The sequence below is a fragment of the Kitasatospora fiedleri genome (assembly GCF_948472415.1).
GTDB lineage: Bacteria > Actinomycetota > Actinomycetes > Streptomycetales > Streptomycetaceae > Kitasatospora > Kitasatospora fiedleri.
On record NZ_OX419519.1, the window covers coordinates 5,713,317 to 6,174,689 of the forward strand.

Genomic DNA, 461,373 nt, shown 5'->3' on the forward strand with positions numbered 1-461,373 from the left:
CCGCCCCAGTCGCCGTTGTTGAGGGCGTCCACGATGTGGTGCCGGGCGCTCTCCTTGACCAGCGGGGCGCAGGCGTCCTCCAGGTCCAGGAAGACCTGGTCGGCCGGCAGGCCCTGGGCCTTCTCCAGGAAGCGCGGGTTGCTGCCGGGCACGGCCAGGCAGGAACGGCGCGGACGGAGGCGGTTCACGGTCGTCATGAGGAGGGGTGTTCCTTCCGGGGTCAGCTGGTCGCGGCGGTGGTCGCGGCCCAGGGCTGGAGCCTGTTGGCCAGCCGGATCTCGTCCACGATCCGGCCGATGATGGTGGTGATGCCGAAGTCCTTGGGTGTGAACACGGCGGCCACGCCGGCGGTCCGCAGGACCTCCGCGTCGGCTGCCGGGATGATGCCACCCACGATCACCGGCACATCCTCCACCCCCGCGCGGCGCAGCCGGTGCAGGACGTCCGGCACCAGCTCGGGGTGCGCGCCGGACAGGATGGACAGGCCCACGCAGTGCACGTCCTCGGCGACGGCCGCCGAGACGATCTGCTCGGGCGTCAGGCGGATGCCCTGGTAGACCACCTCGAACCCGGCGTCGCGGGCCCGGACGGCGATCTGCTCGGCGCCGTTGGAGTGCCCGTCCAGGCCGGGCTTGCCGACCAGCAGGCGCAGCTTGCCGGCGCCCAGCTCGGCGGCGGTGGCGGCCACCGCCTCGCGCACGGCGGCGAGTTCGCCGCCCGGCTCGGCCGCGACCGCGACCGGGGCGCCGCCCACGCCGGTGGGCGCCCGGTACTCGCCGAACACCTCGCGGAGCGCGAACGACCACTCGCCGGTGGTGGCGCCGGCCCGGGCGCAGGCCAGGGTGGCCGCCATCAGGTTCTCCTCGGTGGCGGCCACCTCCTTGAGCCGGGCCAGCGCGTCCCGCACGGCGGCCTCGTCGCGCCCGGCCCGCCAGGATTCCAGGTGGGCCAGCACCGAGCGCTCGGCGGCCGGGTCGACCACCATGATGGCGGTGTCCAGGTCCGCGGTGAGCGGGTTCTCCTCGGTGGTGTCGAAGCAGTTGACGCCGATGATCTTGTCCTGGCCGGCCTCGATCCGGGCCCGCCGCTCGGCGTGCGAGGCGACCAGCTCGGACTTCAGGTAGCCGGACTCGACGGCCGGGATCACCCCGCCCATCCCCAGCACCTTGGCGATCTCCGCCTCGGCGCCGGCCAGCAGTGCGGCGGTCTTCGCCTCCACCACGTGCGAGCCGTCGAACAGGTCGCCGTACTCCAGCAGGTCCGACTCGTACGCCAGCACCTGCTGGATGCGCAGCGACCACTGCTGGTCCCACGGCCGGGGCAGGCCCAGCGCCTCGTTCCAGGCCGGGAGCTGGACGGCCCGGGCCCGGGCGTCCTTGGAGAGCGTGACGGCCAGCATCTCCAGCACGATCCGCTGGACGTTGTTCTCCGGCTGGGCCTCGGTCAGGCCCAGCGAGTTGACCTGCACGCCGTAGCGGAACCGGCGCTGCTTGGCGTCCTCGATGCCGTAGCGCTCCCGGGTGACCTTCTCCCAGAGCCGGTTGAAGGCCCGCATCTTGCACATCTCCTCGACGAAGCGGACGCCCGCGTTCACGAAGAAGGAGATCCGGCCGACCACCTCGCCCATCCGCTCGGCCGGGACCTGCCCGGAGTCGCGGACGGCGTCGAGGACGGCGATCGCGGTGCACATCGAGTAGGCGATCTCCTGGACGGGCGTCGCCCCGGCCTCCTGCAGGTGGTAGCTGCAGATGTTGATCGGGTTCCACTTGGGGATGTGCGCCACCGTGTAGGCGATCATGTCGGTGATCAGCCGCACCGAGGGGCCGGGCGGGAAGACGTGCGTCCCGCGCGACAGGTACTCCTTGACGATGTCGTTCTGGGTGGTGCCGGTGAGCTTCGCGATGTCCGCGCCCTGCTCCTCGGCGACCACCTGGTACAGCGCCAGCAGCCACATCGCGGTGGCGTTGATGGTCATCGAGGTGTTGGTGCGCTCCAGCGGGATGCCGTCGAACAGGGTCCGCATGTCGCCCAGGTGCCCGACCGGCACGCCGACCCGGCCGACCTCGCCGCGGGCGAGGACGTGGTCGGAGTCGTAGCCGGTCTGGGTCGGCAGGTCGAACGCCACCGACAGACCGGTCTGCCCCTTCGCGAGGTTGCGCCGGTACAGCGCGTTGGAGTCGCTCGCGGTGGAGTGCCCGGCGTAGGTCCGCATCAGCCAGGGACGGTCGCGCTCCTGGGCGCCCATCAGACGTTCCGGAAGGCGTTGATCTTGGTCAGGTGCTGCTCGCGCAACTCGGCGTTGCGCACGCCCAGCCCCTCCTGCGGGGCCAGGCAGAGCACGCCGACCTTGCCCTGGTGCTTGTTGTGGTGCACGTCCAGGGCGGCCTGGCCGGTCTCCTCCAGCGCGTAGACCTTGGACAGGGTCGGGTGGATCTTGCCCTTGGCGATCAGCCGGTTGGCCTCGAACGCCTCGCGGTAGTTGGCGAAGTGCGAGCCGACGATGCGCTTGAGCGACATCCACAGGTAGCGGTTGTCGTACTGGTGCATGTAGCCGGAGGTGGAGGCGCAGGTGACGATGGTGCCGCCCTTGCGGGTGACGTAGACCGAGGCGCCGAAGGTCTCCCGGCCCGGGTGCTCGAAGACGATGTCCACGTCCTCGCCGCCGGTGAACTCGCGGATCTTCGCGCCCAGGCGCTTCCACTCGCGCGGGTCCTGGTTGTGCTCGTCCTTCCAGAACCTGTAGCCCTCGGCGCTGCGGTCGATGATCGCCTCGGCGCCCATCGCCCGGCAGATGTCGGCCTTCTGCGGGCTGGAGACCACGCAGATCGGGGTGGCGCCGCCGGCCAGCGCGTACTGGGTGGCGTACGAGCCGAGGCCGCCGCTGGCGCCCCAGATCAGCACGTTGTCGCCCTGCTTCATGCCGGCGCCGTTGCGCGAGACCAGCTGGCGGTACGCGGTGGAGTTGACCAGGCCCGGGGAGGCGGCCTCCTCCCAGGTGAGGTGCTTGGGCTTGGGGAGCAGCTGGTTGGTCTTGACCAGGGCGAGCTGGGCCAGGCCGCCGAAGTTGGTCTCGAAGCCCCAGATCCGCTGCTCCGGGTCCATCATGGTGTCGTTGTGGCCGTCGGGGGACTCCAGCTCGACCGACAGACAGTGCGCGACGACCTCGTCGCCGGGCTTCCAGGCGTTGACGCCGGCGCCGGTGCGCAGCACCACGCCCGCCAGGTCGGAGCCGAGCACGTGGTACGGCAGGTCGTGGCGCGCGGTCAGCGGCGAGAGGCGGCCGTAGCGCTCCAGGAAGCCGAAGGTGGAGACCGGCTCGAAGATCGAGCTCCACACGGTGTTGTAGTTGACCGAGCTGGCCATCACGGCCACCAGGGCTTCGCCCGGGCCGAGTTCGGGCAGCGGGACGTCATCCAGGTGGAGCGACTTGCGCGGGTCCTTGTCCCGGCTGGCCAGCCCGGCGAACATCTGCTCCTCGTCCTTGTGGAGCGTCACCGCCCGGTAGGACTCGGGCAGCGCCAGGGCGGCGTAGTCGGCGGACGTGGCGTCGCCGCTGAGGATCGCGTCGAGAATTTCCTGCATGGCTGCCTCCGAAGGCGTACCTGTGCGAGGGACACAGGGCGTCTGGGGGAGCCGGGAGCGGACACCGGCTTCGCGTTGAGGGGTCTGAGGGTGGTGCTTGGCTGGTGCGACGGGTGGGTGGTGTCGCGTGGGTGGGGCTGGTGCTCGTCCCCTCGGTGGGGGACGCCGGAAGACGGCGCGCCGAGGTGGGGAGCCGCGGCGCCGCAGCCGGTGGGAACACGGTAATGGCACCCTGTGCCACTCGTAAAGACACGCGGTGCCAAGTCGTGGCGTGAGCCAGGACACGCCGTGCCCGGTCGGCCGGGGAACGCCGAAGGCCCGTCCCCGAAACCGGGAACGGGCCTTCGAATGTGCCGGTGATCTGCGAAAACCCCCTGGATTACGCGGGAGTTCTCCCGGTCAGGGCGGCTCTGATCGAATCCACCACCGCCTCCAGCGGTGCGTCCGTCCGGGCGACTGTGATCAGCACCTCACCGCTCGGACTGGCACTCAGTGCGCTCACCGCCCCGGGCTCCTCCGGTGGCACTCCGTCACCAGTGGCACCGGGTGCCAGCGTGGTGCCGCGGCGGCGGGCACCGCTCGGCGGGGTCGGCCAGAACGTCCCCCGGATCACCCCGAAGGAGTGGTCGAGCTGCGCCTCCACGTCCCCGTGGCCGCCGGCCCGCAGCCAGCGCCGCAGCACGTGGTTGTGCGCCGCGACCACCGCCGCCGCCGACACCTCGGCCAGCATCGAGTCGTCGTCCCCGCCGCGCTGCCAGCCCGGCGGGGTCTGCTCGGCCGCGTCGAACCGGCCCAGCAGGTAGCGGGTGAACAGCCGCTCGTAGCGGGAGACCACCGCGATCTCCCGCTCGCGCAGCGCCGGGACCTGCCGGATCAGCTGGTAGCGGGCCACCGACATCTCCGGCGTGGAGGCGTACATCCGCAGCACCTCCTTGATGCCGCGGCACACCACGTCCAGCGGGTGCTCCTCGGCGTCGGCGCTGGCCAGCAGGTCCGCCACCCGCACCAGGGTGTCGTCGTGGTCCGGGAAGATCGCCTCCTCCTTCGACCGGAAGTACCGGAAGAAGGTCCGTCGGGCGACCCCGGCGGCGGCCGCGATCTGATCGACCGTCGTCTCCTCGTACCCCTGGGTGGCGAACAGCTCCATCGCCGCGGCGGTGAGGTCCTGGCGCATCTGCAGCCGCTGGGCGGCGGCCCGGCGGCTGCCCGGCCCGGACTCCACCCCCGCCCGCGGCTGATCGGGCCCGGCGGCCGGCGGCTGCTGCTGGGGGGCGAGGTCTGGCGATCCATGTTCGGAACGCTACACGCACCCGCCCCGGCCCCGGCCGGCCTGCCCCGGCGCACCGGTGCCGCGGGCGGCGCCACGGCGGGCCGCGGCCACCGCGAGGAGACCGCGCCGGGGCCCCAAGGAGGCTTCGCCGCAAGCGGGTTGACGCCCCCGCCGGGCACCGGACGGCCCCCTGGAGCGGGCACCGGACGGCCGGTCATCGCCGTGCGTGGTCGCGGAAACCACGCCCCGTCTTGCGCCCCAGGCAGCCCGCCGCCACCAGGTGCTCCAGCAGCGGCGCCGCCGCCAGCCCCGGCTCGCGGAACTCGTGGTGCAGCACCTGCTCGATGGTCAGCGACACGTCCAGGCCCACCACGTCCAGCAGTTCGAACGGGCCCATCGGGTAGCCGCAGCCCAGCTTCATCGCGGTGTCGATGTCGTCCACCGTCGCGTAGTGCTCCTGGAGCATCCGCACCGCGTCGTTCAGGTACGGGAACAGCAGCGCGTTCACGATGAACCCGGCCCGGTCGCCGCACTCCACCGGGTGCTTGCGCACCTTCGCGCACAGCTCCAGCACGGTCGCCGTGACGTCCTCCGCGGTCAGCACCGTGGAGACCACCTCGACCAGCTTCATGGCCGGCGCCGGGTTGAAGAAGTGCATCCCGACCACGTCCCGCGGCCGCGAGGTGGCCGTCGCGCAGGAGATCACCGGCAGCGAGGAGGTGGTGGTGGCCAGCACCGCGCCCGGCTTGACGATCCCGTCCAGCACGGTGAACAGCTCGCGCTTGACCGCCAGGTCCTCCGCCACCGCCTCCACCACCAGGTCGGCGTCCGCCAGGTCCCGGTACGAGCCGGTCGGGACGACCAGCGCCAGCGCCGCGTCCCGCTGCTCCCCGGTCAGCCGGCCCTTGGCCACCGAACGCTCCAGCGACCGCGCCAACTGCGCCTTCGCCAGCTCCGCCTTCTCCCGGCTGCGGGCCGCCAGCAGCACCGGGAAGCCCGCCTTGGCGAACACCTCCACGATGCCGGTCGCCATCGTCCCGCTGCCGCACACCGCGATGCTGCGCACCGCGCGCCCGGCCGGCCGGGCCTCCGCCGCCGCGGTCTCCTCGGCGACCACCCTGGACGAGCCCGGGGCCTCGTAGGTGTAGAAGCCGCGGCCCGACTTGCGGCCCAGCAGGCCCGCCGCGACCAGCTGCCCCAGGATCGGCGCCGGGGCGTGCAGCCGGTCCTGGGACTGCGCGTACATCGCCTCCAGCACGGTGCGGGCGGTGTCCACGCCGATCAGGTCCAGCAGCGCCAGCGGGCCCATCGGCAGGCCGCAGCCCAGCCGCATCGCCGCGTCGATGTCCTCCCGGGTCGCGTACCGGGACTCGAACATCGCCGCCGCCTGGTTCAGGTACGCGAACAGCAGGCCGTTGGCGATGAACCCGGCCCGGTCGCCCGCCGCCACCGGCTCCTTGTCCAGGTCGCGGGCCAACTCGGCGACCTGCTCGGCCGCCCGGGGGAGGTCAGCACGGTGCGGACCACCTCCACCAGGCGCATGCTGTGCACCGGGTTGAAGAAGTGCACGCCCAGCACCCGCTCCGGGCGGCCGGTGGCCGCCGCGATCCGGGTCACGCTCAGCGCGGTGGTGCCGGTCGCCAGCACCGTCTCCGGCGGGCAGATCCGGTCCAGCTCGGCGAACAGCGCGCGCTTGAGCTCCAGGTCCTCCGGGACCTCCTCGACCACCAGGTCGGCCCCGGCCGCCGCGGCCAGGTCGTCGCCGACCTCGATCAGCTCCAGCAGCGCCGTCCGCTCCGCGGCGGTCAGCCGCTCGCGCTCCACCGCCCGCGCGGTGGACGCCTCGATCCGGTCCAGCGCCCGCAGCGCCTGCGTCGGACCGGCCTCCACGCCGATCACCCGGCGGCCGCTGCGGGCGAGGGCCACGGCCACCCCGGCACCCATGGTGCCCAGGCCGATGACGGCGACAGTGGGGAAGGGACGCTCCATTGTCCATACTCCTTGGTCAGGGCCCCGCGCCGCGGCCCCCGCCACCGCCCGGCCGCGACAGCGCGAACCCGGACGGAGGGTGTGACGGGGGAGGGTGTGCCGACGGCACGGGAGAAACGGGAACGGAAGAAGAACAGCGGCGCCCCGCGGTACGGACCGGTCCGCTCCGGTTCCGTCGAGGGGTGGTGCCGTGGTGCTCAGGCGCTCCGTCAGATCATGGAGCGACGCCGACACGCACACGGTGCGGTGCGAAGGCGCCCTGCCGGTGCGGCTCCCGAAGCCCGGCGCTGACGCGTGCCGACACTGTAGCCCAGCTACCGACGGGTAGGAAGAGGGGAAGCGGCACGCCGGGTCCGCGCACCGACCCATACTGTGGCCGCAGCTGCCGAAGGAGGACACCATGGCTGTCATGACGACTGAGCGTCCGCAGATGGAACTTGAGCAGTTCAGGGAGATCGCCATAGCGGCCGAGCGGGAAGACGTGGTGCTCGAGTTCGTCAACGGCAGGATCGGAGTCAAGCCGGTGCCCGACGGCGACCACGGCGAGATCGTCATGTGGCTGCTGGAGCGCTGCCTGGCCCAGCGCCCGGATCTCCGGCTCTACCCCGAGCAGGGCCTGCAGGTGGCGAACTACCGCAACGGGCTGGCCAAGCCGGACGGTTCGCTCGCGCCGCGGCGTAGCTTCGCGGGCCAGGGGGAGTGGGCCGATCCGGCCGAGGTCCTCATGGTGGTCGAGGTGACCTCGTACGACGCCGACGCCAACCGGCGCGACCGGGTCGAGAAGCCGAGGGCCTACGCGGAGACCGCCATCCCGGTGTTCCTGCTGGTGGACCGCGACGCGGGTGCGGTCTCGGTGCACAGCGAGCCGGAGGACGGGCGCTACCACAGTGTCGTGACGCTGACCTACGGGCACGTCGTGGAGCTGCCGGAGCCGGTGAACGTCAGCCTCGACACCGAGGAGCTGAAGGAGTTCAGCCGCTGAGACGCCGGACGGCCCGCCCGGAGGGTTCCGGGCGGGCCGTCGTGGTGGGTGCTGCGGGGAGGGTCAGTGCGCCATGACCGGGACGGCGTCCTCGGCCGGGGCGCCCTCGGTGTGGTGCTCGGGCTTGCCGGCGTTGATCAGGGCGAAGGCGGTGACGCCGGCCAGGACCAGGATGCCGAAGGCCCACCAGATGGCCACCGAGTACGAGTGCACCTGGGCCTGGAGCTGGAACAGCTGCTGGTCGGTGGCGGTGGCCGCGTGGGCCTTGGCCCAGGAGGTGCCGGCGCTGTGGGCGACGGTGCTCAGCAGGGCGGTGCCGATCGCGCCGCCGACCTGCTGGGAGGTGTTGACCATCGCGGAGGCGACACCGGCGTCCCGCGGCTGCACGCCGTAGGTGGCCAGGCTCATCGCGGGCATGAACGCGGTGCCCATGCCGAGGCCCATCAGGATCAGGCCGGGCAGGATCTGCCAGTACGAGGTGCCGACGTCGATCTGGGTGAGGATCAGCAGGCCGAGCGAGGCGACCAGGAAGCCGGGCGCCATCAGGTAGCGGGCCGGGACCCGGGTCATCAGGCGGGCGCCGATCTGGGTGGAGCCGGTGATCATGCCGGCCACCATCGGGAGGAAGGCGAAGCCGTTGACCAGCGGCTTGTAGCCCAGCACGCCCTGCATGTAGAGGGTGAGGAAGAGGAACAGGCCGAACATGCCGATCACGGCCATGCCGAGCGAGAGGTAGACACCGCCGCGGTTGCGGTCGGTGACCACGCGCAGCGGCAGCAGCGGGGCCTTGACCCGGCTCTCGACCACCGCGAACGCGGCGAGCAGCACGGCGGCGGCGACGAACAGGCCGATGGTGCTGCTGTCGCCCCAGCCCTCCTGCTCGGCCCGGGTGAAGCCGTACACCAGGGAGACCAGGCCGGTGGTGACCAGCAGCACGCCCGGGATGTCGAGGCGGTTGCGGTTGTGGCCGACGGCCGGCTCGCTGATGACCAGCACCGCGCCCGCGATGGCGACCAGGGCGAACGGGATGTTGACGTAGAAGGTCCAGCGCCAGTTCAGGTACTCGGTGAGGGCGCCGCCCAGGATCAGGCCGATCGCGCCGCCACCGCCGGCCACCGCGCCGTAGATGCCGAACGCCTTGGCGCGCTCCTTGCCGTCGGTGAACATCACGGCCAGCAGCGACAGCGCGGCGGGCGCCAGCAGCGCGCCGAACACGCCCTGCAGGGCGCGGGCGCCGAGCAGCATGGTGGTGTTGGCGGCGGCGCCGCCGAGCGCGGAGGCCGCGGCGAAGCCGACCAGGCCGACCATGAAGGTCCGGCGGCGGCCCCACAGGTCGGCGACCCGGCCGCCGAACAGCAGCAGGCTGCCGAAGGCCAGCGCGTAGGCGGTGATCACCCACTGGGTGGTGCTGTCGGCGAAGCCGAGGTCTTCCTTCGCGTGCGGGAGCGCGATGTTCACCACGGTCGCGTCCAGCACGACCATCAGTTGCGCCAGGGCGATGAAGACGAGCGCCTTCCACCGGCGAGGGTCCGGCTGGAGGGTGTCAGACATGGAGGTACCCACTTGTGTGTGCGAGAGCGTACGGAGGGGTGCAGGGGCGTCGCGCCGTCGAGGGGCGGTTCCTGCGGGAGGTTTTCGGGGGCGTGCGAGGCCGGTCGGCCCGCGGGCGGGACCGAGGGGGGTCAGACGCGGGGCGTGAGGTCCTCCAGGGTCGCGGCACGGCCGGGCAGCACGGACGGCGCGGGAGCCCGCAGGCCGTCCAGCAGCAACTGCAGGTGACGCCGGACGTGGGGGTCCAGGTCGAGGCAGCCGAAGCCGGGGAGCGGTCGGGTGAGCTGGGCCATGGCGACGACGATGTCGCCGGCTCCGACGTCGGTGCGGAGCAGGCCGTCGGCCTGGGCCCGCGCGATGAGGTCCTCGGTGACCTGCTTCATCTCGGCGCGGGCTTCGGCGAGTTCGGGGTCGTTCAAGTCGATCGGGTCGGACAGCAGGGGGCAGAGCGCGCCGATCCGCTCCTCGGCCGCGGCGTGCACGAAGCGGCTGAACGCGGCGAAGGAGTCGGGCTCCTGCGCGGTGGCCGCGTGCGCGTGCGCCACGATCCGCTCCATCACGGCGATCGACACCTGGTGGATCAGGGCGCGGCGGTCGGCGAAGTTCCGGTACAGCGTGGCGTTGCCGACGCCCGCCCGGCGGGCGATCTCGTCCAGCGAGGCCATCGCCCCGTACTCGACGAACGCCTCCCGGGCCGCGGCGACGATGCGGGCCCGGTTGCGGGCCGCGTCCGCGCGGCGGACGGGAGCGGCGGCGACGACGGTCATGGTGCGCTCCCTTCGAGCGGCGGCGGGTCCGGGAACCGCCCCTCGGGCGGACTCCGGCGCGGTTTCCGATGCGGGGATCATCTCCCCGTTTCGTTGCGGACAGATGTCTAAACGGGGAATCCGTCCCGGAAATTTCATCATCCGATGTGACCTGCGTCACATCGGTGCGGCCACGGACGGGTGACCTCCCGGCGCGTTCCCCCGATCGGCCGGAAAGCCCTGGTCAGGATAGGCCCATGAGGATCACCGCGCCGCCCGCCGACCACGCCGCCGAGGCCCGGACGGCCGCCACCCGGATCGAGGCCGAGGGCGTCGACGGGGTCGTCGTCGGCTGGGTCGACAACGCGGGCGTCACCCGGGTCAAGGCCGTCCCGGTCCGCGGCCTGGAGTCCGCCGCCCGCTGGGGCGTCGGCGCCGCGCCCTGCTTCGACGCCTTCCTGGTCGACGACTCGCTCGCCCCCTCCGGCGGCCCCGTCGGCGACCTGCGCCTGGTCCCCGACCTCACCGCGCTGCACCGCCTCGCCGCCCAGCCCGGCTGGGCCTGGGCCCCCGGCGACCGGCGCACCCAGCAGGGCGAACCGCACCCCGGCTGCCAGCGGCAGTTCGCCCGCCGCACCGCCGAGGCGCTCGCCGGACACGGCCTGACCGTCCGGGCCGGCATCGAGGTCGAGTGGATCGTCGACGGCGGCGAACCCGGGCCCGCGTACGGCATGCGCCGCCTGATCGGCAACAGCGACTACCTGCGCGACCTGCTGCGCGCCCTGCGCGAACAGCGGATGACCGTCCTCCAACTGCACCCCGAGTACACCGAGGGCCAGTACGAGCTGTCCGTCGCCCCCGAAGGCCCGGTCGAGGCCGCCGACACCACCCTGCTGGTCCGGCACACCGTGCAGGCCGTCTCGCTGCGGCACGGCCTGCGCGCCAGCTTCGCCCCCGTCACCGCCCCCGACGGCGTCGGCAACGGCGGCCACCTGCACCTCAGCCTGTGGCGCGACGGCCGCAACCTCGGCCACGGTGGCACCGGTCCGCACGGGCTCACCCGGGAGGCCGAGGCGTTCCTGGCCGGGGTGCTCGCCGAGTTGCCCGCCCTGCTCGCCCTCGGCGCCCCGTCCGTCGCCAGCTACCTGCGCCTGGTCCCCGGCCGCTGGTCCGGCCCGCACCGCTGCTGGGGCCTGGAGAACCGGGAGGCCGCGCTCCGCCTGATCACCGGCTCCGCCCCCGAGCAGGCCAACGCCGAGATCAAGTGCTTCGACGCCGCCGCCAACCCCTACCTCGCCGTCGGCGGCGTCCTGGCCGCCGGCCTGGCCGGCCTCGACGCCGCCCTCCGCCTGCCCCCGAGACCACCGGCGACCCCGACGGCACGGCCGAACGCCTCCCCGCCACACTCGGCCACGCCGTCGCCGCACTGCGCGCCTCCCCGGTGCTGCGGGCCGCCATGGGCGAGCAACTCTGGCAGGCCGTCATCGACGTCCGGGAGGCCGAGATCGCCCGCTTCGCCGACCGCACCCCCGAGGAGATCGTCGAAGCCGTCCGCTACCGCTACTGACCCCCGCCCCGGCCCGCGCAGTGGGAGCGGGGAGGCGCGGGTGGGGCTGCTGCTGCTCAACCACGCTTTCTGTACGGGAAGTTCAGCGGTCGAGTCGCCGCCCCGCGCCGGGCGAACCGATGGTGGGCGGCGGCCCCGGAACGGGCCGGGAAAGCCGGCGGACGCCGGGATGCCGGGCGTGGTACGAAGATCCGATGACGAGCTACTGGACGGGCCGACGGGTACGGCTGCGCGCGGTCGAACCGGAGGACGGACCGCTGCTGGCCCGGCTCTCCGCGCAGGAGGAGCGGCTCGGGGACGCGCTCGACCCGCCGCGCTCCGCCGAGGGCTGGACGGCGCTGGCCAGGGAGAAGGCCGCCGCCGACCCGACCGCCGGCACCTACCAGCTGATCATCGAGTCGCTCCCCGACGGCGCCGCGGCCGGTACCGCGGCCGGTACCGCGGTCGGCACTGCGGCCGGTACCGCGGTCGGCGCGATCGCCGTGCACCGGGCCGACGGCCGCAGCGGGCTGTTCGAGTACGGCATCACCGTCGGCGCCGAGCACCGCCGCCGGGGCTACGCGGCCGAGGCCGTCCGCCTGGTGCTGCGCCACCAGTTCGAGGAGCGCCGCCACCACAAGGCCACCGCCCGGGTGTTCGCCCACAACGCGCCCTCGCTGGCCCTCCAACGGCGGCTCGGCTTCGTCGAGGAGGGCCGACTGGTCCGGCACTTCTTCGTCGCGGGCGAACACCGGGACGTGGTCCTGTTCGCTCTGTTCGCCGAGCAGTTCTTCGCCCGCCACGGCGGCCCCACCCGACTCTGAGCCGCGCGCCGCACCACGCCGCACGCCTCCTCGCGGTCCTGCCGCCGACGGGCCGGAACCCGTCGATCGCCCCTTCCCGGCGTCCCGGCCGTCCTGACGCGGGGTCGACCCTCCGGGAAGCGTCTCCCGGGAACGGCACGGCCGCCCGGGGGGAGCCGGGCGGCCGCGCGGGACCGGATCGGGGTCAGTTCACGGCGGCCAGGTGGTTCTTGAGGCCCTGGCCGAACGCGGTCGGGGTGCCGTCGAACCCGGAGATCAGCGACGGGCCCTGGCCGCAGTCCCAGGTGTTCCAGGTCCAGCCGAGGTAGGAGACCTTGGCGGCGTCGGCCCAGGACATCACCTGGTCGATGAAGGAGTGGGCGCAGTCGTTCTCGCCGATCTCGCCGATCACCACCGGGACCTGCGCGGCCAGCGGCGCCACGGTCGAGTTCCAGCAGGACTGGTTGGAGCAGGTGTTGAAGTTGTACACGTGCCAGGCCGCGGCCAGGTTGCCCGCCGGGTCGGTCGGCTTGTGGGCCAGCCACTGGCCGAGGTCGTTGGAGTAGGCCAGGCCGCCGAGCAGGATGACGTTGTTCGCGCCCGCGGTGCGGACCGCGTTCACCAGGGTCTGCATGCCGCTGACCGGGTAGCCGATGCCGGGGCAGGCGCTGCCGCCGTCCCGCCAGCAGTTCCACGCCTGGTCGAGGCCGGAGACGGCGCGGTCCGCGTAGGGCTCGTTGAACAGGTCGAAGACCACCGACGGGTCGTTCTTGAAGGCGGCGGCGACGGAGGACCAGAAGGTCGCCGCGCCCGCGCCCGGCATCGGCTTCTGGCAGGTCGAGTTGGTGTCCGAGCAGCCCGAGGAGTTGCCGGTGTAGAGGCCCTGCGTCCAGTGCAGGTCGATGATCGGGGTGAGCCCGGCGTCCCGCAGCGCGGAGACGAAGTTCTTCACCGCGGTGCGGTAGTTCTCACCCGCGTACTCCGGCTTGACGTTGGCGTAGCCGTTCCAGCAGTCCTCGTTGACCGGGACGCGGACGGCGTTGGCCTTCCAGCTCTTGATCGCGGCGATCGAGGCGGCGTCCACCGGGCCGTCGGCGAAGCCGTAGCCCTGGACGCACATGAACTCCATGCCGGAGCGGTTCACGCCGCGCAGCACCACCTGCGCGCCGTTGGCGTCCACCAGCCGGTTGCCGGAGACGCGCAGCGCCGGGGCCCTGCCGCCACCGGTGCCGGTGCTCCCCGACGGCGACGGCGACGGCGAGGCCGAAGCGGACGCGGACGCGGACGGCGAGGGGGAGGGCGAGGGGGACGCCGAAGCGGACGGCGAGGGCGACGGGCTCGCCGCCCCGCCGCAGGTCACGCCGTTGACGGTGAACGAGGTCGGGGCCGCGTTGCCGCCGCTGTAGGAGAAGTTGGCGCCCGCGCTGATCGAGCCGCCGACCGCGAGGGTGGCCGCCCAGGCGGGGGCGGTGACGGTGACGTTCTTGCCGGACTGGCTCCAGGTGCCGTTCCAGCCGGAGCCGGAGAGGGTCTGGTTGCCGGTGTAGGAGTAGCCGACGCTCCAGTTGTCGATCGGGGCGGTGCCGGCGTTGGTAAGTTTCACGTTCGCGGTGAAGCCGCTGCCCCAGTCGTTCGTCGTGTAGTCGACGGAGCACCGGACGCCGGCGGCGGCCGCCGGGCCGGCGCCGGTGAGTGCGAGGGTGGCCGCAGCGGTCGCGGCCAGCGCCGCGACCAGCGCCGTGGTGGTGGTGCGGACGGTCATGTCCGACTCCTCGGAGGAGGGGAAAAGTGGGCGCGCTCCCACAGGCCCGCCCCGAACCATAGCCAGGGGCAAGGGAGTTGCCAACACGTTCCGGCTGCGCTCACTCTCTTGACAGTGCGGATGGCCCTCCCGATATTTGGGAGCGCTCCCACAAGAACGGCCCGGCGGACGTCCCGCGGACGACCGTCTTCGGACTCCCCCACCCACCCCCTCCGAGGAGCCGTCATGTCTCCACCTCGCACCCCCCGCAACCGGGTCCCGGCGCTCACCGCCGCCCTCACGCTGCTCGCCGCCGGCCTGTCGACCGCGGTCGCCGTCCCGGCCTCCGCCGCCGCCGTCCAGTGCTCCATCGACTACACGACGAACGACTGGGGCAGCGGCTTCACCGCCAACGTGGCGATCACCAACCGGGGCACCGCGGCGCTCAACGGCTGGACGCTCACCTACTCCTACACCGGCAACCAGACGCTCTCGGGCAGCGGCTGGAACGGCACCTGGAGCCAGTCCGGCAAGAACGTCACCGTCGCCGCCCCGGCCTGGGCGGCCACCCTCCCGGCCGGCGGCTCGGCCACCGCGGGCGCCAACTTCTCGTACAGCGGCACCAACGCGGCCCCGACCGCCTTCGCGGTCAACGGCACCAGCTGCACCGGCGCCCACGCGGCCCCGACCACCACCCTGACCAGTCCCGCCCCCGGTGCCACCTACCAGGCCGGGGTGGCCGTCCCGCTCGCGGCGACGGCCACGGCGGCGGACGGCGCCAGCATCAGCAAGGTCGAGTTCTACGACAACACCACGCTGATCGGCACCGCCACCAGCGCCCCGTACACCTTCACCTGGACGGGCGCGGCGAGCGGAAACCACTCGATCTACGCGAAGGCGTACGACAGCCTGGGCGCGAGCAGTGAGTCGACCCCGGCGGGCATCACGGTCGCGGCCGGTCCGGCGATCAGCGCCACCCCGCTGACCCTGTCGGTGAACCAGGGCAAGACCGGCAGCTTCGCCGTGAAGCTCAGCAGCCGGCCGAGCGCCAACGTCACCGTCACCACCACCCGGACCTCGGGCAACACCGGACTGTCCGTCAGCTCCGGCGCGACGCTGACCTTCACCCCGGCCGACTGGTCGACGGCGCAGACCGTCACGCTCACCGCCGACGCCTCCTCCACCGGCTCGGCGACCTTCACCTCCACCGCGACCGGGTACACCTCCTCGGCGGTCACGGTGACCGAGCTGGCCGCCGCCTCGGGCGTGTACAACGACCGGTTCCTCCAGCTCTACAACAAGATCAAGGACCCGGCGAACGGCTACTTCTCGCCGGAGGGCATCCCCTACCACTCGGTGGAGACCCTGCTGGTCGAGGCCCCCGACCAGGGCCACGAGACCACCTCGGAGGCGTACTCGTACCTGCTCTGGCTGGAGGCCCAGTACGGGCGGGTCACCCAGGACTGGTCGAAGTTCAACGCGGCGTGGACGCTCATGGAGACGTACATGATCCCGGGCCACGCCGACCAGCCGACCAACGCGTTCTACAACGCGTCCAAGCCGGCCACCTACGCGCCCGAGCGCCCGCTGCCGAGCGACTACCCGGCCGCGCTGGACACCTCGGTCACCGCGGGCGCCGACCCGATCGCCGGCGAGCTGAAGAGCGCCTACGGCACCGACGACATCTACGGCATGCACTGGCTACAGGACGTGGACAACGTCTACGGCTACGGCAACGCGCCCGGCAAGTGCGAAGCCGGCCCGAGCGACACCGGCCCGTCGTTCATCAACACCTACCAGCGCGGCGCGCAGGAGTCGGTGTGGGAGACCATCCCGCAGCCCACCTGCGACAACTTCAGGTACGGCGGCAAGAACGGGTACCTGGACCTGTTCGTCAAGGACAACTCCTACGCCAAGCAGTGGAAGTACACCGACGCGCCGGACGCCGACGCGCGCGCCGTCCAGGCCGCGTACTGGGCCGACACCTGGGCCAAGGCGCAGGGCAACGGCGCGAAGGTGGCCACCACGGTGGCCAAGGCCGGCAAGATGGGTGACTACCTGCGGTACTCGTTCTTCGACAAGTACTTCAAGCAGATCGGCAACTGCGTCGGCCCGAACAGCTGCGCGGCCGGCAGCGGCAAGAGCTCCGAGCACTACCTGCTCTCCTGGTACTACGCCTGGGGCGGCGCCACCGACACCTCGGCGGGCTGGTCCTGGCGGATCGGCGACAGCGCGGCGCACGGCGGCTACCAGAACCCGATGGCCGCGTACGCGCTGGTCAACGACCCGGCGATGGCCCCCAAGTCGGCCACCGGCAAGTCCGACTGGACCACCTCGATGGGCCGTCAGGTCGAGTTCACCCAGTGGCTGCAGTCCAGCGAGGGCGCGATCGCGGGCGGCGCGACCAACAGCTGGGAGGGCGACTACGGGACCCCGCCGGCCGGCACCCCGACCTTCTACGGGATGTTCTACGACGAGGCGCCGGTCTACCACGACCCGGCCTCCAACCAGTGGTTCGGCTTCCAGGCCTGGGGCCTGGAGCGGATGGCCGAGTACTACTACTCCAGCGGCGACCCGAAGGCCAAGGCCATCCTGGACAAGTGGGTGACCTGGGCGCTGTCCAAGACCACCTTCACCGCGGACGGCAGCTACCAGATCCCGTCCACGCTGGCCTGGAGCGGCAAGCCGGACACCTGGAACGCCGCCTCCCCGGGCGCCAACACCGGCCTGCACGTGAGCGTGGTCGACTACACCAACGACGTCGGGGTGGCCGGCTCCTACGCCAAGCTGCTGGCCTACTACGCGGCCAAGTCCGGCAACGCGGCGGCCAAGGGCGCGGCGCAGAAGCTGCTCGACGGCATGTGGGCCCACAACCAGGACGCGCTGGGCGTCTCGGTGCCGGAGACCCGCACCGACTACAGCCGCTTCAACGAGCCGCTCGCGGTGCCGAGCGGCTGGACCGGCACCATGCCCAACGGGGACCCGGTCAACAGCGCCTCCACCTTCCTGTCGATCCGGTCCTTCTACCGGAACGACCCGTCGTTCGCCAAGGTCCAGACGTACCTGAACGGCGGCGCCGCGCCGACCTTCACGTACCACCGGTTCTGGGCGCAGGCCGACGTCGCCACGGCGATGGCGACCTACGGCGAGCTGTTCGGCGGCTGACGGGCCGCCGGCGGAGCGAGCCGACGGCTGACGAGCCGTCACCCGAGCGCGAGTGCCCGGTCCGACCGACAGCGGACCGGGCACTCGCCCGTTCTGAGGAGATTGTTTTACTCCCTCTTGATTTTTGTCATATGTGCTGAATAGTCTCCCGGCCATTCGGACGCCATCGATCACCCACGATCGCGCCGCCGACACTCGGGAGGGTCAACCCCTATGAGCGTTCCCCGGATTCGCCGTTCCGCACGCACCGCGGCCTGTCTCGCACTCGCCACGGCCGGAGCACTGGCCCTGCCCACCGCCGGCGCGGCCGCGGCGACCGCCGACGGACCCCTGCTCAGCTACGTCGTCAACACCAGGGCCAACCACGGCCAGACCCAGAAGGCCGAGCGCGAGATCAGGGCGGCCGGCGGCACCGTGGTCGCCTCCTACGAGCGGATAGGCGTGGTGATCGCCCGCTCCACCGACCCCGGCTTCGCCGCCCGGCTGCGGACGTCGAAGACCGTCGACTCGGTCGGCGCCAGCCGCACCGCGGGCATCGAGGCCGCCGACGTGGAGGGCGCCGTCCAGGAGACCGCCGTCCCCGCCACCGCGCCCGCCGACGGCAGCGAACCGCTCTGGGCCAACCAGTGGGACATGCGGCAGATCGGCGTCGACCGGGCGCACCGGCAGACCCTCGGCAGCCGCTCGGTGGTGGTCGGCGTGCTCGACTCCGGCATCGACGCCACCCACGAGGACCTCGCCGCCAACGTCGACCCGAAGCTCTCCGCGTCCTGCCTCAGCGGCAGCCCCGACACCAGCTGGCAGTCCTGGCAGCCCACCACCAGCAGCCACGGCACCCACGTGGCCGGCACCATCGCCGCCGCCAAGAACGGCAAGGGCGTCGAGGGCATCGCCCCCGGCGTCCGGCTGGCCGCCGTCAAGGTGGTCGACGACGGCGGGTTCATCTACCCCGAGTACGCGATCTGCGGCTTCGTCTGGGCCGCCGAGCACCACTTCCAGGTCACCAACAACAGCTACTACGTGGACCCGTGGATGTTCAACTGCGCCGCCGACCCCGACCAGGCCGCGGTCAGCGAGGCGGTCCGCCGGGCCGTCGACTACTCGCGCCGCAACGGCGTGCTCAACGTCGCCGCCGCGGGCAACGAGAACATCGACCTGGCGCACAAGACGGTCGACGTCTCCAGCCCCGACGACACCGTCCCGGCCACCCGGCCGATCGGCGCCGACTGCCTGGACCTGCCCGCCGAACTGCCCGGCGTGGTCGCGGTCTCCGCGATCGGCGTCAAGGGCGACAAGTCGTACTACTCCAGCTACGGCCTGCACAAGGTCACCGTGGCGGCCCCCGGCGGCGACAGCCGCTACCAGGTGCCGGACACCCCGGACGCCAAGGGCGGGGTGCTCTCCACCCTCCCCGGCGGCACGTACGGCTACATGTCGGGCACCTCGATGGCCTCCCCGCACGTGGCCGGGGTGGCCGCGCTGCTCGCCTCCACCCACCCGTGGGCCGGCCCCGAGCAGCTGCGCGCCCTGCTGGTCGACCAGGCCGACCCGCACGCCTGCCCGACCGGCGGGGTCCTCGACCCGGGCGGCACCGGGCTCTACCGGGCCACCTGCGAGGGCTCCGGACACGACAACGGCTTCTACGGCGCGGGCGTCGTCTCCGCCGCCAAGGCGGCCGACTGGTGGCGCCTCTGACGTGACGCAGGGACGCCGACCGCCCGGCGGCGGGTCACCCGCCGTCGCCGACGTGCCGGGACCAGTCCGGCTCCACCGGGGCCAGACCGGCCCGGTTCGGCACCTGCTTGAGCCAGGCCGGACGGGCCGCCAGCCGCGCGGCGGCGGCCCGCTCCTCGGCGGCCCGGATCTGCTCGGGCGTCGCGAAGCCCTCCGGCAGCCAGGCCGCCGAGTGCGCCACCCGGGCGGCCAGGTGCGCCACGTACGCCTCCCGCACCGCGGCCGGCGAGTCGAAGCCCGGCTCGCCGGCCAGCCAGGCGTCCGGCACCAGCGCGGCGACCTCACGCAGCAGTTCCGGCGTCACCAGCGGGGCGAGCGCGGCGTCGGCGGCGGCCAGGTCCGGGCCGTAGCCGCCCAGCGCGTGGCCGCTCAGGTCGTAGCGCCGGTGCACCGCGGCGGGCGCGGACGCCCAGCGGTGGTGGAAGACCAGGCCCGCGCCGTTGTCGATCAGCCACAGCCGCCCGTGCCACACCATCAGGTTGGGGTTGTGCACGCTGCGGTCGACGTTCCCGGTCAGCGCGTCCAGCCAGACCACCCGGCCCGCCTCGGCGGGGGACACCTCGATCATCCCCGGCCGGAAGTCCCGCGCGCCCGGCAGCAGGTCCATGCCCAGGTTCCGTCCGGCGCTGGCCCGCAGCAGGTCCTGGATCTCCTGGTCCGGCTCGTCGGCGGCGACCGCCGGGTCGAAGTCCACCAGCACCAGCGGCGGCACCCGCAGCCCCAGCCGCCGGGCCAGTTCGCCCACGATCACCTCGGCCACCAGGGCCTTCACGCCCTGCGCCGCCCCGGTGAACTTCACCACGTACGTCCCCAGGTCGTCGGCCTCCACCACCCCGGGCACCGACCCGCCCGCCCGCAGCGGGTCGACATAGCGCAGCGCCTTCACCTCGTCGAGCATCCGCCCACCCTAACGCGGGGGACCGCCCCGGGTTTGGCGGCCGGTCGCGGCGGTGGTTGGCTGGGCGCGACCGTCGAGCAGCCGACCGAGGAGATGTGAAGCGATGGGCAAGGTGCACGCCACCACCGAGCGGACGTACGGGGCCGACCCGGCGCGGGTGTACGAGGCGCTGGCCGACTACGCGGTGACCCGGCCGAAGCTGCTGCCCGCGCAGTACAGCGAGTACGAGGTGCGGGCCGGCGGCCGGGGCGCCGGGACGCAGGTGCACTGGAAGCTCCGGGCGACCGAGAAGCGGGTCCGGGACTGCCTGTTCACGGTGTCGGCGCCCGGCCCGGAGAAGCTGGTGGAGACCGACGCCAACTCCTCGATGGTGATCACCTGGACGGTGGCGGCGGACGGCGGGAGCGGCAGCCGGGTCACCGTGGAGGCGAGCTGGACCGGCGCCACCGGGATCGGCGGCTTCTTCGAGCGCACCTTCGCGCCGAAGGGCCTCAACCGCATCCACGACCAGGTGCTGGCCAACCTGGCGGCCGAACTCGGCTGAGCCGCCCCGAGCCCCGGCAGCACTCGGACACCTGTACGGCGCGTCAGCCGTACGGGTGTTCTGCTTCCCCGGGACGGGTGAAGCGGGCCCGGTCGGCGGTCGCCGTCAACTTAGGCTCCGGGCCGTGCAGATGACGATCCTTCATGTGTCCCAGCCGGTCGACGGCGGGGTGGCCCGGGTGGTGGTGGACCTGGTGCGCGGGCAGCGCGCGGCCGGGTGCCGGGTGCTGGTGGCCTGCCCGCCCGGCGGCCGGCTCGCCCGCGAGGCCGCCGCGGCCGGCGCCCGGGTGCTGGACTGGCCCGCCGAACGCTCGCCCGGCCCGTCCACCGCCGGGGAGGTGTGGCGGCTGCGCCGGCTGGTCCGCCGGGCCCGGCCGGACGTGCTGCACCTGCACAGCGCGAAGGCCGGGCTGGCCGGGCGGCTGGCGGCCCGCGGCACCCCGGCCACCGTGTTCCAGCCGCACGCCTGGTCGTTCGCGGCGGTGGAGGGGGCGATGGCCGGGGCCAGCCTGCGCTGGGAGCGGCACGCCACCCGCTGGGCCCGCACCGTGCTGTGCGTCAGCGAGCGGGAGCGGGCGGACGGCGAGGCGGCCGGGCTGGTCGCCGACTGGCGGGTGGTGCCCAACGGCGTCGACCTGGAGCACTTCGCGCCCGCCGACCCGGCGTCCCGGCGGGCCGCCCGGATGACCCTGGGCCTGGACCGGGCCGACCCGCTGGCGGTGTGCGTGGGGCGGCTGTGCCGGCAGAAGGGCCAGGACGTGCTGCTGGACGCCTGGACCAGGGTGCAGCTGGCCCGCCCGGCGGCCCGGCTGGTGCTGGTCGGCGGCGGCCCGGACGCCGAGGCGCTGGCCGAGCAGGTGCGCGGGCTGCCGGACCCGTCCCGGGTGCGGATGGTGGGCGACGTGGCCGATCCGCGGCTGTGGCTGGCGGCGGCCGACCTGGTGGTGCTGCCCTCGCGCTGGGAGGGGATGGCGCTGGCGCCGCTGGAGGCGATGGCCTGCGGGCGGCCGGTGCTGCTGACCGACGTGCCGGGGGCCCGGGAGTGCCTGCCGCCGGGGGAGCGGGAGCGGGCGGTGGTGCCGCCGGAGAATCCCGGCGCGATGGCCGAACGGCTGGTCGAATTCCTGGGCGATCGGATCGAGTGCGAACGGCGCGGGCTGCTGGCCCGGTCATACGTGGCAGATCATCACGATATCCGGGGAGTGATTCAGCAGGTGGCGGCGGTGTACCGGACGATTGTTCGGACCGGGGTGGTCCCGGCGGGTCGCACCGGCCGTGTCCCGCAGCGGTTCTGATCGTTTGTCAGGCCGTGAACGCCCGCCCGCGCAGGTGCGGCCTTCTTCCCTGAAAGTCTGATTATTGGGCGGGTGGAATGAAATGGCATGTCAGCCTCCTGCGTGCCGGTCGGCGTTCGGTAATGTCTGATTTTGCCTGCTTCGTCCCCATTTTCGGTAGCGGAATGGCCGACCGCCTCTCACGGCAGCAGGTGCTTACCTGGACCGCGTCCACCGGGTCGAGGCGCCGAGCCGGCGCACGTCCGGTCCGACTGCCCGGCCGCGGCGGGTACACAGCAGGGGAGTTCGTGCGCTGATGACCATTGACCACGAGAGCGTGCCGCGACCGGGCAGAACGCTGACGGGTCCCGGCCGCCCCGGCGCTCGGGCGGGCACCGGGCCCGGTGCCGGGCCCGGCACCGCACCCGGCACGGGCGTGCTCGACCGGCCGCGAATCCGGACGAAGGGCCGCCCCAAGTCCCGGGCCGCCGCGCCCCGGACCTCGGCCGGGGTCGGCCGGCACCGCGGCCGGCTGCACTCCCGGGTCGCCCTCCCGCTCGCCCTGGCCGCCGCCGACACCCTGGCGGTCGGCCTGGCCGCGGCCGCGACCACCCCCGCCGGCACCCGCCCGGTGGCCACCGCCGCCCTGCTGCTGCCCGCGCTGCTCCCGCTCAACCTGGCCGGCGGCCTCTACCGCACCCGGCTCAGCCTCTCCGCCCTCGACGAACTCCCGGGCCTGGCCGCCCGCGCCGCCGTCGCCACCGCCTTCGCGATCACCGCCGACACCTGCCTGGCCGGCCGCTGGGCCGACCTCGGGCCGGTCAGCCCGCTGCGGCTGCTCACCCTGCTGCTCCTGCTGCTCCCGCTCGCCGCCCTCGGCCGGGCCTTCGTCCACCACCTCACCCGCCGGGCCCGCCGCCGCCGCCCCAGCCCGGTGCTGATCCTCGGCGCGGGCGAACTCGGCCAGCACATCGCCGCGGTGCTCACCGACCACCCCGAGTACGGCCTGCGCCCGGTCGGCTACCTCGACCCCGACCCGGTGCTGCTGCCGCCCGGCGCCCCGCTGCCGGTGCTCGGCGGGCGCGAGGTGCTCGGCCGGGTGCTGCGCCGCTACCGCATCCACCACGTGCTGGCCACCGCCGGCGCCGCCGACGAGGCCGAGACGCTGGCCGCGCTGCGGCACGCCGCCCGGCTCGGCTGCCAGGTCTGGCTGGTGCCCGGCCTGCGCGAGTTCGACGCGGTCCGCGGCGCGGGCGACCACCTCTGGGGCTTCCCCTGCCTGCGCCTGGAGGCCCCCGCGATGCGGCGCGGCGGCTGGGCCGTCAAGCGCGGCTTCGACATCGCCTCGGCCGGCCTCGGCCTGCTGCTGATCTCCCCGCTGCTGGCCGCCTGCGCCCTCGCGGTGCGCTGGGACACCGGCCCGGGCGTGCTCTTCCGCCAGCAGCGCACCGGCCTGGACGGCCGGGTCTTCACCGTCCTCAAGTTCCGCACCCTGCGCCCCTCCGACGAGCACGAGTCGGCCACCCGCTGGAACATCGCCCAGGACCACCGGATGGGCGCCATCGGCAAGTTCCTGCGCAGGACCTCGCTGGACGAGCTGCCCCAGCTGTGGAACGTGCTGCGCGGCGACATGAGCCTGGTCGGCCCGCGCCCCGAACGCCCCTACTTCGTCATGCGGTTCGCCCAGGCGTACCCCGAGTACGCCGACCGGCACCGGGTCCCGGTCGGGCTGACCGGCCTGGCCCAGGTCAACGGACTGCGCGGGGACACCTCGATCGAGGACCGGGCGCGCTTCGACAACCGCTACATCGAGGGCTGGAGCCTGTGGGGGGACGCCAAGATCCTGCTCCGCACCGCCGCCCTGGCAGTCCGCCCGGACGGGAGCTGAACCCATGGCCATCGCCCTCCGACCGCCCCACCCGGCAGCGTGGTCGGCCCGGATAGTCCCGGCCCGGCCGAGCTGGCTCGCGGCGGCCACCGTGCTGCTGGTGTGCGTGCCGACCGGGGAGAAGGACGTCGCCGCGGCCGTCCACGTCACCCCCGCCGACCTCGCCTCGCTGGCCCTGGTCGGGCTGATCGCCCTCGACCTGCTGCGCGGCCGGCTGCCCCGCCTCGACCCGGCCGTCTGCGCGCTGCTGGGCGCCGTGGTGCTGGCCGCCGCCGTCGCCACCGCGCACTCCATCGACCCGGCCGCCAGCCTCACCGGCTTCGTCCGGCTGGTGCAGATCTTCGTGCTGGTCCCCGCCGCGGTGCTGCTCGCCGTCCGCGACACCCTGGACCGGCGCCTGGTGCTCGGCTCCTTCGTGCTGGCCGCCCTGATCGAGGGCGCGGTCGGCGCGAACCAGTACCTGACCCGCACCGGCGCCTCCTACACCGGCGAGCCGATCCGGGCCGTCGGCACCTTCGGCGCGCTGGACATCATGGCGATGTCCACCGTCGTCTCGTACGGGCTGCTGGCCGCCCTCGGCCTGGCCCTCGCCGAGCGCCGCCCCGGCGGCAACCGCTGGCTGCGCCGCGCGATGTGGGGCAGCGCCGCGTTCCTGGCCTTCCCGCTGGCGGTCTCGTTCAGCCGGGGCAGCTGGATCGCCACCGCCGTCGCCGCGAGCGTGCTGCTGCTGCGCGCCGACGCCCGGCTCGCCGTCCGGGGCGTGCTGGTCGGCGCCGCCGCCGCGGTGGTGCTGGTCGGCGGGCTCGGCCTCGGCGCCTCCGGCGTCACCGAGCGGCTCAGCTCGATCGGCTCGGTCTCCGCCGCCCCCGACCAGTCGGTCTCCGACCGCTACGACCTGTGGGCCACCGCCGGCCGGATCTGGCAGGACCACCCGGTGACCGGCGCCGGCCCCAAGGCGTTCCAGCAGCTGCGCGACAGCCACGCCCCGCTGCGGCTCTCCTCCGGCAGCGACGCCGCCGACGCCACCATCGGCTTCCAGCGCGAACCGCTGCTCTCCCCGCACAACATGTACTTCCTGGTGCTCAGCGAGCAGGGCCTGCTCGGCGCGGTCGCCTACCTGGCGCTCTTCCTCGCCCTGCTGCTCGGCTGCCTGCGCCGCGCCACCGGCCCCGGCCTGGCCGCCCTCGCCCTGCTCTGCTGGGTGCTCTGGGACTTCCTCTACGCCGACATCGGCGGTACCACCACCGTGCTGACCTCCGTGGTCCTCGGCCTGGCCGCCCGCACCGCCTTCCCCGGACCCGACTCCCGTGAGGCGGACGGCGCATGACGACCGAGCAGCCGGTGGCCGCGGCCCCCGCACCCGTCCCCACCGCCGTCCCCGCCCCGCGCCCCGGCCCGGCCGCCGAACCCGCCCGGCGCGGCTTCCTGGCCAAGGCGTTCGGCGTCACCGCGCTGCTCAGCGCGGCCGGTTCCGGCCTCGGCCTGCTCCGCGACCTGCTGCTGGCCCGCTACTTCGGCGCCAACCAGGGCACCGATGCCTTCCTGGTCGCCTGGACGGTGCCGGAGACCGCCGCGCCGCTGCTGATCGAGGACGCGATGGCGTTCCTGATGGTGCCGGCCTTCAGCCTGGCCCTGGTGCTGCGCGAGGAGCGCCCGCACGGGCCGGACCCGGTAAGGCAGTTGACCCGCTCCACGCTGCCCTGGCTGCTGCTCGCGCTCTGCACCCTCTCCGGCGCGGTCGCGCTCGGCGCGCCGCAACTGGTCGACCTGCTCGCCCCCGGCCTGGCCGACCCGCAGCTCGCCGTCACCTGCACCCGGATCACCGCGCTCACCATCCTGCCGTTCGGCGTCGCCGGCTACCTGGCCTCCGCGCTGCGCGCCCTGCACTCCTTCACCGCGCCCGCCGTCATCTACGTGATGTACAACCTGGGCATCCTGGCGCTGCTGCTCAGCGGCCACCGGCTGCTCGGGGTGCGCTCCGCGGCGATCGGCGTCGCGGTCGGCAGCGCGCTGATGGCCGGCGTGCTGGTGCTGCCGTTCGCCCGCCGGCTGCGCTCCGGCGGACGGCGGCGCGGGCTGCGCCGGGGCGCGGCCCGCCGGCTGGTGCTGATCCCGCTGGCGCTGCTGCCGGTGGCCGCGTTCACGCTGACCCGGCAGGCCCAGGTCTTCATCGAGCGCTACCTCGGCTCCGCCCTGCCGCCCGGCACCATCTCGCACCTCAACTACGCGGCGAAGGTCAGCCAGTTGGCGATGACCTCGGCGATCCTGATCGTCACCGTGACCTTCCCGGTGGTGGCCCGGGCGATGGCCGCCGGGGACTTCACGGCGGCCCGCGACCGGGTCGAGAAGGACCTCGGGCAGGCCGCCGCGCTGGTCCTGCTGGGCACCGCCTTCCTGATGGCCTGCGCCCCCGCGCTGGTCGCCCTGCTGTTCCAGCGCGGCGCGTTCGGCCCGGCCGACACCTCCGCCACCGCCGCCGTGATCCGGGTCTACTCCTTCGGGCTGCCCGCGCAGGCGATGATCGGCGTGATGGTCCGGCCGTACTTCTGCGTCCGCCCGGTGGTGCGCCGCGCCGACGTCCCGCGCGCCGAGGGCGACCGGATCACCTGGCTGGACTGGTACCCGGTCGGCGCGATGCTGCTCGGCCTGGCCGTCACCGTCGCGGTCGGCGTCGGCGCCACCCCGCACTTCGGGGCGCTCGGCCTGGCCGCGGGCAACGCCGCGGGCATCACCACCACCGCGGCGCTGCTGATGCGCGGCCTGATGCTGCGCGGCGTCGCGCTCCGGCTGCCCCTGGTGCTCGGCGGCCAGGCCCGGCTGCTGGCCGCCGCCGTCGCCGCCGCCGGGCTCGGCGCGCTGGCCGCCCGCACCGCCGCCGGACCGCTGCCCGCCGCGCTGCTCGGCGGCACCACCGTCCTGCTGTCCTTCGCCGCCCTCGGCGCGCTGTTCGGCGCCGCCGAGGTGCGCGGCCCGGTGCTCGGACTGCTGGCCCGGGCCCGCCGGCCGCAGCCCACCCCGTCCACCGCTGACGAAGGGAAGCCGCATGGCCGCTGATCCCCGCCTGCCGGCCCAGGCACTCGCGCCCAGGCTCGCGCCCTGGATTCTGATGTACCACTCGGTGGCAGAGGAGGACGAGGACCCGTACCTGCTCACCGTCTCCCCCGAGCGGTTCGCCGAACAGATGGACTGGCTGCACCGCACCGGCCGGCGCGGCGTCAGCGTCCGCGAACTGCTGGCCGCGCAGGCCCGCGGCCGGGAGGCCCGGCTGGTCGGCCTGACCTTCGACGACGGCTACGCCGACTTCGCCCGGCACGCCGTCCCGGTGCTGCGCGAGTACGGCTTCACCGCCACCGCGTACGTCGTCCCCGACCTGCTCGGCAGCGAGAACGGCTGGGACGCCGAGGGGCCGCGCAAGCAACTGCTGACGGTCGAGCAGGTCGCCGAACTGGCTCGGGCCGGCTGGGAGATCGGCTCGCACGGGCTCGGCCACCAGGCGCTGCCCGGCCTGTCCCCGGCCGCCCTGGAGCGGCAGACCGCGGACAGCCGGCGCTCCCTGGAGGACCTGGTCGGCGGCCCGGTCACCGGCTTCTGCTACCCGTACGGCGCGGTCGACCTGCCCGCCACCCGGGCGGTCCGGGACGCCGGGTACGACTACGCCTGCGCCATCGACCACTCCTGGCTGACCGGCCGGCACGCCCTGCCGCGCTGCTACGTCGGCGACCGGGACGGGGCCTGGCGGCTGCGCGCCAAGCACAGCCGGCACCGCTGGCGGGACGCCGTCACCGGGCTGCGCTGGGCCCCGCCGAAGTCCGCGCCGAAGGCCGTCGCGGGGGAGCCCCGATGAGAGTCCTGCACGTGGTCACCGGCCTGCACGCGGGCGGCGCCGAACGCCAGCTCGCCCTGCTGCTGCGGCACCTGCCGGCCGACCAGGAGCACGAGGTGGCCGCGCTGACCGACCCCGGCGCGGTCGCCCGGGAGCTGCGCGCCGACGGCTTCACCGTCCACCACCTCGACATGCGCGGCAACCGCGACCTCGCGGTGCTGCCCCGGCTCACCCGGCTGATCCGCTCCGGCCGCTACGACCTGGTGCACACCCACCTGTACCGGGCCATGCTGTACGGCCGCCTCGCCGCCCGGCTGGCCGGCGTCCGCGCGGTGATCGCCACCGAGCACTCGCTGCAGTCCGGCGTGATCGAGGGCCGGCCCACCTCGCGCGGCGTCAAGGCGCTCTACCTGGGCGCCGAACGGCTCGGCAGCACCACCCTGGCGGTCTCCGGCCAGGTCGCCGGGGTGCTCGGCGAGTGGGGCGTGCCGGCCGAGCGGGTCCGGCTGCTGCCCAACGGGGTGGACGCCGCCCGGTACCGCTTCACCCCCACCGCCCGGGCCGCCCACCGCGGCCGGCTGCGGGCCCAACTCGGCCTGCCGATCGGCGCGTTCGTGATCGGCGCGGTGGGCCGGCTGGTGCCCGGCAAGCGCTTCCACGTCCCGTTGGAGGCGCTGGCCCGGCTGCCCGACGCCCGGCTGCTGCTGATCGGCGAGGGCCCCGAGCGCGCCGCGCTGCTCGACCGCGCGGCCCGGCTCGGCGTCCGCGACCGCCTGGTGCTCACCGGCGAGCGCGACGACGTGCCCGAACTGCTCACCGCCGTCGACGTCCTGGTCTCCCCGTCCCGTGAGGAGACCTTCGGACTGGCCGCCCTGGAGGGACTGGCCGCCGGGCTCCCGCTGCTGCACTCGGCCTGTCCGGCGCTGGCCGAACTGCCCGCCGCCGCGGCCCCGCACGCCCGGCTGCTGCCCTCCGAACCCGAGCCGTACGCCCGGGAGCTGGCCCTGCTGGCGACCACCCGGCCGGGCCCGTTCCCGGTCCCGCCCGCCGTCGCGCACTACGACATCGCCCGGATCGCGACCGAACTGGCCGCCCTCTACCGCGAGTCGGTCGGCACCCCGCCGGCCGCCGTCCCCGTGGTGCCCGCCCCGGCCGCCCCCCGCACCGGGCGGGAGCCCGCCGACCCCCTGCCCCGCGGCCGCTCCCGGCGGGCGGCCGCGGCCCCCTCCGGCCGGCGGCGGCAGCCCGGTGGCTGACCCCGTTGCCCGCCCCCGCCCCGCCGCCCGCCCCGGGCGGCGGGGCGCGCCGACCGGCCCCGGGCGCTCCGCCGGGCGCCGTCCGGCCGCGCACTGAACCGTTCACCCCTTCGACCCTCCTGGAGTCACCGATGCCCGAACCACGCCGCGGCGCCCGTGCGCTGGCCCGCCGATGGTGGCCGCTGGCCCTCGCCGTCCCGCTCGGTGCGGCGGCCGGGGCCGGCTACGCCGTCGTCTCGCACCCCAGCTACTCGGCCAGCTCCTACGTGGTGGTCGTGCCGAACAACCCCGGCGAGAACGCCACCGCCGTCAACTTCGCCCAGGCGTACGGCCGGCTGACCGGCCAGCCGCAGGTGCTGATCGGGGCCGCCGCCGAGACCGGCCACACGGTGACCACGCTGGCCGGACTGGTCCGCGGCACCACCTCCCCGGACGCCCCGATGATCGAGATCACCGGGACCGGCGCCCGCGGCGAGGAGGCGGTGAAGAACGCCGACGCGGTCGCCAAGTCGCTGATCGCGTTCGGCAACACCAGCAGCAAGGAGACCGGCGTCCGGCTGGTCCCGCTGGCCCCCGCCGCCGAGCCCGACGCCCCGGCCTCCCCGTCCGCGAGCCTGGACACCGCGGTCGGCGCCGCCGCCGGCGTGCTGGTCGGCGCCCTGGTGATGCTCACCCGCCGCAAGCCGGGCCCCGCCGCAGCGACCGCCGGGGCCGACGCGACCGCCGGGGCCGACGCGGGCGCGCTGCCCGCCCAGGCCGAGGCCACGCCGGCCGCGCAGACCCGCGAACCGGCGGCCGTCCGGTGAAGCTCCACCAGCGGCGCGGCCCCCGGGTGCCCGTCCAGCCGGCCCGCGGCGCCGCCGACCGGGAGCGCTGGACCGCCGAGGTGCTGCGCGCCGACGACGCCCTGGACCGGCTCGCCGACGACTGGGACGACCTGCACCGCCGCTGCGCCACCGCCACCTCCTTCCAGGCCGCGCCCTGGCTGCGCTCCTGGTGGCGCCGGTACGGCCGCCCCGGCGCGCTGGTGCTGGTGCTGGTCCGCCGCGACGGGCGGCTGGTCGGGGCCGCCGCGCTGCGCCGCCGCGGCCCGTTCGGCGGGCTGACCAACCTGGGCGCGGGCCTGGTCGACTTCACCGACGTGCTGCTCGACGACGACTGCGCCGACCGGGCCGCCGCCGAACTGGCCGCCGCCCTGCCGCTGCGCCGCCCCTGGCACAGCCTGGAGCTGCGCGAGGTGCACCCGTCGGCGGCCGTGCAGCGGGTGTACGCGCACTGGCGGGGCCGCCGGCACCGGTTCACCGACTCGCTCTGCCAGTACCTGCCGGCCGTGCCGATGGACGAGCTGCTCAAGCGGCTGCCCGGCAAGACCGCCCAGCGCAGCCGGGTCAAGCTCCGCAAGATCGCCAGCTCGGGGGTGCTGGTGCACTCCGCGACCCCCGAGGAAGTCCCGTACACGGTCAGCGAGTTGCTGCGCCTGCACATGCTCCAGTGGCAGGACCGCGGGGTCACCCCGGAGCACCGCACCGCGCGCTTCGCCGAGCACCTGACCGAGTCGACCGCCGGCCTGGTGGCGACCGGCCGGGCCGCGATACACCGGTTCGAGCTGGACGGCGAGGTGGTGGCGGTGAACCTGGTGATCCTCGGCGCCCCGTTCGGCGGCCTCTACATGTACGGCGCGCACCCCGGGCTCCGGGAGAAGCTGGACATCGCCGGCCTGCTGTTCGGCGCCGCCCTGGACGAGGTCCGCGCGGCCGGCATCCCGCAGCTCAGCCTGCTGCGCGGCCAGGAGCCGTACAAGCAGCGCTGGCGCCCGGACCAGCTGTCCAACCAGCGCCTGGTGCTCGGCCCCGGCCGGCTCGCCCCCGCCGCCGCCGCCCGCGCCCTGCGGGTCCGGGCCCGGATCGCCGCCGTGCACCTGCTGCGCACCCGGATGCCGAAGCTGAAGGAGGCGCTAGCGCGACGGCGCCTGCGGTGAGTTCTTCACCGGCCCGAGCGCCCCGGAGGAGCCCGACATCAGCTGCCGGTACACCGCCGCCGACTTCGGGTTGTCCTTGCACTGCCAGAAGCCGTGCGGGCAGTAGTCGGTGACGGTCTGGTAGGCGGTGTCGTGGGTGCGCATCCACTCCACCATCCGCCGGACGAACTCCGGGTTGTCGCCGTTGCGGAACAGCCCCCACTCCGGGTAGGACACCGGCTTGCCGCGCTTGGCGGCGAACTCCACCTGGTCCTGCAGCCCGTACGGCTCGGAGACGTACTCGTCGAAGGTGCCGCCCGCGGGCTGGTCGTAGCTGTCCATGCCGATGATGTCGACCACGTCGTCGCCCGGGTAGCAGCGCGTCCAGGGGATGGCGTCCAGCCCGCGGGTGGGGGTGAAGTCGAAGGAGAAGTGCTGGCCGGGCACCGAGCGCATCACGCCGACGATCCGCCGCCAGTACGCCTTCCAGGCCGTCGGGTCGGGCTTGCAGCGCGAGGTGTAGGTGACGCCGTTCATCTCCCAGCCCAGGGTGATGACGGTGTCGCCGCCGCCGAAGGCCACCAGCTTCCGGGCCAGCCGCAGGAAGTGCTGGTCGAACTCGCCCTGGTTGCCGCGGGCCAGCAGCCGGGCCACCTCGGCGTCCGGCACGTTGCCCTCGTTGGGGACGAGCATCGGCACGCCGAGCACCAGCCGCCGCCCCGGGTCGGACTGCCGCCACTGCGACCAGAGGCCGAGCACCAGCGGCTCGCCCTCGATGTCCTGCCAGCCGTTGCCCGCCAGGTAGGTGTGGCCGACCTGCAGGTTGGCGTTGTTCAGCCAGGAGGCCATCCGGGCGATGTTCGGGATGTAGCTGTCCCAGGAGCCGACGAAGGCGCCGAACGGCACCTCGTGCACCGCCCGCTGCACCGCCGGACGGGGCGCCGCGCCGCGCGGCTGGATGGCGTCAGAGGAGAGCGCCGCGTGGCGCTCGGTCTGGCTCAGCGGCGTGCCCGAGGGCACGCTCGCGGTGGTCACCAGCAGCAGCGCGGCGGCGGCCAGGGTCAGGCGGCCGAGACGCATGGGATCTCCGTGGGTCCAGGGACGATTCCGGCCTCAGGAGCCTAGCCTGACGGACCGTCATAAATGCCCCAAGTCACCCCAACGGGTCAAGCGGGGGGCCGGTCAGCCGAAGGTGTTGCAACTGGCCGGGTCGCCGCTGCGGTAGCCGGTCGTGAACCACTGCTGGCGCTGCGCCGAGGAGCCGTGCGTCCAGGTCTCCGGATTGGTGCGCCCGGTGGAGCGCTGCTGGATCCGGTCGTCGCCCACCGAACCGGCGGCGTCCAGGGCCAGCGCGATGTCCTGGTCGGTCAGCTGGGTGATCAGCGGCCGCCCGGTGGAGGGCTGCGGGGTGGTGGTGGCGTGGTGCGTCCACACCCCCGCGTAGCAGTCGGCCTGGAGCTCCAGCTTGACCGAGCCGCTGTCCGCGCCCTGCCGGTCGTTGCCGACCTTGGCCGTGGTGCCCAGCAGGTCCTGCACGTGGTGCCCGTACTCGTGCGCCACCACGTACGCCTCGGCGAACGGCCCGCCCTGGGCGCCCAGCTGCCGGGTCATGTCGTCGAAGAAGCCCAGGTCGAAGTAGGCCTTGCCGTCGCCGGGGCAGTAGAACGGCCCGACCGCGGAGGTCGCCGCGCCGCAGGCGGTGTCGACCCGGTCGGTGAACAGCACGGTGGACGCCTGGCGGTAGTCCCGGCCCTCGGTCGTGAACTCGGACTGCCAGTAGGTCTGGACGCTGTTGACCACGGCCAGGATCCGGCAGTCCTGCCGCTTGTTGGCGTCCGCGCCGGTCTTGCAGGCCGAGGCCAGCTGGGCGGAGCTGGTGGCCTGGCCGACCGGCGGCGCGGCCGGCTGGGAGGAGCCGCCGAACATGCCCGGGTCCACCCCGAACAGCAGCGCCACGACGAGTCCGAGCAGGCCGACCACCCCGCCGCCGACCGCCAGTCCGCCGCCGGGGATGCCGCGCCGGTCCTGCACCTGTGAGCTGTCGAGCTGAGCATCGTCGTCAAACTGCATTCCGTCTCACCTCTGTAACAGTCCGTGGGGCCGCCGCACGCGTACCCTAACCGGCCGCGGGCATGCGCCCCTTCCTCTGCCCCGCAGGTCGGGCGGGGTCGTGTCGGACCCGGATAAAGGTATGGACCAGTGACACGCCCGAGCGGGCGGCCGGTAAACCGCGGGCCCCCGTCAGCACCCGCCGGATAAACTCCGCGGGTGTCCTTCAACCCGCTGCGAAGCCTGTCGCCGAGATCGGTCCTGCCCGCCGCCGCCGCTCTGCTGGTCCTCGCGGCCGGTGCGGCGGCCCACGCCAACCGGCCCGAGCCGTTCGGCGACCGGGTGGTCCCCGGCGCGGCGGACGCCAGCCCGGTGAGCGCGCAGTCGACCGGCGCGGCGCAGGCCGACCTCCAGGTCGGCCCCGGCGTGGAGGCCTACTCGCCGACCACCGGCGAGCGGCTGTGGTCCTACCGCCGCGAGGGCGCCACCGCGCTGCACCTGGTCCGGGTCGGCCAGGACGCCGTGGTGGTCTGGGACGACGGCATGGTCACCGCGGTCGACACCACCGACCACTCGGTGCGCTGGCACCGCGGCTTCCCCGGCCTGGCCGACTGGCTGCGCGCCGACGGCGAGCCGGGCGCGGACACCCGCACCGAGGATGAGCGCGCGCAGCTCATGGTCCAGCGCGCCGCCGACGCCCTGCACCCGTCCGACGACAAGGTCAACGACGCGTTCGTGACGGTGGTCACCCCCGGCCTGCTGATGGGCTTCCGCGAGCGCGACGGCGACCTGCGCTTCAACTCTCGCCCCCCGGCGGGCTGCACCTTCGACCCGGTGCGCACCGCGCAGACCGACGACGCGGTGCTGGTGCCCCGGCTGTGCCCGGCCGCCACCGCCGCCGCGGCCCGCCAGCAGCCCGGCGGCGTCATGGTGTTCTCGCTCACCGACCGCGGCAACTTCCTCAGCACCGGCCCCGACGTGGTGCTGCGCCGGCTGGACGGCCACCGGGTCTCGGTCGAGGACGGCCCGGTGATCGGCAGCTGGGTCTACGACACCACCCTGGGCCTGCGCGAGGCCGCCTGCGGCACCGCCGGGGCCCCGTTCGCCGCGGCCCGCCCGTCCTGCGCGAAGTGACCTCCCGGGGCCCGGCCGGCACCGCCCGCCGGCCGGGCCCGGAAAAGGCCTTCCCGCCCTCCCGTAGACTTGGGCCCAATGGCTGAGTGCCATAGCCACGTCGAGGAGAGACCCCAGCCATGATTTCCGCGAACGCCCTGGAGCTTCGTGCCGGTGCCCGCATCCTGATCGAGTCCGCCAGCTTCCGGATCGCCCCGGGCGACCGGATCGGCCTGGTCGGCCGCAACGGCGCGGGCAAGACCACCCTGACGAAGGTGCTGGCCGGCGAGGGCCTCCCGGCCGGCGGCACGGTCACCTCCTCCGGCGAGGTCGGCTACCTCCCGCAGGACCCGCGCACCGGAGACCTCGACGTCCTCGCCCGGGACCGCATCCTGTCCGCCCGCGGACTCGACACCGTGCTCAGGAAGATGCGCGAGAACGAGGAGCGGATGGCCAACGGCAAGGGCGCCACCCGCGACAACGCGATGAAGAAGTACGCCCGGCTGGAGACCGAGTTCCTCACCAAGGGCGGCTACGCCGCCGAGGCCGAGGCCGCCACCATCGCCGCCGCGCTCGGCCTGCCGGACCGCATCCTGGGCCAGGAGCTGCACACCCTCTCCGGCGGCCAGCGCCGCCGGGTCGAGCTGGCCCGAATCCTCTTCTCGGACGCCGACATCCTGCTGCTCGACGAGCCCACCAACCACCTCGACGCGGACTCCATCGCCTGGCTGCGGGACTTCCTGAAGACCTACAAGGGCGGCTTCATCGTCATCTCGCACGACGTCGACCTGGTCGAGACGGTCGTCAACAAGGTCTTCTACCTGGACGCCAACCGCTCCGCGATCGACATCTACAACATGGGCTGGAAGCAGTACCAGCAGCAGCGCGAGGACGACGAGAAGCGCCGCAAGCGCGAGCGGGCCAACGCGGAGAAGAAGGCCGCGACGCTCAACTCGCAGGCCGACAAGATGCGCGCCAAGGCCACCAAGACGGTCGCCGCGCAGAACATGGCCCGCCGCGCCGAGAAGCTGCTCTCCGGCCTGGAGCAGGTCCGGGTCTCCGACAAGGTCGCCAAGCTGCGCTTCCCCGACCCGGCCCCGTGCGGCAAGACCCCGCTGACGGCCGAGGGCCTGTCGAAGTCCTACGGCTCGCTGGAGATCTTCACCGACGTGGGCCTGGCGATCGACCGTGGCTCCCGGGTCGTCATCCTCGGCCTCAACGGCGCGGGCAAGACCACCCTGCTGCGGATGCTGGCCGGCGTGGAGCAGCCGGACACCGGCGAGGTGATCCCGGGCCACGGCCTGAAGATCGGCTACTACGCGCAGGAGCACGAGACGCTCGACCCCGAGCGCAGCGTGCTGGAGAACATGCGCTCCGCCGCGCCGGACACCGACCTGGTGCAGATCCGCAAGATCCTCGGCTCCTTCCTGTTCTCCGGCGACGACGTGGACAAGCCGGCCGGGGTGCTCTCCGGCGGCGAGAAGACCAGGCTCGCGCTGGCCTCGCTGGTGGTCTCCAGCGCCAACGTGCTGCTGCTGGACGAGCCGACCAACAACCTCGACCCGGCCAGCCGCGAGGAGATCCTCGGCGCGCTGCGCACCTTCACCGGCGCGGTGGTCCTGGTCACCCACGACGAGGGCGCGGTGGAGGCGCTCCAGCCGGAGCGGATCATCCTGCTGCCGGACGGCGTCGAGGACCTGTGGAGCCCGGCCTACCACGACCTGGTCTCGCTGGCCTGACCGTCAGCCCGGACGCCGGGCGCCCCGGCGGCCCGCTCCGGGCCCCGCACGGACCTCGCGCGTAGACGCGGGGTCCGTCGCCGGTACGAGGAGAACTCATCCCCCGTCCCGTCCGGGAACACCGGGAGGACCGCCGCCGTTTTCCGTGTCGGAGCGCGCGGTTTGCCCGCTGACGGTCCGGGCTGATCAGCGGATTCGCTCGGCGGGGCGAACGGCGCGGGGGCGCGCACACCCTCCGTGAGCGCCCTGGTGCGGAGCGCGCACCACCGCTCGACCCCGCTTTCCCGTGACGGACCTTGTCGAATGGGTGGCCAGGAACGGGGCAATGGGTGATCATGGGAATCTGACCGATCACCTCTACGAGGAGGCACGGGTGGCCGAGACTCTGAAAAAGGGCAGCCGGGTAACAGGTGCCGCGCGTGAGAAGCTCGCGGCCGATCTCAAGAAGAAATACGACTCCGGGGCGAGCATCCGCGCTCTCGCGGAGGAGACGGGCCGGTCCTACGGCTTCGTCCACCGCATGCTCAGCGAGTCCGGTGTCAACCTCCGGGGCCGGGGCGGCGCCACCCGCGGCAAGGGCAAGGCCGCTGCCGCTGCCGGTTCCTGACGGGCCGTCACCTCGGGCGGGCGACACCCGAGCAGCTCCGGCCGCCCACGGCTCACCAGCACGCTGCTCGCCATGCACGACGCTCCACAACGGATCGGCGGCCGGGTCATCCCGAGCCGCCGACCGCCGTTTCCGGACCCCTTCGCGCCCGTTCCTGTACGGGGATCGGCCGCTTTGTTACCCTCCAGTAGCCCGTCGGGGTCGGCGGGTGCCCCTGCCCTGCCGCTGGAAGGTAACCGCCATGAGCACCGACATCCCCGACGCCGACCGCACCGCGTGGGAGAAGGCGGGCGTCCGCCTCGACCTGGACGGCGAACTCGCCACCGTCACCCTCTGTGACCCCGCCCGCCGCAACGCCCAGACCCCGCGATGTGGCGCGCCCTCGCGGGCGTCGGCCGCGCCCTGCCCGGGAACGTCCGGGCCGTGCTGCTCCGCGGCGAGGGCAGCTCCTTCTCGGCCGGCCTCGACCGCGCCATGTTCACCCCCGAGGGCATCCCCGGCGAGCCCTCCTTCCTCGGCCTCGCCGCTTCCTCCGACACCGAGCTGGACGCCACCATCGCCTTCTACCAGGAGGCCTTCACCTGGTGGCGCCGCACCGACCTGGTCACCGTCGCCGCCGTCCAGGGCCATGCGATCGGCGCGGGCTTCCAGCTCGCCCTCGCCTGCGACCTGCGGGTGGTCGCCGAGGACGTCCAGTTCGCCATGAAGGAGACCTCCCTCGGCCTGGTCCCCGACCTCACCGGCACCAAGCCGCTCACCGAACTCGTCGGCTACGCCCGCGCGTTGGAGATCTGCGCCACCGGCCGCCGGATCAGCGCGGACGAGGCGGTCGCCATCGGCCTGGCCAACCTGGCCGTCCCCCTCGGCGACCTCGAGGACGCCGCCGCCGACCTGATCGCCGCCCTGCTGGCCGCCCCGCGCAGCGCCGTGATCGAGACCAAGGCACTGCTGCGCGGCGCCATCGACCGCACCTACGACCAGCAGCGCGCCGCCGAGCGCGAGGCGCAGGCGCGCCGGCTCCGGGACCTCGCCGGGCTCTGACCCGGAGCGGACGGCCGGAACGGGGCACGGGGGGCGGCGCAGCTCCCCGTGCCCCCATCTGTAGGTACCTGCGGTGCGTGGCGCGCGGCGAAATGCCAGGCTTGAGGTGATGTGCGGTATAGCTGGTGTCGAAACGTCAGGAGACCCGAGATGACGCAGCCCCACACCCCCACCCCTGCGGACCTGCAGAAGGACGCGCCGGAGAACCGCCCGAGCGGTGAGCGCGGCAGCACCTCCCTCGCCGTCGGCGTGGTGGAGAAGATCGCCGGCATGGCCGCCCGGGAGGTCGCCGGCATCCACGCACTGGGGACCGGGTTCTCCCGGACGTTCGGCGCGATGCGGGACCGGGTGCCGGGTTCCGGTTCGAAGTCCGGCGTGAGCCGCGGGATCAAGGCGGAGGTCGGCGAGAAGCAGGCCGCCATCGACATCGCGCTGGTGGTCGAGTACGGGGTGGTGATCCCCAAACTGGCCGCCGAGGTCCGCCGGGACATCATCGAGGCGGTCGAGCGGATGACCGGCCTGGAGGTGGTCGAGGTGAACATCGCCGTGAACGACGTCCACCTGCCCGACGACCCCGACGACGACGAGGAGGACGAGGACGACTCGTCGTCCTCCGGCAAGCGCCCCCGCGTGCAGTGAGTGTTGACCGTTCCGGATACCGAGCAGGATCGCGAAGGAGTAGCGGATGAACCTGGCGTTGATGGGCCTGCTCACAGGCATGGCCCTCGGCTTCGCCGGTTACTTCGGCGGGTTCGGCGCGTTCCTGCTGGTGGCGGTGCTCGGAGCCCTGGGCTTCGTGGTCGGGCGGCTGATCGAGGGGGACGTCGAGCTCGGTGACCTCGGCGACCTCCTGCGCGGCCGGGACCGGCGGCGCTGATGGCCCACCCGGGGGTGGTCGCGCAGCGCGGCGGCGAGCGGGTCGCGGACCGGGTGTACCGGCGGATCGCGGCCCGGGCCGCCGCCGACGCGCTCGCCCCGGCCTGGCGGGACCGGCCCGGTCCGGTCCCGCACCCGAAGGTCTCGGCCCTGCTCTCGCACGGCCGGGTCCGGCTGACGCTCCACCTGGAGCTGCCGTTCCCGTCCGACGTCGGCACGCTGGCCCGGACGGCGCGGGACGCGGCCTGCCGCACCGTCGCCGAGCTGACCGGCACGCCGGTCACCGGGGCGGACGTGATCGTGGACCGGCTGCACCCGGCGGTGGCCGGATGACCGATCCGCAGACCGGACCGGAGACCGGGCCCCAGCACGAACCGCAGCCGCAGCCGCAGCCGGAACCGCGGTCCGCGACGGCGCCGCCGCGCCGTCGCCGCCGGGCCGGACGGTGGCTGCGCTCCGAGCGCGGCGTGCCGACCGCGCTGGTGGTGGCGGTGCTGCTGGTGGCGGCCGGGACGCTGCTGTACGACGTGATCGCGGTACGGGCCGGCGGGCAGGCCAGGCCCTGGCGGCGGGAGCTGTCCAAGCAGCTGGCGACCCGGCACCTGGACGATGCATGGGTGCTGGGCATCGCGGGCGGCGCGGTCGTGCTCGGGCTGCTGCTGCTCTGGCTGGCGTTCGCCCGGGGCCTGCGCGGCTGGCTCGCGCTGGAGCCGCGCGGGGCGGCGATCCACCGCAGCACGGTCGGCGCGCTGATCGCCGGGCGCGCCCGGCAGCGCTCCGACGTGCACTCCTGGCAGGTGAAGGTCGGACGGCGGCGCACCAAGGTCGTCCTGACCGGTGACACCGACCCGGCGGGGGCGGAGCGCGCACTGCGGGCCGAACTGGCCCGGATTCCGCTGGCCGCCCCGCACCGGCTGGACGTCCGCACCCGGCCGGTGCCCGAACGCCACCACCGCCGGGAACTCGCCGAGCTGGAGCCGCCCCGATGAGCCGACGCACCGTCAACCGCACCCTGCTGGCCCTGGTCGGGCTGGTCCTGCTGGCCGGCGGGGCGCTGGTGCTGCTCGGCGGGCTCGACGCCTACCGGCACCTCGGGATCACCCCGCCCGGCTGGTGGCCGCTCACCTCGCCCGACCAGCCCGTGCTCAGCACGGCCAGCCGCACCCGCTGGACCGACCGCGGCTGGTGGTGGCCGGTGGCCATCGCCGTCCCCGCGCTGGTCATCGTCGGCTGCCTGTGGTGGCTCTTCTCCCAGCTGCGCCGCGGCGGCCCGGCCGGGGTCGACCTGCCCTCGCCCACCGCGTCCGGCGAGTCGCACTTCGCCCTGCGGGTGCGCAGCCGGGCCGTCGAGGAGGCGATCGAGAGCGAGACGGTCGCCCTCCCGGACGTCGAACGGGTCACCACCAAGGTCACCGGCGCGGCCCGCCGCCCCCAGGTGCGCACCGCGGTGCGGATCGCCCCCGGCGCGGACACCGCCGCCCTGGTCGCCGCCTACCGCACCGGCCCGGTCGAGCACGCCCGGCACTCGCTGGGCCTGGCGGAGCTGCCCGCCCAGCTGCGGCTGCGCGGGGGGAAGGCGCGCAAGGAGCGGAGCCGGAAGAAGGCCCCGCGAGTGCGCTAGCAGAGGGACGTCGGGGGCGCGGGGAACCGCGCGTGGCGGGAGTCGTACGTCAGCGCGGTCGCGGGACGGTGCAAGCTCTCGTCCCGCGTCGCGATCCGGCGGTGCGTGCTCGGCCGGCCGCGCGGTTCCCCGCGCCCCCGGTTCTGCCGTTCCTCCGCTGCCCCGGTTACAGGCCGCGGGTGGCGCCGCCGTCGACCGGGAGCATCAGGCCGGTGAGGTAGGAGGCGGCGGGGAGAGCAGGAAGGCCGCGGTGCGGCCGAACTCCTCGGGGGTGCCGTAGCGGCGCAGCGGGATGCCGGCGGCGGCCGTCTCGCGGGCGGTGGCCGGGTCGGGGGCGAGGGCGTCGAGTTCGCGGACGCGGTCGGTGTCGATGCGGCCGGGCAGCAGGCCGAGGACCCGGATGCCGCGCGGGCCGAGTTCGTCGGCGAGCGTCTTGGCGGCCATGGCCAGGCCGGGGCGCAGGCCGTTGGAGATGCCGAGGCCGGCGATCGGCTGGCGGACCGAGGTGGACAGCACGAAGGCGATCACGCCCCCGGCGGGTAGGCGTTCGGCGCTGGTGCGGGCCAGCCGGAGGGCGCCGAGGAAGACCGAGTCGAACGCGGTGCGCCAGGCGTCGTCGGTGGCGGTGGCGACCGGCCCGGCGGCGGGCCCGCCGACGCTGATCAGGATGCCGTCGAAGCCGCCGAAGCGGTCCCGGGCGGCGTCGACCAGGCGCTGCGGGGTGTCCGGGTCGGCGTTGTCCGCGCCGATGCCATGGGCGTTCTCGCCGAGGGCGCGCGCGGCGGCGGTGGCGGCCGCTTCGGTGCGGCCGGTGACGACCACCTTGGCGCCTTCGGCGACGAGTTGCCGGGCGGTGGCGTGGCCGAGTCCCCGGGTCGCGCCGGTGACCACGTACACCTTGTCCTTGAGTCCGAGATCCATGCCGACCATTCTGACCGGTCGGCACGGATTCCGGACGGAGGGTCAGCCCACCGGGACGCCGGGGTTGGCGAGGGCGGTGCCTCCGGTGACGGTGTTGTCGGCGGTGACGGTGACCGGGCAGGCGGCGGCGTCATAGTTGGTGACGTCGATCGCGTACTTGGCGGGGTTGGAGCCGCTCGCGCCGCTCAGGTCGGACCTGTTGTTGCGGAAGACGGTGCCGCAGCCCCAGCCCGGCTGCTGGGTGTGGGTCTGGTAGCCGTCGTTCATGGTGCGCACGCCGGTGTTGTTCTCGATGACGTAGCCGTTGCCCTTCACGTCGACCCAGGAGTCGTCGTAGTTGACGTTGGTCAGCCCGTTGCCGTCGAAGCGGTTGCCGGAGACCAGGCCGCCGGTGGTGCCCTCCTTGAGGTCGACGTTCTCGCCGCCGATGCCGGGGCCGATGGTGTTGTTCAGGATCTGCACGTAGTCGCTCCTGTCGGAGAGCGTGTTGGCGGTGCCGACGTACACGCCCTCGCCCTTGCCGTCGTGCGAGGTGCCGGTGTCGTGGACGGTGGAGTTGCGCAGCACGCCGTGGCTGGAGGAGTTGCGGAAGTGCACGCCCTCCATGGTGGTGTGGTGGACCGTCACGCCGTCGAGCACCACGTAGTCCGAGGCGTCGACCATGATGCCCTTCTGGGCGCCGGTGACGGTGACGCCCTGGACGGTCCAGTAGGAGGCGTCGGTCAGCGAGAGGCCGTAGCCGCCGCCGGTGGTGGTGCTCAGGACGGCGTTCGGCGAGCCGGTCAGGGTGATCCGGGCGGCGGCGGTGCCCGCCGTGGTGATCTTGAAGTTGCCGGAGTAGCTGCCGTCGGCGAGCTGGATGGTGCGGCCGGGGACAGCGGCGCTCAGCGCGGCCTGGAGCTCCTTGGCGGTGGAGACCCGGACGGTGTTCGCGCCGGGCGGGGCGGAGGACGAAGGGGAGGCGGACGCCGAGGGGGACGCAGGGGCGGAGGGAGACGGCGAGGGCGTGGGGGAGGGGGACGGGGAGGCCGAGGTGGACGGGACGGCGCCGAGGGTGGTCAGGGAGACGTCGTCGGCCTGGTAGGGGCTGCCGTACCAGCCGCTGAGGGTGACGGTCACCCGGGTGGTGCCCGGGCCGGTGGTGAAGGTGCGGGTGAGCTGGGTCCAGCCGGGGGCGTTCGCCCAGGTGGAGGTGGACACACCGGTGCCGGCGGCGGCGAGGGTGACGTAGGAGCCCTTCACCCAGGCGGTCAGGCTGTAGCCGGTGTTCGGCTGGACGTCGACGCTCTGGCTGCACGGGGCGAGGTCGGCCGCGCCGGGGGTGGCGCTCAGCGCGGTGGTGCCGGAGTGCGGGGCGGCGGTGGTGGGGGCGGCGGTGCCGGCGCAGCTCCAGGGGGAGAGCGTGCCGGACTCGAAGCCGCCGTTGGCGAGGAGTTCGGTGGCCGCGCCGGCCCGGGCGGGCAGCAGGGCCAGGGCGGTGGCGCCCAGGGCGAGGGCGCCGGCCGCGGCGGCGCGGCGGTGCGAGCGGTACGTCATGGCGGTCGCTCCAGTGTGGGGGAGAGAGCGTGCGGGGCGTGTGCACGGCCAATTTGGACTAGACCAATACGGGGCGTCAATGGGTGGGCGCCCGCCGGGCGTCGATGGCGCGCGGCCCGGAACCGTCCGAAGATGGGGGAACCGGACCACCCACCCGAGGTGCAGCGCATGGACAGTCGGCGGTTGCCGAACATCGACGGCGTCGCGGCGGCCCTGGTCGACGGCGACGGACGCGTCGTGGGCTGGACCGCCGCGGCCGAGCACCTGCTCGGCCTGCCCGCCGCCCAGGTCACCGGCCGCCCCGCCGCCGACCTGCTGGCCGACGGCGCGGCCGACGCCGCCGCGCTCGGCCGGCGGACCGGCGAGGTGCGGCTGCGCACCGGCGGCGGCGTGCCGCTGGAGGTCGCCTACCAGGTGCTGCCGCTGGCCGGAGAGCACGGCGAGGTCCGGGCCCTGGTGCTGGCCACCCCCGCCGACACCGTCACCCGGTGGCGCCAGGACGAGGCGTTCACCCGGGAGCTGTTCCTACAGGACCGGATCGGCCTGGCCTTCTTCGACACCGACCTGCGGCTGCTGCGCACCAACACCCACCTGCTGCCCTACACCGGACTGCCCACCGACCTGGCCGGCCACCGGCTGGGCGACTTCCTCCAGCCGCAGGACGCGGAGGCCACCGAGGAGATCCTGCGGAACGTGCTCACCACCGGCGAGCCGCTGGTCCGGGCCACCCTGCCGATCCGCACCCTGGACGACCCCGGGCCCGGGGTGATGATGGAGATCCAGGCCTTCCGGCTCCAGGCCCCCGACGGGTCGCTGATCGGCGTCACCGCGCTGTTCGGCGACGTCACCGAACTGCACCGCTACCGGCGGCGCGCCGACGTGCTGCACCGGGCCACCGCCGCCGTCGGCGGCTCGCTCTCGGTGGCCGGTACCGCCGAGGACCTGGCCGGCGTCCTGGTGCCCGGCCTCGGCACCCGTGCCGAGGTGGACATCGCCGAGGCCGTCTTCACCGGCGACGAACCGGCGGTCGGCGCCGACGGGCTGCTCCGCGTCCGCCGCACCGCCACCGCCGGGCCGCCCGGGCCGGACGACCGCCCGCTCGGCCCGCTCGGCCCGCTCGACCGGGCGGAACTCGGCCGCCCCGCCGCCGCGGCCGACGGACCGCCCGCGATGAGCGCCCCGCTGCACGCCCGCGGCGGCCCGCTCGGCCGGGTCACCGTCCGCCGCGACCCCGACCAGGGGCCGTACGAGGCCGAGGACCTGGAACTGCTGCGGGAGATCGCCGCCCGGGCCGCGCTCGCCCTGGACAACGCCCGCCGCTACACCCGCGAGCACCGGGCCGCCGTCGGCCTCCAGCGCTCGCTGCTGCCGCCCGCCGAGACCGCGGTGCCCGCCGCCACCACCGCCAGCGTCTACCGGCCCACCGACACCGCCACCGGCGTCGGCGGCGACTGGTTCGACGTCATCCCGCTCTCCGGCGCCCGGGTCGCCCTGGTGGCCGGCGACGTGGTCGGCCACGGCCTCCAGGCCAGCGCCACCATGGGGCGGCTGCGCACCGCCGTGCGCACCCTGGCCGACCTCGACCTGGAGCCCGACGAGCTGCTGGTGCACCTGGACGACCTGGTCTCCCAGCTGGTCGTCGAGGGCAGCGAGGAGGAGCGCGAGCGCGGCGTCGCCGACCCGTCCGGGGCGACCTGCGTGTACGCCGTCTACGACCCGGTCTCCGGCATCTGCCAGGCCGCCAGCGCCGGGCACCCGCCGCCCGCGCTGGTGCACCCCGACGGGCGGGTCGAGTACCTGCCGGTCAACCCCGGGCCGCCGCTCGGCGTCGGCGGGCTGCCGTTCGAGACGGTCGAGTGCGCGCTGCGCGCGGGCAGCGTGCTGGCGCTGTACACCGACGGGCTGATCGAGGGCGGGGCCGGCGGCGACCTGGACGAGGGCATGGACCAGCTGGCCGCCCGGCTCGGCGAGGCCGACCTGGGCGGGGACCTGGCGGCGGCCGGGCGGGCGATCGTCGCGGAGATGTCCACCGCCGGGCTGAGCGACGACGTCACGCTGCTGCTGGCCCGGCTGCACCCGGTGCCGCCCTCGGACACCGCCGCGTGGACCATCGGGGCCGACCCGTCCGCGGTCGCCGGGGTGCGCGAGGCCGCCACCCGGACGCTGGAGGAGTGGGGGCTGGACGCGCTGGTGTTCACCACCGAGCTGGTGCTGAGCGAACTGGTCACCAACGCGATCCGCTACGCGGGCGGGCCGGTGATGGTCCGGCTGATCCGCTCCTCGGTGCTGACCTGCGAGGTCTCCGACCCGAGCGCCACCCAGCCGCGGATGCGCCGGGCCCGGCTCACCGACGAGGGCGGTCGCGGCCTGTACCTGGTCGCCCAGCTGACCGAGCGCTGGGGCAGCCGCTACACCCGCAACGGCAAGACCATCTGGGCCGAGCAGCCGCTCGACCCGCCGCCGCTCGGCCGGTAGCGCCGCTCGACCCGCCGCCGCTCGGCCGGTGGCGCCGCTCGGCCGGTGGCGCCGTTCAGCCGGTGGCGCCGACCAGCCCGTCGGCGGGCGCGGCCCGCCCGGTCGCGTCCTGCCCGGCCTCGCGGCGGGCCATCACCACCAGGCCGACCGGGATCAGCGCGGTGAACAGCCACCACTGGACGGCGTACGCCATGTGCGGGCCGATGTCGGAGTGGCCGGGCTCGGCGAGCGGTTCGGGGGAGGGGCCGGCCGCGGGCTGCGAGGAGGACAGCTCCAGGTAACCGCCGAGCACGGTGGTGCCCGCGTACTTCGCCTGCTCGGCGGTGTTGATCACCTTGAACATCCGCTCCGGCAGGCCGCCGCGGTTCTTCACGCCCAGCGAGGCGTACGTCTCGTCGGCGCGCAGCCGCCCGGTGACGGTGACCTCGCCGGCCGGCGGGGCGGGGACGTCCGGGAGGCTGGCGGCGTCCGCGGCGGACTCCACCCAGCCGCGGTTGACCAGCACCGAGCCCTTGCCGTCGGCGAGCACCAGCGGGGTGACCACGAAGTAGCCGATGGTGGAGCCGCCGGGCTCGGTGCGGCCGCGGATGACCACCTCGTGCCCGGTGTCGTAGTGGCCGCTCGCGGTCACGGTGCGCCACACCTGGCCGGTCGGGACGGACCAGCCGGGGGCGGAGAGCGAGTCGAAGGCGACCGGCTCGCTGCCCAGGTTCCGCGCCACCAGGTCGTTGCGGGCCACCCGGGCCTCGTGCCGGTGGTACTGCCAGAAGCCCAGCTTGATCATGGTCGGGACCAGCACCGCGGCCACCAGGACGATGACCGCCCAGCGCAGGGACAGCAGGAATCGGTACACACCCGGCACGCTAACCCCCCTTACCGCCGGGTCAGGCACCGGGGTGCGGCGCGACCTCGCGCAGCAGCTGCAGGAACGCGTCCTCGCCGACCACCGGGGTGCCGTACTCGCGGGCCTTGCGGGCCTTGCCGCTCCACGAGCCCGGCTCGTTGGTGACCAGCAGGCTGGTGAGCCGGCTCACCGAGGAGGCGATGTGCAGGCCGGCCTCGGTGGCCCGGTCCTCCAGCAGCTCGCGGTCGGTGGCGGTGTCGCCGGTGATCGCCACCCGCATGCCCTGCACCAGCGGGGAGCCGTCCACCCAGCGGCCCGGGTTCGGGTGCGGGCAGGGCGGGCGCTTGCGCCCGGGGCGGTAGGACGAGCCCCAGGAGCCGCGGGCCGGGCCGGCGGCCGTCGCGGACGCCGACGCGTCCTCGCCGAGGTCGGTGACCGCGACGCAGGCGGTCAGCGGCAGCGGGACGCCGCCGCTGCGGGCCAGCTCCAGCGAGGGGCGGAACACCTCGGCCAGCACCCGGGCGTCGTCCAGCGCGTGGTGGGCCCGGCGCTGGTGCACCCCGAAGTGGGCGGCCAGCGAGGAGAGCTTGCCGTTGGGCAGCGGCAGCCGCAGGTCGCGGGCCAGCACCATGGTGCACAGCCGCTGTTCGACCGGGGCGCGCAGGCCGGCCCGGGAGAACTCGCGGGAGATCATGTTCCAGTCGAACAGCGCGTTGTGGGCGACCAGCACCCGCTCGCGCAGCCGCTCGGCGAACTCCGCGGCGATCTCCGGGAAGGTCGGCGCACCGGCCAGGGTCTCGCTGGTCAGGCCGTGGATCCAGACCGGTCCCGGGTCCCGCTCGGGGTTGACCAGGGTGTACCAGTGGTCGGTGATCTCGCCGTCCGGGTCGAGCTGGTAGACGCCCGCCGAGATGACCCGGTCGGAGCGGCCGAGGCCGGTGGTCTCCACGTCGACCACCGCGAAACCGCGCCCGGCGTCCCCGCCGGGGCCGGTGCGCGGTGCCGGGAACGGCGAGGTGGGGAATGGCGCGTACATGGGGCACCACTTTACGGGGAACGGCGGGCGGCCCCGGACGGAATAGCCCGGGACGGCCCCGGCTTACAGTGGAAACGCGGGTGCAGACACCCGCGGCACCCGTACACCGAAGGACTTCCCCCATGCGCGCCACCGTGATCCACGGCCCCCAGGACATCCGGATCGAGGAGGTGCCCGACCCCCGGATCGAGCGGCCGGGGGACGCGGTGGTGCGGGTGCTGAACGCCTGCATCTGCGGCAGCGACCTGTGGGCCTACCGGGGCGTGGCCAAGCGGCAGCCCGGGCAGCGGATCGGGCACGAGTTCCTGGGCTTCGTCGAGGAGGTCGGCGCCGAGGTGCGCGGCTTCGCGGTCGGCGACCTGGTGGTGGCCCCGTTCGTCTGGTCGGACGGCGTGTGCGAGTACTGCCGCGAGGGCCTGCAGACCTCCTGCCCGCACGGCGGGTTCTGGGGCACCCCGGGGTCGGACGGCGGGCAGGGCGAGGCCGTCCGGGTGCCGTTCGCGGACGGCACGCTGGTGAAGCTGCCCAAGGAGGCGGCCGGGGACGAGAAGCTGCTGCCCGGGCTGCTGGCGCTGTCGGACGTGATGTCCACCGGGCACCACGCGGCGGTCTCGGCCGGCGTGCGGCCCGGGGCGACGGTCGCGGTGGTCGGCGACGGCGCGGTCGGGCTGTGCGGCGTGCTGGCCGCGCACCGGCTCGGCGCGGGCCGGATCATCGCGCTCGGCCGGCACGAGGGCCGCACCGCGATCGCCCGCTCGTTCGGCGCCACCGACGTGGTGGCCGAGCGCGGCGAGGCGGCGGTCGAGGCGGTGCGCGAGCTGACCGGCGGGCAGGGCGCGCACGCGGTGCTGGAGGCGGTGGGCACCGAGGAGTCGATGCGCACCGCGCTCTCGATCGCCCGGGACGGCGGCGCGGTCGGCTACGTGGGCGTGCCGCACGGCGGCAGCGCGGGCGTGGACATCGGCCAGATGTTCAACCGGAACGTGCGGCTGGTCGGCGGGGTGGCCCCGGCCCGGGCGTACATCCCCGAGCTGCTGCCCGACGTGCTCTCCGGCGCGATCGACCCGGGCGCGGTGTTCGACCGCACGGTGGGCCTGGACGGGGTGCCCGAGGGTACCGGGCGATGGACGAGCGGACGGCGCTGAAGGTCCGGATCGCGTTCTGAACGCGCCCCGAAACAGGGGTAATTGAACGATCATCACACCGGGGTGGCCGCAAAACGGCCGCCCCGGTGGCGTGTTCCGGTCAGTTTTCGGCCACATCGCGTGGGGAAGCTTCTCGGCACCCGCTCCTGGATCTAGCATGCAGCGCACTCAATGTGACGTCACTCACGTCCATCTGATCGTCCGTCGCACCGAAGACGTCAGGAGACCCCGCGTGGCACCCCCGCCCGATTCCCTCCCCGAATCGTTCCAACGTATCGAGGAGTCACCGGAGTTCCGGCAACTGCGGAGCTCCTTCCGGAACTTCGCATTCCCGGTCACGGCCGGATTCGTCCTCTGGTACCTGCTGTACGTCCTGCTCAGCTGCTACGCCCCCGGCTTCATGAGCACCAAGGTCGCCGGCAACATCAACCTCGCGCTGGTGCTCGGCATCCTGCAGTTCGTCAGCACCTTCGCCATCGCCGCCTGGTACGCCCGGTTCGCCGACCGGCAACTGGACCCGCGGGCCGCGGTGATCCGCGGCCGCGCCGACGCCGCGCTGCCCGCCCAGTCCGCCGACCACACCGCCGTGGCCGAGGAGGCCGCCGAATGACGCAGCTGGCCACCTCCGCGAGCGACCACCGCACCCTGATCATGTCCCTGTTCGGGCTGTTCGTCCTCACCACCCTCGGCATCACCCTGTGGGCCGGCCGCAGCACCCGGGACGCCTCCGACTTCTACGCCGGCGGCCGGGGCTTCACCGGCTTCCAGAACGGCCTGGCGATCTCCGGCGACTACATGTCCGCCGCGTCCTTCCTCGGCATCACCGGCTCCATCGCGCTGGCCGGCTACGACGGCTTCCTCTACTCGATCGGCTTCCTGGTCGCCTGGCTGGTCGCGCTGCTGCTGGTCGCCGAACCGCTGCGCAACTCCGGCCGCTACACCATGGCCGACGTGCTGGCCTTCCGGATGCGCCAGCGGCCGGTGCGCACCGCCGCCGGCATCTCCACCATCGTGGTGTCGATCTTCTACCTGCTGGCCCAGATGGTCGGCGCCGGCTCGCTGGTCGCGCTGCTGCTCGGCGCCCAGAGCGACTCCGCCAAGCGCTGGACCATCGTCGCGGTCGGCGCCCTGATGGTGCTGTACGTCGTCATCGGCGGCATGAAGGGCACCACCTGGGTCCAGATCATCAAGGCCGTGCTGCTGATCCTCGGCGCCGGGCTGATGACCGTCCTGGTGCTCGCCAAGTTCCACTTCAACCTGTCCGAACTGCTCGGCTCGGCCGCCAAGGCCAGCGGCAGCGGCGACAAGTTCCTGCAACCGGGCCTGCGCTACGGCGCCAACGGCACCACCAAGCTCAACTTCCTCAGCCTCGGCATCGCCCTGGTGCTCGGCACCGCCGCGCTGCCGCACATCCTGGTCCGCTTCTACACCGTCCCGACCGCACGCACCGCCCGGAAGTCGGTGCTCTGGTCGATCGGCATCATCGGTGTCTTCTACCTGATGACGCTCGCCCTCGGCTTCGGCGCCGCCGCGCTGGTCGGCCGCACGGCGCTGGCCGCCGACAAGTCCGGCAACACCGCCGCCCCGCTGCTCGCCGAGCACCTCGGCGGCGGCGCCGGCACCACCGGCGGCGCGGTGCTGCTCGCGGTGATCTCCGCGGTCGCCTTCGCCACCATCCTGGCCGTGGTCGCCGGACTCACCCTGGCCTCCTCGTCCTCCTTCGCCCACGACCTCTACGCCAACGTGATCCGGCGCGGCAGGGCCACCGAGAAGGAGGAGGTGGCCAGCGCCAAGTTCGCCGCGGTGGCGATCGGCGCGGTCGCCATCCTGCTGTCGATCTTCGCCGACAAGCTGAACGCCGCCGCACTGGTCGCGCTGGCCTTCGCGGTCGCCGCCTCTGCCAACCTGCCCACCCTGCTGTACTCGCTGTTCTGGAAGCGGTTCAACACCACCGGCGCGGTCGCCTCCACCTACGCGGGCCTGATCACCTCGGTCGCCCTGGTGGTCTTCTCCCCGGTGGTCTCCGGCAACCCCAAGACCTCGCTCTTCCCGCACAGCGACTTCTCCTGGTTCCCGCTGGAGAACCCCGGCCTGGTCTCCATCCCGGTCGGCTTCCTGGCCGGCGTGATCGGCACCTACCTGGCCCGGGAGAAGGCCGACCCGGCGAAGTACGCCGAACTGGAGGTCCGTTCGCTCACCGGCCTCGGCGCGCACTGAGCCGACAAGGTCAACCGGACAGGGCCTAAGCTGGCCCGACCGCCGAACGGCGGTCGGGCCAGTGGGCTCTTCGCAGAGAGGCGGGCCGGGATGCTCCTCGACACCTACGGCCGGCGGGCCGTCGACCTGCGGGTCTCGCTCACCGACCGGTGCAACCTGCGCTGCACCTACTGCATGCCGGAGGAGGGGCTCAGCTGGCTCGGCAAGCCCGAGCTGCTGACGGACGAGGAGATCGTCCGGCTGGTCGCCCTCGCGGTCGGCTCGCTGGGCGTCCGGGAGGTCCGCTTCACCGGCGGGGAACCGCTGCTGCGGCCCGGGCTGGTGCCGATCGTCGCGGCCTGCGCCGCGCTCGAACCCCGGCCGGACCTCTCGCTCACCACCAACGGCATCGGCCTGGCCCGGGTGGGCGGCGCGCTGCGGGACGCCGGGATCGACCGGGTCAACGTCTCGCTCGACACCCTCGACCCGGAGACCTTCGCCCGGCTCACCCGCCGCAGGCGCCACCAGGACGTCCTGGACGGCCTCGCCGCCGCGGAGGCCGCCGGGCTGCGGCCGGTCAAGCTCAACACCGTCCTGATGCGCGGCGTCAACGACCACGAGGCCGCCGACCTGCTCGCCTGGGCGGTCGAGCACGGCTACCAGCTGCGCTTCATCGAGCAGATGCCGCTGGACGCCCAGCACGGCTGGGACCGGACCCGGATGGTCACCGCCGAGGAGATCCTCGACCTGCTCCGGGCCCGCTTCGCGCTCACCCCCGAGCCCGCCGCCGCCCGCGGCGCGGCCCCCGCCGAACGCTGGCTGGTCGACGGCGGCCCCGCGACGGTCGGCGTCATCGCCTCCGTGACCCGCCCGTTCTGCCGGGCCTGCGACCGCACCCGGCTCACCGCCGACGGGCAGGTCCGCAACTGCCTCTTCGCGACCGGGGAGACCGACCTGCGCGGCGCGATGCGCGACGGCGCGGACGACGCGGAGCTGGCGGAGCTGTGGCGGGCGGCGATGTGGGGCAAGAAGGCCGGCGCGGGCATCGACCGGCCGGAGTTCCACCAGCCGGAGCGGCCGATGTCGGCGATCGGCGGCTGAGCGGGTTCCCGGCCGCTCAGCCGGAGAAGGGCTCGGTGTCCTTGAGGAAGCCGCGGACGGCCAGGAACTGGCTGAGCGGGTCGCGGTGGGTGTCGCAGGCGAGCCAGGTCTTGCGGCGGTCGGGGGTGTGGAGCTTGGGGTTGTTCCACCGGAGGGACCAGGTGGCGAGGTCGCGGCAGCCCTTGGCGGAGCACTTCGGGGGGCCGGCGGGGGTGTCGGGGCCGCCGGGGGGAGTGCCGAAGAGGGGGTGCGCGGGGGTGTCCATGGGGTCGATCCTATGTCCGGGCACGACGACGCCGGGCAGCCACGGGGGGAGCTGCCCGGCGTCGGTCTGTCGCTCCGACGGGGGATGCGGAGCGCTAAGGAAGTATGGCACGGCGGGAGGGGCGTGGGTGTCCCTGTCCGGTGATTAATTTGAGGATCGTCTGAGCTTTCCGACGGTCATAACGGCACATGAACGGCGATACCGGACAGCAGGATTGAGGGATTCTCAGTCCTGTGGCCGATTCTCGGCGCTCGCGCCGCCGCCGCCCGTCCCGCCGGGGCCGAGCATCAGCGGGGTGTCCGGGGAGAAGGCGAAGGTCGAGGGCAGGCCGGGGGCGCGCTCGCGGCCCGCGTTGGCGATCAGGACGGCGAAGTAGGGCAGCAGGATGCCGCCGGCCAGCGCGACGAAGGCGAGCCAGCGCTGGACGTCCCAGAGGATGACCGCGAGCAGGACGCACGCGGTGCGGATCAGCATCGAGATGACGTAGCGGCGCTGGCGCCCCCGGACGTCCTCGCTCAGGCTGCTGCGGGCCCCGGTGATCCGGAAGACCTGGCCGTCGTCCGCGCTCTTGGGCATGGTCCCATCCATTCTCGGGTCGGTTCGGCCACCCCTACGGTCCTCCACGGTAACCCCGCTGACGCCGACCGGACCCACCCGGGTCCGGCGCGGCGGGCGGCGGGGGCTCAGGGCGTGCGGCGCAGGTACGCGACGGGGACCGCGTCGGTGAGCCAGACGCCGTTCGCGGAGACCCGGAACGCGTGGCCGTCCCGGGCCATCGCCGCCGCGTCGACCTCCAGGACGACGGGGCGGCCGTGCCGGGAGCCGACCTTGACGGCCGTCCCGGCGTCGGCGGAGAGGTGGACGTCCCGCCGGGACATCGGGCGCAGGCCCTCGGCCAGGATGAACCGCAGGGTGCGCTCGGCGGTGCCGTGGAAGAGCACGTCCGGCGGGACGGCGGCGGGCAGGCCGAGGTCGACCTCGACGGTGTGGCCCTGGCTGGCCCGGATCGAGCGGCCGTCCGCGGAGTAGGCGAAGCGGCGCTTGTCGTTGGTGGCGACGACGTGGTCCAGCTCGGCGCGGCTCAGCGGGCGGCCGTGCCGGCCGAGCGCGGCGAGCAGGACGTCGACCTCGACCCAGCCCGCCGCGTCCAGGGTGACCCCGACGGCGCCCGGGTCGTGGCGCAGGATGCGGGAGAGCGTCCTCGACGCCTTCACGGTGCGTTTCTCGTCCATCGGGGTCCCCCCTGGGGTGCGGGTCGGCAGGCTCAGGACGCCTGGCTGACCGAGCTCATGTTGAAGTCGCGCACCCGGACCGGCGGCATCGCGGCCCGGGTGAACCAGTCGCCCCACTCGCGGGGCAGGCAGCGTTCGGTGCGGCCCACTTCGGTGATCCGGCCGAGCAGGTCGACCGGGGACTCGTTGAAGCGGAAGTTGTTCACCGCGCCGACCACCTCGCCGTGCTCGACCAGGTAGACGCCGTCCCGGGTGAGGCCGGTGAGCAGCAGGGTGGCCGGGTCGACCTCGCGGATGTACCAGAGGCAGGTGAGCAGCAGGCCGCGCTCGGTGCGGGCGACCATCTCGTCCAGGGTCGGCGCGCCGGGGGCGGCGGTCTCCAGGACCAGGTTGTCGATCGGCGGGGTGAGCGGCAGGCCGGCCAGGGCGGCGGAGTGCCGGGTGGACAGCAGGTTGGCGAGGCGGCCCTCGCGCAGCCAGTCGGTGGCGGCCAGCGGGAAGCCGTTGTCGAAGACCGAGTCGTTCTCGCCCGAGGAGTGCGCGAGCACGAACGGCGCGGCCTGCAGGCCGGGCTCCGCCGGGTCGGAGCGCAGGGTGAGCGGCAGCGGGCTGAGCCGCTCGCCGATCCTGGTGCCCCCGCCGGGCCGGGAGAAGACCGAGCGGCCCTCGGCCGCGTCCCGCGCGCCGGAGGACCAGGAGAGGTAGACCATCAGGTCGGCGACGGCCGAGGGCGGCAGCAGCGTCTCGTACCGGCCGGCGGGCAGGTCGATCCGCTTGCGGCCCCAGCCGAGGCGGCGGGTCAGGTCGGTGTGCAGGGCGGTGACGTCGACGTCGGTGAAGTCCCGCGTCGCGGCGCCGGCCCAGGCGGAGCCGGACAGGTCGGTGGTCTTGGCGTTCAGCTCGACGGTGCCGGTGGGCTGGTCGTGGCGCAGCCGCAGGCCGGTGGAGCTGCCCAGGTAGGAGGTGGTGCGCTCGTGCCGGGCGAAGCCGTACAGCAGCTCGCCGCCCGCGCGGGCCCGGGCGAACGCCTCGCCGAGGGCCGGGGCGAAGTCGGCGAACACGCCGATGTCGGTGGCCTCCGGGGCCTCGGTGAAGCGCGGGTCGGCCGCGCGGCCCGCGATCAGCGGCTGGGCGTCCTCGGCGGGTCCGGCGGCCCGGGCGGCGGCCTCGGCGGCGCGCACCAGCCGCTCGACCTCGTCGAGCGTGACGGCCTCCTGGGCGACCACGCCGGAGGCGGTGCCGGTGGCGCCGGCCACGGTGGAGACCACGGTGAGGCGGCGGCCGCGGGTGACGCCGTTGGTGGTCAGGCCGTTGCCGGCCCAGCGCAGGTTGGCGGTGGACTCCTCGTCGGCGATCACCACGCAGCCGTCCGCCCGGGAGAGTTCGAGGGCGCGTTCCACCAGCTCGTGGGGGTGCGTGAGGGACATCAGTGACCCGCCTCCTGCTGGGTGTTGAGCACGTTGACCTGGCGGAACAGCGCGGACGGGCAGCCGTGGCTGACCGCGGCGACCTGGCCCGGCTGGGCCTTGCCGCAGTTGAAGGCCCCGCCGAGCACGTACGTCTGCGGGCCGCCGACGGCGCTCATCGAGCCCCAGAAGTCGGTGGTGGTGGCCTGGTAGGCGAAGTCCTTGACCTGGCCCGCGAGTTCGCCGTCGCGGATGGCGTAGGCGCGCTGGCCGGTGAACTGAAAATTGTACCGCTGCATGTCGATCGACCACGAGCGGTCCCCGACGATGTACAGCCCGTTCTCCACCTGGGAGACCAGGCCCGCGGTGTCCGGCCCGCCGGCGGCCGGCTGGAGCGAGACGTTGGCCATCCGCTGCACCGGCACGTGCGCCGGGGAGTCGGCGTAGGCGCAGCCGTTGGAGCGCGCGAAGCCCTTGAGCCCCGCCATCGGGCGGTCGAGCTGGTAGCCGACCAGGACGCCGTCGCGGATCAGGTCCCAGGACTGGGTGGCGACGCCCTCGTCGTCGTAGCCGACGGTGGCCAGGCCGTGCTCGGCCGTCCGGTCGCCCGTGACGTGCATCAGCTCGGAGCCGTACTTCAGGCTGCCGAGCCGGTCGAAGGTGGCGAAGGAGGTGCCCGCGTAGGCGGCCTCGTAGCCCAGCGCGCGGTCCAGCTCGGTGGCGTGGCCGATCGACTCGTGGATGGTCAGCCACAGGTTGGACGGGTCGATCACCAGGTCGTAGCGGCCGGCGGCGACGCTCGGCGCGCGCATCTTCTCGGCCAGCAGCCCGGGCAGCTCGGCCAGTTCGGCGTCCCAGTCCCAGCCGGTGCCGCGCAGGTACTCCCAACCGCGCCCGGCCGGCGGGGCGATGGTGCGCATCGAGTCGAACGCGCCGGTCCGCTCGTCCACGCTGGTGGCCTCCAGCCAGGGGTGCAGGCGCACCCGCTGCTGGGTCGTCACGGTGCCCGCGGTGTCCGCGTAGAACTTGTTCTCCTGCACCGTCAGCACCGCGGCCGACACGTGCGACACGCCGTCGGCGGCCAGCAGCCGGGACGACCACTCGGCCAGCAGGCCGGTCTTCTCCGCGTCCGGCACCTCGAACGGGTTCACCTCGTACGCGGAGACCCACTCGACGTCCGGGTACACCGGCTCCGGGGCCAGCTCCACCCGCTCGCCGGAGCCCGCCGCGCGGCTGATCCCGCCCGCCAGCCGGGCCACCGCCACCGCCTGCTCGGCCACCGCCGCGGCCGCCTCCGGCGTCAGGTCGACGCCCGCCGCGAAGCCCCAGGCGCCGTCCAGCAGGACGCGGACGGCGAAGCCCAGCTGCACCGTGTCCGACGAGCCGGCCGGGCGGGCGTCCCGCAGCCGCCAGGACGCCGAACGCACCCGCTCCAGGCGGAAGTCGGCGTGCGTCACCCCCAGCCGCCGGGCCCGGGACAGGGCCGCGTCGGCCAGCGGGCGCAACGGGTAGGAGAGGAACTGAGGATCGAGCGCGGAGGGCGGCATCGGGCTCCCTGGGTCGAGGGTCGGGCGCGGCGGGCCGCCCCCGGCCGAGGGCGCACCCGCTCGCATCATCCCCGGCCGCAGGGCGTACGGCCAGCAAATATCCGCCGCGCCACCCTGATGCCCCGTCAGGTCCGCGCTATGCCAGGGCCTCCCACCAGCCGTCCAGCTCCGGCGGGTTGGCCACCTCCACCCGCTGCCCCGGGCGCGGCACCGCCAGCGGGACGCCGTGCGCCTTGGCCTCCGCCAGCAGCCGCTCCACCGGCTCCGCCCAGGGGTGCGGCGCCAGGTTGAAGGTGCACCAGTGGATCGGCAGCAGCAGCCCGCCGCGCAGCTCCAGGTGCGCCCGCACCGCCTCCTCCGGGTTCAGGTGGATGTCCGCCCAGGCCGGGTCGTAGGCGCCGACCGCCATCAGCGCCGCGTCGAACGGGCCGTGCTGCTCGCCGATCCGGGCGAAGCCCTCGAAGTAGCCGGAGTCCCCGGTGAAGAACACCTTGTGCCGCGGGCCGGCCGCCACCCAGGAGCCCCACAGCGTGGTGTTCCGGGCCAGGCTGCGGCCGGAGAAGTGGTGCGCGGCCGTCAGCGTCAGCGTCAACTCGCCGAGCGTGCAGGTCTCGTCCCAGTCCAGCTCGATGATCCGGTGCTCCGGCACGCCCCAGCGGCGCAGGTGGCCGCCGATGCCCAGCGGCACCGCGAACGGCGCCGACTGCAGCTCCACCAGGCGGCGCACCGTCGCCATGTCCAGGTGGTCGTAGTGGTCGTGCGAGATCAGCACCGCGTCCACCTGCGGCAGCTCGGCCAGCTCCACCGGCACCGGGTGCAGCCGCTTCGGGCCGGTCAGCTGCGAGGGCGAGCAGCGGTCCGACCAGATCGGGTCCACCAGCACCCGGCAGTCGTCCAGCTCCAGCAGCGCCGAGGCGTGCCCGAACCACGTCACCGCGACGCCCCCGGCCGACCCGTCGGAGACCTCCGGCACCGCCAGCGGCACCGGCGCGGCCGGCACCCGGCCCTCCTTCTCGAACAGCATCCGGCGCAGCGTCGCCGCGTCCGGCCGGCCCGGCGCCCCGGCCGACACCTCGGAGGGCGCGTTGTGGAACACCCCGTCGCGGTACTGCGGGGAGGCCCGCAGCCGCGGGTCCGCCCTGCTCGGCCGGCGCCCGAACTGGGCCGGTACCTCGCGCAACGCCCACGCCGCCGCACCCGCCAGGGCCAGCGCCGCCAGCGCCGCCAGCCTGCGGCGGCCCGTCCGGCCAGGGTGTGCACCACTCATCTCGCGTCCGCTCCGTTCGGCTCGCCCGGAATCGGCGCCCCGGACTCTCCGGAACACCTTCGGGGCAACGCCCGCCGCCCGTGCGGCGTTCCCGGCGACCCCCGCCGCCCCGTTGTGGGGATACGACAGTTCTCACCGGACGCCCCTGTCGGAGGCGGCTTCGCCCGGGATCGCACCCTACCGATAGCGTCGCTGGTGAACTGCGCGCGGTCGCGCGTGCACTGCCGACGCACATCGAGAGAGAGGTGGACCCTTGAGCCGCTCGGTACTGGTCACCGGAGGCAACCGGGGCATCGGTCTGGCGATCGCCCAGAGCTTCGCCGAGGCGGGCGACAAGGTCGCCATCACCAGCCGCAACGGCGAGGTCCCGGCGGAGCTCGCCAAGTACGACGTCCTCGCCGTCCGCGCCGACATCACCGACGCCGAGCAGGTCGACGCCGCCTTCACCGAGATCGAGGCCGCGCACGGCCCGGTCGAGGTCCTGGTCGCCAACGCCGGCATCACCAAGGACACCCTGCTGCTGCGCATGTCCGAGGAGGACTTCACCTCCGTCCTGGACACCAACCTCACCGGCACCTTCCGGGTGGTCAAGCGCGCCGCCGCCAAGATGCTGCGCGCCCGCAAGGGCCGGGTCGTGCTGATCTCCTCGGTGGTCGGCCTCAGCGGCTCCGCCGGGCAGGTCAACTACGCCGCCTCCAAGGCCGGCCTGGTCGGCTTCGCCCGCTCCCTCGCCCGCGAGCTCGGCTCCCGCAGCATCACCGTCAACGTGGTGGCGCCCGGCTTCGTCGACACCGACATGACCGCCGTGCTCAGCGAGGAGCGCCGCAAGGAGATCGTCTCCGACGTCCCCCTGGGCCGCTACGCCGCCCCCGCCGAGATCGCCTCGGCCGTGCGGTTCCTGGCCTCCGACGAGGCCGCGTACATCACCGGAGCCGTCGTTCCCGTCGACGGCGGATTGGGCATGGGCCACTGACCATGACTGGAATTCTCGAAGGCAAGCGCATCCTGATCACCGGTGTGCTGATGGAGTCCTCCATCGCCTTCCACACCGCGCGGCTCGCCCAGGAGCAGGGCGCCGAGATCATCCTCACCGCCTTCCCCCGGCCCAGCCTCACCGAGCGCATCGCCAAGAAGCTGCCCCGGCCGGTCAAGGTCCTGGAGCTCGACGTCTCCAGCGCGGAGCAGCTGGCCGGCATCGCCGACCAGGTCCGCGAGCACCTGCCCACCCTCGACGGCGTCGTCCACTCGATCGGCTTCGCGCCGCAGGACGCCCTCGGCGGCAACTTCCTCGACACCCCGTGGGAGTCGGTCGCCACCGCGATGCAGGTCTCCGCGTACTCGCTCAAGTCGCTCACCACGGCGCTGCTCCCGCTCATGCAGGACGGCGGCTCGGTGGTCGGCCTGACCTTCGACGCGCAGTTCGCCTGGCCGCAGTACGACTGGATGGGCCCGGCGAAGGCCGCCCTGGAGTCCACCAACCGGTACCTCGCCCGCTACCTGGGCGCGCGCGACATCCGCTGCAACCTGATCTCGGCCGGCCCGATCGGGTCGATGGCCGCGAAGTCGATCCCCGGCTTCCCGGACCTCGCCGCGACCTGGGACACCCGCTCCCCGCTCAAGTGGGACCTCTCCGACCCGGAGCCGGCCGGCCGCGGCGTCGTCGCCCTGCTCAGCGACTGGTTCCCGAAGACCACCGGCGAGATCATCCACGTCGACGGCGGGCTGCACGCGATCGGCGCCTGAGCACCCCGTTCCGAGCTGCTCCGCGCGCGGGCGCGGCCGTTCCCCCCGGGGACGCGGCCGCGCCCGTTCGCGCTCCCGAGGGCCGCTGGGCTAGGGGTTCTCCTTGCAGAAGCCGATGGCGCGGCCCGCCTCGTCGGCGGCCCGCTCGGGGTCGCCGGCCCGGATGGCGTCGAGGATCGCGGTGTGCGGGACCCAGCGGTGCGGGAGCAGGTCGGGGCCGACGTCGTGGCGCAGGTGGGCGCGCAGGACCTCGCCGAGGTCGGCGTAGACGGCGGCCAGCACGTCGTTGTGGGCGGCGGCGACCACGGCCTGGTGGAAGGCGGCGTCGGTCTGGATGAAGTCCTCGGGGACGCCGGAGTTCCAGGCGGCGTCGCGGCGGGCCAGCGCGGCGTCGAGGAGTTCGAGGTCGCGCGGGGTGCGGCGGAGGGCCGCGAAGCCGGCGGCGGAGGTCTCCAGGGTGGCGCGCAGCTCGGCGACCTGGTCCTGGTCGGCGTCGGCGAAGCGGCGGTGCAGCACGCCCGCGAGCTCGCTGGTGGCCAGGACGTAGGTGCCGGAGCCCTGGCGGATGTCGAGCAGCCCGTTGTGGGCGAGGGCGCGGACGGCCTCGCGGACGGTGTTGCGGGCGACGCCGAGCTGGTCGACGAGCTCCGCCTCGGTGGGGATGCGGGAGCCGACCGGCCACTCGCCGGAGGTGATCTGGGCCCGGAGCTGGGCGATCACCTGGTCGGAGAGCGGGGTGCGACGGGTGGTCGACAGCGCCAAGGTCGTGCTCCTTCTGTGGGCCAGGTCATCCGGCGGGCCAGGTCATCAGGATACCGGGGTGCGGTAAGTCATCCCATGATTCTATGATTGCGCCATGTCTACCGCAGCAGACCCCTCCGCCACCGAGACCGGGAGCCGTCCGCCCGCCGCTCCGCCCGCTGGCCCGACCGCCGCTCCGCCCGCTGGTCCGACCACCGTTCCGCCCGCCGGGACGGCCGTGCGCGACGGCGCCGCCGTCCTGCTCGCCGTCGCGGTGGCCGCCGCCGCGGTGAACCTGCGCCCCGTGGTGACCAGCCTCGGCGCGCTGCTCGACCCGGTCCGCGACGGCCTGGGGATGAGCGCCACGACGGCCGGGCTGCTGGCCGCCGTGCCGCCGCTGTGCTTCGCGGTGCTGGGCGTCTGCGCGCCCGGCCTGGCCCGCCGGGCGGGCCCGGTCGCGGTGGTGACGGCCGCCATGGCCGCGATCGCGGCGGGCGTGCTGGCCCGCTCGTTCACCGGCTCCGCCGTGGTCTTCCTGCTGCTGACCGCACTGGCGCTGGCCGGGGTGGCGCTGGCCAACGTGCTGATCCCGGTGGTGATCAAGCGCCACTTCCCGGACCGGGTGGCGCCGATGATCGGCCTGTACTCGATGGCGCTGTCGGTGGGCACCTCGCTCGCCGCGGCCACCACCGTCCCGCTGACCGACGCGATGGGCGGCAGCTGGCGGCTCGGCCTGGGCGTGTGGGGCCTGCTCGCGGTGGCCGCGCTGGCGGTCTGGCTGGTGGTGCTGTTCCTGCGCCGGGAGAAGGCCGGCACGGCGTCGGCGGCCCCGGCGGCCGCGCACGTCAAGCTGCCGATCCTGCGCAGCCGCACCGCGTGGGCGCTGGCCGCGTTCTTCGGCCTGCAGTCGACCAGCGCGTACAGCGCGATGGGCTGGCTGCCGAAGATCTACCACGACGCCGGGGTGTCGGAGTCGGCGTCCGGCGTGCTGCTGGCCCTGGTGATGGCGGTCAGCGTGCCGGTCTCCTTCCTGCTGCCGAACCTGGCCGCCCGGCGCGGCGACCAGCGGCTGTACGTGGTGGTGCTCGGGCTGTGCGGTATCGCCGGCTTCCTCGGGCTGATGCTCGCGGCCGGTACGGTGCCGTGGCTGTGGGCGGTCCTGGTCGGCCTGTCGATGTGCGCGTTCCCGCTGGCGCTGACCATGCTCGGCCTGCGCGCCCGCACCCCGGGCGGGGTGACCCAGCTGTCGGCGTTCGCGCAGAGCCTGGGCTACCTGATCTCCATCCCGGGCCCGATCCTGATGGGCGCGCTCTACCAGGGCACCGGCCGCTGGTACCTGCCGCTGGGCCTGCTCGCCCTGCTGCTGGTGCCGCAGATGCTGGTCGGGCTGCGCGCGGCCCGGGCCCGGCACATCGAGGACGAGGCCGTCGGCTAGGCTCGGCGTCATGCCGGTACTCGACCCGAACCCGCAGGGCGGGCAGAAGAAGCTGCTGCAGATGCTCGGCCTGATCGCCGGCATCGTGGTGGTGATCGCGATCGTGGCGACGGTGGCCAACGCGATGGGCTGAACCGCCCGCCCGGCGGCCGCTCCCGGCCGCCGCCACCCGCAGGGGTGGCAGCTTTCCGGACGGCGCGACCGGAGGCCGGTTTTCTGCGAAGCTCTAGGGGTATGAGCGCCGACACCCCTCGTAGGATCATCGTCCTCCGCCATGCCCGGGCCGACTGGCCCAACCAGGTCAACGACCACGACCGCCCGCTCGCCGACCGCGGCCGCGGCCAGGCCACCGTGGCCGGCCGCTGGCTGGCCGACTCCGGGGTCAACCCCGACCACGTGCTGTGCTCCACCGCGCTGCGGACCAGGGAGACCTGGAAGCTGGTCGCCCACGAGCTGCCCAAGCGTGCCCGGAAGACGGCCTACGAGGACCGGGTGTACGAGGCCCAGCCGGGTCGGCTGATCGAGGTCATCCAGGAGACCCCCGACGAGCACGCCGACCTGCTGCTGGTCGGCCACAACCCCGGCGTGCTCGGCCTCACCCAGGTGCTGGCCGGCGACGAGGGCGACACCGAGGCGCTCAACCGGCTGCGCCTGAACGGCTTCCCGCCCGCCGCGGTGGCCGTGCTCAGCTTCGGCGGGCCGTGGAAGCTGGTCGAGCCCGGGGTGGCCCGGCTCGACTCGTACTTCATGCCGCAGGACTGAGCGGCGGCCTTGGCGCCGGGCGACCTTCGTGCCGGGCGGCCTCCGTACCGCAGGACCGAGCGGCGACGGCGCAGGGGCGGCACCCGTACGCGGGTGCCGCCCCTGCGCCGTCGGTGCCAGGTCAGTCCTCGGTGGGCGTGCCGTCCAGCTCGTCGGCCGCCTCGACCTCCTCGCGGGTCACCCCGAGCAGGTACAGCACGGTGTCCAGGAACGGCACGTTCACGGCGGTGTCGGCCTGCTCGCGGACCACCGGCTTGGCGTTGAACGCGACGCCCAGCCCGGCCGCGTTCAGCATGTCCAGGTCGTTGGCGCCGTCGCCGATCGCCACCGTCTGCTCCAGCGGCACCCCGGCCCGCTCGGCGAACCGGGCCAGCCAGCGGGCCTTGCCCGCCCGGTCGACGATCTCGCCGGTCACCCGGCCGGTGAACTTCCCGTCCGCGATCTCCAGGGTGTTGGCGGCGGCGAAGTCCAGGCCCAGCCGCTCCACCAGGTGGTCGGTGACCTGGGTGAACCCGCCGGAGACGATCGCCACCTGGTAGCCGAGCCGCTTGAGGGTGCGGATCAGCGTCCGGGCGCCCGGGGTCAGCCGGACCTCGGCGCGGACCTTCTCGGTGACCGCGGCGTCCAGCCCGGCCAGCAGCGCCACCCGGGCGCGCAGCGACTCGGCGAAGTCCAGCTCGCCGCGCATCGCCTGCGCGGTCACCTCGGCGACCTGCTCCTCGCAGCCCGCGTGGGCCGCGAACAGCTCGATCACCTCGTCCTGGATCAGCGTGGAGTCCACGTCCATCACCACCAGGCGCTTGGCCCGCCGGTACAGGCCCGCCCGGACCACCGCGATGTCCACCCGTTGGGCCGCGGCCTCCGCCGCCAGCACCGCGCGCAGCTCCTCGGTGGCCACCCCCGAGATGGTCAACTCCACTGCGGTCACCGGGTACTTGGCGAGCCGGAAGACCCGGTCGATGTTGCCGCCGGTCTCCGACACCCGGGCCGACAGCGCCGCCACCGCCGCCGCCGTCAGCGGATTGCCGAGCACCGTCACGTGCGAGCGGCCCTCGCCGCGCGAACGGTTGTCGCCGGTGCCGGAGATGACCTCGGCCTGGAGCTTGTGCTCCTCCGCCCAGCGGTGCACGGTCACCCGCAGCGCGCCCTCCGCGCCCGGCGCGGCCGGGGGAGTGACCAGGGCGCACAGCGTTATCCGGCCACGGGTCACCACCTGCTCGATGTCGATCACCTCGACGCCGAAACCGGCGAGCCGGTCGAACAGGCCCGCGGTGAGCCCGGGGCGGTCCTTGCCGAACACCTTGACCAGCAGCGTGCGCTCGGCGTCGGTGCTCACGGGCGGCGCGGCGGAAAGGGCCTGAGCGGCCGGATCAGTTGCGTTCATGGTGCCCCCCACGCTACCCGGACCGCCCGCGCCCCGACCGCAGGCGTCCGGTTCGTGGGACGCCCGCCGGACCCGCCGCCCGGCACCCGTCCCGGCGCTCCATCCGCACCCGACCCGCACCCGACCCGCACCCGGTCCGGGGCGTCCCGGCGTCCCTTCGGTGCCCCTCCCGGTCCCGCCCCGGCGGCCCGCCGGATGCCCCGGGACCGCCCCGACCTGGTTGCCGAGCGGTCACAGAAGCCCGTTCCGACTTCCGAGTACGCCCGCCGGGCTGGAATGATTCCCCCGTCAGATGCAACATCCTGGGGGACCGGAGAGCAGGGCGGGCGGAGAGTTGCCGCAACTCGTACTTGAAATCGACGGCCGGCAGCGGGTACTGGAACCCGGCCGCGCCTACACCATCGGCCGCGATCCGGCCTCGGACTTCCCGTTCGACGACGCCCGGGTCTCCTGGCGGCACGCCGCCCTGAGCTTCGACGGCGCCACCTGGCAGCTCGCCGACCACGGCTCCACCAACGGCACCTTCGTCGCCGGGGCCCGGGTCGCCCGGGCCGCGGTCCACCCCGGCACCGTCGTGCACCTCGGCAACGGCCAGAACGGACCCCGGCTCGCCTTCACCGCGCCGGTCGCCGCCCCCGGCCCGCAGGGCGGCGGCATCCACGAGGCCGCCACCAGCCGCGCCGCCGGCCCGCAGCCGGGCCAGGCCCCCTACCAGCAGCCGCAGTTCGGCCCCGGCCCGGCCGCCGCGCCGGGCCACCGGCCGCCGCCGGTCGAGCAGCCGATCCCGCAGGGCTGGGACGCCCCCACCCCGCGCCCCGGCTTCCCCCAGCAGCAGGCCCCCGCGCCCGTCCCGCCGCAGGTCCGGCCGCCGCAGCCGCCGGCCCGGCAGCCCTTCCCGGTGCAGCAGCAGTTCCCCGAGCCGCCGCCCGCGCAGCCGCACGTCCCGGCCGGGCCGCCCGCCCAGCAGCCGGGCGGACAGCCGCAGCCGGGCGCCCCGGTCGGCGGGCTCGGCCACCCGACGATGATCCGCAGCCTGGCCGGCGGCCGCACCATCCGGATCGGCCGCGCGCTCGACAACGACATCGTGGTCTCCGACCTCCAGGTCTCCCGCCACCACGCCGAGCTGCGCCAGCTCCCGGACGGCCGCTGGGAGATCGTCGACCTCGGCAGCCACAACGGGATCTTCCTCAACGGCCAGCCCACCCGCCGCCAGCTGATGGGCCCGCAGGACCGGCTCACCGTCGGCCACTCCTCCTTCGTGCTGGTCGGCGACCAGCTCCAGGAGTTCGTCGACAACGGCGCCGTCTCCTTCTCCGCCCACCACCTGACCGTCGAGGTCGACTTCAAGGGCGGCAAGAAGGTCCTGCTCGACGACGTCAGCTTCTCCGTCCCGGAGAAGTCCCTGGTCGCGGTGATCGGCCCGTCCGGCTCCGGCAAGTCCACCCTGCTGCGCGCCCTCACCGGCTACCGCCCCGCCGACCGCGGCGACGTGCTCTACGACGGCCGCAACCTGTACCGCCAGTTCGCCGAACTGCGCTCCCGGATCGGCCTCGTCCCGCAGTCCGAGATCCTGCACAAGGAACTCACCGTCCGCACCGCACTCAAGTACGCGGCCCAGCTGCGCTTCCCCGGCGACACCGAGGCCGCCGAGCGCGCGCGCCGGGTCGACGAGGTGCTGTACGAACTGCGCCTGGACAAGCGCGCCGACAACCGGATCACCGCGCTCTCCGGCGGCCAGCAGAAGCGCGTCTCGGTCGCCCTGGAGCTGCTCACCAAGCCCTCGCTGATCTTCCTGGACGAGCCCACCTCCGGCCTCGACCCGGGCATGGACCGCGAGGTCATGCAGACCCTGCGCGGCCTGGCCGACGACGGCCGCACCGTCCTCGTCGTCACCCACTCGGTCGCCGAACTCGCGCTCTGCGACCGGCTGCTGGTGATGGCCCCCGGCGGCTCGGTGGCCTACTTCGGCCCGCCCGGCGAGGCGCTGCACTTCTTCGGCTACGAGACCTGGGCCGACGTCTTCCAGGCGTTCGAGAACTACCCCGACCACGACTGGGCCGGCCGCTACCGCAACTCCGTCCACCACCAGCAGTACTCGGCCAACGTGGACGCCGCGGTCTCCCAGGTGCAGCAGCCCAACGCGGTCAACCAGCTGCGCCCGCCCAAGCCGCAGAGCTGGGGCTCCCAGCTGTGGACGCTGATCCGCCGCTACCTGGCGGTGATCGCCTCCGACAAGGGCTTCATCGCGCTGTCCCTGCTGCTGCCGCTGGTCCTCGGCGCGGTCTCCGCCGTCATCCCCGACAAGTGCGGCCTCGCCCCGTGCGGCAACGGCCGCAACGACGTCGCCCGGCTGATCCTGATGGTCGTCGCGTTCTCCGCCTGCCTGTCCGGCTCGGCGAACTCGGTCCGCGAACTCATCAAGGAACGCGCGATCTACGAGCGGGAGCGCGCCACCGGCCTGTCCCGCTCCGCCTACCTGGCCTCGAAGTTCATCGTGCTCGGCGCGATCAGCTTCCTCCAGGGCGGCATCATCTCCGCGATCGCGTTCAAGGTCCGCACCCTCCCCGCCGAGGGCCTGATCCTCAAGCACCTGCCCGCGGTCGAGATGTCCGTCGGCGTGATCCTGCTCAGCTTCACCTCCATGATGGTCGGCCTGGCGATCTCCTCGCTGGTCAAGACCGCCGAGAAGACCATGCCCCTGCTGGTCATGTTCGCCATCGTCCAGATGGTCTTCACCGGCGCGATCTTCCAGCTCTTCGACAAGCCCGGCCTGGAGCAGCTCGGCTGGCTGATGCCCGCCCGCTGGGGCGTCGCCGCCAGCGGCAACACGCTCGACCTCGCCCACATCTCCCCGGTGGTCGTGGCCAAGCCCCCGGAGACCGCCCCGCTGGACTCCCTCTGGGACCACTCGGCGGGCATCATGTTCCTCAACTGGTTCGTCCTGGCCCTGATCGCGGTGGGCCTGGGCTTCGCCATCCAGCGCTTCCAGAAGCGCCACGAACCCGAGGTCATGCAGAACGGCTGACCCCGCCGGCACCGCTCCGGCACCGCGCGCGAAGGGCCCCTCCGGGGGCCCTTCGCCGTTCCCGGGTCCTTCGTCCCGTGGCCCCGGGACCTTCGCGCCCCACGCGGTCGGCGCCAGGCCGGTACCGTGGGGGGTGCGACAGGAGATCGCCGCCGTACGGCGGTCGATCCTGCCGTACGCCCGGCAGTCCGGGCGGCAAGGGAAAGTGGTACCAGCGTCGGCGCGCCCGCCCAGGCGGCCACCACGACGCGAGGGCAGACCAGTCGAGAAATCCTGGTTCCCCGGTGCCGCGCAACCCCCTGCTTCCGCGACGGTCGTCCCCGGGGAGCCCCCCCTGGAGAGGAAGTACGTCATGTCGCAGCTCGAAGAGAACAAGCGGGTCGTCGTCGACTACTACACGACCGCGTTCGGCGGAGACCCGGAGAAGGCCGTCGCCGACCACTTCGGACCCGTCTACGTCCAGCACAACCCCGACGCCCAGGACGGCCCGGAGGCGTTCGTCGGCTTCGTGCGCTGGCTCCGCGGCGAGTACCCCGACCTGCGCCTGCACATCAAGCGCGTCATCGCCGAGGGCGACCTGGTCGCCACCCACGCCCACCTCGACCTCGAACCCGGGAACCCGGACAACCCCGGCCGCGCGCTCGCCGACTACTTCCGCCTGGAGGGCGGCAAGGTCGTCGAGCACTGGGACGTCATCCAGGACGTCCCCACCGGGTCCGCCAACGGCAACGGCATGTTCTGACGCCGACCCGCCGCGCCGTCCGCGGTCACCGCCCCGCTCCGGGCCCTCCGGCCTAGGCCCGGGGCCCGAGGTGGGGGCGTGATCGCGGCGGTAGCGTGGGCGGCATGGACAGTCCCCGGTGCGACCCGTCGTTGCAGGCGATCGAGGCGGTCAGCACGGCGGTGCTGGCGATGTCCCGGCCGCTGGAGGTCCGGGAGGTGCTGCGGCGGATCACCGCCTCCGCGCGCACCCTGCTCGGGGCCGAGTACGCGGCGCTCGGGCTGCCGGACGACCACGGCGGGTTCGCCCAGTTCGTGGTGGACGGGGTGAGCGACGAGCAGTGGCGGGCGATCGGCCCGCTGCCGCGCCAGCACGGCGTGCTGGCCTCGATGCTGCACGACCGCGAACCCACCCGGCTGCAGGACGTCCGCACCGCGCCCGCGTTCGGCGGCTGGCCGGACGCCCACCCGGACATGACCGACTTCCTCGGGATGCCGATCATGGACGAGGGCGAGATCGCCGGCGCCCTGTTCCTGGCCAACAAGCCCGGCGGCTTCACCGACCACGACGAGGAACTGCTGCGCATCCTGGTCGCGCACGCCGCGCTCGCCCTCGGCAACGCCCGGCTCTACGAGCGCAGCCGCGAACTGACCCTGTCCGGCGAGCGGGCCCGGATCGCCCACGACCTGCACGACGCCGTCTCGCAGAAGCTGTTCTCGCTGCGGCTGACCGCCCGCGCCGCCGCCAAGCTGGTCGACCGGGACCCGGCCCGGGCCCGCGACCACCTGGCCGAGGTGGCCCGGCTCGCCGCCGAGGCCGCCGACGAACTGCGCGCCGTGGTCGTCGAACTGCGCCCCGCCGCGCTGGAGGAGGACGGCCTGGTGGCCACCCTCGCCTCGCAGGTCCAGGTACTGGACCGGGCGCACAGCGCCGCCGTCGCCTTCACCGCCACCGGCGTCCGCGCGCTGCCCGCCGCCCAGGAGGCGGCCGTCCTGCGGGTCGCCCAGGAGGCGCTGCACAACGCGCTGCGGCACGCCCGGGCCGGCACCGTCACGGTCACCCTCACCGGCACCCCGAACCGCGGCGTCAAGCTGACCGTCCGCGACGACGGCCGCGGCTTCGATCCCGAGTCGGTGCGCCGGGCCGGCCGGCACCTCGGGCTGGTGTCGATGCGCGACCGGGCCGCCGCGGTCGGCGGCCGGCTGTCCCTGGAGTCCGCCCCGGGCCGGGGCACCCTGGTCGAACTGGAGGTCCCCGGTGCCTGACACCGCGTCACCGATCCGCGTGCTGCTGGTGGACGACCACCAGGTGGTCCGGCGCGGCCTGCGCACCTTCCTGGAGGTGCAGGACGACATCGAGGTGGTCGGCGAGGCCGCCGACGGCGCCGAGGCCGTCGAGCGGGCCGCCGAACTCGCCCCCGACGTGGTCCTGATGGACCTCAAGATGCCCAAGGTCGACGGCATCGAGGCGCTGCGCCTGCTCCGCGAGCGCGGCAGCGCGGCCCGGGTGCTGATCGTCACCAGCTTCACCGAGCACCGCACCGTGGTCCCGGCGCTGCGCGCGGGCGCCGCGGGCTACGTGTACAAGGACGTCGACCCGGAGGCGCTGGCCGGGGCGATCCGCTCGGTGCACGCCGGACACGTCCTGCTCCAGCCCGAACTGGCCGCCGCGCTGCTCGCCGAGGACGTCCCGGCCGCGCCGCAGGGCCGCGGCGGCACCCTCACCGACCGGGAGCGCGAGGTGCTCTCGCACATCGCCGACGGCCGCTCCAACCGGGAGATCGCCCGCGCCCTGCACCTGTCGGAGAAGACGGTCAAGACGCACGTGTCGAACATCCTGATGAAGCTGGACGTCGCCGACCGCACCCAGGCCGCCCTCTGGGCCGTCCGCCACCAGGGCTGACGCCCGCAGACGGGGTCGGGGAGTTCAGTGCCGCTCGTCCACCGCCGCGTTGTGCGCCGCGACCTGGGCCCGCCGGGCGGTGCGGTCCAGCGGGGCGAGGGTCTCCCGCCGGGCGGCCATCTCGGAGGCGGAGACCGCCGCCCCGTGCCCGCCCGCCGCGATGTGCAGCAGCGCGGACACCTGCCGGGCCGACTGCAGCACCCGCACCGCGCGCGGCGGGTAGCCGGGCGCCAGCAGCTCGCGGTGGCCCTGCCGGCGGAAGGACTCCAGGGCGCGCAGCGTCTCCGGCCCGGCCCCCGCCACGTCCAGCCGGGTCAGCGCGGCGGTCGCCTCCCGCAGCCCGTCGGCCAGTTCGCGCTCGGCCTCGTCCAGCGAGGGCACGTCGGCGGGCGGCGCGTCCTCGACCGGCAGGCACTGCCACAGCACCCGCACGCCCTGGTCGCCGGCCGGCCCGTACACCTCGACCTCCGGCACCAGACCGTACGGGACGCCGACCGCCAGGACGGCCTCGCCGGCGCCCAGCGCCAGCGCGTTGAACGCGGGCGGGCCGGTCAGCCCGAGCGGGTGCCCGGCCACCGGGAGGGCCAGCCGCAGGCCCCGCGCGCCCAGCGAGCGCAGCCGCCCCAGCGCCCAGGTCAGGCCGTGCAGCGAGTCCGGGGCCTCGCCGGGCAGGCCGGTCACCCGGTGGGCATCGTCCGCGCCCTGGACGGCGGCGACCGCGTCGTCGGGGGAGGAGGCGCCGGTCAGCAGCGCGTTGCCCCAGGCGGTGAGCCGCCCCGAACGGGGTTCTTGGTACGGATTGTCGGCAGGAGTCGCGAGCATCCGACCAGCCTACGGACAAGCGCGCCGGGCGGGTGGCGTAGGTTTGGCTTGACACAGGTGGACCGCACCCCGAGGACCTCACGCCCAGGTCCCACGGACGGCCGGATTCTTGCATTTGGGGAAGGCGTAGGCATGAGCGACGTGCTGGAGCTGGTGGACGTTTCCGTGGTCCGGGAGGGGCGCGCGCTCGTCGATCACGTGTCCTGGTCGGTCCGGGAGGGCGAGCGCTGGGTGGTGCTCGGCCCGAACGGCGCGGGCAAGACCACGCTGCTCCAGATCGCCGGCGCCTACCTGTTCCCCAGCTCCGGCGAGGCCGTGGTGCTCGGCGAGAAGCTCGACCAGGTCGACGTGTTCGAGCAGCGGGCCCGGATCGGCCTGGCCAGCGCCGCGATGTACGAGAAGCTGCCGGTCGGCCAGACCGTGCTGGAGACGGTGCTGACCGCCGCCTACGGGCAGACCGTGCACGGCAAGGAGACCTACGAGGACTCCGACGAGCAGCGCGCCCTCCTGCTGCTCGACCGGCTCGGCATGGCCGGCTTCGTCGGCCGCAAGTTCGGCAGCCTCTCCGAGGGCGAGCGCAAGCGCACCCTGATCGCCCGCGCCCTGATGACCGACCCCGAGCTGCTGCTGCTCGACGAGCCCGCCGCCGGCCTCGACCTCGGCGGCCGGGAGGACCTGATCCGCCGCCTCGCCGCGCTCGCCGGGGACGAGTACGCGCCGTCCATGGTGATGGTCACCCACCACGTCGAGGAGATCGTCCCCGGCATGACCCACGTGCTGATGATCCGTCAGGGCAAGGTGATGACGGCCGGCCCGATCGGGACCACCCTCACCGCCCGCAACCTCTCGCACTGCTTCGGCCTGCCGCTGACCCTGGAGCAGCGCGGCGACCGGTGGACCGCGCAGGGCCTGCCGCTCGGCTGAACCGCGCGGGGCCTGCCGCTCGGCTGAACCGCGCCGCCGGGACGCACGGCGGCGACCGGCAAGCGGCGACCGGGGGACGGAGACCGGCGGACGCGAACCGATCGACGGGGACCGGTCGTACACACGGCCGGTTTCCACTGCCCCACCTGCGGGAAGCTACGCGGGGAGAGACCCGACTTCCCTAGGATGGAGCCCGTGGACAGCTGGATCTGGTGGCTGCTGCTCGCCGTCGCCCTGGGCATTCCGCTGGTGGTCACCGCGATGCCCGAGTTGGCGATGTTCGCGGTCGGCGCCAGCGCCGCCGCGCTGACGGCCGGTCTGGGCGGCGGTGTGGTCCCGCAGTTCCTGGTGTTCGTCGCGGTCTCGGCCGCGCTGCTGGTGTTCGTCCGCCCGATCGCGTACCGCCAGCTCAAGAAGGGCCCGGCCTACCGCACGGGCGTGGAGGCGCTGACCGGCGCCACCGCAGTGGTACAGGAAACAGTCGACGGGGGAGAGGGCGGACGGATCAAGCTCAACGGCGAGATCTGGTCGGCCCGCGCGCTCCACCCGGGCTCGGTGTTCGAGCCGGGGCAGCAGGTCGACGTCGTCGAAATCCAGGGCGCCACCGCCCTGGTCGTCTAGGGGAGAAGCGCTTGGAACCCGTCCTCATCGTCCTGATCGTCCTGGTCGTGGTGGCCTTCATCGCCCTGATCAAGACGATCCAGGTGATCCCGCAGGCCAGCGCGGCGATCGTCGAGCGCTTCGGCCGCTACACCCGTACCCTCAGCGCCGGCCTGAACATCGTCGTCCCGTTCATCGACACCATCCGCAACCGGATCGACCTGCGCGAGCAGGTCGTCCCGTTCCCGCCGCAGCCCGTCATCACCTCGGACAACCTGGTCGTCAACATCGACACCGTCATCTACTACCAGGTGACCGACCCGCGGGCCGCGACCTACGAGGTGGCCAGCTACATCCAGGCCATCGAGCAGCTCACCGTCACCACCCTGCGCAACATCATCGGCTCGATGGACCTGGAGTCCACCCTGACCTCCCGCGAGGTCATCAACGCCGGCCTGCGCGGCGTGCTGGACGAGGCCACCGGCCGCTGGGGCATCCGGGTCAACCGGGTCGAGCTGAAGGCGATCGAGCCGCCGACCTCCATCCAGGACTCGATGGAGAAGCAGATGCGCGCCGACCGCGACAAGCGCGCCGCGATCCTCACCGCCGAAGGCGCCCGGCAGGCCCAGATCCTGCGCGCCGAGGGCGAGAAGCAGGCCGCCGTGCTCCAGGCCGAGGGCGAGGCGCAGGCCGCCGTCCTCAAGGCCGACGGCGAGGCCGCCGCGATCCGCACCGTCTTCGAGGCCATCCACGAGGGCGACGCCGACCAGAAGCTGCTCGCCTACCAGTACCTGCAGACCCTGCCCGAGCTCGCCAAGGGCGACGCCAACAAGCTGTGGATCATCCCCAGCGAGGTCGGCGACGCGCTCAAGGGCCTCGGCGGCGCCTTCCAGGGCGTCACCGGTGGCGGCGGCGCCCCCGCGGCGGCGGCCGTCCCGCCGCCCGCCGCCCGCGTCCCGGTCGACCCGGCCACCGGCCCGCGCCCGGTGGACACCGAGAACAAGACCGCCCGCCCCCGGGTCGAGCCCACCCGCGAGTACCCCAAGATCGACGAGTAACCGGCACCGCACCCCGCCCGGGCCCCGTCCGACGTCCGCGTCGGCCGGGGCCCGGGTGCGTCCCGGGTGCGTCCCGGGTGCGTCCCGGGTGCGTTCCGGGTGCGTTCCGGGTGCCTCCCGGGTGCGTTCCGTATGGCGGACCGCCCTGGCCAAGCCGCGCGCCGCTCCGGCATGATCGACCGGCGCGACAGCAGCCAACGAGGGGGAAGCCGATGACGCTGTGGGAGATGACCGCCGTCCTGCTGGCCGGTGTCGCCGCCGGGACCATCAACACCATCGTCGGCTCCGGCACCCTGATCACCTTCCCCGTCCTGCTCGCCGTCGGCCTGCCTCCCGTCACCGCCAACGTCTCCAACTCCCTCGGCCTGGTGCCCGGTTCACTGGCCGGCGCGATCGGCTACCGCGCCGAACTCGCCGGCCAGCGCCACCGCCTGCTCCGCTTCGGCACCGCCTCGCTGCTCGGCGGACTCACCGGCGCCGCCCTGCTGATCACCCTCCCCGGCAGCGCCTTCGAGGCCGTCGTCCCGGTCCTCATCCTCACCGCCCTGGTCCTGGTCGTCCTGCAACCCCGGGTGGCCCGCGCGATGGCCGCCCGCCGCGCCGCCGCCGGCACCGCCGCCACCGCCGACGGCGGCTGGCCGCTGCTCTTCTGCATCGGCCTCACCGGCGTCTACGGCGGCTACTTCGGCGCCGCCCAGGGCGTCCTGCTGCTCGCCCTGATGGGCATGCTGCTCCCCGACGACCTCCAGACCGTCAACGGCATCAAGAACGTCCTCGCCATGCTCGTGAACGGCGTCGCCGCGGTCTTCTTCCTCTTCGCCTCCAGCATCGACTGGACCGCCGCCCTGCTGGTCGCCGTCGGCGCCACCCTCGGCGGCGCGTTCGGCGCCAGGGTCGGCCGCCGCCTGCCGCCGGTCGCGCTGCGCACCCTGATCGTGCTGGTCGGCCTCGCCGCCGTCACCAAACTGCTCTTCTTCTGAACCCCGCAGCCCTCCCGCCGACCCTCCCCGCCGATCTTCCCCGCCCCCGTCGCGGCCCGCCTGGCTGGGCCTTTCCCGGGCGACGTAGGCTCGGCGGTGAGTCACGGCCGCCCCGCGGCCGCAGCCCGGACGGAGACCGCCATGAGCCGCACCCGCCTCAGCGAGGAGCAGATCGCCAACGCCCTCGCCGACCTCCCGCAGTGGACCCGCACCGGCGAGGCCCTCACCCGCACCGCCGAGACCGCGAGCTTCCCCACCGCGATCAGGGTCGTCGGCGCCGTCGCCGAACAGGCCGAGGCACTCGACCACCACCCCGACATCGACATCCGCTGGCGCACCCTCACCTTCCTGCTCACCACCCACAGCGCGGACGGCCTGACCAGCCTCGACATCACACTCGCCCACCTGATCGACCGCGCCCTCGACGCCGCCGCCTGACCCCACCCGCCCCCGCCGCCCCCGTCCGCTACCCGTCCGGCCCGCCCGGACCCCGTCGGCCCCGGCGGCAGCCCGGGCAAGTCCCGTCCCCGCGCCGTGAGATGCTGGCCCCTTGCCAGACCGCAGTCGGGACGGACGGAACGCATGGCTCAGGAACCATCCACGACCCCCGGGTACGACCAGCAACCGTGGTACCCCCAGCAGCAGGGCTACCCGGACCAGCAGGCGTACGGGCAGCAGCCCCACGGCGAGCAGCCGCAGCCCTACGGCCACCCGGAGCAGCAGGCGTCCTACGCCGACCCGCAGCAGCAGGGCTACGGCTACCCGGACCAGCAGTCCGCCTACGGGCAGCAGCCCTACCCGGGCCAGCAGCAGGCGTACGGCTACCAGGAGCAGCCCTACCAGGACCAGCCGCAGCACGGCTACGGCTACCCGGAGCAGCAGACGTCCTACGCCGGGCAGCCGACCGGCTACCAGGACCCGTCCGCCCAGCAGCTCTACGCGCCCGCCGAGCCCGGCCCGAGCCCGTTCGACCCGCCGCAGGCCGCACCGTACGGGCAGCAGCCCGCCGCCGGGGCCGCCCCCGCGTCCGGCCCGGCCCCCGCCTCCGACTACCCGCAGACCAGCGCCGAGGACCCGTTCGCCCCCGGTGGCGACGGCGTCCCCGCCACCACCGGCCGCTCCGGCGCGGCGACCCCCGGCCGGGAGCGGCCCGCCGCCACCGGCCTCGCCGCCCGGGCCCGGGCCGCGGTGCTCTCCGGCGAGGGCGCGCCCACCCGCCGCGGCCTGGCGATCCGGGTCGGCGCGGGCGTCGCCGCCCTGGCCGTGCTGATCACCGCGGGCGTGCTCGCGACCTCCGACGACGACGCCGGGACGCCCGCCGCCAAGACCGCCCAGGGCGCCTCGCAGAACATCGCCGTCGCCCACACCAAGGCCTGGACGGTGGCCGCCGCCCAGGCCGCCGCCGGCACCCAGGGCGCCGACGACACCCTGGCCGGCAGCTGGCTGCTGGCCGACACCGTGGTCCGCGCCGACGGGACGGGCGTGCACGCCTACGCCCTCGCCGACGGCAAGCCCGCCTGGGAGCTCAAGGCCCCCGCCGACGGCGCCGTCCCCTGCGGCCTGTCCCCGGCCGTCAACGGCTCCGGCCTCGGCGCGGTCGTCTACCGCCCCGCCGCCGACCCGAAGAGCCCGTGCAGCACCGTCGCCGCCGTCGACACCAAGTCCGGCCAGGCGGTCTGGACGAAGACGCTCTCCGACGCCAAGGACGGCTACACCACCCACGTCGCCGTCACCGACGACAAGGTGATCGCGGTCGGCGAGGACAAGGCCGCCGCCTGGGCCGCCGCCGACGGCGCCGAAGCCTGGCAGTACACCGGCCAGGGCAAGTTCTGCACGCTCTCCGGCAACGCCGGCGCCTCCGTCGTGGTGCTGCACAGCCGCTGCGCCGACTCCACGCCCGCCGACCAGGCCGTCGCGCTCAACGTCTCCGACGGCAAGGTCAGGTTCTGGCGCGGCCTGAACAACCAGCCCACCACCGTCACCGTGCTCTCCGCCGAACCCGCCGTGGTGCTCACCACCGGCGAGAAGCCCGAGGACGAGCGGGTGTTCGCCTGGGGCGCCGAGGGCGACCCGGCCGCCGAGATCCCGCTCGCCGTCGAGGGCGGCGGCCGGCTGGACGTCGGCCGCGGCGGCTTCGACCCCGTCCCCGGCGTGTACTTCCAGGGCAGCACGATGTTCGCCGCGGTCGTCCCCGAGAGCGGCGGCAACCCCACCGCGATCACCGCCTACGACCTCACCACCGGCAAGCCGCAGTGGCGCACCCCCGTCGCCGAGAAGAGCAAGGCCCGCCCGATCGGGGTCGACGCCGGCGGCCTGGTGGTCGCCGCCGACGAGCACGGCGACCAGCCCGCCCACCTCAGCCGCTTCGCGCTCTCCGGCGGCCAGGAGACCCAGGGCGGCGCCTTCCCCCAGGGCACCGGCTCGCTGCTCACGGCCGGCCGGGTGCGCACCTCCACCGGGCACCTGGTGGCCGTCCCCGAGCACGCCTCCAACTACAGTGCGGTCACCGCCTTCACCAGCAAGGGCTGACCCCGCCCCACCTCGCCCCGCTCAGCCGTGGCCCGCAGCACGACGACGGGCCCGACCTGTCCCCTGATCAGGTCGGGCCCGTCGGCCTCTCACGCGCTCGCCGTCACCGGTGCGGCCACCGCCGGTACGGTCGCCGCTGAGCTCCGGCCCCCCGGCAGCCAGGCGGCCAGCTCCCCCAGCTCACCCGCCCGCAACCCGAGCGCGAGCATCAACGTCGCCTCCGGCGTCGGCTCGAACGGCCGTCGCAGCAACCGCATCCCCGCCTGCTCCGGCGTCCGGTCCGCCTTGCGCTGGTTGCACTCCGCGCAGGCCGCCACGGTGTTCAGCCAACTATCGGCCCCACCGCGCGACTTGGGCGCCAGGTGGTCCACCGTGCTGCCCGCCGCCCGCAGTACGCGCACAGGAACTGGTCCCGCGCCAGCACCCCCCGCCGCGACCACGGAGCCCGTTGTCGGAACGGCACCCGCACGTACCTGGTCAGCCTGATCACCCGCGGCACCGGCAGCTGCACCCCCGAACCGCGCACCACCCGCAGCGGATGCGCCTGCTCGACCACTGCCTTGTCCTGCAGGACCAGCACGACGGCACGGCGCAGCGGCACCGTGCTCAACGGTTCGTAGCTCGCGTTCAGGACAAGGGTGTTGCGCATAACGGGCCACCTCCAGTGCTCGCCCCCGCCGCACGGCGGTGGCACCACTGTGAACGCCCGCCTCCCCCCGAACAACGGAATTTCCGCCCCCGCCCACCGACCTGCGCCGAAACCCCCGGACCCCGAGCGCGTAGGCTCTACCCCGCTGGAACCGTCCAGGCGCGCCGCCCACCGGGCCCACCGCGCCGGGCACCCGACCGAAGGAGACGCGGGACCGTGACCGACATCGTCGACGAGCTGCAGTGGCGCGGGCTGATCGCCCTGTCCACTGACGAGGACGCACTGCGCAAGGCGTTCGCGGACGGCCCGGTCACGTTCTATTGCGGCTTCGACCCGACCGCCCCCAGCCTGCACCTCGGCAACCTGGTCCAGATCCTCACCATGCGCCGCATCCAGCAGGCCGGGAACCTTCCGCTCGGCCTGGTCGGCGGCGCGACCGGCCTGATCGGCGACCCCAAGCCCACCGCCGAGCGCGTCCTCAACGACCCCGAGACGGTGGCCGGCTGGGTCGAGCGCCTGCGCGGCCAGGTGGCCCGCTTCCTCGACTTCGAGGGCGAGTACGCCGCCCGCATGGTCAACAACCTGGACTGGACGTCCGGCATGTCGGCCATCTCGCTGCTGCGCGACGTCGGCAAGTACTTCCGCGTCAACAACATGATCGCCAAGGAGGCGGTGGCCCGCCGCCTCAACTCCGACGCGGGCATCAGCTACACCGAGTTCAGCTACCAGATCCTCCAGGGCATGGACTTCCTGGAGCTGAACCGCCGCTACGACTGCACCCTGCAGACCGGCGGCAGCGACCAGTGGGGCAACCTCACCGCCGGCAGCGACCTGATCCGCAAGGCCGAGGGCCGCTCCGTGCACGCCCTCGCCACCCCGCTGATCACCAAGGCCGACGGCACCAAGTTCGGCAAGACCGAGTCCGGCACCGTCTGGCTCGACCCCGAACTCACCACCCCCTACGCCTTCTACCAGTTCTGGCTGAACGCCGACGACCGCGACATCCCCAAGTTCCTGCGGATCTTCTCCTTCCGCAGCCACGAGGAGATCGAGCAGCTCGAACGCGACACCGCCGAACGCCCCGCCGCCCGCCTCGCCCAGCGCGCCCTCGCCGAGGAACTCACCACCCTCGTCCACGGCGCCGAGCAGTACGAGCGCGCCGTCGCCGCCTCCAAGGCCCTCTTCGGCCAAGGCGACCTCGCCGACCTCGAACCCGCCACCCTTGCCGCGGCCCTCGCCGAGGTCCCGAAGGCGATGGTCGCCGAACTCGGCCAGCTCGTCGACCTGCTGGTCGAATCCGGCCTGGCCCCCAGCCGCTCCGGCGCCCGCCGCACCATCAAGGAGGGCGGCGCCTACCTCAACAACGCCAAGGTCACCGACGAGGAAGCCGTCGCCACCACCGACGACCTCCTGCACGGCCGCTGGCTCGTCCTGCGCCGCGGCAAGCGCAACCTCGCCGCCGTCGAACTCGCCGGCGCGTGAGTCGTCCGCTCGCCGACCGTCGACAGACGGCTTGAATCAGACCGCAGTTGACCTGCGGAGACCGCGCACAGGGGCCGGATACAGCCAGATCCGGCCCCGTCGTGTTTGACTCGCCCGTCCTGGTGACCTAACGTAGTCCGAGTCGCCTGAACCGGCTGGGACCGGTAGGCGGAACCCCCAAACCCTGATGAGCGATTCGTCGCGCGTCCATTCGAATTCCGGATGGAAAAGCGGACCGAATAACTCTGGTAGAGTTCGGGAGTGCCGAAAGGCAAAAGCGAATCGGGTCGAATGAAACTCCGGAAAACGGAGCGGAAAACGTCTGATAAGCTGGGAACACGAAAGAACGAAGCGCCCGGAGATACGGTCGGAAGGCCGGTCGAAGGAAGCGTCCGTTCCTTGAGAACTCAACAGCGTGCCAAAAGTCAACGCCAGATATGTTGACATCCCCGGCCTCGACTCTGTTCGGGGTTGGAGATTCCTTTTGAAGTAAAATATTAGCGAGGACGCAGTGCGCGGGGCCGCCCTATTCCGGTGGTTGCCGTGCCGCTCTTTCGTGGAAGCATTCACGGAGAGTTTGATCCTGGCTCAGGACGAACGCTGGCGGCGTGCTTAACACATGCAAGTCGAACGGTGAAGCCCTTCGGGGTGGATCAGTGGCGAACGGGTGAGTAACACGTGGGGAATCTGCCCTGAACTCTGGGACAAGCCTTGGAAACGAGGTCTAATACCGGATACGACCTTCTCCTGCATGGGGGTTGGTGGAAAGCTCCGGCGGTTCAGGATGATCCCGCGGCCTATCAGCTTGTTGGTGGGGTAATGGCCTACCAAGGCGACGACGGGTAGCCGGCCTGAGAGGGCGACCGGCCACACTGGGACTGAGACACGGCCCAGACTCCTACGGGAGGCAGCAGTGGGGAATATTGCACAATGGGCGGAAGCCTGATGCAGCGACGCCGCGTGAGGGATGACGGCCTTCGGGTTGTAAACCTCTTTCAGCAGGGAAGAAGCGCAAGTGACGGTACCTGCAGAAGAAGCACCGGCTAACTACGTGCCAGCAGCCGCGGTAATACGTAGGGTGCGAGCGTTGTCCGGAATTATTGGGCGTAAAGAGCTCGTAGGCGGCCTGTCGCGTCGGATGTGAAAGCCCGGGGCTTAACCCCGGGTCTGCATACGATACGGGCAGGCTGGAGTGTGGTAGGGGAGATCGGAATTCCTGGTGTAGCGGTGAAATGCGCAGATATCAGGAGGAACACCGGTGGCGAAGGCGGATCTCTGGGCCATTACTGACGCTGAGGAGCGAAAGCGTGGGGAGCGAACAGGATTAGATACCCTGGTAGTCCACGCCGTAAACGTTGGGAACTAGGTGTTGGCGACATTCCACGTCGTCGGTGCCGCAGCTAACGCATTAAGTTCCCCGCCTGGGGAGTACGGCCGCAAGGCTAAAACTCAAAGGAATTGACGGGGGCCCGCACAAGCAGCGGAGCATGTGGCTTAATTCGACGCAACGCGAAGAACCTTACCAAGGCTTGACATACGCCGGAAACTGGTAGAGATATCAGCCCCCTTGTGGTCGGTGTACAGGTGGTGCATGGTTGTCGTCAGCTCGTGTCGTGAGATGTTGGGTTAAGTCCCGCAACGAGCGCAACCCTTGTTCTGTGTTGCCAGCGAGTAATGTCGGGGACTCACAGGAGACTGCCGGGGTCAACTCGGAGGAAGGTGGGGACGACGTCAAATCATCATGCCCCTTATGTCTTGGGCTGCACACGTGCTACAATGGCCGGTACAAAGGGCTGCGATGCCGCGAGGCGGAGCGAATCCCAAAAAGCCGGTCTCAGTTCGGATTGGGGTCTGCAACTCGACCCCATGAAGTTGGAGTTGCTAGTAATCGCAGATCAGCATGCTGCGGTGAATACGTTCCCGGGCCTTGTACACACCGCCCGTCACGTCACGAAAGTCGGTAACACCCGAAGCCGGTGGCCTAACCCGTCAGGGGAGGAGCCGTCGAAGGTGGGACCAGCGATTGGGACGAAGTCGTAACAAGGTAGCCGTACCGGAAGGTGCGGCTGGATCACCTCCTTTCTAAGGAGCACATAGCCGCTTGCGAGCGCATGTCTCGCACGGTTGCTCATGGGTGGAACGTTGACTATTCGGCACACACGGTGATGGACCGCCAGTACTGCCCTCCGGGGTGTGGAACGCGGCTCCTGGAGCGGGTGTGTCGGGCACGTTGTTGGGTCCTGAGGGAACGGCTTGCCGTTGTCTCATGGATGCCGGCCTCAGGCGAGGCCACCTGTGAGGGTGGTCTGGTGTGGGTGTCTGGTCGTTGTTTGAGAACTGCACAGTGGACGCGAGCATCTGTGGCCAAGTTTTTAAGGGCGCACGGTGGATGCCTTGGCACCAGGAACCGATGAAGGACGTGGGAGGCCGCGATAGGCCCCGGGGAGCTGTCAACCGAGCTTTGATCCGGGGGTGTCCGAATGGGGAAACCCGGCAGTCGTCATGGGCTGTCACCCATACCTGAACACATAGGGTATGTGGAGGGAACGCGGGGAAGTGAAACATCTCAGTACCCGCAGGAAGAGAAAACAACCGTGATTCCGGGAGTAGTGGCGAGCGAAACCGGATGAGGCCAAACCGTTGTGGTGTGAGACCCGGCAGGGGTTGCCAGAGCGGGGTTGTGGGAAAGTTCTTCAGTCGTCTGCCGGCGGCTGGGCGAGTCAGAAACCGTATGGGTAGTCGAAGGACATGCGAAAGGTCCGGCGTAGAGGGTAAGACCCCCGTAGACGAAATCTGTACGGCTCGCTTGAGCTTCTCCCAAGTAGCACGGGGCCCGAGAAATCCCGTGTGAATCTGGCGGGACCACCCGCTAAGCCTAAATATTCCCTGGTGACCGATAGCGGATAGTACCGTGAGGGAATGGTGAAAAGTACCGCGGGAGCGGAGTGAAATAGTACCTGAAACCGTGTGCCTACAAGCCGTGGGGGCAGTCCTTTTGGGGCTGTGACTGCGTGCCTTTTGAAGAATGAGCCTGCGAGTTTGCGGTGTGTAGCGAGGTTAACCCGTGTGGGGTAGCCGTAGCGAAAGCGAGTCCGAATAGGGCGCCCATAGTTGCATGCCCAAGACCCGAAGCGGAGTGATCTAGCCATGGGCAGGTTGAAGCGCGGGTAAGACCGTGTGGAGGACCGAACCCACCAGGGTTGAAAACCTGGGGGATGACCTGTGGTTAGGGGTGAAAGGCCAATCAAACTCCGTGATAGCTGGTTCTCCCCGAAATGCATTTAGGTGCAGCGTCGCGTGTTTCTTGCCGGAGGTAGAGCACTGGATAGGCGATGGGCCTTACCGGGTTACTGACCTTAGCCAAACTCCGAATGCCGGTAAGTGAGAGCGCGGCAGTGAGACTGTGGGGGATAAGCTCCATGGTCGAGAGGGAAACAGCCCAGAACACCGACTAAGGTCCCTAAGCGTGTGCTAAGTGGGAAAGGATGTGGAGTCGCAGAGACAACCAGGAGGTTGGCTTAGAAGCAGCCACCCTTGAAAGAGTGCGTAATAGCTCACTGGTCAAGTGATTCCGCGCCGACAATGTAGCGGGGCTCAAGCACATCACCGAAGTCGTGTCATTGCAGCAATACTCCCAACGGAGGCTGTGATGGGTAGGGGAGCGTCGTGTGCCGGGTGAAGCAGCCGAGGAATCGAGTTGTGGACGGTTCACGAGTGAGAATGCAGGCATGAGTAGCGATACAAGAGTGGGAAACTCTTGCGCCGATTGACCAAGGGTTCCTGGGTCAAGCTGATCTGCCCAGGGTAAGTCGGGACCTAAGGCGAGGCCGACAGGCGTAGTCGATGGACAACGGGTTGATATTCCCGTACCCGCTTTGAAGCGCCAACGTCGAACCTCTTGATGCTAAGCCCGTGAAGCCGGCCCGGAGTCTTCGGACAAAGGGACGTGGTGGAGCCGGTGACCCAACGGGGTAGTAGGTGAGCGATGGGGTGACGCAGGAAGGTAGTCCAGCCCGGGCGGTGGTTGTCCCGGGGTAAGGGTGTAGGACGTTGCGTAGGCAAATCCGCGCAACATGCGTCTGAGACCTGATGCCGAGCCGATTGTGGTGAAGTGGATGATCCTATGCTGTCGAGAAAAGCCTCTAGCGAGTTTCATGGCGGCCCGTACCCTAAACCGACTCAGGTGGTCTGGTAGAGAATACCGAGGCGTTCGGGTGAACTGTGGTTAAGGAACTCGGCAAAATGCCCCCGTAACTTCGGGAGAAGGGGGGCCATTGCTGGTGACGGGACGTGCTCCCTGAGCTGGTGGTGGCCGCAGAGACCAGCGAGAAGCGACTGTTTACTAAAAACACAGGTCCGTGCGAAGCCGTAAGGCGATGTATACGGACTGACGCCTGCCCGGTGCTGGAACGTTAAGGGGACCGGTTAGTCCGATTTCGGTCGGGCGAAGCTGAGAACTTAAGCGCCAGTAAACGGCGGTGGTAACTATAACCATCCTAAGGTAGCGAAATTCCTTGTCGGGTAAGTTCCGACCTGCACGAATGGCGTAACGACTTCTCGACTGTCTCAACCACAGGCCCGGTGAAATTGCATTACGAGTAAAGATGCTCGTTTCGCGCAGCAGGACGGAAAGACCCCGGGACCTTTACTATAGCTTGATATTGGTGTTCGGTTCGGCTTGTGTAGGATAGGTGGGAGACTGTGAAACTCGGACGCCAGTTCGGGTGGAGTCGCCGTTGAAATACCACTCTGGTCGTGCTGGATGTCTAACCTGGGTCCGTGATCCGGATCAGGGACAGTGTCTGGTGGGTAGTTTAACTGGGGCGGTTGCCTCCTAAAGGGTAACGGAGGCGCCCAAAGGTTCCCTCAGCCTGGTTGGCAATCAGGTGTTGAGTGTAAGTGCACAAGGGAGCTTGACTGTGAGACTGACGGGTCGAGCAGGTACGAAAGTAGGGACTAGTGATCCGGCGGTGGCTTGTGGAAGCGCCGTCGCTCAACGGATAAAAGGTACCCCGGGGATAACAGGCTGATCTTCCCCAAGAGTCCATATCGACGGGATGGTTTGGCACCTCGATGTCGGCTCGTCGCATCCTGGGGCTGGAGTAGGTCCCAAGGGTTGGGCTGTTCGCCCATTAAAGCGGTACGCGAGCTGGGTTTAGAACGTCGTGAGACAGTTCGGTCCCTATCCGCTGTGCGCGTAGGAGTGTTGAGAAGGGCTGTCCCTAGTACGAGAGGACCGGGACGGACGAACCTCTGGTGTGCCAGTTGTCCTGCCAAGGGCATGGCTGGTTGGCTACGTTCGGGAGGGATAACCGCTGAAAGCATCTAAGCGGGAAGCCTGCTTCGAGATGAGCACTCCCACCTCCTTGAGAGGGTAAGGCTCCCAGTAGACGACTGGGTTGATAGGCCGGATATGGAAGCCCTGTGAGGGGTGGAGTTGACCGGTACTAATAGGCCGAGGGCTTGTCCTCAGACGCTCGCGTTCACTGTGTGGTTCCCGGGTAGCGAACAGCTATCGTCGGCAGGGAGTCGATTCTTTCGGCTCTGCCACAAGAAGCAACACCATTTTTCAACTGAAAAGTGTGTTCGCTGAATACCCGATAGGGTTTCGGTGGTCATAGCGTGAGGGAAACGCCCGGTTACATTTCGAACCCGGAAGCTAAGCCTCACAGCGCCGATGGTACTGCAGGGGGGACCCTGTGGGAGAGTAGGACGCCGCCGAACAATTCTTCAATAGGCCGAGGCCCCAGCGATTCGCTGGGGCCTCGGCCTTTTTTGTTGGGCCTCGGCCGGACACGTGGACGGCCGGTGGACGGTGGTCGGGCACCCGGACGCGGTGTTCCGCCGGATGCCGGACAATGGACAAGGCGGACGTTCCGGACCCTGGTGGGGTGCGGAGGGCGTCCGGATCTCGCGCTGGTGTCGGTGGATCGGCAGTGGCGCCTCTCGAACTCGCAGTGTGCAGACAGGAGTCACCAGCATGTCGAACCCGCCCCAGGACCGGCCCGAGCGCCGTAACGACGGCGGCCGGGGGTACGAGCCCAGGTCGCGAGGCGGTTGGTCGAACGACCGCGGCCCGCGTCGTGACGACCGTGGCGAAAGCGGCGGCTACCGGGGTCGTGACGACCGCGGTGACCGCGGTGGCGCCGGCGGTGGCTTCCGCTCGCGTGACGACCGGCCTTCGTACGGCGGCGGTGGCGGCGCCGGCGGTGGCGGTTACCGCTCCCGTGACGACCGTCCGCAGGGCGGTGGCGCCGGCGGTGGCTACCGGGGTCGTGACGACCGGCCTTCGTACGGCGGCGGTGGCGGCGCCGGCGGTGGCGGTTACCGCTCCCGTGACGACCGCCCGCAGAGCGGTGGCGGCGACCGCGGAGGGTTCCGTGGCCGGGACGACCGTCCCCAGGGCGGTGGCTACCGGGGTCGTGACGACCGTCCGCAGGGCGGTGGCGACCGTGGTGGGTTCCGTCCGCGTGAGGACCGCCCCTCGTACGGGCGTGACCGCGACGACCGTCCGCAGCGCAGTGGCGGCTATGACCGTCCGCAGAGCGGTGGCGGCGACCGCGGCGGCTTCCGCGGCCGGGACGACCGTCCCCAGCGCAGTGGCGGGTACGACCGTCCCCAGGGCGGTGGCTACCGGGGTCGTGACGACCGTCCGCAGGGCGGTGGCGACCGTGGTGGGTTCCGTCCGCGTGAGGACCGCCCCTCGTACGGGCGTGACCGCGACGACCGTCCGCAGCGCAGTGGCGGTTACGACCGCCCGCAGAGCGGTGGCGGCTTCCGAGGCCGGGACGACCGTCCCCAGCGCAGCGGCGGCTACGACCGTCCCCAGGGTGGCGGGTTCCGGCCGCGTGAGGAGCGTTCGTTCGACGACCGCCCGCAGCGCAGTGGTGGCTACGAGCGTCGGGACGACCGTCCGCAGGGCGGTGGTGACCGTGGCGGCTTCCGTGGTCGCGAGGACCGTCCGCAGCGCAGTGGCGGCTACGACCGTCCGCAGAGCGGTGGCGACCGGGGTGGGTTCCGTCCGCGTGAGGACCGCCCCTCGTACGGGCGTGACCGCGACGACCGTCCCCAGCGCAGCGGCGGTTACGACCGCCCGCAGAGCGGTGGCGGTGACCGTGGCGGCTTCCGCGGCCGGGACGACCGCCCCCAGCGCAGCGGTGGCTACGACCGTCCGCAGGGCGGTGGCGACCGTGGCGGCTTCCGTGGTCGTGACGACCGTCCGCAGCGCAGTGGCGGGTACGAGCGTCGGGACGACCGGGGCGGGTACCGGGGCGGGCGTGACGACCGTGGTGGGTACCGCGGTGGGCGGGACGAGCGGGGCGGGTACGACGAGCGGCGTCAGGAGCCGGTGAAGCGGCTGCCGATCCCGGACGACGTGACCGGGTTCGAGATCGACGCGGACGTCAAGCAGGACCTGAAGAGCCTGCCGAAGACGCTGGCCGAGGACGTGGCGCGCAACCTGGTGATGGTGGCGCGGCTGCTCGACAGCGAGCCGGAGGAGGCCTACAACTACTCGCGGGTCGCGCTGCGGCTGGCTTCGCGGGTGGCGAGCGTGCGCGAGGCGGCCGGGTTCGCCTCGTACATGACGCAGCGGTACGCGGAGGCGCTGACCGAGTTCCGGGCGGCGAAGCGGATGACCGGGCGGGTCGACCTGTGGCCGGTGATGGCGGACTGCGAGCGCGGTCTGGGCCGGCCGGAGCGGGCGCTGGCGATGGCCGGTGAGCCCGAGGTGAAGCAGCTGGACAAGGCCGGTCAGGTCGAGATGCGGCTGGTCGCGGCGGGTGCCCGGGCGGACCTGGAGCAGTTCGACGCGGCCGTCGTGACGCTGCAGAGCCCGGAGCTGGCGTCCTCGGCGATCCACCCGTGGACGGCGCGGCTGCGTTACGGGTACGCGGACGCGCTGATCGCGGCGGGTCGGGCGGACGAGGCCCGGGAGTGGTTCGTGAAGGCCGTGGAGGCGGACACGGACGGGTCGACCAACGCGGCCGAGCGGCTGGCGGAGATCGACGGCATCGAGTTCACCGACGCGCTGGACGAGGACGCCGAGGTCGAGGACGAGGGCGCGGAGGCCGTGGAGCCGGCGCGCCGTCAGATCGACAAGGACGACGTCGGCGACGACCGGATGATCTTCGAGGACGAAGAGGACGTCGAGGAGTTCTACGACGAGGACGACGAGGAGATCGACGAGGACTACGACGAGGACTCGTTCGAGGAGCAGCCGAAGCAGGGCTGACCGGCGTGTGGAGAGGCCCCCGTTCCGGGTAGGAGCGGGGGCCTCTCCACGTTCCGCGCGGGCGGGTCGGCGCCGGGTCGGCACCGGGTCGGCGGGGTCGGCGGTGGGTCAGCCGAGTTCGAGGGAGCGCAGGACCAGTCCGGTGGCCGGTTTGGGGCCGAAGGAGGTGGACTTGCGGGGCATGGTGACGCCCTGTTCGGCGAGGCGGCGCACGACGCGTTCCTCGACGGGGTGGAGCAGGACGGCGGTGCCGCCGGTGCGGGCGGCCTCGCGGACGGCGGCCTCGGCGGAGTGCAGGTAGCCGATGTGCTCGGGGCTGTCGGGGACGTGCCAGGTGCGGTCGAGCAGGACGGCGTGCAGGACGGTGGCGTCCAGGCGGCGCCACTCCTCGGGGCGGTCGGTGCGGACGGTGGCGGCGAGGGTGGCTTCGTCGGGGCCGGTGAGGAGGTGGAAGCGGCCGTCGCCGGCGGTGAGGACGAAGGAGTTGCCGGGGGAGCGGTGGGCCTCGGCGAGGGCGGTGAGGGCGTCGGGGAGGGCGCCGGGCAGTTCGGTGGTGCGCCAGGCGGCCGGGTCGAGGGCGGCGAGCGCGGCGTCCGGCGGGAGGCGGTGCAGGACGCGGTGGATGGCGCGGACCCGCAGCGGGTAGCGGTCGGTGTCGACGAGCAGGACCAGGCCGCGGTCCCAGGGGCTGCGCGGCAGGTGGCGGTGTTCGCGCTGGAGCCGCAGGTACATCTCCCAGCGGTGGTGGCCGTCGGCGATCAGGGCGCGGCAGCCGGCCAGGTCGCGGGTGACGGCGGCGAGTTCGGCGGGGTCGGTGACGGCCCACAGGCGGTGGTGGGTGCCGTCGCTGGTGGTGGTGGCGAGCAGCGGTTCGGTGGCGGCGGCGCGTTCGATGACGTCGGCGGCGCGGCCGTGGCCGCGGTAGGTGAGCAGCAGCGGTTCGAGGTTGGCGCGGGTGGTGCGCATCAGGCCGACCCGGTCGGCGACGGGCTTGGGCATGACGTCCTCGTGCGGCAGGACGACGCCGGCTTCGGGGCCGCTGACGGCGAGGGCGCCGATCAGGCCGCGCTGGAGGGCGCCGGAGGGGGTGCGCTGCTCGTAGACGTACAGGGCGGGGCTGGGGTCGGCGGTCAGGACGCCCTGGTGGCGCCAGTCGTTGAGCAGGCGGGCGGCGTGCCGGTAGCGGGTGTCGCGGTCGGGGCGGTCGCCGGCGTCCTCGGGTTCGGGGCGGGGCAGGATCAGGCGGACGATGTTGTGCGGGTCCGCGGTCTCCAGGTCCAGGCGCCGTCCGGGGTCGACCACGTCGTACGGCGGTGAGGTGACCGCGGCCAGGTCGCCGACCCGGTGCGGGTCGTAGCGCAGGCCGCGGAACGGGGACAGGGACAGCCCTGCGGTGGCGACGTGCCCGGGGTCTCCGGGGCCGCCCGAGGGCTCGTTGCCGGTTTCGGCACGAGGGGCGCTCATTCTGGGCATGTTAGTCGGGTAGTCCTTGTTGGGAGATCGCGATGCGGGTGGACGTCCAGGTCATCCGGGACGTGGACGGGCGGACGGGAAGCGGGGTAGGTGCGGATGGGTCACCGGGAGCACGAGGGCGACGGCGGGGCGGCGGTTCCGGGGGCGGGCGGGAACGGGGTGCCCGGCGGCGGGGTGTACGACTGGTTCCGGCGCGGGGTGCGGCTGTTGGAGGAGCGGCACCCGGCGGCGGCGGTGCAGCTGCTGGCGCGGGCGGCGGAGGTGGAGCCGGGGTCGCGGTCGATCCGGGAGGCGCTGGCGCGGGCGCAGTTCGACGCGGGGCAGTACGCGCGGGCGCTGGAGAGTTTCCGGGCGGTGGCGGAGGCCGATCCGTCGGACGACTACGCGCAGTTCGGGTGGGGGGTGTCGGCGGCCCGGCTGGGCGACTTCGAGGTCTCGGCGGAGCACCTGGCGCTGGCGGTGGCGATGCAGCCGGACAACCGGCACTACCAGGCGGCGCTGCGGCAGACCAGGGCGACGCTGGCGGCCCGGGCGGGGGCGTACGGGCCGCTGCTGCCGGGGGCGCCCGGGTACCTGGCGCCGCTGGAGGGCCCGGAGGGCCCGGAGGGTTCGGGCGGCCCGGGGAGGCTGGACGGCCCGGACGGTCCGGGTGAGGGCTGACCGGGGCGCGGTGGCGGGCGCGGCCTAGGCTGGCGGGTGTCCGTTCGGTTCGAGGTGACGAGGGTGGAGCAGCGATGACGGAGAACGCCGCGGCGGTGCGGAGCGTGCCGGGGTCCAGTGCGGAGGCGCTGACGGAGGCGTACGACACGGCGCTGCTGGACCTGGACGGGGTGGTGTACGCCGGGCCGCACGCGGTCGTCCACGCCGTGGAGTCGCTGGAGCGGGCGCGGGCGGCCGGGATGCGGCTGGCGTACGTCACCAACAACGCGTCGCGGCCGCCGCGGGCGGTGGCGGAGCACCTGACGGAGCTGGGCGTGCCGGCCGAGCCCGCGGACGTGATCAACTCGGCGCAGGCGGCGGCCCGGCTGGTGTCGGAGAAGGTGCCGGCGGGGTCGCGGGTGCTGGTGGTCGGCGGGGCGGGACTGCTGGAGGCGCTGGAGGAGCGTGGGCTGGTGCCGGTGCGCTCGCTGGAGGACGACCCGGCGGCGGTGGTGCAGGGCTACGACCCGTCGGTCGGCTGGAAGGACCTGGCGGAGGCCTCGTACGCGGTGGGCCGGGGCCTGCCGTGGGTGGCCTCGAACACCGACCTGTCGATCCCGACGGCCCGGGGCATCGCGCCGGGCAACGGGACGCTGGTGGCGGCGGTGCAGGCGGCGACCGGCGTGGAGCCGGAGGTGGCGGGCAAGCCGCTGCCGCCGATGCACCGGGAGACGGTGCTGCGGACGGGGGCGAAGCGTCCGCTGGTGGTCGGTGACCGGCTGGACACCGACATCGAGGGCGCGTTCAACGGCGGGGTGGACTCGCTGCTGGTGTTCACCGGCATCGCCACGCCCGAGCAGGTGCTGGCCGCGCCGCCGGAGCACCGCCCGACCTACCTGGCCGAGGACCTGCGCGGCCTGCTGGAGGCGCAGCCGGAGGTGTCGGCGCTGGACGGCGGCCGGTTCGGCTGCGGCGGCTGGACGGCGGGCGCGGACGGCGGCGTGCTGGCGCTGGACGGCACGGGCGGCCGGATCGACGCGGTGCGGGCGCTGTGCGCGGCGGCCTGGACGTGGGCGGACGGGCACGACGGCGCGGCGCCGGAGTCGGCGAAGGCCCTGGCGGGGCTGCCCGCGGCGGACTGACGGGTCCGTGGCCGGGCCGGTTCGTGGTGCGGCCATCCGTTCGGGGGACGGGTGGCCGGTGCCGGTCGGTCGGCGGGGCGGGGGTCAGAGCAGGGTGCGCAGGCGCAGCAGGTCGCGGAGGCTCGCGTCCAGCTTGAGGCGGCCGGTGGCCCAGGCGGTGGGGAAGGGGAGCGTGCCGGCGACCAGGGCGACCAGGTCGTCCCCGGTGGTGGTGAGCTTGATGTCGGCCTTGGTGGCGGGCGGGCCGGGGGCCTCGGTGATGCCGGTGAGCCGCCCGTCGGCGAGGCGGCCGGTGAAGGTCAGGTCGAGGTCGGTGAGGTGGCAGCTGAGGGAGCGGTCGAGGGCGGCGGCCTTGCGGATGTCGCCGCCGGCGGCGGCGAGGTTGTGGCTGAGCTGCTCCAGCGCGGTGCGGCACTCCTCGGTGGTGGCCATGTCTGCGGCTTGCTCCCGTCGGTGGTCGTCCGGCGTTCCACGCTAGCGCAGAGCCGTACGGCGGCGGCCCGGAGAGGGTAGCGTCGGTGGCGGTAGTCGGTGGCGGCGGCGAGGAGGCGGACGGATGCTGCAGGACGCGGTGCGGGGTGTGCGGGGCGTGCTGGTGGTGGCGGCGGAGCTGGCCGAGGGGGCGGGCCGCCGGGTGCTGGACACGGCCGGGGAACTGCTCAGGCCCAGGGGTGAACTGCCCCCCGGGGTCGAGCAGTTGCGGGTGCTCGCCGAGGAGGCGGTGACGGCCGGACGGGCCGGGGTCGACCTGGTGGCCGGGGTGGCCCGAGGCGAGGCGGAACGGGTGTTCGAGAAGGTCGGCGACCAGGTGGTGAAGGTCGGCGTGGTGCTGAGCTTCCTGGAGTCGAAGCTCCGGGAGGTCGAGGAGGAGCCGGTCGCGGCGGAGGAGCCGCCGGACGAGGAGCCCGAGCCCGAGGAGCCGGTGGCCCCGGTGGTGCGCCCGGCCGCGCGGGCCCAGGGCCTGTTCGACGCGGGTTGGGACGCGGAGCCGGAGACCCCGGCGGAGGACGCGGCGGCCGGGGACCGGAAGGCGGCGGCGCGCAAGGCGGCGGCCCGCAAGCAGGCGGCGGGGTCGGCGTCGGGTGTCAAGAAGGCCGCGGCGCGCCGGGCCCCCGGGGAGGGTGCCGGGACGGCGGACGGCGCACCGGCGGGACCGCGACGGGCTCCGGCGCGGAAGGCGGCGGCCCGCAAGGGGGCGGCCGCGAAGCAGGCGTCGGCGCAGCGCTCGGTGCCGCGCAAGGCGACCCCGGTGACCCGGACGGCCCCGACGGCTTCGGCGGATTCGGTGGATTCGGTGGTCGGGACACCCGCGGAGCTGGCGGAGAAGGCCGCGGCGGGGAAGGCGGCGGTCAAGCGGACGGTCCCGTCCGTCCCGGCGGCCGGCGGCGCGTCGGCGCAGGGGGCGTCCCCGAGCGCGGCGCTGCCCGCGAAGAAGGCCCCGGCGAAGCGCGGCGCGGCGAAGAAGGCCGCCGCGAGCGGGACCGCGGTCAACGAGGGCGCGGCGAAGAAGGCCGTCGCGAAGAAGGCCGCCGCGAAGAGGACCCCGCGAACGGGACCGCTGCGAACCCGCGTGCGGCGAAGAAGGCCACCGCGAAGCGGACGCCCCCGCCCCCGGGCGGCGGGCCGGGACCGGAGCCGGAGCAGGGGACGAGGGGGCCGGTGGTGAGTGAGGGGGACCGGACGGGGGAGTCCGAGGTGGACGTGGCGCTGGCCCTGCTGGGGGAGCTGGACGGGGCGGGGGCGGAGCGGTGCGTCGAGGTGTACGAAGATGTCCATGCGCGGCTCGCCGCGACCCTCGCGGCGCTGGACCGCGGGTGAGGACCGTCCGATGTGGGAGCTGACGTAGCAGTGGCAGTGGCACGACGCCGTCTGGACGCGGAGCTGGTGCGCCGCAAGCTGGCCCGTTCGCGGGAGCACGCGAGCGAGTTGATCGCGGCGGGCCGGGTGTCGGTGGGCGGCGCGGTGGCGACGAAGCCGGCGACGCAGGTGGAGACCGCGGCGGCGGTGGTGGTCGCGAAGGACGACGCGGACCCGGACTACGTCTCGCGCGGCGGGCACAAGCTGGCGGGCGCGTTCGCGGCGTTCGTGCCGCAGGGCCTGGTGGTGGCGGGCCGGCGGGCGCTGGACGCGGGCGCGTCCACGGGCGGGTTCACGGACGTGCTGCTGCGCGCGGGCGCGGCGCACGTGCTGGCGGTGGACGTCGGCTACGGGCAGCTGGCCTGGTCGTTGCAGAGCGACGGGCGGGTGACGGTGATGGACCGCACCAACGTGCGGGAGCTGACGCCGGAGCTGATCGGCGGGGAACCGGTGGACCTGGTGGTGGGCGACCTGTCGTTCATCTCGCTGGGCCTGGTGCTGCCGGCGCTGGCCCGCTGCGCGGCGCCGGACGCGGACCTGGTGCTGATGGTGAAGCCGCAGTTCGAGATCGGCAAGGAGCGGCTGGGGTCGGGCGGCGTGGTGCGTTCGCCGGAGCTGCGGGCCGAGACGATCCGGCGGGTGGCCGGGCAGGCGTGGGAGTCGGGGCTGGGGGTGCGGGCGGTGGCGGCGTCGCCGCTGCCGGGGCCGTCGGGGAACGTCGAGTACTTCCTGTGGCTGCGCCGGGACGCGGAGCCGCTGGATCCGGCGGCGGCGGACCGGGCCGTGGCCGAGGGGCCCCAGTAGGGTACTTGGCAGGCGTCCGGGCGTTGCGCAGACTGGCAGGTCGTGGTCGGGCCGCAACGGCCCGGCGGGCGTAGGGAGAGGGCAGCGGGGAATGAGCGATCGTCGTACGGTCTTCCTGATCGCGCACACCGGCCGGGAGGCGGCCCTGCGCAGCGTGGAGGGCGTGGTGGACGGCCTGCTGCGGGCGGGGATGCGGATTCGGCTGCTGGAGTCCGAGGCGCCGGACCTGGACCTGCCGGACGGGGTGGAGCTGGTGCCCGGCGGGCACGGCGCGGCGGACGGCTGCGAGCTGATCCTGGTCGCGGGCGGGGACGGCACGCTGCTGCGCGGGGCGGAGCTGGCCCGGGAGTCGGGGCTGCCGATGCTGGGCATCAACCTGGGCCGGGTGGGGTTCCTCGCCGAGGCCGAGCGCGACGACCTGGCGACCGTGGTGGAGCGGGTGGTGGCCGCCGACTACGAGGTCGAGGAGCGGATGACCATCGACGTGCTGGTGCGCACCGACGGGAGCGTGCTGCACGAGGACTGGGCGCTGAACGAGGCGTCGGTGGAGAAGGCGTCCCGGGAGCGGATGCTGGAGGTGGTCACCGAGGTGGACGGCCGCCCGGTGTCGAACTTCGGCTGCGACGGGGTGGTGCTGTCCACGCCGACCGGCTCCACGGCGTACGCGTTCTCCGGCGGCGGGCCGGTGGTGTGGCCGGAGGTGGAGGCGCTGCTGATGGTGCCGATCAGCGCGCACGCGCTGTTCGCCCGGCCGCTGGTGACCTCGCCGGACTCGGTGCTGGCGGTGGAGGTGCAGCCGCGGACCCCGAACGGGGTGCTGTGGTGCGACGGCCGCCGTTCGGTCGAACTCCCGGCCGGGGCGCGGGTGGAGGTCCGCCGGGGCAAGGTCCCGGTGCGGCTGGCCCGGCTGCACCGGGCCCCGTTCACCGACCGGCTGGTCGCCAAGTTCGCTCTCCCGGTGACGGGTTGGCGCGGCCGGTCGGACAACTGACCGGCCGGATCGGCGGGTTGACGGGACGTCGGGGGAGGGCGGGTCAGAGCGCGGCGGGGGCCGGGTCGGCGCCGGAGAGGCGCTCGGTGCGGGCCAGCGCGGCGGCCTCGGCGATCCGCCGCAGCGCGTCGGGGACGTGCGCGGCGGGCAGGGTGAGCGGCAGCCGCAGGTGCTCCTCGAACGCGCCGTCGACGCCGAACCGGGCCCCGGAGGCGATCCGGACGCCGGTCCGCTCGCCGGCCCGGGCCAGCGCGGTGGCCGGCAGCCCGGGGGTGGCGGCCCACAGCGCGAGGCCGCCGGGCGGCAGGGCGAAGCGCCAGGCGGGGAAGTGCCGGGGCAGCTCGCGGGCGAACGCCTCGGCGGTGGCCCGCAGCTGCGCGTGCCGCTCGGCCCGGATCGCCGACAGGTGCTCGGTCAGCAGCCGGGCCGCGACCAGTTGCTCCAGCACGGGCGTGCCCAGGTCGTACAGCGCCCGGTCGGCAGCCAGTTTGCGGACCAGGGAGGGCTGGGCGCGCAGCCAGCCGATCCGCAGGCCGGGCCAGAGGATCTTGCCGGCCGAGCCGACGGTGATCACCTGGGCGTCCCGGTCGAGCGCGGCCAGCGGGCGGGGCAGGTCGGAGTCGGCGACGCCCCAGCCGAGTTCGGCGCAGGTCTCGTCGGCGATCACGGCGGTGCCGGCGGCCCGGGCGTGGGCCAGCAGGGCGCGGCGCCGCTCCTCGTCGACCAGCGCGCCGGTGGGGTTCTGGAAGTCGGGGATGACGGAGGCCAGCCGGGGCGCGGCGCCGCGCAGCACCCGCTGCCACTGCGCGAGGTCCCAGTCGGCGGGCCCGGCCCCGTCGCCGGTCAGCGGGACGGGCACCAGGCGGGCGCCGGCCCGCTCCAGGGCGCGCAGCGTGTTGGCGTAGCTGGGGGCCTCGACGGCGACCCGGTCGCCGCGCGACAGCAGCGCCTGGTGGGCCAGGTGCAGGGCGCTCATCGCGCCGGTGGTGACCAGCACCTGCTCGGAGCCGGTGGGCAGGCCGCGCTCGGTGTAGCGGCGGGCGACGGCCTCGCGCAGCACCGGCAGCCCGGTCGGGTAGTTGCCGTGCCCGGCGGTGTACGCGGGCAGGTGGGCGACGGCGTGCGCGGCGGCCTCGGCGAGCTGCGGCGGGGCGGTGGGCGCGGCCAGGCCCAGGTCGAGGACGCCGCCCTGGTCGGGGGAGACGGGGTGCAGCGCGTCGGCGGGCGGCGCGGTGCCCGCCGGCAGGGCCGTCCAGGAGCCGGCGCCGCGCCGCGAGCGCAGGTAGCCGTCGGCGCGCAGCGCCTCGTACGCGGCGGCCACGGTGGTGCGGGACAGGTGCAGCTCGGCGGCGAGCTCGCGTTCGGCGGGCAGCCGGGTGCCGACCGGGAGGCGGCCGTCGGCGACCAGTCGGGAGACCTGCGCGGCCAGCGCCCGGTAGGCGGGGCGGCGGCCGTCCGGGGCGGGCAGTTGGCGGGCGAGGGCGTGCGGGGTGAGCGTGCTGTGCCACTCGGCCATCGTCGATCAGTCCACTCGGTTCGGATTGGCCCTGTCGGGTCGGGTTTTGGACTGCCATAGTGGCGTGCAGCGCCGGAGAACGGCAAGCACCGCACCGAGAAGAGGTCCACCGATGGCGGTCTCCCTGACCCTGCCCCCGTCCCGCACCGACGCGTCGCCGCCCACCGACCCGCCCGGCACCGCACCGACCCGCGGCCCGTCCCGCCGGCTGCCCCGCCGACTCGCCCAGCTCGCCGTCGGCCTGGTGCTGTACGGCGTCTCGATGGGCCTGGTGCTGCGCTCCGCGCTCGGCGGCAACCCGTGGGACGTCTTCCACCAGGGCCTGGCCCGGCACGTCGGGCTGAGCGTGGGCACCTGGGTGACGGTGGTGGGCGCGCTGGTGCTGCTGCTGTGGATACCGCTGCGGCAGAAGCCCGGCGTCGGCACCCTCGGCAACGTCGCCGTCCTCGGCGTGGCCATGGACGCCACCCTGTCCCTCGTCCCGCACCCGCACGCCCTCGCCGTGCGCGTCCCGCTGCTGGCCGCCGGCATCGTCCTCAACGGCCTCGCCTCCGGCCTGTACATCGGCGCCCGGCTCGGCCCCGGCCCCCGCGACGGCCTGATGACCGGCCTGCACCGGCGCACCGGCCGCTCCGTCCGGCTGATCCGCACCGGCATCGAGCTGACCGTGCTGACCGCCGGCGTCCTCCTCGGCGGCACCTTCGGCCTCGGGACCCTCGCCTACGCCCTGGCGATCGGCCCGCTGGTGCAGTTCTTCCTGCCCCGGCTGACCGTCCCCGAGCAGGGCCGGACGGCGCCCGCCGGTGCCGCCACTCAGGGGTGAACCGGGGGCGGTCGTCGCAAAGCGACGGTGGAACCTCGTAAGGTCGTCTCCGTGTTGGACGAGATGCGGATACGGGATCTGGGTGTCATCGACGACGCCGTGGTCGAACTCGCCCCCGGCTTCACCGCCGTCACGGGCGAGACCGGCGCGGGCAAGACCATGGTGGTGACCAGCCTCGGTCTGCTGCTCGGCGGCCGGGCCGATCCGGCGTTGGTGCGCAACGGCTCCGAACGGGCGGTGGTGGAGGGGCGGTTGACGCTCGACCCGGACTCGCCGGTGGTGGCCCGCGCCCTGGAGGCGGGGGCCGAGCTGGACGACGGCGAGCTGCTGGTCAGCCGCACCGTCTCCGCCGAGGGCCGCTCCCGGGCGCACGTCGGCGGCCGCTCGGTGCCCGTCGGGCTGCTCGCCGAGCTCGGCGAGGACCTGATCGCGGTGCACGGCCAGACCGACCAGCAGCGGCTGCTGCGCCCCTCCCGGCAGCGCGGCGCGCTGGACCGGTACGCGGGCGAGGCCGTCGCCGAGCCGCTGGCCCGCTACCGCGAGGTGTACCGGGAGCTGCGCCAGGTCTCCGCGACCCTGGAGGAGCTGACCACCCGGGCCCGGGAGCGCGCCCAGGAGGCCGACCTGCTGCGCTTCGGACTGGAGGAGATCGCCGCCGCCGAACCGGTCGCCGGAGAGGACGCCGAGCTGGCCGTGGAGGCCGAGCGGCTGGGCCACGCCGACGCGCTCTCCTCCGCCGCCACGCTCGCGCACGCCGCCCTCGCGGGCGACCCGGCCGACCCGGAGGCCGTCGACGCGGGCACCCTGCTGGCCCAGGCCCGCCGCGCCGTCGACGCGGTGCGCCACCACGACGAGCGGCTGGCCGCGCTGGCCGAGCGGCTCGGCGAGTGCGGCTACCTGCTCGCCGACGTGGCCGGCGACCTCGCCGGGTACGCCGACGACCTGGACGCCGACCCGGTCCGGCTGGCCGCCGTCGAGGACCGCCGGGCCGTGCTGACCCACCTGGTGCGCAAGTACGCGGGTACCGAGGGCACCCTGGCCGAGGTGATCGCCTGGGCCGAGACCGGCTCGGTGCGGCTGCTCGAACTCGACGGCGACGACGAGCGGATCGACGAACTCGGCGCGCGGGAGACCGAGTTGCGCACCCGGCTGGCCGACCTGGCGGCCGAGGTCTCGCGGGCCCGGCACGCCGCCGCCGACAAGTTCGCCGCCGCGGTCTCCGACGAGCTCGCCGAACTCGCCATGCCGCACGCCCGGGTGACCTTCGCGATCAGCCAGCTGGACGACCTGGCCGGGATCGAGCTAGAGGGCCGCAGCGTCTCCTACGGCCCGCACGGCGTCGACGAGGTCGAGGTGCTGCTCGCCCCGCACCCCGGCGCCCAGCCCCGCCCGATCGCCAAGGGCGCCTCCGGCGGCGAGCTGTCGCGCGTCATGCTGGCCGTCGAGGTGGTCTTCGCGGGCGCCGACCCCGTCCCCACCTACCTGTTCGACGAGGTCGACGCGGGCGTCGGCGGCAAGGCCGCGGTCGAGATCGGCCGCCGGCTGGCCAAACTCGCCCGCAGCGCGCAGGTCGTGGTGGTCACCCACCTCCCGCAGGTCGCCGCGTTCGCCGACCGGCACCTGGTGGTGGAGAAGACCAACGACGGCGTCGTCACCCGCAGCGGCGTCAAGACGCTCAACGACGAGGAGCGGGTGCGCGAACTCTCCCGGATGCTGGCCGGATTGGAGGACTCCGAACTCGGCCGGGCGCACGCCGAGGAGCTGCTGGAGGCGGCCCGCACGGCCCGCGCCCGCTGACCCGGGGCCGGCCGGCACCGCCGCGGGCGACGCGCCAGCGGCGGTGCCGACTGTCCAAGAGGCGGACCGACCTGGCATGGTGGCGAGCGGACACCAGCTGACAACGAGTCGGAGCGAGACAGACGTGGACCATTCCGCCGCGCGGGCCGCCGCGGCCCCCCAGCTGCACGTGGTGCTCGTCCTCGCCGCCGCGACCGGCGGCATCGGCGCCCACGTGCGCTCCCTCACCCAGGGCCTGGTCGCCCACGGCGTCACCGTCACGGTCTGCGCGCCCGAGGGCACCGACCGGCTGTTCGGGTTCTCGGCGGCCGGCGCCCGGCCGCACACCGTCGACATCACCCCGACCTCCGGGGCCCGCAGCGACGCCACCGCGATCGGCGAACTGCGCCGCGCCTTCACCGGCGCCGACATCGTGCACGCCCACGGCCTGCGGGCCGGCCTGCTGTCCGACCTGGCGCTGCGCACCGCCGGCCGCTTCCCCGGCATCCGCCCGGAGACCCCGCTGGTGGTCACCTCGCACCACGCGCTGCTCACCACCGGACTCGACCGCCGCCTCCAGCGCCTGATGGAGCGCCGGGTGGTGCGGGCCGCCGACCTGGTCCTCGGCGCCTCCTCCGACCTGGTCGCCCGGGCCCGCGAACTCGGCGCCACCGACGCCCGGCTGGGCCCGGTCGCCGCCCCGCCGATGCCGCCCGGCACCCTGGACCGGGACGACGCCCGCAAGGCGCTGCCCGGCGGCGACGACGGCCGCCCCGTGGTGCTGGCGATCGGCCGGCTCGTCCCGCAGAAGTGCTTCGGGCTGCTGCTCGACGCCGCCGGGCACTTCGCCGCGCCCGGCGCCCCCGCCCCGCGCGTCCTGCTGGCCGGGGACGGCCCCGAGCGGCAGGACCTGCGCGAGCGGATCGCCGCCGAGCAGCTGCCCGTCGAACTGCTCGGCTACCGCACCGACATCCCCGACCTGCTGGCCGCCGCCGACCTGGTGGTGCTCTCCTCCCGTTGGGAGGCCCGCTCGCTGGTCGCCCAGGAGGCCATGCGGGCCGGCGTCCCGGTGGTGGCCACCGCCGTCGGCGGCGTCCCCGAACTGGTCGGCGACGCCGCCGTCCTGGTCCCGTTCGCCGACCCCCGGGCGCTGGGCGCCGCCGTCCGCGACCTGCTCGCCGACCCCGGCCGCCGCGCCGCGCTCTCCGCCGCCGGCCGGGCCCAGGCCGCCACCTGGCCGGACGAGGCGGCCACCGTCGCCCAGGTGCTGTCCATCTACGACGAGCTGGCGCAGCGCCGCCCCTGACCCCCCGTCGACGGCCCGGCCGCCCGTCACCGGCCCGCCCGGCGGGCGGTCAGCCGTCGGACAGGTTGAGCCCGCCCGCCGCGGTCAGCCGCAGGGCGGTGTCGATCAGCGGGACGTGGCTGAACGCCTGCGGGAAGTTGCCGACCTGGCGGCGGGCCCGCGGGTCCCACTCCTCGGCGAGCAGGCCCAGGTCGTTGCGCAGGGCCAGCAGCCGTTCGAACAGCTCGCGGGCCTCGCCGACCCGGCCGATCATCGCCAGGTCGTCGGCCAGCCAGAACGAGCAGGCCAGGAACGCGCCCTCGTGCCCGGACAGCCCGTCCACGTTGTTGCCGTCGTCGTCGTGGGTCGGGTAGCGCAGCACGAAGCCGTCCTCGGTGGACAGTTCGCGCTGGATCGCCTCGATGGTGCCGATGACCCGCTTGTCGTCCGGCGGCAGGAAGCCGACCTGCGGGATCAGCAGCAGCGAGGCGTCCAGCTCCCTGCCGCCGTAGTACTGGGTGAAGGTGTTGCGCTGCGGGTCGTAGCCGCGGGCGCACACGTCGGCGTGGATCTCGGCGCGCAGGGCCGTCCAGCGCTCGGTCAGGCCGGGCGGCTGCTCGTCGGCCTGGGCCAGCAGCTTGAGGGTGCGGTCGACGGCGACCCAGGCCATCACCTTGGAGTGCACGAAGTGCCGGCGCGGGCCGCGGACCTCCCAGATGCCCTCGTCCGGGTTGCGCCAGTGGTCCTCCAGGTACTCGATCAGGCGCAGTTGCAGCTGGTGGGCGTGGTCGTGCCGGGACAGGCCGGACATGGTGGCCAGGTGCAGGGCCTCGACCACCTCGCCGTACACGTCGAGCTGGAGCTGCCCGGCGGCGCCGTTGCCGACCCGGACCGGGCGGGAGTCCTCGTAGCCGGGCAGCCAGTCGAGTTCGGACTCGGTGAGTTCGCGCTCCCCGGCGATGCCGTACATGATCTGCAGGTTCTCCGGGTCGCCGGCCACCGCGCGCAGCAGCCACTCGCGCCAGGCCCGGGCCTCCTCGCGGTAGCCGGTGCGCAGCAGCGAGGAGAGGGTGATCGCGGCGTCGCGCAGCCAGGTGTAGCGGTAGTCCCAGTTGCGCTCGCCGCCGAGGTCCTCGGGCAGCGAGGTGGTGGGGGCGGCGACGATGCCGCCGGTGGGGGCGTAGGTGAGCGCCTTGAGGGTGATCAGCGAGCGGACCACGGCCTCCCGGTAGGGGCCCTGGTAGGTGCACTGGTCGACCCAGTCGCGCCAGAACCGCTCGGTGGAGGCCAGCGCGCCCTCGGCGTCCGGCGGGGCGGGGGCCGGCTCGTGCGAGGCCTTCCAGGTCAGGCCGAAGGCGATCCGCTCGCCCGCGGTGACGGTGAAGTCCGCGTACGTGGTCAGGTCGCGCCCGTAGGTCTCGGCGTGGCCGTCCAGCCACACCGAGTCGGGCCCGGCGACGGCGACGGTGCGCTGCCCGACCTCCGGGTGCTCGACCCGGTGCACCCAGGGCACGATCCGGCCGTAGCTGAAGCGCATCCGCACCGCCGAGCGCATCCGGACGGTGCCGGCCAGGCCCTCGACGATCCGGATCATCTGCGGCACGTCGGGCGTGCCGAGCAGGTGGCGGGGCGGCATGAAGTCGATCACCCGGACAGTGCCGCCCTCGGTGTCCCACTCCTGCTCCAGGATCAGCGAGTCGCCCCGGTAGCGGCGCCGGTCGCACGGCACCGCGGGGGCGGCGGCGGTGACCGGCGGGACGCGCAGCTCGCCGGTGTCCAGCAGGGCCGAACGGGGCTCGGGCGCGGCGGGCGGCGGCTCGACCGGGGTGGCCGGGCCGATCCGCCAGAAGCCGTGCTCGTCGGTGCCCAGCAGCCCGGCGAACACCGCGGGGGAGTCGAACCGGGGCAGGCACAGCCAGTCGACCGCGCCGTCCCGGCTGACCAGCGCCGCGGTCTGCATGTCCCCGATCAGCGCGTAGTCCTCGATGCGACCGGCCATGGTTCTCCGTTCCGTGCGGGCCCCGCGGCGGACGGTGCGCACAGGGTCGGGCGAGGATGTCGACGTTTGAGCAGAATACGTGGATTCGGGTGGTTCGGCCGCCCCCACGCGCCCCCACCGCCTGCCCGCGCGCGCCGGGGCCCATGCCGGGCGACCCCGTCCGAGCTGCGCCGATGCGCCGTCCGGCCGATCCGCGCCGGGCCGCCGCACCCGGACGCGGACGACCACTCGCCGGGGCACTGATACGCTGGTATCCCGTGGAACTGGTGGGAACGAGGGCCGGGAGCCCCTCCACCGGCGTCACCCTCCGACACGCGACCCACGGGAGCCCCCTCTTGGCACAGCCCCATTCCGGCAAGTCGGCCAACGGCCGCGCCGTGACGACCAAGCACCTCTTCGTCACCGGGGGTGTCGCCTCTTCGCTCGGCAAGGGCCTCACCGCCTCCAGCCTCGGCGCCCTGCTCAAGGCCCGCGGCCTGCGGGTGACGATGCAGAAGCTCGACCCGTACCTCAACGTGGACCCGGGCACCATGAACCCGTTCCAGCACGGTGAGGTCTTCGTCACCGACGACGGCGCCGAGACCGACCTCGACATCGGCCACTACGAGCGCTTCCTCGACACCAACCTGCACGGCTCGGCGAACGTCACCACCGGCCAGGTCTACTCCACCGTGATCGCCAAGGAGCGGCGCGGCGAGTACCTCGGCGACACCGTCCAGGTCATCCCGCACATCACCAACGAGATCAAGTCCCGGATTCGCCGGATGGCGACCGAGGACGTCGACGTGGTGATCACCGAGGTCGGCGGCACCGTCGGCGACATCGAGTCGCTGCCGTTCCTCGAGGCCGTCCGCCAGGTCCGCCACGAGGTCGGCCGGGACAACGTCTTCTTCGTGCACGTCTCGCTGCTGCCGTACATCGGCCCGTCCGGCGAGCTGAAGACCAAGCCCACCCAGCACTCGGTGGCCGCGCTGCGCAACATCGGCATCCAGCCCGACGCGATCGTGCTGCGCGCCGACCGCGAGGTGCCGCAGGCCATCAAGCGCAAGATCTCGCTGATGTGCGACGTCGACGAGGAGGCCGTGGTCGCCGCGATCGACGCCAAGTCGATCTACGACATCCCCAAGGTGCTGCACGGCGAGGGCCTGGACGCGTACGTGGTGCGCCGCCTGGACCTGGCCTTCCGCGACGTGGACTGGACGGTCTGGGACGACCTGCTGCGCCGCGTCCACGAGCCGCAGCACGAGGTCAAGGTCGCGCTGGTCGGCAAGTACATCGACCTGCCGGACGCCTACCTGTCGGTCACCGAGGCGCTGCGGGCCGGCGGCTTCGCCAACAACGCCCGGGTGCAGATCAAGTGGGTCGCCTCGGACGACTGCGAGACCCCCGAGGGCGCGCAGGAACAGCTCGGCGACGTGGACGCGGTCTGCATCCCCGGCGGCTTCGGCGACCGCGGCGTGGACGGCAAGGTCGCCGCGATCACCTACGCCCGCGAGCACAAGGTGCCGCTGCTGGGCCTGTGCCTGGGCCTCCAGTGCGTGGTCATCGAGGCCGCCCGCAACCTGGCCGGCCTGCCGGAGGCCAACTCCACCGAGTTCGACGCCGCCGCGAAGTACCCGGTGATCTCGACCATGGCCGAGCAGCTGGCCATCGTCGACGGCAAGGGCGACCTGGGCGGCACCATGCGCCTGGGCCTGTACCCGGCGAAGCTCGCCGAGGGCTCGATCGTGCGCGAGGTGTACGGCGGCGAGCAGTACGTCGAGGAGCGCCACCGCCACCGCTACGAGGTCAACAACGCCTACCGCGCCGACCTGGAGAAGACCGGCCTGCAGTTCTCCGGCCTCTCCCCGAAGGGCGACCTGGTCGAGTACGTCGAGTACCCGCGCGAGGTGCACCCCTACCTGGTCGCCACTCAGGCCCACCCCGAGCTGAAGTCCCGCCCGACCCGCCCGCACCCGCTGTTCGCGGGGCTGGTCGCGGCGGCGATCGACCGCAAGATCGGCTGAGCGCCCCCGGGGCGCGGAGCGCCCGCCGGGATCTTCCCGGCGGGCGCTCCGGCGTGTCGCGGGGCGGCGTCCGGTAGATTGCGTCTATCTGACGAGAAGGGGTGGTGCCCGGTGGCCGGGATTCACGACGTGGCCGAGGAGTGGGACGTCCGGGACGGGAGCACGCCCTTCCGGGGCAAGGTGACCGGCGTGCGCAGCGAGCAGGTCCGGATGCCCGACGGGACGTGGGCGCAGCGCGACTACCAGCTGCACCCCGGGTCGGTCGCGGTGCTCGCGCTCGACGGAGACGGGCGGGTGCTGACCCTGCGCCAGTACCGGCACCCCGTCCGGCACCGGCTCTGGGAACTCCCGGCGGGGCTGCTCGACGTCCCCGGCGAGAACCCGCTGCACGCGGCGCAGCGGGAACTCTTCGAGGAGGCCCACACCAAGGCCGGGCACTGGCGCGTCCTGGTCGACTTCTTCACCTCGCCCGGCGGCAGCGACGAGGCGGTCCGGCTCTTCCTCGCGACCGACCTGTCGGACGCGGACGGCGAGCGCTACGAGGCGCACGGCGAGGAACTGGAGCTGGAGGCGGCCTGGGTGCCGCGGGAGGAACTCGTCCGGCTGATCCTGGCGGGCGAACTCCACAACCCGACCCTGGTCACCGGCGTCCTGGCGCTCGGCGCGGCCCTGGCGGGCGAGGGCCTCGACGCGCTGCGGCCCGCCGACGCGGAGTGGCCGGCCCGGCCGTACTGAGCCCCAACAGACGGGGGCGCGGGGAACTGCACGACCGGCCGTGGGAACGTCGGCGAGATCGCGGGACGGTGCAACCCGTCGTCCTGCGTCGCGGCCCGGCTGCGGGTGCGTGGTGGGCCGCGCAGTTCCCCGCGCCCCCGGTTCCGCTCTGTCGCGCAGGTCGCCCCGTGCCCCCGGTTCCGTCTTCGCTTTGCTCCAGCGAGGTGATTCGGCCGTTGGTCATACCGGGGCGTCTCGGCGGGGCGGGGTGATCGAACTACGCTTCGCGGACAGGGCCCGGTGCGCGGGTCGGGTTCGCTGGGCGACGGGTCGGGAGTGGCGCGGGTGGCGAGGAAGACGGCGGCGGTGGCCGAGGCGGCCGGGATCTTCGACGCGTTGCCCGCGGGGGCCCGGCCGTTCGCCGGGCGGGGGGCGGAGCTGGCGGCGCTGACGCTCGCCGCGGGGCGGCCCGCGCAGGGGCGCGGGCGGCTGCTGGTGCTGGCGGGGCGGCCCGGTTCGGGGCGCAGCGCGCTCGCGGTGCGGTGGGCCAGGTCGGTGGCCGGCGACCACCCGGACGGGTTGCTGTACGCGCGGCTGTCCGCGCCGGACGGCAGCCGGGTGGGGGCCGGGCGGGCCGCCCGGATGCTGCTGGACCAGCTGGGCGAGCGGCCCGGCGCGGCGCTGCTGCCCGGCGCGGCCGAGGAGGACCCGGCCTGCGAGGCGCTGCGCGAGGCGCTCGGGCAGCGCCGGGCACTGGTGCTGCTGGACGACGTCCGGGACGCCGGGCAGGTGTGGCCGCTGCTGGCCGAGAAGACCGAGTCGCTGCTGCTGGCCACCACCTCCGGGCCGCTGATGGGCATCGACGGCATCGACCCGGTGATCCTCGGCGGGCTGGACCACCGGGCCGCGGTGGACCTGCTGGGCGAGCTGGTCGGCGGGACCAGGATCTCCTGCGACCCGGTGGGCGCCGCCGACCTGGCCGAGGCGTGCGCCAACCGCCCGGCCGCGCTGCGCCTGGCGGCGGGCTGGCTGCGCACCGAGCCCCGGCTGGCGGTCACCGACGCCGCCGCCCGGCTGCGCACCGTCCCGGGGCCCGCCCCGGTGGCGGTGGAGGGGCCGCAGCGGCCCGCGGACCCGGAGCGGGAGACGGTGCCGGTGGTGGAGGGCGACCCGCTGCGCGGGGCGTTCGAGCTGGCGTACCGGCGGCTGCCCGCGGCCCGGGCCCGGTTGCTGCGGCTGTGCACGCTGGCGCCCGGCCAGCGGGTCGACCTGCGCACGGCGTCCGCGCTGGTGGGCTGCCCGGCGCCGGAGGCGGGGGCGGCGCTGGCCGAGCTGGAGCAGTTGGAACTGCTGGAGCGCGAGCCGGACGCGGCGGACGGCACCGCCCGCTACCGGGTGCCGGGCCGGCTGTACGGGCGGCTGGTGGAGCTGCGCGGGGAGGCCGACCGCCCGTCCGAGGTGGAGCTGGCCCGGGCCCGGCTGCTGGAACGGCTGGTGCGGCTGGTGGACTCGGCGCGGATGCTGCTGGACCCGGCGGCCGGCCCCCACCCGGACCCGCTGCCCGGCCCGCTGCGGCTGCGCACCGCCGCGCACGCCGAGGGCTGGCTGCTGGGGGAGCGCGAACTGCTGCTCACGGCCGTCGCCGACGCGGTCGGCCAGGGCGACCTGGACGGCTCCGCGGGCCGCCTGGTCACCGCCCTGCTGCGGGCCCTGCCGCTGACCGGCGAGGCCGCCCCCGCCGACCTGCACGCCCTGCACGAGTCGGTGCTGAAGGTCGCCGAGCGGCAGGGCAACCCGCGCCGGGCCGCCGCCGCGCTGCTGAACCTGGGCGACCTGCAGGCCGCCGCCGGGCGCTGGGAGCAGGCGGGGGAGCGCTACCGCCGGGCCGTCGAGCTGGCCCGCGGGGCGGGCGACGAGGCGGGTTGCGCCCGCGCGCTGGAGGGCGTGGGCCACGGGCACCGGGCGCTCGGCGACCCGCTGCGCGCCGCCGACGCGTACGGGCGGGCCCTGGTGCTGCGGCAGGCGCTGGGCGACCAGCCGGCCGAGGCCCGGCTGCTGGTGCGCCTGGCGGAGGCGCACACCGGGCTGCGGCGCTTCGAGGAGGCGCTGCGCGAGTACCGCTCGGCGGCCGCGGTGCTGCGCCGCACCGGCGACGGGCGGGGCGAGCGGGAGGTCGCGGCGCTGGCCGCGCGGCTCCAGCGGCACCTCGGCCAGGAGGGCCGCCACCCGCTTCCGGAGTAATGTCGTAGATGCGGAGTTCGCCCCGCAATGTGGCCCGGGAAGGCATGCAAGCCTACGAACCTGCCAATGAGTCCGGCTGATTTAGTCACTTTGGAAGGCTGACACGCCGACTGGGCTTCATTACACTCGAACTCAGTCGCGCATAGGTCCATGCACCGGCCTGTCCGTTGTGCCCTTCATGTGCGTCGCCCGCCGGGCTTCCCCGGCAGGTATCCCCCATGGCAAGAGGACGTGTTAGCCGTGAAGGTCGGCATCCCCCGCGAGGTCAAGAACCACGAGTACCGCGTGGCCATCACGCCTGCCGGTGTGCATGAGCTGGTCCGCAACGGCCACGAGGTCGTCATCGAGGACAACGCCGGCGTCGGCTCCTCGATCCCCAACGAGGAGTACGTGGCCGCCGGTGCCACCATCCTCCCCACCGCCGACGAGGTGTGGGCCGCGGCCGACATGATCCTCAAGGTGAAGGAGCCCATCGCGCAGGAGTACCACCGCCTGCGCAAGGGCCAGACCCTCTTCACCTACCTCCACCTGGCCGCCGACCGGGCCGGCACCGACGCGCTGGTCGCCTCCGGCACCACCGCGATCGCCTACGAGACGGTGCAGCTGCCCAACGGCGCGCTGCCGCTGCTCGCCCCGATGTCCGAGGTCGCGGGCCGGCTGGCCCCGCAGGTCGGCTCCTACCACCTGATGCGCCCGGCCGGCGGCCGCGGCGTGCTGCCCGGCGGCGTGCCCGGCACCCACCCGGCCAAGGCGGTCGTCATCGGCGGCGGCGTCTCCGGCTGGCACGCGGCCACCATCGCCATCGGCATGGGCTACGAGGTGACCCTGCTCGACCGCGACATCAACAAGCTGCGCGAGGCCGACAAGGTCTTCGGCACCAAGGTCAAGGCGATCGTCTCCAACTCCTTCGAGCTGGAGAAGGCCGTCGTCGAGGCCGACCTGGTGATCGGCGCCGTGCTGATCCCGGGCGCCAAGGCCCCCAAGCTGGTCACCAACGAGCTGGTCGCCAAGATGAAGCCGGGCTCCGTGCTCGTCGACATCGCCATCGACCAGGGCGGCTGCTTCGAGGGCTCGCACCCCACCACGCACGCCGAGCCGACCTTCCAGGTCCACGACTCGGTCTTCTACTGCGTGGCCAACATGCCGGGCGCCGTCCCCAACACCTCCACCTACGCGCTCACCAACGCGACCCTGCCGTACGTGGTCGAGCTGGCCAACCGCGGCTGGAAGGAGGCGCTGCGCCGGGACGCCTCGCTCGCCAAGGGCCTGAACGTGCACGAGGGCCAGATCACCTTCCCGGCCGTCGCCGAGGCCTTCGGTCTGGAGTCGGTCCCCCTGGAGAGCGTGCTCGCCTGACGCCCCCTCACCCGCTGTCGCCCCCGGCCGTCCTTCCCCTTCGCGCCGGGGGCTTCGGCATGCCCGGGGGGCGGCCGGACGGCTCGGGGGTGACCGCCGGCGGTCAATTCCAGTGCGGTTTGTCACCCGCTCTGTCGACAAGGACACCTGACGGGCCCTCACGGCCCGGCGCGGGGGCGGAAACGTTAGGCTCGTGTCTTGACACGGGGTGGGTGAACGGCCGACACACACGGCCCACTACCGTGGATTGTGTTGCTGCGAATGCCCGAAACGGCCTAGAGTCGCAAACCGTTGGCATGCTGCCACGCTGACGAATCGACATAGAGTCCTGGACGTCCAAGGAGGTAAGACGACTTGTGAATGAGTCGACATTTGCTCCCGGGGGTGGTCAGCCAGGACTGGCGGAGCTCTCCGCCGGGCAGCCGAACGAGGAAGCCCGGCAGGCCACGGTGGGCACGCAGGAGGTCGGCTCGGTCGCGGTCCGCACCTTCGAGGCCCGCCAGAGCGCGGCGGCAGCCGCCACCGACTACGACGCCGACTTCGCCGCGTACGGCCTGGCCTACAGCGAACTCGGCTACGGGCCCTACGACGACCCGGACGCCGAGTACGAGCCCGACCCCGAGTACGCCGCCACCCTGGCCCCCGACGCGGCCCGCCAGCGCCGCGAGCGGGTCGGCCCGACCGGCCGCCCGCTGCCGTACTTCCCGATCCCCGCGCCGCTCGCCGAGCACGGCCCCGCGCAGATCATCGCGATGTGCAACCAGAAGGGCGGCGTCGGCAAGACCACCTCCACCATCAACCTGGGCGCGGCGCTCGCCGAGTACGGCCGCCGGGTCCTGCTGGTGGACTTCGACCCGCAGGGCGCGCTCTCGGTCGGCCTCGGCGTCAACCCGATGGAACTCGACGTCACCGTCTACAACCTGCTCATGGAGCGGGGCCTGACGGCCGACGAGGTCCTGCTGAAGACCGCCATCCCCGGCATGGACCTGCTGCCGTCCAACATCGACCTGTCGGCCGCCGAGGTGCAGCTGGTCAGCGAGGTGGCCCGGGAGTCGGCGCTGGCCCGCGCGCTCAAGCCGCTGCTGCCCGACTACGACTACGTCATCATCGACTGCCAGCCCTCGCTGGGCCTGCTCACCGTCAACGCCCTGACCGCCGCGCACAGCGTCATCGTCCCGCTGGAGTGCGAGTTCTTCGCGCTGCGCGGTGTCGCGCTGCTCACCGAGACCATCGAGAAGGTCTGCGAGCGGCTCAACCCCGAGCTGCGGCTGGACGGCATCCTGGCCACCATGTACGACTCGCGCACCGTGCACTCGCGCGAGGTGCTGGCCCGGGTCGTCGAGGCGTTCGGCGAGCACGTCTTCCACACCGTCATCGGGCGGACCGTCAGGTTCCCGGAGACCACCGTGGCCGGCGAGCCGATCACCACCTACGCCACCAACTCGGTCGGCGCGGCCGCCTACCGCCAGCTCGCCAGGGAGGTGCTCGACCGGTGCCGCCCCGCCGAGTGAGCCTCCCGGGGGCCGACGAACTGTTCCGGGCAACCGGCGGAATGGCCCTGTCGCCCTCGCTCGCGCGCAACAACGGCAACGGCTCCGGCCCCGCGAACGGCACCGTTGCGGTGAACGGCGCGGCCCCCGCCGGGCAGGAACCCCCCGGGAGCGGCGAGGGCGCCGCTCCCGCACCGCGCACCGCCGAGGTGCCGGCCGCCAGACCGGAGGCCGCCCCGGCGGCCCCTGCGGGGCGCGCGGAGGACCCCGCAGAGGCCCGCCGGACGGCCCCGGCCACGGTGCGCGGACGCGGACGGGCCCGGCGGCCCTCCGGGCGGGAACGGCACGACGAGAAGATCACCGTGTACGTGTCCGCCGAGGAACTGATGGACCTGGAGCACGCCCGCCTGGTGCTGCGCGGCGAGCACGGCCTGGCCGTGGACCGCGGACGGGTCGTCCGCGAGGCCGTCGCGGTGGTCCTGGCGGACCTGGAGCAGCGCGGCGAGGCGTCGATCCTGGTGCGCAGGCTGCGCGGCCGCTGAGGGCCGCCGTGGGGCGCTGCGGGGGCGCTCCGTGAGGGCTCCGCGCGGGCGGGCGGGCCGCCCGGCCGGGCGCGCGGTTCCCCCGCGCCCCGGTGTCGCGTCCGCCGTCGCGCCCCGGGGCGTCTGCCAGAATGTCCGTTATGGCGTTCCAGGTCCGATTGGAGAACTTCGAGGGGCCGTTCGACCTGCTGCTCGGACTGATCGCCAAGCACCGGCTGGACGTCACCGAGGTGGCGCTGTCGAAGGTCACCGACGAGTTCGTCGCGCACATCAGGGCGATGGGCCCGGAGTGGGACCTGGACGCGGCGACCGAGTTCCTGGTGGTCGCGGCGACCCTGCTGGACCTCAAGGCGGCCCGGCTGCTGCCCGCCGCCGAGGTCGAGGACGAGGAGGACCTGGCGCTGCTGGAGGCGCGCGACCTGCTGTTCGCGCGGCTGTTGCAGTACCGGGCGTACAAGAAGGTCGCGGCGCTGTTCGCGGAGCGCTGGGAGGGCGAGGCGCTGCGCCGGCCGCGGACGGTCGCGCTGGAGCCGCGGTACGCGCTGCTGCTGCCCGAGGTGGTGCTGTCGATCGGCCCGGAGCGCTTCGCCCGGCTGGCGGCGAAGGCGTTCGCGCCCAGGCCGCGGCCGGTGGTGTACGTCGACCACATCCACGTGCCGCCGGTGAGCGTGCGCGAGCAGGCCGCGCTGGTGGTGGAGCGGCTGCGCGCGCTCGGCGCGGCCACCTTCGGGCAGCTGGCGGCCGACGCGGACGGCACCCTGGTGGTGGTGGCCCGGTTCCTGGCGCTGCTGGAGCTGTACCGGGAGAAGGCGCTGGTCTTCGAGCAGCCGCGGGCCCTGGAGGAACTGGTGGTGCGCTGGGTCGCCGCGGACGGCCGGGCGGTCGAGGTCACCGACGAGTTCGACCGCCCGGCGGGCGGCGAGGAAGGCGGTACGGCATGACGGAGCGGCCCGCGCGCCGGTCCCTGGGGCTGCCGGGCGCGCACCGGCCCGGCGAGTGGCAGGAGTCGGCGTACCCGGACGGCGCCCGGATCGAACCGGTGGAGCGCGTCCTGGCGCTGCCGGAACCGGAACCGGGGACGGGACCGGAACCGGGATCGGAACCGGCACCCGAAGCGGTGGCGGCGCCGGAGCCGGGGGGCGTCCCGCTGCGGGCGGCGCTGGAGGCGGTGCTGATGGTCGCCGACGAGCCGGTGGCGGAGGGCCGGCTGGCCGCCGTGCTGGACGCGCCGAAGGCCGAAGTGGCCTCCGTGCTGCGGGAGTTGGCCGCCGAGTACACGGCGCAGGGGCGCGGTTTCGAGCTGCGGCAGGTGGCCGGCGGGTGGCGGTTCTACAGCCGCGCGGAGTGCGCGGAGGCGGTCGAGCGGTTCGTGCTGGACGGGCAGCAGGCCCGGCTGACGCAGGCCGCGCTGGAGACGCTGGCGGTGGTCGCGTACCGGCAGCCGGTGTCGCGCGGGAGGGTTTCCGCGGTCCGTGGTGTGAACTGCGACGGCGTGATGCGTACCCTGGTACAGCGAGGACTGGTCGAAGAAGCCGGCACCGAGCCCGAGACCGGAGCGATCCTGTATCGGACGACGAACTACTTCCTGGAACGGATGGGGCTGCGCGGCCTGGACGAGCTGCCGGAGCTCGCGCCCTTCCTGCCCGAGGTCGACGACGTGGAAGCGGAGTCCCTGGAGGGCACGATGATCGCGCAGGCGGTCGCCGCCGCACAGGAAGGGCCGAGGCCGAACCAGGCCGACCAGACGGATATCGACGTACGGACATTTTGATGCGTAGCAGTGGCAACGGTGGCAACGGCAGGAACAGCGGCGGCCAGGGCCGGGGCGGGCAGGGCGGCCGCGGCGGCCAGCAGGGCGGGGGCCGGGGCGGATCGTCGTCCTACGGCGGCGGCAGCGGTGGCGGCCAGGGCCGCGGCGGGCAGTCCGCGCGCGGCGGTTCGGGCTCGGGCTCGGGCTCGTACGGTGGCGGCGGCGCCCGCGGTGGTTCGGGCTCCGGCTCGTACGGCGCGGGTTCGCGCGGCGGCAGTGGCGGCGGGCGGGGCGAGGAGCGGCGTTACCCGGACCGCCCGCTGCGCCCGGAGGAGCGCCGGTACGACCGGCCCGAGTACGGCGGCGGGCCGAACGCGACGCCCGGGCGCGGCGCGTACGACTCCCGCAAGCCCGGGGCGGCGCCCCGGCCGCGCCGGGAGGGGCAGGGCGCGCCCGGCGACCCGCGGCGCCAGCCGCAGCGCTCCCGGGAGCTCCAGGGCCGGATCGAGGACCGGGTGCTGGCCCGGCACGAGGGCCCCGGCAAGGAGGTCGGCGAGGAGGGCGAGCGCCTGCAGAAGGTGCTGGCGCGGGCCGGCATGGGCAGCCGCCGGGCCTGCGAGGAACTGATCTCGCAGGGCCGGGTCGAGGTCAACGGCGAGCCGGTGCTGGAGCAGGGCCGCCGGGTCGACCCGGTGAAGGACGAGATCAAGGTGGACGGCCTGACCGTCGCCACCCAGTCCTACCTGTTCTTCGCGCTCAACAAGCCGGCCGGCGTGGTCTCCACCATGGAGGACCCCGAGGGCCGGCAGTGCCTGGGCGACTACGTGACCAACCGGGAGACCCGGCTGTTCCACGTCGGCCGCCTGGACACCGAGACCGAGGGCATCATCCTGCTCACCAACCACGGCGAGCTGGCCCACCGCCTCACCCACCCCCGGTACGGCGTCACCAAGACCTACCTGGCGGCGATCCAGGGCCCGCTGCCGCGCGACCTGGGCAAGACGCTCGCCAAGGGCGTCGAGCTGGAGGACGGCTGGGCCCGCGCCGACAGCTTCAAGGTGGTCTCCAACCTCGGCAAGAACTACCTGGTCGAGGTGACCCTGCACGAGGGCCGCAAGCACATCGTGCGCCGGCTGATGGCCGAGGTCGGCTTCCCGGTCGAGAAGCTGGTGCGCACCGCGTTCGGCCCGATCTCGCTGGGCGACCAGAAGTCCGGCTGGCTGCGCCGCCTGACCAACCCCGAGGTCGGCACCCTGATGCGCGAGGTCGGCCTGTAGCCGCGACCGCCACCGGAGCCCGTCCGCCGTGCCACGGCGGACGGGCTCCGGCGCGTGCGCGGACCGGCTTTGCCGGGTCTTGACATGTGAGGCGCACCGCACGGCCTTGCCATCGTTCCGCCCGGTGGCAGAAGATTGCCACCGAAGTTCGCCCCGGCGCGTGGCGGAAGTGCGCCACCGCGTCAGGCCACCAGGGCGGCGGGGGAAGGAAGCACCACCATGCTGGACGCATTCACCGTGCTGGGCCTCGGCCTGACCGACGGCCAGGTGTACGCCGCGCTGGTCGTCGCGCCGCAGTCCACCGCCCAGGAGCTGGCGGAGCACTGCGGCCTGACCCTGGAGCAGTGCCGGGCGGCCCTGGACCGGCTCGCCGAGCAGGGCATGGCCACCCGCGCCCCGGTCGACCGGGAGCGCTACCTGTCGGTCGCCCCCGACGTCGCCATCGGCACCCTGATCGGCCACCGCGAGGCCGAGCTGCGCTCCGCCCGGGCCGAGATGCACCGGCTGATGGACGCCTTCCGGGAGGCCTCCCGGTACACCGACCCGGCGCACTCGGTGGAGGTGCTCACCGGCGGCGAGGCGATCGCCCAGCGGCTGGAGCACCTGATCGAGTCCAGCCAGTACCAGATCCGCGGCTTCGACTGCCCGCCGTACGTGCAGGACCCGACGGTCGAGCAGCCCCGGCAGCGGGCCAAGCTCAAGTCCGGGGTGCGGATTCGCACCGTCTTCGACAAGGAGGCGATCGCCTGGCCCGGGCGCCTGGAGCAGGAGATCCTCACCGGCGTCGAGGACGGCGAGGAGGCGAGGGTCCGGCCGGTGCTGCCGATGAAGATGATGATGGCCGACGACAAGATGGCGATCATCCCGATCAGCGTCGGCGACAGCGTGCTGGACGCCGCGTACGTGATCCACCCCTCCGCGCTGCTCCAGGCCCTGGACGCGCTGTTCGAGGCCGAGTGGGAGCGCGCGGTGCCGCTGCAGACCGTGCTCGGCGACGGCGAGGGCCCCGGGCCGGAGGCCGACCACCTCAAGCTGCTGGGCCTGCTCGCGGCCGGCCTCACCGACGAGTCGATCGCCCGCTCGCTGGGCTGGAGCGCCCGCACCACCCAGCGCCGCCTCCAGGGCCTGATGCGGGAGCTGGGCGCCACCACCCGCTTCCAGGCGGGCATGGCGGCCCGGGAGCGCGGCTGGCTCTGAGCGCCCGGCCCGCCCGGGGCCGGTGACGGGCCGTCAACGCCCGCCGACGGCCCCGTGCGGGCCCGGGCCGCGCCCCGGGCCCGCGGGGTCAGCTCCAGGGCCGCAGCGCCGCCCAGCGCCCGTCCGGGCCGCGCTCCAGCTTCTCCAGGCCCAGCACCGCCGTCCGGTTCAGCCGCCCGTACACGTGCGGGAACAGCACCCCCTCGGCGGTGCCCGGCGGCGGCCCGCCGGTGGCCGCCTCCCACTTCACCATCGGCTCGACCAGCGCCTCCTCGATCAGCAGCGCCATCAGCGGCTCCGGGGCGTCCCGGAAGAACGCGTTGGCCACCGCCAGCACCGTGGGTTCGTCCGGCGAGCAGTGCAGGAAGCCCTCGGTCAGCAGCGACGCGGCGGTGTACGGCCGGCCCGGGTCGCGCAGCCAGTCGTCCAGCGGGGCGAGGTGGTAGATCATGCCTCTGTTGTACCCCTCCCGGGCCGGGCCGCCGGGCCAGGGGCGCGGCTCACAGCCCCGCCACCTTCGCCGTCGCCGCGATCTCGTACACCAGCGTCACCGTGCGCCGGCCGCCCGGCGGCAGCGGCACCTCCCAGCGGACGATGCCCTCGGCGTCCAACTCGTCCGGCGGCGGCGAGCAGTGCTCCTTGCGCAGCCGCACCTGCACCGCCGACACCTCCGAGACCGGGATGCGCTCGCGCAGCACCACCACCCGCTCGCCGTGCTCGTCCGGGCCGGAGAAGCGCGACAGGTGCAGCCGCACCGTGCGGGTCACCAGGGTGCGCTGGCCGCCCAGGCCCGCGCCCTCCCGGCGCTCGTCCGCCTCCCGGACCACCCGCAGGCCGTCCGAGGAGCCGAACGCCAGCCGCACCGGCGCGCCCGGCGCGGTGAACTCCAGCGCGCCCCGGCCGGTGTGGCCCGAACCGCGCACCAGGTCCACCGGGCCGGCCAGCAGCGCGTGCCCCGCCGCGTTGCGGAACGACACCACCTCCGTCACCGCGTCCGACAGCTCCGGCGCCGCCGCGTACTCGCTGCGCGCCGCCGCCTCGAACACGCTCACCGGCACCCGGTGCGCCCGCCCGTCCGCGGGCACCGACACCGGGCCGTCCACCCGCAGCACCCGCACCTCGCCGCCGTCGTCCACCCCCGGCAGGCCCGGCTCCAGCGGGCCGGCGTCCGGGACGGCCTGCTCGCGCAGCTCCACCTCGACGGTCTTCTTCTCCTGCGCCGAGCGCTCCCGCAGCACCAGCCGGTCCTCGGCCAGCGCCGGCGGCTCGCCCGCCGACGCCGACCGCGCCGTCGACAGCGTCAGCCGCACGTCCGACCAGTCCTCGCCGGTGCGCTGCCACACCACCGCGTCGCTCTCCAGCCGCAGCCGGCCGTCCACCAGCTCGGCCCGGTACGCCGGACGCCACAGCGCGCACGCCACCAGGTGCCCCACCCGGGCCAGGAACCGGCCCGGCGCCGCGCACTCCACCGACAGCTCCACGAACGCCAGCAGCTCGGCCGGCTCCCGCTCGGCGAGGTCCAGCGCCTCCTCGGCCCGGGCCAGCTCGGTCGCCAGCTCCACCGAGCGCAGCCGCGAGGCCCGCAGCCGCTCGCCGTACGACTCCCGCTCCGCGTCCACCCGGTCCAGCTCGCGCGACCAGCGGGCCTGCTCCAGCTCGCCGCTGCCCGCGCCCTCGCCGATCTCCCGCAGCAGGTCCGCCGCCAGCTGGCCGAGCAGCGCCAGCCTGGCCTGCCACCGCTCCTGGCGGCGCGACTCGGCCAGGTGCTCGCGCTCCAGGTCGTGCACCCGGCGGCGCAGCGCCGAGTCCTCCGGCCCCGGCGGCAGCGGCACCGGCGGCTGCCAGGACCGCACCAGCCGCACGTCCAGCACCTTCGCCCCGCCGCCGGGCGCGCCGTCCGCGTCCAGCAGCGCCGCGTGCAGCGAGCGGTCCACCGCCAGCGCCGTCACCGGGCCCAGCCGCAGCCGGTGCACGCCCGGCGACAGTTCCAGTTCCGCCGTCCGCTCCAGCTGCGCCCGGTCCTCCAGACAGGTCACGGCCGTCACCGGAAGGGCGATCGTCTCCTCGGCCACGTTCCACTCCTCCGGCACGTTCAACTCCTCCGGTTCCCGCCGACCACGGCCTTGCCGGCCGGGATGCGGACCACATAACCGCCCGTCAGCTCCACCGAACCGCCGGGCGGCACCACCACCCGGCGGACCCGCGCCGAGGCGGGCACCTCGGCGGACGGCTCGGCCGGCGGCGACCAGCCCGGCCGCTCCTCGATCCGCACCTCCGGGTCGCCCGAGACCGGGACCCGCTCGCGGACCTCCACCGACGCCTCGTGCGGCAGCCGGTTCACCAGCTCGATCCGCACCCCGTGGTCCAGCACCGTCGTCGAGTTCAGCACCCCCGACGTCGACTCCCGCACCTCGGCGTGCCGGGCCACCCGCAGCTCCTCCGCCCGGCCCAGGCCCACCTCCCGCACCCCGCCCGGTGCCAGCGTCGGCAGCGCCGCCGTCAGCAGGAAGTCGCCGTCCACCGACACCTCCACCGGGCCGGCCAGCAGCGCGTGCGCCGTCGCGTTCGACAGTTCCAGCACCGCGTACACCGCCTCCTCCACCGAGGGCACCGTCACGTAGCTGGTGCGCACTCCCACCGGCAGCTCCGCCACCGCCACCGTGTGCCACACCCCGTCCGAGGGGACGTGCGCCGGGGCCTGCGCGTCGAAACGGTGGTCGAAGGCGCCCGCCGACTCGCGCGGCGGCGCCCCGAAGCGCGGCAGCGGCAGCCGTCCCACCGCCTCCGCCTCGTGCAGCGCGCCCCCGCCCGCCCCGGGCCGCGCGGGCTCCGGGAACAGCCGGCCCCGGCGGTACGACTCCTCCTCCGGGCCCGCCAGCACCATCGCCGGGTAGTCCAGCTGGTCGGCGGACGGGCGCGGGTCGGGTGCGGCGGCCGGCGCGAAGTCCGCGAACGGCTCGGGGGCCGCCCCGCCGTAGCCCTGTGGCGCCCCGCCGAACGCCTGCGCAGCCCCGCCGTACCCCTGGCCGGGCGGCACCGCGCCCGCCGGGGCCGGGGGCGGCGGGGGAGCGGACGCGGCCACCGGCGCCACCGGCACCGGCGGAGGCGTCGGGACGAACCCCGGCGCCCCCGGGGCGCCCGCCGGACCCCAGGCCCGGGCCGACGCCCGCCGGGCCGACGGCCGGGGCGCGGGCTTCGGCGCGGGCACCGGGCCGCCGCCCGCCACCGCCACCGCCACCGCCACCGGCGCCGACGCCGCGTACGGCTCCGGCTTCGCGCGCTGCGCGTCCTGCCAGCCCGCGAACAGGTCGTCCAGGCCGGCCGGCTGGGCCCGCCACCCCGAAGGCGCGGGCGCCGCCTGCCGGCGGCCGATCCGCAGCGAGGCCAGCTCCGGCAGCGCGCCCGAGCGCACCAGGCTCGCCGTCGACAGCGCCAGCCGCACCCCCGACCAGTCCTCGCCGGTGCGCTGCGCCACCGACGCCCGCAGCACCAGCCGCGCGGTGCGCTCGCCCCGGCGGTGCGCCAGCCGGTACGTCGGCACCCACACCGCGCCCGGCACCGCGTACTCCACCTCCAGCTCCACCGGGCCCGCGCCGCGCACCGTCAGCTCGGCGCACGCCCCCGCCTCCACCCCGCCCGGCCGCTCGGCGCTCGAACGGGCGTCCGCGCGCTCCTCGGCCACCAGCAGGGCGTGCTCGGCCAGCCGGACCTCCTGGGCCAGCTCCACCGCCCGCTCCTGCAGCACCTCCAGCCGGGTGTCCACGAACTCCGCCAGCGCCAGCACCGCGTCCGCCGGAGCCCGCCGGTGCCCCTCGTCCCGGCGCCGCTGCGGCGGCACCGCGCGCAGCGCCGCGACCTCGGCGATCCGCTCCTCCAACCGCGCGCGGCGCTCCTCCAGCAGCTCGACCCGGGCCCGCAGCTCCTTCAACTCCTGCTCCCAGGCGGGCCGTTCGCCGTCGGAGCGGACCCGGGCCGGGTACTCCAGCCGGGCCTCGGCGACCCGCCCGTCACCCGACAGCACCCGCACCCGCAGCGACCCCGCCGCGGCCAGCCGGGGCAGCCCCGCCACCCGCACCCGGCCGTCCGTCGGCACCACCCCCGACGCCCGGCGCCGGCACACCGCGCCCACCGCGTGCACCACCACCGACTCCAACCCGGACTCCCACACCGACCGTTTCCCCGCCACCTGGCCCCCTTCGCCCGTCGGCCCGCACCCCGGACCCGGGCGCCCAGTCTGCACCCAACCCCCGCCACCACACCCGGATTTCCCCTGCGCGTCGGCCCACGGGCCCCGCCGGGGCGGTATGCGCGGCCACCGGCGCGTACGAGAGGATGGGCCCGACACACCGTGATCGCACCCGGGAGACGAGAAGCCGCCATGCGCACAGCCGCCGTCATCGGCACCGGACTGATCGGCACCTCCGCCGCGCTCGCCCTCACCCGCCGGGGGATCAGCGTCCACCTGGAGGACGCCGACCAGGACGCCGCCCGCACGGCCGCCTCACTCGGCGCGGGCACCACCGAACTCCCCGACGGGCCCGTCGACCTGGCCGTCATCGCCGTCCCGCCCGCCCTGGTCGGCAAGGTCCTCGCGGACTGCCAGCGGCGCGGCCTGGCCCGCTGCTACACCGACGTCGCCAGCGTCAAGGCCGGGCCGCGCGGCGAGATCGCCGCGCTCGGACTCGACACCGTCCACTACATCGGCTCGCACCCGATGGCCGGCCGCGAACGCTCCGGGCCGCTCGCCGCCACCGCCGACCTGTTCGAGGGCCGCCCCTGGGTGCTCACGCCCACCGCCGACACCGACACCGAGACGCTCAACGCCGCGCTCGAACTCGTCGCCCTCTGCGGAGCCATGCCGATCGTCATGGACGCCGCCGACCACGACCGGGCCGTCGCCCTCGTCTCGCACGCCCCGCAACTGCTCTCCTCGCTGGTCGCCGCCCGGCTCGAACACGCCGACGAGACCGCCGTCCGGCTCTCCGGCCAGGGCGTGCGCGACGTCACCCGGATCGCCGCCTCCAACCCCGCGATGTGGATCGACATCCTCTCCGCCAACGCGGGCGTGGTCGCCGACGTCCTCGACGACCTCGCGGCCGACCTCGCGGACACCGTCACCGCGCTGCGGGCCCTCCAGGCCGCCGACGAGGGCGAGCGGCGCACGGGCGCGGCCGGCATCGAGGCCGTCATGCGCCGAGGCAACACCGGCCAGGCCCGCATCCCGGGCAAGCACGGGGCGCCGCCCACCCGCTACGAGACGGTCACCGTCGTCCTCGGCGACCAGCCCGGCGAACTCGGCCGCCTCTTCGGCGAGGTCGGCGCGCTGGGGGTGAACATCGAGGACGTGACGATCGAGCACTCGACGGGCCAGCAGGTCGGCCACGTGCAGTTGGCCGTCGCGCCGGCGATGGTGCGGGTGCTGGCGGCGGGGTTGCGCGAGCGGGGGTGGGGGGTAGCGGGCGGGGCTGCGGGGTGGGGGAGAGGGAGCCGCTGCGCGGGGCTCTGGGGGGTGGGGAGAGAAGAGGGCCAGCAGGTCGGCCGCGTGCAGTTGGCTGTCGCGCCGGCGATGGTGCGGGTGCTGGCGGCGGGGTTGCGCGAGCGGGGGTGGGGGTGCGGGACTGGGGGGTCCGCTGCGCGGGGCTTTGCGGGGTGGGGCGGTGGGCTGGTCGGCCTGTGGGGGAGGGGGACTGGTGGGGGGTTTCGCTGGGCGGGTCGGGGGTGGGCGGGTGTCCATTAACCTTGAGGGTGAGTTCTGGTGTCGTGAGAGAGAGGTTCGCCCCGTGGACAGTGTCGACCGAGCGTCGAGCGGCCCGGTCGTCGTCGCCATCGACGGACCTTCGGGGTCCGGGAAGTCGACCGTGTCGCGGGCGGTGGCCGCGCGGCTGGGGCTGAGCTTCCTGGACACCGGCGCGATGTACCGGGCGATGACCTGGTGGATGCTCGCCAACGAGGTGGACGTCGAGGACGCGGAGGCGGTGGCGATCGCCTGCGGGAAGCCGGTGATCGTGTCCGGGACGGACGCGGCCGGGCCGACCATAACCGTGGACGGGCAGGACGTGTCCGGGCCGATCCGCGGCCCCGAGGTGACCGCCAAGGTGAGCGCCGTGGCGGCCGTCCCGGCGGTCCGGGCCCGGCTGGTGGAGCTGCAGCGCGGCTGCGCCTCGCACGCCGAGCGCGGGATCGTCGCCGAGGGCCGGGACATGGGCTCGGTGGTGTTCCCGGGCGCCACCGTGAAGGTGTTCCTGACCGCGTCCGAGCGGGCCCGGTCCGAGCGCCGGGCCGCGGAGCTGCGGGCGAAGGGCGTGGACGAGGCGACCATCACCGCGATGGCCGCCGACCTGGCCCGCCGGGACGCCGCGGACTCCTCGCGGGAGACCGCCCCGCTGACCCAGGCCGCCGACGCGGTGCTGGTGGACACCAGCGAACTCACCCTCGACCAGGTGATCGACACGATCGCCGACCTGGTCGAGCAGAAGGCCGGCCTGACCGCTGCCTAGCGGCACCGGGACCGGCACAGCACCATCCCGACCGCGCGAGATCCGCGCGGTCCGCGCTGCCCACGGGGCAGGTACGCACGGCACGCCCCTGGGAAGGGCCGGGCCGGGAAACGGAAAACGGAACATGAGCAACGACACCACCGCCCAGCACGGCGGCCTCGGTGACGCCGAGTACGCCGAGTTCATGGCGCTGGCCGCCGAGGAGGGCTTCGACGGCGAGGAGGTCGAGGCCGACCTGGACGGCAGCGGCCCGCTGCCGGTGCTGGCCATCGTCGGCCGGCCGAACGTCGGCAAGTCCACCCTGGTCAACCGCATCATCGGCCGCCGCGAGGCGGTCGTCGAGGACCGCCCCGGCGTCACCCGCGACCGGGTCAGCTACGAGGCCATGTGGGCCGGGCGCCGGTTCAAGGTCCTGGACACCGGCGGCTGGGAGATCGACGTCCTCGGCCTGGACGCGATGGTCGCCGCGCAGGCCGAGCTGGGCATCGAGCAGGCCGACGCGGTGCTGTTCGTGGTGGACGCCAAGGTCGGCGCCACCGACACCGACGACGCCCTGGTCCGGCTGATCCGCCGCTCCGGCAAGCCCGTGGTGCTGTGCGCCAACAAGGTCGACGGCCCGTCCACCGAGGCCGAGGCCGCCTACCTGTGGTCGCTCGGCCTGGGCGAGCCCTACCCCGTCTCCGCGCTGCACGGCCGCGGCTCCGGCGACCTGCTGGACGCCGTCCTGGCCGTCCTCCCGGAGGCCCCGCCGCAGCTGTTCGGCGACGGGTACGCGCCCGGCGGCCCGCGCCGGGTCGCGCTGATCGGCCGGCCGAACGTCGGCAAGTCCAGCCTGCTCAACAAGGTGGCGGGCGAGGACCGGGTGGTCGTCAACGAACTGGCCGGCACCACCCGCGACCCGGTCGACGAGCTGATCGAACTCGGCGGCAAGACCTGGAAGTTCATCGACACCGCCGGTATCCGCCGCCGGGTCCACCAGACCGCCGGCGCCGACTTCTACGCCTCGCTGCGCACCTCCGCCGCGCTGGACAAGGCCGAGGTCGCGGTCGTCCTGGTCGACGCCAGCGAGACGCTCGCCGAGCAGGACACCCGGATCATCTCGATGGCCGTCGAGGCCGGGCGCGCCGTGGTCATCGCCTACAACAAGTGGGACCAGCTGGACGAGGAGCGCCGCTTCTACCTGGAGCGCGAGATCGAGCGCGACCTGGTGCAGGTGCAGTGGGCGCCCCGGGTGAACGTCTCGGCCAAGACCGGCCGCCACATGGAGAAGCTCGTCCCGGCGATCGAGACCGCGCTGGCCGGCTGGGAGACCCGCATCCCGACCGCCCGGCTGAACGCCTTCCTCGGAGAGCTGGTCGCCGCGCACCCGCACCCGATCCGCGGCGGCAAGCAGCCGCGCATCCTGTTCGGCACCCAGGCGGGCACCCGCCCGCCGCGGTTCGTGCTGTTCGCGTCCGGCTTCCTGGAGGCCGGCTACCGCCGGTTCGTCGAGCGCCGGCTGCGCGAGGAGTTCGGCTTCGAGGGCACCCCGATCTCGATCTCGGTCCGGGTCCGGGAGAAGCGCAAGAAGAAGTAGTCGCAAGAAGACGTAGGGGTGGGAGAAGGGGAGAGGGCCGCGGACGGGTGTCCGCGGCCCTCTCCCCTTCTCGTGGTGCTCTCCGGCGCGGTGCCGGGTCAGGCGTCCCGGCCCGGGGCAGGGACAGCACCGAGCGGTGCCGCCCGCCCGGGGTGCCGCCGCCGGGGGCGGGGGAGCCGCCCGGGGCGCCCAGGTAGCCGGAGGCCACCCAGCCCTGGCCGTTGGCCTGCGCGGTGGAGGTCTGCGCGGGCATGAACTGCGGGGCGCCCGGGGCCTGCCCGGCGTACGTGTCGAACGACTGGTGCTGCTGCGCGTACGCCAGGGCGCCCGGCCGGTCGGGGGCCTCGCGCGGGTGCGCGGCGGACGGGGACGCCGACTGGGGCTGCGGTTCGCGGACCGCGAAGCCGGTGAACCGCATCCCCTCCTCGCCGGAGCGGTCGCCGGGCAGCGCCCGGAACATCCGCCGGTACTCGGAGTACAGCGTGTCGTAGATCGGGGTGGCCGACACCGGGTGCTCGGCGTCGTACGACGGGCGCATGTTCGGGATCGCCCGGCCGGCGCCGCCGGGGCCGGACTGGGCGGAGGGACGGCCGGGGACGCGAGGTCGTAGCTGTACACGTAGGAGCCAACGAGCGAGACCGGCTTGGGATGCGGGGGCGCCGCCCCCAGTCCGCGCCCGGTCGGGGTGCCCGTGCCCTGGTCAACGGCGCTCCGGGCGGCCGGGACCGCCGGGGCGTCGGGGCCGTCCGGGGTGGTGGCCGGGTCGTTCACGGGGTCGGTCATCGGCGCGCCCCCGCTCTCAGGTGCCGGCCAGCGGGAGCATGCCGGCGGCGAGCAGGCCGCGGGCGGCGGCCCGGTCCATGGCGATCCGCAGCAGGTCCTCGCGGGGCTGGCGGCCGATGGTGCCGGCCGGCACCGCGTACATGATCACCTCGGACTTGCGGGCCGCCGCGGCCCGCCACCCCGGGGTGACCTGGAGCGGCTGGTGGGCCTGCCACCAGGCGGCCGAGCCGCCGTTCGCCGAGGGCTGGAGGATCGCGTGCAGCTGCCCCATCGCCATCAGCACCGACCAGCCGGCCCGCGGCCGGGCCGGCGCCTGGTTGACGTCCTGGACGATCTGGAAGCCGTGCTCGGTCAGCAGCGAGAGGAACTCGTCCTCGCCGTGCACGCTGCCCGGGCGGCCCACCGGCCCGGTCGGCTCGACCACCAGCGCGGCGTGCTGGGTGTCGCCGCACAGCACGATGCCGCAGGTCACGCCGAGCACCGCGGGCTGCGGCTGGCCGGGCGGCGCGGTCGGCGGGGCGGTGATCGGCTCCGGGATGTCCACCCGGAGCGCGGGCTGCGGCCCGGCGGGCCCGGCGGGCGGGGCCACCGGGTCGACGGCGGCGGCGCCGCCCTGGCCGATCGACTCGACCGCGCCGCGCAGCTGCTGCTCGTCCACCGGCACCACCTGGGACGGGACGCAGCGGGCGTGCGCGAAGGCCAGCACCGCAGTCTCCTCGCCGACGAACAGGACGGTGCTGGTGGGCTCGTGCAGCGAGTCGCCCGGTTGTCGGCAGGAGGTGCAGTCGTACGCGTCGGGGGCGTGGGCACCCGCGAGCAGGCTCTCGGCCTCGTCGTCGCCGATCTCGGCGCGTACGTCCTCGCTCACCTCAAGCATGCGCGGCACTAGCAGACTCCTCGTTCGCCCTGACGTTCCAGGTGCTCGTTCGGGTGCCCCGGGCGGGACCTCCCGGGCGCGCGGCGCGGGGAGCGCCGATCGCCATTACCAACGGGAGGTTGTGGCTGGGGTCACGGGCGGGCGGCCGGGCGACGGAATTTGCGCGGCTTCTGATCGCTCCGTGTGTGCGGAGGACCACCTTCCGTCGACACTGTGCTCGACCTCACACGGGTTCCGGTGTGACCGGGGTCATATCCCCATACGGCCTGATCTTGGAAAAAGCGGATGAAAAGGACATTTACTTGCGATGGGCATGATCGATACCGCCGGTAACACTGCTTTGACCTGGGGCGACCCGAAACTGTTTGGCGCCTCGGAGTCCGAATCGTAGGTTTTTGCCCGGTGCAACGAGCACCTCCCGGGTTCACCCCCGACGCACGGCCCGCTTCCGGCTCACCCCTGGAACCCGGGCCCTGCGCCCACCGGCGCGACGGCAGCCAGCCGCCGCCGGGGATGCGGACAGGTGGCCGGGGCGGCAACGGCACGTCCGACACGTGACCGGTCGCCCAACGGACTTGGCGAGCGAGCACGGCCCCGCCGGGGCCTGGTTCCGCCTGCCCTATCCCGGGGATGTTGAGAGGAATCTCATGACCTTCCGTAACGAGACCGCCGCTGCCACCACCGCCCCGAAGCGCAACCGCGTCCGCGCGGCGGTCGTCGGCGGCGCCCTGCTCGCCGCCCCGGTGGCCGGCCTCGTCACGGCCAACACGGCCTCCGCCGCGGACGTCTCCACCTGGGACAAGGTCGCGCAGTGCGAGTCGACCGGCAACTGGTCGATCAACACCGGCAACGGCTTCTACGGCGGCCTGCAGTTCACCTCCTCCACCTGGGCCGCCTTCGGCGGCACCGCCTACGCCCCGCAGGCCAACCAGGCCACCAAGGCGCAGCAGATCGCCGTCGCCGAGAAGGTCCTGGCCTCGCAGGGCCCGGGCGCCTGGCCCGTCTGCTCCGTGAAGGCCGGTCTGACCAAGGGCGGCGCGCCGGCCCAGGTCGACACCTCGTCCGGCAGCTCCTCCTCCTCGTCCGCTTCGTCCTCGAAGTCGACCTCCTCGAAGTCGACCTCGTCCTCCGCGAAGTCGAACAGCGCCGCCTCGGACGACTCCGCCAAGGCCTCCCGCTCCGAGTCCCGCGCCCAGGCCCCCAAGGCCGCCGCGCAGGAGACCCCGAAGCAGACCTGGAAGAACAAGTCCGCCGCGGCGACCACCGACACCAACACCGCCAAGTCCGGCAACAGCTACACCGTGCAGTCCGGCGACACCCTGTCCAAGATCGCGGACAGCCTGGGCGTCGACTGGCACACCCTGTACACCAGCAACTCCGGTGTCGTGGGCGGCAACCCGGACCTGATCTACCCGGGCCAGGTCCTGTCCGTCTGACCCACCCCCACGGAAGCACCGCTTCCCCCGGAGCCGCCCGTCGGCCCCACCCCGTCGGCGTGAAGCCGCCACCCCGCACCCCGGGGGTGGCGGCTTCCGCCGTTCCCGGGACGCGCGGCAGGGGCAGGGGGCGCGGCAGGGGTAGGGGGCGGGCCACCCGCTCGGCGGTGTCCGGAGGGTGGTGCGGCGGGCGCGGTGCGTAGCGTCGGGGGATGCGGATACCTCTGCGGATACCCCCCTCGTCCGGCCGGGCCTCGTCCGGCCGGGCCTCGTGCTGGCGGGCGCTGATCGCGCTCGGCCTGCTGCTCCCCGCCGCCGCCGTCACCACGGCCGGTACGCCCGCCGCCGCCCGCCAGGCGGTGTCCGACGCGGTGTGGGACCGGCTCGCCGACTGCGAGAGCGACGGCGACTGGCAGGCCGACACCGGCAACGGCTACTACGGCGGCCTCCAGATCTGGCCGCCCACCTGGCGGGAGGCGGGCGGCCTGCGCTACGCCGACCGCCCGACCGCGCGAGCCGGCGCGAGCAGATCACGGTGGGCGAGGAGATCCTGCGCCGCCAGGGCTGGAACGCCTGGGGCTGGTGCGCGCGGAAGATCGGGGTGCTGGAGGAGTAGGCGGGCGGGGGCGGGTCGCCGGGGCCGGACTACCAGACGCGGCCCTCGGGAAGGCGGACAGCTCCGGGGCGGACAGGTGGGGGAGCCGGAAGAGCGTCGTCGCCGGGTCGGCCGCGGGATCGGCGGACGGGACGTCGGCGGGCTCGTCCGAGCGGAGGACGAAGCGCAGCAGCTCCCAGCCGGACGGGTCGAGGGCCAGCACGGCGGTGTGCACGCCGGGGTCGCGGGCCAGTTCGCGCAGCTGCTCCACCTCCTGCCCGACGTGCGCGGCGAGCGCCAGCGGGTCCGGGCCGGCCGGGACGGTGGTCAGCCGGCGGGTGGCGGTGCCGGGCTCGGGGGCGGCGGTGCGGGCCGGGCCGGCGAAGTGCGCGAGGACGGTCCAGTGGCGGACGGTCGGGCGCCCGAAGTCCCGGACGATGTTCTCGAAGCCCCCGCCGCCGACCAGGAACCGGGCCGCCTCCCCGTCCGAGCGCCACACGTACAGCGGCGCGTACTGGTTGACCGGCGAGCCGTCCGTCCCGCGCTCGCGGATCAGCCACGCCTTGAAGCCGAGCCCCGGCCGGTCGTCCAGCAGCGGGGCGCCGGCCTTGATCCGGCGGCGGATGATGTCGAGGTCGTAGTCGGCGGGCAGGGTGATCTCGTACTGCTTGGCGAGCACGGCGGTGTTCCTGTCGTCGGTCGAGCGGTGGTTCGGTGGCGCGGGGTGGTGCGAAGTGGTGCGGTGGCGCGGTGGTGCGAGCTGTCGGGTGTCCAATATGTCGCGGTTGCGGGGTGGGGCCGAGGGAACGCGCCCGGGGCCGGGGGTGAGCGTGGGCGGCGGTCTGTTGACGGCGCGCTGCGCGGCGGCCCGGTTCAGGCGGCGGCGCTCCGCTCCCGGGCGGTCCGGACGGCCGGGCCGACGGAGGCGGGCAGCGCGGCGGACGGGTAGCGGTGCAGCAGGGCGGCCACGACGGCGTCCGCGGCGACGGGCTTGCCGAGTTCGGTGGCGAACGCGCGCAGGTAGTCGCCGGTCCAGCCGATCGGATCGGCGGGGGGAGCGGCGGGAGCGGCGGGAGCGGCGGGGTCGGGGGCGGGCAGGTGGCGGTGGCCCGGGACGGTGCGCAGCGGTTCCAGCGCCGCCATCTCGTCGAGCAGGTCGATCCACGCCTCGCGCTGCGCGGCGTCCGGGGTGTCGGCCAGCCACGGGTGCACGTTCAGCCAGAGCAGCGGGCCGCCGAGCAGCGTCCGGCTCCGGTGCTCCCACAGGTAGTGGTGCTCGGGCAGCCCCAGGGACGCCCCGCGCAGCTCCAGCCGGTGGTCCTCCAGCTCGACGGCGTCGCCCTCCAGCGGCTCCAACGCGACGAGACGGGACGGGAGTTCGTCCCCAGCCCGGCCCACGCGGCCCGCACCGCGGGGTAGTCGCGCTCGATCCGGGCGCGGACCGGGTCGGAGGCGAGCATCCGCGCCTCGGGGAAGGCGTCGCGCAGCACCTCCGCGGCCAGCCAGCAGTCCGGCGCGTGGTGCGGCACCAGGACGGCGCTCAGCCGCCGCCCCGAGTCCTCGACCTCCCGGGCCAGCCGCCGCCCGTCCGAGAGCCGCAGCCCCGTACCGACCAGCACCGCCCGGTGCTGCCGAGCACCAGCACTGCGGTCTTGTGCAGCGCGGCCTCGGGAAGGTCCACCACGCGGAACTCCAGCGGATGCATCGCGCCACCTCCTCCGGCGGGGGGAAGCCCCCACACCAGGGTCCGACGGGACGGCGGCGGGCGCATGTGGGGAGGGGAACGGAGGGTGCCTGCGGCGGGCCGGGGGAGGGAAGGGACGGGGGCCGATGGGGGACGGTGGCGGGCGCGTGCGGGGAAGGGGCCGGGGTGCCTGCGGCGGGTCGTGGCGGCGGGGCGGGGTGCCTGCGGCGGGCTGGGGGGCGTGCGGCGGCTGGGCGTTCGGGGGCGGGGGTGTCGGGGGTGGGTGGGAGCATGGGGGATGCGTGGTGGTGGGGTGTTCGCCGGGGAGTTGTTCGGGCGCGGGCGGGAGGAGCCGGCGGACGGGGTGGTGCTGGTGCCGGGGTGGTTGGGGGCGGGGGAGCAGCGGGAGCTGGTGGCGGCGTGCCGGGAGTGGGCGCGGCCGCCGGCGGGGATGCGGTCGGTGGTGCTGCCCGGGGGCGGGGCGATGTCGGTGCGGACGGTGTCGCTGGGGTGGCACTGGTACCCGTACGGCTACGCGCGGACGCTGGTGGACGGGGACGGGAGGCCGGTGAAGCCGTTCCCGGAGGTGCTGGGCGGGCTGGCCCGGCGGGCGGTGGCGGAGGCGTACGGGGAGCGGGCCGGGGAAGTGGCGGGGGCGGTGGGCTTCGCGCCGGACATCGCGGTGGTGAACCACTACCCGCACGGGGCGCGGATGGGGCTGCACCAGGACCGGGAGGAGCGGGTGAACGCGCCGGTGGTGTCGCTGTCGCTGGGGGACGAGTGCGTGTTCCGGCTGGGGAACACCGAGACCAGGACCAGGCCGTGGACGGACCTGCGGCTGTGCGGCGGCGACCTGCTGGTGTTCGGCGGGGAGAGCCGTTTCGCGTACCACGGGGTGGTGCGGACGCTGCCGGGCACGGCCGACCCGGAGCTGGGCCTGACCGGGCGGCTGAACATCACGGTGCGGCAGTCCGGCCTGGTGTGACGGGGGAGGTGACCGCGCCGGGAGGCGGGAATTCCCGGTGGGCGCGGAGACTTGTGCTGGACGGACGAGGCGTTCGGCGGCACACCCCTGCCCGCCGGGCGTCCGGAGAGGGAGCGATACATGGGTAACCCCGTCGACCAGCTCGTCGACCTGCTGGACCTGGAGCGGATCGAGCTGAACATCTTCCGCGGCCGCAGCCCGGAGGAGTCGCTGCAACGGACCTTCGGCGGGCAGGTGGCCGGGCAGGCGCTGGTCGCGGCGGGCCGGACGGTGGACGAGGACCGGCCGGTGCACTCGCTGCACGCGTACTTCCTGCGCCCCGGCATCCCCGGCGTGCCGATCGTCTACCAGGTCGACCGGATCAGGGACGGGCGCTCGTTCACCACCCGGCGGGTGCTCGGCATCCAGGGCGGGCGGTCGATCTTCGCGCTCACCGCGGACTTCCACAAGCCCGAGCCCGGCGGCATCGAGCACCAGTTCCCGATGCCGGCCGCCCCCGCGCCGGAGACGCTGCCGAGCGCGCTGGACGAGGTCGGCGCCCGGCTCGGCGAGCTGCCGCCGTTCATCAGCCGCCGCCAGCCCTTCGACATCCGGTACGTGGACCGGCTGAAGTGGACGCGCGAGGAGCTGGACGGGGTGGAGGCCCGCAGCGGCGTGTGGCTGCGCACCAACGGCGCGCTGCCGGACGACCCGCTGATCCACGTCTGCGCGCTCACCTACGCCAGCGACATGACGCTGCTGGACGCCGTCCGCGCCCCGGTCGAACCGCTGTGGGGCGAACGGAACTTCGACATGGCCTCGCTGGACCACGCGATGTGGTTCCACCGCCCGTTCCGGGCCGACGACTGGCTGCTGTACCGGCAGGAGTCGCCGATCGCGCACGGCGCGCGCGGACTGGCCCGCGGCGACATCTACGACCGCGAGGGGCGGCTGGTGGTCTCGGTGATGCAGGAGGGGCTGTTCCGCCCGCTGACCCGGACCTGACCGCGAAGTGGCCTGAGGGCGAAGTGACCTGAGGACGAAGTGACCTGAGGACGAAGTGACCTGAGAGACGAAGTGGCCTGAGAACAGAGCGACTTGGGAGGCAGTCCGATGACCGACACCGCAGCCGAAGCCTGGCAGCGCTGGACGGAGGCCCGGAGCGCCGCGGCGGGCGCGCCGCACGGCCCGCTGGCCCTGACCGGCACCCACTGGTTGGAGCCCGTACCCGCGGAGGTCCCCGGCCTGCCCGGCCGCTGGTGGGCCGAGGGCGGCGCGGTCTGCGCCGAGCTGCGCGCCGGGGACGGCGTCCGGGTCGAGGGCGAGGAGCGCGAGTCGACCGGCCGGGTCGCGCTGCGGCCGGACACCGACCGGCGCCCGCAGATCGCCGTGCTGGACGAGCTGCGGCTGGTCCCGATCGAGCGGGAGGGCGAACTCGCCCTGCGGGTCTTCGACCCGGCCGCCCCGGCCCGGGCCGGGTTCGCCGGCATCGCGGTCTACCCGTACGCCCCCGACTGGGCGGTGCCCGCCGTGTTCACGCCGTTCGAGGACGGCGCGCAGGCCCTGCTGGTGGAGAACGCGGACGGCCGCGCCCGGCCGCTCACCGTCACCGGGCGGGTCGCGTTCACGCTGGCCGGGCGGCCGCACACGCTGACCGTCAGCGGCTCCGAGGGCGCGGGCGGGCGGCTCAGCGGGGTGATCGCGGACCGGACCAGCGGGCGGGAGACGTACCGGTTCCGGTTCGTCTCGCTGCCCGCGCCCGACGCGCAGGGGCGCACCGTGCTGGACTTCAACCGGGCGTTCCTGCCGCCGTGCGCGTTCGCCGACCACTTCATCTGCCCGTTCCCGCCGCCCGGCAACCGGCTGGCCGTCGCCGTCGAGGCGGGCGAGCGGCAGGTGGTCACGGTCTGAGGCGGGACGGACGGCCGCCCGGTCGGTCGGACGGCCGCTCCGGGCCCCGCTCCGGTTTCTGAGAGCGCTCTCGGGCCGGGGTGGCGGGCGCTAGGCTGCTCGCAGCAAGAACGCGATCACGTGCGTGCGGAGGTCCGCGAGGGTGGCGGACGTGGCGGACGCTGGAGAGGAGCCCACGGTGGCGGAAGCCGACACGGGAGCGGGCGGGCGCCCCACCCTGGAATCGGTGGCCGAGCGGGCCGGCGTGTCCCGGGCCACCGCCTCCCGGGTGGTCAACGGCGGCGCGGGGGTGCGCGCCGCGCTGCGCGAGAAGGTCGAACGGGCGGTCGCCGAACTCGGCTACGTCCCCAACCTGGCCGCCCGCACCCTGGTCACCCGGCGCAACCGGGCGATCGGCGTGGTCGTCGCCGAACCCGAGGCCCGGTTCTTCTCCGACCCGTTCTTCGCCCAGCACCTGCGCGGCATCAGCCGCGAACTGGCCGCCGCCGACAACCAGATGGTGCTGCTGCTCGCCGAGGACGAGCGGGACCACGAGCGGATCGGCCGCTACCTGGCCGGCGGCCACGTCGACGGGGTCCTGCTGTTCTCCCTGCACCGCACCGACCCCACCCCGGTGACCGCCCAGCGCCTCGGCCTGCCCTTCGTGATCGGCGGACGCCCCGGCTGGCCCGGCGCCGAGTCCGACCGGGACCTGGTCTACGTCGACAACGACAACCGCGGCGGCGCCCGGCTCGCCGTCCAGCACCTGCGCTCCATCGGGCGGCGGCGGATCGCCACCATCACCGGCCCGCTCGACCAGACCTCCTCCATCGACCGCCTCGACGGCTACCGCGACCTGTTCCCCGACGGCGACGAGGAGCTGATCGCGATCGGCGACTTCACCGCGGACGGCGGCATCCGCGCGATGACCGAACTCCTCGCCCGGCGGCCGGACCTGGACGCGGTCTTCGCGGCCTCCGACGCGATGGCCTCCGGCGCGATCCGGGTCCTGCGGGCCGCCGGGCGGCGCGTCCCGGAGGACGTCGCGGTGGTCGGCTTCGACGACGTCGAGTCGATCGCGGCCTGGACCGAGCCGACGCTCACCACCGTCCGCCAGGAGATCGAGGAGATGGGGCGGCTGATGACCCGGCTGCTGCTGCGGCGGCTCAACGACCCGGCCTCGTCGGCACCTTCGTCGGTGATCATCCCGACCGCGCTGGTGGTGCGGGGGTCGGCCTGAGGCCGCGGGCGTGCGGGGCGGGCATCAGGGGGTGAGGGCGGTGGCGAGCAGGGCGGCCGTCCTGGCGATCAGCGGCTCGTCCGGGGCGGCGTCCGGGCTGCTGGGCTTGGTGGTGAGGACGGTCAGGACGATCGGGGCGCGGTGCGGGGGCCGGGCGAGGCCGGCGTCGTTGGCGGTGCCGTAGGAGCCGGTGCCGGTCTTGTCGGCCAGCGCCCAGGCGGCCGGGAGGCCGGCCCGCAGGCGGTTCGCGCCGGTGGTGTTGGCCCGCAGCCAGGCGGTGAGGCGGGCGCGGTGGGCCGGGGCGAGGGTGTCGCCCAGGGTGAGGCGGGCGTAGCTGCGGGCCAGGGCGCGGGGGCTGGTGGTGTCGGTGACCCGGCCGGGTTCGGCGGAGTTGAGGGCGGGCTCCCAGCGGTCGAGGCGGGTGACGCGGTCGCCGATCGAGCGGCAGAACCGGGTGACGGCGGACGGGCCGCCGAGCCGGCGCAACAGCAGGTTGGCGGCCGTGTTGTCGCTGAACTCGATGGCAGCGGCGCAGAGTTCGGCGACGGTCAGGACGCGGGTGCGGCCGGTGACCGGGGCGTAGCCGGAGTCGGCGACGTCCTGGTCGGTGTAGTGGACGCGGGCGGCGAGGTCGTCACCGGCGTGCATCAGGGCGGCGACGGCGAGCGTCTTGAAGGTCGAGCAGAGCGGGAACAGTTCGTCCGCGCGGTGGCGGACCGTCGCGCCGCTGCCGGTGTCGTGGGCGAACACGCCCAGCCTGGCGCCGTGTTCGCGTTCCAGGGCGGCCAGCGCGTCGCCGAGGTCGGGGCCGGTGGTGGTTGCGGTGGCGGTGGTGCCGGTGGCGGTGGTGGCCGGACCGGTGGCGGTGCCGGGGCCGGTGGTGGCGGCCCGGGCCGTCGTGGGCAGGGCGAGGGCCAGGGCGGCTGCGGCGGAGCCGCCGAGCAGGAGGCGGCGGCCGGGGAGCTGCCGGTCGGGGGAGTGCGGTTCGGGGGAGTGCGGGTCGGACGAGTGCGGGTCGGACGAGTGCGGGTCGGGGAGGCGGCGGCGGTCGGGGCGCGGTTCCATCCGGGCGTCCTCTCGTCGGGCGGTGCTCTTCCGGCCAGCCTCCCCCGGGCCGGGGCGCGGGCCGGGGCGGCGCGCGAGGATGCGTGCGGGGCGTGCCCGAAGTCCACACGCCGGTGCCACATCAGCGGCCGTCCGCCCCGCCCCGTTCCCGTCCGCCCCCGCCCCGTTCCTGTCCGCCCCCGCCCCGCTCCCGTCCGCTCCGTCCTCGCCCTCGTCCGCCCCCTCCGCGTCGTCCGCCCCCTCCGCGTCGTCCGCGCCGTCCAGCGCCCGCAGGCTCCGCTCCCAGCGGCGCCGGCGCTCCGGGAGGGACTGCTCCCACCAGGGGGTGCCCCGTTCGCCCAGGCCGACCTTGGCGAGCTGGACCCGGGCCCGGGCGGCCCGTTCCGCGTCCCGGTCCGCGCCGGTGCGGGCGAGGGCCCGGCGGGCCGCCATCAGGTGGTGCGTCAGCCGGGACTCGGCCTCGGCCGGGAGCTCCGGGTCGGTCGCCCGCCAGCGCCGGCCGCGGATCACCACGAAGTGCCCGTCGGGGGTGTGTTCGACCTGCTCGTCCGCCGCCATCCCGCCATGGTCGCGCACCCGGCGGCCGACCACGCGTCACCTCGCCCTTCCGGGGTATCCGCAGGCCGTTCCCGGGTCGGCCCAACGTGCCGCCCGGAACCCGACACGAGGAGAAGCATGGCCACTTCGGCGGCGCGGCGGCTGCGGCAGAGCGCGCGTGAGGTCTTCGGCTGGGAGCGGTTGCGGCCGGAGCAACTGCTGGCGATGGAAGCGGTGATGGAGCGCCGCGACACCCTGGTGGTGATGCCCACCGGGGCCGGGAAGTCGGCGGTGTACCAGGTGCCCGGCCTGCTGATCCCGGGCCCGACCGTGGTGGTCTCCCCGCTGATCGCCCTCCAGCGCGACCAGGTGCAGGCCCTGCTGCGCCGGGAGGGGACGGACGCCGCGGCGGTCAACTCGACGCAGAGCGGCCGGGAGAACGCGGCGGTGTGGGACCGGATCAGCGAGGGCGACGTCGACTTCCTCTTCCTGGCTCCGGAACAGCTGGCCAAGGACGAGGTGGTCGAGCAGCTCGCCGCCGCGAAGCCCGCGCTGTTCGTCGTCGACGAGGCCCAGTGCGTCTCCTCCTGGGGGCACGACTTCCGGCCCGACTACCTGCGGCTCGGCCAGGTCGTCGACCGGATCGGCCGGCCGCCGGTGCTGGCCCTGACGGCGAGCGCCGCCGCGCCGGTGCGCGCCGACATCGTCGCCCAACTGGGCATGCGGGACGTGCGCGAGGTGGTCACCGGCTTCGACCGGCCCAACATCCACCTGGAGGTGCTGCCGTTCCGGGACGCGGCGGCGAAGCGGCGCGCCGTGGTCGAGCGGGCCGCCGGCGAGCCCAAGCCGGGCCTGGTGTACGCGGCCACCCGGCGGGAGGCCGAGGAGTACGCGGCGGAGCTCGACCGGCTGGGCTTCGACGCGGCGGCCTACCACGCGGGGCTGCCCGCGGCGGCCCGCGGTGACGTCCACGACCGTTTCCTGACCGGCGAGTTGGACGTGGTGGTGGCGACGTCCGCGTTCGGGATGGGCATCGACAAGCCGGACGTGCGCTTCGTGCTGCACGCCTCCGTCCCCGGCTCGCTGGACGCCTACTACCAGGAGATCGGCCGGGCCGGCCGGGACGGGGAGCCCGCCCGGGCGATCCTCGCCTACCGGCCGCAGGACCTCGGCCTGCAGCGGTTCTTCGCGGCGGGCCGCCCCGACCCGGACACCGTGACGCAGGTGGCGGGCGCGCTGGCCGAGCACGACGGGCCGGTCCGCCCCAGCGAGCTGCGGGCCGGGACCGGGCTGACGGCGAGCCGGCTGACCGCCGTCGTCAACCTGCTGGAGCAGGTCGGCGCGGTGGCCACGGACGGGGGCGGCGACCTGCTGCCGACCGGTGCCGCCGATCCGGCGGAGGCCGCCCGGCAGGCGGTGGAACTCGCGGACGCGCACCAGCAGTTGGAGCGCTCCCGGGTGGACATGATGCGCGGCTACGCGGAGACCGGCGGCTGCCGGCGGCGCTTCCTGCTCGGCTACTTCGGCCAGCCCCAGGAGGCGGCCGGGGAGGGCGGTTGCGGCTCCTGCGACCGCTGCGAGGCGGCCGCGCTCGCCGAGCGCGGTCCGGTGGGCGGCCCGGCCGTGCTGGCCGGCACCGGCGGCCTGATCCCCGGCCCCGCGGCCCCGGCCGACCCGGAAGGGGAGCCGCACCCGTTCGGGCCGGGCGCGCTGGTCCGGCACCCGCAGTGGGGGGAGGGCTCGGTGATGAGCGAGGAGGAGCGCCACCTGACGGTGCTCTTCGAGTCCGTCGGCTACCGCACCCTGTCGCTGGACGTGGTGCGGGAGAACGGCCTGCTCACCGTCTGCTGACCGGCCCGCCGCCGGGCCGGGGCCCCGGCCCGGCGGCGGGTGCGGGGCGGCGGGGGTCAGCCGGCGACGCGGTAGCTGAGGGCCGGGTACGGGAAGTCGGCCCAGTGCAGGCTGCCGAGGCCGTAGGCCAGGTCGCCGGGCTCGCCGGGCCGGCCGGTGGCACAGCCGGGGTTGAAGTAGACCGTGAGGGCGGCGGCGGTGAAGTCGACGGCGGAGTGCGCGGCGGCCGGGAGGTCGTGGCAGCCAGTGTCGGTGGGGTCGACGGCGAACCGCGCGCCCGTCAGGCCGCTGCCGGTGGCGAAGTAGGCGACGGCGGCGTGCGGGAGTTCGACGGCGGCCGCGGGCTGGGTGAGGGCGGCGCCGAGCAGCAGGGCCGCTCCGGTGGCGGCGGCCGCGGTGAGGCGCTTCGGGCGGAGGACGGCCATGCTGGTCTCCTTGCGCGGGCGGGCGGGACCGGCGCGGGCGGTGGTGCGTACCGCGGCGCGCGATCATGTCAGTTACATGTTCAACAATCTCCGGTGGTCTGCCAAGACCCCGGTGGGAACCGGGTCGGGGCGGGGGAGTCGGGGCGGGGAGGGGCCTCCCGGGGCCGGGGCGGACCTGTCGGAATCCGCGTCGGCCCCGGGAGGTGCCGGGGTCGGGGCCGGTCAGTCGAAGGGGAGGCGCAGCACGGAGGCGCTGCCCTGGGACTGGGTGGCGCCGGTGCGCAGTTGGGCGGGGGCGTTGCCGAGGGCGGGCCAGACCTCGACCTTGACGGTGCCGTTGCTCAGGTTGGTGAGCGGGGCGCCGGTGGTGGCCTGGACGCCCGCGGCGGCGCCGTAGCGCTCCCAGCCGGTCACCGGGTCGGTGGCGAAGTACCGGTAGGTCTCGGTCCGGTCGACGGTGCCGTTGCCGTCGAAGTCGTAGGAGACGCGGGCCTGCTGGGCGAGCCCGACGGAGGAGCCGGCGTCGACGTACAGGTCGAAGTCGGTGCCGCCGCCGGGACGCAGGGCGCCGGTGAGGTGGGTGAGGGTGTACGTCAGCGGCTGGTAGGGCGTGCCGTCGTGGTTGACGCCGCCGCCGGAGGCGATGGTGCTGCCGGTCGCGCCGGTGCCGTAGGCGGTGGTGAGGGTGCCGTTCGGCTGGAGGTACAGCGTGCCCGGGCGGGTCTGCGGGCTGCTGGGGGACGTCGACGGAGACGGCGAGGGCGACGTCGAGGGCGAGGACGAGGGCGACGGGGACGGACTGGCCGACGGGGAGGGGGAGTTGGTGGCGCCGCCGGTGCCGCCGTCGGGCTTGGTGCCGCGTTCGGAGGCGGTGGAGCGGGCCGGGACGGTCAGGGTGTAGCCGTCGGAGAAGCGGACGGTGCGGGCGGCGGTGGTGTAGTTGTGCGCCACGTGGGTGCGGGTGCTGCCGTTGACGAAGACCGCGGCGGTGGGGGTGTCGGCGGTGGTGGCCGGGTCCAGGGTGCCGAGCGCGGCCAGGTCGTAGATCCAGTGGTAGGTGTGGGCCCTGGACTCGCCCTCCTCCGGGGTGTAGCCGGCCTTCCCGGCGTCCCAGTCGGCCTTCGCGGCGGCCGGGTCGGTGAGCGCCTCGGCCTCCCAGAGCAGGTCGCGCCAGTCGGTGAAGGCGCCGCCGTTGCCGGCCTTCAGCTCGGCCAGGTTGGCGGCCAGGTCGTCCTTGCGGCGCGCCAGGTAGAGCGAACCGGAGGTGACGGGGAGGAAGTTGATGCCGTGGATCATGCCGGGCGCGGCCGTCCACCAGGTGGAGTAGGCGGCGCCGGAGCCCCAGACCATGCCGACGGTGGAGTGCTGGAAGCCGGCCGGGAAGACCTGGTGGTCGGCGTCGAACCAGTACTGCTGCACGGCGTTGGCCTCGGTGGTGTACAGGTAGACGCCGAGGTCGCGCAGCGCGGTGTCGCCGGTGGCGGCGCCGAACAGCAGCAGGCCGGCGCTGAAGTTCAGCGACTCGGAGGAGGACTCCTCGTTGTTGCCGGCCGCGAACCCGGCGTGGCCGGAGGCCCAGCCGTGGCCCTCGTACGGGTCGAAGTTGCGCAGCCAGGGGAAGCGGGCGTCGGTGCGGTCGGTGTTGGCGGCGTCCTTGGCCAGCAGCTTGACCATGCCGCCCCACTGCGCGTCGGCGGCCCAGGCGCTGTCGTAGCGGGCGACGGTCGCGGCGGCCTGTACGAAGTAGCCGTAGTGGAAGTGGTGGTCGTTGAGTTCGGCGTCGGTGCCGTAGGAGGCCGGGTAGCCGATCAGGGTCTTCCAGGTGGAGTCGTAGGCGAAGCCGGGCGAGCCGGTGCCGGCGAACCAGGTCTGGAGCTTGCCCTTGATCAGGCCGAGCAGCTTGTCGCGGGCCGCGGTGTCACCCAACTGGTCGGCGATCGGGACCAGTTGGGAGAGCTGCCCGAGCACCTTGCCGACCCAGTAGGTGTCGGTGGCGCCGTTGAACGGGTCGCTCGCGTCGGAGACCTGGTGCAGGTAGCCGTCCAGCGCGGCGCGGTCGTAGGAGCCGGCGTCGGGCAGCGAGGGCAGCACGCCGGTGACGCTCTGCACGGTGGAGAAGGACGAGCCCTGGCGGACCTTCATGGTGCCGCGCGGGGAGGTGTACGTCAGCGGGGTGAGCGCGTCCGGGGTGGCCTGCCACTGCTGCGGGTAGAGCGCGAGCAGGGTGCCGGTGCCGGAGCCCTCCTGGGCGGCGGTGGTGGCGGTGAAGGTGGTGGTGAGCCGGCCCGCGGCCTGGTCGTAGCTCCAGCCGACCTTGGTGTCGGTGACGAAGTTGTACGCGTAGCTGCGGAACTGCGCGAGGTCGGCGGTGGAGGGCAGCAGCGCGACCGAGTAGTAGTCCTTGCTGCCGAGGTTCGCCGTCAGGGTGGTGCCGTTGACGCTCCAGCTGCTGCCGGTGGGCGCGAACAGGCCGTAGTGGTGGCCGCCGACGGTGATGCCGAGCACGCTGCCCTGGTTGCTGAAGACGGTGGGCGCCGAGGCGGTGGTGACCTGCGCGGCGCCGCCGGTGGCGTGCGCGTACACGTAGGGCAGGCCGTGGCCGACGGTGGCGCTGAAGGTGTGCGCGCCGTCCGCCCAGTACGGGGTGACCGTCCAGTCCGACCAGCCGTCGACCTTGGTGTCGGGGGAGTTCAGCCCGGCCACGCCCAGGGTGAGGTCCCGGGTGTGGGTGTAGTCGTACTGGCGGCCGTCGGAGGTGATGGTCGGCGTGGTCGGGTAGCCGACCTCCAGGCCCGCGGCCTGCGCCTTGAAGGTCATCGGGTGGGCGTACAGGTTCTCCGAGTACGGGTTGCCCGCGTAGCGCTGGTAGATCAGCGAGGACCACCAGTCGTTGGTGGGGGCGGCCTGTCCGGCCATCCGCGCGGTGACCTTGGGGGTGACGGGCGCGCCGTCGGAGTTGCTCGGGCCGACGGTGCCGGCCGGGCGGGCGTCGGAGTAGCCGCCGAGGCCGACCCGGACGGTGGTGGCGGCGGAGGCGCTGCCGGCGCCCAGGGCCGCCGTGAGGGTGGCGGCCGCGGCCAGGGCCAGCGTGGTCAGGGCGGCCGTGGGGCCGCGCAGGGAGCGGAGCTTCATGATGGTGTCCACCTTGAGTGGGGGCGGGCGGTTCAGTATGAGAGCGCTCTCAGCCAGCGGACCGTAAGGGTGGTGCTGAAGGGGTGTCAACCCGCGCGACAGAGACTGTTGCGTTCAGAATCCGAAAGCGCCGGTCGGGGCCGCTCGGAGATTACGTTCAGGTTTCGGGGTCTTGACGAGCGAACTTCCGCCCCGGCAGTCTCTCGGCATCGGTTGAGAGCGCTCTCAGAGGGTTGGGCGCCTTCCGATCGGCACCAGCTTCCCTTTTTGCACTCCACCCACGCTCCCGCCCCGCCTGGAGGCACTCGCATGGCTACCCCGAGAGTCCGCCGCTCCACCGCTGCCCTGGGCAGCACCGTCCTCGCCACCGCCCTGCTGCTCACCGCGTGCAGCTCCGGCGGCTCCGGGTCCAAGGACGCCGCCGACGGCAAGGTGACCATCACGGTGGACCTGTTCGGCACCTTCGGGTTCAAGGAGGCCGGCCTGTACGACGAGTACATGAAGCTCCACCCGAACGTCACCATCAAGCAGACCGACACCCAGGACGAGGGTCAGTACTGGCAGGCGCTGCAGACCAAGCTCGCGGGCGGCGGCGGCCTCGCCGACATCCAGGGCCTGGAGGTCGGCCGGGTGGCCAGCGTGGTGCAGAAGCAGGCCGACAAGTTCACCGACCTCAAGACGCTCGGCATCGGCGACGTCAACGACGGCCTGGTGGAGTGGAAGGGCGCCGCGATCAAGACCGCGGACGGCAAGGTCCTCGGCGCGGGCACCGACGTCGGCCCCGAGGCGATCTGCTACCGCACCGACCTGTTCCAGGCCGCCGGACTGCCCACCGACCGCACCGAGCTGGCCGCCAAGTGGTCCACCTGGCAGGGCTACCTCGACCTCGGCAAGCAGTACGCCGCCAAGGCCGAGGCGGGCAACGCCTGGACCGACAGCGCCGCGGGCATGTTCACCGCCGAGGTCGGCCAGCAGAAGGTCCGCTACTCCGACGAGTCCGGCAAGCCCGTCTACGACAGCAGCCCGGCCGTGAAGACCGCCTGGACCGACGCCACCGCGCTGGTCGCCGACGGCCTGTCCGCCAAGCTCGCCCAGTGGACGCCCGAGTGGAACAAGGCGTTCACCACCGGCAAGTTCGCCACCCTCTCCTGCCCCGCCTGGATGATCGGCTACATCAAGGGCCAGGCCGGCGACGCGGGCTCCGGCAAGTGGGACATCGCCCCCGGCCCCGGCAAGACCGGCAACTGGGGCGGCTCCTACCTGACCGTCCCGCGCACCGCCAAGCACCCCAAGGAGGCGGCCGAGCTGATCAAGTGGCTGACCGCCAAGGAGCAGCAGGCCACCCTCTTCACCAAGCAGGGCTCCTTCCCGTCCTCGACCGGCGCCCAGGACGCCATCAAGGACGTCACCGACCCGTACTTCAACAACGCCCCGATCGGCCAGATCTTCAGCGAGTCGGCCAAGGCGATGCCCGCCCAGGTGCTCGGCACCGACGACGGCGTGATCGGCAAGGCGTTCACCGACGCCCTCGGCGAGGTCGAGCGGACCGGCACCGCGCCGGACACCGCCTGGAAGCACGCCCTGGACAACGTCAAGAAGGCCAACGGCAACTGACGGACCGTCACCCCCGGTAGCCAACCCCGCCGGCCCGTCCCGCCGCTCCCGCCAGCGGCGGGCCGGGTGGCCCCCGTCGAAGGACCCCGCCCATGGCCCTCAGCTCCACCACCCGGCTGCCCGCCGCGCAGCCCACCGCGCCCGCGAGGCGGATCGGCCGCAGGCTCGCCCCGTACGGCTTCCTGGCCCCGTTCTTCGGGCTGTTCGCCGCGTTCGGCCTGTTCCCGCTGCTGTACACCGCCTACGTCTCGCTGCACCGGGTCGAGCTCCAGACCTCGGACCGGATGGACTGGCTCGGCTTCCAGAACTACACCCGGCTGCTGTCCGACCCGTTCTTCTGGAACGCGCTGCGCAACACCTTCACCATCGGCGTGCTCTCCACCGTGCCGCAGCTGCTGATGGCCCTGGGCCTGGCCCACCTGCTCAACTACCGGCTCCGCGGCCGCACCTTCTTCCGGGTCGCGATGCTGATGCCGTACGCCACCTCGGTGGCCGCCGCCACCCTGGTGTTCGCCCAACTCTTCGGCCGCGACTACGGGTTGATCAACTGGGTGCTGAGCAGCGTCGGCATCCACCCGGTCGACTGGCAGGCCGACACCTGGGCCTCCCAGTTCGGCGTCTCGGCCATCGTCACCTGGCGCTGGACCGGCTACAACGCGCTGATCTACCTGGCCGGCATGCAGTCCATCCCCGGCGAGCTGTACGAGTCCGCGGCCGTCGACGGCGCCTCGCGCTGGCAGCAGTTCCGGCACGTCACGATCCCCGGGCTGCGCCCCACCATCGTCTTCACCGTGGTCGTCTCCACCATCGGCGCGACCCAGCTGTTCGGCGAACCCCTGCTGTACGAGGGCAACTCCGGCGGCGGCATCTCGCACCAGTACCAGACCCTCGGCCTGTACCTGTACGAGCAGGGCTGGACGTTCTTCCACCTCGGCCGGGCTGCGGCCGTCGCCTGGGTGATGTTCCTGCTGATCGTGCTGCTCGCCCTGCTCAACGCGGCGATCGCCGCCCGCCGCAACCGCACGGACCGGTGACCCGATGACCCACGTACTCGACCAGCCCGCCGCCCCCGCCCCGGCCCGCCCGCTCGTCCGCAAGGCGCGCTCGCCGCTCAAGGGCGGACCGCTCGCCTACGCGGTGCTGATCGGCGCCACCCTGCTCGCGGTGTTCCCGTTCTACTGGACGCTGGTCGCCGCCAGCCGCTCCAACTCCGAACTCAGTTCCACCACGCCCGCGTTGACGCCCGGGCCGAACCTGTTCCACAACATCGGCGAGGCGCTCCAGCAGGCCGAGATCGGCAAGGCGCTGCTCAACTCGCTGATCGTCTCCGGCGTGGTCACCGCCGGCGTGGTGCTCTCCTCCACGCTCGCCGGGTTCGCCTTCGCCAAGCTGCGCTTCCGCGGCCGGGGCGCGCTGCTCGCGCTGACCGTCGGCACCATGATGATCCCGCCGCAGCTCGGCGTGATCCCGCTGTTCATGGTGATCGTCAAGCTCGACCTGCAGAACAAGCTGCCCTCGGTGATCCTGCCCTCGCTGGTCTCCGCGTTCGGGTGTTCTTCATGCGCCAGTACCTGGTGCAGGCCCTGCCGGACGAACTGGTCGAGGCCGGCCGGATGGACGGCGCCTCGCTGCTGCGGATCTTCCGCTCCATCGTGCTGCCGGTCGCCCGCCCCGGCATGGCCGTGCTCGGCATGCTCACCTTCATGGCCACCTGGAACGACTTCTTCTGGCCGATCGTCGCACTCAGCTCCCAGAACCCCACCGTGCAGGTCGCGTTGAAGTCGCTCGGCCAGGGCTACGTCCCCGACCAGTCCGTGGTGATGGCCGGCACCCTGATCGGCACCCTGCCCGTCCTGGTGGTGTTCGCCCTGCTCGGCCGGCAGATCGTCGGCGGCATCATGCAGGGCGCCGTCAAGGGCTGACGCCGCCCGGCGCCCGACGGGCCGACACACCCTCAACTTGTTTGGATGGAACGCGACATGACCGTCGAGACTCTTCCCATGACCACTGCCTCCCCGCCCCCGCGCCCGCCCGCTTCCCGGCCGGGTTCGTCTGGGGCGCCGCCACCGCCGCGTACCAGATCGAGGGCGCCGCCGACCAGGACGGCCGCACCCCGTCGATCTGGGACACCTTCGCCCGCCGCCCCGGCGCCGTCCGCAACGGCGACACCGGCGACATCGCCGCCGACCACTACCACCGCTACCGCGACGACGTCGCCCTGATGTCCGAACTCGGCCTGGGCGCGTACCGGTTCTCGCTCGCCTGGCCGCGCGTGCAGCCCGGCGGCCGGGGCCCCGCCAACGAGGCCGGACTCGACTTCTACGACCGCCTGGTCGACGAACTCCTCACCGCCGGCATCACCCCCGTCGCCACCCTCTACCACTGGGACCTGCCCCAGGAACTGGAGGACCAGGGCGGCTGGACCCACCGCGAGACCGCGTACCGCTTCGCCGAGTACGCGGGCATCGCCGCGCGCCGCCTGGGCGACCGCATCCCCACCTGGACCACCCTCAACGAGCCCTGGTGCAGCGCCTTCCTCGGCTACGGCAACGGCGTCCACGCCCCCGGCCGCACCGACCACACCGCCGCCCTCACCGCCCACCACCACCTGCTGCTCGCCCACGGCCTCGGCACCGCCGCGCTGCGCGCCGAACTCCCCGCCACCGCGCAGGTCTCGCTCACCCTCAACCTGGCCGCGGTCCGCCCGCTCTCCACCGACCCCGCCGACCTCGACGCCGCCCGCCGGATCGACGGCCTCGCCAACCGGATCTTCCTCGACCCGGTCTTCCGCGGCAGCTACCCCGAGGACGTCCTCGCCGATACCGCGCACGTCACCGACTGGTCCTTCGTCCGCGACGGCGACCTCGCAGAGATCTCCCGCCCGATCGACTCGCTGGGCATCAACTACTACACGCCCACCGTGGTGGCCGCCGAGGAGACCGACCAGGCCGGGGCCGGCGGGCCGCGCGGCGACGGCCACCAGGGCGGCAGCCCCTGGCCCGCCGACCAGGGCATCCGCTTCCTGCCCGCCCCCGGCACCCGCACCGCCATGGACTGGCCGGTCGACGCCGACGGCCTGTACGAACTCCTCACCCGGCTGCGCGACGACCTGCCCGGCGTCCCGCTGCTGGTCACCGAGAACGGCGCCGCCTACGAGGACTACAGCGACCCGAGCGGCGCCGTCCACGACCCCGAGCGGATCGACTACCTGCACGCCCACCTCGCCGCCGTCCACCGCGCGATCGCCGACGGCGCGCCCGTCCGGGGCTACTTCCTCTGGTCGCTGCTCGACAACTACGAATGGGCGTACGGCTACAGCAAGCGCTTCGGCATCGTGCACGTCGACTTCGCCAGCCAGCGCCGCACGCCCAAGGACAGCGCGTACTGGTACGCCCGGGTGATCCGGGACGGCGCCCTGCCGGAGTGAGCGCGGGGGGCGCCGCCGGGTCGGGGCGCCGCCGGGTCGGGGCGGGCCGGGTCGGTCTGGGCCGGGCCGGGCTGGGCTGGGCTGGGCCGGTCTGGGCCGGGCTGGGTCAGGTCGGACTGGGTCAGGTCGGGCCGGGCCGGGTCGCTGGAGGAGGCGGCCCGGCCCGGCGCGCTGAGTGTGCGCCCGGAAACGCGGTGGCGGCCGGGGGAGGGGCGCGCCTAGGCTCTGCTCGCTGGACGACGCCCGGGCCGATCGGCCGACGGGGCGCACCGTGACGTCGAGAGGGAGGGGCAGGCCGTGCGTGGCACCGCTGCTGTCGTTCCCCCGTCGCGGTTCGAGGTGATCCTGGTGTCCTCGGCCGGCCGGTGCCCGCTGCGCGGCCGGCACCGGTAGGAACCGCGAGCCCTCGTCCGATCCCCCTCCCGCCGTTTCGTCCCGCCCGTCGTGGGCGGCGGGCGCCCTGTGGGCGCTCCGCGGGGGCCGGTGGACGTGGACGTTCCTCGTGGTGCCGTGAATCGCGCCGCCGATTCCAGGAGCGAACCCCGAAGGGCCATCGGCCATGCGCACCGACCTCACCACCTCCCCCTCCACCCCCACCTCCGCGGCTGCCGCCATTGCCGCCGTCGCCGCGGTCCGCAACCTCGGCATCCTCGCCCACGTGGACGCCGGGAAGACCACCGTCACCGAGCGAATCCTGTTCCTGACCGGGGCGGTCCACAAGCGCGGCGAGGTGCACGAGGGCACCACCGTCACCGACTTCGACCCGCAGGAGCGCGACCGCGGCATCACCATCTTCGCCGCCGCCGTCAGCTGCCGGTGGGACGGCCACCTGCTCAACCTGATCGACACCCCCGGCCACGTCGACTTCGCGGACGAGGTGGAGCGCTCGCTGCGCGTGCTGGACGGCGCGGTGGCGGTGTTCGACGCGGTCGCGGGCGTCGAGCCGCAGAGCGAGTCGGTGTGGCGGCAGGCGGACCGGCACGGCGTGCCGCGGATCGCGTTCGTCAACAAGATGGACCGGCCCGGCGCCGACCTGGACGCCGCCGTCGCCTCGATCCGGGAGAAGCTCCACCCGGCGCCGCTGGCCGTGCAGTTGCCGATCGGCCGGGAGGGTGCCTTCACCGGCGTGGTCGACCTGGTCGGGATGCGCGCACTGACCTGGCCGGCCGGCGCCGCACCCGGCGAAGGCTGCCAAGTCGGCGACGTGCCGGAGGAGTTGGCGCAGGAGGCGGGACGGCGGCGGCAGGCCCTCGCGGAGGCGGTGGCCGAACTGCACCCGGCGGCGCTGGAGGAGTACTGCGCCACCGGCACCCTCACCCCCGGCGCGCTCACCGACGCGCTGCGCCGGCTCACCGGCAGCGGACAGGCGGTGGTGGTGCTGTGCGGCGCCGCGTACCGCGACCGCGGGGTCGAACCGCTGCTGGACGCGGTGACCGCGTACCTGCCGTCGCCGCTGGACGTCCCGCCGGTGCGCGGGGAGTTCGACGGCGCACCGCAGGAACGCGCCGCCGATCCCGAACAGCCGTTCTCCGCGCTGGTGTTCAAGGTCACCGCGAGCACCACCGGGCGGCTCGTCGGCCTGCGGATCTACTCCGGCACGCTCCGGAAGGGGGACACCGTGCTCGACGCGCGCACCGGGCGCACCGAGCGGATCGGCCGTATCCTGCGGGTGCAGGCCGACCGGCACACCGAGACCGACACCGCGGCGGCCGGCGACATCGTCGCCGTGGTCGGGCCGAAGGGCGCCCGGGCCGGCACCACACTGTGCGACCCGCGGGCCCCGCTGGTGCTCGAACCGGCCGTCGCCGCCGACCCGGTGGTGACCGTCGCGGTCGAGGCCCGCCGCTCGGCGGACACCGACCGGCTGGCCGCCGCGCTGGCCCGGCTCACCGAGGAGGACCCGTCCCTGGTGGCCGGCACCGATCCGGAGGGCGGGCGGCGGACGCTGTCCGGCCTGGGCGAACTGCACCTGGAGGTCGCGGTGGAGAAGCTGCGCCGCGCTGGGCTGGAGGTCGCCGTCGGCCGGCCCCGGGTCGCGTACCGGGAGACCCTCGCCGCGGCGGTCACCGGCCTCGTCCTGCGGCACGTCAAACAGGACGGCGGCTCCGGGCAGTTCGCGCACATCGTGGTCGACGTCGCCCCGCTCGGCGAACCCGGCGCGGACGGCTTCGAGTTCCGCTCCACCGTCACCGGCGGGCGGGTGCCGCCGGAGTTCGTGCAGGCCGTCGAGGCGGGCTGCCGGGACGCCCTCGCGGACGGCCCGCTCGGCCACCCGGTCACCGGGGTCCGGGTCACCCTCACCGACGGGGCGACCCACGTCAAGGACTCCTCCGACCTGGCGTTCCGCACCGCCGGACGGCTCGCCCTGCGCGAGGCGCTGCGGCGCGGCGGCCCGCTGCTGCTGGAGCCCGTCGCGGAGGTCACCGCGACGGTGCCGCCGGAGAGCGTCGGCGGCGTCCTCGGCGACCTGTCCGCCCGCCGCGGCCGGGTGCACGGCTCCGCGCCGCGCGGCGGCGGCGCGGTGCTGACGGCGACCGTCCCGCTGGCCGAACTCTTCGGCTACGCGGGCGCGTTGCGCGGACGCACGCAGGGCCGGGGCACCTTCACCACCCGGCCGGCCGGGTACGCCCCGGCGCCGCGGGCGCAGCAGCGGTAGCGGTCGCGCCCCGTCCTGTCCCGTTCCGTCCCGTCCCGCCGCAACGGCGGGGCGGGGTGGGGCAGGGCCGGGGGCGGTGCCGTTTCGCCGGTCTCAGCGCAGCCAGCCGCGTTCGGCGGCCCGGGCCCCGGCCTGGAAGCGGCTGCGGGCGCCGAGCACCTCCAGCGCCTCGGCGGCCAGCCGCCGGACGGTCCGCTCGGAGACGCCGAGTTTCCGGGCCGCCACCACGTCGGTGTCACCCTGCTGGAGGATTCGCAGCAGCGTGTAGTGCTGCGCGGTCAGGCCGTTGCGGTCGCGGCCCCGGGGGTGGCACAGCGGCGCGGCGCCGTGCCACAGCCCGTCGAACAGCGCGCCCAGCGCGGCGACCGGCCCGGGCCCGTGCAGCACGGTGGCGGTGTCCGCCCGTCCCGGATCGAGCGGCAGCACCGCGGTCTCCCGGTCCAGCACCACCATGCGCAGCGGCAGCGCGGACACCGTCCGCACCTGCCCGCCGAGCCCGACCAGCCGCCGCGCGTACGCCACGGCGGACGGATCGCCGCGCACCGCGTCCACCACCAGCACGCGCAACTCGACGCCGCGGCCCAGCAGTTCCTCGTCCCAGCGCTGCTCCGCCACCCCGGTCGGCCGCCCGCTGCCCGGACGGAACGCCAGCACCTGGGCGACCGCCCCCGCGCCGAGTTCGGCCAGCCGGCCGCGGACGGCGTCCGCCCCGACCAACTGCTCGGCCAGCTCCCCGGCCCGTTCCTCGGCTCGTTCCTCGGCTCGTTCTCCGGCTCGTTCTCCGGCTCGGGTCGGCCGGCCGGCCGCCTCGACCGCGGCGGACATCTCAGGACGCGCCGGGGCTGCGACGGACGCGTCCGGGACGGGCCACCGTGTGCATCGCGCTCCTCCGCTCCTCCGCCCGCCGACCGTTCGGGGTAGGTCTAGACCACCGGGGCGTCCGGTGTCAAAGGTCGCGGGCTGCGGCCGGTGGCTCCGGCCGCAGCCCGCGGCGCAGGGTTCGGACACCGTCCGATCCTGGTCGTGCGGGCCGGTCAGTAGGTGAGCAGGCCGGGGTCGGAGAGGGACGGGGCGCCGGTCTCGACGTGGCCGGCGAGGCGGCGGACGAAGTCGGTGGTGAGGTTGGAGGTGATGGTGACGTCGTACCAGCGGCGGCAGGCGGTGAGGTCGAGGGTGAGGGTGGCGGTGGCGCCGCGGCGGACGGTGACGGTCCGCGGGGGGCCGGCGTAGGCGTTGGTGACGGTGAGGACGGCGTCGGCGCCGACGGGGTTGGTGAAGGTCAGGGCGAGGTTGCCGGTGGCGGCGTCGTGGCGGGCGGTGACCTCGGGCCCGGCGGTCTTACCGGGGTTGCGGAAGCGGCGCAGGAAGCCGTTCGGGCCGAACACGGTCAGGTCGGTGACGCCGCCGGAGTAGGCGGTGTTCCAGGCGTCGGAGATCGACTTGCCGGCCTCGGTGGTGTACGTCCACGGGCCGTCGGTGCGGTTCGCCGAGGTGATCAGGAACTGGGCGCCGGCGGCCGGGCCGCCGCTGAACGCGAGGGCGTACTTGCCGGTCGAGGTGTCGGCCGAACCGTCCACGTACGGCGCGTACTTGAGCGGACGGGTCGGCTTGGACCCGGCCTCCTGCCTGGGCATGGTGCCGGTCGCGGGCGGGGTGGGCACGTAGTCGGGGTGCCGGTTGTGGTCGGCGGGCAGGTAGGCGGCGGTGGACGGCAGCGCGGGCCGGGCGGCGGTGCTCGCGGTGAAGTCGAAGGCGGAGGTCAGGTCGCCGCAGATGGCACGCCGCCAGGGGGAGATGTGCGGTTCGGTGACGCCGAAGCGCTTCTCGATGAAGCGGATGACCGAGGTGTGGTCGAAGGTCTCCGAGCAGGTGTAGCCGCCGGTGCTCCACGGCGAGACCACCAGCATCGGCACCCGCTGCCCGAGGCCGTACGGGCCGGCCGGGTAACTCGCGTTCCCCGCGAACCAGTCGGCGCCGGTGGCGACCGTGGAGAGCCCCTGGTCGGCGGAGGCGGGCGGGAACGGCGGCACCACGTGGTCGAAGAAGCCGTCGTTCTCGTCGTAGGTGATGAACAGCGCGGTCCTCGCCCACACGTCCGGGTTCGAGGTGAGCGCGTCCAGCACCTGCGAGACGTACCAGGCGCCGTAGTTCGCAGGCCAGTTGGGGTGCTCGGTGTACGCCTCGGGCGCGACGATCCAGGAGACCTGCGGCAGCGTCCCGGCCCCGACGTCGTGGCGCAGCCGGTCGAACAGGCCGTCGCCGGCCTTGGCGTTCGTCCCGGTGCGGGCCTTCTCGTACAGCGCGTCGCCTGGCTTGGCGTTGCGGTAACTGTTGAAGTAGAGCAGCGAGTTGTCGCCGTAGGTGCCGCGGTGGGCGTCGTTGATCCAGCCCCAGGAGCCGGCCGCGTTCAGGCCGTCGCCGATGTCCTGGTAGATCCGCCAGGAGACGCCGGCCGCCTCCAGCCGCTCCGGGTAGGTGGTCCAGGAGTAGCCCGCCTCCTGGTTGCCCAGCACCGGACCGCCGCCGGTGCCGTCGTTGCCGGTGTAGCCCGTCCACAGGTAGTAGCGGTTCGGGTCGGTGGAGCCGATGAATGAGCAGTGGTAGGCGTCGCACAGCGTGAACGCGTCGGCGAGCGCGTAGTGGAACGGGATGTCCTGCCGGGTCAGGTACGCCATGGTGGTGGCGGTCTTCGCGGGCACCCACTGGTCGTACTTGCCGCCGTTGAACGCCTTGTGGCCGCCGGCCCAGTCGTGGTTGAGGTCCTGGACGAACTGCATCCCGAGGTCGTTCACCTGCGGCCGGAACGGCAGGATCTCCTTCTTCGCGCTGTTCGTCTGGTACCAGACCGGCTTCCCGCTCGGCAGGGTCACCGGCCGCGGGTCGCCGAAGCCGCGCACGCCCTTCATCGCGCCGAAGTAGTGGTCGAAGGACCGGTTCTCCTGCATCAGCACCACGATGTGCTGCACGTCCTGGATGGTGCCCGTGTTGCCCTGCGGGGCGATCGCGGCGGCCCGCGCGATGCTGGGCGCCAGCGCCGGCAACGCCAGGCTCGCGCCGGCCAGTTGGAGGAAACGACGCCGATTCGGTTCAGTCATGGGGGACACGACCTCTGCGGGTGAGGGGCGGGTGGAGGGCGCCCGTCACGGTAGCGCGCCCGGGGTACCGCCCGCAGTACCGCCTGTGGCCGGTCGGCGTACGTCCGGCGAACGCCTCCAGTTGTTCGGACAAGTGCACGCGGTTCGGTCCCAAGTTGTGCAGACAAGGTCAATCCGCTGATGGGGGAGGTGCGTTGGCGGTGGGAAACCACCGGACCGGTCCGGTGCGGCCCCGGATCGGTCCGGCCTCGTCACCAGTGGCGGGCGGCGGCCAGCAGGTGCTCCCGGACGGCGGCCAGGTGCGGGTTCGCGGCGGCCTCCGGACGGTGCACCAGGTACGCGGTGTTGATCGGCGGGTCGGCCGGCCGGAGCAGCGGGACGAGCGCGCCGGACGCCAGCGCGTCCCGGCACAGGTACTCGGGCAGCACGCTCCACCCCGCCCCGGCCGCCACCGCGGCCCGCACCGCCCGCAGGTCGGGCACCGTGACGGCGGCCAGGGCGTGCAGTCGGCGGCCGAAGACGTGCCGCCAGTAGTGGCGGACGATCGGCAGGTCCTCGGCGTAGCTGACCAGCGGCAGCCGGGGGAGCGCGTCGGCGAGGTCGGTGGGGTCGGCGATGTCGGTGGGGTCAGTGAGGTCGGTGAGGTGGGCGGGGTCCGCGAGGTCCGCCGGGACGGCCGGGTCCTTCGAGTGCGCCCGGTGCGCTCGGTGCGCCGGGTGCGCGAGGGCCCGGTGGGCCGCCCAGCCGGGGGCGGCGACCAGGACGAACTCCTCGTCGGCGAGCGGTACGGCGGTCAGCGCCCGGCCGGTCGGGCGGCGGGTGGAGACCACCACGTCGTGCCGCCCGGAACGGAGTTCGGCCAGCAGCGGGTCGGACAGCCCGGTGGACACCCGCAGCCGCACCCCGTCCGCGACCAGCGGGGCGAGCGCGGGCAGCAGCAGCGTGCCGAGCAATTCCGCCGGGCCGGCCAGGTGCACCGGCTCCGCCGACGGCCGCCGCTCCGTCGCACCGGCCAGCCGGTCCAGCGGCTCGGCGACCCGGGCGGCCAGCTCGTCCGCCGCGGGCAGCGCCGCCGCGCCGCGGGCCCGCCGCTCGAACAGCTCCCGGCCGTGACGCCGCTCCAGCGCGCGGACCTGCGCGGTCACCGTCGACTGCGACAGGCCCAGCCGGCGGGCGGCGGCGGTGAACGAACCCAGGCGGTACACGGCGAGGAAGGTGCGCAACTGGTTGAGGTCCGGCGGTCCGGCGTTGGCCGTGGTGGTGGTGGTGGCGGTGGCAGGGGCGGTGGTGGTGGCCGTGGTGGCGGTGGCCGGGGCGGTGGTGGCGGCCGTGGTGGCGGTGGTGTGCGGCGCGGGTCCGGCGGTGGCACGTGACCGGGGCCCGGCACCGGCGGCGCGCGGCAGGTGGTCGTCCATCGGGTGAGCGTACTGCCGGGCGACGGCCGGCGACGGCCGACGAGGGCCGACCGAGCCATCGGAGAACCGATGGCTGCTATCGGCGCGCTCATTGGATACCGATCGCCCGGCCGGTCTACGGTCGGAGCACAACCGCGAAGCAGCCCGCCCCTCGGAGGAACGCGACATGTCGAAGATCCTGTTCGTGATGACCGGCGCCGACCACTGGACCCTCAACGACGGCACCGAACACCCCACCGGCTACTGGGCGGAGGAGGTCGCCACCCCCTACCGCGCCCTGCGCGAGGCCGGCCACGAGATCACCGTCGCCACCCCCGGCGGCGCCGTCCCGCCCGTCGACCGGGCCAGCCTCGGGCCCGACGCCAACGGCGGCGCCGAGCAGGCCCGCGAACTCGCCGACACCCTGGCCGCGATGACCGAGCTCGACCACCCGCTGGCCATCGCCGACGTCGACCTCGACGACTACGACGCCGTCTTCTACCCCGGCGGCCACGGCCCGATGGAGGACCTCGCCCGGGACGCCGACTCCGGCCGCCTGCTCGTCCGGGCCCTCGCCTCCGGCAAGCCCCTCGCCGTGGTCTGCCACGGCCCCGCCGCGCTGCTCGCCGCCACCGACCCCGCCACCGGCCGCAACGCCTTCGCCGGCCGCCGGGTCGCCGCCTTCACCGACGCCGAGGAGACCCAGGCCGGCCTCGCCGACCGCGCCCCCTGGCTCCTCCAGACCCGCCTCACCGAGGCCGGCCTCACCGTCGACCCCGCCGCCCCGTGGACCCCGCACGTCGTCGTCGACGGCAACCTGATCACCGGCCAGAACCCGTCCTCCTCGGCCCCGCTGGCGGAGGAACTCCTGAAGCGACTGGGCTGAGCGGCCGGGCCCGGGCCCGGTTCTGCGCGGCGGGCCCGGGCCGTCCGGTCGGTTCAGGCGGCGGCCTGTTCGAGCGGTGCTGCTCAGGCGGCCGTGATCGGGCGGACGGTGGTGCCCGCGGCGTTGGTGGCGGCGGTGCGGGTGGTGTGGGTGGTGACGAGGTGGCGGAGGGCGCGGTCGGTGGCGGGGTCGGCCGGGGTGAGGGTGAAGAGGTGGTGGTGGCCGGTGGTGAGGATGTCGTAGTGGAGGCGGAGGTCGCCGACTTCGGCGTGGCGGACGCGTTTGGTGCCGGCGGCGCGGTCGAGGACGGTGTGGTCGTCCCACCAGAGGGCGAACTCGGCGCTATAGGAGCGAAGTTCGGCGAGGAGGGCGGCGAGCCGGGGGTCGTCGGGGTGGCGGGCGGTGGAGGTGCGGAGGTGGCCGACCGTCTCGCGGGCGACCCGGGCCCAGTCGAGCTGGGTGGCGCGGGTGGCCGGGTCGAGGAAGAGCATGCGGGCGGTGTTGTCGGTCGCTCCGGTGCCGAACGCGGGGCCGAACAGGGCCCGGGCGGCCGCGTTGTGGGCCAGTACGTCGAGCCGGTGGTCGGTCACGTAGGCGGGGAACAGCGGTATCCCGTCCAGGAGTTGGCGCAGCGAGTCGCGGACGGGGTCCTGCGGGGCGCGGGGCGCGGGCAGGACGGGGGTCTCCCGGCGGGCGATCAGGTGCAGGTGGCGGTGCTCGTCCGGGGTGAGGCGCAGGGCCTCGGCGAGGGCGTCCAGGACGGCGCCGCCCGGGGTGCCGACCCGGCCCTGCTCCAGGCGGACGTACCACTCGACGCTGACGGCGGCGAGCTGGGCGACCTCCTGGCGGCGCAGCCCCGGGGTGCGACGGCGCGGCCCGCGCGGCAGGCCGACGTCCTCGGGTTGCCGGCGGGCGCGCTTGGCCCGGAGGAAGGCGGCCAGTTCGGCCTGCGGGGACGGGGCGTGCTCGGTCATGTCCCCGATCATCGGCGCGGGCCGGGCGGGCCGTCCAGTGCCGAGGCTGGTACGCCGGATGCCACCATCCGGCGGGCCTCCTCGAGATCCTTCCGGCGGGGGAGGGTGGGGGCATCCGAAGCCAGATCCGACGACCGACGGGGAGCCTCGCGCCATGTCACGTCCGTTCCGTACCCGGGTGGCCGCCACCACTGCCACCGCCACCACTGCCACCGCCGGCGCCACCGCCGTTCGGCGTGCGCGTCCGTACCGCGCCGCCGCCGTCACGCTGTCCGCCGCCGCGGTGCTGACGCTGCTGGGGGTCGCCGACTCGAGCGCCCAGGTGGGGAAGGGGGTGAAGGAGTTCGGCCGGGTGTCGGTCCGTGCCGGGGTCCCGGCCGGGGCGCAGCGGTTCGCCGTCGGCAGCCCCGACCTGGTCAACGGCCGCTTCCCGCAGTCGCACTGGGCGAACGCGTTCGGCTGCGACGGCGGCAACCAGTCGCTGCGGCTGGAGTGGCGCGGCGCCCCGGGCGGCACCCGGAGCTTCGCCGTCACCATGTTCGACCCGGACGCGCCGACCGGCTCCGGTTTCTGGCACTGGCTGGTCTGGGACGTCCCGGCCACCGCCACCGGGCTGGAGACCACTCCGCCGGCCGGCGCGGTGACGGGCGCCGACGACGCGGGCGTGCAGGGCTACCTGGGCCCCTGCCCGCCGGTCGGCGACCGCCCGCACCACTACCAGATCAACGTCTACGCCCTGGACACCCCGAGCCTGGCGCTGCCGGCCGCCACGCCCGCCGCCGTCACCGCGTTCAGCATGAGCGGCCACGTGATCGGCCACGCGCAGACCACGGCGCTGGCCGCGAGGTGAACGTCCTTTCGGTGGGCGGCCGTTGAGGTCTGTGCGGCCAACCACGCGGCCAGGAGAGGAAGCTGAGGCGCACGGGCTGAACTAGCTTGTTTTGTGCGTCAGTTGAGGGGGGCGAGATGGAGACCGCCGTCGCTCTCCAGGACGGTGCCGGTGAGGTTGCGGTTGGTCGCGGCCAGCACGACCGCCTCGGCGACGTCCGCCGGAGAGGCGATCCGGCGGGTCGGCAACTGGGCGGCGGCCTGGGCGAAGTAGGCGTCGCGCGCTTCCTGCGGCAGGCCGTTCCACCACGGGGTGTCGACCAGTCCGGGGGAGACGGCGTTGATCCGGCGCGGGGCCAACTCCCTTGCCAGCGGCCGGATCATCGCCTCCAGTGCCCCGTTCACCGCGGCCAGTCCGGCGGTGCCCGGCATGCCGGTGCGGGCCGAGATCGCGGTGACCAGGGTGATCGAGCCGTCCTCGGACAGGTGCGGCAGCGCGGCCTGCACGGTGGTCAACTGCCCCCAGAACTTGGCCTCGAAGGCGCCGCGCAGGGCGTCCAGGTCGAGTTCGGCGAACGTGCCCGCGCCCTCGGCGCCGCTCAGTGAGACCACCAGCCAGTCCAACCTGCCGATGGTGGACAGGACTTCGGCGATCCGCCCGCGGTCGCCGCCGTCCGCCCGGTGCCCGACCAGCTCCGGGTCGCTGACCGCCAGCGCCTCCAGTCGTTCCTTGCCGCGGCCCACCACGTGCACCGTGGCGCCCCGGTCGCGCAGTTGGCGGGCGGTCTCCAGCCCGATGCCCGAAGTGCCGCCGACCACCAGTGCGGTGCGCTCGCTCATGTGTGCCCTCTCCAGTGCGTGTCCCGGTCCGTAATTTCGAACCGCGACGTCTCGTCTCGAATTAAGGTAGCGTGGCCGCCGTGATCGAGCAAGCGCACCAGGACCCGCACGAACCCGCCGACGGGGCACCGCCCCCCGCCCGCCCGGGCCGCCGCCGCAGCGAGGAGAGCCGCCGCGCGATCCTCGCCGCCGCGTACGAACTGCTCGGCGAGGCCGGGTACGCGCGCCTCACCGTCGAGGGCATCGCCGCCCGGGCCGGCACCGGCAAGCAGACCCTCTACCGCTGGTGGCCCGGCCGGGCGGACGTCCTGCTCGAAGCCGTCACCGCGCACGCCCGGCAGCACATCCCGCTGCCCGACACCGGCGACCACGCCGCCGACCTGCACGCCTTCCTCGCCGCGACGTTCGCCGCCGCCACCCCGCCCACCACCGACGCCCTGCGCGCCCTGATGGCCGAGGCCCAGATCGACCCGGCCTTCGGCCCCCGCTTCCACGACACCCTGCTGCGCCCCCGCCGCGAAGCCCTCGGCACCCTGCTCACCCGCGCCCACGCCGCCGGCGCGCTCGCCCCCCAGCTCACCCCCGACAGCGCCGTCGAACTCGCCTTCGGCATGCTCTGGTACCGGCTGCTCGCCACCCGCGAACCGCTCGACGAACGGCTCGCCGCGCTGCTCACCCGTACCCTGCTGCGCTGACCGGCGGGCAACGGGCGGCGGGCGGCGGGCGGACTGCGGTCGCCGGGAGTCCGTTTGTTTCCCGCGGATGTCCAGCCGCACCCCGCCCGCACGGCCGTCGAACGGCTGAACGAGCATGGCGGGGTGCCCACCGAAACGCCCTCCCGGCCGTCCCCGCCGCCCGGCCCCGCCCGGACCGGACTGCGCCGCCTCACCCGCGGCGCCTTCGCCGACCTCACCCCGCTGCGCCACAGCCCCGACTACCGGCGGCTCTGGTTCGGGCAGACGGTCTCCTCGATCGGCCAGCAGATGACCACCCTCGCGGTCGGCATCCAGATCTACGCCCGCACCGGCTCCACCTTCCTCACCGGTCTGGTCGGCATCTGCTCCCTGGTCCCGCTGGTCGTCTTCGGCCTGTACGGCGGCGCCATCGCCGACCGCGTCGACCGCCGCCGCCTCGGCCTGATCGGCTCCGGCGGCCTCGCCGCGGTCTCCGCGCTGCTCGCCGCCCAGGCCCTGCTGGACCTGCGCTCCATCGTCCCGCTCTACGCCGCCGTCGCGCTCCAGGGTGGATTCTTCGCCGTCAGCTCGCCCGCCCGGTCCTCGATGATCCCGCGCCTCGTCCCGCGCGAACAGCTGCCCGCCGCCAACGCCCTCAACACCATCGGCATGAACCTCGGCCAGACCGTCGGCCCGCTGCTCGGCGGCGTCGCCGTCGCCACGTACGGGGTGCAGAGCGCCTACCTGGCCGACACCCTCGCCTTCACCGCCACCCTCTACGCGATGTGGCGCCTGCCCTCGATGCGCCCGCAGTCCACCACCGGCAAGCGCGCCACCGTCCTGGACGGCCTGCGCTTCCTGCGCACCCAGCCCAACCTGCGGACCTCCTTCGCCGCCGACCTCGCCGCGATGATCTTCGGCCTCCCGCGCGCCCTCTTCCCCGCGATCGTCCTCCCCTTCTACGGCGGTGACGCCGGCACCGTCGGCCTGCTCGCCGCCGCCCCCGCCGTCGGCGCCCTGGCCGGCGGCCTCTTCTCCGGCTGGATCGGCCGCATCCACCGCCACGGCGTCGCCGTCCTCGCCTCCGTCGCCGCCTGGGGCCTGGCCATCGCCGCGTTCGGACTCGTCCGCAACCTCCCGCTCGCCCTGCTCCTGCTCGCCGCGGCCGGCTGCGCCGACACCGTCTCGATGATCTTCCGCAACACGATGATGCAGGTCGCCGCCCCCGACGAGATGCGCGGCCGCCTCCAGGGCGTCTTCATCGTCGTGGTCGCCGGCGGCCCCCGCCTCGGCGACTTCGAATCCGGCACCGTCTCCTCCCTCACCACCCCCACCCTCTCCATCCTCACCGGCGGCCTCGCCTGCGTCGCCATCGTCCTCTACCTCGCCCTCCGCCGCCCCGCCTTCCTCCGCTACGACTCCCGCCACCCCACCCCCTGACCCTCCCCGACCACCCACCCGCCACACCCCGAAACCTGGCAGCGAGCACCCCCCGACGTGCTGTATTGTTTTCCACGTCGCCGGGAGACCGGGGCACGGTCAGAAAGCCGAGAGACCCGCGAGGGCCACTGGGCGGACGACCACGGGACGTGGCGCAGCTTGGTAGCGCACTTGACTGGGGGTCAAGGGGTCGCAGGTTCAAATCCTGTCGTCCCGACAGTGATGTCGGAAGCCCGCTGAATTGGAGAGATCCAGGTCAGCGGGCTTCTTCGTGGTGCAGTGCCTGTTCACTTGACGAGGCGCAGGTGCCGTACTCCGGCTTCCTCGGGGTCAGGTGGGGACCACCGGCCGGTTCGGGCTCGGCGTGGCCCGTGCTCCCTGGGTGCGCAGAACGTCGCGTGCATGACGCTGATGCTTGGCTGCCGCAGGTTTTCCGGGGGCGGGAGACAGGTGGCCGCCTCGGCCGGGGGCTGTTTCCCGGACGCCGAACGCGAATGGCTGCGCACCCGCCAGCGGCGAGAGGCCCAGGCCTTCGCCGAACTGCTCGGTCTGGAGGCCGAGATCCGCGCCGAGGGCATCGCCATGATCGACCCGGAGGACGAGCTGACGGACCTCCAGCTCCCCGGCACCGGGACGGTCGCGCAGGCCGCGCTGCTCCTGGTCGACCGCCTGGTGACACGGCTGCGCCCCGAGGGAGCGGGCCACCCGGCGACCGGCGGCCGCCTGACCGTGGGCGTGCCGATCCCGCCGGGCCTGGTCGGCGAGCTGGTCGACGAGTTGCTCGACCAGTACGGGCAGCGCGCGAACTGGCAGCGCGGATACCTGGAGGACCCGTCCGCCCTGCGCGCCGACGCCCTCGAACTCCTCAGCCGCATGCGGCTGGTGGCCCGGGCGGGCCGACTGCGCTCCGACGGCCACGGAGTGCCGCCGCAGTACCAGGTCTCGGCCGGCGACGGCCGGGCGGTCACCGACGTGTCCGCGGCCCGGCCCGGCGCCACCGGCGAATGGGTGCTGCTCGCCGCCGCAGCCCGGTACGCCACGACCGTCTCGATCCAGCGCGCCGATCGACGGCCCCCGCAGACCGACCGCAACGGAGAGACCCCCTCGTGAGCCGGAACCAGCAGCTCCCGCAGCACACGGCCCCGCACCGCTTCCGGCTCAACCGGGCCGGAATCCTCAACGTCTGGCAGTACGACCGGCAGGAGTTCCTGTTCGGCGGCGGCCGCCTGCTGCTGCGCGGGAAGAACGGCGCGGGCAAGTCCAAGGCCCTGGAGATGCTGCTGCCCTACCTGCTCGACGCGGACGTCCGCGCCCTCGACGCGACCGGGACCGGCCGTACCACGCTGACCTGGCTGATGCTCGACGGCTTCCAGCAGACCAACCGCCTCGGGTACCTGTGGGTCGAGTTCCGCCGGGTGGACGAGGACGGCACCGAGCACCACCTGACGGTCGGCGCCGCGGTCAGCGCGTCGAAGTCCACCAACGCGGCCAAGCCGTTCTTCTTCACGACCTCACTGCGGGTGGGGGAGGACCTCGACCTCGTCGAGTCCGGGCAGCCGCTGCCACTGGAACGGCTGCGGGCCGCCGTCGGCGCCGACAACGTGCTGGACCGGCCCGCCGACCACCGCGCCAGGGTGGCCCGCGAACTGTTCGGACTGGCCGACGCCGCCCGCTACCGCAACCTCACCCAGCTGCTGCACCGACTGCGCCGCCCGACCACCGGAGACCGGATCGAGTCCGGCGGCCTGGTGACCGTCCTCGGCGAGACCCTGCCGGCGCTCGACGAGAACGTGATCGACAGCGTCGCCCGCAACCTCGACGACCTCGACAGCGTCCGCACCGACCTCGGACGCCTGGAGCGGACGGACGAGGCGCTGCGCCGGTTCCTGGGCAGCTACCGCGGTTACCTCCAAGGGGCCCTGCGCCGCCGGTCGAACGAGGTCCTCGCCGAGCTCGGCACGCTCGCCGAGCGCAGGCTCGCCGCCGGAGAGGCCGGCCGGAAGGTCACCGCGCTGCGCACCGAGGAGGCCGAGGCCGCCGAGCGGCGCGACGCGCTGGCCCAGGAGCACGCGACGGCCGAGGCGGACCTGGCCGCTCTGCGGGCGAGTTCCGGCTACCGGAGCCTGCACGAACTGGGCGAGCGGCGCCGCACCGTGGAGGCGATCCAGACGACGGCCCGGGCCACCCACACGGCGTTCGGACGGGCCCACGAAGCGCAGGAGGCCGCCGGGGCCGCGCTCACCGCGGGGGCGGGGCGGACGGCGGGACAACTGCTCGAACTCGGCGCGGCCCACCGCGAACTGTGCGGGCAGGCCGAACGGTCCGGACTGGCACCGGCGCACCTCGGCGACCCGGTCGGCGGCACCGCCTCGGTGCTCGCCGCGGCGGCCGAGCAGGAGGCCACCGGTCCGGACGGCGGCACCGCCCTGATGCACACCGCACGGGTGGAAGCCTTCGACCCGGCCGGGGTGGCGGCCTCCCTGCGCTCCTGGAGCACCCGACTCGCCGCCGCCGAACCGGTGGTGAAGACCCGGCTCCGTACCGTCTCGGAACTCTTCGGCCTCCTCGACGGGCTGCGCGAGGCCGAAACGAGGGCGCGGGAGGCGGACACCGAGCACGGACGCCTGGAGGAACAGGCCCAGGCCGAGGCCGACCGGGTGGCGGAGCGCGAAGCGGCGGTCGTCACGGCGAGCGCGGCGTACGCGACCGAGGTCGAGGCCTGGGCGGACCGGCTGGAGGAGCGATCGGGGGCACCCGTCGACGCCGTGCGCGCCGCCGTGCGACGCGACCTGGCCGCGGAAGCGTCCTTCGAGGACCGCACGCTGCCCGCCCCGGTCGCCGAGGAGGTGGCGTCCGCCGCGTTCCGGGCGCTCGAGCCGTACCGCCGCGACCTGGAGGACCGGCGGGAGCGGGCCGCACTCCGCTCACGCGACCTCACCCGGGCGCTCGACGCCGTCCGCGCCGAGAAAGCCGAATGGGAGGAGCGCAGCGACCCGGTCCCGCCCAAGCCGCCGCACCGCGACGCCCCCCGCTCCCCGCGCACCGGCGCCCCGCTGTACCGGCTCGTCGACTTCGCCCGCAGCTGAGCCAGGCGGAACGAGCCGGTATCGAGGCGGCGTTGGAAGCATCGGGAATCCTCGACGCCTGGGTCGGCGCGGACGGCGCACCGCTCGACCCGCTCACCCCGGACACCGTGCTCACCGCCACCATGCCCGCCGTCGGCCCGTCGCTCGCCGAGGCGCTGCACCCCGTGCCCACCGGCGACAGCGGCGTGACCGCGGCGCAGGTCGCCCGCATCCTGGCGGCCATCGCCCTGGTGCCGACCGGCGTCCCACTCGGCACGGCGGCGGGCGGGGCGGTGAGCGCGGACGGCCGCTGGCGGCTCGGCGTCACCGGCGGCGCCCACACCAAGCCGGTGGCGGAGTACGTCGGCGCGGAGGTCCGGGCACGGACCCGCCTGCGCCGCATCGCCGAACTCGCCGAACGCCTCGCGGGCCTGGAGGACCAGGCACTGGCCGCACAGTCCGAAGTGAAGGAACTCGCCGAGCTCCAGGACGACTTCGAACTGCTGCGGCGTCCGCCGCGCGAGCAGCGGCTCACCGACGCCTGGGCACGCCTGGAGGAGACCGAGCGGGTCGCGGCCGGCCTGCGCCAGCACGCCGCGACGGCGGCCCGCACCGCCCGGAACGCCCGCTCCGCCTGCGTCGACGCCCGCCGCCACGCCGAAGCCACCGCCACCGCGCACGACCTACCGGCCGACCGGGACGCGCTGCTCACCGTCCGCTCCGCGGTGGAGGCCCTGGCCGACGGCACCCGACGACTGCGTGCTCGCGTCGACGCCACCGCCGAGGGCCTCGCCGCCCACCGCGACGAACGCCGCAGCTACGAACGGGCCCGCACCGCCCGGGAGGAGGCCGAGCTGGACTACGCGCGGCGGGCGGAGGAGCTGGCGAAGGCCCGTCGGGAGATCCGCACGCTGGAGAGCGCGCTCGGAGCGACCGAACAGGACATCCTCGCCGAGGAACAGGTCATCCTCCGGCGCCTCGACGAGATCAGCGAGGAACTGCCCAGGGCCGGGCGCACCGCCGGACGCCTGCACGACGACGTGGTGCGCGGCGAACTGGACGAGCAGACCAGGCGTGACGAGCTCCAGGCGCAGGAGGCCGAGGTGATCCGGTGCGGACGCGCCCTGCGGACCGCCCTGGCGACACCCGACATCGTGCGCGGCGCGGCACTCGGCGCGCTCCCGGGCGAACCGGAGATCCCGGACCCGGCCCAGGAGGACGCCAGGACCAGGCTGCGCGCCCTGCAGACCCTGGTCGAGGCGGTGCAGCGCGGCCTGGACCCCGAGCGCCGCGACGTCTCCGACACCGCGCTGCTCAACCGGTTCAACGAACTGCGCGACCAACTCGCCGGCGGCTACGACGCGACCCTGGAAGAGCCCGACGGCATCAAGGTCTGCCGACTCGTCGACGACACCGGTCCGCACGACGTGGCGCTGGTCGGCGAACGCATCGCCCGGCAGGCCGACGACGCCCGGGCCCGGCTCACCGACCGCGAGCGGGAAGTCTTCCAGCGCTTCCTCACCGGAGAGCTGGGCGACCACCTCTCCACCCAGCTGCTCGCCGCGGGAGCGCTGGTCGACGCGCTCAACAGCACCCTGCGATCCGTCCGCACCTCGCACGGCCTCGGCGTGGAACTCGACTGGCGGCTGGCCGACACCGTCGACGCGGACATCCGGGCAGCCGTCGAACTGCTGCGCAGCCCCTCCGGGTTGCGCACCCGCGAGCAGACGGAGCAGCTGAGGGACATCCTGCAACGCCGCATCGAGGACGCCCGCCGCGCCGACCCGGCCACGGGCTACGCCGCGCACCTGCGGACCGCGCTCGACTACCGGACCTGGTTCACCTTCCAGCCGTGGGTACTGGACGACACCTCCACCGCCCGCCGGCGCAAGTTCACCGGGCGGACCGGCCTCAGCCAGGGCGAGCAGCGGGTCCTCTCCTACCTCGCACTCTTCGCGGCCGCCGCCGCCCACTTCACCACGCTCGCCGAGACCGCCCCGCAGGCGCCCCGGCTGATCCTCCTCGACGACGCCTTCGCCAAGGTCGACGAGCCCACCCACGGCCGGCTCGGCCGCATCCTCGTCGACCTCGACCTCGACTTCGTCCTGACCAGCGAACGCCTGATGGGCACCTGGCCCGACGTGCCCGCACTCCACATCTACGAGTGCCTGCGCGACCCCCACGTGCGCGGTGTCGCCACGCTCCACTACACCTGGAACGGGCGCAACCGCCGTCTGGTGACCGTGTGACGCTTCCACCGCAGACCCGCGCCTTCCTGGCCCGGCCGGACCTCGCCCGGATGTGGACAGCGGTCCACCGCCGCCTGGAGCGCAACGGAATCCAGCCCAGCGGCAGCATCCGGCTGACCGGCTGCACCGCCGCCGAGCGCGAGGCCCTGTCCCTGCTGCTCGGCCGCCGGGTCACCACCGCCACCGCCACCATCCGGCTGGCGGACCTGGACAGCAGGCTGCGCGACACCGCGGCGGACTGCGGACTCGTCACAGCCGTCGAACAGCTGGGGCTGCCGCTGACCGACCGGCGGGCGGCACGGGACACCGGACGGCAGGAGCGGGCCGTGCTGTGGGCGGCGGCCGAAGCGGCGGTCGCCGCATCCCCGCTGGCCGGCCAGGACTGGGTGGGCGGCTGGCTCGACGACCTGCGCCGTACCGGCGCACTCGGCAGGCTCCCGCCCCAGGACGCGGCGGGCCTGCTCCACCAGGCGATCCGGGTCCTCGGCCTCCTCCGGAGCGACCGGGGCGAGGAGGCGGCGCCGTACGGCCGCGGGGAGCTCGCGACCCGGGTGACCGGCACGGCACACGGCCTGGACGACGACACGGTCCTGTCCCGCCTGGTCCTGCGCGGCCTCGCCCGGGCCACGGGCGGCGAACCGCCCGAGCACGCGCCCGGTCGGCGGGCCCTGTGGCGGGCCGCGGCGGTCGTCCCCGACGAGGTGTCGAGCACCGTGCTCACCTACGGCCTGCGCCCCGTCGGCAGCGGGTGGCGCGAACGGGCCCTGCGGGAACGGGCCGACCACCACGCCGAAACCCACCTGACACTGCGTGAACTGCGCGAGGTGGACGTCGTCCCGCCCTCGGACACGCCGGTGCACATCTGCGAGAACCCCCGGGTGGTCGAGGCAGCGGCCGAAGCCCGCTGCGGGGGCGCCCTGGTCTGCACCTCGGGCAGCGCCTCCACCGTCGTCCTCGAACTCCTGGACACCCTCGCGGCCGCCGGCCTGCGGCTGCGCTACCACGGCGACTTCGACTGGCCCGGCATCGCGCTCGCCAACCGCGTCATCCGGCGCTACGCGGCCCTGCCCTGGCGGATGGCGGCCGAGGACTACGAACAACTCGCCGCCCACGCCCGGGCCCAGGGCAGCCCCGGCCTCCCGCTCGTCGGCCCTCCGGTCGAGGCGAGCTGGGACGCCGACCTCGCCGCCGCCATGACGGCACTGAACGTGGCCCTGCACGAGGAATCGGCACTCGACCGGCTCGTCGCCGACCTGGCACCGGGAGGACCCTGACCCCGGGACCGGCCGGCGGGTGGCTGTCAGCCGCGGCGGCCCCGCCCCGCCCCGATCCGTTCCGCCTGCTGCCCGGTGACCAGTTCCCGCAGCTTGGCGCGGGTCTCCGGGTCCGTCGAGTACACGACCGTGCCGATCATGCCGCGGGTCAGCAGCACCTTGTAGGTGTTGCGGATCAGGCGGTCGATGTCGGCGTCGCTGGTGGACTTGCGGAAGACCGGGTCCTTGGAGGCCGTCCGGTCGGTGGACCAGCGGTCGGTGCGCCAGACCAGGTCCGGGCCGAGGACGACGCCGCTCCAGTCGTACTCGAAGCCCTGGGCGGTGTACACGCAGCCGACCTGGCCGAAGCCCGCCGGGTCGGTGGCCCACAGCGCGGCCGGCGGGGCGCCCGCGATCGAGCGGTCGCCGTAGACGTTCCACGGGCGGGCCCAGTCGCCGATCCGCACGTCGAGGGGGAGCGGATCGCCCGGGGCGACCTTGGTGGTCCACTTCCAGCAGTACCCGGCCGACATCCGGGCGCCGTAGCCCTCCGCCCGCCGGGCCTCCAGGAACGCCTCCAACTCCTCGGGGGTGTCCGCGACCTCCAGGACGACCTTGCCGTCGGGCTCCCAGTCGACCGGGCCGCCGGGCTCCAGACCCAGCAGGCGCACCACCCAGCGCAGGTAGGCGTCGCTGCCGCCGCAGCGGAACTGGCTGTCCAGCTCGACCACCTCGCACTCCAGGCCCTTCACCGCGGCCGCGGCCCTGATCTGCGCCACTGTGCCCATCTCGCCCGGCCGGACCACCTGGTGCTCGTCCAGCAGGAACACCGGCACCCGGGCGGCGTCGATCAGCTCCTCGATCTGGGGCTTGCCGGTGCGCTGGGCGGCCCGGGTGTACCGGTTCGCCGACGTCTCCCGGATTCGGTGGGCCTCGTCGCAGATCAGCACGTCGAACCCGTTGCGCTCGGCCGTCATGAAGCTGTTGAAGTACTTGAACAGCTCCTGCACCTGGCGCTTGCGCGCCCCGGCCACCCGGCGCATCGTGGTGGTGAACGAGCTGGACCCGGTCGCGTGGAAGGCCGTCACTCCGCGCCGGTACAGGTCGCCGAGCAGGGACAGCGCGATCACGCTCTTCCCGGTGCCCGGGCCGCCCGTGATGACGACCACCTGCTTGTGATCGGACTGCTGCGCCCGCCGCACCGCCCGCAGCACCAGCTCGTAGGCGACCCGCTGCTCGTCCAGCAGGACGAACTGCTCGCGCTCGCGCACCTCGTCGGCGGCGACCGCCATCAACTGCTTGGACGGGGCGACCTTGCCCGCGAGCAACTGGTCCGCCGCCTGGGCGCCGGAGGCCGGGCTCAGCTTCGAGCGCAGGTACTCCACGAACTCCCCGCGCCGCTCGGCGGTGAAGAGCCGGCCGCGCTCGTCCTGCGGCACCTCGTAGAGGCCCTGGACGCCGAACTCCGTCGCGTTGTGGAGGAAGGCCACCCCGGACACCCGCTCGGGGTGGTCGGCGAGCGCCCCGTTGAAGGAGACGAGGTAGTCGCAGTAGCCGCGGACCTGCTCGATCGGGTTCAGCACCGGCCGGGTGTACGCGTCGACCCGGCACAGCAGCGGCTCGCCGTCCTCCGGGAACGCGCTGCTCCACTGCTTGAGCTCGACCACCACGTACGACGGCTCGCCCGTCACCGGGTGGACGCCGGCGAGCACGGCGTCCGCGCGCTTGCTGTTCAGCGGGAGGGAGTACTCGAGGAGCACCTCCACCGCGCCGAGTCCGGCGTCCAGGAGGGCGTTGGTCAGCTCGGGGACGCTCATCTCCCAGGAGCGCACCTCGGACGGGCCGGGCTTGTGGCCGTGCTGGTGGACGAACTGGTCGATGAGACGCACGAACAGTGATCCGGCCAGCCTCTCGGCGGCGACCGCGGACACGGAGTCGCGGAACAGCAAGACATGCTCCCAGGCAGCACGAAGTGACTCGTGCGGGTGGGGGCATGTCCCTGGAGGGAAGCCCGGCGGGCCGCGCTGATGACTGGGTCAAACCTACAACGGAGTGCCTGGGCCGGTACCCGAATGCTCGGGCTTCCGGCGTCGCGTGAGGATGGTCTGCCGAGGTGTACGTCGATGAGCATTGTGTACGGACGGCCACTTCTGCATTTAGGATCTGCGGTACTGTTTGCGGCCCGACAGGCTTCCTGCTGAGGACATGCCCCCACCCGCGCGAATCATTCGTGGTCCGGTCCAGGGGGTCCCTCGTGCCTATGCTCTTGCTGAACCTGTCGGCGCAGGATCTGCTCACTCTCGACTCGCGTCGCCGGATGGTGCCGCACCTCGCCGAACGGTGGCGGAAGTTCCGAGAGTTCGAGGCTTCGGAGACGGAGCGGTCCGCATGGGCGGAGAGCCTGATCTGCCTGGCGAAGGATCTGGTCGCCGCTGGCCGGGGCAACGTGCAGATGGTCGTCGAATGTGCCGTGACCGCTGACGAGGACCTCAAGGGTGGCAGCCCCAGGCTCGTGGACGTCGTTCTGGTGGGCCGCCACCCGCTCAAGGACCGGCCGTCCGTCCAGTTGGTGGAGCTGAAGCGCTGGTCGACGGTGACCAGGGTCGAGAAGGCCATCGCGGACCTGATCTACGTGGAGGGCCTGGCGAAGCCCAAAAGGCACCCTGCGCTGCAACTGGGCGAGTACTACGAGGCCTTCATCAGCGAGAAGGGCCCCTACGGTTCGCTCAAAATCGAGTGCAGCGGTTTCACCTACCTGCACAACGCCACTGAGGAATCGGTACGTCCGCTGATCGACGTGGATGCGCCGATGGGTGTCTGCGCCCAGGTGTACACCGGGGACCGGCGCCAACAGTTGCTGACCGACCTGCAGAACCACTTCGCCGCCGACGGCGGCGCCTTCCAGGCCGAGCAACTGCTGCAGGGCATCGGCGTACGCAACACGCCCCTGCTCGACGCGATGGTGTGGTCCCGGGGGACGGACACGGTCTTCACCCTGCGCGGGCGGCAGAAGAAGGCGGCCGACCAGATCCTGGAAACCGCGGCCAAGGTACTGCCGTCCCCGCAGCAGCCCGCGCTGGTTCCGGACGAGCGGCGACTGGTCTTTCTGGTGACCGGCGGCGCAGGAACCGGCAAGAGCGCCATCGGCCTGCAGATCAAGGCGGAGCTGGAGGCCGCGGGCCGGACCGTCAACTACGCCAGTGGGAGCAGGGCCTTCAACGCGGCGATGCAGGAGCACGTCGGCGTCGGGGACAAGGAGTTCAAGGAGACCTTCACCTACTTCTCCAGTTACGTCACGACTCCCGAACCGCTGATAGACGTGCTGATCTGCGACGAAGCGCACCGACTCCGTGACCGCTCCACGAACCAGTACTGGCCGCCGGAGAAGCAGGGGACCCGGCCGCAGGTGGACGAACTCCTCGACGCGTCCCGTCTGACGGTCTTCTTCCTCGACGAAGGCCAGGTCGTCCGTCCCAACGAGGTCGGTACGGTCGATCTGATCCGGGAGGCGGCCGAGCGGCGCGGAGCCCGAGTTGTGCAGTGCGGGCTCCGCGAACAGTTCCGGTGCGGTGGCAGTGACGCCTACGTCCGCTGGGTGCACGCTCTGCTCGGCTTGTCGGGCGACCTGCCCGAGCAGTGGACGCCGGACGGGTTGATGCACGTCGAGGTGGTGGACACGCCGGAAGCGCTCGAGGAGATCATCCTCGGCGAGGCGGGCGCCGGGGCATCCGCGCGGATGGTGGCCGGCTACTGCTGGCCCTGGACCGAGCCTTTGGGCAAGGAGAAGCGGCTGGAGCCCGACGTCAGGATCGGCGACTGGCACCGGCCGTGGAACGCGAAGAGCGACACCTTCTGTGCGAACGGGGCCCCGCCCAGCAGCAGGTGGTCGGTGCACAAGGAGGGCATCGGCCAGATCGGGTGCGTGTACACCGCGCAGGGCCTCGAATGGGACTGGTGCGGAGTGATCATGGGCGATGACATGGTGCGCCGAGACGGCCGGTGGGTGTTCCGCCGGGGCAAGGAGACGGGGAAGTCGGCGGAGGGTGTGAAGCGGGTGCGCGTGCCCGGGTCCTTGGACCCGAAGGTCAAGGCGGCGAGCGTCGGCGACGAGGAGTTCGCCCGGCTGATTCGGCACGCCTACCACGTGCTGATGACGCGGGCGAGCCGGGCGGCGGTGCTCTACTCCACCGACGAGGAGACCCGGGAGTACCTCAAGGCCCTCGTCGGGGAGACCCAGATCCACGGGTTGCGACCGACCCGGGAGAGTCTGTCGAAGCACCTCGCCCCTCCGAAGAAGGGGCGGAAGAAGCGCAAGGACGATCTCCGACTGTTCTGACTGACGGCGTGGTGAGGTGGAGGTGGCGGGCTCGCCGGGCCCGCCACCCACCTGCGTCAGAAGAGCAGGTGCGCCACCGAGGTCAGCACCGTCACCAGAACGTTGGAGACGACTCCGACAGCGATGTCGGTCAGGATCTCGCGGATCCTTCCACGATGCGCGGGCTTGCACTCGACCGAGGTCATACGGCCATCCCTGGGTGTGAGATCGGAATGGCAGGGGGCACCCTACCGGGCAGCCACGTCCACGTCAGATGGTGATCACCTGACGGGCACAACCATTCGTCAATCGCAGCCCGTTGAGGACGCGCAGGACCTGAGCCTCGTACCCTCCGGGAAGGTGCGCAGCGCGACGATCATACCGCCTGGGCAAGCTGGCGCTGAGGGGCAGGGAGAGGAGCTTTGCCCAGGATCCGGGGACGGTCGATCACCCACCGGTCTGTCCGCTGGACGAGGTCCGGGCCAATGGTTATTGACTTCGGCTTGTCAGGGTGGGGTTGGGGTGTCGAGGGTCAGGCCGGTGCCGGCTATGAAGCCGTCGGGGGTGTCGGGTGGGTACTGCAGGCGTTTGAGCCGGTTGCGGACGAGGGCTTCGAGTCGGTCGAGGGCCATGACGGCCAGGTTGGCGAGGCTGTGCTTGACGTGTGCCCAGACCCATTCGACGGGGTTGAGGTCGGGTGAGTAGGCGGGCAGCAGGAACACCGTCAGCCGGGCGCGCTGGTCGACCAACTCGCGCACGGCGCGGGAGACATGGGTGTTCAGACGGTCCCAGACCAGCACGATCGGCGCCTTGACGAGTTGGTGGACGCCGTCGACCAGGGCGATGAAGTCGCGCTCGCCCATGCTGCGGCGCCGGCCCTTGCCCGCGGGGTGGGTGACCAGGCGGTGGCACAGCCGGGTGCGCGAGCCCGGCCGCACCGCGATCAGCCCCGCCACCGACAGGCGTCCCGCGCGGCGCCCGCTGACGGTCACGACCGGCGTGCGGCCCCGTCTGCCCCAAGTGCGTCCGCGGGGCGGTCGGCGGGTGAAGCCTGCCTCGTCCTCGAAGCAGATGTATCCCCCGCAGGCCGCCCGGACTCTTCTACCTCCGCCCAGGTCACCTCCTTCCACCCGGTGACGGCCCGCTCGTCGCGCCCGGCCACCCGACGCGCGGGGACCTGCGGGCTGAAACCGAGCCGGTGCATCAGCCGCGTCGCCCCGGACACGCTGTAGGTGACGTGGAACTTCCGCCCGATCAGCGTGACCACCCGCGCCGCCGTCCATACCTGGTCCTCCACCCAGCCGTGCGCGGCCGGACCCTCGTCCAGATACGCGGCGAGCTTGGCGAGGCAGCGCCGCGACAGGCGGCACCGCGACCCGCCCGGGCCGCGCGATGCCAGCGCCTCGACCCCACCGTCACGCCACAACTGGTGCCACTGGTAGGCCGACTTCCCACTCACCCGCAGGCGCCGGGCCACCTCCGCCGACTTGACCTCCTGCTCGAACAACTCGGCTGCCTGCATGCGCACCGACTCCCGACGCAGCCGTCCTGCGGCGATCAGCCCGCCCCCATCCGCATATCTCACACACCAGGAGGTACAGCCACCGCTTCAGGCCCATCAGGCACTCCACATAAATTCACCCTGACGCGCCGAAGTCAGTAACGGCGGCCGGCGGAGAGTCGGCCGTCGAAGGCGATCTCGAAGGCGTTCAGGGCGGCCTTCCAGCGGGTCATCCAGCGTCTGCGGCCGGCTCCGGTCGGGTCGAGCGACATGATCGCCGTGTAGACGCACTTCAGGGCCGCCTGCCCGTTCGGGAAGTGCCCGCGCGAGCGGACGGCCTTGCGGATCAGGGCGTTCACCGACTCGATCGCATTCGTGGTGCAGATGACCCGCCGGACCTCGACGTCGAAGCTCAGGAACGGCACGAACTCTGCCCAGGCGTTCTCCCAGAGCCGCACGATCGCCGGATACCTGCGGCTCCAGGTCTCGGTGAACTCGACGAACCGCTCGAGTGCGGCCTCCTCGGCCGGAGCGGTGCAGACGGGCTTGAGCGCCTTGGAGATCTTGTCCCAGTCCTGCCGGGCCGCGTAACGGAACGAGGCCCGGATCAGGTGGACGATGCAGGTCTGGGTGACGGCCTGCGGCCAGACCGCGGCGATGGCGTCCGGGAGACCCTTGAGGCCGTCGCAGACGACCATGCAGACGTCCGCGACGCCGCGGTTCTTGATCTCGGTCAGGACGTGCAGCCAGTACTTGGCGCCTTCGCCGCCGTCACCGGCCCAGAGCCCGAGGATCTCCCGGGTGCCCTCGACCGTGACCGCGAGGGCGACGTAGATCGGCCGGTTGGCGACCTGGCCGTCGCGGAGCTTCACCTGCACGCAGTCGATGAACACCACCGGATAGACCGGGTCGAGCGGCCGGTTCTGCCATCCGGCCATGCCCTCGATCACCTGGTCGGTGATGGTGGAGACGGTCTGCTTTGACACGTCCGCGCCGTAGACATCGGCCAGGTGAGCGGCGATCTCGCCGTGTGCCAGGCCGCGGGCGGACAGCGACAGCACCATCTCGTCGACGCCGGACAGGCGCCGTTGCCGCTTGCGGACCAGCTGCGGCTCGAACGAGCCCTCCCTGTCCCGGGGGACATCGATCTCGACCGGGCCGACCTCGGTCAGCACTGTCTTCGACCGGACGCCGTTGCGCGAGTTCCCGCTGCCGACCCCGGCCGGGTCGTGCTTCTCGTAGCCGAGGTGGTCCGTCATCTCGCCTTCGAACGCGGACTCCAGGAGTTTCTTCGTGAGCTGCTGGAGCAGGCCTCCGGCACCGGTGAGCTGCAGCCAGCTCGCGCGGGCCCGGTCGACCAACTGCCCGATCAACTGGTCGTCCAAGGCGTCCGGCTGCAACTCCACCGGCCGAACGGCCTCCACGGCCTCGGCCGAGACGGTCACGTCTGCCATCAGGTGTTAATTCCTTGATCGGGAGTTACACCGTTCTTTTTTACAGACCCTCTTCCCGTCGACGCGCCCACAGGTGACGCGTTGGGCATCTTGTCCCGCTTTCGGGTCGAGTTCTACGAGAGCCTGTACAAGCGGGCGGATGTGCTCTTCGAGCTCACCGACGCCCTGCTGTGCACGGACGGCCCGGTCAAGACGCTGGTGGACCTGTCGCTGGCAGCAGAGCACCAGCGCGGACACGGGGCGATGTACGCCCGCGCTGGACCGGGGCTGGCTGGAGCCGACCAGGCTGCGACGCGCGCTGGCCGCCCTGCCGATCCCACGCCTCGCCGACGGGCGCATCGCCCTGGCCGTCGACGTCTCCAACTGGCTCCGCCCCGACGCTCCCACCAGCGGCGACCGCCTGTTCTGCCATGTCTACGGGCGCGGCCGCAGCGCCGACCAGCTGATCCCCGGCTGGCCATACTCCCTCGTCGCCGCCCTGGAATCCGGCCGCACTTCCTGGACCGGACTGCTGGACGCGATCCGGCTGGAGCCGGCCGACGACGCCATCGCGGTGACCGCCGCCCAACTGCGCGAGGTCACCGGGCGCCTGATCGAGGCCGGGCACTGGACCACCGGTGACCCGGAGATCCTGCTCGTCATGGACGCCGGCTACGACGTCACCCGCCTGGCCCACCTCCTGTCCGACCTCCTTCTCGAGCTCATCGGCCGACTGCGTTCGGACCGCGTCATGCTCCGCGACGCTGGCGAGCCCCGCCCCACGCCCAAGGGCGGGCGCCCACGCAAGCACGGCACCGCGTTCACCTTCGCCAAGCCTGAGACCTGGCACGAACCCGACACCACCACCCGCACCGACACCACCCGCTACGGCAACGCCGAAGCGGGGGCCTGGGACCGGATGCACCAGCGCCTGCAGAACCGCGGGCCCTGGCTCGACCATGAAGGTGAAATCCCCATCACCCAAGGCATGTTGGTCCGCCTCAAGGCCGACCACCTCCCCGGGGAACGCGAAGCGAAGCCGCTGTGGCTGTGGTCCTCCGCTACCGGAATCGACACCGCCCACCTGGACCGGATCTGGCGCACATTCCTGCGCAGATTCGACCTTGAACACACCTTCCGCCTGCTCAAGGACACCCTCGGCTGGACCGCGCCGCACTTCCGCGTGCCGGACACCGCCGACCTGTGGACCTGGCTGGTCATCGTCGCCCACACCCAGCTCCGCCTGGCCCGCCCGCTCGCAGCCGACCTCCGCCGCCCCTGGGAACGACCAATGCCCGCAGCGAAGTTGACCCCGGCCCGGGTCCGCCGCGGGTTCCGCAACATCCGCGCGAAGGCCCTCACTCCGGCCCATGTGCCGAAACCCTCTCGACCCGGCCCCGGACGGCCACCAGGTTCGAAGAACCGCCAGCCAACACCTCGCCACGACGTCGGAAAGACCGTCAAACGCGAACTCACGCTCCAGGCCCACCTCGCCGCACGAGGTTAGAAATCAAGCTCAGTACTTCGACGGACGTCCCACCTGGACCTCCCTTCCTGGATCGACAAGATCCAAGTGCCATGGTGTCCACGTCACCGGGCAAAGCTCAGTCAAAGTTGGGCGAGGGTCTCCGCGAGGGCCCGCCAGATTTCCTTCGACAGGTCGATGCTTCCGCGGGCCTGGGCTTCCTCCGCCAGTGTCTGGAGTTCCCTGGTCCCTTCCTTCCGTTCGCCGCCGAGTACGCGCAGTTGGCTGCGGAGCATCTTGAGGGCGAGCTCGTCCTGGTAGGCGAGCAGTGGTGTGGTCTCGGCGAGTTCCGCGCAGCGGCGGCCGGCTTCGTCCAAGCGTCCCCGGTAGAAGGCCATCTGGGCGCTGAGCAGGGTGAACTCTTGCTGGTGCACGGCTGAGCCGACCAGTTCCACCGCAGGGTGCGCTTCCACGAGGCACTTCTCGGCAACGTCGAGGTTCCGCGGGGACATTTGCAGGTGGAGCGAGGCCGCGGCGAGGCGCAGTCGCAGCCAGAGTAGGGGGCTGACGCGGCTGTCGAGTAGACCGAGCGCTGTGCCGAGGCGTTGTGCGGCGCCTGCCTGGTCGCCCAGACGCAGGTGGACGTGGGCTGCGGTCCAGAGCGCCTCGGTCTGCTGGACCTGGCCCAGTCCCTGGGCGAGTTCGTCAAGCTCGGCCGCGTGTTCGCGCGCTTCGATCAGGTTTCCCACGGCTGTCTCGGTAGAGATCAGGACCATTAGTGCTCCTGCGGTGTCGCGCGGAGGAAGGCTGTGCGCGTTGGCGGTGGCAACGGCTTGGACGGCGCTTTCGTGCGCGTGTTCCATCTGGCCCAGTGCCCGTTGGCAACGCGCCCTCGATACGTGCGAGTACACCTGGAGCTCCGGCCTGCCGATGCTGTCGGCAAGGTCGACCAGCTGGCCCAGGGTGCGCAGTTGGGCCTCGCGGTCGCCGATGTCCTGCTGGAACCCGGACATCACGCGCATCGCCTGCCACTGCAGTGCGTAATCCTCGGAGGGGGCTCCCGTTGCCAGGGCCTCCTCCAGGATGCGCAGGGCCCGGTCCGCGTCCTCGGTCGAGGAGGCGATGGCCAGCGCCTGGGCGAGGGAGTCGCTGCGGAGGCCGCGAAACTCGGCCGTGGAGACACCGAGTTGGGTGGCTAGGTACTCCACCGCCTTGGCTGTTGGCGGACGGGCCCCGGATTCCAGCCGGGACAAGTACCCGGGGGACATGCCACCGCCTGCCAACTGCTGCTGCGAAAGGCCGCGTTCAGCCCGCAGCGCCTTGAGGCGCTCACCGAACTCGGGCTGCTGCAGTGACATGCGGCATCCAATCCGTCGCCGTGCTGGGTAGACAAGTGCATCGGCCGGTACTGATTCCCGTGGCCGCATGTCAAATGCTTCCAAATTTGGCAACTGCTGGCAAGTTCAGGGCATCGCTCGACGTCCACGGGCCGGGGCGACCGTGAGGCGGCCCCGGCCCATGCACGGGCGGCTACGGCCAACCAATCTCCGCGTCCGTCGTGGCTCCGCCCGGGGCCTGGACGGCCAGCGTGTCCTGGGGTGCGGCCTGAGCGGTGCCCGCCTGGGCGGCGAACAGGGCGGCGACCAGAAGGCCGGCGCTGGCAAGGGCGCGGAAGATGCTTTTCACGGACGTGGATCTCTTTCTTGTGGACGGGCTGCGGAACAGATCCGGCCCCTTGTGCCTGGAGTCGGGTGTGGCGTCCTGCCACTGCTTCCCGACGGCTGAGAAGTTAGTGGACAGATGGCCTCTTGGCAACTTGACGGCACAGAGTTGCCATTTTGGGAAACATGTCGCCCTAAGTGATTCTTTTCGGAGGGGGGCTTCGGTCGGCGATGGGCCTCAAAACCCGCTCCGTGCGGCGAGGGGGCGACTCTGTAGTGCGCCGACCACGGTTGATGGTGAAGGTAGCTCGGGAGCTATTGGGGCAAATCGGGCAAAGTGGATGTTTCCTAAGTTGGCACCGTATTTGACACTTCTGGCATGAAGGTGTCATGGTTCAGGCCGCGGATAGCCGCATAAATGTCGAGGAAGGCGATTTCCGAAAGGAGGAGGAATGAAGCGCTACATCAAGCCGACCGTGAAGAAGGTCGGAGCCGGGGCCGTCCTGGCCGCCGAGGTGTGATCGACCGGGTGGGCCGTGCCATCACACGGCCCACCCGGCCGGTGAAGTGACGTGCCGTTCCCGGATTCACGAGGAGCGCGGCGGAGCGCGGTACGGGCTCCGCGGAAAGAGGCAGAGGGGATCTGACGATGTGTGGACTTGCCGGTATGGCGCGTCTTGGTGGCGGTCCGTTGGAACCCCATCAGGTGGAGCAACTGAGGGCCATGTCGCGCTGTATCGCGCACCGGGGGCCCGATGACGAGGACCTCCTGGTGGACGGTCCGGTGGGGTTGGCCTTCCGGCGGCTCTCGCTCGTCGACCCCGAGCGCGGTGGACAGCCCTTCGTGAGCGAGGATGGCGCACTGGCGCTGATCGCCAACGGCGAGGTCTACAACCACCGCGCGCTGGAGGCCGGGCTGCCTGGTGGCACCCGGATGCGTACCGACTCCGACTGCGAGGTGTTGCTGCACCTCTACCGGCACGACAACCGCCGGTTCCTGGATGCGGTCCAGGGCATGTTCGCGGTGATCGTGTGGGACCGCCGCCGCGGCAAGCTGGTGCTGGCCCGCGACCGGTTCGGCATCAAGCCGCTCTACTTCCACCGTGGCCGGAAGCGGATCGTGGTCGCCTCGGAGATCAAGGCGCTCTTCCAGGACCCCGACTGTCCGCGTCGGCTCGACTGGACGCGCGCCCTTGCGGACCAGAGCTTGCAGAGCTCCGCGCTCTTCGCCCACGGCCCGGTGAACACCTGGTTCAAGGGCGTCGAAGCGGTGCCCGCTGGCACCGTGATGGAGTTCGACCTCGAAGACGGCACGGTCACCCGCCACCGCTACTGGGAGTTCCCGGACGAGGTCGACCACAGCCTCACACCGGCCGAGTTCATCGGTGGCTACGGTGAACTGCTCGCCTCCTCCGTCGAGATGTGCGCCACCGCGGATGCCGAGCTCGGCCTGTTCCTCAGCGGCGGCGTCGACTCCGCCGCAGTGGCCGCCCTGGCCTCGCGCACCACCCCCCTGACCACGTTCACTGCTGTCAACTCTGGCACGTTCGCCAACGGCGACGCGGCCAACGCCAGGCGCACCGCCGACGAACTCGGTATCCCCAACCACCAGATCCTGCTGGACGCCGCCAGGGTGCCCGACCCCGACGAGTGGCGGGAACTGCTCTGGCTGCAAGAGAGCCCGCGCTGTGGCCCCGAGCAGTTCTACAAGCGCGAGCTCTACCGGGCTGCCAAGGACCTCCGTCCGGAACTGCGCGGCATGCTGCTCGGCCAGGCCTCCGACGAGTTCAACGGGGGCTACGCCGGACAGTTCGGCACGAGCTGGCCGCAGGCATTGGCCGCGTTCGAGGAGATGGCGGGTCGTACGGCCGTCCACCGTCATCCCGAGGTGCAGCCCTGGCTCGACCACGGTACGGCGCCGCTGCTGGGCGCTGCTGCGTTCGGTCCCGCCGACGAGCATTTTCCCGACGCCTACCACCAGTACGTCCGGTGGAAGTACCGCGACGTCCAGCAGTACAACTGCTGGCACGAGGACCGCAACGCGGCCGGCAGCGGGATCGAGGCCCGGGTTCCGTTCCTGGACCACCGTCTGGTCGAGCACGTGCTGCGGATCCCGCCCGCCCTGCGCGAGCGCCTGCTATGGGACAAGTCCGTGCTGCGCGAAGCGATGCGGGGCGTCTTGCCCGAGCGGGTCAGGACCATGCCCAAGGTGCCGTTCTTCTACGGAAACGGGGAGCGCCAGGTCCGCCGCACCTTCATCGAGATGCTCGCGCAGGACGGCGGAATCCTGCTGGACCAGGCGTTCGCCGGCCCGGGGGCCCGGGAGTTCCTGAACCCCGAGGGCATTCGCGCCACTGTCGCCGACCTGGCCCGCGACCCGGGCGGTATGCCGGTCGAGATCCTGCTGAGGCTGGTCAACCTCGGGCTGTTGGAGGGGATGCTCGACACGCTTCCGTCCGCGCCGTCCGCGCCGTCCGAGCGGCCGGCCCGCGACCTCGCGCCCCTCGCCGCCGACGGCGACTTCGGCGCGGAGGGACAGCGGCAGCTCGCCGAACGCATGCTGCCCCACTCCGCCCTGCCCGAAGAAGTCGTCCTCCGGATGGCGGAGCACGTGGACCTCCTGCAGTCCCGCACCACTCCGGACACCTGGTTCCTGATGGTGGGCGGTGAGATTGCCTACACCGTCGACGAGTCCGACCCGGTCGGACGGGCCTGGCTTGCACTGCTCCTCGACCTGGACGACGCCCGGCCACTGGCCGAGCTGGTCAACCGGACGGACGCCGTATGGCCCGAGCTGGAACCGATCCTGCGTGAAGCACTGGAAGAGGGAGTGCTGACCCGGTGCTGACCGACGACTCCGCCCGTCCCATCCGCTCCCTGCACGTCCGGGTCCGTGTCTTCGGCGACGTCGTGCTGCTCGGTTCGGCGAGCCAGCAGAGCTTCGAACTGTCCGAGCCCGCCGCGCTCCTGTGGCGGATGCTGGACGGCCGCCACAGCGTCCACGCACTCTGCCGGGACTTCGGCGCCGAGTACGGCCTCACCGCGCAGGAAGTACGGGAGGACGTCCTGGAGGTCCTGTCCTCCTTCGTCGAAGCGGGCTTCGTCGTCGACGCCGGACTGGGAGCAGCCGCCAGGGGCCACCACACCGCTGATACGGAACAGACATGAGACTCGGGCGATCCGCGGTTCCCGCCTGGATCCGCGCCCTGACCGGGCCGGGGCTGACCCGGACCCTGGGCACGGCCAACCTCTGCCGCACCGTCGGCTCCGGCATGCTGCTGTCCACCACGCTGATCTACCTGTCCGGCACGCTCCACCTCGATACCGAGCGCATCGGTCTCGGTCTCAGCGCCGCCGCCGTGGTCGGCATGCTGGCGAGTGTGCCCGCGGGCACACTCGCCGATCGCTGGGGCGCCCGTACCGTCGCGGTGCTCGGGCTGCGCCTCCAAGGCCTCGCCGTGATCGGGTACGCACTGGTCGGTGGGTTCGCCGCGTTCCTGCTGGTGGCGTGTTCGGCCGCCGCCTTCGGTGCCGCCTCCGGCGCGGCCGCGGGCGCGTTGGTGGCCGACGTGCTGCCGGCGGCCGAGCGAACCTCGTTCCGGGCACTGATGCGTTCGCTCGGCAACACCGGGCTCGCGCTCGGTGCGCTCGGTGGCGGCGCGGCACTACAGGTGGGCGGGGCCGACGGTGCCCGACTGCTGTTCGTGGTGGCGGGCTGCCTGCACCTCGCCTCCGCCCTCGGCTACCGGCGACTGCCCGAACCTCCGCGTGGCCGCAACGGGCGACCCCGTAGGCAGCGGTCCGCCCTGCGCGATGGCCGACTGCTGGCCCTGGTGGGCGCGGGTGCCGCGTTGGCGGCCAACCAGAGCCTACTCGCGGTGGTGGTCCCGCTCTGGATCACCACGGGGACGGACGCGCCCGGCTCGCTGTACTCGGTGGTGCTGCTGCTCAACTCTGCGGCGGTGATCGCCTTCCAAGTCCGGGTGGGGCGACGAGTCACCGGACCGGTCGAGGCCGGCCGGGCGATGCGCGTCGCGGGCTGTTGTCTTGCCCTGTGCTGCCTGCTCTTCCTTGCCGCGGGCCACGGTCCGACCTGGCTGGTGGTCGCCGTTTTGCTGATCGCCGCGCTGGTTCACGTCACCGGCGAACTCCAGCACCAGGCAGGCATGTGGCTCCTGTCCTACGAACTCGCACCGGCCGGGCGGCACGGCGAGTACCAGGGGCTGTTCCAGGCCGCGTCGCAGTTGGCCGGGGTGGTGACCCCGGCGCTCGGCACCTGGCTGATCACCCGGTTCCACGAGAACGGCTGGGTGGCGCTGGGCCTGCTCTTCGGCCTTCCCGGGCTGGCCGTGCCCGTGCTGGTCCGCCGGGTGCGGTCCGCGGCGGCGGACCGAGGGGAGGTCTCATGTGCGGCATAGTCGGATTGTTCGTCGGTTGCGCCGCGCTGGCGTACTGTCCGCGCCAGCTGTCTGCGGAGGCGTCGGTCGATCCGGCGCCAGCCGGTTCGCCACCGGCCGACTCCAGCGGGACCGGTGACTACCGGAGTCCCTTCGGCAGCTGGTACGAACGGTCGAGCGTGCGCGCCGCGCCGCGTCGCGAGGTGGAGGTCCGGCCCGGTGCCGACCGGTTCTTCTCGCCCGAGCTGGTGCCGGTCGCCGGACACCCGCTCGTGGCCGCGCTCCCGCCGGAGCGCTTCGACCGACTGCTGCTCCACCACCTCTACCGTTACCTGGACTTCACCGAGAAGCTGGAGACCTTGGTGGTCAACCGGACCGCGGTGGGGATCGCCCAGGGCTCGGTGGGCGTGACAGTGCCCGAGGCGATGCGCTTCGACGCGTACAAGATCTACTGCGACGAGGCGTACCACGCGCTCTTCTCCGCGGACCTCGCCCGGCAGGCGCATCGCGTGAGCGGGGTGGCACCCGTGCTGCCTGCCGAACCCTACTTCTTGAGGCGGCTGCGGGCGCTGATCGAGGACGGCAACCAGGACATCGCCCCGCTCGTGGAACTCCTGTTCGTCATCGTGTCGGAGACCCTGATCTCGGCCAGCCTGTCCGAGGTACCCGACGATCCGAAGGTCGTGCCGGCGGTCCGCGAGAGTATCCGCGACCACGCCTTGGACGAGGGCCGCCACCACGCCTACTTCGCGGCCTTCCTGCGCCATCTGTGGGCGGAGCTCGACCCGGCCGAGCGGCACCGTGCCGCCCTGCTGGTACCCGACCTCGTCCACGCCTTCCTGCAGCCGGACCGTGCCGCGATGCACGCCGAGCTCGGGCGGCACGGTCTGACCGGCGACCAGGCGCGCCAAGTGGTCGCGGAGACCCTGACCGACGAGGTGGTGAACAGCCACACCGCCGCCACCGCGAGGCTCACGCTCCGCCACCTGGCCGCTCTGGACGCCTTCCGGACCAGCGAGGTCCAGGAGCGCTTCTTCCGGGCCGGTATCCCGCTGAACATGGAGAGAGACACGTGACCACCCCCGCGGACCACCCCGATTTCGCCGCTGTGCTCGCGGCCCGCAGCATGCTGCCGGCCGATCCTGTCGCCCTGTTCGTGGCCGGCTCGCTCATCCAGGGCTGGGGCAACCCGCGCAGCGACTACGACATCTACGTGATCACCCGGGCTCCCTGGCAGACCGACCGGACGGTGGCCCACCCCGTACCACTCACCCCCGCCACCTTCCACACCGACGTCCTGCACGAGCAGGGGCGGTCCTGGGAGGTCCGGTACTGGCAGGCCGACCAGATCGACCAGATCCTCGCCAAGACCGCCTGGGAGGGGACCCTGGAAACGCTGCCTCCGGCCTCGCGGCTCGGCGTCGACGAGTCGGTACTCCTGCAGCGTCTCCCGCATGCCCTCGCCGTGCACGGTGCCGACTGGGTCGCCGAACGGGCCCGCCGCGCCGAACAGTCGGCCGCCCGCGCCATGTTCATCGTCAGGGCCCTGGACTACGCCGACGGCTCGGTGGACGACGCCGTGGGCCAACTGGAGATCGGCGACGTCCACAGCGCGGTGCTGTCCGCCCGCCGCGCCTTCGACTTCGCCGTGGACGCCCTGCTCGCCTCACACGGCCACTACGGCGAATCGCCCAAGTGGCGGGCCCGCCGCTTCCGGGCGGTCCGACCCGCAGCGCTGTCCTTCGACGCCTACTGGAGCGTCGAGACCATGCGCGGTTACGACTCCGCCGACCCGGCCGCATGGGTCCTAAAAACCACCCGCCTGGCCAAGGACCTCCTGCTGGACACCCGGGTGTACTGACGCCGCGGCGCCCCACCGGCAATCCGAGAACCACTCCCTAGGAACCACCCATGCCCACTGCAGTCCCCCTTCCCACCCCGTCCCTCCGCAGCGTCCCCACCGAACCCCTCGAAGCCGTCGACGTGGTGGTCCGGCACGAGTTCTGCGGCCCGCTGATCTGGAGCAACCGGCGCCACGCCTTCTTCCTGCCCCCGGACACGGCCACCGCCGCCCAGGTCACCCGCGCCGTCGAACGCCGCCGCGAGGGCCTGCCGTGGGAGGACGGCCTCCCCGCCGACGTGGCCGCGGAGCTTCGCCTCCTCGGCCTGGACGGGCGGATCCGTGAGATCCACTCCGCGCACCCCAACCGGCTGAGCGGACCGCTGGAGATTTACTTCGACTACACCTGGCTGTGCAACCTGGCCCGGCACAAGTGCGGGCAGGACTCCTTCTGCTACGCCGCCGAATTCCTCGGCCCGACCACCATGCGCGAGCAGCGGGTTCGCGAGCTTATGGCCGAACTCGCCCAGTGGGGGGTCATGAGGGTGCACTTGGCAGGCGGCGAGCCGACCATCAACAAGCGGGCACTCGCCAACTACCTCGACTCCGCAGCTGAGCACGGCCTCTACACCTCGATGGCCACCAACGGCCTGCTGATCAACGACGAGGTGCTGGACATCGTCTTCCGCAACAACCTCAAGTCGATCAGCTTCAGCATCGACGGAGCCTCCGAGGAGACCCACGGCGCGATCCGGGGCGCCGGCCTGTTCGACAAGACGGTTGCCGCGCTGAAGCACACCGTCCGCCGCAAGCGCGAACTCGGTTCGTCGATGCGCGTCTGCGTCAAGCCCACTTACGAGCCCTCGACCCCGTACTCCGAGCTGGAGGCACTCGTCCTGCTCGGCATCGAAGCCGGCGCCGACGTCGTCAAGTTCGCCAACCCCGAGCGCTGCCTGCACCACGAGGAAGGCTTCTACTCCCACCAAGTCGACGAGTACTACGCGACCATCGAGTACATCGGCGAACTCCAGCGCACCTACGGATCGCAGATCGCCATCACCAACGTCAGCAACCCGATGGCCGGCTGCGGGGACATCGGCATCCCTGGCCTCACCGGCTGCATCGGTGGCCAGGAGCTGATCGCCCTCAATCCGGACGGCAGCGTCACCCCCTGCCTGATGCACCCGCACAAGCTCGGCAGCATCGACGGGGAGTACGCCAGTCTGCGTGACTTCTGGAACGGGTCCGGGAAGCTGACCGACTTCTGGAAAGCCCTGGAGAAGCCGGCCGGGTGCTCGGGATGTGACATCTACAGCTCCTGCCGCTCCGGCAGCACCACCCGGCGCATCGTCCAGATCGGCCGCTTCAACCCGGACCGCACCTCCGGTGAGTTCAGCGCCGCCAAGGACCCGTTGTGCACCCGCGACTACCTGGCCAGGCACCCCGAGAAGGCGCTCCCCGAGCCGGTGCAGGACCCCGCCGCGCTGCGCCACTTCCGCGAGATCGCCGTCCGCCACTCGCTCTAGCCGCCTGAGCGACGGACATGACTGGAGGACACCCGTGAAGATCGCGATCATCAGCTTCTTCGACTCGCTGCGGTTCGACGAATACCCCATCACCCACTCGCTCGGCGCGATGCGGCTCGGCGCGTACCTGCAGCAGCGTCACCCCGAGTGGCAAGTGCGACTGCGCGCTTTCGACGAGCGCACCTGGTCTGCCGAGCAGGCCGGCGCGGCCCTGTCCGCGGAGGACTTCGACACCGTCGGCCTCCCCGCGTACATCTGGACGCTGCAGCGCTCCCGCGAACTCGCCGCCGCCCTTGCCGCGGCCGACACCGCCCCGCTGGTGGTCTGCGGCGGCCCGGAGACCCGGGCCATGGACCACAGTGACTGGCCGGAGCAGGCGGTCTTCGTGATGGGACAGGGCGAGGAACCACTGACCTGGCTGTGCGAACAGCGCGCCGCGGACCCCGCTTTCGCCGGCCTCGCGCTCGACCCCGACCTGCCGCAACCGATCTACTCGGCGGCCCGCCCCCGCAAGGGCGCGTTCCGCTACGCCGTCCCCGACCGCGGTGACCGCCGACTGCCGCACGGACTCCCGCTGTTCGGCAGCGACTTCGACCGGATGGCGCAGGGAGACCCGGTGGAGACCGACTTCGCCTGGTACGAGACCGCGCGCGGTTGCATCTACGACTGCAGCTTCTGCGGCCACAACACGCTGCCGTTCTTCGCGACCTTCGACCTCGACTTCGTGCGGACCGAGATCGTCAACATGCGCGACCGCGGCATCCGCCGGATCTTCCTGATCGACCCGATCCTCGGGGGGAAGCCGGCCCGGGGCAAGGAGATCATGCGGATGTTCCGCGACCTCGCCCCCGAGATCGCCATCAGCGCCTACATGCGGCCGGAGTTCCTCGACGACGAGTTCGTCGAGGTGCTGGTCGAGTCCAACATCCACGAACTGCTGATGGGGCTCCAGACCACGAACCCGAACGTCCCCAAGCACGTCCGCGGCAACCACTTCGAGAAGATCATGAAGTTCGTGCCGCACCTCGCCGCCCGCGGCATCCCCTGGCGCGCCGAACTGATCGTCGGCCTGCCCGGTGACGACATGGCCGGGCTGCGCGAGTCCCTCCGCTTCACCGTCGAGGAACTCCGCCCCTGGTCCGTGCACGCCTACCACCTCACCGCCATCCCCGAGACCAAGCTGTTCGAACTCCTCGACCGCACCGACGAAGAGGTCTGGATCAAGGCCGACGAGCGCCTGCGGGTGGTTTCCGCCAGCAGCTACGACGAACGCGAACTGCGCGACATGCTGGTGTACGCCGGTGCCGTCACCTCGCTCCACGCCCACCTGCGCGACAGCGGCGTCGTCCAGCCCGACTACGACCTGCTCGACCGCGAGGTCGGCCGCATCCTCGCCGACCCGGCCGAGCGTCCGCGGGCGGCGGCGGCGTTCATCCGCATGAGCCAGGACTTGGGCCGGGAGATCTGGCGCCACCACACCCCGGCCGCTCCCTCCGCTGCACTGGCAGGCCGGGCATGAACGTGCCGGTCGAATTGCTGGTCCGCCGACACGCCCGCTCGCGGTGGAACGCCGAGCGCCGCATCCAGGGCCAGGCCGCCGCACCCGGTCTCACCACCGACGGCACCGCCGAGTCCCGGGCCTGGGCCCGCACCCTCTCCCCGGCCGACGGGATCCGGACGGTGTGGAGCAGCAGCGCGGCCCGGTCGATCGAGACCGCGACGCCCGCAGCCCACCGGCTCGGGGCTCGGCTGCGCAGCAACCCCGTCCTGGACGAGGTCGGCGCCGGCCGCCTCGAAGGACTCACCCACGACGAGGCCGCCCGCAGCCATCCCGACTGCCACCGCGTCTGGACCGCCCGCGGCGACCTCGACGCGATCCCCGGGGCCGAAACGGGCGACGCCCTCCAGGCACGTGCCCTCGCCTTCCTCGCCATCGCCGCCAGCCCTTCGGGCGCGGCCGTCCACGGCACCCGCCAACTCGCCGTCACCCACGCCGCGTTCCTGCGTTCCCTGGTCAACACGGCGGAACGCCGCGAACGGACCTGGCCGGTCCCGATCCGGCACATCGACCTGCACCGCCTCACCGACCCGTGGGCCCGGCTGGACCCGACGGAACTCGGCGCGCCCTGGCGCCCCGCCGTCCACCGCGTCGACACCGGGCCGCACGGCACCTACCTGGTCAAAGTCCTGGTGGCACCGGACGGTGCGGCGGACCTCGACCGCCACCGGGCGCGGCACGACGCCGTCGCGGCCGCCACTGGGGCGCCGGCCCTGCTCGCCACCGCTCCGCGTCCCGGTGGCGGTGCCGTCACCGTCCGGCGGCACCTGCCGGGCAGCACCGTGCCGCACCGCATCGGCCCCGCCGCAGAATGGCAGCTGCACGCCTTCTACCGGCGGTTCTCCGAGCGCGTCGCCGCCGTGTTCGACACCGGCGCCCGGAGCTCCCTGCCGTCGCTGCGCGAACGCGTCGACGCCGTCCTGGCGGGCCCCGCCACCGAGGCCTCCGGCGCGCTCCGCACCCTGGCCGCCGGCCGCGGTGTCGCGGAGCTGCTCGCCGACCGGTCCACGGTCGCCGACTTCGACCTGCACCGCGACAACACCTTGCGCACCGCGACGGGGCTCACCCAGATCGACTTCGACGGACTGTGCACAGGTCCCCGCCAGTGGGCCGGTGCCTGCGCCCTGGTCGGTGCCTCCGCCCTCTACCCTGCCCCCGCCGACGGACACAACCGCCCGCACACCCACCTGCTGGCGGGCGACACGGCCGACCAGCGGGAGCTGCACCTCCTGGTCGAGATCAGGCTGCTCCTCGGCCTGTCCTTCTTCCTCACCGGTGCCAGGGTCCACGGCGGCCAGGCCGCCGCGGGGTACGCCGACCTCTACCGCCGGGCCCTCGCGGCCCACCGCCCCCTCGCCGGGCGGCGTCCCGAAACGGCGGTGGCCTGATGGCGGACGGATACGAGATCGAACGCAAGTTCCTGGTGACCGCCCCGCCCACGACCGACGGCGGCCCCGCCCTGCGGATCGCCCAGGCGTACCTGTTCTCCGACGCCCGGACGGTACTGCGGATCGGCCGCCGACACGGCGGCTGGCGGCTCACCGTGAAGGACGCCGGACCAGGACCGGCCCGACGGGAGTTCCACACCATGCTGCCCGAAGAGCTCGGGGCCGCCCTGTTCACCTCGCCGACGGCCCGGCACACGGTCAAGTACCGCCGCCGGATCGACCACCGGGGTCGCACCTGGTTCGTCGACGCCTACCAGGACGCCCACGCCGGGTTGGTGCTCGCCGAGACCGAGCTCCGCGACCTCGACGAACACGTCGACCTCCCGCCGTGGTGCGGCACGGAGGTCACCGCCCGCGTCGAGTACCACGACCACGCCCTGGCCCGGTCCGCGCCCGCTGGCCCCGCCACAGACCGCCCCCGCACGCGAAGGAGGAACACCGTGCCGACGACTGCCACTGAGGAGCGTTCTTTCCTCCTCTTCAAACCCGACGCGGTCGAGCGCGACCTCGTCGAGTCCGGTGCCCGAGCCGTGCGGGAAACCGGCCTGCGCACGGTGCGCCGGTACCGCACCGAGCTGACCGAGCACCAGCTCGCCGGCCTCTACGCCCAGATCGACCCGGACGACCGGCCGCTCACCGCAGGCATGCTGCGCCGCTGCCTGACCAAACGCCCCGTCGAAGTGCTGGAGGCCGTCGGCGAGCAGGCCTGCTCCCGCCTCCTGGCAGTCAAGACCGCCCTCCGCGCCGAGCACGGCAACGTCATCTACGGCAACCTCGTCCACTGCCCCGACACGCCCGATGAGGCCGCCGCCCAGTTCGAGGCACTGGCCGACCGCACCGGCCAGTCGTTCCGTCCCGTGCGGCGACACTGGCAGGGCTGGCCACTGCCCGTCATCGAGGACGCCCTCGACCACTGGTGGGCCGAGGCCCGGGATGCCGGCCACCGCACACCCACCCACTGGGCACCCTCCCATTCCGGCCACGCCTTCGTCCTGCGGATCGCCGTGCCGCGCCGCTGGGTCATCGAGTTCGACCGGATCGTCCGCTTCCTGGCCGACCTCGCCGACACCGACGACCCCGGCTACGGGCTCCGCGCGGCCCTGGCCGCCCTCTACGACGAACAGGGCCTGCCGATGCCCGCCCGCACGGCCGCCGAGGCCCACCGACTCGCCCTTCGGGTACGGGAATTCGGTCTTACCGCCGAGCTCCCCCCGACGAAGGCCCCGCAAGGAGAACGGACATGACGCGACGTCGCCTCCCCGTGGCACTGGCACTGGCACAGGCCGCCGCTCGAGGGCTGAGCGCCCGCCTCCTCGCCCCCGTGGCGCACCGCCTGATCCGGCGCAGGCCGTCCGCGTCCGAACGCGCCACAGCGCAACTCATCGAGTTCCGCGAAGAACGCAACCGTGCCGGCGACAGCTACCCGCTGTGGTGACGGCCGTGCGGAACCTCTGCTCCGGTGCCCGCTACCACCTCCTGGTCACGCTGCCCGCACTCGTCCTCCGGGCCCTGCGCAGCGTCCGTGCCCCCGGCCCGCGCCCACCCGCCGACCCCAGCGGGTCGCTGCTCCACCCGGTGCACCACGACTACGGCCCCGGCGACTTCACCGCCCGCGGTGCCCGCCGTCCCACGCCCACCCACCGCAGGAACGACTGAACCGATGACCACAGTGCTCGGCATCTCCGCCTTCTACCACGACAGCGCGGCCGCTCTCCTCGTGGACGGACGGCTGGTGGCGGCCGCCCAGGAGGAACGCTTCTCCCGGCGCAAGCACGATCCGGCGTTCCCCGCCCAGGCCCTGCGCTACGTGCTCGACCAGGCCCCCGGGCGCGTCGACGCCGTCGCCTACTACGAGTCGCCGTGGCTCAAGCGTCGCCGGGTCCGCGCCACCCTGCTCGGCGCGGCACCGCACGGGCGCAGCGCGTTCGACCTCGCCGTCCGCGGTGGACTGCTACGGCGCGAGCCCACCGCCTCCGCCCTGCGCGCGGGCCTGCGCACTGCCGGCGTCCCCGCCGGCGTCCCGCTGCTGTGGTCCCGCCACCATCTCTCGCACGCCGCCAGCGCGTACTACCCGTCCCCCTTCGACGACGCCGCGGTACTGACCGCCGACGGCGTCGGCGAGCACACCACCACCGGACTGTTCCACGGCCGCGGTCCGAAGCTGCGCGCCCTGTTCGAACAGCGCTTCCCGCATTCGCTCGGACTGCTGTACTCCGCAGCCACCTACTTCTGCGGTTTTAAGGTCGACAGCGGTGAGTACAAACTGATGGGCCTGGCCTCCTACGGCGACCGCGCCGGAGCGCGCACCGCGGAGCTGCGCCGACGGATCCTGGACCACCTGATCGATCTGCGCGCCGACGGTTCCTTCGCGCTGGACCTGCGGTACTTCGCGTTCCACCGGGACGGTTCGATCATCGACGTCCCGCAGTGGGAGCGGCTGTTCGAGATGGTGCGCCGCGCCCCGGAGAGCGGTATGCCCACCGCTCACACCGACCTCGCCCTCGCCTTCCAGCAGGTCGCCGAGGAGGTGATGCTGCGCCTGGCCCGCCTGGCCCGGCACGCCACCGATGCCCCCGATCTGTGCCTGGCCGGCGGAGTCGCCCTCAACTGCGTGGCCAATACCCGGATAGCGCGCGAGGCCGGTTTCGACCGGGTCTGGGTCCAACCCGCTGCGGGCGACGCGGGCGGTGCCGTGGGGGCCGCCTACGCCGCCCACCACCTCTCGCTCCGCGCCGCCCGGCCCGCGCCGCCGGTGCCCGACGGCATGAGCGGTGCTTACCTCGGACCGGACGTGCCGCCGGACGCGGTCCAAGAGTTGATCACCCGGTACGGGGCCCGGGCCACCCGCTACGACGATCCGCGAGCCCTCGCCGCCGCCGTGGCCGCCGACCTGGCCGCCGGCCGGGTAGTCGGCTGGGTGCAGGGCCGGATGGAGTTCGGACCCCGTGCCCTCGGAAACCGCAGCATCCTCGCCGATCCCCGCAACCCCGCCGCGAAGGAGTGGCTGAACACCCGGATCAAAGCCCGTGAGGACTTCCGCCCGTTCGCGCCGTCGATCCTCGCCGAGACCGCCGCGGACCACTTGGCGGAACCCGTCGTCTCCCCCTACATGACGCTCACCACGAAGGTCCACGCCAGGCCGGACGGCACCCCGGCCTTCCCCGCCGCCGTCCACGTGGACGGGACGGCCCGGCACCACACGGTGGATCGGCACGCCAACCCCCGCTTCCACCGCCTGCTCGCCGAGTTCCACCGGCTAACCGGCTGCCCGGCCTTGGTCAACACCAGCTTCAACGTCCGCGGCGAGCCGATCGTCGCGACCGCCGACGACGCCTACCGGTGCTTCCTGAGGGCGGGTATCGACCGGCTGGTCCTCGGTGAACACGTCTTCCGGCTGGAGGACCAGACCGTCGATCTCATCCATCCAGACCTGCCGCTCGACTGACCGGCCCGGACCGAAGGGACACCATGCTCACCGCAATCCTCTGCCCGGGATGGCCGCGCGGACTGAAGACCGCGCTGCGCACCCTCCGCGACCGAGGACGGACCCCGGCACTGCTCCTCCTGCCCGCCGAGATCGCCCGGCGGTGGCGGGCGGGTCCGGACGACACCGAACAGCTTCCCGTCCTGCAGCTCCCCGACGGGTACACGGCGGGCGGGCCACTGCCCGCGGAAACCGGAGCCGCCGTCCGGGCCACCGGGGTCACCGGCCTGCTCGCCCACCGCAACGACGGCGGAACGGTCGACGAGGCCGCCGCGGCGACGCTTGCCCTGCGGCTCTCCCTCTCCGAACTTCTCCTGCCCGGCCCCAGCGGAGGGCTCGTCCGGCACGGTCGGCTCGGCATCCTGCGGACGGCACTGCGCCGACCGGCGACCCACCGCCGTCCACGCCGCCACACCCCCGACGGTCCCGCCGCGCGGCGGCCGCAGGAACTCTTCGACCCGGTGTCCGGCCGCCACCTCCCACGCGGCGGCGACTTCTCCGGGGTCGACGCCCGCGGCGCGCTGGAGGTCGGGCCGCTCGGCTTCCTGCGAATCCCCGGCATGGCCGATCCCACCGACCTGGAACCCGTCGACCACCCGCGGGTGATCCTGCTCGGTGGTAGCGCCCTGTACGGGTTGGGCCTGCCCGACAACGCCTCGACCATTCCCGCCGGACTGCACCGCGGGCTGTCCTCCCTCGGACAGCCCTGGGAGGTGCTGAGCTTCGGTGTTCCAGGCGGCTGGTCACGCGGCGAATCGGCGATGCTGCTGTACCGCCTGAGGCACAGCCGGCCCGACGTGGTGGTGTCGCTGTCGGGGTGGAACGACTTCAACACGCTGTTCGCCATGGAGCTGGTGCACGGGCCCGGTGCCGAGGTGCTGGGCTGGACCTTCTCCGACCACCACCACTACCTGAGAATGCACGCTCCCGAGGAGGTCGGTGACCCCACCGTGCCGTTCGCGCAGCTGCCCTCGGTCCGACGCGGACTCGCCCAGCTCGACTCGGCGGCCTTCCCCCGCTCCGGGGCACGGCTGCGAGCCGGGACATGGCTGGACAACCAGGCCCTGATGGCCCAGACCTGCGCCCGGCACGGCATCCGGTTCGTCGGCGCCCTTCAACCCCACTCGCTCCTCCAGCCCTCCCTCGGGGAGGGGTTCACCCGCCGCTGGGTTGAATCCCACTATGACTTCGCCTTCACTCCCGACCGGGGTGGCACCGCGGCCCTGTACGAGGACTACGCGGCGACGATCGACACCGTCTACCGCGACTACCGCTCGGGGCTCCGCAGGCTTGCGGAAGAATTCCCCTCGGCCTCGTTCCTCGACCTGTCCGAGGTCTTCACGGAGGAGACCGAGCCCTGCCTGCTCGACGGCGTCCACCCCACCGTCCACGGCGCCGCACGGCTGGCGGAGCACCTCACCGCAGCGGTCGCACGCGCCTGACCCGCACCCGAAGGCCACAGCGGCCTCACGCTCCCTCGCATACGATTCGACACTCGCCACCTGCCGAGTTCCCGACAGAAAGACAAAGACATGCGTTGGTCACAGTTGTACGTTCCCACCCTGCGCGAAGACCCGGCGGACGCCGACGCCGTGAGCCATCGGCTCCTGGTGCGCGCCGGGTTCGTGCGGCAACTGATGGCCGGGCACTACTCGCTGCTGCCGCTGGCGGTGCGGGTGCGCGGCAAGATCATCGAGGTGGTGCGCGAGGAGATGACGCGCATCGGCTCGCAGGAATGGATCCTGCCCGCCATGCACCCCGCCGAGATCTGGCAGCGCTCGGGCCGCTGGGAGGTGATGGGTGACGAGATGTTCCGCCTGAAGGACCGCAAGGGCACCGACCTGGCCCTGGGCATGACGCATGAGGAGATCTTCACCACCCTCGCCCAGGAACTCTCCTCGTACCGCCAACTCCCGCAGATGTGGTACCAGTTCCAGACCAAGTTCCGCGACGAGCCCCGGCCCAAGAGCGGCCTGCTGCGGGTGCGCGAGTTCACCATGAAGGACTCGTACAGCTTCGACGTCGACCAGGCCGGACTGGACCGCTCCTTCGACCTGCACCACGAGGCGTACACCCGCGTCTTCGCCCGGCTCGGCATCCCCGCCCTCCCGGTCCAGGCATCCAGCGGCAGCATGGGTGGATCCGCCTCGGTGGAGTTCATGGCCCCCACCCCGGCCGGCGAGGACCTGGTCGTCCACTGCCCCTCCTGCCAGTACGCGGCCAACGTCGAGAAGGCCCTCTCCGCCCTGCCCGCCGTCCAGGACGGCGAGGCGCTCGCCACCCCCGAACGCTTCGACACCCCGAGGCCCGCACCATCGAGGAACTGACCCGGCTGCACGGCGTCCCTGCCGAGCACCAGATCAAGACCCTGGTGTTCATCGCTGACAGCCGCCCACTGCTCGTGCTGGTCCGCGGAGACCACAGCCTGGTCGAGCAGAAGCTCCTCGACGCCACCGGGGCCCGGGCCGTCCGCCCCGCCGACGCCGACGAGATCAAGAGCGCGCTCGGCGCCCTCCCCGGCAGCCTCGGCGCGGTCGGCGTCACCGGGCTGACCGTGCTCGCCGACCACGCCCTGGCTGGTCGCACCGCCATGACCACCGGTGCCAACCAGGACGGCGTCCACCTCCGCGGCGTCGACCTCGCCCGGGACATCACCGTCACCCACTGGGCTGACCTGCGCGAGGTCCGGGCCGGCGAGCCCTGCATCGAGTGCGGCACTGCCCTGCAGGTGGTGCGCACGGTGGAGGTCGGCCACATCTTCAAGCTCGGCTACAAGTACACCGAGGCACTCGGCGTCACCGTGCTCGGCCAGGACGGCACCGCCGTCAAGCCGATCATGGGCAGCTACGGCATCGGCATCGAACGCGCCATCGCCGCCATCGTCGAGACCCACCACGACGAGAAGGGCATCGTCTGGCCCGCCGCCGTCGCCCCCTTCGAGGTCGCCGTCGTTCCCATCGGGAAGAACGACGAGCAGACCGCAGCAGTGGTAGACGACCTGTACGCCCAGCTGCGTGCCGAACGCGTCGACGTGGTCCTGGACGACCGGGACGAGCGGCCCGGCGTCAAGTTCGCCGACATCGAGCTGGTCGGCATCCCCTACCGGATCACCGTCGGCCCGCGCGGCCTGAAGGAGGGCGTGGTCGAGGTCACCACCAGGGCGACCGGAGAGACCACGCAGGTCCCCGTGGCATCCGCAGCTGCCCGCGTCGCCGCCCTCCTGCGGTCGGCCGACTGATTGTCCGTGCTAAGGGCAATGGGGGCGCAGGTTTGAATCCTGTTGTCCTGACGTGTGCGACCAGCGGGTCTGTGGAGCTGACAGGCCCGCTGCTCTCGTTCAGGTGGACGGTGACAGCGATGTGACGGTAGCGCCCAGCGCTCCGTCGTCAGGCTTCCCGAACTCGGTGCGGGTGAGGTCGTACCGCTCCTGCAGGACGTCCGTGAGCACGATCATCGCGGAGCGCCTCTTCCTGATGGAAGCGCTGCGGCCGCGGTAGAAGACGAGGGCGTGCGCGGTGCGCTGCTGGATGTCGAAGTCGGCGACGGCGAGAGCCCGATGGAAGAGGTCGGTGTCAATCCCCTGTAATCGTGCAGTCCTTGACTATGCGGCCGGGGCCTTCTGATGGGCCTCGGCTCGTGCCTCGCTGATGATCCGTTCGAACTCGACGGGTGACAGGCCGCCGGCCGCGCTGTGCCTGCGCCGGGTGTTGTAGAAGTCCGTGATCCAGGTTGCGATCTTCAACCGGGCCTCGGCCCGGGTCGCGAAGCGGTGCCGGTGGATGTACTCGACCTTGATCGTCGAGTGGAAGCTCTCGGCCGCGGCGTTGTCCAGCGCCGATCCGACGCGCCCCGTGGACTGGACGACGCCGAGACGGTCGCACAGCTCGTTGTAGGCCCGGCTGCTGTATTCGCTGCCCCTGTCGTTGTGGAAGACCACGCCGTCCACCTGGCCGCCCCCGGTGGTCGCGGCCATCCTGAGCGAGGCGCTGACCAGCGCGGCGTCATGGTGGACGCCCATCGCGTAGCCGAGCAGACGGCGCGAGAACAGGTCGATCACGGTGGCCAGGTAGAGCCTGCCCTCGCCGGTGTCGATCTCGGTCATGTCACCGACCCGCAGCACGTTCGGCGCCACGGCATCGAAGTGGCGATGCACCAGGTCACGGGCTACCTTCCGCTTGCCCCGGCGGGTCAGCGACCGGCGCCGGCGCGGCGGCTTGCGGCCCTGTAGGCCCAGCTCGGCCATGATCTCGGCGACGGTGTTCTCGGAAACCTGCCAGCCCCCGGCCCACAGGTCCAGGGTGATCCTGGGCGAGCCGTACGTGTCGCCGGAAGCGGCGAAGAAGTGCCATATCCGCTCGGCGAGTTCAACCCTCCTTGCCTCGCGGACGGTCGGCTGGGCCGGGCGGCGGCGCCACTTGTAGAACCAGGACTCGGACACACCCAGGGTTCGGCAGGCGATCGTGTGCGGGGCGCCGTGCTCGGTCCTCTGGGCGGCGATGAAGCCCGCAACCGTCACTTCGTCGCCTCCTTCACCCACAGGACCACCGATCGCTTGAGGACATCGCGCTCCATCCCGAGCTCGGCGATCTCCTTGCACTGCCGGGCGTTCTCCTCACGCAGCCGGCGCAGCTCGTCGCGTTCGGACCCGCCCAGACCTCCCGCCGCGTCCGCGTCCGCCCGGGCCCGCGCGCGGTGGACCCAGTTCTGCAGCGTGCTCGGCCGCACGCCAAGGTCCCGCGCGACCTCCGCGGCCGAGCCTGCTTGTCCTGGACGGCGATCACGGTGACGTCCCCGGCAGCGCCGGGTACCGGAGTTCCGCTCAGCCGGGTGGGGTTCGTGGCGGGAGCTCAGGAGAATCATGGAGAGCGCTCTCCCAGTAGGAGGGCCGTACCCCGTCTGCATGTTCTGCGGTGGTCACCCCGGCGAACAAGGGCCGGTTCGAGTCTTGAACGGAAAGCCGCCCGGTCACTCCCGGGTTCATCCGTCGGGCTGCCCCGGTTCGGGGCTCCTGTCTTGGCCCGCGTCGGCCTTTCGCTGAGTCAATCTTGTGTAGTGCGAGGGAGTTTGGCGAGGTCCATATTGCGCGGAATGCCCATTTCGATGCCTGGATATCGGTATCCGGTGCACCGATTAACGTGCAGTGCTTTGAAGTCTGTTCACTTCGTTGACGCGAGCGCAACAGTGGCGCAATCATCACGATATGAGAGAGCGCTCTCACAGTCAGGACCACTCCAGGAGAGATGCTGTGACAGGTAGCCCCCCACCTCGCACCCTCGCCGCGCCACCCCGCACCCTGGTCTTCGCGTTCGTCGCCGCCCTGATCGCGACGCTCGTACTCGCCGTGAACCAGGCCGCCCCCGCCCGCGCCGAGGGCACCCTGCTGTCGCAGGGGAAGACCGCCACCGCCTCCTCCACCGAGAACGCCGGAACACCGGCCTCCTCGGCGGTCGACGGCAACGCCGGCACCCGCTGGTCCTCCGCCGCTTCCGATCCGCAGTGGCTCCAGGTCGACCTCGGCGGGACGGCCACCCTCACCTCCGTCGTCCTCACCTGGGAGAACGCGTACGCCAAGGCGTACCAGATCCAGACCTCCGCCGACGGCACCACCTGGACGAACGTCTACACGACCACGACTGGGCGGGGCGGCTCCGAGAGCCTGACCGTGAACGGCACGGGGCGCTACGTCCGCATCCTCACCACCCAGCGGGCCACCCAGTACGGCGTCTCGCTCTGGGAGTTCCAGGTCTACGGCACGACGGGCACCGGCACCGGCACCTGCTCGACCACCAACGCCGCCCTGAACCGGCCCGCCACCGCCTCCTCCACCGAGAACGCCGGAACGCCGGCCTCCTCGGCGGTCGACGGCAACGCCGGCACCCGCTGGTCCTCCGCCGCCGCCGACCCGCAGTGGCTCCAGGTCGACCTGGGCTCCGCGCAGAACGTCTGCGGCGTCCAGCTGTCCTGGGAGAACGCGTACGCCAAGGCGTACCAGATCCAGGTCTCGGCGGACGGCGCCACCTGGAACACCGTCTACTCGACGGCCGACGGCCGCGGCGCGACCGAGCTGGTCACCCTGTCCGGCACCGGCCGCTACGTCCGGGTGTACGGCACCCAGCGCGCCACCCAGTACGGCTACTCGCTCTGGGAGTTCCAGGTCTTCACCGGCGGCGGGGGCGGCAACCCGGGCAACCCGGGCGGCGGAAAGACCCTGCTCTCGTACGGCAAGCCCGCCACCGCCTCGACCTTCCAGGACAGCGGCAACTGCCCGGGCTGCACGCCCGCCAAGGCCTTCGACGAGGACCCGGCGACGCGCTGGGCGACCAGTGACGTCAACGGCTGGGTCGACCCGGGCTGGATCGCCGTCGACCTCGGCGCGACCGCGCACGTCACCCAGGTCGTGCTGCAGTGGGACCCGGCGTTCGCCACCGCCTACCAGATCCAGGTCTCCCCGGACGGCGCCAACTGGACCAGCGTCTACTCCACCACCACCGGCAAGGGCTTCAAGGAGACCCTCAACGTCGACGGCACCGGCCGGTACGTGCGGATGTACGGCACCGCGCGCAGCAACGGCTACGGCTACTCGCTGTGGACCTTCGACGTGTACGGCACCGGCGGCAGCCCCACCGCGCCGCCCGCCCTCCCGCCGAACCCGGCCAACCCGCCGCGCCTGGTGTGGAGCGACGAGTTCAACGGCGCCGCGAACACCAAGCCGGACCCCGCCAAGTGGACCCAGGACCCGGGCAACGGCCAGAACGGCGAGCTGGAGCTCTACACCAACGGCGACAACACCAACCTGGACGGCAACGGCAACCTCGTCATCGAGGCCCGCAAGGAGGCCAACGGCCAGTACACCTCCGGCCGGATCAACACCCACGGCCACCTCGACTTCACCTACGGGCACGTCGAGGCCCGCATCAAGGTCAGCGGCACCCAGGGCCTGTGGCCCGCGTTCTGGATGCTCGGCTCGAACTTCAAGTCCGGCACGCCGTGGCCGAACTGCGGTGAGATCGACATCATGGAGCACGTCGGCAAGGTCGCGGACTCGGTGTACTCCACCCTGCACGCCCCGGCCTACAACGGCGGGAACGGCTACGGCTCGCCGTACACCCTCGCCGGGTCGGACTTCGCCTCCGCCTTCCACACCTACGCCGTCGACTGGGACTCCACCCACATGACGTTCGCGGTGGACGGCCACAACTTCTTCACCGTCGACCGCTCGACGCTGGAGCAGACCCGTGGCCCCTGGGTGTACGACCACCCCTTCTACATCATCCTCAACAACGCCGTCGGCGGTGACTGGCCCGGCAACCCGGACGCCACCACCGTCCTGCCGCAGAAGATGATCGTCGACTACGTCCGCGTCTCGCAGTGACCGGGGGCTCCGGGACCGGCCGGCCGGCCGGTCCCGGAGCCGCTCCCCGCCCGGCGCGGTAGGCGCCGTCGCGGACGCCCCCGGCCGTCGGGGCCGGGGCGCTGGTCAGATGAGGCGGTCGCGGTGGGCGGCGGCGGTTTCGCGTACGAGGTGGGCGAAGCGTTCGCGGCTGCGCCGTTGGTGTTCGTCGGCCTGTTCGTCGTCCCGGTCCTCGGCGTCGCCGAGGTCGCCGTCCTCGTCGTCCTTGTCGGGTTCGTCGTGTGCGCTGTGCAGGAGCCAGCAGCCGTGGATGCCGGCGAGGAGGTCTTCGAGGAGGTCGCGGGCGGGGCGCTTGGGGTCGAGCGGGGTCAGGCGGACGGCGACGTCGTCGAGGTCGGGGTCGTCCTCGCCGGTGTGTTCGGCGACGGTCTCCTCGAAGTCCTCCAGCTGGTCGCGCAGGGCGACGGGGTCCAGGAGGAGGCCGTCGGTGATGTGCATGGCGTGGCGGACGAGTGCGGCGACGGCCTCGTGCGGGGTGGCGCCGTCCTGGATGAGGCCGAGGACGAGGGTGGGGGTCTCGTGGGGGAGCGCTTCGATGTCGTCGGCTTCGAGGACGACCTGGGTGGGGTCCCCGCCGGAGGCGTCGGCGGCGACCTCGGCCGCGGCGGCGAGCCAGTGCGCGGCGGCGACGGCGGCCGCGGTGGGGTCGACGGTGGAGAACAGCGCGGTGGGGCCGAACGGGTCCTGCTGGAGCAGGTGGTCGGCGGCGGCGACCTGGACGGGGGAGGCGTCCTCGCGGCTGAGGAGGACGGCCTGCTGGGCGCGTCCGGTGAGGTCGCCGAGTTCGGCGTTCTCCACGGCGGCGAGTTCCAGGGCCGCCTCGGCGCGGACGGCCTTCGCCAGGGCTTCGTCGCCCGGGCCGCCTGGGCCGCCTGGGCCGCCCAGGCCGCGCAGGGCCCGCCCGGCGCGGTGGGCGGATTCGACGAGCGGGCTGTAGGAGACCATCATCGTGCCGCCGTGCGGCAGGTGGGGCGCTGTGATCGCGTCGGGAACCTTGTCGAACGCCTCGCGTTCCCTCTCGCGGCGCCAGCCCTCTCCGTCGGGCTCCGGGGAGCCGGCGGCGCTGGACGGGTGGGTGTAGGTGCGCCACGCGGCGTCGGACAGTTGGGTGAGCGAGCGGGCCAGGGCCAGCAGCGCGGAGGTGTCCGCGTCGTCCGGCAGGGCGGCGACGCGCCTGGAGAGGTCGCCTTCCCCGGTGCCCCACGAGGCGATCAGTTCACGCCGGTCGAGATCGACGCTGTAGCGCGTCATGGGCCGTACCTCCCGTGCCTGTTCCTGCGTGCCCCGTGGCACCCGGCAAGTCTGACGTACCGGCAGGCTGCCGGGCGTGAGTTCCCGTCCCGGAACGGCGAGACCACCTGCTCGGCGCCTGGTGCCTGCTGCCTGCTGCCTGGCTCCTGGTTCCCGTCGGGTTCGAGAGTGACCGTCCCGGCGAGGAGCCCGGCCCGGTCGGCCCGGTCGGCCCGGTCGGCCCGGTCGGCCCGGTCGGCCCGGCGCCCCGGCGCGGCCGTGCTTCATCCCGGCCCGGGCCCCGGCGGGCGAGGCGCCAGGCGCCGTGCTGGACCAGCAGGGTCAGGACGCCGGCCAGCACGATGCCGGAGAGGTTGAGGGCGAGTTGGACGGCGGAGCCCCAGGCCTGGGCGTACTCGCCGTAGGCGAGGGCGACGGCGGCGTTCGCGGCGGCGGGGACGGTGGTGACCGAGATCGCCACGCCGACCAGGGCGGAGGCCTTGGCCGAGGTGAGCGAGAGCAGACCGGCGACCCCGGCCAGGAAGGCGACCACGAAGGACATCGCGTCCGGCTGCCAGATGAAGGAGGTGTTCGGGCGGTCGGCGGCGAACCGCGCGTCGCTGAACAGGCCCAGGACGTCCATCAGCAGCGCGAAGCCCACGGTGAGCGCCACCGCCGCGGCGAAGCCGACCGCCAGCGCCAGCAGCGAGCGCAGCGCCGGGCGCAGCCGCCGCTGCACCACCGCCACGCACAGCCCGGCGAGCGGGCCGAACTCGGGGCCCACCGCCATCGCGCCGACCACCAGGATCGCGCTGTCCAGCACGGCGCCGCAGGCCGCCAGCATGGTCGCCACCGCCAGCAGGGCGAGGAAGACCCCGCTGAGCGTCGACTCCTCGTGGACGACCTCGGACACCTCCTCCCACACCAGCGCGTCCACGCCCTCGCCCGGGGCGTCCCGTTCCGCCTCGTCGGCCGCCCGGGAGAGGACCAGCCCGGCCTCGTCCATGCTGATCGCACCGCGCTCGGGCAGTCCCAACTCCTTCAGCTCACCCAGCAGTTCGTCCACCGCCTCGCGCGCCACGTCGCACAGCACCAGGTCCCCGGCCGGGCGCACCGCCCCGCCCGGCAGCACCGCCACGTGGGCCACCCCGACACAGGCGTCGAGCCGTGCCATGACCGGCTCGCGCAGGTCGGCGGGAACGATCAGGCGGAGCTGGAGCACGGAATTCCTCCGGACGGCGGCGACGGGCTGCGCCCACCTTAGTTAGGGCCCGCCGGCCGCCCGGCCGGCCTCAGCGTGCGGCGGGGGCGGTGACCCGGGCCACGAAGGCGGCGTGTTCGGCGAGTTGACGGTCGCCGCCGCCTTCGTGGCCGGCGTACTCCCAGACCCGGATGTCCTTGTCGGCGCCCCCGGCGCGCTCGCCCCAGCGGTGGTAGGCCGCGAAGACCGTGGACGGCGGGCAGACCGGGTCCATCAGGGCGACCGAGAAGCGCACCGGGGCGGTGGCCCGGGCCGCGTGGTTGGCGCCGTCCAGGTAGGAGAGGGTGGCGAAGGCCCGCTCCACCTCGGCGGGGCGGCCCTGGAGGTAGTCGGTCAGCTCCCGGTACGGGTGGGCGTCGGTGACGTGGGTGGCGCGCCGGAAGTGGCACAGGAACGGCACGTCGACGCAGGCGCCGGCCACGCCGGGGTGCAGGGCGGCCGCGGCGATGGCGATGCCGCCGCCCTGGCTGCTGCCGACGACCGCGATCCGGCCGGGGTCGACGTCGTCCAGGGCGGCGACGGTGTCGACGGCGCGCACGGCGTCGGTGAACAGCCTTCGGTAGTAGTGGTGTTCGGGCCCGGCCAGACCGCGGGTGAGGACTCCGCCGACCTGCGGGGCGATGTCCCCGTCGGGGGTGTCGGCCGCGCCGTACGGGCTGGACTGGCCGCGGTTGTCCATCAGCAGGTGGGCGTAGCCGAGCGAGGACCAGAGGGTCGGTCGGAGCGCGGTGCCGCGGGCGCAGCCGTACCCGAGGTACTCCACGACGGCGGGCAGCGGCCGTCGGACGCCGCGCGGCAGCCGCAGCCAGGCGCGGACGGGCTGGCCGTCGAAGCCGGAGAAGGTGACGTCGTGGGTGTCGACCTGGAGCAGGCCGTTGTCCGTCCGGCGCAGCACGGGCGGAGCGGCGGCCGCGCGGGCCGCGGCGAGCGTCTCCGCCCAGAAGGCGTCGAAGTCCTCGGGTTCGGCGCCGTCGAAGCGGTAGGCGTGCAGGCTCGGCAGGGGAAGGTCGGTGAACACGGAACCTCGTGGGTGTCGGTGGTCCGGGCCGTGGCCGTGGCCGCCGTCGCCGTGCGGTCGGGACGGCGGCGACGGCGGCGACGGCGGGGGAGGGACCGGCGGGGGAGGGGCCGGGGGGTCAGACGCTCTCGAACAGCAGCTGCGACCCGGCCGTGATCAGGCCCGGGACCTCGAACTCCAGCTCCACCAGGGTGTCGGCGCCGGGGGCGAGGGTGTAGCGGCCGATCTCGCAGCGGGGCACGGTGGGCCGCACGTACAGGGTGGCGATCCGGGCCGGGCCGCCGTCCACCCGGACCGACGCGGCGCCGTTCCAGGTGTCGCCGGGTACGTCGGTGGTGGCGGTGATGTTGGAGCCGAAGGTGAGCACCGCGGTGCGGCTCTGCGCGGAGGGGTTGGTCAGCCGGGCCCGGACGGCGTAGCGCATGCCGTAGTTGCCCCAGCTGCGCTGCGAGGAGTCGGACAGGGCGGCGGTGGCGGGCACGGTCTGGTCCAGCGCGGCGACCTGGCGCTGCGTGGTGTTCAGGGCCAGCCCCAGGTAGGACCCGGCGGCGGGCACCGGGACGTCGAAGGTGCCGGTCTCCCAGCGGGAGGCGGCGTAGACCCCGGCCTGGCGGCCGTAGGTGGTGTCGGTCTGGGAGACGACGTTGCCGGGGGCCGCCTTGGCGTCGTTCTGGGTGTAGTTGACGGCGGTGGCGGTGCTGCCGTCGGTGGTGACGGCGGTGTACACGTACACGCCGCCGGAGGCGGTGACGTCCAGCAGGCCGTCCACGATCGAGGAGGTCATCGGGATCTTGGCGATCTCGACCATGGTGCGCGGCTGGACGGCGGTGGCGGCCAGGTACGTCCGGGTGGTGCCGGCGGCCCAGTCGTAGGAGGTGGCGTAGCAGGGGCCGGTGCCGGCCCGCTGGGCCGGGTCCTGGACCAGCGGCTTCTGGGCGTTGGTCCACACCGAGCCGGCGGCGCTGACGGTGACCGCGGAACCGTTCGGGTTGGAGACCAGCACGTGCAGGTACGCCGTCGAGCCGGTGCTGTTCTGGTGGTACAGGTACACCGGGAAGGTGCCCGAGAGCGGGTGGGCGGAGCCGCCCCGGTTGGCGGTGGTGCGGCCGCACTGGGCGAGCCAGCCGGGGCCGGTGAAGGTCTCGGGGTTGTTGGAGACGAACATCTCCGCGCCGGTGGGGCCGCCGGGCAGCTGGAGGAGCTGCTCGCGGGGGACGGTGGGGCCGGGGGCGGACGGGGTGCCGACCGTCCAGGAGCCGGCGGCGACGGAGGCGGTCAGCGGCTGCGCGCACCCGCAGGCCCCGCGGCCCGCTACCGAGTGGTCACTACCAGTGTTCGCGCGGGCCGGGGTGGACGCGAGCGGGACGGCGGCACCGGCGAGGAGGGCGGGTGCCAGGCCGAGCAGGGTCCGGCGGGTGGGGGTGGGGCGGTGGTTCACGTGTTTCTCCTCGTGAGAGTGGGGGTCTGCCCGTACTGCGGGCGTGCGGGGGCGGTCACGTGACGGTCTCCGCGGCGGTCGAGGGGCGGCGCTGCGGAGCCATAGAGGTAGATACCAGAAGTGGTGGCGGGCCAGAAGTGGCTGGGACCGAATTGCTCGGTTCGCTCGGACGGCCGGTGCCGTTATGGTCCGATTCGGGAGAAATATCCAGCAGGTCAACCGGATCGGAAGCGACGGGGGGTTGACGCGGAAGGGGACCAGCTGCGAACTTTCTCGGCAAGTGGTCCGTACCACTTCCGGAACGCTCCGGCCTCCTCCGTCTTCCCCCGCCGTAGTAGGAGAGTCATGCCCAGCAGCAGAGGCATCCGCCTGGCCGCCGCCGTCCTCACCACCGCCCTCGCCACGAGCGCCTGCGGCCTGGGGTCGAGCGGCTCGTCGACCGACCGGGGCGGTGCGCCGTCCGGCAAGGTCGGCGGCACCATCACGCTGGAGACCCTGCAGCTCAAGCCGACCTTCACCGACTACATGAACGGCGTCATCGCCGCGTACGAGAAGGAGCACCCGGGCGCCAAGGTCGACTGGGTCGACATCCCGTTCCAGGGCGCCCAGGAGAAGCTGACCGCCGACGCGGCGGCCGGCAACCTGCCGGACGTGGTCAACCTGAACCCGCAGTTCGCCCAGGCGCTGGAGGCCAAGGGCCTGTTCACCGACCTCGACCAGGCCGCCGCCGACGTCAAGCCGTCCTACGTGCCCGGCGCCTGGTCGGCCTTCCAGGTGCCCGGCCGACAGGGCTCCTTCGGTCTGCCGTGGTACCTCACCTCCGAGGTCACCATGTACAACAAGGACCTCTTCGCGAAGGCCGGGCTGGACCCGGAGAAGCCCCCGGCGACCTTCGACGAACTGCTCGCCGACGGCGCCAAGCTGTCCGCGGCCGGCCAGGGCGCCTTCTACGGCATCCACCCCGCGCTGGAGAACCGGTTCATCACCGACCTCGCCAAGCAGGGCGTGCCGCTGCTGGACGCCTCCGGCAAGAAGTGGACCTTCAACACCCCCGACGCCGCCGCCTACCTGCAGAAGCTGGTGGACGCCTACAAGGGCGGCGTCTACCCGCAGGACTCGCTGACCCAGAACCACGGCAAGGAGACCGAGGCCTACCAGTCCGGCCGGATCGGCCTGCTGCCCTCGGGCCCCAACTTCCTCGCCACGATCAAGAAGAACGCCGCCGACATCGCGGCGCACACCGGCGTCGGCCCGCAGATCACCGGTGCGTCGGGCGCCACCAACATGTCCGTGATGGGCCTGCTGGTCCCGAAGTCCGGCAAGAACCAGGCCACCGCCCTGGACTTCGCCAAGTACCTGTCCGACGCGCAGAACCAACTCGCCTTCAGCAAGATCGTCACGATCCTGCCGAGCACCCTCGAATCGCTCAAGGACCCCTACTTCAAGGCCGAGGGCGACACCACCCCCGAGGGCACCGCCCGCCGGATCTCCGCCGAGCAGATCGCCAAGGCCCGGAACCTGGTGCCCGTGCAGTACGACTCCCGGGTGACCGCGGCCGTCGTCGGCAAGGTCCAGCTCGCGCTCCAGGGCAAGCTGACGCCGCAGCAGGCGCTCGACCAGGCGGTCGAGGAGGCGGACAAGATCACCGGCGCCGCCGGCTGATGCCCGGGGCCGGACGCCTCCCCCGCGTCCGGCCCCGTGGTCCTGCGCCGCCACCCGGCCCGGCCAGGACCCGCCGTCGCGGGCGGCCCCCGCCGCCCGCGACGGCACCCCGCCGGACCCCGCCGGACCCCGCGCCCCGCCCGCCCCGTACGACAGGAGGCCCCCGTGACCGGCCGACGCTGGTACGTCCCCTGGCTCTTCCTCCTCCCGGCCCTGGCCATAGCCGTCTGCTTCTTCATCGTCCCGTTCGCGAACACCGCCGTGCTGTCGTTCACCGACGCCGGCACGCTGGGCGGCGGCACCTTCACCGGCACGCACAACTACGCGCGGCTGCTGCACGACGGCCAGTTCTGGCAGTCGGTGCGCAACACGCTGCTGTACATCGCGGTGGTGGTGCCCTGCCTGGTGGTGCTGCCGCTGCTGCTCGCGGTGCTGGTGCAGAAGCGGATCGCCGGCATCGGCTTCTTCCGGGCGGTCTTCTACTCGCCCGTGGTGGCGTCCATGGTGGTCGCGGGCCTGATCTGGTCCTGGCTGCTCTCCGGCGACGGCCTGGTCAACTCGATGCTGCGCGGGCTCCACCTGGTCGCCGAACCGGTGCCGTTCCTCACCGACGCGCGCCTGCTGCTGTTCAGCGCGATGGCGATGACGGTCTGGAAGGGCCTGGGCTACTACATGGTGGTCTACCTGGCGGCGCTGGCCAACGTGCCCCGCTCGCTGCTGGAGGCGGCCGAGGTGGACGGCGCGGGCCCGGTGCGGCGCTTCCGCCACGTCACCCTGCCGCTGGTGCGGCCCACCATGGTGCTGGTCGCCACCCTCGCCGCGATCGGCTCCGCCAAGGTGTTCGCCGAGGTCTACACCCTCAGCGACGGCAGCGCCGGACCGGGCGGCGAAGCCCGCACACTGGTCTACACCATTCGTGAGATCGGCCTCGGCCTGGGCGGCGAGGCGGGCTACGCCTCCGCGATGAGCATCGTGCTGTTCCTCGGCACGCTCGGCCTGTCCGTCGCCGTCACCCGCCTCAACTCCCGGGAGGAACGGGCATGACCACGCTGGAAACCCCCCAGGCCCCGGCCGCCGCCGACCCGCGCCGCCCGGCCGCCGCCCCCGCACCCGCCGCCCGCCGGGCGCGTGCCGCCGCCGGACTGGCCGGCCGCTACCTGCTGCTGGCGCTGGTGTTCGCGCTCACCGTCGGCCCGTTCCTGTGGCAGCTGTCCACCTCCCTCAAGGGCAACGGCGAGCGGGTCTTCGGCTACCCGCCCCAACTCCTCCCCGCCCACCCGACCCTGCACCACTACGCCGAGGTCCTCGACACCGTCCCCGTGCTGCACTACGCGGGCAACTCGCTGGTCGTGGCGCTCGGTTCGGTGCTCACCAACTGCCTGCTCGGCTCGATGGCGGGCTACGCGCTGGCCCGGATGACGTTCCGCGGCCGCGGCCTCGCCGCCGGGATCTTCCTCGCCACGATGATCATCCCGTTCGAGAGCATCATGGTCTCCGAGTTCCTGGTCGCCCGGTCGCTGCACCTGACCGACACCCTGCTCGGCGTGATGATCCCCGGCGCCGCCTCCGGCCTGTCGGTGATGCTGATGCGCAACGCCTTCCGCCGCCTGCCCGCCGAGGTGGAGGAGGCCGCGGTCCTGGACGGCGCCGGGGAGTGGACGCGGTTCTGGCGGATCGCCCTGCCCTCCGTCCGCGGCACCCTGGCCGCCGTCGCCATCTTCAGCTTCGTCTTCAGCTGGGACGACTTCCTCTGGCCGCTGGTCTCGCTCTCCGACCAGAGCAAGTACACGCTGACCGTGGGAATCCAGTACCTGTCCGGCACCTTCACCAATGACCAGCGGGTGATCGCCGCAGGCACCATGATGGCCGTCGTGCCGCTGCTGGTCCTCTTCTTCGCCCTGCAGCGGTTCTTCTTCCGTGGCGTGGGTGAGGGAGCGGTCAAGGGATGAACACGACGACGAACGGCACCGCGGGCGGGGTCGGCCGGCGGACGCGGGCCGCGGAGCCCCGCGAACCCAAGCACGAGACGCTGCGCCGCGCCCTGCTCGACCTCGTCGAGGGCGCCGCGCCGCACCACCCGCTGCCCAGCGAACGCGACCTGATGGCCCGTTACGACGTCAGCCGGGTCACCGTGCGCCGCGCCGTCGAACGGCTCAGCCAGGAGGGCCGCGTCTACCGGGTCCAGGGCTCGGGAACCTTCGTCGCGGACCGCGAGACGATCAGCAAGTCGCTCCACCTGACGTCCTTCTCGGAGGACATCCGCGCCCGCCGGATGACGCCCGCCGGCCGACTGCTGCTGATGGAACGGGTGCCGGCCGACGTCGTCAACGCCCGCCACCTGTTCGTCGAACCCGGCACGCCCCTGATCCACCTGGAGCGGCTGCGCACCGCCGACGGCGAACCCATGTGCCTGGAGAACGTCTGGCTGCCCGAGGCACTCCTGCCCGGCCTGCTCGACCAGGGCGAACCCGCCTCGCTCTACAGCCTGTTGGAACGCGCGGGCGCCGCCCCCGAGAGCGCCCAGCAGACCGTCCGGGCCACCCTCGTGGACGCCGCCCAGGCCGCCCTGCTCAACGTGCCGCCGCAGTTCCCGGCCCTGTACGTCGAGCGGGTCACCCGTGACGCCCGCGGCCGCGCCGTCGAACGCGCGGTCAGCCTCTACCGCGCCGACCGCTACGACTTCACCTTCACCATCACCAGGGAACGACGACCATGAGCACCACCCCCGAACACCGCGCCGAGGTGCCGCCGGTCCTGGCCGTGGACATCGGCGGCACCAAGACCACCGCGGCCGTCGTGGTCGAGTCCGCCGGTCGGCCCCGGCCGGCCGTCCGGCTCACCGCCCCCACCCCGCCGCCGACGGCGGAGCCGCCGTCCTCACCGCGGCCCTCCGGCTCGCCCGCCGCGCCGCCGGGGAGGGCGCCGCGCTCGGGGCCGCGCCGGTGGCCGTCGGATTCGGCACCGCCGGCGTCGTCGACGTCCACGGGCGCGGCATCGTCGCCGCCACCTCCGCGCTCCCCGGCTGGGCCGGGACCGAACTGGCCGCGGCCGCCGAGCGGGAACTGCGGCTGCCCGCCACCGTCCTGAACGACGTGCAGGCCTTCCTGGCCGGCGAGTGCGCCGCCGGGGCCGCCCGGAACACCGGGGTGGCCGTCGGTGTGATGGCCGGCACCGGCATCGGGGGAGCCCTGGCCGTCGGCGGCCGGCTCCTGCGCGGGGCGCACGGCGCGGCCGGCCACCTCGGACACCTGCCGGTCCCCGGCGCGCAGGAGGCCGCCTGCCCGTGCGGGGTGACCGGGCACGTCGAGGCACTGGCCGCAGGCCCCGCCATGGCCGCCGAGGCCCGCCGCCGGCTGCCCCACCGCCACCTGCCCGACCTCCGCGCCGTCGCCGCCCTGGCGAGGGCCGGCGACCCGGTCGCCCGGTCCGTCCTGCACGCCGGCGGGTACGCCCTGGGCACGGCGCTGGCGGGCGTCGTCGCCGGGCTCGACCCCGACGTGATCGTCCTCGGCGGCGGCGCGACCGCCTCCGGCCCCTGGTACGAGACCGGCCTCCGCGCCGCCCTCGCGGCCCACACCCTGCCCCTGCTGGCCGGCGTCCGGGTGGTGCGCTCCGTGCTGGACGCCGACGCCGTCCTGATCGGCGCGGCGGCCCAGGCCCGCAGACTGGCCGGTACGGGCACCCCCGCCCCGAGCACCACCGAGGCCCGCGCCGGGCGGGCCGACGGGGAGCCCACCGCCGCCCGGGCCGGTGACGCCGACGCGCCGCGGGGCGCAACGGCCCCGGCGGCGGGGACCGCGGAGGCCCGGGAGCCGGGCGCGCCCGGGGCCCCCGGGCCCCGGGCCGCGGACCCCGGTGCACCGCCCGCCGCCGCCCCGGCCGGTGGCACCGGTGGACCCGGTCCCGCCGCCGCCCGTGCCCCGCACGCCACCGCCCCGACCCGTGACGGCCGCGGGCAGCGGGCCGCCCACCCCTCCGAAAGCGCAGGAACGCCGTGAGCTCCCCCCGCATCGCCCTGGTCCCCCTGGACGAACGCCCGGCCTGCGCCGAACTGCCGCGCCTGGTCGCCGCGGTGGCCGGCGTGCGGCTGCTCACGCCGCCCGCCGACGCCATGCCGGCGCTGCGGCGGCCCGGCAGCCCCGGCGCCCTCGCCGACTGGCTCTCCGGGGTCGAGGCCGACGCGGCCGTCGTCTCCCTGGAGACGCTGGGCCACGGCGGTCTGATCGCCTCCCGCACCCGCCCGGCCACCGTCGCCTCCGTCACCGCCGCCTGGGCCCCGCTGCACGACCTGGCCGCGCGCGGCGTCGCCGTCCACGCCGTCACCCTGGTCACCCGGACCCCCGACTCGGCCGACGCCATGGAGGAACCCGCCTACTGGGACCCGCACGGCCCGGCCCTGCACCGGCTCTCCGCCGACCTGCACCGGGCCGCCGACGACCCGGCCGCCGTCGCCACCGCCTTGCGGGCCGCCGCGGTGCCGACCGACGTCCGCGCGGACTTCCTCACCCGGCGGGTGCGCAACCACGCCGTCAACCTGGCCGCGCTGGAACTGGTCGCCGACGGCACCCTGCGCACCCTGGTCGTCGGCGCCGACGACACCGCCGAACACGGCCTGGCCACCGCCGAACTGCGCTGGCTGGACACCTGGTCGGCCTGGCTCGGCCTGGGAGAGCGCGTCAGCGTCCGGCCGGGCGCCGACGAAGCCTGCACCGTCCTGCTGGCGCGCACCCTGCTGGACCTGCTGGGCGGGCCCGCGCCGACGGTCCGCGTCGAGGCCGCCGACCCGGCCGGGCTGCGCCGCACCGCCGCCTACGAGAACGTGCCGGTGGCCACCACGGCGACCCGGCAGCTCCAGGCCGCCGGGGCGGTCGTCCTCCCGGACCCGGCCCCCGACACCCCGGACGCCGTGCTGCTCGTGCACACCCCCGACGGCGCCGGCGACTGGGCGGTCGCCCCGCCCGCCGCCACCGACCCGGCCCCCGCCCGGGCGCTGGCCGCCCGCGCGGCGGGCCTGCTGGCCGCCGGACAGGCCGTCGCCGTCGCCGACTGCGCCCAACCCAACGGCGCCGACCCGCAGCTGGTCCGCGCCCTGGCCGAAGCCGGCGTCCTGGAGCGGCTGACCGCGTACGCCGGGTGGAACACCGCCGGCAACACGCTGGGCACGGTGGCCGCCCACACCGTGACGGCCGTCGCCGCCCGGCGGGCCGGGTGCTTCGACGAACGCGCCCACCGGCGCCTGCTGCTGCACCGCCTGGTCGAGGACCGGGGCTGGATGAGCGGCGAACGCGCCCGCGTCCGCGCCGCCCTCGGCAGCGACCCCGCCCGGCACGACCACGTCCCCGACGGCCACCCCGTGCTCGCCGACGTCGCCGCCGGCCTGGTCCGGCGCCGCGCCGAACTGCCCGGCTTCGACGGCCTGGACGTCGACCCGGCGTCCGTCCGGCTGCCCTGGTCCCGGACCTTCGAGGTCGACTTCGCGCTCACCGACGGCGGTTCCGGCACCGGCAGCGGCTCCGAGACGGTCTCCGGTCTCGACTCCGGCCCAGCCTCCGGCGTCGGTCCCGCTTCCGCGTCCGGAGCCGACCCCGCCACCTCCCCCCGTCCCGAACCCGCTCCCCGCACCGGCGCCCCGGAGGACGTCCGATGACACCCCACGAGACCACACCCGTACGGCAGTTGACCGCAGAGATCGCCGTGGTCGGCGGCGGGCTCGGCGGTGTGGCCGCGGCCCTGGCCGCCGTGGAGGCGGGCCGCACCGTGGTGCTGACCTGCGACCAGCGGGTGCTCGGCGGGCAGATCACCACCCAGCTGGTGCCGGCCCTCGACGAGCACCCGCACATCGAGGCGCCCGGCGGCGCGTCCGCCTCCTACCGGCGGCTGCGCCGCGCGCTGCGCGCCGAGTACGGCGGCGCCGACAACCCCGGCGGCGGCTGGGTCAGCCGTCTGTGCTTCGAACCCGCCGCGGCGCTCCGCGTCCTCGACGCCCTGCTCGCCCCGCACGTCGCCGCCGGTCGGCTGCGGATCGTCACCGGCGTGCGCCCCGTCCGGGCGGTCCGGCAGGACGGGCGGCTGGCCTCGGTGCGGCTGCGCGACCGGCGGGAGGAGGAACTCGCCGTCGTCGCCGCGGTGTTCTGCGACGCCACCGAGACCGGCGAACTCCTGCCGCTGGCCGGCGCGCCCTGGACGATCGGCTCGGAGGGCCGCGCCGCGTTCGGCGAGAGCCTGGCCCTGCCCGGCGGCCCGCACCCGCACGCCGTGCAGTCCTGCACCACCGGCCTGCTGGTCGAGCACCGCCCCGGCGAGGACCACACGGTGCCGCGCCCCGAGGGCTACGAACGCTGGCGCGACGCCCAGCCGTTCACCCTGGAGATCGCCGGCTGGGACGACCGCGCGCACCGCTACCGGATGTTCACCGACGGACCGGACGGCCACCCGCCGTTCTGGACCTACCGGCGGTTGCGCGAAGGCGCGCGGTTCGGCACCACCGACCTCGCCCTGATCAACTGGGCGGGCAACGACTACGCCGACGCGTCCCTCGTGCACGAACCCGAACGGGCCGGTGCCGAGTCCCGCCGCCTGTCCCTCGCCTTCCTGCACTGGCTGCAGACCGAGTGCCCGCGCGACGACGGCACCGGCCGCGGCTACCCGGGCCTGCGCCCGGTCACGGACGAGCACTGCGCCCCCGGCGGCCTGGCCGCCGAACCGTACGTGCGGGAGTCCCGCCGGCTGGCCCAGCCCGCCCCCGTCCGGCAGCAGGACCTGGAGCCCGTCCCCGGTGCGGCCCGCGCCGCGAACCGGCCCGACAGCGGCGGCCCGGCGTTCTACCACATGGACCTGCACGCCCGGATCGGCCACGCGCAGTCGGCGTACTCGCCCACCGCGCCGTTCCAGGTCCCGCTGTCGGCCCTGGTGGCGGGCACCCCGGGCAACCTGCTGGCCGCCGCGAAGAACCTGGCCGCCACCCAGGCCGCCGCGGCCGCCTACCGGGTGCACCACGGCGAGTGGGCGGTCGGCGAGGCGGCCGGGACGCTCGCCGCGCAGTCCCTCGCCCGGACCCTCGACCCCGGCGAACTGCTCCGGGACCGGGACGAGTTGACGCTCCTCCAGCTCGCCCTCGTCCGGCGCGGCGTGCCGCTCGCCTGGCTGACCGACCTCGACCCGGCCGACCCGCTGTTCGTCCCCGCCCACCTGCTCGCCGCCGCCGGCGGCCTCGGCGGGGCGCGCCTGGAGCGGCTGACCGCCGACCCCGAGGAGCCCGCCGACCCGCGGGACCGGGCCGCGCTGAGCGCCGCCGCCGACCTGCTCGCCCCGGGTGCCGGGCGCGCCGCCGACCACCTGGCGGCCACCGCGCCCTGGCGGGACGTCGTCACCGCGCTGGGCACGGCCGTCGAACGCCTCCTCCCCGCCACCCGCCGAGAAGGGCCGACCGTGCTCCCCGCCGCGCCGCCGTCCCGCCGCCCGCCCCTGCCGCCCGGCCTGGCCGGACGGCTCGTGGTCTCCTGCCAGGCGCTGCCCGGCGAGCCGCTGCACGGACCGCAGTTCATGGCGCAGATGGCCGTCGCCGCGCACAGCGGCGGCGCGGCCGCGGTGCGGATCAACGGCCCGGCCGACATCGCGGCCGTCCGGATGGCCGTCCCGCTCCCCGTCATCGGCCTGTGGAAGGACGGCGAGGACGGCCCGTACATCACCCCGACCCTCGAACACGCCCTCGCCGTGGCCGAGGCCGGTGCCGACGTCGTCGCCCTGGACGGCACCGGCCGTCCCCGCCCCGACGGCCGCACCCTCGCCGAGACGATCGAGGCGCTGCACGCCCGCGGCATCCCCGTCATGGCGGACGTCGCCACCCTGGAGGAGGGCCTGGCCGCGGCCGCCGCCGGGGCCGACCTGGTGGGCACCACCCTCTCCGGCTACACCCCCGACAGCCCCGACCAGGCCGGACCCGACCTGGCCCTGGTGCGCGCCCTCGCCGAGTGCCTCGACGTCCCGGTCGTCGCCGAGGGCCGCATCGCCACCCCCGACGAAGCCGCCGCCGCCCTCGCCGCCGGTGCCCACACCGTCGTGGTCGGCGGCGCCATCACCCGCCCCGCCGCCCTGACCGCCCGCTTCGCCACCGCCCTCGCCACCGCCCGCACCGCCCCGGAGGACCAGCCGTGACCACCACCCCGCCCGTGGACTGCCACGTCGTCACCCACGTGCACTGGGACCGCGAGTGGTACCGCCCGTTCGAGTCCTACCGCGCCCGCCTCGTCGAACTCGCCGAACGCGTCTGCGACGAACTCGACGACGGCCGGATGACCACCTTCCACCTGGACGGCCAGACCATCGTGCTCGCCGACGTCCAGGCGCTGCGCCCCGACCTCGCCGACCGGCTCGCCGCCCACGCCCGGGCCGGGCGCCTCACCCTCGGCCCCTGGCACGTGCTCGCCGACAACCAGCTCGTCTCCGGCGAGAACCTGGTGCGCAACCTGCTCACCGCCCGCCGCTGGGGCACCCGGGTCGGCGTGCTCGCCGACGTCGGCTACTGCCCCGACACCTTCGGCCACCCCGCCGACCTGCCGCGCATCCTCAACGGCTTCGGCATGGACACCGCCCTGGTGTGGCGCGGCGCCCCCGACGGCGTCGCCCGCTTCCACTGGCGCTCGCCCGACGGCTCCCGGGTGCTGGCCGCCAACCAGGGCTACCACGCCGCCGAGGTGCTGTGGGCCGAACCCGACGGCGACACCGGCCGCGCCGCCCGCCTGAAGGACTTCCTCACCGCCGAACGCGACCGGCTGCCCGGCGGCCCCTGGCTGCTGATGAACGGCGGCGACCACCTCGCCCCCACCGACCCGGCCGGGGCGCTCGCCGCCACCGCGCCCACCGCCGCCGAGCAGGGCGCCGCGCTGAGCGAGAGCACCCTGGCGGCGTTCTTCGCCGCCGCCCGCGCGGCCGCCGAGGCCGGCGGCGTCCCGCTGGTCGAGGGACCGCTGCGCCACCGACCCGGCCGGCTCACCTTCCTGCTCCCCGGCACCTTCTCGGCCCGCACCTACCTCAAGCAGGCCAACGCCGCCGCCCAGACCGACCTGGAGCGCTGGGCCGAACCCCTGCTGGCCCTGCACGCCCCCGACGACGCCACCCTCGCCGCGGAACTGCGCCACGCCTGGGAGCTGCTGCTGCGCAACGCCCCGCACGACTCGATCTGCGGCTGCAGCGTGGACGAGGTCCACCGGGAGAACGAGGTCCGCTTCGAGCGGGTCCGCCAGACCGCCGACCACCTGGTGCTGCGCGCCCTGGGCGCCGCCGGCCTGGACACCCGCCGCTACGGCGACCCGGAGACCGAGCGGGCCGCCTTCGCCGTCCTCAACCCGCACCCGCGCCCGCACACCGGCCCCGTCACCGTCGAGCTGCTGACCGCGCCCGGCCGCCACCCGCGGTCCGTCACCGGCCCGGACGGCGCCCCCGTCCCGTTCGAGGCCGAACTCCTCGGCGAGGAGACCGCGTTCGAGGCCGACCTCGACCTGCTCCCGGACTCCCGCCCCGCCCTGCGCCACCGCCTGCACCTGCTGGCCGCCGACGTGCCCGCCCTCGGGCACGCGGTGCACACCGTCACCCTCGGCGACACCCCGCAGGCCGCCGCCGCCGTCGAGGAGGACGAGCGCACCCTGCCGCTGGCCGACGGCGCCGCCCTGACCGCCCAGGACGACGCCGCACTCACCCTGCTGCTGGCCGACGGCACCCGGCTGCCGGGCCTGGCCGCCCTGTGGGACGACGGCGACCGGGGCGACACCTACAACTTCGATCCCGTCCCGCACGACATGCCCCGGGCCCCGCGCCTGCGCTCGGCCCGCCGCCGGACCTCCGCCGTGCGCACCGTGCTGGAGCTCGACGCGGTGATCGAGCTGCCGACCGGGCTCGCCGCCGACCGCACCGCCCGCACGGCCGAGACGGTGGAGGTCCCGCTCACCGTCACCGTCGCGCACTGGCCGGGCCACGACGGCCCGCTGCACTGGAACGCGACCTTCGACAACACCGCCGACGACCACCGGCTCCGGGTCCACTTCCCGACCCCGGCCCCGTCCGCCCGCTGGAGCGCCGACACCCACTACAGCCTGCTCGACCACCCGGTCGGCCCCGACCTCGGCCCGCTGCCCACCGAGCGCGCCCACGAGGCCGAGTACGGCTGCGTCCCCGTGCAGAGCGTCTCCGCGATCGGCGACGGCGAGCTGCGGATCGCCGTCGCCGCCGCCGGACTGCCCGAACGCACCGGCCTGGCCGCCGGGTTCAGCCCTTCCGGGCAGGACGAGCTGGTGATCACCCTGCTGCGTTCGGTCGGCTGGCTCTCGCGCTTCGACCTGAACGCCCGGACCACCGGCGCGGGCCCGATGATGGCCACCCCCGAAGCCCAGTGCCGCCGGCGGCACTCCTTCGACCTGGCGCTGGCCGTCGGCGCCCCCGTCACCGCCGACGCCGACCTGGTCGTCCTGGCCGAGGCCGCCACCGTGCCGCTGCGCGCCGCCCAACTGCGCCCCGGCACCGCCCCCGCGCCGACCGGCGCCCCCGGCCTGCGGGTGCGGGGCGCGCGGATGACCGCGCTCAAGGGCGCGGAGGACGGGAACGGCCTGGTGCTGCGCCTGTCCAACCCCACCGGGCGGGAGGCCGCCGCGGAGGTCGAACTCCCGGCGGGCTGGCGGGCCGCGCCGGTCCGGCTGGACGAGTCGCCGACGGGCGAGCCGTACCCGGCCGGTCCCCTCGCCCTGGCCCTGGCGCCGTACGGCCTGGTCAGCCTGCGGTTGACCAGGCCCTGACCCGGCGGGCGCACCGGCGGGCCGCTCCACCCGCCCCGCAGCGGGGTGGGGCGGCCCGCCGGCGTCCGTGCGGCGCGGTCAGCCGCCCGCGCCCGCGTACAGGGCGACGGCGTCGCCCGCGCCGACCGTGGCGGTGAAGGTGCCGTTGGCCGCGACGGTGTACGTGGGGCCGCTGCAACCGCCGCCCGCGCTCGGGTCGCCGTGCTGGACGTCGCAGTAGCTCCCGGCGGGCAGCGAGGTCTGGAAGGTCCTGGTCAGCGCGGTGGTCTCGTGGTTGATCGCCACGTAGCCCTTGGTGCCGCGGCCGAAGGCGATCGCGTTGCCGCCGTTGGACCACCAGTTGGTGACCGCGGTGCCGTTCACGGCGTTGCGGAAGCCGACCATGTTGGCGATCTGCCGCCAGGCGTGCTGGCACTTCCAGCCGTCCTGGTAGCAGGCCCGGACGGTGCCGCCGTTCGGCGGGCCGGCGTCGATGTCGCTGAACTCGTAGCCGGAGTAGACGTTCGGCGAGCCGTAGGGCCAGGCCAGCAGGTAGACGTTGGCGAGGGTGTAGGTGTTGCCGTACTTGTAGTTGAGCGTGGAGCCGTTGCGCTCGGTGTCCCAGTTGTCGGTGAAGGTCCGGGAGTTGGCGCTCGGCAGGTAGCCCGCGCCCCAGGAGTCGTTCCAGTTGCTCAGGTAGGCGAGCTTCTCGTTGGTGAAGATCCGCTTGAGGTCGTAGGCGCCCATGAAGGCGTCGACGTCGCCGGTGCCGGTGTACTCGCCGGGCTGCACGGCCTCGCCCGCGCCGTAGATGACCTCCTGGGCCCAGTAGATGCCGGGCTTGGTCAGCTTGGCCTTGATGGCGGCGAGGTCGCCGGAGGCGATGTGCTTGGCGGCGTCGATCCGGAAGCCGTCGACGCCCTTGGCGATCAGGCTGTTCAGGTAGGCGGCGATGGTGGAGCGGACGTAGTCGCTGCCGGTGTCCAGGTCGGACAGGCCGGAGAGCTCGCAGTTCTGCACGTTGTTGCGGTCGGCGTAGTTGGAGATGTCCGCCCGGCAGGAGTGGAAGTCCTGGTTCTGGTAGAACCCGGGGTAGTTGTACTTGCTGTAGACCGTTCCGCCGGTGCCGGTGCCGGAGCCCGCGCTCATGTGGTTGACCACGGCGTCCGCGACCACCTTCACCCCGGCGGCGTGGCAGGTGGTGACCATCGCGCCGAAGGCGTTGGCGTCGCCCAGCCGTCCGGCGATCTTGTAGCTGACCGGCTGGTAGGACGTCCACCACTGGCCGCCCTGGATGTGCTCCTGCGGGGGCGACACCTCGACGTAGCCGTAGCCCTTGGGGCCCAGCACGTTGGTGCACTCCTTGGCCACCGAGGCGTAGGACCACTCGAACAGGGTGGCGGTGACGGTTTTGCTCCCGGGGGTGGCGGCGGCGGCCTCGGTGGGGCGGTGGCCAGGCCGGTCGCCGCGGTGACGACGGCCAGGGCCGCGGCGGTGAGTCCGGCCCGGCGCCGGTGGCGGGGCGCGGGGGTGGGGTGGTGCACGGTGTCTCCTGGTGGGGTGGGAGCCGGAGGGGGCGGAAACGTTTCGGCTTGCGGGGGATTGCTGCAAGCTCTCTGCAACTTGCCGGAAACATTTGCGGCAGCGCAGAACGTACGGCCCGCCGGCGGCACCGTCAAGGGTTCCCGCCGGCCCCGGCCGGTCACCCTCCGGAGGGAATGGGCCCGCCCCGCACCCGGCCCGGCGGCCCGTTCCGCGCGCCGCCGGGAGCGGAGGCGTTGTCATGACCGGTGCGCACAGCGGCCGTTCTGTGCTATCACATCGAAGATCACCCGCACCGTCGAACGATCGGCCCATGCCACTCACCGTCCGCGACCTCCTGGCCATCCCCGCCCTGCGGCTGCACCTCGCCGCGGGCGCCGCCGGACTGGGCCGCACGGTCGAGGCCGCCCACGCCTCCGAGGCCACCGACCCCTCCGTCTGGCTGGAGGGCGGAGAAGTCGTCATGACCACCGGCCTGCTGCTCGGGCCCGGGCCCGCCGACCTGGCCGCCTTCATCGGCGGCCTCGACCGGGCCGGAGCCGCCGCGCTCGTGCTCGGCCTCGGCCCCACCCTGCCCCACCAGCGGGTGCCGCCCGCCCTCGCCCGCGCCGCCGAACAGCACGGCCTCCCGCTGATCACCGTCCCCGAACGCACCTCGCCCGCCGCCGTCACCAAAGCCGTCTTCGACGCCCGCGCCGCCGAGGAACGCCGCCTGCTGGAACGCACCCTGCGCACCCAGCGCCGCCTCACCGCCGCCGCGGCCTCCCCCGACGGGCTCGCCGACCTGCTGACCGCCTGGTACCGCGCCACCGGCGTCGCCGTCGTGGTCTGCGACGTCCTGGCCAGACCGCTCGGCGCGGCCGGGACCGACGCCACCGAGGTCCTGACCGGAGCCGCCCCCGTCCTGGACGCCGTCGCGCTGCGCGGCCTGCGCGGCAGCGGCGGCGGCGAACTGCCGGGCGGCCCCGTCCACGCGCAGCCGCTCGGCGCCGCCAGGCTGCGCGGCTTCGTCGTCCTGGTCGGCGCGAGCACCGCCGAGACCCGGCTGCTGGGCAGCGTCCTGGTCTCGCTGCTCTCCGTCGAACTGGAACGCCGCCACCTCGCCGAGGAGCCCCGCCGCCGCCACCGCACCACCGTGCTCACCCGGCTGTTCGGCGCGGACCTCAGCGACTCCCGCGCCACCGCCCTGCTCTCCTCGGTCAACCTGCCGGTCGGGCCGCTGCGCGCCCTCGCCGTGCACGTCGCCGCCCGCCCCGACCCCGCCCGCCCCGACCCGCCGCCCGGCCCGGGCCGTCCCAGCGAGGCCGCCGAGACCGCCGCCGACCTGGCGCTGGCGATACCGGGCGGCCTCGCCCGCGCCGTCGGCACCACCGTCGAGGCCGTGGTGCCCGAGGGCACCGACGCGCTCGCCCTGCTCGCCCGCTTCGCCCCCGGCCGCCCGGCCGGCATCGGCCCCGCGGTCGCCCCCCAGCACGCCGCGCTCTCCCTGCGCCAGGCCCACGCCCTGCTCCCGGCCAGCACCGCGGCCGGCCGTCCCGTCACCGCCGCCGAGGCCGGGTCGGTGCGGCTGCTGCTCAGCCTGGGCAGCCCGGCGCTGCTCGCCGCGTTCGCCGACACCGCCCTCGCCGCCCTCGACGCCGCCGACCCCGACCACGAACTGACCGAGACCCTGCGGGTGTGGCTGGAGACCAACGGGAGCTGGGCCGAGACCTCCGCCCTGCTCGGCCTGCACCGGCACACCGTGCAGAACCGCATCGCCAAGATCGGCCGCCTGACCGGCCGTCACATGGACCGCGCCGAGGACCGGGTCGACCTGTGGCTGGCCCTGCGCGCCCGCGAGGCGGCCGGCCCCTGACCGCCCTCAGTACGCGCGCAGGAAGCGGTCCAGCACCCGGACGCCGAAGCCCAGCCCGGCGGCGGGCACCCGCTCGTCCACGCCATGGAACATGCCGTAGTAGTGCAGCGACGGGTCCAGCAGCAGCGGGGCGAAGCCGTACGAGCGGATGCCCAGCCGGGCGAAGGACTTGGCGTCGGTGCCGCCGGACATCACGAACGGCACCGGCCGGGCCAGCGGGTCCTCGGCGCGCAGCGCGTCGGCCATCGCGGCGAACGCCGGTCCCTCGTGGTCGGCGGCCACCGCGTCCTCGCAGTTGATGAACTCCCGGGTGACGCCCGGGCCGAGCAGGCGGTCCACGGTGGCCAGGAACTCCTCCCGGCGGCCGGGCAGGAAGCGGCCGTCCACCTCGGCGTGGGCCCGGCCGGGCACCACGTTGACCTTGCCGCCCGCCGCCAGCACCGTCGGGTTGGCCGAGTCGCGCACCGTGCAGTCGAACAGCTCGCCGAGCCGTCCGAGCCGGGCCGCCTCCTCCTCCAGCCGGGACCGGTCGATGCGCAGGCCCAACTCCCGCTCCAGGGCGGACAGCAGGGCCTCCACGGGCGGCGTCGGCGCGGTCGGCCAGCGGTGCGCGGCGAGCCGGGACAGGCCGTGCACCAGGGTCGCCACCGCGTTGTCCGGGTTCTGCTTGGAGCCGTGCCCGGCCGTCCCCCGGGCGGTCAGCCGCATCCACGCGGTGCCCCGCTCGCCGACCGCCACCGGGTACACCCGCAGCTCCCGCCCGGCTTCCGGGCCGCGCTCCGGGCGCGCGGTGATCGAGAAGCCGCCCGACTCGCTGATCGCCTCCCGGCAGCCCTCGAACCACTCCCGGTGCCGGGCCACCACGAACCGGGAGCCGAAGTCGCCGGTCGACTCCTCGTCCGCGAGGAGCGCCAGCACGACGTCCCGCCGGGGCCGCACCCCGCTGCGCGCCCAGTGCCGGGCCAGCGCCAGCACCATCGCCACGGTGCCCTTCATGTCGACCGCGCCGCGCCCCCACAGGCAGCCGTCGGCGAGCTCCCCCGACAGGGGGTGGCGCGTCCAGTCGGCGGCGTCGAACGGCACGGCGTCCAGGTGGCCGTGGACCAGCAGCGGCGGCAGCGACGGGTCCTCGCCGTCGATCCGGGCCAGCACCGTGGTGCGCCGCGGCGCCGACTCCACCAGGGTCGGGGCGATGCCCGCCGCGTCCAGCGCGGCGCCCGCGTACTCGGCGGCGGCCCGCTCGCCCGGGCCGGTGCCGTCACCGGGGTTGGTGGTGTCGATGCGCAGCAGGTCGTGGCAGAGCCGGACGGCGTCGTCGCCCGCGGCGGCGAGGCCGGGCCCGGGGGCAGGAGCGGGCTCGGGAACGGGAACGGGGACGGGGGCGGAGGTCATGGGGCGGGTCCTTTCCGGGGCGGGGCGGCGGGGGTGTCAGCCGTAGTGCGCTTCCGCGGCGGACGCCGCCACGGTGGTGCACACCTTGAAGGCGCGGGCGCCGTCGGTGGCGCTCGGCGCGGTGTAGGCGACGGTGCGCGGGCCGGTCCGTTCCACCGTCGGCACCGCCTCCACCGCCGCCGCCTGGTGGGTGGCGTGGAAGGTCACCTCGAAGCGGTGCGCGCGGGGCGTGCCGGCCGGACGCCCCGCCGCGAGCGCCGCCCGCGCCGCGGCCCGGGCCTCCTCCTCGATCAGGGCGGCGCTGCGGGCCGGCGGCAGGCAGACCGCCGCGTACCGGCTGACCGCCCGCTTGACGGCGGCGGTCCGCGCCCCCGGTGCCCAGCGCCCGGCGGCCGCGCAGGTCAGGTCGTCGCCGGTGACCAGCAGCACCGGCACCCCGTGCTCGGCCGCGACCAGGGCGTTCATCCGGCCCTCGTCGGCGGCCTCGCCGTCGATCCGGAAGTCGACCAGGCCGGTGCCCAGGTAGGTGTGCGCGAGCACCCCTTCCTCGCCCGCCCCGGTGTGGTAGCCGAGCATCACCACGCCGTCCGCGTCCTGCACCCCGTGCATCATGCCGAGCGGCTTGTGGCGGCCGGTCAGCAGCGTGGCGCGCTCGTCCAGGTCCTCGATGAGGACGTTGCGCTGCGTGTAGTGGGCCTCGTTGACCAGCACCTCGGTGGCGCCGCCCGCGAACAGCCCCGCCACGCAGGCGTTGACGTCACCGGTCAGCAGGCGCCGCATCCGCTCCCAGGCCGCGGTGCCCGGCTCCACGTCGTCGGGCCAGGTGACGCCGGTGGCGCCCTCCATGTCGGCGGAGATCATGACGCGCACTGGTGGGGTTCCTTCCCGTCGGGGTCGATCGTGTCGTGTTCCGCCGCCGCCCGGGGCGACAGCGGGGGGTCCGCCAGCAGCAGGGTGCTCGTGTCCGGTCCGGCGGCGGTCAGTTCGGCGCGCACGCCCAGCGGCACCGTCAGCTGGACGCGGCCGTGCCCGGCCGGGAGCCCCGCCGCGACCGGCACGCCCAGGTCCGCCAGCCGGTCGTGCAGCACCTCGGCCACCGCCGCGGGCGGGCCGCAGTCGGTGAAGTCGCCCAGCACGATCCCGGCGGCCGCCCCGAGCGCACCGGAGCGGCGCAGCTGGGTGAGGAGCCGGTCCAGCCGGTACGGCTCCTCGCCGACCTCCTCCAGCAGCAGCAGGCAGCCGTCCGGAACCACCGGGCCGGGCCCGCCCAGCGAGGACGCCAGCAGGCTCGCGTTCCCGCCGGCCAGCACGCCCGCCGCCCGACCGGTCGCCAACGCGTGCCGGTGCAAAGGCAGTTCACGCACCGACCCGGGGTCGAACAGCACCCGGCGCAGGTGCGCGGCGGACCGCGGTTCGGTGAACGCCGAGGTGGCGACCATCGGTCCGTGCAGGGTGGCCACGCCCAGCCGGGCGGCGAACAGCCGGTGCAGCTCGGTGACGTCGCTGCACCCGACCAGCGGCTTCGGCGCGGCCCGGGCCAGCGCCGCCCAGTCCAGCAGGTCCGCCGTCCGCTGGCAGCCGTAGCCGCCGCGGGCGCACAGCACCGCCGCGATCCCCGGGTCGGTCCAGGCCGCCCGCAGGTCGGCCGCCCGGTCCGCGTCCCGTCCCGCGAGGTGCCCCAGGTGGGCGGCGGACACGTGCGGCATCACCGACACCCGCAGGCCCCAGGACTCCAGCACCCCGACGCCCTGCGCCAGCCGCTCCGGCTCCACCGGCCCGGCGGGCGCGACGACCGCCACCGCGTCACCCGGCCGCAGGGCGGGGGGACGCAGCAGCGGCCCGGACCCGGTGCGGGGCGCGGTCACCGGCCGCCCTCCGGGGCGGGGGAGCCGGCGGGGGACGGCTGCGGCCGGGGCTGCCCGGCCGGCTGCTCCGTGAGTCCGAAGATCTGCCGGTAGAAGGCGAGTTCGGCCCGCAGCGCGGTGACGATCGTGGCGCTCTGCCGCCACCCGTGCTGTTCGCCCGGGAACTCCAGCAGGGTGCACGGCAGCCCGGCCGCCTCCAGCGCCGCGGCGAAGGCCCGGGACTGCTCCGGCCCCACCACCACGTCCTCCAGGCCGTGCATCAGCAGGGCCGGTCCGCTCGCCCGGTGGGCGTGCCGCACCGGCGAGCGCTCCTCGTACCGCGCGGCGGCCTCCGGGAGCGGGCCGATCAGCCCGTCCAGGTAGCGCGACTCGAAGTCGTGGGTGTCCGCGGCCCAGGCCAGCGGGTCCGTGATGCCGTAGTGCGAGACGGCGCCCGCGTACAGGCCCGCCGAGGTGAGCGAGGCCAGGGCCGTCCAGCCGCCCGCGCTGCCGCCGCGCACCGCCAGGCGCCGTTCGTCGGCCAGGCCGCGGGCGACCAGGCCGCGGGCCACCGCCGCGCAGTCCGCGACGTCCACCACGCCCCAGGTGCCGCGCAGCCGCTCCCGGTAGGCGCGGCCGTAACCGGTGGAGCCGCCGTAGTCGACGTCGGCCACGCCGATGCCGCGGCTGGTGAAGAAGGCGATCTCCAGGTCCAGGGCCATCGGGGAGCCGCCGGTCGGGCCGCCGTGGACGAACACCACCCACGGCGGGGACTCGCCCGGGGCGAGCGCGTGGTCGGCGTTGCGCGGCGGGTACAGCGCGGCGTGCACCGGCTGCCCGTCGGCGCCGTCGAACACCTCGGTACGGGGGCGCGGCAGCCAGTCGGCGACGTGCGGCGCCGGGAGGCCGGCGGTCAGCGTCTCGTGCCGGCGTTCTCCGCCACCGGCCGCGGCCAGGTCGGCCAGCACCACGCGGTGGTGGGCCTCCGGTGAACCGGCCACGCACACCGCGCGCCCGTCGGCCGCGTGCACGGTCGCCGCGAAGTCGCTGTAGGGCAGCGGCAGGTCGCGCACGCTGTCGTCGGACGGGTCGACCACGCCCAGGCGGCGGTCGCTGCCGGTGCCGTGCACGGCCACCGCCCGGCCGTCCGGCAACGGCGCGAACCAGGTGGCGCCCGGCCGCCACAGCGCCCCGCCGAACTCCTCCGCGCGGGGCGCGACGGCCCGGTCCGGGCCGCCGTCCAGCGGCACCAGCCGCAGGTTCCACCAGCCGTCCGGATCGGCCACCGCCCACAGGGTGTCCGCGTCCCGCCACTCCGCCTGGACCACCGAGCAGTCCGCGCCGCCCGCCACCACCCGGGGCGCGCCCCCCGTGCCGTCCAGGGCGGCGACGCACAGCTCGGTGCCGTCCCACGGCATGGCGGGGTGGTTCCAGCCGATCCACGACAGGTGCCGCCCGTCCGGGGACAGGCGCGGGCAGGCCAGGAAGTCGTGGCCGTCGGCCAGCACCCGCACCCGGGCCGGGTCGCCGACGGCCGAGCCGTCCAGCGGCACCGCCACCAGCGCCCGCCGCACCTCGCGCGGATGCGCCCCGACGCTCTCGCGCACGCACCACACCTCGGCCCGGCCCGGCGGCGCGTACAGGTCGCCGTAGCGCACCGGGGGGCCGCCCGCCGCGTCCGGGGCGGCGGCGGTCAACGGCCGCGGGCGCGTCCGCGTTCCGGGGACGGCCAGCAGCAGGCGCTGGTCGTGCCAGTCGACGAAGACCAGGGCGGGCGCGGGCCCGGCCGGAGCGCCGTCCGCCGGGCCGTCCGGAGCGCCGTCCGCCGCGCCGTCCACAGGGCCGTCCGCCGGGCCGTCCGCGGGCAGGGACACCGGCCGCCAGGCCCGGCCGCCGTACTCGTGCAGCCGGCTGCGGGCGTTGAACCCCTCCGGCAGCAGGTCCTGCACCGTGCCGTCCGGCGCGCGCCGCACCACGCAGCGGCGTCCGCCCTCCAGCGGGCGGGGCTCGTCCCACCAGACGGCGAGCCCGGAGGCTTCGGGGACGAGTTCCGCCCAGCCGGGGACGCCGTCCTCGCGGGCCACGTCCTCGGCTGCGATCGGGGAGGGCCAGGCACCCGGGGCGGGCCGGCCGGGAACTGCTGAAGTCATGGGTCACCAATGCTGGTCGGGGAGCTGCTCGTTCGCGGGGTGCTCGTTCGGGGTGCTCGTTCGCGGGGTGCTCGACGCTGCGGGGCGGGGAACCGTGCGGGGCGGGGAACCGTGCGGGGCGGGGAACCGTGCGGGGCGGGGAACGGGGGCGGGTCAGTCGTCGGGGAGGCGGTCCAGCAGGCGGTCGGCCTCCTCCCGGCGCTCCAACCGGCGCAGCGCCCCCTTGGAGCGGGCGGCGGCCACCGTCACCAGGGCGTGCCCGAGGGCCACCAGCGCGGTCGGCGAGTCGGCGAACGACGGGCCGCCGGTCGCCGCGGTCAGCGTCCGGTCGGCGAGCGGGGCGACCGGCGAGCCGTGGCCGTCCACGACGGCCACCAGCGGCACGCCGCGGCGGCGCAGCGCCTGCGCGGCCCGCAGCGTCCAGTGGTCGTAGCGGCGCACCGAGTAGACGACCGCCACGTCCCGGGGCCCGGCGTCGGTGAGCGCCTCCGCCACGCGGTCGGCGCCGCCGTCCAGCAGCACGACCCGGCCGAGCACGCTCGCCAGGTCGGCCGCCAGCAGGTGGGCCAGGCCCCGGCTGCGGCCGGTGCCCACGACCAGGCGCTGCCGGGCCGTCAGCAGCGAGCGCGCGGCGGCGTCCAGCGCGCCGTCGTCATCGGCCCCCTCCAGGGTGGCGGCGACGTTCGCGGCCTCCCGCTCGGCCATCCGCCGGGTCAGCCCGGGGAGTTGGGCCGGGCGCAGGCGGGCCCGGAAGCGGTCCCGAGGGCCGGTCAGCTCCCCGTCCATCCGCTCGGCGACCCGGGCCTGCAACTCGCCCAGGTCGCGGAACCCGGCCGCGCGCACCAGCCGGTGCAGGTCGCCGCACCCGGCGCCGGCCTCGGCCAGCAGCGCGGTCGGCGGACGCAGGGCGGAGTCGGGCCAGTCGGCGAGCATGGCCCGGGCCAACCGCTCCTCGGAGCCGCCGAGTTCGTCCGCCGCGTCGGCCAGCGTCTCGGCCGGCTCCGACCAGGCGGAGGCGTAGCCGGCGGTCGTCATCGGCGGGCCGTCGCGGGCGGGGCCGGGCGGCGGGTGCGGTTCACGGCGTACTCCCTGCTGTCGAGGCGGAGCGGGACCTGTAGCGTGCGGGGCACCCGGCCCCGGCGGACGCCGCGTGGCCGGGCGGCCGGGCGGCGGAGGCCGGGACCGGACGGACGGAACGGAGCAGACGGTGGGAGCGGGCCGGGACGCGGCGGACGCCGGGGCGGGCGCGGCCGGCGCGCGCGAGGACGCCGCGGCGGCCCGCCTCGGCGAGCGGCTGCACGCGGCCCGGACCCGCCTCCGGCTCACCCTGGACGGGGTGGCGCAGCGCAGCGGCCTCTCGCGCAGCTTCCTCAGCCGGCTGGAGGCCGGTGACGCGAACCCCACGCTGCGCACGCTGGAACGGGTCGCCGAGGCGGTGCAGACCCCGCTGTCGGTGCTGCTGGGCGGGGCTCCCGGGGCGGCCCGGCCGGCCGGGCCGCCGTCCGCGTCGTCCGCGGTCGTGCACCGGCCGCGCCGCGCGCCGCGGGCGTGGCCGCCCGGGGAGGGGCGGACCTTCCCGCTGACCCCGGTCGGGGCGCGCCGCTTCGAGGCGGTGCTCGCCGAGGGCACCCCGGCCCACCACGCCTTCCCCACCGCCCACCCGGGCGAGGAGCTGTGCGTGGTGCTCGCCGGGCGCGTCGCCGCCGAGGTCGGCGGCGAGCGCTTCGAGCTGGAGGCCGGTGAGGCGCTGCACTACGACGCGGGTGTCGCGCACCGCCTGGCCGCGCTCGGCCCGGACGGGCGCTACCTGCTGGTCGTGGCCGGTCCGGCCGCTTCCGCGGCGGCCTCGCGGCGGCCCTGAGGCGCGGGCCGGACGGCCTCCGCCGGGGGCCCGACCCGCCGGAACCGGCCGGCCGTCCTGCACGGGAAGTTCCACGCCCGCCACGGTACGAGCACCGCCGCGGCCCGGACGATCGACGAATCGTCGAGCCCCGGGCCCGGGCCCGCGACATCCGGTCCAGGGCCGACGGGGCGTCAGCGCACCGCCGCGGTCTCGGTGGCGACCACCCGGCGCGCCCGCGGGTGCAGGCAGGCGTGCCGGTGCGCGTCGTCGTGCGGGAGCGTGGTGAGCCCGGGCCGCCCGTCGGCGCACTCGGCGGTCGCGAAGGGGCAGCGCGGGGCGAACAGGCAGCCCGGGGTGGCCACCCGCTCGTCCAGGGCGGCGAGCGGCACCAGCCGGTCCGGTCCCGGTTCCTCCAGGCCGCGCAGCACCGGGATCGCCGACAGCAGGCACTGGGTGTAGGGGTGCACCGGCTGCTGGACGACCCGGTCGGTGGGGCCGCGTTCGATGACCTGGCCGCGGTAGATGACGTGCAGTTCGCCGCCCCCGCCGAGGTAGCGGGCGGTGGCCACGTCGTGGGTGATGAACAGCAGTGAGATGCCGAGGCGTTCGCGCAGGTCCCGCAGCAGCGACAGGATGCCCAGCCGCATCGACACGTCGATCATCGACACCGACTCGTCCGCGACCAGCGCCTCCGGGTCGACGGTCAGCGCCCGGGCGATGACGACGCGCTGGCGCTGTCCGCCGGAGAGCTGGTGCGGGTACTTGGCCAGCACGCCGGGACGCAGGCCGACCAGTTCCAGCAGTTCGGCGGCGCGGTCGCGCTGCTGCGCGCCGGTGGCGCCGGTCTCCCGGGCGCGCATCCGCAGCGGGTCGCCGAGGATCTGCCCGACGTCCCGGGTCGGGTTGAGTGCCGAGTACGGGTCCTGGTGGATCAGCTGGACCCGCCGGAAGTACGGGGCGCGCCGACGCGCCGACAGCTTGGACAGGTCCGTTCCGTCGACGAGCAGTTCACCGCCGTCGAAGGTCTCCAGCCCGGTGAGGATCTTGCCCAGGGTGGTCTTGCCGCAGCCGGACTCGCCGATGAAGGAGACCGCGCCCCCCTTGGGCAGGGCGAAGTCGACGCCGCGCAGGGCGTGCACCGTGCGGGTGCCGGTGAAGGCGCCGCGGCTGGTGTAGGTGCGGGTGATGTTCCTGGCCTCGATCACGGCCGTCCTCCGGTCGGGTCGTCCTGGGCCCGGGGCGCCGGAACGGCGGCGGCCGGGGCCGGGGCCGTGGGTGCCGGGTCGGCGTGGCAGGCCCGGAACCGGCCGGGCGACCACTCGACCAGCGCGGGCTCGGTCTCCTCGCACACCGGCACCGCCAGCGGGCAGCGGTCCCGGAAGACGCAGCCCCGCCGGGCGAGGGTGGTGAGGTCGGGCGGCTGCCCGGGCAGCGCCCGGGCCAGGCCCGGGTCGCCGACGATGCGGGCGGTGGCCCCGATCAGGGCCCGGGTGTACGGGTGCGAGGGCCGCCGCAGCAGGTCCTCGGCGGGGCCGTGCTCCACGATCCGCCCGCCGTACATGACCGCGAGCCGGTCGGCGATCTCGGAGACCACGCCCATGTCGTGCGTGACGACGAGGGTGGCCAGCCCCTTCTCCCGGTGCACGTCGCGCACGATGTCGAGCACGGCGGCCTGGGAGATCACGTCGAGCGCGGTGGTCGGCTCGTCCAGGACCAGCACCCGGGCGTTGAGGACCAGGGCGAGCACGATGCCGACGCGCTGGCGCATGCCGCCGGACAGCTCGTGCTGGTAGGAGTCCAGCACCCGGTCGGCGTCCAGGCCCATCCGCTCGCACAGCTCCTTGGCCCGGCGCACCAGGCCGGGCAGGTCCGCGACCTGGTGGGAGCGGCCGAGGTCGAGCAGCTGCCCGCCGACGGTCTTCAGCGGGTTGAGCGAGTTCTGCGCGGCCTGGAAGACGTAGCCGAGCGTGCTGCCCCGGGTGCGGCGCAGCCGGCGCCCGGTCAGCCGGGTGACGTCGCCGACGCCCGCCACCTCGACGCGGCCGGTGGTGATCCGGCCCGGGTCGGGGACGGCGTTGAGCAGCGAGAGCGCCAGGGTGGACTTGCCGGAGCCGGACTCGCCGACCAGGCCGGTGATCTCGCCGGCCCGCAGGTCGAGCGAGGCGTGCGAGACGGCGGGCAGGTCGCCGTGCTCGGTGCGGTAGACGACGGTCAGGTCGCGGATCTCGACCTCGGCGGGCCGGGCTCCGGCCGCCTCGCCCCCGTCGCGGGGCAGTGTTCGGACGGTCATGACCGCTCCCGCAGTCTCGGGTTGAACAGTTCGTCGACCGCGTCCATGAACAGGACGATGCCGAGCGTGATCAGCAGGATGCAGGCCAGCGGCGCCAGCAGGTACGTCAGCGCCTCGGGGCTGCTCATCACGCCGCCGGAGAAGACCGCCTGGTTGAGCATCACGCCCCAGTTCTCGCTGGAGAACGGCACGACGCCGAGGAAGAACAGCGCGACCTCGGCGCCGATGAAGCCGATCACCGACAGCAGCAGGTTCATCGCGACGTACGGGGCGATGTTCGGCAGCAGCTCGCGCAGCAGGATGTGCCGCTGCGACAGGCCCAGGCCCCGGGCGGCCTCCAGGAAGCCGCGCTCGCGCAGCGACAGGGTCTGCGCGCGCACCGCGCGGGCGACGCCGCCCCAGCCGGTGAGGCCCAGCACCAGGCCCATCTGGAAGGCGCTGCCGAAGCTCCACAGCGTGGACAGCACGATCAGCAGCGGCAGGCCGGGCAGGGTGAGGACGAAGTCGGTCAGCCGCATCAGGCCGGAGTCCGCCAGGCCGCGCCGGAAGCCGGCCACCAGGCCGACCAGGGTGCCGGCGCCGGCGGCGACCAGGGCCGCGACCGCCGCCGTGAGCAGCACGTAGCGGGCGCCGACCACCACCTCCTGGAGCACGTCGGAGCCGGCGAAGTCGGTGCCGAGCCAGTGCTCGGCGCTGGGCGGGGCGTAGACGGCCTCCGGGTCGACGGCGATCGTCCCGGGGTACAGCAGCGGCCCGAGGACGGCCATCAGGGCGAACAGCGCGATGATGCCCAGGCCGACGACCCGGCCGGGGCGGCGGGTCAGCACCCGCAGGGTGCGGGCGCGGCGGGAGGACGGGCGCGGGGCGGCGGGTGGCGTCGGGAAGGTCACGGTCATCGCCTCACCCGGGGTCGATCACCGAGTACAGCAGCTCGGCGAGGATGTTGGCGACCACGATGGTCACCGTGATCAGCAGGAAGGCGCCGCCCATCAGCGGGTAGTCCCGGTTGCCGATGCTCTTGAGCAGCAGGTTGCCCAGGCCCGGGTAGTCGAAGACGTCCTCGATCAGCACCGAGCCGGCGAACATGTGGCCGACCGACAGGGCGAGCGTGGTGAACAGCGGCAGCACGGCGTTGCGGCCGATGTAGCGCATCCGGGTGGCCGGGGCGATGCCGCGCAGCTCGGCGGCGAGGATGAAGTCGTCGCCGAGGACGGAGGCCACGCTGGACTTCATGGTCAGCAGCCAGCCGCCGTAGCTGAGCAGCGCGTAGGTGGCCACCGGCAGCACGGCGTGGGTGGCGACCGAGCCGAGGTACGCGGCGGTGAAGCCGGGTGCGATGGTCACGTCGCTGGTGTCGCCGTAGGGCAGCACGTTCCACAGGGTGTGGAACAGGAACGCCAGCAGCAGGGCCAGCACGAAGGACGGCACGCCCGCCATCAGCGAGCCGGACAGCGACAGCAGCCCCCCGCCGCGGGAGTCGCGCCGCACGGCGGCGACCACGCCGGCCGCGCAGCCGACCAGGAAGCTGAGCACCAGGCCGGACAGCACCGGCAGCACCGTCCAGGGCACCGCCGCGCGGATCACGTCCGCGACGGGGACGCCGCTGTAGGAGATCGACACCCCCAGGTTGCCGTGGACCAACTGGCCCAGGTAGCCCAGGTACTGGTCCACCAGCGGCTCGTGCGAGGTGAACCCGTACACGACGGCGACCTTGGCCCGGGCCAGTTCGGGCGGCATGCCGCCCAGCACGTACGACTCGTAGGCCGCGTCGCCGGGGTTGCCGGGCAGCGCGTGGACGAGGAAGAAGGTGAAGGTAGCGACGGTGAACACCATCGCCAGGCCGGCGGCCAGCTTCGCCGCGAGCCGGAGGAGGAAGCCCTTCATCCGCCGCTACTTCTGCTTGTTCTTGGGCTGGACGTAGCCCTGCATCATCCAGACGCCGGGCGAGTTGCTCAGCAGCCCGTCCTGGCCGGACTTCGGGAAGTCGGTGAACCGCTTGTCGTTCACGAACTGCACGTTGGTGTAGTCCCAGACCTGGATGACCGGCAGCTGCTGGTTGGAGAGCGCGGCCAGCCGCCGGACGATGTCCTTCTGCTCCTCCGGCTGGAGGACGGTCAGCCTGGCGGTCAGCTCGCCGGGGTTGACGGTGGCGCCGTCGAGGGGGAAGGAGGTCGGGGTGTTGAGCCAGTTGCCCGAGCCCTGGCCGGACTTGTGCGTGACGTCGGCGCCGATCGCGGTGAAGCCGTCGTCCACGCCGTACAGGCGCTGGAAGGCGGCGTCGGTGCCGGGGCCGAGCGCGGTCAGCCAGAAGCCGACCGGGTACTTGCCGTCCGCCATCTCCTTCTTGTAGGTGCTGAAGTCGGCGGTCAGCGCGGTCCTGGTCGGGATGCCGAAGGCGGTCAGCTGGTTGGCGACGACGGTGCCGCCGGCGATCCAGTCGCTGAAGCCGTTGACGGTCTGCAGCGTGATGGTCCACGGCGTGCCGTCGGGCAGGTGCCAGGTGCCGTCCTTCTTGGTGAGCCCGGCCTGCTGGAGGAGTTCGGCGGCCTTGGCCTCGTCGTGCGCGTACGGGTCGAGCGCGGCCTGCTGCTCGGGGGTGAGCCACTTCTCGGCGACCTTGTCGATCAGGCCGGTGGTGGCCTTCGAGGCGGTCCCGCCGACCGGCTGGCCGACCTTGGTGACGGCCTCGCGGTCGATGACGTGCGCGAGCGCCCGGCGGACCTCCACCTTGTCGAACGGGGCGACGCCCTGGTTGAAGGCGATCGCCGCGTCCACGTAGTTGATGGCGTCGACGCGCTGGTTGCCGGCCTTCAGGATGCGCTGGAGGACGTTGTCGGGGATGGCGGTGAACGGCGCGGCGTCCAGCTCGCCGTTGGTCATGTAGCTCCAGATCTGCTCGTTGCCGGTGTAGTTGCGCACCACCACCTGCTTGGGACCGATCTTGGCGGCGGCGAAGAAGTGCGGGTTGCGGTCGAGGACCGCCGAGCCCGGGTTGACCCGGGTGAGGACGAACGGGCCGGCCGAGACGTCCTTGGCGGGGGCGAACGCGGAGACCTTCTTGCCGATCTCGTTGAGCCTGTCGACGGCCGCCTTCGCGGCGTCGGCCCGCGCGGGGTCGGGGCTCTGGCTGGTGTGGATCACGTCCCACACGTCGGCGGGCAGCAGGGCGCCGTACACCGAGGCGGGGACGATCTTCTGGGTGAGGACCAGGCGCGGGAACTGGACGTTCTTCGCCCCGGGCACCTGGCTGATCTCGTAGGTGTGCGGCGCGGTCTCCCTGACCTCGGCCACGTCCAGGCCCTGGGTGAGCAGGCCGGCCCCGATGGTGGCCGAGCCCTGGGTGAGCGCGATGGCCATCGACGCCCTGACGTCCTCGGCGGTGACGGGCGTGCCGTCGGACCACTTGGCATCGGGCTCCAACTCGACCGTGATCGAGGTGTCGGTGGTCTTCCAGCTCCTGGCCAGGCCGGGGAAGAAGTCGTTCGGGTCCTGCGGGTTCTTCTTGGTGAAGCCCAGCTGCATGGTGTCGTAGCCGAGGAAGGTGTTGCCGGCGGCGTTGAAGGGGTTCATCGGGGCGCCGGCCGCGATGGGGTGGTTGCCGTCGATGGTGGTGAAGACCCCGTCCCCGGCGGAGCCCGAGGACCCCGCGCCGGGGGAGCAGGCCGCGGTGCCGCCGAGGAGGAGGGCCGCCGCGAGGGGGAGGGCGGCGCGTCTGGTGTGCTTCATGGGGGGCGGAACTCCGATCAACCGGTGCGTGAGGGAGTGGCTGCGGTGTGCCGACCGTAGGAGTCGCGGCCCGCTTGCGTCAATGAGTTACGCAAGAGGTTCGTTGTTCGTAACTCGGCGACTCGCCTGGAGCTGGCCGTTGTTGACTCCGCGACAGGTGCAAAGCAACGGAACGGGCGGTAGATGATGTTGCAAAAAAACCTACCGGGCAGGACGATGGCAGAAACCGAGAGGACATCCGATGACCCCGAGTCGTTCCGTCCGCGTCGTGTCGCCCACCGAGCGGCGTAACCCCCGCACCCTCGGCATCGACCGGGCCGACCCGCTCGACGTGCTGCGGCTGCTCAACGCCGAGGACGCCCTCGTCCCCGGGGCCGTCGCCCGGGTGCTGCCCCGGCTCGCGGTCGTGGTGGAGGCCACCGCCGAACGGCTGCGGGCCGGCGGCCGGCTGCACTACTTCGGCGCGGGCACCTCCGGACGCACCGCCGTGGTCGACGCCGCCGAACTGGGCCCGACCTTCTCGCTGCCGCCCGGCGTCGTCGTCGCCCACCACGCGGGCGGCCCGACCGCGCTGGTCACCGCCGTCGAGGGCAGCGAGGACAGCGAGGAACTCGGCGCCGCCGACGCCGCCGAGGTCGGCGCGGGCGACGTGGCGGTGGGCATCGCCGCCAGCGGCCGCACCCCCTACGTCGCGGGCGCGCTGACCGCCGCCCGGGCGGCCGGGGCGTTCACCGTCCTGGTCAGCGCCAACCCCGGCGCACCGCTCGCGCACCTGGCCGACGTCCACCTCGACGTGGACACCGGCCCCGAGGCGATCGCCGGGTCCACCCGGCTCAAGGCCGCCAGCGCCCACAAACTCGTCCTCAACGGCCTGTCCACCGCCGTGATGATCGCGCTCGGGCGCACCTACTCCAACCTGATGGTCGACGTCTCCGCCAGCAACGCCAAGCTGCGCGGCCGGCTGGTGACCATCCTGATGGAGGCCACCGGACTCGGCGAGGAGCGCTGCGCGCACGCGCTCGCCGGGGCGGACGGCGAGCTGAAGACGGCGCTGGTCTGCCTGCTGTCCGACTGCGGGCCCGAGGAGGGCCGCCGCCGGCTGGCCGCCGCCCGGGGACGGGTGGCCGACGCCCTGGCGGCGCAGCCGATCTGACGGGGGCCGACCCGGCGCGCCCGCGGCGGTCCGGCGCCGGACCCGGCCCGCCGCGGGCGTCCGCGCCGCCCTACCCGTGGTGGTGGCGCACCGCCGCGTAGGTGCGCTCCAGGGCCTTCAGCGTGCGGGCCCGGTGGCGCTGGGCCACCCCGACGAACAGGCAGTCGACGACGGTGAGCGCGGCGATCCGGCTGGCCATCGCGCCGGAGCGGAAGGTGGTCTCGCGCACCGCCGTGGTCAGCACGTGATCGGCGTGCTCGGTGATCGGCGAACGCGGGAAGTTGGTGATCGCCAGCGTGGTCGCCCCGTTGCGCTGCGCCTCCGCCAGGACCTCGACGGTGGCCGCGGTGTCACCGGTGTGCGACACCCCGATCGCCACGTCGCCGCCGCGCAGCAGCGCCGCGGAGGTCAGCGCGATGTGCGGGTCCACCCAGGCGTTGACCCGGCGGCCGATCCGGTGCAGCTTCTGCTGCAGGTCCAGGGCGACCAGCCCGCTGGCCCCCACCCCGTACACGTCGATGCCGCCGGCCGAGGAGACCGCGTCCACCGCCCGCTTGAGGGCGTGCAGGTCGAGCTGGCCGACGGTGTCCTCGACCGCGCGGGCGTCGGCGAAGCCGAGTTTGGCGACGATGTCGGCCAGCGAGTCGCGGGGACCGATGTCCGCGCCGACCGCGCTCCAACCCGCGCTGCTCTCCTCGACGCTGGCGGCCGAGGCCAGGCCGATTCGCAGGTCCGGGTAGCCCTTGAGGCCGAGCGTGCGGCAGAACCGCATCACGGTGGTCTCCGAGGTGCGGCACTCGGCGGCCAGCTCGCTGATGGTCTGCGCGGCCACGTTCGCCGGATCGGCGAGCGCGGCCTCGGCGACCCGGCGCTCGGCGGGCGCCAGCGTGGGCAGCAGCGCCCGGATCTGGACGAGCACGGTCTGCGGCGGGCCGCTGGGCGCGGGCGCGGGGGTGCGGGCGGCGGACCTGCGCTTCGGGCGGGTTCCGTCGGCTGCGGTCATGAGCGCTTCCTTTGCGTGCGGGGGCGGTGAGGGCGGTGGGTGCGGTGAGGGCAGTGGGTGTGCGGCGGTCAGGCGGGCCGGGTGCCGGGCGCGGCCCGCGGACCGGAGTCCGGAGCCGGACCGGGGCCGGGGCCGAGGCCGGGATCGGAACCCGGATCGGACAGAGCGTCGCAGACGGCCCGCCGCAGCGCCACGACCACCGAGGCGTCCCGGCCGAGGTGGACGCCGTTGGTGAGCAGCACCGCCCACGGGCCGCCGGACGGGTCCATGGCCACGCTGGTGCCGGTGAAGCCGGTGTGCCCGGCGCCGGTGGTCGGCCAGTGCCGCGCCATGTGGTCCCAGCGGTCGCCGCGCAGCGTCCAGCCCAGGCCCCGGCGGCCGCCCAGGCCCGCGGTGTGGCAGCGCACCGCCTCGGCCCGGATGCCGGGGGAGAGGAACGCGGAGTCGGCGGCCAGCCAGCCGAGCCGCAGGTAGCGGACCAGGTCGCCGGCCGTGCCGAACAGGCCCGCGTGGCCGCACACCCCGCCCAGCGCCGCCGCGTTCTCGTCGTGCACCGTCCCCACCGGGACGCCGCCGTCGGGGCGGGGCTCGGTGGCGGCGGTGCGCCCGTACCAGTCGGCGGGCGGCCGGTAGCGGGTCGCGGTCAGGCCGAGCGGGTCCAGCACCAGTTCCCGCACGGCCTGCTCCAGCGGTGCCCCGGCCACCGCGCGGACGACCTCGCCCAGCGCGACGAATCCCAGGTCGGAGTAGGCGACCGCGGTGCCGGGGGCGGTGTCCAGCGGTTCGGCCAGGGCGGCGGCCAGCCGGTCGGCGGGCGTCCCGGGCAGCGTGTGCAGCGGCCGGTGCGGGGGCAGGCCCGAGGTGTGGGTGAGCAGCTGGCGCACGGTGACCGCGTCCTTGCCGGGCCCGGTGAACCCGGGCAGGTGGCGGCGGACCGGGTCGTCCAGCCCGAGCGCGCCGGTGTCGGCCAGCCGCAGCACGGCGGGCAGGGTGGCCGTGACCTTGGTCAGCGAGGCGAGGTCGTAGACGGTGTCGGCGGTGACCGGGGCGGTCGGGCCGGTCACCGCCGTGCGGCCGAAGGCGTGCACCACCGGTTCGCCCGCCGCGCCCCGGCCGGTGGCGAGGACCGCTCCCGGCAGGCCGCCGGAGGCGACGGCGGACGCGACGAGCGCGGCCGCCGCGGCGCTGCCGCGGGCCGTGCGCTCGGGGTCGTCGGGAGAGGGGCGGGCGATCGTCATGGGCGTCCTCCACCTGCCGTGCCGTACGCGCGCCGGGCCGGGAGAGGTCTGGTGGCCCCGGGCGATCGTTGGTAGTTTTCCACCGCTCGAAAGCTCAATCATGTTATCAAGCAACAGATGGGACGGACAGCATGAGGGACGCCGCACCGCCCGTGCTGCGCACCGCGCACCACGGCGACCTCCCCGAACTGCGCGGGATCGTGACCGCCTCGCTCGTCCACGACCCCGACGCGGCAAGGGTGTTGACGCTGCTGTGGGAGCTCACGGCGGACCGTCCGGACCTGCGGGTCGTCACCGAGGCCGACGGCGCCGTCACCGGTCTCGCGCTCGGTCGGCTCGCCCCGCCGTCCGACGGCCCGCACCCGCGCACCGGACACACCACCCTGCTCGCGGTGGCCCCGGAGCACCGCGGCCGGGGCCACGGCCGCGCACTGCTGGCCGGCATCGAGGAGCGCCTGCTGGCGGCCGGAGCCACCCGCCTGGTCGTCCGCGGCACCCCGCCGCACTACGCCTGGCCCGGCCTCGACATCCGCTACACCCCGGCCGTCTGCCTGGTGGAGTCCGCCGGGTACGCGCGCACCGCCGACGCGTTCAACATGCTCACCGACCTGTCCGCCGCCGACCTGGCCACCGCCGAGGACGAGCGGCGGCTGGCCGCCCTCGGCGTGCGGGTGCGCCGGGCCCGCGCCGAGGACGCGCCCCGCTTCCTCGCCTGGATGCGCACCTGGGGCGGCAGTTGGGCCGAGGAGGCCGCCACCGCGCTCGCCCACGAGCCGCCGCGCTGCCACGTCGCGGTGCAGGGCGAGGACGGCGCCGAGGAGTTCGTCGGCTTCGCCTGCCACGGCGTCAACCGCGACACCTGGTTCGGGCCGATGGGCACCGCCGAGTCCCAGCGCGGCCGCGGCGTCGGGGCCGTGCTGCTGCGCCGCTGCCTGCGCGACCAGCGGGAGGCGGGCCGCACCGAGTCCGAGATCGCCTGGATCGCCCCGTACCGCTTCTACGCCCGCGCGGTCGACGCCCGGCTGCACCGGGTGTTCCGCCTCTACCAGAAGGACGCGCACGTGCCCGTCGACCCCGCCGCCCCGGAGCAGCGATCATGACCGACCCCGGGGCCGCGCCCCACGCCCCCGACCACGCCGCGGAGCGGTCCCGGCGGCGCGACCTCGCGGTGCGCGCCGCCGTCCGCGCCGGGCTGCTCGACCCGGACGACACGCCGCTGGCGGCCTTCCTCGACCTGCGGGGCATCGCGGACAGCGCCGCCGCCCTGCACGCCGCCTGGCCCGCCGGGGAGAGCGTCGAACACACCTTCGCGGCGAAGGCCAACAGCCTGGTGCCGGTGCTGCGCCTGCTGCGCGGGCACGGGCTGGGCTGCGAGGTGGCCAGCCCCGGCGAACTGGCGCAGGCCCTGGCCGCCGGGTTCGAGCCCCGGCAGTTGGTGCTCGACTCGCCCGCCAAGACCCGCCCCGAACTGCGCGCGGCGCTCGCCGCCGGAGTCACCGTCAACATCGACAACTTCCAGGAGCTGGAGCGCGTCGACGCCCTGGTCGCCGACTCCGGAACCGCGTCCCGGATCGGGCTGCGGATCAACCCGCAGGTGGGGCTCGGCAGCATCGCCGCGATGTCGACGGCCGGCCGCGAGTCCAAGTTCGGCTTCGCGCTGGGCGACCCGGGCAACCGGGAGCGCATCGTCGGAGCCTTCCTGGCCCGGCCCTGGCTGCGCTGGCTGCACGTGCACGTCGGCTCCCAGGGCTGCCCGCCGGAGCTGTCCGCCGCCGGGGTCGCGGCCGTCGTCGCGCTGGCCGAGGAGATCGACCGCCGGGCCGGCGCCGCCCGCGTCGAGGGCGTCGACATCGGCGGCGGACTGCCCGTCAACTTCGCCGACGACCGCGACGACCCGACCTTCGCCGACCAGGTCGCCGCCCTCCGCACCGGCGTCCCCGGCCTGTTCGGCGGCCGCTACCGGCTGGTCACCGAACTCGGCCGCTCCCTGCTGGCCAAGAACGGCTTCCTGGCCTCGCGGGTGGAGTACACCAAACGCTCCGGCGGCCGGGCGATCGCCCTCACCCACGCGGGCGTGCAGGTCGCCGCCCGCACCGTCTTCCTCCCCGACGCCTGGCCGCTGCGGGTGCTGCCCTACGACGCCGACGGCCGGCCGCGCCCCGCCGACGGGGGAGCGGACGGCACCGTGCCGCAGGACGTCGCCGGGCCGTGCTGCTTCGCCGGCGACCTGGTGGCCCGCGCCCGCGAACTGCCCCTGCTGGCACCGGGCGACCTGGTGGTGCTGCCCGACACCGGCGCCTACTACTTCTCCACCCCGTTCCACTACAACAGCCTGCCGCAGCCCGCCGTGCACGCCTACCAGGTGGACGCCGACGGCGAGGTCCGCTTCACCCTGCTGCACCGGCAGGAGACCGTCGAGGACGTGGTCGCCCGCACCCTCGGCGAGGCCGCGGATGGGGCGGCGCGGTGAGCGCGGCGGACGACCCGGCCCTGCTGCGGCTCGCCGACGGCGTGCTCCAACCCGGCTTCGACGGCCTGACCGCCCCCGACTGGGTCCGCCGCCGCCTGGCCGACGGCCTCGGCTCCGTCCTGCTGTTCGGCCGCAACTTCGCGCCCCCGCCCGGCGGCCGCGCGCAGGCCGCCGCCCTGGTCGGACAGCTGCGCGCCGAGCACCCGGACATCCTGGTCGCCGTCGACGAGGAGGGCGGCGACGTCACCCGGCTGGAGTGGGCGACCGGCTCCTCGTACCCCGGCAACCTGGCGCTGGGCACCGTCGACGACGAGGACCTGACCCGGGCGGTGGCCCGCTCGATCGGCCGCGACCTGGCCGCGCTCGGCATCGACCTGGACTACGCGCCGGACGCCGACGTCAACTCCGACCCGCGCAACCCGGTGATCGGCGTGCGCTCCTTCGGCGCCGACCCGGCGCTGGTGGCCCGGCACACCGCCGCCTGGGTGCGCGGCCTCCAGGAGGGCGGCGCCGCCGCCTGCGCCAAGCACTTCCCCGGGCACGGCGACACGGTGGTCGACTCCCACCTCGGCCTGCCCACCGTCACCGCGGACCTCGCCGAACTGGAACGCGTCGCCCTGCCGCCGTTCCGGGCCGCGACGGCGGCCGGAGCCCGGGCCGTGATGACCGCGCACCTCCTGCTGCCCGCCCTCGACCCGGAGCACCCGGCGACGGTCAGCCCGCGCGTCCTCACCGGCCTGCTCCGCGAGCGGCTCGGCTTCGACGGGCTGGTGGTGACGGACGCCGTGGAGATGCGGGCGGTCGCCGACCGCTACGGCCACGCCGGCGCCGCGGTACGGGCGCTGGCGGCCGGCGCCGACCTGGTGTGCCTGGGGGACCGCGGCTCGGCCGCCGAGTACGACGCGCTGCGCTCCGCCGTGGCGCGGGCCGTCCGCACCGGGGACCTGCCCGAGGAACGCCTCGCCGAGGCCGCCGCCCGGGTCGCCGCCTTCGCCCGCTGGGCCCGCGACCTGCGCGCCGCCGCGCGGGGAGGACGGCGGACGGCACCGACCCGGGAGCCACTGGTGCGCGGCGAACGGCGCACGTCCGTGGGGCGGAGCGGAGTCCGGCCGGGGACCGCCCGGGGGTGCCGGTCGCGCCGGTCGCGCCGGACCTGCCGGAGCCCGGCGGGCGGGTGGCGGCGGGCGGTCCCGAGCCGGAAGGCGGCCCGGAGCACCCCGGCGGCCCGGAACTCGGCCTGCTCGCGGCCCGCCGCGCCCTGGCGGTGGCCCGGCCCACCGGCGTCCCGCCGCAGGGCGGGGGCGGGCCCTGCGTCGCCGAGTTCCGGCCGACGCCGACCATCGCGGTGGGCACGGTCACCGCCTGGGGCCTGGCGGAGCCGCTGGCCGCGCTCCTGCCGGGCACCGAGGTGCGGCAGGTGGGCCAGGAGGAGGCGGAGGACGACCCGGCCGGGGCGGTGGCCCGGCTCTGCGCCGCGGCCGAAGGCCGTCCGCTGGTGCTGGTGGTGCGGAACGCGCACCGGCACGCCTGGGCGGACGCGGCGGTCACCGCCCTGCTCGCCCGGCGGCCGGACGCCGTGGTGGTCGAGTTCGGCCTGCCGCAGTCGCCGCCCCGGGGCGGACTCCACCTGGCGCCGCACGGCGCGGCGCGGGTGTGCGCCGAGGCCGCGGCGGAGGCGGTGGCCGCGCACCTGGGCCGCTGACCGGAGGTCGGAAACCTTCCGGTGCACCGCCCGGGTCGGCAACCGGCACTGCGCCCCGGCGGTAGCAGACCAGTGGGGCCCGCGGCGGCGCACCCGGCACCGGGTGCGCCGCCGCTGGCCCATCCCCACCTGTGGAGAAGCGAACTGACGAAGCGTCAGAAGTGGTATTCCCGGCGGGTGTCGCAAGGTCGGCGGCATGTTGCGGGGGTGGAAATTTTTTGCCGGAGGTCTTGTCCGGCAGGTCAATTTCCGCACTACTGTTCCCCGAGCCGGTGCACCCCCCTCTCGGCCCGGCCCCCCACACCCCCTCGCAGGAGCAGCCATGCCGCGCAGCGCGCCGTCGTTCCTGAACCACCGGTCGGCCGTCCTGGCCGCCGCCCTCCTCCTCCCGCTGGGCGCCGCGGCCCTGAGCGCCCCCACCCCCGCGGCGGCCGCACCCCCGACCGCCGCGGCGGGCACGTCCGGGCCGGTCACCCACCCCGACGCCGACCACCTCGGCTCCACCCTCCCCGGCCGCGCCGCCGCCGGGACAACCGCCCGCCCGCTCACCGCCGAACCCGCCCGCTCCCCGGCCGCCCAGCCGTCCGCCGCCGCGTCCCCCGCCGCGCTGCCCGCCGCCGCGTCCCCCGCCGCGCTGCCCGCCGGTGCCGAACCGCTCGGCATCGACGTGGCCGCGTACGAGCCGAACGTCGACTGGGCCGCCACCGCGGCCGCCGGCGCCTCCTTCGCCTACGTCAAGGCCACCGAGGGCACCAGCTACACCAGCCCCACCTTCTCCTCCCAGTACAACGGCTCGGCGCGGCCGGATTCCTGCGCGGCGCCTACCACTTCGCCCTGCCGGACCGCTCCGGCGGCAAGGCGCAGGCCGACTTCTTCGTCGACCACGGCGGCACCTGGAGCGCCGACGGCACGACCCTGCCGCCCCTGCTGGACATCGAGTACAACCCGTACGGCGCCACCTGCTTCGGGCTGAGCACCTCGGCGATGACCGCCTGGGTCCTGGACTTCGGCGCCGAGGTCAAGGCCCGCACCGGCCGCTACCCGAGCCTGTACACCACCACCGACTGGTGGCGCACCTGCACCGGCAACTCCGCCGCCGCGGCCGCCTACCCGCTGTTCGTCGCCAACTACACCGGCAGCGCCGCCCCCGCCCCCAACGGCTGGACCGGGCAGCAGATCTGGCAGTACGCCGACGCCGGTGTCTTCCCGGGCGACCAGGACGTCTTCAACGGCACCGCGGCCGAGCTCCGGGCCTTCGCCCTCGGCACCGGCACCGCCACCCCGCCCGCGCCCGCCGCCACCGCCTGGCCGCTCACCCAGCAGGGCGACAGCGGCACCCGGGTCAGCATCCTCCAGCACCTGCTGAACGCGCACGGCGCCGCCCTCACGGTGGACGGCCAGTTCGGCCCCGGCACCCGCAGCGCGGTCCTCTCCTACCAGAACGCCGCCGGGCTCGGCGCGGACGGCGCCGTCGGGTCGTCCACCTGGCAGTCCCTCACCGGCACGCTGCTCCAGGGCGCCTCGGGCAGCGCCGTCAAGGCCGCCCAGGTCGGACTGAACGCGCACGGCGCCGCGCTCACCGTGGACGGCCAGTTCGGCCCCGGCACCCGCAGCGCCGCGCAGACCTACCAGAGCGCCCAGGGCCTGCCCGCCGACGGCGGCGTGCTCAAGCCGACCTGGCTGGCGCTGGTCGCCTCCTGACGGCGCGCCACCCGCCCGCGCCTCCGCACTCCCCACCTTTACCCCCCCACCTCCACCCCCCCACCTCCACCCCCCCACCTCCACCCCCCACCGAGAGGCAGGAAACGACGTTGCGCACCACCCGCCCCCCACGCACCACGCTGCGCGCCACCCCCGCGCGCCTCGCCGCCGCGCTGCTGGCCGCGCTGCTGACGCTCCTGGGCACCGCGCTGCCCGCCCACGCCGCCGCCCCCGCCTGGCCGGTGCTCGCCCAGGGCGCCGGCGGAAACGACGTCGCCAGCCTGCAGTTCCTGCTGCGCCAGCGCGGTCAGACCCTGGTCGCCGGCGGCTACTTCGACGCGCAGACCAAGAGCGCCGTCGTCGCCTTCCAGAGCGCCAACGGCCTGACCGCCGACGGCGTGGTGGCCCCAACACCTGGGCCAGGCTGGTCGTCACCGTCTCGCCCGGCGACACCCAGGACAACGCCGTCCGGGCCGTGCAGTTCCAGCTCCAGGAGATCGGCTACGACGTGCCCACCGACGGCGTGTTCGCCGGGGCCACCACCACCGCCGTGGACGACTTCAAGGCGGGCCGGCAGCTCACCGGCGGCAGCACCGTCGGCCTCACCACCTGGCAGTACCTGCTCGGCGCGCCCGCCGGCAGCGGCGGCGTCCACGGCGGCTACGCCTTCGTGGTGCCCAAGGGCGCCGTCTCCGGCGGCCGCGACGGCATCCTCCAGCCGCACCACGACTACCCGGCCGACGACATCCCGGTCGTCGAGTGGACCGACGCCTTCGCCGTCACCTCCGGCACCGCCCGCCAGAACGGCGGGGTGGACGACGCCTGCGGCTACGGCCTGGCCATCGACGGCGACGACGGCGTCACCTACCAGTACTGCCACCTCAACAGCCGCCTGGTCGCCACCGGCACCCGCGTGACGCCCGGCCAACTCGTCGCCTACACCGGCAACACCGGCAACACCACCGGCCCGCACCTGCACTTCGGCATCTTCCGCGGCGGCGTCTCGGTCTGCCCGCAGCAGCTGCTCGCCGCGCTCTGGGACGGCACCACCCCGCCGTCCCCGCAGTCGCTGCCGACCACCGGCTGCTCCTACTGACCCGACGCCCCGCCCGCCCCGCCCCGCCCGCCCCGCCCCGACGAACAGGAAACCCCGCATGCGCCTCCTCCCGCGCCGCCTCGCCCTGCCGGTGGCCGCCGCCCTGGCCGCCGCGCTGCTGGCCGTGGCCGCCCCCGGCGGCAGCGCGCCGCCCGCGTCCGCCGCCGCTTCCTCCGCGCTCACCGCCGACCTCGACCGGCTGCTGGCCGACCCGCGACTGGCCGGCGCGACGGCCGCCGTGAAGGTGGTGGACACCGAGACGGGCGAGGTCCTGTACGCGCACGACTCCCAGCACCTGGTGCTGCCCGCCTCCACCATGAAGCTGGTCACCTCCGCCGCCGCCCTGGACGCCCTGGGCACCGGCTACCGCTTCGGCACGGACGTCCTGGCCACCGGCCGCAGCGACGCGGGCGTCCTGCGCGGCGACCTCGTCCTGCGCGGCGGCGGCGACCCGAGCCTGCTGAGCCAGGACCTCGACGCGCTGGCCCGGCAGGTCGCCGACAGCGGCGTGCGCCTGGTGACCGGCTCGCTGGGCTACGACGCCTCCCGCTACGACGACGTGCCACTGGGCAGCGGCTGGGCCTGGGACGACGAGCCGTACTACTACAGCCCGCAGATCTCCGCGCTGACCCTCGCCGGCGACACCGACTACGACATGGGCACCCTCCAGGTGACCCTCACCCCGGGCGAGCCCGGCAAGCCCGCCGCCGTGCGGGTCGTCCCCGCCGACACCGGGTGAAGATCACCGGCAGCGTCACCACCGGCCCGGCCGGCGGCGACTACAGCGTCGACGTCACCCGCCGCCACGGTACCGGCGAGATCGTGCTCTCCGGCAGCCTGCCCGCCGACAACGGCCCCGACGACGAGTGGGTCACCGTCGACGACCCGGCCGAGGCCACCGCCCACGTCTTCGCCGCCGCGCTGGCCCGGCACGGCGTGCGCGTCCTGGGCCTGCCGGGCCGCGAACCGGCCGCCACCACCACCCCCGCGGGCGCCCGGCAGGTCGCCCACCACGACTCGGCGCCGCTCGGCGACCTGCTGGTGCCGTTCCTCAAACTCAGCAACAACGGCATCGCGGAACACCTGGTCAAGGAGCTGGGCCGGACCGGGGCCGGTCAGGGCAGCTGGCCCGCCGGCCTCGCCCGGATCGCCGACTTCCTGCACCGCAACGGCCTCGACACCACCCCGACCCGCCAGGCGGACGGCTCCGGCCTGTCCCGCTACGACCTGGTCACCGCCGACCGCTACACCGCGCTGCTCACCTACGCGCGCACGCAGCCCTGGTTCGCCACCTGGTACGAGGCGCTGCCGATCGCGGGCAACCCCGACCGGATGGTCGGCGGGAGCCTGGCCACCCGTATGCAGGGCACCGCGGCGGCCGGGAACGTCCACGCCAAGACCGGCTCGATGAGCGGCGTCAACACCCTCGCCGGGTACGTCACTTCACCCGAGGGCCGCAAGCTCGCCTTCGCCGTCCTGGTCAACGACTTCGTCGCGCCCAGCCCGCGCCCGGTCATCGACCAGATCGCCGTCCGGCTCGCGACGGGCCCCGCCCCGGCCGAACAGCCGCGCGCCCGGGTCGAACGCGGCGGCACCGGACAGCCGGACGAACCCGCGCCGCCGCGGGGCGTGCACGGCCGCACCTGGGACTGACCGTCCGCGGGGGCCGGCCGCACCGGCCCCCGCTCCACCCGGACCACCACCCCCACCACGGAAGACAGGAACGCGCCGATGCCCACCACCCCGACCACGTCCGTCCCGCTGGTGATCGGGGTGGACTCCGGAGGCACCGGCACCCGCTGCGCGGTCGTCGGCCTGGACGGGCGCGTGCGGGCCCGCGGCCAGGGCCCCGGCGGCAACCTGCGGTCCAGCCCGGACCCGGCGGGAGCGCTGCGCCAGGCGCTGGAGGACGCACTGGGCGGCATCGACCGCCACCGGATCGCCGCCGGTCACCTGGCGTTCGCCGGAGCGGCCGGGGAGGACGGCAGCACCTACCGCGACATGGCCACCCGGGTCTGGCGGCAGGCCCGCCTGCCCGGTGCGCCCGCCGTCGGCGACGACCTCGCCGCAGCCGTCGCCGGGGCCACCGACCGCCCGACGCGCTGCTCCTGCTGTCCGGAACGGGGCGGTGGCCGCCCTGTACCGCGGCGGGGCCCGGATCGCCCGGCGCGACGGCTACGGCTGGCTGCTGGGCGACGAGGGCTCCGGCGTCTGGCTCGGCCGGCAGGCCGTCGTCCTCGCGCTCGCCGCCCTGGACGGCCGCGGACCGGCGACGGCCCTGCTGGACGTCCTGCCCCGGGCGCTCGGCGTCGACACCGGCGGAGCCGACGGCACCGGCACCGCACTGGCGCGGCGGATGGTCACCGCCGTGCACGCCGCCCCGCCCGCCGAACTCGCCCGCCTCGCCCCGCTGGTGGACGCCGTGGCCAGGAACGGGGACCGGATCGCCGACCGCATCGTCGCCGAGGGCGCCCAGCTGCTGCTGCGCACCCTCGACTCGCTCGCCGACGCGGCCGGACCCGACTTCGCCGCCCTGCCGGTCGTCCTGGCCGGCGGCCTGCTCACCGGCACCACCCTGCTCGCCGACCGGGTCACGGCCGTCCTGCGGGACCGGGGCGCCGCCACCGTCCCGGCCCGGGACGGGGCGACCGGGGCGGCCGCCCTCGCCGCCCTCGCGCTGCGGGCCGGCGCGACGCCCGCCGAGGCCCGGCGGCTGCACCGGACGGTGGCGGGGCTGGAACCCGCCTGACCGCGGCTACCCGGCGGCGGCGTGCGGGGCCCGGGTGCGGACGGCGGCGCTCGGCAGGCCCTCCCGGCCGACCCGGTCGACGGCGGTCACCACGTACCAGGCGTCGCGCGCGCCCTCCGGCTCCTCGAACCGGCCGACGGCCGCCGGGACGACGGCCACCAGGTGGGCGGCGTCCAGGACCGGGTCGCGCCCCGGAGCCGCGTCGTAGCGGTAGACCGCGTACCGGAACGGCACGGGCCGACCGCCCTCCCGGCCCCGGCCGTCCGGGCCGCCGCCGTCCCGGACGCCGAGGTCCAGCCCGTCCGCGCCGCCGCGCCGGACCCGCACCCCGGGCCGTCCCGGGGCGGCGCCGCCGGCCAGCCGGGCAGCAGCGGGACGAGCGCGGGCCGCTGCCAGTGGTCGTCCCGCAGGCGGCTGACCGCACCGATCCGGTCGGCCCAGGTGTCCTTCGCGCTGAACAGGATGTCGCCGCTGACCTGCGGCAGCGTGGCGTTCAGGTCGAGGTGCCGGGAGAGCTCGGCCGGGTCCTGCCAGGGGCGGGCTGGGCCGGGTCGGCGACCTTGTACACGGCCTGGCCGATCCACAGCAGGGTGTCGGTGCCGGCGGTCTGGGCGGCCCACCACGGCGCCAGCGCGCCGTAGTCGGCGACGGCCAGCCCGATGTGCCAGTACAGCTGCGGGGCGATGTAGTCCAGCCACCCCCGGGCGATCCAGCCGCGGGTGTCGGCGTGCAGGCCGTCGTAGGACTGGAACGCCCGGGTCGGGGAGCCCGCCGGGTCGCTGGTGTCGTTGCGCCAGACCCCGAACGGGCTGATGCCGAAGTGCGCCTCCGGCCGGGCCGCGCGCACCAGGTCCCGCATCTCACGGACCATCAGGTCCACGTTGTGGCGGCGCCAGGCGTCCCGGTCCGCCCAGCCCGCGCCGTACGCGGCGAACGCGTCGTCGTCGGGGAAGTCCTGGCCGCTGACCGGATAGGGGTAGAAGTAGTCGTCGAAGTGCACCCCGTCGACGTCGTAGCGGCGCACCGCGTCCAGCATCGCCCGCTGGGCGAAGCGGCGGGCGGCCGGCACCCCCGGGTTGTAGTACAGCTTGCCGCCGTAGGAGACGGTCCACTCCGGGTGGGTGCGGGCCGGGTGGTCGGGCACCAGCGCGGTGACGTCCGGCTGCATGGAGACCCGGTACGGGTTGAACCAGGCGTGGAAGGCCAGGCCGCGCTCGTGCGCCGCCCCGACCATGAACGCCAGCGGGTCCCAGCCCGGGTCCCGGCCCTGCACCCCGGTGATCCACTGCGACCACGGCTCGTACGGGGAGGGCCAGAACGCGTCCGCCGTCGGCCGGACCTGCACGAAGACGGCGTTCAGCCCGCGGGCGACGGCCCGGTCCAACTGCCCGAGGAAGTCGGTGCGCAGGCGCTCCGGCGGGAGGCCCGGTTCGGACGGCCAGTCGATGTTCACGACCGAGGCGATCCACACGCCGCGCAGCTGCGCCTTGGGCCCGGCCGCCACCGGGCCGGTGCCCGCGGCGTGCCCGGTGCCCGCGGCGGCCAGCAACCCGCCACAGGTGCCGGAGGCGACGACGGCCAGCGCGGAGAGCACCGACCGCCGCGACGGGGCGGGGGAACGGCGGGGGGAACCGGACGGCGACATGGCAGCTCCAGGAGGGAGGCGGGAGGGGCGGGGCGGGAGCGCGCGGCGGCACGGACGGCGCGGCCCCGGCGGAGAGCGCCCACTGTGCCGGGTGCGTCACGCGCCCCGTCAAGGAATCCGCCACCGCGCGGGCCGGATTCCACTGCCAGGCAACTTCCCGGCCCCGCGGCCACCCGTCACGGCACCCGAACCACGACCCGCGAACCACGGCCCCGCCCGCGCCGATGGCCCCTGCACCACGGCGCCGCGCCCTCCCCGGACGCGTTCCGGGCCGACCCGGCCGCCGCCCTCCCGCCGCACCCGCTCGCGGTCCGCCGCCCGCCGGTGGCGGCGCGGTTCCGCCCGGCGGCCGACGGCGCCCGACGGTTCGACAGAGTGTCGGCCCGGTGCCGACGGCCATCGACATCCCGTCCATCGTCGCGGACGCGGGCCCGCCCCTACGGTGGGGGCCCGCGGAGGACAGCGGCCCGTACCGGCCCACCGGTACGCCCCGCCCCGGACGGCAGTGCGGCCGACGGCCCCCGCTCCCCGCGCACCCGCACCGCAACCCCCGTCTCCGGTACCCCCTTCCCGCCCCGCCGGCGGGAACCGAGAGGAACACAGCGGCCATGCACAGACCCTCGCGCTCCGCGCGCCCGATGTCGGCCCTCGCGGTCGCCACCGCCCTCGTCCTGGCGCTCACCGCCTGCGGCGGCACCGCGAGCGGCGGCAAGGAGTCCGCCGACGAGGGCCCCGGCACCCCCGGCGGCACCTACACCGTCGCCCTGACCGAGCCCAACCACCTGACGCCGGGCCAGACCACCGACAGCTACGCGATCCAGGTGATCCAGGGCCTCTTCGACACCCCGGTCACCCTCGACCCGAAGGACGGCCACGTCCTGCCGCTGGCGGCCGCGTCGGTCGAGTCGACGGACCAGAAGGTCTGGACGGTCAAGCTGCGCCCGGACGGCGTGTTCCACAACGGCGAGAAGGTCACCGCGCAGAGCTTCGCGGACGCCTGGAACGCCGCCGCGTACGGCCCCAACGGCTGGGAGTCCAACTACTACTTCGCCCAGATCGAGGGCTACGCCGACCTCAACCCCGACGAGGGACAGCAGCCCGGGTCGGACAAGCTGTCCGGCCTGAAGGTCGTCGACGACACCACCCTCCAGGTCACCCTGTCCGCGCCGTTCAGCCAGTTCCCGATGATGCTGGCGTTCACCGCCTTCGCCCCGCTGCCCAAGGCCGCGTTCACCGACCCCAAGGCGTTCGACGCCCACCCGATCGGCAACGGCCCGTTCCGGATGGACGGCGACTGGGCGCACGACCAGCAGATCGCGCTGAAGAAGTCCCCCTCCTACGCGGGCAGCCGCAAGCCGATGGCGGACGGCGTCACCTTCAAGATCTTCACCAGCAAGGACACCGCCTTCACCGAACTCCAGGCCGGCAACGTCGACGTCATGACGACCGTGCCCGCCGCCCGCGCCCCCGAGGCCAAGCGGGCCTTCGGCGACCGCTACTCGGTCCGGCCCAGCGGCACCATGGACTACCTCGGCCTGCCGCTGTGGGACCCGCGCTTCAAGGACCCCGACCTGCGCCGCGCCCTCTCGATGGCCATCGACCGCCCCGGCGTCACCCAGGCCATCTACAACGGCGTCTTCAAGCCGGCCGACTCGATCGTCGCCCCGATGATCCCCGGCCACCGCGACCACGCCTGCGGCGAGGCGTGCGCCTACGACCCGGCCAAGGCCAAGGCGCTGTTCGACAAGGCGGGCGGCTTCAGCGGCCCGCTGGAGCTGTACTTCTCCAACTCCGACCCCACGTACGAGCAGTGGATGACCGCCGTGGCCAACCAGCTCAAGCAGAACCTCGGCATCCAGGACATCACCTTCAAGAAGATGGCCTCCGCCGACCTCGGCCCGATCCTCAACAAGCGCCAGGGCACCGGCCCCTACCGCCAGAACTGGGTGATCGACTACCCGAGCATGCAGAACTACCTCGACGGCCTCTACAACCCGGACAACCGGATGGGCTGGAGCAACCCGCGGTTCGACGCGCTCCTCGCCCAGGGCAACGCCGCCCGGGACGGCAAGGACGGCCTGGCCGCCTACCAGCAGGCCGAGGACCTGGCCCTCCAGGAGATGCCGCTGATCCCGCTGTGGAACTGGCAGGACCAGTCGGCCTGGAGCGACAAGGTCGGCCACGTGCTGATCGACCCGTACGTCACCGGACTCCACCTCGACCAGGTCACCGTCCGGCACTGACCGCCCGCGGCGGCCGGCGGGCCGCCGCGGGCACCCCGTACGCCCGTCCGCCCGGCCCCGGCACCCGCCCGGGCCCGGCGGGCCCCGACCCCCGGGGGCAGCCTCCCATGGGCAGATTCGTCGCCCGGCGCCTGCTGCACGCGATACCCGTGCTGCTGGCGACCACCTTCCTCATCTACGCCCTGGTGTTCGTCCTGCCGGGCGACCCGATCCAGGGCCTGGCCGGCGACCGGCCCGTCCCCGCGTCCGTGCTCGCCGAACTGCACCGGCGCTACCACCTGGACGACCCGTTGGTGGTGCAGTACGCCAAGTACCTCGGCGGCCTGCTCACCGGCGACTTCGGCACCACCTTCCGCGGCCAGCCGGTCGGCGAGGTGATCGCGCAGCGGTGGCAGGTGACCGTCCGGCTCGGACTGACCGCCTGGTTCTTCGAGGTCGTCCTCGGCATCGCCCTGGGCGTCTGGGCCGGCCTCAACAAGGGCCGCTGGGCCGACAACCTGGTGCTCGGCGCGACCACCGTGGTCATCGCGGTGCCCGTCTACATCGTCGGCTACCTGGCCCAACTCGTCCTGGGCGTCCGGCTCGGCTGGTTCCCGGTCTCCGGCGGCGACGCCGGCTGGCCCACCGCCTACCTGCTGCCCGGCCTGGTGCTGGCCTCCTTCGGCCTGGCCTACGTCGCCCGGCTCACCCGCGCCTCCCTGGTGGAGAACCTGCGCGCCGACTACGTGCGCACCGCCGACGCCAAGGGGCTCAGCCGCCGCCGGGTGGTGGTCGGGCACACGCTGCGCAACTCGCTGATCCCGGTCGTCACCTTCCTCGGCGTGGAACTCGGCTCGCTGATGGCCGGGGCGATCGTCACCGAGTACATCTTCAACCTCCCCGGCATCGGCCAGCAGGTCTTCCAGTCGATCCAACTGCGCGAGGGCCCCACCGTGGTGGGCATCACCACCGCCCTGGTGCTGGTGTTCGTCCTGGCCAACCTGGTCGTCGACGTCCTCTACGGCCTGCTCGACCCGAGGATCCGCCATGTCTAGCCCCCACCCGCCGAGCCCGACCGAGGACCTGCTGCTGCCCGCCGCCGGCACCGACGCCGACGCGCCGCCGCAGGGCCCGCCCGCCTCGCTGAGCCGCGACGCCTGGCGGCAGCTGCGCTCCCGCCCGCTGGTGTGGGCCTGCCTGGCGGTGATCGCGCTGATCGGCCTGATGGCCGCCGCCCCGGGCCTGTTCACCGCGCTGCTCACCGACGACGACGGCCGCTGCGAACTCGCCCGCTCCAAACTCGGCCCGACCGGCGGCCACCCCTTCGGCTACGACCTCCAGGGCTGCGACTACCTGGCGCAGGTCGTCCGGGGCAGCCGCCCCTCGCTGCTCGCCGGGATCGCGGTCACCGCCGGTGCGCTGCTGGTGTCCGTGGTGCTCGGCCTGGTGGCCGGCTTCTACGGCGGCTGGGTGGACAGCCTGCTCTCGCGCGCCACCGAGGTGGCCTTCGGCCTGCCGTTCGTCCTGGGCGCCACCGTCATCCTGGTCGCCTTCCCCCGGCACGGCCTGGGCGCGATGACGCTCGTCCTGGTCGCGCTCGGCTGGAGCACCATGACCCGGGTGATGCGCTCCCAGGCCATCGCGGTCAGGGACGCCGACTACGTCCGGGCCGCCCGGATGGCCGGGGCCCGCCCGGCCCGGCTGATGCTCCGGCACGTCCTGCCGAACGCGATCACGCCGGTCGTCGTGGTGGCGATGCTCAACGTCGGCAACGTCATCTCCGGCGAGGCCACCCTCGACTTCCTCGGCGTCGGACTCCAGTACCCGCAGGTCAGCTGGGGCCTGCAACTCAACACCGCGCAGAGCTACTTCCTCGACCACCCGCACCTGCTGGCCTTCCCCGCCCTGTTCCTGTCGGCCACCGTCCTGAGCTTCATCCTGCTCGGCGACGCGGTCCGCGACGCCTACGACCCGAAGCTGAGGTGAGCGCCCCCGTGCCCGCCGGTTCCCCGCCCGCGCCCCCGCTGCTGGAAGTGGACGACCTGCACGTCGAGTTCCGCACTCCGCGCGGCACCGTCCGGGCCGTCAACGGCCTCGGCTACACGCTGCACGCCGGACAGACCCTCGCCCTGCTCGGCGAGTCCGGCTCCGGCAAGTCGGTGGCCGCCCAGGCCGTCATGGGCCTGCTGCCGACCCCGCCCGCCCGGATCACCCGCGGCGCCGTCCGCCTGCACGGCCGCGACCTGCTGCAACTCTCCGACACCGAGCACCGCAAGGTCCGCGGCACCCGGATCGCCATGGTGTTCCAGGACGCGCTGTCCGCACTCAACCCCGTGCTCACCGTCGGCCACCAGCTCGGCGAGATGTTCCGCGTCCACCGCGGCCTCGGCCGCCGCGCCGCCCGGGCCGAGGCCGTCGCCCTGATGGACCGGGTCCGCATCCCCGCCGCCGCCCGCCGGGTCGACGACTACCCGCACCAGTTCTCCGGCGGCATGCGCCAGCGCGTCATGATCGCCATGGCACTGGCCCTCGACCCCGAGGTCGTCATCGCCGACGAACCGACCACCGCCCTCGACGTCACCGTCCAGGCCCAGATCATGCGGCTGCTCGCCGACCTCCAGCGGGAGAGCGGCATGGGCCTGCTGCTGATCACCCACGACCTCGGCGTGGTCGCCTCCGTCGCCGACCGGATCACCGTCATGTACGCGGGGCGCGTCGTCGAGGAGTCCGACGCACCCCGCCTGTACGCCGCCCCCGCCCACCCCTACACCAGGGGACTGCTGGAGTCGGTGCCGCGCCTGGACCGCCCCGGCCGACGGCTGGTGCCCATCCCCGGCTCCCCGCCGGACCTCGCCCACCTGCCGGCCGGCTGCGCCTTCCACCCCCGCTGCGCCGCCGCCCGGGCCCGCTGCGCGGTGGAACGGCCCGCCCTGCTGCCCGTCGGCGGGGCGGCCGGGCAGCGCGGCAGCGCCTGCCACTTCACCGACGAGGTCCTGGCCCGAGGAGGACGACCGTGAGCACCGAGACCGGCGCCCCCGCCGACCCCGCCGACCCCGCCGCCGGCGCCGTCCCGCACCCGCCGGACCCGGACCCGCCGATCCTGCCGGACCCGGACCCGGACCCGCCGATCCTGCGGGTGCGCGGCCTCGCCAAGCACTACCCGCTCGGCCACGGCCCGTTCCGCCGCCGCGGCGCGGGCGCCGTGCGGGCCGTCGACGGCGTCGACCTGGAGCTGCGCCGCGGCGAGACGCTCGGCCTGGTCGGCGAGTCCGGCTGCGGCAAGTCGACGCTGGCCTCCGTCCTCATGGGCATGGAGCGCCCGAGCACCGGCACCGTCGAGATCGACGGGCAGGACCTGTTCGCGCTGGACCGGCGGCAGTTGCACGCGCTGCGCCGCCGCATGCAGATGGTCCTACAGGACCCGTACTCCTCCCTCGACCCGCGGATGACCGTAGGCCGGATCGTCGCCGAGCCGCTGGACATCCACCCCGAGGTGCTGCCCCGCGACCGGCGCCGGGCCAGGGTCGCCGAACTCCTGCGCCTGGTCGGCCTGGACCCGGCCCACGCCGACCGCTACCCGCACCAGCTCTCCGGCGGACAGCGCCAGCGCGTCGGCATCGCCCGGGCGCTGGCGCTCGGCCCGGAACTGCTGCTGTGCGACGAACCGGTCTCCGCGCTCGACGTCTCGGTCCAGGCCCAGGTCATGAACCTCCTCGCCGACCTGCGCGAACGCCTCGGCCTGGCCTGCCTGTTCATCGCGCACGACCTCGCGGTGGTGCAGTACCTCTGCGACCGGATCGCCGTCATGTACCTCGGACGGATCGTCGAGACCGGCACCCGCGAACAGGTCTACGGCTCGCCCCACCACCCCTACACCCGGGCGCTGCTGGCGGCGGTGCCGGTGCCGGACCCGGCCCTGCGCGGCACAGCGGTCGAACTCCTGGAGGGCGACCTGCCCTCCCCGGCCGACCCGCCGTCCGGCTGCCGCTTCCGCACCCGCTGCCCGCAGGCCCGGGACCGCTGCGCGCAGGAGGAACCCGCACTGACCGTGCGGCCCGGTGCCGACCACCCGACGGCCTGCCACTTCCCGCTGCCCGCGGGAGCCGTACCGGCGCAGGGCACCGCCACCGGCAAGGCCCCCTGAACCGTCACCGGCAAAACCCCCTGGACCGTCACCGGCAAAACCCCCTGAACCGCCACCGGCAAGGCCCCCTGACGGGGCGCCGCCCCGCTCGGGGCCCGGCGCCCGCACCACCGGTCCCGCCCGTCCGCGCGGACCGCTGCTCCGCCCCGACCCGTCATCCCCGTGACAAGGAGCACCGCCCCCATGCCACAACCGTCCCAGCCGCCCGCCCGGTCCGCGCGCCGCACCGCCCTCCGGGGCCGCACCGCGCTGGCGGCCGCGGCCGCCCTGCTGCCCGCCCTCGCCGTCGCCCCCCAGGCCCGGGCGGCCGAACCGGCTCCCGGCGGTGAGCGGGCCGCGGCCTTCACCGCCGCCGCCGCCGAGTACCACGTCCCGCTCCAGGTGCTGCTCGGCGTCTCCTACCTGGAGACCCGCTGGGACACCCACGGCGGCACCCCCAGCACCGACGCGGGCTACGGCCCGATGCACCTCACCGACGCCGCGGGCGCGCTCGCCGCGCTCCCGCCCCACGGCGACGGCACCGGCGCAGGCGCCGCCGACGGCACCGGCGACCCGCGCGGCAAGGACGACGCCCCGCAGCACGTCGCCGAACCCCGGGCCGACCCGGCCGACGCCACCGCCCCCCGGCTGGAGACCCTGGCCGAGGCCGCCCGGCTGACCGGCGCCACCCCCCAGCAGCTCAGGACCGACCCGGCCGCGAACATCCGCGCCGGCGCCGCCCTGCTCGCCGCCCACCAGGCCGCGCTCGGCGAGGGCGCCTCCGCCGACCCCGCGGCCTGGTACGGCGCGGTGGCCCGCTACTCCGGCGCGGACGACGAGGCCACCGCCCGCCAGTTCGCCGACGAGGTGTTCGAGGTGATCGCCGAGGGACAGGCCCGGCAGACCGACGCCGGCGGCGGCCGGGTCGCCCTCGCCGCGGCCCGGATCACCCCGCGGACCGAGCAGTTGGCCCGCCTGCACCTGCGGCACACCGTCGACGGCGCGGACTGCCCGGCCACCCTCGGCTGCGAGTGGGTCCCCGCCCCCTACCAGCAGCTCTCCGACGACCCCGGCGACTACGGCAACCACGACCTGTCCGACCGGCCGTTCAACCAGAAGATCGACTACATCGTCATCCACGACACCGAGACGCTCTACGACCCGACCCTGAAACTGGTCCAGGACCCGACGTACGTCTCCTGGCACTACACGATCCGCTCCGCCGACGGCCACGTCGCCAACCACGTCGACCCCAAGGACGCGGCCTGGCACGCCGGCAACTGGTACGTCAACGCCAAGTCCGTCGGCATCGAGCACGAGGGCTTCCTCGCCCAGGGCGGCCAGTGGTACACCGAGGCGATGTACCGCAGCTCGGCGAAGCTGGTGCGGTACCTGTCCGGCAAGTACGGCGTCCCGCTGGACCGCGCGCACGTCGTCGGCCACGACGACGTCCCCGGCACCACCACCGGCACCATCCCCGGCATGCACCAGGACCCCGGCCCGTACTGGGACTGGGACCACTACTTCGACCTGCTCGGCCGCCCCTTCCGGGCCGTCGGCGACGCCCGGACCGCCGGACTCGTCACCATCGACCCCGACTACGCGGCCAACACCGAGCCCTACTACTGCGGCGACACCCCGGCCGACCTGTGCCCCGTGCACGGCTCCGCCTCGATCACCCTGCGCACCGCGCCGCGCGACGACGCCCCGCTGGTCACCGACATCGGCATCCGCCCGGCCCCCGGCGACTGGTCGGTCTACAACCACGCCGCCCGGGTCAGCACCGGCCAGCAGTACGCCGTCGCCGACCGCTCCGGCGACTGGACCGCGATCTGGTACCTCGGTCAGAAGGGCTGGTTCCGCAACCCGTCCGCCGAGCCGACCGCCCTGCCCGCGCTCGGCCTGACCGTGGTCGCCAAGCCCGGCCGCACCTCGGTGCCGGTGTACGGCCGCGCCTACCCGGAGGCGTCCGCCTACCCGGCCGGCATCACCCCGCAGGCGATCTCGCCGCTGCCGTACCAACTGCTCCCCGGGCAGCGGTACTCCTTCGGCGGGGCCGTCCACGGCGAGTACTACTACTCCACCACCTTCGACCGGGCGAGTCACACCGTGGTCCGCGGCACCAACGTGTACTACCAGGTGCAGTTCGGCCAGCGGTTCATGTTCGTCAACGCCGACGACGTCCGGCTCGTACCGAGCTGGACGCCCGTTCCGACCGGCAGCTGAGGCCGGTAGCGTGGGGGCCGACGGCCCGGCCGTCGGCCCCCACGACCGGCCCGACGGCCAGAGAGCCAGGACAGCACGATGACAGGGCACACGCCGGGCGGGCCCACCCCCCGCCCGCGGCCCGCCGGCGCCGCACCGGACCACGGCACGGCCGCACTGCACCGCTGGGACGGTGCCGACCGGTTCGCCGCCGGAACCCCCGAAGGACTCCGCCCCACCGCCGCCGCCCCGGCGTTCCCCGGGCGCACCGCCCTGGTCTGGGACGGGGCGATCGGCTCCGAACCGTACGCCGACCCGTTCGGCCACCGCCCCGGGACGTGGCAGTACGCCCGCTGGACCTCGCCCTGGACTCCGGTCGGCCTCGACCCGGACGGCGCGCTCGGCGCCCACGACCTGGTGCCCTCCTGGACGGCCACCGGACCGGTCGGCACCAGGCTGACGGTGGACCTCCAGGTGCGCGACGCGGCGGGAGCCGAGTCCGGCTGGTTCACCATGGCCCGCTGGGCGCCCGGCGACGAGGTCGTGCACCGCACCACCGTCCCCGGGCAGACCGACGCCTTCGGAACCGTCGAGGTCGACACCCTCACCGCCGCCCCCGGCCGACCGGTGGCCGCCTTCCGGGTCCGCGCGGTGCTGCTGCGCGCCGAGAACGGCGAACTCCCCGCCGGGGAAGCCGCGGTGGACACCCCGCCGGCGGCCCTGCACTCCCTCGCCGTGCTGGCCTCCCGCCCGGCGCCCGCCGGCCCGCCCCGACGCACCAGCGGCCCCGGCGGAGCCTGGGGCACCGTCCTGGACGTGCCGCAGCGCTCCCAGGAGGTCCACACCGGACACTGCCCGCAGTACGACGGGGGCGGCGAAGCCTGGGCGGGTCCGGCCTGCACCGCGATGCTCACCGCGTACTTCGGCCGCGGCCCCGCCGCCGACGACCTGCTCTGGCTCGACCCCCGGGACCCGTCACCCGACGTCGACTTCACCGCCCGGGCCGTCTACGACTACGCCTACCGCGGCTGCGGCAACTGGGCGTTCAACGCCGCCTACCCGGCCAGGTACGGCCTGCTCGGCCTGGTCACCCGGCTGCGCTCCCTGACCGAACTCGAACGCTTCATCCTCGCCGGCATCCCGGTGGCCACCGCGCAGGCGGCACGCAGCAGCGAACTCGGCGGCTACGCCGCGGCCGGCAACATCATGGTGGTGCGCGGCTTCACCGCCCACGGCGACGTGATCGTCAACGACCCGCTCTCCCCGACCGACGACACGGTCCGCAGGACCTATCCGCGCGGCGACTTCGAACGCGTCTGGCTGTCCGGCGGCGGCATCGTCTACCTCGTCCACCCGCCCGACCGGGCCCTGCCCGCCGGTGCCCCCGGAGCCCCCGCCACCTGGTGACGGGGGTGAGTGCCGCACCGGCACCGGCCGCCGCTGACACCCCGTCGGCGCTGCCGGGCCGGTCGGGTCAGTGCGGGTGTCGGCGGGTCAGGACGGTGTGGGTGGCCAGGCCCAGCAGGAGGCCCCAGAACGGGGCGCCGATGCCGAACAGGGTCATGCCGGAGGCGGTGGCCAGGAAGGTGACCACCGCGCCGTCGCGGCCCCGTTCCTCGGCGACGGCGGAGGCCAGGCTGCCCTGGAAGGAGGCCAGCAGGGCGACGCCCGCGATCACCGCGATCAGGGCGTGCGGCAGGCCGGTGAACAGGCTGACCAGGACGCCGCCGAAGCTGCCGACCAGCAGGTAGAGCAGGCCCGCGGACATGCCGGCCACGTACCGCCGGCGGGGGTCCGGGTGGCTCTCGGGGCTGGTGCAGATCGCGGCGGTGATGGCCGCCAGGTTGACGCCGGGCGAGCCGAACGGGGCGAGCAGCACCGACAGGCCGCCGGTCGCGCCGACCAGCAGCCGGTCGTCGGGCGCGTAGCCGGAGGCCCGCATGATGCCGAGGCCCGGGGCGTTCTGCGAGGCCAGCGCGACGATGGTGAGCGGCAGGGCCAGGCCGACGGCGGCGGGCCAGGAGAACGCCGGGGTGGTCCAGACGGGGTGGGTGGGGCCGCCGGAGCCCAGGTGCAGCGGGAGCCCGACGGTGGCCGCGGCCAGCAGCGCGCCCGCGAGCAGGGCCAGCGGGACGGCGTAGCGCGGCAGCAGGCGCTTGGCCAGCAGGAAGACGGCGAAGCTGCCCAGCACCAGGGCGGGAGCCGCGCGCAGTTCGGTGAAGATGCCCGCGCCGAAGGCGAACAGGATGCCGGCCAGCATGGCGTTGACGATGCCGGTCGGGATCGCCCTGATCAGCCGTCCGAACAGGCCGGTGACGCCGAACAGCGCGACGGCGACCGAGCTGAGCAGGAACGCGCCGACCGCCTCCGGGTAGGGGTACGCGCCGAGGCTGCCGATCAGCAGGGCCGCGCCGGGGGTCGACCAGGCGGTGATGACGGGGGTGCGGGTCCACCAGCTGAGCAGCAGGCAGGTCAGTCCGCTGCCGATCGACACCGCCCAGATCCAGGAGGCGGTGTGCGCCTGGTCCAGGTGTCCGGCGGCGGCCGCGGCGAGCACCACGACCAGCGGGCCGGAGAAGGAGACGGCGATGCACACCAGGCCGGCCAGCAGGGCGGGCACCGAGGCGTCGCGCCGCAGCGAGGGCCGGTCCGGCGGCGGGGCGGGGGACCCGACCGGGGCGGGCCCGACGGGAGCTGCGGTCCGATGATCTGACATTGCAGCAGTATCCCGCCGCCCGGTTCCGGTCCGTCCTCCTCGCGGTCGGTCGGTGGCGACGGCGGGCGCGGTGGGCGCGATAGGCACGGTGGGCCCGCCGGGGGACCGGGGGCGGACGCCGTCCACTTGATGATCAAAGGTGCTTGCTTGGTGGTCATATCGAGCAGCTTTGTGCAAACTCTGCGGGCAGTGGCGGCTCGTGTCAAGAGAACTCGCAATCGCGGCAGGGGGCTTGACAGTCGCCGGTCGGAGCCTCGAACATTCGTGGCACATTAACTAAAGCCACCTAAGAAAAACGGCTTCCGCTCCCCGGAGGAGGTGTCCCGTGGCAGGTCCCGCCCGTTCCGCGCCCACCGCGCCCACCGCGCCCACCGCGTCGGCCCGCGTTCCGCGCGGCCTGTTCGACCTGCCGTCGGGAGCGCGTCCCCCGGCGGGGCGGACCAAGGCGCAGACGCAGGACAGCCGTCCGCACAACCGTGCGCTGCTGCTGGCGGCGCTGTTCCACGACGGCGCGATGAGCCGGGCCGACCTGGTGCGGGCCTCCGGCCTGACCGCGCCGACGGTCTCCGCGCTGATCGCCGAACTGCGGGCCGACGGGCTGGTCGCGGACACCGGGCCGGACGCGCGGGCGCAGCGGCGGCGCGGCAAGCCGTCGGTGCTGGTGGAGATCCAGGACGACGCCGCGCACCTGGTGGCGCTCGACCTCTCGCACGCCGAGCACTTCCGCGGCGCGCTGCTGAACCTGCGCGGCGAGGTGGTCGAGCGGGCGCAGCTGCCGATCGGCGACGCGCTCGCGGACCGGGCCGCCGACCTGGTCGAGGAACTGGCCGCCGACCTGGTCGCCCGGGCGCCCGGCCGGGTCCTGGGCATCGGGGCGGCCAGCCCCGGCATCGTCGACGACCGGGGCGTCATCCGGCAGGCGGCGCACCTGGGCTGGCACGACCTGCCGATGGCCCGGCGGCTGTCCGACCGCTTCCACCTGCCCGCCCACGTCGGCAACGACGTCAACGCCGCGGCCCTGGCCGTGACCCGCTACCAGCGCAGCCGGGCGCAGAACCTGATGGTCGTCGCCACCGAGCACGGCGTGGGCGCCGGGCTCGTCGTCGGCGGAGCGCTGGTGGAGGGCGAACAGTTCGCCGCCGGTGAGATCGGGCACGTCACCGTGGAGGAGGACGGCGAGCCGTGCGTCTGCGGGCGCACCGGCTGCCTCGACCCGCTGATCGACGCCACCGCGCTGCGCCGCCGCCTGGCCCGGGTGCCCGAGGCCGACCGGCCGGCGGTGCTGGCCCGCGCCGGCCAGGCGCTGGGCACCGTGCTCGCCCCGATCGTGTGCGTGCTCAACCTCAACGAGATCATCCTGACCGGCCCCGCGGAACTGACGGGCGGTCCGTTCCTGGACGCCGCCGTCGAGACCGTCCGCTCCCGCACCCTCGCGCCGATCGGCAACGCGCTGAGCATCCGCCCGCTGCCCGACCCGGACCTCCTGCTGCTCGGCGCGGGATCGCTGGTCATCGCCGCGGAGCTCGGCGTCTTCTGACCCGCTCCGCCCCCCTCAGACCCCCGGCCGAAACCACCGACGGGCCGCGCGGCCCCGTCCGCGCGCCCGCACTCCGGCCGGCCCACCGCTGGTCCCCCGCACCGCCCGGCCACCCCGCCGGGTCCGAACCCTGGGAACGACATGAACCACTCCAGACGCGGCCCGGCCGCCGTCCTCGCCCTGTCCGCCGCGCTCGCGCTGAGCGCCTGCTCCTCCGCCGCCACCGACACCGGCGCCGACTCCGGGCCGAAGCCCGTCGACGCGGTCAAGGGCGAGGGCCGGACCCTCACCGTGTGGGTGATGGACGGCGACTACTCGGACCCGTCGCTCCAGGCCGTCAACGACGCGTTCACCCAGCAGACCGGCGCCAAGGTCAACGTCCAGGTGCAGGCCTGGGACGGCATCGAGACGAAGGTCACCACCGCGCTCGCCACCTCCAACCCGCCGGACGTCCTCGACCTCGGCAACACCCAGGTCGCCAGCTTCGCCGCCAACGGCGGACTCAAGGACCTCACCGCCTACGCCGCCGACCTGAAGCAGGGTCAGACCTGGCTGCCGGGCCTGGTCGACCCGGCCACCGTCGACGGCCGGCTCTACGCCGTCCCCGGGTTCGCCGGCGCCCGCGCGGTGATCTACAACAAGACCATGTGGGCCGACGCCGGCGTCACCGCCCCGCCCACCACCTTCGCGGAACTGACCGACGACCTCGCCAAGGTCAAGGCGGCCCACCCCGCCGCAGACTTCTCGCCGCTCTACTTCCCCGGCCAGAACTGGTACGCGGGCATGCAGTTCGTCTGGGACGCGGGCGGCGACCTCGCCACCCGGTCCGGGGCCAAGTGGACCGCGGGCCTCGGCAGTGACCAGGCGCAGGCCGGCCTGGCCGACTTCAAGGCCTTCCAGAACCAGTTCTCCACCCCGGCCTCGCAGACCGTCGACGCCGCCGGCCCCGACCAGGTCCAGGTCTTCGCCGACGGCAAGGCCTCGGCCATCATCGCCACCAGCGGCTTCGTCGGGCGCATCCAGAAGGCCAACCCCAAGCTCACCGACGCCGACCTCGGCACCTTCCCGATGCCGGGCAAGTCCGGAAAGACCCAGCCCGTCATGATCGGCGGCTCCGACTGGGGCATCGCCGCCCGCAGCGCCAACGCCGACCTGGCACTGGTCTGGTCGAAGATCGCCGCCAGCCCGGACGTCCAGAGCAAGTGGGTCGTCGGCCACGAGGGCTTCATCCCCAACAGCACCGAAGGCATCAAGGCCGCCACGGACCAGGTCGGCGACCTCAAGAAGGCGTTCTTCACCGCCGCCCTCAACTCCAAGGCCACCCCGGCCAACGCCAACTGGGCGCAGCTGGAGGGCAACAAGGACATCAACAACCTCTTCGCGGCCCTCGCCTCCGGGAGCAAGAGCGCCAAGGACGCCGCGCACGCGTTCGACACCGCCGCCGACACGGCGCTCAACGCCGGTCAGTAGTGCCCCCGGCGCCCCGACCGGCTCGGGGCGCCCCGCCCCACCCCGCCCCGACCGGACGAGAGAACACCCATGACGACCCAACTCCCCGCGCCGGCCCGGCCCGCCGGCCGCCACCGCCCGCCCCCGCACCGCCCCGGCGTCCCTCCCGGGCCCCCTGGTGGCTGCTCTCCCCGGCCGGCCTGGTGATGCTCACCGTCACCATCGCGCCGATCGTCTTCCTGGTCTACACCTCCTTCACCGACTACGACCAGCGCTCGCTGTTCACCGGCACCTACCACCTGGTCGGCCTGCGCCAGTACGGCGTGCTGCTCGGCGACTCCCGGTTCTGGGACGCGCTGCTGCGCAGCATCCTGTTCACGTCCGCCATGGTGGCCGGGAGCATCGCGGTCGGCGCCGCGGTCGCCCAACTCCTCACCCGGCTGGGGACGGTGCTGCGCACGACGGTGACGCTCGTGCTGGTCCTCGCCTGGGCGATGCCGACCGTGGCCTCCTCCCTGGTGTGGAAGTGGCTCTTCCAGCCCGGCTACGGCGTCGTCAACTGGCTGATCACCCAGACCCACCTGTTCGGCGACATGACCAGCACCGACTGGGCCAACGACCCGTTCCTGGCCGCCCTGTCGATCTGGCTGCTGGTCGTCTGGCAGGCCGTGCCGTTCATCGCCCTGACGCTGTACGCCGCGCTGACCCAGTTCCCGGTCGAACTCCAGGAGGCCGCCCGGCTCGACGGCGCGGGGGAGTGGCGGGTGTGGTGGTCCATCGTCCTGCCGTTCCTGCGCCCGACCCTGATGCTGGTCACCCTCATGTCGGTGATCTGGGACTTCAACGTCTTCAACCAGATCTGGCTCGTCTCCGCGGGTGGCCCCGACTCCGCGACCACCACGCTGGGCATCTTCGCCTACCGGACCGCCTTCGTCGGCTTCAAGATCGGCCAGGGCGCGGCGCTGTCGGTCATCACCACCGCCATCCTGGTCGCGATCACCGCCCTCTACATCCGCAAACTGCTGCGCTCCGGGGAGGACCTGTGAACCGGCGAGGACCCGAGAACCGGGGAGGAACCGTGAACCCGCGAGGAGCCGGTACCGCGCGCCGCCCGCGCCGCAACGGCGCCGCGACGTCCAAGGGCGGCTGGCTGTCCAACACCCTGGCGATCGCCTTCTGCCTGGTGTGGGTCTTCCCGGTCTACTGGATGGTCAACACCGCCTTCAAGCCCCGCTCCGAGGCGATGACCTCGACCCCGCTGTTCCTCCCGAAGTCCCCGACGCTGGCGAACTTCGACGCGGCGATCAACCAGACCTCCTTCGTGCAGAATCTGTGTAACAGCCTGATCGTGGTCGGCGGCACCGTGCTGCTCGCCGTCGTGCTGGGCATGTTCGCGGCCGCCGCGCTGTCCCGGTTCAGGTTCCGCGGCCGCCGCAGCATCATGGTGGCGATTCTGATCGTCCAGATGCTGCCCGGTTCCGCACTCCTCATCCCGACGTTCCTGGTCTTCAATCGGATGGGCCTGCTGGGCACGTACACCGGGCTGATCCTGGCCTACGTCGCGATCGTGCTGCCGTTCTCCATCTGGGTGATGCGCGGCTTCTTCATCGCCGTCCCGGTCGAGATCGAGGAGGCCGCCCGCATCGACGGAGCCTCCACCTGGCAGGTCCTGTACAAGATCCTCTTCCCGCTGGTCGCCCCCGGGGTCGTCGCCTCCAGCGTCTTCGCGTTCATCACGGCGTGGAACGACTACCTGATCGCCTTCACCTTCATGAAGGACCAGGACCACTACACGCTGCCCGTGTGGCTGGCCTCCTTCAGCACGCCCACCACCGGCACCGACTTCAGCGGACAGATGGCCGGCTCGGTCGTCTTCTCCCTCCCGGTCGTCGTCTTCTTCCTGCTCGTCCAGCGCAAGCTCGTCTCCGGCGTCTCCGCCGGCGCCGTGAAAGGCTGAACTCCCCCATGCTGCTGCCCCGCCCCGCCTCGCTCAGGACCGGCGCCGGCGAGTTCCTCCTCGACGAGACCGCCGCCATCACCGCCCACCCCGAGCTCACCCCGACCGCCGTGTGGCTCCAGGGCGCGCTGCGCCCCGCCACCGGACTGCCCCTGCCCCTCGACCCCGCCGCCCGGCACCCGATCAGCCTGGCGCTGCGCGCGGACCTCGCCCCCGAGGCGTACCGCCTCACCGTCACCGACGCGAGCGTGCTGATCGAGGGCGGTGCCCCGGCCGGCGCCTTCCACGGCTGCCAGGCCCTGCTCCAACTGCTGCCGCCGGCGGTCCACCGCCGCGCCCGGGTGCCCGGACAGCGCTGGGCGGTGCCGGCCGTGACGGTCGAGGACGGGCCGAGGTTCCCCTGGCGCGGCGCGATGCTCGACGTCGCCCGGCACTTCATGCCCAAGCGGGACCTGCTCCGGTTCATCGACCTGCTCGCGCTGCACCGGCTCAACGTGCTGCACCTGCACCTGAGCGACGACCAGGGCTGGCGGGTGGAGATCCGCCGCTACCCGAGGCTGACCGAGGTCGGCTCCTGGCGCCGCGAGTCCCAGCTCGGCGCGGCCGAGGACGCCCCCGGCGACGGCCGGCCGCACGGCGGCCACTACACCCAGGACGACGTCCGCGAGATCGTCGCCTACGCCGCCGAACGGCACATCACCGTCGTCCCCGAGATCGACGTTCCCGGCCACACCCAGGCCGCCATCGCCGCCTACCCCGAACTCGGGCTCCCCGGTGCGCCGTCGGAGGTCCGCACCCGCTGGGGGATCAACCCGAACATCCTCAACGCGGAGGAAGCCACCGTCGACTTCTTCCGCGGCGTCCTCGACGAGATCATGGAGCTGTTCCCCAGCCCGCACATCGGCCTCGGCGGCGACGAGTGCCCCAAGGACCACTGGCGCGCGGACGACCGCACCCAGGACCTGATGCGGCAGCGCGGCCTGGCGGACGAGAGCGCGCTGCAGGGCTGGTTCATCGAACGACTCGGCGAACACCTCGCCCGGCACGGCCGACGGGTCTTCGGCTGGGACGAGATCCTGGAGGGCCCCGTCCCCGCCGGGACCGTCGTCGCCTCCTGGCGCGGCCTGACCGGCGCCCGCACCGCGGCCCGCCGCGGCCACGACGTCGTCTCCTGCCCCGACGACCAGGTCTACCTCGACTACCGCCAGTCCGAGCACCCGGACGAGCCGATCCCCTTCGCCGTCCCGCTCACCCTCGAGGACACCTACCGCTTCGACCCGGTGCCCGACGGCCTCACCGCCGAGGAGGCGGCCCGCGTCATCGGCGGACAGGCCAACATCTGGACCGAGCACATGGACTCCCCGCGCACCGTCGACTACTACGCCTTCCCCCGCCTGTGCGCCGTCGCCGAAGCGCTCTGGAGCACCGGCGAACGCGACGTCGCCGACTTCCGCGCCCGCCTCGCCGCGCACCTGCCCCGGCTGGACGCGATCGGCGTCGAGTACCGGCGGGCGGACGGGCCGCTGCCCTGGCAGACCCGGCCCGGCATCCCCGGCAAGCCCGCCGGGCGGACCGAGTGGGCCGCGTTCATCGACGGACTCGTCGCCCGCATCAAGGACTGAGCGCACCCGCACGACGCTCGGTGCAACACCCCCCGAGAACTCCACCTCCTTCCACGGCGACCGGCACCCGCCGCCGACACGGCCTTCGACGGCGCGGGAGCCGGAGCACCGGAGCGGCCGGTGGAAGCACGACCCGACCCGCGCGACAGCGGGCCGGCCCGCACCTCCCCCCACGTGCAGCACCTCTGATCGGAGGAGCACCACCCATGAGATCCCCCACCCGGCGCGCCGCACGCCTCGGCCCGGCGGCCCGCCGCGCCGCGGCCCTGGCCGTCACCGCCCTCCTCGCCGGCGCCGCGGCGCTCGGCGCGCCCGCCACGGCATCCGCCACGCCCCCGAGCGCCACCTACACGGTCTCGATCGGATCGGGCGGCTCCTTCCCCTTCGGGACCGACAGCCCCGCCACCCCGTACATCGACAAGGACGGCACCTTCTACTTCCAGGAGTCCTTCTCGCAGTACGACGGCGCCGACTCCCCCCACCACTACTGGCAGTTCTACAGCGGCACCAACTTCGACACCGCCTCGAAGAACACCGCCCTCAGTAACGCGGCCGACCCCGCCAACCCCCGGGACAGCAACGCCAACACGGTCTGGCGCTGCGACAACGGCCCGACCGGCGTCACCGCGACCGCCGGCGGCGGCTACTCGCTGCCCAACTACTGCGACCTGATCGGCACCTGGGTCGACCCGGACACCGGCAACTGGTACGGCCTGGTGCACAACGAGTTCACCGGCAGCCCGTTCGGCGACGGCCTGCACTACGACTCGATCGACTACGCCGTCTCCACCAACTAGGCAAGGTCTGGACGATCACCGGCCACGCCATCACCTCCCCCTACAGCACCCTGCGCAACGACACCACCGCGTTCCCGAACCAGACCTACGCCTACGGCGACGGCGACCCGCGGCTCTTCGTCGACCAGGCCTCCGGCTACTTCTACGTGGGCTACAGCACCCGGATCGTGCCCAAGGGCGGCGCCGGCGGCAGCACCGACTGGCTGACCCACATCGCCCGCGCGCCGATGTCCGGCAAGATGGCGACCGGCACCTGGCAGAAGTGGTACGACGGCTCCTGGTCCCAGCCCGGAGTGGGCGGCCTGGAGAGCAACCTGGTCCCCGCCACCGCGGCCAACCCCAACGGCTACACGCCCGTCGCCAAGGACTACAACCCGGCCAACACCGGCAACGTCGACCAGCAGATCGCCGCCGGGACGCTGCCCCCCAGCTCGCCCCTGGCCGTCATGAACATCTCCTACAGCGCCTACCTCGGCCTGTACATCGCCACCCCCCAGTCCGACCAGTCCAGCAACAAGCCCCAGCAGTTCTACGTCACCGACGACCTGTCGACCCAGAAGTGGTACCTGGCCGCCGACTCCGGCAGCCACACCCAGGCCTCGTGGTACCGCTGGCTGGTCGACGGCGCGAACGCCACCAACTCCACCATCCTCGGCAAGACCTTCCGCTACTACTGCGTCATCGAGTGCGGGAACTTCGGCGGGTACACCGACATCACGCTCGGCTCCTCGTCCCCGGCCCTCCCGCCGGTCGACACCTCCAGGACCTACGTGATCGGCAACGGCTCCGGCCAGGTCCTGACCCAGGTCTCCGGCAGCAGCGCGACCACGTCCGCGGCGGCCAACGGATCGACCCTGCAGTCCTGGTCCTTCACCGGCAACGGCGACGGTTCCTTCACCGTCACCAACGCCGCCACCGGCCAGGCCCTGGGCGTCGACTCGTCCTCCACCGCGAACCGGGCCTGGGGCACCGCGCCGACCGCCACCACCGTGTCCGGCAGCCCGACCGTCGGCCGGCAGTGGTTCGTCCTGAAGAACACCTCGCCCAGCGGCACGTTCCGCCTCGTCAACCGCTACAGCGGCCTGGTGCTCGGCATGTCCTCCGCCTCCGGCCGACTCGTCGAGACCACGCCGGCCCGCAACTGGACCAATACCACCGGCAGCAGCGTCGGAGGCACCCGCACGGCCGCCGACCAGACCCTGACACTCACCCCGTCCGGCGCGGCCGGCGCCGAGACCGTCACCGTCGTCAACCCCGGCCCCCAGTCCGGCGCGGTCGGCACCGCGGCATCGCTCCGGATCAGCGCCAACGACTCCCGGGGCAACCCGCTGACCTACTCGGCCACCGGCCTGCCTGCCGGCCTCACCGTCGACCCGTCGACCGGGACGATCACCGGAACACCCACCGGCCCCGGCACCCGCACGGTCACCGTCACCGCGACCGCCACCAGCGGCACCTCCGGCAGCACCTCCTTCACCTGGACCGTCACCCCCGCCGACCTCGCCCTGAACCGGCCCACCACGGCCTCCTCGTCGAGCCCGGGACGGCTTTCACCGCGGGCCTGGCCACCGACGGCAGTCCCGGGACGCGCTGGTCCAGCGCGGCGGCGGACCCGCAGTGGCTCCGGGTCGACCTGGGCTCCACGCGCCAGGTCTCCGGGTGAAGCTGTCCTGGGAGGCCGCCTACGCCCGGGCCTTCCAGATCCAGACCTCGAACGACGGCTCCACGTGGACGACCGTCTACTCCACGACCACCGGCACCGGAGGAGTGCAGAACCTCACCGGCCTCTCCGGGTCCGGCCGCTACGTCCGGCTGTACGCCACCGCACGCGGCACCGGCTACGGCTACTCCCTGTGGTCGTTCGAGACGTACGGAACCTGAACCGCAGCCCGGCCGGCCACGGATCGCCCCCGGCCGGCCGGGCCGCCGTTCCCGCCCGCCCAGCCCCGCCCAGCCCGCCCCGCTCGCCGTTCGGGGCGGACGGGTGGTCGGCGGCGCGGTCGGTCGGCGTCCGGAATCGAAAACCTCCCTTCGACCATGCCTCGCCCCGGAACCGCCCGGGTTGAGCGAGCGAGGCGAACACGGCCAGGATGCGGGGCCATGGACATCTTGGAAGCCGTCAACTCCCCTGCCGAGGAACTGGGTTCGCCGTCAGCCGCGCCACCGGGGCAGGTGGCCGCCGCCGGACCCTGCTCGGCCGCCGCTCCCCGCCCGGGGAGACCCCCGATGACACCGCACCCCGTCCGTCCCGTCCGCCCCGCCGTGCCCGAGGACGCCGAGGAACTGCTGCGCCTGCGCGTCGACGTCCTGACCGGGCAGGCGGCCACCGACGCCTGGCGCGCCACCTTCCTGGCCGACCTGCAGGCCCGCCTCGGCACCGACCCGCACCTGCTCGCCTACGTGGCCGACAGTGGGGACGGCGGGGACGGCACGCTGGCGGCGTGCGCGATCGGCGTCGTCTACCGGGGCTACAACGGTCCCTCCTACCCCGACGGCCGGTGGGGCGGGTCCACACCGTCGTCACCGATCCGCGCCACCGGCGCCGGGGGCTGGCGGAGGCCGTCACCCGGGCCCTGGTCGGCGCGCTCCAGGAACGGGGCTGCTCCTCGGTCGAGTTGATCGCCACCCCGGAGGGCCTGCCGCTGTACCGGAAGCTCGGCTTCGACCCCGCCGCCCACTACCTGACGCTGCGCCACCCCCTGGCGGCGGCCGGCACCGCCCGCCCCGCGACCGCGGGAGGGGCGGCGTGAGGGGCGGCGTGAGGCGGTGCCGGCCCGGGCGGCCCCGGCGGAGGGCGAGTCGTCCCCGAGCGAGCGGCTGCTGTTCGGCGGGCCGATGCGCTACGACAGCGGGTTCGTCCGCCACGAGGAGACCACCGCGCAGGCCGGCCTGTGGGCGGTGGCCCGGCAGATCCCCGGGATGCTGCGCCTGGCGTGGGTGCTCGCCTGGCGGGCCGACCGCGCGGCCCTGGCGGGGGTGGTCCTCGCCGAGGTCGGCCGGGCCGGCGCGGCGGCGCTGTCCCTGGTCGCCGTCAACGCCGCCCTGGGGCACCTGTTCGCCTCCGCCGGTCCGGCCGGTGCGCTCCGTGCGGTGCTGCCCGCCGTGCTGGTGGCCGGTGCCGCCGCCGGCGCCGGTGCCGTCCTCGCGGCGGTGTCCTCCTGGGGAGCGGACCGGCTCAGCCCCCGGATTCAGCGCACGGCGACCGTCACCCTGCTGGAGCGGTCCCAGCGGGTCGAGCTGGCCTCGATGGAGGACCCGGAGTTCAACCGCCTGCTGGAGTCCGCCCGGTTCGGCATCAACTCGGTCCACCGGCTGACCACCGAGTCGGTCGCGGTGCTCAGCACCCTGCTCTCCATGGCCGCCACCGGCGGCGTGCTGCTCACCCTCTCCCCGGTGCTGCTGCCGCTGCTCGTGCTGATCGCGGCCCCCGCGCGTGGGGCGCGGCCGTCACCGCCCGGCGGCGGCGCAACTCGATGATGGCCTGGCTCCAGCACCTGCGGGCCTCCCAGCTCATCGCCCAACTCCTCACCCAGACGTACACGGCCGCCGAGATCCGGGTGCACGGCGTCGGCACCTTCCTGCTGCACCACTTCGAACGGATGGCCGCGGCCTCGGACGCGGAGCAGGCCCGCCTGGCCGCGGCCGGCGCCCGCACCAAGGTCGCCGCCGCGGCCGCCTCCGGCCTCGCCTTCGCCGCCACCTTCGGCCTGCTGGGCCTGCTGGTCTCCACCGGGCACCTGGCGCTCGCCGCCGCCGGCACCGCCGTCGTCGCGGTGCGCACCGGCGCCGCGAACGTCGGCGGCCTGCTCGGCAGCGTCAACCAGCTGTTCGAGGAGGCCCTCTACGTCGGCGACCTGCAGACGCTCACCACCGAGGCCGACACCCGGGCCATCCCCACCGGCGGCGCCGACCTGCCCGAGCGCCCCGCCGCGATCCACGTCGAGGACGTGTCGTTCACCTACCCCGGCCGCACCGCGCCGTCGCTGGACGGGGTCAGCCTGGTGGTGCCGACGGGCCGGATCGTGGCCCTGGTCGGGGACAACGGCGCCGGCAAGTCCACCCTGGCCAGGCTCCTGTGCGGGCTGTACCAGCCGGACCGCGGCACCATCCGCTGGGACGGCGTCGACACCGCGACCGCCGACCGCGCGCAGCAGTTCGCCTCCACCGTGCTGCTCCCGCAGGACTTCTTCCGCTGGCCCCTCACCCTGCGGGCGATCGTCACCACCGGCCGCCCCGGCCACCACGACGACGCGCAAGTCCTCGGCGCGGCAGCCGAGTTCGCCGGGATGGCGGACCTGCTCCGGCAGCAGGACCGGGGCTGGGACACCCTGGCGGCCAAGGGCTTCGAAGGCGGGGTCGACTTCTCCGGCGGCCAGTGGCAGCGGATCGGCACCGCCCGCACCCACCTGCGCGCCACCACCACCGGCACCGACGGCCGCCGCCCGTTCCTGGTCGTCGCCGACGAGCCGACCAGCGCGCTCGACCCGGCCGCGGAGGTGCGGGCCTTCGACCGCCTGCGCCGCCTCGCCGACCAGGGGCTGACCGTCCTGCTGATCACCCACCGCCTGGCGGCCTCCGCCTCCGCCGACCTCATCCACGTCCTGAAGGACGGCCGCCTGGTCGAACAGGGCACGCACGAGGAACTCATGGCCGCCGACGGAGCCGACCCCGACGGGGACCGGCCCGGCGCGGGCAGCTACCGCACCGCCTACCTCCTCCAGGCCCAGCAGTACGCCACCCGGCTCCCCGGGCCGCGCCCCACCGCCGAACCGGCCGAACCGGCCGAACCGGCCGAGCGGAGCGACCGGTGACCGTCCGGCAGCGGCGCCGGACCGAGGATGGTACCGCCACCCGGTGAACGGGCGCGGCACGGCGGAACTCCGCCGCGATCCGCACCTCGGCGGGCTGACGGCGCGCGCCGTGGTCGTCCACGAGCGCAGGTGCGGCGGCCCCCGGCGGACGGCCACGGCGGACCGGACCGATCCGGTAGCGCGGCGGGCGAGTCCGTACGGCGGTGTCGACCGGCGGCACCGGTCCAGGCCGGGAGCCGCCGCGCCGACCGGCGGGGCGCGCGGGTGGGCGGGCGCCGCTTTCTCGCGCCGGGCCGCGTCCCGCCGCGCCACCTCACCAGCCACGGGAGTGGCCGTGCTGCTCGTTCGGGTCGGGAGGCGTTGCGGTCCCGAGGGCAGCGGTCGATGGTGGTCCCGTCCCGGGAGGGGCGGCGGCCCTGCTCGCCGTCGCGGGTCCGACCACGCTGTCCGCGCGGGCTCCCGGCTCCGCTCGGGCCACCTCCGGCGGCAGCTTCCCCGACGGGCACCGGCCCGGCCGCGTCCTCCGGCACCACCCGCCCGAGCCGGACACCCGAACCGTCCGCCCGAGCCGGACCCCCGCACCACGACCCGCACCTGGAAGGGCAGGAATCCCCATGAACCGCCACCTCCGCGCGGCCGCCCGCACCGCGGCCGCCCTCCTGCTGGTCGGTGCCCCCGCCGCGCTGGCGACGCCCGCCGCCCACGCCGACCCGGTCCTGATGGTCTGCGCCGGGACCGGGGTGCAGACCTACCAGCCCGGCATCACCCTCACCACCCGGCCGACCACCGTCACCAACACCTCCGACCTCACCACTTGCGCGGGCGGACCGGTCACCTCCGGCCACCACCGTTTCGGACCCTTCGCCACCACCGCCAGCTGCCTGTACACCCCGCCGACCGGCCCCGACGCCTTCGACCTCACCTGGAACGACGGCACCACCAGCCACTACGAGGGGACCTACGCCGTCCTCACCACCGGTGGGCAGCTCGTCGTCACCAGCACGGGCGCCGTCACCTCCGGCCGCTTCGCGGGCAAGGCGCTCCAGGAGGTCGTCGCCTACACCGCGCCCGACCTCCTCCAGTGCGCCACCCCGCAGGGTGTCACCAGCGTCTCCGGCCCGATCACCGTCACCGTCGCCGGTTGACCGCACCGCCGCTACGGGGTGGCGGCGGAGGGCGCGAACCGTGCGGCCCGCAGGCGCGGTTCCTTCTTGTCGGGCTTGCCGGCGTCGGCGAGGGGGTAGGGCGTCGGCGAAGTCGATCCGGTCGGGGAGGTACCTCTCGCCGCGGCCGTCGCGGACCGTCTCCCGCAGTTCCCCGGCGGTCACCTCCGCGTCGGGGCGGGGGACGGTGGTGGCGCGGACGTGTTCGTGGCCGCCGCCCTCGCTGCGCACGCCGTAACCGGCGCACTGCCGCACCCCGGGGTGGGCGTGGAGGAAGTTCTCCAGCTCGGTGGTGTACACGTGGCCGCAGACGACGGCGATCATGTCCTTGATCCGGTCGACGACGGTGAGGCAGCCGTGCCCGTCGAGGCGGCCGACCTGTAGCGCGGGCCGCGTCCCCGTACCCGGCGGGAGCGCGCGGGCCTGGACCACGGCGCTGCTCGACGCGGCACGTCCACTTCCCGTGTTCCACCCCCACCGCCAACTCCGTTGACGTTGTTGGCGAATCCGCCGTTGCGGACTGCGCGCGCCGACCTCCGTCCAGGGGAAACACGGCTCTGTCCAGGGAGCTTGGGCCGACAAGGTGGCCGCAGAGGTTGTCCGTCGGGCCTGTGCCGGACGGTCTCGCGCGGGCTGTCCTCTGACAAGTGATCCTGGCCAATTGACAAGCGACTTTGACCACCCCTAGAAGGCGATCTTCGCTGGATCCAGCAGATATTGAACATGTTCAAATCTGTGCCATGATGGAGCTCGGGAGCCGTGGAGGCATGGAGGTGGCGATGGGGAATCAGGCCTTGAAGGAGGTTGGGCACCGCCCGGTGCCTGTCTGGGCGCCGGTAGCCGGATGGGGGGCACTGGTGGCGGCAGGTTCGTTCGCCGGGACGCCTGCGGAGATGGCCGTCTTCGGCTCGATCCCGGCTCTCTTGCTGGGAGGGTTCCTTGGTCGGAGGCATGAGACGGTGGCTTCGGCAGTGGCAGTTGCAGCCGGGGTCATCGCGCTCCCCGTGGCGGCCGCCGCGACCGGCTCCTTGCACGCAGCCGAGCCGGGCGACGGACTGCTTGAACTTCTGGCCCTGGCGATGGTCGGCTCGCTGTTTTATGCGCTTCCGCTCGTAATCGGCGGATGCGCAGGAACGTGGCTCGCCGCCCGAGGGCAGCGCTGAACTCCGCTCCTCCGCAACGGCCGTCTGCCGCAGCTCGGCTCCCCAATCAAGATCCCCTCTCAGAGGACAGGGGCCGTTTCCGCACAGGTGCGAGTGCCGCGCGGCGCGCGGTGTCCATCGCGCGCGACACGGTCTACTGGGTCTGTTCGTAGGCGCGCGGCGCGCGCGTCAGGTGGCGAGCTCCAGCCGTCGCAGATGCGAGGCGCGCGTCTTCGCGCGGGGGATCCAGGCCAGCCAGGCGTCGATGCGCGTGAGGTTGATGGCGGCGGCGGTCAGCTGGTGTTGCAGGTGCGTCTTGGCGAGGCCGTGGTGATGCGCGCGGCGCATGTCCCGGCCGTGGACGGCCTGGGCGATGGTCCCTTCGATGCCGGTACGCGCGTGGTAGCGCTGGTGCCATTCGTCGGTCCGCTGGTCGATTCGGGCCTTGCGCAGGGCCTCGAACTCGCCGCGGTGGTGGAAGGTCATGCGTCGTCCGATTCAGCCGGTGCCGCGGGTGCACTGGGCGCGCGACGGGCAGGGCTCGCAATCGGTCACGGAGAACCAGACCCGGACCGTCGGGACGCCGGTGGACGTCGGAGACGACTCGTTCCAGCTCCGGCAGGTCTTCCCCGCGGAGCAGGTGACCTGCTTGTTGTCCCAGTCGATGGCGAAGTCTTCCTGGCGAAGCCCGCGCCGTCCTTGCCCTGCCAGGTCGCAGTCTTCTGCACCGGCCCGACCAGGTCGACCTCGTGGTCGTGCTTGGTCGCGAACAGGTTCTGGGCCCGGCGCAGCCGGAGTCGACGAAGTGCTCGCCGGGCAGCAACTCCTTGGCGGCCAGGTACTGGTGGACCTCCGCGGTGGCGTGAACGTCGGGAACGGTGGCGTTGGTGGTCAGCACGTGGGTGATCAGGTTGGGCCGGTCCGGATCGCAGGTCTCGGTCAGGTGCACTTTCCAGCCCTGCCACTCCGTCTCCCGCTTGGATGCGCCGCGGACCTCGACGTCGTACGGGGTGGCCAGCCGCTTCGCGGCCGGGGGCGGGTTGTCCGGCTTGCGCCAGCGCACCTGGCCCTCCTCGACCTGGAACTCCTGGACCCAGACCCGGCGCAGTACCTCGACACCGGGCACGAGCCGCAGCCACGGTTCGGCGTCGACAGCGAAAACGGCTTCGAGCAGACGCATGCCGTCCTGGCTGGTCTGGTGCCCGAGGGCGATGCGGTCCTTGGCCGTCCGGGGCAGCCAGTATTCCTCGATGCGGCGCCGATAGCGCTCGAAGACCTGGTCGTCCGTGTGCTCCGCGAGCCAGTTGGGCGCGGCCGCGGCCAAGGCGTTCAGGGCCGCGCGCAGGGTCTCGCCGGCCAGTCTCCAGCCGGTTCAGGTCTCGCGCGGCCGACAGGATGTGCGTGGATCGGTGCGCTGGTGGCCGCGGGCGCGCAACAGGCCGGCCTTGGCCGCGGCCTCGATCGCGGTGTCCAGGATCTGGCTCTCCGCGCCGCCGGCGATCAGCCGGTCGCGGAACTCGCTGAGGACCGAGTGGTCGAAGCCGGGGTCGGTCGGCTCCAGACCCAACCCGAACTTCCAGTCGATCCGGGCGCGTACCGGCTGGGCGGTCTCGCGGTCCGACAGCCCCTCGGCGAACTGGAAGACGCGGGCGAGCGCCAACACGGCAGGCGACAGGGCCGGCCGACCCCGCCCGGGGAACAACGCGACGAAGCTCTCGTCGGTGAAGAGCGGCCCCAGCGTTTCCCGGATCCGGATCGGCATGCTGCCCTTCGGAGACGCCGCGCGAGCCACCCGCACGGCCCCCTCCGGAACACCCTGCGACGCGCGCGTCCGCAGCGCCATCGACGCCCTCCCCAGGCATCACCACCCAGCTCCAAGACATCCTCGAAGATCCACGACAACGATCCCAGATCAAGATCAGCCGCCACCGCGCGGCCCTGTCCGGTGAATTCGCCAACAGCGCCAACTCCGTCCGCCAAGGCCGCCGTTGCGTGCCGCTGCCGTCCGGGAGCCGTCGATCGGGCGGTCCGCCCACCCGCCCCCGGGGTGGTGCTCCGTGTCGCCTACGGTGGGTGCATGCGCAGTGATCACCGCCCCTGGGACGTTCTGCTGATCGGTGGTGCCTCCGGTGTCGGCAAGAGCCGGGCCGCCGCCCGACTCGCGGACTCGTGCGGGGCGTTCACGGTGGAGTTGGACGACGTCGTCGCGGCGCTCCAGGCGGCCACGACCCCGGCCACCCACCCCGCGCTGCACCACTTCGCGGGCTTCCGCGACCCGGAGCGGGAGTTGGGCGCCGAGCGGGTGCTGGAGCGGCAGATTGCCACCGCGCAGGCCGTGGACGAGGCGGTGCTCGGCGTCGTGCGCAACCGGCTGAGCGTGCCGGTGCCGGCCGTCGTCGAGGGCGACTACCTCACCCCCGCCGCCGCCGTCCGGGCCGCCGCCGAGGCCGCCGAGCAGGGCAGGCGCCTGCACGCGGTCTTCCTGCACGAGGGCGACCCGGCGCGGATCGGCGCAAACTACGCCCACCGCGAGCCGGAGTGCGGCCCCCAGCCCGCCCGGGCCGCGATCAGCGCCCGCTACTCCCACTGGCTCGCCGCCCAGGCCCGCGCCCACGGCCTCCCGGTGGTCGACTGCCGCCCCTACGACACCCTCCCGCAGCGCCTGGCCGCCGCCCTGGCCTGACGGTGGCCGGGGCGGCGCAAGGTGCGAGCCCCGCCGTCCCGCCGTCCCGCCGTCCCGCCGCTGAAGTCACCCGGGAGGGAAGCCACTCGGGGTCCGGGTCCCGGGTCCGAACGGCGAGCTGATGTCGAAGGAACTGCCACCGTGGCGAGCGGCTGCGCGGCTGCGGCCCCTCGACGGGAGCGTGGGCAGACCGGTCGGACAGCGGCGGGAGCGGAGCGGTCGGCGCGGGCCGTCAGCAGCAGATACACGTCTCCGCTGCCCGGGGATTCCTCCCGCGTCCACCGAACGCACGGGGTGCCCCGGACCGGTGGGTGTCGCGTCGGGGTGCCGGGGCGTCGTGGGCCCGTGTCCACGGGCACGGCCCGGTTCATCGGAGTGACCCGCCGGTAGAGTGCGCCCGACGGCTGCCGTGCCGGCGCCGCAGGCTCGGAGGGGTGGCGAGGAAATGGATCTGGTGCCCAGTCAGCGGACCGCCACCGGGCCGCACGTGATGCGCAGGATGAACGCCATCACCCGGGACGCGCCGCACTGAGCCCGTCCGGCCCGGCTGCCACCCCGTGTCGGCGCTCCGTGTCGCCACCCCGTGTCGGTGCTCCGCCGTACGCTGGGCGGCCATGGACTGGCTGGAGCGGGTGGCGAAGCTGAGACGGTGGACGAGCAACGGCGTCCGGGCGCCGCACAAACCGCTGCTGCTGCTGTACGCGCTGGGGAGCTACCAGCGCGACGCCGACGGCGAACTGCGGTACAGCGCGGTCGAGTCGGAGCTGAAGCGGCTGCTGGAGGAGTACGGGCCGTCCCGTGCGACCACCCCCGCCTACCCGTTCCACCACCTGGTCAGCGACGGGGTGTGGGAGGTCGGGACCGACCGGGGGCCCGGGAGCCCCGGGAGCGGGGTGGGGGTGCTGCGCTCCAGCGGCGCGACCGGGCGGCTCGCGCCGGAGTTGCGGGCGGCGCTGCGCAGGGACCCGGCGCTGCTGGGGCGGCTGGCCCGGGTGCTGCTGGACTTCCACTTCCCGCCGTCGCTGCACACCGAACTGTGCGAGGCGGTCGGGCTCGACCTGGACCTGGCCGACACCGAGGGGGTGACGGGCGGTGTTCCGGGCGGGCGGGAGCGGGCGGCGCGGCGGCAGCGGGACCGGCGGATGCGCGAACTCGTGCTGACCGCCTACGAGTTCCAGTGCGCGTTCTGCGGCTACGACGGGATGCTGGGCGCGAGCGCAGTCGGGCTGGAGGCGGCGCACGTGCGGTGGTGGTCCTTCGACGGGCCGGACGAGGTCGACAACGGCCTGTGCCTGTGCTCGCTGCACCACAAGCTCTTCGACAAGGGCGTGCTGGGGCTGGGGGAGGGGCACCGCGTCCTGGTCTCCCGGCACTTCGTCGGGCGCGGCGAGGCCAGCCGGCAGCAGGTGCTCGCCCTGACCGGCCGCCCGGTCATCGGCCCGCAGCCGGGCGTCCCCCCGGTCGCGGACCGGCACCGCGCGTGGCACGCCGCCCAGGTCTTCCACGGCGAGCCCCGGGAACCCGCGAACCCGCTGCCCACCGGCTGACCTGTCCGACCGCAGGACCCGGTCAGCCGGTGGACGGGCTCGGGTGAGCTGCCAGTTCTGCGCGGCCGTGCCGGTGGCGGGCTGCTGGGTGACCGGGGCGCTGTCGCCGGTGGCGGTGGCGGTGGCGGTGGCGGTGGCGGTGAGGAGCAGGCCGCTCTGCTGGTTGGTGACGGTGTATCCGCTGCCGGTGGGGGTGAACCGCCAGTGCCGGCTGCCGGTGCCGGTGCAGGCGGCCTGGAGAACGGCCTCACCGTCCGAGGCATCAGAGCCTGCTGGCAGAACGTCGCCCAAGGCGCCCTCCTCGTCACCGCCGTCGTCATCCCACAACGCCGCAACCACGAACGCCCCGTCGGACTCCCCGCCTGAGACCCCGTCACTTCCGTGCCGCTCGAACGAGCTCGGTGATCGTGCAGCGGGTCGGCGGGTCGGCGGGTCAGCGGGTCGGCGGGTCAGCGGGACGTGGGCGGTTGCGGCCATGGGGTTCCGTGCGCGGCGGCGTCGAGGACCTCGCCGAGGCGGAGCCAGGCGGTGGGGCCGGCGTGGCTGATCGGGCTGTCCGCGAAGCGTTGCCAGGCCCGGGTGCCGTCGCCGGGTGCGGCGGTCACCGGGGCGAGGACGGCGGGGTGGGTGCTGCTGCGGTGGCGGGGGCCGTTGACGGTGAGTGCGGTCCGGGCGGGGAGGGCGAGGACGGTCTCGCGGTCGTGGTGGGGCAGCGCGAGGACGTGCCGGACCCAGGACTCGCGGTCGGCGGGGCCGCCGCCGAGCCTGCGACGCAGTTCGCGGGTGAGGGTGTGCAGGGCCCGCTTCGGGTCGGAGTGTCGAGCGAGGAGGTCGGGGAAGGGGGGGCTCGCTTCGGCGGCCGCCCCGCTGGGCGCGGGACAGCAGGGCCTTCGCGACCGGTCGGTCGTTGCCGGTGTGCTGGTCCGGGTACGCGGTCAGGACGCCGGGTTCGACGGCGGAGAGTCGGCGGGACGTCACTTCGACGGGGTCGCCGAGGGCGGCGCGGCGGGTGGCGGACGGCCGGGGCACCGGGTCGGTGACGATCCGGGTGATGTCGGTGAGCAGTTTCGTGAACTGCTGGTGGTCGTCGCGGTCCTGGTGGCTGTAGGCGGTGGGGCGGGTCGGGTTGCGCCGGGCGCCGCGGACGACGCGCTGGACGGCGGCCTTCGTCTCGGCCGTCACCTCGGGAAGGTGCATCAGCACGGCGTGCACCCGGCGGAGGTCGGCGGCCCGGCTGATGCCGCGGTGCTCCTCCGGTTGCCAGGTGGGCAGGGCCTGCTCGGCGACCAGCGCGAACCGACGCGCCAGGTCAGCGAGTTCGTCCGGCGGGGTGCGCCAGGTGTGGGGTCACCGTAGGAGGGCTCGGCCTCGGCGGGGTCGAGGACGAGCCGCCACCGGCCGTCCGCAGCGTGCTGACGGAGGGTGGCTGGCAGGCTACGGTGGGGGCGTCAAGCGGTGTACGCGGGCGGCGGTGCCGGCCGTGCACGGTTCTGGGGGTGCGGGGCATGATCGATCCGCTGTCGGTCACGGCGGTCACGGGGGTGCTGGGCGCGGTCGGCTCGGCGATGGCGGGGGAGGCCGGGAAGTGGGCCTGGGAGGCGGTCGGGAACCTCGCGCAGCGGGTGACCGGGCGGCAGGTCGCGGCCCCGGTCGGCGCGGAGGAGTGCGAGGAACTGGCCCGGCGGCTGGTGGAGGGGGCGCGCCACGACCCGGAGCGGGCCAGGGCGCTGGCCGCCTGGATGAGCGGCCTGGCCGACGGTGCCCAGGGCCCGACCGGGGCGGTGCCGCGGCTGCTGCCCGCCTCCACCCGGTACTTCACCGACCGCAGGGGGCCGCTCGCCGCCCTCGACAAGGAGGCCGGGCGCAAGGCCGACGGCCGCCCCCGGCAGGTGCTGCTGCACGGCCCGGACGGCATCGGCACCAGCGCGGTGGCGATCCACTGGGGCGGCCGCGAGGCGCACCGCTTCCCCGACGGGCAGCTGTACGCCGACCTGCGCGCCGCCGGGCCGGGCGGCGTGGTGGACCCGGCGACGGTGCTGCGGCGCTTCCTGCGGCGGCTCGGCGTTCCCGCCGAGCAGCTGCCGGCCGGCCTCGAACGGCGGGCCGAGCGGTTCGCCGAACTGCTGGCCGGCCGCCGCCTGCTGGTCGTCCTCGACCATGCCCACTCCGCCGCCCAGGTGCGGCCGCTGCTCACCGCCGCCCCCGGCGTGCTCACCGTGGTCACCGCCCGCCGCCCGCTGGCCGGGCTGGACGCGCTCAACGTCGCCGTCGGCCCGCTCGCCGAGAAGGACGCCCGCCGCCTGCTCACCGACCTCGCGGGCAAGCACGCCGTCACCGCCGCCAAGGCCGCCCTGCCCGGCGTCCTGGAGCGCTGCGCCGGCTCGCCGTTCGCGCTGCGCGCCGCCGCCTCCTCCGGGCTGGGCGACATCGCGCAGCGGGCGCTCGCCGGGCAGACCTTCACCGACCCGGTGGAGGCCGCGACCGCCGACCGGTACGCCCGCCTCACCCCGAACGCCGCGCTGGCGTACCGGCGTTGCGCACTGCGGCACTGGCCCGCGATCGACCTGCGGGCCGCCGCGGCCACCACCGGCCTGAGCGAGGCGGACGCGGCCGAGGCGCTCGACGAACTCGCCGCCGCCGGGCTGCTGGAGACCGCGCTCGACGGCCGGCACCGCTACCGCCCGGCGGTGCGCCGCCACGCCGAGGCCGCCGCCGTGCGGGAGGACGGGCTCGCGGCGTGCGCCACCGCCGTGCACCGCGCCGTCGAGCACTACCTGCGCCTGGCCGTCGGCGCCGACCACGCCGCCCTGCCGCAGCGCTGGCACCTCGGACCGCTGTACGCCGAGATCGGCCCCGGCGGCTACCCGGACGAGGCCGCGGCGCTGGCCGTGCTCGGCGCCGAACTCCCCAACCTGGTCGAGGCGGTGGCCGCCGCCGAGGAGTTCGCCGAGCCCGGGACGGTGTGCCAACTGGTCGAGGCGCTGTGGGCGCTCCAACTGAAGGCGGGGCGGCACGACGAACTGCTGCCCGCGCTGCGGGCCGGGGCCCGGGCCGCCGGCCTGCCGGGCACCGAGGCCCGGACGGCGGCCCGGATGCATGTCCAACTCGCCCTGGCCCTCACCGAGTTGCAGGAGTACGGCGAGGCCGAGCAGCAACTCGTGCTGGCCACCGACGCCGAGGAGAAGGACGGCCACCTGCGAGGGCAGGCCACCGCCGTGGAGACGCTCGGACTGCTGCGGCTGCGCCAGTGGCGGTACGCCGAGGCACTGGAGTGCTTCGACCGGGCCGCCGGACTGCTCGCGGGGATCGGCGACGGCGACAGCGGACAGGCGGACCTGCCCCGGGCCCGCGCCCTACTGGACCGGCACCGGGGCCGGGCGCTGCGCGGACTGGGCCGGTTCGAGCCGGCCGGGGCGGCGATCGCGGCGGCGGTGGCGTTCTTCCGCGGCACCGGCGAGGCGTACAACCTCGCCCGGGCGCTGACCGACCTGGCGCAGACCCTGATCGAGCAGCGGCGCGGACCGGACGCGCTGCCGCTGCTCGACGAGGCCGCCGTGCTGCTGGAGCGCGGCGGTGCGACCTTCCACCTGATGCCGGTCGGGGTGCTGCGCGAGCTGTGCGTCAACGAGCCGGAGTGACCGTCACCCGGTGAGTCGCACCGCCGGAACGGACGGTCAGCACCCCCGGCACCGGCCCGGCGGTCAGCAGCGCGGAGGCCGCCGCGGCCGGGGCGATCCCGTCGAAGGGGCCCGCCAACTCCAGTGCCGCGCCCGATCGGTGGCGGACGGTGCAGGTGCCCGGGCCGGTCACCTGCACGGCCAGCGTGCACGAGGGGTGGCGGCGCAGCACCTGCTCGGCCCAGGCGAGCGGCGGGCCGAGCCGGGGGTCGTCGGCGCCGCCGTGCCGGACGATCACGTCGGCCAGGGCCAGCACGCCCGGGTCGAGGGTGTCCTCGTGCACCGCCAGGTGGGCCTCGCCCGACCCCGCCGGCTCGTAGCGGACCGCCGCGAAACGCCGTACCTCGATCGCACCGTCCGCCCCGGCGCGGGTCAGCACCCGCACCGGGGCCGTCACCACGGGCGGCTGGTGGGCGGGCAGCGGCAGCGGGTCCAGCAGCGCGGGCGCGGCCGGCTCGGGCAGACCGAGGAAGCGGTAGAACAGCGACCGCAGCAGACCGGCCGATCCACCCGGGTCGGACGTGGTCGATGCGGCCGGACCGGCGGGTACGTCACCCCGGCCGATCAGCTCCTCCACCTGCGGGCCGAGCGCGGCGTGCGGATCGAGCTTCGGCGCCGCGCGGACGAACGCGGCGACCTGTGACCCGTCGTCGATCACGGACGGCCCGGTGGCCGCCAGGACGACCGGCGTGCCGAGGGCCGCCGCGTAGTAGCTCACCGAACCGAAGTCGCCCACCACGGCGTCCGCCGCGATCAGCGCCTGCCGCCAGTCCGCGACCGGGTCCACCAGCGTCACCCCCGCCCGGCGCGCCCCGTCCAGCCAGAGCCGGACCTGGCCGGGGCCGTGGCCGTGCCACACGTTGGGGTGCAGCACGACCGCGACCCGGTACTCGTCCAGCGGCAGTTCCGGCAGCCGGGACAGCAGCAGCGGCAGGACGTCGTCCGGGCCGCCGTCCCCGAACAGCGAGGTAGGGTTCCAGGTCGAGTTCAGGACCAGCAGGCGCTGGCCGGACCGCACCCCGAACGCCCGGCGGAACGCGTCGCGGCGGGGGAGGGCCGCGAGCATCCGGTCGAAGCACGGGTCACCGCCCAGCACCGCCGTGTGCGCGGCCTCCGGGCACGCCGCAGCGAGCCGGTCGACCTGGTCGGGGTGCGACAGCACCAGCGCATCGGCGATCGGCACCCCGTCGTCGGTGAGCAGCCACTCCGGCGACAGCCCGAACACAGGAACACCCCGGCTCCCGGCTCCCGGCTCCCGGCTCCCGGCTCCCGGCTCCCGGCTCCCGGCTCCCGGCTCCCGGCTCCCGGCTCCCGGCTCCCGGCTCCCGGCTCCCGGCTCCCGGCTCCCGGCTCCCGGCTCCCGGCTCCGCCAGCTTCTTATTGTATCCGACGCCGTGCGAGAGGACGGTCAACTTCCGCTTGAAGCAATGGAGTTGACCGCCGAAGCTGGCGGATATCGCCAAGTCCGGGGCGAGGGCGAGGGCCTGGTCCCAGGGCAGGACCGGGACGCCCAGTCCGGCGAGGAGTTCCGGGAGGCCGGAGCGGAAGGGCGAGGTGCCCGGGCAGGTGGCCGTCAGTTGGACGCGCAGGTCGTCGCGGAACAGGCCGACGACGTCGAGCAGCCGGGTCGCCGAGGTGACGTTGTGCGCCACCAGCAGGACCTGGCGGCAACCGCTACGGGTGGTCCACCGTGCGGAATCCGCGCCGACCGGCACCCTGATCCACTCGCCTGGCAAACCGTTCCTCCGCGATCGTCGCACTGCCGTTCCGGCAGCTTAGCGATCACGGCGGAACGACGGACCCGTTCCGGCGGCGGACGGCGGGCGTCGGCTGCCGGAACGGGTCCGGGGAGGGGCCTCAGTGGACGACGGTCAGCACCGGTTCCTCGTCGGAGCTGCCCTGCCGGCCGTCCTTGCCCTGGTGACCGGTGTTGATCAGGGTGAACGCGGTGACCGAGGCCAGGGCGAGGATGCCGGCCGCCCACCAGATGGCGGTGGAGAAGCCGTGGACCATGGCCTGGAGCTGGAGCAGGTGCCCGGCGGTGGGCGTCGTCGCCTCGCGGGCGTGGTCGGCGGCGTAGTCCGCGGTGGCGCTGGTGGCGAGGGTGGACAGCAGGGCGGTGCCGATCGCGCCGCCGATCTGCTGCGAGGTGTTGACCATGGCGGAGGCCACGCCCGCGTCCTGCGGCTTGACGCCGCGGGTGGCCAGGCTCATGGCGGGCATGAACGCGGTGCCCATGCCCAGGCCCATCAGGAACAGCCCCGGCAGCAGCACGGCCGCGTACGAGCTGTCGACCTTGATCTGGGCGAGGATCACCAGCGCGCCGGAGGCGAGCAGGAAGCCGGGGCCCATCAGGAAGCGGGGGGCGACCCTGGTCATCAGGCGGGCGCCGATCTGGGTGGAGCCGGTCATCATGCCGGCCACCATCGGCAGGAAGGCGACGCCGGAGATCACCGGGCTGTAGTCCAGCACCACCTGGAGGTAGTACGTCAGGAACAGGAACAGCCCGAACATGCCCACCACGGCCATGCCCAGCGAGAGGTAGGCACCGCCCCGGTTGCGGTCGAGCACCACCCGCAGCGGCAGCAGCGGCGCCTTCACCCGCTGCTGGACGACGACCAGCAGGGTCAGCAGGACGGCCGCCGCGACGAACAGGGTGACCGTCGTCGCCGACCCCCAGCCGTCGCTCTCGGCGCGGCTGAACGCCCACACCAGCGAGGCCAGGCCGCCGGAGGCGAGCAGCGCGCCCGGCAGGTCCAGCCGGGCCTGGTTGTGGCTGCCGGCCGGCTCGCGGACCTCCATCAGGGTGCCGGTGATCGCTATCGCGGCGATGAGGACGTTGACCAGCAGCGTCCAGCGCCAGTTCGCGTACTCGGTCAGCACGCCGCCCAGCAGCAGGCCCACGGCCGCGCCGCCGCCCGAGATGGCGCCGTAGATGCCGAACGCCTTGGCCCGCTCCTTGCCCTCGGTGAACATCACCGTGAGCAGGGACAGCGCGGCGGGCGCCAGCAGCGCGCCGAACACGCCCTGCAGCGCGCGGGCGCCCAGCAGCATGCCGGTGTTGACCGCGGCCCCGCCCAGCGCGGACGCCAGGGCGAAGCCGACCAGCCCGGTCAGGAAGGCCCGCCGGCGGCCCCACTTGTCCGCGATCCGGCCGCCCAGGAGCAGCAGCCCGCCGAACGCCAGCGCGTACGCGGTGACGACCCACTGGCGGTTCCCGTCGGAGAAGTGCAGGGCGCGCTGCGCCGAGGGCAGGGCGATGTTCACGATGGTGCCGTCGAGCACCACCATCAGCTGGGCCAGGCAGATGAACACCAGCGCCTTCCAGCGCCGTGGATCGAGGGGGGCCGTCGCGGCGGCCGTCGGGGAGGACATCAGGAGATCACCTGTCGCATCGGGTCGGGGAGGAGGCGGGGGAGGGGGCCGGGGCGGTGGCCAGGGGCAGGATCACCTCGTGGATCACCCGCCGGGCGAAGGCGTGGTCCGGTGGCGTGCCGTACAGGAGCACCCGCTGGAGGATCAGGGCCGGGAGCAGGCCGGCCAGGAGTTCGAGGTCGCGCTCCGGGGGGACCTCCCCCCGCTCGACCGCCCGCCGGAAGACGGTTTCGAACACCTGGCGGCGGGACTTCTCGAAGTGCCGCCGGAACACCTCGCGCAGGACCTCGTCCTGCAGCACGGCGGAGATCAGCCCGACCATCACCCGGGTCTCGAAGACGCTGCCGGTCTCGGCGAACGCGCGGGCGATCTCCTCCAGGTCCCCGAGCAGCGAGCCGGTGTCCGGTTCCGCCAGCGGGCCCTTGAGGCGCTCGATGGCGTCGACGACCAGCTCCGCCTTGCCGGACCAGCGCCGGTACACCGCGCCCTTGCCGGCGTGCGCGCGGGCCGCCACCGCGTCGATCGACAGGCGTTCGTAGCCGATCTCGGCCAGCAGTTCCAGCGCGGCCCGGCACAGCTCGTCGTCCCGGGACGGGTCCCTGGGACGCCCGCCGCGGTGGTCCGCTCGCTGCGCCGCGGCGCCGTCGGTGCCGGGGTCCACGGGAAGGCCCACCTGCCCGCCTCCTCAATCGGTACGCATCAGTTCCGGAACGGAATCGTACCGCATTCCCGAGGGGCGGCCGGACCCGTTCCGTCTCCGCCGCGCAGGCGGGTGAAGCCGGGCTTCGACGGGTCGCCGCCGCGGGTACGCGAAGGGGGACACCGCGACCGTCCGCCCCGTCCCGCGGGCCGGCGGCGAGGGACGACCGACGACAAGGAGTGGACTCGTGACCAGTGCCCCCGTGCACGCGCTGAACGACGGTACGAAGCTTCCCGGGGTGGGTCTGGGCACCTACCCGCTGGACGACGAGGCGGCCGAGCGGGCCGTCGCCGGCGCGCTGGAGACCGGCTACCGGCTGATCGACACCGCCGTGAACTACGGCAACGAGACCGGTGTGGGGCGCGGCCTGGCCCGCTCCGGCGTGCCCCGGCCGGACGTGGTGGTGACGACCAAGCTGCCCGGGCGTCACCACGGCTACCGGGAGACGCTGGCGTCGTTCGAGGAGTCCCGGCGCCGGCTCGGCCTGGAGTACGTGGACCTCTACCTCATCCACTGGCCGCTGCCCCGGGTGGACAGGTACGTGGACTCCTGGCGGGCGATGATCAAGCTCCGGGACGACGGCCTGGTCCGCTCGATCGGCGTCTCCAACTTCACCGCCGAGCACCTGGAGCGCCTGCACCGGGAGACCGGCGTCCTGCCGTCGGTCAACCAGGTCGAACTGCACCCGCTGCTGCCGCAGGACGAACTGCGGGCCTTCCACGCGAAGTTGGGCATCCGCACCGAGAGCTGGAGCCCGCTCGGCCGCGGCTCGACGCTGCTCGACGACCCCGCCGTCGGCGCGGTGGCCCGGGCGCACGGCGTGACCCCCGCGCAGGCCGTGCTGCGCTGGCACACCCAGCTCGACGCCACCCCGATCCCCAAGTCCGCGGACCCCGGACGCCAGCGCGCGAACCTGGACCTCTTCGGCTTCGAGCTGACCGCCGAGGAGATGGCCCGGATCGCCGACCGGCCGCACGAGCGGCTGGGCGGCGACCCCGACTCCCACGAGGAGTTCTGACCTCCGACGGCGGACAGCGGGCACCGCGCGGCCGGACTGTTCAAGTCGGTGGCGGATTCCTGTGATGCGAGGGCGTCCCGTGGATCTCCTAGGACGCGGGTGGGTGGGAGCGGATCGGACCGCTCCCGTCTCCCGACCGGTCCGGCCGCCGTCCGGCGCCGAGATCCGCCGCCCCGCCGATCGTGCAAGGAGATCCACCCCGATGGTTCAGCGCCCCCAGTCGGCCCGTCCCGCGACCGCCGCGTCCGCGACCGCCCCGCTGCTCGCCGCCTTCACCGCGAGCGCCCTCCTGGCCGGCCCCCTCCTGCTCGCCGCGCCGGCCGTGGCCGCGCCGGAGCCGTCGAGCGTCGACCACCACGCCGTGGTGCTGGTGAACTTCCGCAACAAGGCGCTCACCGACGCCGCCAAGACCCGGGCCGACGCCGTGCGGAACTTCTTCGGCACCGGCAGCACCTCGCTCGCCTCCTACTACGCCAGGAACTCCGGCGGCCGGATGAGCGTGGTCCCCGCGAAGGGCGACGGGGTCTTCGGCCCGTTCACCATCGACATGGACGACTCCGCCGCCTGCGACAACGGGAAGATGAACGAACTCGCCCGCAAGGCCATCGCCGGCGTGCCGTTCGACCACATCTCCGTCGTCTTCCACTCCGACTTCTGCTCCAACTGGTGGGGGCTGGGCTCGGTCTCCGGCCCCAACAGCTGGTTCCACGAGGGGGCCGTCGACGACGGCGCCGCCATCATCCACGAGATCGGCCACAACCTCGGCTTCCAGCACCAGGAACGCCAGGTCTGCCCGGCCGGCACCTTCACCACCGGCTGCACCGCCGACGAGTACAGCCACCGCACCCCGATGGGCGGCGGCGGCGAGAAGAAGGGCCTCAGCGCCCCCGAACTCCTCTCGCTCCAGTGGCTCACCGCCCAGCAGACCACCACCCCGACGGCCGGCACCAGCGTCCACCTCACCCCGCTGCACGCCCCCGGGACCGGCGGCACCCGCGCGATCGACCTCCCGCTCGGCACCGGCGGCGACCGCGTCGTCGTCGAGTACCGCACCCCCGACCCCGGCACCCCGGACGTGGACGTGCCCCAGGGCGTCGCCGTCTACCGCGTCACCAAGGGCAACTACAAGGACGCCGTCCTGATCAGCAACACCGCCCAGCAGAAGAAGGCCGCCAACAACTCCCTCGACGTCAACGGCCCGGCTCTCACCGACGACGCCGCCCACCTGTCCGTCAGCGTCGTCGGCACCAGCGACACCGGGGCCGACATCCGAATCCGGCTCGGCGCCGACGCCGCCCCGAAGACCACCGCCCCGGCCGCCGCCAAGCCCGCCGCGACGGCCGCCGAGCCCGCCGCCACCGCCGAGCCCGCGCCCTCCGGCGCCGCACCGGGGCCGCTCTCGGCCGAGAACCCCGACCACCAGGCCGCCGACCCCGCCGACTCCGCCAGCCCCGCCCCCGCCGCCACCGCCACCGACGGCCGGGGCCTCGCCCAGACCGGCGGCGGCGGTTCCACGCTGCCCCTGACCCTGGGCGCCGTCGCGGCCCTGCTGATCGGCGCCGCCCTCTTCCTCGTCAACCGCCGGGGCACCGGCCGCCGCGCCCGCCGCTGAGGGCCGCCCGCTGTTCGGCCCGTCCGGCGGAACGCCGGGACCGGACGGGCCGGAGCGCGGAGGCGCGGAGGCGCGGACGCACGGGTGAGGAGGTACGGGCCGGGTCAGTCCGGGCGGCGGGTGCGGTGGCGAACCGTCAGAAGTGCTGCTCCTGCGGCGAGCAGGAGTCCGGCCGTGCCGAGGACGGGGGTCAGCGGGAAACCGGTGGAGGCCAGCTGTCCGGCGGTGGCGGTGGTGGCGGTGGCCGGTCCGGGGATGCTCACCGGGGCCGGGGCCCGGGTGGCGGCGGAGACGGAGGGCCGGGGCGAGGCCGGGCTCGGGTCCGGAGTCGTACTCGCGCTCGCGCTCGCGCTTGCCGTGGGGCTGGGGCTGGGGCTGGGGCTCGCGCTCACGCCTGCGGAGGGCGACGGCGACGGCGACGGTGACGGCGAGGAGGACGGTGACGCCGACACCGAGGGCGAGGGCGAGGGGCTCGGCAGGTCACCGGGCAGCGGGACGGTGGAGGTGTCGAGGTCGCCGACGGCGAAGGTGTAGACGGAGCTGTCGCTGACCGGGCCGCGGCCGTTCAGGTCGGCGCTCCAGGTGAAGGTGAGTCGGTAGACGCCGGGCGCGGTGAAGGCCCAGTTCGCGTGCTGGTGGGTGTTGCTGGGGACGGGGTAGTGGGCGGGGAGGCCGGCCCGGCTGTCGAGGACCGTCTCGGGTTCGCCGAACGGGGACCACTCCCAGAGCACGACTTTTCCGGGCCCGTCCACCGCGTCCAGGGTGAGCGTCAGGTCGCCGTTCACGTCGCCGGGGGCGAAGGACTGGGTGCTCCAGCCGGTCCAGATGACGGCGGGGTCCTGGGTCTGCGGGACGCAGTAGACGGTGTCGCCGGGCGCGCCCAGGAACTCGTACCCCGTGGTGTCGGCGGTGAGATGGAGCGCGCCGGCTTCGGTGAGGTGCAGGATCACGGACTCGGGGGTGCGCCAGACGGGGGCGCGGGCGTCGCGGTCGTCGAGCAGCAGGCTCCGGAACGCGCCGTCGGCGATCCGGGGTGACACGGCGTCCACGTGGCCGGAGTCGATGACGGTCCGTTCGGTGCGGACGGGCTCCTCGGTGTCGGCGAGGGCCGGCCGGGCGGTGCTGGACGGCGGTGCCGGGGTGTCGGCGGCGGGGGCGGCGGGGGCGGCGGGGGCGCCGGTGAGGAGGGCCGCGACGGCCAGGGCGGTGACGGAAGTCAGGTGGACGGCAAGGGACTTGGGGCCCTTCACGCGGGCCCTCCTTTCGGTGCGGCGCCGCAGGGGGCGGGGCCGGGCGGGGCGGGAGGAGGTAGACCTTATCCGATATGAACATCATTTCCAACAAGGTCCCGGCGTGGTCTTCAACTCGCCCGCCGTCCCTTGCAGATGAAAATGAAAATGGTTACCGTTTCGGCCGTCGAGCCCAACGAGGGCTCCACCGAAGGAGGTTCCGTGCGCCATCCCGTGCGCCGCCCCGCCCGCCGTCCGGGCCACCGTCCCGCCCCTCGCCCCGCCCGCCTGCTCGTCGCCGCCGGCGCCCTGATCGCCACCCTGGCCGCCGCCGACCCCGCCTCCGCCACCTGCGTGACCGTGCTCGACCACGGCCACGTGGACGTGGTCGGCCTCGGCTACGAGAACGGCCACCTGGAGATCGGCGTCCACGACGAGAGCGGCACCGAAGAGGTCGAGTACACCCCCGAAGAGGTCATCCTGAAGGCCCTGCCCGCCGCCGGGACGACCGTGCCGGCCGGCTCCGCGTACGCCTTCCTCGGCGCCGCCGGCACGCCCGTGTGGCTCCTGCCCGAGGTGCAGAACCCGGGTCTGCTCTGGGCCGGGTTCGGCGCGGAGGAGCTGTCCACCGGCGATTTCAGCAACGACGCCGTCAACGTGCGATTCCTGTCCGTCCAGGGCCCCGGCAAGGTCGCCGTCTACACCGACGACGTGTTCGGCGCGCCCGAGACCGTGCTCGTCGACAGCGGCGACGGCCTGCCCGACACCGTCACCCTGCACGCGGGCGACCACACCCACGCCAACTGGGCCTTCTCCAAGCCCGGCACCTACACGCTGAGGGTCAAGACGGACGCCAGGCTCGCCACCACCGGAAAGACCGTCAGCTCGCGCACCGTCACCTACACCTTCCAGATCAAGAACTGAGGACGGCCGCCATGCGCGCACCCACCAAGGCACTCGGCTCCCTGCTGCTCGCCGCGGCACTGGTCACGGGCGTCTCCACCTCCGCCCACGCCACCACCGTCACCCTCTCCAGCGGTCACGTCGACGTGCTGGACATCGACTACAGCGGCGGGACGCTCACCCTCGACCTGCTCGACTCGACCACCGGCACCGCGGTCGACCGCGCCCCGTCGGACGTCGTGCTGGACGTCCCGCTCGCCGCCAAGCACACCAACGTGCCCGGCACACCCGCCTGGTCCTTCCTCGGCACCGGCGGCACCGCCTGGATACTCCCGCAGAGCCAGACCACGGGCCTGCTCTGGGCCGGCTGGAACGCCACCGACGTCCCCGCCGGGGTCTTCCAGGGCAACCAGGTGACGTTCCAGCTCACCGCCGTCAGCGGCCCCGCCGGATTCAGCGTCTACACCGCCGCGGGCAGCACGCCCACCAAGCTCGCCGACAGCGACGACGGCCTGCCCGACAGCGTCACCGTCGCCGCCGGGGCGCACACCCACGCCAACTGGGGCTTCGACGCGGCCGGGACGTACCTGGTCACCTTCAAGGTCAGCGGCGTCCTCGCCGCGACCGGACAGACCGTCACCTCCGCCCCGCAGCAGTACACCTTCCACGTCCTGAACGCCTGACCCGGCGGGCCCGGTCCGGGCCCGGACGGCCGCAGCCCACCGACCCAGGAGTCGCGACCAGCATGAAGAGTTCACGGGCCGCCCGGGCGGCGGCGGCCGGATCGGCCCTCGCCGTCCTCTGGGCCGCCGGCAGCGCGCACGCCGCCCTCCCGGACGCGCCGGTCGGCGCCGCCACCCCGAGCGGCGGCGCCGACCTCGTCCTCGCCCTGACCGGGCCCGACCTCGACCTCGCGGTCGGCACCCCCGCACCCGCCACCGGCGGCCCGGACGCCGACACCCGACTGCTCACCCTCGGACCGGCCGACCGGTCCACCGTCCCGGACGGCGCCCCCGCCTTCCTCGGCCCGCCCGGCACGCCGCTGTGGCGGCTCGGCGCGGACGGCGGCCAGGACGGCCCGCACTGGGACACCGCCGCCGTGATCGCCGCCGACCTCGCGCCGCCCGGCCTCTCGCTCTCCCTCGGCCGGGTGCGGGGCCCCGGCGCGGTGATCGCCTACACCACCGGACCGGCGGGAACCGAAGACCCGGACGGCCTCAACTCGGCTCCAGGGGAAGCAGATTCGATCGGTACCCAGGTCGAGCCCGAGCCCGAGCTCGGTCCCGGGCCGCTCCTGCTCCTCGACAGCGCCGACGCCCGGCCCGACACCGCGGCCCTGGCACCCGCCGCCCGGGGCGGCCTGGTCTGGGCGTTCACCAGCCCCGGCGTGTACGACTTCGACCTCACCGCCGAGGCGGCCCTGTCCGGCGGGGGAGCGGCGACCCGCACGGTCCACGTGCACGCCACCGTCGCCGAGCCGCCCACCGCCGAGCCGCCCACCGCCGAACCGCCCACCGCCGAACCGTCCGCCCCAGCCGCGCCCGTACCCGCACCTGCGCCCGCCGCCGCCGGGCCCACCGCCGCCGGACCCGCCGCCGGCGGACCCACCGGCGCGCCCGCCCCGCCGTCGGCCGCCCGCGCCCTGCGACCCGCGTCGCTGCCCGGGGCGGAGATCGCCACCGCGCCGGTCACCATCGGCGACGGCCACGTGGACGCGCTGGCGGGCCAGTGGGTGGACGGGCGGCTGCGGCTGCTGTTCAAGGACAGCCGCAGCCCGGACGCCGTGGTCTGGCGGGAGCCCTCCGCGGTGACGGTGCACGTCAACGACGCCGCCCGGCAGCAGGTCCCGGCGGGCTCGGCCTACTCCTTCCTCGGTGCGCCGGGCAGCACCTTCTGGCTGGTCCCGCAGGTGCAGAAACCCGGTGTGGTGTGGGCGGGTTGGAACACCGAGGCGCTGGCCTCCGGCCCGCTGTCCGGCCCCCTGGAGCTGGCGCTGACCGGGGTGGAAGGCCCCGGAACGGTCGCGATCTGGCAGACCGCCGGTCTCGGCGGGGCCACCGTCCTGTACGACAGCCGCGACGGCCTGCCCGACCGCCACCCGGTCGACCTCGGCGTCCACGCGCACGCCAACTGGGGGTTCGGCGCGGCCGGCACCTACCGACTCACCTTCGCCCTCGGCGGGCACCTCGCCACCGGGGAGGCGGTCACGGACACCCGCACGTACACCTTCACCGTCGGGGACGGCCAGACCTCGACCCCCGACACGGGCGGCAGCACCGCGTCCGCCGGGACCGGTACCACCACGGGCGGGACGACCCGCAGCAGCACGGCGGGTGGCGGCACCGGCACCCCCGGCGCGCTCGCCCAGACCGGCCCGGCCGCCACCGTCCCGCTCACCGTCTCCGGCGCGCTGCTCCTGTTCGGCGGCGGCCTGATCACCGCCGTCGGCCGTCGACGTGCCAAGCCGGGCCCCGTCCCGACCGCCACCGACGACCACCGGCACTCCTCGAACTCCCGGAGCGACCAGCGATGAAACGCCCCACCGCCCTGCTCGGGGCCGGCGCCCTGCTGCTCGGCGCCCTGACCGCCTGCGGGCCGGAGGACACCCCCGGCGGGTCCGGCGGCGGGCTCCGGGTGGTGACCACCACGGAGATCCTGGCGGACCTGGTGCGCCAGGTCGGCAGCGACCGGGTCCGGGTGGACTCGATCGTCCCGCCCGGCGGCGACCCGCACTCCTACGAGCCCACCCCCAGGGACGCGGCGAAGGTCGCCGAAGCCGACGTGACCTTCACCAATCACCTCCTCCTGGAGGAGCACGCCCTGATCAAGACCATCGACGCCAACGCCCCCGCGGGCTCGCCGAACGTCTCGCTCGCCGAGGCGGCCGAGGCGTACGGCGCGCACGTCATCCCGCTGGTGGAGAACATCGGGCTGGACGTCCCGTGGCTCGGCCTGCGGGTGCGCGGCGAGGGCGCGGCGCGCGGGGCGACCCGATCCTCCGACGTGCTGCTCTCCGCCACCGACGTGCAGGGCCCCGGCCGGCTGGTCGCCTACCTGACCGAGTCGCTCGGCCGGCCGCAGGTGTACTTCGACTCCGGCGACGGCCTGGACGACAAGGACACCACCTCGCTGCCGCCCGCCGCCCACACCCACCTGAACTGGGCGTTCACCGCGCCCGGCGTCTACCACCTCACGCTGGGCGCCCGGTTGAAGAACCCGCAGGGCCCGGCGCAGGAACTCGGCACCGGCACCTTCACCTTCGCCGTCGGCGTCGACCCGCACGGCGTCGCCCGCCCGCAGGACACCGTCATCGACGAGGGCCACACCGACCTGACCGTCAACCTCGACACCGGCGCGCTCTCCGCCTACACCGACCTGCGGGCCGGGGACGGGCAGCAGGAGGAGCTGCCGCCCGACCAAGTGGTGATCGACGTCCCGAACAAGGCGCTCGACAAGGTGCCCGACAATCCGGCCTTCGCCTTCCTCGGGCCGCCCGGCACGCCCGTCCACCAGCTGCCGCAGGCGGTCCTCGGCAAGCACGTCCACGGCGAGATCGACCCCCACCTGTGGCAGGACGCCGAGAACGCCAAGGCGTACGTCCAGCTGATCCGGGACACCCTGGCCCGGCGCGATCCCGGCGGGGCGGACGCCTACGCGGAGAACGCCCGCCGGTACGGCGAGGAGCTGGACGCGCTGGACGCCCACCTGTCCGCCCAGGTGGCCCGGATACCCGCCGACCGCCGCCAGTTGATCACCACCCACGACGCCTTCGGCTACCTCGCCCGGGCGTACGGGCTGAGCGTGGCCGGGTTCGTCGTCCCCAACCCGGCGCAGGAACCCAGCGCGGACGACGTGCAGCGGCTGACCACCACCATCCGCAACCTGAAGGTCCCGGCCGTCTTCACGGAGCCCAACCTCGCCCGGCGCGCGGCCGTCCTCACCCAGGTCGCCGAGGACCAGGGCGTCCGGGTCTGCACCCTGTACGGCGACGCCTTCGACGCGCACGTCCGCCACTACACCGACATGATGCGCCACAACGCCGACGAACTGCTCTCCTGCCTGGGCGGAGGCGCCCCGTGACCGCCGCCCGCCGCACCGTACGCGCCTTCGCGGCCGCCGCCCTGGCCGCCGTGCTGCTCGCCGCGGGCCCGTCCGTCCCCCTCGCCGCAGCGGCCGACGGCCCCGACGGCACGGACGGCACCGGAGGCACCGCCGGTACCGACGCGCCGACCGTCATTGCCGACGGCCACGTCGACCTCGGGCCGCGCTTCGAGCAGGGGCGCTGGACCATCGGCATCCGGGACGACAGCGGCCCCGCCCCCGTGTGGCGCGACCCCGACCGGGTGGTGCTCCAGGCCGTGGACGCCGCCGCCGTCACGGTGCCGGCGGACCCGGCGTTCGCCTTCCTCGGCACCTCCGGCACGCAGGTCTGGCTGCTGCCCCAGGTGCAGCAGCACGGCGTCCTGTGGCCGGGCTGGAACAGCCAGGACCCGAGCGTCATCCACACTGTCGACCGCGAGGTCACCTGGCAGTTGGAGTCGGTGCGCGGCCCGGGGCGCTTCACGCTCTTCCTGAACGGGAGCTTCGGCACGCCCGAGCAGGTCTTCGACAGCGCCCGGCCGCTGCCGCAGGAGACCGGCATCGAGACCAACAGCCACGTCCACGGGAACTGGGCGTTCACCGCCCCGGGCAGCTACCTGCTCGGCATCCGGATGACCGCCAGGACCCTGGACGGGCAGACCCACGACGCCCGCACCGTCCTCCACTTCTCGGTGGGCCCGCAGGACCCGCGCTCGGCCCTCCCGGCCGCGCCGGACACCCCGGCGGCACCGACGGCACCGACGGAGACGGCGGCGCCTGGAGCGGCCCGGAAGCCGTGGATTCCGTGGGCAGTGGGCGGCGGTGCGGTGATCGTCCTGGCCGCCGGGGCGATGGTGGTGCCGGTGCGCCGCCGCGTGAAGGGAACCCGAAGTGACTAACCGTCAGATCGCCTTGGAAATAAGCGGGTTGGGAGTCATGCTCGGCGGTCGGGAGGTCCTGCACGACGTGGACCTGACCGTCCGGGCCGGGGAGCTGGTCGGCCTGATCGGGCCCAACGGCGCGGGCAAGACCACCGTGCTGCGCGCCGTCCTCGCCCTGATCCCGGTCCGGGCCGGGACCGTCACCCTGGACGGCGCGCCGGCCGAGCGGCGGCGCGGCAGCGTCGGCTACGTGCCGCAACGGCACGAGTTCGCCTGGGACTTCCCGCTCTCGGTGGAGAAGGCCGTGATGAGCGGCCGGGTCCACCGGATCGGCTGGCTGCGCCGCCCCGGGGCGGCGGACCGGGCCGCCGTGGACGAGGCGCTGGAGCGGGTGGACCTGACCGACCTGCGGCACCGCCCGATCGGGGAGCTCTCCGGCGGCCAGCGCCAGCGCGTCCTGGTCGCCCGCGCGCTGGCCCTGCGGCCCGGACTGCTGCTGCTGGACGAGCCGTTCACCGGCCTCGACGTGCCGACCCAGGACCTGCTGACCGTGCTCTTCGCCCGTCTCCGCGCGGAAGGAACCGCCCTGCTGATGACCACGCACGACCTGCCCGCGGCGGCCGACGCCTGCACCCGGCTCTGCCTGCTGAACCGGACCGTCGTCGCCGACGCCGCCCCTGGCGGGCTGCGCGACCCGGAGGTCTGGCTGCGGACGTTCGGCGTGACCCGCACCGACCAGCTGCTGCACTCCCTGGGGGTGGAGCGGTGAACGCCGTCCTCGCCTTCCTCACCGACCCGTGGCAGCACGTCTTCATGCAGCGGGCGCTGCTGGTCGCGGCGATGTCCGGGGTGGTCGCCGGCGTGGTCGGCAGCCACGTGGTGCTGCGCGGCATGGCCTTCATCGGCGACGCCGTCTCGCACGCCGTCTTCCCCGGCGTCGCGATCGCCTTCGTCCTGCACACCAGCCTGGTGCTGGGCGGCGCGGTCGCGGGCCTGGCCACCGCGCTGGCGGTCGCCGTCTTCTCGCAGAACCGGCGGCTCAAGGAGGACAGCGTGATCGGCGTGTTCTTCGCCGCCGCGTTCGGCCTGGGCATCGTGGTCCTCAGCACCGCGCCCGGCTACAGCGGTTCGCTGGAGTCCTTCCTGTTCGGGCAGATCCTCGGCATCAGCGACGGGGACGTGCTGACCGTGGCGGTGGCGGGGACGGTCCTGGTCGCGGTGGCGCTGCTGCTGCACAAGGAGCTGGTCGCGGTCAGCCTGGACCGGGAGACCGCCCGGGCGGCGGGCCTGCCGGTCCTGCTGCTGGACGCGGTGCTCTACGCGCTGGTCACCGTGACGGTGGTGATCTCGCTCCAGGCGGTCGGCAACGTCCTGGTGCTCGCGCTGCTGATCACCCCGGCGTCGTGCGCGCGGCTGCTGACGGACCGGATCGGCGTGATGATGGTCCTCGCCCCGGCGATCGGCGCGGGCTCCTCGCTCACCGGCCTGTACCTGTCGTACGCCGGGAACCTCGCCGCGGGCGGGCTGATCGTCCTGGTGGCGACGGCGGTCTTCCTGCTCTGCTGGACCTTCGCCCCGCGGCACGGCCTGCTGGCGGGCCTGCGCCGCCGCACCGCCGCCACCGCCACCGCCGCCGCCGTCCGGGCCCCGAGCTGACCGGCCCCGGGCCGGCCGCCCCGGGGTCGGGGCAGGTCAGCGCGGGGCAGGTCAGCGCGGGGCCGGTCAGCCGGTCAGCCGCTCAGGACGAGGGCGGGGTGGCGAAGGGGGCGCTCCAGGTCTGGTTGGGCTGGTGGCTGCCGCAGGTGTAGGTGGCGACGGTGGCACTGGTGTTGGTGCCGAGGCCGGTGCCGGCGACGTCGACGCAGACGCCGGTCGCCTGGCGCAGCTGGCCGGACCGGTTGTAGGTCCACACCTGCTGGGGGTCGGACCCGTTGCAGGCGGCCAGGGTGAGGCCGGAGGAGGCGCCGGAGACGCACAGCCCGGTGTTCTGGTAGGAGGCGATCAGACCGTCGGCCCGCCGGGTCCACTGCTGGTTCGAGGTGCCGTGGCAGGCGTAGAGGGCGACCTTCGCGCCGGTGGTGGCGCCGTTGTACGCGTCCAGGCAGAGCGGGCTGGCCTGGAAGGCGCTCTGCACGCCGGTGATCTGGCCGGTCGGGACGGCGGCGCCGCAGGTTCCCGGGGAGATCCGGTAGGCGGCGTTGTCGTGGCTGCCGATGGTGGTGGTGAGGGAGCCGGTGGCGCTGGAGTCGGTGTGCGTCCACAGGTCGCGGACGGGGTGGGCGCAGGAGGAGCCGGGGAAGCCGATCCGGCCGAGGTCGAGGGTGTAGCTGGTGGCGGTGGCGTTCTTGTTGAGGACGACCACGGCCCGGCCGCCGTCGGCCAGCGGCTTGACGACGACGTCGATCCCGGCGGTGGTGGCGGCGTTGTCGCGGGAGGCGAGGTAGCCGCCGGCGCCCAGCGCGTCCTGGTCGACGGCGATCAGGTCGGCGTTCTTCAGGATGCCCAGCTGCAGCGCGTAGGTGGTCGGGTCGGCGGCCATCTTGCGGACATCGGTGCTGATCATCAGGGGGGAGCCCATCGCGGACCAGAGCGCGAACTGGCTGCGCTGCTCGGCGAGGGTGAGCTGGTTGTTGTCGCCGATCAGCAGCATGTCGGCGTCGTTGGCGTTGCCCGGGCTGTTGTAGCGGGCCAGGCCGACGGTGTCGATGAAGTTCTGCAGCACGCCGCCCTCGTACCAGTCCGCGGCGTGCGGGGAGTCCCACGCGGAGGCGGTCGCGCTGTGCCAGACGTTGATGTCGGGGCTGACCCGCCACATCTGGCCGAGCCCCCGGACCCAGTCCATCGTCTCGTACTTGGCCGCGGAGGTCGGCCCGTAGCCGGCCGGCGCCGACTCGTTGAAGAGGATCTTGCGGTCCTTGTTCGCGGTGGCGGTGCCGAGGGCCTGGGCGAACGCGGTGAACTCGGTCTGCCGGTTGGTGGAGTTCGTCCCGCAGTTGTCGAGCTTGATGGAGTCGACGCCCCAGTACGCCAGGGAGTTGGCGTCGGCCTGCTCGTGGCCCATGATGCCGCCGGGCACGCCCTGACAGGTGTTCACCCCGGAGGTGGTGTAGAGGCCGGCCTGCATGCCCTGGCCGTGGACGTAGGACGCGTAGTCGGTCAGCTCCCAGTCGAACCCGGGCTGGCTGCTGCCGCCCCAGGTCGCGGCGCCGTGCAGGTAGCCGGCGGAGGTCCGCTGCATCCAGCAGTCGTCGACGGTCAGGTTGGTGTAGCCGGCGGCGACCAGGCCGGTGTCCTTCATCGCCTTGGCCTGGTCCTGCATGAACTGCTGGAAGGAGTAGCCGGTCCGGGTGCCGTCCAGCCGGGCCTGGGCGGCGCAGGTGAAGCGAGCCCAGTTGTTGAAGCCCATCAGCGGCTTGACGCCGATGGCGGTGCTGGTGTTGGCGGCGACCGGGTCGGCCTGGGCGGCGGGCGCGCCGCTGACGGCGAGTGCGGCGACGACGGCTGCCGTCGTCGCGGCCGCGGCCGTTCTCCTGCTCCACTGCATGGGGGAACCTCCTGTGGGGGACGGGCCGTTCCGGTGGGTCGGCGGGCCCGAGGGGGTGTGCGGGCGGTTGTTCTCGACGACGGGGACGACTGGGACGACGGGCACGGTGGGGTGGGGACGCCGGGAGCACCGGGGGCGGGCGGCCGGCCTTCGTCGTGAGTGAAAGTGCTTGCTTCGGCGCTCCAGCACGCACCTTTGCGCAAACTGTGCTGGCGGTGGCGGGCGATGTCAAGGGGTCGCGACCGAAGCGGAATCTTGGCGGCGTCGACCCGGGCGTGAACGTCCAGGGCGTGCCGGACAGTCCGTCCGCTGGCCAGCATTGCTCATTTGTGCTCGATAGGGCTATAAATCAATCACCTTCAATCATTGGCCGCCTGTGCGGTCCGCCCTGGAAGGGCCGTCCCATGACTGATGTCGCTGCCGTGACCGCCGTTGCCGCGACCGCCGTCGCCGCCGAGATCGCCAGCCAGCCGGAGTGCTGGCGCCGGGCGATGGCCGTCGAGACCACCGCGCTGCCGGCCCCGGGCGAGCGGGTGGCCGTCGTCGGCTGCGGCACCTCGCTCTACGTCGCCCAGGCGTACGCCGTGCTGCGCGAGACCGCGGGCGCGGGCGAGACCGACGCGTTCGCCGCCTCCGAGTACCCGGCCGACCGCCGCTACGACCGGGTGCTGGCGATCACCCGCTCCGGCACCACCACCGAGGTGCTGGCCGCGCTGGCCCGGGCCCGCGCCGCGGGCCTCCCCACCACCGCCGTCACCGGCGATCCCGCCACCCCGGTCGCCACCGCCGCCGACGCGCTGGTCGACCTCTCGTTCGCCGACGAGCGCTCGGTGGTCCAGACCCGGTTCGCCACCACCGCGCTGGTGCTGCTGCGCACCGGCCTCGGCCTGACGCCGGCCGACCTGCCCGAGCAGGCGGCCGCCGCCATCGCCGCCGAGCTGCCCGAAGACGCCCTGGCCGCCGGGCAGTTCACCTTCCTCGGCGCCGGTTGGACGGTCGGGCTGGCCAACGAGGCGGCGCTCAAGCTGCGCGAGGCCGCCGGGGCCTGGACCGAGTCCTACCCGGCGATGGAGTACCGCCACGGACCGATCAGCGTCAGCGGCCCGGACAGCCTGGTCTGGTTCCTCGGCGATCCCCCGGCCGGCCTGCCGGACCGGATCGCCGCCACCGGCGCCCGGGTCGCCTCTGGCCGGCGCGACCCGCTGGCCGAACTGGTGCGCGCCCAGCGGCTGGCCGTCGCGCTCGCCGAGGCCAGGGGCCACGACCCGGACCACCCGCGCAACCTGACCCGCTCCATCGTGCTGGACACCCCGTGAGGGTCCGCCACCCGGCCGCCGGCCCGGCCCAGGTCGTCGCGCTGGACGTCGGCGGCACGCACATCAAGGCGACCGTGCTGGCCGCCGACAGGTCGGTGCTGCACGCCGAGAGCGCGGACACCCGGGCCGACCGCGGCCCGGACGCGGCACTGGAGAACGTGCTCGGCCTGGCGGGCCGCCTGGTCCGCCGGTTCCGACCGGCCGCAGTGGGGATCGCCGTGCCGGGCATCGTCGACGAGGACGCCGGGGTCTGCCGGTACGCCGCCAACCTGGGCTGGCGCGACCTGCCGGTGCGGCAGTGGGCCGAGGAGGAACTGGGCCTGCCGGTGGCCCTCGGGCACGACGTGCGGGCCGGCGGTCTGGCCGAGGCCCGGCTCGGCGCCGGACGCGGACTGCGGTCCTTCCTCTTCGTGCCGGTCGGCACCGGCATCGCCGGTGCCGTGGTGGTGAACGGGCGGGCGCTGACCGGGGCGCACGGCGGTGCGGGCGAGGTGGGCCACCTGGTGGTCCGCCCGGACGGGCCGCCCTGCGGGTGCGGCGGGCGCGGCTGCCTGGAGGCGGTCGCCTCCGCCTCGGCCGTGGCCCGCCGCTACCGGCAGCTGGCCGGCCTGCCGGCGGACGAGCACGTCCCCGCCGAACAGGTGCTCCAGCGGGCCGGCGCGGGGGACGAGACCGCCGGACGGGTGTGGCGGGAGGCGGTGTCCGCGCTGGCCGACGGCCTGGTCACGGCCCTCACCCTGGTCGACCCGGAACGGGTGGTGATCGGCGGCGGACTGGCCCGGGCCGGTGCCGCCCTGCTGGACCCGCTGCGGACGGCGGTGGCGGAGCGGCTCACCTTCCAGTCCCGCCCCGAGCTGGTGCGGGCCCGGCTCGGCCACCGGGCGGGCAGCCTGGGGGCGGGCCTGCTCGCACAGGACCTGCTGCGCCGCCCGGCCGGACGGACAACCGCCGACCGGCTCCGGCCGCCGGGAGGTGCGGCGCGATCCTCACCGTGACGCCGAACGCCGCGCCGAACCCCGCGCCGGACGCGACCCACCGGGTCGAACGGTTCGCGCCCGGCGCCGGCACCCGGGTGCCGGAGGTGGCCGCGCGGGCCGGCGGCAAGGACGTCGACGTCGCCCGGGCGCTGCGCGGGCCCGGTACCGACCCGGCCGACACCGACCCGGCCGTCACCGGCCCGGCGGTCGCCGTCGGCAGCGCGCACGCGGTGCTCACCCGCGACGCCGCGCTGGACTTCGGGCTGATCGCCGCGCTGATCGCCGCGCTGGTCGCCGCGCTGGTCGACACCCGCAGGTACCTCGGCCCGGCCCGCGAGGCCACTGCGGCCGAGGTCGCCCGTCTGCTCGCGGTGCTGGACGCGGCCCGCTGACCGGCTCGCCGCGGTGCCCGCGGTATCCGGCAACTCCGTTGTCCGTATCGCCAGTTGACTCCGGCTCGGGCCGGGAGCATCGTTCCGATGATGCGACGGCCAACCTCCCGAAGCCCGGGCCGGACACGGATGGCGGCCGCCGAGGGTCGGCAGGCCATCCACCGCAGGGCGCTGCCGGCGGTTCCCCGCACCGTGCGGGCGAACCACCGGCAGCGCTCCGGCGCGTCCCGCCGGGAGTCCCGTCGCGGGGACGTCAGTTGTCGGTGCCCAGGACGCGGATCTCGGCGGCGGAGGTCCACGGGCCGCGGTTGCCGGCCTCGCTGAGGGCGCGCAGCCGGACGTGGCGGGCGGTGCGGGGGGTGAAGTCGACGCGCTTGGGCAGGGCGTCGTCGGCCCAGGTGCCGGTGGCGGCGGGGGCGCTCCAGGTGGTGCCGTCGGTGCTGGTGGACACCTCGTACCGGCCGACGCGGCCGTTGACGCCGCCGTCCTGCCGGGGGAGGTAGGACAGGCCGCTGACGGACCTGGCGGCGCCGAGGTCGAAGCGGATCTCGTGCGGCAGTGGGGCGGCGGTCCCGCTCCACCTGGTGTGCCACTTGGTGGAGAGGACGTCGTCCAGGACGTTGGCGGCGGCGCCGTTCTCGGCTGAGGTCTCCTGGCTGTCGGCGTAGGAGACGGTGGCGGGCAGGGCGCCGACGACGGCCGGGTCGCTGATCGACTCCTGGCCGTTCTCGGCGTGGCCGGCGAAGCGGCGCAGGAAGGCGTCGGCGGTGTCGGCGGTGGCGGTGAGGTCGTACCAGCGGCCGGCGGCGGTGAGGTCGAGCGTCTTGGTGGCGGTGGCGCCGGCGGCGAGCGGGAAGGTCCACGGCCCGTCGGTGCGGTGGGCGTTGGGTGTGACGGTGACGGTGCAGGCGGCGGTGCCGCTGTTCTTCATGGTGAGGGTGAGCGTCCCGCCGGGGCCGTCGACGGCGGCGGTGACCTCGGGGTTGGCGTTGCCGCTGGTGGTGGCGGTGACGCGGTTGCCGCGGAAGCGGCGGTGGAAGCCGTTGGGTCCGTGGAGCGAGAGGTCGTAGGCGCCGGTGGGGGTGCCGGCGACGAAGTAGTCGGTGAGCGTCTTGCCGGCCTCGACGGTGTGCCGCCAGGGGCCGTCGGTGCGGTGGGCGTTGGCGTACAGGTAGACGCACTGGCCGGCGGCGCCGGTGTTGGCCAGGTCGAGGTAGAAGGCGCCGGGGGTGACGCGCCCCTTGGCCTCGAAGGCGTATGGGATCGGGCGGGCCTTGCGGTGGCCGGCCTCCTGGAGTTGCACCGACTGCACGGCGGGGACGGCGGGGGCGGGCAGGGTGGAGCACTGGGTGGCGGCGTCGGCGACGTAGCGGCTGGTGTCGGGCAGGGCGGGCCAGGCGGTGGTGGGGGAGGTGAAGTCGAAGGCGGAGGTGAGGTCGCCGGTGACGGCCTTGCGCCAGGGGCTGATGTTGGGTTCGGCGACGCCGAAGACCTTTTCGCAGAAGCGCAGCACCGAGGTGTGGTCGAAGACCTGGGAGCAGACGTAACCGCCGCGGGTCCAGGGGGAGATGACCGTCATCGGGACGCGGAAGCCGAGGCCGACCGGCTGGCCGCCGGAGATCTCGCCGGTGGTAGCGACGGTGGACAGGCCGTCGGTGTCGGAGGCGGGTGGGGCGGGCGGCGGGACGTGGTCGAAGAAGCCGCCGTTCTCGTCGTAGTTGAGCAGGAAGACGGTGTTCGCCCACACCTCCGGGTGGGCGGCCAGCTTGGCCAGCAGCCGGGCGGTGAGGTCCTCGCCCGCCGCGGGGCGGTAGTTGGCGTGCTCGGACAGCGCGGTGGGGGCGACGATCCAGCTGACCTGGGGGAGGGTGCCGGCGGCGAGGTCGTCGCCGAACGCCTTGACCAGGTCGGGGACGGTGGCCATGCCGCGGTCGTACAGCGGCTGGCCGGCCTTGGCGTTCTTGAAGGCGACGAACCAGGCCAGCGCGTTGTCGTCGAAGTTGTCGCTCTGCTGGTAGACCCGCCAGCTGACCCCGGCGGCCTGGAGGCGTTCGGCGTAGGTGGTCCAGGTGAAGCCGGCCGCCGGTTCGGTGTTGTCCATCACGTTGGCCTGGCCGACCGAGCCGCCGTTGGTGCCGGTGAACACGTGCAGCCGGTTGGGGTTGGTCTGGGTCAGGGTGGAGGAGAAGTACTGGTCGCAGACGGTGAAGTTGTCGGCCAGCTGGTAGTAGAAGTCCAGGTCGCCGCGGGCGAAGTGGCCCATGCCCAGGCCGGGGGTGCGGGCGGTGTTCCAGCCGTCGTACCGGCCGCCGTTGTACATGCCCAGGTCGGTGGGCCAGTTCATGGCGGGGGCGGAGGCGCAGACGGCGCTGGTGGCGGCGGTGTTCATCCGGAACGGCAGGATGTACCCGTCCGGGTGGGTGGTGGACGGCTGGTACCAGACCGGCTTGCCGCCGGGCAGGGTGACCGCGTTGCGGTCGCCGAAGCCGCGCACGCCGCGCAGGGCGCCGAAGTAGTGGTCGAAGGCCCGGTTCTCCTGCATGAAGACCACCACGTGCTTGACGTCGGCGATCGTGCCGGTACCGGCCGGGACGGGGGTGGCCAGCAGGTCGCGCAGGACCTTGGGCAGCGCGCCGGTGGCGGCGACACCGGCCGCGCCGGCCGCGCCGGACAGGACGGCGCGGCGGCTGATGTGGGGGGAGGGTGACATGGGGGGCTGACTCCTCGCGGTCGGGCTGTCGACGACGACGGGCACGGTGGGGAGGCCGGAGGAACGGGGGGCGGCCGTCGCCCACCTGCTGAGCAAAGGTGCGTGATTGGACGCTCAATCACGCACCTTTGCGCAAACTGTGCGGGTGACGGCAGCCCGTGTCAAGGGAACCCGTCATCACGGCCGAGGACTTGACGGTCCTCGGCCGGGGTGCCGGGCGTGCGTGGCGCGGGAGTCGGCGGAGGTCAGCGCTCCTCGCGGAAGTCGACGTGCCGCTTGACGACCGGGTCGTACTTGCGCAGGACCAGCCGGTCCGGGTCGTTGCGGCGGTTCTTGCGGGTGACGTAGGTGTAGCCGGTTCCGGCGGTGGAGCGGAGCTTGACGATCGGGCGCAGTTCGTTGCGTGCCATGGGGGTCCTCGGGGTCGGCCGGGTGTCCGGGGTTCGGTGTCGGGGGATGGGTGCGACTCTAGCAAAATGAAATCCATTTTCACGTAGAGTGCTCCCGTCCATCCGACCGGAACGGAGCCCCGATGTCCGCCCACTGCCAACTGACCGGCCGCAGGCCGGGATTCGGCAACGCGATCTCCCACTCGCACCGCCGCACCCCGCGCCGCTTCGACCCGAACATCCAGCGCAAGCGCTACTGGCTGCCCAGCGAGGGCCGCCACGTGCGCCTCACGCTCAGCGCCAAGGGCCTCAAGACCGTCGACGCCATCGGGATCGAGGCGGCCGTCGCCCGAATTCGCGCCCGCGGGGAGAAGGTCTGATGGCCAAGCGCAGCAAGATCGCCAAGAACGAGCACCGCCGCGCCCTGGTCGCCCGCCACGCCGAGCGCCGGGCCGAACTGAAGCGCACCCTCACCCACCCCGGCAGCACGCCGGAGCAACGCGCCGACGCCCGGCGGGAGTTGGACCGCCAGCCCAGGGACGCCAGCGCCACCCGCCTGCGCAACCGGGACGCCGTGGACGGCCGCCCGCGCGGCTACCAGCGCGCCTTCGGCCTGTCCCGGATCAACCTGCGCACCATGGCGCACGCCGGACAGCTGCCGGGCGTGCGCACGTCGAGCTGGTGAGCGCCGTGCCCGCCCACCTCCGACTCCCCGTCGTCATCGTCGCCGGCCTGCACCGCGCCGAACGCCGCCGCGCCGTCAAGGAGTTGCTCGACGCGAGCATCGGCGCCGTCGTCCTCCACCACGACCTGCGCGACGCCGACCGCGGCGTGGTGCACCGCCAACTGCGCGACGACGAAGGCGTGTTCGACACCCGCGAACTTCCGCTGGTCAACGACTGCCCCTGCTGCGCGGTGCGCGAGGACCTGCTGCCCGAGCTGGCAGGCCTCGCTGAGTCCGGCGAACACGGCCTGGCCATCGTCGAACTGTGGGGCGGCAGCGACCCGCACCCGGTCGCCGAGGTGATCGCCGAGGGCGAGGTGGACGGCCGCCCGATGGGAGAGCTGATCGAACTCGCCGGAGTGGTCACGGCGGTCGACCCCGACCGGCTGATCGGCGAACTCTCGGTCTCCGACGACCTCGCCGAACACGCCGAGCACACCTCCGCGGACGACGCCCGCACCCGGGCCGAGGCACTCGCCCACCAGATCGAGTACGCCACCACCCTCGCCCTCGCCCGCGGCGGCGACACCGGCCTCGCGATGCTGCGCCAACTGCACCCCACCGCACGGCGGGTGGCGCTCGGCACCGGCGAACTCCTGCGGGCGGCGCTCGGCGGCTTCGACGTCCCGGCCGCCCGCGACCGGGTCAACCCGGCCCTGGCCCTGCTGCCGCAGCAGGCCGACGAGTCGGGCGTGGCCACCCTGGTGTGGGAGCGCCGCCGCCCGCTGCACCCCGGACGGCTGCACGACGCGCTGGAACTGCTCGTCCCCGCCGCGCAGCGCAGCCGCGGCCGGTTCTGGCTGGCCAACCGCCCCGAACTCATGCTGGCCTGGGACGCGGCCGGAGCCAACCTCGCGGTCGAGGAGTGCGGGCCGTGGCTGGCGACCCTCCCCGACGAGCACTGGGAGCACTACCCGCCCGAACGCCGGGCCGCCGCCGCCCTCGACTGGCACCCGCAGCACGGCGACCGCGTCCAGCAACTCGCCTTCACCGCCGAAGGACTGGACGCCGACGGGATCACCGAACTCCTCGACTCCTGCCTGCTCACCGACGCCGAACTGCTCGCGGGCGAACCGGGCTGGAAGACCCTCCCCGACGCCTTCGCGGACCTGCTCGAACCCGTCGCCTGACCACCCGAACGAACGCAAGGACCCGACATGGCCCAGCGCCCCGGCCCCGGACGGCCGGCCGAGCCCCGCCCCAACCCGCTGATCGAGGCGGGCATCGAGTACATCGACTACAAGGACACCACCCTGCTGCGGAAGTTCGTCTCCGACCGCGGCAAAATTCGCAGCCGGCGGGTCACCCGGCTCACCGTCCAGCAGCAGCACGCGATGGCCCGCGCCATCAAGAACGCCCGCGAGATGGCGCTACTGCCTCACGCCACCCCCGTCCGATAGGAGCCCACGATGGCCGTCCCCAAGCGCAGGACCTCCCGCAGCAACACCCGCCACCGCCGCGCCCGGTGGAAGGCGAGCCCGCCCCAGCTGGTCCCGGTCACCGTCGACGGGCGCGAGCACCTCGTCCCGCGCCGGCTGGCGAAGGCGTACGAGCGCGGCCTGCTGACGCCGTGAGAGCGGAGCAGGGGGGCCGCAGCCCAGCGCTGCGGCCCCCCTGCCGTTCCGGGGGAGTGCTCCCGGGCGGGGCGGTCACTCGATCCGGCACCCGGTCCGGGCGGCGAGGAGCTGGTCGCCGAGCAGGGTGACGGGGTGGTCGTCCCCGGTGACGGCCAGGACGGTGCGCACCCCCGCCCGGGCCAGGGCCGCGTGCCAGCGCGGGGCGCCGGGCGGGGCGCGTCGGGGTCGGTCCGGGGTCGTGCGGATGTGGGTGGGGCAGGAACGCGTCGCGGACCAGGAACTCCAGGCGGGTGCGCACCGGTTCGTTGAGCAGCAGCCATCCACCGGGGGCGAGCAGTGCGGTCAGCCGCCGGGCGGCGAGGTCCGGGTCGGGGGCGCAGGCGAGCGCGCCGTCGGCGACCACCACGTCGAACGGGCCGGTGACGGCCCCCGGCCCGGACCCGGGGTCGTGCAGGTCGAAGCGGGCGTACCGCAGGTGCGGGTGGCGGCCGACCCGGGCGCGGACGGCGGCCAGCAGCAGGTCGGACGGGTCGGTGCAGAGGTAGTCGGCGGCGGGGGCGGTCCGGTCCGCGAGGGCCCGGGTGATCTCGCCGGTGGCGGCGCCGGTGCCGGCGGCGAGTTCCAGCACCCGCAGCGGTCCGGGCCCGGGGTGGTCGGCGGCGATCCGCCGCAGGGCCGCGGCGAGGACGGCGGCGCGGTAGCGGCCCGCCGCGGTCCTGGTCGCGAGGGCCTCGACGACCCGGGTGCTGCCCTTGGGCAGCAGCAGCGCGGCGGCCTGCTGTTCGCCGGTGAGCAGGGCGGGCAGCCGTTCGGCGGCGGTGCGCAGGTGGTCGATGACGGTGGCCGAGCCGAGCCGGCCGGTCCAGGCGTCGGCGGCCGACTGCCAGGCGCGGGCGGCGTCCGACGGGTGGACCGGCCGCGTCGCGGCGAACAGCTCGCCCCGGCGGGTCGTCAGCCCGTGCCGGGTCAGCTCGGCCAGCCAGCGTCCGACCAGCCGGTGATGGGCGGGGGCGACCCGGGCCGCGCCCAGGATCTCGGGGAGCGGGTGGCCGCGGCCGGGTTCCTCGAGGACGCCGTCGCGGCGCAGGGCGAGCAGCATCGAGGAGAGCACGGCGGCGTCCAGGCGGGCGGTGAACACCCGGGCCTGCTCGGCGGTGACGCCGATGAGCCGCTTCCAGGCCGCGTCGGTGGCGGCGGCGGCGACCTTCCGCAGGGCGGTGTCCGCGCTCTCGGCGTCGCTGCGGGGCGTGCGGACGTGCGCCACGACCGCGCCCAGCGCCTCGACGGCGGCGTACACGTCCTGTTGGCGCGGTTCGGGGCCGACGTGCAGCACCCGGCGCAGGTCGTCCAGTTCCTGGGCGTGCTGGTCGCCCAACTCGCTTATTCGCCAGAGCAGTTCGGAGGGAAGGCTGAGGTGGGTGGAGCGCGAGCGGGCCAGGTCGGCGAGCAGGTCGGCCGGTGGCCGGTCCGGGTCGCCGTGGACGACCGTGCCGCCGGCCAGCAGGGTGGCCAGGGCCAGTTCGACGCCCAGGCCGGTCGGCGGCAGCAGCACGGTGTGCCGGATCGGCAGCGGCCCGAGGACGCTGGCCCAGTACCGCAGCCGGCGCTCGTGCGGGTCCGACTCGCGGGTCGCCGCCCGGGCGGCCCGGACCCGGGCGGCCACGGCCTGCGACAGCGCGTCGGCGGGCACCGCGCCGGTCAGCAGCGCGGCGCCGCTGACCGGCCGGCCGTCGTCGCCGATCAGCGCCGGGCGTTCGGCGAGGCCGCGCAGGGCGGTCACGAGCGGGGGGACGGAATCCACGGGGGGCGCTCCGGGGTCGGCGTGGGGGCGGCACCACTGAACCACGGACCACACCAGAATGACAATCGTTATCGTATTCACTGAATGGCGGCGGTGCCGCCCCGGCGCGGGCGCCCGGGCGGCGGCTGGATGTGGATCTTGCCGAACCGGCCCTAGGCTGTCGGTATTTGAATCAGCGTCAACTGGAGGAACGTGCCGTGGCCGTGAAGCAGAGCGATTGGGTGGTGGCCGCAGCGGACCAGGTGATCGAGGAGAGCGAACGCCGCGGGGGCACCCCGCTGGTGTGCGCCTCCGGCATCAGCCCGTCGGGCCCGGTCCACCTGGGCAACCTGCGCGAGATCATGGTGCCGCACTTCGTGGCCGACGAACTCCGCCGCCGCGGCCTGGACTGCCGCCACCTGCTCTCCTGGGACGACTACGACCGGCTGCGCAAGGTCCCGGCCGGGGTGCCGGCCGGGTTCGCCGAGCACATCGGCCGGCCGCTGACGGCGGTGCCCGACCCGTGCGGCGAACACGCCGACTGGGCCGAGCACTTCAAGGCGCCGCTGCGCGAGGCGCTGGCCCGGCTGGGCGTCGAGGTGGACGAGATCAGCCAGACCCGGATGTACGGCTCCGGCGCCTACCGCGACCGGATCGTGCACGCGATGCGGCAGCGCGACCGGATCGACGAGGTCCTCGGGCGGTACCGCACCAAGCAGGCCGCCGCCGCCCCGGCGGACGGTCCCGAAGCGGACGAGGACGAGGACGAGGACGAGGCGGCGGCCGCCGGCGGCGCGGGCGGCTACCACCCGTACCGCCCGTACTGCGCGGACTGCGGGCGGGACTCCACCGCGGTCGTCGACTTCGACGAGGCCAGCACCCGGATTCGCTACCGGTGCGCGTGCGGGCACCAGGACGGGTTCGCGCTGTCCGGGGCCGACGGCGGGAAGCTGGTCTGGAAGGTGGACTGGCCGATGCGCTGGGCGTACGAGGGGGTCACCTTCGAGGCCGGCGGGGTGGACCACTCCTCGCCCGGGTCCTCCTTCACCGTCGGCTCGCAGCTGGTGCGCGAGGTCTTCGACGGGCTGCCGCCGAAGTACCTCGGCTACAGCTTCGTCGGCATCAGCGGCATGGCCAAGATGAGCAGTTCGAAGGGCGGGGTGCCCACCCCGGCCGACATCCTGAAGGTGCTCGAACCCCCGGTGCTGCGCTGGCTGTACGGCCGGCGGCAGCCGCGGCAGTCCTTCCGGATCGCGCTGGACCAGGAGATCCAGCGGGTCTACGACGAGTGGGACGCGCTCGGGCGGAAGGTCGACTCCGGCACCGCCACCGAGGCCGACGCGGCGATGCTGGCCCGCTCGGCCGGCCCGGCCGCCGGCCCGCTGCCCACCACCCCCCGGCCGCTGCCGTTCCGCACCCTGGCGTCGGTCGCCGACGTGGCGGCCGGCGACCCGGAGCAGACCCTGCGAATCCTGCGCGACCTCACCCCCGACGAGCCGCTGGCGAGCCTGGACCGGGCCCGGCCGCGACTCGACCGCGCCCAGGAGTGGGTGCGCACCTACGTCCCGGCGCAGGACCGCACCCAGGTGCGCACCGAACCCGACACGGAGCGGCTGGCCCGGCTGACCGAGGACGAGCGGACGGCGCTCAAGCTGCTGGTGGAGGGCCTGGACGCGAACTGGTCCCTCGCCGGCCTGACCTCGCTGGTGTACGGCGTCCCGAAGCTGCGGGCCGGACTCCCGCTGGACGCCCCGGCGTCACCGGAGCTGAAGACGGCCCAGCGCGAGCTGTTCGCCCTGCTCTACGAACTCCTGGTCGGCCGCGACACCGGCCCCCGGCTCCCCACCCTGCTGCTGGCACTGGGCGCGGACCGCATCCGGTCGCTGCTGGCCGCCGGCTAGCCCGGCCCGGCCGCGAGCCGGAGGACCGGGCGGCCCGGCTCAGCCCGGGTCCTCCGGCTCGCGGCCGTACCCCCGGCCCGCCGCGGACGCGGCCAGCCGGTCGGCCCAGTACCTGACCTGGTCCGGCGCCTGCCGGGAGTGCGCGACGAGCGCCAGCCGGTCCCACGTCCCGTGGTCGCGCCAGTGGCGGAAACTGCGGTGCGTGTGCTGCCAGGAGACCCCGAAGCCCGGCGGGACGGCCCGCCACGGGGCGTGGCTGGTGAGGATGAAGGAGACCGCGGCGAACAGCGCCTCGTCGTCCCGGCGGCGGGTGCCGCCGCCCTGGGGGCGGCGGGCCGGCGCCGGGAGCAGCCACCGGGCCGTCGGCCACACCACCATGGGGGCGAGCCAGCCGAAGCGGTGCTCGCGGGCCGGTGGCCGCACCCCCGGCCGGGCCGGTCGGGGGCGGGCGGGCGCGGGTCGGGGGCGTCCCCGGCGCGGGCGGGGCGGAGCGGGGCGGTCGCGGCCGGTCCGGCCGGGGCGAGCAGGCCACGTGCGTACGCGGAGGAAGGCATGCCGCCAGCGTGCCCGAGCCGCGGCCCGGGCACAGGCGGCGGTGGCCCTCGGGTTCGCGCCTTGCGGAGAGCCGCCACCCCGCCCGCGGGCCGGGCCCGCAGCGGAGCCCGGCCGACTCCGGTGCGGGCCCGGGGGCCGGGGGTCAGACGGTGTCGCCGGCCAGCCGCCGCAGGTCCCGCTCGCTGAACCCGGCCAGCGCCCGCAGTTCGAGGTCGGGCTTGCCCCGGCCGCGGAACGCCATGTGATCCGTCTCGCGCTTGGCGTAGTCGCCGAGCCCGATCTCGTCGACGAGTTCGTTGTGCCGCCGCAGCACCCGCGCGGTCGCCTCCTCCACCGCCAACTCGTCGCCGCCGTAGAGGTGGTCGAGCCAACGGTTGGCGTAGGTGACGTGCCGGACCTCGTCGGCCAGCACGTGGTCGAACATGAGGCCGACGGACTCGTACCCGGCGGCCCGCATCCGGGGGACCGCGTTGCCGAAGACCTCGATGGCGGCGTCCTCACCGGTGCGGCTGAGCACGATCATCCGGTGGTCCAGCGGCTGTCCGGCCATCGCCGCGTAGAGGTCCGGGTCGCGGTAGGGGAACTGGCGGTAGTCCACGCCCAGCCGGGCGATCTCCTCGATCAGCAGGTGGGTGTGCCGCATCTCGTCGTGGCCGTGCCGGGTCATGTCGAGGTAGAAGCCGAGCGGCAGGTCCGCGAAGTCCGCCATGCTGCGCAGCGGGACGTCGGTGGCGATGAACTCGATCTGGATGCTCTTGCGCATCAGGTAGACCAGCGTGTCGTCGTCCAGCAGGCTCGGATCGGGGTCGGGGGTGGCGCCGCCGATCGCCGGGACCCGGCCGGCCCAGGCGGGGTAGCTGCGGTGCGGGCAGGGCGCGGGGGACAGCGGGACGGTGCCGGTGGGGGTGACCGACGGCCCCGGACGGTGCGCCCCGCGCAGGATCGCGCCCAACTCGACGTCGGGCAGCCCGAGTTCGGCCGCCGGCTGCTGGGGCTCCAGGGCCAGGCCGAGGCACAGGTCGTACAGCCGCCGGTCGTGGTAGGTGGTCTCCTCCGCGCACTGGTCGCGGGAGGTGCGGTACAGCACGGCGAGTTCCCGGAGCAGGGCGTACCCCCAGGCGAGCGCCTGCTCCGGGTCGTCCGCCGCCAGGACGGCGGTCACCTCCTCGACCGCCTCCGCGGAGGGCCGCCCCAGCCGGTCCGGTCGGACCCGCAGCTCCAGCGCCCGGGTGTGCAGCAGGCCGGCCTGGGAGACCAGGCTGTGGATCGCGCGGACCAGGGCCGCCCGCGGCGCGATGTCACCGGTGCGCGGGGCGAAGGCCGCCAGCGCCCGGCCGGCCAGCAGGGTGGCGTGGTACAGCGAGAGGTCGAAGGCCGCGAGTTCACCGATCGAGAGGGCGTCGATGCGGCCGGGCCCTCCGCCGTCTGGAGCGTGCGCGTTCATGGGTATCCCCTTCGGGTCGGCTGCCTGCGGATCGAATCTAGGCAGCCCCGTCCGGCCCGGCTACGGCTGCGGCGGGGGAGTACCGGCCAGGCCGGAACTCCCCCGCCGCAGGTGCGGCCGACCGCCACAGGAGACAACTCCCTTGTCGCCCCGCGGCCGCCGGTGCCACAGTCGCGGGGGCCCCCTCCGGGAGGCCGACTGACGGTGCGTCGCTACGTGTGGCCGGCTGGAGGAGCACATGGACACGTCCGAGAACCCGATACCCGACCTGGACGAGCTCGCGGTGGCCGCCTACCGCCGACTGCTGGAGGAGGGCCGCCGGGACGACGAGTGGCTGAGCGCCAGCGCGGACGTCCCGCTGGAGCGGGTGGACGAGGTGTACCGGCTGCTGAGCAGCCTCCGGGTGGTGGAGGCGCACTCGGACCGGGACTGGCTGGCCGTCGAGCCGCACGCCGCGATGGCCGCGCTGGTGGTGCCGATGGAGGCCGAGGCCCGCCGCCGCGCGGCCCTGGCGGAGCGGCTGCGCACCCAGCTGCAACTGCTCGTCCCGGTGCACGAGTCGGTCACCGGCGCGCGCTCGCAGCAGACCTTCGAGATCGTCGGGGACGAGGCCCTCGACGCCCTGCTCGACCTGGAGATCGGCCGCACCTCCCAGCAGCTCCTGCTGCTCCAGGCGGACAGCGGGAGCTTCGACCGCCAGTGGGAGCGGCGCACCGACCAGTGCCGGGACGCGCTGCGCCGCGGCGTCGCGATCCGCGCCGTCCACCAGCACGGCGCCCGGCTGCACCTGCCCACCGAGGGCCTGGCCGAGACGCTCGGCGCGCACGGGGCGCAGTTCCGCACCATCGACGAACTCCCGGCCCAGCTGGTCCTGTTCGACCACCGCTGCGCCCTGCTGCTGGCGGCCGACGGGGTCGGTTCGCCCGGCCCGGACCCCGAGGACGGGCCGCAGGCCGCGGTGCTGGTCCGCCACCCGGTGGTGATCTCCGTCCTGGCCGGGATCTTCACCAACTGCTGGGACCGCGGCGTGCCGTTCCTCGCCGACGAGGCGCAGCCGCCGCAGGTCATCGACCAGGTCAAGCTGTCGATCCTGCGCCTGCTGGCCAGCGGCGCCAAGGACGACGTGGTGGCCCGCCGGCTCGGCCTGTCGGTGCGCACCTGCCGGCGGTACCTCTCGGACCTGATGAGTTCGCTCGGCGTCAGCAGCCGCTTCCAGGCCGGGGTGGAGGCGTGCACCCGGGGGCTGGTCCCCGCGGCGGGCGGGGCGGCCGGCCCCGACCGGCGGGCGATGGTCACCTCGTCTGCGGAATGACCTGGTGGGCGATCAGCTCCATGTGGTCGTAGTCCTCCGGCTCCAGCAGCTGGAGGTAGACGCGCTCCACCCCCGCCTCCCGGTAGCGGCCGATCTTGTCCACCAGTTCCGCGGGGGACCCGGTCAGCCCGGTGGCGCGCAGCTCCGCCTCGCCGCGTTCCATCCGGTGGGCCCGGGCGGTCACCGCGGCCGGGGTGCTGCCGCAGCACGCCACCAGGGCGACCGAGAGGACGGGGGTGCCGCTGTCGCGGCCCAGGGCCCGACAGGCGTCGCGGACCCGGTCGAACTGGGCCCGGGCCACCTCCGGGCGGACGAACCCGACGTTGTACTCGTCGGCGTACCGGGCCGCGAGCTCCGGGGTGCGCCGCGGCCCCCGGCCGCCCACGATGATCGGCGGGTGCGGGCGCTGCACCGGCTTGGGCAGCGCGGGGCAGCCGGTGAGGCGGTAGTGCTCGCCCGCGAAGTCGAAGGTCTTCCCCGCCGGGGTCGCCCACAGCCCCCGCAGGATCTGCAACTGCTCCTCCAGCGGGCCGAAGCGCCGGGCCGGGAAGGGGATGCCGTAGGCGGCGTGCTCCTCCTCGTACCAGCCGGCGCCCAGCCCGAGCTCCACCCGACCGCCGGACATCTCGTCGACCTGGGCCACCTGGATCGACAGCGGCCCCGGCAGCCGCAGGGTCGCGGCGGACAGCAGCGTGCCCAGCCGGATCGTGCTGGTCCGCAGGGCCAAGCCGGCCAGCGTGACCCAGGAGTCGGTGGGCCCGGGCAGGCCGGGCCCCGGACCCACCGCCAGGTAGTGGTCGGAGCGGAAGAAGCCGTCGTAGCCGAGGCTCTCGGCGACCTGGGCGGTGGCGGCCTGCTGGGCGAAGTCCATCCCCTGCTGGGGTTCGACGAAGATCCGGAAATCCATGCTGCTGGTCCTCCTGGCGTGCGGGACGGTGGGGGGCGGTCGGCGGTGCCGCGGCTCAGCCGTACTGGGGCCGGGTGATCCAGGCGTCGTGCAGCGCGGCGTACGTCCCGTCGCGGGCGAGCAGTTCGGCGTGCGGGCCCGCCTCGACGATCCGGCCCCGGTCGAAGACCAGGACGGTGTCCGCGCTCTGCGCGCTCACCAGCCGGTGCGCCACCACCACGGCGGTCCGCCCGGTGGTCAGCTTCTCCAGCGCCCGCTGGATCCGGTCCTCGGTGGCCGGGTCCACCGCCGAGGTGGCCTCGTCCAGCAGGAGCACGGCCGGGTCGGCCGCGTGCGCCCGGGCCAGGGCGACCAGTTGGCGCTCCCCGGCGGACAGCGAGCCGCCCTGCACCCCGACCGGGGTGCGCAGGCCCAGCGGCAGCGACTCCAGCCACTCGTCCAGGCCCAGCTCCCGGAACGCCCGCCGGATCCGCCCGTCGTCGGCGTCCGGCACCCCGAACCGGATGTTCTCGGCGATGGTGGTGTCGAACAGGAAGCCCTCCTGGGGCACGATGACCACCCGGCGCCGCAGCGAGCCCTGGTCGATCCGGTCCACCGGCACGCCGCCGATCAGCACCTGCCCGCCGCTCGGGCGGAGCAGGCCGCAGGCGAGCTTGGCGAAGGTGGTCTTGCCCGAACCGGTCTCCCCGACGACCGCCACCCGCTGCCCCGGCTCCATCACCACCGACACGCCGTGCAGCACCTCGTGGCCCCCCGGGTAGGCGAACCGCACCCCCGCGAAGGAGATCGCGGCCGGCTCGGCGCCGAGTACCGTCCGGGCCGCGTCGTCGACCGGGTCCTGCGCCTGCGCGGCGAGGACGCCGAGCAGGCGGCGCCAGCCCGACAGCGCGCGCTGCGCCTCCGTGAACGCGGTGACGCCCATCCGGGTCGGGGTGACGAACAGCACGGCCAGGAACAGGAACGCCGTCAGGTCGCCGACGGTCAACCCGTCGCCGGTGAGCCGCGCGCCGACCAGCACCAGCGCGACGGTGATCAGACTGGGGACCAGCTCGGCGACGGTCTGGGCCGCCGTGGTCCCCCACTGGCAGCGGGTCTGGGCGGCGTGGACGTCCGCCACCGCCCGGTCGGCCCGGGCCACCGCGTAGTCCCGCGCCCCGTAGACCCGGATCGTCTCCCCGCCGTTCAGGGTCTCGCCGGTGACCCCGAGGAGCCCCGCGAGGCGGTCCTGCAGGGTGCCGAAGAGCCGCGACAGCGAGTTCTGACTGCGGTTCAGGAACACGATCAGCGGTAGTTGGAAGGCCCAGACCAGCAGGGTCAGCCGCAGGTCGTAGTAGGCCATCACCAGGGTGGTGGTCAGCATCTGCAGGGCGCTCAGCGCCAGCATCAGGCCCTTGTACTGCAGGAAGCTGCTGACCGTGTCGACGTCCGAGGTCACCCGCGCCACCAGGGCGCCGCGCGGTTCGGCCTCCTGGACCACCAGCGGCAGGTCGTGGATGTGCCGGAAGGCGGACGTCCGGGTGGCGGCCAGACCGGCCTCGCTGGCCCGGTAGAGCCGGACGCTCACCCAGTAGCCGGCCGCCGCCGTCGTCACGACCGCGACGCCCGCGCCGACCACCGGCCAGACCACCGCCCCCGTTCCGGCCCCGTCCCGGGTCGCCCCGTCCAGGGCCCGCTGGAGGGCGACCGGCAGGGCCACCCGGCCGGCCACCGCGACCAGCCCCAGCAGGACGGTCGCGGTGATGCCCCGCAGGAACTCGTCGGACAGCGCGATCCCGCGCCGCATGACGGCCCAGGCCCCGCCCGGGGCCTCGGTGATGGTGCTGCTGCTCATCCGGCGAACTCCTTGTCGGTGGGGGCGCCGTGGAGACCGGCGCCGTCGGCGCGCCGCTCCCGGTCGCGGCGGTAGGCGGTGACCAGCTGCCGGTACGCCGGGAAGGCGGCCAGCAGCTCCCCGTGCGGTCCGCGGGCGCGCACCGCGCCCCGCTCCAGGTAGACCACCTCGTCGGCGCGTTCGACCGCGGCCAGGCTGGACGAGGCCATCACCACGGTCAGTTCGGGGCGCAGGGCGCCGAGCCCGTCCAGGATCGCCGCCTCCACCAGCGGGTCGACCGCGGAGGTGGCGTCGTCCAGGACCAGCAGCCCCGGCCGGCGGAGCAGCGCCCGGGCCAGGGCGAGGCGCTGGCGCTGGCCGCCGGACAGGGTGTGCCCGCGTTCGCCGACGGGCGTGTCCAGCCCGTCGGGCAGGGCGTCGACGAACCCCTCGGCCTGCGCCAGCCGCAGCGCCCGCCGGACCTCCCGGTCGTCCGCGTCGGCCCCCAGGCGGATGTTGGCCCGGATCGAGTCCTGGAACAGGAACGGCTGCTGGGGCAGCAGGGCGATCCGCTCGGTGGCCCGCGCCGGGTCGAGCAGCCGCAGGTCCGTCCCGTCCAGCCGCACCCTGCCCGAGGACGGGACGGCCAGCCCCGCCAGCAGGGCGCACAGCGAGGACTTCCCCGAACCCGAGCGCCCGACCAGGACGACCTGCCGGTGGGCGGCCACCTCGAACGACACCTCGCGCACGGCGGGTTCGGGCGCGTCCGGGTGGACCAGCGAGACCCGCTCCAGCGCGACGGCGGCCGCGCCGGAACCGGCGGCGGCCGGGTCCGGGTCCGATGCCGGGTCCGGACCGGCGGCGGCCGTGTCCGCGTCCGGGCCGGTGGCGTCCGACCCGGGGCCCGCCGCCGACGGCGGTCCGGCGTCGGCCAGCACCGCCTCGACCCTGGCGAAGGCGGTGGCGTTCAGCGGGAACTCGCTGATGATCCAGCCGACCGAGACCATCGGCAGCCCCAACAGGGCGATCAGGAAGGCGACCTGGACCACCGCCCCCGGCTCGATCCTCCCGGAGCGCACCTCCAGGGCGCCCACCAGCAGGGCCGCCAGCATGGCCGCACCGGGCAGCGCCTCCATGACGGGGTCGAAGACGGAGCGGACCCGGCCCGCGGCCAGGCTCGCCTGCCGCAGCCGCTCGGCCGACTCGGCGAAGCGCGCGGTCTCCGACTCCGCCCGGCCGGTGGCCTTGACCAGCAGCGCCGCCTCGAAGCTCTCGTGCGCGACGGCGGCCAGTCGGCCGCGCACCGCCTGGAGCCGGGCGACCAGCGGCCCGGCCCGGTACTCGAACGCCACGCAGAAGGTCAGCACGACCAGCAGCAGCACCACGCCGATCCAGCCGAAGGCCGGGGCGGTCAGGAACATCGCCGTGATGCCCGCCGCCAGCATCAGCAGGGCGCTGCACGCCGACGGCAGCAGGCGGACCGCCTGCCAGGTGACCTCCACGTCCGCGTCGATCACGGACAGCAGGTCGCCGGTCGCCCGCTGCCGCTGCCCGGTCGGCGGCAGCACGGCGTAGCGGCGCACCAGGCGACGGCGCAGGTCGGCCTGCAACCGGTGGCGTATCACCGCCGACAGGCTCTCGCGGCACACGAAGCCGACGACCTGGAGCAGGGCCGCGCCGAGCAGCCAGGCGGTGTCCGCGGCGAGACCGGGCACCGCCGAACCGGCGGCCCGAGCGGCCAGCACGTGGTTCGTCACCTGACCCAGCAGCCACGCGGTCGCCACGGTGGTTCCCGCGTAGAGCGCGCTGCCGGCCAGTGCCCCGGCGAACGGGAGCGGCTGCGAGCGCACCGCTGTCACGAGGAGGGCGAGGCCGCGCCGTGAACGCGCCCCCCAGGCATCGTGGTTGTCCATGTTCCTCTTCTCGTTCCAGCCCGGCGGTCGGGCTCCGGAATCAGGGGCCCCCTCCGGGGCGGTCCAGTGGTGGGGGCCGCGCAGCGGCCGACCGGCGGCTACGACCTGGTCCCCCGGGCGCCCGCCACGACGGCCGCGGCGACCGCGAGCTCCACGGCCGCGCCGGCCTCCCGGCGCTCCAGGGTGTGCCAGCGCGACCCGAGGACCAGCCGGACGGTGACCGCCCGGTGCTCGCCCGGGACGTCGTAGACGTCGAGCACGTCGACCCGGCGCACCAGCGGCCCCGAGTCCGCCAGCGCGGCCAGCACCGGTCCGGCGGCCGGCCCGGGCGGCAGCAACAGGCAGACGTCGCGCTGGACTTCGGGGAAGCGCGCGGGCGTGGTGACCGTCCGGGGCACCCGCGGCAGCGACAGCAGCCGGTCCACGTCGAGTTCGGCCACCGCGGAGCGCTCGGCGGGAGCGCCCGCCGGGAGCACGCCGAGACGGCCGACCGGCTGCCCGGCGACCAGCAGCAGCGCCGCGGTGCCGGGCCGGAACGCGGGGTCGTCGAGGAGCTCGGTGCGCAGCGGGCCCGCGGCGAGCGGGCGCAGCAGCGCCTTGACGGCGTCCAGGACCTGCCAGTAGCCGGCCTCCCGGAGCGGTCCCGTCCCCGGTGCCCCCGGCGGGTCGGCGGGGGTGTGCAGCAGTGCCAGCGAGGTCCGCTCCCGCGCGCCGTCCGGTCCGAGCGGGTCCAGCACCATGCCCAGTTCGTACAGCGCGTGCGGGGCCGTGGCGGGGGACTGGGCGCGGGCGGCGGCGGCCAGGCCGGGCACCAGGCTGCGGCGCACGAAGCGGGTCCGGCCCGGCCCGGACCCGGCCAGCCCGAGCACCGGTGCGCACCAGGGGTCCTCCCGGGCCGGGCCGTCCGCGGGCGCCGGGCCGGTGCCGACGACCGGGGTCAGCAGTTCGTGGAACCGGCACCCGGCCAGGGTGCGGCGGAGCGCCGTCAGGGCGCGGTGGCGGTGGTCGGGTTCGGGGCGGACCTCGCCGTCGGGCAGCGTCGCCGGTATCCGGCCCAGCCCGTGCAGGCGGACCAGCTCGGCCACCAGGTCCTCCGGATCGCGCAGATCGGGCCGGGAGGGCGGCACCCGGACGCGCAGCCCGCCGTCGGTCCAGTCGCAGTCCGCACCGATCAGGGCGAGCAGCCGACCGTACGCCGGGCCCTCCGCCGGACCCTCCGACAGCGACCGCAGCGCGGCGGGGTCGAGGGTGAGCGTCCGCCGCCCGGCCGTCGGACCGAAGGCCACCGAGACGGCCCGGCCCCCCGACGGCGTCCCGGGGTCCAGCAGCGCGCCGACCCGGGCGACGGCACGCCGACAGCGCTCGCCGTCCGGCGCGTTCCCCGCCTCGGCGGTCGCCAGCACCAGCAGACGTTCCGCGCCCGGCGGCAGCGGCGGTACGGACGGCGGCGGCACGGACGGCGAGGGCGGCGTCGGGCGCGGGGTGACGGTCAGCGGCAGGTGGGCGTGGTCCGCCCGGTCGGGCGCGTCGCCCGGCGCGCGGGCCCCGGCGGGGTCGTCCAGCCGGACGCGGACCCGTCCCCCGGCCGGCAGCCGGTGGGCGGAGAGCCGCACCCCGTACTCGAACGCGGCGATCAGCAGCACCCGGTCGAGCCCGTCGTCGGCCGTCAGGCCGGCCAGCGCGGCCCGCTCCCAGTCCGGCGCGGGCCCGGCGGCCGGAGGGTGGGGCAGCAGCAGGGCCGCGGCGCAGACCTCCGGCGCGCGGACCTCCAGGACCGGCGCGTCGGGCGGTCCGGGGGGACGGGTGCCCCCGGGGTCGGCGGCGCCGGCGGTGGCCGTGGTGGCCGTCCCGGGGCCGTCCAGCCGGAGGTTGATCTCCCCGGCCAGGCCCCACAGTCCGCCGCAGTGCGCCAGCGTGTCCGGGACCCGGAGGGTGAGCACCTCCTCGACGCGCGCCTCCGGCAGCAGTGCCCGGACCGGGGTCCCGGGTCGCGAGCCGGGTGCCAGCAGGTGGACGTGCGGGTGCGGGCCGAGGCCGAGTTCGGCGCTGGTGCAGATCCGGCCGACCGGCTGTCCGGGGTGTCCGGCGGGGCCCACCCGGAGCAGCCTGCCGCGTATCGGTTCCGGGCCGGACCGGTCGGCGGTGGCGAACAGCCTGGCCCCGGGCAGCGCCACCGCGACCACGCTGCCCGGGGGCGGCGCCTCCCCGACCCCGTCCGGCAGCCGCACCAGTTCCCCGGTGGGCACCGCGACCCGGACGGTGCCCGGCCGCCCGGCCGGACCGGGTTCGACGCGGCCGGCCACCACCAGCGGGCTGAGCAGGCCGGCGGAGTCGGCGCCGGTGACGGCGACCCCCGCCTCGCCCAGCAGCTCGTCGATCTCGCGCACGGACAGCTCGCGGTGCAGGAACTCGTTCAACCAGGAGACCGGGACCCGCATCTGACGCTCCCTCAGTAGGTCTGGGTGAGAACGGACAGGTCGTTGTCGAGGAAGTGCTGGATGTCGTCGAGGCCGTGGCGGATCGCCAGCACGCGTTCGAGGGACACCGCCAGCGACAGGGCCCGGACCTGCGGGGACGCTCCGACCGACCGCATCGCCGCGGCGGACAGCATCCCGCCCGAGATCACCTCCAGGTGCCCGCTGCCCAGGCAGAGGCCGCAGCCCGCCGACCCGCACGGGGTGCAGGCGACGTCGATGGCGAGCCCCGGGGAGACGTACGGCAGGGTGCGGAACCGCAGCCGCGCGGGCACGTCCGGGCCGAGCACCTCCGCGCAGAGCCCCAGGGCCAGGCCCTTGAGGTCGCTCAGCCGGATGCGCGGGCCCACGGCCACCGCCTCGGACTGGTGGAACTGGGTCACGAACCGCGGCCCGGGGACGGTGCGGCGGTGGCACGGACCGTCGACCACGAACCGGGCGCTCCGGCCCGGCGGCAGCTCGCGCAGCAGCCGCAGCGCGGACGCGGTGGTGTGGGAGCGCAGCACCGCGCCGTCCTCGGTGAAGTAGGTGTGCTGCGGGCTGCGGGTGGGGTGGTCGGCGGGGACGCCCAGCAGGTCGAAGCTGTGGGCGACGTCCTCGATCTGCCGGGACGCGCGCCGGGTGAACCCCAACCGGCCGAAGTAGTGGGCGACTTCGTCCGCCAGCCGGCTGACCGGGTGCGGCTCCGGCGGCGGCGCGGCCGGCCGGGCCAGGCACGGGTCGAGCGTCCCGGTCGGCGCGGCGGAAGCGGCTGGCGCGGCGGAAGCGGTCGGCGCGGCGGGGTCGGTCGTTGCGGCGAGGTCGGCCGGCCGCTCCCGCCGTTCCCGCAGGGCCCGGGCCAGTTCGGCGGCGGCCGTGCCGAGCAGGCGGCCGAGCGCGGGCCGGTGCGCCGGGGGCGCCTGGCCGATCAGCGCCCGGTGCCGGGCGAGCGAGCCGCGCCGTCCGAGGTGGCGGCCCTCCCACTCCGCCAGGGCCGGGCCGGTCGCCGGGCAGGCGGCCAGTTCGCGCAGGGCGAGGTCGCGGAGGTCCCGAATCCGCGGCGCGGACAGCGGATCCCGACCGGTGGCCGCGGGTGCTGGTTCGGACATGGATCCCTCCTGATCGGTTTTCCCGCATGCGGTCCGTGCCGTTTCCCGGCCGGGGATTTCCGGTGCCCCATCGTGGCGGAGCGGGCCGCCGGAACGCAACGGGATCGGCTTCTCCGATGTCGGCCGTGAAAGCTTTTGCCCGTTTTGCCGGGGTGGTCATTTGCGGACTGTCAGCAACTTTCACCGATGGCCCGATGGTGTCGGGAACGGCACCGTGCCATGGTCTCGCTATCGCTTCTTTCCGGTGTCACGAGAGGACGTCAGATGAGTGCATGGAATGCGCAGACGTACGGCAGTCGCTGGGCGGAGATCTACGACGGCCTGCCCTGGCCCGGCCCTGAGCAGGCCGTCGACTTCCTGGCGAAGCTCGCCGGCGACGGCCCCGTCCTGGAACTCGCCATCGGCACCGGTCGCATCGCGGTGCCGCTCGTCGAGCGCGGCATCGAAGTGCACGGAATCGACTCGTCGGAGGAGATGACCGAGAAGCTGCGGGAAAAGGAGGGGGGTGCCGGAATTCCGGTCACGAAGGCGGACATCTCCTCCTTCGAGGTGGAGCAGAGCTATTCCCTGGCCTTTCTCGTGCTGAACACGATCTACGCCCTGCAGACCCAGGAGGAGCAGATTTCCTGTTTCTCCAGCGCGGCGGCGGCCCTGGAGCCGGGCGGGCATTTCGTGGTCGAGGCGTTCATGCCCGACCCCACCCGCTTCCGGCGCAACTCGTGGACCCAGGTCCACGACATGGGCCTGGACCACGTGCTCATCGAGGCGGACAAGCACGACCCCTCGACCCAGCAGATCCTGGAGCAGCACATCCACCTCAAGCAGGGCAAGGTCGAGCTGTTCCCGGCGTTCCTGCGCTACGTCTGGCCCTCCGAGATGGACCTGATGGCGCGTCTGGCGGGGCTGACCCTGGTCGAGCGCACCGGCGGGTGGCTCGGCGAGCCGTTCAACGCCAGGTCGGGCAACCACGTGTCGGTGTACCGCCGCGGCACGGTCTGACGTCCGGCCGATGACGTCCACGCGGGCAGCGGCGGGGCCGGTGCGGGCGCCCGCCGAGCTGGCGCTCGGCGCGCGGCGGCGCATCCTGCGCTTCGCCGGGAACCAGCAGGTCCACCTGGGTTCATCGCTCTCCGTGGTCGACCTGCTGATCGCGGTCCTGCGGGAGACCGGCGCGCCGGCGGGCGACCCGTCCGACCCGGGCCGGCCGCGGCTGGTGCTCAGCAAGGGGCACGCGGTGTGGGCCCTCTACGCGGTGCTGGCCGAGCACGGGCTGCTGGACACCGAGCGGCCGGGCCCCTGGGCCGGCCACCCGGTGGACGGCGTGCCGGGGGTCGACGCGGCCACCGGGGCGCTGGGCCACGGCCTGTCGATCGGCGCGGGCCTGGCCGAGGCGGCCAGGCTCCAGGGGCGCGGCCACCGCACCCACGTGGTGCTCGGCGACGGCGAGTTGAACGAGGGATCGGTCTGGGAGGCGGCGATGTTCGCCGCCCACCGCCGGCTGGACCGCCTGGTCGCCCTGGTCGACGTCAACGGGATGCAGCAGGAGGGGACGACCGCGGAGGTCCTGGACCTGGGCCCGCTCGACCGGAAGTGGCGGGCCTTCGGCTGGCGCACGGTGACCGTCGACGGCCACGACCACGCGGCGCTGCGGGCCGCCCTGACGGAGACCGCCGCGCCCGACGGGCAGCCCACGGTGCTGCTCGCCCACACGGTGAAGGGGAAGGGGGTGCCGTTCATGGAGCACAGCGCGGACTGGCACACCGGCACGCTGGACCCCGCCCGGCTGGCGGCCGCCCTGGCCGCCCTGGACCGGGGACGGGCGGTGGCCGATGACTGAGCGGAACCCCGGGACGGGGCCGGCCGCCGGCATGCGGCCCGCGGTCGCCCGGGCGCTGGCCGACCTCGGCGACCGGCTGCCCGACCTGGTCGTGCTGGCCGCCGACGGCCGCGCGCTCGCCACCGCGTTCGCCGCCCGGCACCCCGACCGCTTCATCGACGTGGGCATCGCCGAGGGCAACCTGATGGGCGTCGCCGCCGGGCTGGCCCGGGCCGGCCAGCGGGTGGTGGTCTGCGGGATGGCGCCCTTCCTGGTCCGCCGGGCGGCCGAGCAGCTCCGCATCGACATCTGCCGCCCCGGCCTGGACGTCACCGTCCTCGGCGTCGGCGGCGGCCTCGGCTACGGGACGCTGGGCGCGACCCACCACGTCCCGGAGGACCTGGGCGCGCTGTCGGCCATGCCGCACACCCGGGTGTACTGCCCGGCGGACGTCCACGCGGCCGACTGGGCGGTACGGGACGCCGTGCTCGGCGGCGGCCCCCGCTACGTCCGGCTCGGCGCGCGCGAGGACCCGGTGGTCCACGCCGCCGACACCCCCTTCTCCTTCGACCGGCCCGGCGTCTTCGACTTCGACGGCCCCGACAGCACGAGCGACCCCGGCGACCCGGACGCCCCCGGTGACGCGGTGGTGGTGGCCGCCGGCCGCACCGTCGCGGAGGCGCTGCGCGCCGCCGACGCGGTCCGACCGCACGGGCGGCGGGTCCGGGTGCTCGGCCTGACCGCGGTGTTCCCGTTCCCCCGGGAGGCCCTGCTGGCGGCGGTCTCCGGGGCGTCCACCGTGGTCACGGTCGAGGAGCACCACGTCCTCGGCGGCCTGGCGACCCAGACCGCCCTCGCCCTCGCCGGGCGCTGGCACGGCACCTTCCGCTTCCTGGCCGTGGACGAACGGCCCGCTCCGGTGCTCGACCAGGCCGGACTGTTCCACTTCTACGGCATCGACGCGGCCTCGATCGCCCGCGCCCTCGTCGAACCGCCCCCGACCCCGGAGTGATCTGATGCGCATCCTGCTCGGCGCCCAGAGCTGCGGCTTTGGCCCGATATCCAAACTCACCGCCGTCTCCCGTGCCCTGGACGGGCACCACCGCGTCTTCACCGGAGTCACCGTCGCCGCGGACTTCGCCCACCGCAACGCCGACGCCTTCGACGAGTTCGTCGACATCGCCGCCGACGCCGGGGCGCTGGACCGGGAGATCCGGCGGGCCGACTGGGTGGTCTCGGTGATGGACGCCGACCTGGTGTTCCGCGCCGTCGCCGCCGGCCGCCCGGTGCTGCTCGTCGACAGCCTGCTCGCCTTCTGGAAGCTCGACACCCCGGCCTGGCGGATCGCCGAGCTGTGCGAGCTCTCCCGGCGGACCGGCTCCGCCCCGCCGGCCGAGGTGCTGGCGGAGCTGTCCCCGCACGAGCAGGTCTTCGCGGCGCACCTGCTCGCGGACGTCTCCGCGGCGCAGAACTTCCCGGGCGTGGCCGAGCGGATCGCCGAACTCCGCGCGCTCGGCGCCGTCGGGGCCCACCTGACCGGGCCGATCGTGGACGAGCCGGCCCTGGCCGACGTCCCCCGGGCGACCGAGGACGCCGTCGACCTGATGGTCAACATCGGCGGCTTCAAGAACTTCCTGCTCGACTACGACCACCACAACGCGTACCTGCACCTGGTCTCGCGCTGGATCCCGGACCTGCTGGCCGACTGGCCGCGGTTCGACCGGGTCGCGGTCTGCGGGGGCAGCTACGGCGGCGACCGGGCCGCGCGGGTCGCGGTCGGGGGCCGGACGGCGGAGTTCCGCTGCCTGTCCCACCGGGCCTTCATCCCCGCGGTGGCCTCCGCCCGGCACTACCTGCTCACCCCGGGACTGACGGCCATTCACGAGGCGCTGCTGCTGGGCCACTTCCCGATGGCCCTCCCGGAGCAGCACTACGGCCACATCAGCAACCTGGAGGGGCTGGCCGGCACCCTGTTCGAACGGCACGGCAGCCGGTTCTCCGACCTGATCCCCGGGTACGAGGTGCCGGCCGACGACTTCGAGGGCACCGCCGCGATCGTCGGCCACGTCGGCCGGCTGCTGGCGGACGACGGCGGGTACGCGCTGTTCCGCCGCGGCATGAACGAGCGGATCGAGAGCTTCGTCGACCTCGGCCCGGAGGACCGGGCGGACGGCGTAGCCGAACTGCGCGCGCTGCTCCAGGGACCGTCCTTCTCGGCGCTGCTCGGCGAGGTCCTGCCGGCCCCGGCCGACGAGCTGGTCGGGGGCGCCCGGTGAACACCGACGCGTACCGGGAGTGCCTGTCCCGCACCGAGGAGGCGATGCTCGCGCTGCACCGCCGCCTCGACGGCGCGGAGCCGGCCGGGATCACCTTCCGGACCTGGGTCCCGCGCAGCGAGCGCAAGCAGCGCCAGCGGCTGTTCGTCGAGACCGCGGTCCGCGGGGAGCCCCGCTACGTGGCCAAGGTCCCGCTGGACCCGCAGGACGACATGGTCGACCGGGAGTGGGAGCTGCTGTCCGGGCTCGGCGGGCTCGACCTGCCGCGCCCGCGTCCGGTCGGCAGGCTCGACCGGGGCTTCGTGATGAGCCACGTGCCGGCCACCGACTTCCCGGCCTTCATGGCCGCCGCCCGGCCCGAGGAGTGGCCCGCCGTGCTGTGCGCCGGCGTCGAGCTGGCGGCCCGGCTGCACCGGCAGGGGCCCCGCCCGGTCGGAGCCGTCCCCGGGGAGGTGGCCGCGGCCTACCTGCCGGCCGGGGTCCGCCTCCCGGCCGTCACGCTGGAGCGGCTGGAGCGGGCCCGGCTCGCCCCCACCCACGGCGACCTCGGGCCGTGGAACCTGCGCGTCGACCGCAACGGCCGGATGTCGCTCATCGACTGGGAGGACTACCGACCGGTCGGCCTGCCCGCCCTCGACGTCCTCAACCTGGTCGTCACCGCGGCGCTGATCGCCTTCCCCGACTACCCGGACCGCGGCTTCGACTGGTTGTACGAGCGGGTCTTCCACGGCGAGAACGCCTTCCGCACCGCCGCCGACCGGGCGTTCCGCCACTACGCGCGGCTCACCGGCCAGGACGTCGAGTCCGTGGTGGCGCTGACCCCGGTGCTCTGCCACTGGATGATCCGTCGCATCGAGGACCAGGGCCGGCCCACCGGCCACCTGTTCTTCCGGCCGTTCACCGAGCGGTTCGAGGCCGAGACCCCGCGCTGGTCGGGGGTCGGCCGTGGCTGAGCCGGAGCTGTTGGACGCGGTGGTCGTCGGGGCCGGCCCGGCCGGCCTGTTCGCCGCCTGGCGGCTGGCCACCGGCGGCGCGCGGGTCGCGCTGCTGGAGGCGGGCGGCGACATGCGCCAGAGCCTGTGCCCGAAGGTGTCGGCGCGGATGGGCGGCCGCACGGTCCGGTCCGCGGAGAAGTTCCGGCTGCAGTGCAACCGCTGCGACTGCCTGACCGGACTGGGCGGCGCCGCCTTCCACTTCGACACCAACCTCGGGTACGTCAGCGGCCTGTCCAAGTCCAAGATCGAGCAGGACGGCCGCGGCGGCGTCCGGACCTACAGCGGCCTGGAACGGACGCTGGGGAGCTTCGACCGGGCGGCGGACGCGGTCCGGGACGTCTACCGGCTGATGCACCGCTTCGGCCTCCAGCCGCCCCGGCCCGGGCCGTCGGCCGCCTCCTGCCACGTGCCGCCGAGCGGGTTCGCGCTCGCGGACGAGGCGCTGTCGCAGGCGGTCACCGTGGACGAGGCGCTCGGCATGATCGACGGCCTGGTGGCCGACGCGGTCGCGGCCGGACTGCGCCTGCACCTGCGCACCCGCGCGGAGTCGGTCGTCCGGGCCGAGGACGGCACCTGGCTGGTCGGCGCCGCCGGCACCGTGTTCCGGGCCAGGAACGTCATCGTGGCGGTGGGCAAGCTCGGCCTCGGCTGGGTCCGCGAGGTGCTCGACCGCAACGCGGTGGCCCACCGGCCCAGCCCGACGGTGGACGTCGGCGTCCGGCTGGAGACCACGCGGCAGCTGGCCGCCCCGCTGACCGCCTCCTGCCAGAACCCCAAGTTCACCTTCCTCAACCAGGACGGCGACCCGGTCCGGACCTTCTGCGTCTGCGAGGGCGGCCGGATCATGCAGTACGCCTTCCAGGACACCGTGGTGCTGGACGGGCAGCACTGCCTGACCACGCCCACCGGGCGCACCAACTTCGGCATCGTCACCACGGTGCGGGTACCGCCGGGCGGCGACGGCACCCGGTACGCGCTGGACTTCAGCCGCCGCGCCACGGCCGCCGGAGACGGCCTCCCGGTGGTGCAGCCGCTGGTCGAACTGCTCGGCCGGGGCCGCTGCGCGGACCGGCCCGGCACCAGCCTGGTGCAGGCGCGGTGGACGGACCTGGCCGAGGTCCTGGGCCCGCGGCGGGTCGCCGACATCGCCGCGATGGTCGACAGCCTGGAAGCCGTCGCGCCCGGGCTGATCGGGCCGGAGACGGTGGTCGCGGCCCCGGTGGTGGAGCGCCTGTTCCCCGCCATCGAGCTCTCCACCGACCTGGAGAGCAGCGCCCCGGGCCTCTACTTCACCGGCGACTGCTCCTCCAAGATCATCGGCGTCACCTACGGAGCATCCACCGGGCTGGCGGCCGCCGCCGCCGTTCTGCGCAGCTGATCGGAGAGGAAACCATGTTCACCAGGCCACAACGCCCGGCCGCCCCGGGGCCCGCGACCCGCCGGCGGCACACCTGGCGGTCGGCCGGCTGGAGCGCGCTCCGCCGCGCCGCGCCGCACCTCCCCGCGGAGCGGCAACTGACCGCCGCCCTCGCCCTCCTGACGGAGCGCTACGGCCTGCCGCTCCAGCTCGCCGCCGGGCCGGGCTGCGGGTCCCCGGCCGCGGCGCAGCGGTACCTGGCCGACGCCGGAGCCGGAGCCGACTGGGACACGCTGGTGACCGCCACCGCCGCCGCCACCGCCGCCGATGCCGCCGCCGGCGCCCCCGCGCCGACGGTCGGACCGGCCGCGGTGCGGATCCGGATCACGGCCGACGCCGCCGATGCAGACGACGCCGCCGATGCAGACGCCGACGCGGACGCCGCCGACGGGAACGACACCGGGGCGGACCTGGTCTGGACCGCCACCGACCGGGGCCTGGAGGCCCGCTGGGACCCGGCGGTGTTCACCGAGGAGACGGTCGCGGCGATGGCGGGCCACCTGGACCGGCTCGCGGCCGAGCTGGTCCGGCCGGACCGGCCGCCGCTGGCCGCGGTCGAGGTGCTCACCGCGGACGAACTCGTCCGGAACGGCGGGACCCCGGAGCGCCTGCCGGAGTACCCGCCGATCACCCTGCACCAGCTGTTCCAGCTCCAGGCGTGGCGCACCCCGGACGCCTGCGCCCTGGCCATGGGTGAACAGCGGCTCAGCTACCGCGCACTCGACCTGGCCTCCAACCGGGCCGCGCACCGGCTGATCGGGGCGGGGGCCCGGCCCGGCGACGTCGTCGCGGTCGGCGGCGACCGCTCGATCGGCCTGTTCACCTCGCTGCTCGCCGTGCTGAAGGCGGGCTGCGTCTTCGTCCACCTCGACCCGGCCTACCCCGTCGCGCGGCTGCGGCAGTTCGTCGAGGTGAGCCGGCCGCGGCTGGTCCTGACCGGACCGGGCGCCCCCGAGCTCGGCACCGGACTGCCCGAGCTGCCCTTCGACGTGCTGCCCGACCCGGCGGAGCCCGGGCCGGACCACGCCCCGGACGTGGTCGTCGGCCCGGAGAGCCCGGCCTACATCCTGTTCACCTCGGGCTCCACCGGCACCCCCAAGGGCGTGCTGCGGCCGCACCGCCTGCACACCACCCGGATCTTCCTCGAACAGTCCATGTACGCGGTCGGCCCGGACGACCGCCACCTGCTCAAACTCCCGATCAGCTCACGGGAGTTCCTGTGGCCGCTGGCGACCGGGGGCACCGCCGTGATCGCCGAGCCCGGCGGCGAGCGCGACGACCAGTACCTGGTCGACCTGCTGCGGCGCGAACGCGTCTCCGTGCTGAGCTGCGTCCCCTCGATGCTCCGGGTGCTGGCCGCCAACCCCGGCTTCGCCCGGTGCCCCGCGCTGCGGCACGTGTTCGTCGGCGGCGAGGCGCTGCACCGCGACCTGGAGGACCGGGTCCGGGCCATGGGCTACCAGGTGCACAACACCTTCACCCTGACCGAGGCCGACTACGTGGCGCACCGCAAGGACGGCCTGGACGAGCGGCCCGAGGACGCCTCCGTCATCGGCCACCCCCTCGACATGCGGGTCTACCTCTGCGACGACCGGGGGCGCCGGGTGCCCCCGGGGCTGGTCGGCGAGGTCTGGGTCGGCGGCCCCGGCGTGGCGACCGGCTACCACCGCGACCCGGAGCGCACCGCGGAGCGCTTCGTCGCCAACCCCTTCGGCGACCCGCGCACCCCGCTGCTCTTCCGCACCGGCGACCTCGCCCGGCACCGCGCCGACGGCTCCCTGGAGTACCGCGGGCGCCGGGACCTCCAGGTCAAGGTGCGCGGCCAGCGGGTCGAGCCGACCGAGGTCGAGTTCTGGCTCCGCGAGCACCCGGGCGTCCGGGACGCCGCCGTGGTCGGGTACCCCGACCGCGAGCAGGGCGCGTTCCTGGTCGCCTTCGCGGTGGGGGAGGAGCACGCCCCCGCGGAGCACGAGCTGCGGGCGTTCCTGGCCGACCGGCTGCCGGCCTGGATGCTGCCGCGGCACGTCGCCTGGGTCCCCCGGCTGCCGCAGCTCTACAGCGGCAAGCTCGACCGCGCCTCGCTCCGGCTGCCCGCCCGGGTCCGGCCGCCGGACCTGCCCGCGCCGACCCGGCCCCGCACCCCGGCGCAGGAGCGCCTGCTCGGGATCTGGCGCACCATCCTGCAACTGCACGAGATCGGTGTCGACGACGCCTTCACGGCGGTGGGCGGCGACTCGCTGCGCCTGATGCTGCTGCGGGCCGCGGTCCAGGACGAGTTCCGGATCCGGCTCGACCTGGCGGACCTGCTCGGCGCGCCGACCGTCCTGGCCCAGGAGCGGCTGCTCCGGCCGACCGCTCCGGCCGAACCGCTCGCCACCGTGCCCGTCCCGGCCGTCCCCGTCCCCGTCCCGGCCGTCCCCGTCCTGTCCGGACCGTCCGGACCGCCCGCCGCCGCCCCGACCCCGGCCGGGCCGTCGGCCGCCGCGGGCGAGCGCTCCCGGCGGCGGGCCCTGCGCGAGGCCCAGCGGGCCGCCGCGGCCGAAGGGGGTGAGCGACAGTGACGCACATCGCCGTGATCGGCATGTCGGGCCGGCTGCCCGGCGCGGCGGACCTCGACGCGTTCTGGCAGAACCTGCTCGCCGGCCAGGACTGCATCACCCGTACGCCGTCCGACCTGCTCCGCGGCACGGTCGCCGACGAACTCCTGGACGACGCACGGTGGTTGGGCGCGTCCGGACGGATCGCCGCACCGTACGACTTCGACCCGGCGTTCTTCGGGATGTCCCCCAAGGAGGCGCTCTCCACCGATCCGCAGCACCGGCTCCTGCTGACCACGGTGCACCGCGCCCTGGAGGACGCCTGCGTCGTCCCCGGCACCGGCCCCGGCCGGGTGGGGGTGTTCGCGGGCGTGGGCCGCAACCGGCACGAGGAGCTGGTGCGGGCGGTGCTCGCCTCCCGCGGCGAGACGGTCAACGAACTGGCCCTGGAGATCGGCAACGAGAAGGACCACAGCACCACCAAGGTGGCCTACCGGCTGGGCCTGACCGGCCCCGCCGTCACCGTGCAGTCGGCCTGCTCGACCGGGCTGGTCGCCCTGCACCAGGCCTGCCAGAGCCTGGCCGCGCAGGAGTGCGACGTCGCCGTGGCGGGCGCCGCCGCCCTGCGCGTCCCCGACAGCCACGGCTACCTCTACCTGGAGGGCGGCATCGGTTCCGCCGACGGCGTCTGCCGGCCGTTCTCGGCCCGGGCGGGCGGCGCGGTGGCCGGCGACGGCGTGGTCGCGGTCGTCCTGAAGCGGCTGGAGGACGCGGTCGCGGACGGCGACCGGATCAGCGCGGTGGTCCGCGGCTCCGCCGTCAACAACGACGGCGCCAAGAGCGGCTACGCCTCCGTCAGCGCCCGGGCCCAGGAACTGCTGGTCCGCGACGCCCTGCTGTTCTCCGAGACCGACCCGGACACCGTCGGCTCGGTGGAGGCGCACGGCTCCGGCACCCCGCTCGGGGACGCCGCCGAGTGGTCCGCCCTGGCCCGGGTCTACGGCGCGGTCCGGCCGACCCGGGTGGGTTCGGTCAAGTCCGGCATCGGCCACCTGCGGGAGGCCTCCGCGCTGGCGGGGTTCGTCCGGGCGGTGCTGAGCGTCCGGCACGGCCTGGTGCCGCCGACCATCAACGTGGGCCTGCCCGCCGAGTACGTGACCCGGGAGACCTCCGGGCTGTCGCTGCCCAGGGCGGTGGAGACCTGGCCCCACCCCGGCGTGCGCCGGGCCGCCGTCAGCGCCTTCGGGCTCGGCGGGACCAACGCCCACGTGATCGTCGAGGAGCCGCCGGCCCGCCCGGCCGCCGCCCCGCCGACGGCCGCCGCCGCCGTGGTCCTGGTCTCCGCGCACACCGAAGGGGCGCTGGAGCGGACCTCCGCCGACTGGGCGGCCGCGATCGACACCGGCGCCGCCACGCCCGCCGAGGCGGCCGCCGCCTCCCAGCGCGGCCGCCGCCACCGCCGCCACCGCCGGTTCGCGGTGGGGTCGGACCCGTCCGCGCTCGCGGCCGGACTGCGTTCCCCCGCCCCGCCCGCCGCCGCGCGGCCCGCCCCGACCACGGCCCCGGCCGTCGGCCTCGTCTTCCCCGGCGTCGGCGACCACTACCCCGGCATGGGGGCCGGCCTGCACCGCGCCCTGCCCGGGTTCACCGCCCGGCTGGACCGCTACCTCGGCGACTGCGGCGACCGGCTCGGCCAGGACCTGCGCCGCCTGCTCGCCCCGGACGCCCAGGCCGGGCCGGGCGCCCGCACCGGCGCGGTCTTCAACCTCCGCCGCCTGGTCGACGACGGGCGCGGCACCTCCACCGACGAGGTCTTCGACCCGGTCGCCTCGCACGCCGTGCTGTTCTCGCTGCAACTCGCGCTGGCCCGCAGCCTCCAGGCGCTCGGGGTGCGGCCGGCCGCCGTCACCGGGCACAGCCTCGGGGAGCTCACCGCCGCCACGGTGGCCGGGGTCTTCACCGAGGAGGACGCCCTGCGGGTGGTCGTCGAGCGGGCCCGCGCCGTGGCCGCGCTGCCCGAGGGGACGATGCTCGCGGTGAGCCTCTCCCGGGCCGAGGCCGAGGAGCTGACCGGCCCCGGGGTCTGGCTGGCGGCGGTCAACTCGCCTCGCAGCAGCGTGCTGGCCGGTGAGCGGGCGGCGGTCCTGGAGGTGGTGGACCGGCTCAACCGGCGCGGCCTCCAGGGCCGGCTGCTCCCGGTGCGCCACGCGTTCCACACCCCGCTGCTGGCGCCCGCCGGGGAGGAGCTGCGCGCCCTGCTCGGCAGCCTGACCCTGTCGGCCCCGACGGTCGCGCTGGCCTCCAACACCACCGGCACCTGGGTCCGCGCCGAACTCCGGGACCCGGAGTACTGGTACCGGCAGCTCACCTCGCCGGTCCTGTTCGGCCAGGCCCTGGCCACCGCGGCGAAGGAGTGCGACGTCCTGCTGGAGGTCGGGCCCGGACAGCTGCGGACCCTGGCCGCCCAGGCCCGGGCCGTCGGCGACGACCACGCCGCGGTGGTGGCGACCGTGCGCCGGGAGTACCAGAACGAGTCCGACGCCGAGGTGCTGCTGCACGCCCTCGGGCAGCTGTGGCAGCGCGGCTGCGACCTCGACTGGGAACGGCTCGGCGGCGGACCGTTCCCGCCGCCGGCCGCCCTGCCGCCCACCGCGCTGGACGAACGGCCCCTGTTCATCGCCGAGGGCGGCCCGGCCGGCCTGCTCTCGCCCGGCCCCGCCGCACCGGCACCCGCGCCCGCACCGGCACCCGTTCCCGAGCCCGCACCCGTTCCCGAGCCCGCACTCGTCCCCGAGCCCGCTGGAGCCGGGGCCGAGGACGGGGACGGTGACCCGGACGCCGTGGCCGCGGTGCTGGCCGAACTGTGGGAGGAGGTCCTCGGAGTGGAGGACCTGACGGCCGAGGACGACTTCTTCGAACTCGGCGGCGACTCGCTGATGAGCGTCCAGCTGGTCTTCGGCATCGAGGAGCGGCTCGGGTTCCACGTACCGGCGGTCGCGGTCTTCCAGGAGTCGAGACTCGGCCGGATGGCCGCCCACATCACCACCTGGCACGCCACTGGAGGCAGCAGATGAACCACCCCGCCGTGGGCGTGGTCGGCGCCGGGGTCATGGGCGTCAGCCTGGCCCAGAGCCTGACCGCCGCCGGCATCGACACCGTCCTGCACGACTCCGACCCCCGGCAGCGGGCCACCGCCGAGCGCCGGGCGAGCGCCGCGGCCCGGCTGGCCCGGCTCTCCGGGAGCCGCGCCGGCGCCGAACGGCCCGGGCGGCTGACCGTCACCGGGGAGCTGGCCGCGCTGGCGGACTGCGGCCTGGTGATCGAGAACGTGATCGAGGACCCGGAGGTGAAGGAGCGCGTCCACCGCGCCCTCGACGAGGTTCTGGCACCGCGGGCGGTGGTGGCGGTGAACACCTCCGCGGTGCCGGTCTCCGGCCTCGCGCTGGCCACCGGCCACCCCGAGCGGATGGTCGGGGCGCACTTCATGAACCCGGTCGGCGCCTCCACCATGGTCGAGGTGGTGCGCACGCCGTACACCGCGGCCTGGGCGCTGCACGGCCTGGAGGAACTCCTCGGCCGGCTCGGCAAGGAGACCGTGGTGGTCGAGGACCGGGCCGGGTTCGTCATCAACCGCTGCCTGATGATGTTCATCAGCGAGGCGGCGGCCCTGGTCGACGACGGAGTGGCCACCCCGCAGCAGGTGGACCGGCTGTTCCGCGGCTGCCTCGGGCACCGCACCGGACCGCTGCGCACCGCCGACCTGATCGGCATCGACACCATCGTCCACACCCTCGACGTGCTGCGCGGGCACTACGGCCCGGAGCGCTTCACCCCTCTCCCGCCCTGCTCCGGATGGCCGCCGAAGGCCGGATCGGCCGCAAGAGCGGACAGGGCTTCCACTACTACTCGGACGGGGAGACCCCATGACCAATCCCGTGGCGCCGACGGCGCCCGCGGACCCGGCGGCACCGGCCCAGATCCGGTCCGAGGTCGCGCGCTTCCTCTCCCGCTACGTCGACGACCCCGCCTCCCTCGAAGCCGAACACCTGCTGACCGGCGGCCTGTTGGACTCGCTGGCGGCGGTCGAGCTGATCGGCCACCTGGAGCGCCGCTTCGGGGTCCGGGTGCTCGACCACGACCTGGAGGTCGACAACTTCGACTCCCTCGCCGCCATCACCGCCTTCGTGGCCCGGAAGCAGCGGGCATGATCACCGAACTGGCCCCGGAGCTGGCGGCGGAGTTCACCGACCGCCCCACCGCCGCGCGCGCCCTGGGCGCGCTGGTGCCCCGGGCGTACGGCGGCCTGGAACTCGGTTACGCCGGCTACGGCGAGGTCAACCGCACCGTCGCCGAGCGGTCGCCGTCCCGGCAGAGCCTGCTGACCGTGCACGGCATGGTCTGCCGGGCGCTGGTCCGCTGGGGCAGCGCCCGGCAGCGGGACGAGTACCTGCCGCGGCTGGCCGACGGCAGCCTGCTGGGGGCGTTCGCGCTGAGCGAGGAGGCGGCCGGCAGCGACGTCCGCCGCATCGCCACCACCGCCCGCGAGGTGCCGGGCGGCTGGGTGCTCGACGGGCGCAAGCGCTGGGTCACCTTCGGCCAGGAGGCCGGGGTCTTCCTGGTGTTCGCCCGCACCGGCACCCGGGACCTGGCGGTCCTGGTGCGCCGCGACGACCCGGGGGTCCACCTGCAACCGGCACCGCGGACCAGCGGCCTGCGGGACGCCAAGCTCGCCGAACTCGTCCTCCGGGAGTGCCGCGTCCCCGCCGACCGGCTGCTGGGGCGGCCCGGCGCCGCGCTGTCCCACATCGCCGCCGATGCGCTGACCCTGGGCCGGCTCTGCGTGGCCTTCGGCGCGTGGGGGCTGGCCGGGGCCGCGCTGTCGGCGGCCCTGCACCGCTCCATCGAGCGGCACCAGTTCGACGGCCCGCTGCACCGCCTCCAACTGGTGCGCGGACTGCTGGCGGACGCCGCGGTCGCGGTCGACTCGGCGCAACTGCTCTGCCGGCGCGCCGCGACGGCCCTCGACGAGGGCGACGAGTGGGCGCTGGGCCACGTCCTCACGGCGAAGCTCGGCGCCAGCCGGGCCGCCACCGCCGCCGCGGCCGCGGCCGCCCAACTGCACGGCGCGGCCGGCCTGGCGGAGGGGAGCCGGGTCGACCGCTTCGTCCAGGACGCCCGGGTGTTCGAGGTCATCGAGGGCAACACCCAACTGCTCCAGGACCTGATCGCCGATCAGGCCCTGGCCCGCTTCCGCGACCACGCGGCCCGGGCCCTGCCGTCGACCGGTCCGGAGGGACACCATGTCGGGTGAACCGGCCGCCACGGCACCGGCCGCCACGGTCAAGTGCGTCGTCTGGGACCTCGACGAGACCCTGTGGGAGGGGGTGCTGGCCGAGGGCACCGCGGGCGGCCTGCGGCCGGGAGTGCTGGAGACCCTGCGCTCCCTCGACCGGCGGGGCGTCCTGCACTCCGTGGCCAGCAAGAACGAACCCGCCCGGGCCCGGGACCGGCTCGAACAGCTCGGGGTGGCGGAGTACTTCCTCTGCCCGCAGATCTCCTGGGAGCCGAAGTCCGCCCTGGTCGCGGCCGTCGCCGAGCAGCTCAACCTCGGCCTGGACAGCCTGGTGTTCATCGACGACTCCGCCTTCGAACGCGCCGAGGTCGCCGACGTCCACCCGCAGGTGCGCTGCCTGGACAGCACCGCCGCCGCGGAGCTGGCCGACCTGCCGGGCTTCGACCCGCCGGTGACCGCGGAGGCGGCCGGCCGGCGCCGCCTCTACCGGGAGGCGGAGGTCCGGCGCGACTACGAGGAGTCGTTCCAGGGGCCGCGCGCCGAGTTCCTGCGGACGCTCGGCCTGCGGCTCACGGTGGCCGAGGCCACCCCGGACGACCTGCTGCGCGCCGCCGAACTCACCGAGCGCACCCACCAGTTGAACACCACCGGCCTGGTCTTCGACGCCGCGGAGCTGGCCGCGCTGATCCCCCGGCCGGACCAGACCCTGCTGGTGATCACCCTGGAGGACCGGTTCGGCGGCTACGGGACGGTCGGCGTGGTCCTGCTCGGCACCGACGAGACGCAGTGGCGGATCCGGCTCTTCCTGATGTCCTGCCGCGTCATGGGCCGCAACGTGGGCGGCGCCGTCCTGGCACTGCTGGCCCGGGAGGCCGACGCCCGCGGCCTCGACCTCACCGCGGACTTCCTCGCCAACGACGTCAACCGGCCGATGTACATGGTCTACCGCCTGGCCGGGTTCGAGGAGATCGGACGGGAGGGCGAGGTCCAGCGGCTCCGGCTCCGCAGCGGAGCGGGCCGCGCCAACCCCGACTACGTCGAACTCCACGCACTGATCTGAGCCGCCACCACCCCGCCACCACCCGCCACCCGCCCTCACCCGCTACCCGCCATCACCCCGTCACCCCCGTCACGACCCATGGAGACGAACATGCAAGCCTTCACCGACCGCTGGGAACAGGGATTCGCCGCGCTCTACGACAACCGGGAACTGGCCGAGATCTCCTGGGTCACCACCTCGGTCAGCCCGGCGCTCCAGCAGCTCGTCATCGACGGGGTGATCCCGCGCGGCTCCGAGGTGGTCGACCTCGCCTGCGGACCCGGCGTCCACGCCGTCTTCCTGGCCCGCCACGGCATGCGCGTCACCGGCGTGGACCGGTCGGCCACCGCCCTGGCCAAGGCCCGGGAACTGGCCGGCTTCTACGACTGCGACCCCGCCTTCGTGGAGGGCGACATCCTGCGCACCCCGCTGCCGGACGGCTGCGCCGACGTGGTGCACGACTCCTTCGTCTACCACAACGTGCGCCCCGAGGCCCGGGGCGACTACCTCCGGGAGGCCGCCCGCCTGCTACGCCCGGGCGGCCTCTTCGTGCTGGTCGGCTTCTCCGACCGGATGTCCCCGGGCTCCGGGCCGATCCGGTTGACCTCCGACGACGTGGTCCGCCCGGCGCTGGAGCACTTCTCGATCGAGGAGCTGCGCCGCTTCCGGAACCTACCGACCGAGAAGCGCCCGGACCAGTGGCACTGGCTCGGCGTCTTCCGGCGCCGGTGACCGCCGCCGCGGCGGGGCCCGGGCGCTTCGCCGGGCAGACCGTGCTGCTGACCGGGGCGGGCCGGGGCATCGGGCGCGCCTGCGCCCTGGAGTTCGCCCGGGAGGGCGCCCGGCTGGCCCTGGCCAGCCGGACCCCGGCCCAACTGGAGCGGGTCGCCGCGGAGATCGGCGCGCTGACCGGCGTCCCGGCGCTGTGCGTGCCCTTCGACGTGTCGCGGGCCGAGCAGGTCCGGACCGGGGTGGGCACCGTGCTGGAGCGGCTCGGGCCGATCGACGTGCTGGTCAACTGCGCGGGTCTGTTCTCGATGGGCCCCTCGGAGTCCACCGCGGAGGCGGACTCGCGGGAGCTGCTGGCCACCAACGCGCTGGGCACCCTGCTGGTCTGCCAGGAGGTCGGCCGCGGCATGCTGGAACGCGGCCGGGGCCGGATCGTCAACTTCGCCTCGCTGCTGTCCTTCACGGCCTTCCCGGGGCGGGCCGCCTACGCCGCGAGCAAGGGCGCGGTCCTCCAGCTCACCCGGGTGCTCGGGGTCGAGTGGGCGGCGCGCGGGGTGAACGTCAACGCGGTGGCCCCCGGCATGATCCGGATCGAGACCAGGCACCCGGCCGTGGCGGCGGGGGAGTTGAGCGAGGACGAGATCCTCGGCCGGATCCCGATGCGGCGGCGCGGCCGGCCGGAGGACGTCACCGGGCCCGTCCTCTTCCTGGCCTCCGCGCAGGCCGACTACATCACCGGGCAGACCCTGGTGGTGGACGGCGGCTGGCTCAGCTACGGGTACCTGTGAGCGCCCGGCCCACGCACGTCCGGCCCACGGGGCCCCGACCCATCCGACCCCGGCCCGCGGGCCGGGGCGGGACCACAGGAGCGGAGAGCGGAGAACGCTGATGACCGACTACAGACACGCGCTCATCGGGTGCGGCCGGGTCGCGGCCAACCACGTGGACGGCTTCGGCCGGGTCCCCGGGTGGGTCCTCGCCACGGCCTGCGACCGGGAGCCCCACGTCAAGGAGTTCGCCCGCGAGCACGGGATCGCGACCGCCGCGCAGGACGTCGAGGAGGTGTTCGCGGACCCCGGGATCACCAGCGTCTCGATCGCGGTGGACCACGTGCAGCACGGGCCCCTGGTGGAGCGGGCGCTGGTGGCGGGCAAGCACGTCCTGGTGGAGAAGCCGCTCTGCCTGGACCCGGCGCAGGCCCGGCAGCTGGTCGCGCTGGCCGCCGAGCGGGGCCTGGTGCTCTCCACGGTCGCCCAGCACCGCTACGACCCGGTGGTGCGGGCGGTGCGGCAGTGGGTGGGCCGGGGGCTGCTCGGCCGGCTGGTCTTCGCCTCCGCGACCCTGCAGGCCCGGCGGGAGCCCGACTACTACACCGGGAGCTACTGGCGCGGCACCCGGCGGGGCGAGGGCGGCTCGGCCCTGATCAACCAGGGCTACCACTGCCTGGACGCGGTGCGCTGGATCTGCGGCGACCTCACCACGACGGCCGCCGTCCGCACCGCCGGGGTGCTGGGCGGCGTCATCGAGACCGAGGACACCCTCAGCGGCCTGCTGTCCGCCTCGGGCGTGCCGGTCACGCTCAACGTGACGGTGGCGAGCAGCGTGGAGTGGCGCACCCGGATCGAGATCGTCGGCGAGCTGGGCTCGGTGGTCTTCGACCTCGACCACCCGGGGCGGCTGCGGCGCTGGGACGGATCGGCGGAGCTGGTCCGCCTCGCGGAGCGGGAGAGCAGCCGGGGCCTGGCGGAGGAGCCGCCCGGGACGTCCTACTACGGCACCTCGCACCGCCGGCAGATCGCCGACTTCTGCCGCAGCGTCGCCGGCGGGGGCCCGATGCTCTCCTCCCCGGCCGATTCGGTGGGAACGCTGGAGACCATTCTCTCGCTCTACGCGCTGTCGTCCCGGTGAACGGACCGGAAAGCACGGACGGCACCGGGCCGGCGGGCCGCCCGACCCTACCGGGAGAGGAATTCCGCCGGAGCGGGCATCAGCGCGTCGAGGCATTCCTCGGCGGTTTTCCCGGCGCGGATGAATCCCCGTTCCTCTGCGCCGAGGAATCCCTCCTCGACCATCCGGTCGAGGAGGGCGATCAATGGGTCGAAGAATCCCGCGACATTGGCCAGGGCGACCGGCCGCCAGTGGAATCCCAATTGGTTCCAGGTGGAAACCTCCATGAGTTCGTCCATCGTTCCGTAGCCGCCGGGGAGGACGACGAAGGCGTCGGCCATTTCGTACATCAGCGCTTTCCGGGTGTGCATTCCCTCGACGACCAGGACCTCGCCCCGGGCGTCGTCGAGGCGCTCGCGCTCGTGCAGGGCGTCCGGGATCACGCCGAACACCTCGGCACCGGCCTCGTGGGCGGCCCGCGAGACGGCGCCCATCAGGCCCACGCCACCGGCCCCGTAGACCAGGCTCCCGCCCCGGCGGGCGATCGCCGCACCCAGGTCGCGGGCGGTCCGGAGGTACTCCGGCCGGCTGCCCGGACGGGAGCCGCAGAAGACGCCTATCCGGCTGGGCGCGGCCGGGGGAATTGTCACGGTGGATTCCTTCGCGGAGGGGGACCCGGTCCGGTCGGCGGGCTGAACGGTATTCATTCGACTCATCCCCAGCCCAGGTCGTCCCCGGAAATCCGGACGGACGCGTCAACGGCGGTGGCGCGCGGAGCGTGCGGGCCCTGGAGCGTGATCACGGCGCTCAGCACGGCACCTGCCGTGAGAGCGGCGCCGATGATCTGTCCCAGGCGGCGTGCGAAAGAGTTCATCGTGATCTCCAGTCATCCGAGGAGCGGCCGAATCGGCGGCCCGTGGGCTACCTTGCTACATGCCGGGTACGAGCCGAATGGACGGGGGCGCTCGGCATACTGCATTGCGCGTATCCGAGGGGATGACCAAAGTGGCAGATTCGGAGTTTCAGGACGACTTGGACACGATCGCCCTGAGCGAGGGTGCGCTCCGGGTCTACCTCCATGCCCTCGACCTCCCCGCTCCGCTGCGCTGCGACCGGGCCGGCGACGAGATCGGGATCGGCCCGGCGGAGTTCGACCTCGCGGTCGAACAGCTCCGGGCGCTGAAGCTGGTGAGCGCGCAACTGCTGTCCGAGGGCTTCATCGCCCCGGTCGCCCCCGACAGCGCCCGGGTCCAGCTGCTCTCGCCGCTGGTCCGGGAGCTGGAGCAGAAGCAGCGCACGGTGGACGCGGCCCGGGCGGTCTACGCCCGGCTGTCCGTCGAGTACCACCGCTCCACCACCCGCAGCGCCCGGGACGAGACGGTCACCGTGGTGCGCGAACTGCCGGACGTGCGACGGCTGATCACCGAGCTGTCGGCCGGCTGCACCCGCGAGGTGCTGACCGCCCAGCCGGGCGGCGGCCGCACCGAGGAGGTGCTGCGCGAGTCCCTGCAGCGCACCGAGAGCCTGCTGAACCGGGGGGTGCGGATGCGCACCCTCTACCAGCACACGGCCCGCTACAGCCCGCCGACCGCCGCCTACGTCGCCCACGTCACCGCGTACGGCGCGGAGGTGCGGACGCTGGGGACGGCTTCATGCGGATGCTCCTGTTCGACCAGGAGGTCGCCCTGATCGAGCTGAACGAGACGCCGGCCGGGGCGGTGCTGGTCCGCGAGCCCAGCATCGTGCACTTCATGTACGAGTCCTTCGAGCGGGCCTGGAGCCAGGCGACCGAGTTCGACGCGGACAACCACCCGGCGTCCGTGCGGCAGACCACCGACAACACCAAGGCGACGATCATCAGGCTGCTGGTCGACGGGGTCGAGGACAAGGTGGTGGCGCGGCGGCTGGGCATGTCGCTGCGGACCTGCCAGCGCCACGTGTCGGAGATCCTGCGCGACGTCGGGGCCAGGAACCGGCTCCAGGCCGGCTACCTGATTCACCGTTACGGCCTCGACCGGACGGACGCCCTTCCCGGGGAAACGGAAGGCGCCGGAGCGGAAGAGTAGGTGAACCGGAAATGTCGGCCCCCCGCTCGCCGGGTGCCGTCGCCCGCGATTCCCCCGGGGCGGTGCCCGCATCATGGCCGACTCGTCGGCAATTTTCATTGCAGTGAAATTTTCTTGCAGTAAAAACCTGGCTTCTGTACGTCAATAGTCGATTCCTGGCCGTGTCCTGCCGCGGCGCGGGTCGAACTAGCGGAAAAGGGGAGAACCCGCGTGAACGACGACCGACAGCTCCACGTCGACCTGCCGACCGCGCCGGACCGCGCCGGCGCACTCACCTGGGGGCAACTGGCCATCTGGGAGGTGCTCCACTGGCTCCCCCCGGGCGACACCACACTGACCCTCTCCACCGTGCTGCCGCTGCCCGCCGGGACGACACCGGAGCGGCTCACCGCGGCCCTGACCGCCCTCGTGGCGCGCCACGACGCGCTCCGGACGGTGTTCGAGGAGTCGGGCGGCGAGCCCCGGCAGACCGTGGTCGGCGGCGGCCGGATCACGGTCGACGTCCACGACGCCTCCGAGGGCGCCGCGGCCGAGACCGCCGAGAAGCTCCACCGCGAACTGCGCGGCCTCCCCTTCGACCTGGCCCGCGACCTGCCGCTCCGGGCCGTCCTGGTCACCGAGCGGGACACGCCCGCCGTGCTGGTCCTCGCCATCAGCCACATGTCCGTGGACGCCTGGAGCTTCCGCATCGTCCGGGAGGACCTGGAGACGCTGCTGGCCGGCGCGGAACTCCCCGCCCGGGGGCCGCAGCCGCTGGACCGCCTCGACTACGAGCGGTCCGACCTGGGGCGGCGGCGCGAGGAGCGGGCCCTGGCGCACTGGGCCGAACAGATCCGCGAGACCCCCGCCCCCATGCTCGCCGAACTCCCCCCGCCCTCCGCCCCGCACCTGCGCTGGGGCCGGATCGAGTCCCCCGCGCTCGCCGCGGCGGTCCGGCTGCTGACCGGCCGGGCCGGGGTCACCGGCCCGGTGGCGGTGCTGAGCGGGGTCACCCGACTGCTGGCCCGGTACACCGGACAGGACCAGGCCACCGTCCGGCTGATCGTGGCGACCAGGTTCAACGCCCGGAACCGGCGCTTCGTGGGCGCCTTCAACCAGAACGCCCTGCTCCGGGTCCCGTCCGTCGCCGACCCCTTCGACGACCACCTGCGCCGGACCTCGCTCGCGGCCCTGACCGCGTACCAGAACTGCGAGTACGACCCGCGGACGGTCGAGCGGCTCGTCCGCGAGACCGCCGCCGAACGCGGGGTGGCCGCGGGCGGCTACTGCTTCTTCAACGACATCAGCGTCGAACCCGCCAGGCGCCCCGGCACCGAGCCCCGGGCCGCGGACGCGCCGGACCCGCGCCCGCTGCGCGCCGAGACCGTGCTCTCCGTGCCCGACATGGACCAGGTGCCGATGGGGGCGACGTTCTTCCTCTTCCTGGAGCACATCGGCGAACGCGCCGTCCTGCAACTGTGCGCCGACGAGCGCTTCCTCGCCCCCCGCTCCGCGACCGAGTTCCTCGGCGACCTGGAGGACCTGCTGGTGTCGGCCGCCGTCACCCCGTCCGCCGCCGCGGGCTGACCCCGCGCCGCCGCGGGGCGCGGCCGACCGACCCGTCCGGTCGGCCGCACCCCGCGGCCGGTGTCACGGAGTGAGCCGGTTGGGGCCGCGGAAGAGGAACACGGCGTCGCGGATCGACTCCAGTCCGAGCATCACCATCAGCACCCGGCCCAACCCCAGGCCCAGCCCCCCGTGCGGCGGGCAGCCGTAGCGGAAGCAGTTCAGGTAGTCCTGGATCGGCTCGGTCCCCACGCCCTTCTCGGCGGCCTGCTTCAGCAGCACGTCGTACCGGTGCTCGCGCTGCGCCCCGGTGGTGATCTCCAGCCCCTTCCACAGCAGGTCGAAGCTGAGCGTCACCTCCGGCTGCTCGGGGGAGCGCATGTGGTAGAACGGGCGGATTCCGGCCGGGTAGTGGGTGACGAACACGAACTCGTGGCCGCTCCGCTCCCTGACGTGCGCGGCGAGCGCCCGCTCGCCCTCGGGGTCCAGGTCCTCCTTGAGCCCCTCCGGGTCCCAGCCCCCGGCCCGCAGCAGCCGCTGGGCCTCGGCCATCGTGATCCGGGGGAACGGCAGCTCCGGGACGACCACCTCCCGCCCGAAGTGCTCGCGGATCGCCGGCCCGTGGACCCGCGCCACCGCGGCCACGGCGTGGGCGAGCATCCGCTCCTCGAACGCCATCACGTCCTCGACGCCGTCGATCCAGGCCAGTTCGACGTCGACCCCGGTGAACTCGGTGGCGTGCCGGGAGGTGAACGACGGCTCCGCCCGGAACACCGGGCCGACCTCGAAGACCCGGTCGATGCCGGCCGCGATCGCCATCTGCTTGTAGAACTGCGGCGACTGGGCGAGGTAGGCGCTGCGGTCGAAGTACCCCAGCTTGAAGACCTCGGCCCCGGACTCGGAGGCGGTGCCCATCAGTTTCGGCGTGTGCATCTCGGTGCAGCCCTCGCCGTGCGCGAACTCGCGCATCGCCTGCTCGACCGTGGTCTGCACCGCGAACAGCAGTTGGGCGGCGGGCCGGCGGCGCACGTCCAGGAAGCGCCAGTCGAGCCGGTGCTCCGGCCCCGAGCGCTCGTCGATCGGCAGCAGCGGTTCGGCCCGGTTGAGGAGCTCGACGGCGTCCGGGACGATCTCCACCCCGCCCAGCTTGACGACGGGGTTGGCCACGACGCGGCCGGTGACCCGGACGGCGGACTCGACGGTGAGGTCCTCGATCGCCCGCTCCGTCCCGTCCCCTGGGCCGCCGCGCCGGTGGGTCACCTGGGCCGTGCCGGTGTGGTCGCGGACCAGGACGAACTGCATCGCGCGTTGCAACCGCAGGGTGTTGACCCAGCCGGAGACGGAGACGGTCCGTCCCACGTGCTCGTGCAGGTCGGCCACCGGGACGCGGGGGGTGTGGTGGATCATCGCAGTCCTCCATGGACTTCGGCTGACCCCTTGGAAGTGCGGGCGAGAAGGGCGACTCGCGGTGCCACCGCACTTTCGCCGCGACCTGAGCCGCGGCCTCATTCGGGCCCGGTGACGGGGGCTGGCCGGCGGGGCATTTCCTCCCCGCGCTCAGGAGTGTCTTCACCGCACAGTGCGAGACCGCCTTCCCAGCTGCCGGCGGTTCTCTCTGCTCGCACGGTCCTGCGGCTACTCGTCTCCCTCGTCGCGTTACCCACGAGGGTAGGGGAACTGACGAGGCGGCTGCAACGGTGTTCCCGGCCCGGCGGCATGTTCGCCGGAGACCGGGGCAGGCGGCTCCCCGTAAGCGCAACGAAGCGTACGAGGAGGCAGCGATGACCGAGGGCATGTGGGACTACACGGGCGCCGAGGGCTACACCACGGGTTCCGACCTGACGGGGTACCGGGTCGAGGCGACGGACGGCCACATCGGCAAGGTCGACAAGCACACCGTGGACGTCGGCGCGGGCTACCTCGTGGTGGACACCGGCCCGTGGATCTTCGGCCGCGAGGTGCTGCTCCCGGCGGGCACCGTCATCCGGGTCGACGACCAGGAGAAGGCGGTCTGGGTGAACCGCTCCAAGGACGAGGTGAAGAACTCGCCGGAGTACGACCGGGAGGCGCACGCCGACGACCCGGCCTACCGCCACCAGGTCGGCGGCTACTACGGCGGCACCGTCTGACCGCCTGACCCGTCCCGCCGGGGCCCCGCGTCTTCGGACGCGGGGCCCCGGCGCGTGCGCGGGGGGCGCCGTGACGGGGGAGGACTCCGCCGGCCCGGCCCCCGCGTTCACTCGTGGGGGTGAACAGTCGATCGGGGCCAAGCCGCGCCCGGTCCGGTGCCGAAGGACTCGCGAGTGGGGTGCGGAGTTGGCCGGGCCCCGGACCGAGACGAGGCATGATGGCCACAGAGCACATCGACTCCCGGCTGCTCGCGGAACTCACCGAGCAGTCGGAGGACTTGAACAGCGACGCGCAGCGGATCACCCGCGCCGCGCTGACCGGGTTCGAGCAGGTGACCGAACCGCGTCGGCGCTGGTGGCAGCGCGGCGGGGTGCTGGCCGGCGCGGCGGGCGCCGCCGCGTTGTGGGGCACCTCGCGGGCGCTGGCCGCCTCGGCCTCGGCGAGCGCGGACGACGTGATGGCGCTGCAGACCGCGGCGTCGATCGAGAACCTCGCGGTGAGCGTCTACCAGAGCGCCGCCGCCCTGCCGTTCATCAAGGACGGCAACAAGACGGTGGCCGCGTTCATCACCAAGACCACCGCCCAGCACCAGGCCCACGCCCAGGCCTTCAACTCCGCCGCCACCCAGGCCGGCGGCAAGGCCCAGAACCAGCCCGACCCGAAGTACAAGACGGTCGTCGACCAGACGCTGCCCACCATCAAGGGCCCCGCGGACGTGGTGAAGCTGGCCATCACCCTGGAGGACGTGGCCGCGCAGACCTACACCAAGAACGTCTCCCAGGTCTCCTCGCCCGAACTGCGCAAGCTCTTCGCCTCCGTGGCCCCGGTCGAGGCGCAGCACCGCGCGGTGCTGCTGGCCGTGCAGGCCCTGCTGGCGGGCAACGCCGCCGACCTGATCGCCATCCCCGTCGACCCGGCCAAGCTGCCCGCCGCCGCGGCAGCGTCGGCTTCCCCGACACCTTCTACAAGACCGAGAACGCTTCGCCGATCACCGAGGGGGCCGTCAAGTGAGCACCGACTGGGAACTGCCGATCAGCGAACAGCAGTTGGCGCGCCTGACGTGGGACATGGAGCAGGCCCACCGCGAGACCCTGCCCGCGATGCGGGCCGGCGCCCTCGACCTGGCCGCCGAGCTGCGCACCCGGCCCGCCCTCCAGGAGCCCGGCCCCGGCCGTCGGCGTTTCCTGCTGGGCGTGGGCGGGGCCGCCGCCGCGCTGACCCTGGCCGCCTGCTCCAGCGGCAAGTCCGCCACCTCACCCGCCCCGAACGCCTCCTCCGCGCCCGCCTCCGGCGCCGCGTCCGGCTCGGCGTCGGGCCAGTACACCGGGGACCTGAAGGTGGTGGCGCTGGCCACCGCGCTGGAGAACCAGGCCGTGGGCGCCTACCAGGCCGCCCTGGACGCCGCCAAGGCCGGCAAGCTCGGCACCGTCCCGCCCGCCGTGGCCACCTTCATCACCACCGCGATGGGCCAGCACGCCGACCACGCCAAGGCCTGGAACGCCGTGCTGACCGGCGCGGGCAAGCCCGCGATCACCGACGTCCCGCTCTCCAACCAGCCCGCCACCCTGGACGCCCTCGGCAAGGCCGCCACCGTCGGCGACGTCGCCCAACTCGCCCTCCAACTCGAGAACCAGGCCGCGCAGACCTACCTGTTCGCGACCTACAACGTCACCAGCCCCGGCGGCATCGCCACCGCCGCCACCATCGCCCCCGTCGAGGCCATGCACGCCGCCATCCTCCACTACGTCCTGGGCCAGTACCCCGTCCCCGACGACTTCCTCCCCGTCGACAAGGCCGCCAACCCCACCCTCCTCACCGTCTGAACGAGTCCCCCGCGCGCCGGACCCGGTACCCCCACCGGGCCCGGCACGCTGGGAACTCCGCCCGCGTCAAGGGAAGGCCCTTCCGTGACCCGCACCACCGGACGGCCGTCGGCCGCCCTCGTCCTCGCCGTCGCCCTCACCGCCGTCCTGGCCGCCGCCGGGTGCTCCAGCAGCGCCCCCGCCCCGTCGTCGACGTCCACCGGCCCGAGCGCCGCGGCCTCGAACAGCCCGGGCGCGCCCTCCGGCAGCACCGGCACCTCCAGCAGCAGCAGTTCCAGCAGCACCGCGGCGACCACCGTGTCGATCAAGGACTTCAAGTTCAGCCCCGACACCCTCACCGTCGCCCCCGGCGCCACGGTCACCGTCACCAACCAGGACTCCACCACCCACACCCTGACCTCGGCCGGTCAGAAGGCCTTCGACACCGGCAGCATCGCCCCCGGCGCCACCGCGACCTTCACCGCCCCGGACACCCCGGCCCCTACCCCTACCTCTGCACCATCCACCAGTTCATGACCGGCACCCTCACCGTCAAGTAGCCCCGGCCGTGACCCGCGGCGCCCGCCGCCCCCGACGGGAGGGCGGGCCCGGCACCGGGCGCGCTCCCGCGGTTGCCCCGTGCGGGTGACCCCCCGGCAGGTCGCGGCGGTGCCGGTCCCCGGCGGGGCGAACGGGCACCAAGGTGGTGCCGGGGTGTCTCGCCCCGATCCCCTCTTCCCCGCCGGGCCGGGCCCGTCGGCCGTGGACCGCCCGGCCGTCTCCCTGGAGGCCCGCGTGGAGGCAGCGCGATTCCTTGCCAGAACAGGTGCCGCCGCGGCGGCCACCCTGTGCCTGCTGGCGGTCGGCGCACCCGCCGCCGACGCCCACCCGCTGGGCAACTTCTCCCTCAACCACTACCTCGGCCTGACCGTCCGGCCCGACACCGTCGAGGCCCTCGCCGTCACCGACGCCGCCGAGATCCCCACCCTCCAGGAGCAGCCGAAGATCGACCGCGACGGCGACGGCACCGCCGACGACGCCGAACGCGCGGCCTGGGCGGACGCGCAGTGCGGCCTGACGGTCCAGCACCTCCGGGTGACGGCCGGTCCGGACGCGACGCCGCTGACCTGGCGGACCGACTCGGCGCGGTTCCGCTACGAGGACGGCTCGGCCGGCCTGCGCACCAGCCGGCTCGAATGCGTGCTCCACGCCGACCTGCGGCTGCCCGCCGCCGGGAGCGAGATCCTGGTGACCGCCGGGAACGACCCGGGCCGGGTGGGCTGGAACGAGATCACCGCGCGCGGCGACGGCGTGACGCTGAACGGCTCCGACGTCCCGGCCGAGTCGGTCTCCAAGGAACTGCGGGACTACCCGAGGGACCTGCTGGACAGCCCCAGCGGCGTCACCCACGCCCGGTTCCTGGCCCGGCCCGGTGGCGCCGCCGCACCCGCCGGGGCGGCGGCCGTCCGGGCGGACGGCTCCGGGCCGACCGCCTGGCTGGCCGGCCTGAACACCCGCCTCGCCGGGATCGGCGCCGCCGAGCGGCTGACCGTCCCGCTGGGCCTGCTCGCGGTCCTGCTCTCCCTCGTGCTCGGCGCCGGTCACGCCCTGCTGCCCGGGCACGGCAAGACGGTGATGGCGGCCTACCTGGCCGGCCGGCGCGGGCGCACCCGCGACGCCGTCACCGTCGGCGCGACCGTCACGGTGACCCACACCGCCGGGGTCATCGTCATCGGCCTGGGCCTGACCACGTTCTCCTCGCTGGCCGGCGACGTGCTGCTGGGCTGGCTGGGCGTGCTCAGCGGCGCGCTGGTCGTCCTGGTGGGAGCCGGCCTGCTGCGCGACGCCGTCCGCCGCTCCCGCCAGGCCCGCACGCACGGCCGCCTCCCGCACCCCCAACCGGGCGCCGACGACGCCGAGGCCAGGGAGTCCAGGGAACTCGCCCACGCCGCCGCCCACGCCGCAGGCACCCCGCACGACCACGACCCGCACCCCGAACCGGACGGCCACCACCCGCACGCCGAGACCCACCACGGCCACGCGCACACGGCGGTCGCCGAGCACGACCACGGCCACGCGCACACGGCGGTCGCCGAGCACGACCACGAGCACCCGCACAGCCACGATCACGATCACGACCACCCGCACGATCACGACCATGACCACAGCCATGACCACGACCACGACCACGGTCATGACCACGGCGGACACCTGACGCACGGTCACCACGGTCACCACGGCCACCGCCACGGCCTGTTCGGCGGCCACCACCGGCACGACCACGCCGCCGCCACGAGCCGGCGCAGCCTGATCGGTCTCGGCATCGCCGGCGGCCTGGTCCCCAGCCCGTCCGCGCTGGTGGTGCTGCTCGGCGCGATCGCCCTCGGCCGGACGCTGTTCGGCGCGGCCCTGGTGGTCGCGTACGGCGTGGGCATGGCCGCGACCCTCACCGCCGTCGGCCTGCTGCTGGTCCGGGTCGGCGACCGGCTGGCTGCGGTGCGGAGCGGGTCGGTCGCCGGGCGCATCCACCGGCTCGCCCCGTACAGCGGGCTGCTCACCGCGCTGCTGATCCTGACCGTCGGGCTGGGACTGGTCGTCCGCAGCCTGCCCTCGACCCTCTGAACCACCCGTACCCGTCGGAGGAAGACCCCCGTGGACCGCAGCCGTACCCGCCCGACCCGCCCCACCCGCCCGTTCCTGCTCCTCGCCGTCGCCGCCGCAGCCGCCGCGCTGCTCACCGGCTGCGGCGGCGGGGAGCAGGACGGGAGCTTCGACGCCCAGCCCGGCACGCCGTCGCCGAGCTGCCTCCCGCACCAGAGCCGGGAACCGGGCACCAGGTACACCGGCGGTGAGAAGTCCGATCCGACGGCCGTGCTGGAGATGATGCGGTTCTACACCGCCAACGGGACCAAGACGTACTGTGACGGCAAGCCGCCGACGGCCGTCGACCGCCGGTGGACGGAGCTGTACACCGGTCTGGGCGGCGACGCGGGACACGTGGCGGCGCCGCCGCCGAAGTGACGGCCCCGGCGGGCCCGGGGCTCAGCTCCCGGGCGCGAGTTCGGCCAGGGCGGCGCGGGCGGCGGGGGCGTGCAGGGGGTGGAAGGCGGGGTCGGTCGCCAGCGCCGTCCCGAACTCGGTGCGGGCCTCGTCGTTCCGGCCGAGCGCGCGCAGGATCACCGCGCGGTGGTAGTGGAAGAGTGCGTTGCGGGTGCCGAGCGCGAGCGCCTGGTCGGACTCCCGCAGGGCCTCCGTGTCGCGGCCGGCGGCGTGCAGGGCCCAGGCGTAGGCGTCGTGGGTGTCCAGGAACGGGCGGGTGCGCAGGCCCTGTTCGGCGATCGCGACGGCGGTGGCCGGGTCGCCGTGGTCGGCCTCGAACAGGGCGGCGTCGGCGTCGAGTGCCACGCCGTTGTCGGTGAACAGCTTCCACTCGGCGCGCAGCACCCGGTACTGCTCCTCGGCCTCCGCGGTGCGGCCCAACGACTGGAGCAGCTCGCCGAGTTCGAGGACGTACTCGGGCTGCGGCACCTGGGCGGTCGCCCGCCGGAGGTCGGCGACGGCCTCGTCGCTGCGGCCGAGCGCGGCCTCGGCCCGGCCCCTGGCCTCCAGCAGCGAGGCGGTGCCGGGGGCGGCGCGCAGGCCCGTCTCGGCCTGGGCGAGGGCGGTGGCCGGGTCGCCGCCGCCGAGCGCCAGCAGGCTGAGGTGGTAGAGCGCGAAGGCCCGGTCGGCGGCGGTGTTGGCGTCGTCGAGGGCGCGTTTCATGAGCGCGGTGGCCGCGGCGGTGTCGCCGCGCAGCTCCCAGGTGTAGGAGGCGCGGGCGAGGGAGGGGGTGCCTGGCTTGAGGTCGACCATGCGCTGCGCGGCGTCGAACGACTCGGGGTAGCGGCCGAGTTGGGTGCAGGCGTCGGCGAGCGTCCCGTAGAGGGTGGAGTTGTCGGGGTTGATCGCGATCGCCCGCTGCGACCAGTCGAGGGCCGCGGTGAAGTCGTGGCGGGCGCCGGTGAGGGCGGCCATGCCGGCCATCGCGGTGAAGTTGCCGTCGGGGTCGGTCCGCAGCGAGCGGGTGAGGACGTCCTCCGCCTTCGGGTAGTACGACGGGTCGGCGGTGATCTTGGCCTGCTGGACGTACGCCAGGCCCAGGGAGGCCATCGCGAGGGCGTCGTCGGGCGTGCTCCGCAGGTGCTCCTGCAACCCGCGGATGTCCCCGGCCAGACCGGTGTCGGCGGTGTCCTGGCCGGGGGGCCGCTCCGGGGCCGGGGCACCGCCGCGCTGCGGGGCGAGGCCGAGGCCGCCGGCCAGGAACAGGCCCACGCCGAGGGCGGTGGCGACGGCGGCGGGCAGCAGACGGCGGCGTCGGTTCACTGCGGTACTCCGGGGTGCTGGGTGGGCGGGGGCGTTCCGCCGGTCGGGGCGGCGGAGGCGGCGGCCTGCGCCGGGACGGCGAAGACCACCAGGTTGGCGGGGTAGGCGTGCTGTCCGTGGTCGTAGACGCCGTCGCAGGTGATCAGGCGCAGGCTCGGTCCGGGGGTGTCGCCGAAGACCTGCTCGGCGGGGAACCCCTGCTTGTCGTAGCTGCGCAGGGCCTGGACGGTGAAGGCGGTGCTCGTCCCGTCCGCCGCCAGGACGTCGATGCCGTCGCCCGGACGCAGCACGGACAGGCCCGCGAACACCGCCGGGCCGGTCAGGGAGTCGACGTGGCCGACGATCACCGCGGTCCCGGGGCCGCCCGGGGCGGGGCCCTGGCTCCACCAGCCCGCGACGTCCGGGTCCGCGGGCGCGGCGAGGTGCCCGTCCTCCTGCACCTGGAGGTCACTGAGCCCGGTGTCGACACCGATCCGGGGAATGCGCAGCCGGACGGGCGGAGCGACCGGCGCGCGGCCGGCCTCCGACGCGGTCGGCGCGGCGACGGGTGCCGCGCCGTGCACGGTGGCGGGCAACTCGCCGACGTCGACGCCCTGCGCGACGGCGGGCACCGCCGGACGGTCGACGACGGCCGCCACCCCGAGCCCGGCCAACGCCAGCCCCGCCGCCACCGCACCCACCCCCACCACCCGCCACGGCCCGAACGCCCGGACGGCGGCCCGGGCCCGGCCGGTGACCGTCTCACCGCGTTGCCCGCCCGGGTCGGCGAGCGGGCGGATCTCCTGCGTGCGGGTCAGGGCGTCGCGGCCGGCGGCCCCGGCTCGCGCCACGCCCGCACCGACCCGGCCGACGACCGTCTCGCCGCGCTCCCGATCCGGGTCGGCGGGCGGGCGAGCCTCCTGCGTACGGGTCAGGGCGCTGCGGACGGCGGCCCCGGCTCGCGTCGCGGCGGCACGGGCCCGATCGACGACCGTCTCGCCGCGTTCCTCACCCGGGCCGGCGGGCGGGCGGACTTCCTCCGCGCGGGTCGGGGCGTCGCGGCCGGCAGCGCTGTCCCGTGTCGCGGCCTCGCTGTCCCGCGTCGCGGCCGCACCGGTCCGGTCGGTGGCCGTCCCGCCCTGCTCCGCACCCGGGCCGACCGGCGGACGGCTCTCCCGTGCGCGGGTCAGGGCGGCGCGGACGGCTGCTGCGGCGGCGCCGGCCCGGGTGAGGGCGGCCCGGGCCCGCACGACGGCCGGCCGGCCGCTCGCGGGGAGCGGCCGGCCGGCCCGTTCGGGCGGTGTCACGAGCGGGCGGAGCGGCGGCGCAGCGCCAGCACGCCCGCCGCCGACACCAGCACGCCACCGGCCATCGCGGCTGCGCCGGCGACCGGGAAGCCGCTGACGGACAGCCCGCCGAAGCCGGCCTCGACGGAGCCGCCCGGGTTGTCGGAGACGGCCTGGTTCACGGCGGCGGTGTTCGGCAGCGCCACGTAGGGGAAGTGGTGGCCGAAGGCGTGGTCGTTGGCGTTCACGCCGTCACCGGCGGCCAGCGCGGGCACCAGGGTCCCGGTCTGCGCGGCGCCCTCGGCGGCCTGCAGGGTGATGTCGACGACGTCGTCGGCCAGGCGGCGACCGTTGGGGAAGCCCGCCAGGTCACCGGCGAGCACGCCGAGCCGGTTGGGGGCGGCGGCCGGGGCGACGCCCATGTTCAGGCGCAGCTCCTCGGAGGGCACGAAGGCGTCCTTCTTGACGTCCTTGTTGAGCAGCTGCGAGTTCAGGTCGGCCTGGACCGGCCCGCACGCCTTGCAGATGCCGGTCAGGAAGATCTCCACCAGGTCGTTGCGCGGCGCCGCCGGGGCGGGGATGCCGTAGATGCTCTGGACGAGCTTGGGCACGATCGGGTCCTTGACCTTGTCGACCACGGGGGTGACGGTGTGGTCCTGGTCCGGGGTCAGCGCGTTGAAGGCGTCCTTGTACTTGATCGGCACGACGACCTCGTTGACGAGCGGGTTGCCCAGCCGGGACACCTGCCGCCAGTCGCCCTCGGCCTTGCCCTCGCCGCCCTTGTTCCCGCCGCCCTTGCCCTCGCCGCCCTTGTCCGCGCCGGCCTTGCCCTCGCCGCCCTTGTCCGCGACGACCGCGCCCTTGCGGTCGGTGGTGGACCACACCCCGATCACCGGGTTGCGCTCGGCGTCGCCCTTCAGCGCCAGGCTCGTCTTCGGCACCTGGATGGCGATGGTGTTGACGTTGTAGCCGGTCAGGGTGTCGTGGCCGGACTCCTTGAGGTTCCCGCCGTAGAGCAGGTCGAAGACCCGCAGGTCGAGGAAGAACGGGTCGTCGGCCTGGCCGGCGAAGGTCTGCCCGCCGTCGGGGAGGTCCACGACGGCCTGCTTGCGCAGCGAGCCGTAGTCCGGCATCGACGCCTTGCCGACGTTCGACGGCGCGACGGGGGCGTCCTTGAGCAGGACCTTGCACTTCCCGTCCGGGCCGGTGACCGTGAGGGTGTAGGTCTGGCGGTAGTTCAGGTTCGGGTCGTCCAGCGACTTCACCACGCCGGTGTTGTACAGGAACTGGTTGGCGTCGTCGCGGTAGTGGCTGGCGAACGCCCAGGTGTAGGTGGTGTCGGGCTTGCCGTCGCCGTCGCTGTCGATCTTGATGGTGTAGTGCGCGTCGTCGGCGAACGGATAGAAGTTCGGGCCGCCGTTCGGCTCCTCGAACGGAATCCAGTTCGCCACCAGGGTGACGGTGTCGGGCTTGTCCGGGCTGACGAACGCGTACACGTCCGTGTTGTCGGCCCGCGGGTCGCCCGAGATGAGCGGCGCCTCCCGGTGGCTGGAGGCGTGGCCCACGCCGGGGGCGAGGCCGACGAGGGCGCCGGCGGCGGCGAGGGCCAGCACCCCGAGGCCCGCCATGGGCTTCTCGGAACGGCGGGCGAGGGAGGACAGCTTCGAGGACGGCGGACGCTGCATGATCTGCGCTTTCGTGAGGGGGACCCGGATCGCACCGCGCGGCCCCGTGGGAAAGGGGACCGCGCGTTCCGAACCGCCGGCTCCGGTGGCGGCGGTCGGGGGCAGACCTGAGAACCCGTCAGATGACCGCAGGTGTAAGCCCGAGATAAGAGCACCACGGCCCCGTCCCGGCCGCGCTCGTTGCTGGGCCGTCAGGGAGGTGTCGGTCGGACGCGGCACTCGATGGGGGTAGTCCCGGCCCCCGCCGGGTCAGCGGCAGCCGTCGTGCGGGCGCGGCGGGACCAGCCAGCCGCGGGCCTGGGCGGCCATGCCCGCGCTGAACCGGCTGGTGGCGTCGAGCTGCTCCAGCAGCTCCCGGACGATGCGGCGCATGGTGCGGGAGGAGACGCCGATCTCCCGGGCGATCGCCTCGTCCTTGTAGCCGAGCTGCATCAGGCGCAGCACCTGGTACTGGCGCGCGGTGGGGCCGGTGCGGGTGGGCGGGGCGAGTTCGGCCGGCCGGGCGTCCTGCCAGCAGAACTCGAAGGTCTGCGCGAACAGGCTGACCAGGTCGGGGTTGCGCACCACTGCGACCGCGGGCTCCGCACAGTCCCCGCCGGCCCCGCCGGCCCCGCCGGTCGGTGCCGGGACCAGGGCGAGGCCGGTGTCGAGCACGGTCAGCCGGTAGGGGAGGGTCGCCGAGGTGCGGATCTGCGCGCCCGCCCGGCGCAGCGCCTTCAGGTGGGCCCGGCCGCGCGGCACCCGGAGCAGCGACTCGCTGTGGATGGTCCGGACGGCCACCCCGCGCCCCAGCACCTCCTCGTCCCGGCGGCGGGCGGCCAGCAGCAGCGACGCCGGCAGCGGCGTCCCGGGGTGCATGCTGAGGATTCGGCCGGTGGCCGTCGCGACGGTGTCCTCCAGCAGCTGCCGGACCTCGGACTCGCCCCGGAACACCTCCACTCCGTGACCGCTCAGCCGGTCCAGGTGGGCGGGGAGCGCGCCGGTCCGGATCTCGGCCAGTCTGCGGTCCAACTCGTCGACCTTGCAAGCCAGTTCGCCGATGGCCTGGCGGGCCGAGTGGAGGATGCGGCCCATCTGGGCCTCGGGTAACGACGGCTCGCGCCGGTCGGGCTGAAGCTGCATGAGCGCGCCCCCAGGTCTTCTCGACACCCCCGTATCGACTGCGACCGGTGCGCGGTCCCCGAGGGGGCGCGCACGGTCGGTTGCACCGCGTGCACGAACAGCAACCATGCTGCGCCACGGTCCGCGAGCCGAACAACCCACATCTCAGCCATCGGACAGCGGTGCGATGTGGCCTGCGTCACAGCGCGGGGTGCGGCTGCTTCGTGCTCCGACGGCCGGTCGGGGCCATGGCCGGACTGAGCCATCGGCGTTCGCTGGACAGCCTCGGCGGTCGGCTGGTTGGTTTGCGAGTGGCCGCTGAGTGGTCGGTACCGTCTCACCATGAGAGACGGATCGTGGACACACACCGACGGGCGGGGTTCCACCACGGCCGTTCTCCGACGCGCCGAGCCGTGACCCGGTCGACCCGCGCCGACCCGGAACGCCGATCCGATCCGGGGCCGACCCCGTTCCCCGAGGTGCATCACCACCGATCCGAGAACGCGAGAGGACCTATGGGCGTCGAAGAGTTGACCAATCCGCTGCTGGCCGGGTTCTGGAACGAGACGCGCCTGCGATCGAACCTGGAGGCCGTCTCCCCGGCCGCCGGCCGGCCCGACCCGGGCCTGAGCGTCCAGTGGACGCGGATCGCCGCGGCCCTCGGCCTGGGGTACGGCGAACGCTCGGGCGCGGTGATCACCAAGGGCAAGACCCTGATGCGGGCCCGCACCACGCCGTCCGCCGGGGCGCTCTACCCCTTCGAGGTGCTGGTGGCGTTCCAGGACGGCCCCGCGTACGCGCTCTACCACTACGACGCGGCCGGTTGCAGCCTGCGCCGACTGGCCGCCGTCGGCCGCCGCGACCTGGCCGACCTGCTGGCCGGCTCCGCCCGGCCCACCGACCCGCTCGCCGCCGATCCGCTCACCGCCGACCCGCTCGTCGCCGATCCGCTCGCCGCCGACGGCGCGCACCCCGCCGAACTGCCCGCCGCCGTGGTCGCGGTGGTCGCCCGGCCCTGGCACGCCATGCGCAAGTACGGGCGGCGCGGCTACCTCTACACCCACCTCGACAGCGCCCACGCCGCCACCAACATCGCGCTGGCCGCCGCCGACGCCGGTTTCGCCCCCGCCGTCCGGCTGCGCTTCGACCGCCGCGCCCTGTCCCGGCTCTTCGGCCTGGAGAACCTCTGCCGGGAACCCCAGGCGCTGGTCACCCTGACCGCCCCCGCCGGGCCCGCGCCGACCGGGCCCGCGGCCGTCGGGCCCGGCCGCGCCCCGCGGACCAACCCGTTCGCGGTGCCGATCTGGTGGCACGACGGCGGCCGCGGCCTGGAGCAGCCCGACGGGCCCGAACGCGAAGCCTGGGACCTGGTCAGCCCGGTCAGCACCTACCACCAACCCCGCGACCTGGCCCGGCGGTTCGGCACCACCCCGGCGATCCGCCCGGCCGCCGCCGGTACCGCGCCGCTGGCGCTGACCGGCCGGGACGCCGACCCGCTCGCCGACTTCGGCGCGGTCGTGCTCGACCGGCAGTCCGCCAAGGGCTTCCTGGCGAAACCGCTCGACGCCGACGCGCTCGGCCGGGCGCTGGCCGCCGTCCGCGGCGGCATCGCCGTCGACTGCGCCGACGGGCCGCTGGCCGGGCTGCGGCTGCTGGTCCGCAACGTCGACGGACTGCCGGCCGGCGCCTACGAGTACGACCCGGACGGGCACCGGCTGCTGCCGGTCGGCGGTGACGGCGGCTCGGAGGAGGCGGTGGTCGCGGCCTGCATGAACCAGGGCGTGGCGGCCGGCTGCGCCGCCCTGGTCGCCCTGCACGCCCCGGTCCGCCAACTGCTCGGCGAACGCGGCCAGCAGGGCCTGGCCGAACTGCACTTCCACGCCGCCAGCGCCGCCCAGCGGCTCTGCCTCGGCGCCGCCGCGCAGCACGTCGGGATCACCTGCCTGGGCGGCTTCGACGCCGGCCGGATCGCCGAACTCGCCCTGCTGGACGACCAGGAGGAGGTCATCTACGTCGTCGCGGTCGGCGTCGCCGACGAGAACGCCGTCAAGTGGGACCGGGCCCCGATCGCCTACAGCCACGCCCGCGACCCCCGGCAGCAGCCCGGCTGAGCCCGGCACGGACCGGACCCGCGGCCGAGCCGGACGCCGGCGCCGAGACCCGATCACGCCGAGACCCGATCACAGAGAGCAGCGTGTGGTTTCCATGTTGAGCAACAGCATCCTGTCCGCGCACCTGACGGACGGTCACCGTGAGTTGCGGGCCCGGGCGGCGGACCACTTCACCCCGCAGTGGCTCGACAAGTGGCGCACCGGGCCCGACGGCCGCCTGCGCCGCGAGACCTGGCAGGACCTCGCCGCGAACGGCTTCATGGGCGTCTCGCTGCCCCGCGACCTCGGCGGCCAGGGCCTTGGCCTGCTCGGCGCCCTGGTCCTCGGCGAGGCCATGGCCGGCGCCCGCGACGGCGGCATCGCCCTCGCCATGCACGTGCAGAACGAGATCGCCGGGGACTGGCTGGCCGCCGCCCGCGACCCGGCCCTGCGCGAGCGCTACCTGCCCGCGCTGCTGGCCGGGGACCTGGTCGCCTGCCAGTGCGACACCGACCCGTCCGCCGAACAGCCCACCACGGCGACCACCGACGGCTCCCGGATCGTCCTCGACGGCCGGAAGAAGTTCGTCATCAACGGCGCCACCGCCGACCTGTGCTTCGTCAGCGCCGTCCTCGACGGCGCGCCCGCCATCATCGCCGTCGAGAAGACCACCCCCGGCGTGCGGGTCACCGAGGTGTACGACAAGTTCGGCACCCGCAGCGTCGACTCCGCCCAGGTCGAGTTCGACGGCGTCCGGGTGCCCGCCGGGCAGGTCGTCTCGCGCAGCGGGATCAGCCAGCTGATGCGCTGGAACCGGGTGATGTCCCGGATGCGGCTGCTGATCGCCGCCGACGCCTACTTCACCCACCGCACCCTGCTCGACCACGTCACCGAGCACGTGCGCCGCCGCACCCTCGGCGGCCGGCCGCTCGGCGCCTGGCCGGTCAACGCGCACGCGCTGGCCCGCGCCCGGGCCCACCAGGAGCTGATGGAGGCGGGCATCGCCGACGCCTACCTGCGGGTCACCGCCGGCGGCAGCACCGTCCCCGAGATCGCCGAACTCAAGTGGTTCTGCGTCGAGCGGGCCAACGAACTCGCCACCCTCGCCACCGACCTGGAGGGCGGCGCCGGCTACATGTGGGACAGCCCCTCGCTGCGGGCCCACGCCCAGCTCCGCGGCTTCCGGATGTCCGGCGGCAGCCAGACCACCATGCTGACCATCGCCAACCACAGCATGGCCTGCCGCGCCGAACTCGACCTCGCGCCCGCCGGCCGGGACGGGGCCCGCCGTGGCTGACCCGCGGCGGCTCGGCGCCGCGTTCCTCGCCGCCTGCGCCGAACACGGCCGACGGCGCGCCGTCGTGGCCGGCGGCGACGCGCTCGACTACGCCCGGTTCGGCGCACTCGTCCGCGCCCGCGCCCGCACCCTGGACGCGCTGCTCGGCCCCGACACCGCCGACGTCGGCGTGCACGCCGCCAACAGCGCCGACTACCTGGTCTCCTACTACGCCCTGCTGGTGGCCGGCCGGCTGCCGTTCCTGATCGACGCCACCTTCGGCGCCGCCGAACTCGACGGCATCCGCCGCAGCTGCGGCGTCCCGGCCTTCCTGCACGACGCCGACCGGCCGTTCCCGCTCGGCGGCGCGCCGCGGGCGGTGCCCGGCAGCGCGCTGGCGCTGACCGTCCTGCCCGGCGGCCGCGGCGACGCGCCCGCGCCCGGGCCGGATACCGCCACCTGCCGGTTCACCTCGGGCACCACCGGCGCGCCCAAGTGCCTGGAGTTCACCGCCGACGCCGTCACCGCCGCCGCCCGGACCTGGGCGGCCGGCACCGGACTCGGCCCCGACGACCGGGTGCTCTGCCTGGCCGGCTTCACCAACGGGCTGGCGTTCAACACCTCGCTGCTGCCGGTCTTCACCGTCGGCGCCGAACTCCACCTCTACCAGGGCCTGCCCACCTCCGGCGGCATCGCCCGGGCCGTCGCCCGGGCCGCCGCCACCCGGCTGGTCGCCTTCCCGCTCGCCTACCGGCTGCTCGCCGCCGCCCCCCGGCCGGACGCCGCCGCGTTCGCCACCGTCACCCGGGCGGTCTCCGCCGCCGCCGTCCTCGACCCCGAGGTCCGGCGGACCTTCGAGGCCCGGTACGGCGTCCGGATCGCCGACTACTACGGCATCGCCGAGACCGGCCCCTGCACCTACGAACGCGACCCCGAGCGCACCGAGGGGCTCGGCACCGCCCTGCCCGGCGTCTCGGTCCGGACCGTCGACCTGCCCACCGGCGAGCGCGAGGTCCGGGTCCGGACCGACTCGATGGCCGCCGGCTACCTCAACGCCCCCGGCGCCCTGGCCGAACGGCTCGACCCCGACGGCTACTACCGCACCGGCGACCTCGGCCGGATCGAGGACGGCCGGCTGTTCGTCACCGGCCGGCTCGGCGGCCCGATCAACCTGGCCGGCCGCAAGATCGACCCCGCCGAGGTCGAACGCGCCCTGCTCGACCTCGACGGCGTCACCGACGCCGCCGTCTTCGCCGACACCGACGACAACGGCGAGACCGTGCTGCACGCCGCACTCGCCGGCACCGGCCGGCTCGGCCGGGCCGAGGTCGTCGACGCCTGCCGCGCCCGGCTCGCCCCCTTCAAGGTCCCCGGCCGCGTCACCTTCCTGCCCGCCATCCCGCGCTCCACCGTCGGCAAGGCCCGGACGACCGAACTGCGCCGCCTGGTCCGGGACGCCCGGGCCGCCGACCCCACCCCGCACGGACTGGAGAACCCCGCATGAGCACAGCCCACGAGGCGGCCCGCACCGACACCGACCTGCGCGCCGAGATCGAACTGCTCGTCGAGACCGCCACCGGGCGCGTCGTCACCGTCGCCGACCTGCGCGCCGCCGACGGCGAACTCGACCGGGCCGGCGTCAACTCCATCGGCTACATCAACCTGATGGAGGTGCTGGAACAGCGCTACGACGCCGTCATCGACCCCGAGGCCGACCCCGAGCACCTGTCCTCCGTCGACTCGATCGCCCGCTTCGTCACCGCCCGGCTCGCCCGCGGAGGCCGCGCGTGACCGCCACCGACCCCCGGGCCGCGCGGGCCGCCCTCGACCGGCTGCTCACCCGCCACGGCCTCGACCGGCCGGCCGACGCCGACGCCGACGACCCCGGTACCGCCGACGTCCGGAGCCCCGAGCGGGAGCTGGAACGGGCCCTCGACCAGGTCTGGGAGCGGCACCCGTTCGCCCTCGCCGCCGCGCTCACCGAGCAGGTGCACGGCGTCCTGCCGCTGCTCGACACCTTCGAGGCCGACGCCCCGCTGCTCGACGGCGTCCGGACCGGACGGGTCACCGCCGCGCTCGGCCTCTACACCCCGAACGCCCTGTTCAGCCTCACCGTCCCCGCCGTCCGGGCCGACCGCGACGGCGACCGGACCACCCTGCACGGCCGCTACCGCTACGCCGCCCGCGACGCCGAGACGGCCCTGGTCACCGTCCGGCTGGACGGCGCGACCCGGCTCGCGCTCGTCCCGCACGACGCCCCCGGCGTCCGCCCGCACGGCGCCGGACGGGCCGCCGACCACGGCTGGGCCGTCCTCGACGGCGCCGCCCCCGCCGCCCTCTCCCGACCCGTCGACTGGGCCCTCGACGGCGTCCTGACCGCCGCCCTCGACGCCCACGCCTGGGCGTTCGCCCGCCGCGCCCTCGCCCGGCCCGCCCGGGACGTCGCCGACCTGCGCCGGACCCTGGCCCGGACCGGTGAGGGCGTCGAGGCGCTCTCCACCTCCCAGTACCTGGCCCACGAGCTCAGCAAGCTGGAGATCGAACTCTCGCTGGCCGCGGCCGCCGCCCGGTTCGGCGCCGCCTTCAAGGACGAGGCGCCCGGCGGCACCGCCGCCCTCGCCACCCTGCTGAGCTGCGTCGACCTGCTGCGGCGCACCGCCCGCACCACCGAGGACATGGCCACCGAACTCGGCCTGGCGGACGCGCCCGCCGACCCCGACGACACCGGCCTCCAGGCCCACTTCGGCGGCCGGCGGGTGGTCGAGAACGAACTGGCCCGGCGGATGGGCCTGGTCCCGGAGGCGGTCGCCGCATGACCGCACCCGCCGTCCCCACCGCCGCTGCCGCCACCGCCGCCGTCCCCGTTCCCGTCGCCGTCTGCGGACTGACCGGCCGGATGGCGGGCGTCGTCCGGCAGGGCGTCCTGGCCGCCCCCGGCCTCGCCCTCTCCGCCCGCCTCACCCTCCGCGCCCCGGACCACCGGCCGGACCGCGACCCGGACCGCGGCCCCGACCGCGACCCCGACCCGGCCGCGCCCGTGGTGCACCGCCTCGCCGACCTGCCCGACCCGGACCCGGTCGTCGTCGACTTCACCGCCGAGGAGGCCACCGCCGACCTGCTCGACCAGGCCCGCACCGTCCCCTGCGCCCTGGTCATCGGCACCAGCGGCCTCGGCGACCGGCACCGCCGCCTGCTGGCCGAGGTCGGCCGCCGCCGCCCCGTCGTGGTCGCCGCCAACTACAGCCTCGCCCTGCTCGCCGTCACCCGCTTCGTCGCCGACCTCGCCGCCCACGCCGACGACAGCTGGGACGCGGGCGTCAGCGACCTGCACTTCGCCGGCAAGCGCGACCGCCCCAGCGGCACCGCCCGCCACCTCGCCGCCGCCTGGCACACCGCCCGCGGCCCCGGCGCCCCCGCCCCGGACGTCACCTCCTTCCGCCTCGGCGACGCCCTCAGCGAGCACCGCCTGGTCGCGGCCGGCACCGGCGAGCACATCGAGGTCCTGCACCGGATGGCGGACCGCCGCGCCTTCCTGCCCGGCGTGCTGCGCGCGATCCGGTACGCGGCCGCCGCCGGGCCGGGCGTCCGCACCCTGGCCGACGTGGTGCGCGACCCCGCGCCCGCACCGAGGTGAGCGCCGTGCGGCTGCTCTGGGACGAGGTCCGGCCCGGCGCGGCGCGGGCCGCCCACCCGCCCGGCGCCCCCGCCGGACCGGACGACCCGCACGGCGGCTTCACCGGCGCCGCCCGGCAGGACCAGCGGTACGCCGCCCGGCACGCCCTGGCCGCCGGCCTGGTCCGGCTCGGCCTGGTCCCCGACCTGCCCGACACCCACCGGCGGATCGGCCTCGCCGGGCCCGCCGCCGTCCGCCGGATCTGCTGGGACGGCGCCGCGCTCCGGCCGCCGCTCCAGTTCTCGATCGCCCACACCGCGGACCAGGTGGTGGTGGCGCTGCGCCGCGCCGACCCGCCCCCCGCGGGCCTGGGCGTCGACGCCGAGACCGCGTGGGACACCGCCGCCCGCAACCTGCACCGGTTCGGCACCCCCGCCGAACTCGACGCCCTGCACCGGGCCTGCGGGCCGGTCGAACCGCTGCACCTGTGGTGCGTCAAGGAGGCCCTGGCGAAAGCCTCCGGCCTGGGCTTCCGCACCCCGCCCAAGCGCTACCGGCTGCACCCCGCCGGCCCGCCCGGCCGGCTGGCCGTCGAGATCGCCGGCGCCGGCCCCGCCGGCCACCGCCGCCCCGCCCGCATCCGGGCCGGCACCCGCACCGCCACCGGCCGCCCGCCCACCGCCTGGGCCGTCGCCGACCTGCCGGCGCGCTGAACCCCGGCGGGCCGCCGCACCCCGACCGATCGAAGCCGACATGGGAGAAGGAAGACCGTGACCGAGGACGCCCCGCCCACCGGCCTCCGCCGACTGATCGCCGACCGGGCCGCCGACCGGCCGGAGGCCGTCGCCCTCCTCGCCCCCGACCGGGCCCCGCTCAGCTACCGGGCGCTCGCCCGCCGGGTCGAGGAGGTCGGGCGGACCCTGAACGGCCTCGGCCTGGGCCGCCCGCACCGGGTCGCCCTGGTGCTGCCCAACGGCCCCGACCTGGCCGTCGCGTTCCTCGGCACCGCCGCGTACGCCCAGAGCGCCCCGCTCAACCCGGCGTACCGGCGGCAGGAGTTCGCGTTCTACCTCGCGGACATGCGGGCCGACGCCCTGCTGGTCGAGGCGGGCGACGACTCGCCCGCCGTCGAGGTGGCCCGCGAGCGCGGCCTGCGGATCATCGAACTCACCTCCCGGCCCGGCAGCCCCGCCGGTGAGTTCGAGCTGCGCAGCGCCGGCCCGGCCACCCCCGTCCCGGCCGCGGACGGCGGCCCCGGCGGCCCGGACGACACCGCGCTGATCCTGCACACCTCCGGGACCACCGACCGCCCCAAGCTCGTCCCGCTCACCCACGCCAACCTGCACGTCGCCGCCCGCAACACCGGCGCCGCCTTCGCCCTCGACGAGCACGACCTCTGCCTCAACCCGATGCCGCTGTTCCACGCCCACGGCCTGACCAGCACCCTGCTCGCCACCCTGGTGCGCGGCGCCGGCATCGTCTGCACCCCCGGCTTCAGCGACACCGGCTTCTACCGCTGGCTGGGGGAGTTCCGCCCGACCTGGTACACCGCCGTGCCCGCCATGCACCAGGCCCTGCTGTCCGTCGCCGACCGGCACCGCGAGGTCCTCGCCGCGACCCGGCTCCGGTTCGTCCGCTCGGCCTCCGCGCCGCTGCCCGGCGCCGTCCTCACCGCCCTGGAGGAAGCCTTCCGCGCCCCGGTGATCGAGGCGTACGGCATGACCGAGGCCGGCTCCCTGGTCACCACCAACCCGCTGCCGCCCGGGACGCGCAAGCCCCGCTCGGTCGGCCTGCCGGTCGGCGAGGCGGTGGCCGTCCTCGACAAGGCCGGCCGCCCGGTGCCGGTCGGCGAGTCCGGCGAGATCGCCATCCGCGGCGCCAACGTCACCGCCGGCTACGAGGCCAACCCCGAGGCCAACGCCCTTGCCTTCACCGGGGGTTGGCTGCGCACCGGCGACGAGGGGCGGCTCGACGCGGACGGCTACCTGTACGTCGTCGGCCGCAGCAAGGAGATCATCAACCGGGGCGGCTCCAAGGTCGCCCCGGTCGAGATCGACGAGGTGCTGGCCGGCCACCCGGCGGTCAAGCTGGCCGTCGCCTTCGGCGTCCCGCACCCGACCCTCGGCGAGGACGTCGCGGTGGCCGTCGTCCCGCGGCCCGGCGCCGTCGTGGTCGAGCGGGACATCCGCGCGTACGCCCGGGAACGGCTCGCCGACTTCAAGGTCCCCAGCCGGGTCCACCTGGTCGAGGACGTCCCGCGCAGCCCCACCGGCAAGGTCCAGCGGCTGCGGCTCGCCGAACTCCTCGCCGCCGCCGGGGCCGCCGCCCCCGCCCACCGGGCCGCCCCCGGTGACCCGCTCGCCCGGCAGGTCGCCGCCGTCTGGGCCGAGGTGCTCGGCACCGAGGACTTCGGCGCCGACGACAACTTCTTCGACCTCGGCGGCAACTCGCTGCTGCTCAAGCGGGTCGCCGCCGCGCTGGGCGAGCGGCTCGGCCGGGACGTCCCGCTGCTGGCGCTGACCATGTGCCCCACCGTCGACACCCTCGCCCGGCACCTCGCCGACCCGCCCGCCGAGCCCGCCGGGTCCGCAGCGCCCGCGGACCCCGACCCCGCGGCCCGGGAACGCCTCGACCGCGGCCGCGACCGGCTGCGCCGGCAGCTCGACCGGCGGCGCACCGGCGCACCGAAGGAGAACAGCTGATGGAGCACGCCGACGACACCACCGGCCTGGAGATCGCCGTCATCGGGCTCGCCTGCCGCTTCCCCGGCGCGGACGGCCCCGAGCAGTACTGGGAGAACCTGCGCACCGGCACCGAGTCGATCACCTTCTTCACCCCCGGGGAACTCGCCGCCCGGGGCGTCCCCGAGGCGCTGCGCACCGACCCCGACTACGTCGCCGCCCAGGGCGTGCTGGCCGGTGCCGACCGCTTCGACGCGGACTTCTTCGGGATGAGCCCGAAGGAGGCCGACCTGACGGACCCCCAGCACCGGGTCCTGCTCCGGTGCGCCTGGGAGGCCCTGGAGGACTCCGGCCACGACCCGCGCGCCGTGCCCGGCCAGGTCGGCGTCTACGCCGGCACCTACTACAACAGCTACGTCGACCACGTCGACGGCCTGATCGACCCCGACGACCCCGGCGAGGTCTTCGCCCGCAACCTCGCCAACGAGCGCGACTTCCTGGCGACCCGGATCGCCTACAAGCTCGACCTGTCCGGCCCCGCCCTCACCGTCCAGTCCGCCTGCTCCACCTCCCTGGTCGCCGTCCACCTGGCCTGCCAGGCCCTGCTCAGCGGCGCCTGCGACACCGCGCTGGCCGGCGGCGCCACCGTCCGCGCCCACCAGCACCAGGGCTACCTGTTCCAGCCCGGCGGGATCTTCTCCGCCGACGGCCACTGCCGCCCGTTCGACGCCGCCGCCCAGGGCACCGTCGCCGCCAACGGCGTCGGCGTGGTCGTGCTCAAACGGCTGGAGGACGCGCTGGCCGACGGCGACCCGGTCCGGGCCGTCATCAAGGGCTCCGCGGTCGGCAACGACGGCGCCGAGCGGATCGGCTTCACCGCCCCCGGCGTGGCCGGCCAGGCCCGGGTGATCCGCGCCGCCCTGGAGGCCGCCGAGGTCGACCCCGCCACCATCGGCTACGTCGAGACCCACGGCAGCGGCACCCCGCTCGGCGACCCGATCGAGATCGAGGCGCTCGGCCGGGCCTTCGGGGCCCTCCCGCCGGGCAGCTGCGCGATCGGCGCCGTCAAGGGCAACATCGGCCACACCCACGCCGCCTCCGGCGTCGCCGGGCTGATCAAGACCGTACTGGCGCTCCAGCACCGGCAGATCCCGCCCAGCCTGCACTTCGACGTCCCCAACCCGGCCGTCGACTTCGCCGCCGTGCCGTTCCGGGTCACCACCCGCCTCACCGACTGGCCCGCCGACCGCGGACCGCGCCGGGCCGGCGTCAGCTCCTTCGGCATGGGCGGCACCAACGCCCACGTCGTCCTGGAGGAGGCCCCCGCGCCCGCCGCCCGCCGCGCCCCCGGCCGCCGCCGCGTCCTGCTGCCGCTCACCGCCCGCACCGCCACCGCGCTGGAGGCCGCCACCGACCGCCTCGCCGACCGCCTCGACGGCGCCGCCCCGCCCGACCTGGCCGGCACCGCCCGCACCCTGCAGACCGGCCGCCGCCACTTCGGCCACCGCCGCTTCCTGGTCGCCGAGGACACCGCCCGGGCCGCCCGCGCGCTGCGCGAGCGCACCCCCGGCACCGTCCGCACCGGCCACCACGACGGCACCCCCCGCGAGGTCGCCCTGGTGCTGCCCGGCCTCGGCGAGCAGCGCCCCGGCATGGGACGCGAACTGTACGAGGCCGAACCGGTCTACCGGGCCGCCCTCGACCGCTGCGCCGAAGGCTTCCGCCCCCACCTCGGCCTCGACCTGCGCGAACTGCTCCACCCCGCCGACACCGCCGACACCGCCGCCGCCGGGCCCGACCTGCGCCGGATGCTGCGCGGCCCCGCCGCCGCCGACCGCACCGAACTCGACCGCACCCGCTACGCGCAGCCCGCCACCTTCGCCGTCGAGTACGCGCTGGCCCGGCTCTGGGAGTCCTGGGGCGTCCGCCCGGCCGCGCTGATCGGCTACAGCATCGGCGAGTACACCGCCGCGCACCTGGCCGGGGTGCTGTCGCTGGACGACGCCCTCAAGCTGGTCGCCCACCGGGCCCGGCTGATCGACGGCCTGCCCGCCGGCGCCATGCTGGCCGTGCCGCTGCCCGAACGCACCGTCCTCGGCCTGCTCGGCGACGACCTGTCGCCGGCCGCCGTCAACGGGCCCGAGCTGTGCGTGGTCGCCGGCACCGACGAGGCGGTCGCCGCCCTGGAGGCCCGACTGGCCGCCGACGGCGTCGCCGCCCGGCGGCTACAGACCACGCACGCCTTCCACTCGCACCTGATGGACCCGATCACCGAGGAGTTCGCCGAGCTCGCCGCCGGGGTCGCCCTGCACCCGCCGACCGTCCCGTACGTCTCCAACGTCACCGGCGACTGGGCCGACGCCGACCTGGTCACCGACCCCGGCTACTGGGTGCGGCACCTGCGCCGCCCGGTCCGGTTCGCGGACGGCGTCCGCCGGCTGTGGGAGCGGCCCGGCCGGGTGCTGCTGGAGACCGGCCCCGGCCAGTCGCTGACCAGCCTGGCCCTCCAGCTGCGCCCGGCCGGCGCCGCCCCCGGCGTCGCCCTCGCCTCGATGCCCGGCCGGTTCGACCGGCAGGGCGAGGAGCGGTTCCTGCTGAACACCGCCGGCGCCCTGTGGGCGGCCGGCGTCGACCTCGACTGGTCCGCCGTCGGCGGCGGCGACGGCGCCGCCCGGGTCTCCCTCCCGCCCTACCCGTTCGAGGAGAGCCGGCACTGGATCGACCCGGCCCCCCGCCGGACCGCCCCCCGGCCCGGGCTCGCCCGCCGGGCCGACCTGGCGGACTGGTTCCACGCCCCCGTCTGGGAGTCGCTGCCCGCCCGCCCGCAGGCCGCGCCCGGCGCGCCGTCCTCCTGGCTGCTGTTCACCGACGAGGTGGGCGTCGGCGACGCGCTCGCCGCCCGCCTGCGCCGCGACGGCCACCGGGTCAGCACCGTCCGGGCCGGCCGCGGCTGGGGCGAACTCGGCGACGGCGCCTACCGGATCGACCCCGCCAGCGCCGCCGACCACCGCCGCCTGGTCGACCGGCTCACCGCCGACGGCGGCCCGCCCGACCGGACGGTCCACCTGTGGACCGTCGGCCCGCGCCGCCCCGTCGACGAGACCCTGCAACGCGGCTTCCACAGCCTGCTCCGGCTCGACCAGGCCCTCACCGCCGCCGCCCCCGGCACCCCGCCGCACCTCACCGTCGTCTCCAGCGACGCCCACGCCGTCCTCGGCACCGAACCCCTCGCCCCGGAGAAGGCCACCGTCACCGGGCCCGCCCTCGTCCTGCCGCTGGAACAGCCCGGCACCACCTGCCGCGCCGTCGACGTCTCGCTGCCGCCCGGCCGCCGCTGGAGCGCCGCCGACACCGACCTGCTGCACGCGGAACTGCTCGACCCGACCACCCGCCCGCTCACCGCGCTGCGCGGGCGCCGCCGCTGGGAGCGCACCCACCGGCCGGTCCGGGTGGAGGCCGCCGCGGACGGCCGCACCCCGCTGCGCCGGCACGGCGTCTACCTGATCACCGGCGGCTTCGGCGGCATCGGACTCACCCTCGCCCGGCACCTCGCCACCGCCGTCGCGGCCCGGCTGGTCCTGGTCGGCCGCACCCCGCTGCCGCCCCGCGAGGAGTGGGCGGCGCTGCTCGCCGACGGCCGGGCGGACGGCGCGGCGGCCGAGCGGGTCCGGGCCGTGCTGGAACTCGAAGGACTCGGCGCGCAGGTGATGACCGCCGCCGCCGACGTGGCCGACGCCGCCGCCCTCCAGCGGGTCGCCGACCGGGCGGTGGAGCGGTTCGGCGCCGTCCACGGCATCGTGCACGCCGCCGGGGTGCCCGCCGCCGGCCTCGCCCAGCTCAAGACCGCCGAAGCCGCCGACCGGGTGCTCGACCCCAAGGTCCGCGGCGGCCTGGCGGTCGACGCGCTGGCCCGCCGGCTGGCGCCCGACTTCACCGTGCACTGCTCCTCCAGCCTGGCGCTGACCGGCGGCGTCGGACAGGTCGACTACGTCGCCGCCAACGCCTTCCTGGACGCCCTGGCGCAGCACAGCGACGCCACCAGCGGCCCGCGCACCGTCTCGGTCAACTGGGACGGCTGGCAGGAGGTCGGCATGGCCTTCCGCACCCTCGGCGCGGGCGGCCACCCGGACGCCGCCGCCCCGGCCGCCCGCACCGGCCCCGTCGACCACCCGCTGCTCGACGCCTGCCTGCGCGACGACGACGCCGTCGCGGTGTACGCGGTGGCGCTCAGCGTGGCCGGGTCCTGGCTGATCGACGAGCACCGGATGGCCGGCAACGCCGTCGTCCCCGGCACCGGCCACCTCGAACTCGTCCGGGCCGCCCACGAGCACCAGAGCGGCGACCCCCGGGCGGTGCTGGAGGACGTCACCTTCCTCTCCCCGGTGGTGGTCGGCGAGGACCGGCAGCGCGAACTGCGGGTGGTGCTCGACAAGCGGCACGCCCCGGCGCGGTTCGCCGTGGTCAGCCGCGAGGGCGCGCCCGGCGGCGGGCCGGCGGGCGGCGCGGCCGGACCGGACGGCGCGGGCGGCGCGGGCGGTGCGGGGTCGGACGGCGGCGACGGCGACGGCTGGCAGGTGCACGTGACCGGCGCCGTCGGCCCGGTCGGCGACGACACCGCCCCGCCCCGCCGGTACGACCCGGCCGAGCTGGTCGCCCGGGCCGGCATGCGCGACCTCGGCGCCCTCACCCACACCGGGCCGATGGGCTTCGGCCCGCGCTCGCACTGCCTGCGCCGGGTGCACCTGGGCGAGAAGGAGGCGCTCGCCGAACTCGAACTGCCCGCGCAGTTCGCCGCCGACCTGGACCGGATCGCGCTGCACCCCTCGCTGCTCGACCTGGGCGCGGGCTTCCACGGGATGAACCTCGCCGAGGAGTTCCGCATCCCGCTCCGCTACGGCCGCCTCACCCTGCTCGCCCCGCTGCCGCGCCGGATCTACAGCCACCACCGCTTCCACGAGGCGGACCGCCGCGGCAAGGAGACCTTCACCGCCGACTTCACGCTGCTCGACGAGACCGGCCTGGAGACCGTCCGGGTCGAGGACTTCGTCCTCAAGCGGGTCGCCGACCTGGAGACCCGGCTCGGCGCGCTGCGCGACGGCACCTCCCGGGAGACCGCCGCCTACCGCTTCCCGCCCGCCGCCGCCCCGGCCGCCCGCCTCGGCGACGCCGGACCGCTCCGCGACCACCTGGACCAGGGCATCCGGCCCGCCGAGGGCGTCGAGGCGCTGCTGCGGCTGCTCACCGCCGGTCTCGGCCCGCAGGTCGCGGTGGTCGCCAAGGACCTGGACGCGGTGTTCGCCGACATCCGCGCCCACCGGATCGGCGCCCCCGGGCCGCAGGACGCCCCGGACACCGGGCGGCCGGACGGCGCGCTCCACCCGCGCCCCGGCCTGCTCACCGCGTACGCCGAGCCACGGGACGACACCGAGGCCGGGCTCGCCGAGCTGTGGGCGGACCTGCTCGGCCTGGAGCGGGTCGGCGTGCACGACGAGTTCTTCGAGCTCGGCGGCCACTCGCTGCTCGGCCTGCAACTGGCGGCCCGGGTCCGCCGCCGGTTCGGCGTCGACCTGCCGCTGAACACCCTGTTCGAGGCGCTCACGGTGGCGGAGCAGGCCGCCGCCCTCCGCCGCCGCCTCGGCACCCCGGCCACCGGTACCCCGACGACCGGCACCCCGGCCCACCCCCGACGACCGACGGCACACAGAAGCGGAGCACAGCACATGTCTGACATCCACACGGTCGGCGTGGTCGGCGCCGGCGTCATGGGCACCGGCCTGGCGCAGGCGCTCGCCCGGACCGGCCACCGGGTCCTGCTGGTCGACCGGACGCCGGAGATCCTCGCCGCCGCCGAGCGGACGGTCCGTCAGGGTCTGCGCTTCGCCGGGTTGCTGGGCGACCGGGGCCCGCGGGAGGACCAGCGGACCGTCCTGGAGCGGATCACCTCCAGCACCGACTACGAGGGCTTCGACGACGTCGACTTCGTGATCGAGAACATCACCGAGGACTGGGGCCTGAAGAAGGGCGTCTACCAGCGGCTGGACGCGATCTGCCCGGAGCGCACCGTGTTCGCCGCCAACACCTCGGTCATCCCGATCACCCGGATCGGCGCGGCCACCTCCCGCCCGGCCAACGTCCTCGGCATGCACTTCATGAACCCGGTGCCGCTCAAGCCCACGGTGGAAGTGATCCGCGGCCACCACACCTCCGCCGCGACGCTGGACGCCGCCCGCACCCTGCTCGCCCAACTCGGCAAGGAGGGAATCCTGGTGGAGGACTCGCCGGGCTTCGTCAGCAACCGGGTCCTGATGCTCACCGTGAACGAGGCCGTCTACCTGGTCCACGAGGGGGTGGCCGCCGCCCAGGAGGTCGACCGGATCTTCAAGACCTGCTTCGGCCACACCATGGGCCCGCTGGAGACCGCCGACCTGATCGGCCTGGACACCATCCTGCAGTCCGTCGAGGGCCTGTACGCCGCGTTCAGCGACAGCAAGTACCGGCCGTGCCCGCTGCTGGTGCGGATGGTCGACGCCGGACTGCTCGGCCGCAAGAGCGGCCAGGGCTTCTACAGCTACGCCACCGCGCTGCGCTGAGCCCCCGCCGCCCCGCACCCGGGCCCCTGCCCGCGCCCCCGCCCCCGCCCCCGCCCCGTTCCCGAGCCGCCACCGGCCCGACCGGGAAGCCCGAACCGAGCAGCCCGAACCGAGAAGCCCGACCGAGAAGAAGGAACCGCACACCATGACGACGGCCGACCACAAGCCGCAGATCCTCGCCTTCCTCGCCCAGTTCTTCGGCGAGCACCGGCTCGCCGACGACGAGGACATCTTCGCCTCCGGGTTCGTGAACTCGCTCTTCATCATGCAGCTGGTGCTGTTCGTCGAGGGCGAGTTCGGCATCACCGTGGAGGACGAGGACCTGGAACTGGCCAACTTCCGCACGGTGGACGCCCTCGACGCGCTCGTCACCCGCAAGCGGGCCGCCGTGGGCGCCGCCGCGCCGCGCGCCTGACCCGCCGGACCGGAGAGGAGGCAGGAGAGGGACAGATGGCCATCCGAGTGCAACTGACCCCGGGCCAGGCCGCGGCGCGGGAGGAGTACGAGTCCTTCGTCCGGGAGGCCGTGGCCCCCCGCGCGGACGACTGGGACCGCGCCGAGCGGCTCCCCGAGGAGTTCCTGAAGGACTTCGCGGCCCGCGGCCTGCTGGGCGCCGCCGTCCCGGCCGACTACGGCGGCACCGGACTCGACCCGATCACCTTCGGGCTGCTCAACGAGGAACTCGGCCGCGGCTGCTCGTCCGTGCGCAGCCTGGTCACCGTGCACGGCATGGCCTCGTACGCGGTCGCCCGCTGGGGGAGCCGGGCCCAACGCGCCCACTGGCTGCCGAAGTTCGCCACCGGCGAGGCGATCGGCGCGTTCGCGCTCACCGAGCCGGGCGCCGGCAGCGACGTCAAGGGCCTGCGGACGGCCGCCCGGCGCACCGCCGACGGCTACCTGCTGACCGGCGAGAAGCGCTGGACCACCTTCGGCGCCCGCGCCGACGTGTACCTGCTGTTCGCCCGCCTGGACGGTCGGGAGGCGGCCTTCCTGGTGCCCCGCGACGCCCCCGGGCTGACCGTCCGGCCGGTCACCGGCGTGCTCGGCACCAGGGCCTCGATGCTCGCCGAACTCAGCCTGACGGACTGCCCGGTGCCGGACGGCGCGCTGCTCGGCCGCCCCGGCTTCGGGCTGAGCGCCGTCGCCGCCAGCGCCCTCGAACTCGGCCGCTACAGCGTCGCCTGGGGCTGCGTCGGCCTCACCCAGGCGTGCCTGGACGCCTCCCTGGACTACGCCGACCGGCGCGAGACCTTCGGCGTCCGGCTCCGCGACCACCAGCTGGTGCAGCGGATGCTCGCCGACATGGCCACCGGCGCCGCCGCCGCCCGGCTGCTCTGCCAGCAGGCCGGCTGGCTGCGCCAGGACCGCTCCACCGACAGCCTGCACGCCACCTGGCTCGCCAAGTACCACGCCTCCCGCACCGCGTTCCGGTCCGCCTCCGACGCCGTCCAGGTGCACGGCGCGCACGGTTGCGGCGACGCCTACCCGGTGCAGCGCTACCTGCGGGACGCCAAGGTGATGGAGATCATCGAGGGCAGCACCGAACTCCAGCAGACCACCATCGCCGAGTCCGCCTACCACTCCCGCCCGCGCACCGCCCCCACCGCCACCTCCGGCCCCACTCCCACCTCCGGCCCCACTCCCACCGAAAGGGTGACGGCATGACCACCCAGGGCACCGCCGACCCGCAGGAAGGCACCGCCGGCGAGCGGCCCGCCAAGACCGTCAAGTGCGTGGTCTGGGACCTCGACCACACCCTCTGGGACGGCATCCTGCTGGAGGACGGCGAGGCGCCGCTGCGCCCCGGACTGCGCGAGGTCATCGTCGAGCTCGACCGCCGCGGCATCCTGCACTCCGTCGCCAGCCGCAACGACCACGACGCCGCCACCGCCGCGCTGCGCCGGCACGGCCTGCTCGACTACTTCCTCTACCCGCAGATCAACTGGAACGCGAAGTCCTCGTCGATCCGCTCCATCGCCGCCTCGCTCAACCTCGGCCTGGATGCCTTCGCCTTCGTCGACGACGACGCCTTCGAGCGCGGCGAGGTCGCCTTCGAAATCCCCGAACTGCTGTGCGTCGACGCGGTGGACGCCGCGGGCCTCGCCGACCGGCCGGAGTTCTCGCCCCGGTTCGTCACCGAGGACTCCGCCCGCCGCCGCGAGATGTACCTCGCGGACCAGGAACGCACCCGGGTCGAGCAGGAGTTCACCGGCCCGCAGGAGTCCTTCCTCGCCACCCTCGGCATGACGCTCACCGTCCTGCCCGCCCAGGAGGAGGACCTGCGCCGCGCCGAGGAGCTGACCGTCCGCACCCACCAGCTCAACACCACCGGCTACACCTACTCGTACGAGGAGCTCGACGCCTTCCGCCGCTCCGACACCCACGAACTGCTGGTCGCCCGGCTGGAGGACCGGCACGGCCCGTACGGCACCATCGGCCTGGTGCTGCTGGCCGAGGACCCGGGCGCCTGGACGGTCAAGCTGCTGCTGATGTCCTGCCGGGTGATGTCCCGGGGCGTCGGCGGCGTGATCATCAACCTGCTGCGCCGCCGCGCCCGGGCGGCGGGCGTCCGGCTGCTGGCCGAGTACCTGCCCAACGGGCGCAACCGGATGATGCTGATCACCTACAAGTTCACCGGGTTCCGGCAGCTCACCGGCGACGACGGACTGGCGCTGTTCGAGGCCGACCTGACCGACGTCCCCGGCGACCCGCAGTACCTGACCGTGCAGGCGCCGTCCCTCCAGCCGCCGTCCGCCGAGCCGCCGTCCGGGGAACCGCCGTCCGGGGAGGACGCGTCCGGGGAGGGCCCGCGGTGAGCGCGTCCGGCGGGCCGTGGGTGGTCAGGACCGCGCCCCACCCCGGTGCCCGGCTCCGGCTGGTCTGCTTCGCCTACGCCGGGGGCGGCAGCTCGGCGTTCGCCGAGTGGCCGCGCGGCCTGCCGGACGACGTCGAGGTGTGCGCCGTCCGGCTGCCCGGCCGCGAGTCGCGGATCTTCCAGTCGGCCTACACCGACGTCGAGGACCTGCTGCCCGACCTCACCGAGGCGCTGGCCGAGCACTGCCGGCCCCCGTTCGCCCTGTTCGGGCACAGCATGGGCGCGCTGATCGCGTTCGCCCTCACCCGCCGGCTGCGCGCCCTCGGCGCGCCCGCCCCCGAGCACCTGGTGGTCTCCGGCCGCCGCGCCCCGCAGCTCGCCCACAACCGGCCGCTGATCCACCACCTCCCGGAGGAGCAGTTCCTGGCCCGGCTGCGCGAACTCGGCGGCACCCCCGACGCCCTGCTCGCCGACGCCCGGGTGATGCGCCTGGTCCTGCCCGGGCTGCGGGCCGACTTCCAGCTCAACGACTCCTACACCCACCGCCCGCAGGAGCCGCTGCCCGTCCCGATCACCGCCTTCGGCGGCCGCGCCGACCCGGACGTCGACGCCGCGGGCCTGGCCGCCTGGGCCCGGCAGAGCACCGGCGCCTTCACCCTGCGGATGTTCGACGGCGGGCACTTCTTCCTGCACACCGCCCAGGCGGAGGTCCTGGCCGAACTCTCCCGGCTGCTGCGCCGCCCGGCCGACCGCGGCGCCGGAGCGCTCACCCCGTGACCGCGCCCCGACCCGACCACCGGCCGCCCGACCACCGGCCGCCGGGGCACTGGCCGCCCGACCACCGGCCGCCCGGGCACTGGCCGCCGGGCCCCGCCGCGCCCGTCCTCGCCCCCGGCGAGGTGCACGTCTGGCGGGTCCGCCTCGACCTGCCCGCGCCCGCCGTGCGCCGGTACGCGGACCTGCTCGACGCCGGGGAGCGGGCCCGGGCCGCCGGCTGCCGGCTGCCGCTCGAACGCGCCCGCCACGTCACCGCGCACGGCGCGCTGCGCACCGTCCTGGCCCGCTACACCGGACAGGCCCCCGCCGACCTCCGGCTGCACCGCACCGCCCGCGGCCGCCCCCGCCTCGCCCCGGCCCCCGGTACGGACGCCGCCCCGGCCCCCGGCACGGACACCGGCGCGGCGCCCGGCCCGGCGGGGCTCGACTTCAACCTCTCGCACTCCGGTGGCCTCGCGCTGATCGCCGTCACCCGCACCGGCACCGTCGGCGTCGACCTGGAACTGGTCCGCACCGACCTCGACCACCGGGCGATGGCCGCCCGCTTCCTCGACCCGGCCGACGCCCGGCTGATCGCCGCGCTGCCGCCGGCCGCCGGACGGCACGCCTTCTTCACCCGCTGGACCTGGCGGGAGGCGTACGCCAAGGCCGCCGACGTGCCCGTCCCGCGCCGGCTCAGCACCGGCGCACAGGACCCGACGACGATCACCGTCGGTCGGTGGAAACTGAGCAACCTCCCACTGGACAAAGGATATTGTGCGACCGTCGCGGCTTTCGAGCCCTGCGCGCCGGCGCACCGCTGGACCTTGACGCAGGACCGGGCCCGCCGGACGACGCCCATCCGTTCCGCCTGACGAGAACGCGGACGAAAGGAACCGGACCGCATGCCTGACCTGTCCAGCCTCTGGTGGTTCTTCACGGCCTCCCTGGTGCTCCTGCTGATCCCCGGGCCGTCGGTGCTGTACGTCACCGGTCGCACGCTCGACCAGGGGCGCCGGGCCGGCCTGCTGTCCACCCTGGGCCTGGCCTGCGGGGACCTCGTCCAGGTGGTCGCCGCCGTGGTCGGCCTGTCCGCCCTGGTGGCCTCCTCCCAGACGGCCTTCGACGTGGTCAAGTACGCGGGCGCCGGCTACCTGGTCTGGCTCGGCGTCAAGCGCCTGCGCACCCCCGACCCGGACCCGTCCGAGGAGCGGCCCGCGGAGGCGCCCGCCCGCTCGCCGCGGATCTTCTCCGACGGCCTGGTCGTCAACGCGCTCAACCCGAAGAGCACCCTGTTCTTCCTCGCCTTCCTCCCGTCCTTCATCCACAGCGGACACGGGGCGGTCTGGTCCCAGACCCTGGTCTTCGGACTGGTCTTCGTCCTGGTCGGCGTCTGCACCAACGCCGGCTGGGCGCTGCTCAGTTCACTCCTGCGCCAACGCGCCCGGCAGAGCCGCGGCTTCCTCCGCGCGGAGCGGTACATCGTCGCCGGCGTCTTCCTCGTCCTCGCCGCCGCCACCCTGGCGACCGGCCTCACCGGCGGCTGAGCCGCCACGGAGCCGACATGACCGACACCCCCGCCGCCCCGCCCGCGCCCGGCGCCGTCCCGCCCGCGCTAGCCGAGCACCGGCTGCACGCGAACGAGAACCCCTACCCGCCGCTGCCCGGCGTCCTGGAACGGGCCACCGCCGCCCTGCGGACCCTCAACCAGTACCCGGACCCGACCGCCGCCCGGCTGACCGCCGCCCTCGCCGCGCACCTGCGCGTCCCGCCCGCGCACCTGGTGATCGGCCCCGGCTCGGTCGGCGTGCTGTTCCAACTGGTCCGCTCCGCCGCCGGGCCCGGGGACGAAGTCCTGTACGCCTGGCGCTCGTTCGAGGCGTACCCGGAGGCGACCGCACTCGCCGGGGCCACCCCGGTCGCCGTCCCGCTGGCCGCGGGCGAGGTCCACGACCTCGCCGCGATGGCCGCCGCCGTCACCCCGCGCACCAGGGTCGTCCTGCTCTGCAACCCGAACAACCCGACCGGCACCGCCGTCCCGCCCGCCGACCTGGTGACGTTCCTCGACGCCGTCCCCGCCGACACCCTGGTCGTGCTGGACGAGGCCTACCGCGAGTTCGCCCCCGACGGCACCCCCGACGGCGTCGACCTCCACCGCACCCGCCCGAACCTGGCCGTGCTCCGCACCTTCTCCAAGGCGTACGGCCTGGCCGGGCTCCGGGTCGGCTACGCCGTCGCCCACGAGGCCGTCGCCGCCGCGGCCCGGGCCGTGGCCCTCCCGTTCGGCGTCAGCCGGATCGCCCAGGACGCCGCCGTCGAATCCCTCGCCGCCGGCCCCCACCTGCGCCGGCGGGTCGACGCCCTGGTCGCCGAACGCGCCCGGGTCCAGGCCCGGCTGCGGGCCCAGGGCTGGCCGCCGGCCGACTCGCACGCCAACTTCGTCTGGCTCCGGCTGGACGACCGCACCACCGCGTTCGCGGCGGCCTGCACCGCCGCCGGAGTCACCGTCAAAGCCTTCCCCGGCGAGGGCGTCCGCCTCACCATCGGCACCCCCGAGGCCAACGACACTGCCCTCGCCGTCACCGCCGCCTGGCGCGCCTCCGCCGGACAGGATTACCGGCAAGGGGAATTGACCGAACGTCAGACGAGGACGGAGACCGCGCACCCTTGACCGCCCGGACCAACCGGACCGCCCGGACCAACCGGACCGGGCCGCAGTGCCCGCCGCTGGCCGCGCGGTTGCACGCCCTGCTCGCCCGGGACGGTGCCGTCGCCGACCTGCGCCGCTACTACGGGATCGGGCTGCCGCCCGGTGCCGCGCCGTACACCGGCGGCCGGTTCGAGCGGCTGGCCGGTGGCGGGGAGCGCCCGGGCAGCGCCGACCGGTTCACCGCGGACGACCTGATCGCCGTGCAGACCCTGTCGGTGATCGTGCCCGCCCGCGTCGCCCTGGACCTGCTGGAAGGCCCGCTGGGGGAGGACCTGCACGCCCTGCTGCGCGCCGTGCCGGTCGGTCTCGACCTGGCCGACGCCGACCCCGGGCACGTCGCCGACGACGCGCCCGCCGCCCGGGCCTGGCGGCGGCTGTACCGCGAGCCCGGCGTCGGCTGGGTCCTCGCCGGGAAGCTGCTGGCCCGCAAGCGCCCCCGGCTGCTGCCGGTCTACGACCGGGTGGTGCGCTGCGCGCTGGACCGGCCCGACCGGTTCTGGTCGCCGCTGCACGCCGCCCTGCGCGCGGACGGCGGCGCGCTGGCGCACCGGCTGGCGGAACTGCACGCCGCCGCCGACCTGCCGACGGCGGTGAGCGCGCTGCGGGTGTGCGACGTCGTGGTTTGGACGGGCCACCGCGCCGACGGCCACCCCTGCCCCTACTGACCGCGCCGCACGCCGCATGCCTCCGACGCTTCCGGTCCGCCTCCGGTCCGCCCCCGGTCCGCCCCCGGCCCGGTCGCCGGGGCGCGCGGCGGTCAGCGCAGTTGCGCGGGGGACTCGGCGTCCCGGGCGAGCAGCCGGGGTGTGCCGCTGCCGTCGGCGGGGACGGTCCAGGTGTCGGCGCCGGTGCCGTGGTCGTGCGGGAGGCCGTAGGCCACGGTGGTGCCGTCGAGCCAGGCCGCCTGGTCGTCGACACTGCGGGTCTCGGCGAGGGGGGTCTCGGTGCCGTCGGCGAGGAGCAGGACGGTCAGCCGCCAGGTCTGGTCGGGGAGCATCTTCTTGTAGGCGATCCGGGTGCCGTCCGGGGACAGGGACGGGCACTCGACGTTGTCCTTGAGGACCTGGAGGTCGCGCCGGGCGAAGTCGCCGCGGACCAGCGAGCGGTGGCCGCCGGCGGACAGGGTGGCGTAGAAGGTGTTGTCGTCGGTGGTGAAGGTGACGCCCCAGACGTTGGCGTCGGCGGGCAGCGGGCGGCCCTCCTCGGTGAAGCTCTCCAGGGTGCCGACCAGGGTGCCGGTGCGGGTGTCGAGGATGCCGGAGCGGGTGGAGAAGCGCCCGCCGTTGTAGGAGTCGCCCGCGACGAAGACCGTCCAGGCGACCATCCGGCCCGAAGGCGAGACCCGGGCCCGGCTGGGGGTGCCGTTCAGCGGGATGCTGCGCAGCTGGTCCAGGTTCCGGTCCAGGACGGTGAGTTGGTAGGAGCCGGGACTCTCCCGCAGGCACACGCCGGTGCCCGACGCGGCGTACACCCGGGCGCAGTGCAGGTCGGTGCCGGAGCGGGTGCCGTCGGGGTGCTGGAGGGCGAGGGTGCCGCTGGTGGTGTCGCGCAGCAGCAGGCCGGGTCCGTCGAGGGTCACCGCGCGGCGGTCCCCGGCCGGGGCCGGGTGGGCGCGCAGCACGGTGTAGCCGACGGCGACGGCGGCGAGCAGCACGGTGGCGGCGAGGGCGGTCAGGACGCGCCACTTCATCGGGTGGTTCCTTTGAGCAGGGGAGCGGCGGCGGCCATGGCCGCGACGGCGGCCGCGGCGGCGGCCAGACAGGCGGTGGTGCTGCCCAGGTGTTGCCAGGCCAGGCCGAACAGCAGGGAGGAGACCAGGTAGGCCAGGGCCTGGCAGGTCTGGACGAGGGCCAGGCCGGTGGTGCGCAGCTCGGGGGCGGTGAGCGGACCGGCCAGCGCCATCAGGACGCCGTCGGTGGCGGCGTAGAAGGCGCCGTACAGCAGCAGGACGGCCCAGAGCGGGCCGCGCCCGGTGGCCAGCAGGAGGTAGACGGCGAGCAGCGCGCCGTAGCCGCCGAGGGCGACCGGGCGGCGGCCGATCCGGTCGGCGAGCCGGCCCAGCGGCGGGGCGAGCACCAGGTAGGCGCAGGCGGTGCCGACGGCCAGCAGCGGGAAGGTGGTCAGCGGCAGGTCGTCGCGGTGCTGGAGGAGCAGGTAGACGAAGCCGTCGCCGACGGTGGCCAGGCCGAGCAGCGCGGCGCCCGCGCAGACGGCCCGCAGCGGTCCGGCCTTCAGCAGGGCGAGGGCGGCGCGCGGGGAGACGGCGCCGGGCGGCAGCGGCTGCTCGCGGTCGCGGACGAACAGGGCGAGCAGCAGCACGCCGAGCAGGGCGAAGCACAGGCTGGTGACGAAGACGGCGTCCCAGGAGCGGCCCGCCCCGCCGGCCAGCGCGAGCACGCCGAGGGCCACGATCGGCCCGGCGAACGCGCCGAGGCTGTCGAGGGCGCGGTGCGCGCCGAAGGCCCGGCCGAGCTGCTCGCGGGGCGCGGAGAGGGTGATGAGCGCGTCGCGCGGGGCGGTGCGCAGGCCCTTGCCGGTGCGGTCGGCGGCCAGCACGGCGCCGACCGCCGCGGGCGCGGCGGGGGTCAGCAGCAGCCCGACCTTGGCGAGCGCGGACAGGCCGTAGCCGACGGCGGCGACGAGCTTGCGCCGGCGGAGCCGGTCGGCGAGGTAGCCGCCGGCGAGGCGGGTGAGCGCGGTGGCGCCGGTGTAGAGGCCGTCGAAGGCGCCGTACTGGGCGACGCCGAGGTGCAGGCCGAGGACCAGGTAGGCGGGCAGGACGGCGGTGACCATCTCGGAGGAGACGTCGGTGACCAGGCTGACCAGGCCGAGCGCCAGGACGTTCCCGGTCAGCACGCGGCGGGCCGGGGCCCCCTTGAGGGAGGCCCCGGGGCGGGTGTCGGTGAGGTACATCAGCTGAGCGTGAGGTCGTCGAACCAGGTGATGTTGGGGTCGCCGGGGTGGTTGTCGTCGTGGCTGACCAGCTGCACGGTGTACGAGTGGCCGGGGGTGAGCTTGTCGGTGACCTGCTGCCAGGAGCCGTTGGCGGTGCAGGTCTTGGGCAGCGGGGTGCTGGTGCTGCCGCTGGTGTTGTGCTTGACGACGACGGTCGCCCAGGCGTACGCCACGGTGTCCTTGCAGTCGCCCTTCCACCAGAGGGTGAGCTTGGTGACGCCGGGCGGCGCGGTGAAGGTCTGGGTGAGGACGGAGTCGCCGTCGGTGGGCGAGGTGGAGCCCACCGCGGCGGCGTAGGCGCCGGAGTGCGGGGCGGCGGCGATCGCGGTGGTGCCGGTGCGGGTCCAGCCGGTGAACGTGCCGTACTCGAAGCCGCCGTTGACCAGGCCCGGGACCGGGGTGGGCGAGGGGCTGGGCGAGGCCGGGCCGGTGGGGGAGGGTGTGGCGGTGGGCGGCGGCGAGGTGGTCCACACGTCGGTGATCGGGGTCGCGCCGGCGGCGGAGCCCAGCGGGGCGAGGCCGTAGGCGTCCTCCAGCGTCCGCAGCACGCTGTAGTGGTTGATCTGTTCGGCGTAGGCGCCGGGCCGGACCTTCTCGCCGACCATGACGGTGGCGATCTGGTTGACCGAGCTGAAGTTGTCCTCGTCGAAGGTGGCGATCAGCAGGCTGTTGTGGGTCTTGGCCCACTGCGCGTAGCCGTCGAGGTTGTTCTTCAGCCAGGTGTCCCCGGTGCCGACGGCGCAGTCGTGCATGTCGTTGCACATGTCGGGGGTCACGAAGGAGACGGTGGGCAGCTTGCCGTAGTCGGTCGGGAAGGTGCTGAACGGGACGCTGTTGGCGCCGGGCACGTTGTCGAAGTCGACCCACGGCGCGTGCTTGCGCTGGTAGGTGCCGCTGGAGCAGCCGGTGTAGCCGGTCGAGGGGAGCGCCTCGGAGTAGCCCTTGAACGTGTACCCGGCGGAGAGCAGCTGGCTGCCTAGGTTGGCCGTCCCGGTGAAGTTCTTCGGGCAGGAGTCGTCGGTGACGCCCTGCTGGGAGCCGGAGAACAGGGCGAGGTAGTTCGGCTGGCTGGGGTGGGTGACCCCGTAGGACTGGGTGAAGCTCGCGCCCTGCGCGGCCAGGGAGTTGACGTACGGCGCGTTGGCGCTGCCGATGATCGTCGAGTAGTCCTTGTTCTCGAACAGCACGATCACGACGTGGTCCGGGCGGGGTACGGCCGCGGCGGCGGAGGCGGTCGTGGTGCCGGAGAACCCGGTGTCCACGGCCAGTACCGAGCCGACGAGAGCGAGCGCCCCCGCGAGGAGGGAGGCGATCACCGGCTTCCTGATCATTGTGGTCGTCCTTCTTCGGGCGGACGCTCGCGGCGGAGCCGTCCGGGGAACAGGGAGGACCCGGCGGCCGGGGAGGGGACCGGCCGACGGCGGGCGATGCATCATGGCAGGCGGCTGTCTGCACATGTCAATGCTGTTCACCGACTGTCCGCCAACTCGTCGGACAACGGCCGGTTCCGAGCCATCGGGACCGCCACCGCCATCGTTCCCGCCGCCGGACGGCGGTCCACTGCGGGCCTGATCGTGGCCCGGCTGCCGACGGGGCTACGGGGCCTTGACGTCCGACTGCCGGCCGCTCTTCAGCAGGCAGTCCCGGAACTCGTACCAGGGCGCGGTGCCGGTCCAGCGCAGGAAGCCGGTGTCGCCGGTGCCGGCCGTCGCGTTGATGAAGCGGCAGCCGTCGTAGAGCAGCTTGCCCGCGGTGGTCGCGGTCGGCGCGACCACCTGGTGCGCGCCCATCAGGGCGCAGTCCTGGTAGCGGACCATCGGCCCGCGCGAGGGGTTGACGGTGTCGAAGCGGTACACGTGGGTGACGGCGGACGGGGCCCAGCTCTGGAAGGAGTTGGCGGTGTCGTCGCAGGAGACGAAGGTGATGGTGCCCTTGTACCAGGCGGAGTCGATCAACTTGTGTCCGGCGCCGCGCAGTTCGAACCGGATGCCCTGGACCAGCAGCCGCATGGCCGAGTCGGCCCGGGTGGCGGCCTGCGCGCCGAGCTGGAAGACCGTGCCGGTGGAGGCGGCGTCGGTGATGATGTACGAGCCGCCGATGAAGTTCATCGACCCGCCGCGCTCGTTGCGCACGAACACGCCGGACTTGAACTCGGCCTTGCAGTCCCGGAACCAGTAGTTCAGGAACTGGTCCTGCTGCGAGACGGCCGGGGTCATGCCGATCACCAGGAAGGCGTCGGCGTAGGACCCGCCGATCTGGCAGTGGTCCCAGCCCATCTCGCTGTTCAGGTTGGCGGTGGCGGGGCCGTCCAGGCCGATGCCGACCTTCCAGCTGCCGCGCCACTCGACGTCGGTGTACCAGGTGTCCTGCACGCCGTACGCGGCCGAGGACCGGGCGAGGTTGAACGTCGCGGTCGGGTCCAGGCTCTCGAAGGTCAGCCCGCTGATCCGGATGTTGCGGTACCGCTGGTCGTTGGTCCACAGCACGGTGTCCCGCGCGGCCGGCGCGTACGTGATCCGGGACAGCCGCTTGCCGTAGCCGACGATCGCGATGCCGTCCACGACCTTCTTGGCGACCTCGCCGCTGACGTTCGGCAGCAGCGAGTCCGGCTGGTTCAGCAGGTAGTTGCCCGGCGGGACGAGCAGCACCTTGGTCGGCGTCGGGCCGCCCACCGGGTTGACCTGCTCGGTGGCCAGCAGCTCGGCCGCCGCCGCCCGGAACGCCGCGTCGCTGGCCGTCCGTCCGGTCGGGTCGGCCCCCTTCGCCAGGACGTCCACCACGTACCCGTCCACCCCGGTCGCCGCGCCGGCCGCCGCGGCGCTGCCGCCGCCCAGCACCAGGCCCCCGGCCAGCGCCCCGGCCCCGGTGAACCCGGCCCCGGTGAACCCGGCCAGCACCGCCCGCCGCCCGGGCCGCCCCGCCGCCCCGTCGGCCCGCTCCCGGCCGTCGCCGCTCCCTCGCCCCGTGTTCCTGGACACGCGTTCCCCCTCGTGATCGGTCGTCATCGTAGGGGTGTGATCATCTGTCATGTCCGGTCGGATGAAAAGGTTTTCCTGCGTGCTGACCCGAACTCCGGTGCGGTCGGCGGAGTTCGCCACGAAAAGTCGGCGCCGCCCGGGACCCGACCTGCTGCTGACCGCGCTCCGGTGTACGGGGCGTCCGCTGCCGTCGACGCCACCGGCGACCCGTCCGCCGCCCACCGGGCCGGCGCCCGCGTCGCCGCCGTCCGCACCGGCTCGCACCGCGACGTCGGCTCCGCCGCCACCGCCACCCGCGTCCTGGAGGGCGTCACCGCCCTCGGCCCGGACCGCGCGGTGCAACCCCGCCCCCGTCCCGGCGGCGGGCCGGACGGGTGGTGGGCGGCGGTCGCGGCGTGCCTCCGGCCGTCCGGCGGCGCATCCTGGCAGGAGGTACGCGCCCGAGCCCGGAAGGGGAGACGCCCCGTGGACTCTCCAGCACCCCCCGCGCCCGCCCCCGGCCCGGACCCGGCGCGGGGGTCCGCGCCCGCGAGCGTCGCGGTCCTGCTCGACCCGGCGGGCGCCGTCACCTGGTGGTCGCAGGGCGCCGCCGACCTGTTCGGCCTCCCCGCCGACGGCCTGCGCGGCCGTCCGGCCGCCGAGCTGCTCGGCGGCCCGCTGCCCACCGGCACCGCCCCCGTCGAAGGCGTCCGGCTGCGGCGCGCCGACGGCGGTTCGCGCACCGTCGACCTGCGCCTGCTGCCCGCGGGCCCGCCCGGCGGCGGCGCACTGCTGACGATCACCCCGCAGCCCGCCGACCCGGCCGGCCTCGGGTTCCCGGACGCGCCGCTGGCCCGGGCCGTGCTCCAGCAGGACCGGATCGCCACCGCCTACCTCGACCGCGAGCTGCGCCCCGTCCGGCTCAGCGCCGCCTTCGACGCCCTGCTGGTGAGCGGCCTGGGCACCGGCCCGGACGGCCAGGACTGGCTGGAGCGCCTGCGCACCCCCGAGGGCGTGCCCGCCCGGGCCGCCTGCGACCGGACCGTCCTCGACGGTACCGCCGTCATCGGGGTCGAGCACCGCCTGGACGAGCAGCGGGCCTTCTCCCTCACCTGCTTCCCCGTCGACGACCCGGCCGACGGCCCCGACGGGCGCCCCCGCGGCGTGGTCGTCGTCCTGGTCGAGCTGCCCGCCGCCGGCCGCACCCGGCTCGGCCTGGCCGAGGCGTACCGGCGCGCCGCCGAGATCGGCGGCTCCCTCGACGTCGTCGCGGGCGCCCGCGAACTCGTCGACATCCTCGTCCCCGCCCTCGGCGACCTGGCCGCCGTCGACTTCCCCGACGCCGTCCTCCAGGGCCGCGACCCGCAGCTCGGCTACCCCGGCGTCCAGGCGTCCGCGCCGCGCCGGGTCGCCGCGAAGGCCACCGGGGGACGCTGGCCCGCCCCGCTCGTGCAGGTCGGCGAACCCGTCCCCGTCGTCCCCGACCGGCCGGAGATCGCCGCCGTCGCGGTCGGCGGCGTCCTGGTCTTCGACCCGGACACCGCCCGCTACGCGCTGGGCGGCGACCCCCGGCTGGTCGCCGCCCTCGTCCCCGCGGACATGCGCTCCGCGATCGGCTGCCCGCTCTACTACCGCGGCCGGCTGTTCGGCTACGTCATGGTCTGGCGCACCACCACCCCCGAACCGTTCGGCGAGGCCGACACGAAACTCGTCCAGGACCTGTGCGACCGCACCGCCCTCGCCCTCGACAACGCCTTCCGCTACACCCGCGAGCACGCCACCGCCGTCGTCCTGCAGAACAGCCTGCTCCCGCCGCCCACCACCGACACCACCACCGCCTGCGAGAGCACCGGCGCCTACCGGCCCGCCGACGGCACCCTCGGCGTCGGCGGCGACTGGTACGACGCCTTCCCGCTCTCCTCGCTGCGCACCGCCCTGGTCATCGGCGACGTCACCGGCCACGGGCTCCAGGCCACCGCCACCATGGCCCGGCTGCGCACCGCCGTCCACACCCTCGCCGAACTCGACCTGCCGCCCGACGACCTGCTGATCCGCCTCAACGACCTCGTCCAGCGGATGGCCGCCGAGTCCGCCGAGCCCGACACCGTCGGCGCCACCTGCCTGTTCGCCGTCTACGACCCCGTCGGCCGGGAACTGCACACCGCCGGCGCCGGACACCCCCCGCCGCTGCTGCTCACCCCGGACGGCACCGCCCGCTACCTGCCGCTGGACCCCGGGCCGCCGCTCGGCGCGGGCGACAGCGCCTACGAGGTGCACCGCACCGTGCTGGAGCCGGGCAGCCTGCTCGTCCTGTACACCGACGGCCTCACCGGCCACGACCCGGACGCCGCCATGCCCGGCCTGCTCACCCGGCTGCCCGGCCTCGCCCCCGCCGACCGCCCCCTCCAGGACGTCGCCGCCGACCTGCTCGCCGACCGCCCCGGTGCCGACCACCCCGAGGACGACACCGCGCTGCTGCTCGCCCGCACCCGCGCCGTCCTGCCGCAGTCCACCCTGACCCGCCGGTACGCCGACCTCGCCGACGTCCAGCGGGCCCGCGCCGACACCGGGGCCCAGCTCGCCGCCTGGGGCCTGGACCACCTCGCCTTCGCCGCCGAACTCATCGTCAGCGAGCTGGTCACCAACGCCATCCGCTACACCGAGGGCCCCGCCGTGCTGCGGCTGATCCGCGACCGGACGCTGGTCTGCGAGGTCTCCGACCCCTCCAACACCCAGCCGCGCCTGCGCCGCGCGCTGGACAGCGACGAGGGCGGGCGCGGCCTGTTCCTGATCGCGCAGCTGGCCGAGCGCTGGGGCTGCCGGTACGCCGAGCGCGGCAAGACGATCTGGACCGAACTCGCCCTGGAACCGCGGTTCTGAGCTCCGCGGCCGGTCGCCGGCGGGGTCAGGGGTGCGGCCGGGTGGCCAGGTAGGTGAGCCAGTCGCCGTGGTGGGTGATGTCGGGGCCGGTGGCCGCGGTGTGCGGGTCGCACTGGAAGCCCAGGACCCAGGTGGCGTCGTCGAGTTGGATGCGGCCCAGGGACATCGGGGCGGGGAGGTCGGCGAGGAAGCGGCCCAGGGCGGCGGGGGAGAGGGTCCACCGTTCGCCGGTGACCGTGCCGCCCCCGTCCGGGCCGACGTGGACCAGGCCGGGTTTGGGGGGTGTGGTGGGGAGGGCGGTCAGGCGGTAGGCGGGGGCGGTGCGGACGGGGCCCGCGTAGCGGGCGCCGGGGTCGGTGAGCTGGTGGTTGAGGGGCTGGCCGCGGCGGTGGGCGCCGAGGACGACCAGGTCGATGCCGGTGTCGGGGAGTGGGGCCGGGAGTTCTTCGCCGGTGAGACGGGCGGCGAGGTCGAGGCCGACCTGGTCGTCGAAGGCGCGGGTGAGGACGCTGACGCCGAACGGGCTGCCGTCCGCCTCGCCGGCCGGGACGGCGACGGCGGCCAGGTCGAGCAGGTTGACGAAGTTGGTGTAGGTGCCGAGCCGGGAGTTGACGCCGACCGGGTCGGCCCGGACGGCGGCGAGGGTGGGGTGCTCGGTGGTGGTGGGCAGCAGGAGCGCGTCGAAGCCGGCCAGCAGGCGGGCGGCGTCGGCCCGGTGCCGGTCGAGGCGTTCCTGGTCGGCGGCGAGGGCGTGGGCGGGCAGGTCGGCCGCGGCGAGGACGATGGCGGCGACGGTGGGGTCGGCGCCCTCCGGGTCGCGGGCGAGGAACTCCCCGACGGCCGCGTACCGTTCGGCGACCAGGGCGCCGTCGTAGAGCAGCCGGGCCGCCGCCAGCAGGGGCGAGACGTCGACGGCGGCGGTCTCCGCGCCGGTCTCCCGCAGCCGGGCGGCGGCCGCGTGGAAGGCGGCCCGGGCCTGCGCGGACAGCGGCGCGAGGTCCTGCTCGCGGGGCAGCGCCACCCGGGGCCGGTCCGGTGCCGCCAGCCGGACGGCGTCGGGCCAGCCGCGGCTGCGCGGGTCGGCCGGGTCGGGGCCGGTCAGCACGGCCAGCGCGGGCAGCGCCTCGGCGAGGGTGCGGGCGAAGACGGTGACGGCGTCGTAGGGGCGGGCGGCGGGGACGACCCCGGTGGTGGGGACCAGGCCGAGGGTCGGTTTGACGCCGACGATGCCGTTGAACGCGGCGGGCACCCGGCCCGAGCCCGCGGTGTCGGTGCCGAGCGCGAAGTCCGCGATGCCGAGCGCGACGGCGACCGCGGAGCCGGAACTGGAGCCGCCGGAGACCTTCTCCGGGTGGTGGGCCGAGCGCACCGCGCCGTACGGGCTGCGGGTGCCGACCAGCCCGGTGGCGAACTGGTCCATGTTGGTCTTGCCGAGCACGATCGCGCCCGCGGCGGCCAGCCGCCGCACGGCGGTGGCGGACACCCGGGGGTGCCGGGCGTAGCCGGGGCAGGCGGCGGTGGTGGGCAGGCCCGCGACGTCGATGTTGTCCTTGACGGCGTACAACAGGCCCCGCAGCGGCAGGAGTTCACCGGCCGCCGCGCGGGCGTCGAGGGCGCGGGCCTCGGCCGCGACCTCCTCCCGGGGGCGCAGGGTGATCCAGACCTCCGGCCGGTCGGCCTCCTCGATGCGCCGGTAGGCGGCGGCGACGCGCTCCTCGGCCGTGCCGGCCGTGCCGGCCGTGCCGGCCGTGACGGCTGCGGTGGTTGCGGCGGCGGGGCGTTCGGCGGTCCCGGCGGCCACGGCGGTGGGGGCGTCGCTCTCGGGGGTGGTGCGGTTCACGCTGCTTCCTCTCGCAGGACGACGGTCAACGGGGTGCCGGCGTCGATCTGCTGGCCGGGGGCGACCAGCACGTCGGCGACGACGCCGGCCGACGGGGCGCGGACGACGACCTCCATCTTCATGGCCTCCAGCACGATCAGCGGCTGCCCCGCCGCGACCCGGGTGCCGGGCGCGGCGGCCACCTTCCAGACGCTGGAGCTGAGCGGCGCCTCCACCAGCCCGGCGCCGGGCGGCAGCGCGCGGGGCGCCACCGCCGGGGCCGGGACGGGCTCGGGCCGGTCGGCGAGTTCGCCCGCGGCCTCCCAGGCCCGCCGCTCGGCGGCGAAGGCGGCGGACTGGCGGGCCCGGAAGGCGGCGATGTCGTCGGCGTTCTCGGCCAGGAAGCGTTCGTGCGCGGCCAACGAGAAGGTGCCGGGGCGGATGTCGAGCGCGCGGCGGCCGGCGGCCAGGTCCGCCCGGACGTCGAGGAGTTCGGCCGGGGAGACGGGGTGCCAGACGATCCGGTCGAAGAAGCGCAGCAGCCAGGGGATGCCGTCCGCGAAGGAGCGGCCGGGGCGCAGGCCGCCCCAGATCGGGACGGTGCGGCCGATCAGCTGGTAGCCGCCGGGGCTCTCCATGCCGTAGACGCACAGGTAGGAGCCGCCGATGCCGACGCCGGCCTCGGCGGTCCAGGTGCGGGCCGGGTTGTACTTGGTGGTGACCAGGCGGTGGCGGGGGTCGAGCGGGGTGGCGGCGGGCGCGCCCAGGTAGACGTCGCCGAGGCCGAGCACCAGGTACCGGGCGTCGAAGACGGTCCGGCGGACGTCGTCGACCGAGTCGAGGCCGTTGATCCGGCGGATGAACTCGATGTTGGACGGGTTCCACGGGGCGTCGTCGCGCACCGAGGTGCGGTAGCGGGAGATCGCCTCGTCCACCGTGGGGTCGTCCCAGGACAGCGGCAGGTGGACCTCCCGGCTGGGCACGGTGAGGTCGTGCGCGGCGGGGAGCCGGTCCTCGGCCTCCTGGAGCAGGCCGAGCAGGGTGCGCAGCGGGAGCGCGTCGGGGTCGGTGTGCAGGTGCAGCGAGCGGACGCCGGGGGTGATGTCGACCAAGCCGCGGGGCCGGTGCGCGGCGAGGTGCCCGGCCAGGGCGTGCACCCGCATCCGCAGGGCCAGGTCGAGGGCCATCGGGCCGTACTCGACCAGGATGTTGTCGTCGGCGCCGCGCCGGTAGACCACCTCGGGCGCGGTGTCGGTGGCGGGGCGGCGGGCGAGCACGCCGTCGTCGGGGTCGGGGCCGTCGGCAGGCAGGGTGCGCGGGGCGGGGGAGCGGCGCAGCTCGGCGGCGCGGGCCTCGGTGACGGGGACGAAGCGGACGGTGTCGCCGGGGCGCAGCTGCCCGGCCTTCCAGCGCTCGCCGGCCACCACGGTGAACGGGCAGGCGAAGCCGCCGAGGCTGGGCCCGTCGGGGCCGAGGATGGCGGGGGTGTCGCCGGTGAGGTTGACGGCGCCGACGGAGTACGCGGTGTCGTGGACGTTGGAGGGGTGCAGTCCGGCCTCGCCGCCGTCGGGGCGGGCCCACTCGGGGCGGGGGCCGATCAGCCGCACGCCGGTGCGGGCGGACTGGGCGGAGACCTTCCAGTCGGCGCCGTACACCGTCCGCAGACCGGCCCGGGTGAGGAAGTCCGGTGCGGGGTGCGGGCCTTCGGAGACCGCGAGCCGCCAGCGGGTGGTGAAGTGCGGGCGCCGGGCGGCGGGGACGGCGGCGGGCGCGGGCGCGCCGGGCGCGGGGTCGGCCGGGCGCAGCACGTCGCCGGTGCGCAGGGCGCGGCCGGCGTGGCCGCCGAAGCCGCCCAGGGTGAAGGTGGCGGTGCTGCCGAGGTAGGCGGGCAGGTCGAGGCCGCCGCGCACCAGCACGTACGTCCGCATGCCGGGCCCGGCGGGGGTGCCGACCTCCAGCAGGGCGCCGGCGGGCAGGTCGAGCGGCTCCCACTGGGCGGCGGGGGCGCCGTCGACCGTGACCGGGGCCGGGGCGCCGGTGACGCAGACGACGGCGGGCCGGGAGAAGCGCAGGGCCGGGCCCTCCAGGGTGCACTCCAGGCCGGGGGCGCCCGGCGGGTTGCCGACGGCGGTGTTGCCGAGCCGGAAGGAGAGGTCGTCCATCGGGCCGCCGGGCGGTATGCCGACGTCCCAGTGGCCGGTGCGGCCGGGCCAGTCCTGCACGGTGGTGAGGGTGCCGCCGCGGACCACGTCGATCCGCGGGCGCGGGTCGGTGACGCCGGCCAGGGTGGCGGTGGTGTGCCGGGCGGCCAGCACCTCGGGGGTGCGGCAGGCGGCGCGCAGCAGACCGAGGTTGGTCTCGACGCCGTCGATCCGGGTGGCTTCCAGGGCCTCGGCCAGCCGGGCGAACGCCTCGGCGCGGTCGCGGCCGGTGGCGATCACCTTGGCGAGCATCGGGTCGTAGGCGGGGGAGACCTCCTGGCCGGTCTCCACCCAGCCGTCCACCCGTATCCCGACGACGGGAGCGCCGTCCGGAGCGCCCCCGGGAGCGCCCCCGGTGACGCCGCCGGGAGCGGTGCCGGGAGTGGTGGCAGGGAGTTCGACCCGGGTGAGCAGGCCGGAGCTGGGCCGGTGGTCCTGGCCCGGGTCCTCGGCGTAGAGCCGGGCCTCGACGGCGTGCCCGCGGACGGGCGGGCCGTCGGGGCCGACGCCGGCCAGCAGGTCCTGCTCGCCGCGGGCCAGCCGCAGCATCCAGCCGACCAGGTCGACGCCGGTGATCTGCTCGGTGACCGGGTGCTCCACCTGGAGGCGGGTGTTGACCTCCAGGAAGGCGGCCTCCTCGCGTTCGGCGTCGTAGACGAACTCCACGGTGCCGGCCGAGCGGTAGCCGACCGAGGCGCACAACTCCCGGGCGCTGCGGTGCAGTTGCTCGCGCAGTGCGGCCGGGAGGCCGGGGGCCGGGGCCTCCTCCAGGACCTTCTGGTGGCGGCGCTGCAACGAGCAGTCCCGGTCGCCCAGGCTGACGACCCGTCCGGTGCCGTCGCCGAAGACCTGCACCTCGACGTGCCGGGCCCGGGCGACGTACCGCTCCAGGAAGACCCCGCCGTCGCCGAAGTTGCCCCGGGCCAGCCGGGTGACCTGGTCGTGGGCGGCCCGCAGTTCGTCCGGCCCGGCGCAGGCCCGCATGCCGATGCCGCCCCGCCGCCGGTGGCCTTGAGCATCACCGGGTAGCCGATCTCCTCGGCCGCGCGCAGCGCCTCCTCCGGCCCGGCCAGCAGCCCGGTGCCGGCCAGCAGCGGGACCCCGGCGGCCTCGGCCGCCGCGCGGGCGGTGTGCTTGGCGCCGAAGACCTCCAGTTGGCGGGGGGTGGGGCCAACGAAGACCAGGCCGGCGGCCTCCGCGGCGGCGGCGAACGCCGCGTTCTCGGACAGGAAGCCGTACCCGGGGTGGACCGCCCCGGCGCCCGTCGCGCGGGCCGCGGCCAGCACCAGGTCGGCCCGCAGGTAGCTCTCGGCGGCGGGCGCCGGGCCCAGCCGGACGGCTTCGTCGGCCATCCGGACGTGCGGGGCGGTGCGGTCGGCGTCGGAGTACACGGCCACGGTCCGCAGGCCGAGCGCGGACGCGGAGCGGATGACGCGGCAGGCGATCTCGCCGCGGTTGGCGACGAGCAGGGTGTCGAACACGACGGCGGCTCCTCAGGGGCGGGCCGGACGGGGCGGGAGGGGTCGGGCGGGCCGGCCGGTCGGGGCGACCGGTCCGCCCCGTACCGGTGGCGGAGCGGGTTACGCGCCGGCGGGTGCGGCGGGCGTGACGGGTGCGGCGGGCAGCACGTGGTCGCCGACCCGGTCGGTGCTCAGGCACAGCGAGCAGACGACGGCGTCGTGGGTGGCGCAGGCGGCCAGGTCGGGGCGCTCGTACGGCTGGTGGCAGACGTGGCAGACCAGGGTGGCCGCGCTCGGGTTGCCCTCGTCGTCCAGCAGCGGCTCGGCCAGGCCGTCGTCGGTGCGGCGCAGGTAGTACCGGCCCCGGGTGAGGACGGCCATCAGCGGGGTGAGGACGAAGGCGATCAGGGCGGCGGCCACCGGGGAGTACGGCTGGAGGGTGTCGCCCAGGGCGTGGAAGTACAGCGCGATGGACAGGCCCGAGGCGGCGGTGAAGGCGACCACGCCGACCGGGTTGACGGCGTACAGCATGCCGCGGCGGAACTCCGGTCGCAGCGGGGAGATCCGCAGGAGGTGCTTGTTGACGCCGATGTCGGTCGCGACGGTGACCACCCAGGCGATCGCGCAGTTCGAGTAGAAGCCCAGGACGCCGTTGAGGAAGCTGAACATGTCGGCCTCCATCAGGACGAGCGCGATGCCCAGGTTGACCAGGACGAAGACCATCCGCCCGGGGTAGCGCCGGGTGACCCGGGTGAAGGAGTTCGTCCAGGCGAGCGAGCCGGAGTAGGCGTTCGTCACGTTGATCTTGATCTGGCTGATCACCACCAGCACCACCGCCAGCGGGACGACCAGCCAGGACGGCAGCATCGCGTCGAAGGCGCCCTTGAACTGCCGGATCGGCTCGGGCGCGAGGCCGGGCCCGACCGCCGAGAGGATGTGCACGGCGAGGAAGACCCCGATCGCCTGCTTCAGCGCGCCGACCACCACCCAGCCCGGGCCGGCCAGCACCACCGCCGTCCACCACCCGCGCCGGTTGGCCGCCGTCCGGGGCGGCATGAAGCGCAGGTAGTCGATCTGCTCGCCGATCTGCGCGATCAGCGACAGGCAGACCCCGGCGCCCAGCAGCACCGAGGCGGTGTCGACCCCGCCCGCGCCGTCGGTGCCCGGGTAGGACAGGAAGCGGTGCACGCTGCCCGGGTCGGTGGAGATCAGGTACACCAGCGGGGAGACCATCAGCACCAGCCAGACCGGGGTGGTCCACACCTGGAGCCGGCTGAGCGCCTTCATGCCGTAGACCACCAGCGGGATCACCATCAGGGTGGAGACCAGGTAGCCCAGCCAGAGCGGCAGACCGAGGCCCAGCTTGAGGCCCTGGGCCATGATCGAACCCTCGAGGGCGAAGAAGATGAAGGTGAAGCTGGCGAAGATGACGCTGGTCAGCACCGAGCCGTAGTAGCCGAAGCCGGAGCCGCGGGTGATCAGGTCCAGGTCGATGTTGTAGCGGGCGCCGTAGTACGCCAGCGGGTAGCCGGTGACGAAGATGACCACGGCGGCCACGGCGATCGCCACCAGCGCGTTCCCGGTGCCGTGGGCCAGGCCGATGCCGGCGCCGATCGAGAAGTCGGCCAGGTAGGCGATGCCGCCGAGGGCGGTGGTGGCCACCACCATCGGGGTCCAGCGGCGGTAACTGCGCGGCGCGAAACGGAGGGTGTAGTCCTCCAGGGTCTCCTTCACCGCCTGCCCGGTGCCCGGTGCCGCCGACTGCGGGGGGCCGGGCTCGGCGGCTTTCACCAGGCGGGGCTCGACGTTCATGCGGTGCCTCCTTGCCGTGCGGAAGAGCGGAAGGGTGCGCGGGTGCGCGGGCATGCGGGCATGCGGGCATGCGGGTGCGCCGGTACGCGGGTGCGCGGGACGGCGGTAAGGGGTCAGACCCGGTCCGCGTGCAGGGCCATCTGCGTCAGGGCGCGCCGGGCGCGCTCCAGGACGACGTCCATGGAGGCCCCGACGTGGCTGTGCAGGGCGCGGTACGCCTCGTCCAGGCGGCCGTCCCGGACGTGCTCCATGATCTCGATGTGCTCGGTGATGGTGGAGTCCACCCGGTCCCGGGTGAGGAAGTCGTACATCCGGACCCGGCGAATCCGCCGGTTGACCGCGACCAGCGCCTCGGTGAGCGCGGGGTTGCCCGCGGCCCGGGACAGCGCGGTGTGGAACTCCTCGTCCAGCACGACGAACCGGGGGTCCGGCTCGGGGGGCGCCTCCCGGATCGCGTACCAGCGCCGCAGTTCCGCCTCGATCACCGCCGGGTCGTGCCGCAGCGACGGGTCCTCCAACGCCCGTGCCACGCCGCGCAGTTCGAGCGTGACGCGGAGCTCGTACAGGTCCCGCAGCTGCGGGAGGTTCGGCACCACCGGGAAGTAGCCGCCGTCGCCGCGCTCGATCATCCCGTCCGACCGCAGCCGGGCCAGCGCCTCCCGCACCGGCGTCCGGGAGACCCCGAACCGGGCCGCCAGCCGCTCCTCGGTCAGCCGTTCGCGCAGCCCGATCCGGCCGGACAGCAACTCCTCGCTCAGCTCCGCGTGGACCCGCTCGCGGTGCGGGAGGTTCGGTGTGTCCGGGGGTGTATACAGCGCTGTGTCCATGGCGGGAGACGCTAGGCAGCGGCCGTTTCCGCCGGACGCGCCCCGGGTGAAGGAGGCGTTTCGGAAGCCTCCCCGGGCAACGGCACGGTTAACGGCGCTGTCGACGGCCGGGCCTGACGGCCGCTCGGCCGCTCAGCCGCTCGGCCGCTCAGCCGCGCTCCCCGGGCCCGGCCCCGGCCCCGGTGCGGGCGGGCCCGAAGCCCTCGCTGGTGAGCAGGTAGAACGCGGGCACCAGCAGGAACACCCCCAGCGCGACCAGCGGGGCCAGCGCCGCGCCCAGCACGCCGGCCGCCGCGTAGAGGCCCACGCCGATCCACGACCGCAGGCTGCCGTGCCGCAGGTAGGACGGCTCCACCCCGGTGGCGAGCAGCTCCGGGCGGCGGCGCAGGCAGTGGTAGAGCACCACCCAGCTCAGGCACATCGCCGCGGCGACGCCCGCGTACAGGGCCACCGCCGTCCGCGCGTCCGCGCCGTCGAAGTCCTCCTGCAGCGCGCGGGAGAGCACCCCGGTGGGGAACGGCAGGGCCGCGGTGGTGAACAGCACCAGCAGGTTCGCGGCCTGCAGGCCGCGGTCGAGCGAGCGCACCCGGACGAACGCCTGGTGGTGGTTGAGCCAGATCACCGCCACGTAGCTGAACGAGGCCGCGTAGCCGACGTAGGCCGGCCACTGCTGGGCCAGCGCGTGCGCCAGCCCCCCGCTGCGGTGCGGCGGGTCGGACAGGTCCAGCACCAGGATGGTCACGGCGATGGCGAACACCCCGTCGCTGAACGCCTCGGCCCGCGCGGTGTCCGACCGGGTGAAACGCGTCCCGGCGCGCATCACCGGCCGCCGTCCGGCACCGGGACTCCTCCGGGAACTGCCACGGGCGCCGTCACGCGGCCCGTCACGAGCGACTCCACCGGGGCCGTCACCTCACCTTCGTCCGCCGCCGGCGCCGGGCCGGCGGTCCGCGCCGCCCGCGGGCACGGGCGGCCCGGCATCCGTTCCCGCCGTCGCCACCCGCCCCCGCCACCGGGACCGGACGTCCTCCGACCGGCCCACCCGCGGCGGCCGCCCGGTCAGGCCCGCGCGGACACCACCGCCCGCCGCCCGGTCAGGCTCCCGTGCCCCGCCCGCCGGGCGGGCTCTGCGGGCCGAGCGCGTCGAACCGGGCGAGCAGCAGGTCCAGCACGTCCGGGAAGGCGGAGCCGGCCATCTCGGGCAGGTGGTCCCGGACGGCGTGCAGGTGCGGGTACTCCGCGGCGGGGAGGTTGCCGTGGACGGAGCGCCAGGAGCGGTCCTGCTGGTCGCGCTGCTGCGCGGTGAGGGTGCGGACGTCGGCGTCGAGGGCGGCGTGGGCGAGGACGGTGTCGATGAAGGCGCGGTAGTGCCGCACCGCGTCGGCGGGGGAGAAGCCGGCCGCCAGCAGCAGGCCGATGCCGGTGTCGACCGCGCGGCACTCGGCCGGGCCGGCGGTGACCCGGGAGGCGCGGACGGCGGCCAGCCGCGGGTGGCGCAGCACCGAGCTGTGCACCCGCACCCCGAACTCGCGCAGGTCGGCCCGCCAGTCGGCGGTGGGGGCGAAGCCGTCGAGCGAGTCGCCGATCAGCCGGTCGGCGACCGCGAGCAGCAGGGCGTCGGTGTCGGCGAAGTAGCGGTAGACGGTGGACGGGTCGCAGCCGAGGGCGGTGCCGAGCCGGCGCACGGTCAGGGCGTTCCCGCCGGGCGCCTCGATCAGGTCGAGCGCCGCGGTGACGATCAGCTCCTCGGTGAGCACGGTGCCGTTGCGGGTGGGGCGCCTGCGGCGGCGTTCGGCGGGGATGCGCGTCGGTTCCGGCACGTCGGGGCTCCTGGGCGGGGTCGGCGGCGCCGCGGGCGGCCGCTCTTACGACAACTTATTGACGTAACTATGGCAGGGTTGTTTCATCGGTGCACCCCCCTCCGCCCGCCCCGCGCCGCTCAGGCCCGGGCGGAGGGTCCCCCCACGAGTCGAGGAGACCGACATGGCCGCTGGCACCCCCGCCAGACCCCCCGCACCGGAGCTGCGGCGCACCCTGGGCGTGCGCGACGGCGTGGCGATCGCGGCGTCCAGCACGGCCGCCACCACCAGCATCGGCATCGGCATGGGCGCGCTCGCGGTGTACGCGGGCCGGCAGACCCCGGCGCTGCTGCTGGTCGCGTTCCTGCCGATCCTCGGCATCGCGCTCTCCTACGCCCGGCTCAACCGCACCGAGCCGAACTGCGGCAACGGCTACACCTGGGTCGGCCGCTCGGTCGGCGCCTGGCCGGGCTTCCTGACCGGCTGGGTGGTGCTGGTCGCCAACGTGATCTTCATGGCCTACACCAGCGCGATCACCGGCTCGGTGGTGCTCCAGTTCGTCAACAAGGCCGGACTGCACCGCCTGCTCGGCATCGACCTCGACCCGGGCTCCACCGGGATCAGCACCGTGGTCGGCCTGGTCGCCCTGGTCGCCGTCACCGTCACCGCGGTGACCGGCGTGCGCTCCGCCACCCGCCTCCAGTGGGCGCTGCTGGCCTTCGAGTACACCGTGCTGCTGGTGTTCTGCACCTGGGCGATGCTCGCCGGGCACGAGTCGTTCTCCTGGAACTGGCTCAACCCGTTCGCCATCGACTCCTTCCGCTCCCTCGCCCAGGGCCTGGTGCTGGCGGTGTTCGTCTTCTGGGGCTGGGACGCCGCGTTCACCGTCAACGAGGAGACCAGGAACGCCTCCGACGCCTCCCGGGGCGGCCTGATCGCCCTGCTGGCGATGCTCGGGCTGCTGGTGTTCGCCGCGATCTCCTTCCAGCGCATCCTGGGCAACGACGAACTCGTCGCCCAGGGCCCGCAGGCCCTCACCTACCTCGGCGCGAGGCTCGCCCCCGAGCCGTGGGCCTCGCTCCCGCTGGCCGCGCTGATGTGCTCGGCGTTCGCCTCGCTCCAGTCCAGCGTCATCCCGACCGCGCGCGGCGCGCTCGCGATGGGCCGGGACCAGACCCTCGGCCGGCTGTGGACCAGGGTGCACCCCCGCTACGGCTCCCCGGCCGTCGGCACCCTGCTCATCATGGCGATGTCCGCCGCCGTGGCCGTCCTCGCCGTCGGCATCCCGAAGATCAACCTGATGATCCTCACCGCCGTGAACTCCATCGGCCTGATCGTCGCGCTCTACTACGGCCTGACCGCCCTGGCCTGCGCCGTCCGCTTCCGCGCCGACCTGCGCGCGGGCCTGTCGCCCGCCCTGCGCGGCGTCATCGTGCCCGGCCTCAGCGCCCTGGTGCTGTTCGGCCTCGGCGGGTACCTCGCCTACCAGTACGCCACCATGAGCGACCACTTCGAGGCCACCCCCGACAACGGCTGGTTCATGCTGCTGATCCCGGCGCTGATCGTCGGCTCCGGCCTGGTCGTCGCCGCCGTCGCCAAGTGGCGCCGCCGCTCCCCGTACTTCGCCACCGGCCGGGGCACCGACGCCGACGCCATCGCGCTGCCCATGGACGCCACCGCCTGACCCGTCTGCCCATCCGTTCCGTCCTCCGCCCGTCCGCACCCCCCGTCCTGGAGCCCGCATGCACGCCGCCACCGCCGACCTCGTGTTCACCGGAGGGCCGGTCCACACCGTCGACCCGGTCCGCCCGTACGCCACCTCGGTGGCGGTGCGCGGCGACCGCGTCCTCGCGGTCGGCCACGACGAGGTGCGCGACCTGGTCGGACCGGCCACCGAGGTCGTCGACCTGCGCGGCCGGCTGCTGATCCCGGGCTTCCAGGACGCCCACGTCCACCCCGTCGGCGCGGGCGTGGAGGCGGGCCAGTGCGACCTGTCCGGCGCCACCGACCCGGCGGAGTGCGCCGCCCGGATTCGCGCCTACGCCGACGCCCACCCCGACCGCCCCTGGATCACCGGCGGCGGCTGGTCGATGGAGTCCTTCCCCGGCGGCACCCCCGACCGCCACCTGCTCGACACCCTGGTGCCGGACCGCCCGGTCTACCTGGTCAACCGCGACCACCACGGCGCCTGGACCAACACCCGGGCCCTCGCACTCGCCGGCCTCGACCGCCGCACCCCCGACCCCGCCGACGGCCGGATCGAACGCGAGGCCGACGGCACGCCCGGCGGCACGCTCCAGGAAGGCGCCATGCGCCTGGTCGCCGACCACGTCCCCGCGGTGACCGCCGACGAGCAGCTGGCCGGCCTGCTGCACGCCCAGGCCGTCCTGCACGGGTACGGCATCACCGCCTGGCAGGACGCCCTGCTCGGCGCGCACGCCTCCACCCCCGACGCCGCGCCGGTCTACCGCCGCGCCGTGCGGGAGGGGCTGCTGACCGCCCGGGTCCGCGGCGCGCTGTGGTGGGAGCCGTCCCAGGGCCTCGGGCAACTGCCCGAACTCCTGCGCCGCCGCGAGGAGTTCACCCTCGGCGGGCTGAACACCCACACCGTGAAGATCATGCAGGACGGCATCGCCGAGAACGGCACCGCCGCCCTGCTCGGCCCCTACCTGGACGCCTGCGGCTGCGCCTCCGGCAACTCCGGCCTCTCCTTCGTCGACCCCCGCGAACTCGCCGCGGCCGTCACCGCGCTGGACGCCGAGGGGTTCCAGGTCCACTTCCACGCCCTCGGCGACCGGGCCGTGCGCGAGGCGCTGGACGCCGTCGAGGCCGCCCGCCGGGCCAACGGCTGGCGCGACAACCGGCACCACCTGGCCCACCTCCAGGTGGTCGACCCGGCGGACGTCCCGCGCTTCCGCGCGCTCGGCGCCACCGCCAACATCCAGGCCCTGTGGGCGGCCCACGAACCCCAGATGGACGAGCTCACCATCCCCTTCCTCGGCCGGGACCGGGCCGCCCGCCAGTACCCGTTCGCCGACCTGGTCCGCAGCGGCGCCACCCTCGCCGCCGGCAGCGACTGGCCGGTCTCCAGCCCCGACCCGATCGCCGCCCTGCACACCGCCGTCAACCGCCACCAGCCCGGCTCCGACCGCCCGGTCTTCCTCCCCGAGCAGCGCATCCCCCTGCACACCGCGCTCGCCGCCTACACCGCGGGCAGCGCCCACGTGAACCACCTCGACGACACCGGCACCATCACCCCCGGCAAGCTCGCCGACCTCGCCGTCCTCGACCGCGACGTCTTCGCCCGCCCCGCCGAGGAGATCGCGCTGGCCCGCGTCCTGCAGACCTTCGTCGGCGGCCGCCGGGTCCACCACGCCCCCGACGCCTGACCCGGTGCGGCGACCGGCTCCGGGGCCGGGCGTCAGGCGTCCGGGGCCCGCTCGGCGCCGACCCGGGCCTCGCGCTGCCGGGCCGCCCACGCGCGCATCCGCTCCACGGACTCCGGGTCGTCGGCCGCGCCGGTGTCCAGCACCGTGGTCGCGCCGTCGCCGAGGTCGACGAACCGGTGCTCCATGGTGCCGGTGGCGACGATCGACAGCACGGCGAGGAGTTCCTCCTCCACCTCGCGGGTCAGGTGCGCCCGGTCCTCGGGGCGAGGTCGAGGACGTGGTCCTCGGCGGGGGCGGCGAGGGAGGCCACCGCGGGGGCGAGGAGGCGGCCCAGCACCCGGAACTCGTCGGGGGCCATCCGGGCCCGCAGGGTGTCGAGGTAGAGGCGGACCCGCTCGGCCCGGGTGGGGTGGTGTCGTCGTGCACCCGGCCATCCTGCCAGCGCCCGCGCCCCGTTCCCGGCCCGGGGAGGCGAACGTTTCCGATCCGGGCGGTGAACCGTGCCGTTTCCTTGGGGTGCACCCCCTGACGCCGGGGGCGGGCCCGGGTGGGACAACGGAGGGAGAGCCCGCCCACCGCACCCGCTGGAAGTGATCGCCGTGGCCACGACCGAGATCCCGACGGCCCCCCGCCCCGCCGCAGTCCCCGCCCGCGCCGCAGTCCCCGCCCGCGCCGCCGCCCCCGCGCCGGGACGGGAGGGGGAGCACTGGGCGGTCGAGCACCGCCCCGACGCGCTCGGGCCGCTCCGCCGGTCGGCCCGGGCGTCGCTGGACTCCTGGGGGGTGGAGCCCGCCGCCGCCGACGCCGCGGTCCTGGTGGTGTCCGAACTGGTGACCAACGCGGTCCGCCACGCCCTCCCGCCGGTCGCCCTCCGGCTCCGCCACGACCGCGCCGACCGGCGGCTCTGGGTCGAGGTCACCGACGGCGGCCCCGCCCGCACCACCGCCCCCGACCTGCCGCCGCCCGACGAACACGGCCGCGGACTGTTCCTCGTCGCCGCCCTCGCCCTCGCCCACGGCGCCCGCCCGCACCACGGCGGGACGGTCGTCCGCTGGGCCTGCGTCGCGGCGGGCTGAACGCCGGGCCCAACGCTCGGCCGACCGCGCCCGCCCCGGCGGGCCGGACCGTCCCTGACCTGGACCGATCCGGTGCGAGCGGCGAAGATGGGCAGGTGAGCGCCGAACCCGGGCCGCCCCCGGCCCCCGTACCGGACGCGGCACTCCTCGAACGCGGCCACGAGTCGGCCGTCCTCGACGCGACGGTCGCCGCGGCCGGGCGCGGTGCCGGGGCGGCCGTGCTGCTGGAGGGGGTGGCCGGGATCGGGAAGAGCGCCCTGCTGCGGTACGCCCGCGACCGGGGCCGGGCGGCCGGGGTGCGGGTGCTCACCGCGCGGGCCACCGAGCTGGAGACCAGTTTCGCCTTCGGTGTCGTGCGGCAGTTGCTCGAACCGCTGCTGGCCGCGGCGCCCCCCGAGCGGCGGGCGGCCCTGCTGACCGGCCCGGCACTGGCCGCCACCGCGGTCCTCGCCCCGCTCCGGGAGGAACCGGAGGCGGCGGCGGCCAGGCCGGCGATCGGCGACTTCGCCGCGCTGAACGGCCTGCTGTGGCTGGCGGTGAACGCGGCCGAGGAGGAGCCGCTGCTGCTCGTCGTCGACGACCTGCACTGGTGCGACCCGCCGTCGCTGCGCTGGCTGGCGTTCCTGCTGCCCCGGCTGGCCGAGCTGCGGATCGCCCTGGTCGCCGCCGTGCGCAGCGACGAGGCGGTCGAGGCCCGGCCGCTGCTCAACCAGGTCGCCACCGACCCGGCGTTCACGGTGCTGCGCCCGCGCCCGCTCGGCCGGGGCGCCGCCGCGGAGTTCCTGACCCGCGCGCTGGAGCGGGGCGGCGTCGAGCCGGACTTCGTCCGGGCCTGCCACGACGCCACCGCGGGCAACCCGCTGCTGCTGCGCGAGCTGGCCCGGGCCGTGCGCGAGCAGGACCTGCCGACCGACGCCGCGCACGCCGGGTACGTGGTGGACCTCGGGCCGCACGCGGTGGCCCGGCTGGTGGAGCGCCGCCGGGACCGGCTCGGTCCGCGGGCGCAGCGCTTCGCCGCCGCGCTCGCGGTGCTCGGCGACGACGCGCCGCTGGCCGACGCGGCGGCGCTGGCGGGCATCGACCCGGGCACCGCGCTGCGCTGCCTGGACGAGATCGGCCACCCCGGCACCGTGCACGACGGGGAGGGCTCGGCGGCCGGGCGCGGCCCGCGCCGCCTGCGCTACGTCCACCCGCTGATCCGGGCCGCCGTGTACGCCTCGATCCCGGCGGCCGACCGGGCCCTGCTGCACCGCCGGGCCGCCCGGCTGGTGGAGGCCAGGACCGGCGACGGCGACCCGGCCCGGATCGCCGCGCACCTGCTGCACGCGGTGCCCGCCGCCGACCCGCACGCGGTGGCGCTGCTGCGCCGGGCCGCCGCCCGGTCGGCCGCGATGGGCGCGCCCGCCGAGGCGGCGGTGTTCCTGCGCCGGGCGCTGGAGGAGCCGCCGCCCGAGCCGGAGCGGGTGCCGCTGCTGCTGGAGCTGGCGGAGGCGACCATCACCCAGGACATCGCCGCCGCGGCCGGCCACCTGCGCACCGCGCTGCGGCTGGCGTCCGGCCCGGTGGAGCGGGCCCGGATCGCGGCGCTGCTGGGCGAGGCGGCGACCTACGTGCAGCCGACCGAGCAGGCGATGGCCGACCTGGAGCACGCGGTGGCGGCGCTGGAGCGGGAGGAGGGCGGCGTCCCGGCGGAGGACCTGCGGCGCCGGCTGGCCGCCACGATGCTGTTCACCGCGTTCGCCTCCCGCTCCGGCCGGGGGGAGCTGGCGCGGCGGATGCCCCGGCTGCGCGAGCTGGCCGAGCACGACGGCCCGGGGGCCCGGATGCTGGACTGCGCGATCGCCTACCAGGACGCCATGACGGGCCGCCCGGACGCGGCGGACCGGGCCCGGCGCGGGCTGTCGGGCGGGCTGCTGGAGCCGTCCGAGCACACCGTCACGGCGCTGGCGCTGGCCCTCGCGGTGCTGCTGCTGGCGGAGGACCCGGGCGCGGCGGCCCGGCTGGACGCGCTGACGGCCGACGCCCGACGGAGCGGCTCGCTGCGCATGCTGGCCTCGGCGAGCACCGTCCGGGCCCGCGGCTGGCTGCTGGCCGGGCAGTTGGCGGAGGCCGAGACGGACGCCCGGGAGGGGCTGGCCGCGGCCCGGATCTACGAGCGGACGGGGCTGCGGACCACGGTGCTCGGCCCGGTGGTGCGGGCCGCGCTCGGCGAGACGCTGCTCCTGCGCGGCGACCTCGACGAGGCCGGGCGGGTGCTGGCCGCCGCCGGGCCCGCGCACCTGCTCGGCGCCCCGCGGGCCCGGCTGCGGCAGGCCCGCGGCGACGCCCCGGCGCTAGTGGCGCGCGAGGCCCTGGAGGCGGGGAGCGCCGCGGAGGCGATCGGGGTGCTCAACCCGGCCGTGGTGCAGTGGCGCATCCCGGCGGCGCTGGCCCTGCACGCGGACGGCCGCACCGGGCAGGCCCGGGAGCTGGCCGTCCGGGAGCTGGAGCTGGCCCGGCGGTGGGGCGCCCCCGCGCCGGTCGGTCGGGCGCTGCGGCTGCTGGCCGACCTGGCGCCGGACCGGGTGGGCGCGGTGGAGCTGCTGCGGGAGTCGGTCGCCGTGCTGGCGGGGTCGACGGCGCGGCTGGACCTGGCGGCGGCGCGCGCCGACCTCGGGGTCGCGCTGCACGCGGCGGGCCGGGCGGCGGAGTCCCGGGCGGTGCTGCGCGAGGCGCTGGACGCGGCCGACCAGTGCGGGGCCCGGCCGCTGACCGAGCGGGTGCGCGGGGCGCTGCGGGCGGCGGGCGCGCGTCCGCGCCGGGCGGCGCTGTCCGGGCCGGGGGCGCTGACCCCCAGCGAGCTGCGGGTGGCCGAGCTGGCGGCGGCGGGGGCGACCAACCGGGCGATCGCGCACCAGCTGTTCGTCACGCCGAAGACGGTCGAGGTCCACCTGTCGCGGATCTACCGCAAGCTCGGCATCTCCGCCCGTACCCAGCTCGCGGCGGCGCTGCGCGGCTGAGCGGACGGCTGCTCGGCCTCGGCCGCGCAGCCGCGCGGGCCCCTTACCCGACCCCCCGATCTTTTCCCCCGCCGTAGCTGCGGGGTGTCCGTCCGGGGCGGCCCGGCGTTGACTCGTCCCTTCGGACCGGTGCTCCGCCGTGCGCCGCCGCAGGTGGATTGGTTCATCAGATAATGCATGACTCTTGCTAAAAGCGGATGAGCTAGCCACGATATGAGCCACCACCCACCAGTTCGAAAGGCGGTCCCCCATGACTGCTGGCCCTGTCACACGCCTGCGTCGCCGCACCCTCGCCGGAACGGTCGGCCTCGCCACCGCCCTCGGCCTGCTCACCGCGGTCGGCCCGGCCGCCGCGACGGCCGGTGCGACCGGCACGCCCTGCGCCAACCCCGTCGACCCCGCCGGCGTGAGCTACCCGCTGCCCTGCCTGCGGCAGGTCTTCGCCGACGACTTCGACGGCACCGCGCTCGACCCCGCGAAGTGGAACGTCCGCCAGACCTCCTGGTCGAACGACTCCAACGTCTCGGTGGGCGGCGGCGAGCTGAGCATCGACATGCGGCGGGTGAGCGCCTCGGCCGGAAGGACGGCTTCCGCGGCGGCGGCATCTCCTCCAAGCAGCGCTTCGGCTACGGCTACTACGAGATCACCGCGACCCTCCCGCAGCTCACCCCCGGCTGGCACCCGGCGTTCTGGACCCAGCTGTGGGACGGCGCCGAGGGCCGCCCGGTGTACGACCGGCCGTTCACCGAACTCGACGTGTTCGAGGTCCAGTCGGTGGCCCCGCACGGCACCGTCCCCGCCACCACCAAGCTCGACGGCGGCGTCATCACCTGGAACAACAACACCTCCGGCAACGACGTCAAGAACTCCGAGTTCAAGCCGCGCTTCCCCTGGAAGAAGGCCGACGGCACGCCGCTGTGGAACGAACGGCACCGCTACGGCCTCTACTACACGCCCACCGCGCTGACGTACGTGCTGGACGGCACGCCGATCGGCACCGTGCCCAACCCGGTCCGGGACCCGATGCCGGGCACCGCCAGCTACCCGGCGGCGGCCTACAACTCGCCGATGTCGATCTGGATCTCGGCGGTGCTGACCACGCCCGCCTACATCGGCGCGGACGTCCCGGTCGGGACCAGCTTCGGCACCTACCGGGTGGACCGGGTCGCCTACTACGCGCCCGACGGGCAGGTCCCGCCGGTGGACGACCCGACGCCGCTGCCGGACGCGTTCACCACCGTCGCGGAGGACTTCGCCGACGGGGCGGCCCGCTGGTGGAAGAAGCCCGGCTCGACCTGGACCACCGTCCCGGCCGGGACCGGCCACGGCCTGCGCCACCCCTCGGCGCAGGGCGACGCGATCGCCCTGCTCGGGCAGCCCGTCGCCGACCCGCAGCCGCCCAACACCCTCCCGTTCGCGCCGGACTGGACCAACGTCGCGGTGGAGGCGACCGTCACGCTCGACGGCGCCGGCCAGGGCGCCGGGCTGATGGCCCGCGCCAAGGACGACCAGAACTACTACTACCTGCAACTGCTGCCCGCCAAGCAGCAGGTCGCGCTGGTGCGCAAGGCGGACGGCGTCTCCACCGTGCTGGCCACCGCCCCGGCGGCCGTCACGCCCGGGACGGCGTACCGGCTGAAGCTGACGGTGGAGGACAACACCCTGACCGGCTACGTGGACGGGGTGCGCAAGCTCGCCGAGGACGACTTCGCCTTCGGCACCGGCCGGATCGGCCTCAAGGGCTACCAGCAGGCGTTCACCGCCTCCGACCTGACGGTCACCGCCCTCGGCTGAGCCGGTGCCCGGGCGGGGCGGCGGCACCCCCGACCTCCCGCCGCCCCACCCAGGCAACGGATTCATATAGTAAATCCCGCATCCATTTACTGGATGTGTCTTCCGGGATACGGTGACGTGTCGTCACAGTATGAGGAGTGAACATGGCGATAACCACCGAACCCCCGCCCGTCCGGACCGCGGACCCCGCCCCCCGCCCCGCCGCGCGGCCCCGGTCGGCGGGCGCCCGGGACCGCACCTTCGGCTTCATGCTGGCCGCGCCCGCGCTCACGCTGTTCCTCGTGGTGGCCGTCTACCCGCTGCTGGCCGGCATCGCGACGAGCTTCTACGACCAGTCCCTGATCCGGCCCGAGCGCAGGTTCGTCGGCCTGGACAACTACACCGCCGTCTGGCCCGACTTCGTGGACCGGCTCGGCACCACCCTGGTCTTCTCCGGCCTGGCCACGCTCTTCCCGCTCGCCGTCGGCCTCGCCCTCGCCGTGCTGCTCAACGCCCGGCTGCGCGGGCGCGGCCTGCTGCGCGGCGCGCTGATGCTGCCGTGGCTGCTGCCCGGCGTGGTGGTCTCCTTCCTGTGGGCCTGGATCTTCAACGACAGCTACGGCGTCCTGGACCACCTGCTGTCCGGCCTGGGCCTGCCCCAGGTCGACTTCCTCGGCCGCCCGGCCACCGCGATGCTCGCCGTCGTGGTCGCCAAGACCTGGAACTCCTTCCCCTGGGTGATGGTCGTCGCGCTCGCCGCCCTGCAGTCCCTGCCGCGCGAGCAGCTGGAGGCCGCCGCCCTGGACGGCGCCACCCGCGCCCAGCGCTTCCGGCACGTCTCGCTGCCGCACCTGGCCGGGCCGGTCGCCCTGGTCGCGATGCTGGAGTTCATCTACAACTTCGGGTCCTTCGACATGATCTTCGTGATGACCGGCGGCGGCCCCGGCACCTCCACCATGACCCTCGCCGTCAGCCTCTACCGCTACGCCTTCACCGAGTTCTCGCTCGGCCGGGCCGCCGCGATGGGCGTGCTGTGGCTGGTGTCCCTGTCCGTGGTGTGCGCGGGCTACTTCCTGCTGGACAAGAAACTGGAATCCCGCTGATGGCCCTGCTCGCCCCCCGTTCCCCCGGCACGCCCGCCCGCACGCCCGTCCCCCGGCCCACCCGCCGGGCCGCCCGCCGCGCCGCCCGCCAGGTCGGCGAGGGCATCACCGCCCCGGCCCTCGGCCGGTGGGGCCGGACCGCCCTCACCGCTCTCGCCCTGTTCGGACTGCTGCCGGTCTACTGGCTGTTCGCCACCGCGTTCATGCGCCGCGGCGACGTCTTCGCCGCCGACCGCCCGCTGTTCCCGGTCCACCCGACGCTGGAGAACTTCCGCGCGTTCTTCGACGACCCGGCCCTGCTGCGCGCCCTCGGCAACTCCGCGGTGGTCTCCACCGCCACCGCCGCGGTCTCGGTGCTGGTCTCCGGCCTGATGGCGTACTCGCTCTCCAAGTTCCGCTACCGCGGCCGCAACGCCGTCATGGTGATGTTCCTGCTGGGCCAACTCCTGCCCGGTGCCCTGCTGCTGGTCACGCTGTACCTGATGTTCAGCGCGGTCGGACTGCTGCACACCTACACCGCGGTGGTGCTGGCGTTCACCACCTTCACGCTGCCGCTGTCCGCGTTCCTGCTCAAGGGCATCATCGACGGCCTGCCGGACGAACTCATCGAGGCCGGCCGGGTCGACGGCCTGTCGAACACCGCGATCCTGTTCCGGATCGTCTTCCCGCTGATCACCCCGGGCCTGGTCACCGCCGGGATGTTCGCCTTCATGCGGGCCTGGAGCGACCTGCTGTTCGCCCTCACCCTGGCCGGGCCCGACAAGCAGACCCTGCCGGTCGGCCTGACCACGGCCTTCATCCACGAGGGCGCCGCCGACTGGCCGGCCCTGATGGCCTCCTCCGTGGTGACCTCGCTGCCGCTGGCCGTCGTCTTCGTCGTCCTGCAGCGCCACTTCGTCTCCGGCCTCGCCGCCGGGGCCGTCAAGGGCTGACCACCCGCCCGCCACCCTCGCCCCCCCGTTCCCCAGGAGCAGCGATGTCCTTCACCCCCGACACCCACCGGCCGCTGTCCCGCCGCGGCCTGCTCGCCGGCCTCGGCGCGCTCGGCGTCCTCGGCACCGCCGGCCTGACCGGCTGTTCGACGCCCGCCCCCACCAAGTCCTCGGCCGGCGGCGCCACCGAGATCGGCACCATCAACTTCTACAACAACGTCCTCGGGGAGGAGTCGCAGAAGGCCGCCTGGCAGGCCGCCGTCGACGGCTGGCAGAAGAAGTCCGGCCGGAGCGTCAAGCCGGTGATCTACCCGTACGACCAGGCGTCCACCCAACTCGCGCTGGCCGCGAGATCCGGCGACTTCGCCGGCGTCGGCCAGGCCGGGCCCTGGCAGGTGCTGGTGCCCACCGGCATCCTCGCCGACGTCTCCGACCTGGCCGCCGGGATGAGCCTGCCCACCCGGATCACCGACTCGCTGCGGATCGACGGCAAGCTGCACTACCTGCCGGTCAACGCCTCCGGCATCGGCCTGGTCGCCGACGGCCGGATCGCCGACGAGGTCGGCCTGCGGGCCGGGCTGGGCGTGGAGGAGTTCGCCGCCGCCCTGGAGCGGATCAAGAAGCAGGACGCCAAGCTCATCCCGTACGCCGCCGTCACCAAGAACCCCGACCTGAAGGACGCCGTCCACTGGATGTGGGGCTGGGGCAGCCCGGTGGTCACCGACGACCGCAAGGTCACCATCGGCGACGCCGAGTCGGTCGCCGCCGTCACCTGGTACAAGCAGCTCCAGGACGCCGGGCTGACCAAGTCCGGGGTGGCCCGCGGCGACGCGCGCATCCTGTTCGCCCGCGGCCAGGCGGTGCTGTACGACGACGCGCCGCTGGCCCGGAAGTTCGTCACCACCAACGGCGGCAGCGCCGAACTGGCCTCCGCCGTCCGCCCGTTGCAGCGGCCCCAGGCCGGGGGAGCGCCGTCCTTCAACCGGTTCTGGGGCAGCGGCCTGTTCTGCAGCTCCGGCAAGGGCGAGAAGACCAGCAAGGACTTCATCGCCTACGTCGCGGGCGACCTCGCCGCCGCCACCGCGCTGTACCAGCAGTCCGCCCTGGCCCCCGCCGACGCCACCGTCGCCGCCCGGGTCCCGGGCCTGGCCCAGGACACCTTCCAGACCCTGTTCCGCACCGAGATCGCCGACCACTCGCGGGCCGCGGCCTGGGACCGGCTCGCCGCCTACGCCCAGATCGACACCGCGATCGGCGACGGCGTCGCCGCGATCCTGGCCGGGCAGAGCCAGGTGCAGAGCGGCCTGAACGACCTGCGCAAGAAGGTCGAGGACATCCTCGCCCAGAACCCCTGATCCGCCCTGATCCGCCCTGATCCGCCCCTGAACCGTTCCGAGTCGCCCTGAACCGCCCCCGCGCCGACCTGCCCCGCCGCCCCTCCGGGCGGCGGGGCAGCCGCCGCTGGTCGCGGTGCCGCGGTGGCACCTCAGTGGTACGCATGATATGCAAGCGTGTTGCAACTTGTGGATAGCCGATGGCGCGGCCGGAGCGGCCGCGCCCGACCGAGGAGGGCCATGACCACCGAATCCGGGGCCGGCACCCAGGCCGTCGAACGCGCCATGTCGCTGCTGCTCTGCTTCTCCGACGAGGACAGCGAACTGCGCATCTCCGAACTCTGCGCCCGCACCGGACTGGGCCAGTCCACCGTCTCCCGGATGGTCGCCTCGCTCGACCGGCTGGGCTTCGTCGTCCAGGACGCCCGCACCGGGCTCTACCGGCTCGGCCCGACCTCGGTGACGCTCGGCTCCGTCGCCCTCAACAGCTCCCCGCTGTTCCGCGCCGCCCGGCAGCTCGCCCAGAACCTCGCGCAGAGCACCGGGCTCGGCGTCAACCTCGCCGAGTTCCGCGACGACCAGCTGTTCTACCTGTGCAACTTCGAGGGCGCCCGCTCCCCGAAGAACTTCACCATGGCCGGGCGCACCGCCCCGCTGCACGCCACCGGCATGGGCAAGGCCGTCCTCGCCGACCTCGACCCGGACTACGTCGACGCCTACTACGCGGCCGGCCGGGCCGACGGCTACACCCCCCACACCCTCACCGACCTCGCCGCGATGCACACCGCGCTGGCCGAGGTCCGCAGTCGCGGCTGCGCCACCGAGGTCGAGGAACTCGCCTTCGGCCGGGCCTGCGTCGCCGCCCCCATCCGCGGCCGGGCCGGGAACGTGGTCGCGGCGCTGTCGCTGAGCGGCCCGCTCTCCGAACTCGACCTGCCCCACCGGCAGCAGGAGTGGGCGCTCACCGTGATCGAGGCCGCCGACGAACTCTCCGTCGGCCTCGGCTTCTCCGTCACCCGCGCCCCCCAGCCCCGGCTGCCGGCCGCCACCGCGGAGCCCGCGCGGTGAACCCGCCGCTGCGGCGCGCCGCCCTGCCCCGCACCCGCCTCGGCGAGTGCCCCCGGCCGGACGCCGCCACCGCCACCCTGAGCTGGGTCGACCTGGTGGCCGGACGCCTCTGGCGGGCCGACGCCCGCCCCGACGCGGACGAGCCGCTGGGCGCGCCCGTGCTGCTGGCCGAGTTCCCCGGCGAGACCGGCTGCGCGGTGCGGGCCGGGGACGGCGCGGACTGGCTGGTGGCGCTCGGCGGCGCGATCGTCCACTGGCGGCCCGGCACCCCGCCCGCCGCCGCCCCGGTCGTCGCGCAGGTGGAGGCCGACCCCGGCCCCGCCCGGCTCAACGACGGCGCCGTCGACCCGCACGGCCGCCTCTGGGTCGGCTCGATCGGCCACCGCCGCCCGCTCGAACCCGTCGCCCGCCTGCACCGGCTCGGGCCCGACGGGACGCCCGCCGTCCTGCTCGACGGCATGCTCGCCGCCAACGGCATCGGCTGGAGCCCCGACGGCACCCGGGCGTACGTGGTCGACACCGGCCGCCGCCTCGTCCACCGGCTGCGCACCGACCCGTCCGACCCGGCCGCCCCGCCCCGGCCCGACGGCCCCCCGCTGCCCGTCCCGCAGGGCGCGCCCGACGGCCTGGCCGTCGACCACGAGGGCTGCCTCTGGGTGGCGCTGTGGGACGCCGCGGCCGTGGTCCGGCTCGCCCCCGACGGCACCGAACTGCGCCGGGTGGAACTGCCCTGCTCCCGCCCCACCGCCTGCGCCTTCGTCGGTCCGCACCTGGTGATCACCACCGCCACCGTCGCCGGCGAGGACGCCTCCGGTTGGACGTACACCCTGGACGTCGGGGTCGGCGGCCCCGCGGCGCGCCGGGCGGTGCTCCCGGCCGGGGGCTGAGGCGGGGGAGTGCCGCCGCGCGGGGCGCCGGGGGCGGAAGGGACGTGCCGGTGCCCCGCCGGCTCGTGACGGGCGAGCGGGCGGGGCACCGGGGCGGGGGTCAGGCGCCGTCGTAGAGGCGGGCGCGCAGGTCGGGGCGGAGGAAGGCGGCGGGGGAGGCCACGGACAGGCCGCCGTCGACCGGGAGGACCACCCCGGTGACGAAGGTCGCGCCCGCCAGGAAGTGCACCGCGTGGGCGACCTCCTCGGGGCGGCCGACCCGGCCCAGCGGGTAGCCGTCGGCGACGTGCGGGAGGTGCTCGTTGCCGATCATCCCGGGCGCCACCGCGCTGACCCGCACCCCGCGCGGCCCGTAGTCCAGGGCGAGTTGGCGCACCAGCCCCTCGACGCCCGCCTTGGCCGCCGCGTACCCGGGCAGCCACGGCGCGGCCAGCGTCGCGTTCACCGAGCCGACCGCGACGACCGCCCCGCCCGGGGGCAGCACCCGCAGCGCGGCGGCGGCCGGGAAGAACGCGGTGTCCAGGGTGTTGTCGAGCGCGGCGCGCCACTGCTCGGGGCCGATCTCGTGCGCCCGGCCGGGCGCCATCACGGCCGCCGCGAGGACCAGCACGTCCAGGCCGCCGAGCAGGTCGACGGTGCGGGCCACCGCCCGGTCCGCGCCCTCGGCGGTGCCGGCGTCCAGCACCAGGGAGTCGGCGAGCGCCGGGTCGGGGTCGGGTTCGACGCTGACCCCGACCACCCGGTCCCCGCCGCGGGTGAAGACCTCGGTGATCGCCCGTCCGATCGGGGAGGAGCTGCCGATCAGCAGCACGGCCCGGCTCACCGGACGCCCGCCCGTCCGGCGCGCTGCGGCTCGGCGCCCCCGGCCCGGCGCCCGCCCGCCGCCCGGCGGGCACCCGGCCGGTGGCGGGCGCCAGTTCCAGGTCGGCCAGCACGTCGTCCAGGGCGCGGGCGGTCAGCGGGTCCAGGTCCTGGGCGGGCAGCCGGACGGCGGCGGAGGCGATCACGCCGCGCCGGCGCAGCACCTCCTTGTGCACCGCCCACGCCTGCCCGGGCCGCATGCCGAGGTGGATCAGCGGCAGCAGCCGGGTGAACCCGGCCCGGGCGGCGGCGGTGCGCCCGGCGGCCAGGTCGTCCAGGACCGGGCGCAGCAGGTCGGTGAACTCGCAGGCGGGCATGGTGCCGACGCTGCCGTTGGCGTGCTCCTCGCACAGCGCCGCCGCGTTGAGCCCGCCGAGGACCGCGAAGCCCGGCCCGGCGGCGGCGGCCACGGCGGCCATCTTCACCGGCGTGGGCGGGGCCTCCACCTTGACCGAGGTGATGCCGGGGACGGCGGCCAGCACGCCGATCGCGGCGGCGTCGATCGCGACGCCGGTGACGCCGGGCGCGTCCTGCACCATCACCGAGGCGTCGGTGGCGGCGGCGAGCGCGCCGTAGAAGTCGATGACCTGCTGGCGGTTCGGCTTGGCGAGGAACGGCGGCAGCGCCATCAGCTGGTCGGCGCCGCCGTCGGCGGCGAGCCGGGCCTGCTCGACGGCGACCACCGTGCCGGTGCCGTTGACGCCCGCGACCAGCGGGACGTCCGGGCCGGCCACGGTGCGGACCTCGCGCAGCACGGCGCGGCGCTCCTCGGCGGTGAGCGCGAAGCCCTCGCTGGCCATGCCGAAGACGGCCAGCCCGTCGGCGCCGGCGGCGAGTTGGAACTCGACCAGGGTGCGCAGCGAGAACAGGTCGAGCGCGCCGGTGTCGTCGAACGGGGTGGCGAGGATGGGGACGAGCCCGGTGGGGGTGCGGGTGGGGGACAACGGTCAGCTCTCCTCGGCGAGTCGTTCGACGGTCTCGGTGTCGACCTCGATGCCCAGGCCGGGGCCCTCGGGCAGGGTGAAACCGGCCGGTCCGGCGGTGATCGAGGTGCGCAGGACGCGCTGCGCGTAGGGCAGCGGGGTGGGCTGGTACTCGAAGAACGGGCAGTCGGCGGTGGCGGCGGAGGCGTGCAGCCCGGCGGCCAGCGCGACCCCGAGGCCCACCGAGTGGTGGTGGGCCACCGGCACGTGGTGGGCGTCGGCCAGCGCGGCGATCGCGGTGGCCTCGGTGAGGCCGGTGCGGGCCACGTCGGGCTGGGCGACGGACAGCGCGCGGCGGGTGATCCAGTCGCGGAACTCGTAGCGGTTGCGCAGGCACTCGCCGACGGCGACGGGGGTGGCGATCCGGCCGGCCAGCGCGCGGTGGCCCTCGATGTCCTCCGGGGCGAGCGGGGCCTCGAAGAACAGCGCGCCGCGCCGGTCGAGTTCGCGGCCCAGGCGCAGCGCGTCGGCCAGCGAGTAGACCCAGTGCGCGTCCAGGGCGATCCGGACGCCGGGCGCGGCGGCGGCCACCGCGTCGTAGGTGGCCAGGTCGGCCTCCACGCCCTGGCCGGCCGCCAGCTTGATCGTGGTGGCGCCCTCGGCGGCGAGCCGGGCGGCGAGGGCGGCGCGGCGCTCGTCGGTGGGCTCGGCCAGCCCGGAGACGTACGCGGGGATCTCGGTGCGGTGGGCGCCGCCGAGGAGTTGGGCGACCGACAGGCCGGTGGTGCGGCCGAGCAGGTCCCACAGGGCGATGTCGAGGGCGGCCATCGCGTCGGCCTGGTGGCCGGTCAGGTGGCCGCGTTCGCGCATCAGGTCGCGCATGCCGTCCCAGAGCGGCCGGACGGCGCGCGGGTCGCGGCCGGTCAGCCAGGGGCCGAGCATCCGGTCGACGATCGCGCCGACCACCTCGGGGGCGACGGGGGCGAGCGCCTCCCCCCAGCCCTGGTGGCCGTCGTCGGTGGTGAGGCGGACCAGCAGGGTCTCCAGCCGGGCGGAGTAGAGGCTGCGCCACGGCGGGCGGGTGAAGTAGCCGGGGTCGTCGTCCCCCACCGCGCCGTCCGCGGGGCCGGACGGTCCGGTGGGCTGTTTGAGGATGAAGGTCTTCACATCGGTGATGCGCAAGGAGGCTCCCAAAGTTGGATCATCCGCATTATGGCTTGGCGCTTGCGTATGTTGAAAGTAGTATCCACGCTCACTGGGGTACGAGAAACCCCCTGACCACCGGAGGAACCCGTGGACCTGCTGACCGAACTCACGGACCGCAAGGTCCTGGCCGTCGTCCGCGCCGACACCCCCGACCTCGCCGTCGCCTGCCTCCGCACCCTGGCCGGGGCCGGGGTCACCGCGCTGGAGGTCTCGCTCACCACCCCGGGCGCGCTGGACGCCATCGCCCGCGCCCGGGCCGACAGCCCGCCGGACGTCCTGATCGGCGCGGGCACCGTCCTCACCGCCGAGCACGCCGAACTGGCCGCCGCCGCCGGCGCCTCGTTCACCGTCACCCCCGGCCTCACCCCCGGCGCGCCCCGCAGCACCGCCCTCGGCCTGCCGCTGCTGTGCGGCGCGCTCACCCCACCGAGGTCCTCGCCGCGCTCGACGCCGGCGCCACCGCGGTCAAGGTCTTCCCCGCCGCCGCCCACGGCCCCGGCTACCTGCGCGACCTGCTCGCCCCGCTGCCGCACGCCCCGCTGATCGCCATCGGCGGCATCGACGCCGACGCCGCGCCCCGCTACCTCGCGGCCGGCGCCCGCGCCGTCGGCGTCGGCTCCCCGCTGCTCGGCGACGCCGGACGCGGCGGCAGCCTCACCGCCCTCGCCGAGCGCGCCGCCCGCCTGCTGCGGGCCGTCGGGCACCGCGCCACCCCGGCGGCGGCCCGATGAGCGGCGTGCTGACCGTCGGCGAGACCATGGCCGCCCTGCGCACCGCCGCCCCGCTGCGGCTCGGCGGCCCCGCCCGGCTCTCCGTCGCCGGCTCGGAGAGCAACGTCGCCATCGGCCTGGCCCGGCTCGGCCACGAGGCGCACTGGCTCGGCGCGGTCGGCGCCGACCAGCCCGGCGAACTCGTCCTGCGCACCCTGCGAGCCGAAGGCGTCGGCCTGCGGTACGCCCGCACCGCGCCCGGGGCGCCCACCGGCTTCATCGCCTTCGACCGGGCCGCGCACGACACCACCCGGGTCAGCTACCACCGCACCGGCTCCGCCGGGTCCACCCTCACCGCCGCCGAGACCGCCGCCGCCGTCGCCTCCTGCGCCCCCGAACTGGTGCACCTCACCGGCATCACCCCGGCGCTGTCCGCCACCGCCCGGGCCGCGACCCTGGCCGCCGCCCGCACCGCCCGGGCCGCCGGCGCCCGGGTCACCCTCGACGTCAACTACCGGGCCCGGCTGTGGAGTCGGGACGAGGCCGCCGCCGTGCTGGGCGAACTGCTGCCGTGGGTGCACACCGTCTTCGCCTCCGAGGACGAACTCGACCTCCTCACCCCCGCCGCCGACCCCGTCCCCGACCTGCTGGCCCGGGGCGCGGCCGAGGTGGTCGTCACCGCCGGAGCGGCCGGGGCGCACGCGCACACCCCCGACGGCAGCCGCTCGCTGGCCGCCCTGCCGGTCACGGTGGCCGACAGCATCGGCGCGGGCGACGCCTTCGTCGCCGGCTACCTCTCCGCCGCGCTCGACGGACTGCCGACGGAGGACCGCCTCGCCCGCGGCGTCACCGCCGGAGCCTTCTGCGTCGGCGGCCACGGCGACTGGGAGTCCCTGCCCACCCGCGCCGACCTGGCGCTCCTCGCCCGCGGCGGGGGCACCGCCCTGCGCTGACCGGCCCGCGGGAGCGCCGGCGGCAGGTCAAGATTCGGCAATGATTTTCATCTCGACCATGATCTCGTGGTGATGAAAACCGTTTCCATCTATGGTGAGGGGGTTCGCACCCCCCTGCCGAGGAGCACCACCGCCATGCGCATCTCCGCGCCCGCCCGACCTGCCCGACCTGCCCGACCTGCCCGACCCGTCCGACCCGTCCGACCCGTCCGACCCGTCCGACCCGCCCGATCCGCCCGATCCGCCCGACCGGTCCGGCTCGCCGCCGTCACCGCCGCCGCGCTGGCGCTGGCCGCCACCGCCGCCTGCTCGACCAGCCCCGCCACGTCCGACGCCGCCACGGGGACGGCGGGCGCGGCGGCGGGTGCGGCAGGTGCGGCAGGTGCGGCGGGGAAGACCATTCGGGTCGCCGCCGCGGAGAGCTTCTGGGGGTCCCTCGCCGCCCAACTCGGCGGCGAGCACGTCGAGGTGAGCGACATCATCAGCAACCCGGACGCCGACCCGCACGACTACGAGCCGACCGCCGCCGACGGCCGCACCGTGGCCGGCGCCCGGTACGTCATCACCAACGGCATCGGCTACGACGCCTGGGCGGACAAGCTGCTCGCCGCCAACCCCGCCCCCGACCGCACCGCGCTCAAGGTCGGCGACCTGGTCGGCGTCCAGGAGGGCGGCAACCCGCACCAGTGGTACTCCCCGGCCGGCGTGCACCGGGTGATCGACCGGATCACCGAGGACTACAAAAAACTCGACCCCGCCGACGCCGCCTACTTCGACCAGCGCCGGACCGAGTTCCTCGGCACCGCGCTCGCCCCCTACGACCAGCTGATCGCGCAGATCAAGGCCACCTACGCCGGCACCCCGATCGGCGCCTCCGAGTCGATCGTCACCCCGCTCGCCGAGGGCCTCGGCCTCCGGCTCCTCACCCCCGAGGGCCTGCTCGACGCCGTCAGCGAGGGCGCCGACCCGACGGCCGCCGACAAGTCCACCGCCGACCGGCAGATCAGCGGCAGGCAGATCAGCATCTACGTCTACAACAGCCAGAACGACACCCCGGACATCAAGGCCCAGGTCCAGGCCGCCAAGGCGCAGGGCATACCCGTCGCCACCGTCACCGAGACGCCGGACCCGGCCACCGCCTCCTTCCAGGACTGGCAGCTCGCCGAACTCCGGGGCATCGCGGACGCGTTGAAGCAGGCGACTGGCAAGTGACCGCCGCACCCGCCGAGCGCGCCATGACCCGCCCGTCCGACCCCGGCCCCGCCGCCGGAAGCAGCCCCGGCCCCGTCGTCGGAAGCAGCCCCGGCCCCGCCGCAAGCAGCCCCGGCCCCGTCGTCGGAAGCAGCCCCGGCCCCGGCCCCGCCGTCGGCCGGCCCGTGCTCGAACTGCGCGGCGCCGCCGCCCGGGCCGGTGGGCGCACCCTCTGGTCCGACGTCGAACTCACCGCCCGGGAAGGGGAGTTCACTGCCGTTCTCGGACCCAACGGGGTCGGCAAGTCCACCCTGGTCAAGCTGCTGCTCGGCGCGGTGCCGGCCGCCGCCGGAGAGGTCCGCGTCCCGGAGCGCACCGCCATCGGCTACCTGCCGCAGCGCCGCACCTTCGACGCGGGCGTCCGAATCCGCGGCACCGACCTCGTCCGCCTCGGCCTCGACGGCCACCGCTGGGGCGTCCCGCTCCCCGGCCTGCGCGCCGCCACCCGGGCCCGCCGCCGCCTCGCCCGTCAACGCGTCGACGAGGCCATCGAGTTGACCGGCGCCACCGGCTACGCCCGACGGCCGGTCGGCCAGTGCTCCGGCGGCGAGCAGCAGCGCCTGCTGCTCGCCCAGGCACTCGTCACCCGCCCCCGGCTGCTGCTGCTCGACGAACCGCTCGACAGCCTCGACCTGCCCAACCAGAGTGCCGTCGCCGCGCTGCTCGGCCGGATCTGCCGGGAGAGCGGGGTGTGCGTCGTCATGGTCGCCCACGACGTCAACCCGATCCTGCACCACCTCGACCGGGTGGTGTACCTCGCCGAGGGCCGGGCCGTCTCCGGCCCGCCGGCCGAGGTGATCACCTCCGCCACCCTCAGCCGCCTGTACGGCGCCCCCGTCGAGGTGCTGCGCACCGGGGACGGCCGACTGGTCGTGGTCGGCGTGCCCGAGGACTGCCGGAGCTGTGGCCCGTGCTGCTAGCCGACACCGCCGCACCGGCCTTCTCCTGGAACCTCGCCGCCGACCTCCGGGAGATGTGGTCCTACCTCTTCATGGTCAACGCGTTCCGGGCCGGGGCCGTGGTCGCCGTGGTCGCGTCCGCCGCCGGCTGGTTCATGGTGCTGCGCCGGCAGACCTTCGCCGGGCACACCCTGTCCGTGGTGGCCTTCCCCGGCGCCGCGCTCGCCACCCTGCTCGGCCTGCCCGTCCCGCTCGGCTACCTCGGCGCCTGCACGGCCGCCGCCCTCGGCCTCGCCCTGCTGCGCGACAGCGGCCGGGCCGGGGCGGCGCAGGAGTCCGCGGCCACCGGCACCGTGCAGGCGTTCGCCCTGGCCTGCGGCTTCCTCTTCGTCACCCTCTACAAGGGGCTGCTCGGCGGCCCGCAGGCCCTGCTGTTCGGGACCTTCCTGGGCATCACCACCGGCCAGGTCGTGCTGCTCACCGCGGTCGGCGCGGCCGTCCTGCTGGCACTGGCCCTGATCGCCCGGCCGCTGCTGTTCGCCACCCTCGACCCGGACGTCGCCGCCGCCCGCGGCGTCCCCGTCCGGCTGCTCGGCGCCGCCTTCCTGCTCCTGCTGGGCACCGCGACGGCCGAGGCCGGGCAGATCACCGGCAGCCTGCTGGTCTTCGCCCTGCTGGTGATGCCCGCCGCCACCGCCCAGGTGCTGACCGCCCGGCCCGTCCTCGGCCTGCTGCTGAGCGCCGTGATCGGCCTCGCGGCCTGCTGGCTCGGCCTGTTCGCCGCCTACTACCAGCCCTACCCGCTCGGCTTCTTCGTCACCACCTTCGCCTTCGCCGGCTACCTGCTGGCCCACCTCGGCCGCGCCCTGCACACCGCCCTCGGCCGCACCCGCGGCCCGCTGCCCACCGGAGCACCGGCATGACCGGCACCCGCCACCGGCCCGCCTCGTCGGCCGTCGCCGCGATCGCCCTCGCCATCGGCGCCGCCCCGCCGCCCGGTGCGTCCGGCCACCGCCCGCCCCTCGGAGCACCGGAACGATGAACGCCCTCCACCAGCCCTTCTTCCAGCACGCCCTGCTGGCCGGCACCGCGATCGCCCTCGCCTCCGGCCTGGTCGGGTACTTCCTGGTGCTGCGCGCCCAGACCTTCACCGGCGACACCCTCAGCCACGTCGCCTTCACCGGCGCCATGGCCGCCCTCGCCGGCGGCTACGACCTGCGACTCGGCCTGTTCGCCGCCACGGTCGGCGCCGCCCTGCTGCTCGGCGCGCTCGGCCGCCGGGGCCGACCCGACGACGTGGTCATCGGCACCCTGTTCTCCTGGGTCCTCGGTCTCGGCACCTTCTTCCTCACCCTGTACGCGACCCACCGCGGCGCCGACCGGGGCAACGCCGGGATCAGCGTCCTGTTCGGCTCCGTCTACGGCCTGGACGGCGCCCGGGCCGCCACCGCCGCCGCGATCGCGGCCGTCATCGCCGCGGCCGTCCTGCTGATCGCCCGCCCGCTGCTGTTCGCCACCCTCGACGAAGCCGTCGCCGCCGCCCGCGGCGTGCGCACCGGCACGCTCGGCCTGGTCTTCCTCGCGCTGGTCGGCGCCTGCGCGGCCGAGGCCACCCAGGCGGTCGGCTCGCTGCTCCTGCTCGGACTGCTCGCCGCGCCCGCCGGCACCGCCGTCCGGCTCACCGACCGCCCCTACCGGGCGCTCGGCCTCTCCGCCGCCCTCGCCGTCCTGGAGATGTGGGCCGGACTCGCCCTCTCCGTCACGGTGCCCCGACTGCCGCCCAGCTTCAGCATCATGGCGGTCGCCACCGCCTGCTACGCCGCCGCGCTGCTGGTCCGCCCGCAGGCCCGGCTCCGTCCGGCGGTCCCTCCGGCGGTCCGTCCGGCGGTCCCTCCGGCCGCGCGCTGACCGCGCCCCGGCCCCGGCGCCTCACGGCCGGGGCGGAAACCGGCCCCCGGAAACCGGCCCCCGGAAACAGGGTGGGTTCAGGACCGACGGAGAGTAACCCGGAGATCACCGAAGGCACTTCGCATGCCGGCACCGGATACTGGCGTCGTCTCCGGCGAACGGCAATGCCGGACCGGCCCGTTCGGGCCCGGGCCGGAGACAGGTGCTTGGCCATGACCGCGATGCTCGATCGTGCGACGACGCCCACCGCTCTGGAATCCACCCCACGGTTCTCCCTCGCCCCCCAGGGCGTCCGGCCCGGTCGGCTGGACGGGGCCCGGTGGCCCCGGTCGCGGGACCTCCTCCTCGAACTGCCCTCCCTGGCCGCCGAACTCGACCGGCGGTGGGGCCGGGTCACCCGGATCACCGTCAACCCCGCACAGTGGCCCGTCATCCCCCGGCGCATCCCGGTCACCGGGCACACCGTCCACGCGGGCTGGTTCACCGTCGAGCAGGACGAGCACCTGATCAGGGTCTGCTCGTACACCCCGCGCAGGCTGGACCTGCTGGTCGTCCCGCCGGAGACGGACCCCGCCGACGCGGCCCGGCTGATGGCCGCGGCGGCCGACCCGACCGGCACCCGGACGGCGAGCACACTGCTCGCCGCGTCCGCGCAGCCGGGTGACGACCCGGCGGGGGCGGCGGCCCGTTCCGGCTTCCTGCCGTCGGCCGCCGGGCCCGCCGACGGAGCCGGCGCGGCCGGGGAACGGGCCGAGGTCGCCCGCGACCGGGCCGCCGCCTGGCCCGGACGGGCGTGACGAGGGGCGGCCGACGGGCCGTTCGCGGGTGCGGGGCGCCCGGTCGATCGTGACCGGGCGCCCCGTCCGTGCCGCGGGGTGGACGGGGCCGGGTCACCAGTAGTGACGGCGGCCGGCGATCTCGTGCCCGAGCGCGCCCGCGAGCACCAGGCCGAGGCCGATGACCGCGAGGATGATGCCGATGGTCCACAGGACCGGGATGCCGGCGATGAAGCCGATGACGAGGAGGATGACTCCGAGGGTGATCATGATGGCCTTCGTTTCTGTTCCCTCTGGTGGAGCGGTGCTCCGCTGGGCGGAGGCGGTGCTGTTCCCTTCGACGACGGTGGCGGTCCCCGGTGCGGCGGGGGGTCAGGGCGGTTCGGCGGCGAGGCCGGGGAGGAGGAGGTCGAGGCCGCGTTCGAGTTCGGCGGCCCCGTCGTAGCGGGCGAGTTCGGGGGCGAGGCCGCGCAGGACGGGGAACTCGCGGATCGGGAGCCGGTACAGGCCCAGCCGGAGCAGGGCGTCGGTCTCGTCGGGGTTGTCGACGAGTTCCTGCAGCTCGTTGAGGACGTGGCCGTGCAGCAGCCCGATCAGGGAGCGGTAGGCGTGCAGGGCGGCGGTGCCCGTGAAGCCCGCCCTGACGAGCAGGGCGAGGATGGCTTCGAGCGGGCGGAGGGTGCCGGCGGGCCGCAGCGCGAGCGGCGTGGCGAGGGGGCGGGTGACCAGCAGGGGGACGGCGTTGGGGTGGTCGAGGGCGAGTCGGCGGTAGCCGCGGGCGAAGGCGCGCAACTGGCCGCTCCAGTCGGGGTCGTCGGCGTCGACGGTGAGCCGGCGCAGCAGCGTGTCGGCGACGCCGTCGAGGAGGGCGGCCTTGTTGGGGGCGTGCCGGTACAGGCTCATCGGATCGCGCCCGAGGGCCCGGGCCAGCCGCCGCATCGACAGCTTGTCGACGCCGTCCCGGTCGACGATCTCCAGCGCGCAGCCCAGCACCCGCTCCAGGCTGAGCCGCTCCACGGCGGGTGGTTCGACCTCCCGCGCGGGGGCGGGAGCCTCGGAAACGGCCATCGCGGCACCTCCTCGTCGGGCGGGCCTCGTCGTGCCGGGGTGAGCACCGGTGACGCGAAGTTCGTAGTCGTACGGTGTGGACACCAGTGTAGTCCGGACGTTGACTGTAGGCATACGACGTAGACCCCTTGGGGGCACGTCATGCTCGTCATCCCCGGACTTGTCCTCCTGGTCGCCGCGGCCGTCGTCGCGGTGGCGGGAATCCTCGGCAACACCGGCAGCGCACACCAACTCACCGATCCCTTCGCGGTGTTCGGACACCACATGACCGGCTCCACCGGAATGCTGTTCCTCTGGGGCGTCGTGGTCGGAGCGGTCGGCATGCTCGGCCCGGCCCTCCTGCTGGCCGGCGTCCGGCGCGGCGCGACCGCCCGGCGCGGGCCGCGACACTCCCGCCGCGCGGCGGCGGACGCCCGCGAACGCCGAGACGCCCTCGCGGAGGAGCGCGCCCACGCGGAGGAGCGCGCCCGGGGCGAGGGGCGCGTCCGGGACGAGGAGCGCGTCCGGGACGAGGAGCGCGCCCGCGCCGACGCGGAGTCGGCCGAGAGGCGCCGCGAGAAACGCCGCGGGGAGCGTCGTGAGGCGTACCGCCAGGAGTTCGCCCGACAGCGCGACGCCCTGGCCAAGGAGCCGGGTCACGCGCGGGAGCAGACCGCGGGCACCCGGACCGGCCCGATGCCGCAGGACGGCCCCGAACCCGGGAGCGCCGACGGGAGCCGCCAGTCGCACCTGCTGTGACCCGGGCCGTCCCCGACGCGCGGGACGGTCGGGCAGTCGGGCAGTCGGGTAGGCGGGCAGCCGGTCAGGCGTCGGCCGCCGGTCCGTTCTCCGTGGCCTCCTGGAAGTTGACGACGGCCTCCCCGTGCGCCCGCGCCCAGTCCGTCAGGGCGGCGATCGGCTCGACGAGGGTCGTGCCGAGTGCGGTCAGCCGGTACTCGACCCGTGGCGGGGCCTCGGCGTACGCGCGGCGCTCGACCAGGCCGTAGCCCTGCAGCCTGCGCAGCGTCTGGGTGAGCACCTTGCGCGAGACGCCGCCGATCAGGTCGACGAGTTCGCCGTGCCGGCACGGTCGGCGGCTGAGCGCGAACAGGACGACCACCGCCCACTTGTCGGCGATGATCTCGATGGCCAGCCGGGCCGGGCAGTCGGCGAGGAAGACGTCCTCCGCGGGGTCGCGCACGGGCCGAAGGGTACCAAGGGGTACCTGTCGGCTGCGTAGCGTCCTGGACATGAGTACACCGCGAACGGAAACCTACGTCCTCGTCCACGGCGCCTGGCACAACGGGCGCGTCTGGGACCGGGTGGCACCCCTGCTGACCCGGGCCGGGCACCGCGTCCTCGCCCCCTCGCTCACCGGCCACGGCGAGCGGAAGCACCTGCTCGGCCCGGAGGTCGGGCTCGACACCCACGTCGCCGACATCACCGGCCTGATACTGGCGGAGGACCTCACCGACGTGGTGCTGGTCGGGCACAGCTACGCGGGAATGGTCACGTCCGCCGTGGCCGACCGGCTCCCGGACCGGATCGCCGCACTGGTCCACATCGACGCGATGGTCCCGGCCGACGGCGAGAGCGCGCTCGACATCATGCCCGTGACCGAGCACCTGCTCGAACTCGCCGCCGGCACCGACACCCCCTGGCGCATCCCGCCGCTGCCGGAACTGCCGCCGCCCGCCGGCCTGTTCGGCGTCACCGACCCGGCGGACGCGGCCTGGCTGCGCACCCTGCTCTCCGACGAGTCCGCGCGCTGCTTCCGGCAGCCGGTCCGGCTGACCGACCCGGCCGCGGACGCCATCCCCCGGACCCACATCCACTGCGTCGGCAGCGTGCCGGAGGGCGTCGTCCGCCGCCCCGTCCCCGCGACGCAGCCCAACGGCACCCCGTCGCGGGTGTGGCAGCTGCGGAGCGGCCACGACTGCATGGTCACCGTGCCGGACCAACTGGCCGAACTCCTGCTGAAGGTCGTCCACGGCAGCGAGGAACCGCAGCCCGCCTGATGGTGCGGCGGGTCGGTCTGAAGGTGTGCCACGGGTGGCTTCCGAGCGTCGACGGATTCCCGGTGGGGTTCGTCAGCCCGGCGCAGACCCGGCCGCCACGGGGGAGAGGGCCCCGGGGAGGACGTCCACCACCGCGCACGAGACCGGCTCCGGACGGGACGAGGACCGCCAGGGGTGCGGCGGGCGCGAGAGGAACCGCAGCCCGCCTGATGGTGCGGCGGGTCGGTCTGAAGGTGTGCCACGGGTGGCTTCCGAGCGTCGACGGATTCCCGGTGGGGTTCGTCAGCCCGGCGCAGACCCGGCCGCCACGGGGGAGAGGGCCCCGGGGAGGACGTCCACCACCGCGCACGAGACCGGCTCCGGACCGGACGAGGACCGCCAGGGGGCGGCGGGCGCGACGGGCGCGACGGGAACGGTGAGCGGGACGGGTGCGGCAGGCGCGATCGGGACGGTGGCCGTCCCGGTCGGCTGCCGCGCGCCCCGCTCGGCCGGATGCTGACGGGGAGGGCCGGCGTCGGCGTGATCCCGGGGCTGGCGGCGACCGGGCCGCCCAGCGCCGGTGTCGGGCGCGGTCGCCGCCGACGCGCGGGCCGCCGAGGGGGGTGTCCGGTGCAGATCCGGCCGGACCCCGGTCGGTCGAGGCCCTCGACGATGCGGAAGTCGCGCTCGACGCCGCCGGAGAGCGCGGCCGGCGCCTCCTGGTAGGCCGCGCTCTCGCGTGCCGCGACGGCCTGTTCGAAGCTGTCGAACTCGATCAGGACGGTGCGCTCGGCGAGTCCGGCCTCGTGCGCCACGACCCGGCCGTCACGGGCGAGGACCCGGCGGCCCCCGGCCGACCGGTTGTCGGCGGCCGGCTTCTCCGGGTCCGACACGGCGCGGTAGACGCTGACCCAGTGGCCCTCGGACATGGCACCTCCAGTGGGGGGCGGGTCCATGGTGCATCCCGCTCACGGGTTTGCCCCGGACGGGGGGCGGGCCGATGCTCTGCGAACCGGCCCGCCGTGAACCGGCCCGCCGTGGGCCGGGGCCCGCGCGGGCGGTGGCGCGGCGGACTCCCAACTCATCTCCTTTCAGCCGGACTTGATCCATTCGGCTCCGCGAAGCCACCCCGTTTACACGCACTTGACCGCCCGTTACTTTGGGCCTTGGGAGCGCTCCCACAGAACCCTCCGCTCATGGCATGAGCATGGCTTTTCCCCAGTCAGACGGCCTGCCCGGCCGGGACGGCACGGGCGGGCCCCCTCCACCAAGGCGGTGAAAGTTTCATGTCACGACGCAAGACCCCATCGATCGTCGCGGCCCTCGCAACCGCGGCCGCGACGATCTGCGCGCTGCTGCTGGGGCTGCCCTCGGCGCACGCGCACGGCGTGGCGATCGTGCCCGGCTCGCGCACGTACCTGTGCTACCAGGACGGGCTCACCGGGACCGGTGCGCTGACGCCGACCAACCCGGCCTGCAAGGCCGCCGTCGCGCAGAGCGGGACGACCCCGCTCTACAACTGGTTCGCGGTGCTGGACTCCAACGCGAACGGACGCGGCCAGGGCTACGTCCCGGACGGCACCCTGTGCAGCGCCGGCAACAAGTCCCCCTACGACTTCTCCGCCTACAACGCGGCCCGGGACGACTGGCCCAAGACGCACCTCACCTCCGGTGCCGCGATCGAGGTCGACTACTCCAACTGGGCCGCCCACCCGGGTGAGTTCAGGATCTACCTGACCAGGCAGGGCTGGTCCCCGACCACCCCGCTGGCCTGGGCCGACCTGGGCCTGCTCACCACCGTCTCCAACCCGCCGCAGGTGGGCACCCCCGGGACCGACGGCGGCCACTACCGCTGGAACATGACCCTCCCGTCGGGGCGCAGCGGCCCCGCCGAGATGTTCATCCAGTGGGTGCGCTCGGACAGCCAGGAGAACTTCTTCTCCTGCTCCGACCTGGTCTTCGACGGCGGCAACGGCGAGGTGACCGGCATCCACCTGCCGACCTCCCCGTCCTCCCCGTCGCCCTCGCCCTCCCCGTCCGCGTCCCCGTCCTCCTCTCCGTCGTCCTCTCCGTCCTCCCCGGGCAACTCCCCCTCCCCGAGCCCCTCGTCCTCCCCGAGCAGCTCGCCCACCGGTCCGATGTCGAGCAGCGGCTGCATGGCGACGTACAGCGTCGTCAGCTCCTGGAACGGCGGCTTCCAGGCCGCGGTCGAGGTGATGAACCACAACACCTCGCCGATCAACTCCTGGACGCTCCAGTGGCAGACGGGCGCCGGCACCACGATCACCAGCCTGTGGAACGGTGCGCTGACCACCTCGGGCAGCAGCGTGACGGTGAAGAACGCCGCCTACAACGGCACCGTCGCGGCGGGCTCCAGCACCACCCTCGGCTTCACCGCCAACTCCACCGGCAACAACTTCCCGACCGGCTCCCTCTCCTGCACCGCCGCCTGACCCCCGCGCCCCGGTCCGGGCCCGCCGCAGCCCGCGGCCGGTCCGGACCGGGGCCTGCACGACCGTACGACCGCACGACCCACAGCCAACGTACCGACGACACAAGGAGGTTCGACATGGTGCGAAGTGACGCGAGCGTGCGCGGCGGTCGGCGCGGCCGGGAGGTGGTGTTCGCCGTGTGCACGGTGCTCGCGGTGGCCCTCGGACTGCTGGCCGGGCTCGGCCAGCGTCCGGCCCCGGCCTGGGGCGCGGGCGGCGGGGCCTGCCAGGTCTCGTGGACGGGCAACCAGTGGACCGGCGGCTTCACCGCCCAGGTGTCGATCACCAACACGGGCGCTGCGGTGAGCAGTTGGACGCTGACCTGGACGTTCGCGGCCGGTCAGCAGGTGACCTCGGGGTGGAACGCGCAGGTGAGCCAGAGCGGCACGGCCGTCACGGCGAGCAGCCTGAGCTACAACGGGTCGGTGGCCGCCGGGGGTTCGGTGGCCTTCGGGTTGCAGGGCACCTGGTCGGGCGGCAACCCGACCCCGACCGACTTCGCCTTCAACGGCTCCTCCTGCCAAGGGGGTTCGGCCACCGCGTCTCCGACCCCGACCCCGACCCCGACCCCGACCCCCAGCCCCAGCCCCAGCCCCACCCCCTCGCCCACGGCCAGTTCCGGTGGGGGCACCGGCTGTTCCGCGGCCGTGGTCTGCTCGGGCTTCGAGGACCAGAGCGGCAGCAGCCTGGGCGGTGACTGGACCGTCGCCGCCCCCGACTGCTCGGGCGCCGGCACGGTGACCGTCGACACTACGGTCGCCCACGGCGGCAGTCGCTCGCTGCGGATCGACGGCCGGGCCGGCTACTGCAACCACGTGTTCGCGGCCACCACCAAGAACGTCTCCGCCGTCGGCCCCGTGGTCTACGGCCGGTACTGGGTCCGCCACACCACCGCGCTGCCGGCCGACCACATCGCCATGGTCACCATGGAGGACGCCGCCAACGGCAACAAGCACCTGCGCCTGGGCGGCCAGAACGGCGCCCTGCAGTGGAACCGCGAGTCCGACGACGCCACGCTGCCCGCGCAGAGCCCGGTCGGCGTCGCGCAGAGCGTGCCGCTGCCGGTCAACCAGTGGTCCTGCGTCCGCTTCGCCGTCGACACCACCAGGCAGTCCATGGACACCTGGCTGAACGACCGGCAGGTGCCCGGCCTGCACGACGACGGCGTCCCCACCGCGGACATCGACCAGCAGTGGCTCACCCGCACCACCGCCCCGCGGCCGACCACCCTGGACCTCGGCTGGGAGTCCTACGGCAACGGCGCCGACACCCTCTGGTACGACGACGTGGCCCTGGGCTCCGCACCGATCGCCTGCTGAACCGCGCCACTGGCGCCACCGGTGCCGCCGTCACCGCCGTCACCGCCGCCGCGGCTGCCGTCACCGCCGTCGCGCCGGAGAGCAGACCGGGGCCGGGTCGGCAAGAGTTTCGGCAGAACGTCCGATTATCGATCGTACTGGAAGGGGTAGCTGAGGTTCCGTCAGTTAATGGAGCGGGAGCGGTCGTACGGGGTACGGCCCGCTCCCGCGTGATTCCGTCGGCTGACGAAAGACCAGGAGACCACCGTGCGCATGCTCTTCACCGGACCGGCCGCGCCCACCCACCTGTTCCCGATGGTGCCGACCGCGCAGGCGCTGCGGGCCGCCGGTCACGAGGTGCTGTTCGCCTCGCCGGCGCCCTTCGACCAGCTCCGCCAGGCCGGGTTCCCGATCGTCGAGATCGGTGACGGCCGTTCGCTGCGCGACTCGTTCGAGGCGGTCACCCCCGCGGGGGAGTCCGTCCGCTACGCCCGGCCGCACCTGACCCAGGACGAGATCCTCGACCGGGCGGCGGTCGCCTTCGCCCACGCCTCCCGGGCCACCGTGGACGGCCTGTACGCCGTCGCCGACGAGTGGGGGGCGGACCTGCTGGTGCACGACTCCTGCCTGGCGTCCGCCCAACTGGTCGCCGCCAAGCTGAAGATCCCGGCCGCGCTGCACAACTTCGGCTTCAGCTCCGGCCTGGACCTGGCGGCCCGGCTGGCCGACCACTTCACCGACCTCTACGAGGCGCACGGCGTCGCGGGACCGGCCGCCACCACCCCGCTGAACATCGTCCCGGAGTCGCTCGGCGGCGACCCCGGCGGGCTGCGGATGCGTTACCTGCCCTACAACGGCGGCGGCGTGGTGCCCGCCGACCTGCTGCGTCGCGGCGGGCGGCCCCGGGTCGCCGTCACGCTGGGCACCGTGGTCACCGAGGTGGACGGCGTGGACGCGATCGCCCGGCTGGTGGCCGCCGCCGCCGAGGTCGACGCGGACTTCCTGCTCGCCGTCGGCGGCGCCGACCTCGCCGCCCTCGGTCCCCTCCCGGCCAATGTCCGGCCGCTGCCCTGGGTGCCGCTGGCGGAACTGCTGCGGGTCTGCGACGCGGTGGTGCACCACGGCGGCTCCGGCAGCGCGCTCACCGCCCTCCAGGCCGGCATCCCGCAGCTCGTGCTGCCCCAGGGCGCCGACAACTTCATCGTCGCCGACACCCTGGTCGCGGCCGGCGCGGGCCTGCGCGCCACCTCCGGCGACGTCGACACCGCCCTGCTCGCCCGCCTGGCCACCGACCCGGCCCTGCGCGCCGCCGCCACCCGGCTGCGTGCCGAGAACGAGGCCCTGCCGACCCCCGCCGCGTCCGTCCCCGCGATCGAGGCCCTGGCGGCCGACCGCCGCTGAGCCCCGGCCGGGGCCGCTGGGCGTCCCGAGGCGTAGTCCGCCGTCGCCGGCGGCCGGGAATCGGCCTTTCCCGACCGCCGGCGACGGCGGTGGGGCCGGGCGGGGCGGCGGTGGCGGAAACGTGCGCGGAAACGGGTGCGGAAACGGATGCCGGGGCGGTCATGGAAAGGGCGGTGGGAGAATGATCTGACGGGCAGTAATTCCTATCTCCGGATGGGCACTTCGATGCATTCCTGGTGCGCTGGGTATTCGCATTCGGGTACTCTCTGTCCGAACGGCATGGAATTCCGGGTCGGTTCGGCGGGCCTGGCGTGCGCGGCGGTGGGTGAAGGTGGGCGAGCTCGGTGAACGGTTCTGCGGCTGACCCGGAGGGTGCGCCGGAGGGGGCGTCGGCGGAGGTGCGGGCCGCCCTGGCGGCGGTCTTCGACCCCGGGCTCCGGGCCGATCCGTACGGGCCGCTGGCGGTGCTGCGCGAGGCCGCCCCGGTGCTGTACGACGAGGAGTCGGGGACGCGGTTCCTGACCGGGTTCGCCGACTGCCAGGCCGTGCTGGCGGGCCCCGACTTCGTGGTGCCGGACGGGCCGTGGCTGGCGCGGGAGCGTCCCGAGTGGGCGGCCCGCCCGGCGGCGGACTTCTTCTACGCCTCACTGCTGGGGACGAACGGGGCCGCGCACGAGCGGCTGCGCGGGCCGCTGACGGCCGTGTTCGGGCCGCGCCGGGCGGTGGAGCTGTCGGCGGGCGTGGAGAAGGTCGTCGACGAATTGCTCGACCGTTTCGAGGACGCCACCTCGGACGGCGGGGCGGCGGATTTCCAGGCGCTGGTCGGGTACCCGCTGCCGGTCGCGGTGGTCGGCGAGCTGATCGGGGTGCCCCGGGCGGAGCAGGAGCGCTTCCACCGGCTGGGGCGGGACGCCGCGCGGCTGCTGGAACCGGTGCGCTCGGACGAGGACTGGCGGCGGGCGGACACCGCGGTGACCGCGCTGCGGGAGTACTTCACCGGCCTGCTGCGCGAACGCCGCGCCCGCCCGGCCGAGGACCTCGCCTCCGCGCTGCTGGCCCGCGCGGGGGCGGCCGGGCCCGCCTCCGCGCGGCGGGTCGGCGAGCGGGCCGCCGGCCCGTCCGGCGGACGCGAACGGCCGCCCGCCGCCCGCGAGCGGCCACCCACCGAGAGCGAACTACCGCTCGGCGAGCGGGAGTTGGCGGATCTGCTGCTGCTGGTCTTCGTCGCCGGGTTCGAGACCACGGCCGGCCTGCTGGGCACCGCGGTGTCCGCGCTGCTGGCCCACCCGGAGCAGGCCGCGCTGCTGCGGGCCGACCCGGGGCTGCTGCCCGGCGCGGTCGAGGAGGCGCTGCGCTGGGACGGGCCGGTGCTGATGACCGAGCGGCTGGCCGCCCGTCCCACCGAGGTGGGCGGGGTGGCCGTCCCGGCCGGGGGCAGCGTGACCGCGGTGCTGGGCGCCGCGAACCGGGACCCGCGCCGCTACCCGGACCCGGACGCGTTCCTGGTCACCCGCCCGGACGTCCACGTGCTGAGCTTCGGCGCCGGGCCGCACTACTGCTTCGGCGCGGCCCTGGCCCGGCTGGAGGCGGCCGTCCTGCTGGGCCGGCTGTCGACCCGCTTCCCCCGGCTCGCCCCGGCCGGGCCGCCGGTGCGCCGCGCCTCCGCCTGCCTGCGCTCGTTCGACGTGCTGCCGCTGGCGGCCACCGGCTAGCGCCGCGCCGGTCGCCCGCCGAACGACCCCAGGCCGGGTCGTACCGCCCCTCCCCGAAGGACGTGCCCGTGAACTTCCTGCACCGCGAACGCGCCGAACTCGAAGCGCTCATGCCCGGGTTGGACCGGGCGCTGGCCCGCCACCCGCTGGCCGAACTGGAGCAGGCGCCCAGCCCGGCGATCGCCGCCTTCAAGGAGGCCGGCGGCCCCGGGCTGCTGGTGCCCGCCGCCCACTCCGGCGCCGGGGCGAGCGCGTTGCAGGCCGTCCGGGTGCAGCGCGCGGTCGGCGCCCGCTGCCCCTCGCTCGCGGTGGCCACCACCATGCACCACTTCTCGGTCGCGGGCCTGGTCGAGGCCGCCGAGTACTCCGACGGCCCGGAGGGGGTGCTGCTGGAGACCGTCGCCAAGCAGCGGCTGCTGGTCGCCTCCGCCTTCGCCGAGGGCCGCCCGGGCCAGAACATCCTCACCCCGCACCTCACCGCCGAGCGGCGCGGCGACCGGATCGTGCTGAACGGCAGCAAGATGCCGTGCAGCCTCTCCCGCTCGATGGACCTGCTGACCGCCTCCGTCGCCCTGCCCGGCCCGGACGGCGTGCCGCGGCTGGCGGTCGCGCTGATCCCGGCCGACAGCCCCGGCATCACCGTCCACCCGTTCTGGGGCACGCCGATCCTGGCGGGCGCCGAGAGCGAGGAAGTCCGGCTCACCGACGTCGAGTTGGACCCGAGCATGGTGGTGGCCACCGAGGTCACCGCCGACGCGGTGCCGGACGCGCTCAACGTCGCGGGCTTCCTCTGGTTCGAACTGCTGCTGACCGCCGGCTACCTCGGCGTCGCCAGCGCCCTGGTCGAGCGCGTCCTCCAGCGCCCCGGCGCCGACCGGGACGACCCGACGCCGTACCTCGTCCCGGTCGAGGGCGCGATGCTGGCCGTGGAGGCCGTCGCCCGGGCGATGGCCGAGGAGGAGTGGGACGAGGCGCTGCTGGTCCGGGCGCTGACCGCCCGCTACGCCGCGCAGGACGCGATCGCCGAGACCACCCGGACCTGCCTGGCCGCGCTCGGCGGAATGTCCTTCATCGGCTCGCCGGACGGCGCCTACCTCGCCTCCGCCGCCGTCGGCCTGACCTTCCACCCGCCCGCCCGCACCAGGATGGCCCGCCCGCTGCGGGAGTACCTGGACGGCCGCCCGCTGCGGATCGGCTGAACCGGTGGAACGAGCGGACGCGGCACCGGCCGATCGTTCGGACGCGGCACCGGCGGAGCGGTCGGACGCGCCACCGGCCCGGCTCGACGTGCTGCGCAGCATCGACCAGTTGCCGCCCGGCAGCTGGGAACGGCTGGCCCCCGCGGGTGACCCGATGTGGACCCGGAACGTCTTCCGCGCCCTGGAGCGCAGCCGGGTCGGGCCCGCCGGGTACGCCTACCTGACGGTGCGCCGGGGCGCCGAGACCGTCGCGGTGCTGCCGCTCTGCCTCTTCCCCGACCTGCGGCTCGACCGGATCGTCGGCCCGCACGAGCGCCGCCTGCTCGCCCCGCTGCGCCGCCTCGCGCCCCGCCTGCTGCGGGTGCCGATGCTGTTCTGCGGCCACCTGCTCGGCCAGGGCCACGTCCTGGCGGCCGAGCCGCTCGACGGGCCGACCGGGCGGCTGCTGGTCACCGCCGTCCTGGACTTCGCCCGGCGCGAACGGCTCGGCACCGTGGTCTTCAAGGACTTCGCCGGGCCCGACCTCGCCCCGCTGCGCGCCCCGCTCACGGAGGCCGGCTTCTTCCTCGCGCCGAGCCTGCCCGACACCGAACTCGCCCTGCCCACCGACTCGTTCGAGCAGTACCTGGCCGCCCTGCCGGCCAAACCGCGCCGCAACGCCCGGGCCAAGATCCGCCGCTTCGGCTCCCGTCCCGACCTGCGGATCGAGGTGCTGGCCGCGTTCGACCACCTGCTGCCTCAACTGCTCGCCCTGTACGGGCAGGTGATGGACCGCGCCGACCAGACCCTGGACGTCCTGGACCACGCCTTCCTGGCCGCCCTCGCCGCCGACCCGCTCAGCCGCCTGGTGGCCTGCTTCGAGGGCGAGCGGCTGGTCGGCTTCCTGCTCTGCCTCTTCACCGCCCGGCCCGGCGCGGGCGGTACGGAGAGTGCGGGCGGCGAAGGCGGTGCGGGGGACACGGGCGGTACGGGAAACACGGGCGGCGCGGACGGGATCGTGCCGGGGGCGACCGGGGCCCGGATCGGCCTGGACTACCGGCTGGCCCACGACGCCGCGCTCTACCACAACCTGCACTACGCGGCCGTCCGGCTGGCGATGGACACCGGCTGCCGGCACATCCGCTTCGCCCAGACCGCGTACCTGCCGAAGGTGGAGATGGGCTGCGCGCTGATCGAGCAGTGGCACGCGATGACCCACGTCCGGCCGCTGCCCCGCGCGGTGCTCCGCCGGCTCCTCCCGCCCGCCCTGGCCGCCGCCCGCGCCCAGGCGTTGGACCCGCCCGGCGGCAGCACCGGCCCCGCGCCCCGTCCCCGCACCGAAGAGAGGCCCCCGCATGCCGCACGTTGAAGTGGAACTGCCCGTCGCCGCGGCGCCCGAGGACGCCTGGCCGGTGGTGGTGGACGTCCTCGGCTACCCCGCCTGCATGGAGAGCGTCGACTCGGTCGAACTCGTCGAGCAGCCCGACGAGCGGCACCGGACCACCGCCTGGTCGGTCCGGCTCCAGGGCTCGGTGCTGCGCTGGACCGAGGCCGAGGTGATCGACCACGCCGCCCGCCGCTTCGACTTCGAACAGACCAGCGGCGACCTCGGCGCGTTCGCCGGCCACTGGTCGGTGTCGCCCGCGCCCGGCGGCGGCAGCACCGTCGCCCTGCACGTCGACTTCGACATCGGCATCCCGCTGCTCGCCGAGATGCTCAACCCGGTCGCGGCGGACGCCCTGCGCGAGAGCGCCGCCCAGATGCTCGGCGCCCTCGAACAGCGGCTCCTGCTCCAGGGGGCCGCCCGATGACCACCACCGCACCCGACACCACCGCACCCGACGCCACCGCACCCGACACCACCGCCACGGACCCCGCGGTGGTCTTCGACCGGCTGCGGCGCCACCTCTCCCCGAAGCTCGCCCTGACCGGCGGCTTCGCCGGGCGCGGCGCGGTGGAGGCGGCCGGCGAGGGCTGCCGGGTGACGCTCTCCGACGGCCGGACCGCGCTGGACTTCGGCTCCTACGCCGTCACCCTGCTCGGCCACCGCCACCCCGCGGTCACCGCGGCCGTCCGCGCCCAGTTGGACACCATGCCCACCGCGACCCGCAGCCTGGCCAACCCGGTCACCGCCGAGGCCGCCGCCCGGCTCAGCGGCTACCTCGGGGACGTCCTCCCGAAGGTGTACTTCGGCCTGAACGGGGCCGACGTGGTCGAGGTCGCTGTCAAACTGGCCCGGCTGGCCACCGGCCGCCCCCGGGTGCTGGCGGTGCGCGGCGGCTTCCACGGCAAGTCGCAGGGCGCCCTCGCGCTCACCCACAGCCCGCTCTACCGCCGGGGCCTGCTCGGCTGCGAGGTGGACGTGGTCCACGTCGACGCCGAGGACCCGGCGGCGGTCGGCCGGGAGACCGCCGGCGGCCGGGTGGCCGCCGTCGTGCTGGAACCGGTGCAGGGCGAGAACGGCGCCCTGCCGCTGCCCACCGGGGTGCTGCGGCAGTGGTGCGCGGACGCGGCCCGGCACGGCGCCTTCGTGATCGCCGACGAGATCCAGTGCGGGCTGCGCCGCTGCGGCGAACGCTCGGTCGCCCTCGCCGACGGGCTGCCCGTCGACGCGGTCCTGCTCGGCAAGCCGCTGGGCGGCGGCGTCGTCCCGCTCTCCGCGCTGCTCTGCTCGGAGCGGCTGTACGCACCGCTGGCGGCCGACCCGTTCCTGCACTCGGCGACCTTCGGCGGCCACCCGCTGAGCTGCGCCGCCGTCCCCGCCGCCCTCGACGCGATCGAGGAACTCGCCGACCACGGACGCGAGTCGGCCGCCCAACTGGACGCCGCACTGACCGGCCTGCACGAGCGCCACCCGGACGTGGTGCGGGCCGTGCCCGGCCGCGGCCTGCTGCGCGGCCTCGACTGCGCCTCCCCGCAGGCGGCCGGCGCGATGGTGCTCGAACTGGCCGCCGCCGGACTGCTGGTCTCCCCCTGCCTGAGCCGCCCGACCACCGTCCGGCTGCTCCCGCCGCTGATCGCCACGGCGGCCGAACTCGCCGAGGCGACCACGATCCTGGACGCCGCGCTCACCGCCACCGGACGCGCCCTGCGGACGGGCGGCACCGGCTGACCACGCCCGACGGGCCGCGCACGGCGTACGACACGCGGTGCACGGCGTACGGACACCGGCCGACCGCGGCCGGTGCGGAGTACGGAGAAGGCCGCCCGGTGCGGCGAAAGGAGCGAACCCAGGTGCCCACACGAGAGGAACTGGCCGTGACGGTCAGGGCGGTCATCTCCGACGTCCTCGGCACGGACCCGGACGAGTTGCGGGAACGGACCAGCCTGGCCGAGGACTACGGCGTCGACAGCCTCGAACTCATGGAGATCGGAGCCCGGTTGGAGCGGACGCTGCGCCTGCGGATCGACCCCGACGACCTGGTCTCGGCCCGCGACGTCGGCCACGCCATCGACCTGCTGCGCGCCCGGCTGGACGACCCCGCGACCGCCGCGCCCGGCAGTCGGCTGCACGGCGCGGTGATCGACCTGTCGGCCCCGGCACCCGTCCCCGTCCCGGCCGCCGCCGTCACCGTCACCGCCGCCCCCACCGTCCCCGCGCCGGAGGGCCCCGCGTGAGCCCGCAGGACCGGCACCCCTCGGGCGGGCACCGGGTCGCCGTCACCGGCATCGGCGTGAAGTCCCCGGCGGGCAACAGCCTCGACGAGGTGTTCGCCGCGGTGCTGGCCGGCCGGTCCGTCGCGGCCCGGGTGGAGCGGCTGGTCGAGGCCGACCTGCCGGTCCACTTCGCCTGCCTGGTACCGGAGTTCGACCCGGAGCGCTACCTCAGCCGGCGCGAGGCCCGGCAGATCGACCGCCCGGCCCAACTGCTGCTGTGCGCCGCCGACGACGCGCTGGCCGACGCCGCCCTGCCTGCCGACCGCCGCCCCGACCGGATCGGCGTGCAGATCGGCACCGGCATCGGCGGGCTGTCCAGCATGGAGGCCGCCACCGCGGGCTTCGTCGACCGCCCCCGGGACCTGCCGGTGCACACCGTCCCGCGCACCATGGCCAACTCGCCCGCCTGCCGCATCGCGCTGCGCCACGGCTTCCAGGGCGTCTGCACCACCTACTCCAGCGCCTGCGCCAGCGGCGGCACCGCACTGGGCGAGGCCGCCCGCCGCATCCGGTACGGCGAACTGGACGTGGCGGTGGCCGGCGGCGTCGACGCGGCGGTCAGCACGGTGGTGATGGGCGCCTTCGCCCGGATGCGCGCGCTCTCCACCCGCAACGACCGGCCCGCCCTGGCCAGCCGCCCGTTCGACGCCGACCGGGACGGCTTCGTGATGGGCGAGGGCGCCGCCGTCCTGGTGCTCGAACGCTGGGAGTCCGCCCGGGCCCGCGGCGCGGTCATCCACGGCGAGATCGCCGGCTACGCCGAGAACTGCGACGCCTTCCACATCGCCGCCCCGCACGAGGACGGCGAGGTCGCCGCCCGCTGCATGCGGCAGGCCGTCGCCGACGCCGGGCTCTCCCTCGCCGACATCGGCCACATCAGCGCGCACGGCACCTCCACCGTGCCGGGCGACCGCGCCGAGGCCCGGGCCATCGAACGCTGCTACGACGGCCAGTCACCACCGGTCACCGCGGTCAAGGGCGTCACCGGCCACCTGATCGGCGCGGCGGGCGCGCTGGCGGCCGCCCTCGCCCTGCGCAGCGCGTCCCGCGCGCTGGTGCCGCCGATCGCCAACCTGCACGACAGCCCCGAGGGCGGCCGGATCGACCTGGTGCACGGCGCGCCGCGCGCCCTCGCGCCCGCGCCGGTGCTGTCCAACGCCTTTGGGTTCGGCGGCCAGAACTCCTGCCTGGTGCTCGCGCCCCCGCCCTGAGCCGCCCGCCCTGAGCCGCTCCCGTTCTGAACCGCTCCCGTCCCGAACCGCCTCCGTTTCGAACCACCCCTCCAGCAGACCTCCAGCAGAGGAACCAAGCAGATGCGAGTCCTTCTCACCGGGGCGACCGGAGTGGTCGGCACCGAACTCGCCCACCAGCTGGGGACCGTGGCCGCCGCCCACGGCCGCCCGCTCGACCTCGTCCCGGTCGCCCGGCGCGGCGGCGACACCGCACTGCCCTGGCGGATGGGCGCCGAACCGCCGCCCGCCGCCCTCGCCGGGCACTGGGACGTCATCGTGCACGCCGCGGCCAGCACCCGCTGGACCCTCGGCCGGGACGAGGCGGTCGCCGCCAACCTCGACCCGCTGCGCGCCGTCCTCGCCCTCGCCGACCGCGACACCCACCTCGTCCAGGTCTCCACCGCGTACGTCGGCGGCGAGCGCAACCCCGAGGACCTGCGCGGCGCCGAGTTCGAGGGCTACCGCAACGGCTACGAGTGGTCGAAGGCCCGCTGCGAGGAGATCGCCCGCGACGAGCACCCCGGACCGCTCACCCTGGTCCGCCCGCCGCTGGTCGTCGGCCGCCGCGCCACCGGCGAGATCGCCCGCTTCTCCGGCCCGTACACCATGCTCCAGGCCCTCGTCTCCGGCACCGCCGCCGTGGTGGTCGGCGACCCGGCCGGCCACGCCGAGATCAGCCCCGTCGACGAGGTCGCCGCAGCCCTGACCGCCGCCGTCCTGGACGCCCCGCCCGACCGGCCGCGCACCGAGGTGATCGCCGCCGGGCCCGACAGCCTCGACCTGGACACCCTGCTGGACGTCATCTGCACCACCCTCAACGACTTCCGCGCCGCGCACGGCGTCACCCCCGTCGAACGGCCGCCGCTGGTGTCCGTCGACAGCTGGGAGCGCTTCTTCCTCCCGCTCTCCGACCAGTACCTCTCCCCGATCCAGAGCCAGGCCGTCAGACTCCTCGCCATGTTCCAGAGCTACACCAGCATGCGCCGCCCCTTCGAACCCACCTGGAAGGTCCCCGACCCGGCCGCCGCCATGGCCGCCTCCGTCCGCCACTGGGCCGAACGCCGCCCCCGCCTCGCCCTGGCCCGCCCCGAACCCTGGACCCTGCTCGGCCCCGGCCCCGGCCGCTGAGCGCACCCGCCGGTGCGCCCGACGGCCGGGGCCGGGGAGCCGTGATCAGGTGGTGGTGCAGGTGGTGGTGGGCCAGGTGGTGGAGCCGTTCTTCGTGATGGTCATGCCCCAGGTGTTGCCGGAGCCGTTGGGGGTGGCGACGAGGGTCTGGGCGTCGGGGTAGGTGGTGGTGGCGTTCCAGGTGGAGCTGACCTTCTCGGGGGTGGGGACCTTGACGGTGACCTTCCAGCTGCTGGAGCCGGTGACGGTGACGTTGAGGTTGTAGCGGTCGCTCCAGGAGGTGCCGGCGGAGAGGGTGGCGGTGCAGCTCCCGCCGCCGGTGCCACCGCCCCGGTACCGCCGCCACCGGTGGAGGAGCCGAGGGTGAGGTTGGAGCTGCCGCTGCTCTGGTAGCCCTCGGTGGCCAGAATCTCGTAGTTCATGCTGCCGAGGTTCATGCCGTACCTGGCCCACGCGTCGAAGTGGTTGCCGACCGTGATGGTGCCGCCGGTCCGCTTCGACTGGCGGACGCTCCAGTACTGGTTGAAGGTCTTGTTGCCCTCGATGGAGGGGGCGTTGACCCGGGTGGTCTCGTAGATGTCGTAGGTGCCGCCGTCGCTGGTGACGGTGCCCTTGTAGGTGCCGGTGGGCTTGTACGAGCCGTAGTTCTCGACCACGTAGTACTCGACCAGCGGGTTGGTGGTCCAGCCGTACAGCGACAGGTAGGCGTTGCCGCTGGTGCTCCAGGTGCCCGAGTAGGTCACCGGGTTGCGCGAGCCGGTGCTCCAGCCCTTGCCGGCCACGAAGTTCCCGGCGTTGGTCCAGGAGGTGCTGTAGGCGCCACCGCCGTTCAGGGACATCGAGGCCGCGCCGCTGCCCTCGGTCCAGAACGAGTAGAAGTACCCGCCGTCGTTGCCGGTCTGGTTGCTGGTGACGGTCGCCGCGTCGGCGGTGCCCGGCAGCAGCACGACCGCCGCGAGGGCCGGCGGGAGGACGCGTGCCGTGCGGACGAGCCGCCACATCCGGCCGGCCCGGGGGCTCTTGGGGTGGGGGAGTGCCACGAGGAGATCCGTTCTGCGAGGGGTGGGTGGGGGTGCCGCGCCGCGCTGTCCCTGATCCAGCGTCAACAGGCGTTCGCCGGGCGCGGATTGGCGCGGATTGGCGCGTACGGCCCGGGCCCTGGGCCGTACGGACTTGTCGACGGCGACAGTGTTGGATGGCGCTCGACGGGCTGTCAACGCTTTCGACAGGACTTCCGAATGCGTCGGTCGCCGCCTCGGTGGAGTGTGATCGGTGAAGCCACTGGTCGAGGCGGGGTTTTTCGGCTTCCGCCCTCCGGCGTCGAGCGCGGATCGTGCGGTTTCGCTGGTGCCCGGCTGGCCCGTGCGGCACAATTTTCGGCAACATGCTTTCGAAAATTTCGAAGCCGGGGAGGGGTGGGCCGGGGCTGCGGGGCGGTCCGGTGCGGGGGTGGGAATTCCCCGGGGAGGGTGGCGCGGATGCGGCGGTATTTCCCCGGCGGGGAATTCGTTCCGCCGTGCTCGATTTCTCGTGGTACGTGCACGGTTCAGTGGCGGGGAATTCCCGGTGCGGCCCCGGCGGCGTGATCAGTTGGTGGTGCAGGTGGTGGTGGGCCAGGTGGTGGAGCCGTTCTTCGTGATGGTCATGCCCCAGGTGTTGCCGGAACCGTTGGGGGTGGCGACGAGGGTCTGGGCGTCGGGGTAGGTGGTGGTGGTGTTCCAGGTGGAGCTGACCTTCTCGGGGTGGGGACCTTGACGGTGACCTTCCAGCTGCTGGAGCCGGTGACGGTGACGTTGAGGTTGTAGCGGTCGCTCCAGGAGGTGCCGGCGGAGAGGGTGGCGGTGCAGCTCCCGCCGCCGGTGCCCCCGCCCGTGCCCCCGCCGGTACCGCCGCCCGTGCTACCGCCGCCGTTGTCGGTGGGGGCGACGGCGCGGCCGGTCTGCGGGGAGATCATGCCGGCGCACAGCCCGCGGGAGGCCAGGTTCCGGGCGATCTGCGGGACCGCGGCCAGGGTGTTGGCGGGCCACTCGTGCATCAGGATGACCTGGCCGTTGCCGAGCCGGCCGACGGCCTGCACGATCGCGGCGGTGCTGGCGCCGTTCCAGTCCTGCGAGTCCACGTCCCAGATCACCTCGGTCAGGCCGTACGTGGCCTCGACCGACTTCAGGGTCGCGTTGGTCTCGCCGTACGGCGGGCGGAACAGCTTCGGCGTGCCGCCGCCCGCGTTGGCGACGGCCGACTGGGTGCCGCCGACCTCGGAGTCGATCCGGGCCTGGCTCTCCTGGGTCAGGTGGGGGTGGGTGTAGCTGTGGTTGCCGATCCACATCCCGGCCGCCGACTCGGCCTGCACCTGGGCCGGGTAGGCGGCGGCGAACTGGCCCTCGTTGAACACGGTGGCCCGCAGCCCGTTCTGCTTGAGTGCGGTCAGCAGGGCCGGGGTGTGGTCGTTGGACGGGCCGTCGTCGAAGGTCAGCCCGACGTAGCCGGTACAGGCGGCGGCGGCCCGGGCCGGGAGGGGATCGACGGCGGCGGCCGTCAGGCCGGCCGCCACGGTGGCGGCGACGGTGGCGGCGACGGCGAGGCCCGCGATCAGCGGGCGCGGCGAGGGACTGGTGACGCGCATGGGGGTGCGACTCCTCGTGGTTCGCTGGGGAGCCCGGGAGGCGGATGGAACCGGCGACCCGGCTCGACTGGAAGGTCGGCGACGGCCGACTGCGAAGAGTTTTGACCCGGGCAGTTCACGTGTCAACGATCCGGCTGAAACTTTCGGCGGCTATTCGGTGGGCGACGGCAATGACGGCCGGAAGCGACAGATTTTTCGGCCAGAATCGTGGCGTGCGCCGGTCCGGAACGGCGGGAAATGCGCGACCGGGCGGTTCCGATCCGCACCGATCGTCTTTCGGTCGGCGGGCGGGTGACAGCAGGCGGTGGCCGGGGCACCGGGGCGCCGGGGCAGCCTGGATCGGCCGTCGGCGGGTTCCGCGCCGTTGCGGGCCGACGGCCGATCGGCCCGTCCCCGGTGCGTGCCGCGGACCCGGCCGCGCCCGGGCCGGTGGCCGGGCACGGGCGGGTGGCCGGGCACGGGCGGGTGCGGCGGAGCAGGGGGACGGGCACCGTCGGCCGGGCGGGCGAAGCGGGGTGCCGCCCGGCCGACGGAGCGGGGGGCGTCGGCCGGGGCGGCCGACGCGGGGGAGGAGACGGAGGGTGGGGGTGGGGGATCGGTGGCGGCGGCCGCGGGGTCAGTCGGCGGTGCCGGCCAGCTGTTCGGTGAAGCGGTTGGCGAACTTGCCGTCCGGGTCGAGTTCTCGGCGCAGCGCCAGGAAGTCGCTCAGCCGCTCGTAGGCGGCGCCGGCGGTGGCCCGCAGCGCGTGCGTGATCTTCCCCCAGTGCGGGCGCCCGCCGAGCGGTAGGAGGGCGCGTTCGACCGCGGCGAGGGCCGGGGCGACGGTGGCGGGGTCGGGCTTCCAGGTGAAGTGGAAGGCGACCGAGTCGCGCCCGTGGGAGGGGCTCAGCCAGAGTTCGTCGGCGGCCACCGTGCGCACCTCGGAGATGTGCAGCACCGGTGCCAACTCCTGTCCCAGCGCGCGCAGTTCGGCGACGGCGGCGCGGGCCGCGGCGCGCGGCAGCAGGTATTCGGACTGGAGTTCCGCGCCGCTGCTGGGGGTGAACTCGGGGCGGAAGTGCGGCAGCCGCTGGTGCCAGGGGCCGGGGACGCCGAGCTGCGGGGTGCAGGCGTCGGTGGGCAGGCCCGGCACCGGGTGCTCGGGGCGGTCGGCGGGTCGCGCGCCGGGCACGGCGGCGGGCGGGGTGCCGTCGTCGAGCTGCTTGACCCAGACTCGGCCGGTGTCCGATCCCCAGTCGGTGAACAGGCTGACGCTGTAGCCGGCGGCGTGGATCTCGTCCAGGTGGGCGGTGTAGTCGGCGAGGGCGAGCCCGGTGTGGACGTACTGCCGGACATCGAAGGCGGGCACCGTGTCGAGGGTGAGCGCGGTGACGATGCCGAGTGCGCCCAGGTGCACCACCGCGCCGGGGTGGGTGGTGGTGCGCAGTTCGCCGTCGGCGCCGACGACCTCCAGCGAGCGGACGGCGGCGGCGAGCGAGCGGCGGGTGTCGCCCGAGCCGTGGGTGCCGGTCGCGGTGGCCCCGGCGGCGGAGATGTGCGGCAGCGAGGCCAGGTTCTCCAGGGCCAGGCCCGCCGCGTGCAGGACGGTGGCGAGTTCCGCGTAGCGGGTGGCGGCGGAGACGGTGACGCTGCGGCGGTCGGGGGCGATCTCGATCCGGGTGGGCAGGCCGTCCAGCCGGACCAGGTCGCCCTCGGTGTCGGCGACCGGGCTGAAGGAGTGGCCGCTGCCCAGGGCCCGGACGCGGTCGCTGCGCCGGACCAGTTCCCGCAACTCGTCCAGGTCGCGCGGGCGGTGGACGGCGCGGGCGCCGAAGGTGAGGTTGCCCGCCCAGTTGGTCAGCGGGCCGACCGGCCGGGGGCCGGTGGTGGACGGGCCGGTGTCGGAGGAACCGGTGTCGGAGGAGCCGGTGGTCGTCATCGGGTCACACCCAGGGGGTCGGGGGCGGGTCGCCGGAGCGAACGGACGGCGGCCCGTCCGGCACCCCGATTCGTCATGGCGGAAAACAAATTAGTCCGCCCAGGTCGGCGGAGCAAGGGCGGCCGGACCTCGAAACTTTCGAAACCCGATCCGGAGCGCTCCCGGCCCCGCTCCCGGTCCCGGCCCCAGTCTCGGCCCCAGTCCCGGACGCGGCCCGGGCGGCCCTCGTCAGCCCCCGGCGGGGCCGGGTGCCACGGTACTGGAGCGCACCACCAGGGTGGTGGAGAGTTCGAGCCGGGTGGGGGCGGCCGGGGCCTCGCCGGTGCGCAGGGCGAGGATCAGCCGGGTGGCCTGCTCGGCCATCTCGCGCAGCGGCTGGCGGACGGTGGTCAGCGCGGGGCTGGTCCACTGGGCGATGTCCAGGTCGTCGTAGCCGACCACGGACAGGTCCTCGGGGACGCGCAGCCCGTGGACCCGGGCGGCCTCCATGACGCCGAGCGCCTGCAGGTCGCTGCCCGCGAAGATCGCGGTGGGGCGGTCGGGAAGCTCCAACAGCCGCCTGGCGCAGGCGAGTCCGCCCTCGGCGTGGAAGTCGCCGAAGGCGATCAGCGCGGGGTCGGTCTCCAGCCCGGCCATCGACATCGCCGAGCGGTAGCCGTCGAGCCGGGCCAGCGAGCAGAGGGTGTCCTCGGGGCCGGTGACGATGCCGATCCGCCGGTGGCCGAGCTCGATCAGGTGCCGGGTGGCGGCGAGGCCGCCGGCCCAGTTCGCCGAGCCCACCGAGGGCACGTCCGGGTCGGGGTTGCCGGCCGGGTCGATGATGACGAACGGGATGGAGCGGGCCCGCAGTTGGCGCTTGAGCTCGGGCGGGAGGCCGGAGAGGACCAGCACCACGCCCAGCGGCCGCCGGCGCAGCACCGCGTCGATCCAGCCGGGCCCCGGCGCCTGCCGGGAGCCGCTGTGGGCGACCACCACGGCCGCCCCGTGCTCGTTGGCCACCGTCTCGACGCCGCGCAGGAGTTCCATCGCCCAGAGGCTGTCGAGTTCGTGGAAGACGATCTCGATCAGCGGGGCCTCGCCGCCGTTGCGGGCGGCGCGCTGGTAGTCGTGCTCGCGCAGGACCCGTTCGACCCGGCCGCGGGTGGACGCCGAGACGTCGGTACGTCCGTTCAGGACCTTCGAAACCGTCGAAACGGAGACTTCGGCCTCTCGCGCGATGTCCGCGAGGGTGATCCGTCCCAGTTCATCGCCCTTTTCCATGCCCGCAGCATAGGGCACGGGCGGTGCGGAACGACCCCCGGATCACGCTTCAGTAACCCTCGGTACGAGGGGTTGACCCGCAACATGCCCGCAACTTAGCGTCCCGGCCAGGCACTGATTTCGAGAATGGCCTCGAAACTTTAGGAGACTCCTGATGAAGAGACGTGCGTTCGCTGTGGCACTCGGGCTGTCCCTGGCGACGGTGGGGGTGACGGCCTGCGGCAGCGGCGCCTCCGCCGGCGGCGGCTCCCACACGATCCACGTGCTGGTCTACGGCGACGCCAGCAACAAGGTCGAGAAGCAGATGGTCGACACCTTCAACAAGACCTCGAAGGTCAAGGTGGTGCTCGACACCATCCCCGGCGCCGACTACCAGGCCAAGCTCAACACCATCATCAACACCGCCCAGGCGCCGGACGTCTTCTTCAACTGGGGCGGCGGCAGCATCCAGCCCTACGTCAAGGCGGACCTGCTGCTCCCGCTGGACGACATGATCGCCGCGGACCCGGGCCTGAAGGACAACTTCCTCTCCTCGGTGTTCAACACCGCCGTGATCGACGGCAAGGCGTACGGCATCCCGATGCGCGGCACCCAGCCGGTGCTGCTGTTCGACAACAAGAAGGTGCTGGCCGACGCGGGCCTGAGCGCCCCGAAGACCTGGGACGAGCTGCTGAACGCCGTCCAGGTGCTCAAGGGCAAGGGCGTCACCCCGTTCGCCCTCGGCGGCGGCGACCAGTGGCCGACCCTGATGTGGTACGAGTACGTCTTCGACCGGGTGGCCGGCCCCGAGCTGTTCCGGAAGGCGCTGTCCGGCGACAAGGCCGCCTGGGAGAGCGAGGACGCCAAGAAGGCGCTCGGCATGCTCAAGCAGCTGGTCGACGCGGGCGCGTTCGGCTCGAACTTCGACTCGGTCAAGTTCACCGACGGCGGCTCCCCGGCCCTGCTGGCCAAGGGCAAGGCGGCGTTCGAGCTGATGGGCTCCTGGGCGTACGCCACCCAGCAGGACGCCAACCCCGACTTCGCCAAGAACGACCTCGGCTACAGCGGCTTCCCGTCCGTCGCGGGCGGCAAGGGCGACCCGGCGGACGTGGTCGGCAACACCAACAACTTCTACTCGGTGCTGAAGAAGAGCAAGCACCCCGAGACCGCCGCCGCCTTCCTCAAGCTCATGTACTCCGACGAGTTCGTGAAGGCCCAGCTGGCGATCGGCAACCTGCCGACCACCACCAACACCGAGCAGTTCCTGGACACCGCCGCCAGCCCGGACTACTCGAAGTACCAGTACGAGCTGGTCAAGGCCGCCCCGTCGTTCCAGCTCTCCTGGGACCAGGCGTACCCGCCGGCCGCCACCACGCCGATCCACACCGCCGTCCAGCAGTTCTTCAACGGCAAGCTCGACGTGGACGGCTTCATCAAGGCCATGCAGGCCCTGCCCGCCTCCTGAGACGAATGCCGATGAATGCTCCCTCCTTCGCGTCCGGGTCCGGCCGCCGCCCGCGGGCCGGACGCAGGACCGGCGTCGGGGTGACCCGCCCGGGCCTGGTCTGGGCGGTCCCCGCGACCGTCTTCTTCCTGCTGTTCGCCCTCCTGCCGCTGGTGCTGGTCGCGGTGCTCTCCTTCACCAGCTGGGACGGCGTCGGCGCGCCCCGCTTCAACGGCCTGGACAACTGGACCGAGCTGCTGCACGACCCGGTGATGACCCGGAGCGTCTGGCTGACCCTGGTGCTGACCGCGGCCGGCGTGCTCGTGCAGACCCCGGTCAGCGTCCTGCTGGGCGTCTGGGCGGCCGGGCACCAGCGCAACCGGGCCGTGCTGTCCGCGGTCTTCTTCATCCCGCTGCTGCTGTCCGCGACCGCGATCTCGGTGGTCTGGCGGGCCATCCTCGACCCCAACTTCGGCGTCCCCTCGCAACTGACCTCGCTGTTCGGCGACGGCAACCTGATGGGCAGCCGGAGCGGCGCCATCGCGGTGCTCACCTTCGTCGGCATGTGGCAGTGGACGCCCATGCACGCCCTGCTCTACCAGGGCGGCGCCCGGGCGATCCCGCAGGTGCTCTACCAGGCCGCCGCGATCGACGGCGCCGGCAAGGTCCGGCAGTTCGTCCACATCACCCTGCCGCAGCTGCGCAACACCATGATCACCTCGGTGATCCTGATGCTGGTCGGCGGCCTCACCACCTTCGACACCGTCCTCATCCTCACCCAGGGCGGCCCCGGCACCGACACCACGAACAGTGCCTACTACATGTACCAACAGGCTTTCAAGAGCTTCGACTTCGGCTCCGGCTCGGCCATCGCCCTGGTCCTGGTGGTGGTCGCCACCCTGATCTCGCTCGCGGTCGTCCGGTTCTCCGGCTACGACAAGATGCGCGGCACCACGGAGGGACTGTGATGCGCAGGCGTCCCAACCACCTCGCCGGGCTGGGCTCGCTGGTCTGGCTGGTCCTGGTCGGCTTCCCGCTGTACGTCCTGCTGATCTCGACCTTCCGGACCCGCTCCAACTACTCCACCCAGGGCCCGCTCACCTTCCCCTCGCAGCTGACCCTGCAGAACTACGTCGACGACTTCTCCAACGGCTTCGGGCGGGACTTCCTCAACACCGTCGTCGTCACCGCGAGCGTGGTCGCGATCGTGCTGCTCGTCGTGCCCCCGCTGGCCTACGCGATCGTCCGGGCCCGGGGCAGGACCATCGGCACGGTCTTCCGGATCTTCCTGCTGGGCCTGGCGATCCCCGCGCAGGCCGTGATCGTGCCGATGTTCTACGTCATCAGCAAGGCCGGCCTGTACGACCACCTGATCGGCGTGATCCTGCCCACCGCCGCGTTCTGCCTGCCGGTGTGCACGCTGGTGCTCACCGGCGCGATGCGGGACATCAGCGGCGAGCTGTACGAGGCGATGGCCATGGACGGCGCCAGCCCCTGGCGGGTGTTCTGGCAGCTGGTGGTGCCGCTGTCCAGGGGCGGCCTGTCCTCCGTCGTGGTCTTCTCGGCGCTCCAGGCGTGGAACGGCTTCCTGTTCCCGCTGATCCTCACCCAGTCGGAGAGCAGCAAGGTCATCACCCTCGGCCTGTACGACTTCCAGACCGAGCACGGCGTCGACGTGCCCGGCCTGCTCAGCGCCGTCGTGCTGTCGATGCTCCCGATCTTCATCGTCTACCTGTTCGCCCGGCGTGCCTTGGTCCAGGGCCTCATGGGCGTCGGAGGAAAGTGACCGACAAGATGAACCTGGCCGTTCCCGCCGAAGCCCCCGTCCCGCCCGCCGAAGCCCCCGTGCCTCCAGCCGCCGCTCCCGCCCCGCCCGCCGCGACCGCGGCCCCCTCCGCCCCGGCCCCCCGCTGGCGCGACCGCGCGCTGGGCCCCGAGGAGCGTGCGGACGCCCTGATCGCCGAGCTGACCCTGCCGGAGAAACTGGCCCAACTGGTCGGCGTCTGGGTCGGCGCCTCCGACGAGGGCGGCGACGTCGCCCCGCACCAGCACGACATGGAGGAGCCGCCCGACCTCGACGACCTGCTCCCGAACGGACTGGGCCAGCTGACCCGCCCGTTCGGCACCGTCCCGGTCGATCCGGCGCTCGGCGCGCTCTCGCTGGCCCGCAGCCAGCAGCGGATCGCCGCCGCCAACCGGTTCGGCATCCCCGCCCTGGCCCACGAGGAGTGCCTGGCCGGCTTCGCCGCCTGGGGCGCCACCGCCTACCCGGTGCCGCTCTCCTGGGGCGCCACCTTCGACCCCGAGCTGATCCGGCGGATGGCGGCGGCGATCGGCCGCGACATGCGCGCCGTCGGCGTCCACCAGGGCCTGGCCCCCGTCCTCGACGTGGTCCGCGACGCCCGCTGGGGCCGGGTCGAGGAGACCATCGGCGAAGACCCGTACCTGGTCGGCACGGTGGCCACCGCCTACGTGCAGGGCCTGGAGTCCGCGGGCGTCGTCGCCACCCTCAAGCACTTCGCCGGCTACTCCGCCTCCCGGGCCGGACGCAACCTCGCCCCCGTCGGCATGGGCCCCCGCGAACGCGCCGACGTCATCCTGCCGCCCTTCGAGATGGCCGTCCGCGAGGGCCGCCCCCGCTCCGTCATGCACGCCTACACCGACACCGACGGCATCCCCTCGGCCGCCGACGAGGCCCTGCTGACCGGACTGCTGCGCGACACCTGGGGCTTCGACGGGACGGTGGTCGCCGACTACTTCGGCATCGCCTTCCTCAAGCTGCTGCACGGCGTGGCCGGCGACTGGGCCGAGGCCGCCGCGCTCGCCCTGACCAGCGGCGTCGACGTCGAACTCCCCACCGTCAAGACCTTCGGCGAACCGCTGCTGCGGGCCGTCGAGGACGGCACCGTCCCCGTCGCGCTGGTCGACCGGGCGCTGCGCCGGGTCCTGGTGCAGAAGGCCCAGCTCGGCCTGCTCGACCAGGACTGGGACGCCGTCCCCGCCGCGCTGGCCGGCCGCCCGCTGGACGACCCGCGCGCCCTGCGCGGCACCGTCGACCTGGACCGCCCCGAGAACCGGGAACTGGCCCGGGAGATCGCCGAACGGGCCGTGGTGCTGCTCAGCAACGACGGTACCCTGCCGCTGCGCGCCCCCCGCCGGATCGCCCTGATCGGCCCCAACGCCGACACCCCGACCGCGGTGCTCGGCTGCTACGCCTTCCCCGTTCACGTCGGCGGCCAGCACCCGGACACCCCGATCGGCATCGAACTGCCCACGCTGCGCCAGGCGTTGGCGGCCGAGTTCCCCGACAGCGAGATCCGGACGGCGGCCGGGGCGGGCATCGACGGCACCGACACCTCCGGCTTCGCCGAGGCCCTCGACGCGGCCCGTTGGGCCGACGTGGTGATCATCGCGCTCGGCGACCGGGCCGGCCTGTTCGGGCGCGGCACCAGCGGCGAGGGCTGCGACGTGGAACTCCTCGAACTGCCCGGCGTGCAGCGGCAGTTGCTGGACGCCCTGCTGGACGCCGGCACCCCGGTGGTGCCGGTGCTGCTGGCCGGCCGGCCCTACGCGCTGGGCCGCGCGGTCACCGAGGCGGCGGCCCTGGTGCAGACCTTCTTCCCCGGCGAGGCCGGGACCGAGGCGGTCGCCGCCGTGCTCAGCGGACGCACCAACCCCTCGGGCCGCCTCCCCGTCAGCATCCCGGCCCGGCCCGGCGTCCAGCCCTCCACCTACCTGGCCGCCCGGCTGGCCGGACCCAGCGAGGTCTCCAGCACCGACCCCACCCCGGCCTTCGGCTTCGGGCACGGCATCGGCTACACCGCGTTCGACTGGAGCGGCCTCGAAGTGGAGCGCGAACTCGCCTCCACCGAAGGCGAGTTCGCCCTCTCCTTCACCCTGCGCAACACCGGCGACCGGGCCGGCAGCGAGACCGTCCAGCTCTACCTGCACGACCCCGTCGCCAGCGTGGTCCAGCCCGTCCAACGACTGATCGGCTACCGGCGGATCACCCTCGACGCGGGCGAACACACCCGGGTCGAGATCACCGTCCCCGCCGACCTCGCCTCCTTCACCGGCCGCGACGGCCACCGCATCGTCGAGCCCGGCGCCCTGGAACTCCGCCTCGCCGCCTCCAGTACCGCCCCCCGCCTCACCACCACCGTCCACCTGGAAGGCCCACCCCGCGTCCTCGACCACACCCGCCGCCTCCACGCCCACTTCCGCCCCACCTGACGGCCCGCCCGCAGCGCGACCCCGGCCGCCGACCGTCCCCGCGAGGGTGCGGCCGGCGGCCGGCGGCCGACGCGCTGCCGCCCCGGAACGGCGGGTGCGCTACCCGGGACTCCTTCGGACGCACCGCCACCCGAGCCGGTTGGCGGCCTCGTGTTCGGCATCGGCCACAATGTCCCAGGTGAACACCTGGACGGCCACCCTCCCGCAGATACCGTTCTCCTGCTGCGACCTCCCGGAGGGCGGGGAGTGGATGACCCAGGAGGAGGCGGCGTCCCACCTGGGCATCGGTCTGGTCCACCTCAGCGGACTGACCCACAACACCCGCCGGATCGACCTGGTCCGCACCACCGGCAGGGACCCGGTCGTCACCCGGGCCAGCGTCGAGGCGGAGAAGCACTGGCGCGTCACCGCTCCCCGCTGGCGCAAGATCCTGCGCCTGCTCAAGGACATCGGCTTCTCGATCTAGAGAGTCCGGGTCGAGGGCGACCGACGGCGGACACCGCCCTGCCCGTGCCGGGGCCGCCCGGACGGGACGGCAGCGGACCGCGCGGGTACGGAACGCCGAGGTGAGTGAGCAGCGCAAGCCGGATCGACCTGGCGCGCAGCGCGTCGTCCGCAGGTGCGGTACCGGGGGCGTCCGGGTACTGCGGACGCGGTACGGCGGGTGTCTGCGGGCGGGGGACGACAGGGGGCGGCTCGGGGCCGCAGGGTGGAGGAGACCGGGAGAAGGCCGAATTCTGGAGCGCGCATGTCCGTTCTCGCCCGCTGGTGCCATCGGCACCGGCTCGTCACCGTGCTGTTGTGGCTGGGCCTGCTGGTGGGGCTCGGAGCCGTCTCCGGCGCCGTCGGGACGAAGTACAGCGACAGCATGGCGATGCCGGCCACCGAGTCCAGCCGGGCGATGGACCTGCTCAGGGCGCAGATGCCCGCCGCGGCCGGCGACACCGACACCGTGGTGTGGCACACCGCCAACGGGACGGTGCGCGACCCGGCCGTCCAGGAGCGGATGACCGGGGCCCTGGACGCCATCGCCCACAGCCCCTCCGTCGCCTCGGTCGGCAGCCCGTACGCCGAGCAGGGCGCGGCGCAGATCAGCGCCGACGGCACCACCGCGTACGCGCAGGTGACCTTCAGCGGCGCCGCCCACGACGTCCCCAAGGCGGACGTCGAGCACGTCGTCGACCTGGCGAAGCAGGCCCGCGCCGACGGCCTGGACGTCCAGCTCGGCGGGCAGGCCGTGCAGAACGCCGAGACCGAGATGGGCGGCACCAGCGAGATCATCGGCATCGTCGCCGCGCTGATCGTGATGACGCTGGTGTTCCGCTCGCTGTGGGCCGCCGCGCTGCCGATCCTCACCGCCGTGGCCGGCGTCGGCACCGGCGTGATCGGCACCGGCCTGCTCAGCCACGGCATGAGCATCGCCTCGGTCGCCCCCACCCTGGGCGTCCTGGTCGGTCTCGGCGTCGGCATCGACTACGCCCTGTTCATCGTCAACCGGCACCGCAAGGGCCTGATGGCCGGCCTGGAGGTCGGGGAGGCGTCCGCCAAGGCGCTGAACACCTCCGGCCGCGCGGTGCTGTTCGCCGGACTGACCGTGGTGATCGCCCTGCTCGGCATGCTGATCCTCGGCATGGGCTTCCTCAACGGCATGGCGGTCTCGGCCGCCCTCACCGTCGCGCTCACCGTGCTGGCCGCGATCACCCTGCTGCCCGCCCTGCTCGGCCTGCTCGGCCACCGGGTGCTCAGCCGCGCCCAGCGCCGCCGCCTGGCCGAGCACGGCCCCGGCGAGGCGCACGCCACCGGCTTCTGGCCGCGCTGGGCCGCCCGGGTGCAGGCCCGGCCGACCGGCAAGGCGCTGGTCGCCCTGGTGCTGATGCTCGCCGTGTCGCTGCCGGTGCTGTCGCTGCGCCTGGGCAGCTCGGACGCCGGCAACAACCCGAAGTCCACCACCACCCGGCAGGCGTACGACCTGATGGCCGACGGCTTCGGCCCCGGCTCGAACGGCCCGCTGCTGCTGGTCGCCGAGGCCCCCGGCGCGGCGGACCGGGCCGCCTTGGACGGCCTGGTCACCGACCTGAAGGGCCTGGACGGCGTCGCCCGGGTCGCGGCCGTGCCGATGCGCGAGGGCCAGCAGATCGGCATCGTCCAGGTGGTGCCCACCACCTCCCCGCAGTCCGCGCAGACCTCCGCGCTGATCACCGAACTGCGCGAGCACACCGTCCCCGACGCCGAGGCCGGCACCGGCCTGCGGGTGTACGTCGGCGGCGCGACCGCGACCGCCGCGGACTTCGCGGACGTGCTGATCTCCAAGCTGCCGCTGTTCATCGCGATCATCGTCGGCCTGGGCTGCCTGCTGATGATGGTGGCCTTCCGCAGCCTGCTGGTGCCGCTGATCGGCGTGGTGATGAACCTGCTGACCATGGGCGTGGCGTTCGGCGCGATCGTCGCGGTCTTCCAGTGGGGCTGGGGCTCCGAGGCGCTCGGGGCCGGCGCGGCCGGGCCGGTCGAGGCGTTCGCCCCCGTGATGATCATCGCGATCCTGTTCGGCCTCTCGATGGACTACCAGGTCTTCCTGATCAGCCGGATGCACGAGGAGTGGACCCACACCCGGGACAACCACCGCGCCGTCCGGGTCGGCCACGGCGAGACCGGCCAGGTCATCACCGCCGCCGCCGTCATCATGGCCTGCGTGTTCGCCGCCTTCCTGTTCGGCGGCCAGCGCATGATCGCCGAGTTCGGGCTCGGCCTGGCCCTGGCCGTCCTGCTCGACGTGCTGGTGCTGCGGATGGTCCTCGTCCCGGCCCTGATGCACCGCTTCGGCGCCGCCAACTGGTGGCTGCCCGGCTGGCTCGACCGCCTGCTGCCGCACGTCTCGGTGGAGGGCGAGCCCGACCCGGCCCCCGCCCCCGCCGCCGTCCGGCAGCCCGAACCGGCCGACGCCGGGCGTTGACACCCCGCGGGGCCCGGCCGGTCAGTGCCACCGGCCGGGCCCCGCTGCGTACGGTGAAGGAGTGCGAATGACGCAGACGGTCAGACGGTGGTGCGGCGGACGGCCGGGACGCACCGACGTGGCGGTGGCACTGGCCTGCTTCGTGCTCGCCACGCCGATCACCGCCGCCACCGCGTACCACCGCGACGCCTCGATCACCGGCTACCTGCTGTTCCTGCTGCTGTCCTGCCTGCCGCTGCTGGCCCGCAGCCGGTGGCCGGTGCCGGTGGCCGCCGCGACGGTGCTGATCGGCGTGGTCGAGCTGGTGCTGATCCCGTTCTCGCCCGGCCCGCGCCCGGAGGCCCTCGGGATCTCGATGTTCGCCGTCGGCGTCGCCCTGTACGCGGTCGCCACCCGCACCGACCGGCCCACCGCCTGGCGTACCGGCTGCTGCGCCGCCGCCGCGCTCACCCTCACCGCGCTGATCGTCCGCCCCGGCCTGGAGGAGATCCCGCAGAACCTCGGCCTGATCGCCTGGCCGTTCCTCTCGGTGGCCAGCGGCGACGCGGTCCGCAGCCGCCGCGAACTGCTCGCCTCCGCCGTCGAGCGCGCCGAACGCGCCGAACGCACCCGCGAGGAGGAGGCCCGCCGCCGGGTCACCGAGGAACGGATGCGGATCGCCCGCGAACTGCACGACGTGGTCGCCCACCACATCACCCTGGTCAACGCCCAGGCCGGCGTCGCCCACCACCTGATGCGCACCGACCCCGACCACGCCTACCAGGCCCTGGAACGCATCCGCGACACCAGCCGCGCCGCCCTCGACGAACTGCGCGCCACCGTCGGCCTGCTGCGCCACAGCGGCGAGCCGGCCGCGCCGCGCGAGCCCGCCCCCGGCCTGGCCGGGCTCGACGACCTGCTGGACGCCTTCCGGCACTCCGGCCTGGACGTCACCCTGGAACGCGACGACGCCGACGGACCCGACGACGTCGCCGGACCCGACGGCGCCCCCGCACGCGACGGCGCTGACGGACCCGACGGCGCTGCCGGGCGCGGCGACGCCTCCGCGGGCCTGCCGCCGATCCTCGACCTGACGGCCTACCGGATCATCCAGGAAGCGCTCACCAACACCCACAAGCACGCCGGGCCCACCACCGCGCGCGTCCGCCTCGACTTCGGCCCCGACACGCTGCGGCTCACCGTCGAGGACGACGGCCGGGCCGACGGCGGCGGGGCGCCCGACGGCACCGGCACCGGCCACGGCATGATCGGCATGTACGAGCGCGCCCGCGCCGTCGGCGGCACCCTCAGCGCCGGACCGCGCCCCGGCCGGGGCTTCCGGGTCCACGCCGAACTGCCGCTGCCCGCCGGCCCCGCCCGCAAGGCCGGCCGACCGTGAGCCGCCCGGCGGACGGGGGTCCGGCGGACCACGGCCCGGTGCCGACGACCGCGGGAACCGCGCGAACCGCGGGAACCGCGCGAACCGCACCGAAGACCACCCGAAGGAGCCGCCGACCATGACCGTCCGCGTCCTGCTCGCCGACGACCAGGCCCTGCTGCGCGGCACCTTCCGCCTGCTGATCGACTCCGCCCCCGACCTGGAGGTGGTCGGCGAGGCCGGCACCGGCCGGGAGGCCGTCGCGCTGGCCCGCACCCTGCGCGCCGACCTGGTCCTGATGGACATCCGGATGCCCGACCTGGACGGCCTCGCCGCGACCAGGCTGATCACCGCCGACGAGGACCTGGCGGGCGTCAAGGTGCTGGTCCTGACCACCTTCGAGAGCGACGAGTACGTCGCCGAGGCGCTGCGCGCCGGGGCCAGCGGCTTCCTCGGCAAGGGCATCGACCCGGAGGAGCTGCTGGACGCCATCCGGGTCGTCGCGGCCGGGGACGCCCTGCTCTCCCCGGCCGCCACCAAGGCCCTGATCGGCCGCTTCCTCGCCCAGCCCGACCCGGGGCGGCGGGCCGCGCTGCCCCGGCTGGACGTGCTCACCGCCCGCGAGCAGGAGGTGGTCGCCCTGGTCGCGGCCGGCCTGTCCAACGACGACATCGCCGAGCGGCTGTTCGTCACCCCGCTCACCGCCAAGACCCACGTCAACCGCGCGATGACCAAGCTCGGCGCCCGCGACCGCGCCCAACTGGTCGTCATCGCCTACGAGACCGGCCTGGTCCGCCCGGGCGGGGCGTGACCGGCGGGGGCGTGAGCGGCGAGGCGCGACCGGCGGGACGCGGTCAGCGGGCGCGGGTTCAGCGCTGGGCGGTGAGGGCCGGGTCGGTGGTGTCGAGGGCCTGGAGGATCTGCTCGACGCTCTGCTTGGCGTCGCCGAAGAGCATGGCGGTGTTGTCGCGGAAGAACAGCGGGTTCTGGACGCCCGCGTAGCCGGAGGCCATCGAGCGCTTGAAGACGACGACCCGGTCGGCCTCCCAGACCTTGAGGACGGGCATGCCGGCGATCGGGCTGGCGGGGTCGTCGAGGGCGGCGGGGTTGACGGTGTCGTTGGCGCCGATCACCAGGACGACCGAGGTGTCCGCGAAGTCCTCGTTGATCTCGTCCATCTCCAGCACGACGTCGTAGGGGACCTTGGCCTCGGCGAGCAGCACGTTCATGTGGCCGGGCAGCCGGCCGGCCACCGGGTGGACGCCGAAGCGGACCTCGACGCCCCGCTCGCGCAGCCGGCGGGTGAGGTCGGCGACGGGGTGCTGGGCCTGGGCGACGGCCATGCCGTAGCCGGGGGTGATGATCACGGACTTGGCGGCGGCCAGCAGTTCGGCGGCCTCCCGGGCCCGGATCTCCTGGTGCTCGCCCTGCTCGGCGTCGCCGCCGGAGGGGGCCTCGATGCCGAAGCCGCCCGCGATGACGGACAGGAAGGAGCGGTTCATCGCCCGGCACATGATGTACGAGAGGTAGGCGCCGGAGGAGCCGACCAGCGCGCCGGTCACGATCAGCAGGTCGTTGTCGAGCAGGAAGCCCGCGGCGGCGGCCGCCCAGCCCGAGTAGCTGTTGAGCATCGAGACCACGACCGGCATGTCGCCGCCGCCGATCGAGGCCACCAGGTGCCAGCCCAGCAGCAGGGCCAGCACCGTCACGGCGACCATCAGGCCGAGGCCGGGGGAGGCGGTGAACCAGACGGTCAGGGCGAGGAACGCGCCCAGCGCGCCCAGGTTGAGGGCGTTCTTGCCGGGCAGCACCAGCGGGCGGGAGGCGATCTTCGCGGAGAGCTTCAGGTAGGCGACGATCGAGCCGGTGAAGGTGACCGCGCCGATGAAGATGCCGATGAACACCTCGGCGTGGTGGATCGTCAGCAGGTCGGCGGCCACCGCGGTCTGCGCGGCGCCGTGCCGCTCCACCTCCAGGTAGCTGTTCCAGCCGACCAGCACGGCGGCCAGGCCGACGAAGCTGTGCAGGACGGCGATCAGCTCCGGCATCTGGGTCATCTCGACCCGGCGGGCCCGCCAGAGGCCGATCGCGGCGCCCAGCGCCATCGCGACCAGGATCAGCGCGACCGCGCCCGCGCTGATGCTGCGGGAGGCGACCACGACCGTGGCGACCAGCGCCAGGGCCATGCCGGCGATGCCGTAGACCACCCCGGCCCGCGAGGTGCGGTGCTGGGAGAGCCCGGCCAGGCTCAGGATGAACAGCAGGGCGGCGACCAGGTCCGCGGCGTGCGCGGCGGTGAGGGACGTCATCTCGGCTCAGCCTTTCGAGAACATGCTCAGCATGCGGCGGGTGACGGCGAAACCGCCGAAGACGTTCACGCTGGTCAGCAGGATCGCCACCGCGGACAGCACGGTCACCAGGGCGCTCTCGTGCCCGATCTGCAGCAGCGCGCCGATCACCACGATCCCGGAGATCGCGTTGGTCACCGACATCAGCGGCGTGTGCAGGGCGTGGTGGACCTTACCGATCACGTAGTAGCCGATCACCACGGCCAGCGCGAACACCGTGAAGTTCTCCGCCAGTTGGGCCGGGGCGAAGGCGATCAGCAGGAACAGCGCGAGCATCCCGAGACCGATCAGGCCGAACCGGACGGCGGGCGCGACCCGGGCGGGCCCCGCCCCGACGGCGGCCGGGGGAGCGGCGGCCGGAGAAACGGCGGGCGCGGCGGGCGCGGCCGAGACCGCCACCGGCGGGGGCGGCCAGGTGGTCTCGCCCTCCCGGACGACCGTCACCGCGCGCTGCACCACGTCCTCGAAGTCGATCGCCAGCCGCCCGTCCTTGCCCGGGGTGAGCAGCTTCAGCAGGTTGACCAGGTTGGTGCCGAACAGCTGCGAGGCCTGCGCTGGCAGCCGGGACGCCAGGTCGGTGTAGCCGATCAGGGTCACCCCGTTGTCGGTGACCACCGTCCGCCCCGGCACCGTGCCCGCCACGTTGCCGCCCTGCGCGGCGGCCATGTCGACCACCACGCTGCCGGGCTTCATCGCCGCCACGTCCTCGGCGGTCAGCAGCCGCGGCGCGGGCCGGCCGGGGATCAGCGCCGTGGTGACCACGATGTCCACGTCCGCGGCCTGCGCCCGGTACAGCGCGGCCGCGGCCCGGTCGTAGTCCGCCGAGGTGGCCTTCGCGTACCCGTCGGCGCTCGCCTCCTGGACCGCCTCCACCGCCAGGTACTCACCGCCCAACGACCGCACCTGGTCGGCGACTTCGGGACGCGGGTCGGTGGCCCGGACGATCGCCCCGAGGCTGGACGCGGCCCCGATCGCGGCCAGCCCGGCCACGCCCGCGCCCGCCACCAGCACCTTCGCCGGCGGCACCTTGCCCGCCGCGGTGACCTGCCCGGTGAAGAACCGGCCGAAGGCGTGCGCGGCCTCGATCACCGCCCGGTACCCGGCGATGTTGGCCATCGAGCTGAGCACGTCCATCGACTGCGCCCGGGAGATCCGCGGCACCGCGTCCAGCGACAGCGCCGTCACCCCGCGCGCCGCCAGCGCCGCCAGCAGCTCCGGCCGCTGCGCCGGGGCCAACAGCCCCACCAGCACGGCCCCTTCGCGCAGCCGCCCGACCTCGGCCTCCGACGGCGCGTTCACCTTCAGCACCACCTCGGCCGCCCAGGCGTCCCCGACGGCGGCGCCCGCCGCCTCGTACGCCGCGTCGTCGAACCCGGAGGCCGCGCCGGCCCCCGACTCGACGACCACCTCGTAGCCCAGGCCCAGCAGTCCGCGCACCGTGGCCGGGGTCGCCGCGACCCGGGTCTCCCCGGGCACGGACTCGGCGACCACGCCGACCCGTTGGGGCGGGCGTGCGGAGGAGTCGTTTCCAGACATCGCTCGTTCTCTCTCGTCGGAGGAGGTGGTGCCGGACGTGTTCCGCGCTCGAAGGGGAGTACTTCCCCTTGGTCGCAGGAACCTAGACTCCCGACCCCCTCCGGCAGAACCGGGCGAACGGTGAAATGTGTCACCACAACTCCCACCGACCGGACTACACCCCGCCCCCGGGGGACGGTCGGCGCTCAGGACGCGGGGGCCTCCTGCTCGGCCTCGACGCCGGCGTTCCACTCCCGCTTGGACGCCTGCCAGCCGTCCTCGTCGTGGCCCAGGCGCCAGTACCCGGAGACCGACAGGTCCTCGCGCGGCACGCCGAGCTCCACCCGCAGCAGCGCCCGCAGCTCCTTCACGAACCCGGCCTCGCCGTGCACGAACGCCTGCACCCGGCCCGCCGGGAACTCCAGCGCGCGGACCGCCCCGACCAGCGCCTCGCCGACCGGCCGGTCCCCGCGGTGCAGCCAGACCACCTTCGCGGCGGTGTCGACCGGCTGCTCGTCCTCGGGCCCGGAGACCTCGACGAAGGCGTGCACCAGGGCGTCGGCGGGCAGCGCCTCCAGGGCGGCGGCGATCGCGGGCAGCGCGCTCTCGTCGCCCGCCAGCAGGTGCCAGTCGGCGGCCGGGTCGGGCGCGTAGCCGCCGCCGGGGCCGAGCAGCCGCACGGTGTCGCCGGGCCGGGCCCGCACCGCCCACGGCCCGGCCAGGCCCTGGTCGCCGTGCACCACGAAGTCCAGGGTCAGCTCGCGCCGCCCGGCGTCCCAGGCGCGCACGGTGTACGTCCGGGTGGTCGGCCACTGCTCGCGCGGGAACTCGGCCCGGATCAGCTCCAGGTCGTACGGCTCCGGGTAGGCCGCCCCCGGCGCGTCGAACAGCACCTTCACGTAGTGGTCGGTGTACGTGCCCGCGTCGAACGCGGCCAGCCCGTCGCCGCCGAGCACCACCCGCTGCATGTGGGGGGTGAGCCGCTCGGTGCGGACGACCTGCGCGGTGTGCGGCGTGCGGGGCTTGCGGGGCGGACGCTCTGCCATGGGACGGCTCCTCGGCTGGACGGACCGCTCGGCCGGCCGGCTCGGGCGGTGCGGGACCAGTCTGCGCCACGGGCCCGCCGCCCCGGCCGCCCGGGGCTGCGCGGACCGGCTCCGGGGCCGGATCATCGAGGTGTGCGGACCGGCGGCCGGTAGACCGATGAGTTCGCCCGCCCCGATCCGTCCGACCTCGTGACCGGACCACCGACCGACCCCCAGGGGAGCACGTCATGGGCTTCATCCACATCGAGCTGTTCACCACCCTCGACCTCGTCGGCCAGGCGCCCGGCGGGCCCGACGAGGACCCGGTCGACTTCCCCTTCGGCGGCTGGCAGGCCCCGCTGGTGGACGACGTCTCCGGTGCCCAGGTCGACGCCGCCTACGCGGGCACGGACGCCCTGCTGCTCGGCCGCCGCACCTACGACATCTTCGCCGCCTACTGGCCGAAGGCCGGGGACAACCCGTTCGCCAACCTCTTCAACAGCATCCCCAAGTACGTCGCCTCCCGCGGCGAGCCCGAGCTGACCTGGGCCGGGTCCGAACTGCTCGGGCCGGACCTGCCCGCCGCGGTGCGCGGCCTGCGCGAGCGGCACCAGCAGGTGACGGTGGTCGGCAGCCTGGACCTGGTGCAGACCCTGCTCCGGGAGAAGCTGTACGACCGCCTGGACCTGTGGGTCCACCCGGTCATCCTCGGCACCGGCAAGCAGGTCTTCGCCGGGGGAGCCGTCCCCACCAACGTCACCCTGCTGGAGCCGCCCGCCGCCGGCCCCCGCGGCACCGTGCTGCTGCGCTACGGGCTGGCCGAGGGCGTCCCCGCCACCGGCGACATGAGCGCGCCCCGGGAGGACTGAGTCCGGGCGGCGGACGGCGGCCGGCACCCGGCGGTTTTCGAACGGCGGGTTCGCCTCGCCGCCGTCCCGGGGCTATCCTCGGGCCCAGGTTTCGGGCATGGGGCCCAAAAGGTGTCTTGGGGGTTGGCATGGTTGCCGGTCGCGTGGTGCGGTTCGACGGTTCGCGGGGTTACGGGTTCATCGCTCCGGATCAGGGCGGGGAGGACGTCTTCCTGCACGTCAACGACCTGCTGATCCCCGAGTCGTACATCCGGACGGGCCTGGCGGTGGTCTTCGAGGTCGAGGAGGGCGACCGCGGCCCGAAGGCGTCCTCCGTCCAGCTCGCCCCCGGTGCCGAGCTGAAGGCCCCCGGCGCGCCGGTCGCCGAACGCGTGGTGCGCGCGCCCGTGGACGACGACGAGCAGCTCGCCTCCGACGACTACCTGGACGACGTCACCGAGGCGCTGCTGGAGTACGCCCCGTCGCTGACGGGCACCCAGATCCTCCAGGTCCGCTCGGCGATGCTCCAGTTGGCCAAGAGTCACGGCTGGATCGGCTGAGCAGGGCGAGGGCGGCGGCGGACGGGCTGTCGGGGGCGGCACCGTAGAGCAGGACGCGGTGGGTGGTGCCGTCGGAGAGCGGCAGGCTCTCGAAGTGCAGCTCCATCGGGCCGACCAGCGGGTGCCGGAAGGACTTGCTGCCCACCGCGCAGTCGCGGACCGGGTGGCGGGCCCACAGCGCGGCGAACTCCGGGCTCTGGATGGCGAGTTGGCCGACCAGGTGGGCCAGTCGCCGGTCCTGCGGGTGGCGGCCGACGGCGAGCCGGAGCGCCGCCACGGCGACCTTGGCGTCCTCCTCCCAGCGGGCGTGCAGTTCGCGGGTGTGCGGGTCGAGGAACAGCAGCCGGGTGAGGTTGGGGCGGTCGGCGGGCCGCTCGGGGCCGGTCGGGTCGAGGTGGCCGGCCAGCAGGGCGTGGCCGAGGGCGTTCCAGGCCAGCACGTCGTTGCCCCGGTCCAGCACGACGGCGGGCACCTGCGGCATCGCGTCGATCAGGTGCCTGGTGGCGGGTCGGACCTTGGCGGGCCGGTCCTGCGGGGTGCGCCCGGCCCGGGCGGGGCGGGCCAGGTCGTACAGGTGGGCGCGTTCGTCGCCGGTCAGCCGCAGGGCGCGGGCGAGCGCGTCCAGGACGCCGTCGGAGGCGTTGGCGCTGTGGCCCTGTTCGAGCCGGGTGTAGTAGGTGACGCTGACCCCGGCGAGCAGGGCGAGTTCCTCGCGGCGCAGCCCGGGCACCCGGCGCCGGTTGGGGTAGGGGGTCAGCCCCGCGTCCTCGGGACGCAGGCGGGCGCGCCGGTTGCGCAGGAACTCCCCGAGGGCGGTCGATGTCTCCATGCCCCCAGTCTGCCCGGGCCGGGCGCTCCGGTGGCCGCCGCAGGGTATCCCCGCGGGTGCTACCTTCCGCAGGGCCCTGGGTGGGCCGTCCGGTCCGGTGCAGGCTCCTTCCCGTCACGCCGAACCCGACGAGAGGGAGGCCCGCCATGGCGACGGCCGAAGCGACCGGAACAGTCGAACAACCGCAACAGGCGAGCGGTGCAAGTGGATTGACGAGCCGTCAGCGCATCGTCCTGGTGGTCCTGCTGGTCGCCCAGTTCATGCTGGCGGTGGACTTCTCCATCCTGAACGTGGCCCTCCCGGCGATCGGCGCGGGCCTCGGCTTCCCGCTGGGCGACCTCCAGTGGATCGGGACGGCGTTCGCGCTCTCCGCCGCCGGGTTCACCCTGCTGTTCGGCCGGGTCGCCGACCTGTTCGGCCGACGGCGGCTGTTCCTGCTCGGGCTGGCCCTGCTCGGGGCGTCCTCGCTGGCCGGCGGCCTGGCCACCGGACCGGCGGTGCTGATCGCCGCCCGGGTCGCCCAGGGCCTGGCCACCGCGGCGGTCACCCCGGCCGGGCTGGCGCTGCTGACCACCTCCTTCCCGGAGGGGCCGCTGCGCGACCGGGCGCTGGGCCTCAACGGCGCGCTGATGTCGGCCGGGTTCACCGCCGGCGCGGTCCTCGGCGGGGTGCTCACCGACCTGCTGTCCTGGCGCTGGGCGTTCTTCGTCAACGTGCCGGTGGCGCTCGGGGTGCTGCTGGTCGCGCCCGGCGTGATCCGGGAGAGCCGCCCGGACGCCCGCCCGAGGCTCGACCTGCCCGGCGCGCTCTCGGTCACCCTCGGCCTGCTCTCCCTGGTGTACGGCCTGACCCGGGCGGGGCTGGCCGGCTGGGGCGACCCGCTCGCGCTGGGCGCGCTCGGCCTGGGCGCCGCCCTGCTGCTGGTCTTCCACGCCGTGGAACGGCGCGCCCCGGCGCCGCTGGTGCCGGTGGCGGTCCTGCGTCGCCGCAGCGTGGTCTGGGGCAACCTGGCCGGGCTGATCGCCTTCCTCACCGAGACCTCGCTGGTCTTCCTGCTGACCCTCTACCTCCAGGAGGTGCTGGACTTCTCCGCGCTCGCGGCGGGCCTGTCCTTCGGCTTCCTGGGCCTGGGCACGGTGCTCGGCGGCGCCACCGCCGCCCGCCTGATCGCCGCCACGGGCACCCGCGCCACCCTGGTGGTCGGCGGCCTGGTGCAGGCCGGGGCCACCGCCGCCCTGCTGCTGCTCGGCCCGGGCCAGTCCTCGCTCTGGCTGCTGCTGGCGGCGACCTTCGTCGGCGGCGTGGGCAACATGTTCGTCATCGTCGGCTTCATGGTCACCGCCACCTCCGGCCTGCCCGACCACGAGCAGGGCCTGGCCACCGGCCTGGCCACCATGACCCAGCAGATCGGCATCACCCTGGGCACCCCGGTGATGAGCGCGATCGTCGCCGCCCGGGCCGGCGACGCCCCGTCCGTCCCCGCCGTCCTGGACGGCATCGCCCTCGCCGTCCTGGTGAACGCCGCCCTGGTCCTGGCCACCGGCCTGGCCACCGCCTTCCTCCGGCCCCGCGAGGGCTGACGCCGGCCGGCACGCCCCGGCACCGGCCCCGTCCCGGCCCCCGCCTCCGTCCCGCTCCCGTCCCGCCCCCCGTCCCGGTCGGACGGGGGCTCAGCGGCGGGCGGCGGCCAGCCGGAGGAAGTCGGCGGCCAGCGCGTCCGCGTCCAGGGCGTCCGGCTCGCGGCCGCTGAGGACCCAGAAGAAGACCGGCCCGACCAGCAGCGCGGTGGCCTGCGGCATCGGGACGGCCAGGGCGTCGCCGGGCAGGGCGCGGTCGATGACGGCCGCCGCGCTGGCGCCGATCGGGTCGGTGCCGCGCAGCAGGTCGCGGACGGCCGTGTCGTGCTGGGCCTCGCCGACCAGGGCCCGGTAGGCGGCGCCCGCGTCGGAGGTGGTCAGGAAGGCGACCAGGGCCCCGAGGTAGGCGGCGAGGTCGGCGGCGGGGTCCTCGTGCGGGGGGACGTCCAGCTCCTGGCGGGCGTCGATCGCGCTGGCCTCCAGCAGGATCTCGGCCTTGGTCGACCACCAGCGGTAGACGGTCTGGCGGGAGACGCCCGCGCGCTCGGCGATGCCCTTGAGGGTGACCGCGCCGTAGCCCAGCTCGACCACCAGGTCGTCGACGGCGTGCAGGACGGCCGCCCGGGCCTGCTCGCTGCGCGGACGACCGACCTTGCCGTGTTCGCCGACCATGTCGCCTCCTCTCCCGGACCTGTGGTCCGGCCATCGTATGTGACGGGACAGAATGTCCACAAATGCGGCAAAAGCCTTGCCCGGCCGCCCGGTTGGGGGTCGGGGCCGCCGCGGCGTCCGCCTATTAATGGACACCGTGCACCGGATCTGTTAGTTTCGGTGCATCGTGAACAGTAATTGTCGGCGACGCCGGCACCGTGCCCGACCGGGCAGAGAGGAGACCGCGCGATGCGCGTCTTCGTGACGGGTTCCACCGGCTGGATCGGCTCGGCCACCGTGGACGAACTGCTCGCCGCCGGCCACCAGGTCCTCGGGCTCGCCCGCTCCGACCGGGCCGCGGCCGCGCTGGCGGCCAAGGGCGCCCGGGTCCACCGGGGCGACCTCGACCACCCCGACTCCTTCCGGGCCGGCGCGAGCGCCGCCGACGCGGTGGTGCACCTGGCCAACAAGCACGACTGGGCCGACCCGGCGGGCACCGACCGCGCGGAGCGGGCCGCCGTGGAGGCGATCCTGGACGGCCTCGAAGGCTCCGGGAAGCCGTTCGTGATCGCCAACGGCCTCTCCGGCCTCGTCACCGGCCGCCCGGCGCTGGAGACCGACCCCTCGCCCGAGGTCGGCCCCGGCGCCGACCGCGGCGGCTCGGAGAACCTCACCCTGGAGGCCGCCGCGCGCGGCATCCGCCCGGTCGCGGTCCGCTTCGCCCCGAGCGTGCACGGACGCGGCGACTGGGGCTTCGTCAACTGGCTCACCGCCGCCGCCCGCAAGCACGGCGTCAGCGGCTACCTCGGGGACGGCAGCAGCGAGTGGTCCGCCGTCCACGTCACGGACGCGGCCCGGCTCATCCGCCTCGGCCTGGAACACGCCCCGGCCGGCACCCGCCTGCACGCCGTCGCCGAACAGGCCGTCACCACCAAGGCGATCGCCGCGGCGCTCGGCACGGCCCTCGACCTGCCCGTGGTCGCCGTCGACCCCGCGGACGCCGCGGAGCACTTCGGCGTCGTCGGCCACTTCTTCGGACAGACCCTGACCGGCTCCAGCGAGCTGACCCGCGAGCTGCTCTCCTGGCAGCCCACCGGCCCGACGCTGCTCGGCGACATCCTCGCCGGCGCCTACACCACCGACTGACCCGGCCCGCTCCCGTGAACGAGAAGCCCATGACCGCGACACCCCCCGACCGCGCCGCCTCCCCCGGCACCGCGACACCCGCCCGCGTGACACCTCCCGCCCGCGTGACACCTCCCGTCCCCGAACCGGCCGCCCCCGGACCGGCCGTCCCCGAACCGGCCGCCCCCGGACCGGCCGTCCCCGAACCGGTCGCCCCCGCGGGCGTGCGGCGCGCCGAGACGCTCGTGCTGGCCTGCGTCTCGGTCTGCAGCGTGCTGGTGGTCGGCCTGGTGGCGGCGATCAACCTGGCCGTGCCGATGCTGGCCGCCGGGCCGCTGCACCCCAGCTCCGCGCAACTGCTGTGGATCGTCGACGCCTACGTCCTGGTCTTCGCCTGCCTGGTCATCCCCGGCGGCGCGGCGGGCGACCGGTTCGGCCGCAAGGGCACCCTGCTCGCCGGGCTGCTCACCTTCGCCGCCGGGGCCGCGCTCACCGCGTCGGCGCCGAACATCGGCGTCATGCTCGCGGGCCGGGTGGTCAGCGGGGTCGGGGCCGCGCTCGTCCTGCCCAACAGCGTCGGCGTGCTGGTCCACGCCACCCGCCCGCAGCGGCGCGGCCACGCCCTGGCGCTGTGGGGCGCGGTCACCGGGCTGGGCGGCCTGGTCGGCAACCTCGGCGGCGGCGCGCTGCTGTCGTCCGGCTCCTGGCGGCTGCTGTTCTGGGCCGTCGTCCCGCTCGCCCTGGCCTGCGCCCTGGGCGTGGCGCTCGCCGTCCGCCGCAGCGGGCGCAGCCCCCGCTCGCTCGACCCGGTCGGCACCGTCCTGCTCGTGCTCGCCACCGTCGCCCTGCTGGTCGGCATCATCGAGGGCCCCGGCTCCGGCTGGGGGAGCCCGCTGGTGGTCGGCGCCTTCGCGGTCAGCGCCCTGCTCTGGGCGGCCTGGGTGCTGGCCGGGCTCCGCGCCGCGCACCCGCTGCTCGACCCGCGGCTGTTCCGGATTCCGATGCTGAGCGCGGCGAGCCTGGGCATGTTCGTGATGTTCTTCGGCAGCTTCGGCCTGTTCTACCTGAACGCCTCGCTGCTCCAGTACGGCCGCGGCTTCTCCCTGGTGCAGACCGGTTTCGGGGTGCTGCCGGTCGCGCTGCCGATCGTGGTGGTGGCCCGGTTCGTGCCCGCGCTGGCGAAGCGGATCGGCTTCGCGGCCACCCTGCTGATCGCCTTCCCGTGCATCGGCGGCGGCCTGTTCGGGCTGGCCTCGGCCGCGCACGCCCCCTACCCCGTCTACGCGCTCTGGCTGGTGGTGGTCGGCGTCGGCTTCGCCCTCGCGATGCCGGTCCTGACTGTCGAACTGACCTCGGCGCTGCCGCCGCACCGGGCGGGCGTCGCGGGCGGGCTCCAGTCCGCCACCCGCGAACTGGGCAGCGCCCTCGGCGTCGCCGTCGTCGGCACCGTCCTCACCGCCGCCTTCACCGCCGCCCTGCCCGCCGCCGCGCACGGACAGCACTCCGTCCCCGCCGCCCTGGCCGCGGCACCGGCCGAACGGCCCGCCGTGGTCGACGCGTTCGTCACCGGGGCGGGCAGCGCCCTGCACGTCGCGGGCGCGGTCACCCTGGCCGCCGGAGCCGTCGTCGTCCTCGCCGCCCGCCGGGCCGCCCGCAAGCCCGCGGGCGCGGACACCGCCGCGCCCTGACGTCCGTACGATGACCCGCCTGTACGCCTGCACTCTTGCGTGCCTGCACCCTTGCACGTCTGCACGTCTGCACGTCTGCACGCCTGCACGTCTGCACGTCTGCACGTCTGCACGTCTGCATGTCTGCACGTCTGCGCTCTTGCGTTCCTGCACCCGTGAGCGCTTGCCCGCCCGTACGTCCGCCCGGAGAAGGACCCCCATGCCACGCCGCCTGCTCGACGCCTTCCTGCTCCCGCCACCGTCGCCGCCAACGAGCCGTTGGGCAGGCGCTGGCGCGCCCTCACCCTCGAAGGGCCGCGGCTCGCGGACCTGACCGCCCTGCCCGGGCAGCAGGTGCGCGTCCAGGTCGGCGCGGCGAACCCGCTGGTCGACCGGCTGGTCGGCACCCTGCGCACCTACTCGGTCTGGGCCCACC

General features: G+C 74.5%; 356 protein-coding genes, 1 tRNA gene, 3 rRNA genes and 27 pseudogenes (2 of these 387 running past the window's edge). 261 read left to right on the forward strand and 126 right to left on the reverse strand.

From position 1 onward, the window contains the following. From QMQ26_RS26015 to QMQ26_RS26035, 5 genes and pseudogenes are all read right to left on the reverse strand, one after another. Window positions 1-197, reverse strand: the start of a protein-coding gene (locus tag QMQ26_RS26015; protein WP_282202865.1) for an HpcH/HpaI aldolase/citrate lyase family protein. 784 nt of this gene lie to the left of the window's left edge; only the first 197 of its 981 coding nucleotides appear in the window; its start codon is at window positions 195-197; the stop codon falls past the left edge of the window. A 23-nt stretch (window positions 198-220) separates the two neighbouring features. Next, complete coding sequence (locus tag QMQ26_RS26020) at window positions 221-2,245, reverse strand: protein meaA (protein WP_282202866.1); 2,025 nt, start codon at window positions 2,243-2,245, stop codon at window positions 221-223. After that, window positions 2,245-3,582 carry a crotonyl-CoA carboxylase/reductase gene (gene ccrA, locus QMQ26_RS26025; RefSeq protein ID WP_100840179.1) on the reverse strand — a complete coding sequence of 446 codons (1,338 nt, stop codon included), beginning with the start codon at window positions 3,580-3,582 and terminating at the stop codon, window positions 2,245-2,247. Before ccrA ends, QMQ26_RS26020 begins: the two co-directional genes overlap by 1 nt. Before the next feature lie 379 nt (window positions 3,583-3,961). Then, the gene (locus tag QMQ26_RS26030; RefSeq protein WP_282202867.1) at window positions 3,962-4,804 is read right to left on the reverse strand and encodes a TetR family transcriptional regulator; all 843 of its coding nucleotides are present in this window, start codon (window positions 4,802-4,804) and stop codon (window positions 3,962-3,964) included. A 262-nt stretch (window positions 4,805-5,066) separates the two neighbouring features. Beyond that, window positions 5,067-6,841: pseudogene (locus tag QMQ26_RS26035) on the reverse strand (3-hydroxyacyl-CoA dehydrogenase family protein). A 400-nt stretch (window positions 6,842-7,241) separates the two neighbouring features. Between QMQ26_RS26035 and QMQ26_RS26040 the strand changes: the two are divergent. Next, window positions 7,242-7,823, forward strand: coding sequence for a Uma2 family endonuclease (locus tag QMQ26_RS26040; RefSeq protein WP_282202868.1), 582 nt, complete (start codon window positions 7,242-7,244; stop codon window positions 7,821-7,823). A gap of 63 nt (window positions 7,824-7,886) precedes the next feature. Here the strand turns inward: QMQ26_RS26040 and QMQ26_RS26045 are convergent, their stop codons facing one another. Beyond that, window positions 7,887-9,374: an MFS transporter gene (locus QMQ26_RS26045; protein WP_111552863.1), complete on the reverse strand. Its 1,488-nt coding sequence runs from the start codon at window positions 9,372-9,374 to the stop codon at window positions 7,887-7,889. A 131-nt stretch (window positions 9,375-9,505) separates the two neighbouring features. Then, a complete protein-coding gene (locus tag QMQ26_RS26050; protein WP_282202869.1) occupies window positions 9,506-10,141 on the reverse strand; it encodes a TetR/AcrR family transcriptional regulator in 636 nt (211 codons plus the stop codon). 236 nt (window positions 10,142-10,377) lie between these two features. Between QMQ26_RS26050 and QMQ26_RS26055 the strand changes: the two are divergent. Next, a pseudogene (locus tag QMQ26_RS26055) lies at window positions 10,378-11,687 on the forward strand (glutamine synthetase). Between the two features lie 194 nt (window positions 11,688-11,881). Then, entirely contained in the window at window positions 11,882-12,490 is a 609-nt protein-coding gene (locus QMQ26_RS26060) for a GNAT family N-acetyltransferase (RefSeq protein WP_282202870.1), read from the forward strand. A gap of 184 nt (window positions 12,491-12,674) precedes the next feature. Here QMQ26_RS26060 and QMQ26_RS26065 read toward each other — a convergent pair whose 3' ends face one another. Next, window positions 12,675-14,231: a cellulase family glycosylhydrolase gene (locus QMQ26_RS26065; protein WP_282202871.1), complete on the reverse strand. Its 1,557-nt coding sequence runs from the start codon at window positions 14,229-14,231 to the stop codon at window positions 12,675-12,677. Between the two features lie 225 nt (window positions 14,232-14,456). Here QMQ26_RS26065 and QMQ26_RS26070 point away from each other — a divergent pair, with 225 nt between their 5' ends. Continuing rightward, complete coding sequence (locus QMQ26_RS26070; protein WP_282202872.1) at window positions 14,457-17,375, forward strand: glycoside hydrolase family 48 protein; 2,919 nt, start codon at window positions 14,457-14,459, stop codon at window positions 17,373-17,375. 213 nt (window positions 17,376-17,588) lie between these two features. Further along, window positions 17,589-19,070 (forward strand): S8 family peptidase, encoded by a 1,482-nt coding sequence (locus QMQ26_RS26075; RefSeq protein ID WP_282202873.1) that lies wholly within the window; start codon window positions 17,589-17,591, stop codon window positions 19,068-19,070. A 34-nt stretch (window positions 19,071-19,104) separates the two neighbouring features. Here the strand turns inward: QMQ26_RS26075 and QMQ26_RS26080 are convergent, their stop codons facing one another. Further along, window positions 19,105-20,007, reverse strand: a complete 903-nt coding sequence (locus tag QMQ26_RS26080; RefSeq protein ID WP_100840168.1) for a HipA family kinase — start codon at window positions 20,005-20,007, stop codon at window positions 19,105-19,107. A gap of 103 nt (window positions 20,008-20,110) precedes the next feature. Here QMQ26_RS26080 and QMQ26_RS26085 point away from each other — a divergent pair, with 103 nt between their 5' ends. The 9 genes from QMQ26_RS26085 to QMQ26_RS26125 all read left to right on the forward strand — a co-directional run bounded on the left by QMQ26_RS26085 (window position 20,111) and on the right by QMQ26_RS26125 (window position 30,769). Then, on the forward strand, window positions 20,111-20,551 hold the full coding sequence (locus QMQ26_RS26085) for an SRPBCC family protein (protein WP_282202874.1): 441 nt from the start codon (window positions 20,111-20,113) through the stop codon (window positions 20,549-20,551). A 130-nt stretch (window positions 20,552-20,681) separates the two neighbouring features. Beyond that, complete coding sequence (locus QMQ26_RS26090) at window positions 20,682-21,845, forward strand: glycosyltransferase (RefSeq protein ID WP_282202875.1); 1,164 nt, start codon at window positions 20,682-20,684, stop codon at window positions 21,843-21,845. 295 nt (window positions 21,846-22,140) lie between these two features. Further along, window positions 22,141-23,712: a sugar transferase gene (locus QMQ26_RS26095; protein ID WP_100840165.1), complete on the forward strand. Its 1,572-nt coding sequence runs from the start codon at window positions 22,141-22,143 to the stop codon at window positions 23,710-23,712. 4 nt (window positions 23,713-23,716) lie between these two features. Then, window positions 23,717-25,039, forward strand: a complete 1,323-nt coding sequence (locus QMQ26_RS26100) for an O-antigen ligase family protein (RefSeq protein ID WP_100840164.1) — start codon at window positions 23,717-23,719, stop codon at window positions 25,037-25,039. Then, window positions 25,036-26,766, forward strand: coding sequence for a lipid II flippase MurJ (locus QMQ26_RS26105; RefSeq protein WP_100840163.1), 1,731 nt, complete (start codon window positions 25,036-25,038; stop codon window positions 26,764-26,766). The genes QMQ26_RS26100 and QMQ26_RS26105 overlap by 4 nt, the downstream gene beginning before the upstream one ends. Further along, window positions 26,756-27,556: a polysaccharide deacetylase family protein gene (locus QMQ26_RS26110; RefSeq protein ID WP_100840162.1), complete on the forward strand. Its 801-nt coding sequence runs from the start codon at window positions 26,756-26,758 to the stop codon at window positions 27,554-27,556. The genes QMQ26_RS26105 and QMQ26_RS26110 overlap by 11 nt, the downstream gene beginning before the upstream one ends. Further along, complete coding sequence (locus tag QMQ26_RS26115; RefSeq protein ID WP_282202876.1) at window positions 27,553-28,791, forward strand: glycosyltransferase; 1,239 nt, start codon at window positions 27,553-27,555, stop codon at window positions 28,789-28,791. The genes QMQ26_RS26110 and QMQ26_RS26115 overlap by 4 nt, the downstream gene beginning before the upstream one ends. A 131-nt stretch (window positions 28,792-28,922) precedes the next feature. After that, entirely contained in the window at window positions 28,923-29,597 is a 675-nt protein-coding gene (locus tag QMQ26_RS26120; RefSeq protein ID WP_282202877.1) for a Wzz/FepE/Etk N-terminal domain-containing protein, read from the forward strand. Next, the gene (locus QMQ26_RS26125; protein WP_282202878.1) at window positions 29,594-30,769 is read left to right on the forward strand and encodes a GNAT family N-acetyltransferase; all 1,176 of its coding nucleotides are present in this window, start codon (window positions 29,594-29,596) and stop codon (window positions 30,767-30,769) included. The genes QMQ26_RS26120 and QMQ26_RS26125 overlap by 4 nt, the downstream gene beginning before the upstream one ends. Here QMQ26_RS26125 and QMQ26_RS26130 read toward each other — a convergent pair. Continuing rightward, window positions 30,746-31,828 carry a glycoside hydrolase family 26 protein gene (locus QMQ26_RS26130; RefSeq protein WP_100840158.1) on the reverse strand — a complete coding sequence of 361 codons (1,083 nt, stop codon included), beginning with the start codon at window positions 31,826-31,828 and terminating at the stop codon, window positions 30,746-30,748. The two genes, QMQ26_RS26125 and QMQ26_RS26130, sit on opposite strands and share 24 nt — an antisense overlap. A gap of 102 nt (window positions 31,829-31,930) precedes the next feature. After that, window positions 31,931-32,818: a KPN_02809 family neutral zinc metallopeptidase gene (ypfJ, locus tag QMQ26_RS26135; RefSeq protein WP_100840157.1), complete on the reverse strand. Its 888-nt coding sequence runs from the start codon at window positions 32,816-32,818 to the stop codon at window positions 31,931-31,933. Between the two features lie 198 nt (window positions 32,819-33,016). Between ypfJ and QMQ26_RS26140 the strand changes: the two genes are divergently transcribed. The 9 genes and pseudogenes from QMQ26_RS26140 to QMQ26_RS26180 all read left to right on the forward strand — a co-directional run bounded on the left by QMQ26_RS26140 (window position 33,017) and on the right by QMQ26_RS26180 (window position 39,794). Then, entirely contained in the window at window positions 33,017-33,931 is a 915-nt protein-coding gene (locus tag QMQ26_RS26140) for a PQQ-binding-like beta-propeller repeat protein (protein WP_282202879.1), read from the forward strand. 119 nt (window positions 33,932-34,050) lie between these two features. Beyond that, window positions 34,051-35,649 (forward strand): ABC-F family ATP-binding cassette domain-containing protein, encoded by a 1,599-nt coding sequence (locus QMQ26_RS26145; protein ID WP_282202880.1) that lies wholly within the window; start codon window positions 34,051-34,053, stop codon window positions 35,647-35,649. Between the two features lie 373 nt (window positions 35,650-36,022). Further along, the gene (locus tag QMQ26_RS26150; protein ID WP_014138756.1) at window positions 36,023-36,256 is read left to right on the forward strand and encodes a helix-turn-helix domain-containing protein; all 234 of its coding nucleotides are present in this window, start codon (window positions 36,023-36,025) and stop codon (window positions 36,254-36,256) included. A 241-nt stretch (window positions 36,257-36,497) separates the two neighbouring features. After that, a pseudogene (locus tag QMQ26_RS26155) lies at window positions 36,498-37,297 on the forward strand (enoyl-CoA hydratase/isomerase family protein). 150 nt (window positions 37,298-37,447) lie between these two features. Further along, on the forward strand, window positions 37,448-37,936 hold the full coding sequence (locus QMQ26_RS26160; RefSeq protein WP_282202881.1) for an Asp23/Gls24 family envelope stress response protein: 489 nt from the start codon (window positions 37,448-37,450) through the stop codon (window positions 37,934-37,936). A 46-nt stretch (window positions 37,937-37,982) separates the two neighbouring features. Continuing rightward, on the forward strand, window positions 37,983-38,174 hold the full coding sequence (locus QMQ26_RS26165; protein ID WP_199528035.1) for a hypothetical protein: 192 nt from the start codon (window positions 37,983-37,985) through the stop codon (window positions 38,172-38,174). Continuing rightward, window positions 38,174-38,506 (forward strand): hypothetical protein, encoded by a 333-nt coding sequence (locus QMQ26_RS26170; protein WP_100840152.1) that lies wholly within the window; start codon window positions 38,174-38,176, stop codon window positions 38,504-38,506. Before QMQ26_RS26165 ends, QMQ26_RS26170 begins: the two co-directional genes overlap by 1 nt. Next, window positions 38,503-39,162: a DUF6286 domain-containing protein gene (locus tag QMQ26_RS26175; protein WP_282202882.1), complete on the forward strand. Its 660-nt coding sequence runs from the start codon at window positions 38,503-38,505 to the stop codon at window positions 39,160-39,162. Before QMQ26_RS26170 ends, QMQ26_RS26175 begins: the two co-directional genes overlap by 4 nt. Beyond that, window positions 39,159-39,794, forward strand: a complete 636-nt coding sequence (locus QMQ26_RS26180; protein ID WP_282202883.1) for an Asp23/Gls24 family envelope stress response protein — start codon at window positions 39,159-39,161, stop codon at window positions 39,792-39,794. Before QMQ26_RS26175 ends, QMQ26_RS26180 begins: the two co-directional genes overlap by 4 nt. A gap of 166 nt (window positions 39,795-39,960) precedes the next feature. On the opposite strand, the pseudogene QMQ26_RS26185 reads toward QMQ26_RS26180, so the two are convergent. The 3 genes and pseudogenes from QMQ26_RS26185 to QMQ26_RS26195 form a co-directional block, all read right to left on the reverse strand. Then, window positions 39,961-40,715, reverse strand: a pseudogene (locus QMQ26_RS26185) (SDR family oxidoreductase). Between the two features lie 42 nt (window positions 40,716-40,757). After that, window positions 40,758-41,777, reverse strand: a complete 1,020-nt coding sequence (locus QMQ26_RS26190) for a right-handed parallel beta-helix repeat-containing protein (protein ID WP_404814210.1) — start codon at window positions 41,775-41,777, stop codon at window positions 40,758-40,760. A 96-nt stretch (window positions 41,778-41,873) separates the two neighbouring features. Continuing rightward, window positions 41,874-42,251: pseudogene (locus tag QMQ26_RS26195) on the reverse strand (carbohydrate binding domain-containing protein); the annotation flags it as partial. A gap of 168 nt (window positions 42,252-42,419) precedes the next feature. Between QMQ26_RS26195 and QMQ26_RS26200 the strand changes: the two are divergent. Continuing rightward, entirely contained in the window at window positions 42,420-44,726 is a 2,307-nt protein-coding gene (locus QMQ26_RS26200) for a SpoIIE family protein phosphatase (RefSeq protein ID WP_282202884.1), read from the forward strand. Window positions 44,727-44,781: 55 nt separating this feature from the next. On the opposite strand, the gene QMQ26_RS26205 is transcribed toward QMQ26_RS26200, so the two are convergent. Continuing rightward, window positions 44,782-45,579 carry an SURF1 family cytochrome oxidase biogenesis protein gene (locus tag QMQ26_RS26205; RefSeq protein ID WP_282202885.1) on the reverse strand — a complete coding sequence of 266 codons (798 nt, stop codon included), beginning with the start codon at window positions 45,577-45,579 and terminating at the stop codon, window positions 44,782-44,784. Between the two features lie 31 nt (window positions 45,580-45,610). After that, window positions 45,611-46,606, reverse strand: a complete 996-nt coding sequence (locus QMQ26_RS26210; protein ID WP_100840146.1) for a DEDDh family exonuclease — start codon at window positions 46,604-46,606, stop codon at window positions 45,611-45,613. 122 nt (window positions 46,607-46,728) lie between these two features. Here QMQ26_RS26210 and QMQ26_RS26215 point away from each other — a divergent pair. The 4 genes and pseudogenes from QMQ26_RS26215 (at window position 46,729) to moaA (ending at window position 51,048) form a co-directional block, all read left to right on the forward strand. Further along, a pseudogene (locus QMQ26_RS26215) lies at window positions 46,729-47,771 on the forward strand (zinc-dependent alcohol dehydrogenase family protein). Window positions 47,772-47,983: 212 nt separating this feature from the next. Beyond that, a complete protein-coding gene (locus tag QMQ26_RS26220; RefSeq protein WP_100840144.1) occupies window positions 47,984-48,361 on the forward strand; it encodes a DUF485 domain-containing protein in 378 nt (125 codons plus the stop codon). Further along, window positions 48,358-49,968: a solute symporter family protein gene (locus QMQ26_RS26225; protein ID WP_282202886.1), complete on the forward strand. Its 1,611-nt coding sequence runs from the start codon at window positions 48,358-48,360 to the stop codon at window positions 49,966-49,968. Before QMQ26_RS26220 ends, QMQ26_RS26225 begins: the two co-directional genes overlap by 4 nt. Before the next feature lie 90 nt (window positions 49,969-50,058). Next, window positions 50,059-51,048, forward strand: coding sequence for a GTP 3',8-cyclase MoaA (moaA, locus tag QMQ26_RS26230; RefSeq protein ID WP_282202887.1), 990 nt, complete (start codon window positions 50,059-50,061; stop codon window positions 51,046-51,048). A gap of 16 nt (window positions 51,049-51,064) precedes the next feature. Here moaA and QMQ26_RS26235 read toward each other — a convergent pair whose 3' ends face one another. The 6 genes from QMQ26_RS26235 to QMQ26_RS26260 form a co-directional block, all read right to left on the reverse strand. Then, on the reverse strand, window positions 51,065-51,313 hold the full coding sequence (locus QMQ26_RS26235) for a hypothetical protein (protein ID WP_282202888.1): 249 nt from the start codon (window positions 51,311-51,313) through the stop codon (window positions 51,065-51,067). A gap of 225 nt (window positions 51,314-51,538) precedes the next feature. Continuing rightward, a complete protein-coding gene (locus tag QMQ26_RS26240) occupies window positions 51,539-51,889 on the reverse strand; it encodes a DUF3099 domain-containing protein (RefSeq protein ID WP_100840140.1) in 351 nt (116 codons plus the stop codon). Window positions 51,890-51,996: 107 nt separating this feature from the next. Then, the gene (locus QMQ26_RS26245; RefSeq protein ID WP_282202889.1) at window positions 51,997-52,545 is read right to left on the reverse strand and encodes an RNA 2'-phosphotransferase; all 549 of its coding nucleotides are present in this window, start codon (window positions 52,543-52,545) and stop codon (window positions 51,997-51,999) included. A 32-nt stretch (window positions 52,546-52,577) separates the two neighbouring features. After that, a complete protein-coding gene (locus tag QMQ26_RS26250) occupies window positions 52,578-53,972 on the reverse strand; it encodes a metallopeptidase TldD-related protein (protein WP_282202890.1) in 1,395 nt (464 codons plus the stop codon). Then, window positions 53,972-55,498, reverse strand: a complete 1,527-nt coding sequence (locus QMQ26_RS26255) for a TldD/PmbA family protein (RefSeq protein WP_282202891.1) — start codon at window positions 55,496-55,498, stop codon at window positions 53,972-53,974. Before QMQ26_RS26255 ends, QMQ26_RS26250 begins: the two co-directional genes overlap by 1 nt. A gap of 136 nt (window positions 55,499-55,634) precedes the next feature. Then, entirely contained in the window at window positions 55,635-56,765 is a 1,131-nt protein-coding gene (locus tag QMQ26_RS26260; protein WP_282202892.1) for an MBL fold metallo-hydrolase, read from the reverse strand. A gap of 253 nt (window positions 56,766-57,018) precedes the next feature. Here QMQ26_RS26260 and fabG point away from each other — a divergent pair, with 253 nt between their 5' ends. Next, window positions 57,019-57,738, forward strand: a complete 720-nt coding sequence (gene fabG, locus QMQ26_RS26265) for a 3-oxoacyl-[acyl-carrier-protein] reductase (RefSeq protein ID WP_100840135.1) — start codon at window positions 57,019-57,021, stop codon at window positions 57,736-57,738. A gap of 2 nt (window positions 57,739-57,740) precedes the next feature. After that, window positions 57,741-58,508 (forward strand): enoyl-ACP reductase FabI, encoded by a 768-nt coding sequence (gene fabI, locus QMQ26_RS26270; RefSeq protein WP_100840134.1) that lies wholly within the window; start codon window positions 57,741-57,743, stop codon window positions 58,506-58,508. Between the two features lie 90 nt (window positions 58,509-58,598). Here the strand turns inward: fabI and QMQ26_RS26275 are convergent, their stop codons facing one another. Further along, entirely contained in the window at window positions 58,599-59,270 is a 672-nt protein-coding gene (locus QMQ26_RS26275; protein ID WP_100840133.1) for a FadR/GntR family transcriptional regulator, read from the reverse strand. A gap of 94 nt (window positions 59,271-59,364) precedes the next feature. Between QMQ26_RS26275 and QMQ26_RS26280 the strand changes: the two genes are divergently transcribed. The 3 genes from QMQ26_RS26280 (at window position 59,365) to QMQ26_RS26290 (ending at window position 61,446) form a co-directional block, all read left to right on the forward strand. Continuing rightward, window positions 59,365-60,684, forward strand: coding sequence for an MFS transporter (locus tag QMQ26_RS26280; RefSeq protein ID WP_282202893.1), 1,320 nt, complete (start codon window positions 59,365-59,367; stop codon window positions 60,682-60,684). A gap of 10 nt (window positions 60,685-60,694) precedes the next feature. Next, complete coding sequence (locus QMQ26_RS26285; RefSeq protein ID WP_255410667.1) at window positions 60,695-60,817, forward strand: SGM_5486 family transporter-associated protein; 123 nt, start codon at window positions 60,695-60,697, stop codon at window positions 60,815-60,817. A gap of 101 nt (window positions 60,818-60,918) precedes the next feature. Beyond that, window positions 60,919-61,446, forward strand: a complete 528-nt coding sequence (locus QMQ26_RS26290; RefSeq protein WP_282202894.1) for a SixA phosphatase family protein — start codon at window positions 60,919-60,921, stop codon at window positions 61,444-61,446. Between the two features lie 121 nt (window positions 61,447-61,567). Here the strand turns inward: QMQ26_RS26290 and serB are convergent, their stop codons facing one another. Next, window positions 61,568-62,830, reverse strand: coding sequence for a phosphoserine phosphatase SerB (gene serB / locus QMQ26_RS26295; RefSeq protein ID WP_282202895.1), 1,263 nt, complete (start codon window positions 62,828-62,830; stop codon window positions 61,568-61,570). A gap of 334 nt (window positions 62,831-63,164) precedes the next feature. On the opposite strand from serB, the gene QMQ26_RS26300 reads away from it, so the two are divergent. The 4 genes from QMQ26_RS26300 to QMQ26_RS26315 all read left to right on the forward strand — a co-directional run bounded on the left by QMQ26_RS26300 (window position 63,165) and on the right by QMQ26_RS26315 (window position 68,478). After that, on the forward strand, window positions 63,165-65,855 hold the full coding sequence (locus tag QMQ26_RS26300) for an FHA domain-containing protein (RefSeq protein ID WP_282202896.1): 2,691 nt from the start codon (window positions 63,165-63,167) through the stop codon (window positions 65,853-65,855). A gap of 352 nt (window positions 65,856-66,207) precedes the next feature. After that, window positions 66,208-66,597 (forward strand): nuclear transport factor 2 family protein, encoded by a 390-nt coding sequence (locus QMQ26_RS26305; protein WP_111552816.1) that lies wholly within the window; start codon window positions 66,208-66,210, stop codon window positions 66,595-66,597. A gap of 104 nt (window positions 66,598-66,701) precedes the next feature. Beyond that, window positions 66,702-67,841 (forward strand): GAF domain-containing sensor histidine kinase, encoded by a 1,140-nt coding sequence (locus tag QMQ26_RS26310; protein WP_282202897.1) that lies wholly within the window; start codon window positions 66,702-66,704, stop codon window positions 67,839-67,841. Then, window positions 67,834-68,478, forward strand: a complete 645-nt coding sequence (locus QMQ26_RS26315; protein WP_100840128.1) for a response regulator — start codon at window positions 67,834-67,836, stop codon at window positions 68,476-68,478. The genes QMQ26_RS26310 and QMQ26_RS26315 overlap by 8 nt, the downstream gene beginning before the upstream one ends. 24 nt (window positions 68,479-68,502) lie before the next feature. Here QMQ26_RS26315 and QMQ26_RS26320 read toward each other — a convergent pair whose 3' ends face one another. Continuing rightward, complete coding sequence (locus QMQ26_RS26320) at window positions 68,503-69,300, reverse strand: hypothetical protein (RefSeq protein ID WP_100840127.1); 798 nt, start codon at window positions 69,298-69,300, stop codon at window positions 68,503-68,505. 132 nt (window positions 69,301-69,432) lie between these two features. On the opposite strand from QMQ26_RS26320, the gene QMQ26_RS26325 reads away from it, so the two are divergent. The 6 genes from QMQ26_RS26325 (at window position 69,433) to QMQ26_RS26350 (ending at window position 75,391) form a co-directional block, all read left to right on the forward strand. Beyond that, window positions 69,433-70,224 (forward strand): ABC transporter ATP-binding protein, encoded by a 792-nt coding sequence (locus tag QMQ26_RS26325; RefSeq protein WP_100840126.1) that lies wholly within the window; start codon window positions 69,433-69,435, stop codon window positions 70,222-70,224. A 186-nt stretch (window positions 70,225-70,410) separates the two neighbouring features. Continuing rightward, window positions 70,411-70,845: an NfeD family protein gene (locus QMQ26_RS26330; protein ID WP_282202898.1), complete on the forward strand. Its 435-nt coding sequence runs from the start codon at window positions 70,411-70,413 to the stop codon at window positions 70,843-70,845. Between the two features lie 11 nt (window positions 70,846-70,856). Then, window positions 70,857-71,882: an SPFH domain-containing protein gene (locus QMQ26_RS26335; RefSeq protein ID WP_100840124.1), complete on the forward strand. Its 1,026-nt coding sequence runs from the start codon at window positions 70,857-70,859 to the stop codon at window positions 71,880-71,882. Between the two features lie 212 nt (window positions 71,883-72,094). Beyond that, window positions 72,095-72,862 carry a sulfite exporter TauE/SafE family protein gene (locus QMQ26_RS26340; protein ID WP_100840123.1) on the forward strand — a complete coding sequence of 256 codons (768 nt, stop codon included), beginning with the start codon at window positions 72,095-72,097 and terminating at the stop codon, window positions 72,860-72,862. A 141-nt stretch (window positions 72,863-73,003) separates the two neighbouring features. After that, window positions 73,004-73,300, forward strand: coding sequence for a 4a-hydroxytetrahydrobiopterin dehydratase (locus QMQ26_RS26345; RefSeq protein ID WP_100840122.1), 297 nt, complete (start codon window positions 73,004-73,006; stop codon window positions 73,298-73,300). A gap of 144 nt (window positions 73,301-73,444) precedes the next feature. After that, on the forward strand, window positions 73,445-75,391 hold the full coding sequence (locus QMQ26_RS26350; RefSeq protein ID WP_282202899.1) for an outer membrane protein assembly factor BamB family protein: 1,947 nt from the start codon (window positions 73,445-73,447) through the stop codon (window positions 75,389-75,391). A gap of 89 nt (window positions 75,392-75,480) precedes the next feature. Here the strand turns inward: QMQ26_RS26350 and QMQ26_RS26355 are convergent. Next, window positions 75,481-76,040: pseudogene (locus QMQ26_RS26355) on the reverse strand (HNH endonuclease). Window positions 76,041-76,256: 216 nt separating this feature from the next. On the opposite strand from QMQ26_RS26355, the gene tyrS reads away from it, so the two are divergent. From tyrS to QMQ26_RS26385, 5 genes are all read left to right on the forward strand, one after another. Continuing rightward, window positions 76,257-77,522, forward strand: a complete 1,266-nt coding sequence (gene tyrS, locus QMQ26_RS26360; protein WP_282202900.1) for a tyrosine--tRNA ligase — start codon at window positions 76,257-76,259, stop codon at window positions 77,520-77,522. Window positions 77,523-78,087: 565 nt separating this feature from the next. Then, window positions 78,088-79,604, forward strand: a 16S ribosomal RNA gene (locus QMQ26_RS26365). A gap of 280 nt (window positions 79,605-79,884) precedes the next feature. Next, window positions 79,885-82,993: ribosomal RNA gene (locus QMQ26_RS26370) — 23S ribosomal RNA — on the forward strand. A 136-nt stretch (window positions 82,994-83,129) separates the two neighbouring features. Continuing rightward, window positions 83,130-83,246, forward strand: a 5S ribosomal RNA gene (rrf, locus tag QMQ26_RS26375). Together the 16S, 23S and 5S rRNA genes form the textbook arrangement of a ribosomal RNA operon. Before the next feature lie 1,624 nt (window positions 83,247-84,870). Continuing rightward, window positions 84,871-85,755: a tetratricopeptide repeat protein gene (locus tag QMQ26_RS26385; protein WP_100840117.1), complete on the forward strand. Its 885-nt coding sequence runs from the start codon at window positions 84,871-84,873 to the stop codon at window positions 85,753-85,755. A 108-nt stretch (window positions 85,756-85,863) separates the two neighbouring features. Here the strand turns inward: QMQ26_RS26385 and QMQ26_RS26390 are convergent, their stop codons facing one another. Then, window positions 85,864-87,219, reverse strand: a complete 1,356-nt coding sequence (locus QMQ26_RS26390; protein ID WP_282202901.1) for a DUF1015 domain-containing protein — start codon at window positions 87,217-87,219, stop codon at window positions 85,864-85,866. A 105-nt stretch (window positions 87,220-87,324) separates the two neighbouring features. Here QMQ26_RS26390 and QMQ26_RS26395 point away from each other — a divergent pair, with 105 nt between their 5' ends. Next, window positions 87,325-87,888, forward strand: coding sequence for a tetratricopeptide repeat protein (locus QMQ26_RS26395; protein WP_282202902.1), 564 nt, complete (start codon window positions 87,325-87,327; stop codon window positions 87,886-87,888). A gap of 74 nt (window positions 87,889-87,962) precedes the next feature. Continuing rightward, window positions 87,963-89,009, forward strand: coding sequence for an HAD-IIA family hydrolase (locus QMQ26_RS26400; RefSeq protein ID WP_282202903.1), 1,047 nt, complete (start codon window positions 87,963-87,965; stop codon window positions 89,007-89,009). 84 nt (window positions 89,010-89,093) lie between these two features. Here QMQ26_RS26400 and QMQ26_RS26405 read toward each other — a convergent pair whose 3' ends face one another. Next, window positions 89,094-89,441, reverse strand: coding sequence for an alkyl sulfatase C-terminal domain-containing protein (locus tag QMQ26_RS26405; RefSeq protein WP_282202904.1), 348 nt, complete (start codon window positions 89,439-89,441; stop codon window positions 89,094-89,096). Between the two features lie 124 nt (window positions 89,442-89,565). On the opposite strand from QMQ26_RS26405, the gene QMQ26_RS26410 reads away from it, so the two are divergent. The 4 genes from QMQ26_RS26410 (at window position 89,566) to QMQ26_RS26425 (ending at window position 92,661) form a co-directional block, all read left to right on the forward strand. Then, window positions 89,566-90,675, forward strand: a complete 1,110-nt coding sequence (locus QMQ26_RS26410; protein WP_282202905.1) for a hypothetical protein — start codon at window positions 89,566-89,568, stop codon at window positions 90,673-90,675. Continuing rightward, complete coding sequence (locus QMQ26_RS26415; RefSeq protein ID WP_158585553.1) at window positions 90,672-90,827, forward strand: hypothetical protein; 156 nt, start codon at window positions 90,672-90,674, stop codon at window positions 90,825-90,827. Before QMQ26_RS26410 ends, QMQ26_RS26415 begins: the two co-directional genes overlap by 4 nt. A gap of 36 nt (window positions 90,828-90,863) precedes the next feature. Further along, window positions 90,864-91,670, forward strand: coding sequence for a TlyA family RNA methyltransferase (locus QMQ26_RS26420; protein ID WP_100840113.1), 807 nt, complete (start codon window positions 90,864-90,866; stop codon window positions 91,668-91,670). A 91-nt stretch (window positions 91,671-91,761) separates the two neighbouring features. Beyond that, the gene (locus QMQ26_RS26425) at window positions 91,762-92,661 is read left to right on the forward strand and encodes an NAD kinase (RefSeq protein WP_100840112.1); all 900 of its coding nucleotides are present in this window, start codon (window positions 91,762-91,764) and stop codon (window positions 92,659-92,661) included. Between the two features lie 43 nt (window positions 92,662-92,704). Here the strand turns inward: QMQ26_RS26425 and yczR are convergent, their stop codons facing one another. Then, window positions 92,705-94,177: a MocR-like transcription factor YczR gene (yczR, locus tag QMQ26_RS26430; RefSeq protein ID WP_282202906.1), complete on the reverse strand. Its 1,473-nt coding sequence runs from the start codon at window positions 94,175-94,177 to the stop codon at window positions 92,705-92,707. A 112-nt stretch (window positions 94,178-94,289) separates the two neighbouring features. Between yczR and yczE the strand changes: the two genes are divergently transcribed. The 3 genes from yczE (at window position 94,290) to QMQ26_RS26445 (ending at window position 98,082) form a co-directional block, all read left to right on the forward strand. Further along, window positions 94,290-95,000 carry a membrane protein YczE gene (gene yczE / locus QMQ26_RS26435; protein WP_282202907.1) on the forward strand — a complete coding sequence of 237 codons (711 nt, stop codon included), beginning with the start codon at window positions 94,290-94,292 and terminating at the stop codon, window positions 94,998-95,000. Window positions 95,001-95,063: 63 nt separating this feature from the next. Then, on the forward strand, window positions 95,064-96,797 hold the full coding sequence (gene recN / locus QMQ26_RS26440; RefSeq protein ID WP_282206617.1) for a DNA repair protein RecN: 1,734 nt from the start codon (window positions 95,064-95,066) through the stop codon (window positions 96,795-96,797). A gap of 124 nt (window positions 96,798-96,921) precedes the next feature. Continuing rightward, on the forward strand, window positions 96,922-98,082 hold the full coding sequence (locus QMQ26_RS26445) for a glycosyltransferase family 4 protein (protein WP_282202908.1): 1,161 nt from the start codon (window positions 96,922-96,924) through the stop codon (window positions 98,080-98,082). A gap of 49 nt (window positions 98,083-98,131) precedes the next feature. Here QMQ26_RS26445 and QMQ26_RS26450 read toward each other — a convergent pair whose 3' ends face one another. Then, complete coding sequence (locus tag QMQ26_RS26450; RefSeq protein ID WP_282202909.1) at window positions 98,132-100,060, reverse strand: glycoside hydrolase family 15 protein; 1,929 nt, start codon at window positions 100,058-100,060, stop codon at window positions 98,132-98,134. A 335-nt stretch (window positions 100,061-100,395) separates the two neighbouring features. On the opposite strand from QMQ26_RS26450, the gene QMQ26_RS26455 reads away from it, so the two are divergent. The 10 genes from QMQ26_RS26455 (at window position 100,396) to QMQ26_RS26500 (ending at window position 112,633) form a co-directional block, all read left to right on the forward strand. Next, window positions 100,396-102,066, forward strand: a complete 1,671-nt coding sequence (locus QMQ26_RS26455; RefSeq protein WP_282202910.1) for a CTP synthase — start codon at window positions 100,396-100,398, stop codon at window positions 102,064-102,066. Between the two features lie 111 nt (window positions 102,067-102,177). After that, window positions 102,178-102,801 (forward strand): NUDIX domain-containing protein, encoded by a 624-nt coding sequence (locus QMQ26_RS26460; protein WP_282202911.1) that lies wholly within the window; start codon window positions 102,178-102,180, stop codon window positions 102,799-102,801. A 324-nt stretch (window positions 102,802-103,125) separates the two neighbouring features. After that, a complete protein-coding gene (locus QMQ26_RS26465) occupies window positions 103,126-105,021 on the forward strand; it encodes a tetratricopeptide repeat protein (protein WP_159073332.1) in 1,896 nt (631 codons plus the stop codon). 240 nt (window positions 105,022-105,261) lie between these two features. Further along, window positions 105,262-106,377 carry an alanine dehydrogenase gene (gene ald, locus QMQ26_RS26470; protein WP_282202912.1) on the forward strand — a complete coding sequence of 372 codons (1,116 nt, stop codon included), beginning with the start codon at window positions 105,262-105,264 and terminating at the stop codon, window positions 106,375-106,377. Window positions 106,378-106,826: 449 nt separating this feature from the next. Beyond that, window positions 106,827-107,888 (forward strand): ParA family protein, encoded by a 1,062-nt coding sequence (locus tag QMQ26_RS26475; protein ID WP_404813961.1) that lies wholly within the window; start codon window positions 106,827-106,829, stop codon window positions 107,886-107,888. Between the two features lie 41 nt (window positions 107,889-107,929). Further along, entirely contained in the window at window positions 107,930-108,409 is a 480-nt protein-coding gene (locus tag QMQ26_RS26480) for a hypothetical protein (RefSeq protein WP_282202913.1), read from the forward strand. A gap of 140 nt (window positions 108,410-108,549) precedes the next feature. Continuing rightward, the gene (locus QMQ26_RS26485) at window positions 108,550-109,350 is read left to right on the forward strand and encodes a segregation and condensation protein A (RefSeq protein ID WP_404813962.1); all 801 of its coding nucleotides are present in this window, start codon (window positions 108,550-108,552) and stop codon (window positions 109,348-109,350) included. Continuing rightward, window positions 109,347-110,180 carry an SMC-Scp complex subunit ScpB gene (scpB, locus tag QMQ26_RS26490; protein ID WP_282202914.1) on the forward strand — a complete coding sequence of 278 codons (834 nt, stop codon included), beginning with the start codon at window positions 109,347-109,349 and terminating at the stop codon, window positions 110,178-110,180. The genes QMQ26_RS26485 and scpB overlap by 4 nt, the downstream gene beginning before the upstream one ends. Then, window positions 110,180-111,436, forward strand: a complete 1,257-nt coding sequence (locus QMQ26_RS26495; RefSeq protein WP_282202915.1) for a pseudouridine synthase — start codon at window positions 110,180-110,182, stop codon at window positions 111,434-111,436. The genes scpB and QMQ26_RS26495 overlap by 1 nt, the downstream gene beginning before the upstream one ends. A 219-nt stretch (window positions 111,437-111,655) precedes the next feature. Further along, complete coding sequence (locus QMQ26_RS26500) at window positions 111,656-112,633, forward strand: helix-turn-helix domain-containing protein (protein WP_100840101.1); 978 nt, start codon at window positions 111,656-111,658, stop codon at window positions 112,631-112,633. 88 nt (window positions 112,634-112,721) lie between these two features. Here the strand turns inward: QMQ26_RS26500 and QMQ26_RS26505 are convergent, their stop codons facing one another. Genes QMQ26_RS26505 through QMQ26_RS26515 form a run of 3 tightly spaced genes read right to left on the reverse strand, consistent with a single transcriptional unit; the run spans window position 112,722 to window position 116,819 of the window. Next, window positions 112,722-113,084 (reverse strand): DUF952 domain-containing protein, encoded by a 363-nt coding sequence (locus QMQ26_RS26505; RefSeq protein WP_100840100.1) that lies wholly within the window; start codon window positions 113,082-113,084, stop codon window positions 112,722-112,724. Window positions 113,085-113,133: 49 nt separating this feature from the next. Next, window positions 113,134-114,723, reverse strand: a complete 1,590-nt coding sequence (locus tag QMQ26_RS26510) for a mucoidy inhibitor MuiA family protein (protein WP_282202916.1) — start codon at window positions 114,721-114,723, stop codon at window positions 113,134-113,136. 2 nt (window positions 114,724-114,725) lie between these two features. Continuing rightward, window positions 114,726-116,819, reverse strand: coding sequence for a DUF4139 domain-containing protein (locus QMQ26_RS26515; RefSeq protein ID WP_282202917.1), 2,094 nt, complete (start codon window positions 116,817-116,819; stop codon window positions 114,726-114,728). Window positions 116,820-117,011: 192 nt separating this feature from the next. Here QMQ26_RS26515 and QMQ26_RS26520 point away from each other — a divergent pair. From QMQ26_RS26520 to der, 3 genes and pseudogenes are all read left to right on the forward strand, one after another. Further along, window positions 117,012-118,088 (forward strand): annotated as a pseudogene (locus QMQ26_RS26520) (prephenate dehydrogenase); the annotation flags it as partial. Between the two features lie 325 nt (window positions 118,089-118,413). Beyond that, window positions 118,414-119,130 (forward strand): (d)CMP kinase, encoded by a 717-nt coding sequence (gene cmk, locus QMQ26_RS26525; RefSeq protein WP_100840098.1) that lies wholly within the window; start codon window positions 118,414-118,416, stop codon window positions 119,128-119,130. A gap of 124 nt (window positions 119,131-119,254) precedes the next feature. Continuing rightward, on the forward strand, window positions 119,255-120,706 hold the full coding sequence (gene der / locus QMQ26_RS26530; RefSeq protein WP_100840097.1) for a ribosome biogenesis GTPase Der: 1,452 nt from the start codon (window positions 119,255-119,257) through the stop codon (window positions 120,704-120,706). A 799-nt stretch (window positions 120,707-121,505) separates the two neighbouring features. On the opposite strand, the gene QMQ26_RS26535 is transcribed toward der, so the two are convergent. Further along, window positions 121,506-122,366 (reverse strand): hypothetical protein, encoded by an 861-nt coding sequence (locus QMQ26_RS26535; protein WP_282206619.1) that lies wholly within the window; start codon window positions 122,364-122,366, stop codon window positions 121,506-121,508. 647 nt (window positions 122,367-123,013) lie between these two features. Here QMQ26_RS26535 and QMQ26_RS26540 point away from each other — a divergent pair. Further along, complete coding sequence (locus QMQ26_RS26540; protein WP_282202918.1) at window positions 123,014-123,802, forward strand: LysM peptidoglycan-binding domain-containing protein; 789 nt, start codon at window positions 123,014-123,016, stop codon at window positions 123,800-123,802. Between the two features lie 212 nt (window positions 123,803-124,014). Next, window positions 124,015-124,272: pseudogene (locus QMQ26_RS37520) on the forward strand (transglycosylase family protein); the annotation flags it as partial. A 60-nt stretch (window positions 124,273-124,332) separates the two neighbouring features. Here QMQ26_RS37520 and QMQ26_RS26550 read toward each other — a convergent pair. Both QMQ26_RS26550 and QMQ26_RS26555 read right to left on the reverse strand, forming a co-directional pair. Then, window positions 124,333-125,076 (reverse strand): DUF4865 family protein, encoded by a 744-nt coding sequence (locus QMQ26_RS26550; protein WP_282202919.1) that lies wholly within the window; start codon window positions 125,074-125,076, stop codon window positions 124,333-124,335. Between the two features lie 194 nt (window positions 125,077-125,270). Continuing rightward, complete coding sequence (locus QMQ26_RS26555) at window positions 125,271-125,753, reverse strand: MBL fold metallo-hydrolase (RefSeq protein ID WP_282202920.1); 483 nt, start codon at window positions 125,751-125,753, stop codon at window positions 125,271-125,273. Between the two features lie 626 nt (window positions 125,754-126,379). On the opposite strand from QMQ26_RS26555, the gene QMQ26_RS26560 reads away from it, so the two are divergent. The 4 genes from QMQ26_RS26560 (at window position 126,380) to QMQ26_RS26575 (ending at window position 130,175) form a co-directional block, all read left to right on the forward strand. Beyond that, on the forward strand, window positions 126,380-127,066 hold the full coding sequence (locus QMQ26_RS26560; RefSeq protein WP_282206620.1) for an alpha-ketoglutarate-dependent dioxygenase AlkB family protein: 687 nt from the start codon (window positions 126,380-126,382) through the stop codon (window positions 127,064-127,066). Window positions 127,067-127,186: 120 nt separating this feature from the next. Then, the gene (locus QMQ26_RS26565) at window positions 127,187-128,050 is read left to right on the forward strand and encodes an acyl-CoA thioesterase (RefSeq protein ID WP_100840090.1); all 864 of its coding nucleotides are present in this window, start codon (window positions 127,187-127,189) and stop codon (window positions 128,048-128,050) included. Between the two features lie 108 nt (window positions 128,051-128,158). Continuing rightward, window positions 128,159-128,956 (forward strand): DUF1684 domain-containing protein, encoded by a 798-nt coding sequence (locus tag QMQ26_RS26570; protein WP_282202921.1) that lies wholly within the window; start codon window positions 128,159-128,161, stop codon window positions 128,954-128,956. A gap of 178 nt (window positions 128,957-129,134) precedes the next feature. Then, a complete protein-coding gene (locus tag QMQ26_RS26575) occupies window positions 129,135-130,175 on the forward strand; it encodes a LacI family DNA-binding transcriptional regulator (protein WP_100840088.1) in 1,041 nt (346 codons plus the stop codon). Window positions 130,176-130,199: 24 nt separating this feature from the next. On the opposite strand, the gene bla is transcribed toward QMQ26_RS26575, so the two are convergent. Beyond that, the gene (gene bla, locus QMQ26_RS26580; protein ID WP_282206621.1) at window positions 130,200-131,120 is read right to left on the reverse strand and encodes a class A beta-lactamase; all 921 of its coding nucleotides are present in this window, start codon (window positions 131,118-131,120) and stop codon (window positions 130,200-130,202) included. A 795-nt stretch (window positions 131,121-131,915) separates the two neighbouring features. Between bla and QMQ26_RS26585 the strand changes: the two genes are divergently transcribed. Further along, window positions 131,916-133,628, forward strand: a complete 1,713-nt coding sequence (locus QMQ26_RS26585; RefSeq protein WP_282202922.1) for a RecQ family ATP-dependent DNA helicase — start codon at window positions 131,916-131,918, stop codon at window positions 133,626-133,628. Window positions 133,629-133,684: 56 nt separating this feature from the next. On the opposite strand, the gene QMQ26_RS26590 is transcribed toward QMQ26_RS26585, so the two are convergent. Continuing rightward, window positions 133,685-134,053 carry a hypothetical protein gene (locus QMQ26_RS26590; RefSeq protein WP_282202923.1) on the reverse strand — a complete coding sequence of 123 codons (369 nt, stop codon included), beginning with the start codon at window positions 134,051-134,053 and terminating at the stop codon, window positions 133,685-133,687. Between the two features lie 222 nt (window positions 134,054-134,275). After that, window positions 134,276-137,185 (reverse strand): glycosyl hydrolase, encoded by a 2,910-nt coding sequence (locus QMQ26_RS26595; RefSeq protein WP_282202924.1) that lies wholly within the window; start codon window positions 137,183-137,185, stop codon window positions 134,276-134,278. A 309-nt stretch (window positions 137,186-137,494) separates the two neighbouring features. On the opposite strand from QMQ26_RS26595, the gene QMQ26_RS26600 reads away from it, so the two are divergent. From QMQ26_RS26600 to fusA, 5 genes and pseudogenes are all read left to right on the forward strand, one after another. Then, window positions 137,495-138,799, forward strand: coding sequence for an ABC transporter substrate-binding protein (locus QMQ26_RS26600; RefSeq protein WP_282202925.1), 1,305 nt, complete (start codon window positions 137,495-137,497; stop codon window positions 138,797-138,799). 92 nt (window positions 138,800-138,891) lie between these two features. Beyond that, on the forward strand, window positions 138,892-139,833 hold the full coding sequence (locus tag QMQ26_RS26605) for a carbohydrate ABC transporter permease (protein WP_100840083.1): 942 nt from the start codon (window positions 138,892-138,894) through the stop codon (window positions 139,831-139,833). A 4-nt stretch (window positions 139,834-139,837) separates the two neighbouring features. Further along, window positions 139,838-140,721: pseudogene (locus QMQ26_RS26610) on the forward strand (carbohydrate ABC transporter permease). A gap of 41 nt (window positions 140,722-140,762) precedes the next feature. Continuing rightward, window positions 140,763-142,226, forward strand: a complete 1,464-nt coding sequence (locus tag QMQ26_RS26615; RefSeq protein WP_282202926.1) for a GH1 family beta-glucosidase — start codon at window positions 140,763-140,765, stop codon at window positions 142,224-142,226. 559 nt (window positions 142,227-142,785) lie between these two features. Continuing rightward, window positions 142,786-144,882 carry an elongation factor G gene (gene fusA, locus QMQ26_RS26620; RefSeq protein ID WP_282202927.1) on the forward strand — a complete coding sequence of 699 codons (2,097 nt, stop codon included), beginning with the start codon at window positions 142,786-142,788 and terminating at the stop codon, window positions 144,880-144,882. A gap of 93 nt (window positions 144,883-144,975) precedes the next feature. Here fusA and QMQ26_RS26625 read toward each other — a convergent pair whose 3' ends face one another. The 3 genes from QMQ26_RS26625 to QMQ26_RS26635 all read right to left on the reverse strand — a co-directional run bounded on the left by QMQ26_RS26625 (window position 144,976) and on the right by QMQ26_RS26635 (window position 149,392). Continuing rightward, window positions 144,976-145,707, reverse strand: a complete 732-nt coding sequence (locus QMQ26_RS26625) for a helix-turn-helix transcriptional regulator (protein ID WP_282202928.1) — start codon at window positions 145,705-145,707, stop codon at window positions 144,976-144,978. Between the two features lie 209 nt (window positions 145,708-145,916). Continuing rightward, window positions 145,917-147,977: a phosphocholine-specific phospholipase C gene (locus QMQ26_RS26630; RefSeq protein ID WP_282202929.1), complete on the reverse strand. Its 2,061-nt coding sequence runs from the start codon at window positions 147,975-147,977 to the stop codon at window positions 145,917-145,919. Between the two features lie 251 nt (window positions 147,978-148,228). After that, window positions 148,229-149,392: a LysR family transcriptional regulator gene (locus QMQ26_RS26635; protein WP_282202930.1), complete on the reverse strand. Its 1,164-nt coding sequence runs from the start codon at window positions 149,390-149,392 to the stop codon at window positions 148,229-148,231. A 166-nt stretch (window positions 149,393-149,558) separates the two neighbouring features. On the opposite strand from QMQ26_RS26635, the gene QMQ26_RS26640 reads away from it, so the two are divergent. Further along, on the forward strand, window positions 149,559-150,257 hold the full coding sequence (locus tag QMQ26_RS26640; RefSeq protein ID WP_282202931.1) for a type 1 glutamine amidotransferase domain-containing protein: 699 nt from the start codon (window positions 149,559-149,561) through the stop codon (window positions 150,255-150,257). A gap of 83 nt (window positions 150,258-150,340) precedes the next feature. Here the strand turns inward: QMQ26_RS26640 and QMQ26_RS26645 are convergent, their stop codons facing one another. Continuing rightward, window positions 150,341-151,231: a helix-turn-helix transcriptional regulator gene (locus QMQ26_RS26645; protein ID WP_282202932.1), complete on the reverse strand. Its 891-nt coding sequence runs from the start codon at window positions 151,229-151,231 to the stop codon at window positions 150,341-150,343. 154 nt (window positions 151,232-151,385) lie between these two features. On the opposite strand from QMQ26_RS26645, the gene QMQ26_RS26650 reads away from it, so the two are divergent. Further along, the gene (locus QMQ26_RS26650) at window positions 151,386-152,081 is read left to right on the forward strand and encodes a YbhB/YbcL family Raf kinase inhibitor-like protein (protein ID WP_282202933.1); all 696 of its coding nucleotides are present in this window, start codon (window positions 151,386-151,388) and stop codon (window positions 152,079-152,081) included. 98 nt (window positions 152,082-152,179) lie between these two features. Here QMQ26_RS26650 and QMQ26_RS26655 read toward each other — a convergent pair whose 3' ends face one another. Then, the gene (locus QMQ26_RS26655) at window positions 152,180-152,899 is read right to left on the reverse strand and encodes an SDR family oxidoreductase (protein ID WP_282202934.1); all 720 of its coding nucleotides are present in this window, start codon (window positions 152,897-152,899) and stop codon (window positions 152,180-152,182) included. An 80-nt stretch (window positions 152,900-152,979) separates the two neighbouring features. Here QMQ26_RS26655 and QMQ26_RS26660 point away from each other — a divergent pair, with 80 nt between their 5' ends. The 7 genes from QMQ26_RS26660 to QMQ26_RS26690 all read left to right on the forward strand — a co-directional run bounded on the left by QMQ26_RS26660 (window position 152,980) and on the right by QMQ26_RS26690 (window position 161,601). Continuing rightward, the gene (locus QMQ26_RS26660) at window positions 152,980-153,594 is read left to right on the forward strand and encodes a TetR/AcrR family transcriptional regulator (protein ID WP_282202935.1); all 615 of its coding nucleotides are present in this window, start codon (window positions 152,980-152,982) and stop codon (window positions 153,592-153,594) included. 123 nt (window positions 153,595-153,717) lie between these two features. After that, window positions 153,718-155,013, forward strand: coding sequence for an MFS transporter (locus tag QMQ26_RS26665; protein WP_100840074.1), 1,296 nt, complete (start codon window positions 153,718-153,720; stop codon window positions 155,011-155,013). 143 nt (window positions 155,014-155,156) lie between these two features. Further along, a tRNA-Pro gene (locus tag QMQ26_RS26670) sits at window positions 155,157-155,230 on the forward strand. Between the two features lie 233 nt (window positions 155,231-155,463). Then, window positions 155,464-156,123 carry a DUF2398 family protein gene (locus tag QMQ26_RS26675; protein ID WP_318552045.1) on the forward strand — a complete coding sequence of 220 codons (660 nt, stop codon included), beginning with the start codon at window positions 155,464-155,466 and terminating at the stop codon, window positions 156,121-156,123. Then, window positions 156,120-158,099: a TIGR02680 family protein gene (locus QMQ26_RS26680; protein ID WP_282202936.1), complete on the forward strand. Its 1,980-nt coding sequence runs from the start codon at window positions 156,120-156,122 to the stop codon at window positions 158,097-158,099. Before QMQ26_RS26675 ends, QMQ26_RS26680 begins: the two co-directional genes overlap by 4 nt. Further along, complete coding sequence (locus QMQ26_RS26685; protein ID WP_282202937.1) at window positions 157,988-160,327, forward strand: TIGR02680 family protein; 2,340 nt, start codon at window positions 157,988-157,990, stop codon at window positions 160,325-160,327. The genes QMQ26_RS26680 and QMQ26_RS26685 overlap by 112 nt, the downstream gene beginning before the upstream one ends. Beyond that, window positions 160,324-161,601 carry a TIGR02679 family protein gene (locus QMQ26_RS26690; protein ID WP_282202938.1) on the forward strand — a complete coding sequence of 426 codons (1,278 nt, stop codon included), beginning with the start codon at window positions 160,324-160,326 and terminating at the stop codon, window positions 161,599-161,601. Before QMQ26_RS26685 ends, QMQ26_RS26690 begins: the two co-directional genes overlap by 4 nt. A 26-nt stretch (window positions 161,602-161,627) precedes the next feature. Here QMQ26_RS26690 and QMQ26_RS26695 read toward each other — a convergent pair whose 3' ends face one another. Continuing rightward, window positions 161,628-163,529: a DNA/RNA helicase domain-containing protein gene (locus QMQ26_RS26695; protein ID WP_282202939.1), complete on the reverse strand. Its 1,902-nt coding sequence runs from the start codon at window positions 163,527-163,529 to the stop codon at window positions 161,628-161,630. A gap of 311 nt (window positions 163,530-163,840) precedes the next feature. On the opposite strand from QMQ26_RS26695, the gene QMQ26_RS26700 reads away from it, so the two are divergent. Continuing rightward, a complete protein-coding gene (locus QMQ26_RS26700) occupies window positions 163,841-165,916 on the forward strand; it encodes a DUF2075 domain-containing protein (RefSeq protein WP_282202940.1) in 2,076 nt (691 codons plus the stop codon). 56 nt (window positions 165,917-165,972) lie between these two features. Here QMQ26_RS26700 and QMQ26_RS26705 read toward each other — a convergent pair whose 3' ends face one another. The 3 genes from QMQ26_RS26705 to QMQ26_RS26720 form a co-directional block, all read right to left on the reverse strand. Then, window positions 165,973-166,101 (reverse strand): DUF6408 family protein, encoded by a 129-nt coding sequence (locus QMQ26_RS26705; protein WP_282202941.1) that lies wholly within the window; start codon window positions 166,099-166,101, stop codon window positions 165,973-165,975. Window positions 166,102-166,401: 300 nt separating this feature from the next. Further along, a protein-coding gene (locus tag QMQ26_RS38745; protein ID WP_449768962.1) for an IS630 family transposase occupies window positions 166,402-167,480 on the reverse strand; the annotation gives its coding sequence in 2 pieces (ribosomal slippage) (window positions 166,402-166,979 and window positions 166,979-167,480; 1,080 coding nt in all). A gap of 71 nt (window positions 167,481-167,551) precedes the next feature. Next, window positions 167,552-168,850, reverse strand: coding sequence for an IS256 family transposase (locus tag QMQ26_RS26720; RefSeq protein WP_282202943.1), 1,299 nt, complete (start codon window positions 168,848-168,850; stop codon window positions 167,552-167,554). An 81-nt stretch (window positions 168,851-168,931) separates the two neighbouring features. On the opposite strand from QMQ26_RS26720, the pseudogene QMQ26_RS26725 reads away from it, so the two are divergent. Next, window positions 168,932-170,336, forward strand: a pseudogene (locus QMQ26_RS26725) (NF041680 family putative transposase). A gap of 101 nt (window positions 170,337-170,437) precedes the next feature. On the opposite strand, the gene QMQ26_RS26730 reads toward QMQ26_RS26725, so the two are convergent. Then, window positions 170,438-171,652 (reverse strand): helix-turn-helix domain-containing protein, encoded by a 1,215-nt coding sequence (locus QMQ26_RS26730; RefSeq protein ID WP_282202944.1) that lies wholly within the window; start codon window positions 171,650-171,652, stop codon window positions 170,438-170,440. Between the two features lie 172 nt (window positions 171,653-171,824). Beyond that, window positions 171,825-171,980 (reverse strand): hypothetical protein, encoded by a 156-nt coding sequence (locus QMQ26_RS26735; RefSeq protein WP_282202945.1) that lies wholly within the window; start codon window positions 171,978-171,980, stop codon window positions 171,825-171,827. 666 nt (window positions 171,981-172,646) lie between these two features. On the opposite strand from QMQ26_RS26735, the gene asnB reads away from it, so the two are divergent. From asnB to QMQ26_RS26810, 15 genes are all read left to right on the forward strand, one after another. Beyond that, window positions 172,647-174,803, forward strand: a complete 2,157-nt coding sequence (gene asnB, locus QMQ26_RS26740; RefSeq protein WP_404813963.1) for an asparagine synthase (glutamine-hydrolyzing) — start codon at window positions 172,647-172,649, stop codon at window positions 174,801-174,803. Then, complete coding sequence (locus tag QMQ26_RS26745; RefSeq protein WP_282202947.1) at window positions 174,797-175,123, forward strand: PqqD family protein; 327 nt, start codon at window positions 174,797-174,799, stop codon at window positions 175,121-175,123. Before asnB ends, QMQ26_RS26745 begins: the two co-directional genes overlap by 7 nt. Continuing rightward, a complete protein-coding gene (locus QMQ26_RS26750) occupies window positions 175,120-176,373 on the forward strand; it encodes an MFS transporter (protein WP_282202948.1) in 1,254 nt (417 codons plus the stop codon). The genes QMQ26_RS26745 and QMQ26_RS26750 overlap by 4 nt, the downstream gene beginning before the upstream one ends. After that, entirely contained in the window at window positions 176,361-177,428 is a 1,068-nt protein-coding gene (locus QMQ26_RS26755) for a diiron oxygenase (protein ID WP_282202949.1), read from the forward strand. Before QMQ26_RS26750 ends, QMQ26_RS26755 begins: the two co-directional genes overlap by 13 nt. Continuing rightward, window positions 177,425-178,213, forward strand: a complete 789-nt coding sequence (locus QMQ26_RS26760; protein ID WP_282202950.1) for a hypothetical protein — start codon at window positions 177,425-177,427, stop codon at window positions 178,211-178,213. Before QMQ26_RS26755 ends, QMQ26_RS26760 begins: the two co-directional genes overlap by 4 nt. Window positions 178,214-178,263: 50 nt before the next feature. Continuing rightward, window positions 178,264-179,718 carry a radical SAM protein gene (locus QMQ26_RS26765; protein ID WP_282202951.1) on the forward strand — a complete coding sequence of 485 codons (1,455 nt, stop codon included), beginning with the start codon at window positions 178,264-178,266 and terminating at the stop codon, window positions 179,716-179,718. A 34-nt stretch (window positions 179,719-179,752) separates the two neighbouring features. Further along, window positions 179,753-181,237 (forward strand): B12-binding domain-containing radical SAM protein, encoded by a 1,485-nt coding sequence (locus tag QMQ26_RS26770; RefSeq protein WP_282202952.1) that lies wholly within the window; start codon window positions 179,753-179,755, stop codon window positions 181,235-181,237. Next, window positions 181,234-182,664: a histidine phosphatase family protein gene (locus QMQ26_RS26775; protein WP_282202953.1), complete on the forward strand. Its 1,431-nt coding sequence runs from the start codon at window positions 181,234-181,236 to the stop codon at window positions 182,662-182,664. The genes QMQ26_RS26770 and QMQ26_RS26775 overlap by 4 nt, the downstream gene beginning before the upstream one ends. Next, window positions 182,664-183,968, forward strand: a complete 1,305-nt coding sequence (locus QMQ26_RS26780) for a nucleoside-diphosphate kinase (protein WP_282202954.1) — start codon at window positions 182,664-182,666, stop codon at window positions 183,966-183,968. Before QMQ26_RS26775 ends, QMQ26_RS26780 begins: the two co-directional genes overlap by 1 nt. Further along, entirely contained in the window at window positions 183,965-184,159 is a 195-nt protein-coding gene (locus QMQ26_RS26785) for a hypothetical protein (RefSeq protein ID WP_282202955.1), read from the forward strand. The genes QMQ26_RS26780 and QMQ26_RS26785 overlap by 4 nt, the downstream gene beginning before the upstream one ends. 5 nt (window positions 184,160-184,164) lie before the next feature. Next, window positions 184,165-184,380: a hypothetical protein gene (locus tag QMQ26_RS26790; RefSeq protein WP_282202956.1), complete on the forward strand. Its 216-nt coding sequence runs from the start codon at window positions 184,165-184,167 to the stop codon at window positions 184,378-184,380. A 4-nt stretch (window positions 184,381-184,384) separates the two neighbouring features. Next, window positions 184,385-186,169, forward strand: coding sequence for a carbamoyltransferase family protein (locus tag QMQ26_RS26795; RefSeq protein WP_282202957.1), 1,785 nt, complete (start codon window positions 184,385-184,387; stop codon window positions 186,167-186,169). A 23-nt stretch (window positions 186,170-186,192) separates the two neighbouring features. After that, complete coding sequence (locus tag QMQ26_RS26800; protein WP_282202958.1) at window positions 186,193-187,650, forward strand: SGNH/GDSL hydrolase family protein; 1,458 nt, start codon at window positions 186,193-186,195, stop codon at window positions 187,648-187,650. A gap of 150 nt (window positions 187,651-187,800) precedes the next feature. Next, window positions 187,801-188,535, forward strand: a complete 735-nt coding sequence (locus tag QMQ26_RS26805) for an aminoacyl--tRNA ligase-related protein (protein ID WP_282202959.1) — start codon at window positions 187,801-187,803, stop codon at window positions 188,533-188,535. A gap of 5 nt (window positions 188,536-188,540) precedes the next feature. Continuing rightward, window positions 188,541-189,446: a proline--tRNA ligase gene (locus QMQ26_RS26810; protein ID WP_282206623.1), complete on the forward strand. Its 906-nt coding sequence runs from the start codon at window positions 188,541-188,543 to the stop codon at window positions 189,444-189,446. Window positions 189,447-189,809: 363 nt separating this feature from the next. On the opposite strand, the gene QMQ26_RS26815 is transcribed toward QMQ26_RS26810, so the two are convergent. Next, a complete protein-coding gene (locus QMQ26_RS26815; RefSeq protein WP_282202960.1) occupies window positions 189,810-190,724 on the reverse strand; it encodes an IS3 family transposase in 915 nt (304 codons plus the stop codon). Continuing rightward, a complete protein-coding gene (locus QMQ26_RS38340) occupies window positions 190,721-190,933 on the reverse strand; it encodes a hypothetical protein (protein ID WP_404813964.1) in 213 nt (70 codons plus the stop codon). The genes QMQ26_RS26815 and QMQ26_RS38340 overlap by 4 nt, the downstream gene beginning before the upstream one ends. Window positions 190,934-191,501: 568 nt before the next feature. On the opposite strand from QMQ26_RS38340, the gene QMQ26_RS26825 reads away from it, so the two are divergent. Then, window positions 191,502-193,580, forward strand: a complete 2,079-nt coding sequence (locus QMQ26_RS26825; protein ID WP_282206624.1) for a discoidin domain-containing protein — start codon at window positions 191,502-191,504, stop codon at window positions 193,578-193,580. Between the two features lie 105 nt (window positions 193,581-193,685). On the opposite strand, the gene QMQ26_RS26830 is transcribed toward QMQ26_RS26825, so the two are convergent. The 4 genes and pseudogenes from QMQ26_RS26830 to QMQ26_RS26845 form a co-directional block, all read right to left on the reverse strand. Next, complete coding sequence (locus tag QMQ26_RS26830) at window positions 193,686-194,870, reverse strand: hypothetical protein (protein ID WP_282202962.1); 1,185 nt, start codon at window positions 194,868-194,870, stop codon at window positions 193,686-193,688. A 277-nt stretch (window positions 194,871-195,147) separates the two neighbouring features. Further along, window positions 195,148-196,071: pseudogene (locus QMQ26_RS26835) on the reverse strand (DUF389 domain-containing protein); the annotation flags it as partial. 70 nt (window positions 196,072-196,141) lie between these two features. Next, window positions 196,142-197,128: an acetylxylan esterase gene (locus QMQ26_RS26840; RefSeq protein ID WP_282202963.1), complete on the reverse strand. Its 987-nt coding sequence runs from the start codon at window positions 197,126-197,128 to the stop codon at window positions 196,142-196,144. 118 nt (window positions 197,129-197,246) lie between these two features. Next, the gene (locus QMQ26_RS26845) at window positions 197,247-198,566 is read right to left on the reverse strand and encodes a DUF3370 family protein (protein WP_282202964.1); all 1,320 of its coding nucleotides are present in this window, start codon (window positions 198,564-198,566) and stop codon (window positions 197,247-197,249) included. 345 nt (window positions 198,567-198,911) lie between these two features. On the opposite strand from QMQ26_RS26845, the gene QMQ26_RS26850 reads away from it, so the two are divergent. From QMQ26_RS26850 to QMQ26_RS26865, 4 genes are all read left to right on the forward strand, one after another. Next, the gene (locus QMQ26_RS26850; RefSeq protein ID WP_282202965.1) at window positions 198,912-200,228 is read left to right on the forward strand and encodes an ABC transporter substrate-binding protein; all 1,317 of its coding nucleotides are present in this window, start codon (window positions 198,912-198,914) and stop codon (window positions 200,226-200,228) included. A 165-nt stretch (window positions 200,229-200,393) separates the two neighbouring features. Continuing rightward, window positions 200,394-201,272, forward strand: a complete 879-nt coding sequence (locus tag QMQ26_RS26855) for a carbohydrate ABC transporter permease (RefSeq protein ID WP_282202966.1) — start codon at window positions 200,394-200,396, stop codon at window positions 201,270-201,272. Beyond that, entirely contained in the window at window positions 201,269-202,177 is a 909-nt protein-coding gene (locus tag QMQ26_RS26860) for a carbohydrate ABC transporter permease (protein WP_100840041.1), read from the forward strand. The genes QMQ26_RS26855 and QMQ26_RS26860 overlap by 4 nt, the downstream gene beginning before the upstream one ends. After that, a complete protein-coding gene (locus QMQ26_RS26865) occupies window positions 202,174-202,944 on the forward strand; it encodes a GntR family transcriptional regulator (protein ID WP_282202967.1) in 771 nt (256 codons plus the stop codon). Before QMQ26_RS26860 ends, QMQ26_RS26865 begins: the two co-directional genes overlap by 4 nt. On the opposite strand, the gene QMQ26_RS26870 is transcribed toward QMQ26_RS26865, so the two are convergent. Beyond that, a complete protein-coding gene (locus QMQ26_RS26870; protein WP_282202968.1) occupies window positions 202,922-203,212 on the reverse strand; it encodes a hypothetical protein in 291 nt (96 codons plus the stop codon). The two genes, QMQ26_RS26865 and QMQ26_RS26870, sit on opposite strands and share 23 nt — an antisense overlap. Between QMQ26_RS26870 and QMQ26_RS26875 the strand changes: the two genes are divergently transcribed. From QMQ26_RS26875 to QMQ26_RS26895, 5 genes and pseudogenes are all read left to right on the forward strand, one after another. Continuing rightward, entirely contained in the window at window positions 203,171-204,226 is a 1,056-nt protein-coding gene (locus QMQ26_RS26875; RefSeq protein ID WP_282202969.1) for an ROK family protein, read from the forward strand. The two genes, QMQ26_RS26870 and QMQ26_RS26875, sit on opposite strands and share 42 nt — an antisense overlap. After that, window positions 204,223-205,875, forward strand: a complete 1,653-nt coding sequence (locus QMQ26_RS26880; RefSeq protein WP_100840039.1) for a DUF4127 family protein — start codon at window positions 204,223-204,225, stop codon at window positions 205,873-205,875. The genes QMQ26_RS26875 and QMQ26_RS26880 overlap by 4 nt, the downstream gene beginning before the upstream one ends. After that, a pseudogene (locus tag QMQ26_RS26885) lies at window positions 205,872-207,242 on the forward strand (FAD-dependent oxidoreductase); the annotation flags it as partial. The gene QMQ26_RS26880 and the pseudogene QMQ26_RS26885, both read left to right, overlap by 4 nt. A 450-nt stretch (window positions 207,243-207,692) precedes the next feature. After that, entirely contained in the window at window positions 207,693-208,382 is a 690-nt protein-coding gene (locus QMQ26_RS26890; RefSeq protein ID WP_282206625.1) for an N-acetylmannosamine-6-phosphate 2-epimerase, read from the forward strand. Continuing rightward, the gene (locus tag QMQ26_RS26895; RefSeq protein ID WP_282202970.1) at window positions 208,379-211,012 is read left to right on the forward strand and encodes a glycoside hydrolase family 38 N-terminal domain-containing protein; all 2,634 of its coding nucleotides are present in this window, start codon (window positions 208,379-208,381) and stop codon (window positions 211,010-211,012) included. Before QMQ26_RS26890 ends, QMQ26_RS26895 begins: the two co-directional genes overlap by 4 nt. Before the next feature lie 78 nt (window positions 211,013-211,090). On the opposite strand, the gene QMQ26_RS26900 is transcribed toward QMQ26_RS26895, so the two are convergent. Continuing rightward, entirely contained in the window at window positions 211,091-212,341 is a 1,251-nt protein-coding gene (locus tag QMQ26_RS26900) for an alpha-amylase (protein ID WP_404813965.1), read from the reverse strand. 505 nt (window positions 212,342-212,846) lie between these two features. Between QMQ26_RS26900 and QMQ26_RS26905 the strand changes: the two genes are divergently transcribed. After that, window positions 212,847-214,388: a PucR family transcriptional regulator gene (locus tag QMQ26_RS26905; RefSeq protein ID WP_100840036.1), complete on the forward strand. Its 1,542-nt coding sequence runs from the start codon at window positions 212,847-212,849 to the stop codon at window positions 214,386-214,388. Window positions 214,389-214,394: 6 nt separating this feature from the next. Here QMQ26_RS26905 and QMQ26_RS26910 read toward each other — a convergent pair whose 3' ends face one another. The 5 genes from QMQ26_RS26910 to QMQ26_RS26930 all read right to left on the reverse strand — a co-directional run bounded on the left by QMQ26_RS26910 (window position 214,395) and on the right by QMQ26_RS26930 (window position 220,809). After that, a complete protein-coding gene (locus QMQ26_RS26910) occupies window positions 214,395-215,780 on the reverse strand; it encodes a M20/M25/M40 family metallo-hydrolase (RefSeq protein ID WP_282202971.1) in 1,386 nt (461 codons plus the stop codon). Between the two features lie 36 nt (window positions 215,781-215,816). Next, complete coding sequence (locus tag QMQ26_RS26915) at window positions 215,817-216,650, reverse strand: M55 family metallopeptidase (RefSeq protein WP_100840034.1); 834 nt, start codon at window positions 216,648-216,650, stop codon at window positions 215,817-215,819. After that, entirely contained in the window at window positions 216,638-217,645 is a 1,008-nt protein-coding gene (locus QMQ26_RS26920; protein WP_282202972.1) for a S66 peptidase family protein, read from the reverse strand. The genes QMQ26_RS26915 and QMQ26_RS26920 overlap by 13 nt, the downstream gene beginning before the upstream one ends. After that, on the reverse strand, window positions 217,642-219,774 hold the full coding sequence (locus tag QMQ26_RS26925; RefSeq protein ID WP_282202973.1) for a S9 family peptidase: 2,133 nt from the start codon (window positions 219,772-219,774) through the stop codon (window positions 217,642-217,644). The genes QMQ26_RS26920 and QMQ26_RS26925 overlap by 4 nt, the downstream gene beginning before the upstream one ends. 153 nt (window positions 219,775-219,927) lie before the next feature. Further along, window positions 219,928-220,809, reverse strand: coding sequence for a MurR/RpiR family transcriptional regulator (locus QMQ26_RS26930; protein WP_282202974.1), 882 nt, complete (start codon window positions 220,807-220,809; stop codon window positions 219,928-219,930). A gap of 172 nt (window positions 220,810-220,981) precedes the next feature. Here QMQ26_RS26930 and QMQ26_RS26935 point away from each other — a divergent pair, with 172 nt between their 5' ends. Next, window positions 220,982-221,635 carry a helix-turn-helix domain-containing protein gene (locus tag QMQ26_RS26935; RefSeq protein WP_159073328.1) on the forward strand — a complete coding sequence of 218 codons (654 nt, stop codon included), beginning with the start codon at window positions 220,982-220,984 and terminating at the stop codon, window positions 221,633-221,635. A gap of 173 nt (window positions 221,636-221,808) precedes the next feature. On the opposite strand, the gene QMQ26_RS26940 is transcribed toward QMQ26_RS26935, so the two are convergent. Genes QMQ26_RS26940 through QMQ26_RS26960 form a run of 5 tightly spaced genes read right to left on the reverse strand, consistent with a single transcriptional unit; the run spans window position 221,809 to window position 227,633 of the window. Next, window positions 221,809-222,822, reverse strand: coding sequence for an ABC transporter ATP-binding protein (locus QMQ26_RS26940; RefSeq protein ID WP_282202975.1), 1,014 nt, complete (start codon window positions 222,820-222,822; stop codon window positions 221,809-221,811). Further along, window positions 222,819-223,907, reverse strand: coding sequence for an ABC transporter ATP-binding protein (locus QMQ26_RS26945; RefSeq protein WP_282202976.1), 1,089 nt, complete (start codon window positions 223,905-223,907; stop codon window positions 222,819-222,821). Before QMQ26_RS26945 ends, QMQ26_RS26940 begins: the two co-directional genes overlap by 4 nt. Beyond that, entirely contained in the window at window positions 223,904-224,803 is a 900-nt protein-coding gene (locus tag QMQ26_RS26950) for an ABC transporter permease (RefSeq protein ID WP_100840028.1), read from the reverse strand. The genes QMQ26_RS26945 and QMQ26_RS26950 overlap by 4 nt, the downstream gene beginning before the upstream one ends. Window positions 224,804-224,807: 4 nt before the next feature. Then, window positions 224,808-225,791, reverse strand: a complete 984-nt coding sequence (locus QMQ26_RS26955; RefSeq protein WP_282202977.1) for an ABC transporter permease — start codon at window positions 225,789-225,791, stop codon at window positions 224,808-224,810. Window positions 225,792-225,797: 6 nt separating this feature from the next. Next, a complete protein-coding gene (locus QMQ26_RS26960) occupies window positions 225,798-227,633 on the reverse strand; it encodes an ABC transporter substrate-binding protein (RefSeq protein WP_282202978.1) in 1,836 nt (611 codons plus the stop codon). 241 nt (window positions 227,634-227,874) lie between these two features. Here QMQ26_RS26960 and murQ point away from each other — a divergent pair, with 241 nt between their 5' ends. After that, the gene (murQ, locus tag QMQ26_RS26965) at window positions 227,875-228,786 is read left to right on the forward strand and encodes an N-acetylmuramic acid 6-phosphate etherase (RefSeq protein WP_282202979.1); all 912 of its coding nucleotides are present in this window, start codon (window positions 227,875-227,877) and stop codon (window positions 228,784-228,786) included. A gap of 70 nt (window positions 228,787-228,856) precedes the next feature. Here murQ and QMQ26_RS26970 read toward each other — a convergent pair whose 3' ends face one another. Together QMQ26_RS26970 and QMQ26_RS26975 are read right to left on the reverse strand one after the other, a co-directional pair. Then, window positions 228,857-229,789, reverse strand: a complete 933-nt coding sequence (locus QMQ26_RS26970) for a MurR/RpiR family transcriptional regulator (RefSeq protein ID WP_100840024.1) — start codon at window positions 229,787-229,789, stop codon at window positions 228,857-228,859. Window positions 229,790-229,857: 68 nt separating this feature from the next. Next, window positions 229,858-231,027, reverse strand: coding sequence for a serine hydrolase domain-containing protein (locus tag QMQ26_RS26975; protein ID WP_282202980.1), 1,170 nt, complete (start codon window positions 231,025-231,027; stop codon window positions 229,858-229,860). Between the two features lie 131 nt (window positions 231,028-231,158). On the opposite strand from QMQ26_RS26975, the gene QMQ26_RS26980 reads away from it, so the two are divergent. The 10 genes and pseudogenes from QMQ26_RS26980 (at window position 231,159) to QMQ26_RS27020 (ending at window position 240,745) form a co-directional block, all read left to right on the forward strand. Next, entirely contained in the window at window positions 231,159-232,127 is a 969-nt protein-coding gene (locus tag QMQ26_RS26980) for a GNAT family N-acetyltransferase (RefSeq protein WP_282202981.1), read from the forward strand. Further along, on the forward strand, window positions 232,124-233,497 hold the full coding sequence (locus QMQ26_RS26985) for a type III PLP-dependent enzyme domain-containing protein (RefSeq protein ID WP_282202982.1): 1,374 nt from the start codon (window positions 232,124-232,126) through the stop codon (window positions 233,495-233,497). Before QMQ26_RS26980 ends, QMQ26_RS26985 begins: the two co-directional genes overlap by 4 nt. Further along, complete coding sequence (locus QMQ26_RS26990) at window positions 233,494-235,347, forward strand: glycoside hydrolase family 3 N-terminal domain-containing protein (RefSeq protein WP_282202983.1); 1,854 nt, start codon at window positions 233,494-233,496, stop codon at window positions 235,345-235,347. The genes QMQ26_RS26985 and QMQ26_RS26990 overlap by 4 nt, the downstream gene beginning before the upstream one ends. 174 nt (window positions 235,348-235,521) lie before the next feature. Next, window positions 235,522-236,636: pseudogene (locus QMQ26_RS26995) on the forward strand (GH25 family lysozyme); the annotation flags it as partial. A gap of 144 nt (window positions 236,637-236,780) precedes the next feature. Next, complete coding sequence (locus QMQ26_RS38345) at window positions 236,781-236,900, forward strand: peptidoglycan-binding domain-containing protein (protein ID WP_404814212.1); 120 nt, start codon at window positions 236,781-236,783, stop codon at window positions 236,898-236,900. 242 nt (window positions 236,901-237,142) lie between these two features. Continuing rightward, window positions 237,143-237,244: pseudogene (locus tag QMQ26_RS38350) on the forward strand (hypothetical protein); the annotation flags it as partial. Between the two features lie 131 nt (window positions 237,245-237,375). Further along, window positions 237,376-237,996, forward strand: coding sequence for a M23 family metallopeptidase (locus QMQ26_RS27005; RefSeq protein ID WP_282202984.1), 621 nt, complete (start codon window positions 237,376-237,378; stop codon window positions 237,994-237,996). Window positions 237,997-238,054: 58 nt separating this feature from the next. Continuing rightward, on the forward strand, window positions 238,055-238,735 hold the full coding sequence (gene dacB / locus QMQ26_RS27010; RefSeq protein WP_282202985.1) for a D-alanyl-D-alanine carboxypeptidase/D-alanyl-D-alanine endopeptidase: 681 nt from the start codon (window positions 238,055-238,057) through the stop codon (window positions 238,733-238,735). After that, window positions 238,732-239,649 carry a D-alanyl-D-alanine carboxypeptidase/D-alanyl-D-alanine endopeptidase gene (gene dacB, locus QMQ26_RS27015; protein WP_282202986.1) on the forward strand — a complete coding sequence of 306 codons (918 nt, stop codon included), beginning with the start codon at window positions 238,732-238,734 and terminating at the stop codon, window positions 239,647-239,649. The genes dacB (QMQ26_RS27010) and dacB (QMQ26_RS27015) overlap by 4 nt, the downstream gene beginning before the upstream one ends. Window positions 239,650-240,124: 475 nt before the next feature. Next, on the forward strand, window positions 240,125-240,745 hold the full coding sequence (locus QMQ26_RS27020; RefSeq protein ID WP_282202987.1) for a BadF/BadG/BcrA/BcrD ATPase family protein: 621 nt from the start codon (window positions 240,125-240,127) through the stop codon (window positions 240,743-240,745). 6 nt (window positions 240,746-240,751) lie between these two features. Here QMQ26_RS27020 and QMQ26_RS27025 read toward each other — a convergent pair whose 3' ends face one another. Together QMQ26_RS27025 and QMQ26_RS27030 are read right to left on the reverse strand one after the other, a co-directional pair. Then, the gene (locus tag QMQ26_RS27025) at window positions 240,752-241,072 is read right to left on the reverse strand and encodes a hypothetical protein (RefSeq protein ID WP_282206708.1); all 321 of its coding nucleotides are present in this window, start codon (window positions 241,070-241,072) and stop codon (window positions 240,752-240,754) included. A gap of 44 nt (window positions 241,073-241,116) precedes the next feature. Further along, a pseudogene (locus tag QMQ26_RS27030) lies at window positions 241,117-242,390 on the reverse strand (glycoside hydrolase family 10 protein); the annotation flags it as partial. A 608-nt stretch (window positions 242,391-242,998) separates the two neighbouring features. Between QMQ26_RS27030 and QMQ26_RS27035 the strand changes: the two are divergent. From QMQ26_RS27035 to QMQ26_RS27065, 7 genes are all read left to right on the forward strand, one after another. Continuing rightward, window positions 242,999-244,633 carry a peptide ABC transporter substrate-binding protein gene (locus QMQ26_RS27035; protein ID WP_100840015.1) on the forward strand — a complete coding sequence of 545 codons (1,635 nt, stop codon included), beginning with the start codon at window positions 242,999-243,001 and terminating at the stop codon, window positions 244,631-244,633. 107 nt (window positions 244,634-244,740) lie between these two features. Beyond that, window positions 244,741-245,667, forward strand: coding sequence for an ABC transporter permease (locus QMQ26_RS27040; RefSeq protein WP_100840014.1), 927 nt, complete (start codon window positions 244,741-244,743; stop codon window positions 245,665-245,667). After that, window positions 245,660-246,598 carry an ABC transporter permease gene (locus QMQ26_RS27045; protein ID WP_282202988.1) on the forward strand — a complete coding sequence of 313 codons (939 nt, stop codon included), beginning with the start codon at window positions 245,660-245,662 and terminating at the stop codon, window positions 246,596-246,598. Before QMQ26_RS27040 ends, QMQ26_RS27045 begins: the two co-directional genes overlap by 8 nt. 8 nt (window positions 246,599-246,606) lie before the next feature. Continuing rightward, the gene (locus QMQ26_RS27050) at window positions 246,607-247,629 is read left to right on the forward strand and encodes an ABC transporter ATP-binding protein (protein WP_282202989.1); all 1,023 of its coding nucleotides are present in this window, start codon (window positions 246,607-246,609) and stop codon (window positions 247,627-247,629) included. Window positions 247,630-247,712: 83 nt separating this feature from the next. Further along, complete coding sequence (locus tag QMQ26_RS27055) at window positions 247,713-248,756, forward strand: ABC transporter ATP-binding protein (RefSeq protein ID WP_404814214.1); 1,044 nt, start codon at window positions 247,713-247,715, stop codon at window positions 248,754-248,756. A 183-nt stretch (window positions 248,757-248,939) separates the two neighbouring features. Further along, entirely contained in the window at window positions 248,940-250,961 is a 2,022-nt protein-coding gene (locus QMQ26_RS27060) for an N-acetylmuramoyl-L-alanine amidase (protein WP_282202990.1), read from the forward strand. Between the two features lie 78 nt (window positions 250,962-251,039). Continuing rightward, window positions 251,040-252,347 carry a C39 family peptidase gene (locus tag QMQ26_RS27065; RefSeq protein ID WP_282202991.1) on the forward strand — a complete coding sequence of 436 codons (1,308 nt, stop codon included), beginning with the start codon at window positions 251,040-251,042 and terminating at the stop codon, window positions 252,345-252,347. Window positions 252,348-252,414: 67 nt separating this feature from the next. On the opposite strand, the gene QMQ26_RS27070 is transcribed toward QMQ26_RS27065, so the two are convergent. After that, window positions 252,415-253,656: a benzoate/H(+) symporter BenE family transporter gene (locus QMQ26_RS27070; RefSeq protein WP_282202992.1), complete on the reverse strand. Its 1,242-nt coding sequence runs from the start codon at window positions 253,654-253,656 to the stop codon at window positions 252,415-252,417. A 325-nt stretch (window positions 253,657-253,981) separates the two neighbouring features. Between QMQ26_RS27070 and QMQ26_RS27075 the strand changes: the two genes are divergently transcribed. The 13 genes and pseudogenes from QMQ26_RS27075 (at window position 253,982) to QMQ26_RS27125 (ending at window position 266,974) form a co-directional block, all read left to right on the forward strand. Continuing rightward, complete coding sequence (locus QMQ26_RS27075; protein WP_282202993.1) at window positions 253,982-255,193, forward strand: ROK family transcriptional regulator; 1,212 nt, start codon at window positions 253,982-253,984, stop codon at window positions 255,191-255,193. A 141-nt stretch (window positions 255,194-255,334) separates the two neighbouring features. Further along, complete coding sequence (locus tag QMQ26_RS27080; protein ID WP_282202994.1) at window positions 255,335-256,663, forward strand: extracellular solute-binding protein; 1,329 nt, start codon at window positions 255,335-255,337, stop codon at window positions 256,661-256,663. 185 nt (window positions 256,664-256,848) lie between these two features. Then, entirely contained in the window at window positions 256,849-257,688 is an 840-nt protein-coding gene (locus QMQ26_RS27085; RefSeq protein ID WP_282202995.1) for a carbohydrate ABC transporter permease, read from the forward strand. Between the two features lie 32 nt (window positions 257,689-257,720). Further along, the gene (locus tag QMQ26_RS27090) at window positions 257,721-258,599 is read left to right on the forward strand and encodes a carbohydrate ABC transporter permease (RefSeq protein ID WP_282202996.1); all 879 of its coding nucleotides are present in this window, start codon (window positions 257,721-257,723) and stop codon (window positions 258,597-258,599) included. Between the two features lie 8 nt (window positions 258,600-258,607). Continuing rightward, entirely contained in the window at window positions 258,608-260,221 is a 1,614-nt protein-coding gene (locus QMQ26_RS27095; RefSeq protein WP_282202997.1) for a beta-N-acetylhexosaminidase, read from the forward strand. A 206-nt stretch (window positions 260,222-260,427) separates the two neighbouring features. Continuing rightward, entirely contained in the window at window positions 260,428-261,018 is a 591-nt protein-coding gene (locus QMQ26_RS37525; RefSeq protein ID WP_318552050.1) for a hypothetical protein, read from the forward strand. 446 nt (window positions 261,019-261,464) lie between these two features. Beyond that, window positions 261,465-262,448, forward strand: a pseudogene (locus QMQ26_RS38355) (RICIN domain-containing protein); the annotation flags it as partial. Between the two features lie 131 nt (window positions 262,449-262,579). Then, entirely contained in the window at window positions 262,580-262,681 is a 102-nt protein-coding gene (locus tag QMQ26_RS38750; protein WP_449768979.1) for a discoidin domain-containing protein, read from the forward strand. Window positions 262,682-263,244: 563 nt separating this feature from the next. Further along, window positions 263,245-263,637, forward strand: a complete 393-nt coding sequence (locus QMQ26_RS27105; RefSeq protein ID WP_282202998.1) for a GNAT family N-acetyltransferase — start codon at window positions 263,245-263,247, stop codon at window positions 263,635-263,637. Beyond that, window positions 263,568-263,768, forward strand: coding sequence for a hypothetical protein (locus tag QMQ26_RS27110; protein WP_404814215.1), 201 nt, complete (start codon window positions 263,568-263,570; stop codon window positions 263,766-263,768). Before QMQ26_RS27105 ends, QMQ26_RS27110 begins: the two co-directional genes overlap by 70 nt. Before the next feature lie 16 nt (window positions 263,769-263,784). Next, window positions 263,785-264,495 (forward strand): hypothetical protein, encoded by a 711-nt coding sequence (locus QMQ26_RS27115; RefSeq protein ID WP_282203000.1) that lies wholly within the window; start codon window positions 263,785-263,787, stop codon window positions 264,493-264,495. After that, window positions 264,495-265,829: an ATP-binding cassette domain-containing protein gene (locus QMQ26_RS27120; RefSeq protein WP_282203001.1), complete on the forward strand. Its 1,335-nt coding sequence runs from the start codon at window positions 264,495-264,497 to the stop codon at window positions 265,827-265,829. The genes QMQ26_RS27115 and QMQ26_RS27120 overlap by 1 nt, the downstream gene beginning before the upstream one ends. A gap of 614 nt (window positions 265,830-266,443) precedes the next feature. Continuing rightward, window positions 266,444-266,974 (forward strand): hypothetical protein, encoded by a 531-nt coding sequence (locus tag QMQ26_RS27125; RefSeq protein ID WP_282203002.1) that lies wholly within the window; start codon window positions 266,444-266,446, stop codon window positions 266,972-266,974. 150 nt (window positions 266,975-267,124) lie between these two features. Here QMQ26_RS27125 and QMQ26_RS27130 read toward each other — a convergent pair. Next, window positions 267,125-267,247 (reverse strand): annotated as a pseudogene (locus QMQ26_RS27130) (hypothetical protein); the annotation flags it as partial. Here QMQ26_RS27130 and QMQ26_RS27135 point away from each other — a divergent pair. Both QMQ26_RS27135 and QMQ26_RS27140 read left to right on the forward strand, forming a co-directional pair. Continuing rightward, window positions 267,194-267,376, forward strand: coding sequence for a hypothetical protein (locus QMQ26_RS27135; RefSeq protein ID WP_282203003.1), 183 nt, complete (start codon window positions 267,194-267,196; stop codon window positions 267,374-267,376). The pseudogene QMQ26_RS27130 and the gene QMQ26_RS27135 sit on opposite strands and share 54 nt — an antisense overlap. 383 nt (window positions 267,377-267,759) lie before the next feature. Beyond that, window positions 267,760-268,155: a hypothetical protein gene (locus tag QMQ26_RS27140; protein WP_282203004.1), complete on the forward strand. Its 396-nt coding sequence runs from the start codon at window positions 267,760-267,762 to the stop codon at window positions 268,153-268,155. 168 nt (window positions 268,156-268,323) lie between these two features. On the opposite strand, the pseudogene QMQ26_RS38360 reads toward QMQ26_RS27140, so the two are convergent. After that, a pseudogene (locus QMQ26_RS38360) lies at window positions 268,324-269,977 on the reverse strand (IS1182 family transposase). Between the two features lie 234 nt (window positions 269,978-270,211). On the opposite strand from QMQ26_RS38360, the gene QMQ26_RS27155 reads away from it, so the two are divergent. Together QMQ26_RS27155 and QMQ26_RS27160 are read left to right on the forward strand one after the other, a co-directional pair. Continuing rightward, the gene (locus QMQ26_RS27155; protein WP_282203006.1) at window positions 270,212-270,817 is read left to right on the forward strand and encodes an AAA family ATPase; all 606 of its coding nucleotides are present in this window, start codon (window positions 270,212-270,214) and stop codon (window positions 270,815-270,817) included. Between the two features lie 614 nt (window positions 270,818-271,431). Then, window positions 271,432-272,364: a phosphorothioated DNA-binding restriction endonuclease gene (locus QMQ26_RS27160; protein WP_282203007.1), complete on the forward strand. Its 933-nt coding sequence runs from the start codon at window positions 271,432-271,434 to the stop codon at window positions 272,362-272,364. Window positions 272,365-272,457: 93 nt separating this feature from the next. Here QMQ26_RS27160 and QMQ26_RS38365 read toward each other — a convergent pair. Together QMQ26_RS38365 and QMQ26_RS27165 are read right to left on the reverse strand one after the other, a co-directional pair. Next, window positions 272,458-272,841, reverse strand: a pseudogene (locus QMQ26_RS38365) (RICIN domain-containing protein); the annotation flags it as partial. Continuing rightward, window positions 272,814-272,969, reverse strand: coding sequence for a hypothetical protein (locus QMQ26_RS27165; RefSeq protein ID WP_282203008.1), 156 nt, complete (start codon window positions 272,967-272,969; stop codon window positions 272,814-272,816). The pseudogene QMQ26_RS38365 and the gene QMQ26_RS27165, both read right to left, overlap by 28 nt. 310 nt (window positions 272,970-273,279) lie before the next feature. On the opposite strand from QMQ26_RS27165, the gene QMQ26_RS27170 reads away from it, so the two are divergent. Together QMQ26_RS27170 and QMQ26_RS27175 are read left to right on the forward strand one after the other, a co-directional pair. Beyond that, on the forward strand, window positions 273,280-273,720 hold the full coding sequence (locus QMQ26_RS27170; RefSeq protein WP_282203009.1) for a hypothetical protein: 441 nt from the start codon (window positions 273,280-273,282) through the stop codon (window positions 273,718-273,720). 149 nt (window positions 273,721-273,869) lie between these two features. After that, complete coding sequence (locus QMQ26_RS27175; protein WP_282203010.1) at window positions 273,870-276,002, forward strand: tetratricopeptide repeat protein; 2,133 nt, start codon at window positions 273,870-273,872, stop codon at window positions 276,000-276,002. On the opposite strand, the gene QMQ26_RS27180 is transcribed toward QMQ26_RS27175, so the two are convergent. The 3 genes from QMQ26_RS27180 to QMQ26_RS27190 form a co-directional block, all read right to left on the reverse strand. Further along, window positions 275,986-277,266: a hypothetical protein gene (locus tag QMQ26_RS27180; protein ID WP_318552051.1), complete on the reverse strand. Its 1,281-nt coding sequence runs from the start codon at window positions 277,264-277,266 to the stop codon at window positions 275,986-275,988. The genes QMQ26_RS27175 and QMQ26_RS27180 overlap by 17 nt on opposite strands. A gap of 632 nt (window positions 277,267-277,898) precedes the next feature. Continuing rightward, window positions 277,899-279,416 (reverse strand): MFS transporter, encoded by a 1,518-nt coding sequence (locus QMQ26_RS27185; RefSeq protein WP_282203011.1) that lies wholly within the window; start codon window positions 279,414-279,416, stop codon window positions 277,899-277,901. Window positions 279,417-279,423: 7 nt separating this feature from the next. Next, window positions 279,424-280,089, reverse strand: a complete 666-nt coding sequence (locus QMQ26_RS27190) for a TetR/AcrR family transcriptional regulator (RefSeq protein ID WP_282203012.1) — start codon at window positions 280,087-280,089, stop codon at window positions 279,424-279,426. 214 nt (window positions 280,090-280,303) lie between these two features. Between QMQ26_RS27190 and QMQ26_RS27195 the strand changes: the two genes are divergently transcribed. Together QMQ26_RS27195 and QMQ26_RS27200 are read left to right on the forward strand one after the other, a co-directional pair. Next, on the forward strand, window positions 280,304-281,134 hold the full coding sequence (locus QMQ26_RS27195) for an aldo/keto reductase (protein ID WP_282203013.1): 831 nt from the start codon (window positions 280,304-280,306) through the stop codon (window positions 281,132-281,134). Between the two features lie 202 nt (window positions 281,135-281,336). After that, window positions 281,337-282,746 (forward strand): hypothetical protein, encoded by a 1,410-nt coding sequence (locus tag QMQ26_RS27200; RefSeq protein ID WP_282203014.1) that lies wholly within the window; start codon window positions 281,337-281,339, stop codon window positions 282,744-282,746. Between the two features lie 104 nt (window positions 282,747-282,850). On the opposite strand, the gene QMQ26_RS27205 is transcribed toward QMQ26_RS27200, so the two are convergent. After that, window positions 282,851-283,996: a choice-of-anchor M domain-containing protein gene (locus tag QMQ26_RS27205; protein WP_282203015.1), complete on the reverse strand. Its 1,146-nt coding sequence runs from the start codon at window positions 283,994-283,996 to the stop codon at window positions 282,851-282,853. Window positions 283,997-284,197: 201 nt separating this feature from the next. Here QMQ26_RS27205 and QMQ26_RS27210 point away from each other — a divergent pair, with 201 nt between their 5' ends. From QMQ26_RS27210 to QMQ26_RS27240, 7 genes are all read left to right on the forward strand, one after another. Further along, window positions 284,198-284,899, forward strand: coding sequence for a choice-of-anchor M domain-containing protein (locus tag QMQ26_RS27210; RefSeq protein ID WP_282203016.1), 702 nt, complete (start codon window positions 284,198-284,200; stop codon window positions 284,897-284,899). Between the two features lie 11 nt (window positions 284,900-284,910). Then, the gene (locus QMQ26_RS27215) at window positions 284,911-285,561 is read left to right on the forward strand and encodes a choice-of-anchor M domain-containing protein (protein WP_282203017.1); all 651 of its coding nucleotides are present in this window, start codon (window positions 284,911-284,913) and stop codon (window positions 285,559-285,561) included. A 62-nt stretch (window positions 285,562-285,623) separates the two neighbouring features. Next, a complete protein-coding gene (locus tag QMQ26_RS27220; protein WP_282203018.1) occupies window positions 285,624-287,411 on the forward strand; it encodes a TIGR03773 family transporter-associated surface protein in 1,788 nt (595 codons plus the stop codon). Further along, window positions 287,408-288,958, forward strand: coding sequence for an anchored repeat ABC transporter, substrate-binding protein (locus tag QMQ26_RS27225; RefSeq protein WP_282203019.1), 1,551 nt, complete (start codon window positions 287,408-287,410; stop codon window positions 288,956-288,958). The genes QMQ26_RS27220 and QMQ26_RS27225 overlap by 4 nt, the downstream gene beginning before the upstream one ends. Beyond that, window positions 288,955-289,857 carry a TIGR03773 family transporter-associated surface protein gene (locus QMQ26_RS27230; protein ID WP_282203020.1) on the forward strand — a complete coding sequence of 301 codons (903 nt, stop codon included), beginning with the start codon at window positions 288,955-288,957 and terminating at the stop codon, window positions 289,855-289,857. The genes QMQ26_RS27225 and QMQ26_RS27230 overlap by 4 nt, the downstream gene beginning before the upstream one ends. A 37-nt stretch (window positions 289,858-289,894) precedes the next feature. Then, window positions 289,895-290,608, forward strand: a complete 714-nt coding sequence (locus tag QMQ26_RS27235) for an anchored repeat-type ABC transporter ATP-binding subunit (RefSeq protein WP_282203021.1) — start codon at window positions 289,895-289,897, stop codon at window positions 290,606-290,608. Next, a complete protein-coding gene (locus QMQ26_RS27240) occupies window positions 290,605-291,495 on the forward strand; it encodes an anchored repeat-type ABC transporter permease subunit (protein ID WP_282203022.1) in 891 nt (296 codons plus the stop codon). The genes QMQ26_RS27235 and QMQ26_RS27240 overlap by 4 nt, the downstream gene beginning before the upstream one ends. 82 nt (window positions 291,496-291,577) lie before the next feature. Here the strand turns inward: QMQ26_RS27240 and QMQ26_RS27245 are convergent, their stop codons facing one another. Then, window positions 291,578-293,383: a ricin-type beta-trefoil lectin domain protein gene (locus QMQ26_RS27245; protein ID WP_282203023.1), complete on the reverse strand. Its 1,806-nt coding sequence runs from the start codon at window positions 293,381-293,383 to the stop codon at window positions 291,578-291,580. A 404-nt stretch (window positions 293,384-293,787) separates the two neighbouring features. Here QMQ26_RS27245 and QMQ26_RS27250 point away from each other — a divergent pair, with 404 nt between their 5' ends. The 3 genes from QMQ26_RS27250 to QMQ26_RS27260 are packed head-to-tail and all read left to right on the forward strand — an operon-like array spanning window position 293,788 to window position 296,068. Next, complete coding sequence (locus QMQ26_RS27250; RefSeq protein WP_282203024.1) at window positions 293,788-294,699, forward strand: SIS domain-containing protein; 912 nt, start codon at window positions 293,788-293,790, stop codon at window positions 294,697-294,699. Beyond that, window positions 294,696-295,694, forward strand: coding sequence for an ROK family protein (locus QMQ26_RS27255; RefSeq protein ID WP_100839973.1), 999 nt, complete (start codon window positions 294,696-294,698; stop codon window positions 295,692-295,694). Before QMQ26_RS27250 ends, QMQ26_RS27255 begins: the two co-directional genes overlap by 4 nt. Beyond that, a complete protein-coding gene (locus QMQ26_RS27260) occupies window positions 295,691-296,068 on the forward strand; it encodes a hypothetical protein (protein WP_282203025.1) in 378 nt (125 codons plus the stop codon). Before QMQ26_RS27255 ends, QMQ26_RS27260 begins: the two co-directional genes overlap by 4 nt. A gap of 253 nt (window positions 296,069-296,321) precedes the next feature. On the opposite strand, the gene QMQ26_RS27265 is transcribed toward QMQ26_RS27260, so the two are convergent. Continuing rightward, complete coding sequence (locus QMQ26_RS27265) at window positions 296,322-298,778, reverse strand: phosphocholine-specific phospholipase C (protein ID WP_282203026.1); 2,457 nt, start codon at window positions 298,776-298,778, stop codon at window positions 296,322-296,324. A gap of 245 nt (window positions 298,779-299,023) precedes the next feature. After that, window positions 299,024-299,188 carry a 50S ribosomal protein L33 gene (gene rpmG, locus QMQ26_RS27270; RefSeq protein WP_100839970.1) on the reverse strand — a complete coding sequence of 55 codons (165 nt, stop codon included), beginning with the start codon at window positions 299,186-299,188 and terminating at the stop codon, window positions 299,024-299,026. Between the two features lie 122 nt (window positions 299,189-299,310). On the opposite strand from rpmG, the gene rpmB reads away from it, so the two are divergent. The 5 genes from rpmB to rpmF are packed head-to-tail and all read left to right on the forward strand — an operon-like array spanning window position 299,311 to window position 301,465. After that, a complete protein-coding gene (gene rpmB / locus QMQ26_RS27275; RefSeq protein WP_100839969.1) occupies window positions 299,311-299,547 on the forward strand; it encodes a 50S ribosomal protein L28 in 237 nt (78 codons plus the stop codon). Continuing rightward, window positions 299,547-299,852: a 30S ribosomal protein S14 gene (gene rpsN / locus QMQ26_RS27280; protein WP_100839968.1), complete on the forward strand. Its 306-nt coding sequence runs from the start codon at window positions 299,547-299,549 to the stop codon at window positions 299,850-299,852. The genes rpmB and rpsN overlap by 1 nt, the downstream gene beginning before the upstream one ends. Further along, window positions 299,849-301,021, forward strand: a complete 1,173-nt coding sequence (locus QMQ26_RS27285; protein WP_404813967.1) for a CobW family GTP-binding protein — start codon at window positions 299,849-299,851, stop codon at window positions 301,019-301,021. Before rpsN ends, QMQ26_RS27285 begins: the two co-directional genes overlap by 4 nt. A 27-nt stretch (window positions 301,022-301,048) precedes the next feature. Beyond that, window positions 301,049-301,291, forward strand: a complete 243-nt coding sequence (gene rpsR, locus QMQ26_RS27290) for a 30S ribosomal protein S18 (RefSeq protein WP_282203027.1) — start codon at window positions 301,049-301,051, stop codon at window positions 301,289-301,291. Window positions 301,292-301,300: 9 nt separating this feature from the next. Continuing rightward, the gene (gene rpmF / locus QMQ26_RS27295) at window positions 301,301-301,465 is read left to right on the forward strand and encodes a 50S ribosomal protein L32 (protein WP_100839966.1); all 165 of its coding nucleotides are present in this window, start codon (window positions 301,301-301,303) and stop codon (window positions 301,463-301,465) included. Here rpmF and QMQ26_RS27300 read toward each other — a convergent pair. Further along, complete coding sequence (locus tag QMQ26_RS27300; RefSeq protein ID WP_282203028.1) at window positions 301,389-303,269, reverse strand: methyltransferase; 1,881 nt, start codon at window positions 303,267-303,269, stop codon at window positions 301,389-301,391. The two genes, rpmF and QMQ26_RS27300, sit on opposite strands and share 77 nt — an antisense overlap. A gap of 203 nt (window positions 303,270-303,472) precedes the next feature. Here QMQ26_RS27300 and lysS point away from each other — a divergent pair, with 203 nt between their 5' ends. After that, entirely contained in the window at window positions 303,473-305,149 is a 1,677-nt protein-coding gene (gene lysS, locus QMQ26_RS27305; protein ID WP_318552054.1) for a lysine--tRNA ligase, read from the forward strand. Between the two features lie 39 nt (window positions 305,150-305,188). On the opposite strand, the gene QMQ26_RS27310 is transcribed toward lysS, so the two are convergent. Next, window positions 305,189-305,572, reverse strand: a complete 384-nt coding sequence (locus QMQ26_RS27310; protein WP_282203029.1) for a transposase — start codon at window positions 305,570-305,572, stop codon at window positions 305,189-305,191. A 274-nt stretch (window positions 305,573-305,846) separates the two neighbouring features. Further along, entirely contained in the window at window positions 305,847-307,148 is a 1,302-nt protein-coding gene (locus QMQ26_RS27315; protein ID WP_282203030.1) for a DUF455 family protein, read from the reverse strand. Window positions 307,149-307,386: 238 nt separating this feature from the next. Between QMQ26_RS27315 and QMQ26_RS27320 the strand changes: the two genes are divergently transcribed. After that, complete coding sequence (locus QMQ26_RS27320; protein ID WP_282203031.1) at window positions 307,387-308,460, forward strand: helix-turn-helix transcriptional regulator; 1,074 nt, start codon at window positions 307,387-307,389, stop codon at window positions 308,458-308,460. On the opposite strand, the gene QMQ26_RS27325 is transcribed toward QMQ26_RS27320, so the two are convergent. The 5 genes from QMQ26_RS27325 to QMQ26_RS27345 form a co-directional block, all read right to left on the reverse strand. Next, entirely contained in the window at window positions 308,441-309,367 is a 927-nt protein-coding gene (locus QMQ26_RS27325; RefSeq protein ID WP_100839961.1) for an LLM class F420-dependent oxidoreductase, read from the reverse strand. The two genes, QMQ26_RS27320 and QMQ26_RS27325, sit on opposite strands and share 20 nt — an antisense overlap. A gap of 55 nt (window positions 309,368-309,422) precedes the next feature. Beyond that, window positions 309,423-311,198, reverse strand: a complete 1,776-nt coding sequence (locus tag QMQ26_RS27330; RefSeq protein ID WP_100839960.1) for an ABC transporter ATP-binding protein — start codon at window positions 311,196-311,198, stop codon at window positions 309,423-309,425. Then, on the reverse strand, window positions 311,195-313,090 hold the full coding sequence (locus QMQ26_RS27335) for an ABC transporter ATP-binding protein (protein ID WP_282203032.1): 1,896 nt from the start codon (window positions 313,088-313,090) through the stop codon (window positions 311,195-311,197). Before QMQ26_RS27335 ends, QMQ26_RS27330 begins: the two co-directional genes overlap by 4 nt. Window positions 313,091-313,188: 98 nt before the next feature. Continuing rightward, window positions 313,189-315,528, reverse strand: a complete 2,340-nt coding sequence (locus tag QMQ26_RS27340) for a phenylalanine--tRNA ligase subunit beta-related protein (protein WP_282203033.1) — start codon at window positions 315,526-315,528, stop codon at window positions 313,189-313,191. Between the two features lie 11 nt (window positions 315,529-315,539). Next, on the reverse strand, window positions 315,540-316,652 hold the full coding sequence (locus tag QMQ26_RS27345; RefSeq protein WP_282203034.1) for a tRNA ligase subunit PheS family protein: 1,113 nt from the start codon (window positions 316,650-316,652) through the stop codon (window positions 315,540-315,542). A gap of 264 nt (window positions 316,653-316,916) precedes the next feature. Here QMQ26_RS27345 and QMQ26_RS27350 point away from each other — a divergent pair, with 264 nt between their 5' ends. The 13 genes from QMQ26_RS27350 (at window position 316,917) to QMQ26_RS27410 (ending at window position 334,662) form a co-directional block, all read left to right on the forward strand. Beyond that, window positions 316,917-317,651 (forward strand): class I SAM-dependent DNA methyltransferase, encoded by a 735-nt coding sequence (locus QMQ26_RS27350; RefSeq protein ID WP_159073323.1) that lies wholly within the window; start codon window positions 316,917-316,919, stop codon window positions 317,649-317,651. A 10-nt stretch (window positions 317,652-317,661) separates the two neighbouring features. Next, window positions 317,662-318,489: a transketolase gene (locus QMQ26_RS27355; protein WP_282203035.1), complete on the forward strand. Its 828-nt coding sequence runs from the start codon at window positions 317,662-317,664 to the stop codon at window positions 318,487-318,489. Next, entirely contained in the window at window positions 318,482-319,480 is a 999-nt protein-coding gene (locus QMQ26_RS27360; protein ID WP_100839954.1) for a transketolase family protein, read from the forward strand. The genes QMQ26_RS27355 and QMQ26_RS27360 overlap by 8 nt, the downstream gene beginning before the upstream one ends. A gap of 4 nt (window positions 319,481-319,484) precedes the next feature. Beyond that, complete coding sequence (locus tag QMQ26_RS27365; RefSeq protein ID WP_282203036.1) at window positions 319,485-320,744, forward strand: hypothetical protein; 1,260 nt, start codon at window positions 319,485-319,487, stop codon at window positions 320,742-320,744. Next, window positions 320,741-321,697, forward strand: coding sequence for a phosphotransferase family protein (locus tag QMQ26_RS27370; RefSeq protein ID WP_282203037.1), 957 nt, complete (start codon window positions 320,741-320,743; stop codon window positions 321,695-321,697). The genes QMQ26_RS27365 and QMQ26_RS27370 overlap by 4 nt, the downstream gene beginning before the upstream one ends. Then, entirely contained in the window at window positions 321,690-323,117 is a 1,428-nt protein-coding gene (locus tag QMQ26_RS27375) for an NAD(P)-binding protein (RefSeq protein ID WP_100839951.1), read from the forward strand. Before QMQ26_RS27370 ends, QMQ26_RS27375 begins: the two co-directional genes overlap by 8 nt. Window positions 323,118-323,131: 14 nt before the next feature. Continuing rightward, window positions 323,132-325,717 carry a non-ribosomal peptide synthetase gene (locus QMQ26_RS27380; protein WP_282203038.1) on the forward strand — a complete coding sequence of 862 codons (2,586 nt, stop codon included), beginning with the start codon at window positions 323,132-323,134 and terminating at the stop codon, window positions 325,715-325,717. Then, window positions 325,714-328,767, forward strand: coding sequence for a type I polyketide synthase (locus QMQ26_RS27385; protein WP_282203039.1), 3,054 nt, complete (start codon window positions 325,714-325,716; stop codon window positions 328,765-328,767). Before QMQ26_RS27380 ends, QMQ26_RS27385 begins: the two co-directional genes overlap by 4 nt. Further along, on the forward strand, window positions 328,764-331,004 hold the full coding sequence (locus QMQ26_RS38755; protein ID WP_282203040.1) for a 3-hydroxyacyl-CoA dehydrogenase NAD-binding domain-containing protein: 2,241 nt from the start codon (window positions 328,764-328,766) through the stop codon (window positions 331,002-331,004). The genes QMQ26_RS27385 and QMQ26_RS38755 overlap by 4 nt, the downstream gene beginning before the upstream one ends. Then, window positions 330,994-332,046 carry an HAD-IIIC family phosphatase gene (locus QMQ26_RS27395; RefSeq protein WP_100839945.1) on the forward strand — a complete coding sequence of 351 codons (1,053 nt, stop codon included), beginning with the start codon at window positions 330,994-330,996 and terminating at the stop codon, window positions 332,044-332,046. The genes QMQ26_RS38755 and QMQ26_RS27395 overlap by 11 nt, the downstream gene beginning before the upstream one ends. A 90-nt stretch (window positions 332,047-332,136) precedes the next feature. Continuing rightward, window positions 332,137-332,757 (forward strand): class I SAM-dependent methyltransferase, encoded by a 621-nt coding sequence (locus QMQ26_RS27400; RefSeq protein WP_282203041.1) that lies wholly within the window; start codon window positions 332,137-332,139, stop codon window positions 332,755-332,757. Further along, the gene (locus QMQ26_RS27405; RefSeq protein WP_282203042.1) at window positions 332,754-333,542 is read left to right on the forward strand and encodes an SDR family NAD(P)-dependent oxidoreductase; all 789 of its coding nucleotides are present in this window, start codon (window positions 332,754-332,756) and stop codon (window positions 333,540-333,542) included. Before QMQ26_RS27400 ends, QMQ26_RS27405 begins: the two co-directional genes overlap by 4 nt. 100 nt (window positions 333,543-333,642) lie before the next feature. Continuing rightward, window positions 333,643-334,662 carry a Gfo/Idh/MocA family protein gene (locus QMQ26_RS27410; protein ID WP_100839942.1) on the forward strand — a complete coding sequence of 340 codons (1,020 nt, stop codon included), beginning with the start codon at window positions 333,643-333,645 and terminating at the stop codon, window positions 334,660-334,662. Window positions 334,663-334,709: 47 nt separating this feature from the next. Here the strand turns inward: QMQ26_RS27410 and QMQ26_RS27415 are convergent, their stop codons facing one another. Then, window positions 334,710-335,348 (reverse strand): LOG family protein, encoded by a 639-nt coding sequence (locus QMQ26_RS27415; RefSeq protein ID WP_100839941.1) that lies wholly within the window; start codon window positions 335,346-335,348, stop codon window positions 334,710-334,712. Window positions 335,349-335,353: 5 nt separating this feature from the next. Further along, complete coding sequence (locus QMQ26_RS27420) at window positions 335,354-335,515, reverse strand: hypothetical protein (RefSeq protein WP_282203043.1); 162 nt, start codon at window positions 335,513-335,515, stop codon at window positions 335,354-335,356. Between the two features lie 158 nt (window positions 335,516-335,673). On the opposite strand from QMQ26_RS27420, the gene QMQ26_RS27425 reads away from it, so the two are divergent. The 3 genes from QMQ26_RS27425 to QMQ26_RS27435 all read left to right on the forward strand — a co-directional run bounded on the left by QMQ26_RS27425 (window position 335,674) and on the right by QMQ26_RS27435 (window position 338,273). Then, window positions 335,674-336,330, forward strand: a complete 657-nt coding sequence (locus tag QMQ26_RS27425; protein ID WP_282203044.1) for a hypothetical protein — start codon at window positions 335,674-335,676, stop codon at window positions 336,328-336,330. Next, window positions 336,294-336,707, forward strand: a complete 414-nt coding sequence (locus QMQ26_RS27430) for a helix-turn-helix domain-containing protein (protein ID WP_282203045.1) — start codon at window positions 336,294-336,296, stop codon at window positions 336,705-336,707. Before QMQ26_RS27425 ends, QMQ26_RS27430 begins: the two co-directional genes overlap by 37 nt. A 210-nt stretch (window positions 336,708-336,917) precedes the next feature. Further along, entirely contained in the window at window positions 336,918-338,273 is a 1,356-nt protein-coding gene (locus tag QMQ26_RS27435) for a condensation domain-containing protein (RefSeq protein ID WP_282203046.1), read from the forward strand. Between the two features lie 63 nt (window positions 338,274-338,336). Here QMQ26_RS27435 and aspS read toward each other — a convergent pair whose 3' ends face one another. Next, window positions 338,337-339,659: an aspartate--tRNA(Asn) ligase gene (aspS, locus tag QMQ26_RS27440; protein WP_100839938.1), complete on the reverse strand. Its 1,323-nt coding sequence runs from the start codon at window positions 339,657-339,659 to the stop codon at window positions 338,337-338,339. 374 nt (window positions 339,660-340,033) lie between these two features. On the opposite strand from aspS, the gene QMQ26_RS27445 reads away from it, so the two are divergent. The 6 genes and pseudogenes from QMQ26_RS27445 to QMQ26_RS27470 all read left to right on the forward strand — a co-directional run bounded on the left by QMQ26_RS27445 (window position 340,034) and on the right by QMQ26_RS27470 (window position 345,205). Continuing rightward, complete coding sequence (locus QMQ26_RS27445; protein WP_100839937.1) at window positions 340,034-340,381, forward strand: PRC-barrel domain-containing protein; 348 nt, start codon at window positions 340,034-340,036, stop codon at window positions 340,379-340,381. 458 nt (window positions 340,382-340,839) lie between these two features. After that, a pseudogene (locus tag QMQ26_RS38385) lies at window positions 340,840-341,181 on the forward strand (ferritin-like domain-containing protein); the annotation flags it as partial. 208 nt (window positions 341,182-341,389) lie between these two features. Next, entirely contained in the window at window positions 341,390-342,205 is an 816-nt protein-coding gene (locus QMQ26_RS27455) for a ferritin-like domain-containing protein (RefSeq protein ID WP_282203048.1), read from the forward strand. Window positions 342,206-342,289: 84 nt separating this feature from the next. Beyond that, complete coding sequence (locus tag QMQ26_RS27460) at window positions 342,290-342,721, forward strand: cupredoxin domain-containing protein (RefSeq protein ID WP_282203049.1); 432 nt, start codon at window positions 342,290-342,292, stop codon at window positions 342,719-342,721. A 258-nt stretch (window positions 342,722-342,979) separates the two neighbouring features. Next, window positions 342,980-344,806: a nickel/cobalt transporter gene (locus QMQ26_RS27465; protein ID WP_282203050.1), complete on the forward strand. Its 1,827-nt coding sequence runs from the start codon at window positions 342,980-342,982 to the stop codon at window positions 344,804-344,806. A 30-nt stretch (window positions 344,807-344,836) separates the two neighbouring features. Then, the gene (locus QMQ26_RS27470) at window positions 344,837-345,205 is read left to right on the forward strand and encodes a hypothetical protein (RefSeq protein WP_282203051.1); all 369 of its coding nucleotides are present in this window, start codon (window positions 344,837-344,839) and stop codon (window positions 345,203-345,205) included. Between the two features lie 21 nt (window positions 345,206-345,226). On the opposite strand, the gene QMQ26_RS27475 is transcribed toward QMQ26_RS27470, so the two are convergent. From QMQ26_RS27475 to QMQ26_RS27490, 4 genes are all read right to left on the reverse strand, one after another. Beyond that, entirely contained in the window at window positions 345,227-346,546 is a 1,320-nt protein-coding gene (locus tag QMQ26_RS27475) for a tetratricopeptide repeat protein (RefSeq protein ID WP_282203052.1), read from the reverse strand. After that, window positions 346,543-347,832, reverse strand: coding sequence for a class F sortase (locus QMQ26_RS27480; RefSeq protein WP_282203053.1), 1,290 nt, complete (start codon window positions 347,830-347,832; stop codon window positions 346,543-346,545). Before QMQ26_RS27480 ends, QMQ26_RS27475 begins: the two co-directional genes overlap by 4 nt. Beyond that, the gene (locus QMQ26_RS27485) at window positions 347,829-349,496 is read right to left on the reverse strand and encodes a DUF4331 domain-containing protein (protein WP_282203054.1); all 1,668 of its coding nucleotides are present in this window, start codon (window positions 349,494-349,496) and stop codon (window positions 347,829-347,831) included. Before QMQ26_RS27485 ends, QMQ26_RS27480 begins: the two co-directional genes overlap by 4 nt. Before the next feature lie 249 nt (window positions 349,497-349,745). After that, window positions 349,746-350,570: a helix-turn-helix transcriptional regulator gene (locus QMQ26_RS27490; RefSeq protein ID WP_282203055.1), complete on the reverse strand. Its 825-nt coding sequence runs from the start codon at window positions 350,568-350,570 to the stop codon at window positions 349,746-349,748. 542 nt (window positions 350,571-351,112) lie between these two features. Between QMQ26_RS27490 and QMQ26_RS27495 the strand changes: the two genes are divergently transcribed. The 17 genes from QMQ26_RS27495 (at window position 351,113) to QMQ26_RS27575 (ending at window position 373,793) form a co-directional block, all read left to right on the forward strand. Next, on the forward strand, window positions 351,113-352,708 hold the full coding sequence (locus QMQ26_RS27495) for a nitroreductase family protein (protein ID WP_282203056.1): 1,596 nt from the start codon (window positions 351,113-351,115) through the stop codon (window positions 352,706-352,708). A 97-nt stretch (window positions 352,709-352,805) separates the two neighbouring features. After that, the gene (locus QMQ26_RS27500; protein WP_282203057.1) at window positions 352,806-353,984 is read left to right on the forward strand and encodes an acyl-CoA dehydrogenase family protein; all 1,179 of its coding nucleotides are present in this window, start codon (window positions 352,806-352,808) and stop codon (window positions 353,982-353,984) included. Further along, window positions 353,977-355,467, forward strand: coding sequence for a class I adenylate-forming enzyme family protein (locus QMQ26_RS27505; RefSeq protein ID WP_282203058.1), 1,491 nt, complete (start codon window positions 353,977-353,979; stop codon window positions 355,465-355,467). Before QMQ26_RS27500 ends, QMQ26_RS27505 begins: the two co-directional genes overlap by 8 nt. Then, window positions 355,464-355,754 carry a hypothetical protein gene (locus QMQ26_RS27510; RefSeq protein WP_282203059.1) on the forward strand — a complete coding sequence of 97 codons (291 nt, stop codon included), beginning with the start codon at window positions 355,464-355,466 and terminating at the stop codon, window positions 355,752-355,754. The genes QMQ26_RS27505 and QMQ26_RS27510 overlap by 4 nt, the downstream gene beginning before the upstream one ends. After that, a complete protein-coding gene (locus tag QMQ26_RS27515) occupies window positions 355,751-356,779 on the forward strand; it encodes an acyl-CoA dehydrogenase middle domain-containing protein (RefSeq protein ID WP_282203060.1) in 1,029 nt (342 codons plus the stop codon). The genes QMQ26_RS27510 and QMQ26_RS27515 overlap by 4 nt, the downstream gene beginning before the upstream one ends. After that, window positions 356,776-357,597: a 4-hydroxy-tetrahydrodipicolinate reductase gene (locus QMQ26_RS27520; RefSeq protein WP_282203061.1), complete on the forward strand. Its 822-nt coding sequence runs from the start codon at window positions 356,776-356,778 to the stop codon at window positions 357,595-357,597. Before QMQ26_RS27515 ends, QMQ26_RS27520 begins: the two co-directional genes overlap by 4 nt. A 5-nt stretch (window positions 357,598-357,602) precedes the next feature. Further along, the gene (locus QMQ26_RS27525; RefSeq protein ID WP_282203062.1) at window positions 357,603-358,289 is read left to right on the forward strand and encodes a 4'-phosphopantetheinyl transferase family protein; all 687 of its coding nucleotides are present in this window, start codon (window positions 357,603-357,605) and stop codon (window positions 358,287-358,289) included. Between the two features lie 57 nt (window positions 358,290-358,346). Further along, window positions 358,347-360,278, forward strand: a complete 1,932-nt coding sequence (locus QMQ26_RS27530) for a non-ribosomal peptide synthetase (RefSeq protein ID WP_282203063.1) — start codon at window positions 358,347-358,349, stop codon at window positions 360,276-360,278. Then, window positions 360,278-366,847 (forward strand): type I polyketide synthase, encoded by a 6,570-nt coding sequence (locus tag QMQ26_RS27535; protein ID WP_282203064.1) that lies wholly within the window; start codon window positions 360,278-360,280, stop codon window positions 366,845-366,847. Before QMQ26_RS27530 ends, QMQ26_RS27535 begins: the two co-directional genes overlap by 1 nt. Before the next feature lie 145 nt (window positions 366,848-366,992). After that, window positions 366,993-367,262, forward strand: a complete 270-nt coding sequence (locus tag QMQ26_RS27540; RefSeq protein WP_100839920.1) for an acyl carrier protein — start codon at window positions 366,993-366,995, stop codon at window positions 367,260-367,262. A gap of 35 nt (window positions 367,263-367,297) precedes the next feature. Beyond that, window positions 367,298-368,512, forward strand: a complete 1,215-nt coding sequence (locus QMQ26_RS27545; RefSeq protein WP_282203065.1) for an acyl-CoA dehydrogenase family protein — start codon at window positions 367,298-367,300, stop codon at window positions 368,510-368,512. Next, window positions 368,509-369,663: an HAD-IIIC family phosphatase gene (locus QMQ26_RS27550; protein WP_282203066.1), complete on the forward strand. Its 1,155-nt coding sequence runs from the start codon at window positions 368,509-368,511 to the stop codon at window positions 369,661-369,663. The genes QMQ26_RS27545 and QMQ26_RS27550 overlap by 4 nt, the downstream gene beginning before the upstream one ends. Beyond that, complete coding sequence (locus tag QMQ26_RS27555) at window positions 369,660-370,439, forward strand: thioesterase II family protein (protein WP_282203067.1); 780 nt, start codon at window positions 369,660-369,662, stop codon at window positions 370,437-370,439. The genes QMQ26_RS27550 and QMQ26_RS27555 overlap by 4 nt, the downstream gene beginning before the upstream one ends. Next, window positions 370,436-371,293, forward strand: coding sequence for a 4'-phosphopantetheinyl transferase family protein (locus tag QMQ26_RS27560; RefSeq protein WP_282203068.1), 858 nt, complete (start codon window positions 370,436-370,438; stop codon window positions 371,291-371,293). The genes QMQ26_RS27555 and QMQ26_RS27560 overlap by 4 nt, the downstream gene beginning before the upstream one ends. Before the next feature lie 30 nt (window positions 371,294-371,323). Beyond that, window positions 371,324-371,965 carry a LysE family translocator gene (locus QMQ26_RS27565; protein ID WP_100839915.1) on the forward strand — a complete coding sequence of 214 codons (642 nt, stop codon included), beginning with the start codon at window positions 371,324-371,326 and terminating at the stop codon, window positions 371,963-371,965. Between the two features lie 17 nt (window positions 371,966-371,982). Continuing rightward, window positions 371,983-373,089, forward strand: a complete 1,107-nt coding sequence (locus QMQ26_RS27570; RefSeq protein ID WP_282203069.1) for a histidinol-phosphate transaminase — start codon at window positions 371,983-371,985, stop codon at window positions 373,087-373,089. Beyond that, complete coding sequence (locus QMQ26_RS27575; protein ID WP_282203070.1) at window positions 373,086-373,793, forward strand: DUF6308 family protein; 708 nt, start codon at window positions 373,086-373,088, stop codon at window positions 373,791-373,793. The genes QMQ26_RS27570 and QMQ26_RS27575 overlap by 4 nt, the downstream gene beginning before the upstream one ends. 92 nt (window positions 373,794-373,885) lie before the next feature. On the opposite strand, the gene QMQ26_RS27580 is transcribed toward QMQ26_RS27575, so the two are convergent. From QMQ26_RS27580 to QMQ26_RS27595, 4 genes are all read right to left on the reverse strand, one after another. After that, window positions 373,886-374,818, reverse strand: coding sequence for a YncE family protein (locus QMQ26_RS27580; protein ID WP_100839913.1), 933 nt, complete (start codon window positions 374,816-374,818; stop codon window positions 373,886-373,888). Next, on the reverse strand, window positions 374,815-376,041 hold the full coding sequence (locus QMQ26_RS27585; RefSeq protein WP_282203071.1) for an MFS transporter: 1,227 nt from the start codon (window positions 376,039-376,041) through the stop codon (window positions 374,815-374,817). The genes QMQ26_RS27580 and QMQ26_RS27585 overlap by 4 nt, the downstream gene beginning before the upstream one ends. Continuing rightward, window positions 376,041-377,414 (reverse strand): alkaline phosphatase family protein, encoded by a 1,374-nt coding sequence (locus tag QMQ26_RS37540; protein ID WP_318552057.1) that lies wholly within the window; start codon window positions 377,412-377,414, stop codon window positions 376,041-376,043. Before QMQ26_RS37540 ends, QMQ26_RS27585 begins: the two co-directional genes overlap by 1 nt. A gap of 264 nt (window positions 377,415-377,678) precedes the next feature. After that, window positions 377,679-379,061, reverse strand: a complete 1,383-nt coding sequence (locus QMQ26_RS27595; RefSeq protein ID WP_282203072.1) for a hypothetical protein — start codon at window positions 379,059-379,061, stop codon at window positions 377,679-377,681. A gap of 168 nt (window positions 379,062-379,229) precedes the next feature. Here QMQ26_RS27595 and QMQ26_RS27600 point away from each other — a divergent pair, with 168 nt between their 5' ends. Next, the gene (locus QMQ26_RS27600) at window positions 379,230-381,920 is read left to right on the forward strand and encodes a SpoIIE family protein phosphatase (protein ID WP_282203073.1); all 2,691 of its coding nucleotides are present in this window, start codon (window positions 379,230-379,232) and stop codon (window positions 381,918-381,920) included. A gap of 25 nt (window positions 381,921-381,945) precedes the next feature. Here QMQ26_RS27600 and atzF read toward each other — a convergent pair whose 3' ends face one another. The 6 genes and pseudogenes from atzF to QMQ26_RS27630 all read right to left on the reverse strand — a co-directional run bounded on the left by atzF (window position 381,946) and on the right by QMQ26_RS27630 (window position 391,859). Continuing rightward, on the reverse strand, window positions 381,946-383,760 hold the full coding sequence (gene atzF, locus QMQ26_RS27605) for an allophanate hydrolase (RefSeq protein WP_282203074.1): 1,815 nt from the start codon (window positions 383,758-383,760) through the stop codon (window positions 381,946-381,948). Continuing rightward, a pseudogene (uca, locus tag QMQ26_RS27610) lies at window positions 383,757-387,421 on the reverse strand (urea carboxylase). The gene atzF and the pseudogene uca overlap by 4 nt, the downstream one beginning before the upstream one ends. A 99-nt stretch (window positions 387,422-387,520) precedes the next feature. Beyond that, window positions 387,521-389,212 carry a purine-cytosine permease family protein gene (locus tag QMQ26_RS27615; protein WP_282203075.1) on the reverse strand — a complete coding sequence of 564 codons (1,692 nt, stop codon included), beginning with the start codon at window positions 389,210-389,212 and terminating at the stop codon, window positions 387,521-387,523. A gap of 113 nt (window positions 389,213-389,325) precedes the next feature. Further along, window positions 389,326-390,039: a GntR family transcriptional regulator gene (locus QMQ26_RS27620; protein WP_100839856.1), complete on the reverse strand. Its 714-nt coding sequence runs from the start codon at window positions 390,037-390,039 to the stop codon at window positions 389,326-389,328. Between the two features lie 148 nt (window positions 390,040-390,187). Further along, window positions 390,188-390,859 carry a TMEM175 family protein gene (locus tag QMQ26_RS27625; RefSeq protein ID WP_199847212.1) on the reverse strand — a complete coding sequence of 224 codons (672 nt, stop codon included), beginning with the start codon at window positions 390,857-390,859 and terminating at the stop codon, window positions 390,188-390,190. A gap of 274 nt (window positions 390,860-391,133) precedes the next feature. Next, entirely contained in the window at window positions 391,134-391,859 is a 726-nt protein-coding gene (locus QMQ26_RS27630) for a TetR/AcrR family transcriptional regulator (RefSeq protein WP_282203076.1), read from the reverse strand. Between the two features lie 163 nt (window positions 391,860-392,022). On the opposite strand from QMQ26_RS27630, the gene QMQ26_RS27635 reads away from it, so the two are divergent. Next, window positions 392,023-393,522, forward strand: coding sequence for an APC family permease (locus QMQ26_RS27635; RefSeq protein WP_282203077.1), 1,500 nt, complete (start codon window positions 392,023-392,025; stop codon window positions 393,520-393,522). A 58-nt stretch (window positions 393,523-393,580) separates the two neighbouring features. Then, window positions 393,581-395,227, forward strand: a complete 1,647-nt coding sequence (locus QMQ26_RS27640) for an amidohydrolase (RefSeq protein ID WP_282203078.1) — start codon at window positions 393,581-393,583, stop codon at window positions 395,225-395,227. A gap of 32 nt (window positions 395,228-395,259) precedes the next feature. Here QMQ26_RS27640 and QMQ26_RS27645 read toward each other — a convergent pair whose 3' ends face one another. Beyond that, complete coding sequence (locus QMQ26_RS27645) at window positions 395,260-395,460, reverse strand: hypothetical protein (protein ID WP_282203079.1); 201 nt, start codon at window positions 395,458-395,460, stop codon at window positions 395,260-395,262. Between the two features lie 366 nt (window positions 395,461-395,826). On the opposite strand from QMQ26_RS27645, the gene QMQ26_RS27650 reads away from it, so the two are divergent. The 8 genes from QMQ26_RS27650 to QMQ26_RS27685 all read left to right on the forward strand — a co-directional run bounded on the left by QMQ26_RS27650 (window position 395,827) and on the right by QMQ26_RS27685 (window position 406,399). Next, window positions 395,827-396,303 (forward strand): ATP-binding protein, encoded by a 477-nt coding sequence (locus tag QMQ26_RS27650; RefSeq protein WP_282203080.1) that lies wholly within the window; start codon window positions 395,827-395,829, stop codon window positions 396,301-396,303. A 95-nt stretch (window positions 396,304-396,398) separates the two neighbouring features. Next, on the forward strand, window positions 396,399-399,302 hold the full coding sequence (locus QMQ26_RS27655) for a helix-turn-helix transcriptional regulator (protein ID WP_282203081.1): 2,904 nt from the start codon (window positions 396,399-396,401) through the stop codon (window positions 399,300-399,302). Between the two features lie 480 nt (window positions 399,303-399,782). Continuing rightward, on the forward strand, window positions 399,783-401,096 hold the full coding sequence (locus QMQ26_RS27660; protein WP_282203082.1) for a family 16 glycosylhydrolase: 1,314 nt from the start codon (window positions 399,783-399,785) through the stop codon (window positions 401,094-401,096). A 143-nt stretch (window positions 401,097-401,239) separates the two neighbouring features. Continuing rightward, window positions 401,240-402,178, forward strand: coding sequence for a carbohydrate ABC transporter permease (locus QMQ26_RS27665; RefSeq protein WP_282203083.1), 939 nt, complete (start codon window positions 401,240-401,242; stop codon window positions 402,176-402,178). Continuing rightward, the gene (locus tag QMQ26_RS27670; protein ID WP_282203084.1) at window positions 402,178-403,110 is read left to right on the forward strand and encodes a carbohydrate ABC transporter permease; all 933 of its coding nucleotides are present in this window, start codon (window positions 402,178-402,180) and stop codon (window positions 403,108-403,110) included. The genes QMQ26_RS27665 and QMQ26_RS27670 overlap by 1 nt, the downstream gene beginning before the upstream one ends. Window positions 403,111-403,154: 44 nt before the next feature. Further along, window positions 403,155-404,465, forward strand: coding sequence for an ABC transporter substrate-binding protein (locus tag QMQ26_RS27675; protein WP_282203085.1), 1,311 nt, complete (start codon window positions 403,155-403,157; stop codon window positions 404,463-404,465). 219 nt (window positions 404,466-404,684) lie between these two features. Continuing rightward, entirely contained in the window at window positions 404,685-405,512 is an 828-nt protein-coding gene (locus QMQ26_RS27680; RefSeq protein WP_282203086.1) for an IclR family transcriptional regulator, read from the forward strand. Then, window positions 405,509-406,399: an SMP-30/gluconolactonase/LRE family protein gene (locus QMQ26_RS27685; RefSeq protein ID WP_282203087.1), complete on the forward strand. Its 891-nt coding sequence runs from the start codon at window positions 405,509-405,511 to the stop codon at window positions 406,397-406,399. The genes QMQ26_RS27680 and QMQ26_RS27685 overlap by 4 nt, the downstream gene beginning before the upstream one ends. 100 nt (window positions 406,400-406,499) lie before the next feature. On the opposite strand, the gene QMQ26_RS27690 is transcribed toward QMQ26_RS27685, so the two are convergent. The 3 genes and pseudogenes from QMQ26_RS27690 to QMQ26_RS27700 form a co-directional block, all read right to left on the reverse strand. Further along, on the reverse strand, window positions 406,500-407,222 hold the full coding sequence (locus tag QMQ26_RS27690) for an SDR family NAD(P)-dependent oxidoreductase (protein WP_111555290.1): 723 nt from the start codon (window positions 407,220-407,222) through the stop codon (window positions 406,500-406,502). 193 nt (window positions 407,223-407,415) lie between these two features. After that, window positions 407,416-408,204: pseudogene (locus tag QMQ26_RS27695) on the reverse strand (dihydrodipicolinate synthase family protein); the annotation flags it as partial. Between the two features lie 3 nt (window positions 408,205-408,207). Next, complete coding sequence (locus tag QMQ26_RS27700; RefSeq protein ID WP_282203088.1) at window positions 408,208-409,365, reverse strand: mandelate racemase/muconate lactonizing enzyme family protein; 1,158 nt, start codon at window positions 409,363-409,365, stop codon at window positions 408,208-408,210. Between the two features lie 111 nt (window positions 409,366-409,476). On the opposite strand from QMQ26_RS27700, the pseudogene QMQ26_RS27705 reads away from it, so the two are divergent. The 8 genes and pseudogenes from QMQ26_RS27705 (at window position 409,477) to QMQ26_RS27740 (ending at window position 415,907) form a co-directional block, all read left to right on the forward strand. Further along, window positions 409,477-410,120: pseudogene (locus tag QMQ26_RS27705) on the forward strand (bifunctional 4-hydroxy-2-oxoglutarate aldolase/2-dehydro-3-deoxy-phosphogluconate aldolase). Further along, on the forward strand, window positions 410,117-411,052 hold the full coding sequence (locus QMQ26_RS27710; RefSeq protein ID WP_282203089.1) for a sugar kinase: 936 nt from the start codon (window positions 410,117-410,119) through the stop codon (window positions 411,050-411,052). Before QMQ26_RS27705 ends, QMQ26_RS27710 begins: the two are co-directional and overlap by 4 nt. A 135-nt stretch (window positions 411,053-411,187) precedes the next feature. Further along, window positions 411,188-412,264 (forward strand): metal ABC transporter solute-binding protein, Zn/Mn family, encoded by a 1,077-nt coding sequence (locus QMQ26_RS27715; protein WP_282203090.1) that lies wholly within the window; start codon window positions 411,188-411,190, stop codon window positions 412,262-412,264. Further along, complete coding sequence (locus QMQ26_RS27720; RefSeq protein WP_282203091.1) at window positions 412,261-413,223, forward strand: ATP-binding cassette domain-containing protein; 963 nt, start codon at window positions 412,261-412,263, stop codon at window positions 413,221-413,223. Before QMQ26_RS27715 ends, QMQ26_RS27720 begins: the two co-directional genes overlap by 4 nt. Further along, window positions 413,214-414,125, forward strand: coding sequence for a metal ABC transporter permease (locus QMQ26_RS27725; protein WP_282203092.1), 912 nt, complete (start codon window positions 413,214-413,216; stop codon window positions 414,123-414,125). Before QMQ26_RS27720 ends, QMQ26_RS27725 begins: the two co-directional genes overlap by 10 nt. Then, complete coding sequence (locus QMQ26_RS27730; protein ID WP_282203093.1) at window positions 414,122-414,244, forward strand: hypothetical protein; 123 nt, start codon at window positions 414,122-414,124, stop codon at window positions 414,242-414,244. The genes QMQ26_RS27725 and QMQ26_RS27730 overlap by 4 nt, the downstream gene beginning before the upstream one ends. Beyond that, window positions 414,241-415,110, forward strand: a complete 870-nt coding sequence (locus QMQ26_RS27735) for a metal ABC transporter permease (RefSeq protein WP_282203094.1) — start codon at window positions 414,241-414,243, stop codon at window positions 415,108-415,110. The genes QMQ26_RS27730 and QMQ26_RS27735 overlap by 4 nt, the downstream gene beginning before the upstream one ends. 212 nt (window positions 415,111-415,322) lie before the next feature. After that, window positions 415,323-415,907, forward strand: a complete 585-nt coding sequence (locus QMQ26_RS27740) for a DUF5994 family protein (protein WP_282203095.1) — start codon at window positions 415,323-415,325, stop codon at window positions 415,905-415,907. A gap of 93 nt (window positions 415,908-416,000) precedes the next feature. On the opposite strand, the gene QMQ26_RS27745 is transcribed toward QMQ26_RS27740, so the two are convergent. Together QMQ26_RS27745 and QMQ26_RS27750 are read right to left on the reverse strand one after the other, a co-directional pair. Next, window positions 416,001-416,156 carry a DUF6131 family protein gene (locus QMQ26_RS27745; RefSeq protein ID WP_282203096.1) on the reverse strand — a complete coding sequence of 52 codons (156 nt, stop codon included), beginning with the start codon at window positions 416,154-416,156 and terminating at the stop codon, window positions 416,001-416,003. 102 nt (window positions 416,157-416,258) lie between these two features. Continuing rightward, the gene (locus QMQ26_RS27750; protein ID WP_282203097.1) at window positions 416,259-416,954 is read right to left on the reverse strand and encodes a WHG domain-containing protein; all 696 of its coding nucleotides are present in this window, start codon (window positions 416,952-416,954) and stop codon (window positions 416,259-416,261) included. Between the two features lie 141 nt (window positions 416,955-417,095). On the opposite strand from QMQ26_RS27750, the gene QMQ26_RS27755 reads away from it, so the two are divergent. Further along, the gene (locus QMQ26_RS27755; protein WP_282203098.1) at window positions 417,096-417,692 is read left to right on the forward strand and encodes a hypothetical protein; all 597 of its coding nucleotides are present in this window, start codon (window positions 417,096-417,098) and stop codon (window positions 417,690-417,692) included. 64 nt (window positions 417,693-417,756) lie between these two features. Here QMQ26_RS27755 and QMQ26_RS27760 read toward each other — a convergent pair whose 3' ends face one another. Next, the gene (locus QMQ26_RS27760; RefSeq protein ID WP_282203099.1) at window positions 417,757-418,134 is read right to left on the reverse strand and encodes a winged helix-turn-helix transcriptional regulator; all 378 of its coding nucleotides are present in this window, start codon (window positions 418,132-418,134) and stop codon (window positions 417,757-417,759) included. Window positions 418,135-418,183: 49 nt separating this feature from the next. Here QMQ26_RS27760 and QMQ26_RS27765 point away from each other — a divergent pair, with 49 nt between their 5' ends. Next, entirely contained in the window at window positions 418,184-418,951 is a 768-nt protein-coding gene (locus tag QMQ26_RS27765) for an alpha/beta hydrolase (protein ID WP_100839846.1), read from the forward strand. A gap of 635 nt (window positions 418,952-419,586) precedes the next feature. Here QMQ26_RS27765 and QMQ26_RS27770 read toward each other — a convergent pair. After that, window positions 419,587-419,859 (reverse strand): annotated as a pseudogene (locus QMQ26_RS27770) (DUF1330 domain-containing protein); the annotation flags it as partial. A gap of 357 nt (window positions 419,860-420,216) precedes the next feature. On the opposite strand from QMQ26_RS27770, the gene QMQ26_RS27775 reads away from it, so the two are divergent. From QMQ26_RS27775 to QMQ26_RS27825, 11 genes are all read left to right on the forward strand, one after another. Next, window positions 420,217-421,383: a lytic polysaccharide monooxygenase gene (locus QMQ26_RS27775; protein ID WP_282203100.1), complete on the forward strand. Its 1,167-nt coding sequence runs from the start codon at window positions 420,217-420,219 to the stop codon at window positions 421,381-421,383. A gap of 116 nt (window positions 421,384-421,499) precedes the next feature. Continuing rightward, window positions 421,500-422,741, forward strand: coding sequence for a cellulose-binding domain-containing protein (locus QMQ26_RS27780; protein ID WP_282203101.1), 1,242 nt, complete (start codon window positions 421,500-421,502; stop codon window positions 422,739-422,741). Window positions 422,742-422,993: 252 nt separating this feature from the next. Further along, entirely contained in the window at window positions 422,994-424,121 is a 1,128-nt protein-coding gene (locus QMQ26_RS27785) for a nucleotide disphospho-sugar-binding domain-containing protein (RefSeq protein WP_282206629.1), read from the forward strand. 344 nt (window positions 424,122-424,465) lie between these two features. Next, complete coding sequence (locus QMQ26_RS27790; RefSeq protein WP_282203102.1) at window positions 424,466-425,833, forward strand: cytochrome P450; 1,368 nt, start codon at window positions 424,466-424,468, stop codon at window positions 425,831-425,833. Window positions 425,834-425,901: 68 nt separating this feature from the next. After that, window positions 425,902-427,032 carry an acyl-CoA dehydrogenase family protein gene (locus QMQ26_RS27795; protein WP_282203103.1) on the forward strand — a complete coding sequence of 377 codons (1,131 nt, stop codon included), beginning with the start codon at window positions 425,902-425,904 and terminating at the stop codon, window positions 427,030-427,032. Between the two features lie 4 nt (window positions 427,033-427,036). Next, the gene (locus tag QMQ26_RS27800; protein ID WP_282203104.1) at window positions 427,037-428,380 is read left to right on the forward strand and encodes a GNAT family N-acetyltransferase; all 1,344 of its coding nucleotides are present in this window, start codon (window positions 427,037-427,039) and stop codon (window positions 428,378-428,380) included. Continuing rightward, window positions 428,367-428,822, forward strand: coding sequence for a type II toxin-antitoxin system RatA family toxin (locus QMQ26_RS27805; RefSeq protein ID WP_100839840.1), 456 nt, complete (start codon window positions 428,367-428,369; stop codon window positions 428,820-428,822). The genes QMQ26_RS27800 and QMQ26_RS27805 overlap by 14 nt, the downstream gene beginning before the upstream one ends. Beyond that, window positions 428,819-430,123 carry an aspartate aminotransferase family protein gene (locus QMQ26_RS27810; protein WP_282203105.1) on the forward strand — a complete coding sequence of 435 codons (1,305 nt, stop codon included), beginning with the start codon at window positions 428,819-428,821 and terminating at the stop codon, window positions 430,121-430,123. Before QMQ26_RS27805 ends, QMQ26_RS27810 begins: the two co-directional genes overlap by 4 nt. Window positions 430,124-430,245: 122 nt before the next feature. Continuing rightward, window positions 430,246-430,629 (forward strand): acyl carrier protein, encoded by a 384-nt coding sequence (locus tag QMQ26_RS27815; RefSeq protein ID WP_100839838.1) that lies wholly within the window; start codon window positions 430,246-430,248, stop codon window positions 430,627-430,629. Further along, the gene (locus tag QMQ26_RS27820; protein WP_282203106.1) at window positions 430,626-431,879 is read left to right on the forward strand and encodes a beta-ketoacyl-[acyl-carrier-protein] synthase family protein; all 1,254 of its coding nucleotides are present in this window, start codon (window positions 430,626-430,628) and stop codon (window positions 431,877-431,879) included. The genes QMQ26_RS27815 and QMQ26_RS27820 overlap by 4 nt, the downstream gene beginning before the upstream one ends. 102 nt (window positions 431,880-431,981) lie before the next feature. Beyond that, entirely contained in the window at window positions 431,982-433,028 is a 1,047-nt protein-coding gene (locus QMQ26_RS27825; protein ID WP_282203107.1) for an SDR family oxidoreductase, read from the forward strand. A gap of 45 nt (window positions 433,029-433,073) precedes the next feature. Here the strand turns inward: QMQ26_RS27825 and QMQ26_RS27830 are convergent. The 4 genes and pseudogenes from QMQ26_RS27830 to QMQ26_RS27845 all read right to left on the reverse strand — a co-directional run bounded on the left by QMQ26_RS27830 (window position 433,074) and on the right by QMQ26_RS27845 (window position 438,829). Further along, window positions 433,074-434,029: pseudogene (locus tag QMQ26_RS27830) on the reverse strand (glycoside hydrolase family 11 protein). A 585-nt stretch (window positions 434,030-434,614) separates the two neighbouring features. Beyond that, a pseudogene (locus tag QMQ26_RS27835) lies at window positions 434,615-435,651 on the reverse strand (polysaccharide deacetylase family protein). Between the two features lie 616 nt (window positions 435,652-436,267). Then, entirely contained in the window at window positions 436,268-437,569 is a 1,302-nt protein-coding gene (locus tag QMQ26_RS27840) for a D-arabinono-1,4-lactone oxidase (RefSeq protein ID WP_282203108.1), read from the reverse strand. A gap of 228 nt (window positions 437,570-437,797) precedes the next feature. Then, window positions 437,798-438,829, reverse strand: a complete 1,032-nt coding sequence (locus QMQ26_RS27845) for a LacI family DNA-binding transcriptional regulator (RefSeq protein ID WP_282203109.1) — start codon at window positions 438,827-438,829, stop codon at window positions 437,798-437,800. Window positions 438,830-438,983: 154 nt separating this feature from the next. Between QMQ26_RS27845 and QMQ26_RS27850 the strand changes: the two genes are divergently transcribed. The 8 genes from QMQ26_RS27850 (at window position 438,984) to QMQ26_RS27885 (ending at window position 449,603) form a co-directional block, all read left to right on the forward strand. Then, entirely contained in the window at window positions 438,984-440,273 is a 1,290-nt protein-coding gene (locus QMQ26_RS27850) for an ABC transporter substrate-binding protein (RefSeq protein ID WP_282203110.1), read from the forward strand. An 11-nt stretch (window positions 440,274-440,284) separates the two neighbouring features. Beyond that, window positions 440,285-441,220: a carbohydrate ABC transporter permease gene (locus tag QMQ26_RS27855; RefSeq protein WP_282203111.1), complete on the forward strand. Its 936-nt coding sequence runs from the start codon at window positions 440,285-440,287 to the stop codon at window positions 441,218-441,220. Further along, window positions 441,220-442,038 carry a carbohydrate ABC transporter permease gene (locus QMQ26_RS27860; RefSeq protein WP_100839831.1) on the forward strand — a complete coding sequence of 273 codons (819 nt, stop codon included), beginning with the start codon at window positions 441,220-441,222 and terminating at the stop codon, window positions 442,036-442,038. The genes QMQ26_RS27855 and QMQ26_RS27860 overlap by 1 nt, the downstream gene beginning before the upstream one ends. An 8-nt stretch (window positions 442,039-442,046) precedes the next feature. Then, a complete protein-coding gene (locus QMQ26_RS27865; protein ID WP_404814216.1) occupies window positions 442,047-444,485 on the forward strand; it encodes a beta-xylosidase/alpha-l-arabinosidase in 2,439 nt (812 codons plus the stop codon). A 178-nt stretch (window positions 444,486-444,663) separates the two neighbouring features. Further along, window positions 444,664-444,951, forward strand: coding sequence for a DNA-binding protein (locus tag QMQ26_RS27870; protein WP_282203113.1), 288 nt, complete (start codon window positions 444,664-444,666; stop codon window positions 444,949-444,951). 282 nt (window positions 444,952-445,233) lie between these two features. Then, window positions 445,234-447,435 carry an MMPL family transporter gene (locus QMQ26_RS27875; protein ID WP_282203114.1) on the forward strand — a complete coding sequence of 734 codons (2,202 nt, stop codon included), beginning with the start codon at window positions 445,234-445,236 and terminating at the stop codon, window positions 447,433-447,435. Between the two features lie 67 nt (window positions 447,436-447,502). Further along, on the forward strand, window positions 447,503-448,813 hold the full coding sequence (locus QMQ26_RS27880; protein WP_282203115.1) for a sensor histidine kinase: 1,311 nt from the start codon (window positions 447,503-447,505) through the stop codon (window positions 448,811-448,813). Window positions 448,814-448,931: 118 nt separating this feature from the next. Next, a complete protein-coding gene (locus QMQ26_RS27885) occupies window positions 448,932-449,603 on the forward strand; it encodes a response regulator (RefSeq protein WP_100839827.1) in 672 nt (223 codons plus the stop codon). A gap of 58 nt (window positions 449,604-449,661) precedes the next feature. On the opposite strand, the gene pntB is transcribed toward QMQ26_RS27885, so the two are convergent. The 3 genes from pntB to QMQ26_RS27900 form a co-directional block, all read right to left on the reverse strand. Further along, complete coding sequence (gene pntB / locus QMQ26_RS27890; RefSeq protein WP_282203116.1) at window positions 449,662-451,101, reverse strand: Re/Si-specific NAD(P)(+) transhydrogenase subunit beta; 1,440 nt, start codon at window positions 451,099-451,101, stop codon at window positions 449,662-449,664. A 6-nt stretch (window positions 451,102-451,107) separates the two neighbouring features. Continuing rightward, on the reverse strand, window positions 451,108-452,676 hold the full coding sequence (locus QMQ26_RS27895; RefSeq protein ID WP_282203117.1) for a Re/Si-specific NAD(P)(+) transhydrogenase subunit alpha: 1,569 nt from the start codon (window positions 452,674-452,676) through the stop codon (window positions 451,108-451,110). A 185-nt stretch (window positions 452,677-452,861) separates the two neighbouring features. After that, entirely contained in the window at window positions 452,862-453,701 is an 840-nt protein-coding gene (locus QMQ26_RS27900; protein ID WP_100839822.1) for a siderophore-interacting protein, read from the reverse strand. Window positions 453,702-453,928: 227 nt separating this feature from the next. Here QMQ26_RS27900 and QMQ26_RS27905 point away from each other — a divergent pair, with 227 nt between their 5' ends. Both QMQ26_RS27905 and QMQ26_RS27910 read left to right on the forward strand, forming a co-directional pair. Then, window positions 453,929-454,549: a dihydrofolate reductase family protein gene (locus QMQ26_RS27905; protein WP_282203118.1), complete on the forward strand. Its 621-nt coding sequence runs from the start codon at window positions 453,929-453,931 to the stop codon at window positions 454,547-454,549. A gap of 128 nt (window positions 454,550-454,677) precedes the next feature. Next, on the forward strand, window positions 454,678-455,088 hold the full coding sequence (locus tag QMQ26_RS27910; protein WP_100839820.1) for a cold-shock protein: 411 nt from the start codon (window positions 454,678-454,680) through the stop codon (window positions 455,086-455,088). Here QMQ26_RS27910 and QMQ26_RS27915 read toward each other — a convergent pair. Beyond that, window positions 454,982-455,917 carry a helix-turn-helix domain-containing protein gene (locus QMQ26_RS27915; protein WP_282203119.1) on the reverse strand — a complete coding sequence of 312 codons (936 nt, stop codon included), beginning with the start codon at window positions 455,915-455,917 and terminating at the stop codon, window positions 454,982-454,984. The two genes, QMQ26_RS27910 and QMQ26_RS27915, sit on opposite strands and share 107 nt — an antisense overlap. A gap of 260 nt (window positions 455,918-456,177) precedes the next feature. Here QMQ26_RS27915 and QMQ26_RS27920 point away from each other — a divergent pair, with 260 nt between their 5' ends. Next, on the forward strand, window positions 456,178-457,497 hold the full coding sequence (locus QMQ26_RS27920; protein WP_404814218.1) for an MFS transporter: 1,320 nt from the start codon (window positions 456,178-456,180) through the stop codon (window positions 457,495-457,497). A gap of 90 nt (window positions 457,498-457,587) precedes the next feature. On the opposite strand, the gene QMQ26_RS27925 is transcribed toward QMQ26_RS27920, so the two are convergent. Next, entirely contained in the window at window positions 457,588-458,166 is a 579-nt protein-coding gene (locus QMQ26_RS27925) for a TetR/AcrR family transcriptional regulator (protein ID WP_100839817.1), read from the reverse strand. 228 nt (window positions 458,167-458,394) lie between these two features. Here QMQ26_RS27925 and QMQ26_RS27930 point away from each other — a divergent pair, with 228 nt between their 5' ends. From QMQ26_RS27930 to QMQ26_RS27940, 3 genes are all read left to right on the forward strand, one after another. After that, window positions 458,395-459,291 carry an NAD-dependent epimerase/dehydratase family protein gene (locus tag QMQ26_RS27930; RefSeq protein ID WP_282203121.1) on the forward strand — a complete coding sequence of 299 codons (897 nt, stop codon included), beginning with the start codon at window positions 458,395-458,397 and terminating at the stop codon, window positions 459,289-459,291. A 29-nt stretch (window positions 459,292-459,320) separates the two neighbouring features. Continuing rightward, window positions 459,321-460,958: an MFS transporter gene (locus QMQ26_RS27935; protein WP_282203122.1), complete on the forward strand. Its 1,638-nt coding sequence runs from the start codon at window positions 459,321-459,323 to the stop codon at window positions 460,956-460,958. A 258-nt stretch (window positions 460,959-461,216) separates the two neighbouring features. Next, a protein-coding gene (locus QMQ26_RS27940; RefSeq protein ID WP_282203123.1) for a siderophore-interacting protein crosses the window boundary here: on the forward strand, window positions 461,217-461,373 show its 5' end (the start). Its footprint extends 491 nt past the window's final position; the window shows 157 of its 648 coding nt (coding positions 1-157); its start codon is at window positions 461,217-461,219; its stop codon lies beyond the right edge, outside the window.

Coding starts and splice junctions, on each gene's coding strand:
- QMQ26_RS26020 (WP_282202866.1), bottom strand. CDS start 2,245: ATGGGCGCCCAGGAGCGCGACCGTCCCTGGCTGATGCGGACCTACGCC.
- ccrA (WP_100840179.1), bottom strand. CDS start 3,582: ATGCAGGAAATTCTCGACGCGATCCTCAGCGGCGACGCCACGTCCGCC.
- QMQ26_RS26040 (WP_282202868.1), top strand. CDS start 7,242: ATGGCTGTCATGACGACTGAGCGTCCGCAGATGGAACTTGAGCAGTTC.
- QMQ26_RS26045 (WP_111552863.1), bottom strand. CDS start 9,374: ATGTCTGACACCCTCCAGCCGGACCCTCGCCGGTGGAAGGCGCTCGTC.
- QMQ26_RS26050 (WP_282202869.1), bottom strand. CDS start 10,141: ATGACCGTCGTCGCCGCCGCTCCCGTCCGCCGCGCGGACGCGGCCCGC.
- QMQ26_RS26060 (WP_282202870.1), top strand. CDS start 11,882: ATGACGAGCTACTGGACGGGCCGACGGGTACGGCTGCGCGCGGTCGAA.
- QMQ26_RS26065 (WP_282202871.1), bottom strand. CDS start 14,231: ATGACCGTCCGCACCACCACCACGGCGCTGGTCGCGGCGCTGGCCGCG.
- QMQ26_RS26070 (WP_282202872.1), top strand. CDS start 14,457: ATGTCTCCACCTCGCACCCCCCGCAACCGGGTCCCGGCGCTCACCGCC.
- QMQ26_RS26075 (WP_282202873.1), top strand. CDS start 17,589: ATGAGCGTTCCCCGGATTCGCCGTTCCGCACGCACCGCGGCCTGTCTC.
- QMQ26_RS26080 (WP_100840168.1), bottom strand. CDS start 20,007: ATGCTCGACGAGGTGAAGGCGCTGCGCTATGTCGACCCGCTGCGGGCG.
- QMQ26_RS26085 (WP_282202874.1), top strand. CDS start 20,111: ATGGGCAAGGTGCACGCCACCACCGAGCGGACGTACGGGGCCGACCCG.
- QMQ26_RS26090 (WP_282202875.1), top strand. CDS start 20,682: ATGACGATCCTTCATGTGTCCCAGCCGGTCGACGGCGGGGTGGCCCGG.
- QMQ26_RS26095 (WP_100840165.1), top strand. CDS start 22,141: ATGACCATTGACCACGAGAGCGTGCCGCGACCGGGCAGAACGCTGACG.
- QMQ26_RS26100 (WP_100840164.1), top strand. CDS start 23,717: ATGGCCATCGCCCTCCGACCGCCCCACCCGGCAGCGTGGTCGGCCCGG.
- QMQ26_RS26105 (WP_100840163.1), top strand. CDS start 25,036: ATGACGACCGAGCAGCCGGTGGCCGCGGCCCCCGCACCCGTCCCCACC.
- QMQ26_RS26110 (WP_100840162.1), top strand. CDS start 26,756: ATGGCCGCTGATCCCCGCCTGCCGGCCCAGGCACTCGCGCCCAGGCTC.
- QMQ26_RS26115 (WP_282202876.1), top strand. CDS start 27,553: ATGAGAGTCCTGCACGTGGTCACCGGCCTGCACGCGGGCGGCGCCGAA.
- QMQ26_RS26120 (WP_282202877.1), top strand. CDS start 28,923: ATGCCCGAACCACGCCGCGGCGCCCGTGCGCTGGCCCGCCGATGGTGG.
- QMQ26_RS26130 (WP_100840158.1), bottom strand. CDS start 31,828: ATGCGTCTCGGCCGCCTGACCCTGGCCGCCGCCGCGCTGCTGCTGGTG.
- ypfJ (WP_100840157.1), bottom strand. CDS start 32,818: ATGCAGTTTGACGACGATGCTCAGCTCGACAGCTCACAGGTGCAGGAC.
- QMQ26_RS26145 (WP_282202880.1), top strand. CDS start 34,051: ATGATTTCCGCGAACGCCCTGGAGCTTCGTGCCGGTGCCCGCATCCTG.
- QMQ26_RS26160 (WP_282202881.1), top strand. CDS start 37,448: ATGACGCAGCCCCACACCCCCACCCCTGCGGACCTGCAGAAGGACGCG.
- QMQ26_RS26165 (WP_199528035.1), top strand. CDS start 37,983: ATGAACCTGGCGTTGATGGGCCTGCTCACAGGCATGGCCCTCGGCTTC.
- QMQ26_RS26170 (WP_100840152.1), top strand. CDS start 38,174: ATGGCCCACCCGGGGGTGGTCGCGCAGCGCGGCGGCGAGCGGGTCGCG.
- QMQ26_RS26175 (WP_282202882.1), top strand. CDS start 38,503: ATGACCGATCCGCAGACCGGACCGGAGACCGGGCCCCAGCACGAACCG.
- QMQ26_RS26180 (WP_282202883.1), top strand. CDS start 39,159: ATGAGCCGACGCACCGTCAACCGCACCCTGCTGGCCCTGGTCGGGCTG.
- QMQ26_RS26200 (WP_282202884.1), top strand. CDS start 42,420: ATGGACAGTCGGCGGTTGCCGAACATCGACGGCGTCGCGGCGGCCCTG.
- QMQ26_RS26210 (WP_100840146.1), bottom strand. CDS start 46,606: ATGTACGCGCCATTCCCCACCTCGCCGTTCCCGGCACCGCGCACCGGC.
- QMQ26_RS26225 (WP_282202886.1), top strand. CDS start 48,358: ATGACGCAGCTGGCCACCTCCGCGAGCGACCACCGCACCCTGATCATG.
- moaA (WP_282202887.1), top strand. CDS start 50,059: ATGCTCCTCGACACCTACGGCCGGCGGGCCGTCGACCTGCGGGTCTCG.
- QMQ26_RS26235 (WP_282202888.1), bottom strand. CDS start 51,313: ATGGACACCCCCGCGCACCCCCTCTTCGGCACTCCCCCCGGCGGCCCC.
- QMQ26_RS26240 (WP_100840140.1), bottom strand. CDS start 51,889: ATGCCCAAGAGCGCGGACGACGGCCAGGTCTTCCGGATCACCGGGGCC.
- QMQ26_RS26245 (WP_282202889.1), bottom strand. CDS start 52,545: ATGGACGAGAAACGCACCGTGAAGGCGTCGAGGACGCTCTCCCGCATC.
- QMQ26_RS26250 (WP_282202890.1), bottom strand. CDS start 53,972: ATGTCCCTCACGCACCCCCACGAGCTGGTGGAACGCGCCCTCGAACTC.
- QMQ26_RS26255 (WP_282202891.1), bottom strand. CDS start 55,498: ATGCCGCCCTCCGCGCTCGATCCTCAGTTCCTCTCCTACCCGTTGCGC.
- QMQ26_RS26260 (WP_282202892.1), bottom strand. CDS start 56,765: ATGAGTGGTGCACACCCTGGCCGGACGGGCCGCCGCAGGCTGGCGGCG.
- fabI (WP_100840134.1), top strand. CDS start 57,741: ATGACTGGAATTCTCGAAGGCAAGCGCATCCTGATCACCGGTGTGCTG.
- QMQ26_RS26280 (WP_282202893.1), top strand. CDS start 59,365: ATGTCTACCGCAGCAGACCCCTCCGCCACCGAGACCGGGAGCCGTCCG.
- QMQ26_RS26285 (WP_255410667.1), top strand. CDS start 60,695: ATGCCGGTACTCGACCCGAACCCGCAGGGCGGGCAGAAGAAGCTGCTG.
- QMQ26_RS26290 (WP_282202894.1), top strand. CDS start 60,919: ATGAGCGCCGACACCCCTCGTAGGATCATCGTCCTCCGCCATGCCCGG.
- serB (WP_282202895.1), bottom strand. CDS start 62,830: ATGAACGCAACTGATCCGGCCGCTCAGGCCCTTTCCGCCGCGCCGCCC.
- QMQ26_RS26305 (WP_111552816.1), top strand. CDS start 66,208: ATGTCGCAGCTCGAAGAGAACAAGCGGGTCGTCGTCGACTACTACACG.
- QMQ26_RS26310 (WP_282202897.1), top strand. CDS start 66,702: ATGGACAGTCCCCGGTGCGACCCGTCGTTGCAGGCGATCGAGGCGGTC.
- QMQ26_RS26320 (WP_100840127.1), bottom strand. CDS start 69,300: ATGCTCGCGACTCCTGCCGACAATCCGTACCAAGAACCCCGTTCGGGG.
- QMQ26_RS26325 (WP_100840126.1), top strand. CDS start 69,433: ATGAGCGACGTGCTGGAGCTGGTGGACGTTTCCGTGGTCCGGGAGGGG.
- QMQ26_RS26330 (WP_282202898.1), top strand. CDS start 70,411: ATGGAGCCCGTGGACAGCTGGATCTGGTGGCTGCTGCTCGCCGTCGCC.
- QMQ26_RS26340 (WP_100840123.1), top strand. CDS start 72,095: ATGACGCTGTGGGAGATGACCGCCGTCCTGCTGGCCGGTGTCGCCGCC.
- QMQ26_RS26345 (WP_100840122.1), top strand. CDS start 73,004: ATGAGCCGCACCCGCCTCAGCGAGGAGCAGATCGCCAACGCCCTCGCC.
- QMQ26_RS26350 (WP_282202899.1), top strand. CDS start 73,445: ATGGCTCAGGAACCATCCACGACCCCCGGGTACGACCAGCAACCGTGG.
- QMQ26_RS26390 (WP_282202901.1), bottom strand. CDS start 87,219: ATGAGCGCCCCTCGTGCCGAAACCGGCAACGAGCCCTCGGGCGGCCCC.
- QMQ26_RS26395 (WP_282202902.1), top strand. CDS start 87,325: ATGGGTCACCGGGAGCACGAGGGCGACGGCGGGGCGGCGGTTCCGGGG.
- QMQ26_RS26400 (WP_282202903.1), top strand. CDS start 87,963: ATGACGGAGAACGCCGCGGCGGTGCGGAGCGTGCCGGGGTCCAGTGCG.
- QMQ26_RS26405 (WP_282202904.1), bottom strand. CDS start 89,441: ATGGCCACCACCGAGGAGTGCCGCACCGCGCTGGAGCAGCTCAGCCAC.
- QMQ26_RS26410 (WP_282202905.1), top strand. CDS start 89,566: ATGCTGCAGGACGCGGTGCGGGGTGTGCGGGGCGTGCTGGTGGTGGCG.
- QMQ26_RS26425 (WP_100840112.1), top strand. CDS start 91,762: ATGAGCGATCGTCGTACGGTCTTCCTGATCGCGCACACCGGCCGGGAG.
- yczR (WP_282202906.1), bottom strand. CDS start 94,177: ATGGCCGAGTGGCACAGCACGCTCACCCCGCACGCCCTCGCCCGCCAA.
- yczE (WP_282202907.1), top strand. CDS start 94,290: ATGGCGGTCTCCCTGACCCTGCCCCCGTCCCGCACCGACGCGTCGCCG.
- recN (WP_282206617.1), top strand. CDS start 95,064: ATGCGGATACGGGATCTGGGTGTCATCGACGACGCCGTGGTCGAACTC.
- QMQ26_RS26450 (WP_282202909.1), bottom strand. CDS start 100,060: ATGGCCGGTCGCATCGAGGACTACGCGCTGATCGGGGACATGCAGACC.
- QMQ26_RS26480 (WP_282202913.1), top strand. CDS start 107,930: ATGGCCCTGTCGCCCTCGCTCGCGCGCAACAACGGCAACGGCTCCGGC.
- QMQ26_RS26485 (WP_404813962.1), top strand. CDS start 108,550: ATGGCGTTCCAGGTCCGATTGGAGAACTTCGAGGGGCCGTTCGACCTG.
- scpB (WP_282202914.1), top strand. CDS start 109,347: ATGACGGAGCGGCCCGCGCGCCGGTCCCTGGGGCTGCCGGGCGCGCAC.
- QMQ26_RS26495 (WP_282202915.1), top strand. CDS start 110,180: ATGCGTAGCAGTGGCAACGGTGGCAACGGCAGGAACAGCGGCGGCCAG.
- QMQ26_RS26500 (WP_100840101.1), top strand. CDS start 111,656: ATGCTGGACGCATTCACCGTGCTGGGCCTCGGCCTGACCGACGGCCAG.
- QMQ26_RS26505 (WP_100840100.1), bottom strand. CDS start 113,084: ATGATCTACCACCTCGCCCCGCTGGACGACTGGCTGCGCGACCCGGGC.
- der (WP_100840097.1), top strand. CDS start 119,255: ATGAGCAACGACACCACCGCCCAGCACGGCGGCCTCGGTGACGCCGAG.
- QMQ26_RS26535 (WP_282206619.1), bottom strand. CDS start 122,366: ATGCTTGAGGTGAGCGAGGACGTACGCGCCGAGATCGGCGACGACGAG.
- QMQ26_RS26540 (WP_282202918.1), top strand. CDS start 123,014: ATGACCTTCCGTAACGAGACCGCCGCTGCCACCACCGCCCCGAAGCGC.
- QMQ26_RS26560 (WP_282206620.1), top strand. CDS start 126,380: ATGCGTGGTGGTGGGGTGTTCGCCGGGGAGTTGTTCGGGCGCGGGCGG.
- QMQ26_RS26565 (WP_100840090.1), top strand. CDS start 127,187: ATGGGTAACCCCGTCGACCAGCTCGTCGACCTGCTGGACCTGGAGCGG.
- QMQ26_RS26570 (WP_282202921.1), top strand. CDS start 128,159: ATGACCGACACCGCAGCCGAAGCCTGGCAGCGCTGGACGGAGGCCCGG.
- QMQ26_RS26585 (WP_282202922.1), top strand. CDS start 131,916: ATGGCCACTTCGGCGGCGCGGCGGCTGCGGCAGAGCGCGCGTGAGGTC.
- QMQ26_RS26590 (WP_282202923.1), bottom strand. CDS start 134,053: ATGGCCGTCCTCCGCCCGAAGCGCCTCACCGCGGCCGCCGCCACCGGA.
- QMQ26_RS26595 (WP_282202924.1), bottom strand. CDS start 137,185: ATGAAGCTCCGCTCCCTGCGCGGCCCCACGGCCGCCCTGACCACGCTG.
- QMQ26_RS26600 (WP_282202925.1), top strand. CDS start 137,495: ATGGCTACCCCGAGAGTCCGCCGCTCCACCGCTGCCCTGGGCAGCACC.
- QMQ26_RS26605 (WP_100840083.1), top strand. CDS start 138,892: ATGGCCCTCAGCTCCACCACCCGGCTGCCCGCCGCGCAGCCCACCGCG.
- fusA (WP_282202927.1), top strand. CDS start 142,786: ATGCGCACCGACCTCACCACCTCCCCCTCCACCCCCACCTCCGCGGCT.
- QMQ26_RS26625 (WP_282202928.1), bottom strand. CDS start 145,707: ATGTCCGCCGCGGTCGAGGCGGCCGGCCGGCCGACCCGAGCCGGAGAA.
- QMQ26_RS26630 (WP_282202929.1), bottom strand. CDS start 147,977: ATGACTGAACCGAATCGGCGTCGTTTCCTCCAACTGGCCGGCGCGAGC.
- QMQ26_RS26635 (WP_282202930.1), bottom strand. CDS start 149,392: ATGGACGACCACCTGCCGCGCGCCGCCGGTGCCGGGCCCCGGTCACGT.
- QMQ26_RS26640 (WP_282202931.1), top strand. CDS start 149,559: ATGTCGAAGATCCTGTTCGTGATGACCGGCGCCGACCACTGGACCCTC.
- QMQ26_RS26645 (WP_282202932.1), bottom strand. CDS start 151,231: ATGACCGAGCACGCCCCGTCCCCGCAGGCCGAACTGGCCGCCTTCCTC.
- QMQ26_RS26650 (WP_282202933.1), top strand. CDS start 151,386: ATGTCACGTCCGTTCCGTACCCGGGTGGCCGCCACCACTGCCACCGCC.
- QMQ26_RS26655 (WP_282202934.1), bottom strand. CDS start 152,899: ATGAGCGAGCGCACCGCACTGGTGGTCGGCGGCACTTCGGGCATCGGG.
- QMQ26_RS26685 (WP_282202937.1), top strand. CDS start 157,988: ATGGGAGGAGCGCAGCGACCCGGTCCCGCCCAAGCCGCCGCACCGCGA.
- QMQ26_RS26700 (WP_282202940.1), top strand. CDS start 163,841: ATGCTCTTGCTGAACCTGTCGGCGCAGGATCTGCTCACTCTCGACTCG.
- QMQ26_RS26705 (WP_282202941.1), bottom strand. CDS start 166,101: ATGACCTCGGTCGAGTGCAAGCCCGCGCATCGTGGAAGGATCCGCGAG.
- QMQ26_RS26720 (WP_282202943.1), bottom strand. CDS start 168,850: ATGGCAGACGTGACCGTCTCGGCCGAGGCCGTGGAGGCCGTTCGGCCG.
- QMQ26_RS26730 (WP_282202944.1), bottom strand. CDS start 171,652: ATGTCACTGCAGCAGCCCGAGTTCGGTGAGCGCCTCAAGGCGCTGCGG.
- QMQ26_RS26750 (WP_282202948.1), top strand. CDS start 175,120: ATGAGACTCGGGCGATCCGCGGTTCCCGCCTGGATCCGCGCCCTGACC.
- QMQ26_RS26755 (WP_282202949.1), top strand. CDS start 176,361: ATGTGCGGCATAGTCGGATTGTTCGTCGGTTGCGCCGCGCTGGCGTAC.
- QMQ26_RS26765 (WP_282202951.1), top strand. CDS start 178,264: ATGCCCACTGCAGTCCCCCTTCCCACCCCGTCCCTCCGCAGCGTCCCC.
- QMQ26_RS26775 (WP_282202953.1), top strand. CDS start 181,234: ATGAACGTGCCGGTCGAATTGCTGGTCCGCCGACACGCCCGCTCGCGG.
- QMQ26_RS26780 (WP_282202954.1), top strand. CDS start 182,664: ATGGCGGACGGATACGAGATCGAACGCAAGTTCCTGGTGACCGCCCCG.
- QMQ26_RS26785 (WP_282202955.1), top strand. CDS start 183,965: ATGACGCGACGTCGCCTCCCCGTGGCACTGGCACTGGCACAGGCCGCC.
- QMQ26_RS26795 (WP_282202957.1), top strand. CDS start 184,385: ATGACCACAGTGCTCGGCATCTCCGCCTTCTACCACGACAGCGCGGCC.
- QMQ26_RS26800 (WP_282202958.1), top strand. CDS start 186,193: ATGCTCACCGCAATCCTCTGCCCGGGATGGCCGCGCGGACTGAAGACC.
- QMQ26_RS26830 (WP_282202962.1), bottom strand. CDS start 194,870: ATGACGCGCTACAGCGTCGATCTCGACCGGCGTGAACTGATCGCCTCG.
- QMQ26_RS26850 (WP_282202965.1), top strand. CDS start 198,912: ATGCCCAGCAGCAGAGGCATCCGCCTGGCCGCCGCCGTCCTCACCACC.
- QMQ26_RS26860 (WP_100840041.1), top strand. CDS start 201,269: ATGACCACGCTGGAAACCCCCCAGGCCCCGGCCGCCGCCGACCCGCGC.
- QMQ26_RS26865 (WP_282202967.1), top strand. CDS start 202,174: ATGAACACGACGACGAACGGCACCGCGGGCGGGGTCGGCCGGCGGACG.
- QMQ26_RS26905 (WP_100840036.1), top strand. CDS start 212,847: ATGCCACTCACCGTCCGCGACCTCCTGGCCATCCCCGCCCTGCGGCTG.
- QMQ26_RS26910 (WP_282202971.1), bottom strand. CDS start 215,780: ATGACCTCCGCCCCCGTCCCCGTTCCCGTTCCCGAGCCCGCTCCTGCC.
- QMQ26_RS26925 (WP_282202973.1), bottom strand. CDS start 219,774: ATGACTTCAGCAGTTCCCGGCCGGCCCGCCCCGGGTGCCTGGCCCTCC.
- QMQ26_RS26930 (WP_282202974.1), bottom strand. CDS start 220,809: ATGACGACCGCCGGCTACGCCTCCGCCTGGTCGGAGCCGGCCGAGACG.
- QMQ26_RS26945 (WP_282202976.1), bottom strand. CDS start 223,907: ATGACCGTCCGAACACTGCCCCGCGACGGGGGCGAGGCGGCCGGAGCC.
- QMQ26_RS26950 (WP_100840028.1), bottom strand. CDS start 224,803: ATGACCGTGACCTTCCCGACGCCACCCGCCGCCCCGCGCCCGTCCTCC.
- QMQ26_RS26955 (WP_282202977.1), bottom strand. CDS start 225,791: ATGAAGGGCTTCCTCCTCCGGCTCGCGGCGAAGCTGGCCGCCGGCCTG.
- QMQ26_RS26960 (WP_282202978.1), bottom strand. CDS start 227,633: ATGAAGCACACCAGACGCGCCGCCCTCCCCCTCGCGGCGGCCCTCCTC.
- murQ (WP_282202979.1), top strand. CDS start 227,875: ATGACCCCGAGTCGTTCCGTCCGCGTCGTGTCGCCCACCGAGCGGCGT.
- QMQ26_RS26970 (WP_100840024.1), bottom strand. CDS start 229,789: ATGACCGCAGCCGACGGAACCCGCCCGAAGCGCAGGTCCGCCGCCCGC.
- QMQ26_RS26975 (WP_282202980.1), bottom strand. CDS start 231,027: ATGACGATCGCCCGCCCCTCTCCCGACGACCCCGAGCGCACGGCCCGC.
- QMQ26_RS26980 (WP_282202981.1), top strand. CDS start 231,159: ATGAGGGACGCCGCACCGCCCGTGCTGCGCACCGCGCACCACGGCGAC.
- QMQ26_RS26985 (WP_282202982.1), top strand. CDS start 232,124: ATGACCGACCCCGGGGCCGCGCCCCACGCCCCCGACCACGCCGCGGAG.
- dacB (WP_282202985.1), top strand. CDS start 238,055: ATGCGCCTCCTCCCGCGCCGCCTCGCCCTGCCGGTGGCCGCCGCCCTG.
- QMQ26_RS27035 (WP_100840015.1), top strand. CDS start 242,999: ATGCACAGACCCTCGCGCTCCGCGCGCCCGATGTCGGCCCTCGCGGTC.
- QMQ26_RS27040 (WP_100840014.1), top strand. CDS start 244,741: ATGGGCAGATTCGTCGCCCGGCGCCTGCTGCACGCGATACCCGTGCTG.
- QMQ26_RS27045 (WP_282202988.1), top strand. CDS start 245,660: ATGTCTAGCCCCCACCCGCCGAGCCCGACCGAGGACCTGCTGCTGCCC.
- QMQ26_RS27060 (WP_282202990.1), top strand. CDS start 248,940: ATGCCACAACCGTCCCAGCCGCCCGCCCGGTCCGCGCGCCGCACCGCC.
- QMQ26_RS27065 (WP_282202991.1), top strand. CDS start 251,040: ATGACAGGGCACACGCCGGGCGGGCCCACCCCCCGCCCGCGGCCCGCC.
- QMQ26_RS27070 (WP_282202992.1), bottom strand. CDS start 253,656: ATGTCAGATCATCGGACCGCAGCTCCCGTCGGGCCCGCCCCGGTCGGG.
- QMQ26_RS27080 (WP_282202994.1), top strand. CDS start 255,335: ATGAACCACTCCAGACGCGGCCCGGCCGCCGTCCTCGCCCTGTCCGCC.
- QMQ26_RS27085 (WP_282202995.1), top strand. CDS start 256,849: ATGCTCACCGTCACCATCGCGCCGATCGTCTTCCTGGTCTACACCTCC.
- QMQ26_RS27095 (WP_282202997.1), top strand. CDS start 258,608: ATGCTGCTGCCCCGCCCCGCCTCGCTCAGGACCGGCGCCGGCGAGTTC.
- QMQ26_RS37525 (WP_318552050.1), top strand. CDS start 260,428: ATGAGATCCCCCACCCGGCGCGCCGCACGCCTCGGCCCGGCGGCCCGC.
- QMQ26_RS27105 (WP_282202998.1), top strand. CDS start 263,245: ATGACACCGCACCCCGTCCGTCCCGTCCGCCCCGCCGTGCCCGAGGAC.
- QMQ26_RS27120 (WP_282203001.1), top strand. CDS start 264,495: ATGGCCTGGCTCCAGCACCTGCGGGCCTCCCAGCTCATCGCCCAACTC.
- QMQ26_RS27125 (WP_282203002.1), top strand. CDS start 266,444: ATGAACCGCCACCTCCGCGCGGCCGCCCGCACCGCGGCCGCCCTCCTG.
- QMQ26_RS27140 (WP_282203004.1), top strand. CDS start 267,760: ATGGAGGTGGCGATGGGGAATCAGGCCTTGAAGGAGGTTGGGCACCGC.
- QMQ26_RS27155 (WP_282203006.1), top strand. CDS start 270,212: ATGCGCAGTGATCACCGCCCCTGGGACGTTCTGCTGATCGGTGGTGCC.
- QMQ26_RS27160 (WP_282203007.1), top strand. CDS start 271,432: ATGGACTGGCTGGAGCGGGTGGCGAAGCTGAGACGGTGGACGAGCAAC.
- QMQ26_RS27175 (WP_282203010.1), top strand. CDS start 273,870: ATGATCGATCCGCTGTCGGTCACGGCGGTCACGGGGGTGCTGGGCGCG.
- QMQ26_RS27185 (WP_282203011.1), bottom strand. CDS start 279,416: ATGTCCTCCCCGACGGCCGCCGCGACGGCCCCCCTCGATCCACGGCGC.
- QMQ26_RS27200 (WP_282203014.1), top strand. CDS start 281,337: ATGGTTCAGCGCCCCCAGTCGGCCCGTCCCGCGACCGCCGCGTCCGCG.
- QMQ26_RS27215 (WP_282203017.1), top strand. CDS start 284,911: ATGCGCGCACCCACCAAGGCACTCGGCTCCCTGCTGCTCGCCGCGGCA.
- QMQ26_RS27220 (WP_282203018.1), top strand. CDS start 285,624: ATGAAGAGTTCACGGGCCGCCCGGGCGGCGGCGGCCGGATCGGCCCTC.
- QMQ26_RS27225 (WP_282203019.1), top strand. CDS start 287,408: ATGAAACGCCCCACCGCCCTGCTCGGGGCCGGCGCCCTGCTGCTCGGC.
- QMQ26_RS27235 (WP_282203021.1), top strand. CDS start 289,895: ATGCTCGGCGGTCGGGAGGTCCTGCACGACGTGGACCTGACCGTCCGG.
- QMQ26_RS27245 (WP_282203023.1), bottom strand. CDS start 293,383: ATGCAGTGGAGCAGGAGAACGGCCGCGGCCGCGACGACGGCAGCCGTC.
- QMQ26_RS27250 (WP_282203024.1), top strand. CDS start 293,788: ATGACTGATGTCGCTGCCGTGACCGCCGTTGCCGCGACCGCCGTCGCC.
- QMQ26_RS27265 (WP_282203026.1), bottom strand. CDS start 298,778: ATGTCACCCTCCCCCCACATCAGCCGCCGCGCCGTCCTGTCCGGCGCG.
- rpmG (WP_100839970.1), bottom strand. CDS start 299,188: ATGGCACGCAACGAACTGCGCCCGATCGTCAAGCTCCGCTCCACCGCC.
- rpmB (WP_100839969.1), top strand. CDS start 299,311: ATGTCCGCCCACTGCCAACTGACCGGCCGCAGGCCGGGATTCGGCAAC.
- rpsN (WP_100839968.1), top strand. CDS start 299,547: ATGGCCAAGCGCAGCAAGATCGCCAAGAACGAGCACCGCCGCGCCCTG.
- rpsR (WP_282203027.1), top strand. CDS start 301,049: ATGGCCCAGCGCCCCGGCCCCGGACGGCCGGCCGAGCCCCGCCCCAAC.
- rpmF (WP_100839966.1), top strand. CDS start 301,301: ATGGCCGTCCCCAAGCGCAGGACCTCCCGCAGCAACACCCGCCACCGC.
- QMQ26_RS27315 (WP_282203030.1), bottom strand. CDS start 307,148: ATGAACGCGCACGCTCCAGACGGCGGAGGGCCCGGCCGCATCGACGCC.
- QMQ26_RS27320 (WP_282203031.1), top strand. CDS start 307,387: ATGGACACGTCCGAGAACCCGATACCCGACCTGGACGAGCTCGCGGTG.
- QMQ26_RS27325 (WP_100839961.1), bottom strand. CDS start 309,367: ATGGATTTCCGGATCTTCGTCGAACCCCAGCAGGGGATGGACTTCGCC.
- QMQ26_RS27330 (WP_100839960.1), bottom strand. CDS start 311,198: ATGAGCAGCAGCACCATCACCGAGGCCCCGGGCGGGGCCTGGGCCGTC.
- QMQ26_RS27335 (WP_282203032.1), bottom strand. CDS start 313,090: ATGGACAACCACGATGCCTGGGGGGCGCGTTCACGGCGCGGCCTCGCC.
- QMQ26_RS27340 (WP_282203033.1), bottom strand. CDS start 315,528: ATGCGGGTCCCGGTCTCCTGGTTGAACGAGTTCCTGCACCGCGAGCTG.
- QMQ26_RS27345 (WP_282203034.1), bottom strand. CDS start 316,652: ATGTCCGAACCAGCACCCGCGGCCACCGGTCGGGATCCGCTGTCCGCG.
- QMQ26_RS27350 (WP_159073323.1), top strand. CDS start 316,917: ATGAGTGCATGGAATGCGCAGACGTACGGCAGTCGCTGGGCGGAGATC.
- QMQ26_RS27355 (WP_282203035.1), top strand. CDS start 317,662: ATGACGTCCACGCGGGCAGCGGCGGGGCCGGTGCGGGCGCCCGCCGAG.
- QMQ26_RS27360 (WP_100839954.1), top strand. CDS start 318,482: ATGACTGAGCGGAACCCCGGGACGGGGCCGGCCGCCGGCATGCGGCCC.
- QMQ26_RS27365 (WP_282203036.1), top strand. CDS start 319,485: ATGCGCATCCTGCTCGGCGCCCAGAGCTGCGGCTTTGGCCCGATATCC.
- QMQ26_RS27380 (WP_282203038.1), top strand. CDS start 323,132: ATGTTCACCAGGCCACAACGCCCGGCCGCCCCGGGGCCCGCGACCCGC.
- QMQ26_RS38755 (WP_282203040.1), top strand. CDS start 328,764: ATGAACCACCCCGCCGTGGGCGTGGTCGGCGCCGGGGTCATGGGCGTC.
- QMQ26_RS27395 (WP_100839945.1), top strand. CDS start 330,994: ATGTCGGGTGAACCGGCCGCCACGGCACCGGCCGCCACGGTCAAGTGC.
- QMQ26_RS27400 (WP_282203041.1), top strand. CDS start 332,137: ATGCAAGCCTTCACCGACCGCTGGGAACAGGGATTCGCCGCGCTCTAC.
- QMQ26_RS27410 (WP_100839942.1), top strand. CDS start 333,643: ATGACCGACTACAGACACGCGCTCATCGGGTGCGGCCGGGTCGCGGCC.
- QMQ26_RS27415 (WP_100839941.1), bottom strand. CDS start 335,348: ATGAATACCGTTCAGCCCGCCGACCGGACCGGGTCCCCCTCCGCGAAG.
- QMQ26_RS27420 (WP_282203043.1), bottom strand. CDS start 335,515: ATGAACTCTTTCGCACGCCGCCTGGGACAGATCATCGGCGCCGCTCTC.
- QMQ26_RS27430 (WP_282203045.1), top strand. CDS start 336,294: ATGCGGATGCTCCTGTTCGACCAGGAGGTCGCCCTGATCGAGCTGAAC.
- aspS (WP_100839938.1), bottom strand. CDS start 339,659: ATGATCCACCACACCCCCCGCGTCCCGGTGGCCGACCTGCACGAGCAC.
- QMQ26_RS27445 (WP_100839937.1), top strand. CDS start 340,034: ATGACCGAGGGCATGTGGGACTACACGGGCGCCGAGGGCTACACCACG.
- QMQ26_RS27485 (WP_282203054.1), bottom strand. CDS start 349,496: ATGCAGCGTCCGCCGTCCTCGAAGCTGTCCTCCCTCGCCCGCCGTTCC.
- QMQ26_RS27490 (WP_282203055.1), bottom strand. CDS start 350,570: ATGGGCCGCATCCTCCACTCGGCCCGCCAGGCCATCGGCGAACTGGCT.
- QMQ26_RS27495 (WP_282203056.1), top strand. CDS start 351,113: ATGGGCGTCGAAGAGTTGACCAATCCGCTGCTGGCCGGGTTCTGGAAC.
- QMQ26_RS27510 (WP_282203059.1), top strand. CDS start 355,464: ATGAGCACAGCCCACGAGGCGGCCCGCACCGACACCGACCTGCGCGCC.
- QMQ26_RS27520 (WP_282203061.1), top strand. CDS start 356,776: ATGACCGCACCCGCCGTCCCCACCGCCGCTGCCGCCACCGCCGCCGTC.
- QMQ26_RS27535 (WP_282203064.1), top strand. CDS start 360,278: ATGGAGCACGCCGACGACACCACCGGCCTGGAGATCGCCGTCATCGGG.
- QMQ26_RS27540 (WP_100839920.1), top strand. CDS start 366,993: ATGACGACGGCCGACCACAAGCCGCAGATCCTCGCCTTCCTCGCCCAG.
- QMQ26_RS27545 (WP_282203065.1), top strand. CDS start 367,298: ATGGCCATCCGAGTGCAACTGACCCCGGGCCAGGCCGCGGCGCGGGAG.
- QMQ26_RS27550 (WP_282203066.1), top strand. CDS start 368,509: ATGACCACCCAGGGCACCGCCGACCCGCAGGAAGGCACCGCCGGCGAG.
- QMQ26_RS27565 (WP_100839915.1), top strand. CDS start 371,324: ATGCCTGACCTGTCCAGCCTCTGGTGGTTCTTCACGGCCTCCCTGGTG.
- QMQ26_RS27570 (WP_282203069.1), top strand. CDS start 371,983: ATGACCGACACCCCCGCCGCCCCGCCCGCGCCCGGCGCCGTCCCGCCC.
- QMQ26_RS27580 (WP_100839913.1), bottom strand. CDS start 374,818: ATGAAGTGGCGCGTCCTGACCGCCCTCGCCGCCACCGTGCTGCTCGCC.
- QMQ26_RS27585 (WP_282203071.1), bottom strand. CDS start 376,041: ATGTACCTCACCGACACCCGCCCCGGGGCCTCCCTCAAGGGGGCCCCG.
- QMQ26_RS37540 (WP_318552057.1), bottom strand. CDS start 377,414: ATGATCAGGAAGCCGGTGATCGCCTCCCTCCTCGCGGGGGCGCTCGCT.
- QMQ26_RS27615 (WP_282203075.1), bottom strand. CDS start 389,212: ATGAACGTCGAGCCCCGCCTGGTGAAAGCCGCCGAGCCCGGCCCCCCG.
- QMQ26_RS27620 (WP_100839856.1), bottom strand. CDS start 390,039: ATGGACACAGCGCTGTATACACCCCCGGACACACCGAACCTCCCGCAC.
- QMQ26_RS27625 (WP_199847212.1), bottom strand. CDS start 390,859: ATGCGCGCCGGGACGCGTTTCACCCGGTCGGACACCGCGCGGGCCGAG.
- QMQ26_RS27635 (WP_282203077.1), top strand. CDS start 392,023: ATGGCCGCTGGCACCCCCGCCAGACCCCCCGCACCGGAGCTGCGGCGC.
- QMQ26_RS27640 (WP_282203078.1), top strand. CDS start 393,581: ATGCACGCCGCCACCGCCGACCTCGTGTTCACCGGAGGGCCGGTCCAC.
- QMQ26_RS27665 (WP_282203083.1), top strand. CDS start 401,240: ATGGCGATAACCACCGAACCCCCGCCCGTCCGGACCGCGGACCCCGCC.
- QMQ26_RS27670 (WP_282203084.1), top strand. CDS start 402,178: ATGGCCCTGCTCGCCCCCCGTTCCCCCGGCACGCCCGCCCGCACGCCC.
- QMQ26_RS27675 (WP_282203085.1), top strand. CDS start 403,155: ATGTCCTTCACCCCCGACACCCACCGGCCGCTGTCCCGCCGCGGCCTG.
- QMQ26_RS27680 (WP_282203086.1), top strand. CDS start 404,685: ATGACCACCGAATCCGGGGCCGGCACCCAGGCCGTCGAACGCGCCATG.
- QMQ26_RS27710 (WP_282203089.1), top strand. CDS start 410,117: ATGAGCGGCGTGCTGACCGTCGGCGAGACCATGGCCGCCCTGCGCACC.
- QMQ26_RS27715 (WP_282203090.1), top strand. CDS start 411,188: ATGCGCATCTCCGCGCCCGCCCGACCTGCCCGACCTGCCCGACCTGCC.
- QMQ26_RS27730 (WP_282203093.1), top strand. CDS start 414,122: ATGACCGGCACCCGCCACCGGCCCGCCTCGTCGGCCGTCGCCGCGATC.
- QMQ26_RS27735 (WP_282203094.1), top strand. CDS start 414,241: ATGAACGCCCTCCACCAGCCCTTCTTCCAGCACGCCCTGCTGGCCGGC.
- QMQ26_RS27740 (WP_282203095.1), top strand. CDS start 415,323: ATGACCGCGATGCTCGATCGTGCGACGACGCCCACCGCTCTGGAATCC.
- QMQ26_RS27745 (WP_282203096.1), bottom strand. CDS start 416,156: ATGATCACCCTCGGAGTCATCCTCCTCGTCATCGGCTTCATCGCCGGC.
- QMQ26_RS27750 (WP_282203097.1), bottom strand. CDS start 416,954: ATGGCCGTTTCCGAGGCTCCCGCCCCCGCGCGGGAGGTCGAACCACCC.
- QMQ26_RS27755 (WP_282203098.1), top strand. CDS start 417,096: ATGCTCGTCATCCCCGGACTTGTCCTCCTGGTCGCCGCGGCCGTCGTC.
- QMQ26_RS27765 (WP_100839846.1), top strand. CDS start 418,184: ATGAGTACACCGCGAACGGAAACCTACGTCCTCGTCCACGGCGCCTGG.
- QMQ26_RS27775 (WP_282203100.1), top strand. CDS start 420,217: ATGTCACGACGCAAGACCCCATCGATCGTCGCGGCCCTCGCAACCGCG.
- QMQ26_RS27780 (WP_282203101.1), top strand. CDS start 421,500: ATGGTGCGAAGTGACGCGAGCGTGCGCGGCGGTCGGCGCGGCCGGGAG.
- QMQ26_RS27785 (WP_282206629.1), top strand. CDS start 422,994: ATGCTCTTCACCGGACCGGCCGCGCCCACCCACCTGTTCCCGATGGTG.
- QMQ26_RS27805 (WP_100839840.1), top strand. CDS start 428,367: ATGCCGCACGTTGAAGTGGAACTGCCCGTCGCCGCGGCGCCCGAGGAC.
- QMQ26_RS27810 (WP_282203105.1), top strand. CDS start 428,819: ATGACCACCACCGCACCCGACACCACCGCACCCGACGCCACCGCACCC.
- QMQ26_RS27825 (WP_282203107.1), top strand. CDS start 431,982: ATGCGAGTCCTTCTCACCGGGGCGACCGGAGTGGTCGGCACCGAACTC.
- QMQ26_RS27840 (WP_282203108.1), bottom strand. CDS start 437,569: ATGACGACCACCGGCTCCTCCGACACCGGTTCCTCCGACACCGGCCCG.
- QMQ26_RS27845 (WP_282203109.1), bottom strand. CDS start 438,829: ATGGAAAAGGGCGATGAACTGGGACGGATCACCCTCGCGGACATCGCG.
- QMQ26_RS27850 (WP_282203110.1), top strand. CDS start 438,984: ATGAAGAGACGTGCGTTCGCTGTGGCACTCGGGCTGTCCCTGGCGACG.
- QMQ26_RS27855 (WP_282203111.1), top strand. CDS start 440,285: ATGAATGCTCCCTCCTTCGCGTCCGGGTCCGGCCGCCGCCCGCGGGCC.
- QMQ26_RS27860 (WP_100839831.1), top strand. CDS start 441,220: ATGCGCAGGCGTCCCAACCACCTCGCCGGGCTGGGCTCGCTGGTCTGG.
- QMQ26_RS27865 (WP_404814216.1), top strand. CDS start 442,047: ATGAACCTGGCCGTTCCCGCCGAAGCCCCCGTCCCGCCCGCCGAAGCC.
- QMQ26_RS27875 (WP_282203114.1), top strand. CDS start 445,234: ATGTCCGTTCTCGCCCGCTGGTGCCATCGGCACCGGCTCGTCACCGTG.
- QMQ26_RS27880 (WP_282203115.1), top strand. CDS start 447,503: ATGACGCAGACGGTCAGACGGTGGTGCGGCGGACGGCCGGGACGCACC.
- QMQ26_RS27885 (WP_100839827.1), top strand. CDS start 448,932: ATGACCGTCCGCGTCCTGCTCGCCGACGACCAGGCCCTGCTGCGCGGC.
- pntB (WP_282203116.1), bottom strand. CDS start 451,101: ATGACGTCCCTCACCGCCGCGCACGCCGCGGACCTGGTCGCCGCCCTG.
- QMQ26_RS27895 (WP_282203117.1), bottom strand. CDS start 452,676: ATGTCTGGAAACGACTCCTCCGCACGCCCGCCCCAACGGGTCGGCGTG.
- QMQ26_RS27900 (WP_100839822.1), bottom strand. CDS start 453,701: ATGGCAGAGCGTCCGCCCCGCAAGCCCCGCACGCCGCACACCGCGCAG.
- QMQ26_RS27905 (WP_282203118.1), top strand. CDS start 453,929: ATGGGCTTCATCCACATCGAGCTGTTCACCACCCTCGACCTCGTCGGC.
- QMQ26_RS27910 (WP_100839820.1), top strand. CDS start 454,678: ATGGTTGCCGGTCGCGTGGTGCGGTTCGACGGTTCGCGGGGTTACGGG.
- QMQ26_RS27915 (WP_282203119.1), bottom strand. CDS start 455,917: ATGGAGACATCGACCGCCCTCGGGGAGTTCCTGCGCAACCGGCGCGCC.
- QMQ26_RS27920 (WP_404814218.1), top strand. CDS start 456,178: ATGCTGGCGGTGGACTTCTCCATCCTGAACGTGGCCCTCCCGGCGATC.
- QMQ26_RS27925 (WP_100839817.1), bottom strand. CDS start 458,166: ATGGTCGGCGAACACGGCAAGGTCGGTCGTCCGCGCAGCGAGCAGGCC.
- QMQ26_RS27930 (WP_282203121.1), top strand. CDS start 458,395: ATGCGCGTCTTCGTGACGGGTTCCACCGGCTGGATCGGCTCGGCCACC.
- QMQ26_RS27935 (WP_282203122.1), top strand. CDS start 459,321: ATGACCGCGACACCCCCCGACCGCGCCGCCTCCCCCGGCACCGCGACA.